The following is a 364,127-nucleotide window of genomic DNA, read 5'->3' as shown; positions in this document are numbered from 1 at the left end:
GCAGCGATTTTGGAGGATGAAGAGCTTACAGAAGTTCGCATCCGTCCATGCCAACGTCCCCAATCACTTCACTTCACTTCACCTCGCAGCGCCAGCTTATCGATCGCCAAAATTACAAGACCCGCCGCTCAGCCGCACTGGCTGAGTGGCACAACCTTATGGCCTGAAGAACGGCGAGGTTGGGGCGCTTCACGTCTAGCAGAGACGAGTTCGCGTTAGACTGACAGCACCTCATGATGGGTTCTCGCTGTTTTTCGCGGCCCATGAAAAATGGTGTGATTACGTTATATCCGGCCCTTTCGGCTCTCCCCTATAATTGCGTCCAAGATCAGTGTCCCGGTCAGCGCGCGCCCCGCTGATCGGGCGCTGATCGATCGGACACGCTTCACACCCGATTGCAGGATACGGATACCATCCCTGCATTGTGAAACTTCCATGAGGGGAAATTTTGAACATGAAAAAGACACTTTTGCTTTCGACCGCAGCCACCGCAAGTTTGGCCGCGCTTACTCTTACCGCCGCGCCTGCGCAGGCCGATACCTGCCTGCTTGACCGCAATGACAATGGCGAAATTGATGTGGGCACTGACAATGATGGCGGCGCGACTGATGATGCAGGCGCTGACAGCTCGCTGGCTTGCGGCGTGGGCGCGGATGCTACAGCGACACGCGCCACAGCGATTGGCAGCTTTTCAGAAGCCAGCGGAGAAGACTCTGTTGCTCTTGGTGCTGACGCGGATGCGACAGCCAACGGTGCCATTGCCATTGGCCGCCTCTCGGACGCATTCGGGGAATTCTCCGTTGCTCTAGGTCTTGCAAGTCAAGCAGCCGCAGAAAATGCCGTCGCAATTGGCACCGTTGCCAACGCCAATTCGGTTTCTGCTATCGCAATTGGCGAAAACGCTGACGCACAAGCGGAAAATGCCGTAGCCCTTGGTAGGCTGGCAAACGCTGCTGGAGTAAATGCCGTAGCCCTTGGTAGGCAGGCGAGCGCTACTAATTCCGATGCAGTCGCCATTGGGACTTTTGCCGAAGCTGAAGGGGATGGCTCCGTGGCAATTGGCGGACTTGGGGCTGAGGGGGCTGTTTCCAGGGGATTTGCATCAGTTGCCATTGGCGGTGCTACATTGGCCACTGAAAGAGCGGCCACTGCCCTTGGCTTGAACGCGCGAGCAACGGCACAGAACGCTCTTGCCCTTGGTAGCGGTGCAAACGCCGAAGGCGTTCAAGCGACCGCTGTTGGCTTTGCTGCGGAGGCAACGGGTGCCGGCGCTATTGCCTTGGGTGAAGCCAGCATCGCTAGCGGCATTGGTGCGGTCGCGCTTGGCTCAGATGATGGCGAAGGCGGCGCTAGGGCTCTTGCCGATAGAGCGATTGCGATTGGTTCAGGACTGTCCAACGCGGCTGTAAATGGTATCGCGATCGGCACATTTACAGCGGTGGGAAGTGAGGCCACCGATAGCATCGCTATCGGGCGAAGCGCATTGGCTACCAATGTCGACGGAATTGCTTTGGGCAGGTTCGCATCAACCATGGCTGACGGGGCCAGCGCCATCGGTGCGGACTCTTCCGCAAGCGGCGTGAACAGCTTTGCCGGTGGTACAGCGGCAAACGCGACTGGCGCTCAGGCCATCGCGCTTGGCTCGGATGCGGATGCTCTGCAGGATAACGGCATTGCGATTGGTTCAGGCGCTAGTGCGACGCGGGTGAGCGCTTTGGCCGTGGGTACAGGTGCTTTGGCTGAATCGGCGGGCGCAACTGCGCTGGGCGAGGGTGCTGTGGCGCGCGGCGATGATGCCTTTGCATTGGGTAACAGCACCTTTGCTCGCGGCGCGGAGGCAACGGCGATTGGCGGTAATGCCCGTGCAACCATTGCTGGTGCGATTGCTATCGGGGGGAGTTCCCGGGCGCAGGCCGCCGATGCACTGGCGCTAGGCAATGGTGCGTTTGTCAATCAGGAAGGCTCAACTGCGATCGGCGCAGGGGCGACCACAACAGCGGCCAACCAAGTGACGCTGGGCGGTACCGGTAGTTCGGTGCGGATTGGAGACATTGATGCCAGCACAGCCGCTCAGGTCGGCCCTGTTGATGCGGTGACGGTGGACGCCAACGGCACGCTGGGCCGTCAGAGCGTGGCCACCGCTGCCTCAGTCGACAATGTGCGGGTGGCGCTCAATGCGGTCGCGCAGGTCTCCACCGCGCAGTTTGATGCGCTTAGCGGGCGGGTGCAGGATCTCGATTTCCGGCTTGAAGAGCTGAGCGATAGCACCAGCGGCGGGATCGCAGCGGCTGCTGCGCTTGGCAGCGCCATCGCCATGCCGGACAAGGCCTTCACTATCGCAGGCAATATCGCGACCTATCGCGGTCAGCAGGGCTTTGCCGCGAGCTTCACTGGCCGCGTGAGTGACAGCTTTGCAATCGGAGCTGGGGTCGCTGGCAATACGGGTGACGGCTCCGTGGTCGCTCAGGCTGGCGTGGCATTTGGGTTCTGAGGAGGAATGACGCGCCGGTTCGCTAGCAATATCGGGACGCGGGCAAGGGTGCTGTTCGGCTTCTAACCGGCAGCCGCCTTGCCCAGCGATGGGGCGGTTTGCAATTTGGCTTTCGAGCCGCTGCAAACCGCCTCTCTACTTCGGAATTTCTGTTCGACTGGAGCTGACGCGACCTGCCTTGATATCTGACCTGGCCACCGCAACAGCAGGTCAAAAGCTCGGTTAAACGCAATTTGAGTCAGTTCCGCTCAGATTGACGATGAGTATCGCTTGCGCCATCAGCAACCACGCTATGGCAGTGCGGACAATCATCGCTGATGACCATCCCTTCATTCGCGAGGGCGTGGCCACGTTGTTGCAACATCTGGATGATTACACAGTTGTTGCGCAAGCGGCGGATGGCCTGGAACTGATCACTCATATCCGCAAAAGCAATCCTGATCTGGTTATCTGTGACCTAGCCATGCCTCATCTCAGCGGGATGGAAGCCATCGTCGAGATCAAGCGCTGGTGCCCGGACTGTGTTATTGTGGTGCTAACCGGTCTTACCGCACCCGGGCTGCTGGCGCAGCTTGATCAATTGGATGTCGCTGGCATTTTTCTCAAATCAGACAAGCTGGATGAATTGCGCGATGCACTGCCGTACATCATGGCGGGCAAATCGCTGCGATCCGAATCAGTCGAGACAGTATTATCCGGCAGCTCGACCACCGCGCTGAGCGGACGCGAACAGCAAGTGTTGATGGGTATCGCGCGCGGGGAAACAAACGCCGTGATTGGTGAAAAGCTGGGTATTAGCGCCAATACTGTGGACAAACATCGCAGCAATCTGATGCGCAAACTGAAAGTCCATTCGGCTGCGGAATTGCTATCTGTTGCGATCCGTGACGGTTTAATGGATCAAGCCAAGACCCTGTGACTTTATCATGCCAACGGTGCATTGCTTGTGGTCTCAATTACAAAGGTGAAGCGGCTGCCGCGCCCTTTGTGTGAGGCGATTTCGAGCTGTGAGCCCAGCTTTTCGGCCAGCTCTTGGACGATGGACAGCCCAAGCCCTTTGCCTTCGGGCCGGATTTGCTCGGCATTTTCGTCTCTGGCCGTACGCTGTTTTAACTGTTCGATCCTTGCTGGCGCGATCCCGCTGCCATTGTCGATCACGTCAAAGCGTAAACCTCCCTCGCGTTGTCTGGCTGCGACCAAGATTTTGTCGGCGCCCGAATAGGCAATGGCGTTGCCGATCAAATTGCTCAGCATGCGGAGTATCTCTGCGGTGTTGCCGCTGATCACGCCGGTGCTGGGGACGATGCGCAAATCGACATCCGCCGCCTCTGCCTCTTCCCGAAAGATCGCACCCACCGCAGCCAGCACGCGTTGAACGGGAATGGGCTCTTCTTGCGAGCTGTTCATCGGGGCGGCTTCGGTCGCTTGATCGAGATTTTGTTCGACAAGCCTTTCCATGTAATCGAGCGATGCCTCGATCGATTCAAGATCGCTGTCATTGTGGCCGGGCCTGGCTGACAGGTTCAATATTGCAGAGCGCAGGGCAAAGATCGGCTGGCGCAAATCGTGCGTTGTATCGGCGACCTTCCGGTTCGATTGATCGAGCATATCCTCGACCATCTGATTGTTCTGTTCAATCATCGCTAGCCGGGTGCGCAATTGCATATCGCGTTCGGCCGAGGCGAGCTTTTCTTCCATCAGCCTCTCGCGATCACGCCGCCATTGAATAATCACACTGACGCAGGCGACGCCCATCATCACCGCGTCAAAGACCATCGCGGCGCGGATCGTGTCGAGCGTAGCTGCGCGCGTTACTTCAATGTCGAGCCAATGCGCAGTGAACGTGACAATCGACGCAGCGACAATACCAAACCAGCCAAGGACAAAGGCGATGGCGCTCATTCCTTTGCGGCGCAGAGCGGCAATGCCCGATCCTAGGAATATCATCGCGCTTACTGGAATGCTGAATGTCATCAATTGCCTGATGAGTTCCAAATCCAGGAACAGGCTGCTGCCAAGAGCCACAATGTGTACCCCGATCACAGTTAGCAGGATCTTGTCGAGGATCCGCATGGTGTCCGCCGTTGCCAGAAAGACCCGTGTGAACTGCGCCGCGAATATGACGAGGAATGCCGAAAGCGGGATCGACACGACGCTGTTCAGCGCAGGATATTCAGGCCACATGAACTGAAAGGCATAGCCATCGCGGTGAAAGATATAGGTCGTGACGAGAGCCGCATAGCCGCCGTACCACAGGAATATGACCGCGCGTGTGATCGCAAAGGCGCCTAGGCTTGCGAAGAACAGCATCACCATCACGCCGTAAAAGGCAAAATCGCTGGCCATCTCTCCGGCGGCATGGGTCGCAAAGCCCAAATCGGAGTGGATCTCCAGCGGCATCGAAGTCAGGCCATCGGTGCGGTATCTGATCCAGATCTCACCCTCTTCGCCCGGCTGGAGTGCGAATGATGCTGCCAGTTGATGAAAGGCAATTGGGCGGCTGGTGAAAGGGCTGTCTCGCCTCTGGCTGAGCAGCCGCTCTGCACCGTCTTGCCGTTTAAGCCAAACGTCGATCTCGGAGACGTAATTGGTCTTCATCAGCAAAACCCGCTCGGCTTCAGAGCCGGAATCATTGGCGAGCGGCAGACGCAACCAGACGGGGTGTTTTTGAAATCCGAAATTGGGTTCGCTTTTGGCGACTCGCTGCATTTCTGCATCCAATGCGCCCGACCAAATCTGGTCCGGGGTTAAATGATTGTCCCGGTCAATAAAGTAAGTCAGCTTTCGCGTGGTCGTCTCAACGTCAGTGGGCGTCTCGCTCAGCAAGAATAGCGCAAGCGGGGGCTTGCTTGCCTCGGCAGAAGCGGGCGCGATCATCACGCAGCACGCCAAAAGCGCAAAGAGCAGTGAGAGGAGGCGCGAGCTGACCTGTTGTCTGGGCGAGGTTCGCACGCAACCAAACCCCGCATGATTGCGCGGGTTGACTGTCCGCAAAAGCTTCACCTCATCCGTATTCATACGCCCCCTGTAACGCATTTCGGGCACAAGGGTTATAATGGGTTCACACTATTCTTCGTTATGGCGAAAAATGGTGTGATTACGTTATATCGGGCCCGTTCGGCTCTCCTCTACAACTGCATCCAAGATCAGTGTCCCGGTCAGCGAGGGCGCGCGTTTGGCTCATTCGACCCTTTGAGCCGGACGCGTTTCCCCGTCTGATCGGGCGCTGGTCGATCGGACACGCTTCACAGCCGATGGATACCATCCCTGCATTGTGAAACGTCCATGAGGGGAAATTTTGAACGTGAAAAAGACAGCTCTACTTTCGACCGCAGCGGCAGCAACCATCGCTGCGCTTAGCCTTCAGCCAACAACTGCGCAGGCCGATACCTGCTTGCTTGACCGCAATGATAATGGCGAAATTGATGTGGGCACTGACAATGATGGCGGCGCCACGGATAATACAGGCGATGACAGCTCGCTGGCCTGCGGCGTGGGCGCCGAAGCGACAGCAACCGGCGCCACGGCGATAGGCTTCAATGCAGACGCTTCTGGAGAAGCAGCAATTGCCATTGGCCGTGAAACAACAGCCAGCGGAGGAGACTCCGTTGCTCTTGGTGACGCAGCCCAAGCAACCGCTGACGATACCATTGCCATTGGCTCGGGGGCAAATGCCAGTTCGTTGGATGCAATTGCCATTGGCAGAGGCACCGTGGCCTTTGATGAAGAAGCCACGGCCATTGGCCGCGGTGCCGCGGCCGCTGGGGATAGTGCCACTGCCCTTGGTGCCACAGCCGTTGCAGCCGCAGACAATGCCGTCGCGCTTGGCCGCAGTTCAGAAGCCTCAGGATTGGCCTCCATTGCTATTGGTTTTGATAGCGACGTAAGTGCAGAAAATGCCCTCGCAATCGGTGTCGATGCATCTGCCAGCGCGGATTCGGCGATTGCCATTGGCGACCGCTCTATTGCCGAAGCTTTAAATTCCACTGCCCTAGGCTTCTTGTCTACTGCCAGTGAAGAATTTGCTGTTGCTTTGGGCGCTGGAACCATCGCAAGCGAAGATAGAGCCACCGCAGTCGGCACAGGGGCATTTGCAATGGCAGTCCGAGCCACCTCAGTCGGCAGCGCGTCACAAGTCAATGGAGAAGAGGGAACTGCCATTGGTTTCAGCGCTTCCGCCAATGGAGAAGGGGGAACTGCCGTTGGTTTCAGCGCTAGCTCGTCCGGCGTGAACGGCTTTGCTGGCGCCTTCGGCGCGCGCGCCCGCGGGGATTACTCCGTTGCTATCGGTGGTGATGGTACGGATGCTGATGATTTTGGCGCACAAGCGATCGGTATTGCCTCGATCGCCATTGGCTCAGATGCGGCTGCGACTGAGGCCCGTTCAATCGCGCTTGGCTTGGGGGCACAAACGAACGACTCCGATGCTATCGCCATTGGATCGCAAGCCGTCTCAAACGGCGAGGGAGCGATTGCTCTTGGCCTTGACGCAGTGGCAGACGAAGATGGCGCGTTGGCCCTTGGTAGCGAGTCAATCGCATCCAGTGCCGGCGCAGCAGCCTTTGGAGCGTTTTCCAGTGCCACTGGCGCGGCCTCCTTGGCGGCTGGCGAGACCGCACAAGCGTCGGCGCTTGGAGCAACGGCCATCGGCGCTGAGTCCATTGCCAGCGGCATACGCAGCTTTGCTGGCGGGTCAGAAGCCGTGGCCAGCGGCTCTCAGGGCACTGCTCTGGGTGATCGTTCTGACGCAGCAGGTGCCGTTTCGACCAGCATAGGTGCAGACAGTTCCGCAGCAGGATTCGGATCGGTTGCCCTTGGCAATAACGCGCAAGCAACGTCACAGGACGCTGTTGCCCTTGGTAGCGAGTCAACCGCCGAAGGCGCTCGAGCGACCGCTGTTGGCGACAACTCTTCGGCTAGTGGCTTTACCGCGCTAGCTGTTGGAGCGTCGAGCATTGCATCCAATGACGGCGCATCAGCCATTGGATTTTTCTCCGGTGCCCTAGGCGAAACCTCCTTGGCGGCTGGCTTTGCCGCGCAAGCCACGGCAGCGGGCTCCACAGCTATTGGAGGCCGTTTCGAACTTGATGAAGCACCGGGCGCAGTAGCAGCGGCTGAGGGCGCAACGGCCATCGGTGCTGAATCCATTGCCAGCGGTGTGAACAGCTTTGCTGGGGCTGCTAGAGCAAATGCCACCGGCGCAGGCTCGATTGCCATTGGCGGGGATGCGAATGCTCAGCAGGATAACGGCATTGCGATTGGTGCAGGTGCAAGCGCAACGCGGGTGAGCGCTTTGGCGGTGGGTTCTGGCGCTTTGGCTGAATCGGTTCGGGCAACAGCGCTGGGTGAGGATGCTGTTGCGCGGGGCGATGATGCCTTTGCGCTGGGTAACAGAACCTTTGCTCGCGGCGCGAACGCCGTTGCCATTGGCGGCTCTGCCCGCGCGACACTAGAGCAAGCGACAGCGATTGGCTCGAACAGCCAGGCGCTAGCGGTGCAAGCCCTCGCAATTGGCGATGCGGCTGATGCGCGCGGAGTGGGCGCAAGCGCGATTGGTCAAGGCGCGAATGCAGCTCAAGATGGGGCAACGGCGCTGGGCGCAGGAGCGACAACTACAGCGGCCAACCAAGTGACGCTGGGCGGTACCGGTTCATCGGTACGCATCGGTGATATCGATGCGAGCACGGCGGCTCAGCAGGGTCCAGTCGACGTTGTGACCGTGGACGCGAACGGGACTTTGGGTCGTCAAAGCGTGGCGACAGCGGCCTCAGTCGACAATGTGCGCGTTGCGCTCAATGCCGTTGCCCAAGTCTCCACCGCGCAGTTTGATGCGCTCAGCGGGCGGGTCAGCACATTGTTTGATCTCACCGACACAATTGACCGTGATGCGCAGCGCGGCATTGCCTCCATCGCGGCCCAAGCAGCGCCGCATTTTCCCAGCGAAGCGGGCAAGACCAGCTACGCCTCCAACGTCGCGACCTATCGCGGTGAGGTGGGCTTCTCCGCTGGCCTGATGCACCGGTTCGAAGGCGACTTCGCCATCACCGCCGGGGTCACCTACGCAGGCGGCAATTCCACCAGCGTTCGCGCAGGCGTCGCCGGCGAGTTCTGAGGCGTAGAATTACTGGGTCAGGAGCGAGGCAGCCGCTGACCCAGTCTTACTCTTTCCGAATGTCGGCAGCCGGTCGTCGACCAACAGACTGCCATTAAAAGGTTCAATGATGTCAAACACAGCCGCGAAATCATCTCAACAGCCAGCACCAACCAAACGAGCGGCATCGACGCCGCAAAGCGTTACAGCGAGCCAGGCGCGGCCCAAAGAGCCCAAAGCGGAATATTCCCTGTCTGGCGGCTTACTTCAGCGGCTGCATGGAATGAACGCGGCGCTTGCTTTCACATCTTACCAGTCTGGTCTGCTTTATATGCTGGGCAGCAATGCTCAGGGCAAAGCGCAGCTTCACCAATCAGGAATGCCAAAGCCGATGGGTTTGTGTGCGGATGGCAATGGCCGTCTGGTTATGTCGACCGGTGCGCAAATCATGCGCCTGGAAAACGTGCTCGGGCCTGACGAGCGGATCAACCAAACGTATGACGCCTGTTTTATGCCGCGGACACATTATGTGACCGGGCAACTCGACGCGCATGATGTTGGCGCGATGGCCGATGGTTCTATCGTGTTCGTCAACACCCGCTTTAATTGCCTCGCCAAGGTGTCTGAGCGCCATTCATTTGATCCGATTTGGAAGCCTGAATTTATCAGCGATATCGTTGATGAAGATCGGTGCCACCTCAACGGTTTGGCGATGCGCGATGGCGCCCCGGCCTATGTCACGGCGGTCTCCAAATCCGACACAATCGATGGCTGGCGCGATCGCCGCGCCGATGGCGGTGTGGTGATCGATGTTAAGTCCGGCAAGATCGTGTGCGAGGGGCTGTCCATGCCGCATTCGCCGCGCTGGCATAATGGCAAGCTGTGGGTGCTGAATGCGGGCACGGGCGAGCTTGGCTATGTCGAAATGCCAAAAGGCAAGGCGAAGATGGGCAAGTTTAAGCCGGTCGCGTTTTGCCCCGGCTTCCTGCGCGGATTGTCGTTCCACGATGGCTTTGCCTTCGTTGGCCTGTCGCGCCCGCGCTACAAACGCTTCGAGGGGTTGGAGCTTGATGAGCGCCTGAAGAAGGCCGACAGCGAGCCATGGTGCGGGGTCCAGGTGATTGACCTCAAATCGGGCAATTGCGCCGATTGGTTCCGGATCGATGGCGACATTGGCGAACTTTATGACATCGAACTGGTCGAGGGCTTCCGCTGTCCCATGACTGTGTCGCCCAGCTCTACGGATGCGGCGACATTGCTCACCTTTGACAAGCTCAAAACCTAGCCAATCAAGCATCAAAACACCGCATTTTTCGCCGGGCCGATCAGCTCAGCAGCAAACCATTCAAACAAGAATTCGCGCTCAACAATCAGCAGCGCATCGAGGGCAAAATGACACAAGCAAATAACACGAATTCAAGCGCACTGAAGCTCAACAACGTGGCGTTTGGGGCGAACAATTTTCTGCGCTGGAGCCGGTCAGCCATGCTGCGGGGCGGACGTGTCACAAAGTTCAAAGGAATTGCAGCGAGTTTCTCTCCTGAGCTTGGCCTGGTTTGTCCAGAGTCAAGTTCAGAGGCAGTCGGCGGGCAAGGATCATCGACCCTTTCTCTTGCCCGCCGATTGCTAAAATGGTCCACGGCTCCAGCTGCTCTACTCGCGGCAAGTTCGCCCGCATTTGCTCAGGCGCAGGATGCGTGTGTGGAGATCACGCCGAACAATTTTGTGTGCCAGGATAGTGGCGATCCAGCGACAGAGGTGCAAGATCTGTCGGGCGATGGCGGCGATGTGGTCGTCACGCTGGAGGACGGCTTCGAGCTTGATACGAGCGCTAGTAACAGCGATGGCATCAACATAAACGGCGCGAATTCCGTTGTGATTACCCAGTCGAGCGGCTCCAGCTCAATTATTGCCGACCGCTTCGGCATTGATGTTTATGATGTTGACAATGGCATTGACATCACCACGGGCGGCGATGTGACCGGTCTGGCCCGCGACGGGATTTATGCCAACAACAATACCTCTGGCGACGTCGCCATTGATAGCCGCGCCGGAGCGGTAACTGGAGGCGACCGCGGTATTTACGCGGCCAACAGCGGCACGGGCAGCATATCGGTAACTACTGCGGATGTAACCGGCGAAGGCAGCTACGGCATTCGGGTCTACAACTCTGCAAGCGGGAGCGCTGTTACTATCGACACCACTGGCGGAGCGGTGGCTGGTGGTTATGAAACTGGTATCCAGGTTACCAATTACGGATCGGGTTTCACCAGCGTTACCACTGCCGACGTAGATGTCGATGGCGAAGGCGGCCCCGCAATCGAGGTGGAGGCAAATGGTTCGGGCGTGCTCGTTGATAGCAGCGCGGGCGATGTGAGAGGCGGGGATGATAGCAACTATGCTATTGATGTGCGGAACTATGGATCCGGCGCGACAACGGTCATAACCGGCAATGTCGATTCCGCCTACGGAATTGGGGTCTACGCATACAATGGTGGGGAAGGCACCACTGACCTCACTATCGACACCAGCGCTGGCGCAGTGTCCGCCTTTGACGACGGAGTTCGAGCGGTCAATCTTGGCACTGGCGACGTTTCTATCACCACCGCTGATGTAAATAGTGACAACAGCTACGGGATTAATGCCTACAACTCTGCAAGCGGGGGCGACCTCACCATCGACAGCAGCGCAGGCGCTATCACTAGCGATGAAATTGTGGGCATTAGGGCCCGCAATAGAGGATCAGGTTTCACCAGCGTTACCACTGCTGGCGTAGATGTCGATGGCGAAGGCGAAGGCGGCTCCGCAATCGAGGTGGAGGCATATGGTTCGGGCGTGCTCTTGGACAGCAGCGCAGGCGATGTGAGAGCCGGGGAGGAAAACAGACATGCTATTGATGTAGCGAACCAAGGTTCCGGTGCTACAACGATCATAACGGGCAATGTTGCTTCCGAGAGCGGCTACGGAATTTTCGCGCTTAACGCAAGCAGCGCCACCGACCTCACCATCGACACCAGCGCTGGCACCGTCAACGGCGATAACGACGGAGTTCGAGCGGTCAATCTTGGCACTGGTGACGTGTCCATCACCACCGCTGATGTAAATAATATCTTCGGCAACGGGATTGATGCCTACAATGCTGCAAGCGGGGGCGACCTCACCATCGACAGCAGCGCAGGCGCTATCAATAGCGCTGTAGGTGGGGGCATTAGGGTCCGCAATTACGGATCGGGTTTCACCAGCGTTACCACTGCCGACGTAGATGCCTATGGCGAAGGCGGCGACGCAATCAATGTGGAGACAAATGGTTCGGGCGTGCTCGTGGATAGCAGCGCGGGCGATGTGAGAGCCGGGGATTATAGCAACTATGCTATTTATGTAGCGAACCGAGGTTCCGGCGCGACAACGATCACAACGGGCAATGTTGTTGCCGAGGGCGGCGACGCAATTTACGCGCGTAATGCAAGCGGCGCCACCGACCTCACCATCGACACCACCGCTGGCGCATTGTCCGCCGATGACACCGGCGTCTACGCGGCCAACTATGGCAGCGGCGCTGTATCGGTCACTACAGCGGATGTTGTTGCCAATGACGATGGCGTATCTGTCCGTAATTACGGCGCTCAGGTGACCATCGATACAACTCAAGGCTCTGTCAGCGGGGGCGGGTTTGGGATTCAACTGGCACACTATGGGTCGGGCGACGCCAGCATCACGACCGCGAACGTTGATGGCGCCGGAATCGACGGGATTTACGCCTATACCACCGAATTTGCCGATAGGCTTATAATCGACACCACCGCAGGCGCGGTATCGGGCGGCGATGACGGGATTGAGGTATACCACAAGAGCTTTGAAAGTCTCTCAATCACGACGGCCGATGTTAGCGGCAGCGGCGATGATGGCATCCGCGTGCGCGGCTATTATAGCGATGTAGCTATCAACAGCGTTGCCGGTACGGTGACGGGTGCCAACGATGGTATCAGCGTCTCGCAAGATCCGTCTGCGGATGGTTTCTCCGATTTCTCTGTCACCACCGCCGATGTATCGGGTGCAAACGGCGATGGCATCAATGTCGAAACTAACTACTATTCGCGCAGTATAACGGTCGACAGCAGCGCCGGCGATGTCGTGGGCAGCAATCGCGGCATTTCCACCATCAATCGCGGCTATAATGCATCCACCACTATCATCACCGGCGACGTGACGGGTCAGTCTGGGGCCGGGATCTCTGCCAGAGATGATGATAATGACGGGTATGGCCCGGGCGACATTGCGATCAACAGCGCGCAAGGCGTCGTCACCGGGGCGACTGACGGAATTTATGCCGAAAACCGGTCCTTTGGCGACCTTTCCATCACCACAGCTGGTGTGGATGGTGAAGCGGGCGATGGGATCAACGCCATAAATGCCGATGGAAGAGCGGGTAGCCTCAGCATCGACAGTAGCGCGGGCGCGGTAAGCGGCGGTGACAATGGCATTCGAGCAACAAACAACGGATCTGGCTTCACCAGCGTCACCACCGCCGATGTATCTGGCTATGGCGAGGGCAATAGCGGCATTGAGGTTGTTGCAAGCGGCACTGGCGATCTCACCATCGATAGCTCGGCAGGCGATGTGCGCGGCAGTTCCGCCGGCATCGATGCGCTCAACAATGGAGCGGGTGATACGACCATCACCACCGGTGATGTGACAGGCGGATCAGGTTACGGGATTGACGCCGCCAATCAGGCTGGCACCGGCAATCTCACGATCAACACCGTTGCCGGCGCGGTTAGCAGCGCCTTTTCGACTGGCATTCGAGCAACAAACAACGGATCTGGTTTCACCAGCGTCACCACCGCCGATGTATCTGGCTATGGCGAGGGCAATAGCGGCATTGAGGTTGTTGCAAGCGGCTCTGGCGTGCTTGTCGATACCAGTGCGGGCGCAGTAACCAACCTTTACTATGATGGCGGGCTTGCTGTTCTCGTCGACAATAACGGCGCTGGCGCGACAACGATCATAACGGGCAATGTCATCTCTGCGGATAGTGATGGAGTTTTCGTAAGAAATCAGGGCGCTGAGACAACCGATCTCACGATCGACACCAGCGCTGGCGCGGTAAGCGGCGGTGACAATGGCATTTACGCACGCAATTATGGCACTGGCACAACGACGATCACAACAGCAGATGTGACTGGCAACGATCGCAGAGGCATTGATGTGAGCAATGCAGCGACGGCTGGAGGCATTGCAATCGACACTACCGCTGGCGCGGTTGTTGGATCCTTCGATGGCTTGAGTGTCGTATCCGAAGGTTCCGGCGATGTGTCGATCACAACCGGCGACGTCACAGGTGCCGATGAATACAGTAAAGGGATCCTCGCAAACGTCTCTTCCCAGACCGATAATCTCTCTATCGACACTTCGGCAGGCGCTGTTCTTGGCGGCGATCAAGGTATTGCAGTGTACAGCGGCGCTTCGGTCGAAACTTCGATTGTCACTGGCGATGTCACAGCCCTGGATAGCGGCGAAGATGGCACCGGCGTTCTGGCTCAAATCAACGGTACAGGCGATGTGTTAGTCGACACCAGCGCAGGTAGCGTTTCTGCTGACCAAGACGGTATTAATGTGCGCAATACCAATGGCGGCGACGTTTCGATCACCACTGCGGCGGTGACTAGCGCGAGCCGTTATGGAGTTCGCGCTGAAAATGATGCGGCGTCGGGTGATATCACCATCGACACCACCGCTGGTGCTGTGACTGCCAGTTTCAGAACAGGAATTGAGGTTGAAAACAACGGATCGGGTTTCACCAGCATTACCACTGCCGACGTATACGGCGGTGGAGAAGATGGACGCGGCATCGATGTGATCACAAGCGGTTCGGGTTTGCTGGTCGACAGCAGCGCGGGAGAAATCAGGACCGGGACATATTCCAATCAAGGTATTTTGGCCACTAATGAGGGTTCCGGCGCGGCAACGATCATAACGGGCGACGTCTTTTCCGGGGGACTATCTGGAATTGTTGCCCGTAACAGGAACGGCTCCACTGATCTGACCATCGACTCCAGCGCGGGAGCGGTTGTTGGCGCAACTTATGGCATTGTTGCACGCAATGAAGGCTCTGGCGACACGGTTATCACAACTGGTGCGGTAACTGGTGAAGGCGGCGATGGGATTGATGCCTCCAACGGCCTCAGCGCAGGCGCTCTCACTATCAATACTGTTGCTGGCGCGGTCAGCGGCGATACGAACGGTATCAATACCTCCAACGTCGGAAGCGGCGCCTTGTCGATCACCACCGCCAATGTCTCAGGCGCAGGCAGCGACGGGATTAGGGCAAGGAACTTTGGTACCGACCTTTTGATCGATACAACCGCAGGAGCAGTTAGCGGCCAAGAAATCGGCATCCGCGCCATGAACGAAGCCTCTGGCGTCACCTCGGTTGTCACCGGTGATGTGACTGGCCTGACGCGCTACGGGATTCAGGCGACCGATGACGGTGAAGGCACTTATGGCACTGACCTTATTGTCAATTCCACTGCGGGCAGCGTCACCGGAGCTTTAGTCGGGATCACCGCTGACAATCGCGGCACAGGCGATCTTTCGATCACCACTGCCGATGTCACCGCCACAAATGGTGACGCCATCAGAGCGCAGAACTTTGACGCCAATGCCGGAGCGATCAGCATTGATACGACGGCGGGCGTTGTCACGGGCAGTATCGGCGAAGGAATTGCCGTTGGAAACTACGGATCGGGTTTCACCAGCATTACCACTGCCGACGTATATGCCGGTGGAGAAGATGTACGCGGCATCGATGTGATCACAAGCGGTTCGGGTTTGCTGGTCGACAGCAGCGCAGGAGAAATTAGGACCGGCGCATCTTCCAATCAAGGCATTTTTGTCAGCAATGAGGGTTCCGGCGCGGCAACGATCATAACGGGCGACGTCTTTTCCGGGGGACTAACTGGAATTGAAGTCCGTAACAGTAACGGCTCCACTGATCTGACCATCGACTCCAGCGCGGGAGCGGTTGTTGGCGGTGACAATGGTATTTTTGCACGCAATTATGGCACTGGCGACACGGTTATCACGACTGGTGCGGTAACTGGTGAAGGCGGCTATGGTGTTGATATTTATCATGGGGAACTTGCTGGTGAGCTGATTATCGACACGAGCGCAGGCCCGGTCATAGGTGGGCAAGACGGAATTAACGCGCGCAACTATGCCGATGGACAGAACGCGACAATCACCACCGCCGATGTCACCGGATTGGCGGGCAATGGTATTTACGCGAGCGACAATGGCTTGGGCGTGTATGGCGCTGATATTGCGATTAACACGGTTGCAGGCGCCGTAATGGGTGCGACCAACGGCATTTATGCAGAAAACCGCGGCACAGGCGATCTTTCCATCACCACGGCTAATGTAGATGGCGAAGCGGGCGATGGGATTTACGCCCTCAATGCTGATGTAACCACGGGCGCCCTTACTGTTGACAGCGCCGCCGGCGCGGTTGTTGGCGGTGAATCCGGCATTGTTGCGCGCAACTATGGCACTGGCATAACCACGATTGCCACGGCCGATGTGACGGGCGAACGCATCTCCGGAATCGCTGCATTCAATTTCGCGCCCGCGACCGGTCTGGTGATCGATTCTAGCGCGGGTAGTGTCACTGGCCAGTTTGGCGGCATCACTGCCGTTAACAACGGCTCTGGTTTGACTTCGATCACTACCGCCGACGTTGCTGGAATACGACAAATCGATCCCAACGGTTTGTTCGCCGGGATCATTGAAATTTCGGGTATCGAAGCCTCTTCTGGGGTGAGCACCACTGGTCTGACGATTGATAGTTCAGCAGGCGCTGTGAGCGGCACTGACAATGGAATAGACGCTGTCAATTCCGGCACTGGCGACACAATGATTGTGACCGCGCAAGTTACGGGAAGCAGCCGAAACGGCATTTCTGTGCGCAATTTTGCAACCACGGGCGACCTCACCATTGATAGCGCAGCAGGCGCGGTTGTTGGCGGCGAAGACGGCATTTTTGCAATCAATAATGGCTCCGGCTCCACCACGATCATCACCGCCGATGTGAACGGCATGGGCGAAGACAGTGATGGTATTGACCTTGACAATGGGGCGGACACAACAGGTCTCACCATTAACACTGTTGCGGGTTTTGTAACTGGCGGCGACAACGCTATTTCAATCGGCAATGAGGGTGCCGGCCTGGTGTCGATCACAACCGGCGATGTCACCGGGATTACGGGCAAAGGCATTGAGCTGGGCAATGAGGCAGGCGATGTCGTTATCGACAGCACCGCAGGCACAGTGCGCGGTGAATACGGCATCTTTGTTCAGAACAATGCTGCAGGTTCCTTGTCCATTACAACGGCCAATGTAATCGGCGAAGAATACGGCATTTACGCCTACAATGATGCTGATGATGCGACCGATCTGATTATCGATACGACCGCAGGCGCAGTGACATCTGATGAGTTGGGTATCTTCGCCGAAAATAGTGGGACAGGCATCACCTCGATCACGACAGGCGATGTGACCGGCACCACTGATCATGGCATTGAGGTGACGGCCTTCTCCGGCACTGAGCTCATCATCGACACCAGCGCCGGTGCGGTCGTTGGCGGTGAAGACGGTATTAATGCGCGCAGTTTCGTGACAGACCTTACCACGATCACCACGGCTGATGTCACAGGCAGTGACGCAGGCGTTCTTGTCGAGATTGAAGAGGGGGCAGGCGACGTAATCGTCAACACGGCACAAGGCAGCGTGAGCGGCGGCTCCCTAGGGGTTGGTGTCGATAAGGACGATGATGGCGCTGGCGATGTGTCAGTGACCACTGCGGACGTTACCGCCAGCGATGAAGATAGTTTTGGTGTCATTGTAAATGGCGGTGATGGCAATGTTACCATCGATACGACCGCAGGTGCGGTGTCGGCAGGTGGAATTGGTGTCGCAGGGAACAGCAGTGGTGATGGGGTTGTCTCCATCACAACCGCAGATGTGTCGACATTTGGCAATATAGCCGTCGTTTACGGGTTTGCAGTGGCTGGCATTGGTTACGGCAGCGGCGATGTTATCATTGATACCACTGCGGGCAGTATCGATGCGAGCGTTGATGGTGTGGCTGGGTCGGCTAACGGTGGTTCAGTCTCTATAACTACGGCCAATGTGGATGCTGCTGCGGGATCAGGCGTAACCGCTTATGCTGAGGGCGCAGATGTTACGATTGACACCACTGCAGGGACCATAACCGCAGGTCAAAATGCCATTGCGGTGAACCATCAGGGGACAGGTTCTGTCTCGATTGCGACAGGCAGTCTAACGGCAACGGGCGGCGACGGGGTGAACCTGACGACGGATGCGGATAGCGACACGCTGGTCATCGACACGAGCGCCGGCGCTGTGGTTGGCGGCAATCGCGGTATTTACGCCAATCATGCAGGTTCTGGTGATCTGACCATTACGGTCAGCAATGTGACGGGCCAGGGCGCAGAGGGTATTCTGGCCTCAACGTCGCAAGACACCGCCAATATCTTTGTCCAAGGCGGCGAAGGCATCGCCAGCAATGTGATCGGCGCAACAACCGGTATCGCAGCATCGACAGAGGGCGCGGACATCACCGTTACGGGGCTCGACAGCGTGACCGGCCAGGCGGGCGATGCGCTGAACCTTGTATCGAACGGCGGCAATATCGCGGTCAGCGACATTGGCACGATCACAGGGCTTGGCGGCAATGGCATCTTTGCCAATGCGGACACCGGCAATATCACGATCGACAATGTTGGCCTGTTCGGAGGGATCACTGCGACCGATGGCGTGGGCATTGCGGCCTATGCCGACAATGGCGGCGCGATCACCATCGGCACCTCGGGCGAGGTTTCGGGCACGACATATGGCGTGGATGGCTCTGCTCAGGGCGGGACGGGTGATATCACGATCAACACCACCAATTATGCTGTGAACGCAGCGGTCGGTATCCGCGCGGTCAATCTGGGCAGCGGGAACACCAGCGTGACGACTGCGGATGTCACCGGCACAGGCGGCGAAGGCATTAACGCCTCGGCCTCTGGTACGGATGTGGTTGTGAACTCCGTTGCAGGGACCGTCACGGGCCTTACCGATGGGATTACCGCTGCGAATATGGGCAGCGGCAGCACCGCCATCACGACCGCAGGGGTCACCGGGACAACGGATGACGGGATTGACACCTATAACGGGTCCGACACTACTGACCTGACAATTGACAGCACCGCTGGCGCTGTCACCGGCGGCGATGATGGGGTCTATGCAGCCAATAACGGCTCCGGCGCCACCACTGTTACCACGGCTGATGTAACCGGCACCGCTGGCGATGGCATTGATGTCATCGGCCGCGGGACAGACCTTCTCGTCAACACGACGGCTGGCACGGTCACAGGCGGCGAAGATGGCATCAATGCATCCAATAACGGAACGGGTACGACCACCATCACGACGGCTGATGTGACCGGGCAAAACGGCGCTGGCATTCAGTTTGGAACGGGTTCTAATGCTGGCGACATTGTCGTTAATAGCAGTGCGGGGTCTGTTAGCGGCTCAACCGAAGGAATTCGGATCGCCAATTTCGGTACTGGGAATGCGACACTTGTCACCGCCGATGTAACCGGGGCGTCTGGTGAAGGCATTTCCATCAACGATGATGGCGAAGGCGGCATTTATGGCGCTGATATGACTGTCAACACCACTGCCGGAACGGTTACTGGCAATTCGCGCGGTATCTATGCGGACAATCGCGGCACAGGTGACTTAACGATCACAACCGCTGATGTGATCGGCACGACGAATACTGCCATTTTTGCGAGCAACCAAGCTGGCACTGGCGATCTGACCATCGACACTTTGGAAGGAACCATATCCGGCGGCGAAGATGGCATTGATGCACGCAACAGGGGCACTGGTGCATTGTCGATCACGACCGGTGATGTGACGGGTGTAGAAGGTGCTGGTATCGCGGCACGCAACGAAGCAACCGCCACCGATCTCATAATCGATAGCTCGGCAGGAGCAGTCGCTGGTGCGTCGAATGGTGTGATCGCCCAAAACTATGGAACTGGCTCCACGTTTGTCACCACGGCAGATGTGTATGCGCTCGATGCTGGCGATTCTGAAGGAGGCGGCATCGGCATTTTCGCCTCTACTGGCTCGGACGGACAAGACCTGATCGTGGACAGCACAGCAGGTTCAGTGAACAGCGCAGACACCGGCATCTATGCCCGCGGGAGCGGGGCAGGCGAAACCTCGATCACGACCGCAGACATTGTCAGCGAGAGCGGCAATGGTATCTTCACCCGTGCCTACGGCACTGACCTCACGATCGACAGCTCCGCTGGCTCAGTCAGCGGCGGGTTGCGCGGAGTCTTTGCATCTAACGCAGGTGAAGGCGATCTGACGATCGTAACCGCCTCCGTTACGGGAGGCAGCGATGCGGGCATTTATGCTATCAACGAAGGTGGCAGCCTTAGCGTGGACAGCAGCGCAGGTGCAGTCATGGGCGCTACTTATGGCATCACCGCTGAACACACTGGAACCGGTGGATTAAACATCACCACAGCCGATGTGACCGGAACGGCTGCGATTGGCATTCTGGCGACGAGCACGGGCGGGAGCATCGACGTCAACAGCAATGCTGGCGCAGTGACCGGCGCGACTATCGGTGTTCAGGCGCAGCAATCGGGCGCCGGCGATATCACCATGCTGGTGAATGAAGTGACCGGCGCGGTTGGCATTGATACCAATGCAACCAGCGGTGCGACTGAGATCACGCTTGGTTCGACTGCGATTGTTACGGGCACGGCGGGCTTCGGCATTGATGCACGCTCAACTGGCGGTGCAATCACGGTGCGAGGTTCCTCGGGCAGCGTCACTGGCGCGGCCGATGGTATTTATGTGCGGCCAACCACGGGTGATATTACGATCGCCAATATCGATCTGGTCGAAGGGCTCGCAGGCGATGGCCTTGACCTGCTCACGGCAGGCGGCGCGATCACCGTTAGCGACATTGATGCGGTTATCGGCACTAGCGGCAATGGCATCACTGCGACGACCACTGGCGGCGTGATCGATATTCAGAACGCTGGCGATATCACTGGCACGGTCTCTGGTATCGCGGCGACAACCTCGGGTGCTGGCACAATCGGTATCATTGTTGGCGGCGATACGGCGGGCGCGCAAAACGGGATTGATGTCTCAAGCGCAGGCGGCGCGGTTTCCATCAGCAATACAGGCGCATTGAGCGGCGGCGACTTTGCTGTCCTCGCCAGTGGAGCGGACACAGGCGTGATCACGCTGGACAATGCTGGCACACTCGCCAGCGCAGTGCAGCTTTCCGCGAACGACGACCAATTCCTGAACTCCGGTACGTTCAACGCGGCGGGGATCAGCGACTTTGGCGAAGGCGAGGATACACTCACCAACTCCGGCACATTGTTCATTGCGGCCTCAGCTCAGTTTGACCGTTTGGAACAATTGCAAAGCTCCGGTCTCATCGATCTGTCCAATGGCCGCGCCGATGGGGTGCTTTCCATTGCGGGTGATTTCGCCGGAGATGGCGGGGAGCTTAGCCTCGATGTCAGCTTCGCTGCTGGTACGAGCGATTTCCTGACGATCAACGGGGCTGCAACCGGCAACACCGGTCTGGTGATCAATGTCGTCGATGGCGATTTCTCGCTCGGCAATGACGTTGTCGTTGTTGATGCTGGTGCGGGCACAGAGGCAAGCGCCTTCAGCGTGGTGGCAGACGCGGGATCGGCCACACCGTTCCTCGCCTTTGAGCTAAATTTCGATGCGGCAACAAACGACTTCCTCGTCGCAATCGAGCTTGAAGAGCGTGTGTTTGAAAGCACCAAGATCGCCGAGGCGGCGCAGGCTCTTTGGTATCGCAGCGCCGATGCCTGGGCCGACCACCGCGCCTCGGCACGCTTTGATGGGTCTGATGCTTCGCCTGCATGGGCGGTCGCTTATGGCTCCGTGGCTCAGCGCGATGAGCAGTTTGCCGACCCAACCGGAATTGGGCTGGCCGATACCAATCTTGATTACGAGCAGGATTTCTTCGGCTTCCAAGGCGGCGCGGATCACAAGCTCAGTGACAATCTGACCCTTGGCGTGACTGGCGGCTATCTCAGTTCCAGCTTCCGTCAGGATCTCACCGGCACCCGCGCTGTGTTCGATGTGCTCAATATCGGCCTGTCGGCCTCGCTTGAGACGGGCGGCTTCTTTGCGGACGCATTGCTCAAATATGATAGCATTTCGGGTGATTTGTCCGATCCGGCACAGGGCGGTTTCACCGGCCAGCTTGATGGCCAGGCCTTTGGCGCGCGGATCGATGCGGGCTACCGGATTGGCGGCGAGCGCTTCTATATCGAGCCGCGCGTTAGCCTGGATCTGCAACGCACGGATCTGGACGATCTCATCGTCGATGCGGCAAGCTTCGAGTTCGACAACCTCGATGGCCTGCGCGGCGCCGCGGGCATTCGCCTCGGCGGCTATGGCAAGACCGGGGGTAGCACTAGGATCGGCTACTTCCTTGATGCCAGCGCCGTGCGCGAATTCAGCGGCGAGGCAGACGTTCGCTTCCGCGTATTGGGCGATGTTGTTGACTTCCAAAACAACCCGCTTGGCACCTATGGCCACGTCGAGGCCGGGATCACACTCGATGGCGAAGGGCCGATCTCTGGCTTCTTCCAAGTCGAAGGCGACGCCGGCTCAAATTACTCCAGCTTCGGCAGCAAGGTGGGTGTGAAAATTCAGTTCTAAAGCGGGAGCCCAGCCGGCCGCAGAACGGCAAGCCGGCTGGGCGCCAATGCTAAAAGAACGCAAGGGCGTCCAATCGGCCGGGCCAGATCTGTTCCCAACAAATGAGATATTTGCTCTGGATGGGAAAGCGAGCAAACGATCAAATCTGACCTTCAAGACTATTCCACTGGCACACCATTGTGCGTTGTCGAATGTTATTGGATCAATCGCCTGCAGAATGATGGCAGCGTTAGGATGGGGTTCCAAACCGGACGGTCGGCGGTTGGCCCATTTTCAATCAGCAACGAATAAGCGAAGTAGGGATGTTTTCGGACTGGATCCATTCTCACGCGGACGGATACATAGCTTTCGCTCCGCTTCTGTCCCAACATCAGCCATAAGTAAACGCGCGCGCCCGACACGATGCAGCTCGAATTGTCGCGATGTTCCACTGCTACCGGTCGTGCCGCCGGATGACTGTCAGGAATGCATCGCCATAGGCATCCAGTTTCTTCGCCCCGACGCCAGGCAATTTTGCAAGCGCGTCGCGGGTCTGAGGCCTAAACCCGGCCATGTCGCGCAGTACGGAATCGTGGAAGATGACATAAGGAGGAACCTGATTCTCCTTTGCCAGGTCGCGGCGCAATTCGCGCAAGGCATCGAAGAGCGGGTCGCCAACCGGGTTGAGCGCCTGGCTCGAACCGGATTTGCGTCGCTTCCCGCCGACCCGTTTTGGTGGGATAACCAGATTCAGCGGCTGCTCTCCCTTGAGGTAACCGCGTGCCTCCGGTCCTAGCATCAAGCCGCCATGTTCCGTCGGCATCAATGCGCCGCGTACCAGCAGCGCGCGGTGCACCGGCTTGAGCAGGTCAGCTTCCTCGCCTTCGACGATACCGAAGACTGACAGCGTATCGTGCCCCTGTGCACGGCTACGCTCACTGGATTGGCCGGTTAGAATGCTCTCGATGTACCCTGATCCATAGGTTTGCCGCGTGCGCGCCACCGCTGAGAGGTACTTTTGCGCGGCAATCGTCGCATCAACAGCGCGGGCCGGTTCCAGGCAATTGTCGCAGTTGCCGCAAGTTTCTGCAGGATGCTCTCCGAAGTGGCGCAGCAAGATTGCACGCCGGCACCCTCCGGTTTCAACCAGCGCGCCTAGGGCTGACAATCGCGTCCGTTCTCCTGACTGCCTTGCCTCCTCAACATCGGTAACGCGCATGCGCGCCCGTGCAAAATCGTCTGCTCCCCAGAACATGTGCGCCGCTGCTGGATCGCCGTCGCGCCCGGCTCGGCCCGTTTCTTGATAATAGGCTTCGATCGATTTGGGCAAACCAGCATGGGCGACAAACCGCACGTCTGGCTTATCTATGCCCATGCCAAACGCGACCGTCGCGCAGATCACCATGTTCTCGCTTTCGACGAAGGCCGCTTGGTTCGCTGCGCGAATGTCGGCTGGTAGCCCGGCGTGGTAACAACGCACTTCGCGTGTTCCGTCAGACAGCGAATTGGACAATCGTTCGGTCGCCGCACGAGTTTGGGCATAGATAATCCCGGGTCCGGAATTCTCGGCCAAAAGGCGTCTTAGCTGCTGTGTCGGCTGGTCGCGGGGACGGATCGCATAGCGGATATTGGGGCGATCGAACCCGGCGACGATCAAGCCTTCTGGCGCAATCCCAAGCTGCGTTAAGATATCTGACCGTGTGTGGACATCTGCAGTCGCGGTTAGGGCTAGTCGTGGCACATTGCTGAACTGGTCCATCAACGGGCGCAGCAGACGGTAGTCAGGGCGGAAATCGTGCCCCCATTCGGACACGCAATGCGCCTCGTCGATCGCGAACAAGGATATCTGACACTGGGAAAGCAGCTCCCTGAAATGGGACTGGCTTGCCCGTTCCGGCGCGACATAGAGCAGATCGAGCTCGCCTGCTCGTAACTGAGCTACCGTTTCGGCGCGGTTCTCGTCTGCGCTGGTAAGGGTGGCGGCGCGGATCCCGTTTGCGCGGGCGCTGCGCAATTGATCGTGCATCAGTGCGATGAGCGGGCTGATGACAATGCAGGTGCCCTCCAGCAGCATGGCGGGCAGTTGGTAGGTCAGCGACTTACCCGCCCCGGTCGGCATGACCGCCAGTGTCGAATGCCCGCCCATAACCCGATCCACGACTTGCTGCTGAACGCCGCGGAAGGAATGAAAGCCGAAGATCTCGTGCAGCTTATGCAGCAATTCGGGCCCGGTCGGTAAACCTGCTCTGGCTGGATCAGGTTGGGTGTGCTGGTCTAGGGGACAAATTTGAGAGCTGCCAGTTTCGGTGGTCATAGCGCTCGCCATGCCAGAACTCTTCTTGTGAGAGAAGCGCCAGTCCTCCTGAATGAGGCAAGCCTGTGGGCGAGCGGCGAGCTGAAGCTAAAGTTCTAAAACGTGGGCCTTGCGGATGCGAAAATTGCGTACCGGCCAGGCACTGACTGATGCAAAGAGCGGAAAACGACTAAGCTATCTTCACTCGTGCACCAAATTGGGGGATGTACCTCATTCGCATCGCTGGCGATCTGTTGCACAAAGGTTGCCATATTGAGGGGCAACAGCAGTGCTAAATAAGACTATCTATCAGAACAAACAGGCCCAGCCGCGCCTTTGGCTGTGGGCGATCTTGACGGCGATTTGCATCGCGATCGCGGCTCCTGCAGCGCAGGCGCAAGACAACCGACCGCGCGCGGCGCTGAGAGATTATACGCAGTTTGCGCCCGGTGATCCGCTGCCGATTGATGGTGTCTGGCGGCTGCGCGAACTGGGCAAGCAGGTGATCATTGAAAACGGCGTTGTTATCGCGATGGAGGAATGGACCCATCTGTTCATTTGGGTGGTTGAGCCTGGCATGGTCACCTCTTCACGCTTGCGTCAAACCGACCGTCAGAAGATGGTCGCCTATGATGAACTGCTGCAGCGAGAGATGGAATGGACACTTCGCGAAGACGGCACTTTGTTTGCCTCGGGCGGTAATGGGCTGTTTGATCCGAAATTCACGCTGGCGCCGGTTGAGCTTTCTTATCCTGGGGCCTTTGAAGCGATGCGGATCGGCGAAGAGATTGTGCTCACCGAAGATGGCTTTGCCGGACGCAGCCGCCCCGATCCGATGGAACTGCCGCCTGAGATGACCAGTCCGATCCAAAGCGGTGACGGCATGTGCCTTGATCTGCATGGCCCGGACGTTGGCCAGCAAGGCGGCAGGCTGCAGGTGTGGGAATGCCTTGGCGGTGCCAACCAGAACTTCATTTATCTTGAAGATGACGGCTTGATCGTGACGGCCAGCGGGATGTGCCTCGAGGCTGTGGGACCAGACAATGGCGCACCGGTGCGAGCTTTTGGTTGCGATGGGAACCCGGCGCAAATCTGGTCTGCAAGGAGCGCTGGAGCGCCGGGCGCGGTGAGTTTTGTGAATGAGAACACGGGGCGCTGTCTGGATGCCCATGGGCCAGACTCGGAAACCAATGGCGGCAGAATTCAACTTTGGGATTGCCTTGCAGGTAAAAACCAAAGCTGGAGCCAGTGATGCGCAGCCTTGGAGTATTTATAGCATTGGGGCTCGCGCTTGGCGGCCTGGCCTCAAGCCCTGTGCTTGCTGGGTCAAAGCATCGCCCGATCGAGCTGGTGCGCTGTCACACGCCGCTTGGTTCCGCTGCTATTATCGAAGGAGAGGCGCGCAGCCGGGTCGATAAGAACCTCGGCAGCCCAAAGGCCGTGATAGAGGCCTTGGTTGTGCAGTCGGGTTGCTTCACGATCTATGATCCCAGCACCGGGGAGCCTGCGCAGTTCATGCTGAACGTGGTGGCTGGCGATAAGGTTGAGGTCGCGACAGCCACCAATCTCAACAATGCGGGCGTCGCGAACGCCGCCGCTCTGGCGCAAAACAGCGGCTATCGCAGCGGGATGGGCACGGCTGGCGATATCGCTGGTATGGTCCCTTTGGCCGGGGCGGTCGTCAATGGGCTGGCTGGCATGGTTGGGATTGGCAAGAAGAACACGGTGATCACCGGTCTCGCGCTGGTCGATACCGCGCAAAATGCCGCGATCGCATCGGGCACCGGGCTGGTCCAAAAAACCAAACTCAAATTCCATGACGATGATGACGACGCGATGGCTCGGTCACCTGAGGGGTTTTGGATGCTGGCGGTCGAAGAAGCGGTGGAAGGCAGCCGCTACACCAAGAAAGAGGATGGGCGCGAGATGATCCAAGGGTTCGTCATCGCGTACAACAATATGGTTGCCCAGGCGCAAGCTTTGGGCGTGGGGCAAACGGCTGGCGATGCGGAGCTTGCCGACGCTCAGGCGGTCGCAGATGCCGAGCCAGTTGAACCTGTTGGGCCGCCACCCGTGGTCGTTGCCGCTGCATCGTTCCTGTATCTGGAGCCGACCCGGGAAGCGGAGACCGTGCGTAGCATACGGCCCGGGATCGAGCTTACGCCGATCGGTGATTTGCACGGCATCTTTCTGCCGGTCAGCGATGCCTATGGCGTGTTGGGCTGGGTCAGTGTTGAAGACCTGCGCTAAAAGGGCCGAGGTCGCCGAGAAAGCGATTGATGCCCGATGTGCCTCTTTAAGTAGAGCTCGCCTCAACCAAGCCTTCGCGCAGGGCATAGGCAATCAATTCAGCCGCCGAGCGCGCCTCAGCCTTGCGCATTACACTGGTCCGGTGCCGGTCGACCGTCTTGATGCTGATACCCAAGGTCTCGCCGATTTCGCGGTTGGTTTGCCCGCTTACGACGAGGTTCAAGACCTGCCGCTCTCGGCTGGTCAGCGGTTCGATGTCCGCTGCGCTTTCGAGCACTTCGGTAAAACGTCGGCAGACGGTCCGGCCGCCCTCCATAATGCGCGGGATAGCAGCGGTGAGTTCGTCCAGATCATCGCTTTTGCAAAAGAGCCCGTCTGCGCCGACTTCGACCAGCTCAGCGATCTTGCCGCTTGCCTCGACACCGGTAAAAACAATCACCTTGCAGTCCGGCAACCACCGCCGGGCTTCGATCAACACCTCTGTGCCGCCCGCATGGGGCATGGTAACATCCAGCATCAGCAAATCGGGCTGATGCTTTCGGATCGCGCCAATCGCACGAATGCCGTCGCAAACTTGGTCGCAAACGGTAAAGTTGTAGCCTTCCAGCGCGTCAGCATTGCTCAGCAATTGCGCCAAGGCCCCGCGAATGATGCTGTGGTCGTCAGCGATCACAGCTTTGAATTCCCGGCCAAATGTCATGGAGCCCCCGGACCATCATGATCTCCCCCTGCTGCTCACCAGCAAATTGTGTATAGCACAAAAGATGGGTGAGGGGGCAAATCTTCGGCTTGGGCGGGCGTGGGCACTTTGGCTGCTCGCCGCTGTCACTTGTGCGGCTTTGGGGTTCGCTGCGATTGCGGCTCCTGTTGCAAAGGGGCAAGAAGTCTCAGCGAGCGAAGCCAGTTCCGTGCTGCTGAAGCGGGGCGAACCTGCCGAGCAAGTAGAAGGCAGCGCTTGGTATCTTGTGACGCAGGAGGGCGAAGAGCTTACCAGTCAGCAAGCCCTGACGAAGTTTAGAAACGGCGGTTTTTCGCGCGGCTACCAGTCAACACAGTCCGAGATTTTGGACGAGCGCTGGCAGTGGGTTGCGTTGCCGATCAAGGCGGCCTCGGACAATGAAACGAGCATCCGTCGCAGCGTCGGGCTGGGCGGTGTGTTCTATGTCAGGCCCGATGTCTATTTGGTGCAAAGTGGTGCCGCACCGGTTCAGATACTCGGCGGTGACGCCACCGACAACGCGGAGCTGTTAGCGCGCAAGCTCACCTATGTGCACTCCTCCAGCTTCATGCTTGATCCCGGCGAACAGGCGACAGTGCTGGTCAATCTGGCATCGGTCGACAGGCCATCGATTGGCCTATTTCGCGAAGGAGAATTGGGCCGCAACCAGATCATTGGCACGATGCTGAAGGCAATCGTATTCCTGTCGTTCATAGGGGTCGGTGTTTGTCTGGTAGTGCTGGGCGTTTTGGCGAACCGAAAGATCACTGCATTGCTCGGGATCGGTTTGACGCTTGCTGCGATCCAAGCAGATGTCTCGCTGTTCGTGACGATCCTTAGTCCAGATTTTGAGACTGCCCGTGCGGCCTGGCGGGCCTGCATTGCGATTGTCTCATTGAGCAATCTTTACATCGTGCTATTCGCTTTCAAGGGACAGTATGATCGCTTTTCAAACCATGCGGTGCGTCTGATCATCTGGCTGTTGCCGCTAGCCGTCGTGGCTGGCCTGTTATACCTAAAATATGACGGCTACCTACTGGTGCTGTATTATGGTGTGCTCTTGGCACTGGTGGCCGTGATCGTCTTCCGGTTGGAAATGGCCAAAACGCTGCGGCAGATCGTGGTTGGCATTATTGGACTTAGTCCGGTTGTCTTGATTGCCGTTGAGCCGGATCTCGTCGGAACGATCATTCCCGAACTCTCCGTCGGCTTCGTCCGCGATATGGTGCGTCTGGTTGTCGCTGCGACTCTCTTGGTGTTCGTGATCGTAGATATTCGCCGGAGCTTGGAAGAGCGTGACCGGCTGAGGCTGGAACGTATTTCGGCCCTCGAAGCGAATGCGCAAACCAATCGCCGGTTGCTGGAGACCGAAAGAGAGTACTCCCGTGCGCGCGAAACGGCTGTCCGCCGCAAGCAGCAACTCGCCTCTGCCAGCCATGACATTCGCCAGCCCTTGGTGGGGTTGAGGGCCTCCATCCATGAAGAGGCGGATAACTTGTCTCCCGTGCTGCAAGAGCGCCTGAGCGAGGCGGTAGACTATCTCGAAGAGCTAACCCGCGAATACAGCGATCAGGAGGGGGCAGAACAGGCTGCGTCCCGCGCGGAGGACGAAGTGTATTCGCTACAGCCGATCGTGCAAACCGTCGAAGATATGTTTGCTCAGGAAGCCGCCAACCTTGGGATTGTTCTCAAAATTCAGACTGAGCCATGCGAAACGTCGGTGCCGGCTTTGGCTCTTATTCGCTCCGTCAGCAATCTGGTCGCCAATGCTCTGCGCCATGCCAGCCCCAGTGAAGTGCGCGTCAGCATCCGGCATGAAGACACGTGCCTCATCGAAGTGCGTGATGACGGCAAGGGTATGGACGCGCAGGCTCTCAGCAAGGCTCCGCAGCGCGGGAGCAAGGACGAAGCCTCGAGTGGTGACGGTCTGGGACTTGCGATCGTCCACGATCTGGCGACACGGCATGGATTTTCCTTCAAGCTAACCTCTCGGCTGGGCGAGGGCACTGTTGCGGCGATCAAATTGCCTTCTGCAAGCTAGCGCTCGCGCTACGGTGTGTGCCGCAATTCTGAGGCTCCGAAACAATTGGGGTGTTCACCTCATTCTAGACAGCCAGACCTTTCCCTAAACAGGATCCAGACAAACCCGTTGGGTCGGGTAAGCGGACAGATTTGGGGAATGAGACAATGCGGTTTTCAAAGATCACAAAGGGTTTGAGCGTTTCGGCTTTGGCGGCTGCGATGGTGGCAACGCCGGTGTTGGCGCAGGAAGAGGCGGATACTCCAGCGGCGCAATCGACCGCCGATATGGACATCGCGCTGGACGGCGAATTGTCCGATGATGAGAAAACCCTGCTTGTCGCAGGCGGGATTGGAGTGGCTGCTAGGCAGGTCGTCAACCCGAGCAAAGGTGCTGCCGATATCGCCAAGAAAATTGGTGAGGCGCAGCGCAGTGGCGGACCAGCAGCTAGGGGTCGTCGGCTGCCGACCTCGACAAATATCGCTGGCCAGAACCTGCGCCAAACAGCGACTTCAAAGCGGCCTACAAGCCTGCGTGATTTGAAGGAGCGCGGTGAGGCAGCCAAGGCTGCTCGGGCAAACCGGATTGCTGGCAGCGCGGACGAACTGGCGGAGATGGAGCGCCGCGGCACTGCAGCGCAAAACGCGCGCAAGAAACCGGCGACCACAGCTCGGTCGGTAAATGCGCGACCTACCAATATCGCAAACTCGGACCTGGGCCGAGTTATCGAAAAGGGCGAAGCTGCACAGAATGCGCGCCGCGCGCCGAACAGCAGAACTGCTGGCGATGTTCTAAAGGCGCGTGATACGGCCGAAGGTCCGCGCAATATCCGCAAGATCGATGCGCCAGCGAGCAATCGCGCGGCCATCAGCAAGGGCTCTCAGCTTGATGATTTGGTGGCTCGCGGGAACAAAGCCCGCAGCTCTCGCGAGGCGCTCAAGGCCAGCGGCCAAGCCGTGCGCGGGGAGCAGGCTCTTGGCCGCAAGCTGCTTGGCAAAGGTGCCGATGTGCCCAATCTGCTCGCCAAAGGCGATGCGGCGCAAGCCGTGCGTAAGGCAGCCCCCATCAATGAAGCGCAATTGGTGCGCGGTATTGCTGATAAGGGCGGCGACATCACCAAACTGAACAACGCGGGACGGACCGCTCAGGCGGCACGCGGCGCGGGCGGTCTTAAGGCAGCCAAAACCGGCACCCAGACGGCGAAAGCAGCGCAAACGAGCGCGAAGGCTGCGAAGGCAGCCAAGATGGCGAGAACAGGCGCAACCGTTGGCAAAGCGGGCAAAGGCGCGCGTGCAGTCGTTGCAGGCTCAGGTGTAGGCTTGGCCGTTCTGGCTGCGGAGGCGGCGGGCAAGGAGAGCGTGAAAGCGCTGACCGGTGCGGAAATCCAGGATCCGCTAACCACTGGCTTTCAATACGGCGCAGCCATCTTCGACAAGGACGTTTCCATGAAGGACGTCTGGGAGCAGCGGCGCGAACATCACAAGGAAAATTGGACCAACGTCAAAGCGACTTTCACTGAGAAAGGGCGCCTAAAGCGGAACCTGCAAAATTACGGCGCAGAAAAGCGCGAGCAATTTGCCAGAGGGGTCCAGAAAACGGCCGAGTTTGGCCAAAAGGTTGATGCGTTTGACCGCAACGCTCGCAGTGCCATTGAGGGTGAAACGGGCGTGAAACTGGAGCGCCGCACAGATGTCGCCGCGCGCTATGGCGCTGCGCTTCAAGGCGACAAAAAGCTCAAAGCCTTTGGCGAGGTCGCTAAGAGCCGCGCTCAGCATCATCTCAGCAATGCGAAGGCGGCCACGAATTACGCAACTGAAAAAGTTCGTGAGGCAGGGGCGCAAAACCGGGCCGCTGTCGGCCAGGTAACCGGCGCGGACTTGCGGAGCGTGCGGGAGACCACAAACCGCTATGCCGACGCGGCTAAGAGCGACAAGCCTGTTGAGGCCGTAGCTTCAGTCGCGGCTGATCGCGCCAAGCACCACACCGAGAATGCCAAGAAAGTGACCGGCAAGGTTCTGTGCAATGTGGGCAACATCTTCCGCAAGAAGGACAAGGATAAGAAATGCAAGAAATAGGATGACCTAGCTTGCATATGGCAAAAGAAAGGCTGCGCCGAATTTCCCGAGCGCAGCCTTCTTGCGTTTAGGCCATCACAGCCCGGCGTGCTCATAAGGAACTGGCCGCGTCTGTGGCTTACTTTGAGTGCTTTTGCTTCTTAAACGGCTTTCCTGGACCATTTGAGCCATTTTGGTGCTTACCTGCCTTGCGAGGCCCTTTTGCTTCTCCAGCGCCTTCATTTCGAGGCTTTTTCTCAAAGTTCTCGCTTTTTCGGTCATCGCTGCCTTTGCGGAATTTCTTGGGCTTGCCGTTATTCTTTTCTTTGCCGCTATGGGCGGGCTTCGCCTTTACGCGAGGCCCTCGATCGCCGTCGCGCTGGCCAGCATGCGACTTGCGATTGCGCCGAGCGGTGTCACGCGGCCCGTGGTCCGACGCTTCGATCAGGATGTTGTCCTGTTCGTCGCCATTATCGCTGACAGAGCCAGCGCTGCGCGCCACAGCGGAGGCGAACTTGTCGGCAATGGCACGCGGGATTTGGAAGAATGTCTCGCTTTGACCGATGCGGATTGCTCCGATTTCGTTGCGTGTCACATGCCCGCGGCGACAGATCAGCGGCATGACCCAGCGTGGGCCAGCGTTCTGCCGGCGGCCAATATTCATGCGGAACCACACCGTGTCCTCGAAGCCCGGGCGATGCGTATCTTTCTGCGCTGCGCGGCGGGCCTCGGGCGTGTTTTCGATCAAATCTTCGGGTTCAGGCAGCTTTGAACGGTGCGCCTGCACCAGCATGGCTGCGATCTCTTCGGGCGTGCGCTCGGCCAGGAGTTTGCTCGCAAGCTCCTGATTGGCTTCATCCATTTCGATGGGTTGGAGCAATTTCTCGAGCAGACGCTCATGATCCTTCGCTCGGATCGCCTCCGGGCGAGGGGCGTCGGTCCAATCAGCCTCAATTTTGGCCGATTTCAGCATGGAGTCGACTCTGCGACGACGAGAAAACGGCACGATAAGCACTGCCGTGCCTTTCTTCCCGGCGCGCCCTGTGCGGCCAGAACGGTGCTGTAGCGCCTGCGCGTCGCGCGGAATTTCGACGTGGACGACTAGGCTGAGAGTGGGAAGATCGATGCCGCGCGCGGCCACATCTGTGGCCACGCAGACCCGTGCGCGCTTGTCGCGCAGCGCTTGTAGCGCTTGATTGCGTTCTTGCTGCGAATGCTCTCCGGAAAGGGCAACAACGGCAAATCCGCGTTCTTGCAAGGTGGCATGCAGATGGCGAACTTTGTCCCGTGTCGCGCAGAAAAGAATCGCAGTTTCCGCCTCGTGATAGCGGAGCAAGTTTACCACTGAGTTTTCAATTTCAGTCGGAGAGACGCTGATCGCCTGATATTCAATATCGCCATGGCCGCGTTGCTGACTGATGGTGGCAATTCGCAGGGAATCGATCTGATAACGCCGCGCCAAAGCTTCAATTGGGCGGGGCATTGTCGCTGAGAATAGAAGAGTGCGACGCGAAGTTGGCGTTGCATCGAGGATGCTCTCGAGTTCCTCTCGAAAGCCCATGTCGAGCATTTCGTCGGCTTCATCGAGGACGATAGTGGCCAGGGCGGAGAGGTCGAGCGCGCCGCGTTCCAGATGATCGCGAAGGCGGCCGGGGGTTCCTACCACGATGGTTGCGCCTGCGCGCAAAGCGCGGCGTTCCTGCGACGGGTTCATCCCGCCAACGCAGGTTGCGATACGCGCGCCAGCTTTGCTGTAGAGCCAGCCAAGCTCGCGGCTGACCTGCAGCGCAAGCTCTCGCGTCGGCGCAATAACGAGCGCCATCGGTGAGGGCGCGCTACGCAAGTTACCGCTTTCGTCGAGCAGTTCACCTGCCATTGCAAGGCCGAACGCGACTGTTTTGCCAGAGCCGGTTTGTGCGGAGACGACCAGATCGCGGCCTAGTGCATCCGGCTTTAGAACCGCCTCTTGGACAGGGGTTGGGGCATCATAATTACGTTCGGAGAGGGCCGCCTGAAGGCAGGCTGGAAGGCTTGGAAAACTCATCAATTGATCTCAAATGCAAGTGCGCGCGGAGGCGCGCGCAGCGGCCCAGATTGGCCGGTTAAATGGGGATTGTGGGTAATGGGCGCACGGCGCCCGCAATCTATTGGGGCTGGCCATACGCGCCTTCTCGGCATTTGGCTTGCAAAAACTTCTTTCAGCGTCGCCTTGCAGGAAATCCGTGCGCATTAAGGGTCAATTTGGTCACGAGACAGTTCTTCGCAGAAAGGGTATAAGGAAATGATTGCAATACCATGAATAAAAAGAGTATTCGTTCTCAGTTTGGTGCCAAAGTGCTGGTGACGGAACCAGAAGCGGTCACGGGCATAAATAGGCCCTCAGCAGTGGGTGTGATTTGGCCGTGTGACAGGTCCGAGATATCGAACGACAGGTTGAAATCTCCAGCCTTGATCGACCTCACGCCATCCTTAGCTTTTCCAATCACTGAATTGTAATCATTGCTAAAGTCTTCAACCAAAGATCGCTCTATCTCTTGTTTTACATCCTCACTGGCCATGATCCGGACCAACAAATCTCCGATTGCTGTGTCCATGTCGCCAAACACTTGCAGGTCTTCGATCCGGACGACCTGGCTGTCTGGTTCGCTTACTGGCAATCCAGTCAGCCAAATGGTCCCTTTCGCTCGTCCCCAAATTCGGTCCGTCAAATTGCCAATGGGTTCTACCTGAGCCTCGATCCCAACTGCCAACCGGCCGCCTTCAGCCGCATATAGTGTGACATTCTCGAACTCGAGATCGAGCCTGCCGAGTTCTTCTTTTGCGATGCCGCGCTCAGCCACTCGTTTGAGCGCACGCAAAAGAACCGGTTCAAGCTGATCGTAATTGGCGAGTACAGGCAGGGTCACCTCAAAACCCGTATCGCGCGTAACGCCGGCATTGCTGCCCAGATTTTTCGGTTCAGGCACTGCTGGCTTGTCGCCAACGAAAATACCGAGCTTTGCGCGCAGCATTGCCTGAGCGGTAACACGGCGAGCGGATACCTGAAGATTGCCCGCTCCGATCGCTGTCGGGTTGAGCTGCATCCAAACTGGCGGATTGTCAGCATTCAGCGAAAGGGTTGTGAAACCTTGCTTCCAGAGCTGGGCCACTTGTGGACGCAGATTGAGCGCTGACAGTTCACGCTCAAGCGTTTTCTCTGCTTTGGCCAGAATTGGTGCCAGTTCGGCATTGGCGCGCCGGGTGAAGCGGATGCGTTGCCCCAGAACATCGATACCGGGTTCCTTGGACCATTGATAAGAAACGCGAACATCGGGCTTCAAACGCCAATTCTGCGCGATTCCGACCTGCGCCGTCAGCCTTACATTGGCCGCAGCCGTCGCGGTCTCACGCTTGATGAGCCCACCGACATCGCGTGCCTGTATCTCAGCTGAGACAGGGAAACTGACGCTCAATGTGTTACCGCGTCCGGACAGGCGCATTGACCCACGCCGAATTTGCCCGACCAGCTGGCAGCTGATTTTTGGGGTTCGCCCGATCTCCCGGCCAAGCACACGGATGGTTTCACGCGGAATGCACTCCTCGATCTGTTCATCGATCGAGTAGAGTGTGCGGGGCACCTCACGCTCCAGTGAGTGGCGGATCGTCTCCAACGGAACACCGAGTTCGGTGACCAATACGGACTCTTCCGTCGGATATTGCGCTGCAGGTTCCATCCGGGCCGGGGCAGGGGCATCGATGATCCGAATGTGGAACCAGATCAGATAGGCGGCAACAACGCCAATCAAAGCCGCAATCAAGGCAAACGAAACCAAGAGCTTATGCTTGGTTTGCATGCTTCCAGCCCGGCCCAAGAGCGATTGAGTGTCTGCGGTCCCCATTTCCAGCGATCGTAAGCGGTTTGGGCGCCCAAAGCCAATGATGACGTTAGTCTCGCGGAAAAAGTCGCGCAAACGTCAGATATCAAGCGAGTTTTGGTAAATTCCCAGTGAAGATCCGCCCCAAAGCGCTGAACGCCGGATTAACCGCGTCGCTAAAGTGTTAAAACTTGTTTCAAATGGCAGGAATCCGCGGTTTTTCGCCAACTCCAAACAGTTCGTTAACCATTACTGCGTATTTGTCCTACGTATGATTACACAGAACTCATTTATGCCCGCATTGGCTAACACGTTCGCCTCGGCTCTCGCCCTAGGTGCCTTTTCACTCGCGGCAGTGGCTCCGGCGCATGCCGCCGGGGTCGATGCAGGCACGCTGATTGAGAACACCGCGACGGCGACCTACGAAGACGGGAGCGGTCCGCAAACGGTCGACTCCAACACCGTCACGGTGCTGGTTGACGAACTGCTCGATGTGACAGTCACCTCGCTGGACTCTGGTCCAGTAGGCACCACGCCTGGTGACGCAGTGCTCACGTTCGAGCTTACCAATCAGGGCAATGGCCCAGAGGCGTTTGAGCTGACCGCTGATCCAGCGGTTGCTGGTAACGACTTCGATACAACGGTTGATGGCATTGCGGTCGATACGAACGGCAACGGCACATACGATCCGGGCGTCGATCAAATCCTGACGGGTCCAGAAACTACCGCAGTGCTCAATGCTGACGACACTTTGACGGTTTTCGTGCTGGTCACCGTGCCTGCTGGCGCTACCGATACGGAAGAGAGCGACGTTGAGCTGACAGCGGAAGCGGTCACTGGAACGGGCGCACCGGGAACCAGCTTCTCCGGCCAAGGTGTGAGCGGCGGCGATGCCATCGTCGGCAGCACTGGCGCCGATGCAACCGCAACCGGTTCACTGCTGGTTGGGATCACGACAGTCGATCTCGTCAAGTCTGCTACTATTGTCGATCCTTTCGGCGGCACCAGCGCGGTTCCAGGCTCAGTCGTGACCTTCACCATCTCCGCTGAAGTCACAGGCAGCGGCTCTGTTGACGATCTGACAGTCACAGACGCCTTCCCAGCCGACACAACTTACGTGGCCGGATCTCTAACACTAGCGGGCAGCACTTTAACCGATGCCAGCGGAGATGACGCGGGCGAGGCCAGCGCTACCGGCATCAGCGTCGATCTGGGCACGGTCGCCGGCGGTACCACCCAGGCAATCACTTTCGATGTCACCATCGATCAATAAGAAAATAGACAAGGGTCTGATACAATGAAACTTCTTGGACAAATTTGCGCGGCTCTGATGGTTGTTGCCGTCCCAGCTGCTCCGGCAATCGCTCAAGGCAACCCAATTGTCTTGTCTGGCGACGTTATGGCTGTGAAGACCAGCACCGACGCTGCTGGAAATGAGCAGACCGAATTGGTTGAGCCCAATGTTATCGTACCGGGCGATCGTTTGATCTTCGGTACCGATTACAACAATTCTGGCTCTGAAACGGTGACAGACTTTGTCGTCACCAACCCACTCCCTGGCGCCGTTGCGCTGGCATCTGATGCCGACGCTGAGCTGACTGTGTCAGTTGATGGCGGCAACACTTGGGGAGTGCTTAGCTCTTTGACCGTGACTGGCGAGGACGGCGCAAGCCGAGCTGCTCAGCACGGCGATGTCACACATGTTCGATGGACGCTTGCCTCGGTTGCACCGGGCGAAACAGGCCGTCTCGAATATCCAGCAATCATTCGCTGAACAGCGAGCGATAACCGCCAAGCCTTGCGGGCGGAATTTATGACGCAGGGCACACGCAGAGGAACTCCAACATGAGACCAACCACCCAATTGCTGGGTGCCGTCAGTGCGGTTGCGCTCGTTGCGATGAGCAGCGCGCCAGCTTTTGCTGAGGGAACCACAGCCGGTGACACGATCACCAACAACGTCTCCGTCGCCTATCAGGTCGGCGGCGTTGACCAAACTGAGCAGACGGCGTCTGACACGTTCACGGTCGACCGCAAGGTCAACGTGCTTGTCGACTTCACTGGCACTAGCAACACCTCGGTGTCGCCTGGTGAGCAGAACGTTGTGCTTGCATTTGATGTAACCAACCTGTCGAACGACATAGTTGACCTCGATTTGAGCACTGCTCTGAACGCAGGTACAGCCGGGAACATCGCCAACTTCGAGATTTATCTCGATGCTGATGGCAACGGCGCATTGAGTGCAGCTGAACTTGCTGCTGGCCCAATCACTTTCCTCGACGAAGTCGCGGAAGATGAGGTCGTCGAAGTCCTTGTAGTTGCCGATATCGGTCTTGCCGCAACGGATGGCGACGAATTCGACGTTGTTCTGACGGCAAATGCCTTCAACAGCGGCAATGTTGGCTCGCTTGGCGCAACAGAACTGACTGCTACCCCTGGTGCAAACACTGCGGGCGTAGACACGGTTCTGGCTGACGGCGCTGGTACAACCGATGCCGCCAACCAAGGCGACTTCTCGGATCTTGGTACATATGAAGTAGCCGCGGCTGCTGTCACTGTTGCCAAAACCAGCTCGATCTTCAGCGATCCAGTGAACGGCACGACCAACCCGAAAGCCATCCCAGGTGCGATTATCGAATATTGCATCACCGTGGCCAACGGTTCGGGCGCGGCGACTGCCACCAGCGTTAACGTGAACGACTTGCTGCCAGGCGATGTGACTTTTGTCCCAGCGTTCGGCATTTTCGTTGACGGCGATGCGGCATGCACCGGCGGTTCAAACGGCGTTCCTGGCGGCGACGCTTCGTTTAGTGCGGGCACTGGCCCAAGCGGCGAAGACGAAGTCGCTGGCACGCTGAGTGATATAGCAGCCGGCCAAACGCGCTCGCTCTACTTCCGCGTCGAAATCGACTGATAGAGCGGACTTAGACTTTGCGTGTAGCCCTCTCTCTAAGCCGACTGGCAGCAGCACTTATGTTAGTGCTGCTGCCTTTCGTCGTGCTTGGAGAGGGGGCACGCGCGCAGTCTGCCACCACCACTACCAATACGATTACCAATATTGCCGAGGCGACTTGGCAGTTTAATGGCACTCCGGCGAGCACCAGCTCAAACGAAGTAACCATTGAGGTAACGCAGGCACCGCCTGAAATTCGTGCCCTTCGTTCTGCGCCAAGCGGCGTTGTCGACCTCTCTTTCCAAGCGCCACTTTGCAATGTCGCTGGTCAAGGGGTGCAAGGCATTGGCGGTCCCAACCAAACTATGGTCCAAATCACAGGTGCAGAGCCAACAAGCGTGCTGCGTCCGGGTCAAGATTTGCTGTTTGAAGTTCAAGCAGCAGCCGCAAACGTCGCTTCTGACGCGATTGACAGCCTAAATGTCGTGATTACCACCAGCTCTGGCGACAGAGAGACCGAAACAATCTTCGAAACTGGCCCAAATACGGGCATTTTTGTCGGTCAAATTCCAACGCGCCGTGCACCGCCCGCTGCTGTTCAAGGCGATTGCCGCCTCAGCATTGCTGATGGTGAGACGATCGAAATTGCAGCTTCATTGGTCGGACAAGACGATATTATCGTCCAAACCGATGTTGAGGTTCTGGCTGATCCATTTGGCGTTGTGTTCGACAGTGAGACCGGTGAGCCTGTTGATGGTGCGGTCGTCACTTTGGTTGATGATGCAACTGGTTTGCCAGCGACAGTGTTTGCCGAGGACGGTGTAACCCCATGGCCTTCAACGGTAATTTCAGGCCAGCCAATCACTGATGGCGCTGGCAATGTGTTCCCGGTTGGGCCAGGCGAATACTGGTTCCCGCTTACATCGCTTGGTCGTTATCGCCTGATTATAGAGCCGCCGGAGCCTTACACCGCGCCTTCCGTGGTTTCGCGCGACGCGCTTGCGCAGCTGACCCGGCCGGATGGCCGCGAATTTGTCATCCAGGGCGGCTCATTTGGCGGTTCATTTGAACTGGTTGATCCAACTCCGGTTCAAATCGACATTCCGCTTGATCGCCCAAGCCTTGATATAGGCCTCACCAAAACGGCTTCGCGTGACCGCGTGCAGCCGGGCGATGTTGTGTTTTACACGCTGACGGCGACGAACCCAGATCCTGCGCGAGTTAAGCGCGAAGTTACTCTGAGTGATATCGCGTCATCGTCGCTGCGTTTTCGTGCGGATAGCGTCCGAATTGATGGCGTCCAAGATCCCGATGCGGTGACATTCGCACCTGATGGCAGCGCCTTGTCGATTGCCCTGGGCGATATTGCCGCAGGTGGCTCGCGCCGTGTCACATATGCGATGGTTGTCCGCGCAGACGCGTCACCAGGACGCGCCGCGAACAACGCACAAACTATTGATTCACTTGGCCGAATTGCACGGGCAAGCGCCGTTATCGACATTGAGCGCGACGGCATTGCCGACCGCATGACAATCATTGGCCGCATCACCGCTGGGCCTTGTTCGCTGCGCAATCCGCGCCGCGGCATTCCAGGCGTGCGCGTCATGCTTGTAGATGGCAGCTTTGCAATCACGGATGCCGATGGCCGCTATCACTTTGAAGGCGTCGTACCAGGCACGCACGTGGTCCAAGCTTCGCGCATGACTCTGCCTGAGGGTGCGCGTTTCGTCGATTGTCATCGTTCAACCCGCAGCGCGGGCAGCGCCAATTCACGCTTCATCATCGGCCAAGGCGGCAGCCTGATGGTCGCAGATTTCCACGCGATCGTGCCCGAGGGCGCGCTCGAACCGGTTGCACCTTTGGCTGAAACCACGCCAGAGGGCGCAATTGCACGCGAAATTGACGCTCAGGCAGCTCCTACAGCCACGCCAGCTCAGCTTACCGGCGGCGAAGACGCTCTCGGCGGCGGCGGCGCTCTGCGGGCAGAGCGTCCGACACTCGGCGCTGTCCAAGAACAAACCGTACCAGCGCCTTCACCAGCAACCGATTGGATTGCATTGGGCGATGGTCCAGACGGCTGGTTGACCCCAGAAGTAGACCACAACCCGCGTGCGCCAGCCATTCGCGTGGCGATCCGCCACCGTAAGGGGCAGAAGATTGTTCTGCGCGTCGATGGCGAGCCGGTGAACCCACTCACTTTTGATGGCACCAAGAAGCCTCAGCGCGGCAAGTTTGCCGTCAGCACCTGGCGCGGCGTCCCATTGGACGGCGAGCGCACGGTGTTGGAAGCAGATGTGATCAACTCATTTGGCGAGATCAATGAGACGATCACCCGCGAGGTGTTCTTCACAACCTCACCAGCAAAAGTTCAACTCGTACCAGAACAATCGAACCTGATTGCTGATGGCCGGACCCGTCCTGTTGTCGCGGTGCGCGTGCTGGACCGCAACAACCGTCCGCTGCGCGAAGGCGTCTCGGGCGAATTCATGTTGAACGCCCCTTACGAGAGCGCCGAGCAGATCGATCGCCAGCAATTGAACCAGCTTACTGGTCTTGCACCAAGCTCAGCTCGCTGGGTTGTTAAGGGCAGCGATGGCATTGCGCACATCGAACTGGCACCGACCATGGTTTCCGGTTCGCTGCGTTTGGACTTCCGCTTTGATGATGGCGAGATTGTTCGCACTCAGGAACTCGAAGCATGGATTGAGCCAGGCGATATCGAATGGACCATCATTGGTCTTGCTGAGGGCACTGTTGGCGCGAAAAGCGTTGCCGATAACATGGAGCGCGCGGGCAACTTCGCCAGCGATCTTGGCGATGATGCGCGCATTGCGCTTTATGCCAAGGGTCGGGTGCTCGGTCGGTACCTGCTGACGTTGGCCTATGATAGCGCGAAACAACGCGAAGATCAGCGCGTGCTCGGCGCGATTGATCCGCAGGCTTATTACACAGTTTTCGCCGATGGTTCGAGCCGCCGGTTTGACGCGGCTAGCCGTGAAAACCTCTATGTCCGCATTGAGAGCTCAACTTTCTATGCGCTGTATGGTGATTTCGAAACGGGCTTTGATCAGACCCAGCTCGCACGCTACAACCGCACAGCTACTGGCCTGAAGGGCGAAGCTCGCTTTGGCCAAGTGAAGGCGCAAGCCTTTGCCGCTGAGATTTCAACGCGGCTCCGCCGTGATGAAATTCAGGGCCAGGGCATCAGCGGTCCATACCGCCTGTCGAGCCGTAGCATCCTCGCCAACAGCGAGCGTGTTACCCTTGAAGTGCGCGATAGGTTCCGGTCTGAACTGGTTGTTTCCTCGAGAGAACTGTCTCGCTTTATCGATTATGACATCGATCTGCTGTCGGGAGCGATCACCTTCTCTGAGCCAGTGCTCAGCCGCGATTTCAACCTGAATCCACAATTCATTGTAATTAATTACGAAATTGATGGCTTGGGTGAAGGCGAACTGAATGCTGGCGTCCGTGTCGACTGGACGAGCAAGAGCGGCAACCTTCGTATCGGCGCCAGCGCGATCACCGACAAAGGCGAGGGCGCTCGCACCAATCTGGGCGCAATTGATCTGCGCGCTCAGCTAGATGAAAACACCGAACTGCGCGCTGAGCTTGGCCTGAGCCGCACTGAGGGCACCACCTCCAATGGCTGGCTGATTGAAGCTCAGCACCAAACTGGCAAGCTCGACTTGCTGGCCTACGCCCGCTCGCTTGACGCCGATTACGGCGTTGGTCAGCAGAACGGCGCAGAGCAAGGTCGCCGCAAGTTTGGTGTCGATGGCCGTTTGCTGATCAGCGACGACCTCAATCTGGTCGCCAGCGTTTGGCAAGATGACAGCCTGACCGACGACAGCCGCCGCCGTGCCGCTCAGCCGCAATTGGGTTACACCACGCAAAACACTGATCTCACCGTGGGCCTGGCGCATTTCAACGATCGCCTGGCCCATGGCACGCGCAACAAGTCGACTGTGTTGGAAGGCGGTATCAGCCAGCGTTTCCTCGACAACAAGCTGGAACTCAGCGCGACCAGTGCCATTGCTCTGGACGCGACAGAGAGCGTTGATCTGCCGACCCGTCACCGGTTTGGTGCTCGCTATGCCATCACAAACGATATTCGTCTGGTCGGTCAGTATGAGATCGCCAACGGCGAGAACATCAATGCCCGCACAGTTCGCGGCGGCATCGAAGTGACCCCATGGCAGGGCGCGCAAGTCGTCACGACCTTGGGCCAGCAAAACATTGGCGAGTTCGGCAATCGCAGCTTCGCAGCCTTTGGCCTGTCGCAATCTCTGCAAGTCAGCCCGGCGCTGACGCTGGACGCGACGATTGATGGCAGCCGTACGCTGAATGGCGAACCGGCCGCGATCAATGTGATCAACGCTGATCAACCTGTTGCAAGCGGCGGCCAGCCGACGGGCAATTCGCAGTTTGAAGACTTCACCGCGGTTACTCTTGGCGCTGCATGGCGCAAGGATCGCTGGAGCGCGACCGCTCGCGGCGAATACCGCGATGGCGAGTTTGCTGAGCGTAAAGGCCTTACCGTCGGCGCAATCCGTCAGCTTGGCCAAGGCAGCATCGTCGGCTCCGGCGCGACATGGACCGAAGCGACCGCTGAAAACGGCGCGACCACCGAGATCTTTGACGCAAGCCTCGCGTTTGCGCACCGTCCGGACTCATCTGAATTCGCGACTTTGGGCAAGCTTGAATATCGCAGCGACACCGTTCGCGGAGCAATCGCTGGCGAAGCGGGCGCTGCTGGTCGCACGGCTCTGACCGTGACTGGCGATGCACGTTCGCGCCGCCTGGTCGCCAGCGTTTCAACCAATTGGTCACCAAGCGATTGGGACCGCGATGACAATGGCAATCTGCGCCAGACCCGCCGCGATGAGCTGTCGCTGTTCGTCGGCGGCCGTTACAATCTCGACCGTTTCGAGGGCACAGAATTTTCTGGGACAAGTGTATTGGCCGGGCTTGATGCGCGCGTCGGTATCGGCGAGCGGTTTGAGATCGGTGCAACCACCACTGTTCGCGCAAATCTGGAAGATAATGTCACCAGTTTCTCATACGGCCCGCACATCGGTTTCGTCCCGGCGGACGGCATGTTGCTGACTGTGGGTTACAATGTCGAAGGTTTCCGCGACGAGGACTTCTCGGCAGCGCGCAACACCGATAAAGGCGTGTTTGCTTCGATCCGAGTGAAATTCGACACCGATACATTCAGTTTCTTGGGTCTGGGCCGATGAGCGCTAAGGCGAGCTTGATTACTCGCGCGAAGTTGACGGTGCTTGCATTGGCTGCGGTATTCGCAGCGCTCATGCCGAGCGCGGTCGTGGCACAGGACGCCGATATTGATTGGGCTGATGCGGGCGTTGCGAGCTTTGGCGCTTGGCCAAGCGGAACGGTGGTTTCTGGCTCCGATGGTACCACGGCGCAAGTTGACTTCTCCGTCACCGACGACGGTGACGGTACGTTCGTACCGGCATTTGGAGCTGATTTCTTAAGCTTTTTTGCCGGCAATGTCGGTGCGTCAACGTCTCCATTGTTGATGAGCTTTAACAACCAAGCTTTTGATCCGGACGATCGCATTGTGGTCACGATCACGCTCAATCGCGCCGTGTCTAATCTCAACTTCTCCATTAATGACATCGATAGCGGCAATTTCGGCGATGCGATGGAGGTCTACTACGATGATGACTTAACGGGCGCTTTCAGTAATGCGGCGACAAACACCGCTTTTTGGACAGCCGGCTCAGCAATCGATCGCACCAACAATGCGACCGTCAATGGTTGGACTGGAATTTCGCCTTCTGCTCAGGCCGCCACGGATGGCGATCTGACATTTGACTTTAACACTCAGCAAGTGCGCCGAATTCAAATCGTCTATTTCAGTAACGCTGGCACAGGCGACCCTGGCAATCAATTTTCGACGATCTCTGATTTTGCCTTTGATAGTCTGACGGCTGACTTGTCGCTGACCAAGACTTTACTTGGCTCACCTCCGAGCAATGGTGGTTTTGTTACGTGGCAATTGGTCGTCACCAACTCAGCGTCTTCGGAAGCTCCCGCTACTGGAATTGTGGTGGATGATAGCCTCCCGGCCAGCTTTACTTTTGATGGGGCGAGCGGGGATGGTAGTTTCGACTCTGGGACGGGTGAATGGACTGTTGGCACATTGGCACCCGGCGCCAGCGCTACGATCAACATACAAGGTTTTATCTCCGCTGCCGCAGGAAGCACCGTTACCAACACGGCAGAGATCATCTCGAGCAATCTGCCAGACCCAGATTCAACCGTAAACAATGGAGTGGCGAGCGAAGACGACTTCGCGTCGGAGAGTTTTGTTGTCGCGGCCAATCCGCCCAGCACACCGCCTGTTTTGGCCTGCCCTGCGGGCCAGTCAGTCTTCGATTGGGATGCGGTTGCATGGGCAGCGGGCAGCCTGAATAATAGCTATCCACTGAGCACTTGGGGGACGATTGAGTTCGACATCGTTTCCAGTGCAAACCTGACCAGTCGGGCCTCTTTTGGCGGCCAAACACCAATCCTGACCACTGCGGTTTCTGGCGGTCTCAGCCCAGCGCAAGATGCTCTCGCTTTCAATGCTGACAACAACGATCGCAACCAGGAAGTTGTCACCACCGTGACATTGCCGCGCGTAGTAACCGGAGCGCAGTTCACGGTATTTGATATTGACCAGTCATCCAGTTTTCAGGACCGCGTCACCGTATTCGGCCTGTTGAATGGGGTGGTGGTGAATGCGGTGCTGACCAGTGGCAACGCGAATACGATCAGTGGCCCTTCCTTGATTGGCAGCGGCGGAGCAGGCGACACCACGAACGAGGGTGATGGCACATTCACCTTCCTCGATCCGATTGACACAATTGTGATCGAATACGGCAATGGCCCTGGCGCGCCGGCCAATCCCGGCAATCAGAGCATCGCAATCCATGATTTCACCTTCTGTACGCCAGAATTGCCCAACATCTCGGTGACGAAGATCAGCTCGGTCATTTCCGATCCGGTGAACGGTACCACCAATCCCAAGGCAATTCCCGGCGCTTTGGTCGAGTATCTGATTACGGTATCAAACACCGGCCCAGGCGCGACCGACGCGGATAGCGTTGTCGTGACCGATGATGGTCCGGCAGACGCGAAAATGTGTTTGATTTCAGAGGCGAGTGGACCGGTTATCTTTGCTGAGCCGGGCGCGAGCACTGGTCTGACATACAGCTTTGCCAGCATTGGATCGGGAGCGGACGACCTCGAATTCTCCGACACCAACGGCAGCAATTTTGGCTACAGTCCAGTCGCGGATACGGACGGCTGCGACAGCGCGGTAACTGACTTCCGTTTGAGCCCTAGCGGCGCAATGGCGGGCAACAGCACATTTACGCTGCGCGTCCGCTATATCGTCGAATAAGAGCGGTAAGTTCTTGGCCGTGCATACGTAATGCGCGGCCTGCCCGATTGACCTGACACAGCGAGGGTATATGTCGCTCGTAATGGCCGCGACCCCTGACCTCTCCGATCCGCCATCGCTTGCTTTTTTGGCCGCGAGCGGAGCAGTCTCGCTTTTCCTCGATTTTGACGGAACATTGGTCGATCTGGCTTCAAAACCTGATGCGATCGCGGTGCCTGACGGGCTGGGGCAGGGTCTGTCCGAACTCGCTCGCCAATTGGATCAACGCTGCGCTCTCGTTAGCGGCCGGTCGATTGCTGAGCTCAAACACTACATTGGCGCGGCGTCGCTGGCTTATGCAGGGTCTCACGGTGCGGAAATGCTCGATGCTGATGGCGCATTGTTGCGGGTACAGGATCACGGCCTTCCCAGCGCTATTGAGGCGGCTTTGAAAGCCTTCGCGGATGAGCATGATGTCGCATATGAAGAAAAGCCACATGGCGGCGCACTCCATTATCGCAGTGCGCCCGAAAAGGCGGATCTCGTGCATAGCTTTGCCGAACAGCTCGCCGCTGAGCATGGTTGGCGCGCGCAAAGCGGCAAATGCGTAGCAGAGCTCGTCTCCCACGGTACAAGCAAGGGCGAGGCGGTGCTCGCATTCATGCAAACACCTCCCTTTAAGGGATCACGACCCATCTTTCTCGGCGATGATTTGACCGATGAGGCCGGGTTTGAAGCCTGCCAGAGCCTCGACGGGATTGGGATTGTCGTCGGTGAGCGAGCAACAAATGGAGCAGAAACTATGGCGCAATTCGCTCTGCCAGAGGTGGCATCTGTGCATGATTGGCTTGGACTATGAATAACCCCATTGTGCACGTTCCCAACCTTGAACTTTGGCCAATTGGCAATTGCCAAGTTTCCGGCCTTGTCGACAAGACCGGAGCATTGGTGTGGGGCTGTGTACCGCGCGTTGATGGCGATCCAGTTTTCTCCGCTCTGCTCAATGGTGATCAGCGCGATGCCGGGATCTGGCGGTTCGAGTTGGAAGGGCAGGTCAGCTCGGCTCAGGAATATATCCGCAATACGCCGAACCTCGTCACGACTCTGACAGCCGATGATGGCAGCGCGGTCGAAATTCTCGATTTCTGCCCTCGTTTTGAGCGGTCAGGGAGAATGTACCGGCCGGTTGCCTATGTCAGGATCGTGCGCCCCGTCGCGGGAACGCCGCGGATCAAAGTCGTGCTCAACCCGACCAAGAATTACGGTGCGGAGCTGGCCGAGACCACACATGGCACCAATCACATCCGTTATATCGCAGGTAAGCAGTCGCTGCGCCTGTCGACTGATGCGGCGGTTGGATACATTCAGGAAGGCCGGGCCTTTCGGGTTGAAGCGGACACCCATTTCTTCCTTGGGCCGGACGAACCCTTCGTTGGGAACCTTCGCGAGGCCGTCCGCTCAATGGAGCAAAAGACGCGCAAATATTGGCAGCATTGGACGCGCGGTCTGCATATTCCATTGGAATGGCAAGACGAGGTCATCCGCTGCGCAATCACGCTGAAGCTGTGCCAGCATGAAGAAACGGGCGCGATTGTTGCTGCGCTGACGACGTCTATCCCAGAGGCCGCCAATACGGAGCGCAATTGGGATTATCGCTACTGCTGGATCCGTGATTCCTATTACACTGTGCAGGCGCTCAACCGTTTGGGCGCGCTCGATGTGCTGGAGAAATATCTCGCCTATCTGCGCAATATCGTGGACGGCGCGAAGGGCGGTCAGATCCAACCGCTGTATTCGGTGATGGGGCAAAGCGAGCTCGATGAGACCACCGCCGCGCATCTGGCCGGCTATCGCTCTATGGGGCCAGTGCGGCGCGGGAACGCGGCCTACAAACAGATCCAGCACGATTGCTACGGCCAGATCGTCCTGCCCACGGTGCAGGCGTTTTTCGACCGGCGCCTGCTGCGCACTGCCAAGACCGAAGACTTCGAGGCGCTCGAAGAAGTCGGTGAAATGGCGTGGAAGATGCACGATCAACCGGACGCAGGCCTGTGGGAATTCCGCACTCGGCAAGAGGTTCACACCTATTCTGCGATCATGTGCTGGGCGGCGTGTGACAGGCTCGCCAATGTTGCTGAGCGGATCGGTCAAATCGACCGCCGCGCTTATTGGCAGGAACGCGCGGACGCCATTCGTGCGCGAATTGAGAAAGATGCTTGGAAAGAGGGCGAGGGCGCGCAAGGGGGGCATTACGGCGCGAGCTTTGAGAGCGATTATCTCGACGCGAGCCTCCTTCAAATGGTGGAGCTGCGTTTCCTTTCGCCTGATAATGAGCGGTTTCAGTCGACCTTCGCTGCCATCGAGCGTGATCTGCGCCGCGGCGATCACATGCTGCGTTATGCAGCAGAGGATGACTTCGGCGCCCCAGAGACCGCGTTTAACGTCTGCACATTCTGGCTGATCGAGGCGCTGCATTTGGCCGGGCGCGATGCGGAAGCGCGCACTTTGTTCGACACCATGCTAAGCCACACCACGCAAAGCGGCCTGCTATCCGAAGACTTGGATTACGAAACTGGCGAGCTGTGGGGGAACTTCCCGCAGACCTACTCGCTTGTAGGGGTAATCAATTGTGCCGGACTGTTGTCCAAATCCTGGAGTGAAGTGCGATAACCCGCCCAAAGAACAGACTTGTCGTCATTTCCAATCGTGTGGCCGTGCCCAAGGCACGGGGCGCGGCTGGCGCTCAAGGCGGGCTGGCGGGCGCTCTCAACGCAGCGCTTAAAGAGAACGGCGGGTTGTGGTTTGGCTGGTCAGGCCAAGAAAGCGAAGATCGCACCGGCAATATGAATATCCAGCGCGGCGACGGCGTGACCACCGCAACGATCGATTTGTCCAAGCGCGACGTTGATGAATATTACAACGGATACGCCAATTCGACGCTGTGGCCGCTATTTCACTACCGGATCGATCTCACTGAGTATGAGAGCAAAACCGGCAAAGGGTATGAGCGCGTCAATGACCGCTTTGCTGAGAGCGTGCTGCCGCTGATCGAGGAAGATGACCTCGTTTGGGTGCACGATTATCACCTGATCCCTTTGGGAGAGCGACTACGCGAACGCGGCGTGAAAAACCGTATTGGTTTCTTTCTGCATATCCCTTGGCCGCCAACCCGGCTTCTGACCTCTCTGCCGTTTCATGAGCGGCTGGTACGGACCTTACTCGACTATGATTTGATCGGCTTTCAAACAGAGGAATGGCTTGGAAGCTTCCTGCATTATTGCGAAAACGAGCTTGGCGCTGAGGTTGATGAGACGACTGGCCGCATCGCCTTTGAAGGCCGAGAGACTCGGGCTAAAGCCTATCCGATAGGGATAGACTGGGACCATTTCCAAAGTCAGGGCGCGAATGAAGAGGCGAAGGCCGCTGAGCAGCGCTTCCTCGCTTCAACCCGCAATCGGACCGCGATGATTGGTGTTGATAGGCTCGATTATTCTAAGGGCCTGCCGGAGCGTATCGACGGAATTGGGCGGTTCTTCGACCAGCATCCCGAGCGCACCCGAGATTTAGTGTTTATTCAGATCGCTCCGCCGAGCCGCGAAGATGTTGATAGCTATCAGAAAATTCGCGCCGAACTCGAGCAGAAAACCGGGCAGATCAACGGTGCGCGAAGCGAGGTGGATCTCGTCCCGATCCGCTATGTGAACCGGGGATACAGCCATGCCGAATTGTACGGATTTTTCCGGGCGTCCAAGATTGGCCTTGTTACGCCGCTCCGCGATGGGATGAACTTGGTCGCGAAGGAATATGTCGCTGCGCAAGACCCGGAAGATCCCGGCGTGCTTCTGTTGTCCGATTTTGCTGGTGCAGCGCAGCAGCTTGGCTGTGATGGGAAAGGCGCCGTCTTGGTCAATCCGCACAGTCCAGACGATCTGGCGCGCGCGATCAACCTCGCGCTCGACATGCCACTGGCAGAGCGCAAAAGCCGTTTTGAAGCGATGCTCCCAACGGTGCGCTATGAAAACATCCAGGAATGGACGCTGGATTTCTGCGGTGATTTGGCAGGCGCGACCGCGAACTAACTCCGGGTTGGCGCGATCAAATCGCGCGCCGCACAGCCATGTTTGGCTCCGGCTCCCAGCCTGAACTTTTCTCAAGATAGGTCCGCAGATCTGTATGTCCGCGCCCAGCGCGCTGCTGGATCAGCCGTTCAATCCGCCCCGCGATCTTGCTGGGCTGAAATGGCTTGCGAATGTAATCCTGTGCGCCCGCATAAATTGCTTGCTCCTCGTCGCGAATGCCAGTCAGTGCGGTGAACATGATCACCGGCAGATCATACAGCGAAGGAGAGCTGCGAATTTTCCGCAGCAGTGCGCAGCCTGACATGCCTGGCATATTTTGATCGAGCAAAAGGACGTCTGGGCGCCGCTTTTGCAAAAGGTCCCATGCTTCGACGCCATTGGTCACCCAACCGCAGGCGTGCCCAGCGTCGATGAGCGCTTCTGAAGCAAGGCCTGCGACGATGTCATCGTCATCGGCGATAAGGACATAAGCCATAGTGTTTTCCGTCTCGTCGTCTCTCCCCGTCCTTCACCAGTCTAATTCTCTTGGCCTCAATTTCAGCTTTGCCGGGTTCCCAGCGATACTACCTAAGGGGTTTGCCATAAGCGCTCAGCTGTAGTTTCTGGTGACTCAAAAGGACGGACGTTGCCGTTCGACGGCGCGCCTGTCACTGTCTGCGGCATGATTCGAGAGCATGACCCAATCCCGTTCGAGCAGACTGACGGCATTCACAATTTTCGCGATTATGGCGGCTATGCCGTGGCGGGCGGTGGCAGAGTGCGCACAGGCCTGTTGTTCCGCTCTGGCCAGCATATGGAGGCAAGCGATGCTGACCTAGATCTGATCCAGCGCCTCGACATTCGCACCATTGTCGATCTGCGCGGCAGCAGCGAGCGTAGCGGGTTTCCATGCCGGCGCCATGATGAATTCTCAGCGCAGGTGATCGCCTATGATGGTGAGACCAGCAACTCGCCCCCGCACGAAGCGGCTGGTGCGGCCAAGATGACGGCAGAAAAAGCGCGCGAGCGGATGATCGCCGTTTACACCCGAATGCCGGTAAATCCCGCGATGATCGATATGTTTACGCGCTATTTTGAGTCTTTGGCGAACCGCGATGGCGGCAATCTGGTCCATTGCTTTGCGGGTAAGGACCGCACTGGGATCGCCGCCAGCCTGCTGCTGCATGCGCTCGGCGTGCACCGCGATGATGTGGTGACAGAGTTTCTGCGCACCAATGATGCGCCCACCGTCCATATTCTTGAACGTCAGTCGCTACCGCGCATGCTCGCGCATTATGGTGACATTCCAGCAGAGGCGCGGCGTAACCTGATGGGCGTGCTGCCCGAATATATTGACACCTACTTTGCGGAAATTTCCCGCGATCATGGCTCGATCGACACCTATCTTGCGCAAACTTTAGGTGTGGATGAGGCAAGGAAAGCTCGCCTGATAGAGCGGTTGGTGGCGTGACAAGCGGGCCTGCGATCCCCATATCTCACGGCAACGAAATTGAATTTTGAAAGATACGATTATGGCTACCCATCACACGAAGATGCTGATCATTGGCTCCGGCCCCGCGGGTTATAGCGCGGCCATTTATGGCGCGCGCGCCATGCTGGAGCCGATTGTGGTCCAGGGGCTTCAACCTGGCGGTCAGCCTGACCATCACCACCGATGTCGAGAATTATCCCGGCTACCGTGAGGTGGTGCAGGGCCCGTGGCTGATGGAAGAGATGAAAGCGCAAGCCGAGCATGTCGGCACACGGATGATGTGGGACACTATCGTCTCGGTCGATCTCGAAGGCGGCGCACCGTTTAAAGCCATTGGCGACAGCGGCGATGAATATATCGGTGAGACTTTGGTGATCTGCACCGGAGCGCAAGCCAAATGGCTCGGCGCGCCCGGAGAGCAAGAACTGGGCGGTAAGGGGGTCTCAGCCTGTGCGACCTGTGATGGGTTCTTCTATCGCGGCAAGAAGGTCGCCGTCATTGGCGGCGGTAACACCGCCGTTGAAGAGGCGCTGTACCTCACCAACCATTCCGACGATGTTACGCTAATCCACCGCCGTGATGAACTGCGCGCGGAAAAGATCTTGCAAGATCGCCTGATGAAGTCGCCAAAGATTTCGACGCTGTGGAACAAGACGGTGAAGAGTTTCGAAGCGGGTGAAGACGGGGCGCTGCATCACCTCGTGCTGGAAGACACGCAAACTGGCGAGACCTCAACACTCGAAGTCGATGGCGCATTTGTGGCGATTGGCCATGCGCCCGCAACCGAATTGTTCAAAGGCAAACTTGCGATGGATGAGAGCGGTTATCTCGACGTCGAACCGGGCACGCCCAAGACCGCCATTCCCGGCGTCTTTGCCGCAGGCGATGTGACCGACCACGTCTATCGTCAGGCTGTTACGGCAGCGGGAATGGGCTGTATGGCGGCGCTCGATGGAGAGCGTTTTTTGGCCGCACGCGAAGATGCCGAGGAAACCGTCAGCGAAGCGGCTGAGTAAAAGTACGAGCGCCGCTGGGCGCCAATGACAAACGAAAAGGGGCTCCAAGCTGAGCCCCTTTTTTGTGGGTGAGATAAGCGCGTTAGAACAAGAGGATCAGCGCCGCTTTGCCGATCAACGCTGTCAGTACGACGCTGGACAAAGCGAACAGAACGAAGCGCACCATCACTTTGTTAGCTGTCACTTGGACCAGCGAGTGCGCAATCCGCAGTCCGACGTAAATCCAGGCCAGCAGCGCATTTGGGCCGTCGCCTGCGCCAATGATCGCAAGAACCACTGTCACTGCGTAGAACAGGGTCGGTTGTTCATGCAGGTGATTGTAATTGTCGGCCTTCCAATTGACCTTTTCAGGCAGTTTGGAGCGCAATTCTGACCCGGTGGTGCCGACTAGCTTGGCGGGCTCCTCAATATCGGGCGATTTGTTCATAGCCGGAATGCGGGTCGCATACATCCAGGCCCACATGATCATCGTCCAGATCATCAGCGCGACCGCAGGTTGGAGGATCATCGTATCAATCATGTTGGAAGAGCTCCGGGATTATAGAAAAGAGTAGCCATTACGGCCCGAATGGCGAGCACTATCAGGATAATCGTGCTGGCTAAAAACAGAGCAAAGCGAACTGGCAATTTGTTCACCAGAATTTGCCAAAGCGAATGCAGGATACGTAACGCGACATAGCCCCATGAGAGCAAGACATCCGCGGCGCCAGCGCCCATAATCGCAAGGATCACAACCGTTGCATAAAACAATGTCGGTTGCTCGTGCAGGTGCGTATGATTGTGCGCAGGCCAATTCGCCTTATCCGGGATCACCCCTTCAAGGTCCTGCCCGCGTCCGCCGGCCTTGTCTGACAGTTTGGACTTGTCGACCTTTGCAAGCGAACCAAAACGTGGCGGTATAATCCAGAATAGGACGATGATTGTCCATACCACCAGCACCGCCGCTGGCGCGAGCATTTGCGCTTGCATGATTGTCTCCCTCTTGACCTCTAACTGCGAGAGCCAATTCAGATTGTCAAATGTGGCTGAAAGTGCGGCGTGATTGGGCGAGGTCTATCCGGCGATGGTCTTCGCAAAGTCCTCAGGATCGGCATTGCCGCCGGTCAGCATGATGACCGTACGCTCATCAAGCGGCACTTTGCCTGCCAGCGCAGCGGCAAGAGCGGCGGCTCCGCCCGGTTCCACGACAAGGCGCAGGTTTGCAAAGGCCCAGCGCTGGGCGCCCAGGACTTCGTCATCGGTCACGGTTACACCTGCTTCTGCCCGTCCAGACAGGAGATCGAGGTTTATTTGCTTGGTCGCGGAGGGTTGCAGCGCGTCGCAAATCGTCTTTGGCGCGTCTGCGGCGGCCGTGACCAACTCTCCAGAGGCAATCGCTTGCCCGACCATGTCCCAACCGACCGGCTCAACCGCGTAAACCTTGGCTGATGGGCAGGCGAGGCCAAGGCCCGCCGCAAGCCCCCCGCCGCCGCAGCAGGCCAAGACTGCACTTGGCTCTGCGCCCAACTGCTCTGTGATTTCGATACCGGCGCTGCCTTGCCCTTCTATCACCCAAGGGTCGCCAAATGCATGGACCAATGTGCCGCCGCGTTCTGCAATAAGTTTGGTTGCGACTTCATCGCGATCTTCGCCGGGGCGCTCATACAACACAATATCCGCGCCGAGCGCGCGCGTGTTGTCGAGCTTCACTTGAGGCGCGTCGCGCGGCATCACGATTGTTGCTTTGATGCCCAGTTTGCGCGCCGCCCAGGCAACGCCTTGCGCATGGTTGCCGCTGGATACGGCCACGACCCCGCCAGCGCGCTCTTCGCTCGTCATTGCCGAAAGCCGGTGCCATCCGCCGCGGATCTTAAAAGCTCCGACAGGCTGCAAATTCTCCGCCTTCACCCAGCACCGCGTCCCATTAATCTTGACTTGCAAAAGCGGTGTTGGCGGCAGAATTTCAGCAATCTTGCGGGCGGCCTCGAGAACCCCGTCTCGGGTTGGATTTTTTGTAAGTTCTTGGATCATTTGTCGGCCATAGCGCATTGCATTAGAGCGCGCACAAGATTCGAATTTGAAAGGCCGTAATTATGTCGACAGTTTTGGTAATCGGAGCAGGCGGGGTCAGCTCGGTGTGCGTTCACAAGATGGCCCAGCTTGGCGACATCTTCACTGACATTCATCTGGCCAGTCGGACGAAGTCGAAGTGCGACGCGATTGCCGCCAGTGTGAAGCAGCGCGAGGGCGCAAATGTCAGCACTTACGAGATCGATGCGGAAGAAGTGTCGGCGATGGTCAATCTGATCCGTCAGATTAAGCCGAGCCTCGTCGTCAATCTCGCGCTGCCTTATCAAGATCTGCCGATCATGGACGCTTGTTTGGAAACCGGCGTGTATTATCTCGACACCGCCAATTACGAACCAAAGGACGAAGCCAAGTTCGAATATCATTGGCAATGGGCCTATCATGACCGGTTCAAAGAGGCTGGCATCATGGCGCTGCTTGGCTCGGGCTTTGACCCGGGGGTGACGAGCGTTTTCACGATGTGGCTGCGTAAGCACAAGCTGAAGACCATCCGCCAGCTCGACATTTTGGATTGCAATGGCGGCGATCATGGTCAGGCCTTTGCGACCAATTTCAACCCAGAGATCAACATCCGCGAAGTGACTGCGCCTGCGCGGCATTGGGAAAATGGCGGCTGGGTCGAAACCCCTGCAATGCAGGTAAAGACCGAGTTTGACTTTGACGCGGTCGGCCCACGTAACGCCTATTTGATGTATCACGAGGAGTTGGAAAGCCTCTCAAAATTTATCCCCGAACTGGAACGTGCACGGTTCTGGATGACCTTTGGCGATGAGTATATCAAGCACCTGACCGTTCTGCAGAATGTTGGCATGACGGGGATTGAGCCGATCAAATATCAGGGCAAGGAAATCATCCCGCTGCAATTCCTCGCCGCCGTTTTGCCAAAGCCCGAGACTTTGGGTGAGAGCACAACTGGCAACACCAATATCGGCGTGATCGCGACCGGCGAGGCCTTGGATGGTTCGGGCGAGAAGACGTTCTACATCAACAACATTTGCAGCCATGAGGCCGCTTATGAAGAGACCGGCAATCAGGGCGTGAGCTACACCACAGGCGTGCCGGCAATGATAGGCAGCGCGATGATGCTTGGCGGCACTTGGTCAGGCGAGGGAGTGTTCAACATGGAGCAGATGGACCCTGATCCCTTTATGGAAATGCTCAATGCGCACGGCCTTCCTTGGAACGTGAAGGAGCTCGATAGGCCGGTTAAATTCTGATCTGACCGCTGCGCGCCCGCGTTCAATATCCTGGCACAATCTCACAAGATGGATCGCCCGCGCACACGATTGTTTTGCGAGCGTTACCCATTGCTGTGAGGTTGGCTGTTTGAAGCTGAATGTAGGTCTGCAAGGCCCACCTTGCCCAGATGTCTCCGACGCCAGAAAGTCTGCGAGCTTGATTTTTTGCAGGGGCTGAACCCTGCGCGCGGCTGTCGGCGACTTCCTTCACGGGATCGAGGTTGAGCCACAGGCTAGCTGGCACAACCCAGCCGCCCATGCTCGCGTATTTATCGCGCGGGGCGACAAAGGTATGCACACCGGTCGAACGGGCATCTTTTTTGCTCAACCTGCCATAAAGTGCCATCGCTGCAATTCGGTAAGGTGCGCCATTGCGCGTCCCATCGGCGATGTAGCTTATTCCCTGGCCACCTTTATCGAGCAACTTTGCTCCAGGCATGGGGTGGCTTGCGAGGATTTTGATATTCGTGATCCCCCCCGATTTTGCAGAAGCAATAAGCGCTGCTTTTAGATCATTGCCTTGATGGTCATAAAACCAGGCAGCGCTCCCTTTGTGCTGTGTGGTGCCGGGGCGGTGGAGATACTTCACCCCTTTCGGCAGGCCGCTTGTGACCTTCTTCCAGCCCGCAAAGGTCTCAACTCCTAACCCACTTTTGCTCGTAATCGGTTGAGGAGCTTGAGCCAGTGCGACAGGGGGTAGTGTCCCTGAAAGAAAAAGTGCAGCGGTAATTGTGAGTATGCGACGCAATGGTAAGCCCTCCCTTGTGTTCGCAAACATGCCGTCTATCTCCTGCCAGTCTAGCTTCGGGTAGCCACTCGTGCAAAACCTGCGACAAAAGGAGTTGATACTCAGCAATGCAAACGCAAGCCGGTGATCCGGGCGCCTTCGCCCAATTTGATTTGAGCCGCGTTGAAAGCCCTGCGTTCGTCGTGGATGCGGTGAAGCTGCGCACGAACTGCCAGGTGCTGGCGGAAATTCGCGATGAGGCGGATATCAAGGTGCTCGCAGCATTGAAGGCGTTTTCGATGCATGCTGTTGCGCCATTGCTTGGGGAATATCTCGATGGGGCTACATGCAGCGGCCTGTGGGAAGCTCGGCTGGCGAGCGAATATTACGATGGCGAGATCGCGACCTATTCGCCCGCTTACAAGCCCGATGAGCTGGAGGAAATCTGCCGACTTTCTGATCATGTGATTTTCAATTCACCGACGCAAATGGTCCGCGCGGCTGTCATCCTGGAGCATGCACGCCACACGGGCGGTGATGTTGACGTGGGCCTGCGCATCAATCCAATGGTGCAGACCGGAGAAGTTGCCAAATATGATCCCAGCGCGCCTGGCTCGCGGCTTGGCTTTCCCATCGATCAGCTTACCGAAGAGCACATGCAGGGCGTCGATGGCATCCACTTTCACAATCTGTGCGAGCAGACCTTTGAGCCATTGCAGCGCACGTGGGACCGCGTCTTCGATGCGATTGAGCCATTTTTCGGGCAGCTCAAATGGATCAATATGGGCGGTGGGCATCACATCACGCGGGCAGATTATGAGCGTGATGCGCTAATCCAATTGCTCAAAGACGCCCGCGAAGACACAGGCGCAGAGATTTACCTCGAGCCGGGCGAAGCGATTGCGCTTGATGCGGGGATATTGGTCGGCACTTTGCTCGATACAGGCTTTAACGAGGTGCCGATTGGGATCACCGATGTGTCGGCCACCTGCCATATGCCCGACGTGCTGGAGGCGCCATATCGCCCGGCGATGCTGGGCGAACTTCAGGATGATAGTGTGCCCATTCGTCTTGGCGGGCCGTCATGTCTCGCTGGGGATGTGATTGGTGATTACCGTCTGCCGGTAAAGGCCGATCCTGGCGCACGCTTCGCATTTCTCGATCAGGCGCATTATTCCATGGTGAAGACGAACACCTTCAACGGTGTGCAACTGCCCAGCATTTGGCTGTGGGACAGCGAGACGGACAATCTGGAATGCGTGAAACGGTTTGAGTATGAGGACTTTAAAGACCGTTTGAGCTGACGGCCTAAAGGCCCTTACGACCAAACCCGCCGCCAAGTGCGGAGCTGCCAGTGCCCAAATTGCGCGCATCGTCGACAAGAACGCCGCTAGGGCTGCGGCCAGCGTTCTCATGGCCACGCTCGCTCTTGTTAATAGCCATGGCCAGCTGCGCGAGGGAGGCGAATTGTTTGGCGGTTTCTTCCGCGCGTTCGCGGTCACCCGATGCGTCGATGCTGCCGCTTTCAAACAGGTTTCCGCTTTCAACCGCGATGATCATTTCGCCTTTGCGGAAGACCGCGCGAACAGCGTCGCCGGAGAATGCCCGTTCAATTCCGATCAGGTGCTCAACATAGGTGGGATCGACTAGTGTTCTGGCCTCCACCTGATCATCGCTCCACACTTCAAACACGTCTTCGAAGGCGGGGTGGACCTGATCGACATAATCGAGCCGGTGACCATCAAAGCTCGCATGGTCAGCGCGCCCTCCTAGGCCAAACCACTTCTTATGCTTGCCAGCGCGCTGCAGCAGCGTGGTCGAATGGAACCGGCGGCCAAACTCCATTTGAATGATCGCGCCGCGAAACACCGTAACCCAGCGCCTGTTTTTACCAGAGCCTTTTTGCTGTTCCAAATGCGCCTCGTATAGGCGAAAATCATGGCCTTCCAATTCGCCAAACCATAGGTCTTCAAAACTGTCGCGTCTGTAGTGCGGCACCAAGCCATATTGCTTGGCAGTGTCAAACTCCTCACCAGGGTCCACGTCATGGTCGTACTGCACGCCCAATTCGCGTGCGATGGCGGAATTGATTCCAATCTTGATCTCTTTTTTCGCTTGTTGGATCGGCGCGTAAGTCCAGCCGCCAGCGGCTGCCGCAGCGAACAGAGAGATCATGGCTTTGATCGTGAAGCCCCAACTGGGACCAAACCAAAGCATTGCTAGCAACGGCAGTAGAATAAAGGCGGATGTCACGCCGCGGCTAGAGGACTTTTCTTTCGCCTCGGTGCGCATGCTTTGCTGTGAGTCGAGCCAACTTCCCAGCTCTCCGCCCATCAGCTTGTTAACATCGGCACGCATCGCTACGCTTTACTCCCTTAACCATTTTTCGCGCGATGCCCCTCGGCATCGTCGCTAACCCTTAACTATTTGACGTTAATTTAGGAATATACAGTTAAGAAAGAGGTGTGAGATGGGCGAGATTTTCGGATGGTTTTGGACATCGGCAATTGTGGTTATCGCGGTTGGCGCAGTTCTGCTCGTTATTGGGGTCTACAACCGGCTCGTCGCTTTGCGTCAGAATGTGCGCCAAGGGGTGGCCGATATTGATGCCCAATTGCGTCAACGCCACGATCTGATTCCCAACTTGGTCAGCACCGTTCAGGGCTATGCCAGCCACGAGAAAGAGACGCTCGACAGCGTGATCAGCGCGCGCAATGCCGCCGCTTCTGGTGAGCCAACATCTGGCAGCGAGCAACAGCTCAAACTGTCGCTCGATCGCTTGCTTGCGCTGGGAGAGGCCTATCCAGACCTCAAGGCGAACACCAACTTTCAAGAGCTTCAGCGCGAGCTGGCTGAGACGGAAGACAAGCTTGCCGCTGCTCGCCGCGCGCTCAATGCGGCCGCGGCTCAGTTCAACGCTGCGCGTGAGAGCTTCCCAGCCGTTCTCTTCGCTGGAATGCTCGGTTTCAAAGAGGCAGATTTCCACCGCCTCGATGATAGCGAGAAGGGCACTGTCGATCAGGCTCCGCAGGTCGCGTTTTAAATTGCAGGCGTAGGGACGGGCAGGAACTGACTGCCTCTTTGCACATTTTGAGTTGCGGAAGCGCGATTAAGGCTTATATGCGCGCTTCCGCTGCCGATCCCTCTTATGAGGGTGGGGACTCTTGATCGCAAGACCGTAAGGCAGCCTTGTTCAGAAACTGGGTTAGGTTCTTTGCTCGATCCACATCCTTCTGGGGGTCCCTTGAGTTGCACAGTCATCCCAATGAGATTTTTTCCGATGCAGCGGCGGTAGTTGGCGCAGTTGCGCCTGACGAACCGATCATTCTGAACCGCCCGCACGCGGCGCTACGCGCAGCTCGGTTCTTCACAGAGAAGTTTCCGGGCAAGACGCTCTATGCCGTGAAAGCCAATCCTGCTCCCTCGCTCTTGCGTGTGTTGTGGGAGGCGAATGTCACGCATTACGACGTCGCATCGATTGCTGAGGTGCGCTTGGTCCGTGCAGAACTGCCCGAGGCGGAGTTGTGCTTTATGCACCCGATTAAGACCCGCCGCGCGATTGCAGAGGCTTATCACACGCACAAAGTGCGCACCTTCAGCCTCGATACGGCCGAAGAGCTGCACAAGATTGTTGAGGCCTGCCGCAACCCAGAGACGGGCGCTGCGGCGGATGATTTGCGGCTGTGCGTGCGTATGCGCGTCTCCAGCGAGTATTCTGAGCTCAGCTTGGCGAGCAAGTTTGGCTGCGATCTGCTCGAGGCTCCGGCCTTACTTCAGGAAGCGCGCCAGCATTGCGACTGGCTGGGCGTGTGTTTCCACGTCGGCAGCCAGGCGATGACTCCGTTTGCCTTTGTCCAGGCGATCGATCGCACGCGTGCCGCCATCGCCGAAGCCAGCGTGGTCATCGATATGATCGACGTCGGCGGGGGATTTCCCAGCATCTATCCCAGCATGGAGCCTCCTCCTTTGGAGGATTACTTCGCGCTGATTTCTCAGCATTTCGAAGCGCTGCCGATTGCCTATAATGCGGAGCTGTGGTGCGAGCCGGGCAGGGCGCTCGCGGCGGAGTATTCCTCGCTTGTGGTGCAGGTCGATAAGCGACGGGGCGAAGAGCTGTTCATCAATGATGGCGCATATGGCGCGCTTTACGATGCGGCGCATGTCGATTGGCGCTTCCCTGTGAAGGCGCTGGCCGACAATCTGCGCGATCCAGAGGTCGATTTCGCCTTTTACGGGCCGACTTGCGACGATGCAGACTATATGCAGGGACCATTCCCGCTGCCCGGTGACATTCAGGCCGGCGATTACATCGAGATCGGCATGATTGGCGCATACGGGGCGGCGATGAAAACCGGCTTTAACGGCTTTGGCAATGCGGAAGAATTCACCGTTGCCGACGAGCCAATGCTGAGCCTATTCCGCGGCGACAGACAGCGGCCCGAAAGCGACAATGTGGTTAGCTTGCGGTAATAGCGAATACTGCGGGTTTCGCTCCAGTCATCTCGCCGATCTAAATCTGCAATTGGGGTGGAAAGCGGAAGGTCGGCTTGCAAATCTATGCGGAGCCAAAGCAGACGTAGATTCCAAAATCTGTGAATTGCAGTTGCCGACCCAGTGCGGGCTTCCGCTTGGTGACCGAAATTGGGAGTGAAAGCGGACTGGCGCGAACGATTCTTCTTCCAACTAATCGATGGCGCAAGTGCATGATTGAAAGCGTGGAGGGCAAGCCCTGACGCTGAGAAAAGGCAGGCCTATCTTGCGTAGGGCAGCCAGAGCGTGATCGTGCAGCCTCCACCGGGCTGGGAAAGACAAGTAAGACTACCGTGCAAAGACTGCGCTCTGGACTTCATATTGCTGAGCCCCTTGCCTTGGTAATCTATATCCGCGTCAAAACCGCAGCCATTGTCTATCACGTAAGAGGCGATCCCTTGGACGCCGTTCTGCGTCTCCTCCTTGCATCCGATCGTGAGTTCAGTGGCTTGGGAATGAAGCAGCACGTTTCCAATCGCTTCTTGCATAATCCGCAGAACATGCAGCGCGTTGCTCGCATCTAGCCAAGATAGCGGCTGGCAGTCCTCAACCTCCCATTTGCAGGCGATCCCAGCATCACGTAAATCGCCCGCCATGCGGTGACGAAGATTGCCGATCAGCGCGAGCAGATCGCCTTCGATTGGTTCCAATGAATCGACCGTTATCTTCAGATCATTAAGTGCACGGTTGAGAGTGTTTATTGTAGTCTCTGGATGGTTCTGTCGGCGCGCCACGGCCAAGGCAGTGATCAGATTTGACCCGATCCCATCGTGCATTTCCTGCATTAATCGGCCTCGCTCTCCAGCTAGGGTTTGTTCGACCAGCAATTCCTGGCGGGCCGCTTCACTTGCTGCCAGTTCCGCGCGGGTCTCTGCTATACTTTGTGCAAGCCGCAAGTTGGATTTGCCCAGATCAACAAAGGCATCAAGCGCCCTCTTACCGAAGGAGATAACGAAGGCGGTGGTGTAAAGCAGTCCACCATAGATCGTCGCATAAGTAGCGCTGCCGTCGCCTTGATGCGCGATTGCTATGTAGAGATCGTATAGGGTCAAAAGCGGCGTCGCCATCATGATGAAACCGAGAACGCCATGCTCAATATTGCGATGCCGATTCAAGTTTATGAACCCAAGTGCAGATATCCCAAACACGACAATTGCAGAGGGCCCATACAGAGTTAGATCTGAGGTGCCGAGCAGTGCATGCACCAACGTCAGCACCACGCCCGCGGCCAACATAACCCAAATCCAAGTTTTCCGGTAAGTTGATTTCGTAAAGCAGAGATAAAATGCTGCGGTTGCCGCCGTTGCAAAGTACGACGCATAAATCGGTAATGTCGTGAACACTGTTAGGCCGAACGGACTGAGTTCAAACGGTGCTTGCCCTGCGTAGAACTGATAGTTCCTCAGGAACCAAACGACTGTCGAGATCGACAACCAGAGCAGCTCTACCTCTTGTCTGCGCCCCAGCCAAAATAGGAACACCAGCATGCCCATAAGAAGCATCGCAAAATTCACCGTGCGCGGTCCTGAAATCTGCCAAAAGAACCGCGTATCGTGGAATTCCTGTAACGTGATTTGCGGCCCGAGCAGCACGCGGCCAATTCCCAGCGATTCTTGCGAATACACCTGAAAGATGATCTCGTTCAGCCCAGGCCTTAAGGTTTCCGTTGGGATCGGAATTAAGATGGGCCGATACCAAGTGTTCATCTGATCAGAGACCTGCGCAAAGTTGCGGTAGACCTCTTCACCGTTCACCAGCACTGTAAAATTGTTGCGCGTACTGATTGTGTAAAGCGCGATAGGGTTTGCTCCAATCGCGCTGCGTTCAAACCGAAATTGTCCGCTCAAACTGTGTTCGTCACCGATCCGCCATTTGGCTTCGTTTATGCGGTATATTGCCGGGTTCTCGCCTCGCTCCCACCCTTCGTTTGGAAACTGGATGCCTTCGCTGAGGATATATTCCCCCTCGGTAAATTCGATGATCGGCCCGGTGGGCGTCTCAATCACCTCAAAGGGGACGGCGGTCTGAGCCAGCAGAGTGCCTGGCACAGCGAGCAGCATAAGGCACAGCAGTGCGAACCGCATCGCCAATGCAGACATCCCCGCTTTACTCGCGCCCATTCTACTCGCGCACGAGTAGCCCCTGTGATGAAGCTTCAAACAACGCCTCCGCTCGGCTGTTGACTTCTAGTTTGCGATAGATGTTTTTGACGTGTGTTCCAACAGTGTGGCTCGATACGCTCAGGACATCCGCACATTCCGCATTGGAAAAACCACGCGCGAGCAGGTTCAGCACCTCAAATTCGCGTTCTGACAGGGGCGATGCCATCGGCACGGCAGGCTGTGCTGGATCAGGTTTGATCTCACCAAGCAATTGCCGCGCGATCACCGGGCTGATGGGGGAACCCCTGCACGGATGTTGCGAATGGCCTCAATACAATCTTCAATCCGTTCATCTTTGAGCAGATACCCGCGCGCGCCCGCCCTCACCGCATCCAGAACTTTCGCTTGATTTGCAAAGATCGTGATTACCAAGATGTCGGTATCCCGGCCGGTTAAGACCTCTTTCCTGATCAGATCCACCCCGCTGCCATCGGGCAGGCCCAAATCGCACAGCAGGACATCATAACCGCCTGCCTCGATCATACCAGAGCCCGCAACGCAGTTGGCCGCTGTATCGGTCAGGATCATGTCCTCAGTTTCGCTGACCGCATGCGACAACAGATCGCGCATGGCTGGATCATCTTCAATAATGGCAACGCGGATCATGTGGCAGCACCTTAAAAACACTCGAACCCAGCCAGCATACCCTAGAATGAGGCGATCACCATACCGCGATCGCGGTATATGCGGCAGGCAAGCGCTCCCCTAACTCTGCGCCAGAATTTTTTGGATAGAAAAGGGGAAAGACAATGCGTACGTTACTTTTGACCGCCACGGCCACCACTGCGGTGGCGATCGGGATTATGGCCATGCCGCAAACCGCACAGGCCGATACCTGCCTGCTCGATACAAATAATAATGGGGTGGCTGATGCGGGAACAGATACCGACGGCAATGCAAATGATCAAAACGGTGTCCAATCTTTTGCGTGTGGTGGTGCTGCTGTTGCTGATCCGGAGAATACAATTGGTGATGGTGCAACGGCGATAGGTGACTTCGCAGTTGCGAGAGGTCCGGGCACGTTGGCGGTTGGCAATGACGTACTTGCCGATGGTGTTGGCGCAGCCGCAGTTGGCGGCGATGCAGACGGCAATGGTGCCAACATCGTTACTCGTGCTGTTGGCGATGGAGCATCGGCATTTGGTGTTGGCGCAAATGCTGCCGCTAACAATGCAAGTGCACTTGGCTTCAACTCCCTAGCAAATGGTTTTCGTGCAACTGCCGTTGGGGCCGGTTCTGATGCTGGCGCTAATGACGCAATTGCCATTGGCGATGCAGATGCATCGGGGACGCAAGCTATTGCCGTCGGTTTGAATGCCAACGCCGGTCAATTAAACGCAACTGCCGTGGGCGCGGGCTCAGTAACGGCTGGGAGTAACGCGACCGCAATCGGCGCCTTTACGGATGCAGCAATCGACGCGACCGCAATCGGCGCCTTTGCAAATGCGCAGGCTGACGACGCTATCGCGATTGGCTTTCAAAGTGACGCCATTGTCGCAGGCGCGATTGCCATTGGCGGGGATGGCAATGATGGCGACTCAATTGGCGCTCAGGCCACCGGTGAGCAAGCAGTCGCTATCGGTGCGGATGCCATTGCGTCGGAATTGTCTGCGACTGCTTTGGGGTTTAGGGCGAGCGCACAGGGCGTAAGGGCAACCAGCATCGGAACGGACGCATCCGCAGGTGGAGACGATAGCGTCGCCTTGGGGGCTGCAGCATCGGCATCTAACGTCCAAACGATCGCAATTGGTCTTCTCAGTAATGCTGGAGGTTTCAACTCAACAGCAATCGGCGTTTCAGCAAGTGCTTCAGGATCCAACGGTATCGCTATTGGCATTCAAAGTGACGCTCTTGGCGCAAGCGCGATTGCGATTGGCGGGGATGGCAGTAATGGCGACTTAATTGGCGCTCAGGCCACCGGTGAGCAAGCAGTCGCTATCGGGGCTGATGCCATTGCGTCGGAATTGTCCGCGACTGCTTTGGGGTTTAGGGCGAGTGCACGGGGCGAACAGGCAACCAGTATCGGAACGGACGCATTCGCTAATGGAGACAGTAGTGTTGCCTTGGGTAACGCGGCATCGGCATCTAACGTCCAAACGATCGCAATTGGTGTTCTCAGTAATGCTGGAGGTTTCAACTCAACCGCAATCGGCGTTTCAGCAAGTGCTTCAGGATCCAGCGGTATCGCTATTGGAGCGAACACAAGTTCGACAGGAGACGGCGGCATCGCTATTGGATTGAGCTCAAGCGCGACAGGTGCGGGGGTTGCGCTAGGCTCAAATGCATCATCGGCTGCAGGCACCGCAATTGGCGAAGCTTCAAGTGCAACATCAAGTGAAGGCACCGCGCTTGGTGCGCGCGCTCAATCAATAGTTAGCGGAACTGCGCTGGGTGCCGATTCCACTGCTACAGGTGATGCCTCCACTGCCGTGGGATTTTTTCGGACGCTACCGGTACGTTCGCGACTGCTGTTGGCCAGACATCTAATGCAACCGGAGAATTCTCAACCGCAGTTGGGGTGAATTCCGTGGCTAATTCCGATAACACATCATCCTTTGGCGTGAGCGCAATTTCAACCAGCGAAAATGCATCAGCTTTTGGTTTTGGTGCCATTGCGTCTGGGTTCGCATCGACAGCACTAGGCGTAGATACGCAGGCATCGGGAAACGGCTCGATCGCCCTTGGTGCCGGAGGCTCAGGCGAGCTTGGCACGGGTGCTCAGGCTCAGGGAGATAAGGCGATCGCAATTGGTATCAGCAGTGTTGCTGGCGGCGTAGACTCTATTGCCATCGGCAGTGACAGCGATGGTGACGAACTGGGCGCGCAAGCAACCGGTGCTTCCTCCATCGCCTTTGGCGTTGATGCGAATGCTCAGCAGGATAACGGGATTGCGATTGGTGCAGGTGCAAGCGCAACGCGGGTGAGCGCTTTGGCTGTCGGTGCAGGCGCTTTGGCTGAATCGGCTCGGGCAACAGCGCTGGGTGAGGATGCTGTTGCGCGCGGCGATGATGCCTTTGCGCTGGGGAACAGAACCTTTGCTCGCGGCGCGAACGCCGTTGCCATTGGCGGCTCTGCCCGCGCGACCTTGCAGCAAGCGACAGCGATTGGCTCGAACAGCCAGGCGCTAGCGGTGCAAGCCCTCGCAATTGGCGATGCGGCTGATGCGCGCGGAGTGGGCGCAAGCGCGATTGGTCAAGGCGCGAATGCAGCTCAAGATGGGGCAACGGCGCTGGGCGCAGGAGCGACAACGACGGCGGCCAACCAAGTGACGCTGGGCGGCACGGGCAGCTCTGTGCGGATCGGCGACATTGATGCGAGCACTGCCGCTCAGGTTGGCCCTGTGGATGCGGTGACAGTGGATGCCAATGGCACTTTGGGCCGTCAGAGCGTGGCCACCGCCGCTTCGGTCGACAATGTGCGGGTGGCGCTCAATGCCGTTGCCCAAGTCTCCACCGCGCAGTTCGATGCGCTGTCGGGGCGGGTGGACAACCTCAGCTTCCGTCTTGAAGACGTCAACGAAAGCCTGTCAGGCGGCATCGCAGCGGCCATGGCGATGGGCAGTGCGCCAATCGTCCCGGGTAAGAACATCTCGCTGACCGTGGCGGCATCGACCTATCGCGGGGAGCAAGCCTTCGCCGGGTCGCTCACCGGGCGGCTCACCGATAGTTTCTACATCTCCGCCGGGGTGAGCGGGAACACAGGTGATAACAGTGTGGGTGCGCGCGTTGCGGGCACCATCGGGTTCTAAGATAGGAAAATCAGGGGGCGGGCATTTCATTATGTCCGCTTCCACCTTTAATTTAGGACATAAGGAATCGGCGCAAGATACGTCCGCATTTAGCAGTTAGAGTGCTCCCCGTTTATTACTGAAATTGAGTCTGTAACAGTCAGTAGACTTTTGGCGCAGCGTTCTGAAAAGCACTAAGTCAATCAAACCCAACAAATCTCGCCGCTTCCGAAACTTTGCGGCGTGTGATCTTTACTGGGTTCGCGGGAAACTCCTCATCCGGCCAGCCCAATGCGACGGCTTTCATGATTACCTGATCGTCTGGAATGCTCGCATGTTCGCGCACAACGGGTGATTGCATGATCCCTTGGCTGTTTATCACGCAGCCAAGACCCCGGCTCCATGCCGCATTGACCAGTGCGGTGGTCACTGCGCCGCAATCGAAAACGGTATCGTCAGCGTCGGACAGTTCCTTATCGTAAGTCACGATCACACAAACGGGCGCATCGAATTGGCGGAAGCCGCGCAGCACCCAATCCTGCCGCTTTTCCTTGTCGCCGCGTTCGATGCCCATTGCTTCGAACAGCTGCACCGCGCAGCCGACCTGCCGGTCGCGGTGAACGCCTTCGAACGCGTGGCCTTTACGAAACTCGCGGCTGTCAGGCTCTCCGGCGAGAATGCGCTCCGTGTTGCCTTTGCGGATGCGATCCAGCGGCTCGCCAGTGATCACGTGGAAATGATAGGGCTGGGTGTTCATCGAGGATGGCGAGCGCATAGCCATCTTCAGCACTTCTTCTATCAGTTCCTGCGGGACCGGCTTATCAAGATAGCCTCGGATTGACCGACGGCCTAGCACGACTTCGTCATACTTCTGATTGGGATTGCCGCTCACGTATTTTTCTCCTGATGGTTTAGGCGAGTGCTAGCGCATTGCTGAAGTACAGCAAAGGACGTTACGGCGCGGCGGCGCTGCCGTTGCCCAGTTATGCGGCTTTGAGCAATTCCATGTCGAGGCGGTCCCAGATCTCGACCAGGGCCTCGGTCAGTTCGTCCATCATTTCGGCCGTGTGCATCGGGCCGGGGGTAAAGCGCAGTCGCTCTGTTCCGCGCGGAACGGTGGGGAAATTGATCGGCTGAACGTAGACGCCGTATTCGGCGAGCAGCACGTCGCTGATCTTCTTGGCGCGAACAGGGTCGCCAACCATCAGCGGGACGATATGCGTGACGCTGTCCATCACGGGCAGGCCCGCATCACGCAACTTTTCCTTCAGCAATTCAGCATTGGCTTGCTGCGCATCGCGTTCTTCGCTGGAGTTCTTGAGATGCTTCACGGAAGCGAGCACGCCTGCGACCAGCACTGGCGAGAGCGAAGTGGTGAAGATGAAACCCGGGGCGTAGCTGCGGATGCAGTCAATCACCCGCGTGTCAGCAGCGATATAGCCGCCCATCACGCCAAATGCCTTGCCCAAAGTGCCTTCGATAATATCGATCCGGTGCGCGGCCTTATCACGCTCTGAAATGCCGCCGCCACGCTCGCCATACATGCCAACTGCATGCACTTCGTCGATGTAGGTGAGGGCGTTGTATTTCTCGGCGAGGTCGCAAATCTCGTGGATAGGCGCGACATCGCCGTCCATCGAATAAACGCTTTCAAACGCGATCACTTTAGGTGTGTCGTGATCTTCCGCGGCCAGCATCTCTTCCAAATGCGCCATGTCATTGTGACGGAACACCCGCTTCTCACAGCCGGAATTGCGGATGCCCGCAATCATGCTGGCATGGTTGAGTGCGTCGGAAAAAATCACACAGCCGGGAAGCAATTTGCCGAGCGTGGAAAGCGTCGCATCGTTGGAGACATAGCCGCTGGTAAAGGTCAGCGCGCCTTCTTTGCCATGCAGGTCCGCAAGCTCTCGCTCCAGCTCGACATGAAAGTGCGTATTGCCACCAATGTTGCGGGTGCCGCCAGAGCCTGCGCCGACATCATGCAGCGCGTCTTCCATCGCGGTGATGACTTTTTCATGCTGGCCCATCGCCAGATAATCATTGGAGCACCAGACCGTGATCGGCTTTGGCCCATTGTGCCCGTGGAAACACCGTGCGTTGGGATAGGCGCCCTTGTTGCGCATGATGTCGATGAACACGCGGTAGCGACCTTCCTCATGAAGGCGGTCGATCGCTTTATCGAAGACGTTTCCGTAATTCACGCGTTGTGCTCTTCGTTTCGTCCGATTGAATCGGGCTGTTAGTGGGTGCGATTTAGGCAGTAGAGCGGACCAATTCCAGCGCTATCTTTGCGAACGATTTGCATATGCTCTGCTTAAAATCGATCAATCTGATCGATTCCATAAGTCGCGAGGGTGCTTTTGAGTTCCTGAAGCATACTGATGTCGCCCGTGGTGACGGCGCGATTAGGGCCATTTCGGACAAATTCCTGACCATCTAACAAGTGCGCGATCCGCCTCGCGATGCCCTCCGCTCCATCGAGGAAACGGATGTCTGGCGGCATTCCCAGCTCGTTCACCGCGACATCCATCAGCTCATCTTCGAGCAATGGGAAGTGCGTGCAGCCTAGCACAATCCGGTCGAGCTTCATTTCGTGATCATGCTCGCTTAAGCCTTCGAGGGCCGCTTTAAGCACCGCGCGGTTTACCGGCCCTCCGCGCAGTTTGCTTTCGGCCTCATCGACAAGATCCGGCGCGGCAAAGCGCAGCAATGTGCCCTGTTTGACAAACTCGGCCTCCAGCCGGTCGACATAGGGCTGGCGCACTGTCCCCTGCGTACCGAGCATTCCGATAACACCAGTTTTGCTGGTGAGCGCAGCAGGTTTGATCGCTGGCACAGTCCCCACAACCGGAATTTCCAGCACATCGCGCACCATATCGAGCGCAATCGTGCTGGCGGTGTTGCAAGCGATACAGGCGAGGCGCGGCTCATAGCGTTCGCTCATCCGGCCAAGTAGCCCGGCGACCCGTGCGGCAACCTCAGCTTCGGTCTTCTTGCCGTATGGCAATCCGTCGTAATCAGCCGCCAGAATGATCGGTGCAGTGGGCAAAGCGCGGCGCACTGCGTCATAAATCGTCAGCCCGCCAACGCCGGTGTCGAGTAAGAGGATCGGGGCGTCGGGACTGGTGATCGGATTGGACCTTGTTGCAATAGCTTGTCGAACAGCCGCCTTTTACTTAGGCCTTGCGAAAAGGGAAGCGGCAGCCGACCTAAGCTCGTGAAAAGGGGCATTACGACCATGGAACCATTGCTAGCCGCCTTGTTGGGATACGCCTTTGGCTCGATCCCGTTTGGCCTACTGCTGACGAAAGCGGCGGGCATGGGTGATGTCCGCGACATCGGCAGCGGCAATATCGGTGCGACCAATGTTTTGCGCACGGGCAACAAAGGCTTGGCGGCGGGCACATTGCTGCTCGATTTGCTGAAAGGCTTTGCGCCAGTGTTCCTCGCCGGATTGCTTTGGCCAGGTGAAAGCGGGCAGGTTGCTATGGCCTTTGCTGCCGGCGGCGCGGTGATCGGTCATTGCTATCCCGTGTGGCTGAAGTTCAAAGGCGGCAAGGGCGTTGCTACCAATGCGGGGGTTGCGTTCGGCCTCGCTTGGCCAATCGGCCTAGCATACGCCGGTATTTGGCTCGCGATGCTGGCGATTTTCCGGATTTCATCTCTCGCCGGCATGAGCGCGGTGGTCGCAGCGGCTGCGGCGGCCCCGCTGTTTGGTTATCCGCAGTTCTTTCCAGTGCTTGCAGCGATTGCAGGCCTGATCATTTATCTCCACCGCGAAAATATTGGGCGCTTGGCAAAGGGTGAGGAGCCCAAGATCGGCAGCTCAAAATGAGCGCGTCTGGGGGCGGTGACAAAGGGCTGAGCCAGCTTGAGGCGTTTGCCCGTATTCGCTTGCTTAGATCGCCCAATATCGGCCCCGTAAGCTATCGCCGGCTGCTCGCGCGGTTTGGCAACGCGGTTGCAGCGATTGAGGCTTTGCCAGAGCTGGGCCGCCGCGGAAAGCGCACCTATCGTCCGGCGCCGCGCGACAAAATCGAGCGAGAGATCGAAGGGATCCAGCGGGCAGGGGCAAGCTATCTGTTCCATGATCAGCCCGACTTTCCGCCTCTGCTTGCGGAGATAGAAAGCGCGCCGCCAATCATCACCTATCGCGGAGACGTGCGGTTGGCGTCGAAGCCCTGCGTGGCGATGGTTGGAGCGCGCAACTCGTCCGCCGCAGCGGTGAAGCTCGCTCGGCAGTTCGGGCGTGATTTGGCAGAGCGGGGCTATTCCGTTGTCTCAGGCCTTGCGCGCGGGATTGACGGCGCGAGCCACGAAGGTGCGCTGTCTGCGAGTGCTGGCGCGACTATCGGCGTTATCGCCAGCGGGATCGACATCGCGTATCCGCCGCAGCACTCTGAGCTGCAGGAGCAGATTGCGCTTGAAGGCTTGCTAATCGCAGAGCAACCGCCCGCCACTCAGCCGCGCGGGAGCCACTTTCCCAGCCGCAACCGCATCATCGCCGGTCTTGCTGCGGGCACATTGGTCGTCGAGGCCGCGCCAAAATCCGGCTCGCTCATCACGGCGCGTTTGGCTGGCGAGGCAGGTCGCGAGGTCATGGCGATCCCCGGTTCGCCGCTCGACACACGAAGCCTCGGTTGCAACCAGTTGATCCGCGATGGCGCGGTTCTGGTCCAATCGCCTGAGGAAGTGACTGAGCTGCTCGAAAGTTTCGCCGGTACACCGCGCTCGCGCTTCAACGTGGTGGCCGAAGGGCGCGAGGACTATGACTTTTCAGAGCTAGATGGCACGGACGTCAGCCTAGAGGACACAGGCGCGATAACCGCCTTGTTATCGACCGCGCCTGTTGCCGTGGATGAGCTGGTGCGGCAATCGGGCGCGCCAATGGCTCTGGTGCAGATGGCGTTGTTAGAATTGGAGATTACCGGCGAACTTGAGCGGCATTCGGGCGGCCGAGTGAGCTTGGCGGGTTAGGGGCATAATGAAACTTTCAAACGAGGCGATAAAACTGCTTGGGCGCGCTTGTCCTGAGGCGTTCAGCAAATCGTCGGGACCCTAGCGACCTATCTCGTGGTCACGACCATCCTCTCCGCCCTTGGCTCGCTAGCGATCACCGCGATAGGCATCGCCAGCTACTCGTCGCTGCATGATGGCGCGGCTTCACTCAACGAAGTTTTCGAATAATTGCCCACTTGACGGAATTAATTGCGCGGCTCCACCCTCGCGCGTACGTGCACACGTGAAGGCACAGCTTAGGAACTAGACAGAACCACCATGCAGCTTGTTATCGTTGAATCGCCGGCCAAGGCGAAGACTATCGAGAAGTACCTCGGCAAAGACTTTAAGGTCTTGGCGAGCTATGGCCACGTCCGCGATTTGCCGCCCAAAGATGGCAGTGTGCGCCCCGATGAAGACTTCGCGATGGATTGGGAGCTGTACCGTGACAAGCAGAAGCGCTTCAAAGAAATCGCTGATGCGGCAAAAGGCGCAAGCCGCCTTGTCCTCGCGACCGACCCCGACCGGGAAGGGGAGGCTATCAGCTGGCACGTCCAGGAGCTACTGAAGAAGCGTAAGGCTCTGCCGACCAAGGTTGACCGGGTCACTTTCAACGCGATCACGAAATCTGCCGTCACGACCGCAATGAAGTCACCGCGAGAGCTCGATACCGATTTGATCGATGCCTATCTCGCGCGCCGCGCGCTGGACTATCTGTTTGGCTTCACTCTGTCGCCGGTCCTGTGGCGCAAGCTGCCCGGGGCAAAGTCGGCTGGCCGGGTACAATCAGTTGCCTTGCGGCTGGTGGTTGACCGGGAGCGTGAGATCGAAGCGTTCAATCCGGTTGAATATTGGTCTGTTCTCGCCAAGATGGAGCATGATGGCACCGCGTTCGATGCGCGCCTTGTTAAGTTTGACGGAAAAAAGCTGGGCAAGCACGACCTTGGCAATGAAGGTTCCGCTATGGCCGCCAAGGCCGCGGTTGAGGCCGGACGCTTTACGGTTGAAGAGATTGAGACCAAGCCGCTCAAGCGCAACCCATCACCGCCATTCACAACCTCAACGCTACAGCAAGAGGCCTCGCGTAAGCTTGGCTTCTCAGCCAGTCACACCATGCGGTGCGCGCAATCGCTCTATGAAGCGGGCGCAATCACTTACATGCGGACCGACGGTGTGCAGATGGACGGCAGCGCGATTGCCGCCGCTCGCGATGCGATTGATGAGCGCTTTGATAGCTCTTATAAGCCAGAAAAACCACGTTTTTACAGCACTAAAGCGAAAAATGCTCAGGAAGCACACGAGGCCATTCGGCCAACCAACTTTACTAAAGATAAGGCTGGCTCTGGCGACGAGGCGAAGCTTTATTCGCTGATTTTCAAGCGCGCCATGGCGAGCCAGATGTCGGCCGCGCAATTGGAGCGCACGACGATCACTTTGCGCGATGCGACGGGGCAGCATGAACTGCGCGCGACTGGCCAGGTCGTCAAATTCCCTGGCTTTTTTGCAGTCTATCAAGAAGGCTTTGATGATAAGTCTGATGACGACGAAGAAGGCTTGCTTCCTGCGATGTCGAAGGGCGATGCTCCAGCCAAGAAGGGCGTCGAAGCCAATCAGCACTTCACACAGCCGCCGCCGCGCTTCTCTGAGGCTTCGTTGGTCAAGCGTTTGGAGGAGCTCGGGATTGGCCGTCCTTCCACCTATGCTTCAACGATCCAGACGATCCGTGACCGTGACTATGTGCGAATGGAGAAAAATCGTTTTCATGCAGAGGATTCTGGGCGTCTCCTAACTGCTTTTCTAGAGCGCTTCTTCCCCACCTATGTGGCGTATGACTTTACCGCTGGCATGGAAGACGAGCTCGACACTGTCTCTGATGGCGGTGAGGATTACAAAGAGCTGCTCGCCAAGTTCTGGAAGGACTTTAAACCCAAGACCGAAGAGGTGATGGAGAAGCTTCCCTCGGAGGTGACGGAGGCGCTTGATGAATATCTGTCAGATTATCTCTTCCCGCCTATCGAAGACGGTGAAGATCCCCGCCGCTGCCCACTGTGCGCAACCGAGGGGCGTGAAAATGGCAAGTTGAACCTGCGCGGCGGACGCTTTGGTGCGTTTATCGCTTGCGTCAACTACCCTGAGTGCAAGTTCACACGCCGCTTTGCCCAACCCGGTAGCGATGGCGATGATGGCAGCGCCGATGGCGTTATGGGTCAACACCCGGAAACGGGTGAGGACATCCACCGCAAGACCGGGCGCTTTGGCCCCTATGTTGAGATGGAGCACGAAGAGAAGAAGAAGCGCGCCTCCATTCCTAAAGATCTGGATGATTTTGATCTCAATTGGGCGATCAAGCTGCTTGATTTGCCGCGGATCATCGGGGCGCACCCGGAGACTGGTAAGGAAATCGAGGCGGCGATCGGGCGCTACGGGCCTTACCTGCGCCACGATGGTAAGTATGCGAAGCTTACCAGTACGGTCGACGTGTTCGAAACCGGCATGAATGCGGCGGTGATGCTGCTGGCGGAGGCGGCCAATCGCAAGGGTGGTGGGCGGCAAAAAGCCGAGCCCATCAAGACCCTTGGCGAGCACCCGACTAGCGGCGGCGAGATCAAGGTGATGCCGGGGCGCTATGGCCCATATGTGACCGATGGAAACGTCAATGCGACCATACCCAAGGACGTAAAGCCAGAGGATATTGAGGCTGCACAGGCGATTGAGCTGATCGATGCGCGCGCGGCCAAGGGGCCTGCGAAGAAGAAACGCAAGAAAGCCGCCCCAAAGAAGAAGACGGCGGCGAAGAAGAAGGCGCCTGCTAAGAAGGCGGCAAAGGCTGACGCAAAGTAGGGAAGGGAGCGTCCCAGCGGCGCTTCATTTCATCACCGATTCTCGCAAGAAGCAGGTCGTCACCGTGCGAGCCTTGGCGCACAGCGGCGCTCACTTGGTAAATGGCGAATAGGGTAAATCCCTGTTTAAACACGTATTCCCACTGATGCGGCTGGAAAATTGTGGTTTACGAGTTCTTGTTTGCAAATCGTCAAGTATTGTCCCGTATCAGAGTCTCGACGGCCGAGGTGCGAGCGCGCACAGGCCAACAGTTAGAGGCCGAACCACGTGATCGAAATCGAAGTTCAAAACGAGACGCATCAATCTCAGGAGCGTATGCGCTTTGCCGCTGTGCCGCGCATTGGTGAGGGGCTGCGCCTGCGCGAGCCCGACGGGATCTGGGCCAGCTATGATGTCCTGGATGTGTGGTATCAAAAGGCCGAATTTGGCGACGTCTGGATGCCATATGTGCACGTTTGCATGACGCCGGGCGAAGGCGAGAGTGCCGATGAAACCGCCAGCGATCCGCTTGGTGCGCCAGTTGTCGCTTCGATGGAGGCGCAATTCCAAGGCGCCGTCTCAGCGCAAGACGGGGAGCTTGAGCCATTCAAAATCTAATCAAACGCACCACCGGCCCGAAGTCACCTTCGGGCGAGGCACGGCTTAAACGCTCAATGGAAGGCAAGACGCTGGCTGAAAAGCTCGCTGAAGCCAAAGGCGGCCCTGTGTCTGAAGACGATGTGGTAGAACCCCAGGTTGAAGCCGAAGCGCCCGCTGAGGCGAGCGAAGCAGCTCCAGCACCAGAGGCCCCTGCAGCGCAGGATGCTGGCGATACCGCTGCGATTGTTCGCGCAGCCAAGGCCCAGCGTGAAAGCGCTGCACCTCAGCAGGTTGCGACAAAGACGTGCCTGATCGTTGATGACAGCCGCGTGATCCGCAAGGTTTCCAGCAAGATTGCGAAAAGCCTCGGCTATTCTCCGATTGAAGCGGAAAATGGAGAAGAAGCCCTTGCTCGTTGCAAGAAATCCATGCCGCAATTGGTTCTGACCGATTGGGAAATGCCGGAAATGGATGGCTTGGAGTTTGTCACCAAGCTTCGCGCGATCCCAACGCCGCATGCGCCTACGATCGTGTTCTGCACGTCTAAAGGCGATGTTGCCGACATTCATGAAGGCATCAATGCGGGCGCGGATGACTATATCGTCAAGCCTTTTGACGAGCCAAGCCTTCGCGCTAAGCTCGAACAGCTCGCTGCTAAATAAGCGCTGAAGTTCAATCGTTCGCGCGGGCCCTCGCTATTGCGAGCGCATGCGGCTAGTCGGCTGCTATGGGCAAAGAACGATTTGAACGGCACAAGCAACCTTGGAACGCCGAAGAGGCGGGCCGGCTAAAGCTGCTTGCGTCTAAGGGGCAGGGCTTAAAGCAGATTGCAAAGGCCCTGAACCGCAGCGAAGATTCGACCAAGAGCTTCGCCAAGCAGCAGAAGATCAAGATCGCGAAAAAGCGTTAGATTTGAGCGTCTTACCGCGCTGTCAAATCTCGCCCCGCGTCTTTCCATGCCTTGCTGTTGGTAAGGCTGCTGGCGCGCAGAGATATCTTAGCATCAGGCACGATTTCCTTGATGATGCTGCGCAAATTATCGCTCAGGCTTGGGGGCATCCAGGGGCTGAAGGTGATGCTGCTGATCCACGATAGTTCAATCGGCAGATCGGCATATTCGCGCACGTCCTCACATTCAGCGATAATGCGCCATTCGCGCTCGTCGGAATAGCCCTCGCGTTTGGCGAAAGGCAGTGTTTTGATACCAGATGATGCCTGGTCTTTGAGCGCCTGCACGCTCATGTAGTTCACCGCTCCTGCGCGAAACCCATCTGTCCTTTCAACGGCTTGCTCCAGCGGCTCGCGGTGAAACTCAATCGCGATCCCATCCATGCCTTGGGTGAATACCCGCCAGTGATGATAGGTCTCTTTGGCCATGGTACAGCACAGAGCCAGCACCGATTGTGATGCTATTTGTGAGCGATAGAGGTCCATGAAATAGGCGTCATTCGCATCGTCCCATTTCGAAGGGCTGAGCAGGACCAGCTTCTCTTGCCTCAAGGTTTGCAGCGCGCTCGACAAGGTCGTGTAGCGCTTCACAAACTTCCTGAGGGGACGCGTGCTCATTTGACCCAGTCGAGGCCCATTTCTTCAAACACTTCTTTGTCCTCGGACCAGCCTTCTGAGACCTTCACATGCAGGAACAAATGCACCTTTACGCCGAGGATTTCTGCGAGTTCTTTACGCGCGGCCTCGCCAATGGCTTTGATCCGCTGGCCGCCTTTGCCGAGCACGATTGGTTTCTGACTGTCGCGAGCGATCACGATTTGCTGGCGCACCTCGACCGAGCCGTCTTTGCGAACCTCATAGCTTTCGGGCCGAACAGCAGCGTCATAGGGCAGCTCTTCGTGCGGCTGCAGATACAGACTGTTCGCGGGTGATTTCTGCGGCGAGCAGGCGTTCAGAGGCGTCTGAAACCTGATCTTCTGGGTAATGCCAAGGCCCCTCTGGCATCATGTCGGCGAGCTTTGATTTGAGCTCGTACACGCCTTCGCCATTCAAAGCGGAAATGAAATAGATCTCTGCAAACTCAACAAGTTCGCCCAATTCCTGAGCGAGCGCCAGCAGTGGTTCTTTCTTTGCGCGATCAACCTTGTTGAGGACCAGGATCTTGCGCTCGGGGCGTTTGGCAAGCGCCTCTAGCAGCGGCATCAGCTCGTGCCGGCGCTGTTTAATGGGATCGACGATCAGCAGTACGGCATCGGCGGCCTCTGCACCTTCCCAAGCGGCGCTGACCATTGCGCGGTCCAGCCTGCGGCGAGGTTCAAAAATACCGGGGGTATCGACCAGGATCATCTGCGTGTTTTCATCCCCGTCCTGATGCAAGGCGATGCCGAGCATGCGGGCGCGGGTGGTTTGCGCTTTGGACGATGTGATCGCGACCTTTTGGCCGACCAATTGATTGACCAAGGTGGATTTGCCCGCGTTGGGCGCGCCAATCACGGCGACGGCGCCGCATTTCTGCTTAGTCATTGGACTGCTTCCTCGCCGCGATATCTGTACCAATGCTCATCCGAAGCGCTCCATAAATGCTTTTGCGGCCTGCTTTTCGGCCTCTGATTTGCTTGCCGCGATTGCCTCTGCCTCGCCAACCTTATGCACGCTGACTTTTACGGTGAAGCGCGCGGCGTGGTCTGGCCCGCTGCGGTCGATCACTTGGTATTCTGGCGTGCGGTGACGGTTGCCGGCGGCCCATTCTTGCAAGGCGGATTTGGGGTGCTTTGCCTCGCCCGCCTTACCAGTGAGTTCATCGGCCCATGCGCGGTAGATGAAATCGCGGGCGGTCTCGAACCCATGCTCGATGAAGCACGCGCCGATCATCGCCTCCATCACATCGCCGAGAATATTGTCGCTGTCCGCGCCGCCATCATCGCGGGCCTGTTTGCCGAGACGCAAATGGTCGGGCAGGCCGATTGTTCGGGCGATGCGGGCGCAGGTTGCGCCGCTGACCAAAGCGTTCAAGCGCTGCGACAGCTTGCCTTCTGGCGCATCGCCGTCGCGGTAAAGCCAATCGGCCACCGACAGACCAAGCACGCGGTCGCCGAGAAATTCTAGCCGCTGATAATCCTTGGGCGTTGGCGCGCCATTGGGCAGGTTGCCTTGGACACTGCCATGGGTAAGCGCCTCCAGCCATGCGGCCTCCTTGGCCACGTCCAGGCCAAGCTGGCTCAGCCACTCGGTTGTTTCCGGGCCAAGATGATCAAGGGGAGGGGCGCTCATAGCGTTTGACCCAAGCGGCTCCAGCGCGCCGCGCTGAACCATGTCCAAGGTTTGATCCAATCCGATCCGCCATCTGTGGACCACATCAGGATTGTCGCGCGGCCGACCAGATTGTCTTGCGGGACCAGCCCGACACCGCCGCCAGCGCTGGCGGGAAAGCGGCTGTCTTGTGAATTGTCGCGGTTGTCGCCCATCACGAACATCCGGCCTTCCGGCACGATGACCGCATCCATATTATCCGCCCCTGTGGGGCCAAAGTCGAGCACTTCGTAGCTGACACCATTGGGCAGGGTCTCGCGAAAGCGCGGATAGGCGCAGATATCCAGGCCATTCGTGTCAGTGCGCAGTTCCGCGCCCCAGGCGCAGCTAGTATTGCCCGAAACGGGAATGATAAAGTCTTCGATCCGCACTTTCGGCACGGTCTGACCATTGAGCACGACTTGCCCGTCGACCATCGCCACGCTGTCACCGGGCAGAGCAATCACGCGCTTGATGTAATCGGTGCCATCAATCGGATGCTTGAAGATCGCAACATCGCCTGGCTCCGGCGCGCTCGCAAGCACGCGGCCCGGTACAATCGGTGCACCAAATGGCATGGAATTGTCGGAATAGCCGTACGGCCATTTCGCGGCGAGCAAATAGTCGCCGTTCCACAAATGCGGAAGCATGCTCTCGGACGGTATCGAGAAGGGCGAGAACACTAGACTGCGAAAAACCAGGACCACAAAGATCAGTTTGAACAGGAAAAACGCAAAGCTCCCGAGGCTCTCCGGCTGTTCCTCTGCGGGCGCTTTTGGGGCCGCAACATCGCCGGCATTGTCGCTGGCCGCCGCGCATACGTCACCAGAGCTGGACGCAGCATCAGTTTGGGTCTTAACATTCATCGCGTGCGTCCCTAGTCGCGAGTGGCCTATCACGCCAAGGATATTTGCCCATGACTGATCCGATTTCCACCACTTGGGACGCTATTTGCGCCCTGCCGCCGCCCAAACTGAGCGAATTGTTCGCCGCTGATCCTGATCGTTTGGAGAAGCTGAGCCAGCGTTTGGAGGCCTCGCTTGGGGAGCTGGGCGATCTGGGCATAAGGTTTGATTGGTCAAAAACGCATCTCGATGATGCGATCCTCGATCAGCTTGAGGCCTTGGCTGAGGCAATGGACTTCGACGCTCAGCGCGAGGCATTGTTTGGCGGCGGGACAGTAAACCCGACCGAGGGCCGCGCGGCGACCCACGGTGCAATGCGCGGCAGCGGAACCGAGGCGGATGTCGAGGAAGCACAGGCTCTGACCGCGCGCATGGGCATGCTGGTCGAGGCTATTCATCAAGGCGCTCTGGGAGAGGTCAACCATCTGATCCATATCGGAATTGGCGGCTCCGCCTTGGGCCCTGATCTGGCGGTCGATGCTTTGGCCCGCGATCTCAGTCTGGTGGACGTTCACGTTGTCTCGAACATTGACGGCCTCGCCTTGGAGCAAGCCTTCGCGGCGTGCGATCCGGCCACCACACTGATTGCGATCGCTTCAAAGACCTTCACCACAATCGAAACCATGACCAATGCGGCGAGCGCGCTCAAATGGCTCGGTGACAATGGCGTGGATGACCCGAGCGGCCGTGTGATCGCGCTCACCGCCAATCCAGAAGGCGCGGTGGATTGGGGCGTTGATGAAACGCGCATCCTGCCATTTCCAGAGAGCGTCGGCGGGCGTTACTCACTATGGTCTAGCATTGGCTTCCCGGTCGCGCTGGCGGTCGGCATGGACGATTTTCAGGCGATGCTCGCCGGGGCGCAGGCGATCGATACGCATTTCCGCGAGGCTCAGGGCAGGGCGAACCTGCCGCTGCTCGCGGCCTTTGCTGACCAATATTACACCCGCGCCAGAGGGTGCCAGACGCGCGCGGTTTTCGCCTATGACGAGCGGCTCGATCTGCTGCCCGACTATTTGCAGCAGCTTGAGATGGAATCGAACGGCAAGAGCGTGACGGCCAAGGGCGAACCCGTTGACCGCCCAACCGCCGCCGTGACTTGGGGCGGAGTGGGCACGGATGCGCAGCATGCGGTGTTCCAATTGCTGCACCAGGGCACACATCTGATCCCGGTCGATTTCATCGCCAGCATCGCACCCGGAGACGAGCTGGACCCGGCGCATCACAAGAGCTTGCTGATCAATTGCTTCGCGCAAGGCGCCGCTTTGATGGCGGGCGGCAATATGTCCGCCGATGGCAAAGATCCCGCGCGCGCATTCCCCGGGAACCGGCCCAGCGCGATGATTCTGGTCGATGATCTGGATGCTGCGGCGCTTGGCGCGTTGATCGCTTTTCACGAGCATCGCACTTTCGCGAATGCAGTGCTGATGGGCATCAATCCGTTCGATCAGTTCGGTGTCGAGCTGGGCAAGAAAATGGCCAAGGACATTGATGCAGGCGAAGGTGACTTTGATGCGAGTACTAAGGCGCTGATGGAAGCGGCTGGGATGGCAAATTGAGGCTTATGGATATCATTTACGAAAATCCCCGTTCGTCCTGAGCCTGTCGAAGGACGCGCGCTGGCTTATCTGTTCTGGCGATTGCGTGCCAAACGGCTTATCTCGTCCCAATCGCCACGGATAAGAGCTTCCTTCTTCGCTCGGCTCCAGCCCTTGATACGAAATTCGGCGGCTATGGCTTCTTCCCGGGTCGGGAAGTCTGCGCTCCAGACAAAGACAACAGGTAGACGCTCGGCGGTGTAGCCGGGGAGCGCGCCCGCTTGATGGGTGGCGATCCGTGCATCAAGATCGTCGGTATGGCCCGTGTAGTAAGTGCCATCATTGCAGCGGAGCATGTAGCAATAGAAGGCCATCTCTTGATTGTAAGCTAGGCGCGCGCCCTTCGACAAGCTCAGGGCGAACGGGTGAGGCTGGGAGAGTGGCCGCCAGCGAATTGCTTTGACTTTCCGCCTTTTCTCCTCCAAATGCTGCACTAGCGAAGCGCGCGAGCCAGCGTGAAGCGGCGATTGGACCAAACAATCTGCCCCGGCCGCGCCTCGGTTTATTTCACAGACTTCCCTTTTCACGCGGGCGGTTTTACCCCCGCGCCGCGCGAGCTAAGCCTCTGCGCGCCGCAAATATATTGCGAATTATCAATGACAAATTCATCTGAACAGACGGTCCAATTTGAAGACCTCGACCTGTCACAGCCCATTCTTCAGGCATTGGACCTGAAGGGCTATACCACGCCAACCCCGATCCAGGCGCAGGCGATCCCGCCCGTGTTGGAAGGCCGCGACCTGCTGGGTATCGCGCAAACGGGCACCGGCAAAACGGCGGCATTTATGCTGCCCAGCATCGACCGGCTCCGCGAGAGTGACAACCAGATCCCGTTCAAATCCTGCCGCATGTTGGTGCTCGCGCCGACCCGCGAGCTGGCCGGGCAAATCGCCCAAAGCGCCAAGGATTATGGCGCGATGGCGGGCATGAAAGTCCACTCAATCGTCGGCGGCACCAGCGTCAATAAAGACCGGAACAAGCTGCATCGCGGAACCGACATCCTGGTCGCGACCCCTGGTCGCTTGCTCGATCTGATCGACCAAAAAGCGTTCAACCTGTCCGGCGTTGAAATCCTGGTTCTCGATGAAGCGGATCAGATGCTCGACTTAGGCTTTATCCACGCCCTGCGCCGGATCAGCCAATTGGTGCCGAAAGAGCGCCAGACCCTATTCTTCTCGGCGACCATGCCAAAGCAGATCAAGGAACTGGTGAAGGGCTATTGTCACAACCCGGTTCAGGTCTCTGTCACTCCGGAATCGAGCACGGCAGAGCGGATCGATCAGTACCTCTTCATGGTGCAGCAAAATGAGAAGCAATCGCTGATCGAAATGGTGTTGTCTGGCCGCCATGAGGTGCCCGGCAAGATTGAGCGTGTGCTGGTCTTTACCCGCACAAAGCACGGCGCAGACCGCGTCGTGAAGAAGCTTGCTCAAGCCGGCATTGGCGCCAACGCGATCCATGGCAACAAATCACAGCCGCAGCGGGAACGCGCGCTTAGCGAGTTTAAACGCGCTAAAACGCCAGTTCTCGTGGCAACCGACGTGGCCGCGCGCGGGATTGATATTCCGGGCGTCAGCCACGTCATTAACTACGAATTGCCCAATGTGCCAGAGCAATATGTCCACCGCATCGGCCGCACCGCGCGCGCCGGCAAGGACGGGGTTGCAATCGCATTCTGCGCTGAGGATGAGCGCGCATACCTCAAAGACATTACCCGCACGACCGACGCTGAGTTTGAGCGGCTAGACCTGCCGGAAAACTTCCGCGCCGTTGTAGAGGGCGTTGGCCCGACTAAGCCTGCGCCACGCGGTCAAAACCGTGTTGCCAAGAAAAAGGTTCGCCCAAAACCCTTCGGTGGTCAGCGCTCCGGCAGTGGAAAGCCGCAGAGTGATGGCGCTGGCGGCGGCGATGGCCGTCCACAAGGCAAGCCTAAGCAAAAGCACGGTGCGCGCAAAGGCCGGCCGAACCGCAGTGGCGGTGGGGGTGGCGGAGGCCGTCCGGGTGGCAGCAGCGGCGGCGGTCGTCCAGGCGGCGGTGGTGGTCGTCCGGGAGGCGGTGGCCGTGGTCGTTCAGGCGGCGGCGGGCGCACTGGCGCTCGCACTTCGCAAGGGTAACCAAGCGGGGCTGATGCGCGAATAGCTCTTCAAATCGTCTGCGCGCTTGGCAAGTCCCCGCTGGGTCGCCATATCGCGCCCAGCATAAGGGAGCATCGCCGCAATGGCCGAATACGATTTCGATCTCTTCACTATCGGAGCAGGGTCCGGCGGCGTCCGCGCCAGCCGCATAGCCGCCGCGCATGGCGCGCGCGTGGCCGTGGCAGAGGAGCATCGCTTTGGCGGGACCTGCGTCATTCGCGGCTGTGTGCCTAAGAAGATGCTGGTCTACGCCAGCATGTTCGCCGAAGAATTGAATCACGCCTCACACAAGGGGTGGACGCTGGGAGAGACGAGTTTCGATTGGTCTGTTCTGCGCGATTTCGTGAACTCAGATGTAGACCGGCTTGAAGGTTTGTACGGCAACACCTTGGACAATGCCGGGGTTGAAGCAATCCACGAACGCGCGGAAATCACTGGACCGAATTCGGTCAAATTGGCGTCGGGTCGAGAGATCACTGCGAAGCATCTTCTGATCGCGACGGGCGGCTGGCCATTGGTGCCCGAGTTCACTGGCAACGAGCACTGCATTACGTCGAATGAGATATTCTACCTCGATGAGTTTCCCAAGCGCCTGATGGTGATGGGCGGCGGATACATCGCTGTGGAATTTGCCGGTGTGTTCAATGCGCTGGGCAGTGATGTGACGCTGGTGAATCGATCTGATACGATCCTGCGAACCTATGACCAAGATATCGTCGATCGCTTGCCCCCCATCATGCGGGCACGCGGCATGGATATTCAACTCGGCGCTCAAATCGAGAATATCACGAAGAACGCTGATGGCTCGCTAGCGGTAACGCTGACCAATGGCACAGTGAAAGAAGTTGATCACGTACTGGTCGCTACCGGGCGCAAACCCAACACCGATGGCTTGGGCCTTGAAAATGCGGGTATCGAATTGGGTCCAAAGGGCGAAATCCCGGTCGATGCTCATTCGAAGACAGTCTGCAACAGCGTCTATGCGGTGGGCGATGTGACCGACCGAGTGCAGTTGACCCCGGTTGCAATTCGCGAAGGACATGCCGTTGCCGATACCTTGTTCGGCGGCAATCCGCGCACAATCGATCATTCCTGCATCCCAAGCGCCGTTTTCAGCCAGCCATCAATTGCCGCGGTTGGTCTGACAGAGGCTGAGGCGCGGGAACATTATGCAGAGGTTGCGATCTACACCTCTGATTTTCGGCCGATGAAAAACGTGTTCTCTGACCGCATGGAGCGCGGCCTGTATAAGATGGTGTGCGATGGTAAGAGCGGCCAAGTTTTGGGCTTGCATCTGATCGGTCCGGAGAGCGCGGAGATTATTCAAGCCGCAGCGGTGGCGATCAAGGCGGGTCTGACCAAGGCAGACTTTGACGCAACCACGGCCATTCACCCAAGCATGGCGGAAGAGCTGGTGCTGCTAAAATAGGCGCGCTAGGCTCCGCGTCATGGACCTTAAAAACAAGACGATATTGCTCACTGGCGGCACCGCCGGGATTGGGCGCCAAATGGCGCGTCAACTGAAAGCCAAAGGCGCGAACGCCGTGCTCACCGGCCGCAATCCAGATCGGATAGCGGCAATGCAGGCGGAGGGCTTGGAGGTCATCTTAGCCGACCTCTCCAATGCCGCTGGTGTAGACGCCTTGCTGGCGGAATGGGGCGAGCGGGAGCTCGATATCCTGATCAACAATGCAGGGCAGTTGGTGGACCATGATTTCCGCAAGACCCCTCCTGATCCGAACGCGGCGGATGATTGCATTTACGCCAATCTTAACGCGCCGATCCGCCTGATCGAAGGGCTCATGACAAAACTACAGTCCGCCCCTGAGGCGGCAATCGCCAATGTTACCTCAGGCCTTGCCATCGCGCCCGCCGCGCGTCAGCCGATCTATTGCGCGACCAAATCTGGATTGCGGTTCTATACTCTTGCCTTGCGCGAACAGTTGAAGGACACGCGCGTCAAAGTTATCGAAGCATTGCCTCCGGTGGTGGACACGCAAATGAACCACAGCAATCCGATGAAGAAAATGCCCGCCGGGGAATGCGCGCGGCAAATCGTCGAAGCAATCGAGAAGGGCCGCGACGAGGCGAATATCGGCATGACGAAGGCCCTACGCGTGATGGAATCGATTTCACCTGCTGTCGCCAAGCGAATAACTCTGCCGTTTTGACCGATTGACGCTGCTGCGCTTCTGCGGCAACGACCTAAGCATAATCTACAACAAATGCAGGGGCACCAAGATGTCTGCCAATATTGCTGAGATGGAACGCCGCAGAGATGCCGCTAAGTTGGGCGGCGGCGAAAAGCGCATTGCCGCGCAGCACGCCAAGGGTAAATTGACCGCGCGCGAACGGCTCGACGTTCTGCTGGACGAGGGCAGCTTCGAAGAGCTCGACACCTATGTTGAGCATGATTGCGTCGATTTCGGCATGGCGGATCAGAAGATTCCGGGCGACGGAGTGGTCACGGGCAGCGGCACGATCAATGGCCGCTTGGTCTATGTTTACAGCCAGGATTTTACCGTTTTCGGCGGAAGCTTGTCGAAACGCCATGCAGAGAAAATCTGCAAGGTGATGGACAATGCGATGAAGGTCGGCGCGCCTGTCATCGGCCTCAACGATTCCGGCGGTGCCCGCATTCAGGAAGGCGTCGCCTCGCTTGGCGGCTATGCGGACGTTTTCCAGAAGAACGTGCTTGCAAGCGGCGTTGTGCCTCAGCTTTCATTGATCATGGGGCCATGCGCGGGCGGCGCGGTGTATTCGCCAGCGATGACGGACTTCATCTTTATGGTGAAGGACAGCTCCTATATGTTTGTAACCGGGCCTGATGTGGTGAAGACGGTAACGAACGAGGAAGTGACGCAAGAGGAATTGGGCGGCGCGGTGACGCACACGACCAAGACCAGCGTTGCTGACAATGCGTTTGAGAACGACATTGAGACCCTGCTCGCGACCCGCAAGTTCTTCGATTACCTGCCGCTATCCAACCGCGAAGAAACCCCCGAATATATCACCAGCGATCCGTGGGACCGTGAAGAGCCATCGCTCGATACGCTGATCCCGGACAATGCGAACCAGCCCTATGACATGCATGAGGTGATCGCGAAGACGCTGGACGAGGGCGATTTCTTCGAAATTCAGCCCACCCATGCCGCCAACATCATTTGCGGGTTTGGCCGGGTCGAAGGGCGCACCGTGGGCGTGGTCGCCAACCAGCCAATGGTGCTTGCCGGTGTGCTTGATATAAATGCCTCGAAGAAGGCCGCGCGTTTTGTGCGGTTCTGCGATGCGTTTGAAATTCCGATCCTCACATTGGTTGATGTGCCGGGCTTTCTGCCGGGGACCGATCAGGAGCATAATGGGATCATCAAGCACGGCGCGAAATTGCTGTTCGCTTACGGCGAGGCGACTGTTCCGAAGATCACGATCATCACCCGCAAGGCCTATGGCGGGGCGTATGACGTCATGGCGTCAAAGCATTTGCGCGGAGACCTAAATTACGCTTGGCCCACCGCTGAAATCGCCGTGATGGGCGCGAAGGGCGCGGTGGAGATTATTTTCCGCGAGGATCGCGGCGATGCAGAAAAGATCGCTGAGAAAACCAAGGAATATGAAGACCGCTTTGCGAACCCATTCGTGGCGGCATCGCGCGGCTATATTGACGAGGTGATCTACCCGCACTCAACCCGGCGCAGGGTAGCGCTCGGCCTGCGCAAGCTGCGGGGTAAGCAGCTAGAGAACCCGTGGAAGAAGCATGATAATATTCCGCTGTGATTGAGGGTTTGGAATTTGAAGCGTTCTCCCTTGTTCGACTTATTCTGACAAATTGTGCTTGGATCGGAGGGCTTGTAGCCGGTTTGAAAGCTGCTGATCGCTGGAACAAATGGATCGGCTGGGCTGTGGGCATTGGCGTTGCGCTAACGCTATATGCGTTATTCTTCCCAGTGATCGAACTACTGCAAGGGAAAATGTGTCAGATCGAGCCATTGATAGAGGATTGCTACTAAATGAAACTAGGCCGCTTAAATCACGTGGGCGTTGCGACGCCAAGCATCGCGGGCTCTATCGCGCATTACCGCGATGTGATGGGCGCGACTTCGATCTCAGATGAGATCATTCTGGAAGATCGCGGGCTCAAGGTCGTGTTTGTGGATACGCCGACGCATTCCGGAATGGATGGTACTCAGATCGAGCTGATCGAAGAGCTGACACCCGGTGAGACTGCGATCACCGCATTCCTGGCGAAAAATCCCTTGGGCGGACAGCATCACGTCTGTTTTGAGGTCGAGGATATTGACGAAGCGCGCGCGTGGTTTGAGGGGCAGGACAAGCGCATCCTCGGCCCGACCATCCCGGGGGCGCATGGGACGCCTATCTTTTTCGTCCATCCCAAAGATATGCAGGGCATGCTTACCGAGATTATGGAAACGCCTAAGGGCGATCATTGAGTGCATACCGTTCGCCCTGAGCTTGTCGAAGGGCTGCTCTTTCTTTTGGAGCGACGGATCATAAGAAGGGCAGGGCTTCGACAGGCTCAGCCCGAACGGAGTTATAGATGACCTACGAAACAATCCGCGTGACACGCGATGGCCCATTGCTGACGATCACTCTCAACCGGCCCGATCGTCTGAACGCGATGCCGCCGGAAATGGCGGATGAAATTTGCGATGTGTTCTATGATCTCGGCGATGCTCGCGCGGTTCTCATCACCGGGGAGGGTAAAGGCTTCTGCTCTGGTGCGGACCTATCTGCGCGCGGGGACCGCAGCGAAGCCGACCTTAGAGGCGGGAGCCACAAGGCGCTTCAAAATCACTACAATCCTGCGATCAGCCAAGTGCTGCGGGCGCCCGTGCCAGTGATCTGCGCGGTCAACGGCCCAGCGGCTGGCGTTGGCTGCTCGCTCGCTCTTGCAGCGGATTTCACCATCGCCAGCAAATCCGCTTATTTTCTTCAGGCTTTCGTCAATATCGGCCTGGTGCCTGATGGCGGCTCGACCTGGCTGATATCGCGCGCGATTGGCCGCGCTCGTGCAACCCGCATGATGATGCTGGGCGAGAAAATCGGCAGTGAGCAGGCAGAGGAGTGGGGCCTGGTTTACAAAGCTGTCGAGCCAGATCAGTTGATGAGTGAAGCGCGCGCTTTGGCAGAAAAGCTAGCCAATGGTCCAACCCAGGCCATCCGCATGATCAAAGAGAACCTTAATTTGGCGCTTGATGGCACAGTCCAGCAGGTGTTTGTCCAAGAGGCAGAGGCTCAGCGCATTGCCGGTGCGAGCGACGATGCAAAAGAGGGCGGCATGGCATTCCTCGAAAAGCGCAAGGCAGAGTTTAAAGGGGCGTAATACCTTCAAAGCATCCGCCCTGAGCTTGTCGAAGGGCCGCATTTTCCTCTAACCTTGTGCGACAGAACAAGCAGGGCTTCGACGGACTCAGCCTGAACGGATATTGTTAGATTATGACTGAAAAACCAAACTCAGCCGATTGGAAAGCGCTTGCGGACAAAGAGTCCAAAGGCCGTGATCTCACGTGGCAAACGCCAGAAGGCTTTGCGATCAAGCCGCTTTATACCGGCGAAGATCATGCAGATTTCGATCCCGGCCTGCCGGGTTTTGCGCCGTTTACGCGCGGAGTGAAGGCGAGCATGTATGCTGGGCGTCCTTGGACCATCCGGCAATATGCAGGCTTTTCCACTGCCGAGGAATCGAATGCGTTTTACCGGCGCAATTTGGCGGCGGGGCAAAAGGGTTTATCGGTGGCCTTCGATCTCGCCACCCACCGCGGCTATGACAGCGACCATGCCCGCGTCGTCGGCGATGTTGGCAAGGCTGGCGTCGCGATCGACACCGTGGCGGATATGCAAGTGTTGTTCGACCAGATCCCGCTCGACACCATGTCTGTCTCAATGACGATGAATGGCGCGGTGATTCCTGTGATGGCGTTTTACATCGTCGCGGCAGAGCGTCAGGGTGTGAGCCAGGGCAAACTCTCAGGCACGATCCAGAACGACATTCTAAAAGAGTTCATGGTCCGCAACACCTACATCTATCCGCCAGAGCCGAGCATGCGGATTGTGTCGGACATCATTGGCTACACCAGCGCCAACATGCCGAAGTTCAACAGCATCTCGATCTCGGGCTATCACATGCACGAGGCCGGAGCGACGGCGGTGCAGGAGCTCGCCTTCACCATTGCCGATGGCAAGGAATATGTGAAACGCGCGATGGCGACCGGACTGGACATTGATGCGTTTGCAGGGCGGCTGTCGTTCTTCTTCGGCATCGGCATGAACTTCTTCATGGAGATTGCGAAGCTGCGCGCCGCGCGGACTCTGTGGTATCGCACAATGGATGATCTTGGCGCTCAGTCCGAACGCTCCAAAATGCTGCGCACGCACTGCCAGACGTCTGGCGTGTCGCTGCAAGAGCAAGACCCGTACAACAACGTCATCCGCACCACGGTGGAGGCGATGGCTGCTACGCTGGGCGGGACGCAAAGCTTGCACACCAACGCGCTTGACGAGGCGATTGCCCTGCCAACCGATTTTTCTGCCCGCATTGCGCGCAATACGCAGCCGGTCCTCCAAGAGGAAAGCGGCATCACCAATGTCGTCGATCCGCTCGGCGGCTCGCATTACATAGAGGCGCTGACCGCTACCTTGGTGGACGAAGCGGAAAAGCTGATTGCCGAAGTGGACCAAGCGGGCGGTATGACCGCCTATGTCGATACGGGCGCGCCCAAGGCAGCGATTGAGCGCGCAGCGGCGGAGAAACAGACCGGGATCGACAAGGGCGAAACCGTGATCGTCGGGGTGAATAAATATCAGCTGGCCGAAGAGCAGCAGATCGAAACGCTCGATATCGACAATGCTAAGGTCCGTGCGGGCCAAATCGAGCGCCTGAAACAAGTTCGCGCTGACCGCGATGAAGTCGCTTGTCAGGCGGCGCTCAGAGCGCTCACGGCCGGCTGCACTTCGGGTGGCAACGTGCTTGGATTGGCCGTTGAGGCGGCTCGCCACGATGCGACGCTTGGTGAGATTTCATCCGCGATGGAGCAGGTGTTTGGTCGCCATGATGCGACGCCAAAGCCGGTTAGCGGTGTCTATGCCAGCGCCTATGAATTCGACCAGCGCTGGGCGCAGGTGACGGACGGCGTGTCGGCGGTTGAGCGTCGGCTCGGCCGCAAGCCGCGCATTATGGTCGCGAAGATGGGGCAGGATGGGCACGATCGCGGGGCCAATGTGATCGCCTCGGCCTTTGCCGATATGGGATTTGAAGTGATCAGCGGCCCGCTGTTCCAGACCCCTCCAGAGGCGCGCGATATGGCGCTGGAGCATGATGTTGACGTGATCGGGGCAAGCTCGCTCGCCGCAGGGCATAAGACCTTGATCCCGGAGCTTATCAACCTGCTGAAAGAGGCTGGCCGCGCGGATATCAAAGTGACCGCAGGCGGCGTCATCCCTCCGCAGGATTATGACTTCCTGCGTGAAGCGGGCGTGCAGGGCATTTATGGTCCAGGCTCCAACGTGGTCGAATGCGCAGCCGATATTCTGACGCTGCTCGGCCACAATATGCCGCCATTAGGCGAGGGACTTGAGGAGGCGGCTGAGTGAGCGAACCGACCGTAAATTTCTCCGTGGCTGACGGCATCGCGCATGTTGAACTGAACCGGCCGGACGCAGGCAACGCCATAAACCCTCGCTTGGGCGAAGAGCTATCAGACGCCGCGCGGCAATGCGATACGCGGTCGGATGTGCGCGCCGTACTGTTCTCTGCCAAGGGTAAGATGTTCTCCGTGGGTGGTGATCTGCAATATATCCGTTCTCAAGATCAAGACATCGGCCATGCCGTCAAGCGGCTGGCCGATGAACTACACCGTGCGATTTCGTACTTTGCGCGCATGGACGCTCCGATGGTGGGAGCCATTGAAGGGACCGCGGCTGGCGCTGGCTTTAGCATGGCCTTGGTCAGCGATATTGTGGTAGCGGAACCGCGCGCCAAATTCACCATGGCCTATACCACTTCGGGGCTTAGTCCTGATGGCGGATCGACCTATATTCTGCCGCGCCTGATCGGAATGCGCCGCGCGCAAGATCTGACGTTGACGAACCGGGTTTTGAGCGCGGAAGAAGCCGCCGAATGGGGCCTGATCACCCAAGTGAGTGAGGAAGGTAAAGCGTTTGAAACGGCGCGTGCCATATGCGAAAAGCTGGCGGACGGTTCACTTGCCGCGAATGCGGACGCCAGGCATCTCTTGCGGACCTCGCTTGACAACACGCTTGAGACGCATCTTGAACTTGAAGGGCGCTGTATTGCCAAAAACGCTGACGGGGATGGCCGCGAAGGCATTGCGGCGTTCTTTGAAAAGCGCAGACCCAATTTCAGATGACTGAAGTCTGTCCCGACTGGACTCGATCAATTACCAAGGAAATTTCACAATGATGTGGATCGCACTTTTGGCCAGCACAACCGGTCTTATCGGGGTGAATGGCTGCGACCGAGAGGCCGCAACGGCGGGCGTTCAGGTGGCTGTCAACGCATGCTCCTTCTTCGATTTGGGCGAAGCGGAAGAGAACCTCGACAATGCCTTCAGCGATGCCGCTGCTCAGGCGGTTTCTAACGATAGGCGCCGCGGCAAGATTGATATTGCGATGACCGACCTCAGCCTGCTGACCGAGGCGCAAGAGCAATGGACCCGCTTTCGCGAGGCTCATTGCGCGGCGATGGCTGGCCCACAGCAGGGCAGCTCCGCCGATTGGCCGGAAATCAAAAATGGCTGCATGATTTCAATGACCGATACGCGCACTGCGCAGCTCCAAGCCTATACCCGTGAGGTAAGATAAGTGACCCCGATACGTAACGATTGGACCCGCGAAGAGATTGCGGGCCTGTTTGACCTGCCATTTACCGAGCTGCTGTTTCAGGCAGCGAGCACTCACCGCGAAAACCATCCGCCAGAGCAGGTGCAACTGTGCACTTTGCTGTCGATCAAGACCGGTGGTTGCCCCGAGGATTGCGGCTATTGCAGTCAGTCTGTGCATGCGGATAGCGGGGTAGAGGCGACCAAGCTGATGGATGTGCAGGCTGTCCTGCAATCCGCGGCTCAGGCAAAGGATCACGGCAGTCAGCGGTTCTGCATGGGCGCCGCCTGGCGCAATCCCAAAGACCGCGACATGCCCGCAATTGTCGAGATCGTAAAAGGCGTGCGGGAGATGGGTCTTGAAACCTGCATGACGCTCGGCATGCTGACCCCGAAACAGGCGGATATGCTGGCCGAGGCGGGCCTCGATTATTACAATCACAACATCGACAGCAGCCCGGAATATTACGAGCGCGTGATCAGCACGCGCGGCTTTGATGAGCGGATCGAAACGCTCGATCACGTTCGCAATGCTGGGATCAATGTCTGCTCTGGCGGGATCGTGGGCATGGGCGAAACGCGCGAGGATCGCGTCGGCTTCGTGCACACTTTGGCGACTTTGGAGGCCCATCCTGAGAGCGTGCCAGTCAACGCGTTAGTACCGGTAAAGGGCACGGTGCTGGGCGATATGCTGGCGGACACGCCGCTCGCCAAGATCGATGATATTGAGTTCGTCCGCACCGTTGCTGTGGCCCGGATTACGATGCCGATGAGCATGGTGCGGCTGTCCGCTGGACGCGAGAGCATGAGCGAGGCGACACAGGCTCTGTGTTTCCTCGCGGGCGCGAATTCGATCTTTACCGGAGACAAGCTGCTGACTGCGCCCAATGCGGGCGATGACAGCGATGGGGCGCTGTTTGCGAAGCTGGGACTGACGGCGCTCAAGCAAGAGGAGCCGTTGAGAGCGTGTAAAGTGAGTGAGCCCGCGGAGTGAGAAAGCTCACATATGTTGCAGCCGTGCTTTTGACAGGCTTGATGTATGTTGCGGGCTATGTGGCGCAATTCATCACTACAGTGCTGGCCATGTCATTCGATTTGCCCGGCCCATTGAGTGATGGGCCTTTTGCGTGGGTTTGGTTTGCTCTGAGTGTGGCAATTCTCTTTGTAATCTCGTTCGCTTTTTGCGCTTGGTTGGTTCGCCGAAGTGAACGAAATGCCGTCGATAGATCGACGTTCGAGTGACCCTCGGCTTCTCCGTCGATGAGCTTCTGCCCAAGGCACGCGGAGGCGGGCAGCTCAAGATGAGCCTTAGCAAACTCTCCGAAGACAATTGGCTCCAACCAAATCCTGACACCGCCGCGAGGCGCAAAAGCTTCGCAGAATTTCCAGAAGGCGCTCAACTGACGGCAAAGGCCCTGGAGCCGGGACAAGAATTGGCCGCGATGCTGGGCCTCAAAGGCGGCCTTATCGAGGCGGCAATGACGCATCATGAGGACATGTGCTTGCTCACACAGTTTGATGGCGAAGAGCATTATCGCTTGATCGGAACGGCGGTGGCGTGGCCGAGCGATTGGCGTCCAGCCGACAAAATGGGGCTTCCTCTGCGCGCGCTGCATGCGTCTATTGCTGGCTATGAAGAGCAACTGGCGAGCGGGGTTGATCACTTTATGGCGAAGCTCCATCCGGGCCAAATTTATGGCCGCTGCAATTGGTTTGTCGCGCCGACGGGGAGAAGCGCTGGCTCGCGGACAAGCCTGCACCAATCGCCTTTGCCCATGTCTCGCCCGAGAATGCTGGCGAAACCTTGTTTGTCCGCTCGGAGCGGCAGACCCTGCGCCGCCTGCCGAAAACCGGCGTAATCCTGTTCACCATTGGCATTTACGTCGAACCGCTTGGCGCGCTGAGTGAGGCCAATATCGCTCGGCTAGCGGTGGCGGCTCAGACCCTGCTGGCGAATGAGGGTGACCGCAGAGGCGCGCCGCATTATGCAGCGAGCCTCAGCGCATTTGCCGCGCGAAAGGACCAGACATGATTTACGCTCTCTTCCTGCTACTCCAGGCTGATTACGTCCCAGCTTGCGACCAAGAAAAGGCCGATCAAGGCATTCAGCAAGAGATGAATATCTGCGCGCTCAATGACTATTTAGCCGCGGATAAAAAGCTCAATGAGCAATGGGCGATCACCTCGTCTGTGATGAAATCTCGCGATGAAGGCTGGAAACCCGATTGGGACGAGCGCCCTGGCTATTTTGACAGTCTGCTTGCCTCGCAGCGCGCTTGGCTGAAGTATCGCGATGCGCATTGCCGGGTGGAGGGATATGTCGCGCGTGGTGGCTCGATGGAGCCGCTGCTCGTTTCCACCTGTAAGACCAGCCTAACCGAAGCGCGAACACAGGAATTACGCTCGCTTGCAGACAGTCCTGCTTAGGGTGATACTGGCGCCGTCTTGCTTGGCGCGCCTCGAGACGGCATAGCGCTTGTCATTATTCTTCACGCTAGGGGGCCAAATTTGTTTTCCAAGATACTGATTGCCAATCGCGGTGAAATCGCTTGCCGAGTTATCAAGACTGCGCGCAGGATGGGGATTGCGACAGTCGCCGTCTATTCCGATGCGGATGCGCGCGCGCCATTTGTGAAAATGGCGGATGAGGCGGTGCATATTGGGCCTGCGCCGGCTGCGGAGAGCTATCTGATCCCGGAAAAGATCATTGCGGCTTGCAAGGAAACGGGCGCAGAGGCGGTGCATCCCGGCTATGGTTTTCTTTCCGAACGGGCGAGCTTCGTCGAAGCGCTTGCGAGGGAGAACATCGCGTTCATCGGTCCGCCAGCGGGCGCGATTGCGGCGATGGGTGACAAGATTGAATCGAAAAAGCTCGCAAAGGAAGCGGGCGTCAACGTAGTGCCGGGCTTCGTTGGCGAAATCCGCGACACGGATCATGCCGTCGAGATCGCGAACGAGATTACCTATCCGGTGATGATGAAGGCGTCCGCTGGCGGCGGGGGCAAGGGCATGCGCCTCGCATGGTCCGAAAAGGACGTGCGCGAAGGCTTTGAAGCCACCAAGCGCGAAGGGCTCAATTCCTTCGGCGATGACCGTGTCTTCATCGAGAAATTCATCGAAAACCCGCGCCATATCGAAATCCAGATATTGGGCGATAAGCATGGCAATATCCTCTATCTGAACGAGCGTGAGTGCAGCATTCAACGCCGCCACCAAAAGGTCGTGGAAGAAGCGCCGTCGCCCTTCGTTACGCCGAAAATGCGCAAAGCCATGGGCGAACAATCGGTCGCTCTGTCGCGGGCGGTGGATTACCACTCTGCCGGCACAGTGGAGCTGATTGTCAGCGGTGCGGATCCGACAGGGGAGAGCTTCTACTTCCTCGAAATGAACACCCGCCTGCAGGTCGAACACCCCGTAACCGAGGCGATCACGGGGATTGATCTGGTCGAACAGATGATCCGCGTGGCCGCTGGTGAAGAATTGGCGATGACGCAGGATGACATCGGTATTGAAGGCTGGTCGATTGAGAACCGAGTCTATGCCGAAGACCCCTATCGCGGGTTCCTCCCCAGCACGGGGCGCTTGGTTGAATATCGGCCTCCGCTTGCTGGATGGACTGATGACGGCAGCGCCAATGGCCGGCGCGGTGTTGACGGTGTGCGGGTCGATGACGGCGTCTATGAAGGCGGCGAGGTTTCGATGTTCTACGATCCAATGATCGCGAAGCTGATCACATGGGGCGAGACACGCGATGAAGCGGCGGACAAACAGATCAAGGCGCTCGACAATTTCCGGCTCAAGGGGCTGGGGCACAATGTCGATTTTCTTAGCGCGATTATGCAGCATCAGCGGTTTCGCTCTGGCGAGCTGACGACCGGCTTTATCGCCGAAGAATATCCCGACGGTTTTGAAGGCGCGCCTGCGGATGAGGCATTCATGCGCCAGCTTGCGGCGCTCTTTGCCGGGGCGGAATTCACCGAACGCACGCGCGCTCAGCAGATTTCTGGACAGATGGCGAAAATGCCTAATCCGCCCTCTGATTGGTCGGTGAAGATCGGTGATCGGACTTTTGAGGTGCTGCTGGAAGAAGGCGGCGCGGCGATCGAAGGCGTGGCGATTCGCGGGACTTGGGATTGGGTGCCTGGCATGCGCTCCGCCGAGGTCACGGGCGAGAATGGCATCGGTATTCAGATTGAACGCAGCGGTGTGCGCTGGCGGATCACTACGCGCGGCGCGTCGCATGATGCGCTTGTTCTGCCTGCGAGCATCGCTCCTCTGGCTGACCATATGATCGAGAAGATCCCGCCGGATCTTTCCAAAATGCTGATCTGCCCAATGCCCGGCCTGCTTGTGAAACTGCACGTGGGCGAGGGCGACGAAGTGCAGCCAGGACAACCCTTGGCCACGGTTGAGGCGATGAAGATGGAAAACATCCTCCGCGCTGAAAAAGAAGGCACAATTGCTAAGGTGAATGCGACCGAAGGCGAGAGCTTGGCAGTGGATGCAGTGATCTTGGAGCTTGAATAGAGCGTCACCGCGTCATGCAATCGCGGTGTTGCGTTTTAAGAAACTTACCATTTCTTTTGCTGTTTTACGCAAGATTATTCCAATTTTGTAAAACAAGTCTGGTTTGGTTGTGCCAAATTCGGACGTGGCACTTGTTGGAATACGACAATCTTTCGAATTCGCTGGCCAATCGGAAGAATGCTGGCAATCTTTGAACTCGTCCCGAATCAGCGGGGCCATTCGGGGGTCGAAATGGCAAAGCAAGGCACAGGTTTTTTTGACAGCAAAGGCCACTACTTTCGCTCGCCTGATGAGGCGACGTGCAGTGACTTGGCGGCTTTGCTTGGACAGATCGGCGATGGCGAAAGCCTCGCGCCAGGAATCGCACACACGCTGCTAAAAAGGCGGGCCGACATAGAGCGTTTGTTCGCAGAGCACGACGCCATGCTGATCGAGCAAGAGCGGATCAAGGCCGCGCTTGAAGGACTGCCAGATAAGGTCGCGAAGCTGCCCACGCGGGGCTGAGGCTCCGCTCTCAGTTAGCCTGCAGCCAACTGTTCATCCAAAAACACAGCAACATCGGCCAGGTCGACATCGCGCGCGACAAAGGCCTCGCCAATCGCATTGAGCAACAGGAATGGCAGCGTGCCGCCCGCCATTTTCTTGTCATGCCTCATGTGATCGACCAGCTTTGCTCCGCCGCACGATAGGCCTAGTTCGCTGATTTCTGATCTGAGGCCTGCATTCTCCAGCGCTCGTTTGGCACGGTCAGCATCCGCCATGCTGAAATGTCCGCGCCGCGCGGAATAGCGGGCGGCGAGCACCATGCCGAGCGCGACGCCTTCACCGTGGAGCAGTTCCTGCGAAAAGTCGGTTTCTGCTTCCAAAGCGTGCCCGAATGTGTGGCCCAGATTGAGCAAAGCGCGCCTGCCGGAAAGCTCACGTTCGTCCTCGGCGACAATGCGCGCTTTGGATCGGATACTAGTGGCTATAGCGTGGGTGAGGGCCTCTGGCTCGCGGGCGATCACATTGGCGCCATTTGCCTCCAACCAGTCGAAGAATTCTACATCGCCTAACAGGCCGTATTTCAGCACTTCGGCATAGCCTGCGCCCATCTCGCGCGGCGGCAAAGTGGCGAGTGTTTCTGGGTCGATCAACACAGCATTCGGTTGATGAAATGCCCCGATCAGGTTCTTTCCCGCCCCGGTGTTGATCGCAGTTTTACCGCCAACCGAGCTATCCACTTGTGCAAGCAGTGTGGTGGGAATTTGCACGAATCCGCAACCGCGCTTAAGCACAGAGCAGGCAAATCCGGTAAGGTCGCCAACAACTCCTCCGCCGAGCGCACAGACATTGTCCCCGCGCTCAATGCCAAGCTCGAGCAGCCAATCGGTTAGCTTTTCAAGCACACCCCAGCTTTTCGCGCCTTCCCCTGGCTCAACCACAAACCAGTCAGCGGTAAAGCCTGCCGATTGAAGCGAGCGCTCGATGGCATCGCCGTAAATCCGCTTGGTGGCTGTATCGGCAACAAATGGCACTGCGCGCTGCGGAGCGCTTCCGGCTGCGCCATAACTCTTGAAAAAGGGCTCAGCGACGCGCGCGAAATCACTCAACAGTCCATGATCAATGGTGACATCGTAGCTGCGCCCACCCAGTTCAACTGGAATTACATGCATTGGTCTATTGCCTCGATAATGCGGTGGGCCACGTCGTTATGCGGGCCGTCCATGCTTTGGACCCTGATTTGGGCCTGCGAGTAGAAGGGTTCGCGCTCATTATAAAGGCGCGTCAGAATTTCCTTGGGATCGCCAGTGCGCAGCAGCGGGCGCGTGTTGCGCCGCGACGTCCGCTCCACCAGAGTGTCGATATCGCAATCGATCCAAACCGCAATTGCCTTGTCCAAAATCAAAGCGCGCGTTTGATCATCGACGAAGGCGCCGCCGCCGGTTGCGATCACGCCGGAGTGTTCCTCCATCAATCTAGCAATGACGCGCCGCTCTCCATCGCGAAAATATGCCTCACCAAACTCATCGAAAATCTCAGAGATTTTGCGCTGGGCGGCCTCTTCAATCGCATCATCAGCGTCAACGAAATCGCGCGAGAGCATGCTGGCAAGCCTTCGCCCAACTGTGGATTTGCCAACACCCATCAATCCGACCAGCACAATGGGGTGTGCGGTCTTGCGCTTTATACGCGCAATCTCGGCGGCAAAATCATCGTGGTTTGTAACGGGCTGCTCAGTCATTGCCGCATGGCCTATAGATGGGGTAGGGCGCGTGCAATATGGCTCGCACACATGGCACGATTAGACCTATGGAGAAACCGGCGGGGCGCCCCGGTGGCGGCGGGCGCTGGAAATGGTATTTGATAGCGGTGATAATTGCGGTGATAGTGCTGGCATGGGTTGATGGCGGTGAGGAACCGCTGCATCCGATTGTGCAAGAAATTAATGTGCCGGAGGCGCAGTGATGCATGGTTTGAAGATTACGCGCGGTGTTCCAAGCCCGCCTGCTGGTAAGCGCACGCATGTTGTTGCCGCAGCAATGGGCGCGGCTGTCCTGACGGGCGCTCTCGCTGCTGGCTATGCAGGCGCGCAAGATGCGCCGGAATCGCTCCTGCCGCCAGGCTTTGACGATCCGGCTCCGCCACCTCCGCCGCCGCCTCCACCCCCTCCGCCGCCAGCGGGTGTGAGCCCGGGCGGGCCAAGCGGCCCTGTGCCCACTGGGCCGGTCGCGCCGCCGCCACTACCTGGAGGCGGGGAATTGCCGCCTGTGCCGAGCATTTCGAGTGACGCGCTGGGCAATTTGCCGACCGTTGCCGAGCTGGAGGGTATGTCGACTGACGAGCTCGACGACTTGCTCGGTCTGAAGCCGCGCTATGATATACCGCCTGCTGCCCGCCGGGCGCTCACGCAAGTTGGCGTGCTGAGCGAAGAGGAAGGCGGATTGCCCACCGCGTCGCTGGCCAATCAACCGGCCGAATTGGTTCGCGCTGCGCTTGATGGGACCAAGGGCCAATTGGTTTCGCGCTGGGGTCATATCTTGCTGCGCCGTGCGGCGGTGAGCCGGCTTGAGACGCCCGAGGGTATGAACCCGGTGGAATTTGCTGCCTTGCGCGCTGGTCTGCTCAATCGCTTGGGCGAGTTCGCAGCGGCCCGCGCTTTGGTGCAAGACGTCGACACAGGCAATTGGAACACGCCGCTGACGACGGCGGCGCTGCAATCCTATGTTGCCACATCTGATTTCGTCGGCGCGTGTCCAGCGGTTCGCTTGCAAGGCTCAGAACGCGATGATCCGCGCTGGGTCATGTGGCAGGCGATCTGCAACGCCTATGCTGGCGAAAGCGCTCTGGCTGGAGCGCAGCTTGACCGTGCGCTCGACAATTCCATCGCCCCGGAAATCGATATCCTGCTGGCGCGCCGATACGCGGGCGCTGCGGGCAGCGGCCGAAGGGCGGTTGATGTGGATTGGGAAGGGGTGGAAGACCTCAACCCATGGCGCTTCGCCTTGGCCAATGCTGTTGGTGAGCCGGTGCCAGAGGCGCTGGTTGAAGAAGCGGGCGCGTATTATCACCGCGCCGCCGCAATTGGGGCAATGGTGGCTTTGGGAGAGCGGGCGAAATATGCCGCTCGCGCCAGCAGTGAAGGCATTTTGTCCGCCTCCGCCATGGTTGGGCTCTACAGCCAGATATACGCTGACGATAATATCACTGGCGAGGTGGCAGACACCGCGACCCGCCTGCGCGAGGCCTATGTTGGCGGCGATCCATCCGCGCGATTGGCGGCGATGCAAGCGATCTGGGGCGAACCCTCGGAAGGCGGCGCGATCGCGGATTACAGCGGCTATGTCATGACCGCATATGCGGCGGCGCGCATGCCCGCCAACAGCAGCTTGGCAGACCAATCGGGCGCGCTGATTGCATCGATGCTAGCCGCTGGGCTGGACCGTGACGCGCTCGCCTGGGCCGAAGTGGTGCCGGGCGGAAGCCTTGGCTGGGCTTTGATCGTGCTGTCACAGGCAGAACGCGGCGTGCCCGCTTCGTCTGATGAATTGAGCGAGTTTGTTGGCAATGATGCCAGCGCTCGGCAGCGCAAATCTCAGTTTCTCATCGCTGGCCTTGCAGGGCTAGGCCGGATCAGCAGTGCGGATCGCTCGGCCTATGAGGACGAGCTCAGCCTTGATTTGGGGCGCCAGAGCAAATGGTCTCGCATGATCTCCCGCGCTGGTGAGGTCGAAAATCAAGCTCTCGTATCCTTGCTCGCTGGGCTTGGTATGCAGGGGGAAAGCTGGGAACAAATGACGCCCCGGCACCTCTATCATATCGTGTCTGCGCTAAACGCAGCCGGGCTTGGCGCAGAGGCACGCATGATCGCTGCGGAGGCGGTTGCGCGCGGCTAAGGCCGGAGCGCTGAGACAATGTCAGCCGCGACAAAAGCCTTTCTCGATATGCTGGCGGCGGAGCGTGGCGCGGCGCCGAACACTTTGTCTGCTTATGCGCGCGATCTGAGCGGCGCGGAGGAAGAGATTGGCGATTTAGCTAAGGCGAGCCGAGGTGATGTGTCGAAGCTTGCCGGCGTTTGGGCCAGCCTCGCGCCATCGACTGTCGCGCGAAAAACCTCTGCGGTTCGGCAATTCTTTGGCTTTGCGCTGGACGAGGGGTGGCGCGAGGATGATCCCTCTGGCGCCTTGCCTCAGCCGCGAACGCGTCGACCGCTGCCCAAAGTGCTCTCGCACGATGATATCGCGGCATTGTTCGACCGAGCTGAAATGGAGGCAGAGAGCGGCAAGCCTGACCGGGTCAGGCAATTGGCGCTATTGGAACTGCTCTATGGATCGGGCTTACGCGCGACTGAACTTGTCTCGCTACCGCTTAGCGCGGTTCCGCGTGATGCGCCGTTCCTCACGGTCATGGGCAAGGGCGGTCAGGCGCGGATGGTGCCCGTCAGTCAGCGAGCGCAGGAGGCTTTGTCGGCATGGTTGGAAGTGCGCCCGCAAGAGCCTCGCCATCTGTTCCCCTCGCGCGGCGCCAAACATCTCAGCCGAGTGAGGCTGTTCCAACTGCTTAAAGAACTGGCAGCGCGCGCTGGGCTAGACCCCAAGGGCATCAGTCCGCATGTCCTGCGACACGCGTTTGCGACGCATCTGCTTGAGGGCGGGGCAGACCTACGTGTGCTGCAAACATTGCTTGGCCATGCCGATATCGCCACCACTCAGATTTACACCCATGTGGACGCAGCCAGGCTCGTGGCTCTGGTCAATTCGCGCCACCCGCTTGCCACCCGCGGCACATCGGACTAGCGCAATTTTATGACTGCTTACCTCGAATTTGAGAAACCCGTTGCCAAGCTTGATGAGCGCATTGCCGAATTGCGCAGCGCGTCAGAAGACGATGAAGTGGATATCGCGAGCGAGATTACGCGCCTCGAAACCAAGAGCGCCGATTTGCTCGCAACGACCTATGCCTCGCTGACGCCGTGGCAAAAGACACAAGTTGCGCGGCACCCCAATCGCCCGCATTTGCGTGATTATATCGAGCATGCCTTTGATGATTTCGTGCCGCTGGGTGGAGACCGCTATTACGGCGATGATGATGCGATAATCGGGGGTTTTGCGAGACTTAACGGCCGCCGGATCATGCTGATTGGGCATGAAAAGGGGCACAACACGGAAACCCGGATCAAGCACAACTTCGGCATGGGTAAACCTGAGGGCTATCGCAAAGCGATCCGTCTGATGGAAATGGCCGGACGCTTCGGTCTGCCGGTAGTGACTTTGGTCGATACATCGGGCGCATTTCCCGGTGTCGAGGCGGAAGAGCGCGGCCAAGCAGAAGCAATCGCGCGCTCGACAGAGGCGTGTTTGGCGTTGCCCGTGCCGATGGTCGCCGTGATTGTGGGCGAGGGCGGTTCTGGCGGCGCGGTCGCCTTGGCCAGCGCAGAACGGGTCTTAATGCTGGAGCATGCGGTTTATTCGGTGATTTCGCCGGAAGGCTGCGCATCGATCCTGTGGAGAACGGCGGATAAGGCGCCCGAAGCAGCGCAAGCGATGAAAGTGACGGCGCAGCATCTCAAGCGCCTCGGCGTGATTGATCGGATCGTAAAGGAGCCGGTTGGCGGCGCGCACCGTGACCCAGCCGCGACAGCAGCGAACCTGGGCAAGGCGATCAGCAAAGAACTGGACGCTTTGGTCGAATTGCCCAGCGAAACTCTAATCCGGACCCGCGAGGAACGCTTCCTGCAAATGGGCGGTTAGCGCCGCCCCGGGGTGCGCAATGCGCGCCCTTTTGCACGTATCGCGCGGTGAGGAGGGCCCATAGGGCTTGCCCAAAGCGTTGTTTTCCCGATATCCTTGAAACAGATCCGTGAACGCGGATGAAAGGGTGCAGCTTCTGGTGGAATGCTGCTTTTGAGGACCGGGAGAACCACTATGCCCCAGACAATTGCATCCAATTCGAAACGCGCAGGCTTGCGCCGGATACGTTCCAGCCGAGCTCTGACCGCGACTATGGCGGCGCCATTAGCATTGGCGCTTTCGGGTTGCTTGGGCGGGGCGCCAATCCCCTCTGCGTCAACTCCAATCACTCAGACCGAAGCGCAGCAAGGCGCTGAATTTCATCCGCAATTGCTCGCCGAGTTTGGCGGTGCAATGACCGGACCTCAGGCCGCCTATGTCGAACAGGTGGGAAAGAATATTGCGACGCAATCCGGCCTCGGCAATGCGCGCGCGAGCTTTACGGTCAGCACGCTCAACAGCTCGGTAAACAATGCTTTTGCCGTGCCCGGCGGCTATATTTACACGACCCGCCAGCTCGTCAGCCTGATGAATAATGAAGCCGAATTGGCGGCCGTTTTGGGGCACGAGGTTGGCCATGTGGCCGCGCGTCATTCCCAGCGCCGCCAGCGCGCTGCTCAGCGCAATCAGATCGGCGGAGTTCTTGGTGCGGTGCTATCCGGCGTGCTGCTCGGCGATAGTCAGATAGGAAATACTGTCAGTCGCGGCATTCTGCAGGGTTCGCAGATGCTTACCTTGAGCTTTTCGCGCAGCCAGGAATTGCAGGCGGATGAGCTGGGCATCGAATATCTCAGCCGTGCGGGTTACGATACGCGGGCGATGGGGACGGTTTTGGCCAGCCTAGCAGCGCAAAACTCTCTTGATGCGCGGCTTCAGGGGCGCAGTGATGCGACCGTACCAGCCTGGGCGTCGACTCACCCAGATCCCGCAAGCCGGGTGCAAACCGCCCTTTCAAAAGCCGGTCCCAGCGCCGGTGGAACGACCAATCGTGACACATTCTTAAGCCGAATCGATGGCGTGATTTATGGCGATGATCCCGAGCAAGGGGTGATTGAAGGACGCCAGTTCATCCACCCTGAACTGCGACTGTCGTTTACTGCGCCTCAGGGTTTTTACATGGTCAATGGATCGCGCGCGGTTAATGTTAATGGTCAGGGAGGCCAGGCTCAGCCGACCCTTGCGCCCTATGCCGGTGATCTCAGCAGCTACGTGCGCCAGCAATTCACGACTTTAGGCGGACAGGATCAGCAACTCTCCCCTTCCAGCATCCAGCGCACGACCGTTAATGGAATCAGCGCCGCCTATGGAACGGCGCGGGTCAACAATGGCAATTCACAAGTTGATGTGGTCGTGTTCGCCTATGAGTTTGCGCGCGACCGGGCCTATCACTTTACGGCCATCACGCCAGCGGGGCAGGGCAATGCGTTTACAGCGATGTTCAATTCCATGCGGCGAGTCAGTGCAAGCGAGGCTAGTCAAGTGATCCCGCGGCGCATCGATGTGGTGACTGTTGGCCGAGGCGATTCGGTTCAATCCTTGAGTCGGCGCATGGCCTATTCCGATTCCCAAGAGGCCCGGTTTCGGGTTTTAAACGCCTTGGGTTCTGGTGAAGGGGTGCGGGCAGGACAGAAAGTGAAGCTGGTTGTTCGCGCGCGTTAATGCCTCGGATCGTTAAGCGACGCATTTGGCGCTGAAGGATGCAAGGGTTGTGAGCTTTGTGATCTTCGAAAAGCTGCACTCTATCTATTTTGGGCAAAAAAAGCGGCGGGGGAAACCCCCGCCGCTCTCTTTTCGATAAGTCTTACGACTTAGCCAGCCATAGACGAAGCTACGGTTGAGAAAGTGGTGTTCAGCTGAGTGCCGAGGCCCTGCATGGCGCCGATTGCAGCAACAGCGATAAGAGCAGCGATCAGGCCGTACTCAATTGCGGTTGCGCCCTGCTCGTCAGCGAAAAGTTTGTTAAAGAATTTCATTTGTAGTCTCCTGGTTCAGTCTTCGATACCCATGCCCACTCTGATTCGGAGTAAGCATTTTTGGTTTTAATTATGAGCTATTGAAAAAATCCTAATCCGTAGGCTTTCCAAAAAGTTAACCGCCCATAACCTCAGTAACGGCAGATTGTACGGTAGCCCAAAGTCCGGTGTTCTCATCCGCAACAGCGCGAAGAGCCCCCAAAATTGCGATCACGATCAAACTGACGATCAGACCGTATTCAACGGCCGTGGCAGCTTTTTCGTCGCTCCGAATTTTTCTCAGAGTTTTAAAGAAAGACATGTTCACTTCCGTCAATTACGTTCTCGATGAACAGACAAATGATCGCAGCGCGTTAAGAAAAGGTTGATGGCGGCGACAAAAATGGAAAAAATTCCGACATGAGGATGAACTGGATGCCTGTTGCCGCAGGCGCTCTACAGGGCGCAGATGGTATGTGGCTGATGCATCGGCGGCCTTTACACAAAGCGCATGGAGGGCTGTGGGAATTCCCTGGCGGTAAGGTCGAATCGGGGGAAATCCCTAGGTATGCGTTGATTCGCGAGCTTCACGAAGAGCTCGGCATTGTGATTGAGCCAGAGGATTGCGCGCCTGCTGGATTCGCAGAAGACAATAGAGCGCTGGACGAAAGCCAGATTGTCATTCTTCTTTACACAATCGCCAAATGGCAGGGCCTGCCCGCTGCATTGGAAGGCGGCGAAGTCGGTTGGTTCACGCCAGAGCAGATCGATGCGCTCGACAAACCGCCCCTGGACGTAACGCTGGCCAAGCAGCTTTTCAAAAAAGCATGACTCTCTCGCGCTAAAGGGATTGCCAAGCGCAGCCACCGCCCGTATGTGCCGCTCCTCCAGCGCACCCGTAGCTCAGCTGGATAGAGTACCTGACTACGAATCAGGGGGCCGGAGGTTCGAATCCTTCCGGGTGCGCCATGAAAAGGGACTGACCACGCGGTCGGTCCCTTTTTTGTTTCGGCTCATCACCAGCCTAGATGGCTCGCTCTCTTGCAATCTTCACATTTGCCACGCGTCAGATTTTGCGCAAAGGGTCTGCGCGGGATCAGATGAAGCAATAGAAAGCGATACGAATGAGCGACTTGCACGATCACGATATGGATCCCGACAACCCTATGGCAAAGCCTGATGTGCCCGATCATGTGCAGGACGCGATCCGCACATTGATTGAATGGTCCGGCGATGATCCCGCGCGTGAAGGCCTGCTCGACACGCCAAAGCGGGTGGGGCGCGCATGGCTTGAATATTGCCAAGGTTATAAGGAAGACCCCGCTATTCACATGAGCCGGGTGTTTGAGGAAGTTGGCGGCTATGACGAGATCGTCATGCTGAAGGACATTCCGTTCCAATCGCACTGCGAGCATCACATGGCGCCGATCACCGGCAAAGCGGCGATTGCGTATCTCCCCAATAAGAAGGTCGTTGGCATCTCCAAACTCGCCCGCGTGCTGCATGGCTATGCCCGCCGATTGCAGATTCAGGAGCGGCTGACGGCAGAGGTCGCGGCCTGCATCTGGGACAATCTGGAGCCGCAGGGCGTTGCCGTCGTGATTGAGGCGCAGCATGGCTGCATGACCGGGCGCGGCGTGCGCACGCCGGGTGTGGGCATGATCACCTCGCGGCTCTTGGGCTGCTTCCTAGAGGATCACCGCAGCCGCAAGGAGGTTATGGCTCTGATGGGTTATGGCTAGGCTTTAGCAGTGCGGCGAGCCGCGCTGGAACGCATTTGCGTTTTTCGAATCTGTGACTTTTGCGCAAAAACGCTTGTTCCCAGAGGTTTACGCGCAAAATGCAACGTGACGTTGTGACTTTTGAGGTTTGCGCACGCAACAATGCGGCTGAGCAGCGCAAAGACGCCGCCGATATCGACACACTCACGATAGGAAAGAGCCTCGTTCGGACTAGCGCAAGCGGCAAGGGTAGGAAAATCCGCGCGCGAGCGGGTTAAGCCCTTCAAACTCGTGTTCTGACGGGGGCGAGGCCATCGGCACCGCAGGGTATGCTGTGCCGACGGAGCATACCCTAGAATGAGGCGATCACCATACCGCGATCGCGGTATATGCGGCAGGCAAGCGCTCCCCTAAGCCTGCGCCAGAATTTTTTGGATAGAGAAGGGGAAAGACAATGCGTACGTTACTTTTGACCGCCACGGCCACCACTGCGGTGGCGATCGGGATTATGGCCATGCCGCAAACCGCACAGGCCGATACCTGCCTGCTCGATACAAATAATAATGGGGTGGCTGATGCGGGAACAGATACCGACGGCAATGCAAATGACCAAGCCGACGACGAGTCTTTTGCTTGCGGTAACGGCGCTACTGCTGATCCGGAGAATGCAGTTGGTGATGGTGCAACGGCGGTAGGCGATGCCGCAATTGCGAGAGGTCCGGGCACATTGGCAATCGGCAATTCTGTGTTTGCTGATGGTAATGGCGCAGTGGCCGTGGGCGGCGATGCAGACAGCAATGGAGCCAACATCGTTACTCGGGCGGTGGGCGATGGAGCATCGGCATTTGGCAATGGCGCAAATGCCGCCGCCAACAATGCAACTGCTATCGGATTTAACTCTTTAGCTGATGGCGCAATTGCAACGGCCCTTGGCCGCAATTCAGATGCTGGCGGCCAAAGCGCAATCGCCATTGGTTCAGCAGATGCATCGGGGACGCAAGCCATCGCTGTCGGTTTCAATGCCAACGCCGGTCATTTCAACGCAATTGCCGTGGGCGCGGCCTCAGTAACAGCAGGGAATAGCGCCACCGCAATCGGCGCCTTTACGGATGCAGCGGTCGACGCGACCGCAATCGGCGCCTTTGCAAATGCGCAGGCCGACGACGCTATCGCGATTGGCTTTCAAAGCGACGCCACTGTCGCAGGCGCGATTGCGATTGGCGGGGACGGCAGTGATAGCGACTCAATTGGCGCTCAGGCCACCGGTGAGCAAGCAGTCGCTATCGGGGCTGATGCCATTGCGTCTGGATTTATATCGACAGCACTAGGCTCAGATACGCTGGCATTGGGAACCGGTTCGATTGCTCTTGGCGCTGGGGATGACGACAACGAGATTGGCGCAGGGGCGCAGGCTCAGGAAGATTTTGCCATCGCTATTGGTATAGGCAGTGTTGCTGGCGCCGAAAACTCTATTGCCTTTGGCACAGAAACCCTTGCTACTGGCGAAGACTCCATTGCCATTGGCGGCGATACATCCGACAGTGATGATCTCGGCGCGCAGGCGACGGGGGATCGATCCATCGCTCTTGGCGCGGATGCTGTTGCCAGCGAGAACGACGCATTGGCAGCGGGCACAGGCGCTGTCGCGGGTGCCAATTCAACCGCTCTCGGGCGATTGTCCTCAGCAACTCTGAATGCCGTTGCGATTGGTAGCGAATCCGATGCAGGGTCTTTCAACTCGGTCGCCATTGGGGCAGGTGCCGTTGGTAACGGTTCGGTTTCGGCGGCAGTCGGTAGCGGTGCACAGGCCACGAATACTGGAGCCGCTGCATTTGGTGTCGGTGCAGTGGCCAATGGCAGTGCGGGCTTGGCTGTAGGCGGCGAAGCACGGGCTGCATCCAGCCATGATGTTGCTCTTGGAAGCTTTGCAACAACGGAAGGTGGTTCAACAGCCGGAGGAAACATCGCTATTGGGGGGGCACCTGCTGACGGCGGCGGGGGTAGCCCAGGTACCGGCTTCCTATTTTCCTCTAGCGATCCCTCCCCGAGAACAACGGCCAATGGCGGCAATTCCATTGCTTTGGGTGTATCAGCACAGGCGACTGGAGCTCAAGCCATCGCCCTTGGGGCGGATGCGAATGCTCAGCAGGATAACGGCATTGCGATTGGTTCAGGCGCAAGCGCAACGCGGGTGAGCGCTTTGGCTGTCGGTGCAGGCGCTTTGGCTGAATCGGCTCGGGCAACTGCGCTGGGTGAGGATGCGGTAGCGCGGGGCGATGATGCCTTTGCGCTGGGTAACAGAACCTTTGCTCGCGGCGCGAATGCGGTTGCCATTGGCGGCTCTGCCCGCGCGACCTTGCAGCAAGCGACAGCGATTGGCTCGAACAGCCGGGCGCTGGCGGTGCAAGCCCTCGCAATTGGCGATGCGGCTGATGCGCGCGGAGTGGGTGCAAGCGCGATTGGTCAAGGCGCGAATGCAGCTCAAGATGGGGCAACGGCGCTGGGCGCAGGAGCGACAACGACGGCGGCCAACCAAGTGACGTTGGGCGGTACCGGTTCAAGCGTGCGCATTGGAGACATTGATGCGAGCACTGCCGCTCAGGTTGGCCCGGTTGATGCGGTGACGGTGGATGCCAACGGCACGCTGGGCCGTCAGAGCGTGGCCACCGCCGCTTCGGTCGACAATGTGCGGGTGGCGCTCAATGCCGTTGCCCAAGTCTCCACCGCGCAGTTCGATGCTTTGAGCGGACGGGTGCAAGATCTCGATTTCCGACTGCAGGACCTCGATCAGCGTGCAAGCGGCGGGATCGCGGCGGCGATGGCATTTGGCGGGACGATGATTGTGCCGGATAGCAATGTCTCGGTCAGTCTGAATGCCTCTACTTTCCAAGGAGAGCAGGGCTTTGCCGGTGCAATCACCGCGCGCGTTGCGAACAAGGTCTATGTCTCTGGCGGTGTGACGGGCTCGACCGCCCGCAACACCACTGGCGGCCGTGTGGGCGTGGCGTTCGGGTTCTAAGCCTGCTTGTACAGCAATGGCCCGGCGAAATGTTCGGGTTTCGGCCACAAAAAAGGGCGCCTCTTGCGGGGCGCCCTTTTCTCGTTTGGATTGACCGGCTGATTACAGCTGGCCAAGCATATATTCCGCGCTGGAGACCTTAAACTCGCCGCCGTCTTCGACGTTCAACTGTTCCACCACGCCGTCATTCACGACCATGGAGAAACGCTGACCGCGCTTGCCCATGCCAAATCCGCTGCCATCCATGGTCAGACCAACGGCCTCGGCAAAATCGGCATTGCCATCAGCCAGCATGGTGATGTCGCCGCTGCCTGCGGCATCGTTCCATGCGCCCATGACGAACGCATCATTGACCGCTGTGCCGACGATTTCATCGACGCCTTTGGCTTTCAGCTCTCCCGCCTTTTCAACGAAGCCAGGCAGGTGCTTGGCCGAGCAGGTTGGCGTAAATGCGCCGGGCACGGAAAACAGCGCGACCTTCTTGCCCGCGAAATAGTCCGCGGCTTGAACTTGCTCTGGCCCTTCTGCGGTTGCCTTTACCAAAGCCACGTCTGGGAGCTTGTCCCCTACTGAAATCGTCATCGCGCTGTCCTTTATTGAAGAGTGAACTGGAGCCCATGATTTAATGCCCGCGCCGCCAGCTTCAAGCGCTATGTCGTGCTTAAGATGGCTTTACTGTGCTGGTTCAGCCTTCTGTAAAGGCGGCGGGGCCATGGTAGGTTGAAACAGGGTCGCATTCATCTCATTTGAGAACGCGGTCGATCTCATCCCCCGCGCCGGATTCTTATCTGGTGCAAAGGGAGGCGGCTGTGCACGCCCCCGCGCAGCCGCCCACCACTTCACCGCTATTGCCTGCTTGCCGCAGCGCGCGCTCAGTCAAGCGCTAGGGGTTCGCCGCTATCACATATAAAGATTACTTTATATTTGCTTGTCTAGCGGGTGGGCGCTAGGGCGCACCCAACAATTTCATATTCCCCTAGGAGTCTCTCATGGCCACCGCAGCCGCTACTCAAGACTACATCATCAAAGACATCGCGCTGGCGCAATTTGGCCGCGACGAGATCCACATTGCTGAAACCGAAATGCCGGGCCTGATGGCTCTGCGAGAGGAATATGGCGCGGCGCAACCTTTGAAGGGCGCGCGGATCACTGGTTCGCTGCATATGACGATCCAGACCGCTGTGTTGATCGAGACGCTGATTGCTCTGGGCGCGGAAGTGCGCTGGGCGACCTGCAACATCTTCTCGACGCAAGATCACGCCGCCGCTGCGATTGCGGACCAAGGCATTCCAGTGTTTGCGATCAAGGGCGAGACGCTAGCGGATTATTGGGACTATGTTGGCCGCATCTTCGATTGGTCGACCGATGCCGACCCAGATCTGACAGCGAACCTCATCCTCGATGATGGCGGCGATGCGACCATGTTTGCGTTGTGGGGCGCGCGGATCGAAGCGGGCGAGGAAATGCCTGCTCCAGCGAACGCCGAAGAGATCGAATTCCAGCGCGCATTGAAAGCATTCGTCGCGGCAAAGCCGGGCTATCTCACCAAGAGCGTTCAGAACATCAAAGGCGTGTCCGAGGAAACCACCACGGGCGTTATGCGCCTTTACCAGATCGGCAAGGCAGGCAAGCTGCCATTCCCGGCGATCAACGTGAATGACAGCGTGACCAAGTCTAAGTTCGACAACCTTTATGGCTGTAAGGAATCGCTGGTCGATGCGATCCGCCGCGCAACCGACGTGATGCTGGCCGGTAAGGTCGCTTGCGTCGCTGGCTATGGCGATGTCGGTAAGGGCTCAGCTGCGTCGCTGCGCGATGGCGGTGCCCGCGTGATGGTGACCGAAATCGATCCGATCTGCGCATTGCAGGCGGCGATGGACGGCTATGAAGTTGTCTCCATGGAAGAGGGCGCCAAGCGCGCCGATATCTTCGTGACCGCAACCGGCAATGAAGACGTGATCACCGGCGAGCACATGAAGCTGATGAAGAACATGGCGATCGTGTGCAACATCGGTCACTTCGACAGCGAGATCCAAATTTCCGCGCTCGACAATTACGAGTGGAAGGAAATCAAAGAGGGCACCGATATGGTGACTATGCCCGACGGCAAAAGCCTGCTGATCCTTGCCAAGGGCCGCCTCGTGAACCTCGGCTGCGCCACGGGCCACCCAAGCTTTGTGATGAGCGCGAGCTTCACCAACCAGACGCTCGCTCAGATTGAGCTCCACACCAAGGCGGACGAGTACAAAAACGAGGTCTATGTCCTGCCGAAACACCTGGATGAGAAGGTCGCCGCGCTTCACCTTGAGAAGCTTGGCGTGCAGCTGTCTCAGCTCAGCCAGAAACAAGCGGATTACATCGGCGTGCCGAAAGATGGCCCGTTCAAGCCGGATCACTACCGCTATTGATCGTTTCGACTCATCGATAAATTTGAAAGAGCCCTCGCAAAGATACGAATTTGCGGGGGCTTTTTCATGCGCCACCCGTTGCATCGCGGCCCTGCGCCGCATAGCTGCATACTATGGAATTTTCTCCCACCGCTTTGGCTCTGATTGGCCTTGTGCTCGCCGCATGGACGGTGGGCGCTGCGGTGCTGGTGCTGCGCGCCTCTGGCCAGAGCCGGCGCACGGGCGCTTTGCAGACCTCGCTGAGGCGAATGCAGCGCATGCTCGATGTAGCGCCAGCGGTGCCATTGTTGGTGCGGGTCGATGGCCGGATTGAGGCGCCAGAGCGGCTAGCGCGGTGGTTTGGGCTGGAGACCATGCCCAAGTTCTTGAGCGAGCTTGATGGCGGTGAGGATGCAGGGCTGTCGGCTGAGCAACTGGCCGACCTGTCGGAAAAAGTGCGCCGGACGCAAAAGAGCGCGGCCCCTTTTCAGTTCACTGTAACGCCGCCCGGCTCCGGGCGCAGCTTGGCGCTGCAAGGGGCTTTGGCCGATCCGCAAGTGTCCCCAGGCGGCGCAGCGCTCGTCTGGGTGTTCGACTTTTCCGAAAGCCAGCAAGAGCTGCACCGGCTGCGCGGGGCGGCGGCGCGGGCGGAGAGCGATTTTGCCGCGCTGATCGGCCTGATCGAGGCCGCGCCCATGCCGATGTGGTTCCGCGGCGATGATATGAAGCTGCAACTTGTGAATCAGGCCTATGTCGATGCGGTTGCGGCGGACGATGCCAATGATGTTGTCAAACAGCAGATGGAATTGATTGAGCCGGTCGATGGCGAAGCGCCGTCAGAGATTGCCAGCAAAGCGCTGAGCGAGCAGGGCAAGATCGAGCGCACCGTGCCCGCCACGATCCACGGCCAGCGCCGCAGTATGCGGGTTAGCGATCTGCCGCTCGGCACAGAAGGCGTTGCGGGATATGCGATCGACATTGAAGAGCAGGAGCAGGAACGGCGCGAGTTCAGCGCATACCGCGATGCTCAGCGCTCCATGCTTGATCAGCTGTCCGCAGGCGTTGCTCTGTTTGATGCGAGCGAGCGCCTAACCTTTGCCAACCTGCCGCTGCGGCGTTTGTTTGAGCTCAACGAAGGTTCGCTCGACGGCTCGATTTCCTTCGATCGCTTTCTGACCGATGCGCGCGAGCGCAAGCTGACCCCGGAAGTGCGCGATTTCCCCGAATGGCGGCGTGAGCATGCCGCATGGTTCGAAGCGGCGGAGACGCAGGAAGAAGCATGGCCGCTGCCCGGCGGCACGCATTTGCGGATCGTCGCCCAACCTATGCCGGACGGCGGGCTGGTGATGATTGCGGAGGATCGCACGGAGCAGCTCTCGCTCTCGGCAACGCGTGACACTTTGCTGCGGACCCGCGCGGCCACGCTCGATAGCCTGTTTGAAGCGCTGGCGATCTTTGCGCCCGATGGCTCTTTGCAATTGTGGAACCGCAGCTTTGCCGGGACATGGGGCCTCACCAGCGAGTTTCTCGATACGCATCCCAGTGCAGAGGCTCTGATCGCGGCCATCGGAGAGAATCTGGCGAAGCGCGGACAAGCGCAGTCGATCAGCGCGGTGGTGCGCGCGGCGACGCTGGATCGTCAGGAAAAGGGCGGGCGGATTGCCCTGAAAGACGGGCGCACGCTGGAATTTGCCGGTGTGCCGCTGCCTGATGGCAATGGCTTGCTGACCGTGCTGGATATAACCGCGTCAGAAAACGCCGAGCGCGCGCTGCGGGAACGCAATGTCGCGCTGGAAGAGGCCGACACGGTAAAGGCTCGTTTCCTCGCCAATATGTCCTACGAATTCCGCACGCCGCTGACCTCGATTGGCGGCTTTGCTGAGCTGATCAAGAGCGGCGCGGCGGGCGAGGTGAGCGAGCAAATGGGCGAATATGTCGATGCGATCATCGACTCGGTGAGCCGCCTGACCGATCAGGTTGAGAACGTGCTCGACCTTTCGCAAAGCGAAGCGGGCCTGATGCCGATCAGCAAGGAGGACGTCGATCTCTTGCCGTTCCTCACCGGGCTGGTGCGGGAGCGCGAGACTGCGATTGTCACCGCCGGATTGGGCCTCGATCTGCGGGGCAAGAAGGGCTGCGTTGTTCAAGCCGATCCACGGCAATTGGGACGCGCGCTGGGCAATCTGCTCGACAATGCGATCGCTGGCACGCCGGAGGATGGCAAAATCCTGATCAACATTGCGGCCAAGGGGCAGGGCGCAGAAATTGCGATCTCCGACAATGGCCGCGGCATGAGCGCAGAAGAGCTCGCCCGCGCGCTGGGCACAGCGGGCGCCGATGATGAAAAGCGCCAAGGGCTTGGCATTCCGCTCGCGCGGCAATTGATCGAAGCGCATGGCGGCACGTTTGATCTGCAAAGCGAAGAGGGCGCAGGCACCGCTGCGATCATTACTCTACCGTGAGGGCGCGGCGATGATGCGCGAGACCTTGAGCGATCTGGCGGCGATGGACGCCTATGGCGCGCGCATTGCGGCGCAACTGAAACCCGGCGATGTGGTCTCGCTGACCGGCGGATTGGGCGCGGGGAAGACGACGCTGGCCCGCGCAATTATTGCCGCGCTTGGCTATGAGCATGAGGTGCCATCGCCGACCTTTACGATTATCGAGACTTACGATGCTCCGCCGTTGCGTGTGCCAGTGGTGCATGCCGATTTTTACCGATTGGAGCATCCCGATGAGCGGCATGAGATTGGTCTTGATGACTACCGTGAAGGTGCGGCTCTGATCGCGGAATGGCCCGACCATGCCGGCGGATTTGGAAATGAGGCGGCGTGTTTGTCGATCACTTTAGAAAACAGCGGAAATTCTGCGGATGAGGGGCGCATCGCGGCTATTGAAGCGAGCGCAGATTGGCTAGAGCGTCTGCCATGAGTGAGCTTCCTGATGGCCTGCACGCATTCCTCGCCCAGTCTGGGTGGGGCGATGCCGCGATTGATCCGATCCCCGGCGATGCCTCGTTTCGCCGGTATTTCCGTCTGGCGCGCAGCGGCGGGGATGGCCCGGCCAAAGGCATGCTGATGTATGCGCCGCCGCCGCACGAAGACCCAGTCCCGTTCTTGGATGTGGCGCAATGGCTGTGCGAGAACGCGATGCGCGCGCCAGAGATTTACGCCAGCGATGCAGCGGCAGGCTGGGTCCTGCTGGAAGATTTCGGCGATGACCGGATGCGCGATTGGCTGGATGATAATCCGGCGAGCGAGAGTGATGCCTACGCGGGTGCGATTGATGCTCTGGTGGAGCTGCACAAATGCCCACCGGGGCCGTTCGCGCCATACGATATGGCAACATACCAGCGAGAGGCCGCGCTGCTGACTGAATGGTATTGCCCGGCGCAGGGCCTATCGGTCGATGAGGCGGGCTATACCGCGGCATGGGAAGAGGTGCTTGCGCCTTTACTTGAGCGCCAAGCGCCGGGCGTTACGGTGCTGCGCGATTATCATGCAGAAAACATCATGCTGCTGAACGGTGTGCCGAGCGCGCCGCAGGGGCTGATCGATTTTCAGGACGCGCTGGTTGGGCATCCGGCCTATGATCTGGTCTCGCTGTTGCAGGATGCGCGGCGCGATGTTTCGCCTGAGCTGGAGGCGGCGATGCTTGCACGGTATCAGGAACGCGCAGGAGCGAACGCGCACTTTGCCGCCGATTATGCGCGGCTTGGGGCGCAGCGGAATGCCAAGATCGTTGGGATCTTCACCCGCCTGTTCAAGCGCGATGGAAAGCCGCGCTATCCCGCGCTGATCCCGCGCGTGTGGGAGGCGATGGAGCGCGACCTTGCGCATCCTGCGCTGGCACCTGTTGCCAAGTGGTTTGACACCAATATCCCGCAGCATTTGCGCGCTGCCATGGGCGGAGAAATCACATGAGCGGCAAGCCTCTCGCCAGCGATACTGCGATGGTTATGGCCGCCGGCATGGGCAAGCGCATGCGCCCGCTGACCGCCAGCCAGCCCAAGCCATTGGTGCGGGTCGCGGGCAAGCCGCTGATCGATCACGCGCTGGACCGGCTCGCGGATGCCGGGATCGCGCGCGCTGTCGTCAACGTGCATTACCTCGCCGACGCGCTGGAGGCGCATGTGGCAGAGCGCAGTGCTCCGCAGGTGGTGATCTCGGATGAGCGCAGCGAATTGCTGGAGACCGGCGGAGGCCTGATCAAGGCGCGCTCGCACCTGCCCGATCCGTTTTTCTGCCTCAATGCCGATAACATCTGGCTCGATGGGCCGCGCGATGCGTTTCATGACCTGTCGCAGCGCTGGGACCCCGATGCGATGGATGCTCTTTTGCTTCTGGTGCCGCACGCCAACGCGAAGAATTTCGCTGGGCCGGGCGACTTTCATATGGACCAGATCGGGCGGCTGAAACGCCGCGCGCCGGGCCGGATCGCTCCCTTCATCTACACTGGCATCCAGCTGATCTCGCACCGCCTGCTGCGAGATGCGCCCGAGGGTAAGTTCTCGACCAACATCCTGTGGACCCGTGCGATTGAGGAAGGCCGCCTGTTCGGCGCGGCATTCACTGGCCAATGGTTCGAAGTGGGAACGCCGCAAGCGATCGCGCCGACCGAAGACGCGCTAAAGCGTGGCTGAGCGCCGCGAGCCTAACGTCTACTCCATCGCTGCGCACCGCGGCTTTGCCGATGCGCTGGTGGCGGGCCTGGTGCCGCGATACTCCGACGGGGAGCTTGGACTGGCGCGGCTCACTCTGTTGGTCGCCAGCACCCGCGCGGCGCGCACGATCAGCGAAGCGTTCATTCGCCACGCTGGCGAGACCGGCAGCGCCGGACTGCTGATGCCGCGCATGGTCGCGGTGGGTGATCTCGATCTTGATGAAAAACTCGGCAGCCTGCTCGATCCGCTGGGCGCGGGCGAAATTCCGCCCGCAGTGGAGCCGACACGCCGCTGGTTTGAGCTGGCGCATTTGCTGCGCGCGGAGCTGGAGACGAGCGGCAAGCGCATGCCGCCGGGCGCCGCGATCTTGCGCATGGCGCGCGATTTGGCGCGAACAATGGACCGCCTGCTGGTTGAGGAAAAACGGCCAGAGGATTTGCTCGATGAGACGATCCTCAACCTTGAGCCGAGCCTGGCGGAGCATTGGCAGGACTCGATCCGCCTGTTTGCCAAGGTCCAGGCGCGCTGGCGCTTTGCCTTGGACGAACGCGGCGAGGTGGACGCCGCGACCCGGCGCAATCTCTTGTTCGATCGGGCTGCGCTGGAATGGCGCGCGAACCCTCCGAAATCGCCAATTGTCGCCGCTGGTGTGACCAGCGCCGCGCCCGCTCTGGCGCGTATGCTGCGCAGCATAGCTGATCTAGAGAATGGCGCAGTGATTCTGCCCGATCTCGACCTGCAAATGCCGACTGAGGCATGGGACGAACTGGGCCGGGCCGGGCAAAGCGATGAGCCAGATGGCGAGGTGTTTGCGCGCGGTGATGCGCTGACCCATCCGCAGTATCACCTGAAGTTGCTGCTCGGGCGCATGGGCATTGCCCGCGCAGAGGTCCGCCCGTGGCACCGGCGCGGCATCGCGGCGGCAGATCCGGTGCGCAGCCACGCGATCAGCTCTTTGTTCCTACCGCCAGAGGCGAGTTCTTCTTGGGCCGAATTGGCACCCGAGAAACGGCGGCTGTCGGGCGTCCGCCTGCTAACCAGCGCCACCGCTGAGGAAGAGTCGCAGGCCATCGCTATGCTTGTGCGCCAAGCTCTGGATGAGCCGCAGAAACGGATCGCGGTGATCAGCGCGGATCGCAGCCTCGCTCGCCGGGTAGTGCAGCATTTGTCGCGCTGGAATATCACGGCGGATGACACCGCTGGCCGTCCCTTGTCGCTGACCCCGGCGGGGCGTCTGCTCGGCCTGCTGAGCGAACTTGCCAGCGGGGCGATCACGCCCACAGCATTGGTCAGCGCGCTCAGCCATCCATTGGTGCGCGGCGGCGATGATCGCGGCGCTTGGCTCAGCAATCTGCGCAAGTTTGAACGCGCGCTGCGCGGACCTGCGCCTGCGCCGGGATTTGAGCCTTTGCGCGCCGTTGCCTCCGAGGCAGAGGTCGCCGAATGGTGGGCCGAGGTTGAGGCATTGCTTGAGCAGCTGCCCGGTGAAGCGGCGGAGCTGCCGCTGGCGGATGCGCTCGACACGATCACCGTGCTGGCCGAAGCGTTGGCGGGTGAGGACGTCTGGGCGCGCGAGGATGGCCGCGCATTGTCCGCCATGGTGGAGGATATACGCCTGCATGCCCGCGCCACCGATACGCAAATCGCAGCAAAGGATTTGGCCAGCGCCCTGCGCGAGGCGATGGACGAGATTGCTGTGCGGCCGCCCTATGGCGGGCACCCGCGCGTTGCGATTTACGGCCTGCTGGAATCGCGCATGGCCCGCGCTGATCTGGTGATTTGTGCAGGGCTGAACGAGGGCAGCTGGCCGCAAAGCCCAAGCCCGGACCCTCTGCTTGCCCCCGGCGTGCTGCGCGCGCTTGGCGTGCCGGCATCGGAGTTTCGCATTGGCCTGTCCGCGCATGACCTTGCCGGCGCGATGGGCGCGCCTGAAGTGGTGCTCAGCCGGGCCGAACGCGACAAAGAAGGGCCGACGATCCCCTCGCGGTTTTTGCTGCGGGTGGAGGCCTTGCTGGGCGAGCTTGCGAAAGATCACCGCGAGAATGCCATCCCCGCGATGCTGCCCGCGCTCGACCGAATGGTGCCGCGCGCAAAGCCCTATGCGCGGCCTGCGCCTATGCCCTCCAGCGAGCAGCGCGCGGTCAATATCGCGGTGACCGCGCTCGACCGATTGCTGGGCGATCCCTACCAGTTTTATGCGCAGCAAATCCTGGGCCTGAAAGCGCTCGATGTGCTGGAAGCGGACCCGTTCAGCGATCCGGCCCTACGCGGCACTTTGACCCATAAGATTCTGGAATTGTGGCACGAGGCGCGCAGCCACGATCCCTCAGCCGATATCACCGAGATTGCGGAGGCGCATTTCCGCGCTGAGCAATGCCATCCGCTGTTTATGGGTTTGTGGCGACCGCGCCTGCTCGCGGCGCTCACGCGGTTTGCAGAATGGATCGATGCGGATGAGGCGGCTGATGAAAAACGCCAGGTCATCGCGTGGGAGCGCAAGGGGTCAATGCTGGTCGATGGCGTGCGCGTCTATGGCCGGGCCGACCGGATCGACCGAATGCCGGACGGCAGCCTCGCGATTGTGGACTATAAAACGGGCGCACCGCCGAGCGCCGCGCAGGTCGAGGCGGGCTATGCCCTACAGCTTGGCCTGCTCGGTCTGATCGCGCGCGATGGCGATTTCGAAGGGCTGAGCGGCGATGCGGCGACGTTCGAATATTGGTCGATGGGGCGCAGCAAAGCGGACAAACAGTTTGGCTATAAAGAGGCGCCGATAAAGCTGCCGGGCAAGCGTTCTGGCCTGCCGCCGGAGGAGTTCTTGCCCACGCATGAAGACAAGCTGGCCGAGGCCATTCGCCGCTTTATCAAAGGCAATGCGCCGTTCGTGGCCAAGGAAAATCCCGATTACCCCGGCTACACCGATTATGATCAACTGATGCGGCTCGACGAGTGGATCATCGCGCTGGCCGATGGCGAGGATGCGCAATGAGCGGCGCGGTCTTCCCACTGGCAGGCAATCAGCGCGATGCGGTCAATCCGCGCGACAATGTCTGGCTGTCTGCATCTGCGGGCACAGGCAAGACGCAGGTGCTCTCTGCGCGAGTTCTACGCCTGCTGCTGCGGCCCGATGTCGATCCGGGCCAGATCCTGTGCCTCACCTTTACCAAGGCGGGCGCGGCGGAAATGGCGAACCGCATTAATGCGGTGCTGGCGCGCTGGGTGCGGCTGGAGCCTGCGGCGCTTGCGACCGAGCTTGGCCATTTGGGCGCAGACATTGGCCCAAAGACGCAGGCGCGCGCGCGCACTTTGTTTGCCAGCGTTCTGGACTGTCCCGGCGGCGGTTTGCGGATCGATACGATCCACGCCTTTGCTCAATGGCTGCTGGCGAACTTTCCGGGTGAGGCAGAATTGCTGCCCGGTGCGCGGCCAATGGAGGACCGCGAGCGCGATCTGCTCGCGCGCGAAGTGCTGTCCGACATGCTCAGTGAAGGGGAGCGAGCGCGGGATGCGGGCGTGCTGGCTGCGGTCAGCCTGTTTGCCACTCGCAAAGACCCCGATGCTTTGCGCGGATGGTTGATGCGCTGCGCCAGTGCGCGCGAGATGTGGCACGGAGCAGGCGCGTGGCAGCCGCCAATGATGCCGCGCGTCAAAAGCCTGCTTGGCATGCCGGCGGACGCGGATGAGGATTGGGTGACGCAAGGGCTTTCGCCAGATGTCTTCCCAGACCATCAACTGCGTGCGATGCTGCCCATTCTGCAAGGTTGGAACGCGAAGGGCGGGCGCGAAAGCAGCGCCTTTATCGAGCGCTGGCTGACCTTGGATGTGGCAGAGCGTGCAGCAGAGGCCGAAGGGTTTCGCAAGACCTTGCTGAAGGCGGATGGCTCGCCGCGCATCATGAAAAAGCCGAGCGATGAGGACCCTCATTTCCCGGCACGCCAAGAAGAGATCGCAGAGGCTCTAGCTTTGATTGCGGAACGCCGCGCTCTGCTGAATCTGGCTGATTTGCTCACCCCATCACTGGAGCTGGGCCGCACATTCGCGCTGCGCTGGGAGGAGGCGAAAGAGCGCGAGGCCCTGCTCGATTTTGATGATCTGATCCAGCTTGCAGCAAACCTGCTGAGCCGCAAGGAAGCCTCCGACTGGATCCGCTACAAGCTCGACCGCCGGTTCGACCATATTCTGATCGACGAGGCGCAGGACACCAATGCCGCGCAGTGGAGCATTGTCTTCGCGCTGATTGATGACTTTTTCTCCGGGGAAGGGGCGGCGGGCGAGAAGTTGCGCACGGTCTTTACCGTGGGCGATTACAAGCAGGCGATCTTTGGCTTTCAGGGCACCAGTCCAGAGAATTTCGCGCTGGCCAAAGACAAGGTGCGCGCCGCGATTGAGGCTGCGCGCGGAAATGCCGCTGAGATGCGCGATGCCCGGCATGTGCCCAATTGGCAGGACCTCGATCTGGGGCAGAGTTTCCGCACCTCCAACGCCGTGCTCGAATTTGTGAACCGCGCGATTGGCGCGGTGGGAGCGAGTGCATTCGGCCTGAAGGACGAGCCAAAGCCGCATATTGGCGAAGAGCGCGCTGGCTTGGTGACTTTGTGGAACCCGGTGACAGGCCAGGAGGACGACAGCGAGCGCGGGGACGGCGAGCAGCAAGATTGGCTGGCGCAGCATGACCGCAGGTTGGCTGACAAGATCGCCGATCAAGTGCGCAAATGGCACACGCGCGAAGAGCCGTTCATTCTGATGAAGGGCGGCAATCCGCGCGCGGCGGGTGCGGGCGATGTCATGGTGCTGGTGCGTAAGCGCAAGGATCTCGCCGCGCTGATTGTTGCGCGCCTGCATGCCAAAGGCGTGCCGGTGGCCGGGGTCGATCGCCTACGTTTGGGCGCGCCGCTGGCGGTGAAGGATTTGCTCGCGGCTCTGCGCTTTGCCGCTCAGCCGCTCGATGATCTGATGCTGGCAAATCTGCTGGCGAGCCCGCTTATTGGATGGAGCCAGGACGACCTGCTTAGCTTTGTGCCTCGCGCAAAGGGTGTGCGCCTGTGGGATCATGTCCGCCGGCACGAGGATCCGTTTGTTGCAGAGACGGCAGAGAAATTGCGCGATCTGCTGAGGCTGGCGGATTATGAAACGCCGCAGGCCTTGCTCGCATGGCTGCTGATCGGGCCGTGGCAGGCGCGGGCAAAGCTGGTTGCGCGGTTGGGGCGTGAGGCGAATGATCCGATTGATGAGCTGGTCAATTCCGCCTTTGCTTATGAGGCCGCATTCGCGCCCAGTCTGACCGGGTTTCTGCAATGGTTTGACGCTGGCGAGGGGGAGCTGAAACGCGATCCGGGCGAAGCGGGTGAGCAAGTGCGGGTGATGACCGTGCACGGCTCCAAAGGCTTGCAAGCGCCGATTGTGATCTTGGCCGATGCGACCGGCAATCCGGGGCAGGGCGGATCACTGGAATTGGATGAGGCACCGTTGGGTGAGGCAACACCGCAGGCTGACCGCCGCGTGGTGCCGCTGCCCTCGCTATCGAAGGACGAAAAGGCGGGCCGAGTCAGCGAGGCGGAGGAAGCCTCAAAAATTGCCGAGATGCAGGAGCACTGGCGGCTGATGTATGTCGCCATGACTCGCGCAGAAGAGGGGCTGTTCATCACTGGATCGCTGGGCCCACGGCAGAAGAAGGGCCCGCATGAGGACAGCTGGTATGCCCGGCTCGCGCCGATCTTTGGCGCTGAGGAAAGCGGCGATGAAAACAGGGGGAGCTGGCCGATCCGATCTGGGGCGCGCGGCGCGAATGGGGCTATCGCGCGCTGCATTTTCCCGAGGCTCGCGCGGGTGATGATGCTCAGGCATTGGCTGAGCTGCCAGACTGGGCACGCACGCCCATCGGGCCAGAGCCGCGCCCGCCGCGTCCGCTCGCGCCGAGTTCTGCTGGTGAAGATCAGGCCGCCGATCCGCCATTGCCGCCTGATCTTGCCAAGACCGCTGCACGGCGCGGCGTCTTGATCCACAGCCTGCTGGAACGTCTCCCCGATGTCGAACCGGACGAGCGGGAATTTGCCGCCGAAGCATGGCTGGAGAGGCAAGCGAGCGATTTGCCAGAGGAAGCGCGGGCTGAAATGGCGGTGGCGGCGCTGCGCGTGCTGGAGGATCCTCAGTTTGCCCATATCTTCGCGCCCGATGCGTTGGCAGAGGTCCCCTTGGCCGCAACCGTGGGCGGGATCGTGGTCGCGGGTACGGCTGACCGCTTGCTGGTGAGCGAGGAGGCCATCACCGTGGTGGATTACAAGACCACGCGCCGCCCACCGCACAGCGCGCAGGATGTGCCGACCGCGACGATCAAGCAGATGGCCGCCTATGCCGCCGCGCTGGAGGCGATTTATCCCGGGCGAGAAGTAAGGGCGGCGGTGCTGTACACCCAAACCCCGCAAATCCTGGAGCTATCCACGGAGCAATTAGGGTTACACAAAAATGCTTTGGGGACGGCGCAGTAAAGCTATTCGCCCAGCGCTTGAGAGTGTGCGCCCGCGCGCCTAAATAGGGTGGAACAATGATAACAGGAGAATTTCCATGGCCACCATCAATGTGACCGACGATAGCTTTAAAGCCGACGTGCTCGACAGCGAAACCCCCGTACTGGTGGATTTCTGGGCGGAATGGTGCGGGCCATGTAAAATGATCGCGCCTGCTCTGGAAGAGCTAAGCGAAGAGTTCGCTGGCCAAGTCAAAATCGCCAAGGTCGATATCGTCGACAACACCGACGTTGCCGCTGAACTCGGTGTGCAAGGCATCCCTTATTTGGCGATGTACAAGGGCGGAAAGCTCGTCGCTGAGCAAAAGGGTGCTGGCCCCAAGAGCCAGCTCAAAGCGTTGATCGAAGGCTCTTTGTAAGCCTGGCAGACAGTTTAAGTGTAGGGTAGATGGCGCGGTCGTTAGCTCGGCTGCGCCATTACTTTTTGGACGTAAGCATCCCAAATTGCGGGGCTGGATGCGCCGAGCAATCCGGGCATCCCATGCTGATCGACGCGGTATGCGCTGCCATCTAGCCGCGCCGCTTTGCCGCCCGCTTCGTTGAGCCAGAGCACACCGGCGGCGTGATCCCAGGCGAGCGTACGCTCAAAACTTGAGACATCATTGTCGCCTAAAGCAAGGCGCGGATATTGCTCCGCCGCGCAGCGGGGAATGTCGGTCAGCGTGTAATGCGGGGCAATTTTTGCGTCGACCTCAGCGATCTGATCCTCATCGAGGAACAGCTTTGAGATCGCCGCCACGGGGGGCTCTTGCCCGGTCGTTTTCGCGGTGATCTTGATGCCGTTCACAAACGCGCCTTCGCCAGAGCGCGCATGGCACAGCCGGTCGCGAATTGGATCATACAGCCAGCCCGCCACCGCATGGCCCGCATCCGCCAAAGCGATGATGATGCCGAAGGGTTCTCTGCCCTCGGCGAAATTGGCGGTCCCATCGAGCGGGTCAATGATCCAGCATTGCTGCGACAAATGCTCGAGCACGCTTTTATCAGCGTGCGCTGCTTCCTCGCCCACTACGGGCACTCCGGGCGCAAGTTTGGTGAGGGCTTCTGTGAGGAAGCTTTCCACCTCCCGGTCGACCACGGTGACGGGATCGTCCTCGCCCTTCATCTCAACCTCGCCCTCGGCAAGGTTCTGAAACCGGGGCAGCATGGACCCGCGCGCGGCAAAGCGCATCAGATCGCGAATTTCGCCATCAAGCGCGCTAATGCCGTCATCGCTCATGATCGGTAATCCGCATTGATCGAAATATATCCGTGGGTGAGGTCGCAAGTCCAAACACTCGCGCGGCCATCGCCAATGCCCAGGTCAACAGCGAGATCAATGGTGTCGCCCTTAAGGTGCTCGGCCACAGGCGCCTCGTCATAACCCTCAACCGGAAGGCCATTCTTCGCCGCCCACACGCCGCCAAATGCGATGGATAGCGTGTCGCGGTCCGCCGGTTCGCCAGCTTTCCCGACGGCCATAACGACGCGGCCCCAATTGGCGTCTTCGCCCGCAATTGCGGTTTTGACCAGCGGTGAGTTTGCGATGGCCAGGCCAACGCGGCGCGCGCTGTCGTTATCAGCGGCGCCGCTCACGCGCACCGTGATGAACTTGCTCGCCCCTTCTCCGTCGCGAACCACCAATTGCGCAAGCTGTCGGCACAGATCGGTGAGGGCGGCGGCAAAGGCATCTGCGCCTGCACTGTCAAAGCTCTCGATCCGAGGATTGCCCGCTTTGCCCGTTGCAAAGGCCAGAACCGTGTCACTTGTCGATGTATCGCCATCCACCGTGATGCAGGAATAGGTTTGCGCATTCGCCGCGCTTAGCAGCTCTTGCAGGAACGCCGGGGCGATGTCCGCATCGGTGAAAATATAGCCGAGCATGGTCGCCATATCGGGCGCGATCATGCCGGAGCCTTTGATGATCCCGACCAGCTCCACGCGGGTGCCGCCAACAATTGCTGATGTGCACGCGCCCTTGGCAAAGGTATCGGTCGTGCCAATCGCATTGGCGGCGTCTTCCCAGCCCGCTTCCTCTGCCGTGAAAGCAGCGGATAGGCCTTCGCGCGCTTTGTCCTTGGGCAAAGGAACGCCAATCACGCCGGTGGAGGATACGAAGACATCGCCGGGTGAGCACCCCAAATGCTCGGCGGTTTGCGTCATGATCGCCTCGACCGCTTCGCGCCCGCGATAGCCGGTAAAGGCGTTGGCATTACCCGCATTCACAACCAACGCGCGGGCGCAGCCATTGGCTAGGTTTTCGCGGCCGAGTTCAACCTCGGACGAGGCGCAGGCGCTTTGCGTGAACACTCCGGCTACGGCGGTCCCTTCGGCAAGCTCGACATAGGTCAGATCAGCCCGGTCCCATTCCTTATAGCGCGCACGCGCCGTGCGCACAGTGACGCCGGCGATCAATGGCATGTCGGGAAAGGGTAGGGCCAAAGGCGAAGTCTGAAGTTCCATGGCCGCTGCCGTAATGCGCAATGCTTTCAACCGCAATTGCGCGTTTTGTTGTTTGGTATTTTGCCGCGCTCTGATAGGCCTACGCCCATGAAAAAGATCAGCTTTATGTTCGTCGGCGGGACCTTTGTGATTGCCAACATCGCCGGTATTTCAGCCTCCGCACAATCTCTTGAAGGTGAAATTCGAGAAGGCAGTGAGCCCGTTGAAGCCGCGGGTACCGCTGTTGAGAACGCGATGGAGCGTCCTCCTCAGATTGGAATTGCAAGCGAGAATGTCGCTCAAGAAAGTAAAGGCACCAAGGCCTATCCATCTAACACATCGCGCAATTGGATCACTCAGGCGGATTATCCCGCGACGGCTTGGGTCGCTGACGAGGAAGGGCGCACGGAATATGATGTGAGCGTTGATGCTGTTGGTAGGCCGATAGATTGCAAGATCAGCAGCAGTTCTGGTTTCGCCACACTTGACGAGGCAACCTGCCGGCTGGTGTTGGAGCGAGCCGAGTTTAGTCCCGCGACAAATGCGGATGACGTTCAAATTGAAGGTGTTTATCAAGGGTCACACAACTGGCGCAAGAAAGAGCCAGAGATGCCGCAAATGCGGATTGTGTTTCAATATCTGCACACCGCTAAAGGCGTGACGACCGATTGCGATATCGTAAGCATCGAAGGCGATATTCCGGAAAAAATGCGAGCGGAGATCGACCGTGATCGCGAGCGCGGCAGGCTTTGCTCTGGGCCAATAGGGCGGCCGGGCATTCCCTATCGCGATGAAAATGGCGTGCCTGTGGCCAAGCGAGTGACCGCGACGATCAATGTCGTGTTGGAGGACCCTGAATAATGCGCGCTCTAAACCGTACATATGCGCTAGGAATGGTTCTTATCGGCGGGCTCTCCGCAGCCCCGCTTGCTGCGCAGAGTGACAGTGCGGCTGAGGCCGCTGCGGCTGCTGCCGAGGCTGCCAAGGCCCAAGCTACCGAAGTGGCAATGGAGGCGGCAGAAGGTGCACGCGAGAATGAACCCGCTCCTCCGCCACGGATATCGGTTCGACCTGCACCCGCTACAGAGCGAAGAGATCCTATGCCAGTTGATGGTGGGTACAACTGGTTCAGGGGCGCGGTCCTGCCCGCCGACTTGTATCTCCAAGAAGCACAAGGCGGTGTCCGCTACGAGATAGAGGTTGATGCGGATGGCAAGCCGACCGCCTGCTCTGTTGCCGAGTCTACCGGCTTTCCAGGCCTCGATGACTTTACCTGCGCCACCGCGATGAAGGTTGCGGAGTTTGAGCCTGCGCTTGATGCCGAGGGCAATGCCGTGGCCGGTACATTCACTGACCGGCACCATTGGCGTTTTCGCAAGCACGAGCTGGACGCATTTTCTGTGAACATCCGCGCAAGAATTGAGGCCGATGGCACAGTGTCGCAATGCGAGATCGTGAATGAGAGTGGTGCACTGCCGAGAAACTTTCCAGGCGATGAGCCGTGCAGGGGCTTGTCCAGGCAGGGGCCTTGGCGCGACGCCAACGGAATGCCGCAGGCGCGCATTGTGGAGTTTGTGGTCTCTGTGAAAAGCGAGGTGCCTCTGTCAGCATCCGGCGAGGCCAACTGATGTCAGCCTCTGACGCTGGTGTCTGATTACGCCCAGCAGACGCGCGGGCTGGACGAACCGCTCCGCAGAGCATATATCGGCATCGCTATGCGCCGTCAGCTTATCGCCTTTCTCGCCCTGCTTACCGGGTTTGCCGCCATCGGCTCGCCCGCGCATGCGACCTTGGCAGAGGCGCTGAACCAGGACATCGGCGTCGCAGCCGGTACCGACGCGAATGAGCCGTGCGAGGCAATTACGCCCACGGGCAAGCCTGAAAAGCAAACCGCGAAGTGCAAGGATGCCAAGAAAGGCAAGCCTGTTCGCGTGCCCAAGGTGCTGCGTCTGCCGGTCCTGATGGGCGTTGATCGCGCCTACGAATAGGCGAAGTTTCGCTTTACAAGTAACGCATTCTGCTGGCGGCGCGAACACCCCGTGCAAAGCAGACCGCCCACATTTTTCAGGTTTCAGCGCTCAGCGATCCCGCTGCGCCCACACCGCATTATTTCGAACAGGTCCACATCCCATGTTTAACGCAATCGCCAAATCACTGTTTGGCTCTTCCAACGATCGCTACGTCAAATCCATTCGCAAGGTGGTTGACCAGATCAACGCCTTGGAAGAGCAAATTCAGGCGCTTTCTGACGAAGAATTGAAGGCGCAGACTGACAAGTTCCGCGAGCAGCCGGACGGCGGCAAAACGCTGGATGAAATCCTGCCAGAAGCGTTTGCGACCGTGCGCGAGGCATCGGTCCGCGTGTTCGGTATGCGCCACTTTGACGTGCAGATGATCGGCGGCATCGTGCTGCACCGCGGCGAGATCGCGGAAATGCGCACGGGTGAGGGTAAGACCCTGATGGCGACGCTGGCGACCTATCTCAACGCGATTGAGGGCAAGGGCGTGCACGTTGTGACCGTCAATGATTACCTCGCGGCGCGTGATGCGGAATGGATGGGGCAGCTGTACAATTGGCTCGGCCTGAGCGTCGGCGTGGTCGTGCCCAATATCGACGAATATGCCCGCCGCGATGCCTATAATGCGGACGTCACCTATGGCACGAACAACGAGTTCGGCTTTGACTATCTGCGCGACAATATGAAGCATGAGCGCGGACAAATGGTCCAGCGCCCGTTTAACTTCGGCATTGTCGATGAGGTCGACTCCATCCTGATCGACGAGGCGCGGACCCCGTTGATTATTTCTGGCCCAACCGAAGATAAGTCTGACCTCTACGTCTCGCTCGACGCGGTGGTGAAGGAAATCCCTGAAGACTGGTACGAGAAGGACGAGAAGACCAAACAGATCCAGCTGACCGAGGACGGCCTCGACAAGGTGGAGCAAATGCTGATCGACAAGGGCTTGCTCGAGACAGAGAACCTGTACGACGTTGAGAACACGCAAGTGGTCCACCACTTGGATCAGGCGCTCAAAGCCGTGCACATGTTCAAGCGTGATACGGATTACATCGTCAAAGACGACAAGGTCGTGATCATCGATGAGTTCACCGGCCGGATGATGGACGGGCGGCGCTGGTCAAACGGTCTGCACCAGGCGGCCGAGGCCAAGGAAGGCGTCAAGATCGAGCCAGAGAACCAGACCATGGCCTCGATCACCTTCCAGAACTATTTCCGCATGTATCCCAAGCTGTCCGGCATGACCGGTACGGCGGCCACAGAAGCGGCGGAATTCTGGGACATCTACAAAATGAACACGGTCGAGATCCCGACCAATGTTCCGGTCCAACGGATCGATGAAGAAGACGAGTTCTACAAAAACACGATGGACAAGTTTCAAGCGATTGCGAAAGCCATCGCTGAAAAGGCCGAGATCGGTCAGCCGGTGCTGGTCGGCACGGTCTCCATCGAAAAGTCTGAATTGCTGAGCAAATTCCTCGATGAGGAAGGCGTGAAGCACGAGGTTCTGAACGCACGCCAGCATGAGCGCGAGGCGCATATTGTGGCGCAGGCGGGCCGTCTTGGCGCGGTCACCATCGCCACCAATATGGCCGGACGCGGCACCGATATTCAGCTTGGCGGCAACTTGGAATACCGGCTCGAGGATGAGCTTAAAGACATCGCGAAAGATGATCCGAAATACGCGCTGGAAGCGGACCGGATCAAAGCGGAAGTGGCCGAGGAACGGGCCAAGGTGCTTGAGGCCGGCGGTCTGTTCGTGCTTGGCACAGAGCGCCACGAAAGCCGCCGGATCGATAACCGGCTGCGCGGCCGCTCTGGCCGTCAGGGTGACCCCGGCCTCTCGCGCTTCTACCTCTGCCTGGAAGACGATCTGCTGCGCATCTTTGGCCCAGACACTCTGTTCTCCAAAATGATGAATTCAAACCTCGAAGATGGCGAGGCGATTGGATCAAAATGGCTATCCAAGGCCATTGAAACGGCTCAGAAAAAGGTCGAGGCGCGCAATTACGACGTGCGTAAACAGGTCGTCCAATATGATGACGTGATGAACGACCAGCGTAAGGTCATTTACGAGCAGCGCTCTGAAATCATGGATTCAGAGACGGTCGACGATGTCGTCGTCGATATGCGCCATGATACGGTGAATTCGCTGGTCAGCGATGCGTGCCCTCCCGGCTCTTATCCAGAGCAGTGGGATATCGAAACGCTGAAGACGAAGCTGCAAGACGTGTTCGGCATCACGCCTCCATTGGATGATTGGATGGAGGAAGAGCAGGTCGAGCCGGAGCTGATCGAAGAGCGTGTGCGCGAGCAGACCGATGCAATGATCACGGCCAAGATGGCGGAAAGCGATCCGGACCTGTGGCGCGTGGTTGAAAAGGACGTGCTGCTGCGTCAGCTCGACTTCCACTGGAAAGAACACCTCGCGACGCTCGATGCGCTGCGCCAGGTGATCTGGATGCGCGGGATCGCGCAGAAACAGCCGATAAATGAGTATAAGCAAGAGGCGTTCGGCCTGTTTGAAACCATGCTCGACACTCTGCGTGAGGAAGTGACCAAGATCCTGTTCCAGGCGGAACTTCGCATGGCGCCGCCAGAGGCAGAGGCTTTGCCTGATTTGCCAGATTTCCTAACCGGCCATATCGATCCGCTAACCGGACTCGACAACTCAGCCGATGGCGACGGTTCGGCAGAGCGGCCGGAAATGTTCGGTTCGCTCGCTGGTTCGCCGCGTGCGGCATCCGGTCCAGGCGGGTCGAATGCAGACAACCCCTATGCGAACCTCAACGTCAGCCGCAATGCGCCGTGCCCATGCGGGTCTGGCAATAAGTACAAACATTGCCACGGCGCAGCGGGCGGCAAAAGCGCGGCATAAACGCATGGCTGGGGGCAGCGCGCGTGACGTCATGACGTCAGCGGCTGCTTGCCCAAATTTTGATGCGAGCCATCGGAGCGAGCGAGCATGATGCTGGGCGCAGTTCCGGTGCTGCTTGCGGCAGCGTTCTTTATCACGGCGCTGCTCTATGCGGCGGTCGGGTTTGGCGGCGGCTCAACTTATGCCGCATTGCTGGCGATCTCAGGGCTGGATTACCGGTTACTGCCGCTCGTCGCGCTGGCGTGCAATATCATCGTGGTGGCGGGCGGCAGCGTGCGCTTTGCGCGGGCGAAGATTACTCCATGGCGCGGCGCGGTTGTGATGACCGCTCTGGCTGCACCAGCGGCCTTGCTGGGCGGGCTCACCCCGATTGACCGCGAGACCTTCATGCTGCTGCTGGGCATCAGCCTGGTGCTGACCGGGATCACCATGCTTATCCCGCTGAGGGAGAAAGCGGTCGGGGCAGGGGAGCTGGATTCCCCCACGCGCTTTGCAAAAGCGATGCCGTTTGTCGCCGCGCCGCTGGGCTACCTCGCCGGGCTCGTCGGCATTGGCGGAGGGATATTCCTCGCCCCGCTGCTGCACCTCACCCGCTGGAAAGACCCACGCGCCATCGCCGCAACCGCCAGCTTCTTCATTCTGGTCAATTCCCTGTTCGGCCTCGTAGGCCAGCTGCTGAAACAAGGCCCTGCCGCATTCGGAGGCGCTGTCGGCGCAGCGCTACCGCTGCTGCTTGCCGTCGCCATTGGCGGGCAAATCGGCAGCTTAATGGCGGTGAAGTTCTTGCCGGGGCGGGTGATCCGCTGGCTTACGGCTGCGCTGGTGATGGTTGTGGGTGTGAGGTTGTTGGTTGGGCTGTGAGTGCGGTGTCTAGAAGTAGCTACTTTTAGTGATACCTAAAACTGAATGAACTGTTCTCAAAGGACAGTCCTTTCTGCACTGGGATTCTGCTCTGGAGATAAGTGATGGTCGATGAGAATTTTGAGGAATTCAAAAAGAGAAATCCCCACCTTGAGAAGTTCTGGCCCTACCAAGATCTGCTTCAGCAAGAGAGTCCGCGTGGCCAAGTCCTTATATCAATGGGTTTTTTGGAAGAGCAGCTTAAAGAAATATTGCTCGCATTCATGCGCGACGTTCGAGAGTCAGAGAAGCTGATTACTTCAGGCAATGCGCCGCTAGGCACGTTAAGCGCGCGTGTAGAAACCTGTTTCGCGCTTGCTCTAATTTGTCATGACGAACATCATGATCTCAATCAGCTTCGCAAGATCAGAAATGACTTTGCACACAACATCCACACTTCGTTTCAAACTCAGAGCGTTATCGACCGCTGTAAGACGCTTCGTCTTAAAGCCCACGATTTTGATAGCGAGAAGCTGGGAGAAGTTCGGGTTGATCCGAGTGGTCAGTTTCAGACATGCGCTGTAGCGCTGATCATGAGATTTATTAACCGAGCTCACTACGTTTCTAAGGAACGTCGAACTGATCAAGCTTGGCGATCCTAAGATCCTAAGCGTTGAAGAAAGGTCAAATTGACCTGCGATCTTAGCAATGTAAGAAAATGGCTCCCCGAGTTGGATTCGAACCAACGACCAAGTGATTAACAGTCACCTACTCTACCGCTGAGCTATCGGGGAGCAGCCCGATAGGCGAAGAGGCCCTATATGGGCGCGTGCTTGGCAATGCAAGAGAGATTGATGGTGTTTTTGTGATTTTACCTCGGGCAAATTCGAGGTGGACATGCCCAATGTCTTTGGCTTGGTGGCGGAGCACGGCGGCGAAGCCGCCGCAAGGGCTGTTTTCTTGATTCAGTGCCAGGCCACCCGCGCCCTCCACCCTTCCACCCGGAGCCTACCGGGATACCATCCGGATGGAAGGGTGGAGGGAGCGGGTGGCTAGGTCACCGCAAAACTAAAGCGCAAATTGCTCCGCGACGATCCGCTCATCTAGGGAATGGCCCGGATCGAATAGCAAGGTCAGCTCCGTCTCGCGCTCAATCCTGAGCGTCACATCGGCAATATCGCGCAGCTCGCGCTGGTCAGCCACGGCAGATACGGGGCGCTTTTGTGGCTCCAGAATGCGGAATTTCACCGGCAAATGGTCGGGCAAGATCGCTCCGTTCCAGCGGCGCGGGCGAAATGGGCTGATCGGGGTGAGGGCGAGCAGCTCGCTGCCCAGCGGCAGGATCGGGCCATTGGCCGAGAGGTTATAGGCGGTCGAACCCGCGGGCGTGGACAGCAGCACGCCGTCGCACACCAGTTCCTTTATCCGCACCCGGCCATTCACCGAAACCTCAATTTTGGCGGTTTGGCGCATCTCGCGCAGCAGCGAGACTTCGTTGATGGCGAGGAAGGTGTGCTCGCTGCCATCTTGCGTCACCGCATCCATGCGCAGCGGCGCGATTTTAAACGGCCGCGCGCGCTCCACCCGGCGCATCACATTGCCGCCGTCGCGGTATTTGTTCATCATAAACCCGACCGTGCCCAGGTTCATTCCGTAGGCCGGGATCACGCGGCCAGCGTCCAGCATGGCGTGCAAAGTTTGCAGCATAAAGCCATCGCCGCCCAAGACGATCGCCACATCGGCGCTTTCCAACGGCACCCAATCATGCTCGTCCTTAAGGGTGGAATAGGCCGCCTGAGCGCGCTCTGTCTCTGAGGCCAGCAATGCAACGCGCTCAAACTCGTGTCTTTTTGGCAAGCTTTCAGTCCTTAAATTCGCGGCCGTACTTGTGGCTATCCACAGCGGCGCGCTAGTCACTTGTCCTGATGTTCCAAATCTGGGCGGATTGCAATTGGCATGGGCGCAGCGCTCAGTTTAGAGTAGGCGACAACGATGGACTCAAAACGGCCTTCTTTGCGCGGTGCGCCCTCAGTTTCTGGGCGCGGTGCTCTGCCCGGCGTAAAGCCGGGTATGCTGGAGGCGGACTTGCTGCGCGCGCTCGATCGGCGCGAGATTGAGGTGCTGTTTCAACCGCAATTTGCTTGCTCTGACGGGGCGATTGTGGGGGCAGAGGCGCTGGCGCGGTGGCAGCATCCCAGTCTTGGCGAGATTGGCGCGCGGGATCTGTTTGCGATTGCGGAGCGTGCAGCTCTGGTCGCGCCGCTCTCTCGCCATGTGGTGGCGCGGGCGCTGGAGGATGCGAGCGAGTGGCCCACGAACCTGCATCTTTCGCTCAATATCACGCCGGAGGAATTGGGCGATCCGCGCTTTGCCGCTGACTTTGCGGAGCTGATCGGGCGCAGCGCAATTGCGCCAGCTCGGCTTGTGCTGGAGATTACTGAGGACGTGCTGCTGCGCAATTTGCAGCAAGCGGCCGAAGCGCTCAGCGCGTTGCGCGCGCTCGGCTTTAAGACGGCGCTCGATGATTTCGGCGCGGGCTTTTGCAACTTCCGCTATTTGAAAGAGCTGCCGCTTGACGCTCTGAAGCTCGACAAGGTGATGGTTGAGGGCATACCCGGCGATGCCAAAGACCTAGCGGTTTTCCGCGCGATTGTGGGGCTGGGCCGGGCGCTTGGCCTTGCGGTAGTCGCCGAAGGGATCGAAAGCGAGATCCAGCGCGCGACCGTGATCAGCGAGGGCTGCAATTACTGGCAGGGCTTCCTACGCGCGCAGCCAATGAAGAGCGACGATATGCTGGGTATGGCGAAGGGCGCGCGGGGGTAGAGTGGGAGGGCTAGGGCTTGTGGCCGGAGTAGTGCCTGTGTCCAGCTATGAGTGCGAGCGATCAATCAAAGTTATAATCATCGCTCCCACCATTACTGCAAGCGCGAATAGCAGCGGCCAGAAAGACGCGATCTAAGTCCCACCATTTCTCAATCCGCTTTAACGGTCTTAGCAATGAGTGGCTTGAGACATAGCCCGCTGCTTTCACATCAAGGACTCCGATGGAACTGTCAGAAAGGCGTCGCTTAACTAGCCTGCAGGCGTCTGGATGTTGTCTTCTAGCCAATCCGAGAATTGCTTCGGCTGCAACATCACGGAAGCTATCGTGAGCATTATTGAGCAAATTCGCAGTTATTGCTGGCGAGTTATGTACTGACAGCGCAACATAAAATGTCGCCCAATCTCTGTTTGTCGGATTGGCGTCATCCATCAATTCAAGTAGCCGGTTCAACTCGAACGGAGTGTAATAGGACCGGTTCTTGGTCAGTCGTCGCAGGAAGTAATTCTGGGGCATGTATTTTGAACTCATGACGCTTCACTGGCACGCGCGTCCACCATCTGCAATCAGTTCATAAGCACTCAGACTGCGGCTTCACGACCTCCGCAGGACGAACGGTGGCCGTTACGGCGCCTCGCGCTTCTTCGCCTTCTTCACCACGCCAGACAACCCCTTCGTAAGTTGGAACAGACCATTGAGCCGGCTGCGCGGGTCGGCCCAGGCGCGGTTGATCACCAGCTTCATATCGGGCCGCAATTTGGCGGTGCCAGCCAAGCGGTCGACATAGGCGAGCAGCCCCGCTGGATCGGGGAAATTGTCCTCGTGGAAGGTCACCAGTGTGCCGCGCGCGCCGACATCGATCTTGGCGATATTGGCCTCGATTGCCTGATGTTTGATCTCGATCAGGCGGACCAGGTTTTTGGTCGGATCGGGTAGGTCGCCAAAGCGGTCGATCATTTCTGCCGCCATGCTTTCGATCTCAGCCTTGTCGGCTGCTTGGTTGAGGCGGCGATAAAGCGCCATGCGCACGGCCAGATCGGGGACGTAATCCTCTGGGATCATGATTGGCGCATCGACCGTAATCTGCGGTGAAAGTGCGCTGCGCTCATTGGTCAGACCCGCTTCGCCAGCCTTTGCCGCTAAGATCGCATCCTCCAGCATGCTTTGGTAAAGCTCAAAGCCAACCTCGCGGATATGGCCGGACTGCTCATCGCCGAGCAGATTGCCTGCGCCGCGAATGTCGAGATCGTGGCTGGCCAGCTGGAAGCCTGCGCCAAGAGAGTCGAGATCGCTCAAGACCTTAAGGCGTTTCTCTGCAATTTCAGAGAGCTGCACATCCTTGCGGTACGTTAGATAGGCATAGGCGCGCAGTTTTGATCGGCCCACGCGGCCGCGCAATTGGTAAAGCTGCGCAAGGCCAAAGCGGTCCGCGCGGTGGATGATGATGGTGTTTGCACTTGGCAGGTCGAGCCCGGATTCGACGATCGTCGTCGACAGCAGAACCTCATATTTGCCTTCGTAAAAGGCGCTCATGCGTTCTTCGATTTCGCCGGCGCTCATCTGACCATGCGCGGAGACGGATTTCACCTCCGGCACGTGCTCGGCCAGCCATTCCTCAACATCGGCCATGTCCGAGATGCGGGGGACGACGATGAAGCTTTGCCCGCCGCGATGATGCTCGCGCAGCAAGGCCTCGCGCATCACCATATCGTCCCACTCCATCACATAGGTGCGCACCGCCAAGCGGTCGACCGGAGGGGTCTGAATGGTGGAGAGTTCGCGCAGGCCCGCCATCGCCATTTGCAGCGTGCGCGGGATTGGCGTGGCGGTGAGCGTGAGCATGTGCACGTCGGAGCGGAGCTGTTTCAGCTTCTCCTTGTGGGTGACGCCGAAGCGCTGTTCTTCATCGACGATCACCAGGCCCAAGTTCTTGAAGTTGGTCGATTTGGACAGGATCGCGTGCGTTCCAATGACAATGTCGATATCGCCGCTGGCTAGGCCGTCGCGGGTGTCTGACATCTCTTTTGGCGAGACGAGGCGCGAGAGCCGCCCAACATTGAGCGGGAAGCCGGCAAAGCGCCCTGAGAAGTTCTGATAATGCTGGCGAGCGAGCAGGGTGGTGGGCGCGACCACGGCAACTTGCTGTCCGTTCATGGCGGCAACAAATGCTGCGCGCAGGGCAACCTCGGTTTTGCCAAAGCCGACATCGCCGCAGACCAAGCGGTCCATCGGTTTGCCGCTCTCCAGATCGCGGAGCACATCGGCGATGGCTGCGTCCTGATCGTCGGTTTCTTCCCACGGGAAGCGGTCAACGAACTGATTGTAGCTGGCCTCGTCTGCCGCCAGCGAAGGCGCTTTTTTGAGCGCACGTTCGGCGGCGACTTTCATCAACTCACCGGCAATCTCGCGAATGCGCTCTTTTAGGTTTGAGCGGCGCCGCTGCCATGCTTCCCCGCCCAGCTTGTCGAGCATGACAGCATCCTCGGACGAGCCGTAGCGCGAGAGGACATCGATGTTCTCAACCGGGATGAAGAGCTTGTCACCGCCGCGATATTCCAGGCTGACGCAATCGTGCTGACTCTTGCCAACGGGGACGGGGTCGAGGCCAAGATATTTGCCGATCCCGTGCTCGACATGGACGACCAGATCGCCGCGACCGAGCGCCTGCAATTCAGCGAGGAAGGCATCGGAATCCTTGCGCTTCTTCTTGCGCCGGACCAGCCGATCACCCAGCACGTCTTGCTCGGTGAGGACTTCCATTTGCTCGTTGGAGAAACCGGTGTCGAGCGGCAGGACCATCGCCACAACGCCGCCTTTGACCGATGCGCCCAGCGCCTCTTGCCAGCTATCGGCGACCTGCGTTTTGACGCCCGCTTCGGAGAGGATTGAGATGATGCGAGAGCGGCTACCGGTGGAATAGGCCGCGAACAAAGCTCGTTTGCCGGATTTGGCGAGCGCGGCGAAGTGCTTCGCGCCTTCCTCATAGACATTGTCGCCGCGTGCGCGCTCTGGCGCGAAATCGCGGGCGGAGCTGAAACCGAAGTCGATGTTTGTATCGCTGTCCGGTGCGGCGAATATCTGGCTGCGGTGAGCTGGGGCGTTGGCGATGGCGGCGTCGAATTCTTCGCTGGATAGGTAGAGCGCTTCGGCCTCCAGCGGACGGTAACTGCCCGCCGCTTCGCCTGCGGAGCGAGTGCGCTGCTTGCAGTAGTCCGCAATGTCGGAAAGCCGCTCTGAGGCCGCGCCAATCGCGCCATTGTCGATCATCACAACGTCGTCTTCTGAGAGGTGGTCGAACAATGTGGTCAGGCGCTCTTCAAACAGCGGCAGCCAATGCTCCATCCCGGCAAGGCGGCGGCCCTCGCTGACCGCTTCGTACAGCGGGTCTTGCGTTGCGGCCGCGCCGAACATCTCGCGGTATCGGCTGCGGAAACGCGCGATGCTGTCCTCATCGATCAGCGCCTCTGAAGCGGGCAGCAGCAGATGTGACTTAAGTGTGCCAGTGGATCGCTGCGTGCTGGGATCGAACAGGCGCAGGCTCTCGAGCTCATCGCCAAAGAAATCGAGCCGCAGCCCTTGCTCCAGCGAGGAGGGGAAGATGTCGACAATCGAACCGCGCACGGCAAATTCGCCGTGATCGATCACAGTGTCCGTGCGCGAATAGCCTTGGCGCGTTAGCAGCGCGGCGAGACTCTCATGGCCGATTGTGGTGCCTTGTTTAAACTCGCGCACGCTTTCGCGAATACGAAACGGGGTCAACACGCGTTGCAGCACGGCGTTGACCGTGGTGATCAGCAATTGTGAGCCCGAGTCCGGATTTTGCAGCGCATGGAGCGCCGCGAGCCGTTTCGCACTGACCGACAGGGCCGGGCTGGCTCGGTCATAGGGCAGGCAATCCCACGCCGGAAATTCGATCACTTCCACTTCGGGCGCGAAGAATTTTGCCGCATCGCTGGCCGAGCGCATCGCCGCATCGTCGGGCGCGATGAACACCGCGCGCTGCCGCGCTGCGCGCGCCAGATCGGCCAGCACCAAGGGCAGGCTGCCCCGGACCAGCGAGGACAAAGTGAGCGGTGCATCCGCCGCTAATATACGCGAGAGATCAGGCATGGTGTCGGGTCAAGTCTTGGCAGAGAGGAATGTTCCGAACCGCTCTCAACGGCTCATATCGACATAGTCGAGGCGCTGCATCAGCTCGATCAACGGCCCTTGGAAACGCGGCGGTGTTGGCTGGGATTTGAGCGCCCAGGCCATCACATCGACATCGTCTTCCGCCAGCAGGTCTTCAAACCACGCCATCTCCGTCTCGCCCCAACTTTCGTGGTAACGATCAAAGAAACCGCCGATCATATAGTCGGCCTCACGCGTGCCGCGGTGCCAGCCGCGAAATTTTGCGCGGGCAAGGCGTTCTTGGAATTCTGGTTTTTCGGTCATGCGGGGCGCAGTAGTTGTAGTGCGCGGCATCTTCAACTCGTCATTGCGGGTGAAACGAAGCAATCCAGCTTCTTAGGTACCCAATTGTTGAAAAAATGGGAGATGGATTGCCGCGTCGCCTTTGGCTCCTCGCAATGACGAAACAGTGATGGTAGCGCATCGGCATGCGCCCTGAGGTTCTCAATCCCCTGTTTGTCGAAGCGACCGCGCTGGAAGGCGTCGGTCCCAAGCTGATGAAGCCGCTCGAGAAGCTGGGCCTCAGGCGGGTGCGCGATCTGGCCTATCACCTGCCAGAACGATTTGTGACACGCCGAACTGTCGATGATCTGGACGCAGTAGGCGAGGGCGAGCAGGTGATCATTCCCCTGACCCCGACTGAGCACCGCGCGCCGCGCAACCCCGGGCGTGGTCCGTACCGTGTGCTGGCGGCGGACGATGCGGGTAATATCTGTGCGCTCACCTATTTCGGACGCGCGGCCTACACCGCGAAAAAGCTGCTGCCGGTCGGGGAGAAGCGTTGGATCGCAGGCCGGGTGGATCGCTATGGCGATATGCTGCAGATCGTTCATCCGGATCATGTTGAGAAAGACGCCTCAGCGCATCTCGCGCGCCTTAATGAGCCGGTGTATCCGTTGTCTGAAGGGCTGACGCAGCCGCGCATGGCTGGGCTGGCGGCGCAGGCGCTCGAACGCCTGCCAGAGCTCGCCGAATGGATTGAGCCGAGCCAGTTTGAGCGCGAGGGCTGGCCTGCTTGGCGCGATGCCTTGGTGCTCGCGCATAAGGATGAAAATGCCAGCGCGCGCGACCGGCTCGCCTATGATGAGCTGCTGGCAAATTCGCTCGCGCTGCTGCTGGTCCGGGCGGACGGCAGGCGGCGCAAAGGCCAACCGCTGGCGGGCGATGGCTCGCTGCGGGAGAAGCTCGATCTGCCCTTCGCGCTGACCGGCGCGCAAACCCGTTCGATTGGTGAAATTGAAGGCGATCTGGCACAAGAGGCGCCAATGCTGCGCCTGCTGCAGGGCGATGTCGGCGCGGGTAAAACTGTGGTCGCCTTGGAAGCCATGCTGATCGCGAATGAAGCGGGCAAGCAAGCGGCTCTGCTCGCGCCAACGGAAATTCTCGCGCGCCAGCATTATGAAACTTTGCGCACCATGGCCCGGCCAACTGGGGCTGAGGTCGCGCTGCTAACGGGACGGGCCAAGGGCAAGGAGCGCGAGGGCATCCTGATGGGATTGCTCGATGGCTCGATTGATATTCTGGTCGGCACCCATGCGATCTTTCAGGACACGGTTGCCTACAAAGATCTGGGCCTGGTTGTGATTGACGAGCAGCACCGCTTTGGCGTGGCCCAGCGCCTGCAACTGGCCGCCAAAGGCAAGCGCGCGCCGCATACGCTCGCGATGACCGCAACACCGATCCCGCGCACGCTCACCCTCGCGCAATATGGCGAGATGGATGTGAGCCGCTTGGATGAACTGCCACCGGGTAGGCAGGCGATTGATACGCGTGTGGTGGCGCAGGACCGGATGGAGGACGTCGTCGCTGGCGTCGCGCGCCACGTCGGCTCTGGACAGCAGGCCTATTGGGTGTGCCCGATGGTGCGCGACAGCGAAGTGGCCGATATCGCGGCGGCAGAGGCGCGCTATGCCGCGCTGAAAGAGCGCTTCGGCGATGATGTCGTGATGGTCCACGGGCAGCTCAAACCAGAGGAAAAGGACGCCAATATGGAGGCCTTTGCCAGCGGCCGGGCGAAACTGTTGGTCGCAACCACTGTGATAGAGGTCGGGGTCGATGTGCCCAGCTCGACGTTGATGGTGATAGAGCAGGCCGAGCGCTTTGGCTTGGCGCAATTGCACCGGCTGCGCGGGCGCGTGGGGCGGGGCGCGGACAAATCGGTGTGCCTGCTGCTGCGCGGCAATGAGATGTCAGAAACCGGCAAGAAGAGGCTGGCGTTGATGCGCGAGACGCAGGACGGCTTTCGCATCGCGGAGGAAGACCTGGAGCTGCGCGGCGGTGGCGAACTGCTCGGCACGCGCCAATCAGGCGATGCCGCCTTTCGCATCGCCAATCTGGAGCAGGTTCAGCGCCTGCTGCCTGCGGCTCATGCAGATGCGCGGCTGCTGATCGAAGGCTCAGAAGAAGACGGCGGCTGGCAATCGAGCAAACGCGGAGAAGCAGCGCGCGAATTGCTTTATCTGATGCAACGCGACTGGGGTGTGCAGCTGCTAAGGGGAGGCTAGGGCTTCAACTGCTCCACCAGAGCCTCCGCAGCGGCGTTTACATCTTCCCAAGTGCACTCAAACTGGTCCTCGCCGTCGTAATACGGGTCCGCTATTGCTGCGCCTTCGCGGCCCGGCACCGCGTCCATCAGCAGTGACACCTGTGCGCTCGCGCCAGCAGGCCGGACGGCCTCGATACCGCGCAAATTCTGATGATCCATCGCAAAGATATGGGTGAAGCGGGTGAAGTCCTCCGCCGCCAATTGCCGCCCACGCAGGCCCGAGATATCGATCCCATGGGCCGCTGCGGTTTCAACCGAGCGCGGATCGGGCGGTGCGCCCACGTGGTAAGCCGCCGTGCCGCAGCTATCGATCTCCACGTCCAATCCCGCTCTGTCTGCGGCGGCGCGCATCGCGCCCTCGGCCAAGGGGGAGCGGCAGATATTGCCGAGACAGACGAACAGAAGCGCGGGTTTAGTCATATCAAATTTCCCCATTTCAGAGGGCCTACTGGACGGTTCCACGAACTGGCAATAGACAGATCGCAGAACATTCTGGAGATACATCCATGCGCGCTGTCTTTGCTGCTCTTGCCGCCTCAACCCTATTGGCCACGTCGCCTTTACTGGCGGGGCCAGTTGAGGATTATGAAGAGCTTCGCGAAGAGGTGTGGCAGGCGACGCTTGATGCAGACCCGCTTTTGGCCACGAGCATTGGCGACCGACGCGGTGACGGCAAGCTAGGCGACCTCTCGATCGTTGAAGTTAGCCGTAGCCAAACTCGCAGCAATGAGTTTCTAAAGCGATTGAATGTGATTGATGCGGATCAGTTGCCAGTCGATCTGCAAGTTGATTACGCCGTTTTGAAACGCAGTATGGAAAATGCGGTCACCAGGCTTGGATTTTCCCAAGCTCGCTATATGATCTTCACCAATCGCGGCGGCTGGTTTACCAATTTTGCCTCGCTCCCAAACCGTTCTCCATTCTTCAGCATGGCCGACTATGAAAGCTATATCGGGCGGTTGCGCGGGTATGCGCAAGTCAATGCTGATGGCATTGAGCGCAGTAGGGTGGCCCTGGATTGGGTGCGCCCACTGGTCCAGCCTTGCGAACCGATGGAGGGTTTAGAAAGTCGGATTGCTAGCCAGATTGTCGACGATTACACATCCTCTCCATTCTGGAGGCCATTCTCTGGTGATCGGCCCGCTTCTGTCACAGACGCACAATGGCAGGATTTGAAATCGCGCGGGCGCGAGGCAATTGAGCAGGTTGTGCTGCCGGCGTATCGCGAATTCCTTACCTTCTATACCGCGGAATATGCCCCCAATTGCCGTACCGGAACTCCGGGAATTCTCGCCACCCAAAATGGCAAATCTTACTACGACCACCTCGTAAAGAGCTTCACTACGACCGATATGACGGCGGATGAGGTGCACAATCTGGGCCTGTCAGAGGTCGCCCGCATTCGCGCCGAGATGGAAGATGTTGCGGCCTCAGCAGGATACGAGACCCGCGAAGCTTACATCGAGCATCTGCGCACCGATCCGCAATATTACATGACCGATGCGGACGAATATCTCGCTTACACTCAGGCGCTGGCCAAGCATATCGATGGCTTTATGCCGAAGCTGTTCGGCCGCTTGCCGCGCAATCCTTATACAGTCTCGCCGATTCCGGCGGCTCAAGCACCGGGCAACACGACGGCCTACTACGAGCCCGGTTCATTGAAGACCGGCCAAGCGGGCATTTATCGGCTCAACACGACCGAACTCGACCAGCGGCCATTGTGGGAGTTGCCTGCGCTTGGCGTGCATGAGGCTGTGCCGGGCCATCACCTACAAATCTCGCTTCAGCAAGAGCTCGACATTCATCCGCTGCGCGCGAATGGCACCTATTTCACCGCCTTTGTGGAGGGATGGGGCCTTTATTCAGAGCGGCTCGGGATCGAGATGGGGCTGTATGATACGCCCGCGAAGGAGATGGGGCGGCTGTCCTATGAGATGTGGCGCGCGACCCGTCTGGTGGTCGACACTGGTTTGCATTCAAAGGGTTGGTCGAAGAGCCAAGCGGTGGATTACATGCTGGATAACACCGCGCTGTCGCCTGCCAATATCGACGCCGAGGTCAATCGCTACATCACCTGGCCGGGACAGGCGCTGGCGTACAAAGTCGGCGAGCTGAAAATTCGCGAATTGCGTGCGTGGGCGGAAGAGAAGCTGGGGGCAGAATTCGACCTTCGCGCCTTCCATGACACCGTGCTGGAGAATGGCTCGATACCATTATCTGTGCTTCAAACGCATGTGGAGCTCTGGCTTCAGAACGAGCAAATTCGCATCAATCGGGAACGTCGTGCAGCGGAAGTCGCAGCAGAAGCGGAGCAATATGTTCGTGGGAAAATTGCCGCTGAAAACGCTGCAGCGAAAGCCGAGCGCGCGATGATGCGTTAAGCCGCCTTTGCGGGCAGCGGATCAGTGCTCGCCAGCACTTCCTCGCTGATCCTGCGGATGTTCACCTGTGCCTTCAGGCGCGCGCCGAGCAGTGCGGTACCGCTCACCTTGCGCTGAACGAATAGGGTTTCAACCGGCGGAAAGGCCCAAGTGTCCTTGTCCTGCGCGATTTGCATGCCCTGATCGCGCAGCAAAGGAACAAAGGCGCGGTCGCCAAAGTCGAACGGCGCATCCTTGCGCATTTCATTCACGACTATGTCGATCATTTTGTCGACTCGCTCACCGTGCTTTTCGACCACGATCGGCAACATAAATCCGGCGGCAATCGTCTCTTCGCGCACCTTGTCCTTGTCGCCTGCCAGACCCGCCTCGAGCAAGCGGCGATAGGCATTGCCGACGTCGGGATCGACATCGCGGCACGCTCCAAAGTCGAGCAGTACGATCTCACCTGTTTCCTTGCGATAGCGGAAATTGGCGAAGTTCGGATCAGTTTGCATCACGCCGAATTCAAACAGCTCGCGCGCGACGAGGCGCATCAGGCGGCCCATCACTTCATCGCGGCGCTCGGGTGTTTCATTCTCCAGCTCTTCGATAGAGCTGCCTTCTTCAAAGCTCATGGCGAGAATGCGTCCCCGGGTCAGCTCCTTGTGCAGCCGCGGGACGACGAAGCCTTCCTCTCCGGCCAAGCGCTCCCGGTACATCTCCATCTGCGCGCCTTCGCGGTGGTAATCCGCCTCTTCGTGCGGCTGTTTCTTTGCCTCAGCCAGCAGCGCGTCGATCTCCAGCTCTGGCGGGGCAAAGCCGGATACGCGCAGCAAGGTCATTACATTGTCGACGTCGCTGTCGATGCTGTCGGCGATGCCGGGATATTGCACCTTAATCGCAAGCTCTTGCCCATCGCGGGTCAGCGCCTTGTGCACCTGGCCGATGCTGGCGGCGGCGATGGGGCGCGGGTTGAACCAGCGGAACTGCTTGCGCCAGTCCGGTCCCCATTCCTGTTTCAGCACGCTGTCGAGCTGCTTTGCAGGCATGAAGTTCGCCTGATCGCGTAGGGTCGCGAGGATCTTGGCCAGTTCTGGCGGCAGAAAGTCGCCTGAATCCATGCTGATCATCTGCCCCATCTTCATCGCCGCGCCGCGCAGGTGGGAAAGGCGGTCGGTCATGCGCTGGACATTGCTGGGGGTCAGGACGAGATCGCGAGCATTAATGCCTTCGCCGCGAGCCAGCCTGCGCGCCCCCTCGGCCATCATCCCGCCCGCCACCCCAGAGGCGAGCCTGCCGAAGGTGGCCAGCCGCGACACCCGGCCCGATGGCACGGCGCGCTGGCGAGCTTTGTCTTCCCGGCTTTCAGCGGGGCGGCTGTTTTCGTCGAAAGTGTCGTCGCTGCTCAATGTCTATCCGATCAAATGGCGCGAGGGTTATCCGCGCGGTTACCCAACAAAACGGTCCGGCCCCCGCACCGTTCCTAGTCTTATGCGTTCGCTGTGCAAGTCGGCGCTGCGCAGTGATGAGAGGAGGGCAGGGCGAGAACAACTGGCGGGAACCAATCGCCTATGCCAAACGCTGCTCCCTCGATGACACAAGACGCTTCTCTCACGCTCGCCGCGCGAATTCTTGGCTATGCCGGGCTGCTCCCACAAGCCATTGCGCTTGGACTGGTGCTTTATGGCGGGGAGGCTTCCTATGTCGCGCTCGCAGGCGGGTTTGCCTATGCGGCGCTGATTTTCAGTTTTCTGGGCGGCGTGTGGTGGGGTCAGGCGCTGGCAAAGGGCAATGCGGGCGCGGGTTCTTACCTGATGGCGGTGCTGCCCAGCCTGATTGGCCTTGCGCTGTTCCTGCCCTGGACCTTTGGCTGGGAATGGCCGGGTCCGGCGCTGCTTTATCTCGGCGTATTGATCGCGCTCAGCCCGCTGGTCGACCGCGCTCTGGGCTATGCCGCGCGCGATTTTCTGTCGCTGCGCTGGCAATTGTCGATCGGGCTAGGCGCGCTGACATTTGTACTGGGGTTGGCGGCGAACCGCATCGTTTAGCCGCGAGGCTCAAAATCAGCCTAACGCCGTATTACCGCCTAGTAGCCTGGCGGAATTAACCTAAATTCCGGCTGCATTTCAGTATTCGATGTCGTTAACAGAGGCCTATTCGGCGCTCATTTGAAGCTCCGCGTTAACCCTAAGTCGCAGCTAAGATTTCACCAACATCGCATATTGGGGTTCGCATAGGAGACCAACTATGCGTCAGAAAATTATCTATGCCATGCCCGCTGCGGCAATGATGTTTGCGGCCTCGCCAGCGATGGCGGGCGAGCGTGCCCAAGGCGGCTTTCGCGTCAGCGCGCAAGTTCCCGTTTCATGCAAGATTGAGCCTGGCGTGTTCAGCGCTCAGGACGACAATGAAGTGGTAACAGGCACTTTGTTTGAAGCGTGCAATACCAATCGCGGCTTCTCCGTGATCGCAACGCACCGCGAGTTGGCCGTAGGTGAGCGCGTTAGTGTCCAATATGGCCGTGACACCAGCGAGCTGAACCCAGGCGGTTTCTCTTTTGTCGCTATGCGCTCAGGCGCGCGCTTTGGCCCAGTGCCAGTGACAATCCAAACGGGTGATATTGCGCAGCCAATTTCGATCAGCTTCTCGCTGACGGCAGTCTAACTTACCCAATCGCGGTAAAACGCAAACGGCTAGCATCCACACCGGGTGCTGGCCGTTTGCTTGTCTAGGTTTGGCGTTGGTCGCGTAATGCTGCTGGCGGTGCAATGCGCCGCCAGATGTTAAGTGCTGATTAGATCGCGCTAACCGACACTCGGACCCGGTCGGCATATTTGCCCGCCTCGGCAAAGAATGGATCCACCATCACCCGCAGCGGGTGCAGATCGCCAAGCGAATCTGTGTGCTCCACAAACTCGCGGCCGTTTGCGCCCATCAGATCCACCTTTTCGCCGCGCATCCGCAGGATATAGGGGATCTCATCGCGCCCTTGATGATGGCGCAAGACGCCTCGGTTTTCCGATCTGAATTCAACGCGGTAGGGCGAAGTGCTCCAAATTCGCAGGCCAAAGGGGTCGGACCGTGTAGATACATCGGGATCAAGTGTCCCGAGATTGATGCGCCGAACGCTGCCGCGTCCGCTGGCGCCGACAATGCGCAGGGCGACCGCGGTTGGAATGTTTACCCGTACAGATAGCTCAAGGGTGTCAACCAGATCGCCATTTGCATCGCGCAAGGTGGCGACGAAATCGCGTGAATAGGTGCCCGCATCAAGGCCCCATTCGGTCGGGAAGCCTAGCTGAACGCGCACCGCGCGCCCGTTGCGGCTGCCCGGGACACCGCGCAGGAACAGATCGTTGTTGATCGGACCTGCTGTTGCATCGTCAGCGAGAACCTCAAGCCGCTGTCCGCCAGAGCTAAAGTTGAACTGGACTGGATCATCACCCGCTACGCTGTTGCGGCGAGCGATGCGCATGAACGCCTCGCAAGGGCCGTTGCCAGCTGCGTTGCGAACCCGGATTTCAAAGTTTTCACGGGCGCGTTCACCAGCGCCAATTTGAATGCCAGAGACGTTTACATTCTCGGTTGTGTCCACAAACTCAGGGCGGCAGCCGCCATCTTGAGCGGAAACCGAGGCGCTCGCGCAAAGGGCGCCAGCAACAAAAATGGTGCGAAGAATGGTCATAATATGCTTCCTTATTCCTCGATCGCCGGGAGCTTAACGTCACCCAAGCGGAACAAACCGTCTGAATCCTCAGGCACGGTAAACTCAAAGCTCGACGCGCCGCCGTCATAAGTGACACGGTAGCTCTTGCCCGGAGCAAATCCGATCATGCCGAACCGGCCTGTAGAATTGGTGAAGAACTGCTTTTCTTCAAATTCGTCATCATCCAGCGCCACGATCGTACCGGAGACGAGCGAAACGGGCTCTTCACCGCGATACAGATTACCGACGATGCTGACGAAGTAGTCATTACCGACCTCAAGCGTGTAGCCAGCCCGGTATGGGGGATCCAAACGCACTGAGCCTTCTCCGATATCGTAGCCAATCGCGCCGCCTTCGACGTCATATTGCACTGTCTGGTCGGTGTAGGACGACAAGCGGCCCTGTAACGCGCCGCCAAATACGCCGCTGTTCGCTTCGTATTCGTTGTCGGCCAAGGTGCGTCCGCTGATCACTTCGCCTTCGGCCAAGGTTTCGTGCGGGTGGAGAATTACAAAGGCATCGCGCACAGGGCGACCAATCGCGAACTCCTTGCCCGCAAAGGCGACGGAGGTGCCGACCTGCAAGCGGTAGCGTTGTTCTTGATCAAGATTGCCAAAATTGTCGCCAGCGGTGAATGCCGAGAAGCGCGTGTCAAATCGGTTTGCGGTGTAATCAAACGAAGCGTCTATGCGCGATTGGTTGGGGTCGGTTGTGACACCAACATCATAGCCAAACGCACCGACACGATTTTCGCTGCCTTTCGACAGGTTGGCACGGAACGTTTCGGAGCGGCTGCGATAATCGGCAAGCGCGCGCGTGCTCGGACCAAAGACATAAGAGACAGCAACGCGTGTGCCCCATTCGCTGCCAAAGGCATCGCCAGTGCCGTACTCCGCACCGATTGTGACCTGCAAGCGGTCACTGACGCGGTGGATGTAATCGACAAAGACGTTGGTTAGGTCTTCCTGGGGACCGGAGCGGTGCGAATAGAGCGCGCCGGCCACCATCCTGCCGCGATCGGTGAGGGTGCGGTTATAGTTTGCACTGACCGTTACCAGATCGAACGCCACCGGAATGAGGCTGGAAATGGTGGTAAAACCCTGTCCAGTGTAATCCACATTGAGCGTAAAGCCGCTGCGATTGGTGAAGCTGTTGCCGCCGGTAAAGCGATAGCTCGCGCGGGCTGCAAATCCTGTTCCGCCTTGCTCGCTGAAGCTCGCGGCCCCTTGCAGGTCGAAGAAGCCGGGAATGAATTGCGGCACAATGCTGCTTTCCACACCGAACAGCTGAACGTCCTCAGAAATCTGAGCCGCGCCGCCCAACACCAGATTGTCCGAAACGCCTTTGCGATAGAGCCCGGTTACGGCGATATCATTGGTGTAGTTCGGCTCAAACGCGAGGTCGCGGGCGATGAAGCCTGCGGCGAAGGAATATTCCTCCTCGCCAGCTTCCAAATTGAGCGGTTGGAAAAAGTAGTCGAGGTTTACGAGCTGTTCGCGCCCGCCAGAATCGCGGATTCTGAGCTCAACGTCATTTGCCCCGAGCTGAACTGGAAGGCTGGCGAGGTCATAGGTGCCCGCATCCAGCTCTAACCGTTGAAACTGTTCACCATTGATGACGACGTCGACCGTTGAGCGATTGTCGAGAAAAATCTCGCCCGCACCCAAACGGGCGGCTGGCAGAAATGGATCGAAGACACGGCGGCTCTTCTCAACGCTGACACCGCCAAGAAAAGGGGTGCGCAGCAGGCTGAGCGATTCCAAACGCAGGTCACCTGCAGCAAAGCGGCGATATTTCTCGCGCTGATCATAGACAGCCCGCACACCGCGGCGGAAAAACCGCATGCCATCACCGAGTTGGTCTGAATATGCGCCATCATATTCTACGACAATGTCGCCGATACGGGTTGCGCCATCGAAGAAGAATTCAGGCGTGAATTCGTCTTGCTCGGTGTCATATTCAAGATTGGTGTTGATGTTGAGATAGGTGGAGAAATTCTCTGGCTCGAGCAGCGTCAACTCTTCGCGGCTGCTTCTGGAGTCTGGAGCAATCAAGTCGCGCGTTTGCCGCAGAGTGCCATCAATCTGGACGATCGTGACCTCTAGCAGGTTCTGATTAAACGCGAGTTCAATACCCGCCTCGGCCAGCGGCTCTGGGCGGATATTCTCGCGGTTCGCACTGTAGGTGTCGAACCGGCGCAAACCCTCTTCATTCAGGATCAGCGCAAGCTGCTCACGCAGCATGTCTGTGCCGATAAGGACGCTGCCATCTCGTTCAACTTTGACCGAGACATCGCCTAGCACTTGGCTGCCCGAGACGAGTGGGACGTTGAATTCGAGGGAAGGGCGCTCTTCAACCGTTTCCACTTCAGGCTTGCGGTTGACGAATGTGATGCCCGAGCGCGTCACGACTTCCGGTTCATCATTCGCTGGAACAGCAGGTTCAGCTGGCTCAGCGGGAGCAGCTTGGCCAGTTTGATCATCAGCGGGATCCGCTGGCGCATTGTCCTGAGCATAGGCGGCGGTTGAAAGCGGAGCTTGCAAACACCAGGCGAGTGCAACCAGGCTCAAAGCCGGCGATTGCAGAGCGATCTTTGTAGGGCGCATCATGGCCTCACTGCTCTACTGGTGTGTCAATCTCGATCGTAACCGAGGCGGGATCAAGTTCGGCGTCCATTGGGACGAAGAACAAGCGATCTTTGCCCGGAGCGACCACACCTGCACCGATAAATCTCGCGATTTGCTCGGGGGTGAATGTCGCTTCGAAGGGCTCGCCATCGGTGCGTGTGCCGGTCATTCGCCATGTCGAAAGACCTGCTAGGAAGTAGCGGTTGCCATCATTGCCAACGAGCACCTCCAGCCCACTTTCTGGGCGGGTCGGTGGAGGAGCATCAGGGTCGTCCTCAGTCTCAGTGGCTTCGGTGGTGGGAACTGTAATTGTTGCTGGAGGAGTGGCAGGAATGGTCCCGTCATTCTCAGCCGCAGTCAGAGCCGCGTCGCGAGCATCCTGCTCAGCTTCCAAAGCGGCTTGCGCTTCTGCAGCTTGCTGCGCTTCCAGCTCGTTGATCTCGCTCTGGAGCAGAGGAACTTCGCGGGTGACTGAACTGACCTCGCGGATAACGGGCTCAGAGCGTGCGCCCTCAGGGAACACGTTCATCAAAACATTGTAATTGATGACGACCTGAACCTGCGACTGGGCCTCCGCGTCAATCTCAACCGGCAGCTGCCGGATCGACATGTAGTAAATTTCCGAAGTCGCAATTTCGGGATCGCCGACATATTGGACGCGGAAAACCTGACGCGACCTGCTCTTCAGCAAGACCTGAGTGGGGAACACCAGAAAATCTTCTTCAGCCGGGATCAGGCTAAGCTCGCCCTCGGTTGAGATATCACCACGCATCATCAGCACTTCGTAGGCGATGTCATTGTTGGAATCGCTCACCATTTCGATGCGCGTGACTGCGCCGCGGCCATCCGGCTCGAGGTCTGCGATCATTGGTGAAACGCGAGCGGCCATTGCGGCGCTAGGCGTTGTTAGAAGAGCAAGCGCACTAAAGGCTGCCCAAATCGGCCGAAACATGGAAAAATCCCCCTACAAGTCAGCAGTGCGCCCATGCACAGTGTCTTGGTATCCTCGAAACCGACCCTTATTTTTTTGTTGTTGGTCTGCGTTAGAGTCCAACTATCGCTTCGCGCAAGTGAATTAACTCTTAACTGAGAGCGCCTCGCCGAAGCTGTGTCTTTTGGGTTGAACCGTTGTGGTTTCTCACCCGGAGTTGAAACGGGGGAAAGGAACGAATTCCTCTCCCCCAATCTCATTTATAAGCGAAGTGTCGCTTAGATTGCGCCGAGTGTAACGGTCGCAACAGCAGCGTAAACGCCTGCCAGTGGACGTGGCGATTCTTGATCGTTCACGTTGATCACTGTGCGCAGAACTGCGCGGTTGTGGAACGCGCCAACCTGAGTTTGAGTGCTTGATGAACCATCTACCGTGCGGTGATCAACCGTTGCGAAGTCGGTGTTGTCATCTGCACGCAGACGAAGACGATACTCAAGCTTATCAGTGAAGTCGTCGGCGTCTGGACCGTCGTTGGTTTGCGCGAAGTTCTGCATCGCTTCACCTTCGAGGGTGATCGAAGCTGGGTAGTTGCAGCTCGCCCAGATGCGCTGACGCTCAACATAACGGTTGTCGGTCAATGTCAGTGCGTCTGCACCTGAATCTTCCTCAATGTCGAGGAAGCCGAAAAACACGGTGTCAGGATCGTCAACGCTGCACTCAGGTTGTACGAGTGCAGTGACTAGGAAGTCATCAGAAGCCGTAAGCGATTGAGCGGCGGCAGGTGATGCAGCAAAAGCAGCGCCGAGTGCGCCAGCCATAAGTAGTTTCTTCATTAATCTTCCCCTCTAGAAAGTAACTAGGATTCCAAGTCATCAACGCCCTGATTATCTTATACTCGACGCGAATCGAGTGCGAACTTGGTAAAGAAGGTATTAACGCGTAATCGCTGATATGCAACGACTCATCCCAGCTTCTAAACAGGGGTATCTGATTCTAAACGATAAATTCATGTAACTCAGCGGAGTTAACCGAGTTGTGTGTCAATTCGAAACAACGCAACACATTCGCCTTACCGTCATTTTCGCTCCTGCCGACGTTTTGCGCTTTTGGTTAACGGGGCCTCGCCCAATTCAGCCGTCAAGCGCGATCACTACTCGCGTATTTGTCGCAGGTCCGCCGGCTGATGAGATGCAGCCCATTCGCGTTCAAGCAGCCCCTATATAGAAGCCTGGCAATTCATCAGTGATATAAAAATGGTCGGGGAGAGAGGATTCGAACCTCCGACCCCCTGTACCCAAAACAGGTGCGCTACCTGGCTGCGCCACTCCCCGACCGATCATCATCTCTGGCGGCTTACGCTCCATCAAAAGAGCGCGCGCAAGGCGATGTGAGGCGCGCCTATTAGGAGCGGTTTATCGCTATGGCAAGCGGGTTCCGCACCGGCAGTAAAAAGCGGTTGAGGAGAAGCCGGGGCAGCGGGTGACAAATGGAGCAGCAGCGCGCTAAGATCACCCGCATGGCAACGCTTGAAAACGCTGAAACACATCCGTCTGAACTGCTAGGCCCAGGGGCGCCGGGCGCGCATCCGGAATGGCAATATCTCGACCTGATGCGGCGCATTTGGGAGAACGGGAGTGAGCGCACCGACCGCACCGGAATTGGCACACGCTCTATAATGGGCGCGCAATTGCGATTTGATCTGGCGGATGGCGCCATGCCGTTGCTGACAACCAAAAGGGTCTATTGGAAGACCGCGACGCGCGAGATGCTGTGGTTCCTGACCGGAGAGACCAATATTCGCCCATTGGTGCTGCAAGGGGTGAAGATCTGGAACGAATGGCCGCACGCCAACTACGTCAAGGCGACGGGCGAGGACATTGCGCTTGATGATTTCGTCGCGCGGATTGCCGATGATGAAGAGTTCGCAAAGCGCTGGGGCGATCTTGGCCCGGTGTACGGGAAGCAATGGGTCGACTGGCCGACTTATCGTTACCGCAAGGATGGACTCTATGAGAAAGGCGAGGGCATCAATCAGGTGGCGCAATTGATCGAAGGCCTGCGCACATCGCCCGGCAGCCGCCGTCACATTATCGAGGGGTGGAACGTGGCGGAGCTTGATCAGATGGCGCTGCCCCCGTGTCACAAGACCTATCAGTTCCACGTCGATGGCAGCGGGCCGGAGGCGCGGCTCAATTGCGTGCTGTACCAACGCGGCTGTGACGTCGCGCTGGGCCTGCCGTTTAACTTGTGGTCAGCGGCGCTGCTGCAGCGGATGATTGCGCAGCAGGTCGATATGCAGCCGGGTGAGCTTGTGTGGATGGGCGGGGATGTTCACCTCTATCTCAATCACGAGGAATTGATCACCGAGCAACTGAGTCGCGAGCCGCAACCGCAGCCGACCTTCACGATCACGCGCAAGCCTGAAACAATTTTCGATTACAAAATCGAGGATTTCAGGGTCGATGATTACGCGCCATTGCCTCCGATCAAGGCACCTGTTGCGGTGTAACGGCATTCGCTTGACCGCTTTGGCACCTTGAAATAAAAATTCGCGCGAACGCAATTATTGCAAGCCCATCGTCCGAGTGGGTGATCCAATTGGGAGAGCGCTGATATGGCCGACGCTGATATGGTCGATGGGGCCTCAGGCAAGAGCGGCGACAGCCCGCAGACCGGCGATAACCGTCCGGCCCTGGCACTGCATGTGCCTGAACCGCGATCGCGCCCTGGCGATCCGGTCAATTTCGCAGATGTAGATGTCGGCGCGCCCGGCGATATGCCGCGCCCGGATGAAGGCTGCGCGCCCGGCGATATGAAGGACTTGGCCTATGGTCTGGTCCGCGTGCTGGGTGATGACAACAAGGCTCACGGTCCGTGGGATCCCAAGCTCTCGCCAGACACATTGCGCACCATGCTGGGCCATATGGCGATGGTCCGCGCCTTTGATGAGCGGATGTTCCGGGGGCAGCGTCAGGGCAAGACCTCGTTCTACATGAAGTGCACCGGTGAAGAGGCGACCAGCGTCTCTGCCGGCATGGCCCTCGCCAGCGACGACATGGTGTTCCCAAGCTATCGCCAGCAAGGCATTCTGATCGCGCGCGGCTATCCCCTGATCGAAATGATCAATCAGATCTACTCGAACAAAGGCGACAAGCTGAAGGGCCGCCAGCTGCCGATTATGTATTCGAGCCGTGAGCACAGCTTTTTCAGCATCTCCGGCAATCTCGCGACCCAGACCCCGCAAGCGGTCGGCTGGGCCATGGCGAGCGCGATCAAAGGCGATAGCCGGATTGCCGCAACTTGGGTGGGTGAGGGCTCCACGGCAGAGGGCGATTTCCACAGCGCCTGCACCTTTGCGACCGTTTACAATGCACCGGTTATCCTCAATGTTATCAACAACCAGTGGGCGATCAGCAGCTTCTCTGGTTTTGCCGGGTCTGAGCGGACGACCTTTGCTGCGCGCGCGCTGGGATATGGCCTCGCTGGCCTACGCGTGGATGGCAATGATGCGCTGGCGTGTTTCGCCGCGCAGCAATGGGCCGCGAACCGCGCGCGCGCCAATCAGGGGCCGACCTTGATTGAGTACTTTACCTACCGCGCGGAGGGGCATTCCACCTCGGATGATCCATCCGGCTATCGTAGCGCTCAGGAGCGCGAGGAATGGCCACTGGGTGATCCTGTCATGCGCCTCAAAAACCACATGATCGCAATTGGCGAGTGGGATGAGGAGCGCCAAGAGGCAATGGACCTCAAATGCGCTGAGGAGGTGAAGGCCGCGACCAAAGAGGCTGAGAAGAACGGCATTCTGGGCCACGGCCTGCACCATCCGTTTAAGACGATGTTCGAAGACGTGTTTGAAGAGCTGCCTTGGCACCTTAAAGAACAGGCTGCTCAGGCGACCCGTGAGCGTGAGATCAAATGGCCTGATCAGCATCCCAAAGATGGAGCCGGCAAATGAGCGCGCATGACGTGAAAAACGCCGCCGCCACCGGCGAGCAGGCCCAGGACGAGCGCCGGATCAACATGATCGAGGCGATCAACGAAGCGCTCGACATCATGCTGGAGCGTGATCCGGACACCATAGTGATGGGCGAAGACGTCGGCTATTTCGGTGGTGTGTTCCGCGCAACGGCTGGCTTGCAGGAAAAACACGGCAAGACCCGCGTGTTCGACACGCCAATCTCTGAATGCGGCATCATTGGTGTGGCCGTGGGCATGGGCGCTTACGGTCTGCGCCCAATCCCGGAAATTCAGTTTGCGGATTATATCTATCCCGGCCTTGATCAGCTGATCTCTGAGGCGGCGCGGCTGCGCTATCGCTCAGCGACCGAATATATCGCGCCGCTGACCGTGCGCTCTCCGTTCGGCGGCGGGATTTTTGGCGGGCAGACGCACAGCCAATCACCAGAGGCCCTTTTCACTCATGTGGCTGGCCTGAAGACGGTGATCCCGGCGACGCCATATGATGCCAAGGGTCTGCTGATTGCGTCCATCGAAGACAATGATCCAGTGATCTTCTTTGAGCCGAAGCGGATTTACAACGGCCCATTCACTGGCTTTTACGATAAGCCGGTTGAGCCGTGGAAGCGGCACAAGGATAGCGTGGTGCCAGAAGGGTATTACAAAATCCCGCTCGGCAAAGCGCGCCAGGTCACCGAGGGCGAACAGCTCACTGTGCTCGCTTACGGCACGATGGTGCATGTGGCCGAGGCGGTTTGCGCCGACAAAGGCGTGGAGGCCGATATCCTCGACCTGCGCACTCTGATGCCGCTCGACATTGAAGCCATCGAGGCCTCTGTGAAACGCACTGGGCGCTGCCTGATCGTGCACGAGGCGACCCGCACCTCTGGCTTTGGCGCGGAGCTTTCTGCGCTGGTGACCGAGCGCTGTTTTTACCATCTGGAGGCGCCGGTTGAGCGCGTCACTGGATTTGACACACCCTATCCGCACAGCCTCGAATGGGCTTATTTCCCCGGCCCGGTTCGCATTGGCGAAGCGATCGACAAGATTTTGAAGGACTGACCTCAGATGGCAAAGTTCACATTCAATATGCCCGACGTGGGTGAAGGCGTGGCCGAGGCCGAGATCGTCGAATGGCAGGTCAAGGTCGGAGATCGGATCGAAGAAGATCAGCACATCGTCGATGTCATGACCGATAAGGCCACGATCGACATTGAAAGCCCGGTGACCGGCACCGTGACCGAAGTCGCGGGCGAGGCGGGCGATATCGTCGCGGTTGGCGCGATGTTGCTGGTTGTTGAGGTTGAGGGCGAAGTGGAGGAAGAGCCGCAGCAAGAGACCTCGGAAGTCGCACCTTTTCCTGAAGTGGCGGTTGAAGATCCTTCTCCTCCTCCCGTTCGCCCTGAGCCTGTCGAAGGGCTGTCCTCTACCTCTGATGAGGATGAAGGCGAAAATAGCAGTGCTTCGGAGTCGAAGACGGCGCCTAGCGCCACCAGCTCAGAGCCAACGGAAACCAAAGTCCTAGCCACCCCAGCGGTGCGCAAGCGCGCGCGCGATCTTGGCATTGATCTGGGCGAGGTAAAGCCTGCCGCGGATGGCCGCATTCGCCACGCCGATCTCGACGCCTTCCTGTCGTACAATGCAGGCGGCGGTTTTGCCCCGGCTGGCACCCCGCGCAGTGACGAACCGATCAAGGTCATCGGTCTGCGTAAGCGGATCGCGCAAAATATGGCCGCCTCCAAGCGGCACATCCCGCACTTCTCCTATGTCGAGGAAGTCGATGTGACGGAGCTGGAGCGGATGCGCGCGGACCTTAACGCCAATCGCGGGAACAAGCCAAAGCTGACCATGCTGCCGCTGCTGATCAGTGCATTCTGCAAGCTGATCCCGGATTATCCGATGATCAATGCGCGCTATGATGATGAGGCGAATGTCGTCACCCGTCACGGCGCGATCCACCTCGGCATGGCCGCGCAAACCGACAGCGGCCTGATGGTGCCAGTGATCAAAGATGCGCAGTCGAAAAATATCTGGCAGCTTGCCCGTGAAATCGGCCGCTTGGCGGAGGCCGCGCGCGACGGCTCGGCCACTTCAGCGGAGCTTTCGGGTTCAACCCTGACGGTCACATCGCTCGGCCCGTTGGGCGGGGTGGCGACCACGCCGGTCATCAATCGGCCAGAGGTCGCAATCATTGGCCCTAACCGGATTATCGAGCGGCCAATGTATGTCACTGGCCCGGATGGCACGGAGCGAGATCGAGAAGCGCAAGCTGATGAATATCTCGATTTCCTGCGATCACAGGGTGGTTGATGGCTATGATGCAGCGAGCTTTATTCAGGACGTGAAAAAGCTGGTTGAGACGCCAGTTTTGCTGCTGACGGAATAAAGTTTTCAAAATGGCAAAAAATGACCGTCAGAGCCGTTGACAGTCAGATCAGTGGGGCCTAATGGCCCTGCTCCCAAGCGGTGCAAACCCACATTATGCGGGTGTAGCTCAGTTGGTTAGAGCGCCGGCCTGTCACGCCGGAGGTCGCGAGTTCAAGTCTCGTCACTCGCGCCACTTGGGACCTTTTTCAAAAAGCTGATTAGTAAGGATCCGTCGGGCTACCCGGCGCGGTCTAGTCAGCGATGAAGGGTGAGCTGATATCGCCGCCCAGCAGCAAATCGTAATTGAGCTCCATCATTCGCATAGTCACGGCGCCTTGCGAAGCGATGAAGGCGCGTTTTCTGCGCTGATAAAGCTTGGTTAGCGCTGCATCGTACAAATCCATCTGCTGTTTGAACGGTGATCGCGCGATCCGGCGGCGTTCCTTAGCGGGAAAGACATCAGTTGATGGAATGATGCCACGGATCATCATCATACGCACAATACCCCCGCCCTCGAGGAAAGCTTGCTCCGGGACTTCGTAGCCAAGAGCCGTGAATTGCGGATTTCCTCGTCGAGACACCAAGTATACCATCAGGACGCTTTTTTGCCCGTTTCGAACGGTCGGCACCATTGCCAGGCGCGATTGTCGGCCATCATATTCTGTCCACGCGCGCAGGCTGCGAAACACTGGTTTGCCAGTCATCTTTATATCTGTCGCACCGACCATATCCTGAAAGGCTCCTTGGAAGGTCGTGATATTAGATTGGGGACCGGTCACCCCATAATATCCACGTGGAGCTAGCGGATCGCTGATATTGGGCGAATAAGTGATGGGCTTGGTAAAAGGCCATTTGAGCATGTCACTTTGATCGGTCGGCAGGGCATAATTCCCGCGTGGCCGGGCGACCCGTTTAGCGCTTGGCTGCGCGGCGGCGGTGCGCGTCGGCCTGCTGTTTGATGCTGTCCGCGCTGAGCTGCGGGGCCGCGCGGTTTGCTGTCCTGGAACCCAGCCGGGCCGATCAGCGGCAGCAATGGATGACCGGAAGTTTGAGACACTGCCCACCCGGCGCAATAGCTTGTCGATATTGGCTGGGTCATCCAGCAGCACGACGAGACGGCGCGATACGCCCCGATTGGACAAGGTTGCGGCAAATGCCTTCCTACCCTGCGGCGTACTCGCATAACCTGTGATCTTCGGCATACGCTGGTTGGAGACATCCTCAGAGACGATTTCCTCAACCGCAAAGGGCATGGCGGCCAGCGCTTGCTCGATCACCGCCTCTGATGCGCTGTCGGGCATACTGGCGAGGTTGGAGCCATTCTTCTGGTCGATTTCCCATAGCAGCAGGACCAGCACTTTGCTGTCGCTGCGCTCGCTGGAATAGAATGTGCCGTAATCCGTTGCTTCGCGGGTCCAGCCGGTTTGCGCGGCGGTCGGCGCAGCAAGCCCCAAAGAGATTGCACCAAGAAAAGCCCAAGTGGTCGCACGCCGCATTATCGTTTCCTTCCAAATGTTTGGGAAAGAATGACTGGGACGCGCTGTTCTATCAAGCTTCGCTGTGCTCAGCGCGGATCACTTGGCGCGGGTACAGCCTCGTTTCGTCGCATCTCGCGCTCTAACCCACGCCAAAGCGTTGCTGAGCATCCGCCGATAGTTCGGATCATCATAGCTGGTGTGATTGTGGCCGATGGCGGAATAGAACGCGCGGCCTTCTCCTAAGCAGCGGGTCCAGGCGATCGGGTGGCCTTCTGGCCCGCCGCCCATGCGCAAATTCTGCACCGGGCCGTACTGGTAGTTTTCCGGGCTGTAGCTGTCTTCGTCGAGACCCAACAACGGGAAGGCATCGCCTAGCTCTGCGCTGTCAAAGCTGTACCATTCATCATTGTGCATCCAGTCCGCAGGAATGCCGTCCATAACGGGATGGTCGACCGCGAGATTCACGACGCGCGCCTCCTGAAATTGCGGGCCAGCCGGGTGACCGATAAATTCCGGCCCGATCACCTGGTCATCGTACCAGCTCCAATCGCCATGCGAGTTGTCGCCAGAGCCGTGCAGTGCGATCAGCGCACCCCCTGCTTCCAGCCAATTGCGGAAAGCCTGCTCTTGCTCGGGCGAAAGCGCGTCACCGGTCATGTTGTTGAACACCACGACTTCAAACCGCGCCAATTGCTCGGGGTTGAAGACCGCGGCGTTTTCGGTCGTGAACAGACCCATCCCGGTGTAGCCTGCCATTTCGGCAAAGAACCGATCCGCTCCCGCGATCCCTTCATTGTGCCGCCAGCCGCGCGTCTTGGAAAACACCAGCACCGCAGGCTGCGGCATATGTTCGGTGATTTCGGGCGGAGCGCTGTCATAGGGCGCGGCTGCCTGATCAGTCTGAGCGGCGGAAGGCGCGCAAGCGGCGAGTGTGAGAGCGAACGGAGCGATAAACCATTTCATTCGCCCACTGTATCAGCGCAGACCCGCGCGGCAAGGCGCGGCGCTGGAGCTAATCGAGCAGACTTAGTCCTGAGGCGGGGCCGGCGGGCTCCGGCTGCCGGTCTCCATCCAGATCAGGAAGCGTTTGAGCGGCAGCAGCCAGACGACACCGAGGAAAATGTAGACGATTGTCTGGACCCATCCGGGCCAGGTGCTGATCGTGGTCGGCGCGAAATGGGCGATCACGAAGCCGTAGGCGATCAGCGCGATAAACAGGCCAATAATGCCCGCTGGAATTCGCCAAGTTGGTTCTTCGCGCATCGTCTTACAATCCGTAGGCTCGAGTGGGGGTGATGATCGCATCTAGGGCCATGTCATGCGGCTCGACCGGCAAGGCCTCGCACAGCCGGACATCCCATGCCAGCCCAATGGCCAAGCGGCCCGGATGTTCCGAGAGCCAGCGATCATAATGCCCGCCGCCTTGGCCCAGACGCTCGCCATTCTCGGTGAAACCGATCAGCGGCACGAACACGACGTCGGGAATGATGGGCGCTGCATCCGCGCGCGGCTGAGCCACGCCAAATGGTCCGTCCTCCAACAGGTCATCAATGTAAGGATCTGCATACGTCGCGAAGGTCATGGCGCTGTCTCGCCCGTCAAGGCGGGGTAGGGCGATGGTGCGGCCCTGCTCGTGGAAGAACTTGGCATAGCCCGCCGCCGGGGCCTCATCCACGCTGGCGGAGTAAAGGCCAATGCTGGCGGTTTCGCTGATCCGCGAGAGTAGCGCGCCTGGCGGGCGGCTGAACAACAGTGCCTTGATCGCCTCTAGCTGGGCGAGCACATGCTCACGGCGCGCCTTGCGGAGCGCTTTGCGCAGTTCGGTTTTGCTCAGCAAAGTCACACTACCTCAATCCGTCCAATCGGCCCGCAGGGCCGCAAGCCCGACTGGGCGCCCGCAGCGATGCGATCATCGATCGCGATGAGCGAGGAAGTCGCGGCGCGGATGCGCTGCGAAAAACAAGTGACGGGACCACCATAGGCCGGACCAGGAGAAATCCTCTGACGCGAAAACGTCAGGTGGGCGCCGTATGCCCAAATCCCACGGCCGAACCGGTGGACTCAGGCAGGGACAGCTCCCGATGGATTGCTTATAGCCTCAGGGATATTCAGTCGGCTCGCGCCGGGCAGCCCCGCCGACCTCTAATTAGGGTGCGCAGGGTCCATCCTCAAGCGAAATGTCTGTAAGGTGCCTCGTTCGCTCAGCGCTTAAGCTGCTGAGCCTTCCAGCGCCTCGGCAAAGCTCTCTGCCTTGGCTGCCAATTCTTCCAGCCGTCCTGCGATCAGGTCTTCGCCAAACATATCGCGCTGATCGGCGGCTTCCTTTGCCTCTTTGAGCTGTTCGGAAAGCGATTTTGCTTCTTCGCGGGCGGTTTGAAGCTCTTTGCTCAGGCTCTCCAGCTCATCGTTGAGGCTCGATTGCGCCGAGCGCAGTTGTTCGAGCTCCGCCGCATTTTCAGCGTTTGCGGTATCATCAACGCTTGGTGCTGGCGCCGCCGCAGCCGGCGCGCCGCTTTTGCCGCTGGCCTCGTGCACCTCATCCGCCAGCATCAGCGAGGCGAAAAGAAAGTTCTGTGCGTCCTGCGGGGTCCGGGCGCTGCCCATGGCGTTGAATTTGGCATCAATCATGCCGCCCAGCATTTCGATGTGGGCTTCTTCGCCGTCGGCGCAGGCGACCTGATAGGAGCGGCCACCGATTTGCAATGTAACGGTACTCATTCTTCCAGCTCCGCAATCACGCCGTCCAGCTCGCGCAGGGTATCGGCCACTTCTTCACGCAGTTTCTCGTGGCTGTTGACCAGCGCCATCACGCGGGCAGAGTTCGTGGCCTCTTCCTCGCTGGGCGTATCGTCTGGGGTGGGGGCTGGCGGATTGGCCGCGCGCGCCGCATCCATACGGCGAAGCGCATTTTCGATCCGTCCAATCGCCTCATCAATTCGTGCTTCACTCATGGGTTGGGCGTTTACCAAGAAAGATGAGGCACTGCAAAGCCTTGGTGATTGCTGTTGATAAGTGTTGGTAGCGGAGCGTGCAGAAACCGGGCTGGGTGGATTGTGCGGGGTTAGCATGGGGCCTGCGCTTGACCTCACTATGCGCCTCGGCGAAGGCTTCTCCAACACCGAATCGCTGCACAATCGCGCCGCTTCGGATGCATATTTCGCTGGCACCAGGAGCCCACCCGAGCATGACGACTGAACCCGCCCGCTTGCAGCAGATGGCGAACGCCATTCGCGCCCTTTCCATGGATGCGGTTCAGGCCGCCAATTCAGGCCACCCGGGAATGCCAATGGGCATGGCGGACGTCGCCAGCGTCCTGTATTCAGGCCACGTCAAATTTGACCCAGCGCGCCCGGATTGGGCTGACCGCGACCGGTTTGTTTTAAGCGCTGGCCACGGCTCGATGATGATCTACTCGCTGCTGCATCTCACCGGATATGCCGCGCCGACGATGGATGATATCCGCAATTTCCGCCAGCTGGGCAGCCCGTGCGCGGGCCACCCGGAAAACTTCCTGCTCGAAGGCGTGGAATGCACCACCGGCCCGCTGGGGCAAGGCCTGGCGATGGCTGTCGGCATGGCGATGGCAGAGCGGCATTTGAACGCGACCTTTGGCGATGATCTGGTCGATCACCGCACCTGGGTGATCGCGGGCGATGGCTGCCTGATGGAAGGGATCAACCACGAGGCGATTGGCCTTGCCGGGCACCTTCACCTCGGCCGCTTGATCGTGCTGTGGGACGATAACAATATCACCATTGATGGATCAGCAGATTTGTCGACCAGCGAAGACATTAAGGCTCGCTATGAAGCGACAGGCTGGCACGTTGTCGGCTGCGACGGCCATGACTTTGCCGATATTGAGCGCGCTATTTCAGAGGCGGAGGCCGATGGCCGCCCATCGCTGGTCGCTTGTAAGACAGTGATCGGTAAGGGTGCCCCGACCAAGCAGGGCACCTCAGCCACGCACGGCGCGCCGCTGGGTCCAGACGAAATTGCTGGCGCCCGCGAAGCGCTGGGTTGGCCGCATGAGCCATTCACGGTGCCTGCTGAGACATTGGCCGACTGGCGCGCCACCGCCGATATGGGCCGCGAGGCGCATGGCGCATGGCAAACGCGCCTCAATGCTTCTGCACATAAAGCAGAGTTTGAGCGCCGCATGGCTGGTGATCTGCCGAGCACCTTTGATCTCGATAGCTATATCAAAGGCTTGATTAAAGAGCCTGTCAGCGTCGCGACCCGCAAGGCGAGTGAAATGGCGCTGGCTGAGATCAATCCGGTTTTGCCCGACACCATCGGCGGCAGTGCCGATCTAACCGGGTCAAACAACACCAAGGCGGGCGGGATCCAAGCGTTCTCTGCCGACGATTATTCGGGCCGCTACGTCTATTACGGCATTCGCGAGTTTGGCATGGCCGCTGCGATGAACGGCATGGCGCTGCACGGCGGCGTGATCCCTTACGGCGGCACCTTCCTGGTGTTTACTGACTATGCCCGCGGCGCGATCCGCCTGTCCGCTCTGCAGCAGGCCCGCGCGATCTATGTGATGACGCATGACAGCATCGGGCTGGGCGAAGATGGACCGACGCACCAACCGATCGAGCATGTCGCCTCGCTGCGCGCGATGCCCAATGTACTGGTGATGCGCCCATGCGACGCGGTGGAAACGGCGGAATGCTGGAAAACTGCGCTGGAGCAGCCGGATCGCCCGACCATTCTTGCACTCACCCGCCAAGGCCTGCCTCAGCAGCGCCTTACCGATGCTGGCGAGAACCTGTCGGCGCGCGGCGGATACCGGACCAAGGCTGCGGGCGCAGACCGCAAGGTTGTGATCTACGCCACCGGCTCTGAAGTCAGCCTGGCCGCTGAATGCGCCGCCGAGTTGGAAGCTCAGGGCATTGGCACGGACGTTGTCTCCATGGTCTGCACCGAACTGTTCGACGAGCAGGACGAGGCTTACCGCGCAGACATTCTGGCGACCGGCGAAGATGTGCTGCGCGTTTCAATCGAGGCGGGCACGACCTTTGGCTGGCAGAAATACACCGGCATTGGCGCAGACGCGCTCAACATCGGGATCGACACATTCGGGGGCTCTGCCCCGGCGAAGGATCTGTTTGCGCATTTCGGCCTGACCGCCGAAGCCATCCTTCCGAAAATCCACAACAAATTAAACGGTTAAGTAGGAGTTCTCACTATGGCGACGAAGGTTGCAATCAACGGTTTTGGTCGCATCGGGCGGCTTGTGGCGCGCGCCATTCTGGAGCGCAGCGGTCACGATCTGGATCTGGTCTCGATCAACGATCTGGCGGACACGAAATCCAACGCTCTGCTGTTCCAATATGACAGCACGCATGGCCGCTTTCCCGGCACGGTAGAGGTCGGCGAGGGCGCAATTATCGTCAATGGCAAGAGCATTGCGGTCACCAGCGAGCGCGATCCCGGCAATCTGCCGCACGCTGCGCAAGGCGTGGACATTGTGCTGGAATGCACCGGCTTCTTCCAAAGCCACGAGGCCGCCGAGCCGCACCTGACGGCAGGCGCAAAGCGCGTGTTGATCTCCGCCCCAGCTAAGAACGTGTCCGCCACTGTCGTGTACGGGGTGAACCACGATGTGCTGACCGCGGATGATGTGATCGTCTCCAACGCCAGCTGCACCACCAATTGCTTATCGCCAGTGGCGAAGGTGCTGAATGATTTGGTTGGCATTGAGCGCGGTTTCATGACCACGATCCACTCCTACACCAACGATCAGCGTATGCTGGACCAGATGCACGGTGATATGCGCCGGGCTCGCGGCGGCGCGCAGAACATGATCCCAACCACCACTGGCGCGGCGCGCGCGGTGGGTCTGGTGCTGCCAGAGCTGGCGGGTAAGCTCGACGGGTCGTCCGTCCGCGTGCCAACGCCGAACGTTTCACTCGTCGACCTGGTGTTCACACCGGGCCGCGACACCAGCGCAGAGGAACTGAACGCTGCGCTGAAAGCCGCGGCAGACGGCCCGATGAAGGGCGTGCTCGATTACACTGATCAGCCGCTGGTCAGCAGCGATTTCAACCATCACCCAGCCAGCTCGACCGTAGACAGCTTGGAAACCAGCGTGATGGAGGGCAAGCTCGCTCGCGTCGTATCGTGGTATGACAACGAATGGGGCTTCTCTAACCGGATGATCGACACAGCCGGCGTAATGGCGAAATTCCTGTAATCCTCTTGCGCTCATCCTGAGCTTGTCGAAGGGTGGGCGCCCGCCAATCGTACTTCGACAGGCTCAGCACTAGCGGAGTTCCAAATGCCCAACTTCAAAACCCTCGATGATTTGCCCGCAGACCTGACTGGCAAGGTGGCGCTTGTTCGCGTTGACCTCAACCTGCCGATGCAGGGCGGATCGGCCAGCGATTTGACCCGGGTTGAGGCGATCAAGCCGACCGTCTTGGAGCTGAGCGAGAAGGGCGCGAAAGTCCTGATGCTCGCGCATTTCGGGCGTCCAGGCGGCGCGCGGCATTCGGCGCTGTCGACCAGCATGGTCGTGGGCGATGTTGAGGGCGTGCTGGGCAAGGAGTTGATGTTCATCCCAGAGGTCGCTGGCCCGGTGGTCGAACAATCGATCGGCATCTTGCGCCCCGGCGATATTGGCTTGCTCGACAATGTCCGTTTTTGGCCCGGTGAAGAGGCGAATGATCCGAATTTCGCCCAAAGCATTGCGGCACATGGCGATTTCTACGTCAATGACGCGTTTAGCGCCGCGCACCGCGCCCATGCGACCACCGAAGGCATTGCGCATCATCTGCCTGCCTATGCTGGCCGCGCGATGGAGCGCGAATTGACTGCACTCGACAGCGCGCTCGGCAATCCAGAAACCCCGGTTGCCGCCGTGGTTGGCGGGGCGAAAGTCTCCACCAAGCTCGACGTTTTGCAAAACCTCGTGGGCAAGGTTCAGCATCTCATCATCGGCGGCGGTATGGCCAACACCTTCCTCGCGGCACGCGGAGTGGATGTCGGGAAAAGTCTGGCCGAACATGATCTTATCGAGACAGCCTCGAAAATTATGGACGAGGCGGATCATTCCGGCTGCACGGTACACCTGCCTTATGACGTCGTGGTCGCCAAAGAGTTTGCCGCCAATCCGGCGAGCCTTCGAACCTGCAATGTCCATGAGGTCGCAGGCGATGAAATGATCCTCGATATCGGCCCGCTCGCCACCGAGGCATTGGCCGATGTGCTCAAGACCTGCCGCACTCTGGTGTGGAACGGTCCGCTCGGCGCGTTTGAGACCGAACCCTTCGACACCGCGACCATGGCGCTGGCTCGCCATGCCGCTGCTCTGACGCAGGAAGGCTCGCTGATCTCTGTTGCGGGTGGGGGCGACACCGTCGCTGCCTTGGCGCAAGCGGGCGTGACGGGCCAAGTGACCTATATCTCCACCGCTGGCGGGGCCTTCCTCGAATGGATGGAAGGCAAAGTGCTGCCCGGCGTCGCGGCGCTGAGCGCTTAGACCATGGCCGATTTTGCCGCCACGATTGAGACGCTGGAGCACCGCTTTATGCGGGCCTGGATGCGGCGTGATAACCGCGATCTGCGCAAGCTTGTGCGGCGCGATTTCATGATGATCGTCGGCGCAGACCGCTCGCAATTGCTTGACCGGCCTAGCTTTCTGGAGGCGGCAGAGGGCCGCTTTGGCTGCTCCGCCTATCGCTTTCGCGAGGTGATCATCAACAAGCATGGAAAATGCGCCTGGTTCGCCGCCGGGGTTGATCTGGAAATGCGGATCGGCGCGCGCGATTGGTCCGGCCAATTCTGGCTGACGGATCTGTGGCGCAAGGGCGCGGTTGGCAACAATTGGAAACTTGCCGAGCGAAGCCTCTCGCGCACAGACCCCGAAGAATCGCTGCCCGCTGCGATCCAGAACCTCCAGCTGTGGAATTGATGCGCGCATGAGCGAGACTGAATATGGATATGGCGGCGCGGTTCGCTGTGAACAGGGCGAGTTTGAAGGCTGGTACCATTGGAACCACGATGCCTTTGAGACGCAATCCGGCCCGTTTTACATGCTGCGTCAGGATGATGGCAGCTACGTAAGCGCATTCCGCGCGCAGGACCGCCATATGAATGGCGGGGGCTTTATGCACGGCGGCTGCCTGCTGACCTTTGCCGATTTCGCGCTGTTCGGGATTGCCACGGATGAGCTGAACGGTGGGACCGCGGTAACGCTCAATCTCGCAGGCGATTTTCTGGACGCAGTGCCCAATGGATCACTGGTCGAGGCGCGCGGCGAGGTGACACGCGGCGGGGGCAAAACAATCTTCGTGCGCGGCATGGTAACAGCCGACGGCAATCCCGCACTCAGCTTCACCGGGATTATCCGGCGCCTGGGCAAGAAGCCTGTATAAAGCAAATGGCTGGTTGCGGGCAGTCAATGGGCTGGCTAAAGCGCGCTCAGACGCGCTCTCGCATAGGTATGCATCAGCACACCTTATAGCATCCAAGGTGAATGAGGACTTCCGATGAATTTCGATGAAATGACAGCCAAGATCGCTGGCGGCCAAGGCTTTATCGCGGCGCTGGATCAATCAGGCGGCTCCACGCCAAAGGCTCTGCGCGGCTACGGAATTTCTGATGAAGCATGGTCCGGCGATGATGAGATGTTCGCGCGCATCCATGACATGCGTAGCCGTGTCATCACCTCGCCTAGTTTCGCCAATGGCAAGATCATCGGCGCCATTCTGTTTGAGCGCACGATGGATAGCGAGGTTGAGGGTGCCTCAACCGCTGATGCATTGAAAGAGCGCGGTATTGTGCCGTTTATCAAGGTCGATCAAGGCCTCGCTGACGAAGCGGACGGCGTGCAAATGATGAAGCCGCTGGATAAGCTTCCCGCGCTGCTCGAAAAATCTGTCGGTCATGGCATGTTCGGCACCAAAATGCGCTCTGTCATTAAGTCTGCGAACGCCGCCGGCATCGCCAAAGTGGTGGAGCAGCAATTCGCGGTCGGCAACCAAATCGCTGACGCGGGTCTTGTGCCTATGCTGGAGCCGGAATTTGACATCACCGCCGCAGACCGTGCGGAAGGCGAGCGCATTTTGCTGGCCGAAATTATGAAGGGACTGGATAGCCTGCCTACAGGCCGCAAGGTAATGTTGAAGCTATCTATCCCGGTTGAGGGCGGCCTCTATGCCCCAGCCATCGCCCACCCCAATGTGCTGCGCGTGGTTGCATTGTCGGGTGGTTTCTCCACCGATGAGGCATGCGAGAAGCTCGCTCACAATCCCGGTATGATCGCGAGCTTTAGCCGCGGCTTGCTGCAAGATTTGCGCGCGGCGCAAAGCGATGCGGAGTTCGACGACACGCTCGGCAAAGCCATCGACAAGATCTGCACCGCCAGCGTTGCGGGCTAGTCTCCCCGCAGCGATTGTAACGCAGCGATTGTGATTGGGGGGATTGGCGCGGGCGGCGCAGCGGACTAAGGCGCGCAGCATGGCCAATGATAATCACGATACGCAGCTATATTTGATCTCACCGTTAGAGGTAGGCGGCGATTTTCCTCAGCGGCTCAAACGCGCACTCGCGGCGGGCAAAGGCCTAGTCACTGCCTTTCAATTCCGGGTCAAAGGGTTGGATAGCCACGAGGCAGCGACGCTCGCAGAGCCTTTGCAAGCGATCTGCGCCGCGCACGATGTCGCCTTTATCGTCAATGACAGCGTGTCGCTCGCAAAACGCCTGAAGGCGGACGGTGTGCATTTGGGGCAGGGCGACGGCGACCCAAAGGAAGCGCGCGAAGAGCTGGGACGCGAGGCGCAGATCGGCGTCACTTGTCACGCCTCACGCCACCTGGCGATGGAAGCAGGCGAGGCAGGCGCAGACTATGTGGCCTTTGGCGCATTCTTCCCCTCGACCACAAAGGATAAGGGCGATGCCGAGCGCCCCGAGCCAGAGCTGATTGAATTTTGGGCCGGCCTGTTCGAGATCCCCTGCGTGGCCATCGGCGGCATCACGCCAGATAATTGCGCACCCTTGGTGGAGGCGGGGGCAGACTTCCTCGCCGTTTCGGGCGCGGTCTGGAATGGCGATGAAGTGGCCGCGATTGAGGCCTTTGCGAAGGTCTTGCGGGATTAGGGCGCTTTCTAGGCTGCGCGCTTAAACCACTGCAACCAATCAAAACTCGGCCTAGTCACGCCGACCCAGTTCCGAGCTTTGGTGCAAGCCATGCCAATCCATGAGCCGATTGTGTCTGATGGACAGTTAACCCATCAATCTTTACCCTGACTGGAAAGAGTTAGGGAAGAGGAGTGGGCACAAATGGGGTCCCGTGAGGCAATGCCATGACAGAGGCAGGAAAGGCTACCAGCTGGAGATCCAAGCTGGCTCTGTTCCTGCCCGGAATATTCCTCATCGGCTTTAACATTGGCACCGGCAGCGTCACGACCATGGCTTCTGCAGGAGCCAATTACGGCATGGCGCTCTTGTGGACGGTGCTCATTTCCTGCGCCGCGACCTTTTTGATGGTTGCGACCTATGGCCGCTACACACTGGTGACTGGCGAAACCGCGCTTGAGGCGTTTCGCAAACATATCCATCCGGCAGTTGGCCTGTTCTTTATCGCTGCCCTTGGCATTGGCGTATTTGCTAGCCTTATGGGCGTTATGGGCATCGTGGCTGAGATCGCTTACGAATGGTCCAAGACATTCATTCCGGGTGGGATCAAGCCGCTTTATTGCGCCGCGTTCTTCTGTGCGATTGCCTATTATATCTTCTGGGGCGGTCACACGCAGATTTTTGAGCGCATTCTCGCTGTGGTCGTCGCCATTATGGGCGTCTGCTTCGTGCTCAATTTCTTTATTCTGATGCCGCCCGTTTCGGATATGGCCGCAGGTTTGGTGCCTTCTGTGCCCGATGTCGGGTCAAGCGAAGCCGGGCCCTTGCTGCTGATAGCCTCAATGGTCGGCACCACCATATTCTCCGGTCTGTTCATCATGCGCACCACCCTGGTGAAGGAAGCTGGTTGGACGATTGCCCAAAACCAGCAACAGCGCCGTGACGCGGCATTCGCGGCGGTAATGATGTTCATCATCAGCGCATCAATCATGGCGGCCGCCGCGGGCAGCCTGTTCGCAGAAGGCATCGCGCTCGAAAAAGCCTCGCAAATGATCGGCTTGCTTGAGCCACTTGCGGGACCGCTCGCCGTTTCCATCTTTGCCGTTGGCATCATCGCCGCTGGGGTCTCCTCGCAGTTTCCCAACCTCATTCTAATCCCGTGGCTGCTGTGCGATTACCGCAGCACGCCGCGCGATATGACGCTTTGGCAGTACCGATTGTTCGTCGGGATCATCTCGTTGCTGGGGCTTGTCGTGCCGCTTTTCGATGCGAGGCCGGTTCTGGTCCTGATCCTAAGTCAGGCCTTCAACGTGGTGCTGCTTCCGGTCACGGTTGCTTGTATTATGTATCTGGGCAATCGCGCTGATTTAATGGGCGAATATCGCCATTCATGGCTGACGAATTCCGGACTCGGGGCGATATTCCTGTTCTCACTCGTCACCGGCTATATGGGCTTTCAAGGCCTGATGGGCATGATTTAACGGAGCGACGATTATGCGCGAATCCTGGCGTTGGTTTGGGCCAAACGATCCGGTCAGTCTGGAAGAGATCCGCCAAACGGGCGCCACGGATATCGTCAGTGCCTTGCACGATATTCCGATTGGCCAGCCTTGGCCGCGCAAGCAGATTGCGGGCCACCGTGCAATGATTGAAGAAGGCAATGTGCCCGGCTCAACTCTGCATTGGACCGTAGTTGAAAGCATTCCGGTGCACGAAGATATTAAGCTCGGCGCAGCAGGGCACGAGGCCTATGTTCAGGCTTGGATCGAGAGCATGGAAAACCTCGCGGCAGAGGGGATCAAGACCATCTGCTACAACTTCATGCCTGTGATCGATTGGACAAGAACGGATTTGCGCCACCGCCTGCCAAACGGGGCGTATGCGCTCAAATTTGATCAAGATCGCTTTGCTGCGTTTGATCTCTTCATTCTGAAGCGCGCTGCCGCTGATGCGGATTATAACGAGCCAGAATTGGCGCGCGCAAAGGCCGCATTTGATGGGATGTCGCAGGAAGAGGTTGATAGTCTCACCAAGACGATCATCGCCGGGCTTCCGGGCAAGATGACCGATGCTTATTCGCTTGATGATTTTCGCGCCATCCTGGCGAGGTATGATGGGATGGATCACGACCAATTGCGCGCAAACCTTGCCGGGTTCCTTAAGCGCGTCCTGCCCGCCGCCGAAAAGCTGGACGTAAAGCTCGCCATCCATCCCGATGATCCGCCATGGAATATGTTTGGATTGCCGCGCGTGATTTGCACACCGGCCGATCTGGACAAGCTGTTTGCTGCGGCTCCAAGCCCATCAAACGGCATTACCTTGTGCGTTGGCACCTATGGCAGCAGGCCCGACAATGATTTGCCGCAAATGGCGCACGATTACCGGGACCGCATACACTTTGCGCATTTGCGCGGTGTCTCGCGCGATCCAGCAGAGCCGCGGACATTCATCGAGGCGAGCCACCTGGATAGCGACATCGATATGCTAAGCGTGATCCGCAATTTGCTCGCTAACGAGCGAGCGACGGGGCGCGAGGTCTTTATCCGGCCGGATCACGGCCATTTGATGATGGGAGACATCTCAAAGGCGACCAATCCAGGCTATTCAGCGATTGGCAGGATGAAAGGATTGGCGGAAATTCGCGGAGCCATCCGCGCGCTTTCTGCGTCTGCTAATCCCGGCTGAAACGCTGTGCGCTTGTGCGGGTATGTCGGCGTTTGGCTAAAGTGATGATCTTTTCCTGACCCACATCCAGTCAATGATGCAAGTTAAGTGCCTTGCCGTAGGTCGCGAATTCCGGGTTTGCAGTTGGCCAGCGTTGAGAGCCAGAATCACCTGCTGTTGGGCCGCGAATCGGTTTCGACCCGATTCATGGAATTGGTCCAAGATTTTCTGAAATCCGGCTGAAAACCCGAAAAAAGCCCATTTTTCGCAAAAAAAGTGGCCGAAAACGAAAATTACAACGCTTTTTACAACGCTTTTACAACGCTCATTACAACGGTCGCCTGTCATCACGTGCCTTGAAGACGAGGCGCCCTGCCGGTGAGGTGTGGCTGATTGGTGAACGTACGATCCCGCCAATTGGTCACGCCTCATTGGGCCGCTCTCCTATATGGGCAGCAACCAAATGCGCCTCGTCTTGAATGTGAACAACACCAGCAAGACAGGGACATTACCCATGAAAAAGACACTTCTACTTTCGACCGCTGCCACAGCAACTTTGGCTGCGCTAAGCTTCCAACCCGCACCCGCGCAGGCGGAAACCTGCCTGCTCGACACCAATGGAGATGGCGATGCCGATACCAATGTCGATACCACTGGCGGTGCCACTGACGACAATGGTGATGATGACACGCTCGCTTGCGGAGTGGGCGCCGACGCATCGTCACTCAGGGGAACAGCGATTGGCGCAGACTCGGTTTCCACTGGGGGAAATTCAACGGCAATTGGCACTATCAGCCAAGCTACAAATGTACAAACCACTGCAGTAGGCGTTTCGGCAAACGCGAGCGGCGACAATTCGAGTGCATTCGGCGTTAACAGCCTCGCCTCTGGGTCTGGGTCTACAGCAATTGGCGTGGCTACGAGTGCTACGCAAACTGGCGCAACCGCCATCGGCGGAGACGGAGGCGATGCAGACATTCTGGGCGCGCAAGCGACTGATATTAATGCAACAGCCATTGGTTCAGATGCCGTGGCGAGCGATTTCGGCAGCACGGCGGTCGGAAGCCAAGCGATCGCCAGCGGCGATATTTCGACCGCAGTCGGCTCGAGCGCGACGGCCAGCGGTGATGCTGCAAGCGCTTTTGGTGAAAACGCCCTTGCGACCGGAAATCAATCGGTTGCTCTTGGCTCAGCATCCGAAGCGGTTGGATCCAACTCTATCGCAATTGGCGAGGCGGCCTTCGCAGATTCATTTTTAAGCACCGCAATTGGCAGCGAGGCTGCTGCGACCGCGGCCTCCGCAGTAGCGCTTGGTAACAATTCTGAGGCCAGCGGGACAGGAGCCATTGCTATCGGCGGCGAAGAGAACGGCGAAAACGGCTCAGGCGCGCAGGCAACCGGCGAAGGCGCTGTTGCTTTGGGCGCGAGTGCTGACGCCCTGTCAAACGACTCGATTGCAATCGGTCGCACTGCCAGCACAACCGCAAGTGGAGCGATTGCTATTGGGCTGGATGCAGCCGCAGAAGGCTCCGCGGCTGTAGCGCTCGGCGAGCGCTCATCTGCTTCCGGGACATTTGCGACAAGTGTCGGTTTGATCAGCAGCGCGACCGGGGACGGAGCATCTGCCTTTGGCGCGGGAGCCGATGCGACCGGCGGAACCTCTGTGGCAGTTGGCTTCAGTTCAGCCGCCAGCGCAACCGGCGCCACCGCCATTGGCGGCAATTTGGGTTCAGAAGGAGACCCTGGTGCACAGGCAACGGCTCAAGGCGCAACGGCAATTGGTGCGACAGCCCAGGCCACAGCCGAGCGCGCCACTGCTTTGGGCACGGGCGCCATTGCCAGTGCCACCGGTGCAATCGCGATTGGAACGGATGATGGTGGTGACGGCGCTGCAAACGCGTTGGAAGCGAATGCCATTGCGATTGGAACCTCTGCTTTCGCTTTTGGTGGCGATGCGGCTGTTGCGATTGGTTTCCGTACCATTGCGAGGGACGAAGGGGCGACCGCAATTGGCCAATTTGCGAATGCTGCCGGTGCGAGCAGCTTTGCCGGCGGCGAAAGCTCTGCAGCGCGAGGGGCTGCTTCAATCGCGATTGGCGGCCGGTCGCCGGAATCCGGAGAAGGCGGAGGTGCTAATGCAAGCGGGACTGACGCGATTGCGCTTGGGGCGAGTTCCGACACAACAAGGGACGGTGGAATCGCCTTTGGTGCGGGAGCCGCTAGTAATGGCTTGGATGCGGTGGCCGTGGGCAGGCGATCCCGCGCACAGCTTGAGGGCGCTACCGCGCTAGGAGTGGATGCGGATGCAACCGGTGTAGGTACCTTTGCCGGTGCCGCCAGAGCGCAGGCGACGGCTGCCGGCGCGGTTGCGCTGGGCGCGGATGCGGTGGCGAATGCTGAGGACAGCTTTGCCGGAGCTGTCAGAGCGCAGGCCTTAGGCGCATCGTCAGTTGCGTTAGGTGCGGATGCGGTTGCTCAGCAGGATAACGGCATTGCGATTGGTTCAGACGCGAGTGCAACGCGGGTGAGCGCTTTGGCAGTGGGTACGGGCGCTTTGGCCGAATCGGTGGGCGCAACTGCGCTGGGCGAGGGTGCTGTGGCGCGCGGCGATGATGCCTTTGCATTGGGTAACAGCACCTTTGCTCGCGGCGCGGAGGCAACGGCGATTGGCGGTAATGCCCGTGCAACCATTGCTGGTGCGATTGCTATCGGGGGTAGTTCTCGAGCGCAGGCTGCCGATGCACTGGCGCTAGGCAATGGTGCGTTTGTCAATCAGGAAGGCTCAACTGCGATCGGCGCAGGGGCGACCACAACAGCGGCCAACCAAGTGACGCTGGGCGGGACGGGTAGCTCGGTGCGGATCGGTGATATTGATGCAAGCACTACGGCTCAGCAGGGGCCAGTGGACGTCGTGACGGTGGATGCCAATGGCACTTTGGGCCGTCAGAGCGTTGCCACTGCTGCCTCGGTCGACAATGTCCGGGTAGCGCTGAACGCTGTTGCCCAAGTCTCGACCGCTCAGTTCGATGCTCTGTCAGGAAGGGTGCAAGACCTCAGCTTCCGTCTCGAAGACGTCAACGAAGGGCTGTCAGGCGGCATTGCAGCGGCCATCGCGATGGGCAACGCCCCCATTATTCCGGGCAAGAATTTCTCGGTATGGGTGAACGCCGCAACCTACAATGGTCAGCAAGGCTTTGCTGGATCAATCACGGGCGCGGTATCCGAAGGCGTCTATCTGTCGGCTGGTGTCGGCGGCAACACGGGCGACGGCGAGGTCAGTGGCCGCGTCGGTGTCGGATTTGGGTTCTGAGCTGGAATGATGCGCCGGTTCGATGGCGCGTGTGAAGAGATGATGATGGATGGTGGGGAGCGGGCCTTTGCCGAGGTTCGCTTCCCGCCAGAAAAGCGGACACTGATGTCTGAAATCGCGTCAGCTTAAGGCAGCCTTTGGCGGTCGGACATGGCAGCCATCAACACCACAACCGCAATCTAATCCCGGCTAAAACGCTGTGCGCCTGTGCGGGTGCAAAGAACCTTTGTTAAACGGCCGTTTGCGTCCAGTTTTTGAAGTTGGTTCGTGCCGATCCGGCGATAGCGTTCGCCCTTTTTGGCGCCTCGGGTAAAGGTCAGCACGCGGCCCTTTAGCAGGTATACGCCGCCGCCTTGCTCGCTGCTGTAGCTGGAGGCTGCGCCGAGGCGAAAGCCGGCATCCTCGATCACATCATAGGCCGCGCCGGTTGCATCGCCGGGCAGGGCGCATTGATAATTGCCCTGCGGCATGGTCGACAGCATACTGCCATCGCCGCTGGCCTGGCCTACTCCAGAGCCTGTGCCTGCGCCGGGATTTTGACTGCGCGCATGCGGGGCCATGGCTGCGATCGCCGCTGCAAAAGCCGTTATTCCTATGACATAGCGCATTTTCATTTGGCCCCGTTATCATGCGGCAAATGGGCGCACCACCACGTTTACCATGTGTTTGCCATAATCATGCCCAGCTTTACCTCGCCTGAAGCCTCGGCTATGCGCGCAGCCGCAAGGTTGCCCGATCATCGGGCGCGTACCCATTATTTCCGACAAGAAGGCCACAAGCCCCATGAAGATCAGCGGCGTCGATATCCGTCCCGGCAATATCATCGAGTATGAAAAAGGCATCTGGAAAGTTGCCAAGATCCAGCACACCCAGCCTGGCAAGGGCGGGGCCTATATGCAGGTGGAGATGAAGAACCTGCAGGACGGTCGCAAAACCAACGTCCGCTTCCGCAGCGCTGACACGGTTGAGAAGGTTCGCCTGGATACCTCGGACTATCAATTCCTCTATGAAGACGGCGATATGCTCGTCTTTATGGACCAGAAGAATTACGAGCAGATCATGCTGCCGTCCGATCTGCTGGGCGATGCGCGGCCGTTCCTGCAAGACGGGATGGAGGTCCAGCTGGAACTGTGGGAAGAAAAGCCGATTTCGGTTCAGTTGCCCAACCAGATTGAGGCTGAGATTGTTGAGGCCGATGCCGTGGTGAAGGGGCAGACCGCCTCGTCCAGCTATAAGCCTGCTGTGCTCGACAATGGCGTGCGCATCATGGTGCCGCCGCATATTGGCGCTGGCACACGCATCATCGTGGATGTCTACGAACAGACCTATGTCGGGAAAGCGGGCTAACTTCTCATGTCGATGTTTTCAGGTCTCATCCGCGTGATGGAGCGCGCCGCGCGCAAAGCGGGCGGGCGTTTGCGCCGTGATTTTGGCGAGGTGGAGCACCTTCAGGTGAGCCGCAAGGGCCCGGCAGACTTTGTCAGCAAGGCCGATATGCGCGCTGAGCGTACGCTGTATGACGAGCTGCTGAAGGCGCGGCCCGGTTGGGGCTTTGTGCTGGAAGAGGCGGGCATTATCGAGGGCGATCCCGATATGCCGCGCTGGATCATCGATCCCTTGGATGGGACCAGCAATTTCCTCCACGGCATTCCGCATTTTGCAATTTCGATAGCGGTACAGGAGCCGCGCCTGGGAGGGCCGGATGCGAAGGGCAATGCCTGGGGCGATGTGACCGCGGCGGTGATTTATCATCCGATCGAAGATCACACCTATTGGGCAGAGAAGACCCGCGGCGCATGGCTGCAGGATGCGCGCCTGCGCGTGTCGGGTCGTTCGCAGATGAGCGACGCCTTGATCGCGACCGGCATTCCGTTTGCGGGCCACGGCGATTTTGCCGAATGGAGCCGCATTTTCGGCGCCATCGGTCCAGAGGTCGCAGGGATCCGCCGCTTTGGCGCCGCGTCGCTTGACTTGGCCTATGTCGCGCAGGGGCGCTTTGATGGCTTCTGGGAAAGCGGGCTGAACGATTGGGACACGGCGGCAGGATGCTTGCTGATCCGCGAGGCGGGCGGCTTCGTCAGCGATTTTCGCGGTCGCTCCAGTCCGATCCATTCCCAGCAAGTGCTGGCCGCGAACAATGGCCTGCATTCTAAGCTGCATAAGCTGCTGGCGAATTCCCTGAAGTAAGGCTCTTGATGTGAGCGCGGGGCGCGGCTAACAGGCGCGCTTCACGCATGGTGTGCCCCTGTGGTGGAATTGGTAGACGCGCTCGACTCAAAATCGAGTTCCTAACGGAGTGCCCGTTCGAGTCGGGCCAGGGGCACCAAAATCTTTGATTTTGGTTTTTTGGTTTTGCGCACTGGCATCCGCCAGCGCGATATCCTCGCTCACGCGATCAAAGATCGCGTCGCTGCGGGCGGGCGTCTTTGTTGTCCTACCGCTTCGCTACTTGAGGACAGAGGGCCTTGCGGCGCTGCGCGCCGTGCTCCGCCACCAAGCTAGTGACAAAGCACCAAGCGTCATAGCACTAGGCTGCTGGCCGGGAATGGCTCGGTCCGCGACCAGCGGACCGCAAGGGCGCACGCCCGCCCGAGCTTATGCGAGGAAAGCCAAGGCGGACGGATGTCCGCCGCCCGGCGCTTGGAGTCGGAGCCGCAGGCGTAGACGGCGCGCAGCGCCAGCGCGTAAACAAATAACTCAGGCGTCGGGGCGCGAGATTGGTGGGAGGCACCAAGAGTCTTGGCGCAATCTCGATGGGGTGAGCCAAGAGGGGATGAGTTTTTGTTTTCCGCAGCACATCCGTGCTGCGATATCCTCGCTCACGCGCCTTTCAGGCGCATCGCTGCGGGCGGCCACAAGGGCCTTGCGGCGCTGCGCGCCGTGCTCCGCGACTAAGCCAGTGACAAAGCACCAAGCGTCATCGCGCGGGGTCGCTTGCTGGTAATGGACCGGTCAGCGATCAGAGAGCGTTGTTGCATTGATGTAACTTTGAACATGACGCAGAGACTACAATTCTAAAGAAAATTCAAAAAAACGTTGCGTTTCTTTAAGTTCACCTACAATTCGACAATCATGGCGGTTCAAGATGATAGACGCGAAATTGAGCAGATCGAACTTTTCGAGCTGTCTGCGCCCAACGACAAGAGTAGGTCAGGCACTGACGCAATACTGGAGCATAAAGCTGGCCCGATCGAATTTGAGTTGAAGAGTACGACGAAAGAAAGCGTGACGACAGTTAGGGACTTCAGTCAAGATCATATTGACAAGTGGGTAGGTAAGCACTGGCTTTTCGGTTTCTACACGCCGAGTGGAAACGCTCTGAGGTATACACGCTATGCATCGCCAAGCATGATGGCACCATGGATAGAGAGTAAGCGAAAATATATCGAAGTAGATTTTAAACTCGCTAAACTCGCACCGCAGAGGCTCACGCTCAGCGATCTTAATAATTGTGTCGGAGAAAAGACGAACTACACACTCGCCGACGCTCAATCTCTTCATAAGAAGCAATTGAGCAAGGGTGAATACTACGACTTCATGGACCGCGAAGCAGGTTTTTCACCTGAGCGTATGCTGGAGCTATTGAGAATGCGTTGCGGCTATGTTTTGCAGCGCGGCAGTACGCTTAATAATCCACATATTCCCAAAGCCACACTGGAGAAATTTCCTAAAATCACCGACCGTCACGCGCAAGTGCTACGCGATTTGGTGAATCAATCTCTGAAAAGTTGATCCGCCACACTATTGGCAAGGGCGTATGCTACCGGAGGGCAAACTGAATTCCCTATCAGTCCCAGGCGTTGATATACTGCTCCAACAAATTTCCAATCTAGTGGAAATCCCTGTAGAATTTGGCATTCCTCGACACAGAGCCGATAAGTCTGGTTTTTCGTTGGGAAAGCCGCTGCTATTGATCGACTAGGCGATACGCCGTGGGGCCAAATTCCTAGGTCGGCCCACTTACTTACTGAAGCAGTGCTGTTGGCAACGGAGGTTGTTTGACGAGGTCCAGTAAGTGTGCAGCGAAGCGTCGGGGCGGGGCCATCTTTGCCACACATCCGAAGACCCAGTGCGCTTCGAACGCCACGAGAAGTGGCGCTTTTTCGTATAAGGCTAGGATCGAACGTTCGCCCAATTTTGCGCTTAGCTCCGACAATAATCGCTCGTCTTCGATCTTGGGGGACGCCGAAATCCTTTGAAGATAGAACGAAAGTGGAGAGCTGGTAGGATTCGCTGATCTTACCAAACAATTTCTCCCGATATGTCGCGAAATTCGAGGAGAGGAAGCCCAGTACGTTCTCGGCCACGAAAACGTCTGGATTAATTTCTTCGACCGCCCGTAGAAAGTCTGGAAACATATCACGTTGGTCATTACTTCCCTTGCGCCGACCGGCAATTGAAAATGGCTGGCAAGGAGGGCCGCCATGCAACAAATCGACTTTGCCTCTGTAGTTACTCCAATCGATTTGGGTAACATCACCAAGAGAGCCCGCAACCACCGTCCAATCTGGCCTGTTAGCTCGGATGGTGTCGCCTGCGAATTCGAGCACGTCATACGATGCAGTATGGCTGAAGCCCGCTCGGTCGAAGCCGAGATCCAAACCACCACCTCCACTAAACAAGGACAGCGTACGTATGCCATTGCTGGTAAGTTGGGGCATATCTAGAGTTGGATCGTATGCAATCGTTAGCGGTATATCCGGCTCTTGCGCGGCCCGTTTGTTGGCCTCTTTTCGCGCTAATTGTGATTGGCGTGATAATCGAGCGTACTCTTCGCGTCGCTCGTCCGATATTTCCCATGGAATATGTTTTGCCACATGCATAACGTATACTATGATTCAATAGTCGGCGTTCCACAAGTGTTCTTGCTGTAAATTTTGGGGTTAATCAACCAATTTGGACCTTTTTGTCTCCTTCCCTTGACCCCCGCGCCACCCCCCGCTAAAAGCGCGCTCATCCGAGGCGTGCTGCGTGCACACCCCGGCCAAATAGAGCTGAACATTGCCGGTTAAGTCCCGGAGGCCTCGCTCGCTTGAGCTAGGCCTTTTCTATTTGCTCTTCCGACGTTTGTTATCCTGAAACGAGTTCAGGATGACAGCTTTGCGGGAGGGTTGGGGCGGCCGTCAAAGTAACCCGGTGCTTTGTTACCGGGTGGAGTGTTTCAGTTTGTTTCTGCGCACCGCGTGGGCGGCCCGTCATGCTTCGACAGGCTCAGCACGAACGGGCCGCTTGAACGAACTTCACTTCATCCGACCAGCCAAGTGCCTGCCTCAGCGGCCAGGACCGAGCCCCTTCATGCGGAAGTGGGAACCGGTTCCGCGCCCGGAAGGGGCGTCCTGATCCGGTAATCCCGCCGGATCAGAATAAAAGGTGAAGGTATTCAATGCCTACGATTAACCAGCTGGTCCGCAAGGGCCGCGTTCCGCAGAAGGCCAAGTCCAAGGTCCCTGCGATGGAAGCAAACCCGCAAAAGCGCGGCGTTTGCACACGCGTTTATACAACGACGCCAAAGAAGCCGAACTCCGCTCTGCGTAAGGTTGCCAAGGTGCGCCTGACGAACCAGCGCGAAGTCATCTCCTACATTCCGGGCGAAGGCCACAACCTCCAGGAGCACAGCGTTGTGCTGATCCGTGGCGGCCGTGTGCGCGATCTTCCCGGTGTGCGTTACCACGTCCTGCGCGGCGTGCTCGACACACAAGGGGTCAAGGACCGCAAGCAGAGCCGTTCGAAGTACGGCGCGAAGCGTCCGAAGTAAGGTTTAACGCGGCGGCGGCCCACTCCCGCACCCGGATACCCTATCAGAGGTATTCTTTGGGTGGCCGGGTGGGGGAGTGGGCCGGTGCCGCAGGACGCTCACGGATGTGAGCGGCCACTCCGAAGGAGTTAAGAAATATGTCACGTCGTCGTAGGCCCGAAAAGCGGGTTATCTTGCCGGATCCCAAGTTTGGTGATCAGGTTTTGTCGAAGTTCATGAATAACCTGATGCTGGACGGTAAGAAGTCCACTGCAGAAGGTATTGTTTATTCAGCGCTTGATACGGTTGAGGCGAAGGCCAAGACCGATCCGCTTCAGGTTTTCCATGATGCGATCAACAACATCAAGCCGCAGGTCGAAGTGCGCAGCCGCCGTGTTGGTGGTGCGACGTACCAGGTTCCTGTCGAAGTGCGTCCAGAGCGCGCTCAGGCACTGGCGCTGCGTTGGATGATCTCGGCTGCTCGCGGTCGTCCGGAAACCACCATGAGCGCGCGCCTTTCTGGTGAGTTGATGGATGCGGCTAACAACCGCGGCAATGCGGTGAAGAAGCGTGAAGATACGCACCGGATGGCTGACGCCAACCGCGCGTTCTCGCATTATCGCTGGTAATCTGGCGCTGGTAACATGGGTGGCGGTAGGACTTACCGCTGTCATAAACGTCACTATATGGGGGTGACATTGGTTCACCCCCACAAACCTATCCGAGGAATTTGATATGGCCCGCGAGTATCCGCTGGAGCGCTATCGCAATATCGGCATCATGGCTCACATCGATGCTGGTAAGACGACTACGACCGAACGCATCCTGTATTACACCGGAAAGTCCTACAAAATTGGCGAAGTGCATGATGGCGCTGCGACCATGGACTGGATGGAGCAAGAACAAGAGCGCGGCATCACGATTACGTCCGCTGCGACGACCTGTTTCTGGAACCCAGAAGATCCGACGATGGATCCTATGAGCGACCCGAAAGAGCTGCGTAAGACACCTGAGCACCGGATCAACATCATCGATACTCCGGGCCACGTTGACTTCACGATTGAAGTTGAACGTTCGCTGCGCGTGCTTGATGGCGCGGTTGCCTGCTTCGACGGCGTGGCTGGGGTGGAGCCTCAGTCCGAAACCGTATGGCGCCAAGCCGACAAGTATAAAGTACCAAGAATGTGCTTTATCAACAAATTGGACCGCACCGGCGCCGACTTTAAGTACTGCGTGAACTCGATCATCGAGCGTCTCGGTGCGACACCGGCTGTGCTGTATCTGCCAATCGGTATCGAAGCTGATCTTACGGGTCTGGTTGACCTGGTGAACCAGCGTTCGATCACTTGGAAGAACGAAGATCTCGGCGCAGAATACGTCTATGGCGAGATTCCAGCGGACATGGCCGATGAAGCGGCTGAATACCGTGAGAAGCTGATCGAGCTTGCTGTTGAGCAAGACGATGACGTGATGGAAGCGTATCTAGAAGGCAACGAGCCTGACGCGGTTACGCTGAAGAAGCTCATCCGTAAGGGTACGCTCAACCAGAGCTTCGTTCCTGTGCTTTGCGGCAGTGCGTTTAAGAACAAGGGCGTTCAGCCTTTGCTCGACGCGGTTGTCGACTACATGCCGAGCCCGCTCGACGTGGAAGCGATTAAGGGTGTTAAGCCTGATTCTGAAGAAGAAGATCTCGCGCGCATCCGACGATGCTGTGCCGTTCGCGGCGCTTGCGTTTAAGGTTATGAACGATCCATTCGTTGGCTCGCTGACTTTTACCCGCATCTATTCCGGTGAGCTGACAAAGGGCACCGTCTTGAACTCTGTGAAGGGCAAGAAGGAAAAGATCGGCCGTATCCTCGAAATGCACTCCAATGACCGTAAGGACATCGAAGAAGCATTCGCGGGCGATATCGTCGCATTGGCCGGCATGAAGGCGACCACCACTGGTGATACGCTTTGCGATCCAGCGCACCCGATCATTCTTGAGCGGATGGAATTCCCGGATCCAGTTATCGAACTCTCTGTGGAGCCGAAGACCAAGGCTGACCAAGAGAAGATGGGCGTTGCGCTCAATCGCTTGGCTGCTGAAGATCCAAGCTTCCGCGTTACGACTGACCACGAAAGCGGTCAGACGATCATCAAGGGCATGGGCGAGCTTCACCTCGACATTCTCGTCGACCGGATGAAGCGCGAGTTCAAAGTTGAAGCTAACGTTGGTGCGCCTCAGGTGGCATATCGCGAGAGCTTGGGCCGTGAAATCAACGTCGATTACACCCACAAGAAGCAATCGGGTGGTACCGGGCAGTTTGCTCGTGCCAAAGCGACCTTCACTCCGGGTGAGCGCGGTCAGGGCATCGTGTTCGAGGACAGCATTAAGGGCGGTAATATTCCTAAGGAATACATCCCATCGCTTGAGAAGGGCATCCGTGAGCAAGCCGACAGTGGCTATCTCATTGGCTTCCCAATCATCGACTTCACGATCCACCTCACAGATGGTGCGTTCCACGATGTCGACTCGTCCACCGTGGCGTTTGAAATCTGCGGTAAGGGCGCAATGCGCGAAGCAGCAGAGCGTGGCGGTATCAAACTGCTTGAACCAGTGATGAAGGTTGAGGTTGTTACTCCTGAAGAGTATCTCGGCGACGTCATCGGCGATCTCAACAGCCGCCGCGGTCAGATCCAAGGCACAGATAGCCGGGGCAATGCCCAAGCTGTCGAAGCAATGGTTCCGCTCGCAAACATGTTCGGTTACGTGAACGAGCTTCGCTCATTCAGCCAGGGCCGTGCGCAATACTCCATGCAGTTCAGTCACTACGACGAAGTGCCGGCGAGTGTTGCACAGGAAGTCAAAGAGAAGCTTGCTTAAGCTGATCGCAGGGGCTAGGGGCTGCGCCTGATTCAGCGGGCGCGCCTTTTCCCCGTAGGAATTCAATTTAGATAGAAGGTTTATACGAGACATGGCGAAGGAAAAATTCGAGCGGAACAAGCCGCACTGCAACATCGGCACCATTGGTCACGTTGACCATGGTAAAACCACTCTGACTGCAGCGATCACCAAAGTGATGGCTGAAGCTTCAGGCGGCGAAGCCGTTGACTTTGCAAACATCGATAAGGCTCCGGAAGAGCGCGAGCGCGGGATCACGATCTCGACCGCTCACGTTGAATACGAAACCGAAGCACGTCACTACGCACACGTCGACTGCCCAGGCCACGCTGACTATGTTAAAAACATGATCACTGGTGCGGCGCAAATGGACGGCGCGATCCTGGTTGTGAACGCAGCCGACGGTCCAATGCCACAAACTCGCGAGCACATCCTGCTTGCGCGTCAAGTTGGTGTTCCGGCTCTGGTTGTTTACATGAACAAGGTTGACCAGGTCGACGACGAGGAAATCCTCGAACTCGTCGAAATGGAAGTTCGTGAACTGCTCAGCGAGTATGGCTTTGACGGCGACAATATCGCCATCACCAAGGGCTCAGCTCTTGCTGCTCTGGAAGGCCGTGACGAAGCAATCGGCGCTGAGTCGATCAAGGCTCTGATGGCGTCTGTTGACGAGCACATCCCACAGCCAGACCGTCCAGTGGATCAGGACTTCCTGATGCCAATCGAGGACGTGTTCTCGATCTCTGGTCGCGGTACTGTTGTAACCGGCCGTGTTGAAACCGGTAAGGTCAATGTTGGTGACGAAGTTGAAATCGTCGGCATCAAAGACACCGCCAAGACAACCGTTACCGGCGTTGAAATGTTCCGCAAGCTGCTCGACTCGGGCGAAGCTGGCGACAACATCGGCGCACTGATCCGCGGCGTTGGCCGTGAAGAAGTTGAGCGTGGTCAGGTTCTTTGTAAGCCTGGTTCGGTTAGCCCGCACACCGAATTCGAAGCGAACGTTTACGTTCTTTCGAAGGATGAGGGTGGCCGTCACACGCCATTCTTCGCAAACTACCGTCCACAATTCTACTTCCGCACCACCGACGTGACCGGCGAAGTGATCCTCCCAGAGGGCACCGAGATGGTAATGCCGGGTGATGACGTGACGATCAACGTTAAGCTGATCGCTCCAATCGCTATGGACCAAGGTCTTCGCTTCGCGATCCGCGAAGGCGGCCGTACCGTTGGTTCGGGCGTGGTTGCTAAGATCACCAAGTAAGCGTTTCGCGCCTCTCACGTTTCGCGCCTCTCACGGGGTGCAGCGATAAAGAGTGGCCCGGTTCTCAATGTGAGAGCCGGGCCCTTTTTATGTGAGGTGAGCTGCGCGTCTGGCGCGCCCAAATGCATGCTTTTGAGAGGCGGTTTTTTATGACCGCAATTCAGGGGTTGCCACAGGGCGGGTCTCTCCGTATACGCGCCTCCACAGGCCGAGGATCTCGTTCGCGGCAACGCAATTTTATAAGGCCGCCCGTTCCGGGAAATCCGGAGAACAGCGGGGCGGGCCTTTTTCTTTTTTGAGAGGCGTAAAAACCTCTTTGGCTCTTTCGCATTGGTACAGGTAATGGAAGCTCAGAATATCCGTATTCGCCTTAAGGCGTTCGACCACCGCGTTCTCGACCAGGCAACTGGCGAAATCGCTGAAACAGCACGTCGTACGGGTGCTCTTATTCGTGGCCCCATTCCTATGCCAACGCGCATTGAGAAGTTCACCGTGAACCGCGGCCCGCACATCGACAAGAAGTCGCGCGAGCAGTTCGAGGTGCGCACCTTCAAGCGGTTGCTCGATATCGTGCAGCCTAACGCTCAGACTGTCGATGCTTTGATGAAGCTTGATCTGGCTGCTGGCGTAAATGTTGAGATTAAGCTCGCTTAATCTACTGCCCTGCGTTAGTGGGGCGAGGTCTTCGGTACGGACCATCATAAACTGACCGAGAGTTTTGGGGCCCTTATGGCCCCGCTAGCATTCTCCCAAAGCGGAAAATGCCAGCAAGACATAGGGATACCGCCGGTATTGTCTTCGGACTACGCCGGGTCTGCGTCCCCCGTCTCGCTCAACCGGCCATGTGGCTGTGCGAGCATTCAGCCCGGACGGGGCGATGCATAAAATTTGGGTTGAATGGATCTGTCTGTTTTGGGCGGGTTCGCAAGCACTTTGGGATGGGCCCTGAGTGCCTCTGTTTAGGAGTTTTGACGATGCGCACTGGCGTGATCGCAAAGAAAGTCGGGATGACCCGCCTGTTCCAGGACGATGGACGTCACGTTCCCGTGACCGTTCTCGCACTGGAAGATTGCCAGGTTGTCTCGCACCGCACCGCAGAGCGTGATGGCTATTTCGCTGTCCAGCTCGGCGCAGGTACTGCGAAACAAAAGAATGTAGCTAAGCCACAGCGTGAGCATTTCGCGAAAGCGGAAGTCGCGCTGAAGAAGCAGGTTGCTGAATTCCGGGTCGAAAGCGAAGAGGGCCTTGTCCCTGTCGGCGCTACTATCAGCGCTGATCACTTCCTGGCTGGTCAAAAGGTCGACATCACTGGTCACACTCAGGGTAAAGGCTTTGCTGGCGCCATGAAGCGTTGGGGCTTCGGCGGTTTGCGCGCCACCCACGGTGTTTCGATCTCTCACCGTTCGCACGGTTCGACGGGTAACCGTCAGGATCCGGGCCGCGTGTTTAAGGGTAAGAAGATGGCTGGTCACATGGGTGACCGTCAGCGTACCCAGCAAAACCTCGAAGTTGTCCGTACGGACGCTGAGCGTGGTTTGCTCTTCATCAAGGGTTCGGTCCCTGGTTCGAAGAATGGCTGGTTGCTGGTTCGCGACGCTGTGAAGCTCGCAATGCCGAACGATCTTCCGTTCCCGGGCGCCGTTATTGAAACTGCTGCGCCAGCCGCTGAAGCAGCTGCGCCGGTTGAGGCTGCTGCTGACACCCCTGCTGCTGAGGCCGAAGCGCCTGCAGCCGATGAAAACAAGGAGGGCTGAGACCATGAAAGTCAAAGTCCAGAAAATCGACGGGAAGGCTTCGGGCGACATCACTCTTAATGATGATGTGTTCGGCGTAACTCCGCGAGCCGACATTCTGCACCGGGTTGTGACCTGGCAGCTGGAAAATCGCCGCGGAACCGCTCGTCCAACGCGTGAGCGTTCGGATGTGGCTCGCACCGGTAAGAAGTTCGGCGCGCAAAAGGGTTCAGGTGGCGCTCGTCACGGTGCTCGTTCTGCTCCGATCTTCATCGGTGGTGGTAAAGCCCACGGTGCACGCAAGCGTGACTTCAACCAGTCGCTGAACAAGAAAATTCGCGCACTCGGCCTTAAGATGGCTCTATCCAGCAAGGCTAAGGACGGCTTGGTCGTTCTCGACAGCCTGGCGATGAAAGAAGCTAAGACCAAGGTGCTCAAAGGGCACCTCGAAAAGGCTGGTTGGGCTGGCAAGGTGTTGGTTATCGACGGCGACAGCATTGACGACGGCTTCAAGAAGGCCGCTGGCAACCTGCCAGGTATCAATGTGATGCCGGCAGCCGGCGCGAATGTTTATGACATTTTGAACCACGACACGCTGGTCCTCACCAAGGATGCTGTCGAAAAGCTGGAGGCGCGCTTCAATGGCTAAAAAGCAAGAAGTTGATGCCCGTCACTATGACGTGATCTTGGCCCCGCACATCACCGAGAAGTCGACACTTCTTTCGGAGAACAATGCGGTGGTTTTCAAGGTGGCACTTGATGCGACCAAGTCGCAGATCAAAGAGGCGGTTGAAGCGATCTACGACAAGAAGGTCACTTCGGTTAACACCATCGTGACCAAGGGCAAGACCAAGCGCTGGAAGGGTAAACCTTACAAGCGCATCGACGTGAAAAAAGCGATCGTTACCCTCGTTGAGGGTGAAATGATCGATATCACTAGCGGTATCTGAGGCGGATCATGGCACTCAAGAATTATAAACCGACAAGCCCCGCACGTCGCGGCCTTATCCTTGTCGACAAGACCAGCCTCTGGAAGGGCAAGCCGGTCAAGTCGCTCACGGAAGGCAAGCGTAAGTCCGGCGGCCGGAACAACAAAGGTCATGTCACCTCGCGTGGCATTGGCGGCGGTCACAAGCAAAAGTACCGCTTCATCGATTTCAAACGTCGGAAGTGGGATGTTCCTGCAACCGTCGAACGGATCGAATATGACCCGAACCGTACGGCTTTCATCGCGCTTCTGAAATATGAGGACGGCGAGCAAGCTTACATCCTGTGCCCTCAGCGTCTCGATGTTGGTGCAACGGTTGTAGCTGGTGAGAAGACCGATACGAAGCCTGGCAACGCCATGCTTCTGGGTCAGATGCCGGTTGGTACGATCTGCCACAACGTTGAGATGAAGCCGGGCAAGGGCGGTCAAATCGCTCGCTCTGCTGGTGCTTATGTCCAGCTGGTCGGCCGTGACCGCGGCATGGTCATCGCGCGCCTGAACTCTGGTGAGCAGCGTTACCTGCGGGCTGACTGCATGGGTACGGTTGGTGCAGTGTCGAACCCTGACAACCAAAACCAAAACCTGGGCAAGGCCGGTCGCCGGCGTTGGATGGGCATTAAGCCGCTGACGCGTGGTGTCGCTAAGAACCCTGTCGATCACCCCCACGGTGGTGGTGAAGGCCGGACTTCGGGCGGTCGTCACCCGGTTACCCCATGGGGCAAGCCGACCAAGGGTGCACGTACTCGCAAAAACAAGCAGACGGATAAGATGATTATCCGTTCGCGCCACGCCAAGAAGAAGAGGTAAGACACGATGGCACGTTCCGTCTGGAAAGGTCCTTTCGTCGAGCTCAGCCTTCTGAAGAAGGCGGAGGACGCACAAGAGGCAGGCAACAGCAAGCCGATCAAAACCTGGTCGCGTCGCTCTACGATTTTGCCGCAATTCGTCGGTCTGACGTTCAACGTCTATAATGGCCACAAGTTCATCCCGGTCTCGGTTTCCGAGGAAATGGTCGGGCACAAGCTTGGTGAGTTTTCGCCTACGCGGACATTCCCTGGCCACGCTGCCGACAAGAAGGGTAAGCGCTAATGGGCAAGGCAAAGTCACCTCGCCGTGTTGCTGATAACGAGGCTTTGGCCGTCGGCACCTCCATTCGTGGTTCCGCGCAAAAGCTGAACCTCGTGGCGCAGCAAATTCGCGGCAAGAAGGTCGAAGAGGCTCTTAACATCCTCACCTTCTCGAAGAAGGCAATGGCCAAGGATGCGACGAAAGTTCTCGCATCGGCGATCGCTAACGCGGAAAACAACCACAATCTCGACGTCGACGCGCTCGTCGTTGCTGAGGCTTCGGTCGGTAAAGCGATTACCATGAAGCGGTTCCACACACGTGGCCGTGGTAAATCGACCCGCATCCTGAAACCGTTCAGCAAGCTGCGCATCGTAGTTCGCGAAGAGGAAGAGGCGTAAGATGGGTCAGAAGAGTAATCCGATCGGTCTGCGCTTGCAGATCAACCGTACTTGGGACAGTCGCTGGTACGCCGAAGGGCGTGACTACGCGAGCCTGCTCAAGGAAGACATTGAGATCCGCAAGTTCATCATCAAGTCGCTGCCACAAGCTGCGATTTCCAAGGTGGTGATCGAGCGTCCAGCCAAGCTTTGCCGCATTTCGATCTATGCTGCCCGTCCCGGTGTTATCATCGGTAAGAAGGGTGCGGACATCGAGAAGCTGCGCGCCAAGCTGGCGACGATGACCTCGAGCGAAGTGAAGCTGAACATCGTTGAGATCCGCAAGCCGGAAATCGATGCGAAGCTCGTTGCTCAAGGCGTTGCTGATCAGCTCATTCGCCGTGTGGCTTTCCGCCGTGCGATGAAGCGCGCCGTTCAGTCCGCTCTGCGTCTCGGCGCAGAAGGCATCAAGATCACATGTGGTGGCCGTTTGGGCGGTGCAGAGATTGCGCGCGTTGAATGGTACCGTGAAGGCCGTGTGCCGCTGCACACACTGCGCGCCAACATCGATTATGCCGAAACCGAAGCGCTTACCGCTTACGGGATCATCGGCATTAAGTGCTGGATCTTCAAAGGCGAGATCCTCGCTCACGATCCAACTGCGCAGGATCGCCTGATGATGGAAGCTCAGACTTCCGGCGTCCGGCCGGCTCGCTGAGGTAGGTAGAGACAATGCTGCAACCGAAGAAAACCAAGTATCGCAAGGCCTTTAAGGGCAAGATCAAAGGCGACGCCAAAGGCGGCACGACTTTGAACTTTGGCTCCTATGGCCTGAAGGCTCTCGAGCCTGAGCGGATCACCGCGCGTCAGATCGAAGCGGCTCGCCGAGCGATCACGCGTCACATGCGCCGTCAAGGTCGCCTCTGGATCCGTGTGTTCCCTGATGTGCCAGTGTCCAAGAAGCCTGCCGAAGTTCGTCAGGGTAAGGGCAAGGGCTCCGTTGAATTCTGGGCTGCTCGCGTAAAGCCGGGCCGCATCCTGTTCGAACTCGACGGTGTCCCAGGCAAGATCGCTGCGGAAGCGTTTGAGCGTGCGGCCATGAAGCTGCCAATCAAGACCAAGGTCGTTGCTCGTTTGGGCGACACCTCTCACCTGGGAGGCAAATGATGGCTAAAGGTAGTATCGCTGTCGAAGATCTTCGCACCAAGACCGACGATCAACTCTCGGCTGAGCTCACCGAGCTGAAGCGTGAGCAGTATAATCTGCGGTTCCAGGCTGCAACCAACCAGCTCGAAGCTCCAGCTCGGATCAAGCAAGTGCGCCGCACAATTGCTCAGATCAAGACGCTGCAGAACGAGCGCGCAGCAGCCGCTGCGAAGGCTTAAGGAGTAGACAATGCCAAAACGTATTCTGATCGGCTCTGTCACCTCCGACAAGACCGACAAGACCGTGACCGTGAAGGTCGAACGTAAGGTGAAGCACCCGCTGTATGGGAAGATCATCCGTCGTTCGAAGAAGTATCACGCTCACGACGAAAAGAACGAATTTGCCGTTGGTGATGTTGTGCGGATCGAGGAGACGAAACCGATCTCCAAGACCAAGACCTGGATCGTAAAAGACCGGGTTACCGCAGGCGGTACCCAGGCGGTCGAAGCTGATCTCGATGTCGAGGCAGCCGGTAACTGATTGAATTGATCCTCGCCTTGGCGAGGACACGCGTAGGAACTGCCGGACTGGTTTCGGCAAGCCAATGAGAAGGAAACGGATCAATGATCCAGATGCAATCCAATCTCGACGTCGCGGACAACAGCGGCGCAAAGCGCGTCCAGTGCATTAAAGTGCTGGGCGGGTCTAAGCGCCGGTTTGCCTCCGTGGGCGACGTGATCGTGGTTTCCGTCAAGGAAGCTCAGCCACGCGCTAAGGTGAAGAAGGGCGATGTTCATCGCGCTGTCATCGTGCGCACGAAGAAGGACGTTCGCCGCCCAGACGGCAGCGTGATCCGCTTCGACAGCAATGCCGCTGTACTGGTCAACAAGAGCGAAGAGCCAATCGGTACTCGTATCTTTGGCCCAGTGGTCCGCGAACTTCGCGGCCGCGGCTTCATGAAGATCATCAGCCTTGCGCCGGAGGTGCTCTAATGGCCGCTGCTAAGATCAAGAAGGGCGACAGCGTCGTTGTGCTTTCGGGCAAGGACAAGGGCCGCACCGGCACTGTCCAAAAGGTCATGCCAAAAGATGGCAAGGTCGTTGTCGAAGGCATCAACGTGGCTGCCCGCCACCGCAAACCAAGCCAGCAAAACCCGCAAGGTGGCATCGATCGCTTTGAAGCACCGATGAACATCTCCAAGGTTGCATTGGCTGATCCGAAGGATGGCAAGCCAACCCGCGTCCGTTTCGAAGAAAAGGACGGCAAGAAGGTTCGCGTTGCTGTGAAGAGTGGAGAGACCATCGATGGCTGATGCATACACTCCGCGCCTGAAGGCGAAGTATGACGAGCAGATCGTCAAGGCGATGACCGAGAAGTTCGGTTATAAAAACCGTCTTGAAGTTCCTAAGATCGCAAAGATCACACTCAACATGGGTGTGGGCGAGGCGAGCCAGGACAAAAAGAAAGTTCAAATCGCAGCTGAAGAAATGACCCTGATCGCAGGCCAAAAGCCTGTGATCACTAAGGCGAAGAAATCAATCGCTCAGTTTAAACTGCGCGAAGGCATGCCAATTGGTTGCAAGGTTACCCTGCGCCGTGACCGCATGTATGAATTCCTCGACCGTCTGGTCACCGTTGCAATGCCACGCATCCGCGACTTTCGCGGGCTGAACGCTAAGTCGTTCGACGGCCGCGGCAATTACGCAATGGGCCTCAAGGAGCAAATCGTGTTCCCTGAGATCAGCTACGACAAGATCGATACGGTGCGCGGCATGGATATCATTGTCACCACCACCGCAAAGACTGACGAGGAGGCACGCGAATTGCTGCGTCTGCTCGGCTTCCCTTTCCAGGGTGAAGCCAATCCGTCTGAAGAAAAGGCGGCAGCGTGAGCTGCGCGTCGCAACGACTAGAGAAGAGAGCTTAAGTCCAATGGCGAAACTGAGTTCGATCAATAAGAATGAGCGTCGTAAGAAGCTCGTTAAGAAGTACGCAGACAAGTACGCTAAGCTGAAGGCGATTTCGAAGGACACTTCACTCGACGAGAGTGAACGTCTGGTAGCGCGCCTGAAGATGGCGGAACTCCCGCGCAACGGGAACCCAACGCGGGTTCGCAATCGCTGCGCGACCACCGGCCGCCCACGCGGCTACTACCGCAAGTTCGGCATCAACCGCATTGAATTGCGGAATCTTGGTAACAAGGGTCTGATCCCTGGCCTTACCAAGTCGAGCTGGTGAGGAGCTGATAGATGGCTATGACCGATCCATTGGGTGATATGCTCACCCGCATTCGCAACGGACAGCAGGCAAAGAAGGATTCCGTTCTTTCGCCAGCGTCTAAGCTGCGTGCAAACGTTCTCGAAGTGCTTCAGCGCGAAGGCTACATCCGTGGCTACAGCGAAGACACCTCGGGCAAGCACCCGGCGCTGCGGATTGAGTTGAAATATTTCGAAGGCGAGCCTGCTATCAAGCACGTAAGCCGCGTCTCTAAGCCTGGCCGCCGCGTCTATTCGGGTTCGAAAGAACTTCCGACTGTTCGCAACGGCCTTGGTATCACCATCGTCTCGACACCGCGTGGTGTGCTTTCGGATAACGAAGCACGCGATAGCAACGTCGGCGGCGAAGTGCTGGCGGAGGTGTTCTGATGAGCCGTATTGGCAAAAAAGCTGTCGCCATCCCCAGTGGGGTGACCGCCAGCATTGAGAATGGCACGCTGAGCGTGAAGGGCCCAAAGGGCACTCTCACGATGGGCCTGTCTGAGCACATCAGCTACACGGTTGAAGGTGACGAGATCCAAGTTAAGCCTGCGAACGACACCAAACTGGCTCGCTCGTTCTGGGGTATGCACCGTACATTGGTGTCTAACCTGGTAGAGGGCGTCACCGAAGGCTTCACCAAGACGCTTGAGATTTCAGGTGTTGGTTATCGTGCGAAGGCTCAGGGCAAGTCCTTGAAGCTGGAACTTGGCTTCAGCCACGATGTGAACATCGATGTGCCTGAAGGTCTCGAAGTGAAGACGCCTGATCAGACCACGGTTGAGATTTCCGGTATGGACAAGCAGGCCGTTGGCCAGCTTGCTGCTGAAATTCGCCGCTGGCGTAAGCCTGAGCCTTACAAAGGCAAGGGTATCAAGTATCGCGGCGAGTATGTCTTCCGCAAGGAAGGGAAGAAGAAGTAAGATGGCTAAGCTTTCCCTGTTTGAACGCCGCCGCCGCCGGGTGCGCACCGCACTGCGGACGCGTGCTGGCGATCGTCCTCGCTTGTCGGTGCACCGCACTGGTCGTCACATCTATGCTCAGATCATCAATGATGCTGATGGCCGCACTGTGGCTGCCGCATCTACTCTGGGTGGCAAGAAGTCTGGCGCAAATGTCGATGCCGCTGCTCAAGTGGGCAAGGATATCGCTGCTGCCGCCAAGAAGGCTGGCGTGACCACTGTCGTGTTTGATCGCGGCGGGTTCCTGTTTCATGGCCGCGTGAAAGCGCTGGCCGATGCCGCTCGCGAAGGCGGGCTGGAGTTCTGATGATGGCTGACGACAAGAAAACTGAAGCGCCTGCTGAAGAGGCCAAGACCGAAGAAACTGCAGCACCTGCAGTGGAAGCGGCTCCGGCTGCTGAAGAAGCGAAACCTGAAGAAGCGGCTGCTCCGGCAGAAGCGGCTCCAGCGGAAGCGCCTGCAGAAGCTCCGGCAAAAACCGATGCTCCTCAACAACGCGAAGGCCGCGGACGTGGCCGTGGCGGCGACAATCGCGGCGGTGGCCGTGGTCGCGGTGGCCGTGACAATCGTCGCGGTAAGCGTGAAGAGGAAGATGATGGCATCATCGAGAAGCTGGTGCACATCAACCGCGTCTCTAAAACGGTGAAGGGTGGTAAGCGTTTTGGCTTTGCTGCACTCGTCGTTGTTGGTGACGGCGCGGGCCGCGTTGGCTTTGGTCACGGTAAGGCTCGCGAAGTTCCAGAGGCGATTACCAAAGCAACCGCAGCCGCCCGTAAGAAGATGGTTCGCGTTCCGCTTAAAGAAGGCCGCACTCTGCACCATGACGCTAAGGGCCGTTTTGGCGCTGGCAAGGTGACCGTGCGTACAGCACCTCCGGGTACCGGCATCATTGCTGGTGGTCCGATGCGTGCCGTCTTTGAAAGCCTGGGCGTTGCAGACGTTGTGACCAAATCGGTCGGTTCGTCCAACCCCTATAACATGATCCGCGCTACCTTCGACGCGCTGACCAATCAGACTTCGCCGAAGTCTGTCGCTCAGCGCCGGGGCAAGAAGGTCGCCGACCTTCTGGGCCGTGGTGGTTCAAGCGAGGTGGAAGCAGAAGCTGAAGCCGCGGCGATTGTGGAGTAAGACCAATGGCTGCTAAGAAAACTATCAAGATCAAACAGATTGGTTCGCCGATCCGTCGTCCAGAAAGTCAGCGTAAGATCCTGATCGGCCTGGGCCTCAACAAGATGCACAAAGTTGTCGAGCGTCAGGACACCCCTGAAGTTCGCGGCGCGGTCGCAAAGATCCCGCATCTGGTTGAAGTGGTTGACTAAAATTTGGTGAGCTCCCGCGAAGGCGGGAGCCGCCTGCCTCTGGCATAGCGCTGGTGGCATAAGGTCCCCGCCTTCGCGGGGACTCGCAATTTGAAGCGCGAACAAAAGCGAAAGCGAGTGCACACATGAAACTCAATGACATCCGTGACAATGAAGGCGCCCGTAAAGGACGCATGCGCAAGGGCCGTGGTATCGGTTCTGGCAAAGGCAAAACCGCGGCCCGCGGTCAGAAGGGCCAAAAGAGCCGTTCCGGCGTAGCGATCAAGGGCTTTGAAGGCGGCCAAATGCCGCTTCACATGCGCCTGCCAAAGCGCGGCTTCAACAACCCGTTCGGCAAAGACTTTGCAGAGATCAACATTGGCATGGTCCAAAAGTTCATCGATGCGAAGAAGCTCGACGGCAAGAAAGCTATCGACGAAGCGGCTCTGCGTGAAGCAGGTCTGGTTCGCGGCGGCAAAGACGGTGTTCGTTTGCTCGGCAAGGGCGAACTGAAAGCCAAGGTCAAATTCGTCGTTGCTGGTGCGTCTAAGGGCGCCATCGAAGCGGTTGAAAAGGCCGGCGGCAGCGTCGAAGTCGTTGTCGTGAAGAAGCCTTCGGGCAAGCCGAACCCTGAAAAAGCGGCAGCAAAAAGCAAATAATGCGGGTATTGGTGAGCGAGGGGTTCGACATTCGGCTCCTCGCTCCCTATCTAATCCTTCGTGCATAGACCGGTGAGGGCCGGTTGGTCTGTTTTACGGGCTTGCTGGACGGCAAGGACACCCAAGGACGGGCTATTAGCCAGACGCTAGGATCGATATTTAGACATGGCATCACGCGCCGATTCAATCGCGAGCAATATGAGCCTCGCCAATTTCTCCAAAGCCACGGAGTTGCGCCAGCGTATCTGGTTCACCATCGGTGCGCTTATTGTCTTCCGCTTTTTGAGCTTTGTTCCGCTGCCCGGGGTCAATCCATTGATCCTGGAAACGCTGTATGACCAAACGCGCGGCGGCATTCTTGACCTGTTCAACACATTTTCCGGCGGCAGCCTGGAGCGGATGAGTCTCATCGCGCTCGGCGTTATGCCGTACATCACCGCCTCGATCGTGGTGCAGATGGCCTCGGCCTTGCACCCAACGCTCGCGGCGCTGAAAAAGGAGGGCGCAACCGGGCGTCAAAAACTCAACCAATACACCCGCTATGGCACGGTTTTCTTGTGCATCATTCAGGGCTGGTTCCTAGCTGCAGGCCTGGAAAGCTTTGGCGCGCAAAGCGGGCTGCAAGCGGTCGTCAATCCGGGCTATATGTTCCGCGTCGGCGCAGTGATCAGCCTTGTCGGCGGCACTATGTTCCTGCTGTGGCTGGGTGAGCAAATCACCTCGCGCGGGATCGGTAATGGCGTCTCGCTGATCATTATGGCGGGCATCGTCGCGCAGTTCCCGACCTTCGTGTCAAACATGTTTGAGGGCGGCCGCACAGGTTCGATCTCGCTTGGCCTGATCGTTGGTTTTGCCATTATGGTTGTGGTGTTGATCCTGGTGATCTCCTTCGTGGAGCGGGCCCAGCGGCGCTTGCTGATCCAATATCCTAAGCGCGCCACGCAAAATGGCGTGATGCAGGCGGATCGCTCGCACTTACCGCTTAAGCTCAACACCGCTGGTGTTATCCCGCCAATCTTCGCAAGCTCGCTGTTGCTGCTGCCGCTGACGATTACTCAGTTCGCTGGCGCCCCAACCGGCGAAGAAGGCGCAGGCGGCTTTGCACAAAGCCTGTTGTTCTACCTCCAGCCAGGTGAGTGGATTTACCTCACGCTCTATGCGCTGGGTATCATTTTCTTCTGTTTCTTCTACACCGCAGTTGTGTTCAACCCGGAAGAGACGGCGGACAATCTCAAGAAGAACGGCGGCTTCATTCCGGGCATTCGTCCGGGTAAGCGGACGGCGGATTATCTCGAATATGTCCTCACCCGCATCACTGTGGTCGGCGCGCTCTATCTTGCGGTCGTCTGTGTGCTGCCGGAATATGTTATTCGCCAGACCGGCCTGCCGCTGTTCCTTGGCGGTACCAGCCTGTTGATTGTGGTGAACGTCACAGTCGATACGATCAGCCAAGTGCAGTCGCATTTGCTGGCGCACCAATATGGTGACCTGATCAAAAAGGCGAAACTTAAGGGTCGTAAGCGCTAATCGGCGCGCGAGCATCTGGGGGATTTTGCGATGAACATCATTCTTCTTGGCCCTCCGGGTGCCGGTAAGGGCACGCAAAGTGCCGGACTAGTAGAGCGGCACGCGATGGTGCAGCTTTCCACCGGCGACATGTTGCGTGCGGCGGTGAAGGCTCAAACGCCAGTTGGTCTAAAGGCCAAGGCTGTGATGGATGCGGGCGAGCTTGTTTCTGACGAGATCGTTGCTGATCTGATCGATGCTGAACTGGCGGCGATGGACGCTGGTACGGGCGCTATCTTCGATGGCTATCCGCGCACGGCATCACAGGCGGAAACGCTGGACGGAATTCTCAGAAAACATGGCCGCACTCTTGATCACGTGATTGAGCTGGGCGTCGATATTGATGCTTTGGTCGAGCGGATCACTGGCCGTTTCAGCTGCGCGAATTGCGGTGCTCTCTATCACGACACGGCGAACCCACCGGCGTCTGAGGGTGTGTGCGACAGTTGTGGACACACAGAATTCAAGCGTCGTCCTGATGACAACGAAGAAACTGTCCGCACTCGGATGGCGGTCTATCGCGGCGAAACCGCGCCGATCCTGCCGGGCTATGAAGCGCGCGGGATCGTGACGCGAGTGGACGGCATGGCTGGCATCACCGGTGTCGCCAACGCGATTGACGCGGTGCTCGCTTAAGCGGGCAATTGGCGGGGCAGGGGACGAACTCTGCTCTTTCACACATTATCGGCATCGCCTAAACCGCCTCGCATAGAGATGCGAAGAGGACAATTGTGATGCGTGTAGTTTTGGCTGGTTTGGCGGCATTGTTGGCGGCTCAGCCGGTTGCTGCTGAAGTGATTGCGACCAGCGAGAATGGCTTTGTGACCCGCGATGAGGCGGTGGTGGAGGCCAACCCCAAAGCGGTTTGGCTGGCGCTGATTTCGCCCGCTCGCTGGTGGAATTCCTCGCACACATGGTCTGGCGATTCAGCTAACCTCACCATTACCCCGCAGGCAGGCGGATGCTTTTGCGAGCGCATTCCTGAAGATCCTGACCCAGAGAAGATCACGCTTGAAGGCAGCGTTGAGCACATGCGTGTGATCCAGGCCTATCCAGAGCGCGCTTTGCGAATGCAGGGCGCACTGGGCCCACTGCAAAGTGAGCCAGTGACCGGCATTCTGACCGTTGCAATCAGCGAAGTCGAGGAAGGCACCAAGATCGTCTGGGAATACAATGTCGGCGGCTCCATGCGCTATAAGATTGGCGAGATTTCCGCAGCGGTTGGCGGAGTGATGACCCAGCAATTGTCCGGCCTCGCGCAAAGTCTTGGCATCGTCTCGGGTCCGGCGCCCGCCAGCGACGATGCTGATGACGCGAGCGAAGAAGCGAGCGCGGACGAAAGCTCTGAAGAACGCCCAGAAGGGCCAGCAGATGAAACGGGCGAGGGCACCACCAGCGCGATTGGCGATGACTTTCTCGAGGGTGTTGAAAGCGCCAATTAGTACAGGCGCCAAGACTAGTTTTCCGCAGGTTTATAGGCCCAGTTTTGACCTTGCGCTCGCAGCGCGCTAAATTGCAAAGCATCACTAGTGAGCAAAGCGGGCATGCCTCGCGCAATTTTGCCGCTAAACGGTTCCACCGGACGAACTATTTCGTCCGATCGTCGCGCTATGATTTGCTAGCGGTTGACGCGCTGCGCGAATCGTCTTAAGCGCGCCCTTCATTCGAGATTTTCGAACCGAGTCCGGCAGGTAGCCTTATTGATTGGATGCCAACCGGGCTTTTTGCCGTTTAAGCGGTTTTGGCATGTGTCAGATCGGCTGAGCGGCGGCGGAAGTCTTAAGTGAAGCGTTGAGATAGGGGTGGGTTGCATGTCGCGCTCATGTCCCTGTGGAGCATGGAGAATTAAGTGGCTCGTATTGCTGGGGTGAACATCCCTACAAATAAGCGTGTTATTATCGCGCTTACCTATATTCACGGCATTGGTCGCACGACCGCCGTGAAAATCGCTGACAAGCTTGGCATTGATCACTCTGCACGTGTGCAAGATCTTTCTGATGAAGAAGTTTTGCGTATTCGTGAGGCGATTGACGCTGATCACACCGTCGAAGGCGACCTGCGTCGCAACACCGCGATGAACATCAAGCGCCTGATGGACCTTCGGTCTTATCGCGGCCTGCGTCATCGTAATGGATTGCCTGTGCGCGGTCAGCGCACTCACACCAACGCCCGCACCCGCAAGGGTAAGGCCAAGCCGATCGCCGGCAAGAAGAAGTAAGCCTTGCTTGGGTCTTCCCAAGCGAGCTTTTACCTTCTGACGAGTTAAAGGATTTAGCCAAATGGCACGCGAACCAGGTCGGGTTAAAAAACGCGACAAAAAGAATATCAGCAGCGGCGTTGCTCACATCAACGCCAGCTTTAACAACACGATGATCACCATCACCGATGCACAAGGCAATGCGATCAGCTGGTCCAGTGCTGGCATGATGGGCTTCAAAGGTAGCCGTAAATCGACGCCTTATGCAGCCCAGGTTGCCGCCGATGATGCCGGCAAGAAAGCCGCTGAGCATGGTGTTCGCACTTTGGAAGTCGAAGTGAAAGGCCCAGGCTCTGGCCGTGAGAGCGCATTGCGCGGTCTTGCAGCTGTCGGCTTCAACATCACATCTATCCGCGATGTGACGCCAATCCCGCACAACGGCGTTCGTCCGTCTAAGCGGCGCCGCGTCTAAACCGTCCCAGTTCGGCGGCCCTGGTGGCCGTCGCAACAATCCGGCGGCCAAAGCGCAGTTCGCGAAAGCGCCAAGGCCCGCCGATAATTTGAACCGCTGCATAGCGAATTAGGGGAAATCCATGTCCGTCAATACGAAGAACTGGCAGGAACTTAAGAAACCCAACGCTCTCGAAATCAAGGAAGGCGGCGATAAGTCTCGCAAGACGACATTCGTTGCTGAGCCGCTTGAGCGCGGCTTTGGTCTGACACTCGGTAATGCGTTGCGCCGGGTACTGTTGTCCTCATTGCAGGGAGCAGCGATCACCTCGATCAAGATTGAAAACGTACTGCATGAATTCTCGTCGCTCGCCGGTGTGCGTGAGGACGTGACCGATATCGTGCTGAATGCAAAGCAAATCTCTTTGAAGATGGAAGGCGAAGGCGCGAAACGTCTGCAGCTTTCCGCGACTGGTCCAGCTGAAGTCACCGCCGGTGACATCGCCGTGTCTGGCGATATCGAAGTGATGAACAAGGACTTGGTCCTGTGTCACTTGGACGAAGGCGCGACGCTCAATATGGAGCTGACCGCTGACGTGGGCAAAGGCTACACGCCTGCTGTTCAGAACCGTCCGGTTGATGCGCCGATTGGCCTGATCCCGATTGACTCGCTTTATTCGCCAGTCCGTCAGGTCAGCTACAAGGTTGAAAACGCCCGCGTCGGTCAAGAGCTTGACTATGATAAGCTCAGCCTCACGGTTGAAACCGATGGCACTGTGACCCCAGAAGATGCCGTGGCCTATGCTGCTCGCATTCTTCAGGATCAGCCGACCCTGTTCGTCCACTTCGAAGATGGCATTCCGCAGCCGCAAAGCGCGATGATCGGCCAGGCCGCTCAGCCGCAAGAGGACGATGCGAACCAGCTCAACCGTTACCTTCTCAAGAAGGTCGACGAGCTGGAACTCTCGGTCCGCTCTGCCAACTGCCTCAAGAACGACAACATCATCTACATCGGCGATCTGGTTCAAAAGACCGAAGCCGAGATGCTGCGCACACCAAACTTTGGCCGCAAGTCGCTTAATGAGATCAAGGAAGTTCTCTCCAGCATGGGTCTGCGCCTCGGCATGGACATTCCAGGCTGGCCACCAGAGAACATCGAAGAAATGGCCAAGAAGCTCGAACAAGAGCTGCTGGGTTAAAAATTGCGTGAGTCCCCGCGAAGGCGGGGACTCTTGCAACAAGAGAGCCACGCCTGCGCGGGGGTTCACATTGGGAGAAGGTGACAGCCCATAACGGTCACCAGCTTTGGGCTACCTGATACGGGCCCCAATCGAACTGAAGGAAGATATAATGCGTCACGGAATTTCACAGCGTAAGCTGAGCCGTAAGTCGGGCCACCGTAAGGCTCTGTTCCGCAACATGGCAGCGGCTCTGATCAAGCACGAGCAGATCCAGACCACTCTGCCAAAGGCGAAAGAATTGCGCCCGTATGTTGAGAAGCTGATCACGCTGGCAAAGCGTGGCGGCCTGTCAAACCGCCGTCTGGCTCAGTCGCGTCTGCTAGACGAGACCCAGCTGAAGAAGCTGTTTGACGTTCTGGCTGAGCGTTACAGCGACCGTGATGGTGGCTATACCCGCGTGATCAAGGCTGGCTACCGCGCCAGCGATAGCGCGCAGCTCGCAATCATCGAATTGGTTGAGCGCGATCCAGAAGCTAAGGGCCAAGACAGCGGTCCGGTTATGTCTGACGAATATGACGAAGAAGAAGTCGCGGCGTAAGCTGAGCTTCTCTTTTGAGACAGCAAAGGGCTGGCGGAGCGATCCGCCGGCCCTTTTTGTTATGCGGCGCCGGATGCATGGCTTTTCTTTTGATACGCTGCGGCTAGTGTCAGGCGCATGAAGACCACACTCATGGCCGCCGCAGGCGCTGCTCTCGCTCTCACATTATTCTCCCCCGCTCCGGCAGCCGCTCAATCGGCGCAGGAACGCTTGGATGCGCGCTACGACCGCGCGCTTGCGGCAGGGTACAAGGCGTTGATGCTGTGCAGCGGGATTGCGAACTCCGAACGCGTGGGTTCAGGCCGTACGCCGGAGCAAATCCATGAGTGGGAATTGACGGGTATTCAGGCACCGCTTGATGATATTATCCGTGATCTTCCTTACGAGATTGTGCGGGGCGAACCGATTGAGTTTCAAAGTCCAAAGGCTGGTTTCGTGCGCCATGTCGAGGTGAGTTGGGCCGACGATATGCCGCCTAGGATTGCGGAGTATCGCGGCAGAAATGGTTGTGCGGTTCTGCCCATGGGGACGAATCTTGGCACCTTAACGGACAAAACCGTTCAAATGCGGCTCCAGTCACCTGTCGTTCCTCCGCCTATCGTAGAATCGAGCGAGCGGCTTTCCGTGGCCTTGCGAGACAAGACGATGGACATCATCGAGCGCGACCACGCCAGGTTTCAGGAAACTGCGCAATTGGCCTTCAGTGACATGTATGGCGCCGGCTCCCGTACCACCGCAGTCTTGATAAGTCAGAACAAACGCATGCGCTTTGAAGGCTTTGCAGATGGCTACAGCCGTAATACACCGCAGCGCACTTGGTCTGTGGCAAAGAGCATTGCCGCGACATTTATCGGGATGGCTGTCTTGGACGGCGCGGCGGATGTTGCTCAAAGCGCGGGGCTGGGTGAGGGCGAGGGCGATCCTCGGTCAGCAATTACTATCGACCACGCGCTGCGGATGGCGACAGGTCGATATTCAGACACAGCAGGAAATCGCACCGACCCTCTGTATTGGGGCGGGACCACTGTTGACGAGCGGGCCCGCAACTGGCCGCTCGTTCACAAGCCCGGTACGGTTTACCGCTATGCAAACAACGATACTCTGGTGGCCATTGAGCCGATCCAGAAGTGGATTGACGACAAAGAGCCCGAAAAGCTCGCTGATCTGCTCGGCATGTTTGATACGTCGATTGAGAAGGATTGGCAGGGAAACTATGTTCTTTCCAGCCAGGTCTGGGCATCGGGGGCAGATCTCATGTCTTTGGGTCAGTTGTATCTCGACAAGGGCAAACATCGGACCGGAGATCAGCGTTTTCCTGAGGGCTGGCGCGATTATGTCTCCACCCCGTCCGGCCCTCAGCCAGAAGGCACTGACTGGGGCTATGGCGCTGGGTGGTGGACGTTCCGCCGTCCTGAAGGAAACGCGTTTGAGGGCATCCCTGACGACGCCTTCGCCGCGCGCGGCAACCGCGGGCAATATGTCGTGGTTGTGCCTTCCCGCAATGTCGTGATCGTGCGCCGGGGCGAGGATATGGTCGGCACGCGCTTTGATATTGCCGCGTTTACCCGCGATGTGCTTGCCCAGCTGGATTGATCCACCGAGGGTAGAAACTGTGATGTTCAGATAAGTCTGTATAAACCTGAACAATCGCTGCAAGGGTCAGTCAGGCTTAGACAATAGCGAATCATCCATAAGGGGTTTGTAGCCGGGACACCCCCGTTTCGGCGCAACCCGAGGATGAAACCCTATGACGAAATTGACCAATATGTTGGCCAAGGGCACGCTCGGGACTGTCGCGGCAGGCGCGATGGCCCTGGCATCTGCAACTCCAGCCATGGCGCAAGAACGCCATCGTGACCGCGGCATTGACGCAGGCGATGTGATCGCTGGCGCTGTGATTATCGGTGGAATTGCCGCTTTGGCAGGCGCCTTTGATAATGACCGCGACCGCAATTATCGAGATCGCAACCGGAATTACGACAATCGCAATTATAACACCCGTGTAAACTACAACACGCGCAGCAATCCGCGCGGTGCAGTGGATCGGTGTGTCCGAGCAGCCGAAAACCAGGCACGCAGGTTTGGCGGATATCGGTTCGCCGATGTGACGCAGATCCGCGATGTTGATCGCACCCGCAATGGTTACCGCGTTAAAGGCCGGATCATTGTTGACGGATCGCGCGGATATAACCGCAACCGTTCTGACCGCGGCAGTTTCACCTGCTACGTAGGCGGACAGCGCGGCGCCCAGGTCGATTTTAACGGCGTTCGCGGGCTTCGGTAATATCCGGTCCAACAGATCTCTATGACCACCAGTGTGGGCGGTTCAGGCAAGTGTAAGCCTGGGCCGCCTATGCGCATAGGCACAAGAGAGCGATTGGTGGCACGCTCATCCGCAACAGGAGGGACTCCAATGGCCCATATGAAGTATTTTGGCGTATTGACCGGCATAGCAGCGGCAAGCGCTTTGTCCGCTGCGCCAGCAAGCGCGGCTGAACTGTCAAATAGCGCAGCACCAACAAGTCTGGCTGAGGGGACGTTTTCCAGCGCTCCCGCATTTGACTTGTTCACGCCAGAGGCAGAGGCGGCTGACTATTTCGGGTATCGCCGGTATCGCGGCTATCGGCGTCACCGCCGGGTGGATGCTGGTGACGTGGTTGCAGGTGTCCTGATCCTTGGCGGGATTGCCGCAATCGCTAGCGCAGCGTCCAACAACAAGCGCGACCGGGACCGGGACCGCGACTATGATCGGCGCGACCGTGACTATGACAACCGTGATCGCCGCCGGGGCGACAGCCGCTCTGACGGCGGCTCTGGCATCGACAATGCCGTATCACGCTGTGTGAACCAGATTGAGCGTGACGTGCGGGTTGAAGGCGTGGACAGCGTTGACCGCACGGGCGAGGGCTGGCGCGTGACCGGCTCAATCTACAATGGTGATCGCTTCACCTGTCAGATTGGCAATGATGGCCGGGTCAGCAATGTTAACTTTGGCGGCGGTTTCTCCGGCGCGTCTGCTGACGATGTGGACGACCGCCAGCTGAGCGATGATCGCTACACCGAGGCACGCCGTGCGCGCGGCATGTCTGAGCCTGATCGCCGCTATCAAGCGGCAGTGGTGCGGCCAGCGCCAGAAAACTCGGCGCAACCAGCCTATCCGGGCGGACCATTGCCGGGTGAGAGCTTTGACGACCGGGTGGATGGCGACATCGGCGGTTAAGCCTGAGCCAGACGGTTAAGGTCTGAAACTTGAAGGAAGGGGCGGGCTATTCCGCCCCTTTTTTCATGGGGCTCTCTCGGTAAGACGGGAGTGAGATCTGCCATACGACCGCCGCCACGCGCAGCGCATAGCCTGCGGCAAACGCGATGGCCCAAACGGCCATATTGGGCAGGCCGAGATGCGTTGCTGCCAGCATTCCTGCCACGGTCAGAGATGCGCTCAGCGCGGCGGCCGTGACGTAAAGCTCTGGCCGCATGATCACCGATGGGCGGCCGGCCACGACATCGCGGATGATCCCGCCGACACAGCCGGTGATGATCCCCATCAGCGCGGCGGGCACTGGCGGAATGCCGTATGCGGTCGCCTTTGCCGCGCCCAGCACCGCATAGGCGGCGAGCCCAGCGCCATCAGCGATATCGAACAATTTGCCTTCCCAGAACCGGGTCGGGGTGAACCAGGCGAACAATGCGGTGGACAGGCAGATGGCCGCCACCCACGGGTCCGTGATCCAAAACACTGGCGCATCGATCAGCAAATCGCGCACCGTGCCTCCGCCCACGCCCGTGACGAGTGCGAAGAACGCCATGGTGACAAAGGTCTGACGTTCCTTGGCGGCGATGACCGCGCCAGACAGAGCGAAGATCGCGATGCCAACGACATCGAGAATATCGAGAACCGGGGTAAGAATTTCCTCGTTCATGCCTGGATCGCCGCGTCCGTGCTGCGGCGGGTTTTGCGCCTGCGAAACATCAGGATCGAGCCAAGCAGAGAACCGATCAGGCCCAAGGCTGCGAACAGGATCAGTGTCGGGTGGCTGCTATCCTCCCGCTCTGAAAGGTCCATGATATGCAAGCCCCACATGAAATCGAACCAGCGCCACCAGCCGGTGCGCACCGCCTCGATCTCGCCCGTGTCGCGCCCGATGTAGATATGCGCGCCATCCTCCAGCGCGACCTGCCACACCGGCATGGGGCGGCGGAAATCAAACGGGACTTCATCCGCTTCAAAGAAGGTAACACTGCGCACTTTGTCTCCGCCGACGATGCGTTCCGCCACAATCGCGCGGGCCTGAGCGCTGTCCAGCGGAGCGATGCGTTCACCACTGGTCATATCGACCCGGGTTATAGCGCCATCGAGCGCGGTCAGGATCGCGACCGCGCGGCCATCCTGCATAACGGCGCGCATTTCTTTTAGCGCGGCCTCGCTGGTGGCAAGCTCGCTATCGGGCAGGATCAGGGGTTGCTCAGGTGTCTCAATGCGCAGGTGATTGCCGCGCACTTCCTCAATTGGCTTAGCGACCATGAACAGGCCGGTAGCGGTCCACATCACAATCGGCACGCCGACGAGCCATCCTAGCCACACATGCCATTTGGCGAACGTACGCATGAGCCGCTGTATCCAGGTTTTGCGGGTCATGCCAAGTCCTTTGTGGGCGAATCTAGCCGTGTAGAATTTCGCCTATGGCTTTGGCTGCGTTGATGCAATCGAGATCAGACCAGCGCGGTCCCATTACCTGCATTCCGCACGGCAGGGTCGCGCCGCGATCGGTGCCAGACCCGATGGGCAGGCAGGTCGCCGGCAGGTTGGGGAAGGTCGCAAGGCCCGCCCATGTCAGGCCAGCGCCCGCGGGCATCTCCGCGCCATTGACGTGCAAGGTGGCATCGAAGATCGAGCCATCTCTATGCGGCACGGCCAGCACCGGCGCAGGCGGGGCGAGGACAAAGTCGTAGGTCTCAAACACGCGCTCCCACGCGATCTCGTTGCGGGTCTGCGCATCCAGCAGGTCAAACCAGTCAGTGGCGGTCGCGCGTTTGCCATTGGGCGCAGGGGCGCCGCGCGCCATCGCGGTGTTCATCATCCTCAGGTAATCGGCCTGTTGCTGAGCGAGATCGGGCAGCAGATCGCTGCTCCGGTCGATGCTCACACCTGCGGCCTCAAGAGCCGCCAGCGCAGCTTCGGTCGGCGCGCGTACGCTGTCATCAATCGGGCTGTCCGGGTAATCCAGCACCGCTAGCAAGCGGCATTGCTTCAGCGGCTTGTCCCCCTCGCGGAGCGGCATGGAGGCACCGATCCGCATCAGCGCGGCAAGATCATCGGCATTGCGCGCCAATGGCCCGGCAATCGACAGCGCGCCATCGTGCCCATCTTTGCCCTTCATCGCCGGGTGATCATGGCCATGCTTCGACACTAGGCCCCAGCTGCTCTTATGCCCCCAGACCCCGCAGAAATGCGCCGGCACGCGGACAGAGCCGCCTATGTCCGTACCAAACTCGCAAGGCACCATTCCGCTGGTGACGGCGGCGGCGGATCCGCCGGATGATCCACCGGGCGAGCGCTCATGATCATGCGGATTGTTGGTGCGGCCATAGACTGGGTTGTTCGATTGCCAATCGGTGAGATCGGGCGGGACGTTGGTTTTGCCGATGAAGATGACGCCAGCGGCCTTGAGCTTCGCCACGAGCTTTGCGTCTCGCTTGGCGATATTGCCCGCAAATTGAGTGTGCCCCCAGGATGTGGGCAGCCCCTCAATGTCGAAGCTTTCCTTGATCGTCATCGGCACGCCAAACAGCGGCTGATAATTCGGGTCGCCTTTTGGGCGCGGCGTCACACCGTCGAGCGCGCGGGCCGCTTCACTAGCGCGCTCAAAATCCGGCACGGCCAGCGCATTTACATGGCCATCAAAATGCTCAATTCGGATGATCGCGGCATCCACCGCCTCCGCCGGGCTCATTTCACCAGCACGGATGGCCGCAGCCGTTTCAAGCGCGCCGGGTTTGTCGGTCAGTGTTGGATAGGCCAAATGATCATCCCCTCTAAAAACGCTTTAGCGGCTTAAAGCGACGCGAGAAAGCGGTCTTCAGCCTCATAGTCGAACAGGTCCCATGGATAGGCGGCAAGTTGTGGGAAGGCCGCGCGCCAGTCGTCGGGGTGGAGGTCTTTCAACCAGCCTACGGTTCGATCTAGGCCAGAGCCAATGCAAAAGTGGCCTGAACTTTCCGCTTTTTTATGGGAAACAATGAATGGCTTGGGCACAGACCAAGGAGTTCGGCCGACCATTTCGTCAGTGGGGGCATTCAACAGTTTGAAATCGACTTCGCAGTTTAGCAGGTTCGCAATGCCTTGACCGATCTCGGCGACCGATGGCGCGGGATCGTCTGCGATGTTGAAGATGCCGCCAAGGTCCTCATCGGCCATCTGCTGCGCACAACAAGCAAGGCAGAATGCGCTTGTCGTACTGAACTGGCTTTTGCCTTGGAACGCGAGAGGGATGGTCCGGCGACCATCCAATATACGCTTAACGAACCACCACTCGCGTGGGTGACGGCTGTACTCACCAAAAATTGCGCAGGGGCGCAGAACAGTCGCGCGATCACCAAAAGTGCTGAGAGCTTTGTTCTCCATACGGACTTTGCGGGTTGAGTAAGTCTCAGGTCCCGGAGTTACAGTTGCACAATCTTCCGCAATTGGCCCCTCGAATTCAGGGAAGCCATTTAGCGCGGCTTCATCCAGAGTTCGCCCCTCAGTGTCGCAGTATACGCTAGCCGAGGAGATCACCATTAGGCGACCAGTATGGTTCGGATCGTAACGGGCCGTGTCGACCTCATCAAAAGCAATTGTGTCAATGACGACGTCTGCTGATGGCGGCGCGTGTTCACCTACGGAGTATTCGACAAAGCGCTCGTAGTTATGGTTATGCCAAGAAGGCTGAGATCGCGCATACACTGTCACGTCCCAGCCATGGAAACCGAATTGGTACGCGGCGGTATGACCAATCTGTCCCGCTCCTATAATCGCAACAGAACGGGCCATATCCGGTGCCTCCTAGCCAATCACATATGGATGGGCTTGCCCGTCACGGCCATCGCCGCCTCTTTCACGGCCTCGGCGTGGGTCGGGTGCGCGTGGCAGGTGTAGGCGATGTCTTCTGACGTTGCGCCGAATTCCATCGCTACCGCTACTTCTGCGATCATCGTACCGGCCAGGCTGGCAACGATGTGCACGCCCAGCACGCGGTCCGTTTCGGCATCGGCGATAACTTTCACAAAGCCATCGGTGTCGCGGTTAGCCTTTGCGCGGCTGTTTGCCATCATCGGGAACTTGCCGACTTTGACCGTGTGGCCTGCTTCTTTCGCCGCCGCCTCGGTCATGCCGACATCGGCGAATTCCGGCATGGTGTAGACCACGCCTGGGATCACGTCGTGATTGATGATGCCGGTCTCGCCTGCGACGTTTTCTGCGCAAGCAATGCCTTCATCCTCGGCCTTGTGGGCGAGCATCGGGCCGGGGACACAGTCGCCGATGGCCCATACGCCGTCCACTTTGGTGCGGAAGTCGTGGCCGACCTCGATCTGGCCGCGCTTGTTGGTTTCAATCCCTATCTTGTCGAGCGCCAGGCCTTCGGTGTTGGGCCGGCGTCCGATTGAGACAAGCACGTGGCTGGCCTTGATCGTTTGTGCCTGTCCTGAGCCTGTCGAAGGGCCGCCTGCGGATTTCTCCACGCTCAGCGTTACGCCCTTGGCGGTCGCTTTTGCGCCGGTGACCTTGTGGCTGAGCATCAGCTCCATGCCTTGCTTTTTGAAGATCTTGCCTGCTTCCTTGCGAACATCCGCGTCCATTCCGGGCAGCAGCTGGTCGAGGAATTCGATCACAGTGACCTTCGCGCCGAGGCGACGCCAGACAGAGCCAAGCTCCAGCCCGATTACGCCGCCGCCGATCACGACGAGGTGCTCTGGCACTTCTTCAAGCTCTAGCGCGCCAGTGCTGTCGACGATGCGTTTGGCCGCATTGTCGACCTCAACGCCGGGCAGGGGCGTGACCGAGGAGCCGGTGGCGATGATGATGTCTTTCGCGGTGACCGTTTCCGCCTGTCCTGAGCCTGTCGAAGGGGCGACTTTCACCGAATGCGCATCTTCAAATGCGGCGTGACCCTTGATCCAGGTGACCTTATTCTTCTTGAACAGGAATTCGATTCCGCCCGTGAGCTCGCCCACGGCCTTGTCCTTCTCCGCCATCATCACGCCCAGATCGAGCTTTGGCTTGGCGGTGATGCCCCATTTGGCGAAATGACCACCATCGGCCTCTTCAAACAGCTCAGAACCGTGCAGCAGTGCCTTTGAAGGGATGCACCCGACGTTGAGGCATGTGCCGCCCAGCGTCTCGCGGCTTTCAACGCAGGCCGTTTTCAGGCCCAGCTGCGCCGCGCGAATTGCGGCGACATAGCCGCCCGGTCCCGCGCCAATGACAAGGCAATCGTAGTCGTAATTCTCAGCCATCAATAACTCCGCTCATCCTGAGCTTGTCGAAGGATTGTCCTTCACTTGGTGTCCGTTGCTCAAAAGTGAAGAGCAGGGCTTCGACAGGCTCAGCCCGAACGGATTAGTGTGTTGCGTATAAATCGATCAGTATCCGGATTGGTTCGTTGATCGCTTCCTTGGCCTTAGCCCTCTGCGGCCACGCCCGTTTCGGCGATGCACGCGTCCATAATCTCTTGTGATTTAGCAGGGAGAGGAGCGAGTTCCATACCCACCTCTTCGATGACTTTGCCAGCGCCGCAATCACACACGGTCTTGGCGGTGTCTTCATCCGCGCCGGTGGCAACGGCAGACTTCACGCAGGATTCAACGAAGTTGGTGCGGAATTCCGCTTCCTTGTCTTCCTGCGACGCGCCGCAAGCGGCCAGAGTGACGGCTGAGGCGGCGATGATTGCAAACTTGATGCGCATAGTTAGTCCTTCCTAGAACCTCATTCAGGTCGGGCGATCGATCTAGATGCCTGCCTTGGCTTCGCATTCGGCGGTTATGGATTTGAGTTCGTCTTGATCGATTTCAGCGCGTTCGCCGAGGCCATCCGATGGCAGGTCCGTTACCTCAACCATGCCATCGGCAACGCAATCGCAGACAGCTTCTTTCTGTTCAGCAGAAACGCTGCCGCCGACGTAATTCATCGTGCAGGAGCCATACATGCCCGTTCTGAAATTCTCTTCGATCTTCGCCTCAAGCTCTGGGTCGCCGCCGCAAGCGGCCAGGGCGGTCGCACATGCGCCGAGGATGAGAGTGGTGGTGAATGTTTTCATCTGTTCTTCCAATCGTATGATGGAGAGTGACTTAAAGGTCGATCAGCATCCGGGTTGGATCTTCGATCGCTTCCTTGATGATCTTCAGCGCGGTCACAGCCTCACGGCCATCGATCAGTCGGTGATCATAGCTGAGGGCGAGATACATCATTGGGCGGATCACAACCTCTCCGTTGATCGCGACCGGGCGGTCTTCGATCCGGTGAAGGCCGAGCACGGCGCTTTGCGGCGCGTTGATGATCGGCGTTGACATCAGCGATCCGAACACACCGCCATTGGAAATGGTGAAGGTACCGCCGGTCATGTCGGCCATGGTCAGCGTGCCTTCCTTAGCGCGCTTGCCAAAGTCGGCGATGTCTTTCTCGATCCCGGCAAAGCCCTTTTTATCGCAGTCGCGAACGACCGGAACGACAAGGCCGTTGGGTGCGGATACGGCGACAGAGATGTCGACATAATCGTGATAAACGATTTCATCGCCTTCGATATACGCGTTGACTGATGGCACATCCTTCAGCGCGAGGCAGGCTGCCTTGGCGAAGAAGCCCATGAAGCCGAGGCGGATATCGTGCTTCTTCGCGAACAGGTCTTTGTATTTGCTGCGCGCTTCGATGACCGCGCTCATATCGCAATCGTTGAAGGTGGTGAGCAGCGCGGCGGTGTCCTGCGCGCCTTTCAAACGTTTCGCGATGGTCTGGCGCATCCGCGTCATCTTCACGCGTTCGTCATTGCGGCCAGCGCTTGGCGCGGCTGTGCCAGCGGGCGTTGCAGCTGCTGGGGCAGGGGAGGCTGCTGGTGTAGGATCGCCCTTCGCCTTCGCCGCGGCCAGCACGTCTTCCTTGGTAAGGCGGCCGTCTTTGCCAGTGCCTTTGATGGTCGAGGGATCAACGCCGTGCTCCAGAACCGCGCGGCGGACTGCTGGGGAAAGCGTTTGCGCGGCGGCTTGCAGATCATCGGAGCCTTCCGCTTTGGCTGCTGGTGCCGGAGTGTCTGCCTTGGCTGTTGACGTTGGTCCTGGGCCTGCGTCTGCATCAACGGTTGCTATTACAGCCCCCACTTCGACTGTGTCGCCAACTTCAGCTCTGTGTTCCATCAGAACGCCCCCGATGGGCGAGGGCACATCAACGGCGACCTTATCGGTCTCTAGGCTGACAATCGGCTCGTCAGCGGCAACAGTGTCACCGGGCTGTTTGAGCCATTCGCCAATAGTGCCTTCGGTGACGGATTCGCCGAGCGCTGGGACTGTAATATCTTGGGCCATAATGGGTTCCTTAGGCCTTTTTCTTGCTGGATTTACTGGATGAATTCGAAAGGCCGAGCGCATCTGCGATCAGCGCTTCTTGCTGCTCTGCATGCCGTTTGGCAAGGCCGGTGGCTGGCGACGCGGATGCATCACGCCCGGCATAGATTGGCCGCATGCCATCATGGCCGGCCGCGCTCAGCGATCCCTCGATCTGATTATCGACGAACAGCCACGCGCCGTTGTTCTTGGGCTCTTCCTGGCACCAGACGACCTCTTCGAGGTTCGTCATCCGCTTAAGCCGCACGGCCAGAGGATCGCCAGGGAAAGGATAGAGCTGCTCAATGCGGACGATCGACACATCTTTGATCTTCGCCTTGTCGCGGGCTTCGATCAGGTCATAGGCGACCTTGCCGGAACACAGGACCAGACGCTTGACCTTCTTGTCATCAATCTTGGTCGTGTCCGACTTGATCCGCATGAAGTGGTGATCGCCAAGGAATTCCTCGCGCGGGCTCTTTGCCATCGGATGCCTTAGCAGGCTCTTCGGCGTCATAATCACCATCGGCTTGCGGAACGGACGCAGCATTTGGCGGCGCAGAACGTGGAAATAGTTCGCCGGCGTGGTGATGTTGCAGACCTGGATATTGTCGTTTGCGCACAATTGCAGGAAGCGTTCGAGCCTGGCGGAGCTGTGCTCTGGACCCTGGCCCTCATATCCATGCGGAAGCAGCATGACGAGACCGTTAGCGCGCAGCCATTTGGCCTCACCACTCACGATATACTGATCGATCATGATCTGCGCGCCATTGGCAAAATCGCCAAATTGCGCCTCCCACAGGACCAGTGATTTCGGGTCAGCCATGGCAAAACCATATTCAAACCCGAGCACGCCGTATTCCGACAAGGTGCTGTCATACACCTCGAACTTGCCATGCGGCAGAGTGGTGAGCGGGATGTATTTGCGCTCGGTCTTTTGATCGACCCACACAGCGTGACGCTGGCTAAAGGTGCCGCGCCCGGAATCCTGACCAGACAGGCGCACGCCGTATCCGCCCATTACCAAGCTACCGAAAGCGAGCGCCTCTGCGGTGGCCCAATCGAAGCCTTCGCCAGTGCTGAACATTTCGCCTTTGGCCTTGAGCACGCGACCCAAGGTCTTGTGAATGTCCAGATCGTCCGGCACTTCGGTCAGGATGCGGCCAAGGCTGTCGAACTGCTTCGGCTCAATTGCCGTTTCGACGTTGCGCCGTGCGGATTCTGGATCAACCGGCTTGTTGAGGCCAGCCCAGCGGCCCGCGAACCAATCCGCCTCATTCGGCTTATAGCTCTTAGACGCTTCAAATTCCTCGTCGAGTTCTGCGACAAATTCGTCCTGCAACTGCTTCAAGGTATCCGCCTCGATCACGCCTTGCTCGCTTAACCGCTCAGCGTAAATCGCGCTGACTTTCGGGTGAGTGCGGATCGCATCATACATTAGCGGCTGCGTGAATTTCGGCTCATCGCCCTCGTTATGGCCAAACCGGCGATAGCACCACATGTCGATCACAACGTCGCGCTTAAAGGTCTGGCGATATTCCACCGCCAGTTTGCACGCGAAGGTCACCGCCTCTGGATCGTCGCCGTTTACGTGCAGGATCGGCGCCATCACGCCCTTCGCCACATCCGATGGATAGGGCGAGCTGCGCGCAAAGCGCGGCGAGGTTGTAAAGCCGATCTGGTTGTTAATGATAAAGTGCAGGCAGCCGCCCGTGTCATAGCCGTTCACGCCTGACAGGCTGAGGCTTTCCCACACCACGCCTTGCCCAGCGAACGCCGCATCGCCGTGGATCAGGACGGGCAGAACCTGATCCTTCTTGTCCAGATCATCGCGGATTGCCTGCTGCGCGCGGACCTTGCCAAGCACGACCGGATTGACCGTTTCAAGGTGCGATGGGTTGGGGACGAGCGACATGTGCACGTCGATGCCGTCAAAGCTGCGGTCGGTGCTGGTGCCGAGGTGATATTTCACATCGCCAGAGCCGCCAACATCCTCTGGATTGGCAGAGCCACCGGAGAATTCGTGGAATATGACCTTGTATGGCTTGGCCATAACGTTCGCGAGCACATTAAGCCGCCCGCGGTGCGCCATGCCGTAAATGATCTCGCGCACGCCGGAGCTGCCGCCATGCTTTATCACAGCCTCTAGGGCAGGGATCATGCTCTCGCCGCCGTCCAGGCCAAAGCGCTTGGTGCCGACATACTTCTTGCCGAGGAACGCTTCATATTGCTCGCCGCGAACCACCGCGGCCAGGATGGCGCGTTTGCCCTCAGGAGTGAACTGGATCGTCTCGCCGGGGCTTTCAAATTTGTCCTGCAGGAACCGCCGCTCTTCGGTGTCGGCGATGTGCATGTATTCCAGGCCCACCTTGCCGCAATAGGTCGCGCGCAACGTGTTGTAGAGATCGCGCACGCTGGTCCATTCCAGACCGAGCACGCCGCCAACATAGACCTGAGCGTCTTCCTTGCCCGCAAGGCCGTGGAATTCAAGCGTAAGGTCGGCTGGCACATCGCGGTGTGAGAGGCCCAGCGGATCAAGATCCGCCGCCATATGGCCGCGCACCCGGTAAAGCCGCACCAGAGTCATGGCCGCAATCGAAAGGCTCGCAGCCTCTTCAATCGCCGCTGGATCCAGCGCCTTGCCAGCCTTCTTCGCCGCCTTTTCAACCGCCAGCTTCATGACCGTCGGGTCAAGCGCCTGCGTCAGATCATCGGCATCCTCGCCGCCGTTCAGCGGCCAGCGCGCATTGCCCCAGGAAGGGCCGGGCTGGGGCTCATCGAGATAGAAGTCTTGCGGTTCGTTACCCATAATTAAGTGCGAGTCCCCGCGCAGGCGGGGACCTCCTTCAATTCAAGTGAGGTATATTTTGACTCAGATCGTGCCAATCGGGATTTTGTTCTTCGATCCTTTTGACTTTCCATGATCTGTTCCACTTCTTCATTCGTCTTTCGAGCAATTGCGCATCGCTTAAATTGTCGCACCGCCTAAACCAAACCAGTCGGTGACATCGATACCTCTTGGTGAAACTGGAAATCGCACCCGCACGACGCTGTTCGATCCTTGCCGCGAGATGGACAGTCACACCCAGATAAAGAACGCCGTCCTTCCGGTTGGTCAGTATGTAGACAAAGCCTCCTCGCAAATGGCACTCCGTGTAGAGACAGGTCCCCGCCTGCGCGGGGACTCAGCTCATTAAAGTAAAGCTCAGGCCATTTCCTTGAGCATTGCATCCAAAGTGGTGCCCAGCTCAGATGGTGAAGGGGATACACGGATGCCTGCGGCTTCCATCGCGGCGATCTTGTCGTCCGCGCCGCCTTTGCCGCCCGACACAATCGCGCCAGCGTGGCCCATGCGGCGTCCCGGAGGCGCCGTGCGGCCAGCGATAAAGCCAACGGTTGGCTTGCTGCGGCCCTTGGCGGCTTCAGCTTTGAGGAATTCAGCCGCTTCTTCTTCCGCGCTGCCGCCGATCTCGCCGATCATGATGATCGACTTGGTTTCCTCATCGTCCAGGAACAGGTCGAGCACGTCGATAAAGTTGGTGCCATTGACTGGGTCGCCGCCAATGCCGACCGCCGTGGTTTGGCCCAGGCCAACCATCGTGGTCTGATGCACGGCTTCGTAAGTGAGCGTGCCAGAGCGTGAGACCACGCCAACGCTGCCCTTTTGGAAAATGCTGCCCGGCATAATGCCGATTTTGCATTCGCCCGGGGTCAGAACGCCGGGGCAGTTCGGGCCGATCAGGCGCGATTTGGAGCCTTCGAGCGCAGCTTTCACCCGCACCATGTCGAGCACAGGAATGCCTTCGGTGATGGCAATGATCAGCTCAACCTCGGCGTCAATCGCCTCGCAAATGGCGTCGCCAGCGAAGGGCGGCGGCACATAGATGCACGATGCGGTTGCGCCGGTTTCAGCTTTGGCCTCGCGTACGGTGTTGAAATTGGGCAGGCCGATATGCGTCGTGCCGCCTTTGCCGGGCGTAACGCCCGCAACCATTTGCGTGCCGTAATCCAGCGCCTGCTGGGTGTGGAACGTGCCGGTGTCCCCGGTCATGCCTTGAGTGATGACCTTGGTGTCTTTGTTTACGAGAATGCTCATTCTTGCTCGCCCTCTTGGTTTGGAATTTTTGGGGAGGTTTCCGGAGTAAACCTGCGGTAGCTCAACATGTAAAAGCCGGGATAAAATACATCTTCAGGAAGGTCCGATGCGGCTGAAAAGGAATTGGTGTAGCGTGCTATTGTGCGCACATGCGTGGGCGAAATGTCGTCCCAAACCCACGTGCCATCGCGATGGTCACCTGGTGAGTTGCCAATGCCTGAATCAACCTCTTTACCGAACACCGCACCCAGCAATTTGCCAGATGGCATAAAGGGAAGATCAGGCACCATCGTAACACAGAGAAATTCTGTCGCGGCGATATTGCCTTCGCCCTCGACGTAACGGGCAGGCTCGCCTTCTTCCGCCTCGATATTTCGCACAGCCATGAACTGGATAAGCTCCAGCTCTTCCACCGTCTTTGTAAAGACGTTGATATTGCTGTCGATCACTCGGTCTTTGGCTCTGAACTCAGCCGCGCGCCGAGTGAGAGCGTCATCATCTCCATCACGCACCGCCCACCCTGTGCTGAGCAAATCGCCATCTGGCCTAAAGCCATTGACGCCGGGGCAGTCGAGCAGGTGAGTCTCCATCGCGTCGACAAAAGCGAGCGTCGTGTCATGTGCTGTTGCAGGCGCCGCAATTGCGGCGAGCAAGACGAGGGGGGCAAAGCGTATCATTTGGCGGCTCCCACTGTATCTGATTTGAGGGCTACGCCATCGAATTTGAAAATGTCCGCCAATTGGCTGCCTGGCGGAATGAAGAACACTTGGAAACTGTCATGGGCAGCTTGCGTGCCTGGCTCCCAATCGGTGATTTGAACGCCGTCTTGGTCGATGGCTTTGGTCGGCTCGCGGTCAAGCCATTCCGCTACCGTCTCTGGCGGGATCGCGCGTGTTTCGCCGAGATCGAACAGGCGGCAGGCGCTGACGCGTGTGCCGTCGATCTTAACTTCGGAAAGGACCACATAAAGTTCTTCGCCAGCGACAGTCTTTTTGAAGACCTGCATGTCGCTCATAGTGCCGCCAGCTTCGGCAACTGCCGCCTCGCCAGTTTCCTGAGCGAAGACGAGAAACGTAACGAGCTGCGTGGGGGCAAATGCGGAGCCTTCTTGCCAACCCGCTGCGGTTAGCGAGGCAGCGGTTGCCGCCTGATTTTCAACCGAACCACAGCCTTCGCGAAAGGCATTGAGCACTTCGAGCGCCGGGTATGAGGTGTCAATGGCAGCAACCTCGGCTGCAGCAAACCTTATGATATCTACTCGAAGCACGGATGGCGATTGCTGAGCGCCTTCCGTCACGGCAGGAAATAGCCGTGTCGCGAGACCGGTGCTGATCCCGCCGTTTTCGTCTCTCCAAGCGGCCGCGCTGCTCTTGGGCGCGTCTACATTGTCGGACTGGCGTCCTACAAAGGCGCTCAGCGCGCTGGTCGAAAACTCGCGTGTTTCGCCGATGTCATGCAAGCGGCAATAGGTATAGCGTTTGCCTAATAAATGCGTGCCTTCAACTGCTTCGATCCGCACTGACTCGCCGCCAAGCTCGCCCGTGAAATAGGCGGTCTTGCGGTTTTCAAGCGGCAGGTCGAAGCCGTCATTGCGGTCTACAACCTGGGCCAAGAGTGCGTCTTCCGACAGCTCAACCGGTGTAAACCCGGCGTTAGAGAGAGCCTCGGTCGTTTGTTGCCAGGACACCAGATTGCCGCAAGCCGATTGAACGCCGGATACCACCGCCACAATTGGGTAGGCATCGTCGGTCGGCGCGGTGTCCGCATGGCCGAGATGCGCAACCGCTGGCGTGGCCGCTGCAAGGAAAATCAAGGGGAGAAGGGCACGCTTCATAGGGTGTCGCTCGCCTCTGCGGGATTGGCCTTCATCCGCGCCCGAATGAGCATGATGGCGGAGATGATCATGCTGACGATGCACCCGGCCCACATTGGGACGAGCGGGATCAGGATGAACGCATGCGGGCCCAGACCAACGACGGCCAAACCAGCCATCGACAAGACGAGCACCGCAGCGATCGCAATCAAGGCCGACTTCGCATTCATAGAGCGCAGGATAACCAGCCCGAGCACGATCGGCGCGGCAGCAAAACCAAGCATGAACAGGGTGATCCCCAAGTCATCGAAGTCCATCATGCCCGCGCTGCCGCTCGCATGGGCAGAAGCGACAAGTCCAGCAGAGTCAAGGCGAGGGTTGCAAGCATCAGCCTTGGGCGACGGCTTTGAAGTCTTTGTTGATCAGGATGGACATCTACGTTTCGCCTCTTTTGGATCTTGGTATGGTCAGTTAGCTAAGAGTTTTAGCTGGTTTTTAGGATTCTGCGACTTTAACAAAGCCTACATGAATTGTGACGCCGGGGCCCTGACTGTGGTTGTTTCGGCGCAGCTCAACGGATCCAAACTTTGGGTGACTGAAGAGCAAATTTTCTTCCATACCGGTTCTAGCTCTGACCTTGCTCATCAAAGCAATGGCTTCATCCTCATTCTCAGCCTTTGCTCCGATGTTGCAGATATAGCGGCCCGGAATCTTGAGCGTCCTTTCTGGGTGGCTTCGTTCTTGGTAGTACCAGATATTGTAATCGCCGAACTTTGCGTTCCGGGAAGTTGGATCATACCTTTTGTCGGTCTTTTCAATCAGTATCAGTTCCCAGCCCGCGTCAACGAGTTTGTCCGAGACAGTGTCGATTGAAATTGATTGGCTCACGTAATCGATGCATGCTTCCATTCCGACATTGATCGGATCACCAGAATAATCACTGCCACTTGCTTCGCATCCCATAAGAAGGATGGGGGCTAGTACAGATGCGAGAGGTGAAGGCGACTTCATATGCGGCTATGCCAGCGAGCTATCCAGACCCTTACACGCATCAAGCAGCTCTTCGACTGCATCCACGCTTACTTGGAAGCCAGCTTTCGCGGTTTCGTCGAGTTCGATCTCAACGATCTTCTCAACGCCGTTCGCGCCAATCACAATCGGCACGCCGACATACAGGCCATCGACGCCGTATTGCCCCTCGAGATAGGCCGCGCATGGCAGGACGCGCTTCTTATCCTTGAGGTAGGCTTCGGCCATTTGGATCGCGCTGGTCGCCGGGGCGTAATAGGCTGAGCCATTGCCGAGCAGGCCAACGATTTCGCCGCCGCCCTTACGGGTGCGATCAACGATGGCGTCCATCTTCTCTTGCGTGGACCAGCCCATCTTGATGAGGTCTGGCACAGGAATGCCCGCAACGGTCGAATATTCGAGGATCGGAACCATGGTGTCGCCGTGGCCGCCAAGCACGAATGCGGTGACGTCTTCCATCGACACGTCAAATTCGTCAGCGAGGAAGTGGCGGAAGCGCGCGCTGTCGAGCACGCCCGCCATGCCGACGACCTTGTTGTGCGGCAGGCCAGAAAATTCACGCAGCGCCCAAACCATCGCATCAAGCGGGTTGGTGATGCAGATCACGAATGCGTTCGGGCAATTGGCCTTGATGCCTTCGCCAACGGCTTTCATCACCTTGAGGTTGATGCCGAGCAGATCATCGCGGCTCATTCCCGGCTTGCGTGGGACGCCTGCGGTCACGATCACAACATCGCTGCCCGCGATATCGGCGTAGTCGGTGGTGCCTTTGAGGTTCGCATCGAAACCCTCGACCGGGCCGGATTGCGACAGGTCGAGCGCTTTACCCGCAGGCATGCCCTCAGCAATGTCAAACAGGACGACGTCGCCCATTTCTTTCATCGCTGCGAGGTGGGCGAGAGTGCCGCCAATCATTCCAGCGCCGACGAGTGCGATCTTATTGCGTGCCATGTTCTTGCAAAAACCCTTCTTTAGAAATCGGCGGGACGAAAGCTAAGGTGTTGCATGTGTGATGCGCAGCGACCGTCCCGAGCAGCTGATACATCTGCGTTTCGTAAGATGGATTAAGCCTGCGGATAGGGGATTGCAACCGACAAAGGCCTTGATGTCGCAACTATTTTCGCAAATAGTTCGCAGTTGCAATAGCGAGCTGATTTCAAGCTGTTTGAAGCTCTTCTATCGGCCATTGCGTGATGCACTGTTAGTTCGAAGAGCGTTGGCATTGAAATCACAGCGCCAGTCGCTGTCCGATCAGCTGTCTCTCAAGGTAGGGGCTTGGCGAACAAGGCCTATTCGGCGCAGCGTTCGCACGGCGGGCTAGCCAGTGATGCTCTTGCCCGGGAACGGCGTTTCGCCTTCGCGCTCTTGCTCCAGCAACATTGCGGCCAGATAGTCGGGCACGGCGCGGCTGAAATAGAAGCCTTGGCCCAGATTACATCCAGCAGCGCGTACTGCCTGGACCTGTTCAATCGTCTCGAGGCCCTCAGCCACAATGTCCATTCCCAGGGTTGAACCCATTTCGGCCACTGCCCGGATAATCGCATCACTGCGGCGGCCCACATTGGGGCCAGAGACGAAGCTGCGGTCAACCTTAATCTTCTTGAACGGGAAGGTGTTGATATAGCCGAGTGAGGAATAGCCCGTGCCGAAATCATCCAGAGCAAAGCGCACACCAAGCGCAGACAATTCTTGAATGAAATTGCCTGTTGCGTGGTTGTCTTCGATAAACAGGCTCTCAGTCACTTCGAGTTCTAGACGTGATGGATCAAGGCCTGCTTCGCGCAAAGCATTGCGGATGGCGAGGGCGGCGCCGGGCGCGCGGATCTGCAAGGGCGACAGGTTAACCGCGAGAGAGATGTCCTCTGGCCACTGCGCGGCGGTGCGCGCGGCCTGCGCGGTGATCCAATTGCCCAGGGTGACAATAACCCCGGTCTCTTCGGCCACTGGGATGAACTCGTCGGGACGAAGCTCGCCTTTTTCCGGGTGGAACCACCGGATCAGCGCCTCAAATGCGCGTATCTTGCCCGTCTCCAGATCAATGATCGGCTGGTAGAAGATCGACAATTCGTCGCGTTGCAGCGCAGTGCGAAGCTCGTCTTCAATCTCGCGCCGGCGAATAAGATCTCGGGTCATGGATTGGTCAAAGAATTTCGTCTGCGAGCGGCCGCCCACTTTCGCATGGTACAGCGCCAAGTCAGCGCATTGCATGAGGCTGTCAGCATCTGCTCCGTCATCCGGCAGCAGAGCGACACCAACCGAAGCGCGCACTTCGAGGCGGTCGCCATCGACGCGCACGGGGCGCATGATTTCTGCGTGGATTTCGCTGGCGAGCCGCTCTGCATCCACTCGATTGTCAACCGGGCAGAAGACAATGAACTCATCCCCGCCAAAGCGCGATACCGTGGCCAGATCTGGCGACACTTCACGCAGGCGGCTGGCGACCTCGGTCAAAACCCGGTCTCCAATTGGGTGGCCAAGCAGATCGTTCACTTCTTTAAAGCGGTCGAGATCAATCCAGAACAGGGCAAGCCGGGTGTCCTCATTCACGGTCATCATGGTTTCGACCATCGAGTGGTTGAGACCTGCGCGATTGGCGAGACCTGTCACCACGTCTGTGCGGGCCAAAACTTGCATTTTTTTTGCGAGTTTAGCGCTGGTTTCAGCCGAAGCGATGGAATCCCGCAAGACTTTAAAGACCTTGAATGTGATCGACATCATTGCTGGGATCAGCAAGCAGATGTTGATGAACAGAGCGATGAAGGCGAGGGTGCTCGCGTATAAAGATACGGCCATGATCGGCGCGCACACCAGCGTTAATTGGCCCAGGGCAATAGTCGGCCTGCCCGCGTTTCGGGCGCAAATGCCTACCCCATAACACAGGGCATTGGCCACCATCAGCACTTGAACCTCGGCGCTGGCTTGAAACCAGATCGTTAAGGCTGCGATCAAACCAATAGTGAACGCGTAGCTGAAGGCACCAATTTCGTAGATTAGCTCGAGGCTGCTCGTGCTGGTGCTGTCCTGATCGGCGGATAGACCAAGGGCCGCTACAACCCGGGCAATCGCGATGACGCTCAGGATAGCGCAGCCGATGTAGAGGATTTTGAGATCGGCCACCCATGCTGCCACGGCGGTGCAGCCAATGCCATTAATGGCACCGATCGCGAGGCTACCAGGCTGAGTGTAGAGCGTCTTGACCAGCGTTCGCCGAACGCGCTCAGACAGAGTGTCCGAGCTTTCCTGCACGCGCATGGCTGCACGGATTTTGGAAAGAGGGCTGGCTTTACCTGACATATGCATGGGATAACCCCAATTGGTCAAGGCAAGGTTAACACTCTACTTACCAAAAATGCTCATTAAAAATCAGCACTTTAAGCGACGGGATTGAGCTCTGAAGCGCCCTGTGTCTCGCTATCTTGTTGGTCAAGCTCCGCCGCAAGGCGGCGATCCAGTGTACGGGTAATGCTGAGCCACCAGTCATAGGCCTGGCGATCGCCAGCGAAGAATGCCTGTTGCGCTTGGGCCCGTGCAGCGCGCGCAGCGCCCAGACCGTGCTCGGCAAAATGGCGCAGCGAGGCCTTAAAAATCTCTTCACCCGGAGCTTGATTTCCGTTGTCATTTGCAGGCGCAGCTGCTGCGCCCGCTGCGCGCCAAAGCGCGGGCAACGGGCGAACAATTTGGGGTGCGTGCTGCGGCGAAATGAATGGTCATTCGGGCAATTTCCGTCCTGTTTGGCACTTGTGGGCGCGCTGTCGATCCCGGCGCGCTTCAAGCTCGATCATGAGGACTGCTCTAGGGAGGAAGGCGCTAAAGCTGCGTGTGAAGATAAGGTTTCCGGCGTGTTAACTTGCGCATAGGTGAAATGAAATTACGCGCTGAGGCAGCGCAAATTTTGCAACGCAGCGGCCGTTACTTACCCGGGGTTTTCGGCGCGGCTTCAATGGCGTCTGGCGAAATGCCCATACGCTCTGCGGCCAACCGGTCCGCCTCTTGCGCAGCCAGCGCAGCGCCTGCGCTGTCTTTCCATTGGCCCGCGTTGGAATAGGGCGCTTTCACTTGCCCCGCGCCGCGCAGGTTCTGATCCGCCAGATCCGCGTCTGGCGTGGATGGCTTACGGTTCGTAGCAGCGTTTGCCGCACGGCCTGGCGTGAAGGTTGCGCGTGTTTCGCCGCGTGATGTGGGCACGGCACTCACGGTCGCTGGCTCAATGCGCGGGGCCGCCGTTGGCGCGCTTGGAGCTGCTCCAGAGGCGCTCACACCCGGCTCATAGTCAGCGTAGCTTTGGGTGAAAGCGCTCTTCTTTCCTGCACTTCCGCGGTTTTTGTAGAAACGATGTGCGCCGATTGTTCCTATGTGATCAAGCGAGCTGGCCCAGTACGGATTGACCCAAAGCGTGTGGTAATGGGTCGCGTGGCCAATCGGGGCATAGACGCTGCCGGAAAGAGCCTCTGAGGCGATCCGCCGGGCGCGGGCCATGCCATTGGCGCTCGGCGTGCGGCGCATGCTGCCATCGCAGGTAAATGAGAATTGGCAGCCGGTCGAGCGCTGGGAGCCTTCGAACACGACGCCGCAGACGCTGGCGGGCCAGCTGGTGTGGGCCACGCGGTTCAGAACGACCTGAGCAACGGCGCGTTGGCCGGCTTCACTCTCGCTGGCTGCCTCGTAATAGATGGCTTGTGCGAGGCAGGTTTGCGCGCGCGATTGGCTGGCGCTGCCCGCGAAGCTCGCAAATGGGCTGGCGGCGGGGCCGACATTGATCAGCTCGCCGAGTTCGCGGCCATCCGCGCTGGTATCGAGAGGATCGGTGCTGGGCAGGGCAACCAATGCCTCACTTGGCGGATCAGCGAGATAGTAGAACGCAGAACCAGGGAAGCTGCCGCCTGGTGTTTCAAACGGCATCACCGGCACATTTTCATAGGCAATGTAGGGCGTGTCGCTGCCCTCAATCGGTGCATCGCCCGCAATCGCGCCAAAATCGCCGGGGGCCGCCATGGCGGGCACAGCAATCGCTGCGACCAGCACCATCAGGCGGCGCTTCATCGGTAATTTGGGCGCGGGCAAGGGCGGTTCGCCTCCGGATCGGTCCGGCAGGCAAATCGGCTTTTGCCGGTCAGAAGTTTTGGAAAAGGTCCACATGGTGCGCATTGCTGGATTACGGTGCGCGCCGCGAATTTGCGATATGAGGAAATCCACCGTCCCGAAACCGAACACATTGTTAACCCGGATTAACCCCTGCCTTGGTATGGAGTTTTCCTCGCATCTTGCGGCCATGCGTAGAGCCGCCTATCCCATCGCAAAAGAGGGATAGGGATCAGAATTTTGGGTGGGAATGCGCAGGCCTTTTTGACCGCAGGAAAGGCTTTGTCAGCGGCGGCATTGCTCGTCCTCGCTGCCGCCTGCAGCGCGCCTAAAGCCCCCTCGGATGATGGCTCAAATGGCTCGTTGAATGCCCCCGAGCTGGCGAGCGCAAACCCCTCTTTTGTAAGCCTAAATCCGTGTATCGATGCAATTCTAATCGAAGTTGCCGACCCGGAGCAAATCCTGGCGCTGTCGCATTACAGCCGCGATCCAAACTCCAGCTCCATTGATCCGGCCCGAGCGAGTGAGTTTGCGGTAACCGGCGGGACGGTGGAGGAGGTTGCGGCACTTAATCCCGATATGGTGCTGGCGGGTGAGTTTATTGCGCCGCCGAGCCGTAATGCACTTACTGACTTGGGCTTTCCGATAGAGCCGTTCGGCATCGCCTCGGATCCGGAGCAGAGCTTTGCGCAGATAAAGCGGCTTGCTGAGCTGGCGGGGCATCCGCAGCGCGGGGAAGAGCTGATCGCCAAAATCAAGCGTGCGGTGGCTGATGCTGGGCCGCCGACCGGTTTTCAAACAGCCTCTGCGGTTCTGTGGCAACCGGGCCAGATCGTCCCGGGTGAGGCCACTTTGGTCAGCCATCTGATGCGCGAAACCGGCTTTTCCAATCACAGCGCCGCGCAAGGCTTTGGCCAAGCGGACTATGTCTCATTGGAGGGCCTCCTGTCCGATCCGCCGGCGCTGGTTCTGGTCGCGGGAAACAGCGCGGGGCAGACGCACCCTTTGCTGAAAGAGCTTACCAGCACCCAGGTAGAAGCCTTTGATACAAAGCTTCTTTATTGCGCCGGACCGACGATTATTCAGGCCGCTGAGCGCCTTAGTGAAATCCGCGAAAACTTGTCCAGAGAGGCCTATCAGTGAACATCGCGGCGCACCGGGCATCCTTGGTCTTTGGCGGGCTGTTGGTGCTGGCCTTGCCGCTATCGCTGCTGGCGGGGCGGGTGTGGATTGATCCGTTCGCGGTTACAGAGACGGGCAGCAACGCTGCGCTGATCCTGATGGAGCTGCGCCTGCCGCGCGGGCTGCTGGCGATTGCGATTGGTGCGGGTCTTGGTGCTGCGGGCGCGGCGATGCAGGGCTATTTGCGCAATCCGCTGGCGGATCCCGGACTTTTTGGCATTGCACCGATGGCCGCGCTTGGCGCGGTTGCTAGTTTCTGGTTTGGGGCGGTGCTGCCCGGTGCATTGGCTTCATGGACACTTCCCGTCTTTGCGCTGATCGGCGCGGGCGCGGGCATGGCTTTGCTTGCGCTAATCGCCGGCAGGACGCCATCGGGGCGAGGCGGGGGGCTAGCGCTGTTCACGCTCGCAGGCCTAATGATCGCAAGCCTTGCTGGCGCTGTGACGGCGCTCGCCATCACGCTTGCGCCCAATCCCTTTGCCCTGTCGGAAATTGTGCTGTGGCTGAATGGAGCGCTCACCGACCGATCGTGGCGCGAGGTGATGATCGCGGCTCCGCTCATCGCGGTCGGCCTGATCGTGCTGTCGGCCGCCGCGCGCTCGCTCGATGCGCTGACTTTGGGTGAGGACGCAGCGTGGAGCATGGGCGTCGATCCGCGAATGCTGTTGCGCCTGCTTGTCGTCGGCGTGGCGCTGACCGTCGGGGCAGGGGTTGCTGTGGCCGGTATTATCGGATTTGTCGGGCTGATCGTGCCGCATCTGGTACGCCCAATGACGGACCGCATGCCTTCGAGCGTGATTTTGCCGAGTGCGCTCGCCGGGGCGCTGCTCGTGTTGGTGGCGGATAGCGCGGTGCGCGTTCTGCCGTTGATCACAGAGCTGCGTCTGGGCATCGCGCTTTCTCTAATCGGCGCGCCGTTCTTCCTGTGGTTGCTGCTGAAAATGCGCCGGGGGATGCTATGATCTTGCAGGCCCATGATCTCTCTGTCTCCCGCGCAGGTGCGCCCGTGCTCGATGATATTGCCGCGACCTTGCTGCCGGGCCAGATCACTGCGATTTGCGGCCCGAATGGGGCGGGCAAGTCGAGCCTGATACTGACGCTTGCCGGATTGCTGCCAGCGGTGGCAGGCGGGGTGTCGCTGGACAAGCGCGACATTGCCGCGCTCCATCCAAAGGACCGCGCAAAAGCTATCGGCTACCTCCCGCAATCCGCTGAAATCGCTTGGGATGTTGCGGTGGAGAACATCGTCGCACTGGGCCGGATGCCGCGCGGTGATGGAGGCAGCCAGCGCGGAGAGGACGCCATCGAGCGAGCCATTGAGGCATTGGCGCTGGGCGACCATCGCCGCCGCCCGGCCAGCAAATTGTCCGGCGGTGAACAGGCGCGAGTATTGCTCGCCAGAGTGCTCGCCGGAGAGCCGCAATGGATCCTGGCCGATGAGCCCTTGGCTGCGCTCGATCTGGCGCATCAGACCGCGCTGATCCAGCATTTCAAGAGCGCTGCGGCGGCGGGCAAAGGCGTGGTGCTGGTCGTGCATGATCTGGCCCAGGCGATGAACCATGCGGGCCGCGTGCTGGTGCTCGATCAGGGGCGGCTCGTCGCCGATGGCGCGCCGGAAGATGCGCTGACCAATGAAGCCATCGCCAAAAGCTGGGGCGTTGACACCAAGTGGATCGGCGAGCCGGGGGCAAGGGCGCTGATCACCGTCTGAACCTCAGCCGCAAACGGGTTCAAGTCCCTGTCAGCAAAGCGCCTTTAGCATATCGATCATCAGAGCATTATGCTGGGGAGTGGGTATGAAGAGTTTTCCAATTGCTTGTTGCGTCGCGGCGGTTGTGGCCGCTGCATCCGCTCCGGCCTATGCATGCCAAGGCCCGCAGTTTGAATCCGTGGTCTATCCCGTAATGGAAGAGAAACCGGAGCAAAACGACGGGGCCAAGGGCGACGTCTTCAAGATCCGCTATTCTGGTGAGCGCGCGGGGCGGCAAGATCGGTTATGGCCCAATTTCTACGTCGTGGAAGTGACAGAAGGCAAAATGAAGGGGCAAAAGCTCGCAATCCCGGCGCATGTCACCTCGTGCCATTCGGTCAATATCGAAGACGGCGCAGAGGGCTATGTCATTGGCAGCGTGGAAAAAACTGGCCGTGATGGCAAGCAGCCGGAGATCCCAATCCTTCGCACTGGCATGAGCGGCACGGTGCGAAAGGGTTATCAGTTCCCGCCGCGCAGCCGAGCACTCTGGTGATTCCAGCCAATCTGACTAGCGTGTCTGGTTTCGGGTGACTCATCGCAGCCGCGAAATGACCGTTCTTGGGGGTGAAAGCGGACGTTAGCCATCACGTTAAGCCGGATTACCTGTGGCGACGAATTGAGATCGCTGAGTTTATTGTCCTATTTCTACGCGGAAGCTTAAGCCTTATTCTGACCCGTCGAGCCAAGCCTCGGCTTGGGCCTTGGTTTCAAACAGACCGGTGTCGTCTTTCTGCTTGGTGATACGCTTTAACTGCATACGCTGGACGATGGTGCCCACGACGCTTGCCGATTTTCTAAGCCCGTGCGCCACAGACCATGTGAATATATCGAATGTCTCGTCTGTTCGGGTTTGTGGTATGGTCATGGTTCGAGTCCAATCGGCCAAGATGTCGAAATGCCCATCTTTGGATTTGGCCGCCAAAACAGCGTTCTGGTATGCGGTCTTAAACTCGCGCACATCGTAATCAAAGTTGTCTGAAAACGTGATTGTAACTCGGTTCTTTTCTGGATTGGATTCGATCTTGTACATTCCAGTCCCCTGATCCCTTGTGCAAAGCGTGCTTAAGCGGAAAAATACAACTGCGTAAGGCGAACTAGGATACGGGCTTGTGGTAAATAAAGCCTTGCGCGTCTTGATATAGGTTGAGACACGCTGTGTGTTTCGGTCCGCAATTGGGGGTGGTGAGCGGCCATTCAAGTAATTAACTTTTTGCTCCTCTTTGCGCTTGGTTGACTGTCTGGTTCTGACTGCATTAGGCCCAACGGCAGACATTAGGGAACGGGTCTGCTGCGTTTCGAATTGGCCCATTGACGATGGTCGAATCAATTTAACTGAATGCCTTAAGGCGCCCAGGATGAGGACGCTGAACCCAATCGAATTGCTATTCTAATTTATACAGGGAAGACAAAATGGCCTCATTTACTTACAGCACTATTATTGAAGCACCGATCGAAACCGTATTCGATTATGTGAGTAACGTCGACAATCGTATGGATTGGCAAGAGGCCTTGATAAATGTTGAGCGTTTAACACCTGCGCCAGATGGCATCGGAACCCATTGGAAAGAGACCTTTCTATATGGCAAAAAACCTCAAACTGCAGACATGAAATATGCCGCATTCGAGCGCCCTCATATTTTCACCGAAGATTTTGCAAGCGGTAAGGCCACAGGCGTTATCGATGTAAAATTCGCTGAAAAGGGCGGGGATACTCAACTTTCCGTTGAAGCCACAATGAATTGGAAAGGGGCTTACCGTTTATTGGCACCACTGCTGAATTCACTGTTTAAGAAAGCCATTTCAAAGGATTTCGGCGACATAAACACAAGACTCAAAGGCCGGATATAGCAACATACAGCCAGTAATGGTTTGCAAACTCGCTTACATTCAATAGCTTCAGTTGATTAGGTTAGACACTCTTGTCCTCAAATCAGCGAAATGCGAGCGGCCCAAACTCGCCCAGAACACGACGCTGGGAGTACTTAGCTCTTTGGTGCATTCTGGCGAGTTCGGGTCTTAGTTTATAATGCCGCTAATGACTGCTTTTGGAATTTTGGGGTCGCCATCGGAATGACGAAGATTTGGGCGCAAAGCTGACACCGTTATGAACGTCCGCAAATGGGTCGTAAGCTGAAAGTCGGCTTTAGAGAACGACTGGTGAAAAATCGACCAGGCAGGAAATGACGGCCTATCAGTCGCAGTTGGGCACAAGAGTCACGTTGGCTGGGACCAGCGGCACGCCGCCCATAGGCGCGCCTCAACTTGCGCTTAACCCTGTTTCAAGCTCTTGCCTCTAAAGTCCGCCACAAACGGACAACAGGAGGCTGCTCGTGCTGCTCGAACGTATTTCAAGAATTGGTTTGATTGTTAATTGGAAGACCTTGGGCGTCGCGATCCTGGCGGTGTTTGCCACGTGGTTTTCGCTGAAGTTGAACCTGGTCGCTGATTACCCGCTGACGATCATCTCGACCGCGGTAATCTTCCCAATCGTGTTCTCCATCGGCCATGCATACAAGCGGCGCGAGGCGGCGCTGGATGACTATGGCACGATCAAAGCCCATGGCCGCGCGATCTATTTTGCTGCGCGCGACTGGCTGCCAGAGGAAAACGAGGAACGGATCAAGCATCTTGAAGGCGCACTGGCGCGTTTGCTGCGCGGATGCCGCGATATGTTCAAAAGCGATTTGGCAGATATGCCCGCGCGCGAACAAGCCGTTTACGCCTCGTTCTCTGAGCTTTCCCAATTTGTGAAGCGGATGCGCGCAGAGGGGCTGGCGTCGGGCGAGTGCAGCCGCTGCAATCAGTACCTCTCAAAGATGATCGTCGCCTTTGAAAGCGTGAAACACATCTATCAATATCGCACGCCGCGCACGCTCAGCGCCTTCAGTGATTTCTTCATCATCATCCTGCCGATCATTTACGGCCCATATTTCGCGCATCAGGCGATCGAATATGAAGCGCCCATGCTGACCTATGTGATGCCCGTGCTGTTCGCGGTGATCCTGACGGGGCTGGACAACATCCAAAGCCATTTGGAAGACCCGTTTGACCAAATTGGCCCAGACGACGTGGCGATCAATGCGGAGAAATTCGTTGAGCTGCTGACTTGCGGCGAGGAAGGTGGGCCTTGCGCCGTTGTGTCTGAGCCGCAAACTGCCTGATCCAAGATCAGGGACAGGGGCGTGAGCCACTGGCGCAAAACAGAACGTGCGGCGGGAGGCTACCGGCAGGTACCCGCTAAGTGGTTCATACGTCCTGTTTCGGACGGGCTATCGTATTTGTGAGCTGACCGACTTTGGGGGTGGAGGCGGACGTCTGGTTTCGCTCCAGACATCCGCCATCGCTTTGACGCACGAGCCGTTAGAATATCCCGGCCACGCCTACGCTCGCGCCGGTATTCTTGTTGCCCGCATGGCTAACGCTGGCGTTGATCGTGATCGGAATGTCGACGTTCAGCCTGTGTGACAGGCCAAGGCTGAAAGCTTGTTGCCCGCGGAAGGTCGCTCCGCGGACTGCGTATCCTGTTTGACCCGGTTCTGGCGGGAAAGGAGCCTCTGCCTGAGCCATCGCGGCGGCTACGCCTGAGCGCACGTCGTCATCGAGGTCTTCCAAGCGGAAGGCCAAATTGTCCACCCGCCCGCTAAGCGCATCGAACTGAGCGGTGGAGACTTGGGCAACAGCGTTAAGCGCCACCCGCACATTGTCGACCGAAGCGGCGGTGGCCACGCTCTGACGGCCCAGCGTGCCGTTCGCATCCACCGTCACCGCATCCACCGGCCCAATCTGAGCGGCTGTGCTCGCATCAATGTCGCCGATCCGCACGGAGCTGCCCGAACCGCCAAGGGTGACTTGGTTGGCGGCGTTGGTCACGGCCCCGGCTCCGATTGCAGTTGAACCTTCCTGATTGACCAAAGTGCCATTGCCCAACGCCAGAGCATTCGCTGCCTGCGCGCGGGCTGTCCCGCCAATCGCCGTCGCGCCGGCAATGGTTGCGCGAGCTGAACCACCAATCGCTGTCGCATTGGCCCCGCGGGCAAAAGTGCTGTTGCCCAGCGCAAAGGCATCATCGCCGCGCGCCGTTGCATTCTCACCAATTGCCGTCGCGCGAACGGACTCGGCCAAGGCTCCCGTGCCAAAGGCAATCGCACTCACCCGCGTCGCGCTCGCCCCGGCACCAATCGCAATGCCATTGTCCTGCTGGGCAGCAGACTGCTCACCAAGGGCAATCGCCGCATTGCCCGTCGCGGTTGCGAAGTCACCGATTGCAACCGCGTCAAAAGCAAACGCATTTGCCTGCTGACCTATTGCGACTGCGCCGCCTGCAGTCGCGCCTGACTCAACACCTATTGCAATCGTGCTAGTCTCGGTCGCGTCAGCGCCTACGCCCAGCGCCAGACCGAAAAAGCCACTCGCATCGGCGCCCGCGCCCAGAGCAATCGCGCCAGCCTGAACCGCAACAGCGCCCGCGCCAAAGGCAATGGAATTATCCGCTCGCGCATCCGCATCCGCGCCCAGCGCTATGGAACCGGCTCCGGTGGCGTTCGAGCCCGCAGCCCCGGCAAAACTGTTTTCACCGAATGCCTCGGCGCCGTTACCCAAGGCGACAGCGCCCGCTGCTGTCGCTGCCGTATCTGCGCCAAGCGCCACCGCGCCTGTGAATGTGGCCTGCGCACGCGCGCCGCCAGCAAACCCGTCCTCGGCGGTGGCGACCGCTTGTGTGCCCAGCGCCAGCGAATTTGTGCCGACAGCGTTAGTTTGGGCTCCAAACGCAGTCGAGCGATCTCCGCCGGCAAAAGACCCCAGACCAAGCGAAACCGAATTCACACCGGTAGCAATGGCTGCGCCGTTGGCATCGCTGCCGCCAATCGCGATTGAACCTCTAGCCCGGGCCTTCGCGCCGTTACCCAAGGCCACCGCGTCTACGGCACTCGCACCTGCAAAGTCGCCAATCGCCACCGCGCCATCGGCTAGCGCAACTGCTTCGTCGCCAATCGCCACAGCGCCATCGGCCGTCGCGTTTGCGTCGCTACCAATCGCCACCGCGCCAAAGCCCGTCGCATCTGCAAGGGAGCCAATCCCCACCGCGCCATTGGTCGTCGCTTGTGACTCAAGCCCGATAGCTATCGCGCCGGCTGCTAAAAGTGTTTGATCTGCGCCAGTGACGACTTGTGCGTCCAGACCAATAGCAATCGCGCCGAGCTCCGTCGCCTGCGCGCCTGTGGTGTCTGCATCGCCTCCATCTCCGCCGATCGCAATGGCCCCTAAGGCGCTCGCTCCCGCACTTTCGCCAATCGCGATGGCACTCTCGGCGCTCGTTTCTGCTTCCGAACCAATGGCAATCGAAGCAGTGCCGGATGCGATAGCCGAGTCTCCGTTAGCAACTGCCCTTGAGCCGGCCTGGGAAAAAGCGCCCAGTGCAAGAGAACGCACGCCTGTGGCGCTTGCGTCAAAACCGATAGCAGCCGAATTGTTGCCCGCCGCATTGGTATCTTGGCCAAGCGCGGTTGCTTGAGTGCCAGTTGCATCAGAGCCTTGTCCAATGGCTGTGGCGCCGCTTGCAAACGCATTGGCCTCATGGCCAACCGCTGTTGATTCATCGCCGCTTGCCGTGGTCTCCCCGCCAAGGGCTGTGGCATCTAGGCCGCTGGCGTCTGCATTTAGGCCAGTCTGTGTTGACTGAGCCGCGGCGGGTGCGGGTTGAATTGCCAGCGCGGCGATGGTTGCAGCAGCAGCGGTCGAAAGTAGAGTGGTCTTTTTCATTGTCATGTTCCCTGTCTTGTGTGTGTTGTTCACATTCAAGACGAGGCGCTTTTGGTTGCTGCTCATATAATAGAGCGGCCCAATGAGGCGTGACCGATTGGAAGGGTCGTACGATAACCAATCAGCCACACCTCACCGGCAGGGCGCCTCGTCTTCAAGGCAGGTGATGACAGGCGACCGTTGTAATGAGCGTTGTAAAAGCGTTGTAAAAAGCGTTGTAATTTGCGTTTCTGGCCACTTTTTTTGCGAAAATTGGGCTTTTTTCGGGTTTTCAGCCGGATTTCAGAAAATCTTGGACCAATTCCACGAATCGGGTCGAAGCCGATTCGCGGCCCAACAGCAGGTGATTCTGGCTTTCCACACTGGCCGGCTGCGCACCCGGAATTCGCGACCTACGGCAAAGCACTTAACTTGCATCATTGACTGGATGTGGGGCGCAAGCCGACTGTCAGCTTTCGGCACAGCAATTAGTGAAAGCGCTTACACAGAGAAAATGCAGGGTCGCCCCGGTTGGACAGACTAGTCAACTTGACTGGTTCTGTGCCTACCGGGGCTTCGTGTTTTGGTTCGCAGGCCGCGGGTCTACTCGCCGCCGGCCAGCCCGCGGCTTTCGATCATATATTTCACATCCGGCTCGCGCCCGGCGAATGTGCGATACATCTCAAAATAGTCCATCGTGCCGCCGCGGCTGAGCACGGTTTTGCGGTAGTGATCGCCGTTCTCACGGGTCAGGCCGCCATTATCGATGAACCATTGGCGCGAATCCTTGTCGAGCATTTCGGTCCACAAATAGCTGTAATAACCCGCAGAATAGCCCGCGGGTGAGCTGAAGATGTGGTTGAAATAGTTTGACCGGTAGCGCGGCGGAACCAGATCAATCTCAAGGCCCAATTCGCCTAGCGACTGACGCTCAAACGCATCGACTTTCTCTGGCGTGTCGATTGCTGCGGCCTCCGCTGGTGAGAGCGCGTGCCACTTCATATCGAGCAGCGCGGCGGCCACCACTTCGCCAAAGTCATAGCCCTGGTTGAACTTCGATGCGGCCTGGATCTTCTCCACCAGCTCCATCGGGATGGTCTCGCCGGTCTCATAGTGCTTGGCGTAGTTTTGCAGCACCTCTGGATAGGTCGCCCACATCTCGTGAACCTGGCTGGGGTATTCGACGAAATCGCGCGCGGTCGCCGTGCCGGACAGGCTTTCATAACGCTGATCCGCGAAGAAGCCGTGCAGCGCGTGGCCAAATTCGTGGAAGGTCGTCTCGACCCAATCAAAGCTGACGAGTTGGACCTCGCCATCGGCAGCTTTCGGGATGTTCAGCACATTGTAGATCACCGGCTTGGTGCCCCACAGATCGCTCTGATCGACGAAGTTGCTCATCCATGCGCCGCCGCGCTTTGATGGGCGCTGGAATGGGTCAAAGTAGAACAAGCCAAGCTCGCTGCCATCGGCATCGAACACGGTGTAGACCCACACATCCGGGTGATAGACAGGCAGATCGGTGCGGCGCTCAAAGGTCAAGTCATAGAGCTTCTTAGACATGTAGAACACGCCGTCTTCCAGCACTTTATCGAGCTGAAAATATGGCTTCACCGCGTCTTCATCAAAGGCGTATTGCTCCGCCTTCACTTTGCCCGCGAAGCGGTACCAATCCCATGGCTCAACCTCGAAATTGAGGCCATCTGCGGCGATCCGCTCGTTGAGGACGGCGGCTTCGCGGCGCTGCGTTGCGGCGAGGGCGGGGACCATTTGCTCCATGAAATCGAGCGCGGTCTTCGGCTGCTTCGCCATGCGATCGTACATCGTGTAGCTGGCCCAATCGGGCTGGCCGAACAGAGCTGCCTTTTGCGCGCGCAATTCGGCGATCTTGGCGAGGATCATGCGGGTGTCATTCTCGCCGCCTTGGTCGGAGCGGTACGCGCTGGCTTTGAACAGACGCTCGCGCACTTCGCGGTTTTCAAGCGCAGGCAACAATGGCTGCTGCGTCGTGTTCTGCAAAGCGATGGCGAACTTGCCGTCCATGCCCTTTTCCTTCGCGAGCGCGGCCGCGCCCTCGATCTCCGCATCGGACAGGCCGGCCAGCTCTGCGCGGGTGTCGACGATCACCGCACCATCATTGGTCGCATCGCGGACCTTCTGGCTGAAATCGGTGGTGAGTTTGGAGAGTTCAGAATTGATCGCTTTGACCTGCTCGCGCTCTTCCTCGGTCAACAGCGCGCCAGCCTGAACCATGCCGGAATAGGTCTCTTCCAGCAACTTCGTGTCTTCGACGGTCATCGCCATCGCGGCGCGATTGTCATAAACCGCCTTCACCCGGGCAAACAGTTCTGGGTTGAGGGTGATCGCATCGCCATGCGCGGTCAGCTTTGGGCTGATTTCCTGATTGATCGCGTCCAGCCGGTCGGTGGTGTTCTGGCCCGTCAGCGCAAAGAATACGCGCGCCACGCGGCCCAGCATCCGGCCAGACTTTTCCAGCTCAACAATCGTGTTGCTGAACGATGGTGTCGCCGGATTGTTGATGATCGCCTGAACTTCGGCCTGCTGGATTGCCATGCCTTGCTCAAAAGCGGGGATGTAATCGTCTTCGCTGATCTTGCTGAAATCAGGGGTCAGGAAGGGCAGCGTGCTGTCAGAAGCGAAATAGCCAGTCCCGGCCGGTATCTCAGGGCTATATTCAGCCTGGGCCTGGGCTTCTGCGATCGGGTTGGTTTGGTTCACCCCAGTCTCTCCGTTGGTGGTCGCGCAGCCTGCGGTGAGCATGGCGGCGAGGGTAATTGCGGCAGTTTGGGCCTTGAGTTGGGCCTTCATAAGAGCTCCGGTAAATTACGAATTTGTGTGGCCGTGTATTGCGGGTAAATTATGCTTTGGGCAAGCAAAAGGACCCACCAGCCTGCGCGCGGGTGGGCCCTTCTGAGGATGTAGTGACTCAAGTCAAAGCTAGTCTTTGGATGCCACTTCGGCAAAGTTTGCTGTTCGAAATGAACCACTTTGGGAAGCGACTTCGGCGACACACTCTTTTGCCGACTTTGTACATTCTGCAACGATAGAGTTTTGGGTCGTGCTATCAATTTTGGGATCAAGCTTACCTGTCACGTTGTTGATCATCGCCAATCGCTTAGCTGAATTTGACTCCGTACCGAGTTCGGTAAGCAAACCGCCCCAAGCAATTCCGAATTCCGCTTTGGCATCTAAATGAGTCGGCTGTCCTCCAGTTGAAACTACCGCTGCACCTCCGTTTTCTGCGAGTTTCTGTGCAGCAAGTCCGGTAGCAAAATATTGAGCTAACTCAATGCTACCTTCGCCGCTTTCTTTTCCATTTGATGAACCTGAGCCCTTGGCGCCAAAGCTAGCGAGCACTGAGAAGCTATCTTGCTGAACGATGTCTTTGCCTCTGGATTGTAAAGCAACAAACTTACATGGGTGAAGGACGGCTTCATGGCCAACAAGGTTATGCTGTCCGAGTTTCTCCGGGCTAATGTCGCAAGGTGAAAGGTGATTATCTGAATCTTTCTTTTCGCGAACATTTGCAAGAAGAGGCATAAACACTGCCTCTTGTCGGTCAAATCCAACATTGACGGAAGGAGTCTCTCCCGCTGCCGCGCCGACTTTTACACCCGCAGTTGTCGTAGTCGCAAAAACCATTGTGTTTGAGTGACGAATAGCTTGAACACACCCCGCCAATGCGGGCAGCGCCCCCAGCAATATCAGCGCTGAGTATCGTTTGCGTAACATATATCTTCCCCCTCTAATTGTTCGAGAATTTTCGAAGCCTGCTCGGCCTCTGCGTCTGATCGGATGATGATCAGCAATTGGCAGTCAGCGGGGTCGGTAATCACCCATTCCTCTTGGCTGAATCCGAGCCAAGCGGCTTCGCCAATGGCGGCGCCGTAGCCGAGGCCGATGCCATTGCGTTTGAACGCGATCAGGTTGCCGCTTGTTTCAGGAATGACGATGCGGGTCAGGCCGAAGCTCACGATCTCGCGTTCGCTGTCTTGGTCGAGGACGACCGTTGTGCATGCCGCTTGTGAAAGAAGCAGTAAGCCGCACAAGAGCGCTCGCGCAGTTCTGAAGCCCAAAATGCTCCCCCAATTCGAGGCCGCCACGTTCCCACGCAGCGGCCTCATCTCTAAACTCATGTTCCGGCAAACTCGCCTTAGGTGCGACCCGAAGGGCTTGTGGGAAGACTAGCAAAGAGGCCTTTTACACTAAGCATATTCGGGGGCAGCGGAACTTAAGTTTTCCTGTAGGGTAGACGGATTTTTCCAATAAAAACAGGGGTTGTGAGATGAAATGTTGTTGCAAATGGGAAAAGCACGTGAGACTCGTAAAGCCTGCAAACAGGCCGCCGCGAACTAGCCGATGTTACGCTTTTCATCGCCAATGGTTTGTACAAACTTGCCGGTTTCATTGACGATTCCCGAAAGTTGCTGTGCGCTGTCTTGAGATGCATTGGCTAGGCGCTGTATCAGAGCAACAACGCTGTTTGTGTCGCGATTAACATTGGCAACCAATTCACCCATGCTGGCTGCGCCTTCAGCTCGTTTCATCGACAGCGTCGGTAATGCTAGAGAATTTCGCAAGCTGACTTTGCAGCGCTTCGAGCAGCAATTGGTTTTCTTCGCCCAATCGCTCTGCAAGCTCACACATCAAATTGCTCGATTGCTGGCTTTTCTGTGTTGAAGAACGGATGGCGTCGATCTGCTTTTGAACCATATCCGTCGCTGATGCGGTTTGCCCGGCTAAGCTCTTCACCTCTTGCGCGACAACGGCGAATCCTGCGCCTGCATCGCCTGCACGCGCCGCCTCGATGCTGGCATTGAGCGCAAGAATGTTGGTTTGATCGGCTACGTCCGAGATGGATTGGACGATCTTTTCAATAGCGACAACTTCCTCGACGGCTTTCGCATTGTCATTCGCGGTCAGGCCCGCTTGATCAACTGCTTTGACCAACACACTGCGGTTTTCATCCAGACCAGACTTCACATTATTGAGCGCCTGCTCAAGGACGCCAGCAGCATTGGCTGCATCTTGCATCGATTGCGCGGACTGCTTTGAAATCGCCGCTGCTTCGATTGTGGCGTGCTGCAGTTCCAAAATCTTGGAATCGGCACCTTGGGCCTCGTCACGCAAGGCCTCTGACACGGACAATGTGTTTTCGATCTTGTTTGACAGGGTTGCAACGAATTCACTGCCCATCCGGTTGATCTTATCTGCGCGATAGCGTGCATCCAGCTGAGCCCGGAAGCTTGAAATGATTTCGAGCTGGATAAAGGCAAGCTGATTGAAGAAGGTAATGTCGGGCAGTGCATCAGCAACAGAATTTGCACCCTGTGCAATAACCTCAATCACTCCATTATAATATTTGGAGCGTTTCTGGATCATCATATCCTGGCGGTCGATCAACCAACCAGCAAGGCCAAGCCAAGCAAGCCTGTCCATCCATTCGAGTTCATCTGTGGCGGTAAAAATGCCGAGCGAGCGTTCGACCGATGTCTGCACCACTTCCTCATGCGACAATTGACGGCCGAGCAGCGCACTCATAGTTTCGATATTGCTACCGTCGATTTGTCCGTCCCAATAGGTTTGGGAGAACGCTTCTATTTCTCGGGAATAGCGCGCCCAGAACTGAGCAATCTCGGCACGCAACGTACCGTCACCGAACAATGCCTTTGCGCGTTGTTCAAACAATTCTGATCTAATTTCATACGAATTCGCGAAATCAAATTTTGCGTGGTCCATAGTGATCAATCGCTCCCTTACGGCCTCCTACCTAAAGATAGTAAATAAAGCTGAAACGGTACTGAGGCGATTTTCCTGCTAGCGCCGCTGGAACATGTGGAGAACATAGCGCCGAGAAGCGGCTTTGTATCGGTGCCTCTGGACTCAAAGGGATTGAGGCCCCAATTGGTGTGCCATGTCCCTCACGAAAATCTCAGTTCGCGGTGCCAGAGAGCACAACCTCAAAGGCGTTGATATTGATTTGCCGCGTGATGCGCTGATCGTGGTCACAGGCCTGTCTGGCTCGGGAAAGAGCTCGCTTGCGTTTGATACGATCTATGCTGAAGGTCAGCGGCGCTATGTTGAGAGCCTGTCGGCCTATGCGCGGCAATTCCTTGAGATGATGCAGAAACCCGATGTTGAACACATCGATGGGCTGTCGCCAGCGATCAGCATTGAGCAGAAGACGACCAGCCGCAATCCGCGCTCAACCGTGGCGACCGTTACCGAGATTTATGACTATATGCGCCTGCTGTGGGCGAGGGTGGGCGTGCCGTACTCACCGGCCACCGGCAAACCGATAGCCGCGCAAACCGTCAGCCAGATGGTCGACCGGGTGATGGAACTGCCTGAGGGCACGCGCGCCTATCTGCTCGCGCCGGTGGTGCGCGGGCGCAAGGGCGAATACCGCAAGGAACTGGCCGAATGGCAAAAGGCGGGCTTCACCCGCGTGCGGATCGATGGGGAACTATACCCAATCGAGGAAGCGCCGGCGATCGATAAGAAATTCAAGCACGACATCGAAGTCGTGGTTGATCGGATCGCAGCCAAACCCGGCATGGAAACCCGCCTGGCCGATAGTTTCGAAACCGCGCTGAAGCTGGCCGAAGGGCTGGCCTATATTGATCTGGCGGATGGCACGGTTGAGGATGCCCTCAAGTCCGTCCGCCCTGAGCCTGTCGAAGGGCTGTCCTCCACTTCCGAAGAAAAGGGCATGGCTTCGACAAGCTCAGCCCGGACGGAAAAAGGGGGAATCTTAAGGGAGCAGGGGTTCCGGATAATCGCATCGTCTTTTCAGAGAAGTTCGCCTGTCCGGTCAGCGGGTTCACCATTGAAGAGATTGAGCCGCGCCTGTTCTCATTCAACGCGCCTCAGGGGGCGTGCGCAACCTGCGACGGTTTGGGCGAGAAGCAATTGTTCGACCCGCAATTGGTGGTGCCAAACGAAGGGCTGACCCTGAAACAGGGCGCGGTTGCGCCATGGGCGAAGAGCAATCCGCCTTCGCCCTATTATCTGCAAGTGCTGGCCAGCCTGGCCAAGGCGTATGATTTCAATCTGACGACGCCGTGGCGCGATCTGGAGCCTGATCAACAGCTGATCATTCTGCAAGGGACCGGCGGTATGCCGGTTGAGCTGACCTTTAAGGACGGTCGTAAGGAATACACGGTGCGCAAACCGTTTGAGGGTGTGATCGGCAATCTCAATCGCCGCCTGCTGCAAACCGACAGCGCGTGGATGCGCGAGGAACTGTCCAAATTCCAAACCGCGCAGCCGTGCGAGAGCTGCGGCGGCAAGCGGCTGAATGAAAAGGCGCTGGCAGTAAAGGTCGCGGGCACGGACATTGCCGACCCGGTGAAGATGAGCGTGTCGGATGCGAAGGACTGGTTCCTGGCGCTCGATGAGAAGCTGACCGATCAGCAATCGCAGATCGCCAAGGCGATCCTGAAAGAGATCAACGAGCGGCTCGGTTTCCTCGACAATGTCGGGCTGGATTACCTCAACCTCGATCGGACCAGCGGGACGCTCTCTGGCGGGGAGAGCCAGCGCATTCGGCTCGCGAGCCAGATCGGCAGCGGGCTCTCTGGCGTTCTCTACGTGCTCGACGAGCCGAGCATTGGCTTGCATCAGCGCGACAATGACCGGCTGCTCGAGACGTTGAAGCGCCTGCGCGATCTCGGCAATACGGTGATCGTGGTGGAGCACGATGAAGACGCGATCCGTCAGGCGGACCACGTCGTTGACCTTGGCCCGGGCGCGGGCGTGCGCGGCGGCGAAGTGGTGGCGCAGGGCACACTGAAACAGATCATGAAGTCGAAAAAGTCGCTCACCGCAGACTATCTCACCGGGCGGCGCGAGATTGCGGTTCCTGCAGAGCGGCGGCCCGGCAATGGGCACAACATTACGGTGCGCGGCGCTCAGGCGAACAATTTGAAAGACGTCACAGCGTCGATCCCCTTGGGCACATTCACCTGCATCACCGGGGTCTCCGGCTCAGGCAAATCGACCTTTACCATTGATACGCTCTATGCCTCCGCCGCCCGCGTGCTGAACGGCGCGCGCGTGATCGCGGGCAAGCACGATAAAATCGAGGGCCTCGAATATTGCGACAAGGTGATTGAGATCGACCAGTCGCCGATTGGCCGCACCCCGCGCAGCAACCCGGCGACCTACACCGGTGCCTTCACCAATATCCGCGATTGGTTTGCTGGTCTGCCAGAGGCGAAGGCGCGCGGGTACAAGCCGGGCCGCTTCAGCTTTAACGTGAAGGGCGGCCGCTGCGAGCAATGCACCGGCGACGGCCTGATCAAGATCGAAATGCACTTCCTGCCCGACGTCTATGTCACCTGCGAGGAATGCGGCGGCAAACGCTACAACCGCGAGACGCTGGAGGTGAAGTTCAAGGGCCTCTCCATCGCCGATGTGCTGGACATGACGGTTGAAGATGCGGAGGGCTTCTTCAAGGCCGTGCCGCCGATCCGCGACAAGATGCGGATGCTGAACGAGGTCGGCCTTGGCTATGTGAAGGTCGGCCAGCAGGCGACGACATTGTCGGGCGGTGAGGCGCAGCGGGTGAAGCTGGCGAAGGAGCTGTCCAAACGCAGCACCGGGCAAACGCTCTATATCCTTGATGAGCCGACCACGGGCCTGCACTTTGAGGACGTGCGCAAGCTGCTGGAGGTGCTGCACCGCCTCGTGGAGCAGGGCAATTCCGTGGTGGTGATCGAGCACAATCTCGACGTTATCAAGACGGCCGACTGGATCGTTGACCTGGGCCCAGAGGGCGGGGTGCGCGGCGGCGAAGTGGTCGCAGCGGGCACGCCGGAGACGGTCGCGAAAGAACCGCGCAGCTTCACCGGCGGATACCTCAAGAACATGCTGAGCAAGGGGCCGGCGAAGCAGGGCGCGAAACCGGCGAAGACCACCAAGAAGAAGGCGAAGGCTGGCTAAGGCTTACCCGCGCGTCGGGTCTGCGATCAGCCGGGAAGCTCGCTGCCAATGGTGAGCGCGCCGTAGATCACCGGGCTGGCCACCAGCACCAGTAGCAGAGCGATGTTCACCCGCTTGCTCTTGGAAAAGAACAGCCAGAACATCGCCGGGATCGCTGCCAAGGCGGCCAGGCCAGCCAATATGCCAGCAATGCCGGCCTGTTGCGCTTCCCGCGTTGCCTCAAGCTGCTCCGGCGTCGCCAGCAATATGCCCGCAACCGTACTGATCGCATTGATCCCGATCACGCCGCCCATGATCCAGCGTTTCTGCTGCCAATACCATGCGTCAAAATCGCGCCAATCGGCGGGCTTGTCGGGGAACACCAGGCTCGCAATCAGATAATACCAACCGATCGTCAGCAAGATCCCGATCACCGTCCCGCCATTGAACAGCAGCGTCTCGCGAAAGCTGTACATGTGCAGGAAGAACGTCGACTGATCGAGGATCACCACCAGCCCCATCAGCGGCACCAGCCACCCAATCGTGATCGCCTCAGACGCGGGATCGACCCCGGCCTTTTGCCGCGCGCGCAGCTTTAGCACCCGGGCAAAGCCGCGCAGCACCTCAGCCATGGCGAGGCCCATCAGCAGCACGAACGTTTCGAGCAGGAATTGGAAGCCCGATATGGTGGTCTCTTGCATGGATGATTGCCCCGTTATGTCGGTCCAGACTATCGCGCAATCCGCCCTGCTGGCAATGGTTTAGATGTCACCCGCCAACACACACGATTGCCAAGCCCCGCGCGCTGTGTAGGATGCGCGGGGCCGGGACACGGCGTATCACACCAGACAATTGAGGGGTCTTTCATGTCATTCACTACCAAAGCATTCGCGCTACCCGCATTGATGACGGGCGGCCTGTTGCTGTCTGCCTGCGGCGACTTGGTCGATAAAGACGCGATGTTCGACGAATTTGGTTCAGAATGCCAATCGTCCTTCGCCGCAGAAGTCGGCGGACCGGCGGAATTGGCACAGCCATTTTGCGATTGCTCTGTTGGTAAGATGAAAGAGCAGGATTTCGGCCTGACCGATCTGGTCGATGAGGAAAAGATGACCGCGCTTGGCGAGGAATGCATGAACGAGGTTCTGGCTGAAACGGGTACGGGCGCAGACGCCCCCGCTGCGGAGTAAGCCCGCACGCGCAATGCTCCGTCCGGGGCTGCGCTTAAAGGTTTAGGATTTTGAGAGACGCGCTCTTCCTGCGGGGAGGGCGCGTTTTTTTTGTTGGTTTTGTCGAGTTTAACTCGTTCCCAAAAGCCCGTCTTCACCAAGACGGGCAAAGGCGTTACCAATTGCACTATCTCCAAATCTCTCTCTTTTCTGGTCACTCCATGAATGGAATGCGGAGATCAAGTCATCCACAGATTGGTTGCTTTGGTTTTTTGAGAGATGGTGCGTTGTAGAGAGCAACTCAAGTCCATAAGGGCTTTCAAACCCTTCAATAAGATGAGACAGTTTTCTAACTATCTCTGAGACTTCATGGCTTTTTTGCTCGTTTATCAAAAAATCGTCGGCTGCAGCATAGCCAGCCTTGGTCACGTGACTGACTTGGTTGCTCCCAGTAAACCCGGCAATTGCGCCTTGTTTTTCTAGTGTCGCAAAAGCCCTTTTGAGATTTTCTGAATAGGGGCCAAATTTGTTTTTATGAAATGAAAGGCCAAAAGGAATCCCGAGTTCTTGCAAAAAATAGGTCAGTTTTTGCAATGACAACCGATCAAATCCATCACCAAACAACGGTTCTAGGTCTCCAAGCGTTTTCAAAAGTGCTGCGCGACGAAACGTGAGCTCAATCGAGTCTTGATTGGCGTGCTCTGGATTATCGCGTTCTTCCAAAGGTTCTAGAACGATGATTTCTGTATCGAGTCCTTCGAGTTTTTCTATTATCAAATCTTTCACAACTCTCCACTCAAGCCCGCCGTTGCCACATCCGAGTGGAGGCATGGCTATTGAACGAATTTTTCCGGTCTCTAGCTCATTTCGGAGTGCGATAAGGCCATCACTGACATATTCAATTTTGGATTTTGCGCGCCAGTGATCTTTGGTCGGAAAGTTCACAAGATAGCTAGGGCCATGTTCCGTCAGCAAATCAGTTTGCTCATAGATGAAAAGGTCGCCGGGCCTTAGTTTTTTTGATTGGCAGAGTTTTCGATAAGCAAGATAATTTTTTGGCCATCTCCGCTTAAACTCTAAAGCCACACCTTTGCCCATAACTCCTACGCAATTCACCGTATTAACTATCGCGTCAGCTTGCTCAGTAAACAAGTCCCCTTTTTTAAATGTAATAGACATCAGAAAAAGCACCCAGGCTTAGTAAGAACAGGAATAGTCATATTTTTGGAACGCAAGATTGCCGTAACTTCTTGGTTCTTCGTATCATTGGGAGTTAAAATGCACTCAGCATGATCCAATGGCACCGCGTCTCTAATTAGGAATTCTGCCATCCTTCGAGATTTTCTATCCTGATAGCGCTCCGGCTCAGCGCGGTCCAAAAAGTAGCGACAGCAGCCTTGATATCCAATCTCTGCAACATGGCCAGCCATTGGTGCTTCGTCAAACAGCGCCCATTTAACGGTATCTTGGAGTTCTTCCAATGACTGCCCAAAAACAATTTCGACCGACCTATCATTTAGTGCTGTGTTCGAAAAATAAGTCAGGAAGGTGTCGTTCTCGATTAGCTTCGCAGCCTTGTAGACGACAAATGAGCGGTCAGCTTGGGTCGCTGTTCCAAGGCTCTCCCCATTCGGAGCTCGTAACTCGACGTTTCCTTTGTAGATTGTGTAGCAGAAGGCTGTGAATGGCGAAAAGTAGAATAGCACATAGTCATTCACAACACCTCCACATGGCATTGTAAACTCTTCAGTTCCTCGGCGTTCAACAAGCTCTCTGTAGGAGGTTTGATGGCAGGCTTGCATAGGGAAGTGGTTCTTCGCTCTTAGCTCTTTGTCCGCCGCAAAAACCGCAATATCCGCTGTATAGACTTGTCTAAAGACGAAGCGTTCCGGCACCAATTGTTGTCCCCTCGGCGACTTTAAAATTCCCTGTTTGTTCCTTTCATTGACACCATATTCATCGGGCTTGCAAGACCTATTTTATTGCCGCTGAAATTGGCTCGCTGAGTTTTCCTACACGCCAAAGTTCCTATAGATGGTCCTGTTCCCTTGAACTGAAAATCAAAGGCGAACGACCATGGCCCAAGGCCCAACATTTCCTTCCCGCGGTCCCTATGATGCGCGCCGCAAACTCCCCCAAAGCCCTTATCCCACGCGCCCCGGAGACCCCGGACCGGCTGAGCATGCGCGCAGCTCGGCTCGCGCATGTCGAGGCTGGGCGCATAGGGGGCAGGGTGAGGTAGTTTTTTTGGTGCCATGCGGTTGGGTTGCACCAAGAGGTGGGGAGTTTTTTGTTTAGACCCTGCGGGCGGGGCGGATTTTTGTTTACGCCCTCAAGCGCCGGGCGCAGCGCATCCGCGCTGCTTGGCTTTCCTCGCTCACGCGCCTTTCAGGCGCATCGCTGCGGGCGGCCACAAGGTCCTTGCGGCGCTTCGCGCCGTGCTCCGCGACCAAGCCAGAGACAGGGAGCCAAGGTTCTTGGTGCTACCCCAACTACCTCGCGCGCTGACGCTTGTTTATTTGTTTGCGCCCTCAAGCGCCGGGCGCGGGCCATCCGGCCCGCTTGGCTTTCGCGGCATAAGCCGCGGCGGCCGGTCGGCCTTGCGGTCCGCTAGTCGCGGACCGGACCATTCCAAACCATCGATCTCGCGCCAAGAACCTTGGTGCTCACCCAACTACTTCGCGCCAAGCGTCTCGGCGCTACCCAGCGATCTCGCACCAAGAACCTTGGAGCTACCCAAATTACCTCGCGCCAGGAACCTTGGCCCCATGCAGTTGGCTTGGAATGGTTCGCGAGCCGAAGGCGAGTGCAAGGGCGCACGCCCGCCCGAGCTAATGCGAGGAAAGCCAAGCGGGCCGGATGGCCCGCGCCCGGCTCTTGAGGGCGCTAAAAAAGGAATCAAACACCATGACTCAGCTTCTCCCTCTTCCATCCGTCCCGCCAGCGCTCACACCGGCGCGGCGTGCCGCCTTTCTCGAAAACCTGCGCCTCTATGGCAATGTGCGGCTTGCGTGCCGGGCGGCTTCGCTCAGCCCGCAGACCGCTTACCGCGCGCGTCAGGCGGAGCCGCGCTTTCTGGACGAGTGGGACGCCGCTCTGGTGATCGCTCGCACGCATGTTGAGTCGATCCTGGCCGACCGCGCGATCAGCGGGGTGACCGAAAAGGTGTTCTATCACGGCGAGGAGGTGGCGACCCGCACCCGCTATGACAGCCGCCTGCTGCTGGCGCACCTCGCACGGCTCGACCGATTGGCAGAGCGCATTGAGGAGAAAGAAGCCGAGGAGGCGCGCTTAAAAGCCCAAAGCCAAACGCGAAGCACATGCGGCTGCTACCAGCACCAATCGCGAGCCGAAGGCGAGTGCAAGGGCGCACGCCCGCCCGAGCTTATGCGAGGAAAGCCAAGCGGGCCGGATGGCCCGCGCCCGGCGCTTGAGGGCGCAAACAAACAAAACGAGGATATCGCGAGCGCGGATGCGCTTGCGGAACAACAAAAAACTCCAAACTCCCAATCCCCCTCAAATCCCCCGATACCCGAACTCGAACAGCGCCTGATGGCGATGGAGGCGGAGCGGCCCATCACTGCGCGCGCGGTGCATCAATTCGACGATCCGGGCGAGGCGGAGGCGGCGCAATTGTGCGCCTTTGAGGCGGGGCTGGAGAAATGGTGGGCCGTGGCGCGCACGCAGGACTTGCCCGCGCATATTGCTGAGGGCGCTATGGCCGAGGGCGCGGATTACTCGGGGCATGAGTGAGGTGTGTGCCGGTGCGCTCGCACCTGTGCCCAGGCGGTCCGCATCTGCTCACATCGCGGCTTTGCTGCGCGCTCCTGCCCGCGCATTCACATTGGCGGGGGCAAATCTTAACACTTGTCCGATATACTAAAGTCTATGAGAAACATTACCTTAACACCGATCGTCCTATTTTCCGCTGCCGCTTTGCTGGCCGGGTGCAATGCGCCTGACCCGTCGGATTATGGCGGCGGGGCTGAGGGGGCGGCCATCGCCAAGTGCATCAGCCGGACGGAGCGTGCCGACAGCTCGATCACGCGCGAACAGGCGGGCGAGATGTGCACCTGCATTACCGAGAAGATGAGCAAGGCCATCACCAATGGCGGACGCGGTATGTCGGAAGCCACCCTAACGTCCTGCGCAACCAAGGCGGGCATCACGCTCGAATAGCGCGAGTTGCTCGTGCGCTGCCCCGTGCCGATCGCGCGGGGCGCTATGGCCGAAGGCTGCGCTCAATCGGGCTGTGAGAGAGGGCCGAGATTTTGGCCCCTGGACTGTGTTCCATGTGTTCCAAGCGAGCCGCGCGCGCGGTGAATGGAGGCGCGGGGAGGGACGGGCACGCTAATGCGGCCACTGGCTCTCGACGATGTCCTTGGCTTCCTTGAGGCCCAGTCCGGTACGCTCGCGAACGAGCTTGATCGCCTCGATCTTGCGACCGTTCATGAAGGCCGCGCGGACTTCCGGATCGTTGCTGAGGTCGATGGTGGTGCCCTGAAGGCTGTGATGCGGTGGCGTAAGCGGCTCTGGCGCGCGCGGAGGGGTGGGAGTGCGGTGGCCAAAGCTGGAGGCATCGCGGCGCTGCTGCTCGATCATGTCGCCGCCTGTGCGCCTCAGCACAATGACAGCGAGGATGAAGCCGGTGGCTATGCCAGCGCCGAAGATCAGAATACCGTCCATCAGCGGGCGACCAGTTCCAGGTCCACGCGGGCATGGCCTCTGCTGATCATGCCGATCTCCTCAGCCGCTGCGCGCGAGAGGTCGATGACGCGGCCTTTCACGAACGGTCCGCGATCGTTGATGCGCACGGTGACAGCGCGGCCATTGCGCGGGTTGGTAACGCGCACGAGGCTGCCGAAGGGCAGGGTCTTATGGGCGGCGGTCATGGCGCGCATGTTGAAGCGCTCGCCATTGGCGGTGAGGCGGCCGTTGAAGCGGCGGCCGTAGTAGGATGCGATGCCGCTGCCGAGATTGCGGATGCTGCGCGGCTCCGGCGGCTTGGGTTCAGCGGTCGGCTCAAAGCTGGTGAGGTCGACCGCGCCAGGGGCGACGGTGATGGGGCTGGGCGCGGTGTTATAGGGGGCGAACTGCGCGTCGAAGGAGGCGGCGGATCGGGGGGCTGCTTGGGGCTGCTGCTGGGTCTGCGGGGTTTGCAGGAGCGCGCCGTCTTGCTGAGCGAGGGTGCTGGAGGGGACGGATGCGAACAGGAGCAGGGCCGTGGCTACGCCAACGCCGCTCGCGCAAACTCGCTTTGATACCCCTCTCATAATGGGCATGCTTTAGGCGAAAAGAGGGGGAGAGCACAATCGGGCGCAGCTCTGATTGCCCGGTTTGATGCCCGTTCTGGCGTGGTTCGGGTTTGCGGAGTGGGCTGCCACTTGGCGAAAACCAGGCGCGCAAAGCAAATGGGGCCGGCATTGCTGCCGACCCCACTCTTACCGACGCGTGGTCAACTTGCTTGGCGAACCTCGCAAGATGCACTTGGCATCCGGTTTCTTGCCTCCGTACGATGTACGGCGGGCTTTTCACCAGTGCTCGCACCGGCATCCAGCTTCACTTGCAAGCAGTCTCTGCATTCCTGAACCGAAGTTCCTGTTTGCATCCTCTGCTCCTCGGGTGGAGCTGAGACCATCAATCTGTATTGCCTTCGATCTCAAACAGTCGATCCGGGTCCAACCCTTTTCGCCCTCAATCTCCGACCAAATTGGTGGCCATCTGATGGGTCTGCTTCGCGATCTCCTCAAACGATCCAGTCTGGTTTTGGCCGAAGCCATTGCCATCCTGTTTCTCAAAGCTCGCGTGGACAATCACCATCGCGTCGATCGTTACAAAAAGTGCTTAAAAATAGCGCCTTGCGGCCCTCTTCTCAATCCCTTTTCTGCCCTTTCGATGTTTAGAAACTGCGCCCAAAAACCGAGTCGCGCAAGTGGTGCAACCCCGACTTATCCACTTTTGCCCAGATCACTTGTGGACGAGGGTGGATAAGTCAGCGGCTCGTCGCAATCGTAAAATGAGCGCTCAAAAATGCGCCTCTTTTGACGATCAGCGGCCGCGTTTCCGGCCTCTTTGAGCGAGCAGTTTGAGTCGCAACGCGTTTAGCTTGATGAAGCCTTCAGCGTCCTGCTGGTCATAGGCGCCTGCATCGTCCTCAAAGGTGACGACGTCTTCGCTGTAGAGGTTGTAGTCGACATCGGCGCGGCGGCCAACGACCTGCGCATTGCCTTTGTAGAGCTTGAGGCGGACGTCGCCCGTGACGCCAATCTGGCTGTGATCAATTGCCGCCTGCAGCATCTCGCGTTCTGGTGCGAACCAGAAGCCGTTGTAGATCAGCTCTGCATAGCGCGGCATCAGCTCGTCCTTTAGGTGGGCAGCGCCGCGGTCCAGCGTCAATTGCTCTATGCCGCGATGCGCCCGGGCGTAGATCTCGCCGCCCGGTGTTTCGTACATGCCGCGCGATTTCATGCCGACAAAGCGGTTCTCAACCAGATCAAGCCGGCCAATGCCATGCTTGCGGCCAAGATTGTTGAGCGCGGTCAGCAGCGTGGCCGGACTCATCGCTTCGCCATTGAGGGCAACACCGTCTCCCGCCTCAAACGCGATGGTGATGTATTCCGGCTCGTCCGGTGCGTCCTCTGGATTGACCGTGCGTGAGTAGACGTAGTCGGGCGTCTCTTCCCATGGGTCCTCGAGCACTTTGCCCTCAGAGGATGTGTGCAGCAGGTTCGCATCGGTAGAAAAAGGGCTCTCGCCGCGCTTATCCTTTGGCACGTCAATCTGATGCGCTTCAGCCCAAGCGATCAGCGCTGTGCGGCTAGTAAGGTCCCATTCGCGCCACGGGGCGATGACCTGAATATCGGGGTTCAGCGCATAGGCGGAAAGCTCAAACCGCACTTGATCGTTGCCTTTGCCGGTCGCGCCGTGGGCAATGGCATCCGCGCCAGTTTCAGCAGCGATTTCAACCAAGCGCTTGGAGATCAACGGGCGGGCAATCGAAGTGCCAAGCAGATAGTCGCCTTCATAGCGGGCATTGGCGCGCATCATAGGAAAGATGAAATCGCGTACGAATTCCTCGCGCAGGTCTTCGATGAAGATGTGCTTTTCCGGAATGCCCATCGCGCGGGCTTTTGTACGGGCAGGCTCAATCTCCTCGCCTTGGCCGAGATCGGCGGTGAAAGTGACCACCTCCAGCCCGCGCTCAACCTCCAGCCATTTGGCAATCACAGAAGTATCAAGACCGCCTGAATAAGCGAGAACCACACGTTTGATATCGGACATTGTCACACCTTCGTCTCGGCGCAGCGCGCCTCCGTCATTTTGTGCAGTGGCCGCTAACAGGGGAGGGGGTGCGGGGCAATGCTTGTCAGCGGCGATGCAGGCTGCATGGATAGGTCAAAGCTTGTGAAAGCGCTGATTGATCACAATATCTGTGCTTCAGCAGGGTCGGAGGGATCACGATTATGGACGGCGAAACCGCACCAAAGGCGAAGAAAGGCCTGTGGGGGCAAGCGCGCGAATTGGCGCAAATGGCACCGCCAGAACGCAATCGATGGGTCGATTTCCTGCGGGCAATCTCAATTCTTGCGGTGGTGTTCGGCCATTGGTTGATGGCCGGACTGTATGTTGATGAGGCAGGCGCGCTGCAGCGCGGCGATTTGATTGAAACCTCGCCGTGGACGCATTGGCTAACATGGGCGTTTCAAGTGATGCCGGTGTTCTTCCTGGTGGGCGGATATTCTAATTCGGTGAGCTGGGAGGGGACTTTGCGTAAAGCGAGCCCCGGGCAAAAGGGCGTATACCGCGATTGGCTGGCGAGCCGCGTTCAGCGTTTGATTGCTCCGACGTTCCCAGTCCTGCTTGTTTGGGCAGTGATCGCTTTGGCATTGACGCAGATCGGTTTTGACCGGGCGCAAATCCGCATGGCGACCGAAGCGGCTCTGATCCCTGTATGGTTCTTGGCGGTCTATCTGCTGGTGACGGCCTGCATTCCGCTGGCTGTGAATGCATGGAAGCGTTGGGGTTGGGCCAGCTTTGCGATATACATTCCGATTACCGCGCTGGTGGATTGGCTGCGGTTTGAGCACGGTGTACCTTACATCAGCTTCACCAATTTCCTCTGGGTGTTCCTGGCGATTCACCAGCTGGGTCTGGCGTGGCGCGATGCCAAGTTTGACAATCGCTTGTTCGCCTTTGGCTGGTTTGCCGCCGGACTGGGCGTGCTCATTTCGGTCACCGTTTATGGGTTTTACCCAGTGTCGATGGTATCTGCTCCTGATGGTTTTTCAAACTCATTGCCGCCAACCTTTGCGCTGCTGGCGTTGGGAGTCGTGCAGGTCGGGCTTGTCCTTGCATTGGAGCCACTGGGGCGCCGGATGCTGGACAAGATCGGGATATGGACGGCTACAGTTCTGATGAACGGCATGATCATGACCGTTTTTCTGTGGCACCTCACCGCCTTTGTGCTGGTGATGACTTTCACGTGGATCGCGCTTGGCGGGATTGGGCTGGATAGCGTCCCGGGCACGGGCGAATGGTGGGCAACGCGGCCCTTGTGGCTTGGTATCTATATCGTTGCGCTGTTGCCCTTCATCGCGGTGTTCGCAAAGCATGAGCGCAGCTTTGGCCCGACCAGAGGCGGCCGCACGGTGCCGCGCGCCCGAGTGGTCGCAGGCGTTGTGTTGATCTGCGTAGGGCTGGGCGCGACCGCTGGGATCAGTATTGCCAGCCCGGAAGGGATCACAGGCGTGCGGATATGGGTGGTGGCGCTGCCATTTGTCGGTGCAGCTTTGCTTGGCTTTGGCCCAGCGTATCGTCCCAGATCGCGCGATACGGCTTAGTTGAGGCCTGCTTGCGGGTTCACTTCCGGTTCAAGGCACTAGGAGCAGACACGGCGCACTAGGTCGCACAGACACGCAGTGAATTGGCCAGTAGAGGCCGATAGCTGCTATGAGAGCGCAGCCCCGCTCAGGGTGTGATTCCCGCGCAGGCGCTAGCTTGGGGGGAGTGCTATGCGACTTTGGCTTTATGGTTTGGCGACAGTGATCGCGAGCATCGCTACCCTACTGCTGGCGATTACCCCAGCACCCTCTCAGAAGACGCAGGCCCGAACTGGCAGCGCGGCCCAGCTAACCGCAATGCTGCAAGGCGGCGGTCTGGATGTGCAATGCGACAACAACCGGACATTCTGCCGAGCGGACGTTTCGCGCTGCGATAGTAATGAGCGTGAACGGCAAAATTGGCGCACACAATGCCTTGCTCCGCATAAAGAGAGGTATGAAGAATGCGTTCGGACCTTCCGCAGTCCTCTTAATAATGGATATGGCCGAGACTACCAAAGACGCGCTGCGCAGGCAGCCTGCAGTCACCTTGCCAATTATGCATCGACCCGGTGCCAAGTAGAGCCGCAGATTTGCCCGACCTACCGGCAGTGTGAGCAGCAATTTGGCCAATGTGTGCGGGATATGGGCGCAGCTTTGCGAGATCGACAGAACTCTCGCGATGATAGCGCTAATGTTCCTGAGTCGCGGCCTGCGCCGGAGACCCGTCCTATCTCTCCACCTGCGCAGCCCGACACGCGCTACCGCGTCTACGTGAAGAACGGATGCCGCAAGTATATCGAGATCGCATATTTCTATGAAGAAAGCCCAGGGCAATGGGCCAAGAGCGGTTGGCGCGGGTTCCAACCCGGGCGTGTCGGTGAATTGAAAAGCCCGATCATGACGCGGCGCTTGGGGCTCTTCTCATCATTAGGTTTTCCGGAGCAAAGGTATCGGCGCGGCTTCAATGAGAAAAAGAGCGTAATTGATCGTGACTTTCTGGTCCCGATCAACGAGCCATTGCGGGGCAAAGGAGCGCGCACCGTGCCGTTCGATATGCTCGAATGGGCCAGCGACATCTCAAAACCTGTGATTGTCATTGAAAACTGCGATCAATACGAGGCGGGCGTTAGGATCAAGCAGCCTCAAATTCATCCTCCCGCTGAGGAGCCGAAGCCCGTGTTGTTGCAGGTTAACCCTAGCCCTGAGCCCGAGCCTGCGCAGCCCAGAGTGATTGCGGTTGAGGAACCTCCCGCTTCTGCGCGTGAGCCGATACAGCCAGCGGCATGTCAGGAGATCGACCGCGCGGCGATGTCACCTGCGGATATCGAGCGCTACGAGAGCTTGGCCGCGCGGGGCATTATCAAACTTTGCGAGGTGGACTAAAGGCTCTTTTGCGCTGGCGCTTCTATCAGACGCTTTTCTTCCGCCGTGATGTAATCCCGCGTCAGCGGCAGAGCATAGCGATTGCGCGCATATTGGATCTGATAATTGCACATGCTGCCACTCTCGAACACGGTCGCTGCGCCCGATAAATAGAACGTCCACATCCGGAAAAAGCGCTCGTCATACATCGCGATCATTTTCTCGCGATTGGCGATGCAATTGGCGTACCATTGGCGCAGGGTCTTGGCGTAGTGGACGCGCAAGGTCTCTACATCAGTGGCGATCAGGCGGAATTTCTCGCTGGCTTCGACAGTCTCTGAGAGGGCCGGGATGTAGCCGCCTGGAAAAATGTATTTGCGCGTGAACGCATCGGTCGAGCCGGGGCCGCCCATCCGGCCAATCGTGTGGAGCAGCATGGTGCCATCATCGGTGAGCATATTGGCACAGGCCTCAAAGAAGGTCTCAAACTGCGGTTGTCCAACGTGCTCAAACATGCCGACTGAGACGATCCGATCAAATTTGCGCCCAGCGGCGGCGAAGTCCCGGTAATCGACCAGCTCAATGCTCACGCGGTCGGCGACACCGGCGTCCTTCACGCGTTCCTTAGCCAGCGCGATCTGCTCTTCAGACAAGGTGATCCCGACGACTTCGACATCGTAATTGCGCGCCAGGAAGATTGCCATGCCGCCCCAGCCACAGCCGATATCGAGCACTTTTTGGCCCGGCTTGATGTTCAGCTTCGCCGCGATATGCGCCAGTTTGGCCGTCTGAGCCTCTCCCAATGTGATGTCGTCTGAGGGCCAATAGCCGCAGCCGTATTGCCAGTGCTCCTCGTCCAGCATCAGGCGGTAGAAATCGTTGCCGATGTCATAGTGATGCGCGACGTTGCTTTTTGAGCTGATCCGGTTGTTGACCTTCTCAGCGGCAAAGCTCGCCTTGTTCAGCACTCGTCGCAAAAATTTGGGCGGGCCGATATCGCCGCCTTTGTCCCAGGCGTTGTTTTTGCGCAGGAGGGTGACGAGCCCCATGATGTCGCCTTCTTCGATGATCAGGCGGCCATCCATAAAGGCTTCTGCCGCGCCAAGGCGCGGGTCCATGATGATGTCACGCGGGACTTTCCCGTCGGTGAGGCGCAGGACAATCTCAGGAAAGCCTTCTTCCGGCTCACCATACGTCTTGTCCGATCCGTCAGCGAAAACGACGCCCAAGCGCCCGCGTTTCACGCCTTTAGTCAGAAACCGATCGAAAAGTGTTTTGCTCATACAGTGCCTTTTTCGCAGCGATCCACCATTCGGTTACGAATGCCAGCCTTGTTCGCGGTGTCAATGATGGGTTATCCTCTCAGCTATGAGCGACGCAAAAACGACACCGACCACCGTTTCGGTTGATGATTTTATCGCCGCGGTAGAGCCCGCCAGCAAACGCGAGGACGCCAAGGTCCTCGATACGCTGTTTCGTAAAGTGACCGGGCACAGCCCGCAAATGTGGGGCCCGACCATCATCGGCTACGGCAGCTACCACTACAAATATGACAGCGGGCGCGAGGGCGACTCCCTTCGCTCTGGCTTTTCACCGCGCAAGGCGAAGCACTCGCTCTATTTGATGGGCCGCTACTGCGATGAGGCCACAGGCAAAAAGGTCGACGGATTGCTAGAAAAAATGGGCAAACATAAAACCGGCGCGAGCTGCGTCTATGTGAACAAGCTTGCCGATATTGATTTGAGCGTTTTGGAAGAGATCATCGGTGTTTGCTGGGACGCGATGAACCGTAAATATCCGGGCTAAGCCGCTTAGATCCCGGCATACCATTGATAGCCCGCCGGGTGATCCTCCCAAAATCCGCCCATGCCTTTGCCGATATTTTCAAAGCTGGAAACGGCCTCAATGGCGGTCAGATATTTGGGATGCTTATAGCCAAGCTGACGTTCAATCCGCATTCTTAGCGGCGCGCCATTTCCCTCTGGCAAAGCCTCACCGTTTAGCTGATGCGCAATGATTGTCTGCGGGTGATAGGCGTCGACCATATCGACACTCTCATAATAGTCTGCGCCGTACAGAGTGTCGGCGCAGTAGAAGACGATGAAGTTCGCCTCGGGCTTAACCTTCGCCGCATCCAGCACTCCTGAAAGCTGCGGACCGGTCCATTCGCCAATCGCGCTCCAACCCTCGACGCAATCATGCCGCGTGATTTGAGTGCGCTGGGGAAGGGCGCGGATATCATCCATGCTCAGCGACAATGGCTCTTCAACCAGGCCGCGCACTTGCAGGCGCCAGTTCGCAAATCCATTCGCCAGCTCGGCGCGGTATTCCGGCGTATCGACGGTCTTTGAGCCGTTGCTGCGGAAGGTCGGCGAGCGATCCTCTGGCGCATATTCTGGGGCCAAAGCTTGCCGGTTAGCGAGGGTGCGATGCGCCGCCCGATGCCAGTCTTCGGCGGCCTCAAACAGCGAGTTGGCCGTATCTGTGCCGGCGATTTTGGAGCATGCGCCTGTGCCGAGAGCGGCTGCGCCTACGAGCAGTGTTCTACGCTTCATCGCTGTTCTCCATTCGGCCACCGGCAATCATTGCCCAGGTTTGCTTGATCGGACCTGACAGCAGCACCAGCACAATATGCAGGGCGACAAAGCCAAAGGTTGCAAAGGCAAAGATAAAGTGCAGGCTGCGGGCGCTTTGTCTTCCGCCGAGAATGTCGACGAGCCAAGGCGCAGCGGGTTCAAAACCGGGACTGATCGCCAGGCCGGTGAAAACGAGCATGGGCAGGAATATGCCATAAACCACGCCATATGCTAGTTTCTGGAGGAAATTGTACTTGCCGCTGCGTTCCTCGCTGCCGTGATCAAAGTTGAGCTTCAGGTGCTCTCGCACATCCTCTGCAATGGCAGTGGCTTTCCATTCAGCCCGCCGTGTCAACAGGTCCCGGAAAAAGTGCCTGTTCGCAAGCATAGCGATCCAGATGAACAACAGTCCAAGTGCAAATGGCCAGGCCATCAGAAGGTGCCAGTCTCGCGCCTCGGCCAGATTGTATCGGCTTGGGATTGTGGCCCAGCTAGGAAAGCGCATGACGGCGAGCCAGGCATCCGCTGGATCAAAGCCGTAATCGCCCCAATAGAGATAGCGGTGCGCGTTCGATATCGTCAGGCCGGACATGAAGAGAATGATCAGCGATACGGCGTTGATCCAATGCCAAATCCGGGTCGATAGCGCGTGTCGTTTTTTGATCGGCTTAGTCATTGTTCAAGCACCCTCGCGCGCCAAGTAAATGACGTCGCGATCCTGTGACAGCATGTGCTGACCGCTGTCGATGAACAGGGTTGATCCGCTGCGCAAATGGCCTTGGGCTAGGAAGAACGCTGCATCGGCAATTTCATCCGCGCCGGTCTTTCGGCCCAGCAAATTCAGTCGGTGCGAGGTTTCCGTCTCATCCTGCGTCTGGTCGTGGCTGGCCAAAATTGCACCCGGCGCAATGCCATAAATGCCGTCTTCATCGCCTGCTGCGCCCATCGTCAACATCGGAATGGTCGCGTTCAATGCGTGCTTTGCCATGGTGTAGCTGAAGAAATCGGGATTGGGATTTTCCAGCTTCATATCAGTGATGTTGATCACGCAGCGTCCCCTGCTGGATTGTGCGGCGGCCAAAAAGGCCTGAGCCATGCGTGTGGGCGTAACCGCGTTGACTTGCATTGCCTCCCGGTTCGTGGCCGGGTCGAGCACGGTTACATCATCAGGATCAAAAACTGCTGCGGAATTCACCAGGGCGCGCCATTCGGAATGCTGCGTAGCCAATTCCTCGACGATCGCGACAGCAGCATCGCCGTCATTCAGATCACATTGGGCCGTGCTGGCAGAGGGCAGGGCGGCCGCCAAGGCGTCGGCTTCATCCGAAGAGGATCGGTAGTGGATGACCACGTGCCAGCCCTCTGCGGCGAACCGGCGCACAATCTGCGCGCCAATGCGCGCTGCGCCGCCTGTGACCAAAACTGTTGGTTGGTTCATCATTTCTATTGAGCAGACTTTCGCGTTCTTGCCTAGCGTGCGTATCTGTCACCGATGGATTTGAACTGGAGTATGCCGAGTGTCTGCAAGGTGTGATTTGATAGATGTATTCTGTGATGGGCTGTTGAGTGGAAACCCACTTGCAGTGGTCCATGGTGCGGAGGCCATGTCAGCGGATCAGATGCTCGCATTGACTCAATGGCTTGGGTTTTCTGAGACGACTTTTCTGCTCCAGCCAACTGATCCCGGAGCGGATTACCGCGTGCGGATATTTTACCCGGGAGGCGAACTGCCGTTTGCTGGTCATCCCACTTTGGGTACATGTTTTGCTTGGTTGGCTATGGGTGGCAAGCCGAAAGCGAAGGGAATGGCCGTGCAGGAATGCGGCATCGGGTTGGTTGATGTTCGATTTGATGAAGATCAATTGGCGTTCAAAGCCCCTGCGCTCCTTAAGCATGAGCCACTGACAGAGACAGAACGCGCGGCTGCGGTCCAACTTTCCGGGATTGATGAAGATGCATTGGTCGAGGCAGTTCACATAGTAAATGGCCCGCGATGGCAGTTGCTCAGACTGCGTTCGGCTGCGGATGTTTTGGCTGCAAAACCCGCTGGTTCAGCGCCGCTCGGTACTGACATCGGTCTTGCCGGACCACACTTAAGCAATGCTCGCCGCGATTGGGAACTGCGGGCGTTTTTCGCGGACACTCATGAACGTTTTGTCGAAGATCCCGTAACCGGTAGCTTTAACGCTGGTGTGGCTATGCACTTGTTTGGTGAGGGCTTGGTCGATGGTTCTTATTTAGCCGGGCAAGGTCAAGTTGTTGGAGCAGATGGTTTGGTCGCTTGCGAGCAGGATGCGTCAGGCGCCATTTGGATCGGCGGCACTTGCCGAATGATAAGCAGGGCGGGGCGATTGAATTGCCAATTTCTGGCGGTTGAGCGCCCATGGAAAGACGCCGCCAACCGGTGAAGGTTGGCGGCGCCAAAGGTGGAGTGGGGCCACCTTATTTCAACAATGACTTAGCGGCACTTAAGATCCCCCTTGTCGATTTCGCGTCCCAAAAGGCCGCCTGCAACACCGCCAAGCAATGTGCCGAGAAGCTTGTCGCCGCGCCCAGCAACCTCGTTGCCGATCAGTGCGCCAACGCCTGCTCCGATGACTAGGCCGGTGGTGCCATTGTCGCGCTTGCAATAGTAGCGGCCATCCCGTCCGCGCCATACGCTGTCACGGCGACTGATACGACGCGGCTCGCGATAGCGACCATTGCGGTCATAACGATTTTGGCGGCTGTTCTTCCGATAACGGCGATCATCGTAGTAGTCCCGATCATCACCATATTGATGAGTGGAGGTCTGGATGAGGCTATCCATCGGGATCACCATCACATTGGATACAGCCGAATTGGAAGCGATGCTGGGGGCAATCTCTACCGCTTGTGCAGGAGCGGCGGCGATTGCAAGTGTACCAGCGGCGGCGAATGCGGCGAGATTTTTCATAGCGTGTCCCTCTTTTCGTTCGAGTTGCCCGGTGGGGTGAGAGGACATTCGTTCAGAAAAGGACAACGCAAGATGAACGATTTGTTGGAAATTGCGTTCAGGCGACGAGCCGCTTTTATTAAGCGATGAATTGAATGATCAGCGCAATTTTGCTGCTGCTTTGGCCCGAACCTTAGGAGACAACGACTCAAGCTGGCTGAGTTCGCGCAACTCTTCCTGCGCTCCTTTTCCGGCGATTATCACGGCAAACACTCGCTCGACGCTCCATTCGGTTGCGCGGAGAGACACGCGCTCTAGCGTGTCGCCCGCCTGCGCGGTGCCGTCTTCGACCACCCGAAAATACCATCCGCATCGGCCAGAACTGATAATGGCGGCGACCATTTCTTTGACGCCGAACCGGTGTTCAATCTTCCAGCATGGCTGGCGTGGTTGGCTGATCTCCAGCAGTGCGCTGCCCAAACGGAATTGGTCACCGATGTGGACCTGCGCCTCGGTCAGGCCGCTAACCGCTAGGTTTGATCCGAACGCACCGGGCTGTGAGAGTAGAGCGTGTTCGCCGATCCGGTCTCGCCAAAATGCGTGATGATCAACGGGATAAAGATGCACCGCCATCTCCGGGCCGCCGTGCACGCTGCGGTCGGCTTGCTCGTCTACTTCCAGCCCTTCGGTTCCAATGTGCAATGGGCCTTCAACGGGCTGCTTGGCGATGGCGCTTGTTTCTTCGCCGCGAAAATTGGCCGCTTTACCGGCGCAGATTGCGCTGACTTCAAACTTCATGCTTTTCTCACTGTCAGAGCAATCCAGTTTCTTTGAGTTCCGTCACTGCCTTTGCCCGCAAACCCATCGCTGTCCTCGATCGCAAACCCGGCAGAGCGGTATTGCGTTTCCAACCACTCGCTGGACGGAAAATTATGCAGCCGGCCAAGCAGATCGCGTCCTTCGCCATCGCCGAGCTTGTAACTGGCGTAATGCCACCCTCTCGGTCTTAGAGCCCAGTGAATTTTGCCAAGAACATTTGGCAATTCCGCGCGCGGGCAGTGCAGCAAACAGGCATGCGCCCACACCGCATCATATTCATTCGCGGCGGAAAGCTCATCAAACCTCATGAGGCGAGCGCCAACATCAAACCGCTCGTTTGCCTTTCGCACCATTGCGGCAATGCCATCGGTCGCATCGAGTGAGAACCCGCGCTCCTTTATGCGAGCCGCGTCACGTCCGCCGCCGCATCCAAGTTCGAGAACCTTTGCGCCTGGCTCCAAGCGGTCCAAAAAAGCATCAAGGTGGCGACTGTGCGATTGGGCAAAGCTCAGCGTATAATGCGGCGCATTGCGCTCATAATACTCAAGCGTTACCGGATCGATGCTCACTCGCTCGCCGCTTCTGCCTCAGCAGCGGCTACGGCTTCGCGGTCCATTTGCGCACGGCTTTTCTTCTCCGCTGCGGTTTTTAGCTGGCCGCAGGCGGCATCAATGTCTCGTCCGCGCGGGGTGCGCACTGGTGCGCTAATCCCGCCTTCGAAGACGATGTTTGAAAAGCTGCGGATCCGGTCTGGGGCGGAGCATTCGTAATTCGCACCGGGCCATGGATTGAACGGGATCAGATTGACCTTGGCGGGCAGGTTGAACTGCTTGAGCAGACGAACAAGCTCATGCGCGTCCTCGTCGCTGTCGTTCTTGTCCTTCAGCATGACGTATTCAAAGGTGATGCGCCGCGCATTGGTCGCGCCGGGATAATCGGCACAGGCCTGCAGCAATTCTTCAAGACCATATTTGCGATTGAGCGGTACGATCTCATCGCGCACATCTTTGTTCACCGCATGCAATGAAACCGCGAGGTTGACGCCAATCTCTGCCCCGCAGCGCTCCATCATCGGGATGACGCCGCTGGTCGACAGAGTGATCCGTCGCTTCGACAGGGCGAGCCCTGCGCTGTCCATTACGAGCAGCAGTGCGTCGCGGACATTGTCGAAATTATACAGCGGCTCGCCCATGCCCATCATCACGATGTTGGTGAGCAAGCGGCCATCCGCGCGGTATTCTGCCTCGTCCTCATTCTCGGCAAAATCCATCTTGCCCTTGGGCCATTCGCCCAGAGCGTCCCGCGCGAGCATCACTTGGCCAACGATTTCGCCCGGCGTCAGATTGCGAACCAGGCGCATGGTGCCGGTGTGGCAGAAGGTGCAATTGAGTGTGCAGCCCACTTGGCTGGACACGCATAAGGTCCCGCGATCAGCATCGGGGATGAAGACCATCTCATAGTCATGGCCATCATCGGTCTGCAGCAGCCATTTGCGCGTGCCATCGGTGCTATGCTGAGCCTCAACCACATGCGGGCGGCCAATCACAAAGCGCTCGGTCAGCCACGGACGCATGGTCTTGGAAATGTCGGTCATGTCCTCAAATTCGGACACGCCGCGATGATACAGCCAGTGATAGACCTGCTTGGATCGCAGCTTGGCTTGTCTTGTATCCAGACCCGCCTCTTCAAACAGCTCGCGAATGCGCGCTGGTGGCAGGCCGATGAGGTCGACGCGGCCGTCCTCGCGCGGGGTAATGTCGCGCGTAGTGGGAACCGGATCGATTTGTCCGGCGATGGGCATGAGGTTGGTATCGGCCATAAGTTCGCCGCATATAGGCGCGCAAAAGCGCCTTTGCTAGTTCGGTCTATCTAAGCTTTGCGCAGCCGAGCAGCGCGGCGTCGATTGCGGTAGCGGCGCCCGCGAGCTGGTATCTGTCCGTGAAGGCGCGGCCACCTTTGTCGCGGGTGCGCACACTCATCCGGGTGGCGGAGCGCATTGCGGCGACGATTGCGGCGTCCATGCGGTCATCTTTCGCCCAAGCATCGCCGCCTCCGCCCGTGAGGTCGAAACGCTTGTCACCAATGGTCAGACGTATGGTCGCGCGCTCGGCAATTTCGCGAGATAGCCGCAGGTGAACTTGATTGCGGACAGAGCTTTTTGGCCATGTCGCAATACTGGCAAAGGGCGCATAGTCGCGCCGCGTCGTCGCGCTGGACGGTTTGGCGATGGCATAGCAGCGCGGCGTGCCCTGATCGCGGAAAGCGGCCCAACTGGAATAAACGCCAAGGCTGTCTTTCGCAGACAGCGGAGCAGCCAAAGCAGTCCCCAGCACCAGCGCGCCGAGCAATAGGGTATGCGAGACAAATCTCTTATCTTTGCTCGCCATGTCGAACCGCCCCCTTAGCGCCAAGCTATCGCAAGTAGTAGCTGACCGGCTGCGCTCGTCCGGCTTCTTGCGGATACATATGGCTGTAGGACACAGCGTTTCCGAGCACACGCATGATGTAATAGCGGGTTTCGAAATTGGCTGGCACGCGCTCAATCCAGGTGACCCAGTCGATGTCGCCGCGGCGCGGATCGCCATTCAGGCGAAGCCATTGGTTCACCCGGCCAGGCCCAGCGTTATAGGCGCCAATGGCGAGCGGATAAGCGCCGCCATAATAGTCCATCATCCGCGCGAAATAAGCATCGCCCAAACGCATATTGTAGCTGGGCGAGCCAATCAGATTGGCCGAGAGATATTGCATCCCGAGCTTGCCCGCTTGCTCACGAGCTGTTCCCGGCATCAATTGCATCACGCCGCGCGCGCCGGCGTGGCTGACCCGGAAGCGGTCAAATTCGCTTTCCTGACGGGAGATCGCGTGCACCATCGTCCAGTTTGCACCCGAAGGCGGCGTGACAGTTGGAAAGCCAAGGCGCTCAAAACCTTTCAGGCCGTGCTCGCCCGCTGTCATGCCAGCTACAACGGCCATTTCATCAAGGCCAGTTTCAGCGGCGAGGTCAGCGACCATGCTCATTTCTTCGGGCGTGTCGGCAATGTCAGCGACAGCTTCGAAGAAGCGGCGCTCTGTTTGCCACGCCATGCGGTTTGCCGCGATAGAGCGGATGGCCTTTACAACTGGACGGCTGTTGAAGGCAGTGCGCTGAGCTTGGCTAACCTCGATGGGCGCAAGCGGCGCGAATTGCGGCAGCGGGCGGCCCAAAGCTTCATGCGCGAGCTGACCATAGTAATACTCGGGGAACTCGGCGGCCATTTCGAAATAGCGAGTTGCCTCAGCGGTTTGCCCGGCCTGACGCGCAGACCGGCCAGCCCAGTAAAAGCCTTTGGCCCGGATCAGAGGCGTGCCGGCGCCCGCTCCGTAGCGATAAAACAGAGGCGCTGCGGCGGCTCCATTGCCAAGGCTCCAAAGCGCCTTTGTCCCGCCCAGCCACATCAAATCGGTGTAGCGATCGCGAAGAGCGAAAGAGCCTTTCGACACATCGGTGCCCGGTGCGAAAAGATCATCAGCAGAGGCAGCAATCTCGACCGCTTGACGCGCGCCCGAGGCTTTGGCGACACCCAGCATTTGCGCGACCATATCCTCTGGCTTGTGCGAGGTGCGGGTGAAATTGGTACGCGTCGTCAGAACATTTGCGGCCTGAGCGACTTGACGTTTGGAGCGCAATTGCTTCACGTAATTATAGACGAAGCCGGGATCGCTGAGCGCGCCTGAGGGCACATTGCTAGTGTCTCCGCGAATCACGGCCAGGCGGGCCATCGCCATCTCGCGTTCGCTCGGCGCAACATTGACCATATGGCGCACGGCCGCTTCACTTTCGCTTTGCCACAGGAGCGCATCCATCCGCGCGCTGTGATCTTCTCCGGTGAGGCGTGATCCAAACAGACCCATGATGTAGGCTTCTGCCGGGCCGCTCATCTCGCCGCCGCGCCATGCTTCGCGCGCAACGTCAAAGGCTTCCGTGCGCTGCGCGCCAGCCAGAGCTAGTGCATAGCGTGCGCGGCCAGGATTGGTGAGCGGCGTATGGGCATCAAAGAAGCGGATAAGATCCGCTGAAGAAGGCGCTTCGTTTTCTAACGCATTTTCTGCGCGCACTCGCAGAGTGGCCATGCGCGGAAAGTCTGGATAGGCGAGGGCAAAGCCAGCGTAATCTGAAAAACTCGAGAGGCGAGATTTCTGCAAAACTTCCCACCGCGAGATCGCTTGCCCAATGGCGCGCGGCTGCTGGGCCAGCATCGTGCTGCCCCCTGGCGAGCTTGTATTCTGGGCAAAGCACGGGCCCGTCATAGCGGCTGTGCTGGTGAAAAGAATGGCGGCGACGGCAAGGGGATTGCCAAAAGAACTTTTACGCATGCTGGACATAATGCCGATCGGCTCCTTATCAGGCGCTGAACAAGTGCCTTAGCTTTTGGAGAATTGCTTCAAATAGTCGCTAAGTGCCTAGATAGAGGAATACAACAATGTTTAGCGGTTCAATCCCCGCTCTGGTGACTCCTTTTCGCGATGGAGCGTTTGACGAGGCTGCATTTCGCAAATTGGTCGATTGGCAAATTGAGCAGGGCAGCGCGGCTCTGGTCCCGTGCGGGACGACGGGTGAAGCATCGACTTTGTCCAATGCAGAGCATCACCGCGTTGTTGAGGTTTGCATAGAGCAAGCCGCAGGCCGGGTGCCGATTATTGCGGGGTGCGGTTCCAACGATACGAAGAATGCCGCGCTTCATATGAGCTTTGCCAAAAAGGCTGGAGCCGCCGCAGGGCTGTGCGTTGCGCCCTATTATAACCGTCCAAGTCAGGCTGGGCTGATCGCGCATTTTAGCTTTTTGGCCGAAAACTGCGGCCTGCCGATTGTGCTTTATAATGTACCGGGCCGCACGGTGACAGATATTGCGCCGGAAACCACGATTGAGCTCGCCAACAAATTCCCTGACAAAATCATCGCCATTAAAGATGCAAGCGAAGATCTTTCCCGGGTGGCCGATCACCGCATGGGCATTGGCCGCACGTTCTGCCAACTGTCTGGCAATGACGAACTGGCCCTGCCGTTCAACGCTGCGGGCGGCAAGGGGTGCATTTCTGTCACCGCTAATGTCGCCCCGGCGCTATGCGCAGAATTTCAGCAGGCCTGCGCCGACAATGATCTGGTCCGAGCGCGTGCTCTGAATGATCAGCTTTACCCGCTGCATTACGCCATGTTTTCCGATTCGAGCCCGGGTCCGGTAAAATATGCGCTGAGCCGGGTGCAGGATTGGGCAACGCCAGAGGTTCGATTGCCCTTGTGCGAAACGAGTGAGACATCGCGGAGGGCAGTGGATGCGGCGTTAGAGCATGCGGAGTTGGTTTAGGGCCTAATCCGCTGGATTGTGCAGTTCGACAAATCGAACGGCCGCATCAAGCATGGTACGCCGGGTTTCTGAACGTGACAGCCAGTGATCTTCGCCTTTTAGGCTGATCATTTCGTGCGGTTTTTTCGCGTCTTTAAGTTTGTCGGCCATTTTTACTGAGTGACTGAAAGGTACGACAATATCGTCGCGTCCATGGATCAGCATAATCGGCGCATCAGCTTGGTCTGCAAAACGCAGCGGTGAGACTTCATCCCAGCGATCGCGTGGGCCGAGCTGTTCGAGCAATGCAACCTTCGTTGTCCGATCGCTACCTGATGCGCGGTAGTCTTCTTGATACATATCCTTGATATCGCTGACTGGTGCGACTGCCACTGCGCAACGGTAAATGTCTTGCTGTAAAGTGACGCCTGCAAGAGCAGCGTAGCCGCCATAGCTTGCACCGACGATGCAGGCTCGGCTCGGATCGACGATCCCCTTCTCTGCTAAAGCGGCAAGACCGTCCGATTTGTCGGTCTGCATCTTGCGGCCCCATTCGCCATATCCCGCCGTACGGAATTCGTCTGAGCGTCCCGTTGAGCCGCGGAAATTGGGTTGGAACACGGCATATCCGCGCGAAGCGTAGGCCTGTGCCCACCAATCAAACGTGGCCTTGTCGCGTGCGTGCGGTCCGCCATGCGGCAGAACCACAACTGGTAAGTCCTTCGCTTCGCGACCTGGTGGCAAGGTTAGGATGCCGTCCATATCGAGGCCGTCACTGGCGGTGTACTTAAAGGTAGAGATCAGACCAACACGCTCTGGACCAATTGCAGTCCGTTCGTAAGCAATAGCATTCGCACGCAAGTTTTTGACATCCACTGCGTACCAGGTGCCGCTGTCACCGTTGCCAGCAGTGCGCACGATCATTTGTGAGAGGTCTCCGGTCCAATCGATCGGACTCGTATCGAAATCCTTGAAGGCACTGCGAACCTTGCGCAAAGCACTGCCCTTTGCTTCGTCTTGAAATACGATGCGTTCTTTACCGCCACGCTCACGGTAACCCATCAGATGGCCAGTCTTTTTGTCGAAATACACTCGTTCAAGACCAACGTCGGGCAGAAAATCTGTCATCTCTCCGCCGGAAATTGGCACTTCTTGCCACTTTATGCCGTCATCCGTGCGCTCAGACAGAATGACTGTTGCACCGTTGTAACCAAGTCCGACCAAGCCGATCCGTGCCTGAACATTTTGTCCGCTGGCGATTTCATCACCAGACCCATTGTGGAGCTTCCATTTGCCGTTTCCATCGTTGATGTCGAAGGTTGCGGCAATGTTGCCGTCTGCATCAATCAGCCAGTCGTTATCGTGCCCAGGCCGAGCCGCATTCGCCACTCGTTTGACAGAATAGTCCTGCATATCGACCCGAAACAAAAAAGGTCGACCGTGATCAAATGTATAATCTGACCGATTATTTTTCTTGAGTTGAATCCCGCCATAAAACCCATAATAGCGGTCATCAATTTTACGGACACCGTAGTCACCTATGATCGCATCCAAGATATTGCGTTTTTTAGAAAAAATCATCCCCGCATCTGCGCCTGAGGTAACGGGTATTATCCGGCCAACATAGAATTCAGCTTTGTTGGTAGTGAAGTTGAATCCCAAGTCTTCAGTCTGGCTAGAGGTGAGCAAAATTCGTTCATCACCGATCCACTGAATGTTACGGATTTTCATATCACCAACCGCAACGGAAGTGAGTATCGTGTTTTGGTTCTCAAGAACTATGAGTGCCCGAGTACCCTTCACGGTGGTGATCATCGCGATACGTTGGCCCGATTCTGACAAAGCTGCATCTTCGATGCCAGGGAGTGCGCCGTAAGCCGCTAGCGGCAATGGTTCCAGTTGCTTACTCGCGCCGCTGCTCGCGGGTGTCGCTCCTTCTCCGTCCTGCGCAAGAAGAGCTGCTGGCGCGGTTGCGCAAAAGATCGCAGACAAAACCACTTTTGATAACGAACGCATTGAATAAACCCCTTACCGATCCGTATATTAATCAGCTATATTTGCCCCGCGCTGTACCCTGGCGCTGCTGTATAATGCCAAAGCCAACTGAAGTTTCAAGTAATCTAAGCGCCTGATTGCGAATCTCGCACAAGACACTACATCACGCGCATCATGGCGAGACCGAAACCCGAGACCTTTGATAAGCACAAGACCGTGGCGGAAAACCGCCGCGCGCGCTTCGATTATCATATTGAGGACAAATATGAGGCGGGTCTTGCGCTGCAGGGCACCGAGGTAAAGGCGCTGCGCTCTGGTCAGGCTACCATTGCGGAAAGCTATGCCGAAGTGCGCGACGGCGAGGTTTGGCTGATCAATTCGAACATACCGGAATACAGCCACGGCAATCGCCTGAATCACGAACCGAAGCGTCGGCGCAAGCTCCTGCTCAATACGAGAGAGATTGGAAAAATGTTCGGCGCTGTTGAGCGCAAGGGCATGACGCTGGTTCCACTGTCGATTTATTTCAACAAGCAAGGCCGCGCTAAAGTTGAGCTAGGTCTCGCGAAGGGCAAGCAGGCGCATGATAAGCGTGCGAGCGTCAAAGATCGCGACTGGAAGCGGGACAAAGCCCGCCTGATGCGCGAAAAGGGTTAAGTCCAAAGCGTGCGCAAACGCTCTATTCATTTAATAGTCGCAAAGTTTTGTAAGATCACCAGCGACCCACTGTTCAGCGGCCAAATCCTACCCATATGAAGCGCATGTCCTATCCCTTGCACATTCTTGTAGCTTCACAGTCTTTCGCTGTGGAGAGCCAAGTGCCTTGTGCAAACGGCGGACAAGGGCTCGCGTCATGAGTCAACAGCGCAGCAAAACCTGGGCAATGGATATGCTGCGCAAATATATGCCGACGCGTGAACAGATGGCCGAGAACAAATATCTAAAGCCGTTTGCGCACCGCTTTCTCTCGCCTGAGCTTTGGCGCTTTACCCGCCGTTCTGTCCCGCGCGGTGTCGCGCTTGGGCTGTTTTGCGGATTTATCATTCCCGTATTTCAGATATTCCTTGCCGCCTTCCTCGCTTTGCCGGCGCGCGCGAATGTGCCTCTTGCTACGGTGGTCACCTTCGTGACCAATCCCTTCACCTTTCCTTTCTGGGCCGTGCTCGCTAACCGGCTCGGTGACCTCCTGTTGCGGCTTGATTTTGCTGGAACCGGAGAGGCTGCTGAAAGTGAGATGGCGAGTGGTCGCTGGGCCTGGCTCTTCGAACTTTTTGAAGATGTGGGCGTTACCGTGCTTGAAACAGTGTTCGGCTTTGTGGTTCTAGCGCTGGTCAGCGCGGCCCTAGGTTATCTCATTTCCGGTGCAGTGTGGCGCGTGATGGTTGCGCGCCGCCGTGCAAAACGCTTGGCGCGGATGGAAGCGCGGCTCGACCAGAGGCTCAATGCGAATTAAGCACTGAATCGGCCGGTTCGAAGAGGACCGCGAACGATCCTTATTGCGCAGCGCCACCAAAGTGCTGCATCCATGCCGCCGAACCAAAATGTAAAGTGCGATAGAAAAGAGCGCTATGAAAGCCGTCTTGCAGGCCAATGATCAAAACCGATTGATGATCGCTGCGCTGGCGGCTGCCTTATGCATCAGCGCTGGGATCCTATGGCTGGCAACACGTGAGCCTGCGTTGGTGCTGTCTTATGCCTTAGGGTTAGGTGTCTTGCTGGTCGGCGTGTTCACTTTTGACCGGATGCGAGCTGAGCCAGCGGCGCAAATTGAAAGCGCGCCCGACTGGACGGTGACGATCGCCGCCATCGAAGAAGCTGGCGAGGCTGTAGCGATTACAGACCGGGCGAACCGTCTGGTGTGCGCGAATTCCGCATTTATCGACGGCTTTGGAATTGGAGCGGCGCCGCCTTCTTTGCCTCTGGAGCGCGAAGGGCTTGAGGCAATGACCCGTCTGGCCCGCGAAGCTTGGCGCGATGGATCGGGCGCATTGAAAGAGCTGGCCGGTCAGGCCGGAGAAACCCCTTGGAAGGTCACGGTTGAACGGGCGGGCCGGGGCGAAGATCACCTAATCTGGCGTTTCCGGCGCCACGTCATGCCGAGTAGCGACGCTTTGGCCGACCTCAATCTGGCTGGGCCATTCGGTCTGATGCTGAGCCGAGCAGGCATTGAGAGCGCGGTAACTGGCCCGGACGGCGTCATCAAAACAGTGAGCGCAGGCTTTGCTGAGCGGGCAGTTGGCGATCCCACGGCAACAATGGCGGGTCAGGATTTTGTGACTTACCTGCGCTCTGATGACCGCGACCGGATATTTTTTGCGCGCGAAGGGCGAGGGGGCACGCCGCAAACCTTGATCCACGTCCCGCTCGATGATCCAAGCGGTCAGGTCCAATCCGGCCCTGATGAAGGGCCGTCCCTGATGCTGCTCGTCGACAGCGGTGTTGGGATCGGCAGCGGATGGGATGGCTCCTCGCAGGCGGGCGTGGCGCAACTCGACGCGTTGCTCGCGCAGTTGCCTCTTGGGCTGGCGATGACCGACCGGGACGGGCGTTTCCTTTTCTGTAACGACGCCTTTTTGCGTTCGGTAGACCGGGAAGGGCGAGGTTTGCCTGCGTTCCCTACCGATCTGGTGGTGCGCGAAGACAAGGGCGCCATGTCCGACGCGGTGCGGCGACATGGCCGCGGCCCAGCGACCAGCGGTGATATGGCGGTGCGCCTATCGATCCAGCCAGAGGAACCTGTTTCGATTGGTCTGGCCGGAGTGCGCGGATTGGGCGAGGCGGCGGTGCTGCTCAGCCTTGCCGATTCGAGCGAGGAAAATCAGCTCAAACGCCAAGTCGCGCAGGCCACAAAGATGCAGGCCGTTGGGCAATTGGCGGGCGGCGTCGCGCATGACTTTAACAATGTGCTGACCGCGATTATCGGTACCTGCGACTTGATGCTGCTACGCCATACGCCGGGCGATAGCGACTATGACGACATTCAGCAGATCCGCGCCAACTCCAACCGCGCGGCTTCGTTGACGCGCCAATTGCTCGCCTTCTCCCGGCAGCAGACCCTTCGCCCTGAAATCCTGCAATTGCCTGACGTGGTGAGTGAAGTTGGGCCGTTGATCAAACGGCTGCTGGGCGAGAAAATCCAATATTATGTCCAGCATGACCGTGACTTGGGGCCGGTACGCGCTGACCCTCAGCAGCTTGAGCAAGTGATCATGAACCTCGCGGTGAATGCCCGGGATGCGATCCAATCAAACGGCAAGGGCAGCGGGCGTATCTCTCTGCTGACGCGCAGCCTGCAAGCCAAGGAAGTGATTAAGCTCGGGTCGGAAATTTTGCCCGCGGCGGATTACACTGTGCTGATCGTACAGGATACCGGCGGCGGTATTCCCGCGCATGTCTTGCCCAAATTGTTTGAGCCGTTTTTCACGACGAAGGAACAAGGCAAAGGCACGGGTCTTGGCCTTTCGACCGCTTACGGCATTGTTAAGCAGTCCGGCGGATTTATCTTCGTCGACAATGTTGTGGATCAAAACGACCGTCCGAAGGGCGCGCGCTTCACGATCTATTTCCCCGTTTACGCGGGCGAAGCGCCCAAGAAGATCGCCGACGCTCCGCCAGAGCCATCATCCGACTGGGCCGAAGGTGGCCGGATTTTGCTCGTGGAAGATGAAGACATGGTGCGGGCAGTTGCGGAGCGCGCGCTTGCCCGTGCGGGCTATGAGGTCACTGCCTGTCCCGGAGGGGAAGAGGGTCTGGCAGCAATTACAGACGGCGGCGAGTTCGACCTCATCGTCAGCGATGTCGTGATGCCCGGCATGGATGGCCCCGCCATGGTCCGCGCGATTCGTCAAAAGCTGCCGCATATGCCGGTGTTGTTCATGTCCGGCTATGCTGAGGAGCAGCTGCGCAAAGACATTGATATTCCCGACATGCACTTCATTCCCAAACCGTTCAGCGTTCAGGCGATCGGCGACAAGGTAGGCAATGTGATGCAGCGGGTTAGGCGGAGCTAAGGCTCTCCGAGACATCTCTCTAGCATCCTGAAATTGCTATAAAAAGCGAATGTTCGAATGGTTCACAACCACCATACTTGCACTAGCCAAGGGTCCATTCATCGCGCATACAGTACGCCCCGTCATGCTAATTGGCGGGTTCAATAGGAGGCTGGGTGATGAACGCGATTAAGCTGGGATTGGTGTCAGGTTTGGCACTTGGGATGAGCGCTCTTGGGGCTACAACGGCTACCTCACAATCGCTGCTAGATCCTGATGAAACGGCGCAGGGCGATGTCGCGGTTACCATCTACAACAACAATCTCGCGCTGGTGCAGGACGTGCGCCAAATCAACATTGAACGCGGCCGCAGCCGGGTTGAATTTCCCGATGTATCGGCGACTATTCAGCCGCAAACGCTGAGCTTCTTTGCGCCGAACACCTCGATCATTGAACAGAATTTTGACTTTGATCTGCTGACGCCAGCGAAGATGATGGAGAAGGCGATTGGCCAAACGGTCACTTTGCTGCGCACCAACCCTGCGACCGGTCGAGAAACCAGAGAGCGGGCAAAGGTGCTCTCCACGGCAGGCGGCGTTGTGGTCCAGATCGGTGACCGGATCGAAGTCTTGCGTGATGACGGCCTTCCGGTTCGCGTAATCTTTGACCGGGTGCCGCCCAATTTGCGCGCTCGCCCAACATTGTCAGTCAACCTTAACAGCACGCGCGGCGGAACGCGCCCGGTTTCGATCCGCTATTTGACCGGCGGGCTTAGTTGGAACGCAGACTATGTCGCGCTTTATAATGAGCAAACCGGTTCGATCGACATGCAGGGCTGGGTCACGCTCACGAACAACACTGGCACCACGTTCAACCAGGCGAAGACCCTGCTGGTTGCTGGCAATCCGAACAATCGCGGCAGCCGAGGCCGTAGCGGAGGCAATCAGAACTTGATTCGACCGGGAACAGAAACCGCTGAGCGAGAGCAGTTGGGAGATTTCTACCTCTACCCTATCAGCGGACGCACAACGATCGCCAATGCGCAGACGAAGCAAGTGAGCTTCCTCGATGTGCAATCGGTCCCTGCGCGCAAGATTTATGAGCGCACAATTGGTTGGCTCTCGAACGACAGCAGGCCGGTGAACGTCTCGAGCGCGATTTCGTTTTCCACTTCGCGTGATCAAGGACTAGGTGACGCTCTGCCATCGGGCACAGTGCGTTTTTATCAGCGCGACAACCAAGGCACGCCGCAATTTATCGGCGAGAACAACATCGGTCACACGCCGATGGGCAGCGAACTATCGCTGAGAACGGGTGACGCATTTGATATCTTTGTGCAATCTGAAGTCGAAAAGCGCGAAGAGATCACGAGTTCAGAATGGGAGCGAACCGCGCGTTATCGCGTGATTGAGGATGGCGAGACGACCCGCCAGGTCGAGGTTGAGCGCCCCAAGAAATATTATCGCACAACCATGCGCTACACGCTGACCAATGCGAAAAGCAGCTCGATCGATGTCGATCTGACCCAAAGCGGGCTTTATCGCGGATATTGGTCGAACGATTACCGCGTGGTCAGCGAGGACATTCAGGGCGAACAGATCAATTTTGATCGGCGCAAATGGATCGTGCCTGTGCCCGCCAATGGCAAGCGCGTGGTGCGCGTCACATACGAAACCCGTTACTAAGGGGGCGGGCGATCATGCGGAGCCCCGCATTCATTGGACTGGCTCTTAGTCTAATGGCCAGCGCGGCTGTCGGCTTGCCTGCCACCGCGCAGGACAGCCCGGCGGTCACCTCGTCCGAAGCGCAAGCCGCACCCCAAATTCAAGCTGAGCCAGCGCGGCAGGCCGTCGACGCTTCTGCGCCGCAATCGCTTTCGGTCACCGTCTACCGCGATCCGCGTAGGCAGCTTGGCCAAGAGATGAACCGCCGTTGGCCGCAAGGTTTCGCCATGATCAGCGAGACCCGCACGGTCACTCTGCCGCCTGGCCAATCGACCATCCGCTTTGAAGGCGTAGCCGAGGGTATGGTCGGCGTCAGCGCCATCGTCTCGGGCCTGCCCGGCGGCACGATTGAGAAGAACCGCAATGCAGACCTGCTCTCACCCGCTGCGCTTGTGAACGGAGCGCTCGGCAACCGCGTGACTTTGACGCGAACCAATCCCGCGACCGGAGCGGAAGAGGCTGAAACTGCGGTTGTACGCACACGCGCGGATGGCGGTTTGGTGCTGCAAACCGACCAAGGGTATGAGGCGGTGCGCTGCGCGGGCTTGCCAGAGCGATTGACCTTTGACCGCGTGCCAAAGGGTCTTTCGGCCAAACCCATTTTCACCATCGATACCCAGGATGCGAGCGGGGGGACATATGAAGTCGTCCTGACCTATCTCGCATGGGGCTTCGATTGGCAGGCCAATTATGTTGCCACCTTACCCGACCCTGCGGACGGCTCTGCCGCAAGCTCAGCGCGGCGAGGGGAGAACGGCAACTTTAAACTCGGCCTGATGAGCTGGCTCACGATCCTCAATGACAATGGCCAAAGCTTCGACGATGCAGAATTGTTGGTGATCGCGGGTTCACTCAGCGTGGTCAGTGATTTTCGCAGTCTTGCGACCCCGCCTCGGGCCGCTCCGCTGCGTCTAACATGCTATCCGATTGGCAGCACGGCCGCTGGGTCTCCGGTCCAATCGCCTCAGTCGATCGTTGTGACTGGGCGTCGAAAGAACTCACGGATGGAGCTTTCTGCGCCAGCGCCGGTCATGGCAATGGCAGACGCACGGGGTTCCGTTGGTGAGGCGGAAGCTATGCAGGCGGTCGAAGAGCAGCTTGGCGATCTTAAGCTGTACCGCGTGCCGGAGCGAGTGAATGTCTCAGCCAAGGGCCTCAAACAGATTGCCTTTCTCAACCGGCAAGAGGTTGATGCGCGCTATCTCTACACGGTCAGTTGCGGGTTCTCCGTCACGCGTGAAGGGCAGCCCAATCCTGGTTTTGAACGCGCAGGCATGTTGCTGGTGACCAAGAACGAGACTGAACGAGGGCTGGGCGTGGCGTTGCCTCAGGGCGGACTGACCGTGTTTGAACCAAGCAGCTTTGGTCCGCAATTGGTCGCAGACGTTGATATGCGCGACTATGCCGAGGATCAGGACGTCGAGCTGGAAATGGGGGCTAGCAACCAAGTTTTTGCGAAATGTCTGCCTGCTCCTGGCCTTGTGACAAACGGCAATATGAACGGCTGGTTTGGCAATGGTGCGGAGATCACAAATGCCAATTCGCACCCCATCACGGTGCGGCTCGACATCGGCGACTCGGCCATTTGGGAGGTCCGCCTAAAGGGTGCTAAGACTCGCATCAAAGATGGCCGCATTATCGCGGAAGTGGATGTTCCGGCAAATTCGGAACGCACGTTCCGCTGGTCAATCCGCGACCCCGCATAACTTTTTTCTAGGGTCTTTCTAAAGTAATTTCAGGTGTTTGCTGGCTTCGCTCTGGTGGCCAAGTAGCAATTTTTATGTTCCCTACTTGTTCTTATGGAACAAAGTAGGTACAAGCTGTCTCCACAAGGGGTGGTCGATAACAATTTGTCGGCCCTAGGCAAGTCAAGGAGGCCATGCGATGTCTGCAAGTCTGAAATTGGTAGAAAAAGGAAAGACCGTGGACCGTCAAAAAGCGCTCGACGCTGCACTTGCGCAAATAGATCGTGCTTTCGGTAAAGGCTCAGCAATGAAGCTGGGCTCTCGCGAAGCAATGAATGTTGAATCCATTCCAACTGGTTCCTTAGGACTTGATATCGCGCTTGGTATTGGCGGTCTTCCAAAGGGCCGCGTTATTGAAGTGTACGGGCCGGAAAGCTCGGGCAAGACGACCTTGGCACTGCATGTCATCGCAGAGGCTCAGAAGGCTGGCGGTACAGCGGCTTTCGTCGATGCGGAACACGCTCTCGATCCGGTCTACGCTAACAAGCTCGGCGTCGACATTGATGAATTGATCGTCTCTCAGCCTGATACAGGTGAGCAGGCACTTGAGATTACTGACACGTTGGTTCGCTCGAATGCGATTGACGTGCTGGTGGTCGACTCGGTCGCGGCGCTCGTCCCCCGCGCAGAAATTGAAGGCGAGATGGGCGATTCCCACGTTGGCCTTCAGGCGCGGCTTATGTCCCAATCGCTGCGCAAGCTGACCGGGTCGATCAACCGTTCGAAATGCATGGTCATCTTCATCAACCAATTGCGGATGAAGATTGGCGTTATGTACGGCAACCCAGAAACGACGACCGGTGGCAACGCGCTTAAGTTCTACGCTTCGGTTCGTCTGGATATTCGCCGCACGGGCCAGATCAAGGACCGCGACGAAGTGGTCGGCAACTCAACCCGCGTTAAAGTGGTGAAGAACAAAGTCGCGCCGCCGTTCAAGCAGGTCGAATTCGACATTATGTATGGTGAAGGAATTTCCAAGATCGGTGAGATCCTTGATCTCGGCGTGAAGGCAGGCCTCGTAGAAAAATCAGGCAGCTGGTTCTCCTACGACAGCGTGCGGATTGGTCAGGGCCGTGAAAACGCCAAGACCTTCCTCAAAGAGAACACAGAGATGTGCAATCAGTTGGAAGCCGCCATTCGCGGCCGCACCGACGAGGTTGCCGAGGAGATGATGACAGGGCCGGACGCGGACTCTGACGACTGATCCTCAAGCGAGTGCGGTAATCGCATTCGGAAAATCGGAAAGCCGGCATGCGCCATCCCCCTTGGCGATGCCGGCTTTTCTGCGTCTGGTTCCCCCATTGCCTCTGCAAAATCGGGGGATACGGGCCCATCTGCAGCAGCACCGCACTTATGAAGAATTGCGAAGTCAGTGTGCATTGATCACGCGGTGGCTTGTCGCTGACCGCGTGATTGCCTAACTGCATTCTCGCAATGACTTCGACCAACGATATTCGCCGCTCTTTTCTCGACTTTTTCGGGAATGCTGACCACGCTGAAGTGCCCAGTGCACCGCTGGTCCCTTATAATGACCCGACATTGATGTTCGTGAATGCCGGCATGGTGCCGTTCAAGAACGCATTTACGGGTCTGGAGACGCCGCCCGCACCGCGCGCCGCGTCATCGCAAAAGTGCGTGCGGGCCGGGGGCAAGCACAATGACCTCGATAATGTCGGCTACACTGCGCGGCATCACACCTTCTTTGAAATGCTCGGCAATTTCTCGTTTGGCGACTATTTCAAAGAGCAGGCCATCTTGAATGCTTGGACGCTGTTGACGAAGGAATGGGGCCTTCCCGCAGAGAAACTGACCGCGACAGTTTATCACACCGATGACCAAGCGTTCGATCTGTGGCGCAAAATTTCTGGCCTGCCAGAGGAACGGATCATTCGTATCCCGACCAACGACAACTTCTGGTCAATGGGTGACACAGGACCGTGCGGCCCGTGTTCGGAAATTTTCTATGATCACGGCGATCATATCGCAGGAGGCCCTCCGGGCAGCCCGGACGAAGACGGCGACCGTTTTGTTGAGATTTGGAATCTCGTCTTCATGCAGTTCGATCAAAAGGCGAGCGGCGAACGCACTGACCTACCGAGCCCGTCGATTGATACCGGCATGGGACTGGAACGCATCGCTGCCGTTATGCAGGGCGTGCACAACAATTACGACACCGACACGTTCAAAGCGCTGATCGCGGCCTCGCAGCAACTCACTGGCGTAGGCAGCGAAGGCGATACTGTCGCGAGCCACCGCGTGATCGCTGACCATCTGCGTTCGGTCAGTTTTCTGATGGCGGATGGTGTGCTGCCGTCGAACGAAGGGCGCGGGTATGTCCTACGCCGGATTATGCGCCGCGCTATGCGGCATGCGCATTTGCTCGGAGCGAGCGAGCCTCTGATGCACCGGCTTGTCCCGGCGCTGGTGACAGAGATGGGGCAAGCCTATCCAGAACTCACACGCGGACAGGCCTTGATTCAGGAAGTGCTCGAACGCGAGGAAACGCAGTTTCGCAAGACCTTGGACAAAGGCCTAAAGCTGCTCGATGAAGCGACAGGCACCATGAGCGAGGGCGGCGAACTCGACGGTGAGACCGCGTTCAAACTCTACGACACCTACGGCTTTCCCTATGACCTCACCGAAGACGCCTTGCGCGCGCGCGGGATCGGCGTTGACAGCGCAGGTTTCGAAGCGGCCATGGAGCGCCAAAAGGCAGCGGCTCGCGCCGCTTGGAAAGGCTCTGGCGACGCGGCCTCGGGCGAGGTCTGGTTCGACATCGCAGAGCGCGAAGGCGCGACTGAATTCACCGGCTACAACTCCACCTCGGGCGAAGGAACAGTGGTCGCGATTGTAAAAGACGGTGCAGAGGTTCAATCAGTCAAAGCTGGCGAAAGCGCCATCTTGCTGACCAATCAGACACCGTTTTATGGCGAAAGCGGCGGGCAAACCGGCGACACTGGTAACATCAGCACGCCGAGCGGATTTGCGGCTGAGGTCTCGGACACGGCGAAACCGCTAGGTCGCCTTCACGCGCACCAGATTAAGGTGACCGGAGGTGCAGTTTCCGTCGGCGACAATGTTCATCTCGAAGTGGATGATGTGCGGCGCGCGCAGGTGCGTTCAAATCACTCCGCAACCCACCTAGTCCACGCGGCACTCCGCAATCGGCTTGGCGGGCATGTGACGCAGAAAGGCTCGCTGGTCGCAGAGGACCGGTTGCGGTTTGATTTCTCGCATCCAAAGCCCTTGGAGGCTGAAGATATCGCTGTGATCGAGGCTGAGGTGAACGCCGAGATTAGAGCCAATGAGCCGGTCGGCACGCGGTTGATGAGCCCCGATGACGCGGTTGAAGCGGGAGCTTTGGCGTTGTTCGGCGAGAAGTATGGCGAAGAAGTGCGCGTGCTGTCCATGGGACGTGCGGGTTCGGAAGGGCGTTCCTTCTCCGTCGAACTGTGCGGCGGAACGCATGTTTCGGCGACTGGTGATATCGGCGTTTTCCGGATCATTTCTGAGAGCGCTGTGTCATCGGGCGTCCGCCGGATCGAAGCGTTGACTGGTGAGGCTGCGCGCAATTGGTTGGTCGAGCGTGAGGAAGCATTGAAGGTAGCGGCGAGTGCAATTCGCGCGGCGCCAGAGGAAGTGCCAGCGCGGGTTGCGGCGCTGCTCGATGAGCGCAAGCGGCTTGAGAAGGAACTCGCCGAGGCGAAGAAGGCGCTGGCACTTGGCGGAGGCGGTTCGGGTGGTGGCGGCCCGGCGACCTCAGATGAGGACGTTGGCGGTGTGACCTTCAGTGGTCAGGTGCTGGATGGCCTGAGCCCGAAGGAACTGCGCCCGCTGTTGGACGAAGCGAAGAGTCGACTTGGTTCCGGGATCGCAGCGGCGATTGCTGTCAACGATGGCCGGGCCGCAATTGCGGTCGCGGTGACCGACGATCTAACCGAGCGGTTTGACGCCACGGCTCTGGTGCGCGCTGGCGTGGAAGCGCTGGGCGGCAAGGGCGGTGGCGGTCGGCCTGACATGGCTCAGGGCGGCGGTCCCGATGGCAGCAAAGCGAGCGATGCTCTCGCTGCGGTGAAGGCGGCCATAGCCGGTTAAGACGCAGGTTAAGGCGCGCTGATTGAGGTGCGCAACTGCGGCTTGCTGGATAGCTTGCCGTCGCGCTCCAAACGCTCACGGAATTCGTCCCGCTTCTCATGGATAGAGGCGATAACCGGGCCCATCGCGATGCCGATATCGACGAGCACGGCTTCCGATAGCTGTAGCGAGCTTTCCAGGTTCTCCGGCACCGCATGACTGGCCCCGGCGCGGTATAGCGCTGCCGCGTGATCTGTATCGCGCGCGCGCGCAACGATCAGAAGGTCAGGATAACTCTTACGCAGTTTTGTGACCAAGCGCTGTGCTAGGACGGGCTCGTCCATTGTCAGCACGATCGCCGGTGCCTTCTCAATCCCGAGCCGGGAGAGCGCATCGCCGCGCGCCGCATCGCCAAAGGCGGAGCGGTAGCCATCTCGCGCGGCGCGTTCGATCAGGTCTGGGTCCGAATCGAGCGTCACATATGGCTGATTGTGCGTCACCAGCATATCCGCGATTAGGCGGCCGACACGGCCTGCACCGATGATGATGGTGCGCGCTTCGTCCTCGTCTTCATCCGGGAGCTCGGGCACCGGCTCCACCCGCCGCGCGATGACCCGGCCAAGTCGGGCGAGCAGCGGTGTGATGGTAAGGCCAATTGCGGTGACGATCTGCCAGAATTGCGCGGTCTCTGTGTCGACTACGAGAGCCGTGGTCGCGGCGGCCAAGACGATCAGCGTCGTCTCACTGGGGCTTGCCATCAGCACGCCGGTCTCTGCTGCGGTGCTCTTACGCGCGCCCATCAGACGCAGCAACACGCCTGTGACGATGGCTTTGAACACCAACACGCCGACCACTGCGAGCATGATCTCAGCGAGGTTCTGCCAAATCGTGGCGAGGTTGATGCTCATCCCGATCGTGATCAGGAACACGCCGAGCGCGAGGCCCTTGAAGGGCTCCATAATGCTCTCAACTTCGCCGTGATATTCGGTTTCGGCGATCAGCAGGCCCGCGATCAGCGCGCCAACGATGGGCGAAAGGCCCACCGCTGAGGTCGCGAGGCTGGCGCCGATGACGACCAGCAGTGAGGCGGCGAGGAACAACTCTGGACTCTTGGTGCGCGCGGCCTGCGAGAAGAGTCGGGGCAATGCGAAGCGGCCAATCACGAGCAGCGCAAGGATCAGAAGACCACCTTGCCACAGAGTGTCGGTAAGGCCGCTCCAACCTTCGGCCTGAGCATGCGGGGCAAGGGCGCCGAGGATGAAGGCGATCGGCACGATCATGATGTCTTCGAACAGCAGCATGGATAACGCCGCGCGGCCGACGGGCGACTTTGTGCCAGATATTGGCAGCACGATTGCGGTGGAGGAGAAGGCGAGGGCGAAGCCGAGTGCGAGCGCTCCGGTCCAGTCCATTCCGCTAACATAGCCGAAGAATGCGGCGGACGCAGAACCGATGATCAGCAGCTCTAGCGAGCCAAGGCCGAAGACCAGTTTTCGCAATTGCCACAGGCGGTTGAACGAGAGTTCTAACCCGATTGCGAACAGCAGCAGAATGATGCCGAAGTCGGCAAAGGGCGTTAATCGCTCCGGGTCTGATATCGTGACGTGTCTGAGGCTGGGTACGGCTTCGACCAGCGTGCCGAGGCCGTAGGGGCCAACCAAGACCCCGATCAATATGAAGCCAATGATCGGCGTGATGCGGAACCTGGCGAAGACCGGAATGACGATTCCGGCGGCGCCCAGGATGACCAAAGCATCCTTCATCATCGGTGAAAGGGAGAGTTCGCCCGCCATGTCAGCAGGCCAGAAGCGGCGCTATGGCATCACCAGCCATCTGCGCCGCTCCTGTATCAAGCAAGATCGAAATTACGACCAGTTCGCCATTTCCTTCTCTAGGTTCGTGACGATCGCCTCGAAGAACTGCTCTGTTGTCAGCCAGCTCTGGCTTGGACCGATAAGCAGTGCGAGATCCTTAGTCATCGCGCCGTTTTCGACGGTTTCGATGCAGACCCGCTCAAGCGTTTCAGCGAATTTCACGACTTCTGGTGTGTCGTCGAACTTGCCGCGATACATCAGGCCGCGTGTCCACGCGAAGATCGATGCGATCGGGTTGGTCGAGGTCGCTTTGCCTTGCTCATGCTGGCGGAAGTGACGGGTAACGGTGCCGTGTGCGGCCTCCGCTTCCACGGTCTTGCCATCAGGGGTCATCAATACGGAAGTCATCAGACCGAGTGAACCGAAGCCTTGAGCTACGGTGTCGGACTGAACATCGCCGTCATAGTTCTTACAAGCCCAAACGAACTTGCCGCTCCACTTGAGAGCAGAAGCGACCATGTCGTCGATCAGACGGTGTTCGTATGTGATGCCGGCTTCGCTGAATTTGGCAGCAAACTCATTGTCATAGACTTCTTCGAACAGGTCTTTGAAACGGCCATCATACTTCTTCATGATGGTGTTCTTGGTCGAGAGGTAGACCGGCCATTTGCGATCCAAGCCATAGTTCATGCAGGCGCGCGCAAAGTCGCGGATGCTGTCGTCAAGGTTGTACATCGCCATGGCGACGCCGGATGACTGGAACTCATAGACATCAAGGTCGATGTTTTGGCCATCTTCGCCTTCGAACACGAGGCGCAGCTTACCCGGACCCGGGATCAGCGTGTCGGTGGCGCGGTATTGGTCACCAAAGGCGTGACGGCCAACCACGATTGGGTCGGTCCAACCTGGGACCAGACGCGGGACGTTATCGATCACGATAGGCTCACGGAAGACAACGCCGCCCAGGATGTTGCGAATCGTGCCGTTTGGCGAGCGCCACATCTGCTTAAGGCTGAACTCTTCAACGCGGGCTTCATCAGGAGTGATGGTCGCGCATTTCACGCCAACGCCGTGTTCTTTGATCGCGTTCGCCGCATCGACGGTTATTTGGTCGTCGGTTTCGTCGCGCTTCTCAATTGAGAGATCGTAATACTTCAGGTCAACGTCGAGATACGGCAGGATCAGCCGTTCACGGATCCATTGCCATATGATCTTTGTCATTTCATCGCCGTCGAGTTCAACGACCGGGTTCTTGACCTGGATTTTTTGCATGGGAAGTGTCCCGTCCTTCATTGGATTTCGTGTGTTCGGATTGTGTTAGATAATCCCTGACCGCAGGCCTTAGCAGCTTTTGCCCATCCCTCAAGCGTCAGCATGCCCCTAAATGCCATTGTTTTGCGGGTTTTTGTGCCATTCACGGCTACCATCGGTTCATCGCGGCTAAGGCACGCTTGGAACTGATGGAACACAGTCTTGGTGCGAAAATTCAATCGATCACACGCTGCCTGTTTGATCGGATTTATCGATAAGTGGCGAGCGCACGGCATGGACGCTGCTATATCGCGCACTGAGAGGAGTAGGAAAGCGTTTGCTGCCCGCACTAAGGCCCGATTCCGCAACGATGCAAGTCGCCCGTAAACCCACGCAAACCCAATCTCAAACGCGCAAACAAAAACCCGCCGGGTAGGGCGGGTCTTCGTGGGTTTCGTGATGGTGGGCGTACCAAGATTTGAACTTGGGACCCCTGCAATGTCAATACAGTGCTCTACCCCTGAGCTATACGCCCGCACCATCAAGTTTGCCATGATTGCTCATAGCGGAGCGGCGCATTAACGCGGCTCTTTCAATCGTGCAAGCCATTAGCTTGCGCGCACGCCCAAATTCTAAAGGCTTGCCTCGCGCTGCTCTTCAAACACGCGCTCCACCTCGAGCACGAGATCGCGCAGGTGGAATGGTTTGGAAAGCACCTTGGCGTGGGGCTGTTCGCGGCTTGCGCGCAGTGTAACGGCGGCAAAACCCGTGATAAACATGACCTTAGTGCGCGGGCTGATCTCTGCGCAGCGCTGCGCCAGCTCAATCCCGTCCATTTCCGGCATGACAATGTCTGACAGAAGCAGGTCAAAATGCTCTTTTTCGAGCAATGGGACCGCTTCGGTTCCCCGATCCACCGTCGACACCTCATATCCGGCATTGGTCAATGCCCGCTTTAGGTAGGTGCGCATGGCTTCTTCATCCTCGGCGAGGAGGATCTTAGGGGAGGGGTTTGTCGTCATGCAGAATCCAATAGCACCGCGAGCTTAAGAAATCCTAGCGGAAGATGCGATTGCCCTGCTTTGAGACATGGCTCGTCGCATTTACTGTATTTGCGATGTTTTTGACTTGGCCCGCGAAAGCAGGCAGCAAACCTAAGGCTATGGTTTTCAGCAAACATCATCAGGACGATTCGCGCCGTGAAAGCGGCGGCAGGGTTGCGGGCGATGCCCATGGCCCTGCGTTCACTTTTACCGCGCCCAGCTCCATGCCATTGCCGGTTATCGTCGCTGCGCCGCACGGCGGGCGGGTATATCCATCCAAAGTGCTGGCGGAAATGCGCGATCCAGAGCTTTCGGCCCTGCGGTTGGAGGATCGCTATGTCGATTTGCTGGCGAGCCGTATTGCAAAGCAAACCGGCACGGGATTGATGGTGGCGCACGCGCCGCGCGCGATGCTGGACCTCAATCGCAGCCGAGAGGATGTCGATTGGGGTATGATCATCGGCGAGGATAAGCCGGTGGTGCGCAATTCTCAGGCTAATCGCCGCGCGCGCAGCGGGCTGGGCCTCGTCCCGCGCCGCTTGCCGGGGTTCGGTGAGATTTGGCGCAGCCCACTGACGCGCCGCGAACTTCAGCAGCGTATCGACAATATTCACCGGCCTTACCATGCGTTTTTGACCCAAGAGCTGGAGCGGATTCGCGATCGCTGGGGCGCGGCTCTGCTGGTCGATTTGCATTCCATGCCGCCGCTGCGCCGTCCGGATTCGCAGACCCGCGCTCCCAAAGTGGTGCTGGGCGACAGATTCGGCGCATCGTGCAATGGCGGTCTGATCGACCGCGCGTTCCGCTTTCTTGAGGGTCAGGGATATTCCGTTGCGCATAACCGGCCGTATGCGGGCGGATTTGTGCTCGACCGGCAATCATCGCCGGCGCGCGGTATCCATGCGGTACAAGTTGAAGTGTGCCGGTCCACCTATCTTGATGACCGGATGGCTGAACCCAGCGCTGGGCTAGGCCCGATGGCGAAAATGCTGGCCGGATTGGTGCGAGAACTGGGCGCGGAAACGGCGCGATTGGGCGATGATGGACGGTTTGCGCAAGCTGCCGAGTAAGCGCAGGCTCTGCCTGCTGAACTTTCGCTACCAAGCAATTGATTCCACATAAAAAACCACCCCGTGCAAAACTGCACGAGGTGGCCAAGGTTCAGGGAGGATCGCGCCATTTGGCGCGGTCTGTCAGCTCGGTCATGAGGGCAACCTTGCTGACACCAAATAAATAGGGCTTGGCAAAGGCTCGTTCAAGCCCCGGCCAAGCCCTGAGTGCTTCGTTAAGGAAGCTGCGTAGTGCGGATCAGTTGACCGCAGCTGGCGCAGGTGTTGGTTCAGGCATTTTGCCTTGTGCGGTTTGACGCTCAAACAGAGTGCGCATCAGGTTCAGCGAGAACAGGTGAGCGTGGATCAGCAAGATCATACCGTTCTTGTTCAGCGCCTCGAGAGTGTCCGCTGGCAATTCGCGTAGTTTCTTTTCGTCGACCATGCGGAAACCGCGGTAGACAAATGGATTGTCAGGCATGTCGTTGCGGGTGATCGCAATCTCGCCGTCCATCAAAATGTCGAGCTTTTTCAACTCTTCCAGGAAAGCGCGGGTGCGCTGGCCGGACTCTTCGAACTTGCTGCAGAAATCGAGCACGCTCTTGGTGTATTCGGTGGATTCACCCTTGTCGTCGAACAGCTCATTGCCTTCTTTGTTGTTGCCAACGACGCCAGAGCTTGGGTCGAAGCAGAGCGAAAGTTCTTCTGAACCTTCCTGCAGTTTGGCGAGCATAAAGGGATAGCGGCGCACGTAAGCTGGCACGTAATTGTCAGCCATCATCTTGCCGTCGTCACCGATGAAGGTGTTCACGCCTTCGTTAAGACCCATCAACGCAATCGGCAGTGGGTTTTCGCCAGCGGTAAACACAATCGGGTAAGAACGCTGGGCATCGACGAATTCGTCAACAGTCAGCGGGATTGCGTGAGTGTCGGCGAGGAAAGACGCATCGTCGAAAGGCTTTACCTTCCAATCCTTGTGCTCCTTGCTGTTAAGCGGGAGCAGGTCTTTGTAAAACAGTGGAAGCTGCGGCTGAGGCGCGCTGGCCATGAGGTTTCTCCGAAAATTACGGTGCTGAAAAATTTGGGCGACTGGATAGCAAGCTACAAGCCGAACGGGCCGCGCTTTAGGCGTTCATGCGCCCGCGCGCAAGCACGGTTCAATGATTGATGAGCAGCTTTCCCGGGTTGAACAGTGATTTGGGGTCGAGTGCCTGCTTTACACTGCGCATGATTGAGAGCGTGGCAGGATCGCTGAGTCGCTCCAATTCGTGCACCTTGAGCTGGCCGATGCCGTGTTCGGCGCTGATCGAGCCGCCCCATTCGCACACCATTTCATAGACGAAGCTGGAGATTTTCTTGCCTTCGGTCTCCTCCCATGTGCCCGGTGTGGCACCGCCGGGGGCGAGGACGTGAAAATGGACATTGCCGTCACCCAAATGGCCAAAGGCCGCCGCCGTGGTGCCCGCAAAGGCGCTTTCCACCGCCGGGATCGCCTTCAGGATAAACTCGGGCATTTTCTCCACCGGCACAGAGATGTCGTGCTGCATCGCGGGGCCAATGGCGCGCTCTGCAGCGGAAATCGAATCGCGCAAGAGCCAGAATTGCTCCGCCTGCGTTTCATTCGCGGCGATCACGGCATCTGTGAGCAGGTCTTTCTCAAAGGCATCGGCCATCACTGTCTCGACCCGATCGCGCAGGGCATCGGCGTCGTCTGCGGTCGAGACGAACTCGATCAGCGCATACCATGCATGGCTCTGGTTGAGCGGAGAGCGCGCATCCGGCAGATGATCGAGCACATTGATCATGCAGTGGTCGGGGATGACCTCAAACCCCTCCAGCGTGTCACACATCGCGCGGTCGACATGGCGCAGCAGGGTGCGAGCCGCGGTGATGCTGGGGAGGCCAGCCCACATCGCGATCCGGCCGTGATGTTCGGGCAGCAGGCGCAGATTGGCGGCAGTGACGATCCCCAGCGTGCCCTCTGACCCGATCAGCAATTGTTTGAGGTCAAACCCGCGATTGTCTTTCTTTAGCGCGGCCAGCCCGTCGAAAATCTCGCCATTCGGCAGCACCGCCTCCAGCCCGAGCACCTGAGCGCGCATCGTCCCATGCCGCAGCACTTGCGTACCGCCTGCATTGGTGGACACGAGCCCGCCGACGGTCGCAGAGCCTTTGCCGCCCAGCGTCAGGGGAAAGCGCATCTGTTTGGCCTCAGCCGCTTCGTGCAGATTTTGCAAGATCACACCCGCCTCGCACACGGTCTGACCAGCGTCGGCGTCCATGCTGCGGATATTGTTCATCCGGCGCAGCGACAGCAGAATGGCCGCGCCGCTCTCGTCCGGAGTTGCTCCGCCGCACATGCCGCTGTTTCCGCCTTGCGGAACGATGGGAATGGAATGCTGCACGCACAGTTTGACCAGCTCAGCGACTTCCTGGGTCGCGGCAGGCGAGGCGAGGGCAAGTGCCCGACCCGTGTAGCGCCCGCGCCAATCGGTCAGCCACGGCTCCAGCGCATCATTGTCCTGCGTGAAGCCTTTGGCCCCAAGCAATTGCGCCGCTGCCGCAAGGAATTCATGGTGGTTCGTCATTGCGCTCGCTATGCCACACAGCGGCGCAAATGCTCCAGAGTTTTGTAATCAAACTGCCAATCAATTAAGCCGCCATTCAATTCTAGCTGCTAAACGCGTCTCATCGAGCAAGCCCATAGGGGGTGAGCGACACTTTTTAGGAGGCCCAGACCATGCAAGGCATGCTCGCATTTGCGGCCCCAATTGCGTTGCCAATCACCTTGTTTGCCGCGCTCGCCTCGCAAAGTACTGGTGTTGCCAATGCAGCCCCTGCGCCGTTTTCGCCGGTTCCGGTCGAAACGCAGTCGCCCGATGTTGCTCCGTCCAATTCGCTAAGCGATGAGCAGAAGCCGCCGCTGGCGAAATCACAGGCAAAGGCGCGCAGCCAGCCTGACATTCCCGTGTCCGCCAATCCGCTGAACGCGTGGCAGCAGACGAACACCGTGCATCAGGTGCGCATTGAGCAGCGGGTGATTATCCGCATTTCGCCTCAGCGCCCGACCCGCGGCAATCAATTGCTCGCTGACCTCCCGCGCCAAGGCCTGAACACCCGCTATGAAGAGCGCAAGATGGACAAGTGCCTCGCGGTTGAACAGATCGCAGGCGTTCAAACCGGGCGGGGCAACCGCCTGCTGCTGTTCCTGCGCGACCGCCGGATCATCTCGCTCAACCTCGAAAAAGCCTGCCTCGCCCGAGAGTTCTACTCCGGCTTCTACGTCGAGAAGAACAAGGACGGAAAGCTGTGCGTTTCGCGTGATAAGCTGCAATCGCGCGCAGGTTCAAAATGCGAAGTTGAACGCATGCGGCAATTGGTGGCGGTAAAAGACTAGCCGCTGCATGGGATGCCGAGCGCAGCCATGCCCCGCATCCAAGCGCCCATTTTCTTGACTTTACGGCCAGTTTCGGCGATTGGCACGGCTCACCTTGAGCGAAGGGTTCGCACAAGGTTCTGACCGGCAGCGTGCTCGCTGCCCGCTATATCCGGAAAACACGCTTATAATGACTTTCGCCGATCTCGGCCTCTCACCTGAATTGCTCAAAGCCGTCGAAGACGCTGGCTACACTGAGCCCACCGCAATCCAAGCAGAGGCGATACCGCCCGTGCTGATGATGAAGGACATCATCGGCATTGCACAAACCGGCACGGGTAAAACCGCCAGTTTCGTGCTGCCCATGATCGATATCATGGCCAGTGGCCGCCGCCGCGCGCTGATGCCGCGCTCGCTTATTCTTGAGCCTACGCGCGAACTTGCCGCGCAAGTCGCAGAAAACTTCGAGAAGTATGGCAAGAACCACGACCTTAAAATGGCACTGCTCATCGGCGGCGTCCAAATGGGCGATCAGCTGAAGGCGCTGAACGAAGGCGTCGACGTTCTGATCGCGACCCCGGGCCGCCTGATGGACCTGTTTGAACGCGGCAAAATCCTGCTCAATGGCTGCGAATTGCTGGTCATTGATGAAGCGGACCGCATGCTCGACATGGGCTTTATCCCGGATATAGAGTTCATCTGTTCCAAACTGCCTGAAACGCGGCAAACCATGCTGTTTTCAGCGACCATGCCGCCGCCCATTGCCAAGCTGGCGAAGACATTCCTGTCTAATCCCAAGCGGATCGAGACGGCGCGCGCGGCGACCACCAACAAAGATATCACCGCCTTTAAGGTGCATGTTGAACAGCGCGCGAAGCTGTCGACGCTGCAATGGCTGCTGCGCAACGACCTCGTCGAAACCGCGATCGTGTTCTCGAACAAGAAAATGACCGTTCGCGAGCTCAACAAGAAATTGCAGAACGATGGTTTCCGCAGTGGGGAGATCCACGGCGACATCGATCAGAACACGCGCCAGAAAGAGTTGGAACGATTTAAATCAGGCGATATCAACATTTTGGTCGCCTCTGATGTAGCCGCACGCGGGCTCGATATCAAAGGCGTCAGCCACGTCTTCAACTATGACACGCCGTGGCATCCGGATGATTATGTCCACCGGATCGGCCGCACGGGCCGCGCCGGGGCAAAGGGCCGCGCGTTCACCTTTGTGACCAAATCCGATGCTGAGGCGATCGACAATGTCGAGAAGCTGACCAAGAACAAGATTGCGGTGTTCGGCAAAGACGACGTGCGGGTTGAGATCGCCGATCCAAAGGTATCGAAATCCTCCGATGATGATGGCGAACAGCCAGAGAAATCGGAAAAGCCCGCGCGCCGCTCTCGCTCAAAGAAGCGCGATGAAGATGGCGATACGCAGGACGCTCCGCGCGAAGCAAAGAAGGAGCGCAAACCGCGCCGCGCCCGCGAAGATCGCTCAGAGCGTGAAGAACGGCCTGAGCGCGCGGAAAAGCCCGAGAAACGCAGCCGAGGCGGACGCCGCCGCCGCGACGAGGACGATGAGCCAGTGCCAGCTGGCGAATGGAACGGTCCAAAGCCCGGTTTTCTCGACATGGGCTTTAAGGACTAAATTCTTTTCGGCTTAGGACGTCTAATCCCTCACACCGCAGGAGTCTGCCGCGAGTTCCGCGAGGAATGCTGCGCTTTCGTCCAATCTCAGGGCCACACCTGAGATGGCTTTGGTGCCTCCGAAAAAGGTCGGAATCTTGATCGGCTGTTTGAGGCGCAGGCTGCAATTGGGCGAGGACAGTATCGCGAGGTTGAGCACTTATTTGTTTTCCAACTCCTCGCTAGAGAAAGCAGCATGGTTGGAGGCAATTGAGCCGCGCGGAACCTCAAAATCATAAAGCATCCCGCTGCGCACGCGCACGCTGTCCTCCGTTAGCAAGACTGGATTGATGCGGAAGCTCTTGAGCAGCGCCATCGTCCAGATCACGCCCCAAACGCTCAGCGCCAGCAACACCCAAGCAATTGTCGGGTTCCACAGCATCAGCAGGAAGTGCACCACACTGAGTTCGATCAGTTGCAGCACCAGAAAGGTCGCTACCATAGGCGTGAGATAGGTGTGATAGGCGAAGGCGCGCGCTCCGGCGGGGACATCGACAGGCGCGCCCCAGCGCAGCAGGCCGAGGCTCAGCACTTTGCATTCGCTTACCACTTGTCTGACGAACGGCTTTGGCAAAACGCGTTCAAACCCGGCGATGATCGATCCGGTTTCGCGGTAGGTCGTAATGATCCGGACTGCGCACATCGTCAGATAGAGGGCGAGGGTGGCGCCAGCGGCGATCAGCACTTGCGGCAGGGCTAAGTATTCTGCGCGAACGGGCGCGGACGCCCCGACAAGGATCACAATGCTGGCGACCGCGATCACGCCGATCACTTGAAAGAACGCAGGCTTGTGATCCTCTGTCTTCGCCATCAATGCGAGCAGCAAGGCATCCGGGACGACCCATGCGAACAGAATGGCGGCCCAGCCAGAATTAGCCAATGCCCAAGGTGTGAAGGTGAGAAACCTGGCCAATGCGATGGCGGCCAAGGGGAGCAGCAGGAGCAGGCCGTTCGCTATTGGGCGAGGCAATGCGTGCATGGTCTGCTCCTTACGCTATTTGTTCGTTCAATAATCCACTGGCGAACCAGTGCCAATGCGATTGTGCGCATCAAGTGTTGCTATGAGCAAGAGGCGGCGTTTCCGCGTTTACTGATCCGTATCGGAAATTTGCTCAAGGTGGTGAGAAAGAAGGCCTAAGCACATGATCGGGCCTGTTCTTGCTTCCTGCGCGGGATCGACAATCAAGCCCAACGAGCCGGCAGGCAATTCGCCTTCAGTGATGCGCTGTTCCTCAGCCTCTATTGGAGCAATTTTCGCTCCGCGGACATCGCACTGCTCTGCTATTTCCAGAAATGGTTCAAGATAGTCTCGCGGACCTACACCCATTACCACTGGCTCATCTCCCGGATCGACTGAAAGTTCGAAATGGTTTGCTGGGAGATCGCATGAAGTCTCTTCGGAGTTGCCGTTAGCATCGTGTTTCAATGAAGTTGCCACAGGTGCTAGTTCGTCGCAGAGTTCTTCGGAAGATACCGGCAAAGGCAACGAAAAGCTTGGGAGTAGCCTTACAACCGTCATTTCCCCCGTACTTCCGGTGCAGGAAATTTCCCACCCATTCTTTGAGGCTATGCTCTTAATGAGCGCAATTTGCGGCGGCATTCCGGTGGCTAGCGTCGAATGCCTTGGCTCCACGCGTTTCATTAGATTTGAGCCGAGTTGAACAAAGGCAATTGCGCTGAGCCCAAAGAGGGCGAGGAGCCAAAATACAATTCTCATCGTTTTTGATTAACCCCCATTTCACAACGTCCGAAGATGGACCGGATCACCCAGCCAATTTCACAAAGCTGTCGAGCACGCGTTTTGTGCCGAAATCTTCGAACTCGATCTCCAGCTTGTTGCCTTCCTGATCGGTTACGCAGCCGGTTCCGAACTTCTCGTGGTGGACCATCGCGCCGATGGTGATGTCTAGCCGAGGTTTTGCGGCAAAGCTGGCGGCGGAGCGGGTGTTTTCGCGCATACGCTTTGGCTTGGTGTCATAGCCAGTGGAGAGCGCGCGCTGCCATCCGGGGCCGCGGTTTTCCGCTTTGCCGGGCTGTGTTTGCGCGACATGGGCGAAGGGGTCGTCTTGCTCGCTCCAATTGGCCTGCCACAGGGAGGCGCCGCCGGTCATGGTGGTTTCCTGATCGATGTGTTCGTCGGGCAATTCCTCGATAAAGCGCGAGGGGATGGAGCTGGTCCATTGGCCGTAAATCCGGCGGTTGGCGGCGTGGAAGATGTGGCATTTGCGCCGGGCGCGGGTGATCGCGACATAAGCGAGCCGGCGTTCCTCCTCCAGGCTGGCGAGGCCGCCTTCATCGAGTGAGCGCTGAGACGGGAACACGCCTTCTTCCCAGCCGACGCAGAACACATTGTCGAACTCCAGACCCTTGGCCCCGTGGATCGTCATGATCGTGATGGTGTCTTCATCGTCGCTGCGATCATTGTCCATCACCAGGCTGACATGCTCCAGGAAATCGCCGAGCGTTTCGTATTCCTCCATCGCGCGGGCGAGCTCTGAGAGGTTTTCCAGCCTGCCAGCGGCCTCTGGACTGCGCTCGTTTTGCAGCATGTCGTTATAGCCGGTTTCATCGAGCACCAGCCGCAGCAGATCGGCCGGTGTCAGCTCGTCGACGCTTTCACGCCAGCAGAGGAATTGCCGCATGAGCGCGCCAATGGTGTTCGCCGCGCGTGCGGGCAGCTCGTCACTGTCAGCCAAATCGAGCGAGGCGGCGGCCAGCGGCATGCCCGTGCGGCGCGCATGGCTGTGCATTTTCTCTAGCGTCTTTGCGCCAAGCCCGCGCTTGGGCTGGTTATAGATCCGCTCAAAGGCGAGGTCGTCTTGCGGCTGAGCAATGACGCGCAGATAGGCGAGGGCATCGCGAATTTCGGCGCGCTCATAGAAGCGGAAACCGCCGATGATGCGGTAGTTGATGCCGATCTGGATGAAGCGGTCTTCAAACTCGCGCGTCTGGTATTGCGCGCGCACCAGAATGGCGACCCGGTCCAGCGGTGCGCCTTCGCCCTCCAGACGTTCGATCTCTTCCCCGACTCGGCGGGCTTCTTCGGGCGCATCCCAGACGCCCACGACTTTTACTTTGTCGCCCGCGTTGACCTCTGTCCAAAGGGTCTTTTCGTGCCGCTCACTATTGGCGCGGATCAGGCCGGATGCGGCGCCCAGGATATGCGGGGTGGAGCGATAATTCTGCTCCAGCCGGACGACATGCGCGCCGGGAAAATCCTTCTCAAAACGCAGGATGTTGGCGACCTCCGCCCCGCGCCAGGAATAGATCGACTGGTCATCATCGCCGACGACGCAGATGTTCTTATGCTCCTGAGCCAGCAGACGCAGCCAGAGGTATTGGACCGCGTTGGTATCCTGATATTCGTCAACTAGGATGTATTTCCAGCGCCGCTGATAATCGGCCAGCACATCGTGATGCTTGCGGAAGATATTGAGGATGTGCAGCAGCAGATCGCCAAAATCGCACGCGTTTAGCGCGATCAGCCGGTCCTGATAGGCGCGGTACATCGCTTGCCCGCGGCCATTGGCAAAGGCCTCGCTATCCCCGGCATCGAGATCGCCGGGGTTCAGCCCGCGGTTCTTCCAGCGGTCGATTAGTCCCGCGAGCTGGCGCGCAGGCCAGCGCTTCTCGTCAATATCCTCGTCCCGGATCAGCTGTTTGAGCAAGCGCAGCCGATCGTCGGTATCGATGATGGTGTAATTCGATTGCAGGCCAACCAGCTCCGCATGGCGGCGCAGCATCTTGGCGCAGATCGAGTGGAACGTGCCGAGCCACGACATACCCTCAACGCTTTCGCCCAGATGGCGCGCGACCCGCTCACGCATCTCGCGCGCGGCCTTATTGGTAAAGGTCACACACAGGATTTGGCTGGGGTAGGCGCGCCGGGTCGCCACCAAATGCGCCAGCCGCGCGGTCAGCGCCGCCGTCTTGCCCGTGCCAGCCCCGGCCAGCATCAGCACCGGGCCTTCTGTCGTCAGCACAGCTTCACGCTGCGGCGCGTTTAATTGCGCGGCATAGGCCGGGATCGGCGCGCTACCGGGCGGGGGAGCATTGGCGGGTATGGCGTGGGGGTCTGTCATAATATTGCGGTGAACAAGTAGAGAACGTGATCGCCGCCCGCAAGCACGCAAATTGCTTCATGCACGTCTCTTCCTTGGGAGAATGTGCAAGTCCGCCGGAGTATTTGCGAGCCGCTATCAACCCACCGCGCTTTCGCCACGTATAACGCTTAGCCGTGCGCGGGATGCGCCGCGTGCTTCGCCAAAGCCTTCGCAAGGGGGCAAAGCCTCGTCATAAGGATGGGGCTTGCTCAAGAGGGGAACTCATACGGGCAAGCGGGTCGCGTTCGTGACGCTTGGGATCAATCTTTATGGAGAACCCCATGCGTAAGTCTTTTACTTTTCTAGCCAGTGCCGGCCTTATGGCACTAGCAATTCCAATTGGTTCAACCGCGTTGGCTCAGGACGAAGCAGCGCCCGCCACATCCACCGATATGACACCCGATCAAACGGCTGCTTATGACAGCCGGCCGCCTGATCAGCAGGCCGCCTATGACACATGGCCGATGGAAACACGCGGATATTACTGGACTCTCTCGCCTGATCGTCAGGAGCTTTTCTGGCGCCTGTCGGACGAGGATCGTGTGCTGATCACCTCCATGAGCGGACCGGACCGCGAATCGACATGGCAGGTTATTGAAGCCCGCGCAGCCGGTGCAGCGGAGCCTGCACCAGCCCCCGAAGGTGAACCGGCAGACATGCCGCCACCAGAAGGCGGTGAGTAAGGTGTGATCGGCTAAATACGGCCGATCATATCAATCGAAGCGAGCGGTGGGCGGTGCAGCGTCCTCTGCCTGGGATGAATTTGCGCGAAACAGAACAAGTTTGCCTTTGCCGACCCGCCGTTCCGCTTCGATTTCCAAACCCTTGAGCGAACCTTTGATCGAGACGTCCTCTTTGGCCGCCACTTCCAATGCGATCCATGTGGCTGGGCCAATCCAATTGAGACGCTGAAACCGGTCAAGCGCGACCATTCCCGCTCCGGTGAAATAGGGCGGGTCCATTAATATCAGATCATAGGGCGCACGCGCCGGGCCAAGGCTCATGACAGAGCCGCCTTGCACATCGGCGCGGTCTTTGGCGCTAAGTGCTGCGATATTGGCGCGAAGCGTGGCGAGCGCCGCGCGGTCTTGCTCCACGAACAGGCAATGCGCCGCTCCGCGAGAGAGAGCCTCTAGGCCCAATGCGCCGGACCCTGCGAACAGGTCTGCCACGCGCAGGTCTTCAAAGCTGCCGAGACGGCTGTGCAGCATGCTGAACAATGTCTCACGCGTCCGGTCCGCCGTTGGCCGGGTCGCATCGCCTTTCGGGGCGGCAACTTTGCGTCCGCGCCATTCACCTGCAATGATCCTCATTGGCCTTGATTGTCCTGCTTATTTTGCTTGCGGGCCTGTTTCAGAGTGCTGACAAACCGGTCAAGATCGCCCTTGCGAATGCGCACGGCCTGGCCGCGTCCCAGATCCGCCAGCTCAAACGGGCCGTAAGCGGTGCGGATCAGACGGCTGACCTCTAGCCCCAGATATTCCAGCACCCGGCGAACTTCGCGGTTTTTGCCCTCGGTGATGGTCATTTCGATCCACTGATTGCGGCCGCCGCCTTTCCCCCCGTGTTCTTTGTTCGCATTGATGGAGCCGTACCGCACGCCGTCGATCTCAATACCCTCGGCCAAGGCCTCGAGTTGTTCCTGCGACACATCGCCGAATGCGCGGGCGCGATAGGTGCGCGGGATGCCGCTTGCGGGCAGCTCCATTTGCCGCTTCAGCCCGCCATCATTGGTGAGCAGCAGCAAGCCTTCGGTGTTCAGATCGAGCCTGCCGATTGGCATCAATCGCGGTGTACCCTTGGGCAGAGCATTGATCAGCGCATCATAGATTGTTGCGCGGCCCGTAAAATCACGCTCTGCCGTCAGCAGGCCGGTCGGCTTGTGAAAGGCATAGAGCTGAGATGGCTCAATTGGGCCGACGGCTTTCCCATCGACGGCGACACCGCGCAGGTTGGTGAGGAAGGTCGCGGGCGTCTCCACCGGCTTCCCATTCAGAGTGATACGGCGATCATCGATCATCCGCTCGATCTCGCGGCGGCTGGCGATGCCTGCGCGCGCCAGCAGCTTGGCAATGCGGTCGCCCTCTGGGCGGTCTGCAGACCTCGACGTATTGGGGTGCGTTTTGGGAGAGTTTGTCATGACTGGCCCGCGCCTAGGCTCTCCGACGGCGTCGCGCAACAACCTCGCGAGGTGCGCGCTCGCCTAAAGCTCGCCGATCAAGAACGCTGTGACGGATAGGCGGCTGTCATCTGGCAGCGGTGAGCCTGGAGAAAGTGCCTCAGGCGGGTTAGGAATGTGGCCGGAATGGAGGCGGCATCCGCGATAGAGGATCAGCCGGTCTGGTTTCGCCTCAACCTCGCCGATCATTTCATAACGGTTGCTATCGCCGTGGTGATAGCTTGGGGGCGGTGCGCCAAATTCTGCATCATCCTCGGCCAGGCCCTGCTTGTACGCCGGCACCCTCTCTGCCGATACAGTCTCAAACGCCGTGCGCCGGTGGCGATAAAAGCTTGTCCCGCCTTGGTCTGAGCCTTGAGTGTACTGAACCAACGCAATCAGATTGGGCTCTGTGCCGTCATAATGCGGAATACGCTGAGGCGGGGAAAGCTTACTGGGCGGAGTGGTGACAATAGAAAAGGCGCAGCTTTCGATGGTGATTTGCTTGGTAAGGCCAAATTCTCGGGCGAATGCTTCAGAGAGGACTTGTCCCTTGGAGCCAAGGTAGTTTGGATCAAGTGGACTGCGGATACCGGGATAGCCCTGAGCTGGCGCATAGCTCGCCCGGCGCCCGACAGTGATCAGGCGCTCTAATTCGTCGGAGAAGCCATCAATCACCACCACCGGCTCGGCCTCTTTACCAAAGCGGCGCACGTCGTAGCTTTTCTGAGAATTGAGGGCGTCCATATCGGGGAGCTTTATGCGCTCTGCGCCATGGCCGCTGCGATGGATTCGTCAAAGCGCGCAATGCCGCCTTCCAGCGTGCCAAGTGTGAGGTGGTCGATCGCGCCGCTTTCGAGGCCCTGTTGGCCCAGCTCTGCCGCGCGGAAATCTTCGCTGGCGAACACGCCGCCATCCAGCAGATCCCAGCTGCGCTCCCAATGGCTGCGCGCTTTATCGGTCTGCGGTTCCTCCGGGATCAGCATGAAGTCCTCAACCAGAGTATGATTGTGAGCGCTGGGCATCAGCACCATGACATTCACATAGTCAGGGCTGGGCACGATGATTGTCGCGGGCAGCAGTTGGTAGGCAAAGGTAACGACCTGACGCAGCTGCGTCATATCCTCAAAACCCAGCCCCTCCATCTCCTCCAGCCGCCCCACGGCAGAGCGTTGATGCGGGCCGATATTGTCGCCGCTGGTCACGCCATCCTTAAAGAAGGGGCCAATCGTGTTCGCATGCAGCCGGGTGACATGATAGCTTTCGAGGAAGGCATCCATGATGAGCTTCCAATTGCCCGCGACCGAATGGGTCTTGCGGCGGAACAGATGGGCCTGATCCATGCCAAAGGCAGTAAAGTCCTCGCTCAATGTCTTCGCGTGGCTGAAGTCTGCGTCCGTCTGGGCCGCAAACCAGATCAGCCCGCCTGCCTCAAAGGAGGGAAGCTCAGCCAAGCCGTGCTCGCTCTTATCAAAACCCGGAAATGTCTCTGCGCGGGGTAGGGCAAGCAGTTCCCCATCCAGCTTATAAGTCCATGCGTGATAAGGGCACACCAGACGGCTGGCGCATTGCACTTCATCACCCTCTACCAGGCGCGTGCCCCGGTGACGGCAGACATTGAGGAACACATGCACTGTGCCGCTCGCATCGCGGGTGATCAGCAAAGGACGGCCCGTGCCATCATGCGGCACTGACATTCCCGGCTCTGGCAACAAAGCAGAGGGCGCGAGCACTTGCGGGAGGCGGTCAAACAGCGCCGCTTTCTCCGCTGCGAAATGCGCTGGATCGGTGTAGAGGCTCGCAGGGAGCGTCTTGATCCCGTCTTTTGGCCGCGTGCCGCCCGCCTTGATTTGCTCGGCCAGGGCCAATTGACCCGCCGTCGGGCGTAGGATTTGGGCCGGATCATCCACCAAAGGTGTTGATGGCGTTGTTGGCGCGTTCATCGAAGCGTTCCTATTCCTCTCATCCGCGAGTAGTGTTGCAGAAATCGGCCGGTATCGAAAGGCTGGGATCGAAAGGACGTTCGAATATGTCAGAGGCAGCGGCCAAGGCAAGTAAACCGGGCTGGGCAGAGGTCTTTCGCTCGATGGGGCAAAAGAAGACCGGCTATATGGCGCTGTTCGGCTTTGCCAGCGGTCTGCCCTTTGCTTTGTTCCTGGGCACTTTGTTCGCATGGCTCAGCGATGCCGAGGTCGATCTGGAGACCATGGGCGTGTTCTCGCTGATCGGATTGGCCTATGCATTCCAATTCCTATGGTCGCCGCTGATCGACAAGGTCAACATTCCCGGCATGCGCCGCCTGGGCAAGCGTAAGCAGTGGATTGTGCCCTCGCAATTGCTCCTAGGGGCCATCCTGGTCTCGCTTGCGCTCAGCAATCCCACCAATGAGAGCATCGGCTGGTTCAGCCTGCTCGCAGGTATCGGAGCATTGGCCAGCGCCACACAGGACATCGCTATCAACGCCTGGCGCATTGATGTCGCTGACGAGAAAGCGACGCTCGATATCCTCTCCACCGTCTATCAAATGGGATACCGGCTGGCCGCGCTGGTTGGCGGGGCATTGGGCCTGATTATTGCCGCGCGGATCGGCTGGCCTCAGACCTACTTGCTGATGGGTGCGATCCTGCTGGGCATTGGCTTTATCGGCCTGTTTGCGCCTGACAGCGACAGCAAGAAACTGGCCGAGGGGCAGCCCGCGGTCGTCGATGAGCTGTTCGTGGGCCTGCGCAAGCAAGGCGAGCTCGAACCCGGCATTCGCGCCAAGGCGCTGCTGGTGGTGGGCGGCTTATGGGCAGGCGCCATCGGTGTGGTCGTGACCTTCATGTATATGTCTTTGGCCTACGCGCCGGAGGACCGTCCAAACCCGACCGAGTTCACCGTCAATTATGGCCCGTGGATCATTGTGGCGACCATCATTGTACCCGCGTTGATCGCAGGCTGGCTGGCGAGCCAAAAGAAGCAGGGTAACTATCTGCTCACCGAAGATGCGCCCGCGCCGCAGGGCAGCGGGTTTGTGATGGATCACCTTTACCGCGCGCTCGTTTTGCCATTGGTTGAATTTGTCGGACGCATCGGCTGGTCGCTGGTGCTGATCCTATCGCTCGTTCTGACCTACAGGATTTGCGACGCGATCTGGGGCAGCTTTGCCTATCCGTTCTATCTCGGCGAACTCGAATACACCAAAGACGAGGTTGCCTTCGCCTCGAAGTTCTTCGGCGTCGGGGCAATCATCCTCGGCCTTGCGCTGGGCGGCTTTATGCTCACCATGATGGGCCGGATGCTGACGCTGACGATTGGCGCTTTGCTCGCCGCGCTCACCAACCTGCTCTATGCCGATCTGGCGCTGGGCGGGGCGAATATGCAGGCGGTCAGCGATGCGGTTGGCTTCTCCTGGGCGATCAGCCAAGTGCCCGTCATCGGCAGCCCATCGCTCGCCAAGCTGACCTTCACGATCTTCTTTGAAAACCTCGCGATCGGCATCGCAGGCGCGGCCTACATCGCGTGGCTTTCCTCCATCGTGAACAAGAATTTCAGCGCGGTGCAATATGCCCTGCTGTCCTCGCTCACATTGCTAGTCGGCACCTTGGGGCGCGGAGCTTTGGGCGAGATGATCGAGGACCAAGGTTACTATGATGTCTTCATCCTGACGACCCTGATCGGCTTTATCGCGGTCGCACTGTGCCTGGCTGAATGGTTCCGCCAATCACGCAGCGGGCCGACCGGCTCCGGGGTCGTCACGCCAGAGGCGCAGCCAGCGGAGTAGGCGCCTTTGGCTGAGCCTCAGCTTAGCGCGAAGCGCGACTGGTGGAGCGCGGCGAGACCCTATTTTGAGAAGGAATCGCTCGCCGCGTTCTTTGTCGGCGTGTCCTCTGGCTTTCCCTATGCGATGATCGGCGCAACGCTGACAACGCGGCTTGCGCAGGATGGGATCGACAAGGCGACCGTTACCGCTTTCACGCTGGCCTTCCTCGTCTACAATTTCAAAGTGTTTTGGGCGTGGGTCGTCGATGGCGTGCGCATCCCGCTGCTCGGTCGGTTAGGGCAGAGGGTATCGTGGATGCTGTTATCCGGCGTGATGGTGATCGCGGCGGTGGTCAATCTCGCGCTGGTCGACCCATCGGGCAATCTGCCCGCGACGATCATCGCCGCCGTACTGGTCGGCATTGCTGGGGCAACATTCGACATTGTGATCGACGCCTACCGGATCGAGACGCTGAAGCCGTATCAGCTAGGCACGGGCTCGGGGATGAACCAATATGGCTGGCGCGTCGGCTCCGCTGGGGCTGGGGCCATCGCATTGGTGGTCGCCGTGCGATACGGGTGGGAGGCGGCCTATCTCTCCTGCGCTTTGCTGGCGCTGCCCGCGATGCTCACCGCGCTGATCATGGGCGAGCCCGCACGGCGGCAAGTTACGATCGCGCGCAAAGGTGTTAGCGACGTGTGGCAGTCGATCGCCGGGCCTTTCAAAGAGTTCTTTCAGCGGCACGGCGCGTGGCTCGTTCTCGCCTTTATCCTCGTCCACAAAATCGGCGATACGCTCGCGAACCTCACATTTCGGCTGCTGTTCGATGATCTGGGGTTCAGTAATGATGAGATCGCAATTTACGACGTAGGCGTGGGCTTTTGGGCCTATCTGATCGGCATCTTTGTTGGCGGGATCATCTATGCGCGCCTGGGCCTGAAACGCTCGGTCCTGATCGCGCTCATTCTGATGGCGGTGTCGAATGTCAGCTTTGCAGCCTTGGCGGCGGCGGGGCATTCAAATCTGGGGCTCGCCTCGGCCATCGGGTTTGAGAATTTCGCGAGCGGATATGGCGGCGTTGTGGTGGTCGCCTATTTCTCGGCGCTGTGCGACCTACGCTTTACCGCGGCGCATTATGCGATGATCAGCGCAGCGGCGAGCATCGTCGGCAGGCTGATCACAGGGACCACGGCAGGCGGGCTGATCGAGGCGACCGGCTATGTGAATTTCTACCTGCTCACCACAGTCTTGGCGGTACCGGGGATTGTGTTGTTCTGGTGGATGATGCGCAGCGGATTGGTCGACGATTCCATGGGCACGGCGGGGAGGGAGCAGGAGCAAGCCGCCGAGTGAATGCGTGAGATACCGTCTGCCCTGAGCCTGTCGAAGGGCTGCCCTGTTTCTTTGATCGATAAAGAGAAGTTCAGTCGTTCGACAAGCTCAGGACAAGCGGGTGTTCGTTAGTCCGGGATCTCGTCATTCAGGCGCAGGACTTCGCCCGCCAGATAGAGCGATCCCGCGATCAGCACAGGGTAACCGTCATCGGGAATGTTGAGCAGCGCGTCTTCAATGTCTGATGCGGCGCGCGCGTCGGGTCCGAACGCTTCGGGCGGGTGACAATTTTGGCCGGGCACCGGGACGATAGTGAGGCTGCGCACTTTGTCGCCCAGCGGATCGAGCAACGCGCGCGGGTCTTTGTTGGCGAGCATGCCTAAGATGAGATGGACTGGTTCGTCGAAATGTTCGGCGATCGCCTTTCCGGCGTTCGAATTATGACCGCCATCGAGCCAAACGGGCTGTTCTGGCGTGAGCGCTGTTAGCGGGCCATTGGACAAAAACTGCATCCGGGCGCGCCAATTGGCCTTTCTCACGCCAAGCGAAATCGCATCGTGGCCAACTGTCAGTTTATCCTGAATTAGCAGCATGGAAATTGCCAAACCTAGGTTCCGCAGCCGATGGTCCCCGCTAAGGGCTGGTAGCAGGTGGATAGTGTCATTCGAGTTTGGGAGGTAATTGGCCTCGCCGTTCGAAATGTAGAAGTTGAGGAATTCCTCTTGAAGGATCGCACCGATACTATTTGCGACATCCTTGACCGCTGACTGTGCCTCATTTGGATAAAGATCACTGATCGTCACCAACGGCACGCCCTTTTTCGCAATCCCAGCCTTCTCAAAAGCGATCCGAGCCATCGGCTCCTTCGGCACGCCGTCCTCTGGCGCGAGCAGGAACTTCTCGTGATCGATCCCCAGTGCCGCAATCCCGCAGGCCGCGAGCGCGTCGGGCTCCAGCACATTGGTGGCGTCCAAACGCCCTCCAAGTCCGACCTCGACCACGCAGGCATCGGCAGGCACGCGGCTGAACGCTAGGAAAGCGGCGGCGATTGTGACCTCGAAAAAGCTCGGGCCCAGTTCCTCGCACGCGTCCAGCACTTCCGCCAGCAGCGCCGCCAAATCCGCATCGGAAATCAACTCTCCGGCCAGCCTGATCCGTTCATTATAGCGCACCAGATGCGGGCTGGTGGTCATATGGACGCGGTAACCCTCCGCCTCCAGCATGGCGCGCAGGAACGCGCAGGTGGAGCCTTTGCCATTGGTGCCTGCGACATGGAAAACCGGCGGCAATTGGCGATGCGGATTGCCGAGCCGCTCCATCATCGCGGTGATCGTCTCCAGCCCGATGCGCCCCTCCGGCACGCTCAGCCGGCTTAGACGGTCAAGCTGAGCCTGAACGCGCGGGTCGTCGGACTTTCCGAAATCCATTAGTTATTACTCGTCATTGCGAGGAGCCCGAAGGGCGACGCGGCAATCTATCTAACAATGGGTCGTTTGGGCGCAATGCCAGAACATGGATTGCTTCGCCTTCGGCTCGCAATGACGAAGCCCCACTAAGCCGCGACGGGCGGCTGCAGATAGTCGATCACATTGGCCAAAGTGGCTTTCAGATCATGGCGCTTCACCACCATATCGACCATGCCATGCTTGTGGAGGTACTCCGCGCGCTGGAAGCCTTCGGGCAATTGCTCACGAATGGTGTCCTGGATCACCCGCTGTCCGGCAAATCCGATCAGCGCGCCGGGCTCTGCAATCTGGATATCGCCCAGCATCGCATAGCTGGCGGTGACGCCGCCCGTGGTCGGGTCAGTCAGCACGACGATATAGGGCAGGCCGGCCTCTTTCAAGCGGCGCGTCATCACGGTGGCGCGCGGCATTTGCATCAGGCTGAGAATGCCCTCCTGCATGCGCGCACCGCCGGCGGCGGTCACCACGATATAGGGGCATTTGCGGGTCAGCGCCCGCTCGGCCCCGGCGCAAAACGCCATGCCCACGGCCATGCCCATCGATCCGCCCATAAAGCCGAAATCCTGCACCCCGACGACCGCAGGGTGGCTGTCGATTGTGCCCGATCCTACGACAAATGCATCGTGATGCGGATTGTTGGTCCGCGCGATTTTCAGCCGGTCGGTGTATTTCTTGCTGTCCTTAAATTTCAGCGGGTCTTCGGTGACCTGCGGTTGAGGCAGCAGGTCAAACCCTTCGTCCAGCAGCAGGTTCAGCCGCGCATCGGCGCTGATCCGGCCGTGATGCTCACAGCGCGGGCAGACCGAGAGATTGTCCTCATATTCCTGAACAAACAGCATTTCCTGGCAGGATTTGCATTTGATCCACAAATCTTTCTCAGAGCTGCGCTTGTCGCTAAACCCCAGGGAATTGCGGACGCGGGTGAACCAGTTCATTTCAAAATCCTGTTTGCTTGGGCGATCTAGGCTCTAGCCGTGTGGACCGCGTGCGCCAATGCTGATGTCAGCTCTTGTAGCTTGGCGGGAGCCTGTGCGCCATATTCACCGATGATTTCCACAAGTGCGGAGCCGACGACGACCCCGTCGGCGACTTTGGCGATATCGGCGGCTTGCTCTGGCGTGCGCACGCCAAACCCGACCGCAACCGGCAGGTCAGTGGCCGCTTTGAACCGCGCAACCGCCGCTTCAATGCTGTCCTGGGCGGCCTGCTGTTTGCCGGTGATACCCGCAACAGATACGTAATAGAGGAAGCCATTGGCGCCCTCCAGCACGGCGGGCAGGCGCTTCGCATCGGTGGTGGGTGTCGCCAGCGGGATCCAGTCGATGAGATGGGCATCGAGGTCCCATTTGAGCTCTTCGTTCTCCTCCGGCGGCAGATCGACGCAGATCACGCCCCTGACGCCTGCTTTATAGCAGGCCTGAGAGAACCATTGCTCTCCGCGCCGAACCATCGGGTTGGCATAGCCCATCAGCACCAGCGGGACATCGGGATGCCGCTTGCTGAAGTCTGCGGCGATTGCGAACACATCCGCGGTCTTTGTCCCAGCGCCAAGGCTGCGCAAATTCGCGCTTTGGATCGCGGGGCCATCGGCCATCGGATCGGTGAACGGCATGCCCAGCTCAATCACATCGGCGCCGCCCGCGACCAGCGCATCAAGATTGGCCGCGGTGTCACCATCGCCAGCGGTGATGAAGGCGACCAGCGCAGGATGACCCTTGTGGAAGGCCGCAGTGAGAGGGGATGGGGGACGTGTCATTGCTCAGCCCCCTCACCTTTTGGGGAGGGGGTTGGGGGAGGGGCACTTGCCCGCAAGTCAGCCACAAACTCAGACAATTGCACCAAAACTCCGTCCATATTTCCCATCACATCCGAATTTGAAAATCTGATCACACTGTACCCATGATCCTCAAGGGATTTGGTTCGCGCCGCATCATTGGCCTCGCGCCCGGCATGCGTATCGCCATCAACCTCAATGATCACTGTCGGATCGTTAGCGGCAAAGTCAGCGATGTGGGAACCAATTACCTTCTGCCTGCGGAGTTTTATCCCTTGAAATCGGCCTGCGCGAAGCGCCATCCACAGCCGCTTTTCGGGCTCCGGCATGGCCTTGCGCATTTGCTTGGCGCGCTGCGTGAGAGCGGCGCTGCGCATTACCCCTCTCCCAACCCTCTCCCCTGAAGGTGAGAGGGCTTTTGAGGTTTGGAGTCGATAGCGAGGCGGGTCACAGCGGTACATCTTTCTTCGAAAACAGGCCCCACAGGCCGCAAATTACGGCGACAACAAGCATGAAAATCGGCACGCCATCCCAATGGAATTCATCAGCATTGAATGCCTTGAAGAGTATCAACACTGGCGAGATCAATAGACCGATGCCGAAGCCCTTCAGTCCTCGTGCAACCCTAAAACCGCCAAACAATCGTCCCAGAAATGGGGGCTTGCCCCCGACGATTGGGCCGTCATTATCCCACTTCACATCTCCACCCCAAGCTTCTCAGCCACGGTGAAAATGTCTTTATCGCCGCGGCCGCATAGGTTCATCAGGATGATTTCATCCTCGCCCATTTCCTTTGCGCGTTTCGCAACGGCGGCGATGGCGTGGCTTGGCTCCAGCGCGGGGATGATGCCTTCGGTGCGGCACAGCAGTTGGAAGCCATCGAGTGCCTCCTTGTCTGTGACGGCGGTGTATTCGACACGGCCGCTTTCTTTCAGCCAGGCGTGTTCTGGCCCGATGCCGGGGTAATCGAGCCCGGCGCTGATCGAGTGGCCTTCGGTAATCTGGCCGTCTTCATCTTGCAGCAGGTACGTCTTGTTGCCGTGCAGCACGCCGGGTGATCCGCCCAGCAGGCTGGCGGCGTGTTCATCTCCGTCGAGCCCATGACCCGCGGCCTCAACTCCGAGCATTTTTACATCAGCATCGTCGAGGAACGGGTGGAACAGGCCAAGCGCGTTTGAGCCGCCGCCAATGCAGGCGACCAACAGATCGGGCAGACGGCCCACGCGGTCGAGCATTTGCGCGCGCGCCTCTGTGCCGATTACGCTTTGGAAATTGCGCACCATCTCGGGATAGGGGTGCGGGCCGGCGGCTGTGCCGATGATGTAGAACGTGTCGTGGACATTTGCGACCCAGTCGCGCAGCCCCTCGTTCATGGCATCTTTCAGGGTCGCGCCGCCGCTGGTCACGGGCACCACTTCCGCGCCGAGCAATTTCATGCGGAAGACGTTGGGCGATTGCCGTTTCACGTCCTCTGCGCCCATGTAGATCACGCAGGGCAGGCCAAAGCGCGCGCACACGGTCGCGGTGGCAACGCCGTGCTGCCCTGCGCCGGTTTCTGCGATGATGCGGGTCTTGCCCATGCGGATCGCGAGCAGGATCTGCCCGATGCAATTGTTGATCTTATGCGCGCCGGTGTGATTGAGTTCGTCGCGCTTGAACCAGACTTGTGCGCCACCCAGCGCCTCGGTCAGGCGCTCGGCATGATAGAGCGGGGAAGGGCGCCCGACATAATGCTTCATAAGGTCATCAAACTCAGCCGCAAAGGCCGGGTCTTGCTGAGCCGCGCGATATTCCCGCTCCAGATCGAGGATCAGCGGCATCAATGTCTCGGCGACATAACGTCCGCCAAACTCGCCAAAATGCCCGCGATCATCAGGCTGGTTCTTAAAGGAATTGGGGGTGGTGTTGTTCAAAACAAAAAATCCGTTTGGGCTGAGCCTGTCGAAGCCCCGTTCTTCACTTCTGGCTCAGCGCCTCAAGAAACAATGGAGCCCTTCGACAGGCTCAGGGCGAACGGGGTGATTAAGTTGCAAGAGCGGCCTGACAGAAGGCCGCGATCTTGTCCACGTCCTTGACGCCGGGCGCGGTTTCCACTCCGGATGAGGTGTCGACCAGCTCTGCCCCGGTGGCGCGAATGGCCTCGGCTACGTTATCAGCATTGAGGCCGCCGGCGAGGCCCCATGGCACCTTGTGATCGTGACCAAGCAGCAATTCCCAGCGGAAGGTTTCACCATTGCCGCCGGGCAGTTCCTTGGCCGGAGCATCGAACAGGAAACGGTCGATCTTACCGATAAACTTGTTGGCACGTTCCAGAGTGCCTTCGTCTCTCAGGCCGACCGCCTTCCACACCTCGACGTCGGTTTTCTCGCGCACCAATCCTGTCCATTCGGGCGTTTCGCCGCCGTGGAACTGGACAATGTCGGGCTTCACGTCGGCGATGACTTTGCCCATTGTGGTGACATCGGCATTCACGGTCAGCACGACGGCTTTGACCGAGGCTGGGATAAGCGCGCGCAGCCGCGCGGCCTCCGCCAGCGAGACATGGCGCGGGCTTTTCTCAAAGTGCACCAGGCCGATATGCGTTGCCCCAGCGGCGACGGCGGCTTCGATGGTCTCAGGCGTTTTGAGCCCGCAAATTTTGATTAGTGGCGATGTGCTTGTCATGGGCGTGCTTTAGAGCTTGCAATCCGCAGCGCATAGCTAGAATTGGTTGCTGCTGCACAGGTTTTGCTGACGGATGTACGCTTCAATTGGGGAATATTTAATGCGTTCACCTGGGTTTGTGACGGCGTTCGCGGCGCTATTTTTGGCGGCCTGCAATCCGGTTGCGGCAACGGAAGGCGCAGAGGCTGAGATCGCTCAGTTTCAGGAGCGCTTTCAAAGCGGGGATCAGGACGCGATTTGGCGCACAACGCATCCGGAATTTCGCAAGCTGGTGAAGAGGGAGCAATTGTCGGTTATGCTCAGCGACTTTCGCGAGATTCTGGGTGCGCTGGAAAGCACCAATCGCGAGAGTATCAACGTCAATTCCACGAACGGCACGACCAGTGTTGAGATCGTTATGCGCAGCCAATTCGCTAATGGCGAAGCGCTGGAAACGTTTGGATACCGCGAGCAGGGCGAACGCTGGATGCTCATCAATTACGTGGTGCAATCGCCGCTGATCGACGACTATGACTTTTCAAAGCTGGAAGGCGATGGACTGATCTACGAAGCCGCACCGGAGGCAGCGGAGTAGGCGCGAAGCTAGGTTCGATTAGAGGCCCTTCGGGCCGACGCCGGCTTCGATGGTCTCAGGCGTTTTCAGCCCGCAGATTTTGATTTGAGTAGAGGTCATTTGGAGGCTCTGTACTTCCGCGTCCAAGGATTGAAATAGCCAATAAGCAGACCAATCAGCCAAGCTGGCATTGCGAAGCCCGCAAAGATGATAAGGCCGAAACCCCAGCCGAAACATTGCTCTGGATTGGCGTGTGGCGAATGAACGCATCCCTCCGTCATTCCCCACAGAAAATACACAGCGATTGGCATCACGGCTGACGCAAACAATACCACCCATCTGGCTTTCGTGCGCATGTAAATGGATACTGCTGCACCGATTGGTAAGGCGATAAGAAAGATGCCCGAAAGGAGCAGCACGCCCACATCGATCATATCAAAGCGTGGCTTCGATAGCCCTTGCAGCGGCGACGGGGTCTTCCGCGCGGCTGATTGGGCGTCCGATTACCAGCACGCTAGCACCATTGTCGCGGGCGGAGCGCGGCGTGACGACGCGTTTTTGATCGCCTGTGCCTGATCCCGCTGGACGCAGACCGGGGACGACGAAGAAACCGTCTTTCCACTGCTTGCGCACTTGGCCAACCTCTTGGCCGGAGCAGACAACGCCGTCGAGGCCCGCCTCATGCGCCAGTTCGGCGAGCCGCATCACATGCGTTTCCGGGCTGCCATAAATACCAGTCCGCGTGAGGTCGTTTGCATCAAGGCTGGTCAGCGTAGTCACGGCAACCACTTTGCAGCCCTCGGCCGCTGCAGCCTTGGCGTCCTCCATCATCGCGCGTCCGCCGCTGGCGTGCACGGTGACGATGGCTGGCTCGCACAGATGCACCGCCTGCATGGCTCCAGCAACAGTGTTGGGGATGTCGTGAAATTTGAGATCGAGAAAGATCGGCAGGCCGATATGCGCGATTTCATGCACGCCGTGGCTGCCATGCGTGCAGAAAAATTCCAGACCTAACTTCACGCCGCCGATATGTGCTTTTACCTTTTCAAGCAGAGCCTTGGCAGGCTCAATGTGCGGCATGTCGAGCGCGAGATAGATCGGGTTGCTCATATCAGGTGCTGCTTTCTGGTTTCACTGCGGCGTCAGGGGCGAGGGCGCCTGTCTGCGATGCTTCAACCGGCTCCGGTGCGGCGTCCGGCGCAGCAGCGGTTGAAGTCGCCGCCGGTGCATGACGTTGAGACAAAGCGTTTGATTTCACCGCATTCTCAAGGCTGCGGATGCGGCGATTGAGGGACCATTTGCTGCCTCGGTGATATAGCCACATGGGCACAATACCGAGCAGGAATGATACGATCACGATCGCCGGAACCCGAGTGTCCCACACCAGGCCGGGCCAGATTCGCACCTCGGTCGCGCGGTCGAAATTGCCAAAGGTGAAGGCGATGATTGCAATCAGGATCGCAATCCAGATGATCGTGCGCAAAATTTGCATGCAGAGTTTCCTAAACGGCTAAGCCACTGGCGGTGTTTGAGCAGCGCAGAACCTAAGCCTTTTCAGCCTTGAGTCTAGCGCCAGCTGCTGAGCAGCGCATCAGCCAAAGACGCGTGCAAACACCGTGTCGACGTGTTTGAAGTGATATCCGAGGTCGAATTTGTCTTCGAGCTGCTCGGTCGTGAGCGCAGCAGTGACTTCCTCATCACCCTTCAGCAGGTCGAGCAATTGCAGCCGTCCATCCGATTCCCACACCTTCATCGCATTGCGCTGAACCAAGCGGTAGGCGTCTTCGCGGCTGACACCGGCCTGCGTTAGGGCGAGCAGCACGCGCTGAGAATGCACAAGGCCGCCCATCCGGTCCATATTGGCCTGCATGCGCTCTGGATAGACCAGCAGCTTGTCGATCACGCTGGTCAGGCGCGCGAGCGAGAAATCGAGCGCGATGGTCGCATCAGGCCCGATGTAACGCTCAACGGAGGAGTGCGAGATATCGCGCTCATGCCAAAGCGCCACGTTTTCGAGCGCGGGCATAGCATAGCTGCGGATCATGCGCGCTTGGCCGGTAAGATTTTCGGTGAGGATCGGGTTGCGCTTATGCGGCATGGCCGAGGAACCCTTTTGCCCTGGTGAGAAGTATTCTTCCGCCTCCAGCACTTCGGTGCGTTGCAGGTGACGCACTTCCACCGCGAGCCGCTCAATCGAGCCAGCGATGACCGCCAGCGTTGCAAAATACATCGCGTGGCGATCGCGCGGGATCACTTGTGTGCTGACCGGCTCTGGTTTCAGGCCGAGCTTTTCCGCAACGTGTTCTTCGACCGCTGGGTCGATATTGGCGAAGGTGCCCACCGCGCCCGAGACTGCGCAAGTCGCGATTTCCTCACGCGCAGCAATCAGCCGGGTGCGGCAACGGTCAAACTCGGCATAGGCTTGAGCCATTTTCAGGCCGAACGTCACCGGTTCTGCATGGATGCCGTGGCTGCGACCTATGGTGGCGGTGTATTTGTGCTCCTCAGCGCGGCGTTTGATCGCGGCGAGAAGAGCATCCAGATCGGCGAGCAAGATGTCGGACGCGCGCGCCAGTTGCACCGCCAAAGTCGTGTCGAGCACGTCAGAGCTGGTCATGCCTTGGTGCATGAAGCGCGCCTCGTCGCCGACTTGCTCGGCGACCCAGGTGAGGAAGGCGATCACATCGTGCTTGGTCACGGCCTCAATCGCGTCAATTGCCTCAACGTTGATCTTTGGGTTCGTCGCCCACCAATCCCAAAGCGCCTTTGCCGCGCTGTCGGGCACAACGCCCAGCTCGCCCAGTTTCTCGGTCGCATGGGCTTCAATCTCGAACCAGATGCGGAATTTCGCCTCAGGCTCCCACAATGCGCTCATTTCCGGGCGGGCATAACGAGGGACCATGGCTTGGGAACTCCAGTGTGAAATTGCGTGGGTAAAGATGTGGATGCGCGGCTATGCCGCATCAGCGCAGATGGCAAGGGCGAGGGGAGTGCATTGCCCCAGATTCTGCATAGTTCTATCCGCGTCAGTGCCGTCCTCAATTGTTTATCAATCGAATTGCTGTTTTCTCATTTGACAGCAGTATTTCGCGTTATACTCTGTCGGCAATACAGGGAAAACGGGGCCACTTAATGACATTCCAAGTTTCGCGGACGGCAGTTTCGCTGATCGCATTGTGCTGTTCGTCGGCAGTGATCGCGGGGGAAGAGCCGCTTTATGAGCCTGCACCCGCTTGGATTGATCCAGTCATCTTGGCCGAGGTTGAGCGTGATCCCACTAATCGGCAAATCGTCAACGACACTCAGATTCGTATCGAGAATGGGCTGAACTGGGAATACACCGATGTGGTTTACCGCGTCGCCAGCCTGTCTGACCTGTCCAATGTCGGCACTCTGACGGCGCAGTGGCTGCCGGACAAAGGCGACTTAATCGTCCACGAAATCTCGATAGTGCGCGGGGACGAAGTGATCGACCTGGTCGAACAGGGCGAGGTTATGGAGGTGCTGCGCCGCGAGCGGATGTTAGAACGGCGCATCTTGGATGGCTCGCTAACCGCGACATTGTCAGTTCCCGGCCTCGAAGTCGGTGACGAGCTGCGCATGCGCTATTCCGTGACCAATTCCGATCAGGCATTGGGCGAAGAGGTCCAGACCCAGCGGTTCTTGTGGCGCGAACCCAACACGGTTGCCGATTTTGCGCGGATCCGCGCGTCATGGCCCGATGATCTGGATGTGCGTTACAAAGCTGGCCCGAACTTCGATCTGCCGCAGGTTGAACAATCAGACGGACACAATTGGCTGGAGGTGACGCTGCCTCTGGAAGAAGCCGATGAGTTCCCGAATGATGCGCCGCTGCGCTATCGTCGGGGCACGATCCTGCAACTCGGCACCTTTGCCGATTGGGCCGAGGTATCTAGCACCATGGCGCCTTATTACGAGACAGATGGTGCGCTGAATGGCCTCGATGATTTGCTCGCCAAGGTGGAGGCCATTCGCGCCGAGCACACGGGCGATCTAGAGCAAGCCGTCGCTGCCTTGGAATTGGTGCAAGAGGACATTCGCTATCTGCTGAACGGGCTTGATGGCGGAAATTACCTGCCTCAGGATGTCGCGACGACTTGGGAAAACAAATACGGCGATTGCAAAGCGAAGACTGTGATCTTGCTGGCGATCCTGGATCATCTGGGGATTGAGGCGGAGCCAGTGCTCGTATCGAGCCGCGCGGGCAACACCGTCCCGATTTCCCTGCCAATTCCCGGCGCGTTTGACCATGTTCTGGTGCGCGCAGAGATTGGCGGCAATCTGTATTACCTTGATGGCACGTCGCTGGGCGCGAATATGCACACGGTCGGCAATGTACCGCCCTTCGAATACAGCCTGCCCATTCGCAGCGCTGGCGCACAGATTGAACCGATTGAGCAGGTTTTGCCGCGAGTGCCGGAATTGCGAATGGACATCGCCGTCGACACCTCGGCCGGTCTGGATTTGCCCTCGCTCGTGACATTCGAAATGAAGTTTTGGGGCGCTGCCGCGGCGCAAATGAATGCCGAGGCTGAAAAGCTCGACGACGAACGCCGCAAACAAATAGGCAGCAGATTTGGCGGCGAAATGGCGTTGCTGGACGTGGATATCATCTCTGGTGAGGATGATAGCGAAGCGACGCTGGTGATGACTGGGATCTCCGAAAATCTATTCGATTTCAACGGTGCAAAAGGGGAAGTCGACGCGACAATTGCCGCCGAGCAGATCACATTCGCTCCCAATCGTTCGCGCAAGGAATGGCGTGATTTGCCGGTTTCCGTTGGGGCTAGCAGCAGCGCAGCGTACAGCATGACAATGACGCTGCCCGACGATTTCGACGGTTACGAACTGGTGGGCAGCGATCCGATCGACGTTGAGGTCGCTGGACAGCGCTATACGCGTCAAACAAGCCTCGACGACCGGGTGTTTCAGGTTTCCGAAATTGTGACCACCAAAGGCGGCGAAATCCTGCCCGAGGCATTCCGCGAGGAACGCCGGAAGGCTGCCAGTCTCGCGCGCCAAGAGACAAAGCTGACCACCTCTGACGATGTGCCGCGCCGCTGGCGTTTCGCAAGGGGAGCGGATCGCAGCGTCCTGGAACCGCTAGAGGCTGCCTATGCGGAATTGATCGACAAAGATCCCGACGACAAAGACCCATATCTGCGCCGCGCCGGCTTTCGTTATGTCACCTATGATTGGGCTGGCTCGCTGGAGGATATGAACAAAGTCATCGATCTGGAAGCGACGGCGGAATATTATGGCCAGCGCAGCTCAGTTCATTCGCAATTGCTGGATCTCGAAGCCAACAAAGCGGATTTGGAAGAGGCCTATGCGCTCGATCCCACCCCATGGCGGGCGATAGATCTTGCCACTGCAATGGCGGATATGGGCGACTATTCCGGGGCGCGCGAAATCATCGAATATGAGGACGGCGACGAAGAAGTTCGCCAAAGTCTGACGGTTGCTCTCGCAGAACTCGACGCACTTGAAGGCCGCGCCAGCGAAGGTCTGGCAACGATCAATCAAATGCTGGCTGGTGATCCCAACGATTCCGGCCTGCTCAATGAGGTTTGCTGGTTCAGCGGAACATGGAACGTCGCGGTTTCAGACGGAATTTCCGTGTGCACCAAAGCGGTCGAGAACAGCGGCGAATCAGCCAGCATTCTCGACAGCCGCGCGATGATCTATCTGCGTAATGGCATGTTCGATAAAGCCATGGCGGACATTGATGCAGCGCTCGAGTTGGAGCCCGATCAAACGGCCTCGGTTCTGCTGCGCGGCCTGATCCGGCTTGAGCAGGGCGACAAAGGCGGCCAAGCGGACGTGGACGACGCACTCGCGCGGGAGCCATATTTGGCAACGGCATATCGGCGCTGGGGGTTTGACCTCTAAGCGACAACTGATCGCAATGCCGATTGGCCGTGCTCATGTGTTAGACAGCTAACAACATGAACCAAAGCGGCGCATCATCGACTGAAAAAAGCGTAAGTTACGCGCGGGGCCGCGCTTGGCGCAGGTTGATGAAGTTTTATTCCGGCAGCACGCTGTTATTTTGGCCGATCACAGATCTGATTACGCGTTTTTTCGTTGCGCAATATTTTTTCCGGTCGGGCTTGGTAAAGGTCGCTGATTGGGAAAAGGCGGTCTGGCTCGCGGCGAATGAATACCCGATTGGCTGGCTCGAACCGACGCACGCAGCCGCGATCGGATTGTTCATCGAATTGGTTTGTCCGCTGCTCTTGTTGGCAGGGTTTCTTATGCGGCCAGCGTCGGCGTTGCTCGCGTCGCTGTTGGTTATTGCGCAGCTAAACTACATCCCGATCACCACCAACCTGATGCTGATTGCCATGCTGATCTGGTTTGTTTTCTGCGGCCCGGCTGCGCTGTCAATCGATCGAGTGTGGGCGGTGACACGCACGCTTGGCAAAAGCCAGATTTTGCAAATTTTGCTTCGTGTTGGCGCATGGCTTCGCCAGGCTGCGAAACCATTTTTGTTGCTGGCGATGCGGGTTTGGCTTGCGCTTGCTCTAATGGCTTTGGCTGGCGCTTTTGAGCCATCCATTGCGCTTGCGACGTGGCTGCCCATTACCAGTTTCAGCGGCACACCCGATTGGCTGGCATTTGTGTTCGGCGGCCTCTTGCTGCTTGGCATTGGCGCTACACCAATATCCTACGCGCTGACCTTTATGATTGGCTATTTCATGCTGGCCGGAGCGCATCCCGATGTCACATTTTATCCCGTCCTGCTGCTGGCGGTTTATGAGGCTCAGGGTGCTGGGCGCTTCTCGCTGGATTATTACGTGGAAAATTGGCTCGCTGGCAAAAGTGGCAGCGCTGAAGACACACCATATGATGATGAAAGCGTCGGCGTGATTATGGCTATCTGGGCAGGTTCGCTGTGGGCGAGGGTAAGCTGCAGGAAAGCGGAGATCGAACCGAAAAGTTAAATCAAGCCCTTAGCGCGCAGGCTGACATGTCCCTCGCGGCCGACGATCACATGGTCGTGTACGGTCACGCCGAGCAATCGGCCTGCTTCGGCGATCTGCAGCGTCACTTGAATGTCTGCGCGGCTCGGCTCTGGATTGCCGCTCGGGTGATTGTGGACAAGGATCAGCGCGCTCGCCCCGACATCCATCGCCTTGCGAATGACTTCGCGCGGATGGATCGAGGCCTCGTCAATCGAGCCATCGCCAACATGGTGATCATCGATCAGGCGGTTCTTCGCGTCGAGATATAGCACTCGGACGCGCTCTACCGTGAGATGCGCCATATCAATCGCGAGATAGTCGATCAGGTTTTGCCAAGAGCTGAGCACTGGTTTGTCCGCGACTTCGCTGCGCGCCATGCGCCGCGCGGCAATCGCCACGCTTTTGAGCGCTGCAGCGCTGCTGTCGCCGATCCCTTTGATCTGTTTGAGCGCCGCCGGGTCCGCATTCAAAACGGCCGACAACGAGCCGAATCGTTTGAGCAGCGCCTTGGCGACGGGCTTTGTGTCGCCCTGCCGCATTCCGGCGAACAGCAGGAATTCGAGCACTTCGTAATCGGCCAGCGCCTCTGCGCCGCCTTTTAGCAGCCGCTCGCGCAGCCGCGCTCTGTGCCCGGCGCCCGCGTGCTTCCCGGCATCGCTGCCGTTCCCGGCGCTGGGCTCTTCGCCAAACATGTCTTCAGCTTGCGGCAAGCTGCCTCCTTATAACGCGAATATGCGCGCTAGTGTCTTGCTTGCATTGCCTTTAACGCTCGATACGCGCAAGTGTGAGCTTATCATGGCGTCAGCCCAAACGGAACATCTTGAAGAGACGCCCAAGTGGAGCCTGTGGCCGCGCCGCAGGCGTTGGCGCGCGCTCATATTAGTGCTGTCACTGCTCGGCATCGCGGGCGTGTGGGTGTGGATGGCGCGCGAGCAATATGCGGGCAATTTCATTGATGCAGAGCTGGCAAAGCTGGAGCTGCCCGCGGATTATGAAATTGTCTCTATTGGTCCGCAGCGTCAGGTTTTGCGCGATCTGGTGATCGGCGATCCTGACCGGCCTGATCTCACGATTGAGCGTGTCGTGGTTGATCTTGAATACAGCTTTGGTGCGCCGTCGATTGGCATGGTCGAGGTGATCGGTGCGCGATTGTTCGGTTCTTACCGCGATGGTCGGCTGAGCTTTGGCACGCTGGATCCGGCGATTTTTGGCGAAAGCGATGCAGAGCCGGGCCTTCCGGCAATCGACGTGACACTGGTCGATGCGCGCGGGTTGATAGAGAGTGATTACGGCAGAATCGGGCTCAAAGCCTCGGGGCAGGGTCTGTTGAGCGACGGATTTGAAGGCGTGCTAGCAGCGACAGCGCCGGAGCTTGCGGTTGCGGAATGCTCGGTGGAGGCCGCAACGCTCTATGGTGACGTCACGACGTCAGGTGGGGAGCTGGCATTTGACGGGCCACTGCGTTTGCGGGCGCTCGATTGTGCAAATGGCGGTCCTCAGCTCGCGAGCGCCGATGTCGGCATGCGCTTCACCCTTGCATCGGACTTCGCCAGTGCGGACGGTGAATTGGACCTCACGGCTGAGCAATTGGCTGTCGCTGGGGCAGAGGCCTCTACGCTTGGCGGTGATGTGCAGCTCGGCTGGAAAGATGCGCAGTTGAATGCGCGCCATGATTTGCGCGCGGATAATGTGATGACGCCCTATGGCGCGGTGGCCGGCCTGACGCTGGATGGCACGCTGAGGGCGCAGGACGGGTTTGATGCGCTGGAATGGGCTGGGCGACTAGAGGGCGAGGGCGCAAGCATTAGCGGCGCGCTGACTGAGCAATTGCAGGCGTCACGCAGCGCGGCCGAGGGCACATTGCTTGAGCCTTTGCTGGCTCGGTTCCAGCAGGGGTTCGGTAACGCCACCCGCGATGGCACGATGATCGCCGATGCGACCTTGCGCGTGTCGCCAGAAGTCACCAACCTGATTGTGCCGGAGGCGCGGCTTAAGAGCGCGTCCGGTGAGACATTGCTTGGCGTGTTGCGGCTTGCGTGGACGAGTCCGGTGGACGGCCTTGGTCGGCTTAGCGGTAATATTGCGACCAGCGGCGAGGGTATCCCGCGCATTTCCGGGCGGATGGAGCAGGTCGGCAGCGGCAATCTTGCGCTGCGCCTGAGGATGGAAGAATACGCAGCCGGGGAGAGTAAGCTCGCCGTGCCAGAGCTGCTCGTGACACAGGCGCCGAGCGGCGCTCTGAGGTTTGCGGGCGATGTGCGGGCCTCCGGCGCACTGCCCGGTGGCAGTGTCCAAGGGCTCAGCGTGCCACTGGAAGGCACTTGGTCGCCGCATGGCGGGCTGATCGCGGGTCAAAGCTGCACCAATGTTCGGTTTGATCGCCTCGCGCTCTATGATCTAGCGCTGGATCGGCAAAGTCTCCGGCTGTGTCCTAGCGCTGGTGGGGCAATGGTGCGCTATGGTGAGAATCTGCAAATCTCAGCGCAATTGCCTAGCCTCGCGCTGCGCGGGCAGATCGCGGGCAGCCCGCTGCTACTCGACACTGGCGCTGCCCAATTCGGCTATCCCGGCGTGGCCAGTGCGTCAGACGTGGAGGCGGTGATCGGGACGCGCGAGGAAGGGCTGAGCCTCTCGCTTGGCAACTTAGAGGCGAGCTTTGCCGACACAATCGGCGGCGTGTTCAGCGAAGGCGAGGCGAGGATTGGCCTGGTCCCGCTCGATCTGGATGAGGTCAGCGGCAATTGGCTTTATAACGACGGCATCCTCAGCATTGATGAGGCGCAGTTTCGCGTCACAGACCGGGAGGCAGTCGACCGGTTTGAACCGCTGATCGCCCGCGATGCCGTGATGGTCCTAAACGGCAGCGATATTCGCGCGGAGGCATTGCTGCGCCACCCGGCGACAGACCGCGAGGTTGTGGCGGTTGAGGTCACGCACAATCTCAGCACAACTACCGGCAATGTGGGATTGGATGTCGAACGGCTTGTCTTCGATGGCACCCTGCAACCCAGCGATTTGACGATCTACACCGACGGTGTTGTCGCGCTGGCAAAAGGCGATGTAAGCGGGCAGGGTCAGATCAATTGGACCGCCGATGACATTACCAGTGGCGGCATTTTCACCACCGAGCAATTCGATTTCGCTGCCGCCTTTGGCCCGGTAAAGAATGCCCGCGCGACGGTCGAGTTTACCGATCTCTTGACGCTTACCACCGCGCCTGATCAGACAGTTGATCTCGGCTCCATCAACACCGGTATCGAGGTGCTGGATGGCAAGATCACCTACGCTCTTGAGGAGGGGCGGCTGGTGAAACTGAAGGACGCTCGCTGGCCGTTTATGGGCGGAGAGCTGGTGATGCGCGGGGTCGACCTCAATTTCGCGGTGCCAGAGGAGCGGCGCTATATCTTTGAGATCATCGGGCTGGATGCGGGCACATTCATATCAGAGATGGAGTTCGGCAACCTCTCGGCTCAGGGGACGTTCGATGGCACGATCCCGATCATCTTCGACGCCGAGGGCAACGGCCGGATCGAAAGCGGCCTGCTGATCTCTCGCCCGCCGGGCGGCAACCTCTCTTATGTTGGCGAGCTTGCCTATGAGGATCTTGGCACAATTTCCAATTACGCCTTCGATGCCTTGCGCAGCCTCAATTACAACCAAATGGCGATAACTATGGACGGCAGCCTGACCGGTGAGATCATCACCAGTGTGCGTTTCGACGGGATCAGCCAGGGGCAGGGCACGTCACGCAATTTCATCACTAGGCAGATCGCCCGCCTACCGATCCGGTTCAATATCAATGTACGCTCACAATTCTGGGAGCTCAGCCGGCTGCTGCGCTCAACCTACGATTCCAACTATCTGCGCGATCCATGTCTGACATCGGATCCAAAATGGCGCGCGAGTCGGTTTTTTAAAGTCGCCTGTCAGAACACGCCCGACGTCAATCCAGAAGACATTCCGTTAAGTGAACTGTCCATTCAGCCTCAAGAAAGCGAGAATACGCCATGATCATGTGGAAATTGACCGATCTATGCGGCGCTGCCACAGGGCTATCCATGATGGATAGACTGAATTCATGGCGAACTGCGGGTCGGGCCGGATTGATGGGGGCGGGCGCAATTGCGCTTTGTGGTCCATTGGCGGGGTGCATCAATGTTGCTGCACCTGACAAGCCGATTGTGATCGAGCTCAACATCAATATCCGGCAGGAAGTGGTTTTTGCTTTGGCCGAAGATGCGGCCAACACGCTTGAGGAAAATGCGGATATCTTTTGATGTTCGCATTCGCCGCAAAGCAGGAGGAATAAGAGAATGACAAATATGCGCAAAACTTTGCTTGCTGCCGCCGCTGCGACTGTGGCCATCACTGGCTTTCACGGCGCTGCACAGGCCCAGCGTGATCCGGCCTATGCCGCCGCGCGCGCCAATGGAAGCATTGGTGAGAAGCGCGATGGCTACCTTGGCGTGGCCGGGGCTGAGACCGCTGAGCTTCGCCGATTGGTCAACGATATCAACATCAAACGCCGCGCTGTTTACGCCCAGCGCGCACAGGCGGCCAATGCGACGCTTGATGAATATGCCTTTACCGCCGGTTGTCAGGCGATCCTGCGCACAAGCCCGGGTGAAAAATATCAGGCACCCGATGGCACGTGGCAAACCCGCACAAATGCGGCGCCAATGCGCGATCCACGCTGCCCGTAATTCGGATTAAAATCTGCCAATAGCCAAAGCGCGAGCTGTCATCCTCCCAAGGCGGCTTGCGCTTTGCGCAATGGCTATCGCTATATTTGCCTCCCTAACAGGCCGTTTGATTGTGACTGGCGGTTGACTTGGATATGCCCCCCTTCTAAGGGGTGCGCGCCCTTGGCGGACACCTTGTGGCGCGTGTTTTGGCGTCCAACCTTTAGGAAGCTGACATGAGCGATAAGAAGTCCGCACAGGAACCCATCGCCGAGGATGCGCGTATCGATGCACTCGAGGAGCGGCTGAAAGCTGCCAACGAGCGCGAAGAGGAACGCAACCGGCCTCGGGTATCAGGCACCGATGCGAATTATCGCAGCGGCAACCGGGTACTCGCAGACCTCCTTGGTGGGATTCTTGGCGGCGCAGTGATTGGCTGGACGATTGATTATTTCGCCGACACTTCGCCCGCGGGTCTGTTGATAATGATGGCCTTCGGGATCATCGTTGCCTTCAGGAACATTATTCGAGCGGCGAACACTCGTCCCGATGATATTGATGAGGGCTAAGGTGCTCCGATTTGAGATCATCAGTTGGGGCGCGTTTCTTACAAGGTTTAAGGACTAAGAGATCGTGGCAGCCGAGGCAGGCAAAGTCGATCCGATGAAGCAATTTCAGCTCGAGCCAATGTTTGGTTCGTCGGGCTGGGAGATTGCCGGGGTCAACATCGCATTCACCAATTCCGCATTCTGGATGGCCATCACAACGGTCTTGATCTGGGTATTTGTATTCGGCGGCATGAAGCGCCAGCTGGTACCAGGTCGCTGGCAGATGGCGGTTGAGAGCTTTACGGGCTTTATCGACGACATGCTGGAGGCGAACATTGGCAAGGCAGGGCGCAAATATGTGCCTTATGTCTTCAGCCTGTTTATGTTCATCCTGTTTGCCAATTTGCTCGGCCTGCTGCCGATTGGCTTGCTTGGTCTGCACCCGTTCACCTTTACCAGCCACTTCACCGTGACCGGTGTGCTTGCCATCATCAGCTTTTCGATCGTTCTGGTCGTTGGTTTTTGGAAGCACGGCATCAAGTTCTTCACGCTGTTCGTGCCGCACGGCACCCCGGCACCGATGATCTTGCCGATTGCGCTGATTGAATTCTTCTCATTCCTCATCCGCCCATTCAGCCTCGCATTGCGGCTGTTCGTGGCGATGATGGCCGGGCACGTTCTTCTGAAAGTGCTCTCCAGCTTTGTGATCGACGGCGTAAACGCTGGCGTTGGCATTGGCCTCATGGTCAGCCTGCCAAGCTTTGCTCTGATGGTCGCAATCAGCGCTCTAGAAATTCTCGTAGCCGGAATTCAGGCCTACGTGTTCGCTCTTCTGACGTCGCTTTATATCAACGACGCAGAACACCTTCACTGAGTTTATCTCTCTAATTTATATATTTGATCCCAAGGAGTTTTTCACATGGAAGCAGAAGCAGCTAAGCTCGTAGGCGCAGGCCTTGCAGCAATCGGTGCCGGCATGGCCGCAATTGGTGTTGGTAACGTGTTCGGTTCGTTCCTCGAATCCGCACTTCGCAACCCAGGCGCAGCGGACGGCCAACAAGGCCGCCTGTTCATTGGCTTCGCCGCAGACTGAGCTTCTCGGCCTGCTGGCATTTGTTGTCGCGATGATCCTGATCTTCGTTGCCTAATAGCAATTTCGGTATCCCGGCCTGCTGAACCAGCGGGCCGGGCCGCCCTAATTTCTATCGACGACGTTTAAGATCCACTTTACAGGTTTCGGACCGCTCTCATGCCTCAGATAGCCCAATTAGCCGAGTTCTACTCCAGCCAGATTTTCTGGTCGCTGGTGTTTTTCGGCCTGACATTCTTCGTCATCGGACGCGGAATGGTGCCCAAAGTGATGGGAACGGTCGAACTGCGTGACAATCAGATCGCTGACGATCTGGCTGCAGCGCAGGCCGCTCGTGACGCGGCGGACGAGCAAGAGGAAGCATGGCGCAAGCGCGAGAATGAAAATCGCGCCGCTGCCCAAGCAACCATTGCAGAGGCCAAAACCAAGGCTGCGGCCAAAACCGAAGCAACGCTGGCAAAGGCGCAGACCAAGATCGATGCAAAGCTGGAAGCAGCCGAAGCAGCGATCTCTGAGGCCCGCACCAGCGCAATGGCTGAGGTTGAAACCGTCGCTGCTGAAGCAACGCAAGACATTGTCTCCCGCCTTGCCGGAGCCAAAGTCGACAAACGCACCGCGCGTTCTGCGGTGAAGAAAGCGCTCGCCAATGGCTGATCTCATGTCACTCTTGGTCGCCGCCGGCAACGCCACTGAAAGCATGTTGGCGACAGATGAGGCGGATTCGGTCTACCTCAAGGATGAGCCATCAGCGCTGTTCCTGCAGGATTACCAGTGGGTTTCTCTGGCGATGCTGGTGCTGATCCTGATCTTTGTTTGGAAGAAAGTTCCAAGCCTGATCACCGGCGGGCTCGATAAGAAGATCGCTGAAATCAAGCAGCAACTTGACGAAGCCAAGAGCCTGCGCGCCGAAGCAGAGGCTCTGCGCGATGAATATGCGGCCAAGATCGCTGGCGCTGAAAAAGACGCCGAAGCGATGATGGAAGGCGCCACCCGCGAGGCGGACGCTATCCTTGTCAAAGCCAAAGAAGACGGCGCAGCTATGGTTGCTCGCCGTCAGCGTATGGCAGAAGATAAGATCGCTGCGGCTGAGCGTGATGCGGTTGAAGAAGTTCGCAGCAGTGCGGTGGATGCGGCCGCCGCGGCGTCGCGCAAGATCATCGCTGACAAGCATGATGCCGACGCTGACCGGGCGCTGGCCGACGAGGTAATCTCAGCGATTTAAGCGCTGGCCTTTTGCGGATGATGAAGAGGCGGCTCGATTGGGTCGCCTTTTTTATGTTCGCGAACCCCCGAGTAGGCGGGGGTCTCTCTCATGGGCAAAGCGCAGATTTGAGATAGGTCCCCGCCTGCGCGGGGACTCACCTATGGCTAGCTGCCCGGCTCAAACACCACTTTTCCCACCAGTTCACGGTTCGCCATCGCCTCAAACCCTTCGCGCCAACGGGACAAGGGCAACGTGCGGTCGATGGCTGGGGTTAGCCGGCCCGCAGATGCCAGCTCTGCAATGGCGGCGTTGATGGCGCGGCCCCGCTCAGGAAAGCGCCGCGCATATTCGCCCGCGCGCAGGCCGACAATGGAGAAGCCCTTGATCAACGGAATATTGGTCGCGACCTCTGCGATCCGTCCGCTGGTGAAGCCGACCACCACCAGCTTTCCGGCAAAGCTGACGCAGCGTGTGCTTTCGTCAAACAAATCGCCGCCAACGGGATCGAACACGATATCGCACAGCTTTCCGCCGGTAATCTCGGACACCTGCTCGCGAAAGCGCCCTTCGGCGGTGATCACGGCGTCGGGCCCATAAAGCGCAGCGATCGGCTCTCGCTTGGAGACGACACCCGTTGTTGCGAGCACTTTCGCGCCGAACGCCTTGGCGAGATCCACCGCCGCTAAGCCAACACCGCCGCTCGCACCGTGCACCAACACCCATTTTTCGCCGCTGGCCCCGTCTAACAGCCCGCACAGCTCGACAAGCCCTGTGTAGGCGGTTGAGTAAGCCGCTCCCATGGCTGCGCCCTCGGCGAAGCTTACATTGGCGGGGAGGGGGGATAGGCCGCGCGCAGGGATGCTTGCGAGCTCAGCGAAAGCGCCGGTTTTATTGCCGCCCATGACCCGGTCGCCGGGGGCAAAGCCGCTGTCAGGCTCCGCTTCTATGACTTCGCCTGCCAGCTCCAATCCGCTGACAAAGGGAGGCTCTGGTTTGAACTGATACTCACCGCGCGTCATTAGCAGGTCGGGAAAATTGAGCGATGCGGCGTGGATCTGCACCAACACCTGGCCCGGACCGCGCACAGGCTCTGGCGCGTTCACCAGCGTCGCGCCTGATAGGTCGCTCGATAGCGTCTCGACCGTGAGAGCCTGCATCGGGCTTAGAAGTTATCCTTGGCGCTGCGCAGCGCGGCGAAGGTTTCATGCGGCTCGTTGCCGCCCCATTTCGCCATCATCGCCGGATCGTCCGCGCGCAGGAAAGGGTTCGTCTCAAGCTCGCGTTTCAGTATGGTGGGCACGGTCGGTTCACCGCGAGAGCGCTTGTCTTTAATCTCAACGACGTAGTCTTGCAGCGCCGCGTTGTCCGGGTCAGCGTGCAGCGCAAACTTTGCGTTCGCCTCGGTGTATTCATGCGCGCAATAGAGCGTCGTCTCGGTCGACATGCGCCGAATCCGGTCGAGGCTGGTCCAGAATTGCTTTGGCTCGCCTTCGAACATCCGCCCGCAACCCAGCGCGAACACAGCATCGCCCACAAAGGCTACGCCTTCCTCGACGATGTGGTACGCGATGTGACCATTGGTGTGGCCTGAAACGTCGATGATTTCGGCGCGGTGCTCACCCAAATTGACGCTGTCGCCGTGCGCAACAATGCGGTCGATGGGGGAGAGTTTCTCCACCTCTTTGGGCGCGAGCACGCGCGCACCGGTCGCCTCGACGATTTCCTTGTTCCCGCCAGCATGATCTGGATGCCAATGGGTGTTCCAGATGTGGGTGATTTTCCAACCCTTGCTATCTGCCTGGCGCAGATATTCCTTGGCATCAGGCGTGTCGATCGCGGCGGTCTCACCGGTCACGGAATTGTGCACGAGGAAGCCGTAATTGTCGGACAGGCAGGGAAACTGGTGGATTTGGATCGTCATGTCGGGTCTTTCCGCGGAAGATGAAGCGCGATGATACGCCTCTCAAGCGCGTGATGGAAGCACCAATGAAAAACCCGCCGGCAGCAATGCCGGCGGGTGTCTCTTTCCGTGAGTCCCCGCGAAGGCGGGGATCTCGTTAATCTAGGCGCTGTGCCATTGGAGGCTCCCGTCTGCGCGGGAGCTCGCCATTTCGCGACTTAGTCGTCTGACTTCTTCAGAGCTTCGCCGAGGATATCGCCAAGTGAAGCGCCGCTGTCGGATGAACCGAACTGCTGCACCGCTTCCTTCTCTTCAGCGATCTGACGCGCTTTGATCGAGAAGTTTGGTTTCTTCGAACGGTCAAATCCGGTGACCATTGCGTCAACCTTGCTGCCGGTCTGGAAGCGATCAGGACGTTGCTCGTCGCGGTCGCGGCCGAGGTCCGAACGCTTGATGAAGCCGGTTGCGCCGTCGTCGCCAACCTGCACTTCGAGGCCGCCATCGCGAACTTCGAGAACAGTGACAGTGACGGTTTGTCCCTTGCGCAGCGAATCTGCACCAGCGGCGCCGTCTGCGGTTGGTGCGCCCTTTTCAAGCTGCTTCATGCCGAGGCTGATGCGCTCTTTCTCAACGTCAACGTCAAGAACGATGGCTTTGACTTCTTCACCCTTGCGGTGGAGCGCCAATGCGTCTTCGCCCGAGATGCCCCACGCAATGTCGGACATGTGGACCATGCCGTCGACATCGCCGTCGAGGCCAACGAACAGACCGAATTCGGTTGCGTTCTTGACTTCGCCTTCGACGATTGTGCCAACTGGGTGCTTCTCTGCAAACTCGTCCCAAGGGTTGCCTTGAGCTTGCTTGAGGCCGAGCGAGATACGGCGCTTTTCGCTGTCCACTTCGAGGACCAGAACGTCGACTTCTTGCGAAGTGCTGACGATTTTGCCTGGGTGAACGTTCTTCTTCGTCCAGCTCATTTCAGAGACGTGGACCAGACCTTCGATGCCTGGCTCCAGCTCAACAAATGCACCGTATTCGGTGATGTTGGTGACGGTACCAGAGAGCTTCGCGCCCATTGGGTACTTGGCTGCAACGCCGTCCCATGGATCGCTTTCCAGCTGCTTCATGCCGAGGCTGATGCGCTGGGTCTCTGAGTTGATGCGAACGATCTGAACCTTCACCGTGTCACCGATATTGATGACTTCGCTTGGGTGATTGACGCGCTTGTAGCTCATGTCGGTGACGTGCAGCAGGCCGTCGATACCGCCGAGGTCGACGAATGCGCCGTAATCGGTGATGTTCTTGACGACGCCATCGATAACCTGACCTTCGGCCAGCTTGTCGATCAGCTCGCTGCGCTGTTCTGCGCGGGTTTCTTCGAGGACAGCGCGGCGTGATACCACGATGTTACCGCGGCGACGGTCCATTTTAAGCAGTTGGAACGGCTGAGGCACTTCCATCAGCGGGGTAACATCGCGCACTGGGCGGATGTCGACCTGGCTGCCAGGAAGGAACGCGACAGCGCCGTCGAGATCGACTGTGAAGCCGCCTTTGACGCGGCCAAAGATGCGGCCTTCGACGCGCTTGCCTTCGCCAAATTCGTTTTCGAGCTTGTCCCAAGCAGCTTCGCGGCGGGCGCGGTCGCGGCTGAGCATGGCTTCGCCATCGGCGTTTTCTACGCGGTCGACATACACTTCAACCTCAGAACCGACGCTGAGGCCGTGGTCGTCATCACCGCGGGAGAATTCTTTAAGTCCGACGCGGCCTTCTGATTTGAGGCCCACATCGATGATAGCCATACCGTTTTCGATGGCCGTTACGGTGCCTTTTACAACGCGGCCTTCAAAGCCGCCGTCGTCTGCACCGCCAAGTTGTTCGTTAAGAAGCGCTTCAAAATCGTCGCGCGAAGGGTTGGGCGAAGTCGCCATAGGTCAGGAAATCCTGTTTACATTTGCTACCGGCCACCGGTTTTTCCGGGGTCTTAAACCGTCTCTGAGCACCATTGCTCGGCCTAACGGGGCAAGAGGGCCGTAATCCGCATGAGGCCGAATGCGTTCATGCGGGTTCGAAACAATCGGGTATGATTGGGTGAACGGGGGCGCGCTTAGGCCAAGGGCGGCGCAAATGCAAGGATTTTGCGGTTCCAGGACCTAACCCAAAGACCGTCCGTGCTGAGCTTGGCGAAGCACTGCTTTTCTAGGGCGTGTGCTGTGCCTGTGTTTCGACAGGTGCAAGCGGGGCAGATCAACCCTAGAGTTGCTGCTCCACAGCCGCAATTACCGCAGCGATGGCTTCGTCTTTGCCCAGCGTCGTCGTGTCGATCACCATTGCATCGGGCGCGGCCTTTAGCGGGGCATCCTTGCGGCCAATATCGCGGTTGTCGCGCGCGATGATGTCTTGCTCAATCTCCGCGAGCGGAATTTCGATTTCACGCCCTGTCATCTCAAGCCAGCGGCGGCGTGCGCGCTCGGTCGCGCTGGCGGTGATGTAGAGTTTAATCGGGGCGTCTGGGGCAATAACGGTGCCAATATCGCGCCCGTCCAGCACTGCGCCGCCCTCTTGCGTCGCAAAGGCACGTTGGCGAGCGAACAGCGCCTCGCGGACCTCCGGATGGATGGAAACACGGCTCGCAAGACCGCCGCTTTCCTCGCTGCGCAATTGCTCATCGGCGAGCAAAGCGTCGGGAAATTCGCAGGCCGCCAGAGCGTCTGCTGGGTCATCAGGATTGCCCTGATTGATCGCAACTTGCCGACCAACCGCCCGGTAGAGCAGGCCTGTATCGAGATGCGGCAGGCCGAAATGCGCCGCCAGCGCTATGGCGATGGTGCCTTTGCCAGAGGCGGTTGGGCCATCAACTGCGATGATCATGCTGCGGCCTTGCTCCTCATCCTTAGCGCCTTCACCAAACCGAACACGGCAATCGCGGCCCAGAAGCCTTCCAGCACCAGGCTTGGCCAATTGGTGTGGACCAGCAGGCTGATCGTGAGCAGCGCGGCCCCGGTCAGGTTCGTACCGTGAAGGATAAACGGGTTGGGCTTATCTTTGACCGTGAGATAGGCGTAGGCGGCGATGATGCAGGCCGTGCCGACGAAACCGATGATCGAATAGATATCGAGCGGGGTGTTCATCGCTTTCCTCGCAATTCTGCGTCTTCGTCACCATGAACTCGTTTCAGGGTCCATCCCCGGCGTGGCCCTTCGAAGATCGTTCTGGCGATGGATGCTGAAACAAGTTCAGCATGACGGGTGAGATAAGTCCTCAATTTGATGCCGCCTCAAGCAAATCCATAAAGCTGGGAAAGCTGGTGCCGATGGGCGAAGTGTCGTCCACGGCCACACCGCGCACGCTGGCGAGGCCCGCGACCGCCATGCTCATCGCAATACGGTGATCGAGATGCGTAGTGACCGTTTGGCCCTCCGGCGTGCCGGACAGAGGCTCGCCGCCGGTGCCATGGATCACTAGGCCATCCTCTTGCTCTTCGATGCTTGCCCCGGTCAGTGTGAGCGCGGCGGTCATGGCTGAGAGGCGGTCGCTTTCTTTCACGCGCAGTTCTTCAAGACCGCTGGTGCGCGTTGTGCCTTTGGCCAACGATGCGGCGACAAACAGCACAGGAAACTCGTCGATCATGCTCGGCGCGATGGCTGGGTCGACATCAATTCCGGTCAGTTCAGAATGGCGCACGCGCAGATCAGCGACTGGCTCGCCGCCCACTTCGCGCAGGTTTACTTCGTCGATGGAGCCGCCCATTTCGCGCAGCACTTGGACGAGGCCAGCACGGGTCGGATTCAGCCCGACATTCTCGATCAGCAAATCGCTGCCCGGAACAATCAGAGCCGCGACCATGAAGAACGCCGCGGAAGAAGGGTCTCCCGGAACGGTTACGTGCTGGGGCTTTAGATTAGCTTCGCCGTGAATGCGGATGATGCGGGTGCCATCGTCTCGCTGGACCACGTCCAGCTTCGCGCCGAAGCCCTTCAACATGCGCTCAGTGTGGTCGCGGGTGGGCACAGGCTCAATCACAGTGGTGATCCCCGGCGTGTTGAGCCCTGCGAGCAGAACGGCGCTTTTCACCTGAGCGCTGGCCACTGGCAGAGTGTATTCAATCGGTACGGCGGGCAGGGCGCCCCGCATCATCAGCGGCAAAGTGCCGCCTGCGGAGCTTTCGAAACTCGCGCCCATCAGGCTCAGCGGATCGATTACGCGGCCCATTGGTCGGCCTGAGAGGCTGGCATCGCCTGTAAACGTAGCTTTGATCCCGTGGCTGGCGATGATTCCCATCAGCAGGCGGGTCGACGTGCCGGAATTGCCCATGTCGAGCGCTTCGCTCGGCTCCAGTAATCCGCCAACGCCGACGCCGCTAATGTGCCAAGTGACTTTACCCGCGCCATCGTCGTCACGCGTAATCTGCGCGCCCATCGCCCGCATCGCGGCGGCGGTGGCCATCACATCCTCGCCTTCCAGCAGGCCGCTTGCGGTGCTTGTCCCCACAGCAAGGGCGGAAAACATCAAAGCGCGGTGGCTGATCGACTTGTCGCCGGGCACGCGCAGATTTCCGCGCAAAGGGCCAAGAGGGGCAAAGGTGTGAGCAGGCAAGATGCAGCTTTCTGAAAATATTAAGCGATGAAATAAGCGCGGCGTCTTTGACAGTCACCCACGCATCTGGCAAGGCGCGCCGACTTTGGAGCGGGGCTCTTGAACTACACCTCAATCGGCCCCACAAACCACACCATATTTTTGCCCGCGCCAATCGCGGCCCGCGGCGTTAACTCGAGGATTAATTGATGGCGAAGCCAGAATGGGGCACCAAGCGTTCTTGTCCCAAATGCGGAGAGCGCTTTTACGATCTCGGCAATGATGAGCCGGTTACCTGCATTGAATGCGGCGAGACCTGGTCTCCTGAGCCTGTGCTCAAGACCAAACAGCCAATTCCGTTTGAAGCCGACGACAAGAAGAAGGACGGCGAAGCCGATACCGATCTGGGCGGCGACGATGATGAGCTGAAAGACATCGAGAACATCGATGACGGCGAAGATTCACCGGACAATGATGTTGATCTGGGCGGCGATGATGACCTTGGCGTGTCCAAGGGTAAAGGCGACGACGAAGATCACGAGAATTAATTAAGGCTTGCCTTTCGAGGGGGTAGCCCATAATGGGCTGCCTCCTTGCGAAAGCGAGGCGCTGGTCTTACGTCAGTAAGCCAGACACATCGATGATAGGGGCCTTAGCTCGGCTGGGAGAGCGCAACACTGGCAGTGTTGAGGTCAGCGGTTCGATCCCGCTAGGCTCCACCATCGAACCGGATATGTTGATATCCGGCCATTATCGGGCTGCAAAGAGCAGCTCCCTTGCGCTTCCGGTGCTCACGATCTGTCCGATCGCTGCGCTCCGGTTCTCGGGAGCCGCCTTTTCGCCGCGATACTGACCGAATATCAACACACCCGGATACATGGGTAAAATTGGGGCATATCCCCGCGCTGGCCAACGAGGTTTCGTTCGCCGGCGTTTTTTGCGTTTAGTTCTCGCCGTGCGCGGCAAGTGAGGAGTTGAAGACGATGTTTGACAATTTGTCCGACCGCCTTGGCGGGGTCTTCGATCGTCTTGTCGGAGCGTTTCCAGCAAAAGTGGGAACCGGTTTTGCGGTTCGGAAACGCGACCAGATAAAACGCAAACAAGGAGCATTCGGCAATGTTTGACAATTTGTCCGACCGCCTTGGCGGGGTCTTCGATCGTCTCAAAGGTCGCGGCGCGCTGAAAGAACAAGACGTGCGCGATGCAATGCGCGAGGTCCGCGTGGCTTTGCTCGAGGCTGACGTGGCGCTGCCCGTGGCGCGGCGTTTCATCGATGCAGTGACGGAAAAGGCCGTTGGCCAGGACGTTCTGAAATCGGTCACACCGGGCCAGCAAGTCGTCAAAATCGTCCATGACGAGCTGGTTGATATGCTCGGCGGGCCAGAGACCGAAGGCCTGATTCTGGAGGCGAAGCCGCCGGTTGTGGTCATGATGGTCGGTCTGCAGGGCTCTGGTAAGACGACGACCACCGCAAAACTCGCAAAGCTGATCAAGGAAAAGCACGGCAAGAAGGCCATGATGGCCTCGCTCGATGTCAACCGCCCGGCTGCTCAGGAGCAGCTCGCGGTTCTGGGCGAGCAGGTCGAAACTGCAACTTTGCCGATTGTCGCTGGCCAGCAGCCAGTGGACATCGCACGCCGCGCAATGGAGGCCGCGCGCCTTCAGAACTTTGACGTGCTGCTGCTCGATACCGCAGGCCGCCTGCATGTCGACGAAGCGCTGATGGCGGAAATGAAGGCTGTCTCCAGCGTTTCTGAGCCGACTGAAGTGCTGCTGGTGGTTGACAGCTTGACCGGTCAAGATGCTGTAAATGTTGCGCAAAGCTTTAGCGGCGAAGTTCCGCTGACCGGTGTGGTCCTCACCCGGATGGACGGCGATGCACGCGGCGGCGCGGCGCTTTCGATGCGCGCGGTTACCGGCAAGCCGATCAAGTTTGCGGGCACGGGCGAGAAGCTCGACGCGATTGAGGTCTTCCGCGCAGGCAGCGTGGCTGACCGTATCCTTGGCATGGGCGATGTCGTCAGCCTGGTCGAAAAAGCCGCTGCGACGATCAAGGAAGAAGACGCTGAACTGCTCGCAAAGCGCATGTCGCAGGGGCAATTCGACCTCAATGATCTGCGCATGCAATTGCAGCAAATGCAGAACATGGGCGGGCTCGGCATGCTGGCGGGCATGATGCCCGGCATGAAGAAGGCGAAGGCGGCAATGGCCGCCGCCGATATGGACGACAAAGTGCTGCTCCATATGGACGCGATCATTGGCTCTATGACGGCCAAGGAACGCGCCAATCCTGCGCTGATGAATGCCAAGCGTAAGCGGCGCGTTGCGGCGGGTAGCGGCACCGAAGTTCCGCAGGTCAACAAGGTGCTGAAGATGCACCAGGAAATGGGCCGCGCGATGAAACAGATTAAGAAGATGGGCGGTCTGAAAGGCCTCGCATCCATGTTTGGCGGAGGCGGCGGCCCAGGCGGAATGATGGGCGGCCTACCCGGCATGGGCGGCGGCGCTGGCGGGCCTGGTGGTTTGCCGGGGCTGGGCGGTCCAGGCGGCGGATCCGGCGCTCCGGGCGTGGATCCGAACACGCTGCCCCCTGAACTACGTGATATGTTGAATAAGAAGTAATTTTAAACGATTTCAAGAATTTGAGACTGGAAAGGTATCTATAATGGCAATTGCACTGAGGCTCTCGCGCGGTGGCGCAAAGAAGCGTCCTTATTACCGGATCGTAGCGGCAGACAGCCGCGCACCACGCGATGGTAAGTATCTGGAGCAAATCGGCGTTTACAACCCGCTGCTCGCCAAGGATGACGAAGGCCGCGTGAAGCTCAACGAAGACCGCGCGAAATATTGGCTCGGCGTTGGCGCACAGCCATCTGACCGCGTTGCGCGTTTCCTTGATGCTGCTGGCATTCGTGAGCGTGAAGCTCGCAACAATCCGAACAAAGCGAAGCCGGGCGAAAAAGCGACCGAGCGCGCTGAAGAGAAGGCTGAAAAGGCTGCTGCCGCTAAGGAAGCGGAAGAAGAAGCGAAGAACGCCGCTGCAGAAGAGGCAAAGGCTGCTGCAGAAGCACCAGCAGAAGAGCCTGTTGCGGAAGAAGCGCCTGCTGAGGAAGCTGCTCCAGAAGCTGCGGCCGAAGAAGCACCAGCAGAAGAAGCGGCTGCTGAAGAAGCTCCAGCGGAAGACGCTGGCGATGAAAAGTCTGAAGGCTAAGTCTCAATGCCTTACCCCGCTCACCCTGAGCCTGTCGAAGGGTTGTTCTTCTTTCGGGAATACCGTTCCAGAAACAAGTGCAGTGCTTCGACAAGCTCAGCACGAGCGGGGCTGGGGTGTTGAGCGATAAGTCCATCGAGCTGGCCGCCATCACTGGCGCGCATGGCGTGGCGGGCGAAGTCCGGCTGAAACTGTTTGGCGAGGGCGTGGAAGCGCTCTCGCAGCATAAGAGTTTCACGGCCGGCAAAGACGGGCGTGTCCTAACGCTCAAGAAAATCCGCTCCGACAATAAGGGCGGGGCGGTTGCCCGCTTCGCTGAAGTGGCTGGGCGCAATGAGGCAGAGAAACTGCGCGGAACCGTGCTGATGGTCCCGCGAGAGGCTCTGCCAGACCTCGCCGAGGGCGAGTTCTACCACGCCGACCTTCTGGGTCTGGAGGCCTTCACCGATGCGGGAAACCGCGTGGGCACCGTCGTGGCGGTCGAGAATTTTGGCGCGACCGACGTGATCGAGATCGTGCGCGAGCCGCCGCCTGAAAAAGGCACCAAGACCTTTATGGTGCCGCTGATCGATGCGGCAGTGATCGAATGGGACACAAGCAGCCTTGTGATCGCCGCCGATTTCGCTGAAGGCTGATAGCCATGATGATGGTCGGTGTCTTTGGGATTGTATTTCTTGGCTTACTTGTCATCGTTCTCGCCCGCGCTGCGGCTTGGGTGATTGAACGTGCAGTGCCTAGATTGGGCCTCTCTGCACGATCAGCGATTGCTGCACTCATTGCGGGATTCTTGCCGCTCATTCCAGCGGCTTTCTATGGGGCGACCGAGGAAGCAGGCGTTAACCTCATTGAGGTCTTCGAGCCATTGCTCCTCGCTGGCCTCCTTCTCGCCGTCGTTTTTGGCTTCCCAGCAGCCTTTCTTTCCTCTCGCAAGCGTGCGCGCAAGCACGCTGAATCGATCAATCCGGAAACCTTTGAATGACCAAACTCCCCGTCGCCATTTGCCAAGCTGCCCCGGTCCCCTTCGCGATTGGAGTGGGCATCGCAAAGGCCGTCGAACTCGCTGAAAAGGCGATCAAAGACGGCGCGAAGCTGGTTGCCTTTGGTGAGACGTTCCTAGGCGGCTATCCGCTGTGGCTAGACGAGTCCCCCGGCGCGGCGCTGTGGGACCATCCGGGCACACGCGCATGCCATGCGATCATGCTGGAAAACGCGATTGTCGCGAATGATGAGCGGCTGCTGCCGCTGCAGGAGCTGTGCGATGCGCATGACGCCTGCATCTCCATCGGCGCGCATGAGCGGGTGCGCTCCAGCCTTTATAACAATCAACTGATGCTGCGCCCCGGCGAGGCTCCGTTGGACCACCGCAAGCTGGTGCCCACGCATGGCGAACGGCTGATCTGGATGCGCGGCGATGGCTCAACCCTGGGCGTGCATCAGGCCGAATGGGGCAAGGTCGGCAATTTGATCTGCTGGGAGCATTGGATGCCGCTGGCGCGCGCAGCGATGCACAACCTCGGCGAAGCGGTGCATGTCGCCGCATGGCCGACCGTGCGCGAGGAATATGCGCTCAATTCGCGGCACTATGCCTTTGAAGGCCGCTGCTTCGTGCTTGCCGCAGGGCTGGTTCAGCACAAGACGGACCTGTTTGAAGGCCTAGAACTCGCGGAAACTGGTAATGCCGATGTTGGCGCCGCCCGCGCGCTGATCGAAGCAATTGAGAGCGACGCGCTAAACCGCGGCGGTAGCTTTATCGCCGCCCCCGATGCGCGCGTGCTGGCACAAGCGGGCGAGGGTGAAGAGACGCTCCACGCCGAGCTGGACCTGTCAGAAATTGGCGCAAATTTGACGAGCCTCGACACAGATGGTCATTATTCGCGCCCGGACGTGTTTGAGCTGAGTGTCGATACGAGGGCGAAGGATGGGGTGAATTGGGGCGGCAAGGCACGCGTATGAGCCTTGCGGCTGTTATTCCTCTTTGGACGACTGGATTGCTATTCCAAGTTGGGTCAATCTGGCTTTATCTCTACTGCTATCGACAAGCCCTTGGCGCTTTTAGCCAACGTGAAATCGAGATTTTCATTCCGGCAATTCTACCAGTTCTCGGGACATGTCTTTGGATCGTTGCTCTGGTCGATTATTCAAGTGTTTATGGTTTGGAGCAATCGTTACGCTGGACGTGGTGGCAGCCCACCGGCGCAGTGATCGGCTTCTGTTGTGGCAATCGCTTTGCTGCTTGGTATCGAAATCGAAAGCTGGATGTTAGTTGAGATGATCCTCGTCACCATAGCAAACCCCGCGCATCCTGAGCTTGTCGAAGGATTGCACTCTAACTTTTCTGCCGGCGCGGAAGAGGAAGGCAGCCCTTCGACAAGCTCAGGGCGAGCGGAGATAGTGAACTAGGCTATGACCTTCGCCGCCACCATCCTCACGCTCTACCCAGAGATGTTTCCCGGTCCGCTTGGCGCTAGTCTAGCGGGAAAGGCCATGGCTGAGGGCAAATGGTCGTGCGAGACCGTTCAAATCCGCGATTTCGCGCTTGATAAGCACAAGAATGTCGACAGTCCGCCGGCGGGCGGCGGTGCGGGTATGGTGCTGAAATGCGATGTGCTGGCGCGGGCCTTGGACAGCGTAACTCAAGCACAATCTCAAAAGCCCTCCCTCCTTCAGGGGGAGGGTTGGGTGGGGGGCAATACCAGGCGAGCCCCACCCCCAAACCCCCTCCCCTAGAGAGGAGGGGGCTGCTTCGCATATCCCCATCCTCGCCATGACGCCGCGCGGCAAACCCATCACTCAGGCGCGCATTCGCGAGATCGCAGCTGGGCCCGGCGTCACGCTGCTGTGCGGGCGGTTTGAGGGCTTTGACGAGCGCATTTTTGAAGCGCGGCCCCAGATTGAGCAGGTCAGCCTGGCCGATATCGTCTTATCGGGCGGAGAAATGGCTGCGCTGACCATACTTGATGCTTGCATTCGGCTGCTTCCCGGCGTAATGGGCGCGCCTTCAAGCGGTGCTGAGGAGAGCTTTGAAGAAGGTCTCCTTGAGTATCCGCACTACACCCGACCTCAAGAATGGGAAGGGCGCACGATCCCTGAAGTGCTGCGATCGGGGGATCATGCGAAGATCGCGGCGTGGCGCAAAGCCATGTCGGAAGATCACACTCGGTTACGCAGGCCGGATCTATGGGAGCGTCATGAGGATGCTCGGGTCCAGTCTGCCTCTGGCGCGCGGCGAAAAGAAAGGACACGGACCAGTGAACCTGATCCAGCAAATCGAAGCCGAAGAAATCGGCAAAGTGACCAAAGAGATTCCTGAGTTTCAGGCCGGAGACACCGTACGTGTCGGCGTGAAAGTCACCGAGGGTAGCCGCGAGCGTATCCAGAACTTTGAAGGCGTTGTCATTGCGCGGTCGAACCGCAGCATCAACAGCAACTTCACTGTGCGCAAAATGAGCTTTGGCGAAGGTGTGGAACGTGTGTTCCCACTCTACGCCCCAATCGTCGACAGCATCACCGTGGTTCGCCGCGGCGTTGTGCGCCGTGCGAAGCTTTACTATCTGCGCGGCCGCACCGGTAAGCGGGCTCGTATTGCTGAGCGCCGCGAGAATGCGCCAAAGGCGTAAATCCTCACACGAGAGATTTGAAGGGCGTTCTGGGAGACCAGGGCGTCCTTTTTCGTTGGGGCTTTGCATTCTCGTTCAAGATTCGTCATTGCGAGCAACCGATAGGTTGCGCGGCAATCCAAGGCCCGATCCTTAATTGGTTGGCCTTAGGCCTGCTACGCAACCGCTTCGCTTGCAATGACGAGGTAAGTTTTGGAATGCGCCTACTTTATGCTGCTGCCGCCGCAATTCTCGCAACACCAGCCATCGCGGATGATCACGCAGTGACTGATACGCCAGAGCTGACGTTTGAGCGCGTCTTCGCCTCGCCATCGCTGAATGGTCCGGCGCCGCGTCAGGCGAAACTGTCGCCCGATGGCCGCTATCTCACAGTGCTACGCAACCGCGAAGATGAGCGAGAGCGTTATGACCTGTGGGGTTATGACCGCGATAGCGGCGAGTGGACGATGCTGGTCGATAGCGAAGCGCTGGGCTCTGGCCGCGAGCTGTCCGAAGATGAAAAGATGCAGCGCGAGCGGGCGCGGGTCGGCAACCTCAGAGGCATTATCAGCTATCAATGGGTGAGCGATGGTTCGGGTGTGCTCGTGCCGCTGGATGGCGATTTGTACCTCGCGAAGCTCGATGGTGAGGTGACGCGCCTGACGGACACTGAAGAGAGCGAGCTGAACCCGAAGCTGAGCCCCACAGGCGGTGCTGTATCCTTCGTGCGCGAACGCCAGTTGTGGGTGGGCAAGGTCGGCGAAGACGCTGCTCCGATTACACCGAAGGAAGGCGACACAATCCGCTGGGGTGAGGCGGAGTTTGTGGCTCAGGAGGAAATGAGCCGCCTGACCGGATATTGGTGGGCACCCGATGACAGCCGCCTGGTTGTACAGCGCACCGACGAAAGCCCGGTTGGCATCGTGACCCGCGCGGCGATTGGCGCGACGGGCACGCGAGTGTTTGACCAACGCTATCCTGTCGCGGGCAGCGACAATGCCGTCGTTGAGCTGTTTGTGATGAACCCCGATGGCGGTGAGCGGGTGAAGGTCGACCTCACCAGCAATCAGTCGCCTGAGTCCTACAAAGTGGATGATCCGACCGATTTCTACGTCGCGCGGGTCAATTGGAGTCCTGACGGCAGCCTGTATGTCCAGCGCCAGAACCGTGAGCAGACCGTGCTTGATATGCTCAAGGTTGATCCGAGCACCGGCGCGAGTGAGGTGTGGTTTACGGAAAAAGCTGCGACGGAAGACTATTGGATCAACCTCAGCGACAATTATCGTTTTCTGAAAGACGGTACTCTGCTGTGGTGGTCTGAGAGGGATGGATTTGGCAATTTCTATCGCATTTCCGACGGACATGGTGAGGGTGTTGCGGATCACCACGAGACAGATGAGACTGGTGCTCCTATCGTCGTGTTATCTAGGACTGAGCAACTCACGAATTTCAAAGAACCAATAAATGCGCTAATCGGTGTGGATGAGGCTGAAGGCGTCTTCTTCTATCAGGGAACAAAAGACGTCCTAACCCAGCAAATCTATCGCACCAATCTGGATGGGACTGGCGAACCTATCCAATTGACCGATGATGCCTTCACCCACAGCGCAGTGATGGACAGTGATGGCAAGACCTTGCTGATCACGCGCTCCAACCACAACCAACCACCGCAATCGGTTCTGACCAATCAAGACGGGGAAGTGCTCGCCGCGATTGAGGCCAATCTGATCGAGGGCGATCACCCGTATGCGCCTTATCTGCCCAGCCATCGTCCCGCTGAATTCGGCACGATCAAGGCCGCTGATGGCGAAACCGACCTGCACTACAAGATGGTCACGCCCAAGATGGAGCCGGGCAAGAAGTACCCGGTATTTTATTACCATTATTCCGGCCCCGGTCCGCAGATCGTGACCAAGGGCTGGGACGGCGCGCTGCAACAGGCGGTGGTCGATGCTGGCTACATCTGGTTTGAACTCGACAATCGCGGCTCTGCCAATCGCGGGGTCGCATTTGAACAGCCGCTTTACCATGCAATGGGCGGTGTTGAGGTGGACGATCAGCGCGAGGGCGCGGAATTCCTCAAGACTCTCGATTTCGTCGATGGTGACAAGATCGCGCTCTATGGCTGGTCCTATGGCGGCTATATGACGCTGAAGCAGATGCAGGCCGATCCGGGGCTATATGCCGCCGGGATCAGCGGCGCTCCGGTCACCAAGTGGGAGCTTTATGACACCCACTATACAGAACGCTTCATGGGCGATCCGCGCGAAGTGCCAGAGGCCTATGAAACGGCCAGCGCCATTCCCAATGCGACCAAGATCAGCGATCCCTTGCTGCTGATCCACGGCATGGCGGATGACAATGTGGTGTTTGAAAACTCATCTGAGTTGATCAGCGTTCTGCAAGAGAACAACGTACCGTTCGAAATGATGCTTTATCCCGGCTACACGCACCGGGTTGCTGGCGAGAATATCTCGCCGCATCTGTGGAACACGATCTTCACTTTCCTCGAACGGAACGGCGTGACCCCGCCGGAATAGGCACGCGCGATTGGGCTAGCCATTCCAGCGCTGTCGCGGCGACTTCGCCGGGCGCTTCGACTTGGGGGTAGTGCCCCACGTTAGAGATCAGATGCGCGCGCGCACGAGGCACAATTTCGCGCCATTTGTCATAGGCGTGCTTGCCAGAGACGGGATCGAGCGCGCCGTTGATCAGGCCGATCTTATCCTGCGCCTCGACCAGCGCGGCCTCCCAGCGCTCCTTATGCGTGCGGCGGTCCGCGATGTAATGCAGCAGCTTGTGCGTCAGCCGGTTGCCGCCATTGTGCGCGATGAACTCCCAAAACTCGTCCAGCTCCGCCTCGCTCGGCTGAGTGTCTGGCCCAAACACTTCGGAGAAGCTCTGCCCAAAGCGTTTGCGGTTCATCAACAGGCCGACCAGAAATCCGAACGGTGAAACGCCGAGTTTTTGGATAGGTCTGGCACGGTGCTGGTCGGGGAATATCCCCCCATTGAGGAACACCATCATACAGAGCTGCTGCGCCGCAGTGCCGTCTTGCTGGCGGGCGAGCAGTTCCTGCCCAACGGACACACCGTAATCATGCACGAGAGCGTCAAACTCTCCAATGCCGAGATGCGCGAGCAGAGCCTCTTGCACATCGACCTGGGCATGGATTGTATAACCATTGCCGCCAAAGCCGCCGCGCGGGTTGTCTGACAGTCCAAAGCCCAGCATGTCGCAGGCAATCAAATGGTATTTTTCGCCCAGTTTGTCCCACGTGCGAGCCCAATCAGACGAGCATGTGGGATAGCCGTGCACCAGCAAAAGCGGCCTCGCATCACTATTGCCGTCGGTCCAATAGGCAATCTGGTGCCCTTGAAAGCCGAAATAGTTCGCTTTCTCGCGCCAATGCGCGATACCGCTCTGCATACGTTTCCCCTCCTGATGTGCCCAAGAAACTCTTGCCAAGGCATGTTAGGCGCGGCAGCGCACAACGTGAAGTTGAATTTCCATTGGAGTATGTGATTTGGGTTACCGGGTGGCTGTGGTCGGTGCGACTGGCAATGTCGGACGCGAGATGATGCAAGTGCTGGCAGAGCGCGAGTTTCCGATTGAGGAAATCGCCGCTGTGGCCAGCTCGCGTTCGCAGGGCAGCGAAGTGGAATTCGGCGACACGGGCAAGATGCTCAAATGCCAGAATATCGAGCATTTCGATTGGAACGGTTGGGATATTGCGCTGTTTTCCGCCGGGTCCGGCCCGGCAAAAGAATATGCGCCAAAGGCCGCGGCAGCAGGCTGTATCGTGATCGACAATTCCTCGCTTTACCGCATGGAGCCAGACGTTCCGCTGATCGTGCCAGAGGTCAATCCGGATGCGATTGATGACTATACGAAGCGCAATATCATCGCGAACCCGAACTGCTCGACGGCTCAGCCGGTTGTCGCTCTCAAGCCCCTGCATGATGCGGCCAAGATTAAGCGCGTCGTCGTCTCTACCTATCAATCGGTGTCTGGCGCGGGCAAATCCGGCATGGACGAGCTGTTCAACCAGAGCCGCGCGATCTTTGTCGGTGATCCGGTGGAGCCTGCGACCTTTACCAAGCAGATCGCGTTTAACGTCATCCCGCATATTGATGTCTTCCTGGACGATGGATCGACCAAGGAAGAGTGGAAGATGATGGTCGAGACGAAGAAGATCCTCGACCCGAAGATCAAGCTCAACGCGACGTGCGTTCGGGTGCCGGTGTTTGTCGGCCATTCCGAGGCGATCAATATCGAGTTTGAAAATGAACTGTCGGCCGAGCAAGCCCAGGAAATCCTGCGTGAGGCGCCGGGGATCATGCTAATCGATAAGCGCGAAGACGGCGGCTATGTGACGCCGACCGAAAGCGCCGGAGATGGCGCAACCTACATCAGCCGCGTTCGCGAAGACCCAACCGTTGAAAACGGCATCACCTTGTGGTGTGTATCAGATAACTTGCGCAAAGGCGCTGCATTGAACGCGGTGCAGATCGCCGAATTGCTCGGGCGGAGGCATCTGAAAAAGGGATAAAGTATGCGTGGTTTGGTGATCTTATTGTCGGCATTCGCGCTCGCCGCTTGCGACAGCGGCACGGTCCCAAGTCCAAGCGAGCGTATGAATGAGCGCGGTGACCCCGCAGCGCCGGCGATCGCCGACAATGCGGTTGAACTGCGCGCGGAGGGGCTTGCGGCTGGATCGGAGGCGTTCTTTTTCTCCTCGGGCATGGTCGAAGTGCGTTACGCTCTTGGCGATGTTCTTGGTCCCGATGCTGGCATCGTTACGAACATGGAATGCGGAGCCGGGCCGATTGAGACAGCCACCTTTCTTGGCGGACTGACCGTCAATTTCCAACAAGGCATGTTGGTCGGTTGGAACCTTGGCCAAAGTGCAGATCCAGAGGCGGAAAAGATCACGGCTGCTGGGGATGTGCAGTCTGGGCACTCCGCGGGAAGAGGTGGCCGCGACCCCTGGTTTTCAACCGCTTGACGGAAGCACCTTGGGTGAGGAATTCGCGCTTGGCGGCAAGATCGGCGGCTTCATAGAGGAAGACAAGGTCTCCATGCTTTATGCCGGCACACAGTGTTTCTTTAGGTGACGCATTTTGGGTGGAGATTTTTGTAAGGCGCCGCGCTAGTCTGTGCCGATGACCTTAAAAGCAGATATCTATTTCAGCTTCCGTTCCCCATATTCTTATCTCGCCATTGGCCGTTACCGCGCGCTCGCGGAGGAATTTGATCTCGAGATTGCGCTGCGCACTGTGTGGCCGATTGCGATCCGTGCGCCGGAATTGTTGTTCACCGGAAACCCTGCCGCACCGCGCTATATCCTGATGGATCTCGATGCGGGTCGCCCAGCATTTGGGCATCCCTTATCGCTGGCCGCGTCCTGATCCTGTGAACCAAAATCTGATGACGCGCGAGATTGCTGAAGAGCAGTCACTTATCCGCCGCATTTGCCGGTTGGGCCAGGCCGCATCGCGCCGAGACAAAGGGCTGGCGTTTGCAGACGAAGTGTCCCGCATTGTCTTCTCCGGCGAAGTCGATGGCTGGGACGAAGGCGAACACCTTGCGGGTGCAGCGTCCCGCGCAGAATTGGATCTCGCCGAACTTGATGCCGAAGTGCTGAGCGACGCAGCGGTGCTAGACGCCGAAATCGCTGACAATCAGAGCGCGCTGGAGGCGGCAGGCCATTGGGGCGTGCCCACCTTGGTGTTTGAGGGCGAGCCCTTCTTTGGCCAGGACCGGATCGAAATGGCGAAATGGCGGATGGAGGAAAAGGGGCTGGCGAAACGGTGAGCGCAGACGCAACCAACGCAGCCAAGCATTCAGGTGGCTGCCAATGCGGCGCTGTGCGCTACACGATCAGCGGTGACTTGCCGTCAGCCTATGCGTGCCATTGCGGGGAGTGCAAAAAGCAATCAGCGAGCGCATTTTCCATCTCCATTCCGATTTCGTTCGGGCGTCTCAGTATTGAGGGTTCTTCGAAGATGTTTGAGGTCACCGCATTTAGCGGGGCGGTGAAGCATTGCTATTTCTGCGGCGAATGCGGGACACGCATGTGGCACAGATCGAGCGCGTCACCTGACAGCGCGACTTTGAAAGTTGGAACGCTGGATGACGGCAAAGACCTTGCCCCTCAGTTCCATCTTTGGACTTCGAAGCAGCAAGCAGGAATTTCGCTTGATCCAGAGGCATTGAAATACGAGACGCAGCCGGACAACCTACTGGAACTGCGCGAGAGGATGCAAAATTGAGCGACTTTGTTACCGAGCATTTCGCGAGTTTCGACGGCACAAGGCTGGCCGTACACCGTATGGGTGAGGGGGCTCCGGTCATTCTGCTCCATGGCCTGTTTTCCAGCGCGGATATGAACTGGATCAAATGGGGTCACGCCGCCCGCATTGCCGAGGCCGGCTTTGAAGCGATCATGCTCGATTTTCGCGTCCATGGAGAGAGCGAAGCTCCGACCGAACCTGCCAATTATCCGAGCGGCGTTTTGGTCCGCGATGCGGCGGCGTTGGTCGAGCATCTTGAGCTGAAAGATGGCACCTATGACCTCGTCGGCTTTTCGCTGGGGTCGCGCACAGCATTGCATGCGACGGCCACGCAGGTGCTTGCCCCGCGCAAATTGATGGTATGCGGGATGGGCGTTTCTGGCCTCAGCGAATGGCAGAAGCGGGCGGCCTTCTTCAAACGCGTCATTGATGAGTTCGACACTATCGAGCGCGGGGATCCAGCCTATTTCTCGCGCCAATTCCTGAAGTCGCAAGGGGTGGACCGGGTCGCGGCGCGCTTGCTTCTTGATGCGATGGGCGATCTCGACCTTGCTAAGCTTTCCAATGTGACCATGCCCACGCTAGTCGCCTGCGGCGTCGATGATCAGGACAATGGTTCTGCGACTGAGCTTGCCGAATTGCTCCCCAACGCAACCTATCACGAAGTGCCCGGCGCGCATCTCGACAGCGCGACCAAGCCGGAACTGGGCGAGGCGATTGCTCAGTTTTTGAGCGCTTGATTCCAGGCCCGTCGCAGTTCAAACTCATTTCACAAGAAACCAATTCCTTTGAGAGGTTATCAGGCTCATGAAGCTCCCATCTATCGCTCCTAAATTCATGATGGCATCGGCCATTGCAATTTCGCTAGCCTCGACGCCGGCTCTGGCCGACGGGCACGCAGCAGATGAAGCTGCACCAGCGGCGGGCACAGAGTTTCCTGAAACGCCTGAGGGTGCAGATGCATGGGTCGCCAGCGTTGAGGCGGAGCTCAACACTTTTTCCAAAACCTATGGCCATGTGCTTTGGCTGAACCAGACAAACATCGGGCACGATAGCGATACGCTGGCTTCGCAATACGGCGCGGAATCGACTCTGAAATCGGTAGCTTTTGCCAATGAAGCGGCAAAGTATGCCCGTATCCCTGGCCTCAACCCTGACACCGCGCGCAAGCTCGATATTTTGCGCAATGGTATCGTGATGCCTGCGCCAAGCCGTGAAGGCGCAGCGGCTGAGCTGAGCGAAATCGCAACGCAGCTCGGCTCTGCTTACGGCAAGGGCCGCGGAACGCTCAATGGTGAAGAGATCGGCGGCTCTGACATTGAAGCGGAAATGGGCAATCAAGACCGCACGCCTGCTGAGCTGTCCGAAATGTGGGTGAGCTGGCACGACAATGTCGGCGCGCCGATGCGTGAGGATTACGCGAAGATGATCGGCATCGCCAATGATGGCGCAAAGGAGCTGGGCTTTGCAGATCTGGGCGCAATGTGGCGCTCAAATTACGATATGGACCCAGACCAATTCGCCGCCGAAACGGAGCGGATGTGGCAAGAGGTGAAGCCGCTCTACATTGCGCTGCACACTTATGTTCGCCGCAAGCTCAATGAGAAGCACGGCGATGCTGTGCAACCTGCAACCGGGCCGATCCGCGCCGACCTGCTCGGCAACATGTGGGCGCAGGAATGGGGCAATATCTATCCACTGGTCGCGCCAGAGGGCGCTGGCGATATCGGATATGACCTCACCGATCTGATCACCGAGAAGGGGTATGACGAGAAGGAAATGGTTCGCGTGGGCGAGCAGTTTTTCTCCTCACTCGGGTTTGAGGCTCTGCCGGAAACCTTCTGGGAGCGCAGCCAATTCACAAAGCCGGCCGACCGCGAAGTGGTGTGCCATGCCAGCGCGTGGAACATCGACAATATTGACGATCTGCGGATCAAAATGTGCATTAAGCGCAACGCCGATGACTTTGTCGTGATCCACCACGAGCTGGGCCATAATTACTACCAACGTGCCTATAATCAGCAGGATTTCCTTTATCTCAACGGCGCTAATGACGGTTTTCACGAGGCGATTGGTGATATGATCGCGCTGTCGATTACGCCGGAATATCTCGTTCAAATTGATGTGCTTACGCCAGAGGAAGTGCCAAGCGCGGACAAGGATATCGGTCTGCTGCTGCGTCAGGCAATGGACAAGGTGGCGTTCTTACCCTTCGGCCTGCTGGTTGATCGCTATCGCTGGGGACTGTTTGATGGCTCCACCAGCATGGAAGATGCGAATGCATCTTGGACTGGTCTGCGCACTGAATATCAGGGCATTGTCCCGCCGGTAGAGCGCAGCGAAGAGAACTTCGATGCGGGCGCGAAATATCACATCCCCGGCAATGTGCCGTACACGCGCTATTTCCTGGCGCGCATTCTGCAATTCCAGTTCTACAAGGCCGCCTGCGATACCGCCGGATGGGAAGGGCCGCTGCACCGCTGTTCGTTCTATGGTAATGAAGAGGTTGGCAAAAACCTCAATGCGATGCTCGAGATGGGCGCGTCAAAGCCGTGGCCGGATGCACTCGAGGCCTTCACTGGCGAGCGACAGATGAGCGGCACAGCCATGGTCGAATATTTCGCACCGCTGCTGGAATGGCTGAACGAGCAAAATGAAGGCCAGGAAGCGGGTTGGTGATTGGCCTGCGAGCAGGGTTGGTTGGGGCTGCAGCGCTGGCGATATCCGCCTGCGCGCCCGTAGAAAGCGACGCTGAGCAGTCTGGATGGACCGTTTACGTACCGCTTGGCGAGGCCAAATCCGGCACGACCGGCGAACTGCTGTTCGTGGCCAACAAGAGGGGCAACACGCTTTCCAAGATCGATCTGGCGACGGGGGAAGAAGTACTGCGCAAGAATAGCTGCACCAACCCTCACGAGTTGGCGATGTCGCCTAATGGCAGATTTGTGGCGCTTGCCTGCTATGGAGGAACCACAGTGGATTTCTTTGATATTGATGATCTCAACCGAGTTACGAGTGTGGAATTGGGCGAGAATGCCCGTCCGCATGGGATCATGTGGATGGATAGCGGGGTGATCTATGCAACGGCGGAAGGGCGGCAGTCGATCTTTCGCATTACCGATGATGGGGCAGGCAATCCCGCGCTCACGGAATATCCCACCGGCAAGCAGGGCAGCCATATGCTCGTCGTCGCGCCGGATGAAAGCGCGGCTTGGACAACCGATCTTGGTTCAAAGACGGTCACTCGCATTGACCTGATTGGCGACGCGCCACCTTTGTCCGTCACGGTGGGTGAGGAGCCGGAGGGCATTTCGCTGGCACCTGATGGCAAATCTCTGTGGGTATCCGCACGCGGTTCCAATCAGGCGTTCGAGCTCGATCCCGTCACAATGGAAGTGCGCAATTCGCTAGAAACCGGCCGCTTTCCCTTGCGGCTTTCGATCCGTCCGCAAGGTGACGTGGCGGTCACCTCTGATCTGCGGGATGGCAGTCTGAGCGTGATCGACCTAGAGACCGCTAAAGTGATCCGCACTATTACCGTATCGGGGCCAGAACAGGCCGAGGAACGCTTTCAGGTCACAATCTTGTGGTCTGATGATGGCAAGCGGGTCTATGTCGCCGAAACGGCTAGCGACACCGTTGCAGAAGTTGATTATGAAAGCGGCCAGGTGCTGCGACGTTTACCGACTGGAAATGGCGGTGATGGCATGGCAATCCTAGGGGCGACGGAATTTTTCTCGCCGTGAATGGCTGAGTTTTGGGGGTAATGATTGTGCGTTTTTTATCTGTTGTAGCGGCTCTTGGAGCGTCCTTGGCCATGCAGCCAGCCATCGTCCAGGCTCAGGGGCAGCCGCCAGCGCAAGCCGCGCAGCAAAACCCGCAGGTCGTGACGCAGTTTGACGCGGCGACGATCTCGCGCTTGCTGCTCGATGTGCAAACCACTTGGCAGGTAGAAACCGATGCGAATGGCGGAACGGTTTACCGCGCGCAGGCTGGCACCGGGATCAGCTTTGCTCTTTCCCCGCGGGCGTGCACGCCGCAGCAGGGGTGCGTTGGCCTGCTAATGCTGGCGACATTTGTCCGCGAAGACGCTCGCCCGCGCGCTGAAATTGATGATTTTATCAATGAGTACAACAACCTCAGCCCGAGTAGTAAAGCCGTGCGCGCCGGAGATCAGGCGGTTGTCCTGCAGGGCTATGTCAATTCTTCCTATGGCATTAGCTACGCCAATGCGCAGGCGCAATTGCTGCTTTTTGGCCAAGAAATCCAGAAGATGCGTGCAAGTTTGACCGAGTTCTCAGCACAATCGCGGTGAGGGCGCGGGGGACCAGCGTGCGCAACTGCTCTGAGTAGCGCAAGACTTCCCCTACGCTGCGCGCAGGTTGTTCATGAATTGATCGGTGGATTTTTCGAGAGTTCGAACATTCTCGATCAGCATCGCGGCCGCGTCGTCCAGTTCGGCTGCCAAATGCTTGGTGTTCTCGGCCTTCTCAGCGAGTGACTTGCTGCGCTTGGCCATATCGTCGACCTTGCTCGCGGCGCGCTGCGCGTGGTCTTCGATCGCGCCCGCAGACTGACGCTGAGTCTCAACATCACTGCGGATTGCCGTGGCGGCTAGGCTTAGCTCACCAATCGCGTGGTCTATCTCGCTGAAGTTTTGTTCCGCTTCCAACGTTCCGTCACGGACACCGTTGAGGAGGGAGTCGATTTGGCCAGCGGCTTCTGTCGCTTGCTGGGCAAGTTCCTTCACCTCATTAGCGACAATTGTGAACCCGCGTCCCGCTGCGCCGGCGGTTGCTGCCTCGATCGATGCGTTGAGCGAGAGCAGGGTGGTGCGGTCTGCAATCCGCACAATTGCGCGGGTCGCTTCACCAATGTTGTCAGAACGCTCAGTTAGGCTGCCCATCACGTTACTGCCGGTGGAGCTGCGCGTCGTGGCATGGGTGGTCAGCTCGTTTTGCTGGCTCACGTTGACCGCGATACTGGCGATGGACTGGGACAATTGGGCGACGCCGTTGGCGACAGCTTTAGCCGCCTCGGAAGCCTGCACAGCAGAATCCGCTACATCGCTGGCTTGGTCGCCCGTTTCGTGCGCCACATCATCGATAGTCTTGGTCGATTTTTCGAGCAGTGATGCGGTCTCAGCAACGGCAGCCGTGACGCCTCGGACCGAACGTTCAAACTCAACGGAAATTCGCTCAAAGTCTGCTTTGCGCCGCTCAGCCTGATCAGCTTCTGATTTGAGGCGTTCCTCACGCTCGCGTTCGGCCACTTGAAGGGCATCTTGAGCTTCTTTGGCAAGACGGCTGCTGGCCTCCGCCAAGCCGGCGCTTTCATCACGTGCGCGGCCCAAGGATGCAATCATTTTAGTGAGCTGGCTGCAAATGTAGCACATGATGCTAGCCTGCAAAGCAACGGCAACCGCGTGGATCAGCACGCGCCCGATACCGCCACCACCGGAGAAAACCCATGCAGGCGCTGCAAATGCCAGGGTCAGGTGATGCACCGCCACCAGCGCGCTTGCGAAAATAATAGCACGCACGTCGCACAAGATAGTAAGTGTGGCGAGCGCGACGAAGAAGTACATGTGCATGTCGACTTGCCAGACCCAGCCTTGCACCGCGTAAAGCAACAAAGCAGGCTGCATCGCGACCATGAGAGCGACGACTAGGCGGGCTTGTGCATCGCTGCGCCGAGCGCGCATGCAGAGCGTGGGCAAGATGTTGAGAGCACCGCTGACAAGCGCGGCTACGCTGGCGTTTGCGCCAAACTCTAGGCTGGCAATGGCAATAGCGGCCGTAATGCACCAGCCAGCGATGGTCAGCAGTTTGACGCCAGTGCGGCGAAGGGTATCAATCTCGTTTAACATTAGACTGGCTCACTGACGCAGCCCGCGCGAGAGGCTGCTAAAACAAGGATATTGTGGTCGAGTAACAGGTCCGAGAAACTCGGGCGCTGCCCAGTGACTACGTACGAACCGGGGATGGTACCGCGGCCGATAATTTGAAGTCCGGGCTGCGAGAGGATCTGAGGCATTGTCTGTACCGCGCTCTCACCGATGGGGTAGAGCGTGACTTGTTCACCAGATCGCGGACCAAGGAACAGGCCGCCAATCAACAACCCCACAACTGTGAGTTGAAGTAGAGCCAGCGGTGCTCGCCGTTTGGGCGTGCGATTGATTTTTTTGGTTCGGCGACCGACATGTTGCCGTGACTGACAGGTGATGGTTAAAATGAAGTTTACCGATTGTTAAATGACGATAACGGAAAACTGCTTAGCCTAATAAACCGCAGACTTTACCTAAACGGTGGCTCGTTAAACGCGCGCAGCTTGCGGCTGTGCAGACGGTTACCTTCATCGCGCAGGCGCTTGCACGCCTCCAGGCCGATCTGAAGGTGAGCTGCGATTGCTTCTTCGTAGAACTGGTTCGCTTGGCCGGGCAGTTTGATCTCGCCGTGCAGCGGCTTGTCTGAAACACACAGCAAAGTGCCATAGGGCACGCGGAAGCGGTAGCCTTGCGCGGCAATCGTCGCGCTTTCCATTTCGACCGCAATCGCGCGGCTCTGTGAGAATCGCTTGGCTGAGGTGGAGTAGAGCAGCTCCCAATTGCGGTCGTCCGTGGTCACAACCGTGCCAGTGCGCATCCGCTGCTTCAGGTTCGCGCCTTGCGCGCCAGCGACTTCTTCGGTTGCCCCTGCAAGCGCCTGCTGAACCTCAGCAATCGGAGGAATTGGAATTTCTGGTGGCAGCACACCGTCAAGGACATGGTCATCGCGCAAATAAGCGTGTGCGAGCACGAAATCGCCGATCTTCTGGCTAGAGCGCACGCCGCCGCAGTGGCCGATCATCATCCATGCATGCGGGCGCAGCACGGCAAGGTGATCGCAAATCGTCTTTGCATTGGATGGGCCCACACCGATGTTTACCAAAGTAATCCCGCGTCCGTCCTCTCGGATCAGGTGGTAAGCGGGCATCTGGTGCCGCCGCCATGCGGTATCATTGAGCTGTTCCTGCGCGTTGTCGGTGCATTCGTGAATGTTGAGACCGCCAGCGCCGGTGAGGCCAGTGTAGCCCCCCTCGCAAATCTGCTGAGCGCCCCAATTGACGAACTCATCGACATAACGATGATAGTTAGTGAACAGAATAAAGTCCTGAAAATCCTCAACCCTTGTCCCGGTATAGTGCGCGAGGCGTGCCAGCGAATAATCCGTGCGCAGACCATCGAACAGCGACAGCGGCATGGCGTGCGCTTCATCAAATTCGATCCCATCGGCCAGCTCATCACCAATCAAAGCAAGGTCGGTGGAGGGGAAGTGCTTGGCGATGTCTTGGGGCGCGATGCCAACCATCGCCGCACCCGCATCGCCATCCAAGACATAGGGGAAGGGGATTTCTTGGCGAGAGCGGCTGACCTCGACCTCAATCTCATATTCTCCCGCGATGAGGCTAAGCTGTTCAGCAAGATAGCCGGCGAACAGGTCAGGGCGGGTAATGGTCGTTTGATAGGTGCCGGATTGCTCCAACCGGCCAAAGGCCCGGCTGCGGTCGAGTGGCTCGCCAATGCCGGAATAATGCACGGTGAGCTCTGGATAGGCATAGCTTCCATCTTCGCGGCGGCTAGCGGGCGGGATGGTGCCCTTGGTCCCATAAGCCATGACATCCTGGCGAAGGGTCGAGACCGCTTCGTCGTAAATGCTGTTAAGCTGCGCGATGGTGTTTTCGATTGATTTCATGTGCTGGTGTTAGTGTCCAAAATAGGAAAATTCAAAGACAGCTCAGATGTAGGGGGCATTTCGCTCCAAACTCTCGCCTTTACAAAAAGGGCGCGAAGCCGGTTTGACCTCGCGCCCTTCATTTATTGGCGTAAAAGAAGTGCCAAGCTTATTCGCTTGCAGCTTCCTCTTCAGCAGCGGCTTCTTCAACCGCTTCTTCTACAGCAGCACCGTCTTCGAGCAGTTCGGCGGGAATTTCGCCTGGCTCAAGGGTAGGGTCGATGCGATTTGCGTCGGCCGCTTCCTCGATTTCCTTCTGCTCGTCTTCAAACAGCTGAGCCAGAACGTCGACGCCTTGGCTTTGCAGCTCGGCTTCGTCGTCACTGCGCGCAACGTTTGCTTTAACGATGACGTGAACCTCTGGGTGCAGAGCGACAGTCACATCGTGCATACCGATCGCTTTGATCGGGCTGCCCATGATGACTTGCTTCTTGTTCACATCGTGGCCTTGCTCAGTCAGGCCAGCGATCATGTCGCGGACGTTGACGGAACCGTACAGCTGGCCGGTGTTGGAAGCTGCGCGGATAAGCACCACTTCTGCACCGTCGACCTTGCTGCCGACCTTTTCAGCTTCACCGCGACGTTCTGCGTTCTCTTTTTCGAGGCGCTCGCGGTTGGCTTCAAACACCTTCTTGTTGGCGTCGTTAGCGCGCAGGGCCTTCTTCTGCGGAAGCAGGAAGTTGCGGGCATAGCCGTCTTTAACAGTGACGACGTCACCAATGGTGCCGAGTTTCTCGATCCGTTCGAGGAGAATGATATCCATGTCGTCTCTCCCCTTACTTTACGATGTAAGGCAGCAGGCCGATGTGGCGTGCGCGCTTAATGGCTTTGGCGAGTTCACGTTGCTTCTTAGCAGAAACGGCGGTGATGCGCGATGGAACGATCTTACCACGCTCAGACATGAAGCCTTGCAGCAGGCGAACGTCTTTGTAGTCGATCTTGGGTGCGTCGTTACCCGAAAACGGGCAAGATTTGCGGCGGCGGAAAAAAGGACGTGCCATTAGTCGCGCTCCTCTCTGTCAGAGCGGCGCTTACGGTCACGCTCGTTCTTACGCATCATTACGCTTGGACCTTCTTCGTGCTCTTCGACACGGATAGTCATGTAGCGAATGACGTCTTCGTTGATACGGGTCTGACGCTCCAGCTCTTCAACCACGGTGCCAGGGGCATCGATGTTGAGCAGCACAAAGTGTGCCTTGCGGTTGCGGTCAATTTTGTAGGCGAGCGATTTGAGGCCCCAAGTTTCAGTCTTGGTAACCTTGCCGTTGTTCGCTTCTACGATTTCTGTGGCGGTTGCCGCCAGCGTGTCTACCTGAGCTTGGCTCAGGTCTTGACGCGCGAGAAAGATATGCTCGTAATGAGCCATCTCGCATCCTTTCATATTGCTACCGATCGTTGGCCATTTCGCAGCGGATCCGCGAGTGCCCCTCCGGCTTTCTTCATACGCCCTAACTCAGGCGATGGGCGCACATACCGCCTTTGCCGCCAAAAGCAAGCGCGAATGCGACTGTTTGCAGAGCGTGGCGGCCCGGTTGACCTGATGCGTGGGGGCTATAATTGATGGGTTTACATGATTTTTTATCGTGGGAGGGTCGATCAATGAAGAAGTTCACTGCGCTTGCCGCTTTAATAATGCTAAGCGCCTGCGGTGCCTTGGCTACGACGGAAAGTAGCTATTACATCGCTGCTGATGCGCCAACCGAGCGCGCCTGCGATGGTCCGCCAAGCCGGGCGGCCATTATGGAAGGGCAGAGCGTTCGCATCTTCGACGATATCGGACTGCTGTGTGAATTTGATGGGAATATGCAATTGACCGCAACCTATGCCGAGGTGGACGAGGGCGGCGCAACGCATGTCTACACGGTCGTTGATGACCCGATGGCGGCCAACCCAGTGAAGACCTTTGGCCCGATCAGCGAATAATTGAAGCGCGCCAGTGGTTTGGGATTCTGCAGTGGCGTCATTAGAAACGTATAAGAATAGAACAGGGTAGGATAGCGACATGCCATCAGGATTGGTTGCACTTTTGGATGACGTGTCGATCATAGCGCGCACTGCGGCGGCTTCGATTGACGATATCGCGGCGGCGGCCGGACGGGCCGGGTCGAAGACTGCGGGCGTTGTGATCGATGATGCTGCGGTTACGCCCAGCTACGTCACCGGGCTCTCGCCAGCGCGCGAGCTGCCGATTATCTGGAAAATCACCAAGGGCAGCCTGTTCAACAAGCTGATCATATTGCTGCCCGGGGCGATATTGCTGTCGGAATTCCTGCCCTCGCTGATCATCTGGATATTGATGCTTGGCGGAGCGTTCCTTTGCTACGAAGGCGCTGAGAAGGTTTTGGAAAAACTCGGCGGGGCGAAGCACGGCAAGACCGTCGATGATGAGATAAGCGATCCCGTCGCCTTTGAAAATCAGCGTGTGGCGGGCGCCATTCGAACCGACCTGATCCTGTCGGCAGAGATTATGGCGATCACGCTGAACGAGCTTGATCTTGATGTGTGGTGGGAGCGAGCAATTGCGCTTGGTATCGTTGCGATAGCGGTGACTGTTGCGGTTTACGGGGCCGTCGCGCTGATCGTGAAGATGGATGATGTGGGGCTGCACCTGACTAAAAAGGACAGCTCGGTTGCTCAGAAATTCGGCCATTTGCTGGTCAATTCGGTGCCCAAGCTGCTGATCGCATTGTCCTTTATCGGTACGATTGCGATGCTGTGGGTCGGCGGCGGCATTATCATTCACGGCACGCATGAGGTTGGTCTCCACCTGTTTTATGACATCGCACATGGCGCAGAAGCAGCCGTGAGCGGCGGGTCAGGCGCAATGGGCGGTATCCTGGGCTGGTTTACCTACGCAGGCATTTCGGCGGTGCTCGGCCTAGGGCTGGGCGCCGTCATCGCTTTTGTGCTGCACAAGGTGATCGGCTATGAAGGCGCGCATTGACCCGAACTAGCGCTCTTCCAGTCCTCTACACTTGTGCTGGCTCGCGCGGTTTGCGCGCGACTTGGGCGGCAGAGGAGGCGGGCGCTGACATTGATCTGCGGATACTGCCATTCCCGCCGCGCTATCTCGCGCCTGAATATCTGGAGATCAATCCGCTGGGCACAGTTCCCATGCTGATTGATGGCGACGTGCGGATGACGGAAAGCTGCGCGATTGCGCATTTTCTTGCGACCCGCAACGGCATGACAGAGCTGGCGATTGCTTCGGGTGAGACCGATTATGCGGAATATTGCGATTTCACCTATCACGCTGATGCAACGATCACCTTTCCGCAAACCGTATATATGCGCTTTGCCATCTTCGAAAAGGAGAGGGGCCTATCCGAGGCGGGGGAGGCCTATGCCAAGTGGTTCCACAAGCGCTTGGTGAAGGTTGAGCAGCGTTTAGACGGGCGCGAGTTTCTTTGTGCAGACCGCTTTACCGTCGCGGATATTTGCGTTGGATATGCGCTGGTTTTGGCCGAGAAAGTTGGGCTCGATGACGGCGTCCCTGACAGCTTGAAGGCTTATCGAGATCGCCTAGTCGCTCGCCCTGCTTACATGCGGGCGGTTGAGCGAGAAGAAGAGGGGCGGAAAGCTCTAAAAAGCACTTAGGCGTGGGATTTACCCTGCGTCTTTCCGATCTAATTCCAACCCACATTTCGTGCAGGTGCGGTTCGGCCAGGGCACTGCAAAGATCCCGCGAAAGAACAGATTCTTGCCGCATTTGGGGCAATTGAAGAGGCGCATGCGCGCATTGACGAGCACCAGCATGATGATCGCCACTGCAAACGCCCAACTGGTGTGGCCGATCATTCGGTCGATAGTGATCACAAACAGGAACGCTGCCAGCATGGCCGCGCCCATCAATCGGGCGTGGCGCACCGCGAGCGAGTAGACCGTCATTTAAGCCCTTCAAACAGGGTCTTGGCAAAGCCTGTGAGCGTGTCATCGCGAGCGCCCATGATCACAATTCTGTCACCCGGCTGAGCGATCTCGGCAATATGCGCGCCGCAATCCTCGCGCGCGCCAATGTGCCGGGCAGAACCGCCAGCGTCTTCGATCAGCTTGATGATCCGCTCCGTGCCCTCGCTGCGGTCGACTGTGCCGCCATAGTAAACCGGGTCGCACATTACGGTGATGTCGTCCGCATCAAGTTCGCGGGCAAAGGTTTCAGCCAGTTCATCGCCCATCTGGCGAAGCGGCCCGTATCCGTGGGGCTGGAAAAAGGCGATCACGCGGCCCGGCGTCCCCTTCAAAGTGCGCAATGTCGCCGCGCATTTCTCTGGATTGTGGCCGAAATCATCGATCACAGTGATGCCGCCGGGGCTGGTGCCGATCACATCAAAGCGGCGCGCCAGTCCTTGAAACTGATTGAGCGCGGCCACCGCATCTGCCACCGCAATCCCGGCTGCATTCGCCGCAGCAATCGCCGCCAAAGCATTGGAAAGGTTGTGCAACCCCGGCATTGGCAGGGTCAGTGCCGCAGTTTCACTAGCGCGGTTGTCGATCACCTTGGCCTGAAGCGTGAAGGGCCCTTCGACAATGGAGCCTGTCTCCACGGTGATATCAACGTGTGGATGTTCCACCCCGAAGGAGATCATCTGCCCCTTGCCATCGGCCACGCTGGCTTGGCCAAGCATGCGCGCCTCATCATTGTCGAAATTTACGACGCCGCAGCCTGATGATGCGAGATAATTGCCAAACAGATCGCGCAATTCCTCCAGGCTCTTGTGATCGAGGCTGACGTTCAGAAGCACACCAATGGTGGGACGGTACAGCGCGATTGAGCCGTCGCTTTCGTCGACTTCGCTGACGAAGATTTCCGGGCGGCCAACCCGGGCGCTGGCGAACTGATTGTCCGCTGCGACAAAATTCTTCATCACCGCGCCGTTCATGATCGTCGGATCATAATCCCGCGCGGCCAAGATTGTGCCGATCATACCGGTGACGGTGGATTTGCCGGAGGTGCCGCCGATCGCGACCGAATATCCTGCTTGGTTGAACAGCATTGCCAGCACTTCGGCCCGGGTCAGCCGTTCACAGCCCAGCTCTTTCGCGCGCGCCGCATCAGGCACCGTGTCTTCAACTGCGGCAGAGGCAACCAAAACCTGATTGCTGGAGGTCAGGCCGCTTCCGTCTTGAGGGTGAAGGGCGAAACCATTGTCCGCGAGCCAGGCGAATTTTTCGGGCGTGTGGCCCTGATCATAGGATCGGTCAGATCCGGCCACTTCGCAGCCCATGCCGCGCAGGATTTGCGCCAGCGGAAGCATGCCAGATCCGCCAATGCCGCAAAAAAGAATGGCCGCTGTGTCAGCGCCGCTTGATCGATCCCTTTGCCCATGCGAACCACCGCTATTAAGATGTGCCGGGCAAAACAAGTGAATTAGAACAAGACTATGACAAATATTGCGATTTGTGCGCCAGCGACGCCGATCACTCTGGAGCAAGCGGATGCCTTGAATGAGCTGGTGGCGGCTGAATTCCCGATGCACAACGTCACGTTCCACGATCAGTGCTTTGAATTGGATGGCCATTTTGCTGGCCCTGACCTGAGGCGGCTAGAGGCGCTGCTCGAATGCGCGAATGATCCCGCCTATGATGCGGTGTGGTTTGCGAAGGGGGGCTATGGCTCCAACCGGATTGCTGAGGCGGCGGTGGCGCAGATGAACACGGCGGCGCGGGCGAAGACCTATGTCGGCTTTTCCGACGCGGGCTATTTGCTCGCTGCGCTCTATCGCCATGGAATCGGACAGAGCGTCCATGGCTCTATGCCGGTCAGCGCGCGCAGCGAAGGCGGCCGCGAGGCTGTGCGCCGGGTGCTGCGCTGGTTTGCGGGCGACAACAGCGGGCTAGAGCCAAGTGTTGATGGCAAGACTCCGGTGGTCGCCTTCAACCTCATCACATTGTCGATGATTGCGGGCACGCCGATGATGCCGGATCTGTCGGGTCATGTGGTTATGGTCGAGGAGGTTAGCGAGCACCTTTATTCGATCGACCGATTGTTCTTCAATCTGGCGGGATCACTGCCACGGGTCGCGGGATTGCGGCTCGGCTCGGTTACCAACGTTCCAGAAAACTACCGCGAGTTCACTCAAAGCCCGGAAGAGATCGCCAAATTCTGGTGCGCGCGCGCGGGCATACCCTATCTGGGCCGCGCAGAGATCGGCCACACCTCTGCCAACAGAGTTGTGCCGTTCGGTCTTGCCAGCCCATCCAAGGCTTCGTAACCGCAATCTGAATAGAGGCTGCCCGCCCGCGCCCTCCGCCCTTCCACCCGGAACCTACCGGGATACCATCCGGGTGGAAGGGCGGAGGGCGCGGGCGGCTAGGCATAAAGGAATTTGAAGTGCGAGCATTCGTTTTTCCAGGACAAGGCAGTCAAAAGGTCGGCATGGGCACAGAGCTTGCGGCGGCGAGCGCTGCGGCGCGGGCCGTGTTTGAAGAGGTCGATGAGGCTTTGTCGCTGAAGCTGTCTGCGATAATGGCCGAGGGGCCAGCAGACGACCTGACGCTTACCGAAAATGCGCAGCCCGCGATTATGGCAAACGCCATTGCGACCCAGCGCGCGCTGGAGAATGAGTTTGGCCTATCGCTGACCGAAGCGGGTGACTGCGTCGCTGGCCATTCGCTTGGTGAATATACCGCCCTGTGCGCGGTAGGAGCCTTCTCGCTGGCGGATACTGCGCGGCTGTTGAAACTTCGCGGCAGCGCGATGCAGGCGGCGGTTCCCGTGGGTGAGGGCGCGATGGCGGCTCTGCTCGGCGCAGATATCGAGAAAGCCAGTGCGTTGGCAGCCGCTGTAGCGGACGGTGAAGTGTGCGAGATCGCCAACGATAACGATCCCGGCCAAGTGGTTATCTCCGGCCAAAAGGGCGCTGTTGAGCGTGCTGCTGGCATGGTGAAGGATCACGGGATCAAGCGCGGCGTGTTGCTGCCCGTGTCCGCGCCGTTCCATTGTTCCATGATGCAACCTGCCGCTGACCGAATGGCAGAGGCCTTGGCCGCGACGCCTCCCGGCGCGCTGGCGCTACCGCTTTATGCCAATGTCACCGCATCCAAAGTGACCGACCCCGCCGAAGAGCAAAAGCTGCTGGTTGAGCAAGTCACCGGGCGCGTGCGCTGGCGCGAAAGCGTAGCGCAAATGCACAGCGACGGCGTGAATGAATTTGTTGAACTGGGCGGCAAAGTGCTCGCCCCAATGATCCGAAAGATCGCTGGCGAGGCGGAAACCGTCAGCCTAGTCACCATGGAAGACCTCGAAGGTTTTGCGAAGGAGCACACATAATGTTTTCACTCAGCGGAATGAACGCTCTGGTCACTGGCGCGAGCGGCGGCATTGGCTCATCGATCGCGATGGCGCTCGCCAGTCAGGGTGCCCGCGTCGCATTGTCGGGCTCTAACGGTGACAAATTGCGCGCGTTCAGAGAGCAGATGATCAACGAAATCGGCGGCGATCACGTTGAGATTACCTGCAATCTGTCCGACAGCACTCAGGTCGAGGAACTGATCCCAGCGACGCTCGATACGCTTGGCGGGATCGATATTCTGGTCAACAACGCAGGGATCACCCGCGATAACCTAGCCATGCGGATGAAGGACGAGGAATGGGATCAAGTGATCTCCGTCAATCTCGAGGCCGCCATGCGCCTGATGCGGGCCAGCGCTCGCCCGATGATGAAGGCGCGTTTTGGCCGGATCATCAACATCACCAGCGTGGTCGGCAGCACCGGCAATCCTGGACAAATGAACTATGCCGCGGCGAAAGCTGGCCTGACAGGTCTTACCAAGAGTTTCGCGCAAGAAGTGGCCTCGCGCGGGATCACCGCCAATTGCGTCGCGCCGGGCTTTATCCGCACCGCTATGACCGCCGCTCTCGACGAAAAACAGCAAGAGACCATCAACGCGAAGATCCCGGCAGGAAAGATGGGCGAGGGCGATGATATTGGCGCAGCCGTCGCTTACCTTAGCAGCCGAGAGGCAGGCTATGTCACGGGCCAAACGCTGCATGTGAATGGCGGCATGGCGATGCACGGCTAATTCGCCCGTTTCGGCGGCGCTGGTTTGCGGCCATTGTCTGGTAAACGGGCCGTTATCCCCAAGGAATCGCCGCTGGAAACACCCCAAGCTTGCCCGTGGGTACAGCCCCGCTAAGGTCGCACGAGGAATTCCGGCGCGGATGGGCGATTCCTGCCCTTAGAGCGCGTCATGCAAAGTAAGGGTAATAGGCTAAGCAATGAAGGCTACGATCGAACGCGCGACGCTCCTGCGTTGTCTCTCTCATGTTCAGTCGGTTGTTGAACGCCGCAACACCATTCCGATCCTGTCCAACGTCCTGATCGACGCCAGCGATGGCGGCAGTGTGAAGGTGATGGCGACCGACCTCGATTTGCAGGTGGTTGAGACCATGGCTGCCGCCTCGGTAGAAGGGGCAGGGGCGATTACCGTTTCTGCGCACCTGCTGTTCGATATCGCTCGTAAACTGCCAGAGGGCAGCCAGGTTAGCCTGGAAACGGCCGAAAACCGGATGGAAGTGAAGGCAGGCCGCAGCCGCTTTAAACTGCCAACCCTACCGCGCGACGACTTCCCTGTGATTGTCGAGGGCGATCTGCCGACCAGTTTTGAGCTGCCAGCGCGCACATTGGCTGAGATGATTGACCGCACCCGGTTTGCGATCTCAACCGAAGAAACCCGCTATTATCTCAACGGCATCTTCCTGCACGTGACCGATGATGATGAGCCTGTGCTGAAGGCTGCTGCGACCGATGGCCACCGCCTCGCGCGCTTCACGCTTGCTCGTCCAGAAGGCGCAGAGGGCATGCCGGACGTTATCGTTCCGCGCAAAGCGGTCGCGGAACTGCGCAAGCTGCTTGAAGAAGCGATGGACGGAAATGTTCAGATTGATCTGTCGGCCAGCAAGGTTCGCTTCACACTCGGCGGGGAGGGCGGCGTTGTCCTGACCTCTAAGCTGATTGACGGCACATTTCCAGATTACAGCCGGGTTATCCCGACCGGAAATGACAAGCTGCTTAAGCTTGATCCGAAGAGCTTCTTTGACGGCGTGGATCGAGTTGCGACTATCGCGACCGAGAAAACACGCGCGGTCAAAATGGGCCTTGATACGGACCGAGTGACCCTGTCTGTAACATCGCCAGACAACGGCACAGCCGCAGAAGAACTGGCGGGCGAATATAAGTCTGAAGGCTTCGAAATTGGTTTTAACGCCAATTACTTGAAGGACATTCTTAGCCAGATCGACAGCGACACAGTCGAATTGCATCTGGCCGATGCCGGAGCGCCAACTCTGATCCGCAAGGATGATAAGTCACCAGCGCTCTATGTCCTGATGCCGATGCGGGTTTAGACAACGGATACATGACCTGGTTGCTTGCCCCCTTTATAATTGCGGTCTTTATCGCATTGTGGCTGGTGGTGGGGTACGGCATCACAAAACTTTCGGCATGGGCTGATCTAGAAGAGCATTGCCCGGACCGCGTTGATGCCAAAATTGTGTGCACGCTGGGATTCCAAGGCGCTTATCTGGGCCGGGAAGCCTTGGGGCCAAGCTTTCGCGGGTGTCTGACCTATGATGTTGGCCCGGAAGGTTTCCGCATCCGCATTTCGCGTCTTTTCGCTCCATTTGCGAAACCGGTGTTCATCCCGTGGAATAAAGCTGATGCGGAGTTGGTCCGTGTGTTTGCGTTTAAAACATGTCGAATAAAGACCGGTCCACAGCGCAATGTCTGGATCACCATACCCACCTCCTCAGCTCAGTCATTGGCCGCTGGCAGTGGCGGTGCGTTTGCTGTACCCGGCAGCGCGCAATGAGGGAACAGAATGAGTGGACAAGGCGTGGTGAGCATCACCAAACATACACTGTTGATGAAGTCTGGCATTTTTGCGGGTTTTCTTGCGATTTGCCCGCCAGCCTTAGCGCAAGAAGATGCGGCGTTTCAGCCCGCTTTTAGCGCGGATAATGATCTTGATTGCGCGATCTATATTGGCGCTCTTATGGCGGAGCTTGGCGATGAGATGACGCCGGACGATCAGACCGGGCTAACGTCAACCTTCACCTATTTCCTGGGCGGATACGAAGCGCAGCGCGGTTTCAACATCACGCAAACTTTTACCGATCGCTATCCGATCTATGCGGTCAGCAATCCTGCGACCATTGCGCAGACATGTTCAGTACGGATGCGAGCGTTTGGTGTGCGGCTCAATGATGCGGGAAGGGCGCTTTCGCGCTTGCAACCGCCATCAAACCCGGCCCTGCAAGGGGAAGAACCCATCGCAGATCCTGCTGGCGAGTAAGGCCTTATGGCACAACCTGCCGCCAAGGTCCGTATCTTTGGAACCGTCACCTCAACCTACACCCGCATAGTTGAGATCACGTGCGAAGAATTGGGTGTAACCCACGAAATTATAGCAACCCCGGCGCAGTCCCCGCATAACCGCCATCCTTTCGGCAAACTGCCGGTGGTTGAGGTGGATGGGCTCGAATTGATCGAAAGCGTCGCCATCACCCAATATCTCGACAATGCGCACAATGGCGGCGCTCTTCAGCCTGCCGATCCGGCGGCACGTGCGGTGATGGATAGATGGGTCGCTATTGCCAATAACTACCTGTTTCCACTGTTTGAAAACGGTCTGGTGATGCCATGGATCATGCATCGCTACGCCGGACATCCGTTGGATCAGGCGAAGATTGAGCATGCGCTTCCTCAGATCAGCCGGGCGCTTGGTTTCCTGGAGGCGGAGATCGACAAGGATGGCGCATGGACCTGTGGTCCATTCGATCTGGCTGACGTGTTTCTGTACCCTGTGCTGCGCGGTTTGGAGATGACCCCGCAAGGTGCGGTGGGCATTGCCCAGTGCGATGGCTTGCAGCAGTGGATGCGCGCCTGCGAAAAACGTCCCTCGATTGCCTCAACGCAGTGGGAAAGCGAGCCGTGATCGTCTAGCATCCTGGCGCAAAGAGGAGATCCAAGATGACAGTCCAACAAGTCCACGTGTCCAAAAACGAACTCACCAATGCCGCTCTTGTCGAGGTCGACAATGGGGAGCTTGCCAGCGGCGCAGTGCGGCTCGAGATTGAGAGCTTCTCCGTCACGGCCAACAACATCACCTATGCGGTGATGGGAGACGGTTTTGGCTATTGGAGCTTCTTCCCCGCGCGCGAGGGCAGCGGCATTGTCCCAATGTGGGGACACGCAAAGGTCGTGGAGAGCAATTCTGAGGATTTCGCCTTGGGCGAGCGGGTTTATGGATACCTGCCAATGGCATCGCATCTCGACGTAATCCCCGGCAATGTATCGGCCGGCAGTTTCATCGACACCACCGATTATCGCCAGCCGATGAGCCCGGTTTACAATCAATATTCGCGCCTCGCCGCCGATCCGGAGCATGATGCCAGCAAAGAGGCGGAACGGATGATCTATGGCCCGCTGTTCAAAACGGGCTTCATCATCGACTATTTCATGCGCAACAATGAATGGTTCGGGGCCGAGCAAGTCATCCTGACCAGCGCATCGTCCAAGACCGCGATGGGCCTTGCCAGCGTAGCGCAGCAGAATTCTCCGGGTGTGAAGCGCGTCGGACTGACCTCGCCGGGCAATGTCGAATTTGTCGAGAGCACCGGGCTTTACGAAAAGGTCTGCTCCTATGATGAGGTCGCCATGCTCAGCCTGCTGCCAGCGGTTGTGGTCGACTTCGCCGGCAACGCGGGGCTGCTCGCGAAGATCCACGAGCATTTTTCCGACGCGCTCAAATACTCATGCCTCGTCGGCGCGACCCATATTGAGGAACGCGGCGAGGGCGGAATGCGCAGCGATCGCGGGCTGCCCGGGCCAAAGCCGACCTTATTCTTCGCGCCCGATCACTTCGTGTCGTTCTTTAAGGAACACGGCCCTGCCGACGGCGGGATGATGATTGCCAAGACCTGGCACGGTTTTCTCAGCGCAGTGGATGGCTCGGTGCAGATCGAGAAGCACTCCGGCTTGGAGGCAGCGCGTACGACCTATCTCGAGATGGTGGGCGGACATGTCGATCCAGCCAAGGGGATTGTGATTGAGCCTTAGGGATTCGGTGGGTTCGCACCTGCTTTAGGGTGACGTTAGATTGGTTCTGTTGGTCTGAAGTTGGGGGTGGAGGCGGCCTGACCGCTTTCGGGTGATAGAACGCGATGTTTGGCTTTGATCACAGCCGACCATTGCGCGATACCTAGCGATGGTGGGCAGTTTCTCTCGACACCCGTCTATTGATCGGATTTCTTCTGGTCCTTTTTTGGTATACATAACTGAGATCCGACTGCCGCCATCAGCAGGCGATCCCGAGCCTCCTGAACTTAGCTCCTGTAAAGTGGCGCTTCTCGAACTCCATCTTGGCAATGTCACTACAGAACAGAACCGGTTTTGAAGCGTGCATGTCTCTCCAGAAGTGACGAGATCCGATACGCTCGGTATCAAAAACGTACTCTTCTCCTGAATCGCTGAGCGAATGATAGTTGCGTGTCCCGGAAGGAAGAATCGTCGGCTCTGCTGTAGTTTTCTCGGGATTAATCGAAGAAATCCGATTGAGGACGTTCCAAAACCATCTCTTCTCCAATAACTTGTTTCGGGACTTAACCAGCTCGAGGGGTTCAAACTGATGCGTCCCAGGGTCAAGATGTTCGATTAGCGTGCGCATTACATCGCTGACGGAGTAAACATTGGACTAAAGAAAATCGTCTGGCTTGACTTTGGAATGCCAACTTAGCTTCGTTGGGACCGATTCCGGGATCACGCGGCAACCCGAGGTGAAAACCGATATCGCCGGACTTATGCCGCTATCGGGCTTCCTCTTTTCAAGGGTAAGTCTCGCCCCGCGGTGCGTGGACTTGGGCCAATGCAGAAATTTTTCGTCCATCGTCCCGCGTGGTATACGAGTTTCTGGCTGATAGCGCACTCGTGGATGGTAATATTGCATGTCCCAGACTGTGTAACTCAAAATCAGACCCTCTGTTGCCTAACCTACTATCGATCTGCGCTTATGCGGAATTTAGGTATTGAATCCAATGATGGAAACTGGGTCGTAAGCTGAAAGTCTGGTCCTATAAACAGTGCTCAATTAGCGGAGCTCGTCCGCCCTTATTCCGCCGCTTCAGCCAGTTCGGCTCTTTGCGGGCCGCGGATTAGGCCGCCGGGCGCTTCGCCGGTCCATTGGCCTTCGCGGAATGTCACCACACCGTTCTTGATCGTGCAGGCGTAGCCATCGGCCTTTTGCAGCAGGCGTTTGCCACCAGCAGGTAGGTCAAAGGCGAGCCATGGGCGGCCGAGTTTCAGGCGCTGCATGTCGATAACGTTAAGGTCCGCAAGATAGCCCGGGGCGATCACGCCGCGATCTTCCAGACCATAAAGCACGGCAGTGTCGCGGCATTGCCGTTTGATCGCATGTTCCAGGCTGATCTTTCCATCCCGCTTCCGGTCGCGCACCCAGTGTTGAAGCATGAAGGTGGGCGAGGCCGCATCGCAGATAGTGCCGCAATGCGCGCCGCCATCGGATAGGGAGTTCACCGTGTCCTCCGCCTGTTGCAGCGGCAGTAGGAAGTCGAGATTGCCCTCGGCATAGTTCAGGATCGGCAGGTAAATGAAGCCGGTCGCATCGTCGCGGCACAGCATGTCATAGGCGTATTCCTGAGGGTCGACGCCCGCCGCGAGTGCGCGCGCATTTACGCTGGCGCTCGCATCGGGTTCATAGTCGAAATCCGGGTCCATCTCATATTGCAGCGCCCAGCCTTGGGTGATCACCATCACGACTTGGATAATGTCGGTCGGCGCTTCCGAATAGTCATTGGCCTCCGACAGAAGCTGAGCCTTGAAAGCGGGATCGAGCAGTTTTGCCTTTTGCGCTGGCCAATCGAGGTCCTTGATTTCCTGCCAACTGGGACGGAAGGCGAAGGGGTTCACCGTTCCCTGCCACGCCATGATGATTCCATTTCCGCGCAGCGCGATCTGCGCAACGATGTTGGCGCCATTGTTATTCTGCGCCCGCATTTCAGAGATTTGCTCCTCCAGCGGAAGCTCTTTCGCGATGCTCTGCAGCGCGGCGAAGGTGACCGGGATGCCGGCCTCGCGGCTTAGTTGGCCCATCCACTCAAATTCGTCCCAATCCCTCTGCAGATCGCTCGCCATTTCGAACACGGCATGACCGCCTGCCGCCTGCGCGCGGCCCATAGCGCGGCCAATGGCGACAAGCTCATCAGCGGTGGCGGTCGTGCCGGGCACGAGCTCTCCATCGACGGATTTGTGCAGGACTGTGCGTGAGGTTGAGAAGCCCAGCGCTCCTGCACGCACGCCTTCCTCAACGATTTTGCCCATCGCCTCGATGTCATCTTCGGTCGGAACGGCGCCCGGCTGCTCGCGGTCACCCAAGACATAGGCGCGCACTGCGCCGTGGGGGACATGGGTGCCGATATCCATCGTTCGGGGCAGTTTTTCGAGCGCATCGAGATATTCTGGAAAGGTCTCCCAATCCCAGGTCATGCCCTCGGCCAGAGCCGTACCGGGAATGTCCTCGACGCCTTCCATCAGACTGATCAGCCATTCGTGGCGATCCGGCTTGGCAGGGGCAAAGCCGACCCCGCAATTGCCCATTACGACCGTGGTGACGCCGTGCCGGCTGGACGGTGCCATCTCCTGATCCCAAGTGGCTTGACCATCATAGTGGGTGTGGATGTCGACAAAGCCGGGCGTGACGATTTGTCCGCTGGCGTCGATCTCTTCCGCTGCATCGCCGTGCACTTCGCCAACTTGGACGATGATGCCGTCTTTTACCGCAACATCGCCTGCAAAGCTATCCGCCCCGGTGCCATCGACAATCGTGCCGCCCCGAATGATGAGGTCAAACTGCGCTATAATCTCTCTCCACTGTTAAGCGGAGAGAATGTCGTATTGAGCCCGCGCTGTCTAGCGGCCCGCGCTGTAAAGCCTATGCCGCCGTGCGAAGTTCGCTCACGGTCGCGGGCGGATCGAGGAATTCGCGGATTGCGGCGACGCTCTCTTCCTTGTGGCTGAGCAGGAACAAATGCCCGCCGCCTTCCATCACGATCAGTTTTGAATTGGGGATCAGGCTGGCGAGGAATTTGCCATTGGTGAGCGGGACGATCGCATCATCGTCGCCCATTAAGATCAGCGTATCCTTCTTCATAAAGGGCAGGGCAGGCGCACTCGTCCAGCCGAGCATACACAGCAGCCGATACATGTAGCCCCGCGGAGAAGGCGGCGTGAGGCGCGACATATGGCCGGATTTGCCCGGACCCGCGCCCAGGCCTTCGCCGTACAGCGTTTCAAAATTCTTTTGCATAAAGGCAGGGTCGATATAGCGGCGCGGATTGGCCATCTTCGACAGCACTTTGGGACTGCCAGGCATCATCAACATGCCCGCGCTGGTCGCGATCAGGACGAGCCTGCGCGTGCGGCCAGGATGCTGGATCGCAAAATGCTGAGCCATGCCGCCGCCCCAGCTAATGCCCATCACATCGACCAGATCGACGCCCAGTTGATCGAGCAGTTTAGAAGCAGTCCAGGACATGGTCCACGGCGTGTAAGGGACAAGCGGGTCAGGCGATCCGCCAATTCCCGGCATATCGAACATGATAAAGGCGCGCTCTGGTAGAGCAGCGGCCAGCGGCGCAACCGCTTCGATATTCGCGCCAATCCCGTTGAAGAATAGGACCGGCGGATGTTCCGAAGCCTTATCCAGCCGCCATATCGCAACGCGCAGAGAGCGCCCGCCCACATCCTGCAAGCCGATTACGGCGTCCTTCATTGCGTCGTCTTTTGCGGCCCCGTCCAAATTCACTTCCCTTCAATGTGGCTGAGGCGGTATTCATCGATCCCTCATGAACACCGCCCCAATTGCTATTTGTCGCTGCGCCTAGGCCTCGCGGCAGGCACACTAAGAGGCGTTACACCTCTTCCACTACGTATAGACCGGGGGCCGCGTCCAGCGGCTTGTACTTTGTGCTCCCCAGCTTTTGCGGCGCAGCCTTGGTCTTACCAGAGCGTTTCTGAACCCACTCCATCCAATATGGCCACCAGCTACCTTGAACCTCTTCGGTGCCTTGCAGCCATTCGTCAGCCGTGGGCGGCAGCTTGCCCTTCTTCTTTTGAATGAAGTACTTAGCCTTTGGATTACCCGGCGGGTTCAGGATCGCCTGCATATGACCGGACTGGCTGAGAACATAGGTCACGTCCTTTGATCCAAACAGGCCTGTGGAGCGATATGTCGCTTTCCACGGGGTAATATGGTCGGTTACCCCGCCAAGCACGAATAGGTCGGATTTCACCTTGGACAGGTCAATATGATGATCGGCCATCTCCACTTCGCCCTGTTTGGTGAAGGCGAGCGTTTCAAACAGAGTGAGGAAGTCGGCCATCAGACTGCCTGAGAGATTGGTCGCATCTGCATTCCAGAACAACACGTCGAATGCTGGCGGATCCATCCCAAGCAGGTAGTTGTTGATCACATAATTCCAGATCAGATCATTTGGGCGCAGCCAGGCAAAGCCGCGTGCCAGGTCATCGGCCTTGATAATACCGGCCTTTTTCGCGCGTTTACGGGCGATCGCCATGCCGTTTTCGGACACGAGCGATGCGGCCTCCACATCGGTCGGCTTGGGGTGCAACACGCAGACCATCAGCGTCAGCGTGCCGAGCAGATCGCTCTTTTGCGCGGCTAGTTTTGATGCGAGCACGGATGCGGTTTGCCCGCCCGAACAGCCAGCCGACACATTTACGGTTTTAGAGCCGGTGATCTGAGCAACCGCCTCCATCGCCTCTTCGCAAGACCGGATGTAATCCGCAATGCCCCATACGCCCTGTTCCTTGGTCGGGTTACGCCAAGAGATGACGAAGGTTTGGATGCCGTTGTCGAGCTGAAATTTGACTACGGATTTATCCGGCGAC

At 58.4% G+C, this 364,127-nt stretch carries 324 protein-coding genes, 7 tRNA genes and 7 pseudogenes (1 of these 338 only partly in view); 203 read left to right on the top strand and 135 right to left on the bottom strand.

The genetic code is table 11. The features are described 5' to 3' along the window. Positions 1-454: 454 nt before the first annotated feature. Together AC0V6M_RS14750 and AC0V6M_RS14745 are read left to right on the top strand one after the other, a co-directional pair. The gene (locus AC0V6M_RS14750; protein ID WP_486139536.1) at positions 455-2,491 is read left to right on the top strand and encodes a hypothetical protein; all 2,037 of its coding nucleotides are present in this window, start codon (positions 455-457) and stop codon (positions 2,489-2,491) included. A 292-nt stretch (positions 2,492-2,783) separates the two neighbouring features. Continuing rightward, the gene (locus AC0V6M_RS14745; RefSeq protein ID WP_486139535.1) at positions 2,784-3,410 is read left to right on the top strand and encodes a response regulator; all 627 of its coding nucleotides are present in this window, start codon (positions 2,784-2,786) and stop codon (positions 3,408-3,410) included. Positions 3,411-3,415: 5 nt separating this feature from the next. Here the strand turns inward: AC0V6M_RS14745 and AC0V6M_RS14740 are convergent, their stop codons facing one another. Continuing rightward, a complete protein-coding gene (locus AC0V6M_RS14740) occupies positions 3,416-5,368 on the bottom strand; it encodes a sensor histidine kinase (protein WP_486139534.1) in 1,953 nt (650 codons plus the stop codon). 427 nt (positions 5,369-5,795) lie between these two features. Here AC0V6M_RS14740 and AC0V6M_RS14735 point away from each other — a divergent pair, with 427 nt between their 5' ends. From AC0V6M_RS14735 to AC0V6M_RS14725, 3 genes are all read left to right on the top strand, one after another. Further along, positions 5,796-8,603, top strand: coding sequence for a YadA-like family protein (locus AC0V6M_RS14735; RefSeq protein WP_486139533.1), 2,808 nt, complete (start codon positions 5,796-5,798; stop codon positions 8,601-8,603). Between the two features lie 109 nt (positions 8,604-8,712). Continuing rightward, positions 8,713-9,867, top strand: a complete 1,155-nt coding sequence (locus tag AC0V6M_RS14730; protein ID WP_486139532.1) for a TIGR03032 family protein — start codon at positions 8,713-8,715, stop codon at positions 9,865-9,867. Between the two features lie 107 nt (positions 9,868-9,974). Then, positions 9,975-22,388, top strand: a complete 12,414-nt coding sequence (locus AC0V6M_RS14725; protein ID WP_486139531.1) for a hypothetical protein — start codon at positions 9,975-9,977, stop codon at positions 22,386-22,388. A 433-nt stretch (positions 22,389-22,821) separates the two neighbouring features. On the opposite strand, the gene recQ is transcribed toward AC0V6M_RS14725, so the two are convergent. Next, on the bottom strand, positions 22,822-24,681 hold the full coding sequence (gene recQ, locus AC0V6M_RS14720) for a DNA helicase RecQ (protein ID WP_486139530.1): 1,860 nt from the start codon (positions 24,679-24,681) through the stop codon (positions 22,822-22,824). A 268-nt stretch (positions 24,682-24,949) separates the two neighbouring features. Here recQ and AC0V6M_RS14715 point away from each other — a divergent pair, with 268 nt between their 5' ends. Next, positions 24,950-25,912: an RICIN domain-containing protein gene (locus AC0V6M_RS14715; protein WP_486139529.1), complete on the top strand. Its 963-nt coding sequence runs from the start codon at positions 24,950-24,952 to the stop codon at positions 25,910-25,912. After that, positions 25,912-26,910, top strand: coding sequence for a hypothetical protein (locus AC0V6M_RS14710; RefSeq protein WP_486139528.1), 999 nt, complete (start codon positions 25,912-25,914; stop codon positions 26,908-26,910). Before AC0V6M_RS14715 ends, AC0V6M_RS14710 begins: the two co-directional genes overlap by 1 nt. Positions 26,911-26,956: 46 nt before the next feature. On the opposite strand, the gene AC0V6M_RS14705 is transcribed toward AC0V6M_RS14710, so the two are convergent. Beyond that, on the bottom strand, positions 26,957-27,610 hold the full coding sequence (locus AC0V6M_RS14705; protein ID WP_486139527.1) for a LuxR C-terminal-related transcriptional regulator: 654 nt from the start codon (positions 27,608-27,610) through the stop codon (positions 26,957-26,959). A gap of 64 nt (positions 27,611-27,674) precedes the next feature. Here AC0V6M_RS14705 and AC0V6M_RS14700 point away from each other — a divergent pair, with 64 nt between their 5' ends. Continuing rightward, entirely contained in the window at positions 27,675-29,669 is a 1,995-nt protein-coding gene (locus AC0V6M_RS14700; protein ID WP_486139526.1) for a sensor histidine kinase, read from the top strand. Positions 29,670-29,815: 146 nt separating this feature from the next. Continuing rightward, positions 29,816-31,723 (top strand): hypothetical protein, encoded by a 1,908-nt coding sequence (locus AC0V6M_RS14695; RefSeq protein ID WP_486139525.1) that lies wholly within the window; start codon positions 29,816-29,818, stop codon positions 31,721-31,723. 118 nt (positions 31,724-31,841) lie between these two features. On the opposite strand, the gene AC0V6M_RS14690 is transcribed toward AC0V6M_RS14695, so the two are convergent. Both AC0V6M_RS14690 and AC0V6M_RS14685 read right to left on the bottom strand, forming a co-directional pair. Then, complete coding sequence (locus tag AC0V6M_RS14690) at positions 31,842-33,746, bottom strand: DEAD/DEAH box helicase (protein ID WP_486139524.1); 1,905 nt, start codon at positions 33,744-33,746, stop codon at positions 31,842-31,844. A 274-nt stretch (positions 33,747-34,020) separates the two neighbouring features. Continuing rightward, on the bottom strand, positions 34,021-35,514 hold the full coding sequence (locus AC0V6M_RS14685) for a DUF4403 family protein (protein WP_486139523.1): 1,494 nt from the start codon (positions 35,512-35,514) through the stop codon (positions 34,021-34,023). A 334-nt stretch (positions 35,515-35,848) separates the two neighbouring features. Between AC0V6M_RS14685 and AC0V6M_RS14680 the strand changes: the two genes are divergently transcribed. The 8 genes from AC0V6M_RS14680 (at position 35,849) to AC0V6M_RS14645 (ending at position 49,926) form a co-directional block, all read left to right on the top strand. Beyond that, positions 35,849-36,829 (top strand): hypothetical protein, encoded by a 981-nt coding sequence (locus AC0V6M_RS14680; protein WP_486139522.1) that lies wholly within the window; start codon positions 35,849-35,851, stop codon positions 36,827-36,829. Positions 36,830-36,853: 24 nt separating this feature from the next. Further along, the gene (locus AC0V6M_RS14675) at positions 36,854-37,330 is read left to right on the top strand and encodes a hypothetical protein (protein WP_486139521.1); all 477 of its coding nucleotides are present in this window, start codon (positions 36,854-36,856) and stop codon (positions 37,328-37,330) included. A 71-nt stretch (positions 37,331-37,401) separates the two neighbouring features. Continuing rightward, entirely contained in the window at positions 37,402-38,469 is a 1,068-nt protein-coding gene (locus tag AC0V6M_RS14670; protein WP_486139520.1) for a hypothetical protein, read from the top strand. A 59-nt stretch (positions 38,470-38,528) separates the two neighbouring features. Beyond that, complete coding sequence (locus AC0V6M_RS14665) at positions 38,529-43,691, top strand: hypothetical protein (protein ID WP_486139519.1); 5,163 nt, start codon at positions 38,529-38,531, stop codon at positions 43,689-43,691. Further along, positions 43,688-45,868 carry a DUF11 domain-containing protein gene (locus AC0V6M_RS14660; protein ID WP_486139518.1) on the top strand — a complete coding sequence of 727 codons (2,181 nt, stop codon included), beginning with the start codon at positions 43,688-43,690 and terminating at the stop codon, positions 45,866-45,868. Before AC0V6M_RS14665 ends, AC0V6M_RS14660 begins: the two co-directional genes overlap by 4 nt. Positions 45,869-45,950: 82 nt before the next feature. Further along, positions 45,951-46,706 carry a trehalose-phosphatase gene (gene otsB / locus AC0V6M_RS14655; protein WP_486139516.1) on the top strand — a complete coding sequence of 252 codons (756 nt, stop codon included), beginning with the start codon at positions 45,951-45,953 and terminating at the stop codon, positions 46,704-46,706. Further along, entirely contained in the window at positions 46,703-48,517 is a 1,815-nt protein-coding gene (locus AC0V6M_RS14650) for a glycoside hydrolase family 15 protein (RefSeq protein ID WP_486139515.1), read from the top strand. Before otsB ends, AC0V6M_RS14650 begins: the two co-directional genes overlap by 4 nt. 44 nt (positions 48,518-48,561) lie before the next feature. Continuing rightward, positions 48,562-49,926 carry an alpha,alpha-trehalose-phosphate synthase (UDP-forming) gene (locus AC0V6M_RS14645; RefSeq protein ID WP_486139514.1) on the top strand — a complete coding sequence of 455 codons (1,365 nt, stop codon included), beginning with the start codon at positions 48,562-48,564 and terminating at the stop codon, positions 49,924-49,926. A gap of 16 nt (positions 49,927-49,942) precedes the next feature. On the opposite strand, the gene AC0V6M_RS14640 is transcribed toward AC0V6M_RS14645, so the two are convergent. After that, positions 49,943-50,401, bottom strand: a complete 459-nt coding sequence (locus tag AC0V6M_RS14640) for a response regulator (protein WP_486139513.1) — start codon at positions 50,399-50,401, stop codon at positions 49,943-49,945. Positions 50,402-50,551: 150 nt separating this feature from the next. Between AC0V6M_RS14640 and AC0V6M_RS14635 the strand changes: the two genes are divergently transcribed. Together AC0V6M_RS14635 and trxB are read left to right on the top strand one after the other, a co-directional pair. Next, positions 50,552-51,376 carry a tyrosine-protein phosphatase gene (locus AC0V6M_RS14635; protein ID WP_486139512.1) on the top strand — a complete coding sequence of 275 codons (825 nt, stop codon included), beginning with the start codon at positions 50,552-50,554 and terminating at the stop codon, positions 51,374-51,376. Between the two features lie 61 nt (positions 51,377-51,437). Next, a pseudogene (trxB, locus tag AC0V6M_RS14630) lies at positions 51,438-52,413 on the top strand (thioredoxin-disulfide reductase). Between the two features lie 82 nt (positions 52,414-52,495). Here the strand turns inward: trxB and AC0V6M_RS14625 are convergent. The 3 genes from AC0V6M_RS14625 to AC0V6M_RS14615 form a co-directional block, all read right to left on the bottom strand. After that, positions 52,496-52,933 carry an MAPEG family protein gene (locus AC0V6M_RS14625; RefSeq protein ID WP_486139511.1) on the bottom strand — a complete coding sequence of 146 codons (438 nt, stop codon included), beginning with the start codon at positions 52,931-52,933 and terminating at the stop codon, positions 52,496-52,498. Beyond that, positions 52,930-53,382, bottom strand: a complete 453-nt coding sequence (locus AC0V6M_RS14620) for an MAPEG family protein (protein ID WP_486139510.1) — start codon at positions 53,380-53,382, stop codon at positions 52,930-52,932. The genes AC0V6M_RS14625 and AC0V6M_RS14620 overlap by 4 nt, the downstream gene beginning before the upstream one ends. Positions 53,383-53,466: 84 nt before the next feature. After that, the gene (locus AC0V6M_RS14615; protein WP_486139509.1) at positions 53,467-54,423 is read right to left on the bottom strand and encodes a threonine ammonia-lyase; all 957 of its coding nucleotides are present in this window, start codon (positions 54,421-54,423) and stop codon (positions 53,467-53,469) included. A gap of 62 nt (positions 54,424-54,485) precedes the next feature. On the opposite strand from AC0V6M_RS14615, the gene AC0V6M_RS14610 reads away from it, so the two are divergent. After that, positions 54,486-55,697 (top strand): saccharopine dehydrogenase family protein, encoded by a 1,212-nt coding sequence (locus tag AC0V6M_RS14610; RefSeq protein WP_486139508.1) that lies wholly within the window; start codon positions 54,486-54,488, stop codon positions 55,695-55,697. A gap of 22 nt (positions 55,698-55,719) precedes the next feature. Here AC0V6M_RS14610 and AC0V6M_RS14605 read toward each other — a convergent pair whose 3' ends face one another. Continuing rightward, positions 55,720-56,496: a hypothetical protein gene (locus tag AC0V6M_RS14605; RefSeq protein ID WP_486139507.1), complete on the bottom strand. Its 777-nt coding sequence runs from the start codon at positions 56,494-56,496 to the stop codon at positions 55,720-55,722. Between the two features lie 77 nt (positions 56,497-56,573). Here AC0V6M_RS14605 and AC0V6M_RS14600 point away from each other — a divergent pair, with 77 nt between their 5' ends. Further along, positions 56,574-57,749, top strand: a complete 1,176-nt coding sequence (locus tag AC0V6M_RS14600) for a carboxynorspermidine decarboxylase (protein WP_486139506.1) — start codon at positions 56,574-56,576, stop codon at positions 57,747-57,749. A 4-nt stretch (positions 57,750-57,753) separates the two neighbouring features. Here AC0V6M_RS14600 and AC0V6M_RS14595 read toward each other — a convergent pair whose 3' ends face one another. Further along, positions 57,754-58,803, bottom strand: coding sequence for a DUF3137 domain-containing protein (locus AC0V6M_RS14595; RefSeq protein WP_486139505.1), 1,050 nt, complete (start codon positions 58,801-58,803; stop codon positions 57,754-57,756). A gap of 112 nt (positions 58,804-58,915) precedes the next feature. On the opposite strand from AC0V6M_RS14595, the gene AC0V6M_RS14590 reads away from it, so the two are divergent. Further along, positions 58,916-59,488, top strand: coding sequence for a LemA family protein (locus tag AC0V6M_RS14590; RefSeq protein ID WP_486139504.1), 573 nt, complete (start codon positions 58,916-58,918; stop codon positions 59,486-59,488). 206 nt (positions 59,489-59,694) lie between these two features. After that, positions 59,695-60,915, top strand: coding sequence for a type III PLP-dependent enzyme (locus AC0V6M_RS14585; protein ID WP_486139503.1), 1,221 nt, complete (start codon positions 59,695-59,697; stop codon positions 60,913-60,915). A gap of 281 nt (positions 60,916-61,196) precedes the next feature. Here the strand turns inward: AC0V6M_RS14585 and AC0V6M_RS14580 are convergent, their stop codons facing one another. Genes AC0V6M_RS14580 through AC0V6M_RS14570 form a run of 3 tightly spaced genes read right to left on the bottom strand, consistent with a single transcriptional unit; the run spans position 61,197 to position 63,743 of the window. Beyond that, on the bottom strand, positions 61,197-63,095 hold the full coding sequence (locus tag AC0V6M_RS14580; RefSeq protein ID WP_486139502.1) for a sensor histidine kinase: 1,899 nt from the start codon (positions 63,093-63,095) through the stop codon (positions 61,197-61,199). Position 63,096: 1 nt separating this feature from the next. Further along, on the bottom strand, positions 63,097-63,363 hold the full coding sequence (locus AC0V6M_RS14575; protein ID WP_486139501.1) for a response regulator transcription factor: 267 nt from the start codon (positions 63,361-63,363) through the stop codon (positions 63,097-63,099). Beyond that, entirely contained in the window at positions 63,360-63,743 is a 384-nt protein-coding gene (locus AC0V6M_RS14570; RefSeq protein WP_486139500.1) for a response regulator, read from the bottom strand. Before AC0V6M_RS14570 ends, AC0V6M_RS14575 begins: the two co-directional genes overlap by 4 nt. A 143-nt stretch (positions 63,744-63,886) precedes the next feature. Here AC0V6M_RS14570 and AC0V6M_RS14565 point away from each other — a divergent pair, with 143 nt between their 5' ends. Together AC0V6M_RS14565 and AC0V6M_RS14560 are read left to right on the top strand one after the other, a co-directional pair. Next, complete coding sequence (locus tag AC0V6M_RS14565) at positions 63,887-65,659, top strand: hypothetical protein (protein ID WP_486139499.1); 1,773 nt, start codon at positions 63,887-63,889, stop codon at positions 65,657-65,659. Next, complete coding sequence (locus tag AC0V6M_RS14560) at positions 65,572-66,885, top strand: YadA-like family protein (protein ID WP_486139661.1); 1,314 nt, start codon at positions 65,572-65,574, stop codon at positions 66,883-66,885. Before AC0V6M_RS14565 ends, AC0V6M_RS14560 begins: the two co-directional genes overlap by 88 nt. 178 nt (positions 66,886-67,063) lie before the next feature. On the opposite strand, the gene AC0V6M_RS14555 is transcribed toward AC0V6M_RS14560, so the two are convergent. The 3 genes from AC0V6M_RS14555 to murI form a co-directional block, all read right to left on the bottom strand. After that, entirely contained in the window at positions 67,064-67,756 is a 693-nt protein-coding gene (locus AC0V6M_RS14555) for a nitroreductase (protein ID WP_486139498.1), read from the bottom strand. 91 nt (positions 67,757-67,847) lie between these two features. Beyond that, positions 67,848-69,068, bottom strand: a complete 1,221-nt coding sequence (hemA, locus tag AC0V6M_RS14550; protein WP_486139497.1) for a 5-aminolevulinate synthase — start codon at positions 69,066-69,068, stop codon at positions 67,848-67,850. Positions 69,069-69,181: 113 nt separating this feature from the next. Beyond that, positions 69,182-70,018, bottom strand: a complete 837-nt coding sequence (murI, locus tag AC0V6M_RS14545; protein ID WP_486139659.1) for a glutamate racemase — start codon at positions 70,016-70,018, stop codon at positions 69,182-69,184. Between the two features lie 87 nt (positions 70,019-70,105). On the opposite strand from murI, the gene plsY reads away from it, so the two are divergent. The 6 genes from plsY to AC0V6M_RS14515 all read left to right on the top strand — a co-directional run bounded on the left by plsY (position 70,106) and on the right by AC0V6M_RS14515 (position 76,195). Beyond that, positions 70,106-70,702 carry a glycerol-3-phosphate 1-O-acyltransferase PlsY gene (gene plsY / locus AC0V6M_RS14540; protein ID WP_486139496.1) on the top strand — a complete coding sequence of 199 codons (597 nt, stop codon included), beginning with the start codon at positions 70,106-70,108 and terminating at the stop codon, positions 70,700-70,702. Next, positions 70,699-71,844 carry a DNA-processing protein DprA gene (dprA, locus tag AC0V6M_RS14535; protein WP_486139495.1) on the top strand — a complete coding sequence of 382 codons (1,146 nt, stop codon included), beginning with the start codon at positions 70,699-70,701 and terminating at the stop codon, positions 71,842-71,844. Before plsY ends, dprA begins: the two co-directional genes overlap by 4 nt. A gap of 300 nt (positions 71,845-72,144) precedes the next feature. Then, positions 72,145-74,706 (top strand): type I DNA topoisomerase, encoded by a 2,562-nt coding sequence (gene topA, locus AC0V6M_RS14530; protein ID WP_486139494.1) that lies wholly within the window; start codon positions 72,145-72,147, stop codon positions 74,704-74,706. 267 nt (positions 74,707-74,973) lie between these two features. Next, a complete protein-coding gene (locus AC0V6M_RS14525; RefSeq protein WP_486139493.1) occupies positions 74,974-75,303 on the top strand; it encodes a hypothetical protein in 330 nt (109 codons plus the stop codon). 56 nt (positions 75,304-75,359) lie between these two features. After that, a complete protein-coding gene (locus tag AC0V6M_RS14520) occupies positions 75,360-75,947 on the top strand; it encodes a response regulator (protein ID WP_486139492.1) in 588 nt (195 codons plus the stop codon). Positions 75,948-76,012: 65 nt separating this feature from the next. After that, positions 76,013-76,195 carry a hypothetical protein gene (locus AC0V6M_RS14515; protein ID WP_486139491.1) on the top strand — a complete coding sequence of 61 codons (183 nt, stop codon included), beginning with the start codon at positions 76,013-76,015 and terminating at the stop codon, positions 76,193-76,195. Between the two features lie 11 nt (positions 76,196-76,206). Here AC0V6M_RS14515 and AC0V6M_RS14510 read toward each other — a convergent pair whose 3' ends face one another. The 4 genes and pseudogenes from AC0V6M_RS14510 to lepB all read right to left on the bottom strand — a co-directional run bounded on the left by AC0V6M_RS14510 (position 76,207) and on the right by lepB (position 79,388). Next, entirely contained in the window at positions 76,207-76,851 is a 645-nt protein-coding gene (locus tag AC0V6M_RS14510) for a DUF2971 domain-containing protein (RefSeq protein WP_486139490.1), read from the bottom strand. Beyond that, positions 76,848-77,757, bottom strand: a pseudogene (gene era, locus AC0V6M_RS14505) (GTPase Era). The gene AC0V6M_RS14510 and the pseudogene era overlap by 4 nt, the downstream one beginning before the upstream one ends. Before the next feature lie 36 nt (positions 77,758-77,793). Beyond that, complete coding sequence (gene rnc, locus AC0V6M_RS14500; protein WP_486139489.1) at positions 77,794-78,504, bottom strand: ribonuclease III; 711 nt, start codon at positions 78,502-78,504, stop codon at positions 77,794-77,796. Continuing rightward, positions 78,501-79,388, bottom strand: coding sequence for a signal peptidase I (gene lepB / locus AC0V6M_RS14495; RefSeq protein ID WP_486139488.1), 888 nt, complete (start codon positions 79,386-79,388; stop codon positions 78,501-78,503). The genes rnc and lepB overlap by 4 nt, the downstream gene beginning before the upstream one ends. Before the next feature lie 50 nt (positions 79,389-79,438). Between lepB and pgi the strand changes: the two genes are divergently transcribed. Further along, complete coding sequence (pgi, locus tag AC0V6M_RS14490; protein ID WP_486139487.1) at positions 79,439-80,986, top strand: glucose-6-phosphate isomerase; 1,548 nt, start codon at positions 79,439-79,441, stop codon at positions 80,984-80,986. A gap of 65 nt (positions 80,987-81,051) precedes the next feature. Here pgi and AC0V6M_RS14485 read toward each other — a convergent pair whose 3' ends face one another. After that, positions 81,052-81,321, bottom strand: a complete 270-nt coding sequence (locus AC0V6M_RS14485; RefSeq protein ID WP_486139486.1) for a GIY-YIG nuclease family protein — start codon at positions 81,319-81,321, stop codon at positions 81,052-81,054. 300 nt (positions 81,322-81,621) lie between these two features. Here AC0V6M_RS14485 and AC0V6M_RS14480 point away from each other — a divergent pair, with 300 nt between their 5' ends. The 15 genes and pseudogenes from AC0V6M_RS14480 to AC0V6M_RS14410 all read left to right on the top strand — a co-directional run bounded on the left by AC0V6M_RS14480 (position 81,622) and on the right by AC0V6M_RS14410 (position 97,046). Then, positions 81,622-83,139, top strand: coding sequence for a DEAD/DEAH box helicase (locus AC0V6M_RS14480; RefSeq protein ID WP_486139485.1), 1,518 nt, complete (start codon positions 81,622-81,624; stop codon positions 83,137-83,139). Between the two features lie 103 nt (positions 83,140-83,242). Further along, positions 83,243-84,589, top strand: coding sequence for a glutathione-disulfide reductase (gene gorA / locus AC0V6M_RS14475; protein WP_486139484.1), 1,347 nt, complete (start codon positions 83,243-83,245; stop codon positions 84,587-84,589). Positions 84,590-84,608: 19 nt separating this feature from the next. Then, complete coding sequence (locus AC0V6M_RS14470) at positions 84,609-85,331, top strand: SDR family oxidoreductase (protein ID WP_486139483.1); 723 nt, start codon at positions 84,609-84,611, stop codon at positions 85,329-85,331. 70 nt (positions 85,332-85,401) lie between these two features. Next, positions 85,402-86,934 (top strand): acyl-CoA carboxylase subunit beta, encoded by a 1,533-nt coding sequence (locus AC0V6M_RS14465; protein WP_486139482.1) that lies wholly within the window; start codon positions 85,402-85,404, stop codon positions 86,932-86,934. Between the two features lie 233 nt (positions 86,935-87,167). Further along, entirely contained in the window at positions 87,168-87,608 is a 441-nt protein-coding gene (locus AC0V6M_RS14460; RefSeq protein WP_486139481.1) for a VOC family protein, read from the top strand. 107 nt (positions 87,609-87,715) lie between these two features. Continuing rightward, the gene (locus AC0V6M_RS14455; RefSeq protein ID WP_486139480.1) at positions 87,716-88,501 is read left to right on the top strand and encodes an enoyl-CoA hydratase-related protein; all 786 of its coding nucleotides are present in this window, start codon (positions 87,716-87,718) and stop codon (positions 88,499-88,501) included. Between the two features lie 113 nt (positions 88,502-88,614). After that, a complete protein-coding gene (gene scpA, locus AC0V6M_RS14450; RefSeq protein ID WP_486139479.1) occupies positions 88,615-90,768 on the top strand; it encodes a methylmalonyl-CoA mutase in 2,154 nt (717 codons plus the stop codon). Continuing rightward, positions 90,765-91,544 carry an enoyl-CoA hydratase/isomerase family protein gene (locus tag AC0V6M_RS14445; protein ID WP_486139478.1) on the top strand — a complete coding sequence of 260 codons (780 nt, stop codon included), beginning with the start codon at positions 90,765-90,767 and terminating at the stop codon, positions 91,542-91,544. The genes scpA and AC0V6M_RS14445 overlap by 4 nt, the downstream gene beginning before the upstream one ends. A gap of 49 nt (positions 91,545-91,593) precedes the next feature. Further along, positions 91,594-91,998 (top strand): lysozyme inhibitor LprI family protein, encoded by a 405-nt coding sequence (locus AC0V6M_RS14440; RefSeq protein WP_486139477.1) that lies wholly within the window; start codon positions 91,594-91,596, stop codon positions 91,996-91,998. After that, positions 91,999-93,009, top strand: a complete 1,011-nt coding sequence (gene bioB / locus AC0V6M_RS14435) for a biotin synthase BioB (RefSeq protein ID WP_486139476.1) — start codon at positions 91,999-92,001, stop codon at positions 93,007-93,009. Positions 93,010-93,316: 307 nt separating this feature from the next. Beyond that, positions 93,317-93,679: pseudogene (locus tag AC0V6M_RS14430) on the top strand (heme-dependent oxidative N-demethylase subunit alpha family protein); the annotation flags it as partial. A 44-nt stretch (positions 93,680-93,723) separates the two neighbouring features. Next, positions 93,724-94,047, top strand: a complete 324-nt coding sequence (locus tag AC0V6M_RS14425) for a heme-dependent oxidative N-demethylase subunit alpha family protein (RefSeq protein WP_486139475.1) — start codon at positions 93,724-93,726, stop codon at positions 94,045-94,047. Then, positions 94,044-94,442 (top strand): lysozyme inhibitor LprI family protein, encoded by a 399-nt coding sequence (locus AC0V6M_RS14420; RefSeq protein ID WP_486139474.1) that lies wholly within the window; start codon positions 94,044-94,046, stop codon positions 94,440-94,442. Before AC0V6M_RS14425 ends, AC0V6M_RS14420 begins: the two co-directional genes overlap by 4 nt. Positions 94,443-94,523: 81 nt before the next feature. Continuing rightward, entirely contained in the window at positions 94,524-96,542 is a 2,019-nt protein-coding gene (locus AC0V6M_RS14415) for an ATP-binding protein (protein WP_486139473.1), read from the top strand. 231 nt (positions 96,543-96,773) lie between these two features. Continuing rightward, positions 96,774-97,046 (top strand): hypothetical protein, encoded by a 273-nt coding sequence (locus AC0V6M_RS14410; RefSeq protein WP_486139472.1) that lies wholly within the window; start codon positions 96,774-96,776, stop codon positions 97,044-97,046. Between the two features lie 14 nt (positions 97,047-97,060). Here AC0V6M_RS14410 and aroB read toward each other — a convergent pair whose 3' ends face one another. Together aroB and AC0V6M_RS14400 are read right to left on the bottom strand one after the other, a co-directional pair. Beyond that, complete coding sequence (gene aroB / locus AC0V6M_RS14405; RefSeq protein WP_486139471.1) at positions 97,061-98,197, bottom strand: 3-dehydroquinate synthase; 1,137 nt, start codon at positions 98,195-98,197, stop codon at positions 97,061-97,063. After that, positions 98,188-98,766, bottom strand: coding sequence for a shikimate kinase (locus AC0V6M_RS14400; protein WP_486139470.1), 579 nt, complete (start codon positions 98,764-98,766; stop codon positions 98,188-98,190). Before AC0V6M_RS14400 ends, aroB begins: the two co-directional genes overlap by 10 nt. A 38-nt stretch (positions 98,767-98,804) precedes the next feature. Here AC0V6M_RS14400 and AC0V6M_RS14395 point away from each other — a divergent pair, with 38 nt between their 5' ends. From AC0V6M_RS14395 to AC0V6M_RS14375, 5 genes are all read left to right on the top strand, one after another. Continuing rightward, complete coding sequence (locus AC0V6M_RS14395) at positions 98,805-98,990, top strand: hypothetical protein (protein ID WP_472644892.1); 186 nt, start codon at positions 98,805-98,807, stop codon at positions 98,988-98,990. Continuing rightward, positions 98,990-100,918 carry a hypothetical protein gene (locus AC0V6M_RS14390; RefSeq protein ID WP_486139469.1) on the top strand — a complete coding sequence of 643 codons (1,929 nt, stop codon included), beginning with the start codon at positions 98,990-98,992 and terminating at the stop codon, positions 100,916-100,918. The genes AC0V6M_RS14395 and AC0V6M_RS14390 overlap by 1 nt, the downstream gene beginning before the upstream one ends. 18 nt (positions 100,919-100,936) lie before the next feature. Continuing rightward, positions 100,937-101,818: a tyrosine recombinase gene (locus AC0V6M_RS14385; protein ID WP_486139468.1), complete on the top strand. Its 882-nt coding sequence runs from the start codon at positions 100,937-100,939 to the stop codon at positions 101,816-101,818. A gap of 9 nt (positions 101,819-101,827) precedes the next feature. Further along, on the top strand, positions 101,828-102,772 hold the full coding sequence (locus AC0V6M_RS14380; RefSeq protein ID WP_486139467.1) for an acetyl-CoA carboxylase carboxyltransferase subunit alpha: 945 nt from the start codon (positions 101,828-101,830) through the stop codon (positions 102,770-102,772). A gap of 174 nt (positions 102,773-102,946) precedes the next feature. Then, positions 102,947-104,470 carry a M48 family metalloprotease gene (locus AC0V6M_RS14375; RefSeq protein ID WP_486139466.1) on the top strand — a complete coding sequence of 508 codons (1,524 nt, stop codon included), beginning with the start codon at positions 102,947-102,949 and terminating at the stop codon, positions 104,468-104,470. A 149-nt stretch (positions 104,471-104,619) separates the two neighbouring features. On the opposite strand, the gene AC0V6M_RS14370 is transcribed toward AC0V6M_RS14375, so the two are convergent. Continuing rightward, the gene (locus AC0V6M_RS14370) at positions 104,620-104,784 is read right to left on the bottom strand and encodes a Flp family type IVb pilin (RefSeq protein WP_486139465.1); all 165 of its coding nucleotides are present in this window, start codon (positions 104,782-104,784) and stop codon (positions 104,620-104,622) included. Between the two features lie 115 nt (positions 104,785-104,899). Further along, a complete protein-coding gene (locus tag AC0V6M_RS14365) occupies positions 104,900-105,085 on the bottom strand; it encodes a Flp family type IVb pilin (protein ID WP_486139464.1) in 186 nt (61 codons plus the stop codon). A 113-nt stretch (positions 105,086-105,198) separates the two neighbouring features. Here AC0V6M_RS14365 and AC0V6M_RS14360 point away from each other — a divergent pair, with 113 nt between their 5' ends. The 4 genes from AC0V6M_RS14360 (at position 105,199) to AC0V6M_RS14345 (ending at position 109,503) form a co-directional block, all read left to right on the top strand. Then, positions 105,199-105,594 carry a (deoxy)nucleoside triphosphate pyrophosphohydrolase gene (locus AC0V6M_RS14360; protein ID WP_486139463.1) on the top strand — a complete coding sequence of 132 codons (396 nt, stop codon included), beginning with the start codon at positions 105,199-105,201 and terminating at the stop codon, positions 105,592-105,594. A 61-nt stretch (positions 105,595-105,655) separates the two neighbouring features. After that, positions 105,656-105,732 (top strand) — tRNA-Arg (locus AC0V6M_RS14355). A 155-nt stretch (positions 105,733-105,887) separates the two neighbouring features. Beyond that, positions 105,888-106,505: a GTP cyclohydrolase I FolE gene (gene folE / locus AC0V6M_RS14350; RefSeq protein WP_472644898.1), complete on the top strand. Its 618-nt coding sequence runs from the start codon at positions 105,888-105,890 to the stop codon at positions 106,503-106,505. Between the two features lie 433 nt (positions 106,506-106,938). Next, positions 106,939-109,503 carry a YadA family autotransporter adhesin gene (locus tag AC0V6M_RS14345; RefSeq protein ID WP_486139462.1) on the top strand — a complete coding sequence of 855 codons (2,565 nt, stop codon included), beginning with the start codon at positions 106,939-106,941 and terminating at the stop codon, positions 109,501-109,503. Between the two features lie 102 nt (positions 109,504-109,605). Here AC0V6M_RS14345 and AC0V6M_RS14340 read toward each other — a convergent pair whose 3' ends face one another. Further along, complete coding sequence (locus AC0V6M_RS14340; protein WP_486139461.1) at positions 109,606-110,085, bottom strand: redoxin family protein; 480 nt, start codon at positions 110,083-110,085, stop codon at positions 109,606-109,608. Positions 110,086-110,492: 407 nt separating this feature from the next. Here AC0V6M_RS14340 and ahcY point away from each other — a divergent pair, with 407 nt between their 5' ends. The 9 genes from ahcY (at position 110,493) to trxA (ending at position 123,435) form a co-directional block, all read left to right on the top strand. Further along, entirely contained in the window at positions 110,493-111,911 is a 1,419-nt protein-coding gene (gene ahcY / locus AC0V6M_RS14335; RefSeq protein ID WP_486139460.1) for an adenosylhomocysteinase, read from the top strand. 113 nt (positions 111,912-112,024) lie between these two features. Then, complete coding sequence (locus tag AC0V6M_RS14330; RefSeq protein ID WP_486139459.1) at positions 112,025-114,352, top strand: sensor histidine kinase; 2,328 nt, start codon at positions 112,025-112,027, stop codon at positions 114,350-114,352. Between the two features lie 13 nt (positions 114,353-114,365). Then, complete coding sequence (gene tsaE, locus AC0V6M_RS14325; protein WP_486139657.1) at positions 114,366-114,821, top strand: tRNA (adenosine(37)-N6)-threonylcarbamoyltransferase complex ATPase subunit type 1 TsaE; 456 nt, start codon at positions 114,366-114,368, stop codon at positions 114,819-114,821. Beyond that, the gene (locus AC0V6M_RS14320; RefSeq protein WP_486139458.1) at positions 114,818-115,813 is read left to right on the top strand and encodes an aminoglycoside phosphotransferase family protein; all 996 of its coding nucleotides are present in this window, start codon (positions 114,818-114,820) and stop codon (positions 115,811-115,813) included. The genes tsaE and AC0V6M_RS14320 overlap by 4 nt, the downstream gene beginning before the upstream one ends. Beyond that, positions 115,810-116,532: a nucleotidyltransferase family protein gene (locus AC0V6M_RS14315; protein ID WP_486139456.1), complete on the top strand. Its 723-nt coding sequence runs from the start codon at positions 115,810-115,812 to the stop codon at positions 116,530-116,532. The genes AC0V6M_RS14320 and AC0V6M_RS14315 overlap by 4 nt, the downstream gene beginning before the upstream one ends. Further along, the gene (gene addB / locus AC0V6M_RS14310) at positions 116,525-119,542 is read left to right on the top strand and encodes a double-strand break repair protein AddB (protein ID WP_486139455.1); all 3,018 of its coding nucleotides are present in this window, start codon (positions 116,525-116,527) and stop codon (positions 119,540-119,542) included. The genes AC0V6M_RS14315 and addB overlap by 8 nt, the downstream gene beginning before the upstream one ends. Further along, positions 119,539-122,550 (top strand): UvrD-helicase domain-containing protein, encoded by a 3,012-nt coding sequence (locus tag AC0V6M_RS14305; protein ID WP_486139454.1) that lies wholly within the window; start codon positions 119,539-119,541, stop codon positions 122,548-122,550. Before addB ends, AC0V6M_RS14305 begins: the two co-directional genes overlap by 4 nt. After that, on the top strand, positions 122,505-123,038 hold the full coding sequence (locus AC0V6M_RS14300) for a PD-(D/E)XK nuclease family protein (protein ID WP_486139452.1): 534 nt from the start codon (positions 122,505-122,507) through the stop codon (positions 123,036-123,038). Before AC0V6M_RS14305 ends, AC0V6M_RS14300 begins: the two co-directional genes overlap by 46 nt. Positions 123,039-123,114: 76 nt before the next feature. Beyond that, positions 123,115-123,435, top strand: a complete 321-nt coding sequence (gene trxA, locus AC0V6M_RS14295; protein WP_486139451.1) for a thioredoxin — start codon at positions 123,115-123,117, stop codon at positions 123,433-123,435. A 41-nt stretch (positions 123,436-123,476) separates the two neighbouring features. Here trxA and AC0V6M_RS14290 read toward each other — a convergent pair whose 3' ends face one another. Together AC0V6M_RS14290 and argJ are read right to left on the bottom strand one after the other, a co-directional pair. Next, the gene (locus AC0V6M_RS14290) at positions 123,477-124,295 is read right to left on the bottom strand and encodes an inositol monophosphatase family protein (protein ID WP_486139450.1); all 819 of its coding nucleotides are present in this window, start codon (positions 124,293-124,295) and stop codon (positions 123,477-123,479) included. Further along, the gene (gene argJ, locus AC0V6M_RS14285; protein WP_486139449.1) at positions 124,292-125,518 is read right to left on the bottom strand and encodes a bifunctional glutamate N-acetyltransferase/amino-acid acetyltransferase ArgJ; all 1,227 of its coding nucleotides are present in this window, start codon (positions 125,516-125,518) and stop codon (positions 124,292-124,294) included. Before argJ ends, AC0V6M_RS14290 begins: the two co-directional genes overlap by 4 nt. 87 nt (positions 125,519-125,605) lie before the next feature. On the opposite strand from argJ, the gene AC0V6M_RS14280 reads away from it, so the two are divergent. From AC0V6M_RS14280 to AC0V6M_RS14255, 6 genes are all read left to right on the top strand, one after another. Continuing rightward, positions 125,606-126,358 (top strand): TonB family protein, encoded by a 753-nt coding sequence (locus AC0V6M_RS14280; RefSeq protein WP_486139448.1) that lies wholly within the window; start codon positions 125,606-125,608, stop codon positions 126,356-126,358. Continuing rightward, positions 126,358-127,125 (top strand): energy transducer TonB family protein, encoded by a 768-nt coding sequence (locus AC0V6M_RS14275; RefSeq protein WP_486139447.1) that lies wholly within the window; start codon positions 126,358-126,360, stop codon positions 127,123-127,125. The genes AC0V6M_RS14280 and AC0V6M_RS14275 overlap by 1 nt, the downstream gene beginning before the upstream one ends. An 18-nt stretch (positions 127,126-127,143) precedes the next feature. Further along, the gene (locus tag AC0V6M_RS14270) at positions 127,144-127,485 is read left to right on the top strand and encodes a hypothetical protein (protein ID WP_486139446.1); all 342 of its coding nucleotides are present in this window, start codon (positions 127,144-127,146) and stop codon (positions 127,483-127,485) included. A gap of 142 nt (positions 127,486-127,627) precedes the next feature. Continuing rightward, positions 127,628-130,393: a preprotein translocase subunit SecA gene (gene secA, locus AC0V6M_RS14265; protein WP_486139445.1), complete on the top strand. Its 2,766-nt coding sequence runs from the start codon at positions 127,628-127,630 to the stop codon at positions 130,391-130,393. 87 nt (positions 130,394-130,480) lie between these two features. Continuing rightward, on the top strand, positions 130,481-131,254 hold the full coding sequence (locus AC0V6M_RS14260) for a sulfite exporter TauE/SafE family protein (RefSeq protein WP_486139444.1): 774 nt from the start codon (positions 130,481-130,483) through the stop codon (positions 131,252-131,254). Between the two features lie 104 nt (positions 131,255-131,358). Beyond that, positions 131,359-131,895, top strand: a complete 537-nt coding sequence (locus AC0V6M_RS14255; RefSeq protein WP_486139443.1) for a hypothetical protein — start codon at positions 131,359-131,361, stop codon at positions 131,893-131,895. Between the two features lie 57 nt (positions 131,896-131,952). Here AC0V6M_RS14255 and AC0V6M_RS14250 read toward each other — a convergent pair. Together AC0V6M_RS14250 and AC0V6M_RS14245 are read right to left on the bottom strand one after the other, a co-directional pair. Beyond that, a tRNA-Asn gene (locus AC0V6M_RS14250) sits at positions 131,953-132,027 on the bottom strand. Between the two features lie 274 nt (positions 132,028-132,301). Continuing rightward, positions 132,302-133,090, bottom strand: coding sequence for an NAD kinase (locus AC0V6M_RS14245; protein ID WP_486139442.1), 789 nt, complete (start codon positions 133,088-133,090; stop codon positions 132,302-132,304). Positions 133,091-133,225: 135 nt separating this feature from the next. On the opposite strand from AC0V6M_RS14245, the gene AC0V6M_RS14240 reads away from it, so the two are divergent. Then, positions 133,226-134,056 (top strand): EAL domain-containing protein, encoded by an 831-nt coding sequence (locus AC0V6M_RS14240; RefSeq protein WP_486139441.1) that lies wholly within the window; start codon positions 133,226-133,228, stop codon positions 134,054-134,056. Between the two features lie 61 nt (positions 134,057-134,117). Here the strand turns inward: AC0V6M_RS14240 and AC0V6M_RS14235 are convergent, their stop codons facing one another. The 3 genes from AC0V6M_RS14235 to AC0V6M_RS14225 all read right to left on the bottom strand — a co-directional run bounded on the left by AC0V6M_RS14235 (position 134,118) and on the right by AC0V6M_RS14225 (position 138,488). Continuing rightward, entirely contained in the window at positions 134,118-134,585 is a 468-nt protein-coding gene (locus AC0V6M_RS14235; protein WP_486139440.1) for a hypothetical protein, read from the bottom strand. A gap of 93 nt (positions 134,586-134,678) precedes the next feature. Further along, on the bottom strand, positions 134,679-138,164 hold the full coding sequence (gene mfd, locus AC0V6M_RS14230; RefSeq protein WP_486139439.1) for a transcription-repair coupling factor: 3,486 nt from the start codon (positions 138,162-138,164) through the stop codon (positions 134,679-134,681). Between the two features lie 45 nt (positions 138,165-138,209). Further along, positions 138,210-138,488: an FAD assembly factor SdhE gene (locus AC0V6M_RS14225; RefSeq protein ID WP_486139438.1), complete on the bottom strand. Its 279-nt coding sequence runs from the start codon at positions 138,486-138,488 to the stop codon at positions 138,210-138,212. Positions 138,489-138,652: 164 nt separating this feature from the next. On the opposite strand from AC0V6M_RS14225, the gene recG reads away from it, so the two are divergent. Beyond that, complete coding sequence (gene recG, locus AC0V6M_RS14220) at positions 138,653-140,728, top strand: ATP-dependent DNA helicase RecG (RefSeq protein ID WP_486139437.1); 2,076 nt, start codon at positions 138,653-138,655, stop codon at positions 140,726-140,728. On the opposite strand, the gene AC0V6M_RS14215 is transcribed toward recG, so the two are convergent. Beyond that, positions 140,725-141,189 carry a low molecular weight protein-tyrosine-phosphatase gene (locus AC0V6M_RS14215; protein ID WP_486139436.1) on the bottom strand — a complete coding sequence of 155 codons (465 nt, stop codon included), beginning with the start codon at positions 141,187-141,189 and terminating at the stop codon, positions 140,725-140,727. The genes recG and AC0V6M_RS14215 overlap by 4 nt on opposite strands. An 86-nt stretch (positions 141,190-141,275) precedes the next feature. Here AC0V6M_RS14215 and AC0V6M_RS14210 point away from each other — a divergent pair, with 86 nt between their 5' ends. After that, positions 141,276-143,153, top strand: a complete 1,878-nt coding sequence (locus AC0V6M_RS14210; RefSeq protein ID WP_486139435.1) for a DUF885 domain-containing protein — start codon at positions 141,276-141,278, stop codon at positions 143,151-143,153. Here AC0V6M_RS14210 and AC0V6M_RS14205 read toward each other — a convergent pair. After that, positions 143,150-144,544, bottom strand: coding sequence for an ABC1 kinase family protein (locus AC0V6M_RS14205; RefSeq protein WP_486139434.1), 1,395 nt, complete (start codon positions 144,542-144,544; stop codon positions 143,150-143,152). The genes AC0V6M_RS14210 and AC0V6M_RS14205 overlap by 4 nt on opposite strands. A 183-nt stretch (positions 144,545-144,727) precedes the next feature. Between AC0V6M_RS14205 and AC0V6M_RS14200 the strand changes: the two genes are divergently transcribed. Both AC0V6M_RS14200 and AC0V6M_RS14195 read left to right on the top strand, forming a co-directional pair. After that, positions 144,728-145,183 (top strand): DUF3429 domain-containing protein, encoded by a 456-nt coding sequence (locus tag AC0V6M_RS14200; RefSeq protein ID WP_486139433.1) that lies wholly within the window; start codon positions 144,728-144,730, stop codon positions 145,181-145,183. A 199-nt stretch (positions 145,184-145,382) separates the two neighbouring features. Further along, entirely contained in the window at positions 145,383-145,799 is a 417-nt protein-coding gene (locus AC0V6M_RS14195; RefSeq protein ID WP_486139432.1) for a hypothetical protein, read from the top strand. Between the two features lie 130 nt (positions 145,800-145,929). Here AC0V6M_RS14195 and AC0V6M_RS14190 read toward each other — a convergent pair whose 3' ends face one another. The 5 genes from AC0V6M_RS14190 to AC0V6M_RS14170 all read right to left on the bottom strand — a co-directional run bounded on the left by AC0V6M_RS14190 (position 145,930) and on the right by AC0V6M_RS14170 (position 151,730). Beyond that, on the bottom strand, positions 145,930-146,820 hold the full coding sequence (locus tag AC0V6M_RS14190; protein WP_486139431.1) for a hypothetical protein: 891 nt from the start codon (positions 146,818-146,820) through the stop codon (positions 145,930-145,932). Between the two features lie 11 nt (positions 146,821-146,831). After that, positions 146,832-149,450, bottom strand: coding sequence for a fimbria/pilus outer membrane usher protein (locus AC0V6M_RS14185; RefSeq protein ID WP_486139430.1), 2,619 nt, complete (start codon positions 149,448-149,450; stop codon positions 146,832-146,834). Between the two features lie 4 nt (positions 149,451-149,454). Continuing rightward, a complete protein-coding gene (locus AC0V6M_RS14180; protein WP_486139429.1) occupies positions 149,455-150,336 on the bottom strand; it encodes a hypothetical protein in 882 nt (293 codons plus the stop codon). Between the two features lie 341 nt (positions 150,337-150,677). Next, entirely contained in the window at positions 150,678-151,232 is a 555-nt protein-coding gene (locus tag AC0V6M_RS14175; protein ID WP_486139428.1) for a hypothetical protein, read from the bottom strand. 421 nt (positions 151,233-151,653) lie between these two features. Further along, positions 151,654-151,730, bottom strand: a tRNA-Pro gene (locus AC0V6M_RS14170). 185 nt (positions 151,731-151,915) lie between these two features. Here AC0V6M_RS14170 and thyA point away from each other — a divergent pair. The 6 genes from thyA to AC0V6M_RS14140 all read left to right on the top strand — a co-directional run bounded on the left by thyA (position 151,916) and on the right by AC0V6M_RS14140 (position 156,919). After that, entirely contained in the window at positions 151,916-152,908 is a 993-nt protein-coding gene (gene thyA, locus AC0V6M_RS14165) for a thymidylate synthase (RefSeq protein ID WP_486139427.1), read from the top strand. A 120-nt stretch (positions 152,909-153,028) separates the two neighbouring features. Then, positions 153,029-154,357, top strand: a complete 1,329-nt coding sequence (locus AC0V6M_RS14160) for a thiamine pyrophosphate-dependent enzyme (protein WP_486139655.1) — start codon at positions 153,029-153,031, stop codon at positions 154,355-154,357. Then, positions 154,354-155,421 carry an alpha-ketoacid dehydrogenase subunit beta gene (locus tag AC0V6M_RS14155; RefSeq protein ID WP_486139426.1) on the top strand — a complete coding sequence of 356 codons (1,068 nt, stop codon included), beginning with the start codon at positions 154,354-154,356 and terminating at the stop codon, positions 155,419-155,421. The genes AC0V6M_RS14160 and AC0V6M_RS14155 overlap by 4 nt, the downstream gene beginning before the upstream one ends. Before the next feature lie 6 nt (positions 155,422-155,427). Further along, positions 155,428-156,669, top strand: a complete 1,242-nt coding sequence (locus AC0V6M_RS14150) for a dihydrolipoamide acetyltransferase family protein (protein WP_486139425.1) — start codon at positions 155,428-155,430, stop codon at positions 156,667-156,669. Beyond that, the gene (locus AC0V6M_RS14145) at positions 156,632-156,745 is read left to right on the top strand and encodes a 2-oxo acid dehydrogenase subunit E2 (RefSeq protein ID WP_472644936.1); all 114 of its coding nucleotides are present in this window, start codon (positions 156,632-156,634) and stop codon (positions 156,743-156,745) included. The genes AC0V6M_RS14150 and AC0V6M_RS14145 overlap by 38 nt, the downstream gene beginning before the upstream one ends. Positions 156,746-156,842: 97 nt before the next feature. Then, positions 156,843-156,919: transfer RNA gene (locus tag AC0V6M_RS14140), tRNA-Asp, on the top strand. Between the two features lie 58 nt (positions 156,920-156,977). Here the strand turns inward: AC0V6M_RS14140 and AC0V6M_RS14135 are convergent. The 6 genes from AC0V6M_RS14135 to AC0V6M_RS14110 form a co-directional block, all read right to left on the bottom strand. Continuing rightward, complete coding sequence (locus AC0V6M_RS14135; protein WP_486139424.1) at positions 156,978-158,222, bottom strand: hypothetical protein; 1,245 nt, start codon at positions 158,220-158,222, stop codon at positions 156,978-156,980. A 78-nt stretch (positions 158,223-158,300) separates the two neighbouring features. After that, the gene (locus tag AC0V6M_RS14130) at positions 158,301-159,167 is read right to left on the bottom strand and encodes a ThuA domain-containing protein (protein ID WP_486139423.1); all 867 of its coding nucleotides are present in this window, start codon (positions 159,165-159,167) and stop codon (positions 158,301-158,303) included. A 63-nt stretch (positions 159,168-159,230) separates the two neighbouring features. Then, complete coding sequence (locus AC0V6M_RS14125; protein WP_486139422.1) at positions 159,231-159,467, bottom strand: DUF2842 domain-containing protein; 237 nt, start codon at positions 159,465-159,467, stop codon at positions 159,231-159,233. A 4-nt stretch (positions 159,468-159,471) separates the two neighbouring features. Further along, entirely contained in the window at positions 159,472-160,047 is a 576-nt protein-coding gene (locus AC0V6M_RS14120; protein ID WP_486139421.1) for a 5-formyltetrahydrofolate cyclo-ligase, read from the bottom strand. Positions 160,048-160,412: 365 nt separating this feature from the next. Further along, positions 160,413-160,922 carry a cell division protein ZapA gene (locus tag AC0V6M_RS14115; RefSeq protein ID WP_486139420.1) on the bottom strand — a complete coding sequence of 170 codons (510 nt, stop codon included), beginning with the start codon at positions 160,920-160,922 and terminating at the stop codon, positions 160,413-160,415. Beyond that, positions 160,919-161,155 carry a hypothetical protein gene (locus tag AC0V6M_RS14110; RefSeq protein WP_486139419.1) on the bottom strand — a complete coding sequence of 79 codons (237 nt, stop codon included), beginning with the start codon at positions 161,153-161,155 and terminating at the stop codon, positions 160,919-160,921. Before AC0V6M_RS14110 ends, AC0V6M_RS14115 begins: the two co-directional genes overlap by 4 nt. 233 nt (positions 161,156-161,388) lie before the next feature. Here AC0V6M_RS14110 and tkt point away from each other — a divergent pair, with 233 nt between their 5' ends. The 11 genes from tkt to AC0V6M_RS14055 all read left to right on the top strand — a co-directional run bounded on the left by tkt (position 161,389) and on the right by AC0V6M_RS14055 (position 174,390). Next, entirely contained in the window at positions 161,389-163,380 is a 1,992-nt protein-coding gene (gene tkt, locus AC0V6M_RS14105; RefSeq protein WP_486139418.1) for a transketolase, read from the top strand. A gap of 15 nt (positions 163,381-163,395) precedes the next feature. After that, positions 163,396-164,403: a type I glyceraldehyde-3-phosphate dehydrogenase gene (gene gap, locus AC0V6M_RS14100; protein ID WP_486139417.1), complete on the top strand. Its 1,008-nt coding sequence runs from the start codon at positions 163,396-163,398 to the stop codon at positions 164,401-164,403. An 84-nt stretch (positions 164,404-164,487) separates the two neighbouring features. Then, positions 164,488-165,690: a phosphoglycerate kinase gene (locus AC0V6M_RS14095; protein ID WP_486139416.1), complete on the top strand. Its 1,203-nt coding sequence runs from the start codon at positions 164,488-164,490 to the stop codon at positions 165,688-165,690. Between the two features lie 3 nt (positions 165,691-165,693). Beyond that, on the top strand, positions 165,694-166,122 hold the full coding sequence (locus AC0V6M_RS14090; protein ID WP_486139415.1) for a DUF4440 domain-containing protein: 429 nt from the start codon (positions 165,694-165,696) through the stop codon (positions 166,120-166,122). Positions 166,123-166,129: 7 nt separating this feature from the next. Further along, complete coding sequence (locus tag AC0V6M_RS14085) at positions 166,130-166,585, top strand: PaaI family thioesterase (protein WP_486139414.1); 456 nt, start codon at positions 166,130-166,132, stop codon at positions 166,583-166,585. A 114-nt stretch (positions 166,586-166,699) separates the two neighbouring features. Continuing rightward, on the top strand, positions 166,700-167,590 hold the full coding sequence (locus AC0V6M_RS14080) for a fructose bisphosphate aldolase (RefSeq protein ID WP_486139413.1): 891 nt from the start codon (positions 166,700-166,702) through the stop codon (positions 167,588-167,590). Positions 167,591-167,669: 79 nt separating this feature from the next. Beyond that, a complete protein-coding gene (gene thiE / locus AC0V6M_RS14075) occupies positions 167,670-168,308 on the top strand; it encodes a thiamine phosphate synthase (RefSeq protein WP_486139412.1) in 639 nt (212 codons plus the stop codon). A 206-nt stretch (positions 168,309-168,514) separates the two neighbouring features. Continuing rightward, complete coding sequence (locus AC0V6M_RS14070; protein WP_486139411.1) at positions 168,515-169,768, top strand: Nramp family divalent metal transporter; 1,254 nt, start codon at positions 168,515-168,517, stop codon at positions 169,766-169,768. Positions 169,769-169,781: 13 nt separating this feature from the next. Then, on the top strand, positions 169,782-170,972 hold the full coding sequence (uxuA, locus tag AC0V6M_RS14065; protein WP_486139410.1) for a mannonate dehydratase: 1,191 nt from the start codon (positions 169,782-169,784) through the stop codon (positions 170,970-170,972). Positions 170,973-171,465: 493 nt separating this feature from the next. Continuing rightward, positions 171,466-174,261, top strand: a complete 2,796-nt coding sequence (locus AC0V6M_RS14060) for a hypothetical protein (RefSeq protein ID WP_486139409.1) — start codon at positions 171,466-171,468, stop codon at positions 174,259-174,261. 6 nt (positions 174,262-174,267) lie between these two features. Continuing rightward, on the top strand, positions 174,268-174,390 hold the full coding sequence (locus AC0V6M_RS14055) for a hypothetical protein (RefSeq protein WP_486139408.1): 123 nt from the start codon (positions 174,268-174,270) through the stop codon (positions 174,388-174,390). Positions 174,391-174,440: 50 nt separating this feature from the next. On the opposite strand, the gene AC0V6M_RS14050 is transcribed toward AC0V6M_RS14055, so the two are convergent. Beyond that, positions 174,441-174,869 (bottom strand): elongation factor P, encoded by a 429-nt coding sequence (locus AC0V6M_RS14050; protein WP_486139407.1) that lies wholly within the window; start codon positions 174,867-174,869, stop codon positions 174,441-174,443. Positions 174,870-175,044: 175 nt separating this feature from the next. Between AC0V6M_RS14050 and efp the strand changes: the two genes are divergently transcribed. The 4 genes from efp (at position 175,045) to AC0V6M_RS14030 (ending at position 177,993) form a co-directional block, all read left to right on the top strand. Continuing rightward, positions 175,045-175,608, top strand: coding sequence for an elongation factor P (efp, locus tag AC0V6M_RS14045; RefSeq protein ID WP_472644960.1), 564 nt, complete (start codon positions 175,045-175,047; stop codon positions 175,606-175,608). A gap of 6 nt (positions 175,609-175,614) precedes the next feature. Beyond that, a complete protein-coding gene (locus AC0V6M_RS14040) occupies positions 175,615-176,448 on the top strand; it encodes an inositol monophosphatase family protein (RefSeq protein ID WP_486139406.1) in 834 nt (277 codons plus the stop codon). Between the two features lie 54 nt (positions 176,449-176,502). Continuing rightward, positions 176,503-176,587 (top strand) — tRNA-Leu (locus AC0V6M_RS14035). A 710-nt stretch (positions 176,588-177,297) separates the two neighbouring features. Further along, entirely contained in the window at positions 177,298-177,993 is a 696-nt protein-coding gene (locus tag AC0V6M_RS14030) for a hypothetical protein (RefSeq protein ID WP_486139405.1), read from the top strand. Here AC0V6M_RS14030 and AC0V6M_RS14025 read toward each other — a convergent pair. Next, positions 177,975-179,078 carry a DNA cytosine methyltransferase gene (locus AC0V6M_RS14025; protein WP_486139403.1) on the bottom strand — a complete coding sequence of 368 codons (1,104 nt, stop codon included), beginning with the start codon at positions 179,076-179,078 and terminating at the stop codon, positions 177,975-177,977. The genes AC0V6M_RS14030 and AC0V6M_RS14025 overlap by 19 nt on opposite strands. Before the next feature lie 566 nt (positions 179,079-179,644). On the opposite strand from AC0V6M_RS14025, the gene rpsL reads away from it, so the two are divergent. From rpsL to AC0V6M_RS13850, 35 genes and pseudogenes are all read left to right on the top strand, one after another. After that, complete coding sequence (rpsL, locus tag AC0V6M_RS14020) at positions 179,645-180,016, top strand: 30S ribosomal protein S12 (RefSeq protein WP_115366484.1); 372 nt, start codon at positions 179,645-179,647, stop codon at positions 180,014-180,016. A 137-nt stretch (positions 180,017-180,153) separates the two neighbouring features. Continuing rightward, positions 180,154-180,624, top strand: coding sequence for a 30S ribosomal protein S7 (gene rpsG / locus AC0V6M_RS14015; protein WP_472639005.1), 471 nt, complete (start codon positions 180,154-180,156; stop codon positions 180,622-180,624). A 106-nt stretch (positions 180,625-180,730) separates the two neighbouring features. Then, positions 180,731-182,861: pseudogene (gene fusA, locus AC0V6M_RS14010) on the top strand (elongation factor G). Positions 182,862-182,952: 91 nt separating this feature from the next. Continuing rightward, complete coding sequence (gene tuf / locus AC0V6M_RS14005) at positions 182,953-184,143, top strand: elongation factor Tu (protein ID WP_486139402.1); 1,191 nt, start codon at positions 182,953-182,955, stop codon at positions 184,141-184,143. A gap of 342 nt (positions 184,144-184,485) precedes the next feature. Continuing rightward, positions 184,486-184,797, top strand: a complete 312-nt coding sequence (rpsJ, locus tag AC0V6M_RS14000) for a 30S ribosomal protein S10 (RefSeq protein WP_086436159.1) — start codon at positions 184,486-184,488, stop codon at positions 184,795-184,797. A 320-nt stretch (positions 184,798-185,117) separates the two neighbouring features. Beyond that, the gene (gene rplC / locus AC0V6M_RS13995) at positions 185,118-185,897 is read left to right on the top strand and encodes a 50S ribosomal protein L3 (protein WP_486139401.1); all 780 of its coding nucleotides are present in this window, start codon (positions 185,118-185,120) and stop codon (positions 185,895-185,897) included. A gap of 4 nt (positions 185,898-185,901) precedes the next feature. Next, entirely contained in the window at positions 185,902-186,525 is a 624-nt protein-coding gene (rplD, locus tag AC0V6M_RS13990; protein ID WP_486139400.1) for a 50S ribosomal protein L4, read from the top strand. After that, positions 186,518-186,826 carry a 50S ribosomal protein L23 gene (locus AC0V6M_RS13985; RefSeq protein WP_486139399.1) on the top strand — a complete coding sequence of 103 codons (309 nt, stop codon included), beginning with the start codon at positions 186,518-186,520 and terminating at the stop codon, positions 186,824-186,826. Before rplD ends, AC0V6M_RS13985 begins: the two co-directional genes overlap by 8 nt. Positions 186,827-186,834: 8 nt before the next feature. Beyond that, positions 186,835-187,671: a 50S ribosomal protein L2 gene (rplB, locus tag AC0V6M_RS13980; RefSeq protein ID WP_486139398.1), complete on the top strand. Its 837-nt coding sequence runs from the start codon at positions 186,835-186,837 to the stop codon at positions 187,669-187,671. A gap of 6 nt (positions 187,672-187,677) precedes the next feature. Then, positions 187,678-187,953 (top strand): 30S ribosomal protein S19, encoded by a 276-nt coding sequence (gene rpsS / locus AC0V6M_RS13975; RefSeq protein ID WP_486139397.1) that lies wholly within the window; start codon positions 187,678-187,680, stop codon positions 187,951-187,953. Next, positions 187,953-188,330 carry a 50S ribosomal protein L22 gene (gene rplV, locus AC0V6M_RS13970; protein ID WP_472644968.1) on the top strand — a complete coding sequence of 126 codons (378 nt, stop codon included), beginning with the start codon at positions 187,953-187,955 and terminating at the stop codon, positions 188,328-188,330. The genes rpsS and rplV overlap by 1 nt, the downstream gene beginning before the upstream one ends. A gap of 1 nt (position 188,331) precedes the next feature. Beyond that, positions 188,332-189,027 (top strand): 30S ribosomal protein S3, encoded by a 696-nt coding sequence (rpsC, locus tag AC0V6M_RS13965; protein ID WP_486139396.1) that lies wholly within the window; start codon positions 188,332-188,334, stop codon positions 189,025-189,027. 14 nt (positions 189,028-189,041) lie between these two features. Next, positions 189,042-189,476, top strand: a complete 435-nt coding sequence (gene rplP / locus AC0V6M_RS13960; RefSeq protein ID WP_472644970.1) for a 50S ribosomal protein L16 — start codon at positions 189,042-189,044, stop codon at positions 189,474-189,476. Beyond that, positions 189,473-189,694 carry a 50S ribosomal protein L29 gene (gene rpmC / locus AC0V6M_RS13955; protein ID WP_472638992.1) on the top strand — a complete coding sequence of 74 codons (222 nt, stop codon included), beginning with the start codon at positions 189,473-189,475 and terminating at the stop codon, positions 189,692-189,694. Before rplP ends, rpmC begins: the two co-directional genes overlap by 4 nt. Positions 189,695-189,704: 10 nt before the next feature. Beyond that, positions 189,705-189,995 carry a 30S ribosomal protein S17 gene (gene rpsQ, locus AC0V6M_RS13950; RefSeq protein ID WP_472638991.1) on the top strand — a complete coding sequence of 97 codons (291 nt, stop codon included), beginning with the start codon at positions 189,705-189,707 and terminating at the stop codon, positions 189,993-189,995. A gap of 83 nt (positions 189,996-190,078) precedes the next feature. Further along, a complete protein-coding gene (gene rplN / locus AC0V6M_RS13945; protein WP_010411138.1) occupies positions 190,079-190,447 on the top strand; it encodes a 50S ribosomal protein L14 in 369 nt (122 codons plus the stop codon). Next, the gene (gene rplX / locus AC0V6M_RS13940; protein ID WP_472644974.1) at positions 190,447-190,767 is read left to right on the top strand and encodes a 50S ribosomal protein L24; all 321 of its coding nucleotides are present in this window, start codon (positions 190,447-190,449) and stop codon (positions 190,765-190,767) included. The genes rplN and rplX overlap by 1 nt, the downstream gene beginning before the upstream one ends. Continuing rightward, positions 190,760-191,347 carry a 50S ribosomal protein L5 gene (gene rplE, locus AC0V6M_RS13935; protein ID WP_486139395.1) on the top strand — a complete coding sequence of 196 codons (588 nt, stop codon included), beginning with the start codon at positions 190,760-190,762 and terminating at the stop codon, positions 191,345-191,347. The genes rplX and rplE overlap by 8 nt, the downstream gene beginning before the upstream one ends. 40 nt (positions 191,348-191,387) lie before the next feature. Beyond that, entirely contained in the window at positions 191,388-191,693 is a 306-nt protein-coding gene (gene rpsN / locus AC0V6M_RS13930; protein WP_472638988.1) for a 30S ribosomal protein S14, read from the top strand. 11 nt (positions 191,694-191,704) lie between these two features. Beyond that, complete coding sequence (rpsH, locus tag AC0V6M_RS13925; RefSeq protein ID WP_486139394.1) at positions 191,705-192,100, top strand: 30S ribosomal protein S8; 396 nt, start codon at positions 191,705-191,707, stop codon at positions 192,098-192,100. Then, positions 192,100-192,633: a 50S ribosomal protein L6 gene (gene rplF / locus AC0V6M_RS13920; RefSeq protein ID WP_486139393.1), complete on the top strand. Its 534-nt coding sequence runs from the start codon at positions 192,100-192,102 to the stop codon at positions 192,631-192,633. Before rpsH ends, rplF begins: the two co-directional genes overlap by 1 nt. A 1-nt stretch (position 192,634) precedes the next feature. Then, positions 192,635-192,979 (top strand): 50S ribosomal protein L18, encoded by a 345-nt coding sequence (gene rplR / locus AC0V6M_RS13915; RefSeq protein WP_472638986.1) that lies wholly within the window; start codon positions 192,635-192,637, stop codon positions 192,977-192,979. Beyond that, positions 192,979-193,800, top strand: a complete 822-nt coding sequence (rpsE, locus tag AC0V6M_RS13910; RefSeq protein ID WP_486139392.1) for a 30S ribosomal protein S5 — start codon at positions 192,979-192,981, stop codon at positions 193,798-193,800. The genes rplR and rpsE overlap by 1 nt, the downstream gene beginning before the upstream one ends. 5 nt (positions 193,801-193,805) lie before the next feature. Continuing rightward, a complete protein-coding gene (gene rpmD, locus AC0V6M_RS13905) occupies positions 193,806-193,991 on the top strand; it encodes a 50S ribosomal protein L30 (RefSeq protein WP_472644979.1) in 186 nt (61 codons plus the stop codon). A 125-nt stretch (positions 193,992-194,116) separates the two neighbouring features. Then, entirely contained in the window at positions 194,117-194,629 is a 513-nt protein-coding gene (gene rplO, locus AC0V6M_RS13900; protein ID WP_486139391.1) for a 50S ribosomal protein L15, read from the top strand. Between the two features lie 165 nt (positions 194,630-194,794). After that, the gene (secY, locus tag AC0V6M_RS13895; protein WP_486139390.1) at positions 194,795-196,156 is read left to right on the top strand and encodes a preprotein translocase subunit SecY; all 1,362 of its coding nucleotides are present in this window, start codon (positions 194,795-194,797) and stop codon (positions 196,154-196,156) included. Between the two features lie 30 nt (positions 196,157-196,186). Then, a complete protein-coding gene (locus tag AC0V6M_RS13890) occupies positions 196,187-196,831 on the top strand; it encodes an adenylate kinase (protein WP_486139389.1) in 645 nt (214 codons plus the stop codon). Positions 196,832-196,929: 98 nt separating this feature from the next. Then, the gene (locus AC0V6M_RS13885; RefSeq protein WP_486139388.1) at positions 196,930-197,637 is read left to right on the top strand and encodes an SRPBCC family protein; all 708 of its coding nucleotides are present in this window, start codon (positions 196,930-196,932) and stop codon (positions 197,635-197,637) included. A 407-nt stretch (positions 197,638-198,044) separates the two neighbouring features. Beyond that, on the top strand, positions 198,045-198,413 hold the full coding sequence (gene rpsM / locus AC0V6M_RS13880) for a 30S ribosomal protein S13 (RefSeq protein ID WP_486139387.1): 369 nt from the start codon (positions 198,045-198,047) through the stop codon (positions 198,411-198,413). A gap of 61 nt (positions 198,414-198,474) precedes the next feature. Then, on the top strand, positions 198,475-198,864 hold the full coding sequence (gene rpsK, locus AC0V6M_RS13875; RefSeq protein ID WP_472638980.1) for a 30S ribosomal protein S11: 390 nt from the start codon (positions 198,475-198,477) through the stop codon (positions 198,862-198,864). A 121-nt stretch (positions 198,865-198,985) separates the two neighbouring features. Next, the gene (locus tag AC0V6M_RS13870) at positions 198,986-200,041 is read left to right on the top strand and encodes a DNA-directed RNA polymerase subunit alpha (RefSeq protein WP_486139386.1); all 1,056 of its coding nucleotides are present in this window, start codon (positions 198,986-198,988) and stop codon (positions 200,039-200,041) included. A 151-nt stretch (positions 200,042-200,192) separates the two neighbouring features. Continuing rightward, positions 200,193-200,621, top strand: coding sequence for a 50S ribosomal protein L17 (rplQ, locus tag AC0V6M_RS13865; RefSeq protein WP_472644985.1), 429 nt, complete (start codon positions 200,193-200,195; stop codon positions 200,619-200,621). Between the two features lie 117 nt (positions 200,622-200,738). Then, entirely contained in the window at positions 200,739-202,214 is a 1,476-nt protein-coding gene (locus tag AC0V6M_RS13860; RefSeq protein ID WP_486139385.1) for a serine hydrolase domain-containing protein, read from the top strand. A 154-nt stretch (positions 202,215-202,368) separates the two neighbouring features. Then, entirely contained in the window at positions 202,369-202,905 is a 537-nt protein-coding gene (locus AC0V6M_RS13855; RefSeq protein WP_486139384.1) for a hypothetical protein, read from the top strand. Positions 202,906-203,034: 129 nt separating this feature from the next. Continuing rightward, on the top strand, positions 203,035-203,841 hold the full coding sequence (locus tag AC0V6M_RS13850) for a hypothetical protein (protein WP_486139383.1): 807 nt from the start codon (positions 203,035-203,037) through the stop codon (positions 203,839-203,841). Between the two features lie 46 nt (positions 203,842-203,887). Here the strand turns inward: AC0V6M_RS13850 and AC0V6M_RS13845 are convergent, their stop codons facing one another. The 14 genes from AC0V6M_RS13845 to AC0V6M_RS13780 form a co-directional block, all read right to left on the bottom strand. Beyond that, positions 203,888-204,541 (bottom strand): trimeric intracellular cation channel family protein, encoded by a 654-nt coding sequence (locus AC0V6M_RS13845; protein ID WP_486139382.1) that lies wholly within the window; start codon positions 204,539-204,541, stop codon positions 203,888-203,890. After that, positions 204,538-205,257 carry a PepSY domain-containing protein gene (locus AC0V6M_RS13840; protein ID WP_486139381.1) on the bottom strand — a complete coding sequence of 240 codons (720 nt, stop codon included), beginning with the start codon at positions 205,255-205,257 and terminating at the stop codon, positions 204,538-204,540. The genes AC0V6M_RS13845 and AC0V6M_RS13840 overlap by 4 nt, the downstream gene beginning before the upstream one ends. Positions 205,258-205,279: 22 nt before the next feature. Continuing rightward, the gene (locus AC0V6M_RS13835) at positions 205,280-206,641 is read right to left on the bottom strand and encodes an amidase family protein (protein ID WP_486139380.1); all 1,362 of its coding nucleotides are present in this window, start codon (positions 206,639-206,641) and stop codon (positions 205,280-205,282) included. 32 nt (positions 206,642-206,673) lie between these two features. Beyond that, complete coding sequence (locus AC0V6M_RS13830; protein ID WP_486139379.1) at positions 206,674-207,651, bottom strand: Rossmann-fold NAD(P)-binding domain-containing protein; 978 nt, start codon at positions 207,649-207,651, stop codon at positions 206,674-206,676. 20 nt (positions 207,652-207,671) lie between these two features. Then, complete coding sequence (lpdA, locus tag AC0V6M_RS13825; protein WP_486139378.1) at positions 207,672-209,114, bottom strand: dihydrolipoyl dehydrogenase; 1,443 nt, start codon at positions 209,112-209,114, stop codon at positions 207,672-207,674. Positions 209,115-209,278: 164 nt separating this feature from the next. Then, complete coding sequence (locus AC0V6M_RS13820; RefSeq protein ID WP_486139377.1) at positions 209,279-209,563, bottom strand: hypothetical protein; 285 nt, start codon at positions 209,561-209,563, stop codon at positions 209,279-209,281. A 42-nt stretch (positions 209,564-209,605) separates the two neighbouring features. Beyond that, on the bottom strand, positions 209,606-209,914 hold the full coding sequence (locus tag AC0V6M_RS13815; RefSeq protein WP_486139376.1) for a hypothetical protein: 309 nt from the start codon (positions 209,912-209,914) through the stop codon (positions 209,606-209,608). A gap of 31 nt (positions 209,915-209,945) precedes the next feature. Continuing rightward, the gene (odhB, locus tag AC0V6M_RS13810; RefSeq protein WP_486139375.1) at positions 209,946-211,172 is read right to left on the bottom strand and encodes a 2-oxoglutarate dehydrogenase complex dihydrolipoyllysine-residue succinyltransferase; all 1,227 of its coding nucleotides are present in this window, start codon (positions 211,170-211,172) and stop codon (positions 209,946-209,948) included. 10 nt (positions 211,173-211,182) lie between these two features. Next, a complete protein-coding gene (locus AC0V6M_RS13805) occupies positions 211,183-213,999 on the bottom strand; it encodes a 2-oxoglutarate dehydrogenase E1 component (RefSeq protein ID WP_486139374.1) in 2,817 nt (938 codons plus the stop codon). A gap of 37 nt (positions 214,000-214,036) precedes the next feature. After that, positions 214,037-214,333, bottom strand: coding sequence for a GIY-YIG nuclease family protein (locus AC0V6M_RS13800; RefSeq protein WP_486139373.1), 297 nt, complete (start codon positions 214,331-214,333; stop codon positions 214,037-214,039). Between the two features lie 62 nt (positions 214,334-214,395). Beyond that, a complete protein-coding gene (gene sucD, locus AC0V6M_RS13795) occupies positions 214,396-215,286 on the bottom strand; it encodes a succinate--CoA ligase subunit alpha (RefSeq protein WP_486139372.1) in 891 nt (296 codons plus the stop codon). After that, a complete protein-coding gene (locus AC0V6M_RS13790) occupies positions 215,283-215,963 on the bottom strand; it encodes a hypothetical protein (protein ID WP_486139371.1) in 681 nt (226 codons plus the stop codon). The genes sucD and AC0V6M_RS13790 overlap by 4 nt, the downstream gene beginning before the upstream one ends. Next, complete coding sequence (locus AC0V6M_RS13785; protein ID WP_486139370.1) at positions 215,960-217,120, bottom strand: hypothetical protein; 1,161 nt, start codon at positions 217,118-217,120, stop codon at positions 215,960-215,962. The genes AC0V6M_RS13790 and AC0V6M_RS13785 overlap by 4 nt, the downstream gene beginning before the upstream one ends. Further along, positions 217,117-217,419 (bottom strand): hypothetical protein, encoded by a 303-nt coding sequence (locus AC0V6M_RS13780; protein ID WP_486139369.1) that lies wholly within the window; start codon positions 217,417-217,419, stop codon positions 217,117-217,119. The genes AC0V6M_RS13785 and AC0V6M_RS13780 overlap by 4 nt, the downstream gene beginning before the upstream one ends. Between AC0V6M_RS13780 and AC0V6M_RS13775 the strand changes: the two genes are divergently transcribed. Beyond that, a complete protein-coding gene (locus AC0V6M_RS13775; RefSeq protein WP_486139368.1) occupies positions 217,418-217,972 on the top strand; it encodes a hypothetical protein in 555 nt (184 codons plus the stop codon). The genes AC0V6M_RS13780 and AC0V6M_RS13775 overlap by 2 nt on opposite strands. 144 nt (positions 217,973-218,116) lie before the next feature. Here the strand turns inward: AC0V6M_RS13775 and mdh are convergent, their stop codons facing one another. The 4 genes from mdh to AC0V6M_RS13755 all read right to left on the bottom strand — a co-directional run bounded on the left by mdh (position 218,117) and on the right by AC0V6M_RS13755 (position 223,399). Further along, a complete protein-coding gene (mdh, locus tag AC0V6M_RS13770) occupies positions 218,117-219,079 on the bottom strand; it encodes a malate dehydrogenase (RefSeq protein WP_486139367.1) in 963 nt (320 codons plus the stop codon). Positions 219,080-219,445: 366 nt separating this feature from the next. Then, positions 219,446-221,428, bottom strand: coding sequence for a putative bifunctional diguanylate cyclase/phosphodiesterase (locus AC0V6M_RS13765; RefSeq protein ID WP_486139366.1), 1,983 nt, complete (start codon positions 221,426-221,428; stop codon positions 219,446-219,448). Positions 221,429-221,499: 71 nt separating this feature from the next. Further along, a complete protein-coding gene (locus AC0V6M_RS13760; protein WP_486139365.1) occupies positions 221,500-221,793 on the bottom strand; it encodes a hypothetical protein in 294 nt (97 codons plus the stop codon). A gap of 244 nt (positions 221,794-222,037) precedes the next feature. Further along, positions 222,038-223,399, bottom strand: coding sequence for a cell wall hydrolase (locus AC0V6M_RS13755; protein WP_486139364.1), 1,362 nt, complete (start codon positions 223,397-223,399; stop codon positions 222,038-222,040). Positions 223,400-223,471: 72 nt separating this feature from the next. Between AC0V6M_RS13755 and AC0V6M_RS13750 the strand changes: the two genes are divergently transcribed. The 4 genes from AC0V6M_RS13750 to AC0V6M_RS13735 all read left to right on the top strand — a co-directional run bounded on the left by AC0V6M_RS13750 (position 223,472) and on the right by AC0V6M_RS13735 (position 226,635). Further along, entirely contained in the window at positions 223,472-224,350 is an 879-nt protein-coding gene (locus AC0V6M_RS13750; protein ID WP_486139363.1) for an ABC transporter substrate-binding protein, read from the top strand. Beyond that, the gene (locus AC0V6M_RS13745) at positions 224,347-225,351 is read left to right on the top strand and encodes a FecCD family ABC transporter permease (RefSeq protein WP_486139362.1); all 1,005 of its coding nucleotides are present in this window, start codon (positions 224,347-224,349) and stop codon (positions 225,349-225,351) included. Before AC0V6M_RS13750 ends, AC0V6M_RS13745 begins: the two co-directional genes overlap by 4 nt. Beyond that, positions 225,348-226,100, top strand: coding sequence for an ABC transporter ATP-binding protein (locus tag AC0V6M_RS13740; RefSeq protein ID WP_486139361.1), 753 nt, complete (start codon positions 225,348-225,350; stop codon positions 226,098-226,100). The genes AC0V6M_RS13745 and AC0V6M_RS13740 overlap by 4 nt, the downstream gene beginning before the upstream one ends. A gap of 85 nt (positions 226,101-226,185) precedes the next feature. Further along, a complete protein-coding gene (locus tag AC0V6M_RS13735) occupies positions 226,186-226,635 on the top strand; it encodes a hypothetical protein (protein WP_486139360.1) in 450 nt (149 codons plus the stop codon). Positions 226,636-226,806: 171 nt separating this feature from the next. On the opposite strand, the gene AC0V6M_RS13730 is transcribed toward AC0V6M_RS13735, so the two are convergent. Next, the gene (locus AC0V6M_RS13730) at positions 226,807-227,172 is read right to left on the bottom strand and encodes a hypothetical protein (RefSeq protein WP_486139359.1); all 366 of its coding nucleotides are present in this window, start codon (positions 227,170-227,172) and stop codon (positions 226,807-226,809) included. A gap of 380 nt (positions 227,173-227,552) precedes the next feature. Between AC0V6M_RS13730 and AC0V6M_RS13725 the strand changes: the two genes are divergently transcribed. After that, positions 227,553-227,990, top strand: coding sequence for an SRPBCC family protein (locus AC0V6M_RS13725; protein WP_486139358.1), 438 nt, complete (start codon positions 227,553-227,555; stop codon positions 227,988-227,990). 482 nt (positions 227,991-228,472) lie between these two features. Further along, positions 228,473-229,303, top strand: a complete 831-nt coding sequence (locus AC0V6M_RS13720; protein ID WP_486139357.1) for a hypothetical protein — start codon at positions 228,473-228,475, stop codon at positions 229,301-229,303. Positions 229,304-229,502: 199 nt separating this feature from the next. Here the strand turns inward: AC0V6M_RS13720 and AC0V6M_RS13715 are convergent, their stop codons facing one another. The 6 genes from AC0V6M_RS13715 to AC0V6M_RS13690 all read right to left on the bottom strand — a co-directional run bounded on the left by AC0V6M_RS13715 (position 229,503) and on the right by AC0V6M_RS13690 (position 237,587). Then, positions 229,503-231,902 (bottom strand): YadA-like family protein, encoded by a 2,400-nt coding sequence (locus AC0V6M_RS13715; protein WP_486139356.1) that lies wholly within the window; start codon positions 231,900-231,902, stop codon positions 229,503-229,505. Between the two features lie 582 nt (positions 231,903-232,484). Further along, positions 232,485-234,707, bottom strand: coding sequence for a M3 family metallopeptidase (locus AC0V6M_RS13710; protein WP_486139355.1), 2,223 nt, complete (start codon positions 234,705-234,707; stop codon positions 232,485-232,487). Between the two features lie 129 nt (positions 234,708-234,836). After that, positions 234,837-235,631, bottom strand: coding sequence for a hypothetical protein (locus AC0V6M_RS13705; protein WP_486139354.1), 795 nt, complete (start codon positions 235,629-235,631; stop codon positions 234,837-234,839). After that, a complete protein-coding gene (locus tag AC0V6M_RS13700; RefSeq protein ID WP_486139353.1) occupies positions 235,604-235,975 on the bottom strand; it encodes a hypothetical protein in 372 nt (123 codons plus the stop codon). Before AC0V6M_RS13700 ends, AC0V6M_RS13705 begins: the two co-directional genes overlap by 28 nt. Positions 235,976-236,251: 276 nt before the next feature. Then, positions 236,252-236,419, bottom strand: coding sequence for a hypothetical protein (locus AC0V6M_RS13695; protein ID WP_486139352.1), 168 nt, complete (start codon positions 236,417-236,419; stop codon positions 236,252-236,254). Between the two features lie 13 nt (positions 236,420-236,432). Then, positions 236,433-237,587: a methyl-accepting chemotaxis protein gene (locus tag AC0V6M_RS13690; protein ID WP_486139351.1), complete on the bottom strand. Its 1,155-nt coding sequence runs from the start codon at positions 237,585-237,587 to the stop codon at positions 236,433-236,435. A gap of 226 nt (positions 237,588-237,813) precedes the next feature. Here AC0V6M_RS13690 and uvrA point away from each other — a divergent pair. Then, positions 237,814-240,845 (top strand): annotated as a pseudogene (uvrA, locus tag AC0V6M_RS13685) (excinuclease ABC subunit UvrA). 26 nt (positions 240,846-240,871) lie between these two features. On the opposite strand, the gene AC0V6M_RS13680 reads toward uvrA, so the two are convergent. Continuing rightward, positions 240,872-241,525 carry a hypothetical protein gene (locus AC0V6M_RS13680; RefSeq protein WP_486139350.1) on the bottom strand — a complete coding sequence of 218 codons (654 nt, stop codon included), beginning with the start codon at positions 241,523-241,525 and terminating at the stop codon, positions 240,872-240,874. A 165-nt stretch (positions 241,526-241,690) separates the two neighbouring features. Between AC0V6M_RS13680 and AC0V6M_RS13675 the strand changes: the two genes are divergently transcribed. Continuing rightward, a complete protein-coding gene (locus AC0V6M_RS13675) occupies positions 241,691-242,014 on the top strand; it encodes a hypothetical protein (protein WP_486139349.1) in 324 nt (107 codons plus the stop codon). Positions 242,015-242,122: 108 nt separating this feature from the next. On the opposite strand, the gene darG is transcribed toward AC0V6M_RS13675, so the two are convergent. Together darG and AC0V6M_RS13665 are read right to left on the bottom strand one after the other, a co-directional pair. Beyond that, the gene (darG, locus tag AC0V6M_RS13670; protein WP_486139348.1) at positions 242,123-243,172 is read right to left on the bottom strand and encodes a type II toxin-antitoxin system antitoxin DNA ADP-ribosyl glycohydrolase DarG; all 1,050 of its coding nucleotides are present in this window, start codon (positions 243,170-243,172) and stop codon (positions 242,123-242,125) included. Then, entirely contained in the window at positions 243,172-243,888 is a 717-nt protein-coding gene (locus AC0V6M_RS13665) for a DarT ssDNA thymidine ADP-ribosyltransferase family protein (RefSeq protein ID WP_486139653.1), read from the bottom strand. The genes darG and AC0V6M_RS13665 overlap by 1 nt, the downstream gene beginning before the upstream one ends. A 1,012-nt stretch (positions 243,889-244,900) precedes the next feature. Between AC0V6M_RS13665 and AC0V6M_RS13660 the strand changes: the two genes are divergently transcribed. Together AC0V6M_RS13660 and AC0V6M_RS13655 are read left to right on the top strand one after the other, a co-directional pair. Beyond that, complete coding sequence (locus AC0V6M_RS13660) at positions 244,901-245,746, top strand: hypothetical protein (protein WP_486139347.1); 846 nt, start codon at positions 244,901-244,903, stop codon at positions 245,744-245,746. Positions 245,747-245,881: 135 nt separating this feature from the next. Beyond that, the gene (locus tag AC0V6M_RS13655; RefSeq protein ID WP_486139346.1) at positions 245,882-246,172 is read left to right on the top strand and encodes a hypothetical protein; all 291 of its coding nucleotides are present in this window, start codon (positions 245,882-245,884) and stop codon (positions 246,170-246,172) included. Between the two features lie 171 nt (positions 246,173-246,343). Here the strand turns inward: AC0V6M_RS13655 and AC0V6M_RS13650 are convergent, their stop codons facing one another. The 4 genes from AC0V6M_RS13650 to AC0V6M_RS13635 form a co-directional block, all read right to left on the bottom strand. Further along, positions 246,344-246,679: a ribosomal protein L7/L12 gene (locus AC0V6M_RS13650; protein ID WP_486139345.1), complete on the bottom strand. Its 336-nt coding sequence runs from the start codon at positions 246,677-246,679 to the stop codon at positions 246,344-246,346. Then, positions 246,679-247,266: a septal ring lytic transglycosylase RlpA family protein gene (locus AC0V6M_RS13645; protein WP_486139344.1), complete on the bottom strand. Its 588-nt coding sequence runs from the start codon at positions 247,264-247,266 to the stop codon at positions 246,679-246,681. Before AC0V6M_RS13645 ends, AC0V6M_RS13650 begins: the two co-directional genes overlap by 1 nt. Before the next feature lie 421 nt (positions 247,267-247,687). Further along, the gene (locus tag AC0V6M_RS13640) at positions 247,688-247,813 is read right to left on the bottom strand and encodes a hypothetical protein (RefSeq protein WP_486139343.1); all 126 of its coding nucleotides are present in this window, start codon (positions 247,811-247,813) and stop codon (positions 247,688-247,690) included. A 228-nt stretch (positions 247,814-248,041) separates the two neighbouring features. Further along, positions 248,042-249,274 carry an argininosuccinate synthase gene (locus AC0V6M_RS13635; protein WP_486139342.1) on the bottom strand — a complete coding sequence of 411 codons (1,233 nt, stop codon included), beginning with the start codon at positions 249,272-249,274 and terminating at the stop codon, positions 248,042-248,044. A gap of 182 nt (positions 249,275-249,456) precedes the next feature. Here AC0V6M_RS13635 and AC0V6M_RS13630 point away from each other — a divergent pair, with 182 nt between their 5' ends. Together AC0V6M_RS13630 and AC0V6M_RS13625 are read left to right on the top strand one after the other, a co-directional pair. Continuing rightward, complete coding sequence (locus AC0V6M_RS13630; RefSeq protein ID WP_486139341.1) at positions 249,457-250,833, top strand: acyltransferase family protein; 1,377 nt, start codon at positions 249,457-249,459, stop codon at positions 250,831-250,833. A 171-nt stretch (positions 250,834-251,004) separates the two neighbouring features. Further along, on the top strand, positions 251,005-252,198 hold the full coding sequence (locus AC0V6M_RS13625; RefSeq protein WP_486139340.1) for a hypothetical protein: 1,194 nt from the start codon (positions 251,005-251,007) through the stop codon (positions 252,196-252,198). Here AC0V6M_RS13625 and AC0V6M_RS13620 read toward each other — a convergent pair. After that, positions 252,195-253,460, bottom strand: coding sequence for a class I SAM-dependent methyltransferase (locus AC0V6M_RS13620; protein ID WP_486139339.1), 1,266 nt, complete (start codon positions 253,458-253,460; stop codon positions 252,195-252,197). The genes AC0V6M_RS13625 and AC0V6M_RS13620 overlap by 4 nt on opposite strands. Before the next feature lie 85 nt (positions 253,461-253,545). Between AC0V6M_RS13620 and AC0V6M_RS13615 the strand changes: the two genes are divergently transcribed. Beyond that, positions 253,546-253,983, top strand: a complete 438-nt coding sequence (locus AC0V6M_RS13615) for a DUF1801 domain-containing protein (protein ID WP_486139338.1) — start codon at positions 253,546-253,548, stop codon at positions 253,981-253,983. A 5-nt stretch (positions 253,984-253,988) separates the two neighbouring features. Here the strand turns inward: AC0V6M_RS13615 and AC0V6M_RS13610 are convergent, their stop codons facing one another. From AC0V6M_RS13610 to AC0V6M_RS13600, 3 genes are read right to left on the bottom strand one after another with little or no spacing between them, the layout of a single operon-like run. After that, positions 253,989-254,732: a molybdopterin-dependent oxidoreductase gene (locus AC0V6M_RS13610; RefSeq protein WP_486139337.1), complete on the bottom strand. Its 744-nt coding sequence runs from the start codon at positions 254,730-254,732 to the stop codon at positions 253,989-253,991. After that, positions 254,722-255,429 (bottom strand): cytochrome b/b6 domain-containing protein, encoded by a 708-nt coding sequence (locus AC0V6M_RS13605; protein WP_486139336.1) that lies wholly within the window; start codon positions 255,427-255,429, stop codon positions 254,722-254,724. The genes AC0V6M_RS13610 and AC0V6M_RS13605 overlap by 11 nt, the downstream gene beginning before the upstream one ends. A 3-nt stretch (positions 255,430-255,432) precedes the next feature. Further along, complete coding sequence (locus tag AC0V6M_RS13600; RefSeq protein WP_486139335.1) at positions 255,433-256,194, bottom strand: SDR family oxidoreductase; 762 nt, start codon at positions 256,192-256,194, stop codon at positions 255,433-255,435. Positions 256,195-256,270: 76 nt separating this feature from the next. On the opposite strand from AC0V6M_RS13600, the gene AC0V6M_RS13595 reads away from it, so the two are divergent. Continuing rightward, the gene (locus AC0V6M_RS13595; protein ID WP_486139334.1) at positions 256,271-257,161 is read left to right on the top strand and encodes a PhzF family phenazine biosynthesis protein; all 891 of its coding nucleotides are present in this window, start codon (positions 256,271-256,273) and stop codon (positions 257,159-257,161) included. Positions 257,162-257,211: 50 nt separating this feature from the next. On the opposite strand, the gene AC0V6M_RS13590 is transcribed toward AC0V6M_RS13595, so the two are convergent. From AC0V6M_RS13590 to AC0V6M_RS13565, 6 genes are all read right to left on the bottom strand, one after another. Further along, positions 257,212-257,688, bottom strand: coding sequence for a glycine zipper 2TM domain-containing protein (locus tag AC0V6M_RS13590; RefSeq protein WP_486139333.1), 477 nt, complete (start codon positions 257,686-257,688; stop codon positions 257,212-257,214). A gap of 138 nt (positions 257,689-257,826) precedes the next feature. After that, positions 257,827-258,465, bottom strand: a complete 639-nt coding sequence (locus AC0V6M_RS13585) for an MOSC domain-containing protein (RefSeq protein ID WP_486139332.1) — start codon at positions 258,463-258,465, stop codon at positions 257,827-257,829. Continuing rightward, positions 258,462-259,055: a class I SAM-dependent DNA methyltransferase gene (locus AC0V6M_RS13580; RefSeq protein ID WP_486139331.1), complete on the bottom strand. Its 594-nt coding sequence runs from the start codon at positions 259,053-259,055 to the stop codon at positions 258,462-258,464. The genes AC0V6M_RS13585 and AC0V6M_RS13580 overlap by 4 nt, the downstream gene beginning before the upstream one ends. After that, positions 259,052-260,305 (bottom strand): dual-specificity RNA methyltransferase RlmN, encoded by a 1,254-nt coding sequence (gene rlmN / locus AC0V6M_RS13575; protein WP_486139330.1) that lies wholly within the window; start codon positions 260,303-260,305, stop codon positions 259,052-259,054. Before rlmN ends, AC0V6M_RS13580 begins: the two co-directional genes overlap by 4 nt. 46 nt (positions 260,306-260,351) lie before the next feature. After that, positions 260,352-260,873 carry a hypothetical protein gene (locus tag AC0V6M_RS13570; protein WP_486139329.1) on the bottom strand — a complete coding sequence of 174 codons (522 nt, stop codon included), beginning with the start codon at positions 260,871-260,873 and terminating at the stop codon, positions 260,352-260,354. Positions 260,874-260,898: 25 nt separating this feature from the next. Continuing rightward, positions 260,899-262,848, bottom strand: coding sequence for a lytic transglycosylase domain-containing protein (locus AC0V6M_RS13565; RefSeq protein WP_486139328.1), 1,950 nt, complete (start codon positions 262,846-262,848; stop codon positions 260,899-260,901). 98 nt (positions 262,849-262,946) lie between these two features. Between AC0V6M_RS13565 and dapA the strand changes: the two genes are divergently transcribed. Then, a complete protein-coding gene (gene dapA / locus AC0V6M_RS13560; RefSeq protein WP_486139327.1) occupies positions 262,947-263,828 on the top strand; it encodes a 4-hydroxy-tetrahydrodipicolinate synthase in 882 nt (293 codons plus the stop codon). A 3-nt stretch (positions 263,829-263,831) separates the two neighbouring features. Here dapA and AC0V6M_RS13555 read toward each other — a convergent pair whose 3' ends face one another. After that, positions 263,832-265,823, bottom strand: a complete 1,992-nt coding sequence (locus tag AC0V6M_RS13555; protein ID WP_486139326.1) for an alpha/beta hydrolase family protein — start codon at positions 265,821-265,823, stop codon at positions 263,832-263,834. 153 nt (positions 265,824-265,976) lie between these two features. Between AC0V6M_RS13555 and smpB the strand changes: the two genes are divergently transcribed. From smpB to alaS, 7 genes are all read left to right on the top strand, one after another. Beyond that, entirely contained in the window at positions 265,977-266,459 is a 483-nt protein-coding gene (gene smpB, locus AC0V6M_RS13550; protein ID WP_486139325.1) for an SsrA-binding protein SmpB, read from the top strand. A gap of 196 nt (positions 266,460-266,655) precedes the next feature. Further along, on the top strand, positions 266,656-267,255 hold the full coding sequence (locus AC0V6M_RS13545) for a DUF2062 domain-containing protein (RefSeq protein ID WP_486139324.1): 600 nt from the start codon (positions 266,656-266,658) through the stop codon (positions 267,253-267,255). A 115-nt stretch (positions 267,256-267,370) separates the two neighbouring features. Continuing rightward, complete coding sequence (locus AC0V6M_RS13540; RefSeq protein ID WP_486139323.1) at positions 267,371-269,812, top strand: response regulator; 2,442 nt, start codon at positions 267,371-267,373, stop codon at positions 269,810-269,812. Positions 269,813-269,970: 158 nt separating this feature from the next. Beyond that, positions 269,971-271,476, top strand: coding sequence for a DUF4139 domain-containing protein (locus AC0V6M_RS13535; RefSeq protein WP_486139322.1), 1,506 nt, complete (start codon positions 269,971-269,973; stop codon positions 271,474-271,476). A 14-nt stretch (positions 271,477-271,490) separates the two neighbouring features. Beyond that, positions 271,491-273,221 (top strand): DUF4139 domain-containing protein, encoded by a 1,731-nt coding sequence (locus AC0V6M_RS13530; RefSeq protein ID WP_486139321.1) that lies wholly within the window; start codon positions 271,491-271,493, stop codon positions 273,219-273,221. A gap of 178 nt (positions 273,222-273,399) precedes the next feature. Then, complete coding sequence (gene recA / locus AC0V6M_RS13525; RefSeq protein ID WP_486139320.1) at positions 273,400-274,464, top strand: recombinase RecA; 1,065 nt, start codon at positions 273,400-273,402, stop codon at positions 274,462-274,464. A 230-nt stretch (positions 274,465-274,694) separates the two neighbouring features. Then, positions 274,695-277,355, top strand: coding sequence for an alanine--tRNA ligase (gene alaS / locus AC0V6M_RS13520; protein WP_486139319.1), 2,661 nt, complete (start codon positions 274,695-274,697; stop codon positions 277,353-277,355). Positions 277,356-277,363: 8 nt separating this feature from the next. Here the strand turns inward: alaS and AC0V6M_RS13515 are convergent, their stop codons facing one another. The 4 genes from AC0V6M_RS13515 to cpdR form a co-directional block, all read right to left on the bottom strand. Next, on the bottom strand, positions 277,364-279,127 hold the full coding sequence (locus AC0V6M_RS13515) for a cation:proton antiporter domain-containing protein (RefSeq protein WP_486139318.1): 1,764 nt from the start codon (positions 279,125-279,127) through the stop codon (positions 277,364-277,366). A 72-nt stretch (positions 279,128-279,199) separates the two neighbouring features. After that, positions 279,200-280,420, bottom strand: a complete 1,221-nt coding sequence (locus AC0V6M_RS13510; RefSeq protein ID WP_486139317.1) for an NADP-dependent isocitrate dehydrogenase — start codon at positions 280,418-280,420, stop codon at positions 279,200-279,202. A 439-nt stretch (positions 280,421-280,859) separates the two neighbouring features. After that, a tRNA-Val gene (locus AC0V6M_RS13505) sits at positions 280,860-280,934 on the bottom strand. Positions 280,935-281,031: 97 nt separating this feature from the next. Further along, complete coding sequence (gene cpdR, locus AC0V6M_RS13500) at positions 281,032-281,421, bottom strand: cell cycle two-component system response regulator CpdR (protein WP_486139316.1); 390 nt, start codon at positions 281,419-281,421, stop codon at positions 281,032-281,034. A 140-nt stretch (positions 281,422-281,561) separates the two neighbouring features. Between cpdR and AC0V6M_RS13495 the strand changes: the two genes are divergently transcribed. Continuing rightward, entirely contained in the window at positions 281,562-282,512 is a 951-nt protein-coding gene (locus AC0V6M_RS13495) for an N-formylglutamate amidohydrolase (RefSeq protein WP_486139315.1), read from the top strand. A gap of 238 nt (positions 282,513-282,750) precedes the next feature. On the opposite strand, the gene AC0V6M_RS13490 is transcribed toward AC0V6M_RS13495, so the two are convergent. Together AC0V6M_RS13490 and AC0V6M_RS13485 are read right to left on the bottom strand one after the other, a co-directional pair. Beyond that, positions 282,751-283,539, bottom strand: coding sequence for a SapC family protein (locus AC0V6M_RS13490; RefSeq protein ID WP_486139314.1), 789 nt, complete (start codon positions 283,537-283,539; stop codon positions 282,751-282,753). Between the two features lie 109 nt (positions 283,540-283,648). Next, on the bottom strand, positions 283,649-285,079 hold the full coding sequence (locus tag AC0V6M_RS13485) for an FAD-binding oxidoreductase (RefSeq protein WP_486139313.1): 1,431 nt from the start codon (positions 285,077-285,079) through the stop codon (positions 283,649-283,651). A gap of 152 nt (positions 285,080-285,231) precedes the next feature. On the opposite strand from AC0V6M_RS13485, the gene AC0V6M_RS13480 reads away from it, so the two are divergent. After that, positions 285,232-285,888: a hypothetical protein gene (locus tag AC0V6M_RS13480; RefSeq protein ID WP_486139312.1), complete on the top strand. Its 657-nt coding sequence runs from the start codon at positions 285,232-285,234 to the stop codon at positions 285,886-285,888. Between the two features lie 169 nt (positions 285,889-286,057). Beyond that, on the top strand, positions 286,058-287,512 hold the full coding sequence (locus AC0V6M_RS13475) for a DEAD/DEAH box helicase (RefSeq protein WP_486139311.1): 1,455 nt from the start codon (positions 286,058-286,060) through the stop codon (positions 287,510-287,512). Positions 287,513-287,710: 198 nt separating this feature from the next. Here AC0V6M_RS13475 and AC0V6M_RS13470 read toward each other — a convergent pair whose 3' ends face one another. The 3 genes from AC0V6M_RS13470 to AC0V6M_RS13460 form a co-directional block, all read right to left on the bottom strand. After that, a complete protein-coding gene (locus AC0V6M_RS13470; protein WP_486139310.1) occupies positions 287,711-288,529 on the bottom strand; it encodes a hypothetical protein in 819 nt (272 codons plus the stop codon). 108 nt (positions 288,530-288,637) lie between these two features. Then, on the bottom strand, positions 288,638-289,267 hold the full coding sequence (locus AC0V6M_RS13465; protein ID WP_486139309.1) for a hypothetical protein: 630 nt from the start codon (positions 289,265-289,267) through the stop codon (positions 288,638-288,640). Between the two features lie 46 nt (positions 289,268-289,313). Further along, the gene (locus AC0V6M_RS13460; RefSeq protein ID WP_486139308.1) at positions 289,314-291,632 is read right to left on the bottom strand and encodes an ATP-dependent helicase; all 2,319 of its coding nucleotides are present in this window, start codon (positions 291,630-291,632) and stop codon (positions 289,314-289,316) included. A 302-nt stretch (positions 291,633-291,934) separates the two neighbouring features. Here AC0V6M_RS13460 and AC0V6M_RS13455 point away from each other — a divergent pair, with 302 nt between their 5' ends. Then, positions 291,935-292,336 (top strand): hypothetical protein, encoded by a 402-nt coding sequence (locus tag AC0V6M_RS13455; RefSeq protein ID WP_486139307.1) that lies wholly within the window; start codon positions 291,935-291,937, stop codon positions 292,334-292,336. 30 nt (positions 292,337-292,366) lie between these two features. On the opposite strand, the gene rsmD is transcribed toward AC0V6M_RS13455, so the two are convergent. The 4 genes from rsmD to AC0V6M_RS13435 form a co-directional block, all read right to left on the bottom strand. Further along, positions 292,367-292,966 carry a 16S rRNA (guanine(966)-N(2))-methyltransferase RsmD gene (gene rsmD, locus AC0V6M_RS13450; RefSeq protein ID WP_486139306.1) on the bottom strand — a complete coding sequence of 200 codons (600 nt, stop codon included), beginning with the start codon at positions 292,964-292,966 and terminating at the stop codon, positions 292,367-292,369. Further along, complete coding sequence (locus AC0V6M_RS13445; RefSeq protein WP_486139305.1) at positions 292,963-293,793, bottom strand: pseudouridine synthase; 831 nt, start codon at positions 293,791-293,793, stop codon at positions 292,963-292,965. The genes rsmD and AC0V6M_RS13445 overlap by 4 nt, the downstream gene beginning before the upstream one ends. Before the next feature lie 63 nt (positions 293,794-293,856). Further along, on the bottom strand, positions 293,857-294,558 hold the full coding sequence (locus tag AC0V6M_RS13440; protein WP_486139304.1) for a DUF6445 family protein: 702 nt from the start codon (positions 294,556-294,558) through the stop codon (positions 293,857-293,859). An 11-nt stretch (positions 294,559-294,569) separates the two neighbouring features. After that, positions 294,570-295,754, bottom strand: coding sequence for an aromatic ring-hydroxylating oxygenase subunit alpha (locus AC0V6M_RS13435; RefSeq protein ID WP_486139303.1), 1,185 nt, complete (start codon positions 295,752-295,754; stop codon positions 294,570-294,572). An 86-nt stretch (positions 295,755-295,840) separates the two neighbouring features. On the opposite strand from AC0V6M_RS13435, the gene AC0V6M_RS13430 reads away from it, so the two are divergent. Together AC0V6M_RS13430 and AC0V6M_RS13425 are read left to right on the top strand one after the other, a co-directional pair. Continuing rightward, positions 295,841-297,574 (top strand): AmpG family muropeptide MFS transporter, encoded by a 1,734-nt coding sequence (locus tag AC0V6M_RS13430; protein ID WP_486139302.1) that lies wholly within the window; start codon positions 295,841-295,843, stop codon positions 297,572-297,574. A 6-nt stretch (positions 297,575-297,580) separates the two neighbouring features. Then, positions 297,581-298,906: an AmpG family muropeptide MFS transporter gene (locus tag AC0V6M_RS13425; protein WP_486139301.1), complete on the top strand. Its 1,326-nt coding sequence runs from the start codon at positions 297,581-297,583 to the stop codon at positions 298,904-298,906. A 107-nt stretch (positions 298,907-299,013) separates the two neighbouring features. Here AC0V6M_RS13425 and AC0V6M_RS13420 read toward each other — a convergent pair whose 3' ends face one another. The 7 genes from AC0V6M_RS13420 to AC0V6M_RS13390 all read right to left on the bottom strand — a co-directional run bounded on the left by AC0V6M_RS13420 (position 299,014) and on the right by AC0V6M_RS13390 (position 304,789). Then, positions 299,014-300,312, bottom strand: a complete 1,299-nt coding sequence (locus AC0V6M_RS13420; RefSeq protein ID WP_486139300.1) for a bifunctional folylpolyglutamate synthase/dihydrofolate synthase — start codon at positions 300,310-300,312, stop codon at positions 299,014-299,016. A gap of 125 nt (positions 300,313-300,437) precedes the next feature. After that, positions 300,438-301,286, bottom strand: coding sequence for an acetyl-CoA carboxylase, carboxyltransferase subunit beta (gene accD / locus AC0V6M_RS13415; protein WP_486139299.1), 849 nt, complete (start codon positions 301,284-301,286; stop codon positions 300,438-300,440). Between the two features lie 26 nt (positions 301,287-301,312). Continuing rightward, positions 301,313-302,107 carry a tryptophan synthase subunit alpha gene (gene trpA, locus AC0V6M_RS13410; protein WP_486139298.1) on the bottom strand — a complete coding sequence of 265 codons (795 nt, stop codon included), beginning with the start codon at positions 302,105-302,107 and terminating at the stop codon, positions 301,313-301,315. Continuing rightward, complete coding sequence (locus AC0V6M_RS13405; RefSeq protein WP_486139297.1) at positions 302,104-302,502, bottom strand: endonuclease domain-containing protein; 399 nt, start codon at positions 302,500-302,502, stop codon at positions 302,104-302,106. The genes trpA and AC0V6M_RS13405 overlap by 4 nt, the downstream gene beginning before the upstream one ends. Before the next feature lie 70 nt (positions 302,503-302,572). After that, the gene (locus AC0V6M_RS13400) at positions 302,573-302,824 is read right to left on the bottom strand and encodes a hypothetical protein (RefSeq protein ID WP_486139296.1); all 252 of its coding nucleotides are present in this window, start codon (positions 302,822-302,824) and stop codon (positions 302,573-302,575) included. Next, the gene (gene trpB, locus AC0V6M_RS13395; protein ID WP_486139295.1) at positions 302,821-304,038 is read right to left on the bottom strand and encodes a tryptophan synthase subunit beta; all 1,218 of its coding nucleotides are present in this window, start codon (positions 304,036-304,038) and stop codon (positions 302,821-302,823) included. Before trpB ends, AC0V6M_RS13400 begins: the two co-directional genes overlap by 4 nt. Before the next feature lie 109 nt (positions 304,039-304,147). Beyond that, complete coding sequence (locus AC0V6M_RS13390; RefSeq protein WP_486139294.1) at positions 304,148-304,789, bottom strand: phosphoribosylanthranilate isomerase; 642 nt, start codon at positions 304,787-304,789, stop codon at positions 304,148-304,150. A gap of 100 nt (positions 304,790-304,889) precedes the next feature. Here AC0V6M_RS13390 and AC0V6M_RS13385 point away from each other — a divergent pair, with 100 nt between their 5' ends. Then, complete coding sequence (locus tag AC0V6M_RS13385; protein WP_486139293.1) at positions 304,890-305,363, top strand: hypothetical protein; 474 nt, start codon at positions 304,890-304,892, stop codon at positions 305,361-305,363. Positions 305,364-305,458: 95 nt separating this feature from the next. Here AC0V6M_RS13385 and AC0V6M_RS13380 read toward each other — a convergent pair whose 3' ends face one another. From AC0V6M_RS13380 to purB, 4 genes are all read right to left on the bottom strand, one after another. Beyond that, the gene (locus AC0V6M_RS13380) at positions 305,459-305,776 is read right to left on the bottom strand and encodes a hypothetical protein (protein ID WP_486139292.1); all 318 of its coding nucleotides are present in this window, start codon (positions 305,774-305,776) and stop codon (positions 305,459-305,461) included. A gap of 1 nt (position 305,777) precedes the next feature. Beyond that, positions 305,778-306,452: an orotidine-5'-phosphate decarboxylase gene (gene pyrF, locus AC0V6M_RS13375; RefSeq protein ID WP_486139291.1), complete on the bottom strand. Its 675-nt coding sequence runs from the start codon at positions 306,450-306,452 to the stop codon at positions 305,778-305,780. A 1-nt stretch (position 306,453) separates the two neighbouring features. Further along, positions 306,454-306,834, bottom strand: coding sequence for a DUF1049 domain-containing protein (locus tag AC0V6M_RS13370; RefSeq protein ID WP_486139290.1), 381 nt, complete (start codon positions 306,832-306,834; stop codon positions 306,454-306,456). A 99-nt stretch (positions 306,835-306,933) separates the two neighbouring features. Further along, positions 306,934-308,244 (bottom strand): adenylosuccinate lyase, encoded by a 1,311-nt coding sequence (gene purB / locus AC0V6M_RS13365; protein WP_486139289.1) that lies wholly within the window; start codon positions 308,242-308,244, stop codon positions 306,934-306,936. Positions 308,245-308,474: 230 nt separating this feature from the next. Between purB and AC0V6M_RS13360 the strand changes: the two genes are divergently transcribed. Together AC0V6M_RS13360 and AC0V6M_RS13355 are read left to right on the top strand one after the other, a co-directional pair. Then, positions 308,475-311,255 (top strand): DUF3857 domain-containing protein, encoded by a 2,781-nt coding sequence (locus tag AC0V6M_RS13360; protein ID WP_486139288.1) that lies wholly within the window; start codon positions 308,475-308,477, stop codon positions 311,253-311,255. Positions 311,256-311,383: 128 nt separating this feature from the next. After that, a complete protein-coding gene (locus AC0V6M_RS13355) occupies positions 311,384-312,310 on the top strand; it encodes a DoxX family protein (RefSeq protein ID WP_486139287.1) in 927 nt (308 codons plus the stop codon). Here the strand turns inward: AC0V6M_RS13355 and radC are convergent. Next, on the bottom strand, positions 312,307-313,041 hold the full coding sequence (radC, locus tag AC0V6M_RS13350; RefSeq protein WP_486139286.1) for a RadC family protein: 735 nt from the start codon (positions 313,039-313,041) through the stop codon (positions 312,307-312,309). The two genes, AC0V6M_RS13355 and radC, sit on opposite strands and share 4 nt — an antisense overlap. An 85-nt stretch (positions 313,042-313,126) precedes the next feature. Here radC and AC0V6M_RS13345 point away from each other — a divergent pair, with 85 nt between their 5' ends. The 8 genes and pseudogenes from AC0V6M_RS13345 (at position 313,127) to AC0V6M_RS13310 (ending at position 319,873) form a co-directional block, all read left to right on the top strand. Next, on the top strand, positions 313,127-316,342 hold the full coding sequence (locus AC0V6M_RS13345) for an intermembrane phospholipid transport protein YdbH family protein (RefSeq protein WP_486139285.1): 3,216 nt from the start codon (positions 313,127-313,129) through the stop codon (positions 316,340-316,342). A 47-nt stretch (positions 316,343-316,389) separates the two neighbouring features. Then, positions 316,390-316,608: a YnbE family lipoprotein gene (locus tag AC0V6M_RS13340; RefSeq protein ID WP_486139284.1), complete on the top strand. Its 219-nt coding sequence runs from the start codon at positions 316,390-316,392 to the stop codon at positions 316,606-316,608. 36 nt (positions 316,609-316,644) lie between these two features. Continuing rightward, entirely contained in the window at positions 316,645-317,034 is a 390-nt protein-coding gene (locus AC0V6M_RS13335; protein ID WP_486139283.1) for a YdbL family probable chaperone protein, read from the top strand. 215 nt (positions 317,035-317,249) lie between these two features. Then, positions 317,250-317,582: an AtpZ/AtpI family protein gene (locus AC0V6M_RS13330; RefSeq protein WP_472645086.1), complete on the top strand. Its 333-nt coding sequence runs from the start codon at positions 317,250-317,252 to the stop codon at positions 317,580-317,582. Between the two features lie 94 nt (positions 317,583-317,676). After that, positions 317,677-318,435: a F0F1 ATP synthase subunit A gene (locus tag AC0V6M_RS13325; protein WP_486139651.1), complete on the top strand. Its 759-nt coding sequence runs from the start codon at positions 317,677-317,679 to the stop codon at positions 318,433-318,435. A 45-nt stretch (positions 318,436-318,480) separates the two neighbouring features. Then, positions 318,481-318,709: pseudogene (locus tag AC0V6M_RS13320) on the top strand (F0F1 ATP synthase subunit C). A 101-nt stretch (positions 318,710-318,810) separates the two neighbouring features. After that, positions 318,811-319,305: a F0F1 ATP synthase subunit B family protein gene (locus AC0V6M_RS13315; protein WP_486139281.1), complete on the top strand. Its 495-nt coding sequence runs from the start codon at positions 318,811-318,813 to the stop codon at positions 319,303-319,305. Next, positions 319,298-319,873, top strand: coding sequence for a F0F1 ATP synthase subunit B family protein (locus AC0V6M_RS13310; protein ID WP_486139280.1), 576 nt, complete (start codon positions 319,298-319,300; stop codon positions 319,871-319,873). Before AC0V6M_RS13315 ends, AC0V6M_RS13310 begins: the two co-directional genes overlap by 8 nt. Before the next feature lie 146 nt (positions 319,874-320,019). Here AC0V6M_RS13310 and AC0V6M_RS13305 read toward each other — a convergent pair whose 3' ends face one another. The 6 genes from AC0V6M_RS13305 to aroA all read right to left on the bottom strand — a co-directional run bounded on the left by AC0V6M_RS13305 (position 320,020) and on the right by aroA (position 326,348). Beyond that, positions 320,020-321,012, bottom strand: coding sequence for an NADPH:quinone oxidoreductase family protein (locus AC0V6M_RS13305; protein ID WP_486139279.1), 993 nt, complete (start codon positions 321,010-321,012; stop codon positions 320,020-320,022). 5 nt (positions 321,013-321,017) lie between these two features. After that, on the bottom strand, positions 321,018-321,776 hold the full coding sequence (gene gloB / locus AC0V6M_RS13300; protein WP_486139278.1) for a hydroxyacylglutathione hydrolase: 759 nt from the start codon (positions 321,774-321,776) through the stop codon (positions 321,018-321,020). Positions 321,777-321,973: 197 nt separating this feature from the next. After that, positions 321,974-323,683, bottom strand: a complete 1,710-nt coding sequence (gene rpsA, locus AC0V6M_RS13295) for a 30S ribosomal protein S1 (RefSeq protein WP_472645093.1) — start codon at positions 323,681-323,683, stop codon at positions 321,974-321,976. Positions 323,684-324,005: 322 nt separating this feature from the next. Continuing rightward, positions 324,006-324,623 (bottom strand): (d)CMP kinase, encoded by a 618-nt coding sequence (locus tag AC0V6M_RS13290; protein WP_486139277.1) that lies wholly within the window; start codon positions 324,621-324,623, stop codon positions 324,006-324,008. After that, entirely contained in the window at positions 324,620-324,883 is a 264-nt protein-coding gene (locus AC0V6M_RS13285) for a CBU_0592 family membrane protein (RefSeq protein WP_486139276.1), read from the bottom strand. Before AC0V6M_RS13285 ends, AC0V6M_RS13290 begins: the two co-directional genes overlap by 4 nt. Before the next feature lie 130 nt (positions 324,884-325,013). Further along, positions 325,014-326,348, bottom strand: coding sequence for a 3-phosphoshikimate 1-carboxyvinyltransferase (gene aroA / locus AC0V6M_RS13280; protein ID WP_486139275.1), 1,335 nt, complete (start codon positions 326,346-326,348; stop codon positions 325,014-325,016). Between the two features lie 188 nt (positions 326,349-326,536). Between aroA and AC0V6M_RS13275 the strand changes: the two genes are divergently transcribed. The 11 genes and pseudogenes from AC0V6M_RS13275 to AC0V6M_RS13225 all read left to right on the top strand — a co-directional run bounded on the left by AC0V6M_RS13275 (position 326,537) and on the right by AC0V6M_RS13225 (position 335,674). Further along, positions 326,537-326,875: a TIGR02300 family protein gene (locus tag AC0V6M_RS13275; RefSeq protein WP_486139274.1), complete on the top strand. Its 339-nt coding sequence runs from the start codon at positions 326,537-326,539 to the stop codon at positions 326,873-326,875. Between the two features lie 98 nt (positions 326,876-326,973). Continuing rightward, positions 326,974-327,049: transfer RNA gene (locus AC0V6M_RS13270), tRNA-Ala, on the top strand. Positions 327,050-327,443: 394 nt separating this feature from the next. After that, positions 327,444-328,949: a signal recognition particle protein gene (gene ffh, locus AC0V6M_RS13265; protein ID WP_486139273.1), complete on the top strand. Its 1,506-nt coding sequence runs from the start codon at positions 327,444-327,446 to the stop codon at positions 328,947-328,949. A 43-nt stretch (positions 328,950-328,992) separates the two neighbouring features. Further along, on the top strand, positions 328,993-329,538 hold the full coding sequence (gene rpsP / locus AC0V6M_RS13260; RefSeq protein WP_486139272.1) for a 30S ribosomal protein S16: 546 nt from the start codon (positions 328,993-328,995) through the stop codon (positions 329,536-329,538). A gap of 116 nt (positions 329,539-329,654) precedes the next feature. After that, positions 329,655-330,173, top strand: coding sequence for a ribosome maturation factor RimM (rimM, locus tag AC0V6M_RS13255; protein WP_486139271.1), 519 nt, complete (start codon positions 329,655-329,657; stop codon positions 330,171-330,173). 5 nt (positions 330,174-330,178) lie between these two features. Further along, on the top strand, positions 330,179-330,517 hold the full coding sequence (locus AC0V6M_RS13250) for a hypothetical protein (RefSeq protein ID WP_486139270.1): 339 nt from the start codon (positions 330,179-330,181) through the stop codon (positions 330,515-330,517). Next, positions 330,514-331,491, top strand: coding sequence for a carbon-nitrogen hydrolase family protein (locus tag AC0V6M_RS13245; RefSeq protein WP_486139269.1), 978 nt, complete (start codon positions 330,514-330,516; stop codon positions 331,489-331,491). Before AC0V6M_RS13250 ends, AC0V6M_RS13245 begins: the two co-directional genes overlap by 4 nt. Next, complete coding sequence (locus AC0V6M_RS13240; protein ID WP_486139268.1) at positions 331,488-331,805, top strand: hypothetical protein; 318 nt, start codon at positions 331,488-331,490, stop codon at positions 331,803-331,805. Before AC0V6M_RS13245 ends, AC0V6M_RS13240 begins: the two co-directional genes overlap by 4 nt. Positions 331,806-331,941: 136 nt before the next feature. Continuing rightward, positions 331,942-332,848, top strand: a pseudogene (gene trmD, locus AC0V6M_RS13235) (tRNA (guanosine(37)-N1)-methyltransferase TrmD). After that, positions 332,787-333,155 (top strand): 50S ribosomal protein L19, encoded by a 369-nt coding sequence (gene rplS / locus AC0V6M_RS13230; protein ID WP_472638870.1) that lies wholly within the window; start codon positions 332,787-332,789, stop codon positions 333,153-333,155. The pseudogene trmD and the gene rplS overlap by 62 nt, the downstream one beginning before the upstream one ends. 197 nt (positions 333,156-333,352) lie before the next feature. Continuing rightward, positions 333,353-335,674, top strand: coding sequence for a S9 family peptidase (locus tag AC0V6M_RS13225; RefSeq protein ID WP_486139267.1), 2,322 nt, complete (start codon positions 333,353-333,355; stop codon positions 335,672-335,674). Here the strand turns inward: AC0V6M_RS13225 and AC0V6M_RS13220 are convergent. After that, complete coding sequence (locus tag AC0V6M_RS13220; protein WP_486139266.1) at positions 335,634-336,563, bottom strand: alpha/beta fold hydrolase; 930 nt, start codon at positions 336,561-336,563, stop codon at positions 335,634-335,636. The genes AC0V6M_RS13225 and AC0V6M_RS13220 overlap by 41 nt on opposite strands. Positions 336,564-336,660: 97 nt before the next feature. On the opposite strand from AC0V6M_RS13220, the gene AC0V6M_RS13215 reads away from it, so the two are divergent. From AC0V6M_RS13215 to AC0V6M_RS13175, 9 genes are all read left to right on the top strand, one after another. Further along, positions 336,661-337,686, top strand: coding sequence for an aspartate-semialdehyde dehydrogenase (locus tag AC0V6M_RS13215; RefSeq protein ID WP_486139265.1), 1,026 nt, complete (start codon positions 336,661-336,663; stop codon positions 337,684-337,686). Between the two features lie 3 nt (positions 337,687-337,689). Next, positions 337,690-338,142, top strand: coding sequence for a hypothetical protein (locus AC0V6M_RS13210; protein WP_486139264.1), 453 nt, complete (start codon positions 337,690-337,692; stop codon positions 338,140-338,142). Positions 338,143-338,299: 157 nt separating this feature from the next. Then, positions 338,300-338,545 carry a hypothetical protein gene (locus AC0V6M_RS13205; RefSeq protein ID WP_486139263.1) on the top strand — a complete coding sequence of 82 codons (246 nt, stop codon included), beginning with the start codon at positions 338,300-338,302 and terminating at the stop codon, positions 338,543-338,545. Then, a complete protein-coding gene (locus AC0V6M_RS13200; RefSeq protein ID WP_486139262.1) occupies positions 338,496-338,951 on the top strand; it encodes a DsbA family protein in 456 nt (151 codons plus the stop codon). The genes AC0V6M_RS13205 and AC0V6M_RS13200 overlap by 50 nt, the downstream gene beginning before the upstream one ends. Then, positions 338,948-339,409 carry a GFA family protein gene (locus AC0V6M_RS13195; RefSeq protein WP_486139261.1) on the top strand — a complete coding sequence of 154 codons (462 nt, stop codon included), beginning with the start codon at positions 338,948-338,950 and terminating at the stop codon, positions 339,407-339,409. The genes AC0V6M_RS13200 and AC0V6M_RS13195 overlap by 4 nt, the downstream gene beginning before the upstream one ends. A 59-nt stretch (positions 339,410-339,468) precedes the next feature. Then, a complete protein-coding gene (locus AC0V6M_RS13190; protein ID WP_486139649.1) occupies positions 339,469-340,170 on the top strand; it encodes an alpha/beta fold hydrolase in 702 nt (233 codons plus the stop codon). Between the two features lie 67 nt (positions 340,171-340,237). Further along, positions 340,238-342,109, top strand: coding sequence for a M2 family metallopeptidase (locus tag AC0V6M_RS13185; RefSeq protein WP_486139260.1), 1,872 nt, complete (start codon positions 340,238-340,240; stop codon positions 342,107-342,109). After that, complete coding sequence (locus AC0V6M_RS13180; RefSeq protein WP_486139259.1) at positions 342,106-343,176, top strand: YncE family protein; 1,071 nt, start codon at positions 342,106-342,108, stop codon at positions 343,174-343,176. The genes AC0V6M_RS13185 and AC0V6M_RS13180 overlap by 4 nt, the downstream gene beginning before the upstream one ends. 71 nt (positions 343,177-343,247) lie before the next feature. Next, a complete protein-coding gene (locus AC0V6M_RS13175) occupies positions 343,248-343,745 on the top strand; it encodes a type III secretion system chaperone family protein (RefSeq protein ID WP_486139258.1) in 498 nt (165 codons plus the stop codon). A 51-nt stretch (positions 343,746-343,796) separates the two neighbouring features. Here AC0V6M_RS13175 and AC0V6M_RS13170 read toward each other — a convergent pair whose 3' ends face one another. The 5 genes from AC0V6M_RS13170 to rpsF form a co-directional block, all read right to left on the bottom strand. Next, positions 343,797-345,299, bottom strand: a complete 1,503-nt coding sequence (locus AC0V6M_RS13170; RefSeq protein WP_486139257.1) for a methyl-accepting chemotaxis protein — start codon at positions 345,297-345,299, stop codon at positions 343,797-343,799. A gap of 427 nt (positions 345,300-345,726) precedes the next feature. Continuing rightward, entirely contained in the window at positions 345,727-347,163 is a 1,437-nt protein-coding gene (locus AC0V6M_RS13165) for an AMP nucleosidase (RefSeq protein ID WP_486139255.1), read from the bottom strand. 148 nt (positions 347,164-347,311) lie between these two features. Continuing rightward, on the bottom strand, positions 347,312-347,965 hold the full coding sequence (gene rplI, locus AC0V6M_RS13160) for a 50S ribosomal protein L9 (protein WP_486139253.1): 654 nt from the start codon (positions 347,963-347,965) through the stop codon (positions 347,312-347,314). A 13-nt stretch (positions 347,966-347,978) separates the two neighbouring features. Then, a complete protein-coding gene (gene rpsR / locus AC0V6M_RS13155; RefSeq protein ID WP_034904833.1) occupies positions 347,979-348,203 on the bottom strand; it encodes a 30S ribosomal protein S18 in 225 nt (74 codons plus the stop codon). Beyond that, on the bottom strand, positions 348,203-348,568 hold the full coding sequence (gene rpsF, locus AC0V6M_RS13150; protein WP_472645118.1) for a 30S ribosomal protein S6: 366 nt from the start codon (positions 348,566-348,568) through the stop codon (positions 348,203-348,205). The genes rpsR and rpsF overlap by 1 nt, the downstream gene beginning before the upstream one ends. 233 nt (positions 348,569-348,801) lie before the next feature. Here rpsF and AC0V6M_RS13145 point away from each other — a divergent pair, with 233 nt between their 5' ends. From AC0V6M_RS13145 to AC0V6M_RS13135, 3 genes are all read left to right on the top strand, one after another. Further along, positions 348,802-349,125 carry a hypothetical protein gene (locus AC0V6M_RS13145; RefSeq protein ID WP_486139251.1) on the top strand — a complete coding sequence of 108 codons (324 nt, stop codon included), beginning with the start codon at positions 348,802-348,804 and terminating at the stop codon, positions 349,123-349,125. A 79-nt stretch (positions 349,126-349,204) separates the two neighbouring features. Continuing rightward, entirely contained in the window at positions 349,205-350,146 is a 942-nt protein-coding gene (locus AC0V6M_RS13140; protein ID WP_486139250.1) for a DUF808 domain-containing protein, read from the top strand. Further along, a complete protein-coding gene (locus AC0V6M_RS13135; RefSeq protein WP_486139249.1) occupies positions 350,143-350,799 on the top strand; it encodes a glutathione S-transferase family protein in 657 nt (218 codons plus the stop codon). Before AC0V6M_RS13140 ends, AC0V6M_RS13135 begins: the two co-directional genes overlap by 4 nt. Positions 350,800-350,808: 9 nt before the next feature. Here the strand turns inward: AC0V6M_RS13135 and AC0V6M_RS13130 are convergent, their stop codons facing one another. Together AC0V6M_RS13130 and AC0V6M_RS13125 are read right to left on the bottom strand one after the other, a co-directional pair. Beyond that, the gene (locus AC0V6M_RS13130; protein WP_486139248.1) at positions 350,809-351,090 is read right to left on the bottom strand and encodes a hypothetical protein; all 282 of its coding nucleotides are present in this window, start codon (positions 351,088-351,090) and stop codon (positions 350,809-350,811) included. After that, positions 351,087-352,457: a glutamate ligase domain-containing protein gene (locus AC0V6M_RS13125; RefSeq protein WP_486139247.1), complete on the bottom strand. Its 1,371-nt coding sequence runs from the start codon at positions 352,455-352,457 to the stop codon at positions 351,087-351,089. The genes AC0V6M_RS13130 and AC0V6M_RS13125 overlap by 4 nt, the downstream gene beginning before the upstream one ends. 126 nt (positions 352,458-352,583) lie before the next feature. Here AC0V6M_RS13125 and AC0V6M_RS13120 point away from each other — a divergent pair, with 126 nt between their 5' ends. The 8 genes from AC0V6M_RS13120 to AC0V6M_RS13085 all read left to right on the top strand — a co-directional run bounded on the left by AC0V6M_RS13120 (position 352,584) and on the right by AC0V6M_RS13085 (position 359,261). Beyond that, positions 352,584-353,414 (top strand): LD-carboxypeptidase, encoded by an 831-nt coding sequence (locus AC0V6M_RS13120; protein ID WP_486139246.1) that lies wholly within the window; start codon positions 352,584-352,586, stop codon positions 353,412-353,414. Positions 353,415-353,533: 119 nt separating this feature from the next. Then, positions 353,534-354,472: an ACP S-malonyltransferase gene (gene fabD / locus AC0V6M_RS13115; protein ID WP_486139245.1), complete on the top strand. Its 939-nt coding sequence runs from the start codon at positions 353,534-353,536 to the stop codon at positions 354,470-354,472. After that, positions 354,472-355,224, top strand: a complete 753-nt coding sequence (fabG, locus tag AC0V6M_RS13110; protein ID WP_486139244.1) for a 3-oxoacyl-[acyl-carrier-protein] reductase — start codon at positions 354,472-354,474, stop codon at positions 355,222-355,224. The genes fabD and fabG overlap by 1 nt, the downstream gene beginning before the upstream one ends. Positions 355,225-355,420: 196 nt before the next feature. Further along, positions 355,421-356,548 carry a DNA polymerase III subunit beta gene (gene dnaN / locus AC0V6M_RS13105; RefSeq protein WP_486139243.1) on the top strand — a complete coding sequence of 376 codons (1,128 nt, stop codon included), beginning with the start codon at positions 355,421-355,423 and terminating at the stop codon, positions 356,546-356,548. 11 nt (positions 356,549-356,559) lie between these two features. Further along, entirely contained in the window at positions 356,560-357,012 is a 453-nt protein-coding gene (locus AC0V6M_RS13100; protein ID WP_486139242.1) for a hypothetical protein, read from the top strand. A gap of 9 nt (positions 357,013-357,021) precedes the next feature. Continuing rightward, positions 357,022-357,495 (top strand): hypothetical protein, encoded by a 474-nt coding sequence (locus AC0V6M_RS13095; RefSeq protein ID WP_486139241.1) that lies wholly within the window; start codon positions 357,022-357,024, stop codon positions 357,493-357,495. Positions 357,496-357,501: 6 nt separating this feature from the next. Next, entirely contained in the window at positions 357,502-358,137 is a 636-nt protein-coding gene (locus AC0V6M_RS13090; protein WP_486139240.1) for a glutathione S-transferase family protein, read from the top strand. Positions 358,138-358,172: 35 nt separating this feature from the next. Beyond that, positions 358,173-359,261, top strand: coding sequence for a DUF2855 family protein (locus AC0V6M_RS13085; protein WP_486139239.1), 1,089 nt, complete (start codon positions 358,173-358,175; stop codon positions 359,259-359,261). A gap of 238 nt (positions 359,262-359,499) precedes the next feature. On the opposite strand, the gene AC0V6M_RS13080 is transcribed toward AC0V6M_RS13085, so the two are convergent. The 4 genes from AC0V6M_RS13080 to AC0V6M_RS13065 form a co-directional block, all read right to left on the bottom strand. Next, positions 359,500-359,868: an imm11 family protein gene (locus AC0V6M_RS13080; RefSeq protein WP_486139238.1), complete on the bottom strand. Its 369-nt coding sequence runs from the start codon at positions 359,866-359,868 to the stop codon at positions 359,500-359,502. A 440-nt stretch (positions 359,869-360,308) separates the two neighbouring features. After that, positions 360,309-362,075 (bottom strand): N-acyl-D-amino-acid deacylase family protein, encoded by a 1,767-nt coding sequence (locus tag AC0V6M_RS13075; RefSeq protein ID WP_486139647.1) that lies wholly within the window; start codon positions 362,073-362,075, stop codon positions 360,309-360,311. Between the two features lie 73 nt (positions 362,076-362,148). After that, entirely contained in the window at positions 362,149-362,988 is an 840-nt protein-coding gene (locus AC0V6M_RS13070; RefSeq protein ID WP_486139237.1) for an alpha/beta fold hydrolase, read from the bottom strand. A 139-nt stretch (positions 362,989-363,127) separates the two neighbouring features. Further along, positions 363,128-364,127, bottom strand: the 3' portion of a protein-coding gene (locus AC0V6M_RS13065; protein WP_486139236.1) for a PHA/PHB synthase family protein. It continues 698 nt past the right edge of the window; only the last 1,000 of its 1,698 coding nucleotides appear in the window; the start codon falls outside the window, past its right edge; it ends in the stop codon at positions 363,128-363,130.

It is taken from the genome of Erythrobacter sp. JB3-1 (genome assembly GCF_057364995.1).
Note: the sequence above shows the minus strand (reverse complement) of the source record. Positions and strands in the feature narration are given on the sequence as shown.

Coding starts and splice junctions, on each gene's coding strand:
- AC0V6M_RS13165 (WP_486139255.1), bottom strand. CDS start 347,163: ATGAAATCAATCGAAAACACCATCGCGCAGCTTAACAGCATTTACGAC.
- darG (WP_486139348.1), bottom strand. CDS start 243,172: ATGTCTATTACATTTAAAAAAGGGGACTTGTTTACTGAGCAAGCTGAC.
- AC0V6M_RS13330 (WP_472645086.1), top strand. CDS start 317,250: ATGAGCGATAAGAAGTCCGCACAGGAACCCATCGCCGAGGATGCGCGT.
- AC0V6M_RS14280 (WP_486139448.1), top strand. CDS start 125,606: ATGAAAAAGATCAGCTTTATGTTCGTCGGCGGGACCTTTGTGATTGCC.
- AC0V6M_RS13625 (WP_486139340.1), top strand. CDS start 251,005: ATGCGACTTTGGCTTTATGGTTTGGCGACAGTGATCGCGAGCATCGCT.
- thiE (WP_486139412.1), top strand. CDS start 167,670: ATGGCCAATGATAATCACGATACGCAGCTATATTTGATCTCACCGTTA.
- rplB (WP_486139398.1), top strand. CDS start 186,835: ATGGCACTCAAGAATTATAAACCGACAAGCCCCGCACGTCGCGGCCTT.
- dprA (WP_486139495.1), top strand. CDS start 70,699: ATGAGCGCGTCTGGGGGCGGTGACAAAGGGCTGAGCCAGCTTGAGGCG.
- AC0V6M_RS14620 (WP_486139510.1), bottom strand. CDS start 53,382: ATGCAAGCGCAAATGCTCGCGCCAGCGGCGGTGCTGGTGGTATGGACA.
- AC0V6M_RS14345 (WP_486139462.1), top strand. CDS start 106,939: ATGCGTACGTTACTTTTGACCGCCACGGCCACCACTGCGGTGGCGATC.
- AC0V6M_RS14240 (WP_486139441.1), top strand. CDS start 133,226: ATGGACTCAAAACGGCCTTCTTTGCGCGGTGCGCCCTCAGTTTCTGGG.
- thyA (WP_486139427.1), top strand. CDS start 151,916: ATGGCAACGCTTGAAAACGCTGAAACACATCCGTCTGAACTGCTAGGC.
- AC0V6M_RS14410 (WP_486139472.1), top strand. CDS start 96,774: ATGGCAAAGCAAGGCACAGGTTTTTTTGACAGCAAAGGCCACTACTTT.
- AC0V6M_RS14465 (WP_486139482.1), top strand. CDS start 85,402: ATGTCTGCCAATATTGCTGAGATGGAACGCCGCAGAGATGCCGCTAAG.
- AC0V6M_RS14695 (WP_486139525.1), top strand. CDS start 29,816: ATGCGGTTTTCAAAGATCACAAAGGGTTTGAGCGTTTCGGCTTTGGCG.
- AC0V6M_RS13870 (WP_486139386.1), top strand. CDS start 198,986: ATGTCCGTCAATACGAAGAACTGGCAGGAACTTAAGAAACCCAACGCT.
- AC0V6M_RS13200 (WP_486139262.1), top strand. CDS start 338,496: ATGCGGGTCGCCCAGCATTTGGGCATCCCTTATCGCTGGCCGCGTCCT.
- AC0V6M_RS14090 (WP_486139415.1), top strand. CDS start 165,694: ATGGCCGATTTTGCCGCCACGATTGAGACGCTGGAGCACCGCTTTATG.
- AC0V6M_RS13715 (WP_486139356.1), bottom strand. CDS start 231,902: ATGAAAAAGACCACTCTACTTTCGACCGCTGCTGCTGCAACCATCGCC.
- AC0V6M_RS13465 (WP_486139309.1), bottom strand. CDS start 289,267: ATGAGAATTGTATTTTGGCTCCTCGCCCTCTTTGGGCTCAGCGCAATT.
- AC0V6M_RS13780 (WP_486139369.1), bottom strand. CDS start 217,419: ATGATGGACTTCGATGACTTGGGGATCACCCTGTTCATGCTTGGTTTT.
- AC0V6M_RS13185 (WP_486139260.1), top strand. CDS start 340,238: ATGAAGCTCCCATCTATCGCTCCTAAATTCATGATGGCATCGGCCATT.
- AC0V6M_RS13095 (WP_486139241.1), top strand. CDS start 357,022: ATGAGTGGACAAGGCGTGGTGAGCATCACCAAACATACACTGTTGATG.
- AC0V6M_RS14390 (WP_486139469.1), top strand. CDS start 98,990: ATGCATGGTTTGAAGATTACGCGCGGTGTTCCAAGCCCGCCTGCTGGT.
- AC0V6M_RS13630 (WP_486139341.1), top strand. CDS start 249,457: ATGGACGGCGAAACCGCACCAAAGGCGAAGAAAGGCCTGTGGGGGCAA.
- efp (WP_472644960.1), top strand. CDS start 175,045: ATGAAGATCAGCGGCGTCGATATCCGTCCCGGCAATATCATCGAGTAT.
- AC0V6M_RS13640 (WP_486139343.1), bottom strand. CDS start 247,813: ATGGTGATTGTCCACGCGAGCTTTGAGAAACAGGATGGCAATGGCTTC.
- AC0V6M_RS14175 (WP_486139428.1), bottom strand. CDS start 151,232: ATGAAGAAACTACTTATGGCTGGCGCACTCGGCGCTGCTTTTGCTGCA.
- pgi (WP_486139487.1), top strand. CDS start 79,439: ATGACTGATCCGATTTCCACCACTTGGGACGCTATTTGCGCCCTGCCG.
- AC0V6M_RS14080 (WP_486139413.1), top strand. CDS start 166,700: ATGAATTTCGATGAAATGACAGCCAAGATCGCTGGCGGCCAAGGCTTT.
- AC0V6M_RS13655 (WP_486139346.1), top strand. CDS start 245,882: ATGAGAAACATTACCTTAACACCGATCGTCCTATTTTCCGCTGCCGCT.
- AC0V6M_RS13735 (WP_486139360.1), top strand. CDS start 226,186: ATGAAGAGTTTTCCAATTGCTTGTTGCGTCGCGGCGGTTGTGGCCGCT.
- rpsJ (WP_086436159.1), top strand. CDS start 184,486: ATGGAAGCTCAGAATATCCGTATTCGCCTTAAGGCGTTCGACCACCGC.
- folE (WP_472644898.1), top strand. CDS start 105,888: ATGAGCGACTTGCACGATCACGATATGGATCCCGACAACCCTATGGCA.
- ffh (WP_486139273.1), top strand. CDS start 327,444: ATGTTTGACAATTTGTCCGACCGCCTTGGCGGGGTCTTCGATCGTCTC.
- AC0V6M_RS14305 (WP_486139454.1), top strand. CDS start 119,539: ATGAGCGGCGCGGTCTTCCCACTGGCAGGCAATCAGCGCGATGCGGTC.
- AC0V6M_RS14125 (WP_486139422.1), bottom strand. CDS start 159,467: ATGCGCGAAGAACCAACTTGGCGAATTCCAGCGGGCATTATTGGCCTG.
- AC0V6M_RS14330 (WP_486139459.1), top strand. CDS start 112,025: ATGGAATTTTCTCCCACCGCTTTGGCTCTGATTGGCCTTGTGCTCGCC.
- AC0V6M_RS14420 (WP_486139474.1), top strand. CDS start 94,044: ATGATTTACGCTCTCTTCCTGCTACTCCAGGCTGATTACGTCCCAGCT.
- AC0V6M_RS14070 (WP_486139411.1), top strand. CDS start 168,515: ATGACAGAGGCAGGAAAGGCTACCAGCTGGAGATCCAAGCTGGCTCTG.
- recG (WP_486139437.1), top strand. CDS start 138,653: ATGCGCCCTGAGGTTCTCAATCCCCTGTTTGTCGAAGCGACCGCGCTG.
- AC0V6M_RS14130 (WP_486139423.1), bottom strand. CDS start 159,167: ATGAAATGGTTTATCGCTCCGTTCGCTCTCACACTCGCCGCTTGCGCG.
- rplP (WP_472644970.1), top strand. CDS start 189,042: ATGCTGCAACCGAAGAAAACCAAGTATCGCAAGGCCTTTAAGGGCAAG.
- AC0V6M_RS14395 (WP_472644892.1), top strand. CDS start 98,805: ATGGCTCGCACACATGGCACGATTAGACCTATGGAGAAACCGGCGGGG.
- AC0V6M_RS13125 (WP_486139247.1), bottom strand. CDS start 352,457: ATGCTTCCGCTGGCGCAAATCCTGCGCGGCATGGGCTGCGAAGTGGCC.
- AC0V6M_RS13430 (WP_486139302.1), top strand. CDS start 295,841: ATGTCAGAGGCAGCGGCCAAGGCAAGTAAACCGGGCTGGGCAGAGGTC.
- rpsE (WP_486139392.1), top strand. CDS start 192,979: ATGATGGCTGACGACAAGAAAACTGAAGCGCCTGCTGAAGAGGCCAAG.
- AC0V6M_RS13085 (WP_486139239.1), top strand. CDS start 358,173: ATGACAGTCCAACAAGTCCACGTGTCCAAAAACGAACTCACCAATGCC.
- AC0V6M_RS14385 (WP_486139468.1), top strand. CDS start 100,937: ATGTCAGCCGCGACAAAAGCCTTTCTCGATATGCTGGCGGCGGAGCGT.
- AC0V6M_RS13245 (WP_486139269.1), top strand. CDS start 330,514: ATGACCAAACTCCCCGTCGCCATTTGCCAAGCTGCCCCGGTCCCCTTC.
- rpsN (WP_472638988.1), top strand. CDS start 191,388: ATGGCGAAACTGAGTTCGATCAATAAGAATGAGCGTCGTAAGAAGCTC.
- rplC (WP_486139401.1), top strand. CDS start 185,118: ATGCGCACTGGCGTGATCGCAAAGAAAGTCGGGATGACCCGCCTGTTC.
- rpsR (WP_034904833.1), bottom strand. CDS start 348,203: ATGGCACGTCCTTTTTTCCGCCGCCGCAAATCTTGCCCGTTTTCGGGT.
- AC0V6M_RS14660 (WP_486139518.1), top strand. CDS start 43,688: ATGAGCGCTAAGGCGAGCTTGATTACTCGCGCGAAGTTGACGGTGCTT.
- AC0V6M_RS13570 (WP_486139329.1), bottom strand. CDS start 260,873: ATGGCGAGCAAAGATAAGAGATTTGTCTCGCATACCCTATTGCTCGGC.
- AC0V6M_RS13805 (WP_486139374.1), bottom strand. CDS start 213,999: ATGGGTAACGAACCGCAAGACTTCTATCTCGATGAGCCCCAGCCCGGC.
- AC0V6M_RS13675 (WP_486139349.1), top strand. CDS start 241,691: ATGTCATTCACTACCAAAGCATTCGCGCTACCCGCATTGATGACGGGC.
- AC0V6M_RS14455 (WP_486139480.1), top strand. CDS start 87,716: ATGACCTACGAAACAATCCGCGTGACACGCGATGGCCCATTGCTGACG.
- rlmN (WP_486139330.1), bottom strand. CDS start 260,305: ATGGCCGATACCAACCTCATGCCCATCGCCGGACAAATCGATCCGGTT.
- AC0V6M_RS13820 (WP_486139377.1), bottom strand. CDS start 209,563: ATGCGCATCAAGTTTGCAATCATCGCCGCCTCAGCCGTCACTCTGGCC.
- gap (WP_486139417.1), top strand. CDS start 163,396: ATGGCGACGAAGGTTGCAATCAACGGTTTTGGTCGCATCGGGCGGCTT.
- secY (WP_486139390.1), top strand. CDS start 194,795: ATGGCATCACGCGCCGATTCAATCGCGAGCAATATGAGCCTCGCCAAT.
- AC0V6M_RS13590 (WP_486139333.1), bottom strand. CDS start 257,688: ATGAAAAATCTCGCCGCATTCGCCGCCGCTGGTACACTTGCAATCGCC.
- AC0V6M_RS14180 (WP_486139429.1), bottom strand. CDS start 150,336: ATGATCGCAGACCTCGAGCCGGATGGCCGCGGCGCAGTCACGCGCATC.
- AC0V6M_RS13130 (WP_486139248.1), bottom strand. CDS start 351,090: ATGACGGTCTACTCGCTCGCGGTGCGCCACGCCCGATTGATGGGCGCG.
- AC0V6M_RS14515 (WP_486139491.1), top strand. CDS start 76,013: ATGGGCAAAGAACGATTTGAACGGCACAAGCAACCTTGGAACGCCGAA.
- AC0V6M_RS13220 (WP_486139266.1), bottom strand. CDS start 336,563: ATGCAGAGCGGTATCGCGCATTGGCGCGAGAAAGCGAACTATTTCGGC.
- AC0V6M_RS13310 (WP_486139280.1), top strand. CDS start 319,298: ATGGCTGATCTCATGTCACTCTTGGTCGCCGCCGGCAACGCCACTGAA.
- AC0V6M_RS14705 (WP_486139527.1), bottom strand. CDS start 27,610: ATGACATTTGGCCGGGAATTCAAAGCTGTGATCGCTGACGACCACAGC.
- AC0V6M_RS13605 (WP_486139336.1), bottom strand. CDS start 255,429: ATGACTAAGCCGATCAAAAAACGACACGCGCTATCGACCCGGATTTGG.
- AC0V6M_RS13855 (WP_486139384.1), top strand. CDS start 202,369: ATGACGAAATTGACCAATATGTTGGCCAAGGGCACGCTCGGGACTGTC.
- AC0V6M_RS14320 (WP_486139458.1), top strand. CDS start 114,818: ATGAGTGAGCTTCCTGATGGCCTGCACGCATTCCTCGCCCAGTCTGGG.
- rplV (WP_472644968.1), top strand. CDS start 187,953: ATGGGCAAGGCAAAGTCACCTCGCCGTGTTGCTGATAACGAGGCTTTG.
- AC0V6M_RS13210 (WP_486139264.1), top strand. CDS start 337,690: ATGCGTGGTTTGGTGATCTTATTGTCGGCATTCGCGCTCGCCGCTTGC.
- AC0V6M_RS13885 (WP_486139388.1), top strand. CDS start 196,930: ATGCGTGTAGTTTTGGCTGGTTTGGCGGCATTGTTGGCGGCTCAGCCG.
- AC0V6M_RS13370 (WP_486139290.1), bottom strand. CDS start 306,834: ATGCAAATTTTGCGCACGATCATCTGGATTGCGATCCTGATTGCAATC.
- AC0V6M_RS13620 (WP_486139339.1), bottom strand. CDS start 253,460: ATGAGCAAAACACTTTTCGATCGGTTTCTGACTAAAGGCGTGAAACGC.
- AC0V6M_RS13695 (WP_486139352.1), bottom strand. CDS start 236,419: ATGGGTGAATTGGTTGCCAATGTTAATCGCGACACAAACAGCGTTGTT.
- AC0V6M_RS14260 (WP_486139444.1), top strand. CDS start 130,481: ATGATGCTGGGCGCAGTTCCGGTGCTGCTTGCGGCAGCGTTCTTTATC.
- AC0V6M_RS13225 (WP_486139267.1), top strand. CDS start 333,353: ATGCGCCTACTTTATGCTGCTGCCGCCGCAATTCTCGCAACACCAGCC.
- AC0V6M_RS13435 (WP_486139303.1), bottom strand. CDS start 295,754: ATGAACGCGCCAACAACGCCATCAACACCTTTGGTGGATGATCCGGCC.
- rpsQ (WP_472638991.1), top strand. CDS start 189,705: ATGCCAAAACGTATTCTGATCGGCTCTGTCACCTCCGACAAGACCGAC.
- AC0V6M_RS14315 (WP_486139456.1), top strand. CDS start 115,810: ATGAGCGGCAAGCCTCTCGCCAGCGATACTGCGATGGTTATGGCCGCC.
- AC0V6M_RS14110 (WP_486139419.1), bottom strand. CDS start 161,155: ATGAGTGAAGCACGAATTGATGAGGCGATTGGACGGATCGAAAATGCG.
- AC0V6M_RS13315 (WP_486139281.1), top strand. CDS start 318,811: ATGCCTCAGATAGCCCAATTAGCCGAGTTCTACTCCAGCCAGATTTTC.
- AC0V6M_RS13390 (WP_486139294.1), bottom strand. CDS start 304,789: ATGACAAGCACATCGCCACTAATCAAAATTTGCGGGCTCAAAACGCCT.
- AC0V6M_RS13420 (WP_486139300.1), bottom strand. CDS start 300,312: ATGGATTTCGGAAAGTCCGACGACCCGCGCGTTCAGGCTCAGCTTGAC.
- AC0V6M_RS13725 (WP_486139358.1), top strand. CDS start 227,553: ATGGCCTCATTTACTTACAGCACTATTATTGAAGCACCGATCGAAACC.
- AC0V6M_RS14160 (WP_486139655.1), top strand. CDS start 153,029: ATGGTCGATGGGGCCTCAGGCAAGAGCGGCGACAGCCCGCAGACCGGC.
- AC0V6M_RS14375 (WP_486139466.1), top strand. CDS start 102,947: ATGCCCCAGACAATTGCATCCAATTCGAAACGCGCAGGCTTGCGCCGG.
- AC0V6M_RS14710 (WP_486139528.1), top strand. CDS start 25,912: ATGCGCAGCCTTGGAGTATTTATAGCATTGGGGCTCGCGCTTGGCGGC.
- smpB (WP_486139325.1), top strand. CDS start 265,977: ATGGCGAGACCGAAACCCGAGACCTTTGATAAGCACAAGACCGTGGCG.
- AC0V6M_RS14610 (WP_486139508.1), top strand. CDS start 54,486: ATGTCGACAGTTTTGGTAATCGGAGCAGGCGGGGTCAGCTCGGTGTGC.
- AC0V6M_RS13610 (WP_486139337.1), bottom strand. CDS start 254,732: ATGAAGCGTAGAACACTGCTCGTAGGCGCAGCCGCTCTCGGCACAGGC.
- AC0V6M_RS13785 (WP_486139370.1), bottom strand. CDS start 217,120: ATGAAGCGTGCCCTTCTCCCCTTGATTTTCCTTGCAGCGGCCACGCCA.
- rpsH (WP_486139394.1), top strand. CDS start 191,705: ATGGCTATGACCGATCCATTGGGTGATATGCTCACCCGCATTCGCAAC.
- AC0V6M_RS13585 (WP_486139332.1), bottom strand. CDS start 258,465: ATGAAGTTTGAAGTCAGCGCAATCTGCGCCGGTAAAGCGGCCAATTTT.
- AC0V6M_RS14040 (WP_486139406.1), top strand. CDS start 175,615: ATGTCGATGTTTTCAGGTCTCATCCGCGTGATGGAGCGCGCCGCGCGC.
- AC0V6M_RS14060 (WP_486139409.1), top strand. CDS start 171,466: ATGAAAAAGACACTTCTACTTTCGACCGCTGCCACAGCAACTTTGGCT.
- ahcY (WP_486139460.1), top strand. CDS start 110,493: ATGGCCACCGCAGCCGCTACTCAAGACTACATCATCAAAGACATCGCG.
- AC0V6M_RS13380 (WP_486139292.1), bottom strand. CDS start 305,776: ATGATCGATGTGGGCGTGCTGCTCCTTTCGGGCATCTTTCTTATCGCC.
- AC0V6M_RS13485 (WP_486139313.1), bottom strand. CDS start 285,079: ATGACGAACCACCATGAATTCCTTGCGGCAGCGGCGCAATTGCTTGGG.
- fabG (WP_486139244.1), top strand. CDS start 354,472: ATGTTTTCACTCAGCGGAATGAACGCTCTGGTCACTGGCGCGAGCGGC.
- AC0V6M_RS14360 (WP_486139463.1), top strand. CDS start 105,199: ATGCCTGTTGCCGCAGGCGCTCTACAGGGCGCAGATGGTATGTGGCTG.
- rpsP (WP_486139272.1), top strand. CDS start 328,993: ATGGCAATTGCACTGAGGCTCTCGCGCGGTGGCGCAAAGAAGCGTCCT.
- gloB (WP_486139278.1), bottom strand. CDS start 321,776: ATGACGATCCAAATCCACCAGTTTCCCTGCCTGTCCGACAATTACGGC.
- AC0V6M_RS13325 (WP_486139651.1), top strand. CDS start 317,677: ATGAAGCAATTTCAGCTCGAGCCAATGTTTGGTTCGTCGGGCTGGGAG.
- AC0V6M_RS13175 (WP_486139258.1), top strand. CDS start 343,248: ATGCAGCCAGCCATCGTCCAGGCTCAGGGGCAGCCGCCAGCGCAAGCC.
- AC0V6M_RS14200 (WP_486139433.1), top strand. CDS start 144,728: ATGACACAAGACGCTTCTCTCACGCTCGCCGCGCGAATTCTTGGCTAT.
- AC0V6M_RS14625 (WP_486139511.1), bottom strand. CDS start 52,933: ATGATTGATACGATGATCCTCCAACCTGCGGTCGCGCTGATGATCTGG.
- AC0V6M_RS14485 (WP_486139486.1), bottom strand. CDS start 81,321: ATGCTCCGCTGCAATGATGGCACTTACTACACGGGCCATACCGACGAT.
- trpA (WP_486139298.1), bottom strand. CDS start 302,107: ATGACACGTCCCCCATCCCCTCTCACTGCGGCCTTCCACAAGGGTCAT.
- AC0V6M_RS13480 (WP_486139312.1), top strand. CDS start 285,232: ATGCAAGGCATGCTCGCATTTGCGGCCCCAATTGCGTTGCCAATCACC.
- AC0V6M_RS13890 (WP_486139389.1), top strand. CDS start 196,187: ATGAACATCATTCTTCTTGGCCCTCCGGGTGCCGGTAAGGGCACGCAA.
- AC0V6M_RS14210 (WP_486139435.1), top strand. CDS start 141,276: ATGCGCGCTGTCTTTGCTGCTCTTGCCGCCTCAACCCTATTGGCCACG.
- otsB (WP_486139516.1), top strand. CDS start 45,951: ATGGCCGCGACCCCTGACCTCTCCGATCCGCCATCGCTTGCTTTTTTG.
- AC0V6M_RS14085 (WP_486139414.1), top strand. CDS start 166,130: ATGAGCGAGACTGAATATGGATATGGCGGCGCGGTTCGCTGTGAACAG.
- AC0V6M_RS14750 (WP_486139536.1), top strand. CDS start 455: ATGAAAAAGACACTTTTGCTTTCGACCGCAGCCACCGCAAGTTTGGCC.
- AC0V6M_RS13240 (WP_486139268.1), top strand. CDS start 331,488: ATGAGCCTTGCGGCTGTTATTCCTCTTTGGACGACTGGATTGCTATTC.
- dnaN (WP_486139243.1), top strand. CDS start 355,421: ATGAAGGCTACGATCGAACGCGCGACGCTCCTGCGTTGTCTCTCTCAT.
- alaS (WP_486139319.1), top strand. CDS start 274,695: ATGACTTCGACCAACGATATTCGCCGCTCTTTTCTCGACTTTTTCGGG.
- AC0V6M_RS14605 (WP_486139507.1), bottom strand. CDS start 56,496: ATGTTTGCGAACACAAGGGAGGGCTTACCATTGCGTCGCATACTCACA.
- rplR (WP_472638986.1), top strand. CDS start 192,635: ATGGCTAAGCTTTCCCTGTTTGAACGCCGCCGCCGCCGGGTGCGCACC.
- AC0V6M_RS14690 (WP_486139524.1), bottom strand. CDS start 33,746: ATGAGTTTTCCAAGCCTTCCAGCCTGCCTTCAGGCGGCCCTCTCCGAA.
- AC0V6M_RS14590 (WP_486139504.1), top strand. CDS start 58,916: ATGGGCGAGATTTTCGGATGGTTTTGGACATCGGCAATTGTGGTTATC.
- tsaE (WP_486139657.1), top strand. CDS start 114,366: ATGCGCGAGACCTTGAGCGATCTGGCGGCGATGGACGCCTATGGCGCG.
- AC0V6M_RS14570 (WP_486139500.1), bottom strand. CDS start 63,743: ATGATCCGCGTTGCCATTATTGAAGATGATCCAGCCATGCGCGATCTG.
- AC0V6M_RS14400 (WP_486139470.1), bottom strand. CDS start 98,766: ATGACTGAGCAGCCCGTTACAAACCACGATGATTTTGCCGCCGAGATT.
- AC0V6M_RS13510 (WP_486139317.1), bottom strand. CDS start 280,420: ATGCAAAAAATCCAGGTCAAGAACCCGGTCGTTGAACTCGACGGCGAT.
- AC0V6M_RS13345 (WP_486139285.1), top strand. CDS start 313,127: ATGGCGTCAGCCCAAACGGAACATCTTGAAGAGACGCCCAAGTGGAGC.
- AC0V6M_RS13650 (WP_486139345.1), bottom strand. CDS start 246,679: ATGGACGGTATTCTGATCTTCGGCGCTGGCATAGCCACCGGCTTCATC.
- AC0V6M_RS14670 (WP_486139520.1), top strand. CDS start 37,402: ATGAGACCAACCACCCAATTGCTGGGTGCCGTCAGTGCGGTTGCGCTC.
- AC0V6M_RS14700 (WP_486139526.1), top strand. CDS start 27,675: ATGGGTGAGGGGGCAAATCTTCGGCTTGGGCGGGCGTGGGCACTTTGG.
- AC0V6M_RS14470 (WP_486139483.1), top strand. CDS start 84,609: ATGGACCTTAAAAACAAGACGATATTGCTCACTGGCGGCACCGCCGGG.
- aroB (WP_486139471.1), bottom strand. CDS start 98,197: ATGCATGTAATTCCAGTTGAACTGGGTGGGCGCAGCTACGATGTCACC.
- AC0V6M_RS14370 (WP_486139465.1), bottom strand. CDS start 104,784: ATGAAATTCTTTAACAAACTTTTCGCTGACGAGCAGGGCGCAACCGCA.
- rplQ (WP_472644985.1), top strand. CDS start 200,193: ATGCGTCACGGAATTTCACAGCGTAAGCTGAGCCGTAAGTCGGGCCAC.
- AC0V6M_RS14650 (WP_486139515.1), top strand. CDS start 46,703: ATGAATAACCCCATTGTGCACGTTCCCAACCTTGAACTTTGGCCAATT.
- rplO (WP_486139391.1), top strand. CDS start 194,117: ATGAAACTCAATGACATCCGTGACAATGAAGGCGCCCGTAAAGGACGC.
- AC0V6M_RS13740 (WP_486139361.1), top strand. CDS start 225,348: ATGATCTTGCAGGCCCATGATCTCTCTGTCTCCCGCGCAGGTGCGCCC.
- topA (WP_486139494.1), top strand. CDS start 72,145: ATGCAGCTTGTTATCGTTGAATCGCCGGCCAAGGCGAAGACTATCGAG.
- AC0V6M_RS14725 (WP_486139531.1), top strand. CDS start 9,975: ATGACACAAGCAAATAACACGAATTCAAGCGCACTGAAGCTCAACAAC.
- AC0V6M_RS13565 (WP_486139328.1), bottom strand. CDS start 262,848: ATGTCCAGCATGCGTAAAAGTTCTTTTGGCAATCCCCTTGCCGTCGCC.
- AC0V6M_RS13680 (WP_486139350.1), bottom strand. CDS start 241,525: ATGCAAGAGACCACCATATCGGGCTTCCAATTCCTGCTCGAAACGTTC.
- AC0V6M_RS13635 (WP_486139342.1), bottom strand. CDS start 249,274: ATGTCCGATATCAAACGTGTGGTTCTCGCTTATTCAGGCGGTCTTGAT.
- AC0V6M_RS13790 (WP_486139371.1), bottom strand. CDS start 215,963: ATGATACGCTTTGCCCCCCTCGTCTTGCTCGCCGCAATTGCGGCGCCT.
- AC0V6M_RS14730 (WP_486139532.1), top strand. CDS start 8,713: ATGTCAAACACAGCCGCGAAATCATCTCAACAGCCAGCACCAACCAAA.
- AC0V6M_RS13205 (WP_486139263.1), top strand. CDS start 338,300: ATGACCTTAAAAGCAGATATCTATTTCAGCTTCCGTTCCCCATATTCT.
- rsmD (WP_486139306.1), bottom strand. CDS start 292,966: ATGAGGATCATTGCAGGTGAATGGCGCGGACGCAAAGTTGCCGCCCCG.
- AC0V6M_RS13080 (WP_486139238.1), bottom strand. CDS start 359,868: ATGCGCACGCTAATCGAACATCTTGACCCTGGGACGCATCAGTTTGAA.
- AC0V6M_RS13250 (WP_486139270.1), top strand. CDS start 330,179: ATGATGATGGTCGGTGTCTTTGGGATTGTATTTCTTGGCTTACTTGTC.
- purB (WP_486139289.1), bottom strand. CDS start 308,244: ATGGTCCCTCGTTATGCCCGCCCGGAAATGAGCGCATTGTGGGAGCCT.
- AC0V6M_RS13615 (WP_486139338.1), top strand. CDS start 253,546: ATGAGCGACGCAAAAACGACACCGACCACCGTTTCGGTTGATGATTTT.
- AC0V6M_RS13360 (WP_486139288.1), top strand. CDS start 308,475: ATGACATTCCAAGTTTCGCGGACGGCAGTTTCGCTGATCGCATTGTGC.
- rpmD (WP_472644979.1), top strand. CDS start 193,806: ATGGCTGCTAAGAAAACTATCAAGATCAAACAGATTGGTTCGCCGATC.
- AC0V6M_RS13730 (WP_486139359.1), bottom strand. CDS start 227,172: ATGTACAAGATCGAATCCAATCCAGAAAAGAACCGAGTTACAATCACG.
- AC0V6M_RS14740 (WP_486139534.1), bottom strand. CDS start 5,368: ATGATCGCGCCCGCTTCTGCCGAGGCAAGCAAGCCCCCGCTTGCGCTA.
- AC0V6M_RS14150 (WP_486139425.1), top strand. CDS start 155,428: ATGGCAAAGTTCACATTCAATATGCCCGACGTGGGTGAAGGCGTGGCC.
- AC0V6M_RS14565 (WP_486139499.1), top strand. CDS start 63,887: ATGCGTACGTTACTTTTGACCGCCACGGCCACCACTGCGGTGGCGATC.
- AC0V6M_RS13845 (WP_486139382.1), bottom strand. CDS start 204,541: ATGAACGAGGAAATTCTTACCCCGGTTCTCGATATTCTCGATGTCGTT.
- AC0V6M_RS13100 (WP_486139242.1), top strand. CDS start 356,560: ATGACCTGGTTGCTTGCCCCCTTTATAATTGCGGTCTTTATCGCATTG.
- AC0V6M_RS14115 (WP_486139420.1), bottom strand. CDS start 160,922: ATGAGTACCGTTACATTGCAAATCGGTGGCCGCTCCTATCAGGTCGCC.
- AC0V6M_RS13985 (WP_486139399.1), top strand. CDS start 186,518: ATGGCTAAAAAGCAAGAAGTTGATGCCCGTCACTATGACGTGATCTTG.
- AC0V6M_RS14190 (WP_486139431.1), bottom strand. CDS start 146,820: ATGACCATTCTTCGCACCATTTTTGTTGCTGGCGCCCTTTGCGCGAGC.
- rpsA (WP_472645093.1), bottom strand. CDS start 323,683: ATGGCGACTTCGCCCAACCCTTCGCGCGACGATTTTGAAGCGCTTCTT.
- AC0V6M_RS13285 (WP_486139276.1), bottom strand. CDS start 324,883: ATGAACACCCCGCTCGATATCTATTCGATCATCGGTTTCGTCGGCACG.
- AC0V6M_RS13445 (WP_486139305.1), bottom strand. CDS start 293,793: ATGACAAACTCTCCCAAAACGCACCCCAATACGTCGAGGTCTGCAGAC.
- AC0V6M_RS14340 (WP_486139461.1), bottom strand. CDS start 110,085: ATGACGATTTCAGTAGGGGACAAGCTCCCAGACGTGGCTTTGGTAAAG.
- AC0V6M_RS14580 (WP_486139502.1), bottom strand. CDS start 63,095: ATGGGCGCGAGTAAAGCGGGGATGTCTGCATTGGCGATGCGGTTCGCA.
- AC0V6M_RS14050 (WP_486139407.1), bottom strand. CDS start 174,869: ATGCGCTATGTCATAGGAATAACGGCTTTTGCAGCGGCGATCGCAGCC.
- lepB (WP_486139488.1), bottom strand. CDS start 79,388: ATGAATGTTAAGACCCAAACTGATGCTGCGTCCAGCTCTGGTGACGTA.
- AC0V6M_RS13755 (WP_486139364.1), bottom strand. CDS start 223,399: ATGGCCGCAAGATGCGAGGAAAACTCCATACCAAGGCAGGGGTTAATC.
- AC0V6M_RS14680 (WP_486139522.1), top strand. CDS start 35,849: ATGCCCGCATTGGCTAACACGTTCGCCTCGGCTCTCGCCCTAGGTGCC.
- AC0V6M_RS14615 (WP_486139509.1), bottom strand. CDS start 54,423: ATGATCCAAGAACTTACAAAAAATCCAACCCGAGACGGGGTTCTCGAG.
- AC0V6M_RS13355 (WP_486139287.1), top strand. CDS start 311,384: ATGAAGTTTTATTCCGGCAGCACGCTGTTATTTTGGCCGATCACAGAT.
- AC0V6M_RS14510 (WP_486139490.1), bottom strand. CDS start 76,851: ATGAGCACGCGTCCCCTCAGGAAGTTTGTGAAGCGCTACACGACCTTG.
- AC0V6M_RS13860 (WP_486139385.1), top strand. CDS start 200,739: ATGAAGACCACACTCATGGCCGCCGCAGGCGCTGCTCTCGCTCTCACA.
- trxA (WP_486139451.1), top strand. CDS start 123,115: ATGGCCACCATCAATGTGACCGACGATAGCTTTAAAGCCGACGTGCTC.
- AC0V6M_RS13815 (WP_486139376.1), bottom strand. CDS start 209,914: ATGAAAACATTCACCACCACTCTCATCCTCGGCGCATGTGCGACCGCC.
- rpsK (WP_472638980.1), top strand. CDS start 198,475: ATGGCACGCGAACCAGGTCGGGTTAAAAAACGCGACAAAAAGAATATC.
- rplE (WP_486139395.1), top strand. CDS start 190,760: ATGGCTGATGCATACACTCCGCGCCTGAAGGCGAAGTATGACGAGCAG.
- AC0V6M_RS13515 (WP_486139318.1), bottom strand. CDS start 279,127: ATGGCGGGCGAACTCTCCCTTTCACCGATGATGAAGGATGCTTTGGTC.
- AC0V6M_RS13070 (WP_486139237.1), bottom strand. CDS start 362,988: ATGAAGGACGCCGTAATCGGCTTGCAGGATGTGGGCGGGCGCTCTCTG.
- AC0V6M_RS14135 (WP_486139424.1), bottom strand. CDS start 158,222: ATGCGGCGTGCGACCACTTGGGCTTTTCTTGGTGCAATCTCTTTGGGG.
- AC0V6M_RS14055 (WP_486139408.1), top strand. CDS start 174,268: ATGATGCGCCGGTTCGATGGCGCGTGTGAAGAGATGATGATGGATGGT.
- rpsF (WP_472645118.1), bottom strand. CDS start 348,568: ATGGCTCATTACGAGCATATCTTTCTCGCGCGTCAAGACCTGAGCCAA.
- AC0V6M_RS14290 (WP_486139450.1), bottom strand. CDS start 124,295: ATGAGCGATGACGGCATTAGCGCGCTTGATGGCGAAATTCGCGATCTG.
- AC0V6M_RS13470 (WP_486139310.1), bottom strand. CDS start 288,529: ATGCACGCATTGCCTCGCCCAATAGCGAACGGCCTGCTCCTGCTGCTC.
- AC0V6M_RS14145 (WP_472644936.1), top strand. CDS start 156,632: ATGAATATCTCGATTTCCTGCGATCACAGGGTGGTTGATGGCTATGAT.
- AC0V6M_RS13830 (WP_486139379.1), bottom strand. CDS start 207,651: ATGGCCCGTTCTGTTGCGATTATAGGAGCGGGACAGATTGGTCATACC.
- secA (WP_486139445.1), top strand. CDS start 127,628: ATGTTTAACGCAATCGCCAAATCACTGTTTGGCTCTTCCAACGATCGC.
- AC0V6M_RS14745 (WP_486139535.1), top strand. CDS start 2,784: ATGGCAGTGCGGACAATCATCGCTGATGACCATCCCTTCATTCGCGAG.
- AC0V6M_RS14595 (WP_486139505.1), bottom strand. CDS start 58,803: ATGCGTGCCGATGTTAACAAGCTGATGGGCGGAGAGCTGGGAAGTTGG.
- AC0V6M_RS13275 (WP_486139274.1), top strand. CDS start 326,537: ATGGCGAAGCCAGAATGGGGCACCAAGCGTTCTTGTCCCAAATGCGGA.
- AC0V6M_RS14440 (WP_486139477.1), top strand. CDS start 91,594: ATGATGTGGATCGCACTTTTGGCCAGCACAACCGGTCTTATCGGGGTG.
- AC0V6M_RS13775 (WP_486139368.1), top strand. CDS start 217,418: ATGCCCGCGCTGCCGCTCGCATGGGCAGAAGCGACAAGTCCAGCAGAG.
- AC0V6M_RS13660 (WP_486139347.1), top strand. CDS start 244,901: ATGACTCAGCTTCTCCCTCTTCCATCCGTCCCGCCAGCGCTCACACCG.
- AC0V6M_RS13490 (WP_486139314.1), bottom strand. CDS start 283,539: ATGGCCAGCGCGCCTCAGCCGCAGCTTCCACTGTTTTACAAAGACCTG.
- AC0V6M_RS13535 (WP_486139322.1), top strand. CDS start 269,971: ATGAACGCGATTAAGCTGGGATTGGTGTCAGGTTTGGCACTTGGGATG.
- rplI (WP_486139253.1), bottom strand. CDS start 347,965: ATGGATATCATTCTCCTCGAACGGATCGAGAAACTCGGCACCATTGGT.
- gorA (WP_486139484.1), top strand. CDS start 83,243: ATGGCCGAATACGATTTCGATCTCTTCACTATCGGAGCAGGGTCCGGC.
- AC0V6M_RS13140 (WP_486139250.1), top strand. CDS start 349,205: ATGCCATCAGGATTGGTTGCACTTTTGGATGACGTGTCGATCATAGCG.
- AC0V6M_RS13335 (WP_486139283.1), top strand. CDS start 316,645: ATGACAAATATGCGCAAAACTTTGCTTGCTGCCGCCGCTGCGACTGTG.
- tkt (WP_486139418.1), top strand. CDS start 161,389: ATGACGACTGAACCCGCCCGCTTGCAGCAGATGGCGAACGCCATTCGC.
- AC0V6M_RS14365 (WP_486139464.1), bottom strand. CDS start 105,085: ATGTCTTTCTTTAAAACTCTGAGAAAAATTCGGAGCGACGAAAAAGCT.
- AC0V6M_RS14275 (WP_486139447.1), top strand. CDS start 126,358: ATGCGCGCTCTAAACCGTACATATGCGCTAGGAATGGTTCTTATCGGC.
- AC0V6M_RS13765 (WP_486139366.1), bottom strand. CDS start 221,428: ATGCATATGTCAGGTAAAGCCAGCCCTCTTTCCAAAATCCGTGCAGCC.
- AC0V6M_RS14380 (WP_486139467.1), top strand. CDS start 101,828: ATGACTGCTTACCTCGAATTTGAGAAACCCGTTGCCAAGCTTGATGAG.
- AC0V6M_RS13545 (WP_486139324.1), top strand. CDS start 266,656: ATGAGTCAACAGCGCAGCAAAACCTGGGCAATGGATATGCTGCGCAAA.
- AC0V6M_RS13705 (WP_486139354.1), bottom strand. CDS start 235,631: ATGTTACGCAAACGATACTCAGCGCTGATATTGCTGGGGGCGCTGCCC.
- AC0V6M_RS13190 (WP_486139649.1), top strand. CDS start 339,469: ATGGGTGAGGGGGCTCCGGTCATTCTGCTCCATGGCCTGTTTTCCAGC.
- AC0V6M_RS13530 (WP_486139321.1), top strand. CDS start 271,491: ATGCGGAGCCCCGCATTCATTGGACTGGCTCTTAGTCTAATGGCCAGC.
- rpsG (WP_472639005.1), top strand. CDS start 180,154: ATGTCACGTCGTCGTAGGCCCGAAAAGCGGGTTATCTTGCCGGATCCC.
- AC0V6M_RS14480 (WP_486139485.1), top strand. CDS start 81,622: ATGACAAATTCATCTGAACAGACGGTCCAATTTGAAGACCTCGACCTG.
- argJ (WP_486139449.1), bottom strand. CDS start 125,518: ATGGAACTTCAGACTTCGCCTTTGGCCCTACCCTTTCCCGACATGCCA.
- mdh (WP_486139367.1), bottom strand. CDS start 219,079: ATGGCACGCAATAAGATCGCACTCGTCGGCGCTGGAATGATTGGCGGC.
- rpmC (WP_472638992.1), top strand. CDS start 189,473: ATGATGGCTAAAGGTAGTATCGCTGTCGAAGATCTTCGCACCAAGACC.
- AC0V6M_RS13495 (WP_486139315.1), top strand. CDS start 281,562: ATGGTTTTCAGCAAACATCATCAGGACGATTCGCGCCGTGAAAGCGGC.
- mfd (WP_486139439.1), bottom strand. CDS start 138,164: ATGCCTGATCTCTCGCGTATATTAGCGGCGGATGCACCGCTCACTTTG.
- AC0V6M_RS14640 (WP_486139513.1), bottom strand. CDS start 50,401: ATGGCTTATGTCCTTATCGCCGATGACGATGACATCGTCGCAGGCCTT.
- rplF (WP_486139393.1), top strand. CDS start 192,100: ATGAGCCGTATTGGCAAAAAAGCTGTCGCCATCCCCAGTGGGGTGACC.
- AC0V6M_RS13850 (WP_486139383.1), top strand. CDS start 203,035: ATGGCCCATATGAAGTATTTTGGCGTATTGACCGGCATAGCAGCGGCA.
- AC0V6M_RS14235 (WP_486139440.1), bottom strand. CDS start 134,585: ATGAGTTCAAAATACATGCCCCAGAATTACTTCCTGCGACGACTGACC.
- AC0V6M_RS13645 (WP_486139344.1), bottom strand. CDS start 247,266: ATGAGAGGGGTATCAAAGCGAGTTTGCGCGAGCGGCGTTGGCGTAGCC.
- AC0V6M_RS13120 (WP_486139246.1), top strand. CDS start 352,584: ATGACAAATATTGCGATTTGTGCGCCAGCGACGCCGATCACTCTGGAG.
- AC0V6M_RS14665 (WP_486139519.1), top strand. CDS start 38,529: ATGTTAGTGCTGCTGCCTTTCGTCGTGCTTGGAGAGGGGGCACGCGCG.
- AC0V6M_RS13840 (WP_486139381.1), bottom strand. CDS start 205,257: ATGACCCGCAAAACCTGGATACAGCGGCTCATGCGTACGTTCGCCAAA.
- recQ (WP_486139530.1), bottom strand. CDS start 24,681: ATGACCACCGAAACTGGCAGCTCTCAAATTTGTCCCCTAGACCAGCAC.
- uxuA (WP_486139410.1), top strand. CDS start 169,782: ATGCGCGAATCCTGGCGTTGGTTTGGGCCAAACGATCCGGTCAGTCTG.
- AC0V6M_RS13340 (WP_486139284.1), top strand. CDS start 316,390: ATGATGGATAGACTGAATTCATGGCGAACTGCGGGTCGGGCCGGATTG.
- tuf (WP_486139402.1), top strand. CDS start 182,953: ATGGCGAAGGAAAAATTCGAGCGGAACAAGCCGCACTGCAACATCGGC.
- AC0V6M_RS14225 (WP_486139438.1), bottom strand. CDS start 138,488: ATGACCGAAAAACCAGAATTCCAAGAACGCCTTGCCCGCGCAAAATTT.
- AC0V6M_RS14185 (WP_486139430.1), bottom strand. CDS start 149,450: ATGATGCGCCCTACAAAGATCGCTCTGCAATCGCCGGCTTTGAGCCTG.
- AC0V6M_RS13405 (WP_486139297.1), bottom strand. CDS start 302,502: ATGCGCAGCGCCGCTCTCACGCAGCGCGCCAAGCAAATGCGCAAGGCC.
- dapA (WP_486139327.1), top strand. CDS start 262,947: ATGTTTAGCGGTTCAATCCCCGCTCTGGTGACTCCTTTTCGCGATGGA.
- rpsL (WP_115366484.1), top strand. CDS start 179,645: ATGCCTACGATTAACCAGCTGGTCCGCAAGGGCCGCGTTCCGCAGAAG.
- AC0V6M_RS14600 (WP_486139506.1), top strand. CDS start 56,574: ATGCAAACGCAAGCCGGTGATCCGGGCGCCTTCGCCCAATTTGATTTG.
- rplD (WP_486139400.1), top strand. CDS start 185,902: ATGAAAGTCAAAGTCCAGAAAATCGACGGGAAGGCTTCGGGCGACATC.
- odhB (WP_486139375.1), bottom strand. CDS start 211,172: ATGGCCCAAGATATTACAGTCCCAGCGCTCGGCGAATCCGTCACCGAA.
- pyrF (WP_486139291.1), bottom strand. CDS start 306,452: ATGAGCAACCCGATCTATCTCGCGCTCGACATGCCGCACATTGAGCCT.
- lpdA (WP_486139378.1), bottom strand. CDS start 209,114: ATGGCTGAGAATTACGACTACGATTGCCTTGTCATTGGCGCGGGACCG.
- AC0V6M_RS14255 (WP_486139443.1), top strand. CDS start 131,359: ATGGTCGATGAGAATTTTGAGGAATTCAAAAAGAGAAATCCCCACCTT.
- AC0V6M_RS14195 (WP_486139432.1), top strand. CDS start 145,383: ATGCGTCAGAAAATTATCTATGCCATGCCCGCTGCGGCAATGATGTTT.
- AC0V6M_RS14215 (WP_486139436.1), bottom strand. CDS start 141,189: ATGACTAAACCCGCGCTTCTGTTCGTCTGTCTCGGCAATATCTGCCGC.
- AC0V6M_RS13555 (WP_486139326.1), bottom strand. CDS start 265,823: ATGCGTTCGTTATCAAAAGTGGTTTTGTCTGCGATCTTTTGCGCAACC.
- AC0V6M_RS14460 (WP_486139481.1), top strand. CDS start 87,168: ATGAAACTAGGCCGCTTAAATCACGTGGGCGTTGCGACGCCAAGCATC.
- recA (WP_486139320.1), top strand. CDS start 273,400: ATGTCTGCAAGTCTGAAATTGGTAGAAAAAGGAAAGACCGTGGACCGT.
- scpA (WP_486139479.1), top strand. CDS start 88,615: ATGACTGAAAAACCAAACTCAGCCGATTGGAAAGCGCTTGCGGACAAA.
- AC0V6M_RS13455 (WP_486139307.1), top strand. CDS start 291,935: ATGCGTAAGTCTTTTACTTTTCTAGCCAGTGCCGGCCTTATGGCACTA.
- AC0V6M_RS14095 (WP_486139416.1), top strand. CDS start 164,488: ATGCCCAACTTCAAAACCCTCGATGATTTGCCCGCAGACCTGACTGGC.
- AC0V6M_RS13305 (WP_486139279.1), bottom strand. CDS start 321,012: ATGCAGGCTCTCACGGTCGAGACGCTATCGAGCGACCTATCAGGCGCG.
- AC0V6M_RS14520 (WP_486139492.1), top strand. CDS start 75,360: ATGGAAGGCAAGACGCTGGCTGAAAAGCTCGCTGAAGCCAAAGGCGGC.
- AC0V6M_RS14155 (WP_486139426.1), top strand. CDS start 154,354: ATGAGCGCGCATGACGTGAAAAACGCCGCCGCCACCGGCGAGCAGGCC.
- AC0V6M_RS13090 (WP_486139240.1), top strand. CDS start 357,502: ATGGCACAACCTGCCGCCAAGGTCCGTATCTTTGGAACCGTCACCTCA.
- AC0V6M_RS13710 (WP_486139355.1), bottom strand. CDS start 234,707: ATGAAGGCCCAACTCAAGGCCCAAACTGCCGCAATTACCCTCGCCGCC.
- AC0V6M_RS13145 (WP_486139251.1), top strand. CDS start 348,802: ATGAAGAAGTTCACTGCGCTTGCCGCTTTAATAATGCTAAGCGCCTGC.
- rpsS (WP_486139397.1), top strand. CDS start 187,678: ATGGCACGTTCCGTCTGGAAAGGTCCTTTCGTCGAGCTCAGCCTTCTG.
- AC0V6M_RS13460 (WP_486139308.1), bottom strand. CDS start 291,632: ATGACAGACCCCCACGCCATACCCGCCAATGCTCCCCCGCCCGGTAGC.
- sucD (WP_486139372.1), bottom strand. CDS start 215,286: ATGAGCATTCTCGTAAACAAAGACACCAAGGTCATCACTCAAGGCATG.
- AC0V6M_RS13170 (WP_486139257.1), bottom strand. CDS start 345,299: ATGTTAAACGAGATTGATACCCTTCGCCGCACTGGCGTCAAACTGCTG.
- rpsC (WP_486139396.1), top strand. CDS start 188,332: ATGGGTCAGAAGAGTAATCCGATCGGTCTGCGCTTGCAGATCAACCGT.
- plsY (WP_486139496.1), top strand. CDS start 70,106: ATGGAACCATTGCTAGCCGCCTTGTTGGGATACGCCTTTGGCTCGATC.
- rnc (WP_486139489.1), bottom strand. CDS start 78,504: ATGAGCGCCCCTCCCCTTGATCATCTTGGCCCGGAAACAACCGAGTGG.
- AC0V6M_RS13290 (WP_486139277.1), bottom strand. CDS start 324,623: ATGATCATCGCAGTTGATGGCCCAACCGCCTCTGGCAAAGGCACCATC.
- AC0V6M_RS13475 (WP_486139311.1), top strand. CDS start 286,058: ATGACTTTCGCCGATCTCGGCCTCTCACCTGAATTGCTCAAAGCCGTC.
- rplX (WP_472644974.1), top strand. CDS start 190,447: ATGGCCGCTGCTAAGATCAAGAAGGGCGACAGCGTCGTTGTGCTTTCG.
- AC0V6M_RS13440 (WP_486139304.1), bottom strand. CDS start 294,558: ATGGACGCCCTCAATTCTCAGAAAAGCTACGACGTGCGCCGCTTTGGT.
- AC0V6M_RS14675 (WP_486139521.1), top strand. CDS start 36,854: ATGAAACTTCTTGGACAAATTTGCGCGGCTCTGATGGTTGTTGCCGTC.
- accD (WP_486139299.1), bottom strand. CDS start 301,286: ATGAACTGGTTCACCCGCGTCCGCAATTCCCTGGGGTTTAGCGACAAG.
- AC0V6M_RS13600 (WP_486139335.1), bottom strand. CDS start 256,194: ATGATGAACCAACCAACAGTTTTGGTCACAGGCGGCGCAGCGCGCATT.
- AC0V6M_RS13385 (WP_486139293.1), top strand. CDS start 304,890: ATGCGTTCACCTGGGTTTGTGACGGCGTTCGCGGCGCTATTTTTGGCG.
- cpdR (WP_486139316.1), bottom strand. CDS start 281,421: ATGACGACAAACCCCTCCCCTAAGATCCTCCTCGCCGAGGATGAAGAA.
- rplN (WP_010411138.1), top strand. CDS start 190,079: ATGATCCAGATGCAATCCAATCTCGACGTCGCGGACAACAGCGGCGCA.
- AC0V6M_RS13540 (WP_486139323.1), top strand. CDS start 267,371: ATGAAAGCCGTCTTGCAGGCCAATGATCAAAACCGATTGATGATCGCT.